Genomic DNA, 453,264 nt, shown 5'->3' with positions numbered 1-453,264 from the left:
CACATGCCTGCACTCGACCAGCTTGTCAGAAATATCAAAAAACATCTTGCCAAACGGAGGCCGTCCACACATGCCCCTGGTTTGCGAGGTGCCAATCGCACCGGCCGACCGTTTACCGGCGATTATGCCGGTGATCTTCTCTACAGCACTTTGATTGATCTTGGTTTTGCCCGTGGCAAATTTGAAGCTCGTATTGATGACAGTCTCGAACTGTTGAATACGACAATCATCAATGCCGTGCGCTGTGTTCCACCTGAAAACAAGCCAACTGCGTCAGAAGTTAATAACTGCCGTCAGTTTTTAAAACCCGCCCTGTCCGGCTTTAAAAATCTGCGCGCCATTGTTACGCTTGGCACGATCGCGCATCAATCGACGATCCGCGCGCTTGGACAGCCGGTTGCAAAACATAAATTCGGTCACGGCAATGTAACTGATATCAATGGCATCCGGATTTTTTCCAGCTATCACTGCTCGCGCTATAATACCAACACAGGTGTGCTAACCGAAAAAATGTTCCGTGACGTTTTTACCAATGTGCGTGAATACATAAACGCCGGGATTTAATACCGGCGCTCAAACAACATCAAATTTTAAGTAAAAACTTAGCCTTTATCGCGTAGCAGGCGTGATTTTTCACGATTCCAATCGCGCATTTTCTCGGTTTGGCGCTTGTCGTGCAATTTTTTACCGCGTGCAACCGCCAGTTCCAGCTTAACCCGGCCGCGATCATTAAAGTACAATTTCAAAGGCACAATAGTCATACCATCACGCGAAACAGCATTGAAAAGGCGCGCCATTTCACGACGGCCCACCAGCAATTTACGTAAGCGGCGCGGATCATGATTGAAACGATTGCCTTGCGTATATTCCGGAATATAGGAATTGATCAGCCAAAACTCACCATTTTCAAAGCTTGCGTAACTTTCAGCAATATTGGACTGATTGGCGCGAAGTGATTTCACTTCCGTACCCGTCAGCACAAGTCCTGCTTCCAGCGTGCTCACAATTTCAAAGTTAAAGCGCGCACGACGGTTTTCCGCAATTATTTTACGCACTGTGGGTGTTTTTGGCTTATTCATAATATGGTTATATAATACCCGTCATGCAGATTAAAAGCGCCTTTCAGCAGAAAGGCGCTTTTTCTGTCTGTCTATCTTAATTAATCAAGCCAGCATGCTGCATGGCACGATCAATGGCAAGGCGTGTCGCCTCTTCCACCTGCACCATTGGCAAACGGACGACAGGCTCGATCAACCCCAAACGCGACAACGCATATTTAGGACCGGCCGGATTTGGCTCCAGAAACAGCGCCTTATGCAATGGCATCAAGCGATCTTGGTACTCCAGCGCTTTTGAATAGTCACCGCTCAAACATGCAGTCTGAAATTCGGTGCAAAGGCGTGGCGCGATGTTGGAGGTCACCGAAATGCAACCATGACCGCCATGTGCATTAAAGCCTAAAGCCGTGGCATCTTCACCCGACAATTGGATGAAATCTTTGCCGCAAACCGCACGTTGTTCGGACACGCGCTCAATACGGCCGGTTGCGTCCTTAACAGCCACAATATTTTTGTGGTCAGCTACCAAACGCCCCATGGTTTCCGGCAACATATCAACAATAGAACGACCCGGAATATTGTATATAACAATCGGCACGGAAATTTCACGCGCAATTGCAGAGAAGTGTTCGTAGAGACCACGCTGATTAGGTTTGTTATAATAAGGTGTGACAACGAGAACCGCGTCCGCGCCCGCTTTTTCAGCATGCTGCGCCAGTTCAATCGCTTCATGTGTATTGTTCGAACCGGCACCTGCAATGACCGGCACGCGCTTGTCCGCGACTTCAATACAGACTTCAATGACCCGCTTATGCTCGTCATGCGAGAGCGTAGGTGTTTCACCGGTTGTACCGACAGGCACCAAACCATTGGTGCCCTCTTGAATTTGCCAATTCACGAAGGAGCGGAAGGATTTCTCGTCAAATGCACCATCACGATCGAATGGCGTAACGAGTGCGGTGATTGAGCCCTTCAGCATCAATATACTCCTGAGAGATAAATGTTAATAACCGTCGGAGAACCCGACGAAAGCGGTCGCACCATAGTATTGCCACAAGAATGGAGCAAGCAAATTTACGGCTGCACAGGCGTTAGTTATCCGATCTTATTCATAATGGTTTGTTAACGATGCCTTCATGGATAAAAATTATACTAAAAAAGTAAAACTTCCCCTGCCCTGACAAGTCGGTCAACTTAACAAAGAACACCGGCTAATAATATGGCTTAAGTAATCTGGTTTGGTTCAATATGAGTATAGTTGATCAAAGAGCACCGATCTGGCGCAAAATCCTCCTCGCAGGATGCAGCCTGATGCTTTGCATGCCGACAGCCACATCTTTTGCGCAACCTTTGCCGCCCACAGATGTACCAACGCCGTTTGCGCGCCCGCCGTTGCCAACGCCTTTTGCACCTTCAGCCACACGCGAATCTCCGATCAATTTGGTGACACCGCAACCGCGCCCGTCATTACAGGATCAGGTTATCACATCCAGTGTACCACGCGCCAGCAATCCGGCTAATGTCAGCGGCACCTTAAAAGCGGCACTGGATGCTCTGGAAAGCAAAAATGCTGCCCGTACGATAGCCATTAAAAACAATATGGCGCGCGGCAGCATTGACCGGCAGATACTTGCATGGGTGATTGCAACCTCCAATGCCGACGGAATTACCAGCGCCGAGATCGCTGCATCTGCAGCTGAATTACAAGGCTGGCCGGGCATGTCTGCCATTCGCAATAATTCCGAGCGCGCATTGGCAAAAGAAAAATTGTCGGCGCAACAAGTCATTGGAGCCTTCGGCAATAGCCGCCCTCAGACCACCGAGGGCATTGTCGCCTTAGCGCGCGCTCACAAAGCCACGGGCAACAAGGTGAGAGCCAGACAATTGCTGGCTCCGTGGTGGTTAAATGCACGTCTTTCTCAAACTGAAGAGCAATCCATTTTACGCGAATTTTCTGATACTTTAACGCGTGATGACCATCTCAACCGGCTAATCCGTTCACTGTATAGCGGGCGGATGCAGTCGGCTGCCAATCTGGCAGGCCCTGCACAGGCACAATCACTTTATCAGGCTTATTTGGCTGTATCCCGCAATAGTGCTGATGCTGCACAAAAAATCAATGCTGTTGACAAATCATGGCACAAGCATCCATCTTATTTGCTGGTCAAAGCACGTTATCTTCGTCGTGCCGAACGCTTCAGCGATGCAGCAGAGATTATGATCAAAGCACCAAAGGACGCTAAAACATTGGTGAATCCGGATGCATGGTGGACAGAAAGGCGCGTTTTATCCCGCGAATTGCTTGATATCGGCAAGCCTAAGCTCGCCTATCAAGTCGCAGCTGCCCATGCGGCAGAATCACCAGCGATGGCTGCAGATGCAGAATTCCACGCAGGCTGGTATGCACTGCGTTCATTAAACGATCCTAAAACTGCTTCAAAACATTTTGCCCGCATTGCCGAAATTTCATCAGGTGCAATTTCAGCCTCACGCGCTTATTATTGGTTGGGTCGTGCCGCAGAAGCTGGTGCAGGCGGCAATGCCGGTAATTATTATCAGCGTGCCGCTCATTACGGCACAACATTTTATGGCCAGCTGGCCGCTGCCAAACTTGGCCAGTCAACCCTGCAATTACCCTATCCGAAACCAACCAATGCTGATCGCGCCAATTTTGCCAATCGTCCGGCTGTACAAGCGATCAAACGGTTAGAAGCGGCCGGTTACAGCACCCGTGCCGATGCGCTCTATCGCAATCTGGCACAAGAAATCTCCAGCGTTGGCGAATTAGCTATGCTCGCAGTGATGGCTGAGCAAAAGAACAATCATTATCTGGCTTTGCGAATCGGAAAAGCGGCAGCTGCCCGCGGTCTTGATGTGGGAGCACTTTCCCATCCACTCGGTGCGATACCAAATCACGCGAATATCAGCGGTTCCGGTAAAGCACTCGCTTATGCGATTGCACGTCAAGAAAGCGAGTTTAACACCTCAGCTGTATCAAGTGCCGGCGCTCTAGGCTTGCTGCAGCTCCTTCCGGGCACTGCCAAGGGCGTGGCAACACGTGCAGGCCTCACCTTCACGCACGCCAAACTCACTAATGATTCTGCTTATAATGCAACCTTGGGCGCCCATTATTTAAGTGAGCAACTTGGCCGCTTTGATGGTTCCTATATCCTAACCTTTGCCGGTTATAATGCAGGCCCTACCCGCGCCAATCAGTGGATCGCCAAATATGGCGATCCGCGTGGCCGCTCTATTGAAGAAATTGTCGACTGGATTGAACGCATTCCTTACCCGGAAACCCGAAATTACGTCCATCGCGTGATGGAAAATTACGAAGTTTACAAGGCACGTTTAACCGGCACAGCAAATATCAAAGCCGACCTGATTAACGGTCGTCGATAGACAAAAGAAAAGGCGACTTCGGGAAATTCCGAAGCAGCCTTACTTTTTAGAGCATGTCTCCCAAAAGCGGGCACCGGTTTTGGGATAAAGACATTCGTAAAAACAAAACGCTAGAGCGAGCACAGTGGATACGATTAAGTGCGACACGCTCTAGCTCTGTTATAAAATCAATTTGAATAATCAATCTGCTTTTTGCGAAGCTGACTTTGCTTTAGGCTTAGCTGTTTTCACCGCTGCCTTTTTTACCGATGCCTTAACTGTTGCAGCTTTTGTGCGTGGCTTGCTGGCAGATGTCTTTTTAGACGTTGCTTTTTTAGTGGATTTGACCAGCGTTTTTTCGCCAAGTTTGCTTAAAGCAGCAGCTTGTTCCACCCATTCCTCGCGCTCGACGCGTCCGGGGAAATTAAGCTTCTTTCCAATCCAGATTGCATTATCAGCATCCCATGCAGCCAGCTGTTCATAATGATAAATCCCCAAAGCTTGAAGTTTGCTTTGCAAAGTGGGGCCAATGCCTTTGATCTTCAACAAGTCATCCGGCTTATCATCACGCGCAGCCTCGAGCAGTTGTGGTAAGCCTACTTCAACAACCGGTTCGGGCTCCTCAACGATAACTGGTTCTGGGATACGAACTTCTTCCACCGGAGCCTGTTCAGAAATCAGTTCCTCTATAACACCTGAAGATACCTCGGTCTTTGTGGCAGTCGAATCCTGCGCGATAATTTCTTCAACTTTGACGGGTTCAACCGTTGGCTTAGTTTCCAAGGCTTTCGCGTTTTCGTCGTCAGTTTTTACTTCAGGCACAGCCGGAACCGGTATTTGAACTTTATGCTCTTGTTTTTCCGATGTTAATTTTACGGCCTCAACCTGTTGCTCAGGTTCCGGTACCACATGTTCACTGTTAGCTTTACGCTTGCGGGCAAAAGCCCCGAATAAACAACCGATAACGAACACCGCAGCAATCAATAAAGCGAGCTGCAAAATAAGGTGAGGCATTACTTCTTCCCCCAGATTAACATCTTTAAGTCAGAGTGAGATAGTGCTTCATAATTTACGAGCCGCTGATCGACTGCAAATAAATCTGTTTTACTTTTTATTTCCAACTGCCATCCAGCCTACCAGAAAACCAATGCACAAAGCCAGTAACAAGACATACCAGAATGTCTGAACAAGATAGAGCATAAACGACCTTTCGTGTCTTACGAATAGTGTTTTAAATATCTAAAAAACAACGATCACAGCATATTAAGGCAACCAAAGTTCAAGGTTGTGCAATAAAGCGCTGCCCGATTTCAGCTCCTTCCGGCAAAGAATTATTCAATGCATTCTGCAAGCGGTAATAATCCAGCCGGTTATTCGCATCACCATCAATATTTAATCGCATATCAATCAGGGCAATTTTCCCTGATTTGAGAAAAGCAGATTGTAAAATAGCAAATTTAACCAATGTAGCATAGTTATCTGGTTGGCCACGCGCCAAAGCCATCTCATCCATTACCATCATGGAATCTGCATTCTCCTCCATGGTCAGCATCAACTCGTCACGCAATTGACTGGTTGGCACATGGCCGCTCAAAATAATGCCGTCACCATTCTTCTCGATTTGAAATGTATAAGGAGCAGCTAAAGGCAAAAGTGAAGTGAGATTCTCAATTTCACGAATCCCTTCAATTTTACCAGCTGCTTCGAGTGCTAATTTTTGTGCGGCTTCATCAGGCGCAACACCGCGCAATGTCAGGTCACGCCCTTCAACGCTGAAACTTGTCCAGTCATAGGGCTGCAATACGATCTGGGTGCGTTGCGCGAGTTCGGCCTCCAATGGTTTAATCCCAAACCACAAGGCAACCGCGGTCAGGGTAACAGTACAAACCCAACCAGGCCAAAACCATTGTTTCAACGCAGACATCCCTTCTCTCGATGATTCTGATAAAGATTAAGCAATAAGGAGATCAATAAAGAGAATCCAGTTTTGCCTTTTGAAAAACTGTTCAAAGACGCACGAATCAACTGATTTTTTGAAAAATATGGAGAGTTCAGCAGAAACAACTATTCTGCTCATTCTGTTAAAATCAAGATGTTTGGGAAAATGGAGGAGAGGATGGGATTCGAACCCACGAGACCCTCACGGGTCTACTCCCTTAGCAGGGGAGCGCCTTCGACCACTCGGCCACCTCTCCGGTACAGGCCAGATAGCTGGTTAATTCACTAAGTTCAAGCAATTTAAAGCTTTATCTTCAAATTTTTTAATTCCACACACATATATCTGACAGAAATGACAGGTGAAGCACATGACTTAAGACCTGCTTAAGCCAATCATCCCTGTAGACCATATATATAATAATGTATCTTCCAGAAAAATTCGCTGATGCAAATCACTCAAAATTCAAGCTCATCAGCATGAGGGCTTTCAAGTGATTTGCACGATTCCGCCAGATAGAGATAGCTTTTACCAGCCCAGTGCGCTTTGAAACTGTTAAGAACTGTTAACTTCGATTGCTAATTTCTTAATAAATTCTGCAGTGATAGCTAAATTCGTGTCTTTTGTGCAACAAGCCCCCTCGATAGAGACATGAGTAAGCCGTCAGAGTTGTTTTCCCAGTTGCATCAAAATTCGGGCGGAGTATCTTCACATCAGAAAGGGGCGCGCTTCGGGGCGACTTTTTCAAACAAGGGGATGGGGACAGGTTGTCCTTCAGCCAAAAAGAAATGCCCAAACCCGTTTTTAAACTTTGACTGGAGGTCAGAAATGAACATCAAGAGCCTTCTCCTCGGCTCCGCTGCAGCAGTTGTAGCAGCTACCGGCGCAAACGCAGCCGACGCAATCATCGCACCAGAACCAGAAGCTGTTGAATATGTTCGCGTTTGCGATGCATACGGCGCTGGCTACTTCTACATTCCAGGCACCGAAACCTGCCTCCGTATCGGCGGTTATGTTCGTTACGACGTTAAGGGCGGCGACGACGCATATGTTGGCGGAAAGCGTGAAGGCTGGGACAAGCATGCACGTTTCGCACTGCAGGTTCGTACCGCTTCTGAAACAGAACTCGGCACACTCGGCACATACACTGAAGTTCGCTTCAACTACAATGCTGATGCAAGCGGTGACGATTACTCACCAATCAAGAGCGACCGTTACGGCAACGATACACGCGGTTCCGTTCTTGAATATGCGTGGATTGATCTGTCCGGCTTCCGCGTCGGTCTCGGCAAAACCATGTTTAAAGAATTCACCGGCTACCTCGGCGACATTCTTAACGATGACGTAATCTCTGAAGGTTCGTTCACACGTACCGGTCAGATTGCTTACACCTTCTCCGGTGGCAACGGCGTCTCCGCTGTTATCGCTGTTGAACAAGGTGGCGGTGGCTACGTAATCAACGAATACGTACCACACGTTGTTGGTGGTCTGAAATTCGCTCAGGGCTGGGGTTCGATCGCAGCTGTTGTTGCTTACGACTCAGTTATCGAAGATTGGTCAGCTAAAGTACGCGGTGACGTAAATGTAAGCGACCAGGTTTCCCTGTGGTTGATGGGTGCTTATGCAGCTAAGAAAACCACTGATCAGGCTTATGGTAGCTTCGGTGGTAAGTGGGCTGTTTGGGGTGGTGTTGCATTCAAGGCAACCGACAAAGCAACCTTCAACATCCAGGCTGCAACAGAAGATTGGGGTAAGACCTCTGTTTCTGCTAACGTAGCTTACGAACTGGTTCCTGGCTTCAAGATCACTCCTGAAGTGACCTATACACGCTTCAAAGATAGCACTAACTACGCTAATGATGGCATTCCTTTCAACAAGAAAGATGCTGTACAGGGCATGATCCGCTTCCAGCGTTCTTTCTAATCAGACCTTGGTTTGATAATAAGGCGCCAGTGATTTTCACTGGCGCTTTTTTTGTTTCAAATTATATTTCAGTATCTTTTATATTCACGAATTCTGCTGCCACCGATCACATAGCGATGATTATTTCTTAGGTGCCAATTCAGTCTTCCCCCTACTAAAATAGTTGGCAAACGGAGAATAACTTTACCTTCTAAAGTTCAATTCTCAGCACTTAAGTTTGATTTGAAAATTTAATGTCGCTGCTAAGCACAAAGAATAACAATTAATTGCTTTTAAGAATTGCATAACTATGCGCTATTAAATAGGAGGCTAGATCCATAGGGCTCTGATAAGCGTGGGCTCGCGTGTTTTGCTACATTCTGAAACTTTACGAGCTAATAACCGAGGCATAAATTGACTGTGAAAATTAATCGTTATTTTTCAACAATTGGTGGATTAACCGGTGCTTTAGCACTGATTGCCTATGCAGGTGCGGCGCATAATGATACCGGCAATTTGAATACAGTCGCCCCTATTCTCTTAGGCCACGCTCCTGCTTTCCTTGCTCTGTCAATTTTGAGTGGCCAAAGCCGCACCGCAACGATCGGTGGCTCAGCTATCATTATTGGTCTATTGCTATTTTGTGGTGACTTGCTTGCCCGCGATATAATGGGACAAAGACTTTTCCCGTTTGCGGCCCCCACCGGTGGCACTATTCTCATTCTGGGATGGCTCATCACATCCATGAGCTGCTGGTCAAAATGTAAATAGAAAGCCGTGCGTTCAATTTAGCGGCAAATGCAGTTAAAGTCATCAAGCTGACAGCCTGAGAGAGGCGGCCTACTTTTGTCGCTAAAATCACTAAACAATAGTTTAGCGCTGAACTATCTGTGCGTCCGAATCTTCTGATGGTTCAGCTGTAGTTGGCAAAGTAAACTTCATGTACAATGGTAAGTGATCAGAGCCGACCTCATCCAATGTCTTTGCCTCTTCGATGAAGATGTTGGCACTAACCAAAATATGATCAATCTGCACTCCAAGCCATTTAGCCCAACTGATCGGCAATTGTTTCAGCATCCATGTTGCGCCGATGCCGCGCACATCATATGTATCTGACGCTTGCGTCATACGCGCCAGCGCATTACTCCAGCTGGTCGCATTATAATCGCCGGCAATAATTAGTGGATGCTTCATAGCCCGCAAAGAAGGCTCAATCTTCTTTAACTGTTCCGGCTGTTGTTTCGGCCACGGCCATGACAAATGCAACGAGGCAATGGTTGCAATCTGCCCGCCAAAATCAATCGGCACCGCTGCCAATACACCATCATCGACACAAAGGCGCTCGGCGCCCTCAACGAATGGCCTTCTTGATAAAATGCCAACACCCCATGAATTTGGATAATCCTTACACAATAAATGGTAAGGATAACGGCCTTCCAAAATTTTCAGCCATGGTTCCCAATATTTGGAGGCCTCCTGATATGTGATCACATCCGGATTTTGCTGACCAATCATTTGCAGAACACGTTGTGGCTCCGGATGATCGTAAAGCAGGTTGATCTGCACCAGACTATAAGTTGCGCCTTCTATCTTCTTTGACTCCGGCAATTCAATACCGGATAGCTGATCGCGCAGAATTTCAAGCGTTGTTGCAAAACTTAGAACGCAAAACAGACAGAGCAACAAAGCTTCCCGTTTAAGACCTGTCAACAAAAGTGGTAATGAAAACAGCAGCAGAGCCACCGACAAATGTGCGCGAATATGCGAAAATGTATCAAGCGCGGGATGCACTTCTCCAAAAAAACCGAGCACCAGTGGAATCGTTGCAAGAACCGCAACAATAAAAGCTGCAAAGCTTAATGATGAAATTTTTTTGGACGTACGCATAAAACTGTCTTCTCCCCCAAAATGAGAGCAAATCTACGAAGTAAAACGGCTTAGATTAAGCTGAAGTGCCTTCCGGATTTTTTATAACCATGAGATTGGCACGAAAATCCGGACGTCATTTTATCAATTACTGGAACGCGGTTTCGTAGAAGCTGCGTAATTTGCGCGAATGCAACCGCTCTTGCGGCATGGCTGCAATTTTTTCCATCGCTCTGATGCCGATATGCAAATGCTGTGCCACTTGGCGCTGATAAAATTCGGTCGCCATACCTGGCAGTTTCAACTCACCATGCAATGGCTTGTCTGAAACACAAAGCAAAGTGCCATAAGGCACACGAAAGCGGAAACCATTGGCCGCGATGGTGGCAGATTCCATATCCAAAGCTATAGCGCGGGATTGCGAAAGTCGCTGTACAGGACCGCGTTCATCCCGCAGCTCCCAGTTCCGGTTGTCGATAGTCGCAACCGTACCGGTACGCATGATGCGTTTCAAATCATAACCTTCAAGACCGGTGATTTCTTCCACCGCATCTTCCAGCGGCACCTGAATTTCAGCCAGAGCCGGAATTGGTACCCACACAGGCAGATCATCATCAAGCACATGATCTTCCCGCACATAAGCATGTGCGAGCACATAATCACCCAATTGTTGACTGTTGCGCAGACCAGCACAGTGACCAAGCATCAACCATGCATGCGGACGAAGCACAGCAATATGATCGGTAATGGTTTTGGCATTGGATGGCCCCACACCGATATTGACCATGGTGATGCCGGAATGATCATCTCTTTGCAGGTGATAGGCTGGCATTTGCGGCATACGGGATGCGGGTGTGCCAATTGTGGGCTCACTATCGCCAGCCAACGTCACCAAATTACCCGGCTCGACAAAGCGTTGATAACCGCCACCGCCCCCCGCCATCAGCTTGCGGGCATAGTTGCAAAATTCATCAATATAAAATTGGTAATTGGTAAAAAGCACATAATTTTGAAAATGTGCCGGACTGGTCGCTGTGTAATGTGCTAAACGTTGCAGCGAGTAATCAATGCGTTGCGCTGTAAAAGGCGCCAGCGGCATCGCCTCACCCGGTATCAACTCGATATCACCATTGGCAATCTTGTCGTCGGTGCTGCTTAAATCAGGCACATCAAAGAGATCACGTAAAGGATGTGCAAAAGCATTGGCAACTGAGCCATCCACATGTGTGCCTTCGAGAAAGGCAAAATGCAGAGGAATGGGTGTGGATGATTCCTGCACTATGACACCGACATTGTGATTACGCATCAACAGACGGATTTGTTCGATCAGATAATGCTCAAAAAGGTCAGGGCGGGTAATGGTCGCGGTGTAATCACCGGGCGCAGAAACATGACCATAGGCCAAACGCGTATCCACATGAGCAAAGCTGGTGGTGGAGAGTTTCAACTCCGGATAGAAGGCGCGATAGCGACGCGCCGGGAGTTTGCCTAAAGCTACCTTTTCAAACGCATCACGTAAAAAGGCAGTATTACGTTCATAAAGCTTGCGCAGCGCAGCGACGGCAGCACGGGCATCGTCAAAATTTTCCGGTGCAGCCAAAGGCGGCGTTACGATTTCGGAAAGAAAAGGAAGATCGATTTTGTTTGTCATGGCTTACTATATAGCGAGTCGAGCCACAACAGGGAGTATATAGATGTATAATTTTATGCCGCGCGTTGGAGACTAACAAAAATAACCAATCCAGCAGCACTGATTTTGGCAGGATAGGCAGAATTCAACAATGCGAAAGAAGCAGACGGGCCAATAAAGACAGTGCAAAAAATCAACATACGCACCATTAAAGCGAGGTAGGAAATGGCTGCACTGATCATGGCAGCATCTTTATATGGTTAAAGGCCACCAATTGCATATGACCATCAAATTTGCCGATAGTGCTCAGTGAAACCAGCACAATCCCTGCAAATAATAAAACGGCAATGACAGATTTATTCAGCATATTAATCCCCTTTCCGACGATATGACACCATCATAGAAAAGCGGCCTGAACCTTTTCTGAGACTGGCATTCATGCAGCATTCATATTGTTTAAAAAGCAAAATAGTTGTGCACGCCCCTTGCGTGATGAAATACAGCACATATGTTCAAACCATATCGAAGCCATAATCGGGAGTTTCTCATGACTACGCAGACCAAACCTATTGAGCTTTATTATTGGCCGACACCCAATGGCTGGAAAATCAGCATTATGCTGGAAGAACTGGGCGTTCCTTACGAGGTCAAATATATCAATATCGGCAAAGGCGATCAGTTTGAGCCGTCCTTCCTCAAAATTGCACCCAACAACCGCATGCCGGCTATTATTGATCCTGAAGGTCCAGACGGAAAACCGATTTCCGTTTTTGAATCCGGGGCAATTCTGCAATATCTCGGCCGCAAATTTAACCGCTTCTATCCAAGCGATGAACGTGCCCGTGTAGCCGTTGATGAGTGGTTAATGTGGCAGATGGGGGGACTTGGACCTATGTCCGGTCAGGCGGGACATTTCCGTGTTTATGCGCCTGAAAAGGTACAATACGGCATTGAACGCTATACCAATGAAGTTAATCGTCTTTATGGTGTGCTGAACCGACAGTTGGAAGGCAAAGATTACATTGCCGGAGATTATTCAATTGCCGACATGGCCTGTGTTGGCTGGGTCAGTGCCTATAAGAATTATGCTCAGAAACTGGAAGATTTCCCAAATCTGAAACGCTGGTATGAACATATGCTCACCCGTTCAGCTGTTCAGCGCGGTATGGAAATTGGCAAGGCGGAACGTGAAAAATCCAACCTTGCTACTGATAAGCAGGCACAAAGCATATTATTTGGACAAAAAGCGAAATAACCAGCATTAAAACCTGTCTTGAATATAAGCGCCGTATTCTCCGATATGGCGCTTTTACAATTTGTGCCAACTGCACTCACCAAATGTTAAGCATTCCATTTAACCCGCCGTTTAATCCCGCACATTTATAATTCCTGCTGTCGAAGATCCGCTTAAACAAAAACAGTTTTTTGTTATTCAACAGGAATATGAGACGATGACACATTTTAAAAAGCCTGTCCGGCATGAAGATATAGTCACCGAAGATCAAATCCTTTTTGAGATGGGTGTCATGTACGCGACTGGACGTGATTGCGAAATAAATGTCGTTGAAGCGCATAAATGGCTGAATATTGCAGCAATACGCGGCCATAAACAGGCTGCTGACTTGCGCAGCCAATTGGCGCGTACCATGTCAAAAACAGAATTGGCTTCTGCTTTACATGAAGCACGCAAATGGATGATCATGCATTAGGCTATATCAATATTCTATAAAATGTATAAAATACTTATAGATAAGTACTATATGCATAATGCTGTTTAATAAAACTCATTCTAAAATAGCAATATTATTGAAATTAACGCCTGACGACCTTGTCGTATCTCCTGAGAAGGACATATAATAACGGCAATTTAAAACAGGAGTTTTATTATGCTTATTCGTTCACTTGCAGGCTTGGCTGGAACAGCAGTTGTTGCAACAATCGCTGTTATGGCTTTAAACACTCCTGCTAATGCACTGACCATGCAGGAATGCAGTGCAAAATATCAGGCAGCGAAAGATGCCGGCACTTTGGGTGGCCTCAACTGGAATGAATATCGTAAAGCTCAGTGCGGAACTGAGACACCAGCACAAGCTCCGGCTAAAAAGGCTGCTCCGGCCAAAGCTGCCGCAGCAACCGAGCCCAAAAGCCTCACCATGCAGCAATGCGGTGCCAAATATCAGGCAGCCAAAGATGCTGGCATTGATAATGGTATGAAATGGAATGATTTCCGTAAGGCAGAATGTGGCCCGGGCGCTGATCTTACCGCTTTGAGCACTGATGGTGATCGCGAACCTCCTGCACCGACAACCGCAGCACCACGTGGCGTCACATTTCCGAAAAATGTTTCATCCAAGTTCTCGAATGAAAGTGCAGGAAAGGCACGGATGCACACTTGCCTTGAACAATATCATGCGCTGAAAGACAAAAATGCTCTGAACGGCCTGAAATGGATTCAAAAAGGTGGCGGGTATTACAGCCTGTGCAATGCTCGTCTCAAAGGCACATCGTAAATTTAGGTTACAATCAAAAGGAAGCCGTGGTCAGTATTCTGACTACGGTTTTTTTTATAGATAATTTATAAAACGAAGACGGTAACAGTCATTCAATACCAGATTAACTTTTTCGCTGGCGCCATTCAACAGTAGCCGAGACGGACCCAGCCTCCTGACAATATTTACATATTGACGCGAGATCAGGTCCTTCACTGGCATTATCCAGCGGCGGACGAAACGCACGCTATCTCCTGTCAATATTACATATTGGCGTATACAGGTCCTTCGCCGCCTTGTGGCGGTACCCAGTTAATATTCTGGTTAGGGTCTTTGATATCGCAGGTTTTACAATGCACACAGTTTTGAGCATTGATCACATATGTTTCCTGCCCATCTTTCTCAACCCATTCATAAACACCAGCCGGACAATACCGCGCAGAAGGGCCATCATAAACGCCGAGCTCGGAAGTGAGCTGTAAAGCCATATTCTCCACCAAAAGGTGCACAGGCTCATTCTCTTCATGATTTGTATTGGATAAAAACACGGACGACAATCTGTCAAAAGTCAGCACACCGTCAGGCTTTGGATAATCAATCTTCTTATGTTTAACTGCCGGTTCAAGGCAGGCTGCATCGGTCTTACCGTGTTTTAAAGTGCCGAAAAGCGAAAAGCCGAACAAGGTATTTGTCCACATATCAAAACCGCCAAGCCCGATACCTATCAACGTTCCGAATTTTGACCATAGTGGTTTGACGTTGCGCACTTTTTTCAGGTCTTTGCCGATATCACTGCCACGCCAGTCATGTTCATAATCAATTAATTCATCATTGGCGCGGCCATTTGCAAGTGCGGTGACAACACTTTCCGCGGCCAAAATGCCCGAAAGGACAGCGTTATGACTACCTTTAATACGCGGCACATTGACAAATCCTGCCGAGCAACCGAGCAATGCACCACCGGGGAAACATAGTTTAGGCACTGACTGCCAACCGCCCTCGGTGATGGCTCTTGCACCGTAAGAAACACGTTTTGCCCCTTCGAACACATCCTTGATTGCCGGATGGGTTTTAAAACACTGAAATTCTTCGAACGGCGAGAGATAAGGGTTTTTATAGTTCAGGTGAACTACAAACCCAACCGCCACCATATTATCTTCCAAATGATATAAGAATGAGCCACCGCCGGTTTTCATATCCAACGGCCAGCCAAAAGAGTGTTGCACGAGCCCCAATTTATGTTTGGCCGGATCAACCTGCCATAGCTCTTTAAGGCCGATACCGTATTTAGCCGGTTCACGGTTCGCATCCAGTTTAAAATGCTTGATCAATTGTTTGGCCAGCGAACCGCGTGCCCCCTCACCGATCAAAACATATTTGCCTAAAAGAGCCATACCACGGGTATAGTTGGCTCCGTGTGTGCCATCTTTTTCAATCCCCATATCACCGGTTGCAACACCATTAACCGCACCATTCTCGTCATAGAGAATTTCCGTTGCTGCAAAACCCGGATATATTTCGACACCAAGTGCTTCGGCACGTGCGGCCAGCCAACGGGTGACATTGCCAAGCGAAACAATGAAATTACCATGATTATTCATCAGTGGCGGCATCAGCACATTCGGCAGCCGAACCGAACCGGCAGGCCCCAGCAACAAGAAATGATCAGCTGTGACCTGCGTTTTAAACGGATGGTCAGGATCATCGCGCCAATCAGGTATCAGCTTGTTGATACCGACCGGATCCACCACTGCACCAGATAGAATATGGGCGCCGACTTCTGCACCTTTTTCAAGCACCACTACAGATAAATCAGGCGACAACTGTTTTAATCGAATAGCCGCGGCCAATCCGGCAGGCCCTGCCCCCACGACTACAACATCAAATTCCATGCTCTCGCGTTCAGGCAGATCAGCAGCTTCGGTCATTCTTGCCTCCGATTTATTGTTCTCGTCCGTGCCCGATCAGGCCGCATCGTCAGGCGATTTTATTTTGTGCCAAAGGTATCGCAAAAATCATGCTCAACGCCTATGCGTCCTAACGTCCGCAGTCTTTAACTCTACAAGCACATTTACCTCATGTCTCATTAAAGATATTACTTTTGTCTGAACGAGCATGTTGCCCTTGCATTAACACACAGAATTTGCGACCCCTGATCTCAAACAGCTCTGGAGAACCAAACCTGATGACAACCGGTCAAATGACATATGATATGGATGAGCTGCTGCATTTTTATGCAGAATCCGGCTTGGACATAGCTTTGTCTGAAGAACCGGTGGATCAATTCGCAGCATCACAAATAGCTGAAGCTTATCGCAAACAGCAAATGGCGCTAAGCACGCAGCCTGCACCACAAAATTCCGTGCAACAAGAACCGATGCGTTCCCTACAGCCGAGAAATATCGCGTCAAAACCTGTTGCGAAACCAAGATTTCAACCAACAAGCAACCAAATTGTGCCAGACGCGCAACAAATTGCCTTGGCCAAAGAAATTGCAGCAAGCGCAGGCAGCTTGCTGGAATTGCGCGAGCGTCTCGCTGGTTTTGATGGTTGTGGTTTAAAATTTACCGCTAAAAATCTCTGCTTCGAAGATGGAAATCCGGCATCAGGATTAATGTTCATCGGCGATGTTCCCGGTCGGGATGAGGATATGGAAGGCCTGCCTTTTGCTGGCCGTGCGGGTCAGTTATTCGACAACATGCTTCGCTCAATCGGGCTGACACGAGACCAGACCTATCTGGCCAATATGATTTGCTGGCGTCCGCCGGGCAATCGTGTCCCTACTCCCTTGGAGATCGAACTGTGCCAACCCTTCATTGAACGACAAATCGCTTTGGCAAAGCCTAAAGTCATTGTCGGTTTTGGTGGTCCTGTCACCAAGTTGCTGACAAATGCCACAGACACCATCCTGCGTGTCAGAGGCAATTGGTTAGTGCATCATACTGAGACAGGTGCGCAAATACCGGTCATGCCAAGTCTTCATCCGGCTTATTTATTGCGCAGCCCCGCACAAAAGCGGTTTGCATGGCAGGATTTACTCAGCGTCAAAACCAAACTAAACGAAATCAATCAATAACAAAAAGTCATCTTGATCACTGAGGAATTGTTTGCGGTGAATTAGATTTTTGTGGGGGCAGAGATAGTTTTCTCTCGCGTATAATTACAAAAATACCGGCCATCATGACAATGGCACTACCGATCAGCATGGTCACGGTCGGAATATCACCAAAAATCAAGAAGCCGATAACGAGGCTCAAAACCATCGACGTATATTCAAATGGTGCAATCGTCGACATCGGCGCATGGCGATAAGATTCGGTCAGCAATATTTGCGCAATACCACCTGCAAGACCTGCACAAATAAGCATCAATAATTGTTGCCAATTCGGCATGACCCAACCAAATGGCAGCGTCAAAAAACCTGCAACTGTCGAAGTCAATGTAAAGTAAATAACGATCGTTGACGTGCGCTCTTTTCTGACAAGTCGCCTCACCAGCACCATTGCAACCGCTGCCAATGCAGCTCCCGAAAGTGCGGCAACCGCGCCCAAAGCTTCGTCCTGCCCCAACTGACCTGTCGTGAAAATACTCATACGAGGCCAGATGATAATCAAAACACCGATCAGCCCGACGAAAACTGCACTCCAGCGATAAACCCCGACAAACTCTTTCAAAATCACAGCACTGAGCATCACAGCGATCAAAGGAGACGCGTAATTGATTGCAACAGATTCTGGCAAAGGAAGCTTGGTCAGCGCATAAAAACTGCAAAACATTGCAGAAACACCAACCAAACCACGCCAGATATGACTAGCAGGCTCTTTGGTCTTGAACGCCCCCTGCAATTGCCCCTTGAGCCAAAGGTAGAAAAGAATAGAAAAAATTGCAAAAAATGAACGAAAGAATACCAATTGCCCGACAGGAATGTCATCTGTTGCTTTTAACAAAGTTGACATCGCCACGAAAACCGAGACCGAAGAAATTTTCAGCCCGATGCCCAACATAGGGCGGGAATGCTCCGAGCCAGAATTCACGGACGGGTGCGAAGGGGCGCTCAATACGCGAATCCTTTTAGAATCAAGCAGAAGATAATTCAGAACCATTCTACTCTTAGGCCTGAACTCAGACCAAAACCAGTGCGATATATCGCTCGCCGGGCATTTTTTAACGACCTCAACCGAAGCGTTAAAAATAAATTATCTAATCATCTTTATGGTTGATGATGTGTTTATTTCAACAAACTGAATTTGACGGTTTTCAGAAGGTTCGAAAAGGTGAAGTGAAGAATCATTTGGATGGTGATTCGTAAAAAATCGAATCAATTTTAATGATTTTTTATCAAAAGGACTGGACAGCGCGAATCACTTTTGATTCATTAGGTTAGCGGATGTATTACGTCGCGAATCACTTGCAGTGTTGTTGTTTTATGGGGAGCCTCAATGGCTAGGACGGACGCCTATGGCGAGCCGATGGGGAAGCATTCTTCCGCACGGCCGAAATTAAAAAAAGGTGGTCTATCCGGACATGTCAGTTTGCTGGCAGGTCCAGCCTATCGTAAGTTTGCGTCCTTTGAACCGACATTGCGCCGTATCGTGCCGGTTTTGATTATTTCTTTTTTGATCATTCTTGCCGTTGCACGGTTGTTTTCCTTATTGGCTTGGCGTGATGATATCGAACGCAGCAACCGTTCAGCAATTGCCTTGGCAAGCTTGCAGGTAAGTGCCCACATTGATCGCGCACTTTTTACCAGTCAATCACATGATGCGCCTGACGCGGCTGCTATCAAAACAATGCTCAATGAAGCGCGTGCTGCACTTCATATCAATGATTCAATTTCATTGATTGTGGCTGATGAAAATAATCAGGTTCTGACCGGCTCTGGCTATCATACCAATGGTTTGAAGAATATTGCCGAACAGGTTTCCGAAAGCCAACCCTTGCTTCTTTTTGGCGATAAAGCTGGTGTCATGGAAGTCGGCATTGATGGCGATAGCAGTTTTGCATCCCTCACCCATCCAACCTTTATGCGCAATTTATCGGTGCTTGCTTATGAGCCCAAACAAACCATTTTTGCAGAATGGCGCAAATCTGCATCTTTGAATCTCACGCTTTTTGCCGGCACATCCGGTGTGATGCTTGCCATACTCTATGCTTATTTCAGTCAAGCAGCGCGTGCGCGTGAGGCTGATGATCTCTCCCAACAAATCCAGTGGCGCATTGATATGGCACTCGCACGTGGCCGTTGCGGATTGTGGGATTGGGATATGGTTCGTGGTCGTATGTACTGGTCACGTTCTATGTATGAAATGCTGGGCTATCAGGCACAAGACAGTATTCTGGCTTTTGGTGCCGTCGCCGCTATCGTCAATCCTGAAGATGGTGATCTTTACGATATTGCCAAACAGGCTGTTGCCGGTGAAATTTCGCAAGTCGATAAAGTCTTGCGAATGCGCCATGCAGATGGTTCATGGGTCTGGATGCGTGTCCGTGCCGAAGTGGCAGCCGATGGTGATCCGCATCTGGTGGGCATTGCATTTGATGTCAGCGAGCAACATCGTTTTGCGCAAGCGACAGCCGAAGCCGATATGCGCATCCGCGAAGCGATTGAAAATATTTCCGAGGCTTTCGTGCTTTGGGATGCAAAAGATCGCCTGGTGATGTCCAATTCAAAATATAATGAATATGCCGGCCTTGAAGCATCCGCACTCAAACCCGGCGTTAAGCGTCAGCAAATCGAGCCACTGGTTCGTCCGGTTGCGTTTGAGCGTCGGATGGCGAATGAACACAATCGTGCCGGAGCCGAAACTTATGAGCGCCAATTAAGTGACGGCCGTTGGTTGCAGGTCAACGAACGACCCACCCAAGACGGCGGTATGGTTTCTATCGGTACTGATATTACCCAATTGAAATTGCATCAGGAACGCATGGTGGAAAGCGAACGCCGCTTGATGGCGACCATTCATGATCTGTCTGTTGCCCGTAAAAGTGAAAAAGATCGTGTCCGTGAATTGTCTGAACTGGCACGCAAATATGCAGCAGAAAAAGAACGTGCGGAAGGTGCAAACCGTGCCAAATCAGAATTTTTGGCCAATATGTCCCATGAACTTCGCACGCCATTGAACGCAATTATCGGTTTCTCAGAAATGATTCAGGCTGGCACATTCGGCCCGCTTGGCTCTGATCGCTATGAAGAGTATATCAATGACATTCATTCCAGCGGCAATTATCTGCTGAATGTGATCAATGATATTCTTGATATGTCGAAGATTGAAGCCGGTCAGTTCTCGCTTGATCACGAGAAGATTGATCTCTGTCCGCTGATCAACGAAACAGTTCGCATGATTTCACTTCAGGCCGAGGAAAAGCACATTCAGGTTCACACCCAGATTGCTGATCGTCTAGCGCTCCATGCTGACAGACGTGCAGTCAAACAAATCCTGATCAATCTGCTGTCCAATGCGGTTAAATTTACCGGCTATGACGGTCATATTACAGTGCGCGCGCATCAAACGCAGACTGCTCTCTTCATCACCATCAAGGACACCGGCTGCGGCATTCCAAAATCGGCACTGAAGAAAATAGGCCAACCTTTCGAGCAGGTGGAAAATCAATTCACCAAATCTCACACAGGTTCCGGCCTCGGATTGGCGATTTCACGCTCGCTGGCAGAACTCCATGGTGGCACCCTGCGCATCCGCTCAACCGAAGGTATCGGCACCATTGTTTGTGTTCGTATTCCTGATCGCTCTGTACAAGCGGAAATTATACAAGCTGCATAAATGCTGCACGGGTATCAGCTGAATATTCATCCAGCTGATATTCCAGCACACGCAGATCCGGCAATTGAGATACCTGACATAAAAGCTCAATCATACCAGGCAAAAATTGTTCCGGATTGAAATCATCACCCGAACAAAGACGAATTGTCTGACTCATATTGGTGTAGAAACGGCAAATCGCTGTGAGCTTCTCACTCATATCAGCATTTGCAAATATGGGCTTCAAAGCACTCAAAATTTCATCTGTAGATTTGCCGCAGGTTTTAACACTCACCTGCCCTGTCAGTGCTGCATATTGGGCAATAAATTCCAAATCAAGCATGCCACCTTTTTTTAACTTGAAATCCCAGATGTTACGAGCTGGTTTTTCCTCTTCAATAAGCTTCCGCATTTCACGGACATCCTGAGCAATTTTTAAGCCATCACGTGGCAAGGCCAATACATCCTCAATGGTTGCCTCGACGCGCGTCATGAGCATCTGGTCACCACTGATAGGGCGGGCACGGGTCAACGCCATATGCTCCCATGTCCATGCCTCTTGCCGCTGATATTTATCAAAAGAACTCACATGCGTTGCGACCGGTCCTTTATTGCCCGATGGACGCAGACGCAAGTCTACTTGATACAAAATGCCCTCAGCTGTAGGTGCCGAAAGGGCCGCCACCAAGCGCTGCGTCATACGCATATAATATTGTGAAACAGCCAACGGCTTTTCACCGTCGGAATATTCCACATCTTCCGGATGATCATAAAGTAAGATCAGGTCAACATCCGACCCGCTCGTCAGCTCACGACTTCCAAGTTTTCCCATAGCCAGAATGGCAGTTTTTCCGCCCGCAACACGACCATGACGTCTGCAAAATTCAGCCTCGACGGCTTGCAAAGCCCGTGCAACCATCAATTCGGCAAGATCAGAAAATGCTTTACCAGCCCGCACACCGTCAATAGCACCTGTCAGCATTCGAATACCGATTAAAAAGCGATGTTCGGCTGCAAAAATTCGCAAACGATCAAGTATCTCTTCATAATGATCGTTGTTACCTAAAAAAGCATTCAGCCTTGTTTCCAGATAAGAAAGTGTCGGCATCTCGGCAAAAATTGCCGGATCAAGCAAGCCGTCAAATATGTGTGGCTTACGGGTTATAATGTCCGCCATTCGTGGTGCTACACTCATGACCAGCACTAATAAATTCAATAGCCGCGGATTGGATTGCAAGAGCGAGAAAAGCTGAATACCTGCAGGCAAACCTTGCAAAAAACTATCAAAACGTACCAGAGTATCGTCAGCCTGTTTTGTTTCCGCAAAGGCATGCAACAAAGCAGGTGTCAACTCGGTCAAGCGTTCTCTGGCTTCTGCGGATTGCGTGGCACGATAACGCCCGAAATGCCAGCCTCTAATAATCCGGCAGATATCCGACGGCCGCTCGAAACCCATTTTCGTCAATGTCTCAATGGTACCCGGATCATCCCCTTCACCGGTAAAAACCAAATTGCCCGCATCATTTCCAAGTTCAGCCGCTTTTTCAAAAAGCACTGCATAATGTCTTTCAACTGTTTTCAAACAATGAAGCAGGTCTTTGGTAAAATCTTGTAATTGCTGATACCCCATCAAATGGGCGATACCTGCAAGCCCTTCATCATCTTCGGGTAAAGTATGATTTTGTTCATCATTGACCATCTGAATGCGATGTTCGATATCGCGCAGAAAGCTATATTGCTTTGTCAGATCATCACGTGCTTGTAATGTGATCCATCCAAACTCTGCCAAGGTTTTCAGCATTTCAACAGTTTGTGCGCCGCGTAATTGCGGAAAACGGCCGCCAGCAATCAATTGTTGCGTTTGCACAAAAAACTCGATCTCACGAATACCGCCACGACCTAATTTAACATTATGCCCGTGGATTGCGATAATTCCATGCCCTTTATGTACGTGGATTTGACGTTTAATCGAATGAACATCCGCGATCGCTGCATAGTCGAGATATTTGCGCCAGATATAAGGGGAAAGCTCCAGCAAAAAAGCTTTGCCAGCCTTAATATCTCCGGCAACAGGGCGCGCTTTGATCATCGCAGCACGTTCCCAATTCTGGCCACGCCCTTCATAATAATGCAATGCGAAGCCAAACGGGATAGCCAACGGTGTTGAGCCTGGATCAGGACGCAATCTTAAATCTGTGCGGAAAACATAACCATCGACTGTACGTTCTTGCATAATTCGCAATAATCGGCGTGCCAGCCGTGAGAATATATCAACGCATTCATAAGGATCTCCGATATAAGGACTCTGCTCGTCAATCAGAATAATAAGATCGATATCGGAAGAATAGTTGAGTTCAAAGGCACCAAACTTGCCCATTGCCAGAATAATCCAGCCGCAGTCCTTCTCTGGGTTCTCAGGATCCGAGAGAGTTATTTTTCCCTTAGAAGCCGTATCACGCAGCAAAAAGCGAACTGCGGCTCCAAGACATGTTTCCGCCAGATCAGTGATCCATTGTGTCGTGGTAGGGGTGTTGAAAATTCCGGCAAGATCGCAAAGAGCAATCAAAATATGGGCTGCATTTTTTCCACGACGCAACCCAGCCATTAAGCTGTTTTCCGTCTCACCAGCACCACTGCCGCATAGTTTAAGATCAGCAAAAATATCAGCCAGAATAAGCTCTGGTGATGTTTCGTTCAATTGAGCCAGTAATTGCGGGTGACGCAACAAATATTCACGAATATAGGGCGACAATTCAAGAACCGAGCTCAGAAAACCGGCAGCGCTTTCATTGGACAATAAGGCTGTCAAGCCGGAAATGTTCTCATCTTGCGCACGTCGTCTCAACGCAACTAAATATTTTTGCGCGATCTGCTCATCGAAAGGTGTCAGAACATGCGTGATCCGATGAAAAAATAAATGCCCTGCCGTATCTGATACCATTTATCACCGTATATATACTGGAAACTCAGCCTTCAGAAGGACGCGGGAATTCCAAAACAACACGCAATCCCCCTTTGCCTTCTGACAGCTCGTTGTCATGAAGCGTCAGACTGCCACCGTGCAATTTCATGACCGCTTTGGCAAGGCTTAAGCCAAGGCCTGAGCCCGGTTGTGTGCGACTTTCCTCCAAGCGCACGAAACGTTCTGTCACTTTATCGCGCATATCCGCAGCGATACCCGGACCGTTATCAGCCACAATGATACGTAATATTTTATCATCCACATCCATGGCCACTGTTACTTTAGCGAGCTTTTCATCGGATGATGCATATTTGATCGCATTATCAACAAGGTTGGAAATCGTCTGTGCAATCAGTTCGCGGTTTAACCGTAAAGGTTCTTCACTCACATCTGCCAGCTGTAATTCGACCCCCGCATCCTCTGCCACCGGTTCATACATTTCCACCACATCACGCAGGATAGGCGCAACCGGCATAGTCGTCAGGTTTTCAGCTGAAAATCCAGCCTCAAGACGTGAGATCATTAAAATCGCATTAAAGGTCAAAATCAACTGATCGGATTCAATGATAATGCTTTCAAGTGCATCGCGGTAATCCTGAGTAACCTTCTTACCTGAAAGTGCTGCTTCTGCACGATTACGCAATCTTGTCAGTGGTGTTTTCAAATCATGGGCAATATTGTCCGACACATGTTTCAATCCCTCATTGAGTTCTTGAATCCGTGCCAGCATAATATTTAAATTTCCGGACAAACGATCAAACTCATCACCAGACCCGTTAATCGGCAAACGACCTGACAAATCACCGTCCATAATGCGCTGTGAAGCCGTCGTGACATCTCCAATACGTTTGAGCGCTTGTCTTCCAACAAAGAACCATATCAGAACAGCACCAATGCCCATGATCGCCAAGGCTAACATCAACGAGCGTTGAATAATATCACGGATGCGATCTGAATCGCTCAAGTCACGCCCGACCATGACACGCATACCATTTGGCAGTGCGATCACCACGGCAATGGCGCGATGTTGACGCTCGGTCAGTTGATCGCCGTAGCGGTTATAAAGAAATGACCGTTCGACAAAACCATCCGTATCCAGCACACCCGGTTCTATGCTTTCCACATTACCGGCCAGAATGCGCCCTGTGACATCGGCGACCAGATAAAGATAGGCACCGGGCTGACGCGAGCGATAATCGATGCTACGCACGAGTGCAGGTATGCCACCACGATTATAAGTCTTACCGATATTGATCACTTCTTCATTTAAAGCCTGACGCGTTTGACCTTCCATCAAGGAAGTGGAAAGCGACGTCATATAAAGAATGATCACAATCGATCCGACAAAAAACAACAACAGATAAAGCGCCGAAAGGCGCGCAGCTGTTGTTTTCATAATCGCGGAAAACCAACTCATTTTGAAAAATCACTTCGCTTTTGCGCGTGGTGCATTTTCGGCTTTCAACATATAACCGGCACCGCGAATTGTATGAAGTAAAGGTTGATCGAAACCTTTTTCAATCTTGCTGCGCAAGCGTGAGATATGAACATCAATGACGTTGGTCTGCGGATCAAAATGATAGTCCCAAACATTTTCCAGCAACATTGTACGCGTCACGACCTGCCCGGCATGACGCATCAAATATTCAAGCAAACGAAATTCACGCGGCTGCAGAGCAATATCCATACCGCCACGGCAAGCACTATGTGACAAACGATCCAGCTCCAGATCACCTACACGATAAATTGTTTCTGCTTCACGCGGATTGGAGCGGCGCTGCAGCACTTCCACGCGGGCAAGGAGTTCAGAAAAAGCATAAGGTTTGGTGACGTAATCATCTCCGCCAGCACGCAGCCCTGTAACGCGGTCATCTACTTGACCTAAAGCTGAAAGAATGAGTACCGGCGTTTTGTTTCCCTGTGCGCGTAGACCAGCCACGACAGATAAGCCGTCACGGCGCGGCAACATCCGGTCGACAATCAATACATCATAATTACCGGTTTCAGCCAAAGCTGCACCAGTTTCACCATCACCGGCAATTTCAGTCATATGTCCGGCTTCAGAAAAAGCTTTCTGTAAATAACGCGCAGCTTCACTGTCGTCTTCAATGACTAAAATTTTCATTTCCGCTCTTTCCCCATAAAATATTGGCGGGCACTCAGACCCGCCAATCCGTTTTTGATGCTCAATCAGCCCTGATCAACAGGCAAAGCCACAAACCGGCTTTGATCATTGTTTTGCAACTGAAGCAGAACAGCCTTTCTGCCGGACTTTACAGCTTCAGCGATAGCATCATTGATATCCTTGATGGTTTTCACCGGCTTATTATTAACCGAAGCAATCACATCACCAGAACGAATACCGCGATCAGCTGCATCACTATCCGGATCAACATTTGTGATGACCACGCCATCATTGTTTTCTGATGGAACAACGGTCAAACCGTAATTATCAAGGGTTTCACCTTCACTTGGTGTCTGCGTTGCTGTGCCATCGGTATTTTTCTGATCATCCGGCATACCACCAATGGTTACTTTGATGGTTTGCGCCTTCTGATTGCGCCAGATGGTAAATTCCGCAACTTCCTTCGGTGCGATATTACCAACTTTGCGTGCAACATCACGACTGTCTTCAACCGTTTCACCATTGATTGCCGTAATCACGTCACCAGCCTGAATACCAGCTTTGGCTGCAGGCCCGTCAGCTTGCGGTGCGGCAACAATAGCACCTTTTGCTTCAGCCAAGCCCAGTGAATCAGCCATTTCTTTATTGACCGGCTGGATTTGTACCCCAATCCAGCCACGTTCAACCGAACCCGATTTAATCAGCTGGTCAACAACCTGTTTGGCAGTGGAAGCAGGAATTGCAAAAGCAATACCAACACTACCACCCGACGGTGAGAAAATTGCAGTATTAATACCAATGACCTGACCATTCAGATTGAAAGTCGGTCCACCTGAATTGCCCTTATTAACCGCGGCATCAATCTGGATGAAATCATCATAAACACTGGCGCCGATATCACGGCCACGTGCCGAAACAATACCAGCAGTCACTGTACCGCCCAGACCAAACGGGTTACCAACAGCGACAACCCAATCCCCAACGCGGACATTATTGTCATCAACGAGCGCGACATAGGTAAACTTGGTTTTTGGCTCATCAACTTTCAAAACAGCCAAATCCGTGCGCGGATCGGTACCAATCAGCTTGGCATCCAGCTCCTTGCCATCATCCAATACAACTGAGAATGAATCGCCGGAAGTTACAACATGGTTATTGGTGACAACATAACCATCTTCAGAGATGAAGAAGCCGGAGCCTTGTGAAACAGGGCGGGCATGGCCCGGACGACCCTCACCGCGCTTGCCTTTGCGCTGTTCCGGACGCTGCTTCTCACCTTGCGGGCCAAAGCCGAAATCACGGAAGAAACGCTTCAATGGATGACCGTCTGGCAACTGGTCAAAACCTTGACCAAAAAACTGCGGGCCGGAATTGTCTACCGGCTGCACCTGACTTTTCACCCGTACACTGACAACAGCAGGACGTACTTTTTCTACCAGATCAGCAAAGCCCGGCTGTGCAGCAGCAGTCACACTGACTGGATCTGCATAAGCAGAAATAACCGGAGGGAGAGTTAAAAGGCCGCCTGCCACAGTTGCAGTCAATGCAATGGCGGCAACGCTTTTACGAAAGTAAGAATTTTTGACTATGGACACAATCTTCTCCTTGGGAGGGAACCCGATTTAATCTTATGTCAGTCAATATAGGTTGTAGAACCTTACCACTCAATTTCCAACAGATGAAATTTTGGTAAGGTTTAAAAAGATTCTAGTTCTTCTCTTCCATAATTTGCCGAAGTCGTGTTTTTTCGGCTTCGCTCAATGGTTCATTATTAACAGATACCGCTTTCTTGCGTTTGGAAAGTAACAACAAACTGCCTCCCCCAATCAGTAACAGCACCACTGGAAAGCCCCAGAGCAAGATAGTGCGGCTATTAAAGCGCGGCTTAAGCAGCACAAACTCACCGTAGCGATCAACCACGTATTCCAATACGTCCTGATCACTATCACCTGCTGTCAAACGATCACGAACAAGAATACGCAAGTCACGGGCAAGTTCTGCATTAGAATCATCAATCGATTCATTTTGGCAGACCATACAACGCAAACCGGCAGACAAATTACGGGCGCGTTTTTCCAGCGCCGGATCAGACAGAACCTCATCCGGATTAACCGCGAAAGCAGGTGCAATCTGTAATGACAAAAACAAGCTTACGCAAAATGCTGCCGCTTTTTTGTTAAACAAGAATCGCATCAAGCACTCCGCACCGCTATTTTGCCACCTGCTTTATTTTTGGCTTTACTTTTTGCCGGCGCACCAACACGAAGACGGCGGTCAAGCAATGAGATAAAGCCACCCAGCATCATCACCAATGTTCCTTGCCAGATCAGCGTAACAAATGGTTTCCACCAAATGCGTACAACGATAGAACCATCCGCGGCATCATCACCAAGAGCTACATAAACCTGATTGACGCCACGTGTGTTGATGCCCGATTCTGTTGTTGGCATCTGACGTGCAGGATAAAAACGCTTGGCAGCAATGATTGTACTCAAAGGTTTTCCAGCTTCATTAAGAAGCGTGAAGCGACCTTGATTTTCCGTATAGTTCGAACCACTGACCGGAGACACACCTTCAAAGCGCAGCTGATAGCTGGAAACTTCGGTCACGTCACCAGGTGCCATGGTCAGCACTCGCTCGCTGCCGAAAGTGCTGACACCGACAATACCAAGCAAAGTAATCCCAAGGCCGATATGTGCCAAAGCAGTTCCATAAACAGAGCACGGCAAACCAATCATGCGTGAGAATGCAACCTTTGGTGCAACCTTGCCAATGCCAGATTTAAGATAAAGATCCGTCAGACTGCCGAAAATAACCCAGAATGCCAAACCAATGCCAAAAGCTGCCATAACGGATTCACCACGCGTGAACCAGATCATCAAAGCAATGACAACCAATGTAATCGCGAACGCCGCCATCAGTCGCTGGGATACGGCATAGAGGTCGCCGCGTTTCCACGCGAGCAAAGGGCCAAGAGGCACCGCTATCAGAAGCGGGATCATCAGTGGGCCAAAGGTCATGTTAAAGAATGGCGCACCGACCGAAATCTTGTCACCGGTCAATGCTTCCAACAGTAACGGATAAAGCGTACCAATCAGCACAGTGGCCGCGGCGGTTGTCAAAAATAGATTATTGAAAACCAACGCCCCTTCACGCGAAATCGGCTGGAACAAGCCACCTGTCGTCAAGCTCTGCACCCGCAGCGCAAAGAGGAACAGCGAACCACCGATGAAGAAGATCAAAATGCCAAGAATAAACAAACCACGACTTGGATCGGTGGCAAAGCTATGAACCGAAGTCAATACGCCGGAGCGAACAAGGAAAGTGCCGAGCAGCGACAAAGAGAATGTCAGCAATGCCAGCAACACTGTCCAGATTTTTAAGGCGGAACGCTTTTCCATAACCAATGCTGAATGCAACAAAGCAGTGCCGACCAGCCAGGGCATGAAGGATGCATTTTCTACCGGATCCCAGAACCACCAGCCACCCCAGCCGAGTTCATAATAAGCCCAGTAAGAGCCCATCGATATACCACCGGTGAGGAAAACCCATGCAGTTAGCGTCCATGGACGAACCCATCGTGCCCATGCTGCATCAATGCGACCTTCCATTAATGCCGCCACAGCAAAGGAGAAACACACCGAGAAGCCAACATAGCCCAGATAGAGCAAAGGCGGATGCACGGCGAGACCTATATCCTGCAACAGAGGATTAAGGTCATTACCTTCCATTGGCACCGGAAAAACACGGATAAACGGATTGGACGAGAAGATAATGAACAGCAAAAAAGCAGTCGCAATCCAACCCTGAACAGCCAGCACATTAGAGCGCAGCGTATCCGGAAGATTGGCACTAAACGCTGCAACCAGCGCACTAAAGAATGTTAAGATCAACACCCATAGCAGCATCGAGCCTTCATGGTTGCCCCACACACCTGTGATTTTATAAATCATAGGTTTTGCCGAATGCGAATTCTCAAAAACGTTCAGAACTGAAAAGTCAGAAACGACATAGGCTTGCGTTAATATGGCAAATGCTAATGCCACCATGCCAAAAGCCGCAATTGCAGTGGGGGCTGCCACAGCCATCATACGACTGTCATTACGCCGCGCACCTATAACCGGCAGAATGGATTGAATGATGGAAAGCGCCAGTCCTAATACCAGCGCAAAATGTCCGATTTCGACGCTCATCTTGTAATCCTACTCAGTCTCTTTCCAGACGCCTTTAGCTTTCAGGCTGTCAGCCAGATCTTTCGGCACGTAATTTTCATCGTGTTTAGCAAGGACACTATCAGCTTGAAAAACGCCATATTGATCAAAGCGCCCTTCGATTACAACGCCTTGGCCTTCACGGAAAAGATCTGGTACAATGCCGTCAAAAAACACTGGAACCGTTTTGATGGTATCAGTCACCATAAAGCGTAATTGCGTACCATCTCTCTTGACGCTTTCCTCTTCTACAAGACCGCCAAGACGAAAGCGCGAGCCGGAAGTCATATCAGTTTCAGTCAAATCGGCTGGTGTACGGAAAAAACGGATATCCTGACTAAAGGCCACCAGCATCAAAGCAACAGCTATACCCAATACAGCCAGTGCACCAAGAACCAAATAGAGCCGCTTTTTCTTTCGCTGGCTCATTGTTTTAGCAATGGATGGGCCCGTTGCAGCAGAGCTTGCTGCGGATGGTTGACGCCCGGCAATATCACTCATGGCTCAGCACCCTCAACTTCAAGATTTAATGTTTTCACATGAGCAAGCAGCAATGAGCGCTTATCTTCAGGCAATAACTTTAATGCCTGTTCCAAAGCAGCTTTTGCATCATCAGGCTTTTGCATAACCATATAGGAACTAATCAGACGTTGCCAGCCTTCAAGGTCATCAGACTGCGCTTGCAACTTTGCCTGAAGTCCGGCAACCATACCTTCAATCATTTCTTTACGCTGATCATTGCTCATCGATGAAGCAGCTTCGACATCCGCAGCACTAGGTCCCTTTGCAGAAGATGTTGCAGTTACGGGTGCTTGTGCTTGTCCAGGAACCGTTTCACCGTCGATACGACGAATTGCATCCTCAATTTGTGACCGCCACGGCGCATCAGCGCTTGAACGTTCCAAGAACGCTTTCAAAAACGCCTTTGCTTCTTCATTTTTTCCATCCTGCAGCAAAGTACGGGCAAGGAAAAACTGCGGGCGATAATCATCCGGATTTTGTATCGCTGCTTTTTCAAACAAAGCATGCGCTTCAGCGGTCACCAAACCACCCGATTTCAAAACCAGTGATTCAGCCAGGCCCAAATTGAGGGCAAAGTCCTCGCCATTCAAACGGATCGAGTTACGATAAGCATTGATCGCATCATCAACGCGACCAAGACGCAAATAAATCGGAGCTAGTACATTCCAGCCGCGCCCGTCTTGCGGATTTTCTACCAAATGAGCTTCTGCCTGTGAGACAAGCTCTTCGACCGGCGCACGTTCGGGATTGACTGCAATCCGCTTTGATAACGGTTGGGATGGCAGATCCGGAGAACCTACCGATGAATAAATCCCCCAAGACAATAAAGGCACCAATAAAACGGCAACAAAAGCCAGTATTTTATGCGTCTTGAGATTATCACTGATTGAACGATTAAGAGAAGCATCCTTCTCAGCCTTTAATAGGCGGCGAGCAATTTCCAGCCGCGCCTGTTCAGCACTTTGCGTATCAATCATACCACGGGAAACATCTGCCTCGATTTCGGACATCTGATCCCGATAAACTTCAAGATCATTTTGTCCGCCAGTTTGAGACGTGCGAATGTTACGCGACAAAGGCAGTAAAACAACCAATGTCGCAATAACTGTTAAACATGCAGAAAAAAGCCAAAATTCCATAGCGCAGACTTATGCTGAACCAATATAAAATCCAACCTTAACTGTGCGATTTTAAGTGAATAGGTCAATTCGCCGCAAATTAAGAGATTTAACTATTAAAATCAGGTCAGCGGCGTCCAACTACCATTCGGATTGCGGCAAGCCGTACCACGCACTGTTTGCGGAACACCATCCATATTAAAGCTATGCGTATATTGACGGCAGTTTTGCGAGCCAACCTGATACGCTTGGGCTGCAACCACTTCACCGGATGCCGAAGCAAATGAAGCTTTCCATTGCACGGCTTTTCCGGCAGCAGAATATTCCAGCGCCCGATATTCTGCTTCCAGCGCTTTACGACGATCCTCACCAGCAAGTTTCAAAGCATTCGAACCGAGCAAACCATTACCCAGCTCACTTAGCACACCAGCATCTTTTTTATTGAACCCTACATCAGACGATCGCAAATCAGGCACCGCTCTGCCATCTGTTCCGCAAGCGCTCAAAATAACGGCCGCACCAATGAGTATATATGTGGAAAAGAACTTTCCTGAAAAAGGCACCGAGAACGGCATATTAACTTTCATAGACACCGACTTTCACCCAATCACTTAGAAACTGCACACAAATTACAGGCTCTCTAAAGCAAAGCACGATAATGGTCCCTATATAGCAGAAATTGCGCCTTAATCTTGTTAAAGATTAGTTAATATTCACTTTTTAACGAGCGGAAGCGTAATTTGAGCATTAAGTCCGCCGAGCTGTGACGATTTCAACACAAATTTCCCGCCATATTCTTTCACTGTGTCCTGAACGATCGCAAGTCCCAGTCCTGTTCCGGGCTTCGTTTCATCAATACGGCGGCCGCGTTGCATGGCTTCCGCCATTTTATCATCGGCCAATCCAATGCCATCATCTTCGATTGTAATGGTAAATTCGACATTGTCTGCGCTTGCCAAACTCATGAGGATTTGTGACCGTCCCCATTTTCCGGCATTTTCCATAAGATTGCCGACAACTTCTTCCAGATCTTCTTTTTCACCGGCAAAGATAGCATCCGCAAAACTATTAACAAAACAAACTTCAAGCTGCGGATTAAGTTTTTGAGTTACCCGTGCTATCCGCTCCAAAACGGGTGTCACCGGCGTTCTGAATACGACACTATCGCGCTGCGCCGCAATGCGGGCACGTTGCAAATAATGCTGAATTTGCATCTGCATCGCTTCACACTGCTCGCTTACTAGACGCCCCTGTTCACCGCCGATAGTACCTGCTTCATTCAGTAAAACAGTTAAAGGGGTTTTAAGCGAATGTGCCAGATTGCCGACTTGTGTTCGTGAGCGCTCCATAATGCGCAAGTTATTTTCAATCAATGCGTTTGTTTCTTGTGCGAGCGGTGCAATTTCAATCGGCAGATCAGAAGTCAAACGTGGCGCTCGCCCCTCACGAATATCGGCCAGTGAACGACGTACCCTATCTAAGGGACGCAGGCCAAATAAAATGACCGCAGCATTGATTAAAATACTACCAATACCGAAAATGCCTAAATAGCCATATAATCGGGCATTAAAATCTCGATATTCTTCTTTAACCTCACTTAAATTGCCCATCACTCTGAAACGGGCAATTCTGTTTTCGCCATCAAGAACGACTTCCGTCTCGGCGACAAAAACCTCTTCACCATTAGGGCCAAGTGCGGGATAAGTGCGCTTAAAAGAACTATCAAAAGGGTAGTTAGCCAGACTTTCCTGTCTGATCTTTCGACTACCCAATGATAAAGAATGCAATGTCCCGTGCAGATTGGCAGAGACCGAATCCACCTCCCAATACCAACCAGACGAAGGGCTAGAATAACGGATTTCGCCGAGTTCCGGATGGCCTTGCAAATCGCCATTATCCGAAACACTAACCGAGCCTACCAAATTATAAAGATGTGCCCATAACAGACGTTCAAAATTACGCTCTGCGGCCTGTTTGTAAATCGAGCCAATTAAAGTGGCAACCACCACCAGCGCCACGATTACCCAAAGCGTTGATAATGTGACCACACGTAATGCAAGGGAATGAAGGGCCGGTTTGAAGCGTGCAATGTTCAGTTGCTGATACCTTCCGGATTAGCGACCGAATTCATACGATACCCCATACCACGCACGGTCTCGATGAGGTCGATGCCCATTTTTTTGCGCAAACGTCCGACGAAAACTTCAATCGTATTCGAATCACGATCAAAATCCTGATCGTATAAATGCTCAACCAGTTCAGTACGCGAAATAACCTTGTCCATATGGTGCATAAGATAAGACAACAACCGAAACTCATGCGAAGTGAGTTTCAAAGCTGTACCATCAACTGTGACTTTTGATGTTTTCGTATCGAGCAATAATGGCCCACAGGAAAGTTCAGATGAAGCATGACCGGCCGCACGACGGATAAGTGCGCGCAACCGTGCAAGAACCTCTTCAACGTGAAACGGCTTGGCCACATAATCATCAGCACCAGCGTCGATACCGGCCACTTTATCCGACCAGCGATCACGTGCCGTCAGCATCAAAACCGGCATTGTCCGGCCATCACGACGCCAGCGCTCAACCACGCTGATGCCATCCATCTGCGGCAGACCGATATCGAGGATGACAGCATCATAAGGCTCAGTATCGCCTAAAAAATGGCCTTCTTCACCGTCATAAGCACTATCAACCACGTAACCGGCCTCACCCATTGCTTCCGAGAGCTGACGATTCAGGTCTTTATCATCTTCAACGATCAATATGCGCAATGCCGCCTCCGATAAGCACTTATAAAGTTTAAGTGTCTGCTTATTCCGCAGGCACCGCAACTTCTACACGGCGCGGACGTTCGCCGTCACGGCCAGGAACCAGCACTACAATAACGCAGACATTTCTGCCCCCCTGCACCGCAGGAGTAGCTTTGGTTAAAGTTCCGCCTTGGGCGGCAGCAACGCGCTGACCAGCTGCAGCACAATCATCGGCAGCAGTCACCACAAAATTTGCCTTGTGCGGAACAATCATAGGAAGGCTGGCGGAGTTTGCCGGTGAGCCAACAGCCGCAGCAGCCATACCGAAAATAAGTGTAAATGCGGAGAGCTTTTTCATCATGATGCTTTTATAGTATGCCCTAGCTGAACATTACATGAATGACCCAGACAGGCTGAATCCCATTTAATTAATCATTAGCTATCATGTTTTGTAATTTTATGAAATGCGTGATGTTGCCTTCATCCGCCCAATAATAGCAAAAATTCCCGCACCGGCTGCTGCCAGTTGCATAAGTGCATCTACCAGTGTCGCCTGTTCAATCACACCAATTGGAATTCCAAGCATATTTTCTGCCCGCTAAAGCAAAGCCACCATCGAAGTCCAGATGGTGCGCGACAAATACCAAGGTTTATTCGCTGTCATGTCTGACCTCATTTTCGTTGGTTTATAGGGTTAAATGAAGCGTGGAGAGATCACCGGGGCCAGATTGTGCGCTGATCATGGCCACCTTGAACTGTAAATCGACCGACTCAGATCCAAAGAGCTCTTCTCGTTGTACGGAAGCTAAATTCCAACTTTGTTCATCAACCTCTTCTCCCCAAATTTTCACTCCGTCTTTCCATAATTCAACTTGATAGCGCTCACGCTCTTCGCCAATCACGATTTCGTCAGCAAGCCAACTATCCGCATCAATTCGCCCACGACGAATCCATGAGAATTGCGTATCGCCGCCCTGTTTTTTTGCGCGCAAATGAACAGGGCTTAACGATCGCAAAGCACGCATCCCACCCGTCGCTGTGATCGTCTCAAAATAATCTGATGTGAAAGGTCTGCCAGCTGTTCCCAACCGCCAGTTTAATTGCAAGCCAATTTCTGCTGCATCCAAACCAACCGGAACAACTGATGAATCAAGCAAGACAAACGGAGCTTCCGCCTGTTTTTCCATGAGGCTTTGCGCTTCTGTTCCAAGCTGACCGCGTAAGAAATCAGACAGGCGCCAATAACCACTCGCCATTTCTTCAGCCTGTAAAAACTGCAACACTTCCCATTCACCATCAGGCGCTTGGATGATTGCGGTATTTGCGCCATTATAAAGCTGTTGCATTGTGCAGGAGTGCAATTCAGCCGAATAAAGCACGACATCCAGATAATGCCCGCTGATAATTCGCCCGCTCGCTTGGCCAGGTGCAAATGGCTGCAAAAGCTCGCCTATCACTGCACGGGATGTAACAAGTGTTCGCTCGACAAAACCATCTTCCTGCGGAGAAACATAAGCTGCAACACCGCGCCACGGTTTGGCATGACATGCCACCCGCAATTGCTGATGTGCTGTCTGCGCACCCGGCCATAAAGGCAGATCAATCAGATACACAACCGGTTTTACATCCAAAACCGGTGCGGGATCAGGTTTGAAAGGAACGTCTCCATGATCAGACGTATCAATGCGTGGTGCTAGCGCCACAGCCTGCACTTGCCGCACCTCTCCATCTTCTAAAGATGTGATGACATAGTCACGACTGCCGTTGACTACCGGAATTTTTACGCGGTCTCCGACATGAAACTGCGCGCGCGCCCAAGGTACTGCAAATGAAACCGAGCGCCTTTGTGCCCAGCGCCTTAACAGCCATTGCTCCACCAGCCCATCCGCAGCCCCTCGCTCCAAAGAACCGGAAAGACTTGTCGACTCGTCACCTTCGCCTTTATTCTGATAGGTTTTAGCTCCGGCTGACTGATATTCACGCATCGGGTCTTGATAAAACAGTGTCGCATTACGCGGCAGATCATTTTTATCTTCCATAGTGATCGTGAGAGCATCCGCCTCATCCGGCACTACAATATCATCAATTATGCGAACAGCCTCTTGTCGACGATCCAGACTTTTAAAAATGAATTTGCCATCTTTTTCAAAAGCATGAATGCCAAAAATATCGAGCAGCGGCTCTAAAACTGAACGTGCAGTTGTCGGGTCGGGAATGACAAATCCATTCACAAAGCCATCAGCCTGACTGCTGTCAACCTCCGGCAAACCATAATCTTTGATAATTTGTGCAATCAGTTCATCCAAAGACACCTGACTTAACCGACCATTCAGCCAATGTCCACGCGCCCAATTTGCGGCATCACCCCAATAATGATTATAAAGCGGAAACTCCGGAAATGGGCGGGTATCCCATGCCCAGAGATAAATCCGCTCATCATCCAACATTTTACCGCCATAGATCGGCGAAACCGGATTATGTGCCCCAGCCTCAGGCCAATATGCTATATGCGCGCGTAAAAATCTGTCCATCGCCAAATCAGAACGTGCAGCATTGGAAAAATAAGGCACGGCATTTTCCGATGATTTTCTATCTGGAAAAACATTAGGCTGGTTCGGCCCTTTATCCACTGCCGGACAGCCAAGCTCGGTCAGCCAAAATGGCTTCGACATTGGTAACCAAGGTGTTGGTGTTGTTTTTTCTACGCCATCTACACGGTTATAATGGGGGTTTGCCCACCAAGAATTCAAATCTTTATACCGGAAAACCCAAGGCTTTCCCGCCAGACCATCCGTGATTGGCGTGCGGATACGTTTTTCATGATCTTCAGGATTGGCATAATACCAATGATAGCCCTCACCTGCAGCAATCTGGCTTTTCAGGCACTCAAGATCATAGGGTGCGGTAAAACCATCCGGATTATCAGTATGCCAATCCTGATCACGCCAGTCACTGAGCGGCATATAATTATCGATGCCAATCGCATTGATTGCACTATGTGCCCAAAGCGGATCCAGATGAAAGTACACATCGCCTGAACCATCTTGTGTCTGATAGCCAAAATATTCTGACCAATCCGCCGCATAAGTAATTTTACAACTGTTTTCAAGCTTGTTGCGCATGGCTTGCGCCAAATCACACAAAGCATCGACAAACGGGAATGCTTCCCTTGATGAGCGCACATGGGTTAATCCGATCAGCTCCGAGCCGACCAAAAACGCATCAACCCCTCCAGCCCTTAGCGCCAGATCCGCACAATGATTGAGAAAGCGGCGATAGCCCCATTCTCCTTCAACAAATTGGTTGATTTGATCGGCTGCAATGGCAGTTTTATCAACGCTCTCCGCCTGACCAATGGCCGGATGACAGGTAATGCGCCCGCGCCACGGATAGGCAGGCTGTTGATTGCCGCCATAAGGAGACGGCAATTGATTGTCTTCAGCAATATCCATCATGATGAACGGATAAAGTGTCACCGAAAGCCCGCGTTTTTTCGCGTCCTTGATAGCTTCAATCACAGTGTCATCAGATGGCGTACCACCATAGGCAGTTTCATTATGATACCTGCTGATATGATGCGCATTTTCGCGGGCAATATTATTCACCCGCCAATGCCGACTTGGTTTGCGCGCATTCAGTTCGGTCACACCCGGTTTAAGTTTACAATGATCTGCCCGCAGATCATCGCCAAACCACGGCACAATAATCGCCACATGTTTCAAATTAGGACATAAAGCCTGCAACTCATCCATTGAGGCCACCCAATCCGTGTTCCCACGCAAATTATTACGATTAATCAGCCGCTTTTGACCGGGTGTTGATTCATCCGTGACCAAAAATGGCGACAACCCAAATTCTGTAGCCCCTGGCAGCAGTGTCACGGCCTGAACAGATTTTGCCAACTTGCCGACTGTGCGGATCACTTCAAATTGTAGCTGCGGAATACGATGGCCATATTCATCTACCGGAAAGCGTTCGATCACTATATAGGCCGTGCCGCGATAAGCAGGCGCATTGCCTTCTCCTTGCTTTGCCTCTATCAGCGGATCGGGTTGCTGATCGGATGTACCTTTATAGATACGCATTTCGACATTAGTCAGGTCAATCTCTTTACCATCTGCCCAGACACGACGAATTCCGGCAATCTCTCCTTCAGCCACAGCAAAAGCAGCATTGACAAAATAGCTATAAGTGGTGACCTTAGGGCCACCTTTGCCACCCTGACGCTCAGTGGTTTTGTCTTCTTCAAAACGTGTCGCCCAAATCAGTGTGCCAGATACACGCGCAGTGCCATAAATATAGGGTAATGCCGCACCTTCTTCGGCGGTCAGCGGCTTGGCATTTGAAAGGCGCGGGCCTTCAATTCGGCGCGTCGAATTAATGATGGCGCTATCCACCATATAGCCGCCCATAGCCCCGAGAGCCGAGCCGATAGCCGTGCCGACCGGCCCGAATACTGAGCCGATCGCCCCGCCGACAGCCTGCAAGACGACAGTCGTCATAGATTTCTCCCTTGTATTGATTGGCCGGCTGGCTCCGGAAATTCAAAGATGCCTGCAATACGCTTGAACCATTGCGGCACGAGCGCTGAGGTTAAAACCCGATGGCCGTGATAGGCATGGATGAAACGCCCCTCATGCCCCATAATAGCAATATGTTTTGCCGCCATTGTCGGTTGCCAACGAAATATCAGCACTTGTGCGGGTAAAATATCCTTGATACCCATCGGCACGGGTCGACTTACCATATGTTTTTCTGCCGCATCCAATAGCGGTTCTTTATCGGATAGTTCCGCCCAATCAGGCGCGTAAGTTGCAGGTTTTTCCGGCTCATGGCCATAGACCTCACGCCACACACCTCGAATGAGACCCAAGCAATCACAGCCAACTTGTTTGCGCGCCGCACCATGACGATAAGGCGTGCCAAGCCATTGATAAGCTTCTTTCAAAACCGCTTGCGGTATGGTTGAATTCAAGGTCATGGCACCAATGCCCCGCCGTCAAAATTCATGTCTTTATTGATGTAACTATAAGCGGCATCGTTGCCCGGAAGATGCGGAAAGCCTCTGAAATTGGCGCTGTTGGCAAATTTGGCTTTGCAAGTGGCAAAGGATTTGTCACACCCAGCCAATATCTCGAACTCATCACCTGCTTGAACTGCAAAAACCGGCTCATCGCGCAAACGTATCAGTTGTGAGCGATGTAATGTCACCTTGGATTTTGCGCCCTTGTTGCGCCCGCCAACCCAAGTAAAAACTCCATGCAGAAACCAATCTGTTGCATGACTTTCCAAGCCGGACATTTCCATGTCCGCCCCATTTACCGCAGCGACCACACCTCGCGCATGATTGCGCGGGTCATTGCGGATAATGCCGCAACGTTGATCGCCCAATTCCGCATCGCATTGGCGTAAAATCCGGCGTCCGTGAATTTTATCATAAGCTGCGGCTGCGCCTTTAATTTCGGCAACAAACTTCTCGCCGCTGCGGGTTATTTTGCCGATTGTCCAACTTTGCAAAAACAAATGCTCGTCAGGCGCGCTCCAATTGACGAGATAAGTTTCTACCAAAGCATCATCATAAAACCCGTTTTCGATGTCCTCTTCACGGATACGATCACTGACCAGTGCGCCTTCAATTTCACTGCCGCTGACAGAAAGACCAAGCTTGGAATGCGCTTCGCTCGAATTCATGCCGCTTTGTGGTTCGCATCTGATACCTTTTATAACGAGCGGAAAATCATGATCCGTAAAGCCAAAGACCTGCTGGGTACTGCACCGTATTATCCAGACAAAACAATGGTTTGTTACAACACCTTGCAAATGTGATTCCAGTTGCGGCGAAATTGTTCTCATGCCTTCACCTCAACGATTGGAATGGACGGGATTTCACCAGCCTGAAATGACGAGATGCTCGCCTGCAAACGATCCGTGTTAAAACGAACGGCTACATCGAATAAAAAGCCAGCCGTGATTACGGCTCCTTCATCCGGCACTCTTTCCTCACTTAGCGTCACCATGCCAGTTAAAGCATCCGCCTGATAATCAGTGCCGTTTTGCAGCACGTCCCCATTCACCGCCAGCTTCACGCTGAGAGCCACCGGCTTGGTAATCATACGACTATAGGTCTCGTAAGTTTTGATGAGCTGAAAGCTGTTGGTTTCGCCATCGCCAATGCCGATCTGTTGATCAAGTGCCGTTGGCTCTTGTGCCCCATGATTAGAAAAATGATCAAACGGATCACGAAAGCGAAATGCAAATAATGAACCCCGTCGCGCTTCAAAAAAGCTCAACACTTGGCGCAAATCGGCGAGTGAGCGAATACCGGTTCCGGCATCAAAATGGCGACGCGATTGCGCCCATCGCGCATTACGTTTTTCATGCCCTGAATTAAGCTGCACGATTTCGTTTTTCCACTCAGGCCCCGCCACTGAACCAAAAGAAACACCAAGTGGAAACGCCACATCATGAAAGGAATTAATCTGCCCCATTTACAGTCTCCTTGCACCACGACTAACGGCTCCGGCCAACATCGAGGCCAATTGCGCTTCGGATTTGCGAAATGATGCGGTGTCCGGCGAGGACATATTAAAAACAATGCTGACCGGCTTGGCGCCGCCACCGGTGGCAACTCCCAATCGTCCATCGGAACCGCGTGCCAATGGCAAAATAGCTTCTGCTCCCGCTTCACCGGTCAGGCCGATATTGCCGTTACCCATACCGAAATAAGTCGGGCTGGAAACAACGCCTCCTTTGGCAAAGGGTTTAATGCCGCCAATTCCGGCCATTACACCGGAAAATAAGGATGAAGCGACACCTTCCAACGGTTTCATGCCAATCGACAAAGCCATGCCCGCCATATCACCGGCGAGTTTGCGCAAGACATCATCCAACCCTTTGCCATCCACAACCGCACCTTTCAGCGCCGATGAAAGACTGTTGCCAAATGATGTCGAACGCTTTTGCAAATCATCAAGCGCCCGATTGAAAGCGGTTGTATCCGCTTCAATCGAGACGGTCATATTCTCATTCATGATGGTTCCTTAAAGGCTGATAGGTCGCTTAAAGATCAGGATATGCCTGCATCAGCTCGTTCAGCGTCTGCCTGTCCGGCACATTCACTTTCAACTGATATGCGCCGATCATGGCGTTCAGCTCCCGCAAACTCAACGCCCAAAAATCTTTTGGTGCGAGGCGAAATTGGCCTAAGCCGATCTGCATCACATCCGCCCAAGGGAAAGCGCTGTCCAGATCAGATTTTGATTCAAAATGCGTGTTCAACATATTGATTTTTTGTCAGAAACTGCATTTTCTGCTGTGCCAAATGTTACCGTTAAAAGCTCGGCGACAATACGGGCAAAACCGGCAGCACCGCCATCAGCACGCATTTCTGCCACATCTTCCAAAGTCACATTATGCCCGCCACCGCGAAGGCCTGCACATAAAATACGGATCATGTCCTGTGCCGATAATTGCGCTGCAGAAAATCGGTTTAAGAGTTTAGGCAAATCATCTGCTGCAAAAGCCGATTCAAGTTCAGCCAATGCGCCGAGGGTTAAACATAATGTCCAAGGGCGGCCATCAAGCACAGCGCCCACCTCTCCGCGATGCTTATTGATCATCATGGCAATTCTCCAAAGCTGACAACACCTGCAGATTCAAGCGCCATTTCAAAGGTCACTTCGCCATCATGATTGCCGCCATATTCAAGTGCAACAATCTGGAAAAGCCCGCTCAATACACCAAAATCCGGCAAGATGATTTCCCAATTGCGGATTTCGCCTTGGAAGAAAACCTGACGCAGCAAGGCGTCGGAGACTGCATCTTTAAAAATACCGGAGCCACTCACAGACGCACGCTGTACACCGCTCGCGCCTAATAATTGCCGCCAGCGGCCGCTTGCATCCGCATCGGTCACATCAACGGTTTCGGCATTGAACGCGATACGTTTTGTGCGTAATCCTGCGCAGGTTTCAAAGCCCCCGCTTTCAAGGGCAATTTTTAAAAGAATGTCTTTACCTCTTTGTGCTGACATCAAATTCTCCGTGAAAAACATGAGCGAACGCAAAGATCCGGCAAACATCGTGGTTTACCGGTCTGCAAATTCGCTGCTTTATATAATGAGTATTGCTTAGACTGTTTGTGGCTCAGTCACTGCACGGTAACGCATGATGCCCTGATAGGCATTACGACGGTCGCTGTTTTGGGCAGAAATTTCCTGTAAATTCAGATTGACCAATACATGGCCTATAAGCTCAAGCGTCCCGTGATCCAGTTTTTGCGCAATCAACTCAATCACTTCCAATACAAATTTACGTCCGCTGCTCTGCGCCCAGATATGCAAGGAAATCAAATGCTCTTGCCCCGGCTCACTATCGGTTGACCAATCATAAACAACACTGCTGCCAAGCGTGATATAAGGAAAACCAGTCGTCGGCGGCACATGGTCGAGAATACGATTTGTGCCCAGCTTGGCGCTCACATCCGCATCATTGCGAAGAAGATCATAAATTGCTTTTTGCAAACTAATAGATGCACTCAATCTTCCCGCTCCTCTTGGCTTATTGTTTTTTGTTCGCGCCAGTTCCGCTCTGCCAGCGCCAAAGATTTCAGACGCAATGCGGTCAAAAGCGCTTCAAAACGCAATTTCACCGCCAGTCTCATGTAGTTTCCTCACGTACGAAACAAATCTGATAACGCCGCGTTTCATCGGCATCCTGAATGGCATCAATCTGGAAAATACGGCTGCCTCTACGTAGTCGCATCCCCGCTTTGATCATTTCATCAAAACGGATGGTAATGCGATGGGTTGTTTCCGGATGCCAGCGCTGCGCCAAAAAACGTGATGACGACGTAATTGCACGAATTTGTCCCCAGATGAGTGCAATTTCCTGCCAGCTTTCCGTATAACCGCCGATGCCGTCTGCTTCGGGTTTAAGCTCTTCCAGCTTTAATTCTGTGCGTAGTCTCCCCGCACTCATAAACAGCGTATTCATACCGATACCCGCTTCCAGATATCGACAAGGCGCTCAAAGTGACTTGGAAATGAAATTGGCTGAGACTGCTCGTCAAAGGCTCCACGAAATTCATATAAATGCGCCACCAGAACCAAAATGGCCTGTTTCAGCACATCAGGCACTGCTGTAGCTTCAGCACCAAAACCAACAGTCAGATCAATTTCCAGACCACTCAATGAAGACATATCGGCGCGCGCCTGCAGATAAAGCCGTTGCGGACGGCCTGCCTGTTGCAGCTTCCAGTCATCCGCATCAAATCTCACCGGAGTACCATCAGGTAAATATGCTGTTATCGCATCGACTGATGTGACCGGATAACGATAAAGCGCCAGACGATTGGAACGTGGCCAACGATCAACATGCAAGCGCCAGCTTTGTGTAATAAGCGCTAGTCCAGCGCGCGCTTCCACTGTTTCACGGGCAGTTTTAATCAATGATTGCAACAGCTCGTTTTCGCTGTCGGTTGTGATGCGAAGATAAGCGCGCGCTTCATCGATCGTCACCGGCTCGATGGCCGGAGGCGTTACAGGATGCATTGTCATAAGATTTTCCCTCTGTGAGAAACCTACATAAAATCAATATTTTATGGAAAATCGCTGAAATACAGATTCATCGATTTATTATAAATAATCTACCTGCCAAAACCGGCAGGTAATTTTCACGACTCTGGCCAAAAACCGGCAGGTATTTTTCACGTCCTTGGCCAAAAACCAGCAGGTATTTTTCACGACTCTGGCCAAAAACCATCAGGTATTTTGGACCGCATAATTCGGTTCAAAAAACGATCAGTCCGAGAATTTAAGCAGTTTGATAGCGTCAAAGTCCTGCACACCGCCACCCACACGTTTGGTGGTGTAGAACAACACATATGGTTTGGCAGAATAAGGATCACGCAATACGCGGATGCCGGCACGGTCAACCACCAGATAGCCACGAGAGAAATCCCCAAAAGCAATTGGTGTTTTGTCTTCATCAATGTCCGGCATATCTTCTGCTTCAACCAGACCAAAGCCCATAAAGCTTGCCTTGTCCCCAATGGTTGCAGGCGGCTGCCAGAGATATTGGCCGTCATTGTCTTTAAGTTTTCGCAAAGCACTTTGCGTCTTGCGGTTCATGACAAAATTGGCGTTCTGACGATAACCCGCTTTAAGCGAATAAATCAGCTCGATCAGCACATCGGAAGGGTCGGTCGCTGGTAATGCACCAGCCGCACCGGTTGCAACTGTGCCAAGTTTACCCCATGCCCAGTTTGTCTCATCAACAGTGTCATAACTCAAGAAACCTTTTGGCTTGTTGACACCATCACCATTGATGAATGCGGCACTTTCCTGTTCGGCAAAAGCTGCTTCCACTTCGGCAGAAATCCACTGTTCAATATCCACCGCCGCATCATCGAGCAGCGAAGATGTGGCTGCAGGCATGGCGTAAATTTCCATGGTCGGAAACTGCATTTCTGCCAATTGTGCCGAATTGGTCTGCGGACGCGCTGCGGTTTCAGAAACCCATCCGGTGGCCGGACCACTGATCGAAAACGGCTTTTTGAGCACAGCGCCCGAAACCTGACGCACTGTCGCCAATAATCGGATCGGCGACAAAACACTCAAACGACGACCGATCTCGGTTTCCAGTTCTGCCGGCACCAGATAGCCGCCATCAGGCCCCGAACCATAAGAATGGGCTTTCAGTTCAATGGCACGCAGGTTTTGTTCATCACCTTTACGCACATAATTTTGAAACGCATTTTTATGCTCGACATTCATGGCAGGCATATGGCCACCAAGTGTCGGGCGCGCCTGTTTCAGCACCATGTGATCCATAGCCTGTTTCTGCTCGTCCAGAGCGCGGTTAATTCTGTCGACTTTCTCGGTGATCAGCACATCGGTGCCGACATGTTTTTCTACACTTTTAAGGCGCTCGTCATTGGCTTCTTTAAAGACAGAGAATGCGCCCATAAATTCATCGAATGCAGCGCTGATATCAGCATTGTGGTTAACAGATTTGGTTTCAAGCGCGGAAGTTTCAATATGATCCATGTTTTATCCTTTTATCGAAAATAATGTGCGGCCTGACGCAAGCGTTCGGCCATGGATTGACTGTTGCTAGAAAAGGCATCCCGCGGCTCTTCCGGTCGAAATTTTTGCGCTAATGTTGCAAAGCCTTTTGCAATCACCGTGCGCGCTTCTTGTCGGCTGAGCCCCGCATCCCGCGTGAGCCAGCGTTCAAATTCTCTGATGGTAGGAAGCATGCCGGATTTGACCTGCCCAATGCGTGCGAGCGGCTGCATCGGAAAGGTCACGACAGAAATTTCCCATAAATCGGCTTCGGTAATATGGCGCACACCGCTACGCGCATCTTTGCGCGCCTTCACAGTGCGAAAGCCCACCGACAGGCCATCAATTGCTTTACTGCGCAGCAGTTCCAGTGTTTCACGCGCCTGTGCCACACCTTTGGCAAGCCGCCCCTCGACATAAAGCCCTTGGGCGTCTTCACGAATTGTCGTCCAGATGCCAATCGGCTCGGTTGCTTCATGCTGCCACAACATGCGAATGCCGGTAGCGTGCCGACGCTCCAGCGAGCGCGTAAAAGCACCGGCATCCATCACATCATTACCCAGATCCACCACGCCAAAAAGGCTGGCATAACCGGAAAAACTACCATCCAGTTCTACATTATCCAGCTCAAGCGCCATGCGCTTGGTTTCCAGCAGTGAAGTTCTATCCTTCATGCTTCTCCGCCTCTTTTGATTGTTTTTTATTAATAACCTCAACCGCAGGGAGATTAAGCTTCAACCGCTCGACAAAGCGGTTAAAAACCCCAAGCGCCGACCATGCCGCAAGGCTTGCAACAGCCGATCCCATCAACATCAGCTCCGCCCGCCCCAAGCTGTCGATGAGTTCAAATTTTTCAGCAATCTTAATGCCGGCAGCACTGCCAAAAACCATGCCGCAAATGAGGCCAACTGCAAATCGCATCGCCGCCTCGCGCCGCCCCTGCGGCAACATATAACCAAGTGAAACAGCCGATCCCGCCACAGCACCGGCAATGCGTGCAATCCAGACAAGCGCTGTTTCAGACGTCCATACCGGATTATCAAGCGTATTCATTGCTCTCTCCGTTATTCAGATAAGTTCTGTTCAATAGCCAACCGCCTCGCGCTTTTCGTCGGCGTTCAAGAAATCCGCATCACTGATGCGACGCCACAAAGCTTCTCGCTCAGCTGACAAGCCATCAACGCGGTCAAGATCAGGTTCGAAACGTAAATCACCGTTATAAAGAGGCTTCAGCCAACCACTCATGGCATTGGCGGTTCGGTTAATCAGCGGCAGCACTGTCAGCCGGTAAAAAGCGCGATTGGCCTCGGCATAATTGGCGTAAGTATTATCACCCGGAATACCAAGCAGCATCGGCGGCACACCAAAAGCCAAAGCAATTTCACGGCTGGCAGCGTTTTTAGCCTCAATGAAATCCATGTCTTTCGGCGTCAGCCCCATGGCTTTCCAATCAAGGCCACCCTCCAAGAGCAATGGCCGCCCTGCACCATTGGCGCCCGTATAGCCATCTTCCAACTCGTCTTTCAGACGCTGAAATTGTTCTTCAGTAAGATTACCGCCATCTTTAGGTGCATAGACAAGCGCACCGGAAGGACGCGCTGAATTATCCAGCAACGCCTTGTTCCACGCGCCTGCAGCATTATGAATATCAAGCGCCATGAGTGCGGCTTCCAGCGGCGGGAAACCATAATGATCATCCAGCGGATGAAATAATTTCAGATGCAAACCACTGCTTTGCTGATTGTACCCCAGCGGAATGATGCGTTTTATATTACCTGCCCGATAAAGCATTGCAGACGGCCAGCCATTCCCGTCACATTCCACACTCACCCGCTCAGGCCGCAATAAATGCAATTCATGTGTGCCATTGGGTGCGGTTATCCGCTCCATATACGCATTGCCGGACAATAATAAGTGGCCATAAAGACGCTCGAAAAAGCTGGCACCATCCTGCCCTTGCTGCGGATGTTTCATCAGTTGCAAAAGCGGATGGACCTCATGCTCGGTCACATCTTCATAGAGCAGCCAAGGCACCGAGGCTGCCGCTTCTGCAATCATCCGCACGCAGCGATGTACCACGGGATTACGCATAAAGCCTTCCCGCGCCAGCGAGGTATAATCTCTTGCAACCCAGGAAGCCGATTGCGCCATATGCAAAGTGACAAAACCGGTTGAATGTTTCATTTCCGCTGGACGCGCAGCCGCAGCAGATGGAAGCGTAGCACTTTTGCGCCACGGCCATGATAATGCCATTGGAAGGCCCTCATATTTAATCGAGAATTATGTATTCAGCCGCCGGATACGTGGCTTATATTCGCTGCCCAGCATCAATTCGCTAAGCGCCCACACCATGGCATCAAGCCGGTCAGGCGAGCGCCCCGATGACAAACCATCAGGGGCAAAATCACACATTTCATCTTCCAGCGCCGGAAAGCGTGCTGCATGACGAACACGTCCCTGCTCATAAAGTGCTGCAACCGGTTCAGCGCGCAGATATTTGCCTCGTTTTGCCCTGACTGATCGCACCGGCACGGATGTATCTTGTGCACCAATCACAGCATTGACCATCTCGCCGCCCTGATTGACCTCTGCGATAATCGCATCCGCCTCGAACTGATGATAGAGTGTCACGGCGCGTTGCGCCCATTGATGCGGTTTGACTTGGTTCATACTGGCGTCCAGCAACACATGCCCGACACCATTTTCGTCAATGCCAGCAACTATAATGCCACAGGCATCGGAGTTTTTGCCGGAACTGGCAGGCGGATCCACCGCCACGACAATGCGTGTAAGTTCCGGTGTAACCGCACAAATCACATGCTCGATCATATCACGCGACCACAATGCATCGGCGCGCTCTTCAATCATCTCGCCGTCCAGTTCCTGACGCCCAAGACGCGTATTGCCATAGCGCTCTTCGATGGAGCTTATAAAAGCACTAGCCAGATGCGCCGCATTCTCACTGGTTTTCATCCGCGTGACGGGGATGTTTTTATCATCAAGCAGATGCCGCAACAGCGGAACAGCCCGCGGCGTGGTGGTGATGATCTGGCGCGGATTGTCGCCAAGCCGAAGACCAAACTGCAACATGTCCCATGTTTCTTGAGCATGTTTCCATTTGGCTAATTCATCACACCAGGCCGCATCAAATTGAGGCCCGCGCAGACTGTCCGGATCTTCTGATGAATATAATGAGGCAATTGCCCCATTTTGCCAAACCAGCCGACGCCTTGTCGCTTCATAGCGCGGGCGTTCCAACCGCGAGACAGACAAAATGCCCGAAGGCCCGTCAATCATCACCTCGCGAATATCGCCAAGCGTTTCGCCAACCAATGCAATATGCCCGCTGGCTCTTTTCGTAAATGGTGCTAACCCAAGCGCCATACCGGACACCCATTCAGCACCTGCACGTGTTTTTCCCGAACCGCGCCCGCCCAAAATCAGCCAGCTACGCCAATTACCAAGAGGTGGTAATTGTGCATCACGCGCCTGAAACAACCACTCCCTGCTCAATGCTATTTTCTGCTGCACACTCAGTCCGGCGACGCAGGATTTCAGCCGCCCTTTCTCCCGCAAGTTCGTTTATTCTCCTGTCAATTTTTTCCAAAGCCGCGCCAATACCGGTCAAATCATCATGGGTATTAACGCCAGTTTCAGGCTCGGCGCTACCTTCCCGCATCAGCTCCACGACTGTTTTCACCGTGCGCGCCAAGGCAGTCAGCGCATCGGCAGAAGATTTATCCGGCAGACCACTATCATTGGCAAGGCGTGCAAGCTCCGTTTGCAACTTCACCATGATACCCGCCGCTTCACCATAAAGACCAAACGGATTTTCAATATGCGCACTCACCAAACCAAGCTTCAAAAGGCGCTTGCGATAAGTGCTTTCTGTTATGCCTAAAACACTCGCCATTTCCATTGCTGCAATATTATAACGCTGCTGCATACGCGCAGCCGCTCGTAATTTTGCGATAGCTTTATTTTCAGAGCTTTCTCTCACTGAAAAATCTCCGTTTTACATCTAAAGAAAAAGCCTTATCAGCCCCGCCAATAATGCTCATTCTGTTATCAAAATTTATGGATTATCTTTCCAGCCTAACAGCATAGCATAAATTGCTATATCCGCTCTTCTTCAACACTGTGTTTAGACGCAATTACCGAACTATAACTAATACCTACCTTAGAACCGTGACACGGTCAAGGATTATTTTCCTAACACGGATTATTTTCTCAAATCCATGATAAGTTTCTGGTTACCTTAATCGACAATTCAATTTTAAACACACACGCTTTCAAAAAATCTTTGTTATACTCTCCTTTATATAAACTATAAAAGCCAGAAACGCATTGATTTAGTAATAAAAGCACTGTTATGCAGAATATGAACGAGCCGGAAAATAGCATCTCAAAACCGCGCCGAAAATTTCGTGTATCGCGGTTAATCGGATTCGATGCGTGGCTTGATAGCAGCTTTTATAATTTAAGATTCTTTTTCAGCGAGTTTTGGGAAAATATTACTATTTTCTTCCGCCGTTTTCGCGTGCGTGGTTTTCGCCGTTTCTTGATTGAACTCTTAAGCGAATGCGCCACTTGGGGCACCGTTGGCGCTGTATTGATGCTGGCGCTTGCCCTGCCCGCCTTTGAAGAAACCAAAAAAGACTGGCGCGCACAGGATAATTACGCTGTTACTTTCCTTGACCGCAACGGTAATGAAATCGGCCAGCGTGGAATTTTACATCGTGAAGCTGTGCCGATTGATGAATTACCAGACCATGTGATGAAAGCCGTTCTTGGCACCGAAGACCGTCGTTTCTTCGAGCATTTCGGCATTGACCTATGGGGATTGTCACGCGCCTTCAGTCAAAACATGCAGGCAAACGGCGTTGTGCAAGGTGGCTCCACAATCACCCAGCAATTGGCCAAAAATTTGTTTTTGACCAATGAACGCACCATTGAGCGCAAAATCAAAGAAGCATTTCTGGCGCTTTGGCTCGAAGCCAATTTGAACAAGAAAGAAATTTTGCAGCTTTATCTTGATCGCGCTTATATGGGCGGCGGCACATTCGGTATTGCGGCGGCATCAGAATTTTACTTCGGAAAAAATATCAAAGACGTCAATCTTGCCGAAGCGGCTATGCTTGCAGGGCTTTTTAAAGCACCAGCCAAGTTTGCTCCTCATGTCAATTTGCCAGCCGCACGCGCGCGCGCCAGTGTTGTGCTATCCAATATGATTGATAGCGGCATGATGAGCGAAGGCCAGATTATGGCTGCCAAGCGTAATCCGGCGAGTGTCATTGACCGCGCCAAAAGCGACAGTCCTGATTATTTCCTCGACTGGGCTTTTGACGAGGTCAAGCGCGTCACACAAAATTTGCCGCAGCATTCATTGATTGTGCGCACCACACTGGATCGTGGCATTCAAAAGGCTGCCGAAGAAGCAATCGAGTTTCATTTACGAACATTTGGCACCGAATATAAAGTAACCGAAGCTGCAACCGTCGTGCTTGACCATGATGGCGGCGTGCGTGCCATAGTTGGCGGCAGGGACTATGGTGAAAGCCAATTTAATCGCGCCACTTCCGCCTCGCGTCAGACCGGCTCATCCTTCAAGCCCTATGTCTATGCGGCGGCGATGGAAAAAGGCATGACACCGGAAACCATTGTTTCCGATGCGCCCATTGCCTGGGGCAATTGGGCACCACGCAATTATGGCCGAAGCTTTTCCGGTCGTGTCAGTCTCACCACCGCACTGGTTAAATCGCTCAACAGTGTGCCGGTTCGCATTGCCAAAGACCATTTGACTACCGCCCCGATCGTGGCGCTTGTCAAAGCCATTGGTGTGCAATCACCTGTTTCATCACATAAAACCATGGTTCTTGGCACATCTGGCATGACGGTGATGGAACAAGCCATGGGATTTAATGTTTTTGCCAATGGCGGCATGGCAGGCACCAAGCACGGTTTCACGCAAATCACCACGAGCGACGGTCGCATCATTTGGGATTTGAAGCGTGACGGTGAAAAACCACATCGGGTACTTTCTGAGAAAGCAGCGATTGATATGAACTCCATGCTGGTGCAAGTGCCGGAATGGGGAACGGCGCGTCGCGCCAGTCTGCCCATGACCAGGGTTGCTGGAAAAACCGGCACCACCCAAAGCTATCGCGATGCCTGGTTTGTTGGCTATACGGGCAATTTCACGGCTGCTGTTTGGTTCGGCAATGATAATTTCAGCCCAATGAATAATCTGACAGGCGGTATTCTTCCGGCCATGACATGGCAACGGATGATGAATTATGCGCATCAAAATGTGGAACTCAAACCAATTTTCGGTATTAAAAATCCGTTTCCCGCGAAGCCTAAAAATGCACCGGAAACACAAATTGCTACACATGATGACAGCGATATCCAACGCCCGACATTGCTGACCCCGCACATGACCAAATTCTTGCAAAAACTGCATAATGATTTTGTCAATGCACCAGCATTGCCTGATACCAGTGGGCCTAAAAATTTAAGCCTTTTATAAAGGGATCACCTGATGAGGCTTATTTTACGTAATCTTTCTTCTATCCTGTTTGCACTCGCTATAGCGCTTGGCGGCGGGATATGGTCAGCACGCTGGGCATTGGATCATTTTGGTGGTTTCAGCGAGCTTGCTACCGGTGAATGGATTTCTTATCCGCTCGCCGGAAGCTCTCATGCTGATCCTTATGCAAAAGGGCGCTCCGCACGCTTAGGCAATCTTTCACTGGGAGCGGCGGAAGGTTTGATTTTTTATGCCCGCTCAAGCAGTGACGGCAGAGCTTTAATGCGTGGCTGCACTTATAAAATGTCCGGCACCAGCCCCAATGCACGCTTCTGGACACTTTTTGCGACCGATGACAAGGGAGTACTTTTGTCAGACAATGAATATCTGCCGACATCTCTTCTTTCAAATAATGTCGCAAAAACTGGCAATGGAGATTTTGAAATCACCATCAGTCCGCAAGCACAGGACAATAATTGGCTAAGTGTCAGCGGTAGCGGCCAGTTTACACTGGTGATGACGCTTTATGATACACCAGTTGCCAGTTCTGCAAGCTTCAGCGAGATCACCATGCCCCGCATTACAGCACTTCGTAACGAGAGCAAATGCTGATGCTCAGATTTCTATACGCAGGGCTGCTTGGTATTGTCGGAGCTGCGATTATCCATATTCTGGTCGTTTTACTGGTTCCGACTTATTCCGATCAAAATGCATGGTCACAGATCAGTAAACTTGGTGAACCTCATAAGTTTCATGATTTGTCAAAGTTACAGCGATTGACTGCTTCCTCCGATCCTTATTTCATTGAAGCTGCATGCCGTTTCGAACTCGCAGATCAAGCCATCCATGTACATGCTGAAGGTTTGCTGCCCTTCTGGTCTGTTTCCATTTACAATCGGCAAGGTGACAATCTGTTTAATTTCAATGACACAATTTCTGCTGATGGCGATCTTGATCTCATCATTTCGCCTTTATCACTTGCCTCTGCGTTAAAAACCAGTCTGGCAGAAGCACAATCTCATTCCGTATTGATCGAGCAAGATATTTTAGAGGGTATTGTTACACTGCGAGGCTTGGTGCCAGATGCCAGCTGGCAAGAACTTGGCAGGCAGACTTTAGCCGGTGCCAGTTGCACGCCTCTCTAGCGCGTATCCGCACATTTATTTTTCAACACGGTTAATAAGTTGCTAAGTGTTATTAGTTAAATTGAAACGGACTGTTCTTTTGTATGAGCAGTTTCAGTTCAGTGTAGCAGCGGAGTAGCAAGCGTGACCCGTGATCAGTATCGCGCCTTAGAAGGGTTTTCAATCAGCCGTAACCCTGCTGACAGCAAAGCAGATGATTTGCTGACGGCTGCCATCTCAGGCTATGCATCGATCACCCGCCCCGGTCGACAGGAATTGTTGCAGCTGGAAGATCTCGCCATGCCGTTGATTGATTATGCAACGGCCAAGGGCAAACGCGATGCGGCCATGCGATTGGTGCATATGCAGGACGCACCGCACAGTCTCGTTTTCAAACTGGCACATGAGCCAACCAATATTTCTGCACCCCTTTTGCTACGCTCCGATGCATTGTCAACCAGCGACCTTCTGCATTTGATTGAATCACGCGGCATCGGGCATGCACGCATTGTTGCCCGCCGTCATGATCAGGATGCGTTGCTTATTGGTCTATTGCAAAGCTTTGACGATGCAGAGATCAACCAAATTCTCGAACGTCAAGGCCATTTGCCGAGCCTGCATAATTCTGAACAGATCGCCAAGCCGCAAGCGGAAAAAACCAATTCGCAAAAGCTGATGCAAATTCATCAGCAGCTCAATATGATGATGCGGGATGCGAATGTAGATTTAGAGCATTCCGTTAAGCGTAATTTACCGCCTCAATCGGCTTATCAAGTGCCGGAAAATCACCTGATCGACAGCGCATTGCTGATCAATTGCGATTTTTTCCGCACCGCGCTGGCCGATGCCCTCGGCGTCAGCCTGGAGCGTGCAAAACACATTATTGGTGAGTGGCCCAGCTCACAATTACCAATCGCTCTTAAAGCGCTTAATCTAAGTGCGCAGGATTGCTATCTGATCATGACGGCCGTGCTTGGTACCATTCATGGTGATCGTGACAGTTTGCGGGATTTTGTAAATATTTATCGCTCGATCAAACCGGAAACAGCTCAGCAAATCATTGAGCGCTGGAAAGCGGAAGATAATATGATTGAGCATGGCGGCCTCAAAAAGACAGCCATATAAGGTGCCTCAGAGATAAAGATCAGGCACGATTAAAATATAAGGTGTCAGATCCTCAATATCTTCGATCTCCAAAACCCATAAGTCGCTGTCGAATTTTTTCTCACTCGCAAGGCGCTTGTCAATTGTCTCACTATCTACCTGATCCATTGACAAGATAAAGCCGCGCTCTTCCGGCTTGCGTTCATCATAGGCGCTTTGCGGTGCCGGTGCATAAAGCGTCCATAATTCTTCATGGAAGCTCTGTGACTGTACGCGCTTTTTAATAAAGATCGCTCCTGCTTCACCGGAGCCGCGCTCCGCCAGATAGGCAAAGCCACCATCCAAGCGAATACGCTTTATAAGAGCTGTAACCCAAAATTCCGATGTTACCCGCATTCTCTAAACCTTGTCAGCTGATCAGTCCAATTTCGCGCATTTTTCCGATCAACTGTGCATCCACCTGTCCGGTAATCTGCATATCAAAGAGTTTCTGAAACTCACGGATTGCATCTTGAGTGGATTTTCCTGCCACACCATCTACGATGATCAGGTCATTTCCAAAGGCTTTTAGCCCTGCCTGAACTCGCACTATATCCTGCGATGTAACGGGCTGCGCATTAGTGGTCAATGATGCCTGAACGGCTTCTGGACGTGCTGGTTTTTCAGGTTTCACATCAATCTTTACAGAGGGTGTTTCCTGCTTCAATGAAACATTGGACGTAACCACTTTATCAATCGACACAGTATTTTGCTGACGTGGCCGTGCTTCCGGCACTGCAACCTGAAGGATATTTTCAATAGTCGACGAAGCTGGTGCTTTTTCCAGTTCTGATGTCGTGGGCGTGTTCACACCGGCCTTCTGCTGCAATAATTGCCATTGCTCGACAGCTTGGCGCGTTTTAGGACCAGGCAAACCATCGACAGTACCATCATATAGGCCAAGCGAGCGTAATTTTTGCTGTATTTTTGCTATTTCCAAATCAGCATTGGGTGCCAAAGCCGGCAATTCATCCGTCAGCTCGACACTATCCAATGAAGCTATCTGGCTCGATTTATCCTGAACTTCATCAGCTGGCTTTAAACTTTGCGACACATCAGGTGTTGGTGCAGCCTGTTTGTCATTATTATTGGCAGCAGACGACAAAAGACTTGGCTTCGGGGTGGGTACAAAAACCAGTTCCGGACGTGTGCGAAAAAACGTATTGTCATGCGATTGCGGCTGGTACCACAATGCATTGGCCGACACAAATCCCATGACAACCAGAAAAGCGGTGGCACCACCGGTTAAAACAGGATTGCGAACCATAAATCTGCCGGCGAACAAAGCTCCCGACGAAACCGTGGTGAATAAAAATCCGACCAAACGTTCGCTAAGACTATGCGATCTTTCGTTCCTGCGACTGTTTCTTCTCACCGGATTCTTCCTGCCTGACATAGTGCCTTCCAATCTGTAGACGGTTGATATTCAAAACCGTCACGCTTTCCTCTTTGTCCTTTTCAGCCTGCGCTTTCAATTCCTGCTGTTGCCAGCCCAGATCATTAACCGGCCCCGCCAATGGCAAACGTATAGTAACAATTGTGCCTTTACCGAGACGGCTTGAAATTTCAAATTGTCCTTCGTGTTTTTCAACTAAGGTTTTCACCAGTGAAAGTCCTAAGCCCGCTCCTTCGGCGCCAGAAAAAGCACTGTTTCCCACCTGCGTAAAAGGTTGGCCAAGGCGTTCGATATCAGCTTCTGCAATGCCTACACCATTATCAGAAATGGTGAAAACCATCTGCTCGCAATTGCTAATATCTTTAAACCCATCCAATGTCACACAGCCACCCTTAGGGGTAAATTTCACTGCATTGCCCATCAGATTGATCAAAATCTGCTGCACGGCACGCTGATCTGCAATCATGTTGCCGATTGAATTGCGAATGCGGTCACACAAAATCACCTGTTTTTGTTCGGCTTGTGGTGCAAGGACATTCATCGACAGATCAACAGCGTCGCGGATGGAGAAATCCTTCGGCATAATCTGATAAGTACCCGCCTCAATCTTGGAAGCATCCAGGATAGTATTAACGATATCCAACGAATAAAGCCCTGAACGTTGAATCAATAAAGCATAATCACGTTGCTTTTCATTTTCAAAACGGCAGCCCATTTCATGCAGCAATATATCCGAAAAGCCGATAATCGCGTTTAGCGGATTGCGCAATTCATGGCTAAGTGAGGCAAGTGCATGACGGCGAGAGCTGACCACCTCTGCTAATTCAACTTTGAGATTTGCCAGATCGTCGACCTGTTGCATTTCTTTACTGCTATCAACAGCCGCCAGATAGATCATCTTTCCGTGGTCTGATTCAATTAAGGCACCAGAAATACGGAAATAACGATACTCAACGCTTTGTTGATTATCCTCATCTGTCACCACATGACGAATGCGGACATGACAAGCATTTTTACCAATATCACGTTGATGGCGGATATCAGCCATTAACTGCAAATAATAAATACGATCTGACACATGGATACGATCCAGCAATGAAGTACCAATGACCACATCACGGCCAAGACCTAAAATATGAGATGAGTGCTGCGAAACATCCGTGATCATACCATCAAGATCGAGTTGCAAACCCAAACCACCGAATACTTTTTCGAACAAAGCTATTTGATCAGGCGCATTTGTTTTGTGCTGTCTGCTCGACTTGATCCAATGCTGATATAAATTGTCATGAAGAGACGAACAGCTTTGTATTGCTGCCTGCACTTTCTTCATTAAACTTTTAAGCACTGAAACCAATTGGTCTTACTCTCTATGATGATGGTCGTGGGGCGGTATCAGACAATACTGACGACAGCCGTTCCTTTGCACCATGAAGGTCAGCCTTTAATGAAAGGATAAAAATCAGCACTTTGAAGTCTTATTTGCGGATTTAGAGCCCATGAAAACCCAAGCTTTTACAACTATGGTAAATGGATAGTTTAGTCTCGGCGGATCAATATTAAAAAAACCGCGATTCTTGGTAAGGTTTACGCATTCAGCGTTGATTAATTGATCATTATAAATGCTGGTTTTGCCTCAAAAATGATACATTTGCATTCTGATTAAAAAACATAAATCCATAATTTAACGTCTCATTGATGCTCAGCATGATAAAAGCACATTCAAGACTTATAGTAAGGTAATTGTACAAGGCATGATAAGAAAATGATACGGTTCATCATCAAATCCGTGTTTTGGCTGTCACTGGCCTTTATTGTCATGCCCAAAATCATCAATACCGATACGGATCAAACCCAGCGCCAAGATGCTGCCATTGTGCTGCCTCCCAAAGAAAAAATTGATGGTCTGATTGCCGCCGGTCAGACTGCGGCAGAGGTTGGCGGATTTTGTTACAGTAATCCGCAACTTTGTATCGATGGTAAAAACATGCTTTCTGCAGCAGGATCGGGATTGCTGAATGGAAGTAGCAAATTGCTTGATTTTTTAAGTGATCAGTTCGGCTCTGAGACAACACAAGATAAAACGCCACACACAGATACAGAGCACTCAGCTCCAACCGCACCAGATCATCAAGTGCCATTACCGCGCTACAGGCCATAATGAACGTCAAATAAATAATATTGTTAGGGTGACGTAAGCTTGTGGCTGCGTTATACAAGTGACATTCATCAAGGTTCACGCATTAAGATGCACTGTAAAGCAAGACGACCAAGATTATGACCGACAGCAAAATCGACAGCATTATTTCCGATTTCGAGTTTCTGGATGATTGGGAAGACCGTTATCGTTATGTAATAGATTTAGGCAAAGATCTCAGCCCTTATCCTGATGATGCAAGAAGTGCGGAATATAAAGTGCAAGGCTGCGTCAGTCAGGTCTGGTTAAAATTACTACCATACGAAGGCAATGACCCTGTTTTGGTATTTTTAGGCGATTCCGACGCACACATCGTGCGCGGATTGGTGGCATTGGTGCTGGCGTTTTATGAAGGCAAACACGCTTCCGAAATCATTCGTACCGATCCGGAAGAGCTTTTGAAAACATTGGGGCTTGATGAACACCTCACCCCACAGCGCTCCAATGGTCTGCGCTCAATGATCAGCCGTATTCGTGCCGAAGCACAAAAAGCATTAAGTTGATACTTATAATGACGGGCGATAATCATAAGCGCCCCAATGTAAAACACCAGATGATGATCTACGCTGAGCTACCGGATGATAGTGCCGGTGCAAAATCGACAGACCCGTTTTGATCATCATTTTGGCTGAACGTGCTGGCCAATTTCTTTCTGTTTCGACCTGACCTAAGGTTTTTAAAAAGCAGCAAATATCGACTAAAGCACCACTTAATTCAGGCCCTACTGCATCCAGTGCTTTTTCGACCCTTATACGTGCGGCCATGGCTGCATCGCTTAATTCCACTCCGCCATGGCAGATACCACGGCTATGAGTTTGCACATCTGCATTCCAATGCGAAGTCACACGCGGCATCATCAAACCCCGGGTAAAGTCCGAGCGCAAACGTTCGCCTGCATTAAATTCTGCATCTGTTAAAAAACTTTGCTTTGCTGCATTTTTCATGCGGTAAAGAACAGCAAGTGGCGATTCAGCCAAATTTAGCTTTACCTTTTTTGCTCTGCCCTGATCAGAAAGCTGAACCTCTGCAATATGTCGGTTCTTTTGATAAACAAGATAATCAATGCCCTGCGGGCTCAAACTTAGAATTTCTCCCTTACCAGCCTGCAAATACCCCTCTCTGGCCAAAGTAACCAAGCAATCTTGCGTAACAGAAATTGTGCCATGTTCAGAATTTAAGAGCATCATGTCGCGCGCTGCCGCCTGCTCAGGTTTGGCCGGACTCTTATGAAGAAATTTCAGTACCCTTATCATCGCCAAATTACGCTCTGCATTATGCTGAACATTCATTATTTTGCCCTCCAATGAATAGAAAAAGCAACAGCGACTATTCTTTCAAAATTATGTAGGATTTGATCGAAATCCGCATCATCACGCATATTTTCAATTTGATGACACGCATACATGACCGTTGACCTATCACGGCCAAAGCCCGCCGCAACGGTCGTCATCGTCATGCCGAACATCGTATGGGCGACGTACATACCAATTTGACGAATTCGCGCAATTTCTTTAGTTCCACGCACGGAATTACGTAATTCACTTCCTGAAACACCGAAAGCGTCACTGAGCAAATCGATAAGGCCGTCACAAATTTCCAGTGCTTTTTTCTTGAACCGTACTGACCGTTTTTTTAAATTGTCCAGCCGAACCGGCCGTATCTGTCGTGCGGCAATCATTTCCAAGGCCTCGTAAACCTCGGCCTCGACACGAATAACGCCGGAAAACTGAAAAGACATATACCCCTCCACTAAATAGGAATATATTCTTATACACTATCTTGCAAAAACGAGGATAACTTTCTTATAGGAATCAGTTAATTTTGAAATTATCCTCAGCATAATGTAAAAAATCACATTTATTAAGGATTATTATCCTACAGTGACATAAATATAAGACAATGATCCCAACCCCTGAGATTCTACTCAGACGTCAATTATCAAAAAAACGGGATCATCATCACATGCAAAGCATCAATCTTAAACAAAGTATCGCGATCTTTCAGGCCGAAAAACAACGCATAGCCATGCACGCAACACAGCGTGCAGCCTTACAAATACTAGCCAATATCGATATGGAGAAAATTTTGTCTGCTCCATTGACAGAACAAAAAAGCGCCACCAAAAAACTACGCCGTCTCATCGAGCGGGAAAGATTGAAAGGCAATGCCGGACATTGGTCTTATGATCTCAACCGCCATATCGCCCTCAAACAAGCACTCGACCGGTTAAGAATTACCATGCAAGAAAGAACAGCATCCATCTCTCTTCAATAGAAATTATATTTCGTTAAAAAAATAAAAAACCATACTCTGGCAAAACATCCAAAGTATGGTTTTAAAATGATCAATGAAGACTTAGCGCATCAAAGAAGCTGAGTAATAAATCAAGCTTCTTTTGCTTTGCGGCCAAGGCCCATTTTCTTAGCAAGGTTGGAGCGTGCTTTGGCGTAATTTGGCGCAACCATCGGATAGTTTGGCTCCAAATCCCACTTTTCACGATATTGTTCAGGGGTCAGATTAAAGTGGGTCATCAAATGACGCTTCAGCGACTTGAACTTTTTACCATCTTCAAGGCAGATGATATAATCATCATGCACTGACTTCTTTGGATTCACAGCTGGCTTCGGTTTTTCAACCACCGGCACTTCTTCAACACGCACTTCAGTACGGGAGAATGCAGCATGAACATCCGTAATCAGTGCCGGAAGATCGCTCGGACGAATGGAATTATTGCCAACATAAGCTGCAACGATATCAGCTGTTAAGCTTAACAGCAGATCGCGGCTAGCATCATATTCGTCGTTATGGTCCATCTGAGTTCCTTTAATTATATTAGTGCAAGACATATCTGGGGGCCGATATGATACTTGGCGAAGAAATCAAGCTGATAACTTGTTAGTTATATCTGCATCCCGCTTATTCAAGGGGGATATGACGAATTACATGCAAAAAGTCAAATATTTTTACTCTATTATGCTAAAATAATCAGCATAAATCCTTCAATTAATGCAATTCAGCTCACCATAAATTGGGATATACTAAGCATACATTTTTATTATGAAGGAAAAATGCTTTACCAACAGGAACTTATCACCGTTTTAAGTGGTAAGTTAATTATGAACTACATTACAATCATAAAAATTAGCACACTAATAGATATCCATAATTACGGCTACTTCATGTCAAGTGGAGGAACTATTGTATATTAGTGTCTTTATCATAGGCCACACATAAAACTATATTTAACCGGATGATCAAAATTTTAAGTGCCCTGAGATATGCAACACAATGACGTGAGTTCAACTCCATGAAGGACATTGCCACCACAAATTGCTATTATGGTTTTGACAAATAAAATCACTGCTTCAAAGGAAAAACCCATGTCCGATCAAACAACACGTAAACGTCCACTTAAAGTTATTAAAACAGATGCAGAATGGCGTGAGCAATTAACTGAGATTCAATATCAGATCACCCGCCAACATGGTACAGAACGTGCCTTCTCAAGCCCTGATTTCAATAGTCATCTGCAAGGCAAATATCTCTGTGTCTGCTGTGAGCAACCGCTCTATAGCTCCAAAGCCAAGTATGATTCCGGCTCCGGCTGGCCAAGTTTCTTTGAACCTATCAATGACGATGTGATTGCATTGTTTGAAGATCATTCCTATGGCATGCATCGCACCGAAATCCGTTGCGCGGATTGCGATGCCCATTTAGGCCATCGTTTTCCTGACGGTCCGCAGCCTACAGGATTGCGGCATTGTATTAATGGCAATGCGCTGATCTTTGTCGAAGATATAGCTTCGTAATTAAGCCGCTTCCATCCTGTTCTTCACATCGAAATACCGAGAAATAGATGTCATCCCCAAAATTCAAGCTTATCGACGTTCCTGTTACTGAGAAAAAACCACAAAGCTCAATCCATCATGATATTATACGTATTGATGATTATGCATGGCTTCGTGCGGATAACTGGCAGGAAATGTTCAAGGATCCGTCCAAGCTCGCCAATGATATCCGTGAACATCTGAATGCAGAAAATGCATATCAGCAGGTCTTGATGGAGGACACCCAAGTCCTGCAAAAGAGACTTTTTGCAGAGATGAAAGGCCGCATTAAAGAAGATGATTCATCCATACCGGTTAAAGACGGTCCTTATGCTTATGGCAGTCTTTATGAAAAAGGCGGCGAACAACCTCATATTTTCCGCACCCCACGCGAAGGCGGTGATAAAGATATTTTGCTGAATGGCGATAAAGAAGCCGCAGGCAAAGCTTATTTTCGTTTAGCATCCACCGACGCCTCCCCTGATCATAAACTGATGATTTGGGGTTATGATGATAAGGGTTCGGAATTTTACACACTTAAAGTACGTGATCTCGCCAACAAAACAGATTTTAGCGATACCATTCTAGATACTGATGGCAGCGGTGCATGGGATGCAGAAACAAACGGTTTCTTTTATGCTCGTCTCGACGAAAACCATCGTCCATCCAAACTATATTATCACCGCAACGGCACTGAACAATCTGAAGACCGCCTCATCTATGAAGAAACGGATGCCGGTTTCTTCATGAGTGTCAGCTCCAGTCCACTTAATGATTTTATCTCAATCGACATTCATGATCATGAAACGTCCGAATGCTGGTTGATCCCGACCAATCAGCCTGACGCAAAACCACAATTAGTAGCTGAGCGCCAAACCGGCATTGAATATGATCTGGCCTCGGGTGGCGATGTTTTTTACATCCTGACCAATATTGACGGTGCCAAAGATTTTAAAATAATGACCGCGCCAACTCATGCACCGCAGCGCGAAAACTGGAAAGATCTGGTGCCGGAAAAGCCGGGCACACTCATTCTGGCGCATGGTGTATATAAGGATCATCTGGTTTGGCTTGAACGTAATAATGGTCTGCCTGTCATCATGATTCATGAGCGTAAAACCGGCGAACAACATGCGATAAGCTTTGACGAGGAAGCCTATTCTCTCGGTTTGCAAGGCAGTGCGGAATATGACACCGATACTATCCGCTTTTCTTATTCTTCCATGACGACACCCAGCCAATTATATGAATATAATATGGTGACGCGTGAACGTAAGCTTTTAAAAACACAAGAAGTACCATCCGGTCACGACCCAAAAAACTACGTAACCAAGCGTTTAATGGTGCCTGCGCGTGATGGCGAGCTGGTTCCAGTTTCTATCGTTTATCATAAAGACACAGCGCTTGATGGCACCGCCCCTTGCCTGCTTTACGGTTATGGTTCTTACGGCATCACCATTCCGGCAAGCTTCAACACCAATTGTCTGTCACTGGTCAATCGTGGCTTCGTTTATGCGATTGCACATATTCGCGGAGGTAAAGACAAAGGCTTTGCGTGGTATGAAAACGGTAAACGTGCGCACAAAACCAATACATTTTATGATTTCATCGATGCAGCGCGCTATCTGGCAAAGCAAAAATTCACCAGTGCAGACAGAATGGTTGCTCATGGCGGATCTGCAGGCGGCATGTTGATGGGAGCCATTGCCAATATGGCGCCGGACGCTTTTGGTGCAATTATTGCCGAAGTTCCTTTTGTTGATGTGCTCAATACCATGCTGGATGACACTTTGCCGCTTACCCCGCCAGAATGGCCGGAATGGGGTAATCCACTGGCGAGCACAGCCGACTATAAAACCATTGCGGCTTATTCGCCATATGACAATGTTGCGGCCCAAAATTATCCGCCAATTCTGGCTGTCGCAGGCCTGACTGACCCTCGTGTGACCTATTGGGAACCTGCTAAATGGGTGGCACGTCTTCGGGAAGTAAAGACCGACACTAATCCGGTTTTATTGCGCACCAATATGGACGCCGGCCATGCCGGTGCCTCAGGTCGTTTCTCCAGACTGGAAGAGGTCGCTTATTCTTATGCTTTTGCACTCAAATGCGCAGACAAGCTGGACACGGAACTATTGGCAGCCAATTAGCGTTTTCAATAGTCAAGATGATGACCGGTCAGTATAATCTGGCCGGTTAGCTGCTCTTAGGGAGATTATTCATGAGAATAAAACACCATGCTCATGCATTGATAGGCGCCACAGTCTTGCTAAGCTTGACGGCGGCTCCTATCCAGATCAGTGAAGCACAGTCGGCCGTACGCAAAGATGTCAGTGAATATGCTGGAAAACGATGCAATACACCGCCAAAGGGCAGCGGGGCAATTGTTGGCATATTCTATGGATACGCTGACCGCACGCCTTCCGACGACAGAAACGTTATGGTCAATCAGTATCGTTGCTTTCAAACCATGAGTGAGTGTCAAGGCTGGCTCTATACGATGAACAGCAAATATCTAGCCACCAGCCTTGGACGAAGCGCGCGTTGTTTTATCCGTTAATCAATCTTATTTTGACGGATAACCATTTTCATGCGCGGGTATTGTCTTCAAGTAAGCAGCAATTGCTTCACGGTCACTGGCGGGCAATTTTGCCATATTCTCAACGACGCTTGTCATTGAACCACCGAGCGAGTCAAAATCAGGCGTAAAACCACTTTCCAGCGAATAAGCAATATCGCCGGCACTCCAACTTCCGATGCCACCCTTGCCGCCGGTAATATTAGGCACAATGCCAGCTTGCCCGTTGGAACCAATTTCAGCAGAAACCGCGCCAGCCATCCACTGCTCAGTTTTCAAACCACCAATAATGCCGCGCGGTGTATGGCATTCTGCACAATGACCAAGGCTTTCAGTCAAATAACGGCCACGCTTCAATTGATCAGAAGCATCATCAGCCAAGGCAATCACTGGCTGGTCAGAAAGATAAAGTTGTTTCCATAAACCCAAACCACGGCGGATATTAAACGGAAAACTCAATTTATGATCAGCTGCCACATAATCACTTTTTGGCAGTGTTTTCATAAATGCAAAGAGATCAGCCACATCTTGCGGCTGCATTTTTGCATAAGATGTATAAGGAAATGATGGGTATAAGTGGGTGCCATCGGGACCGACACCCTTCATCATAGCATTAAAAAACTGTTGCTGTGTCCAGTTTCCAATGCCTTTTTCAGAGGGCGAAATATTCGGTGCCACAAAGGTGCCGAAGGGCGAGACCAATTCATGTCCGCCGGTCAAAACCAGTTTATCATCACCTTTGGCTCCTGGAGAGGCATGGCAAGAAACGCAACCACCGGCGTTAAAAACCAATTCACCATTTGCCAAATCAGGCTTTTTCAAGGATGCGATAACTTTCGCATCAACAGTCTCTGGGGCAGTCAAAACCCAAAAAGCAGATGCAGCGGCAATAACGCCAAGCACACCGGTGTAAATAATTTTACGCATTTCAACCGCCCCTTAGTTCCAAACTGTTATTTCTTGACGCGATAGAGTTCGTGGCAAGCCTTACAGTTGGCTGCAACCTGCTGGAATACCGGCTTCAACTGATCCAAATCCTGCGGATCTGCAGCTGCCGATTGAGCTGCATCTTCACGGAATTTGTTCACATGAGCTGTGAAATCTTCCATATTCTGCCAGATTGCAGGCGCAGCCTCCGTGTCTCCCTTATCAGTACCTTCAGGGAACAATGCAACCGGATCAAATTTGTCAGCAGACAGCTGAATATTTTTCAAGGCTTCAATGGCAGACGCATTATTAAAAGGCACTTCGCCTTTCATCATTGCGCCCATCACACCAACCGACTTACCGATATCTTTCATAATCGCTTTGCGATCTTCAATCACATCAGCCTGTGCAATCGTGCTGAACAGCGCCAATGCAGTCGAGATCATTAAAAACTTGCGCATGAAGTACCTCCAAAAAGATAATGTGCAATCAATGCAAAAAACATCTGACCCAAATCAGACAAGACAGTTCAATTTCTCTTTATAAGAGACTTATGTCCGAATTTTGAAGACGATTGGTAAAAAATTGTGCATAAATAGTGAACAATATTGTCGCACAAAAAAAGCCCTCACCATAAAATGATGAGGGCTTTTTTCAAATTATCCAAGCCAGGCGCTGGCAACGAAAGTTATCAGGTACCAGCTTAAAGCATAAAAGAATTATGCCTGTTCGTACATTTCCAGGACATAATCCCAGTTGATCAGGCTATCAACAAAGGCTTCCATATATTTAGGACGTGCATTGCGATAGTCGATGTAATAGGAATGCTCCCAGACATCCACGCCAAGAATTGGCTTTGCGCCATGAACCAGCGGATTTTCGCCATTGGCTGTCTTGGAGATTTCAAGTTTGCCGTCTTTAACCGACAACCAAGCCCAGCCGGAACCGAACTGGCCAACGCCAGCTGCGATAAAATCTTCACGGAACTTGTCGTAGCCGCCCAGATCTGCATCAATTGCTTTTAGAAGTGCAGCAGGAAGCTTCTTGCCACCACCATCTTTTTTCATCCATTTCCAGAAATGGATGTGGTTGTAATGCTGACCGGCATTGTTAAAGAGACCCTGATTTTTGCCAAAGCTTTCTTTAACGATTTCTTCCAGACTTTTGCCTTCAAGACCGGAACCTTCGAGCAGCTTGTTACCATTGGTTACATAAGCCTGATGGTGCTTGTCATGGTGAAACTCAAGGGTTTCACGCGACATGAACGGAGCCAATGCATCATAATCATACGGCAGTTCTGGTAATTCAAAAGCCATTTGGAACTCTCCTCTTTCTTCAATTGAATTGGGATCATTGAATGAACCCGCAAACTAACCCTCATTACATAGTCCCCTGATTGAAAACTCGCAATGGGGAACGCTCATAATTTTGCAAGAAAATTATTGGAAAATTAAAATCATGTTTGGCTTTCTCATGTTCTACACACTCTATCATAGTAATTTGCCCCATCATTGAGAGCCTCAAATTTGATTCTAACACCATGAAGTAACAACCACTCAACAGCCGTTTTGGTTGCAAAAAAGATCAAGATATTTTCCCAAGCAGGATGTTTTTGAAAAAACAGGAGACGAAATCGTCGTTTTCGCTTTTAACTGAAGCATTTCTTCTCTAGTTAGCTTCAAAGTTGCAATTCATTAACCTTAATCGCTTTAATCTGCCCTTCCCCTTCACAGATCTGGTTTTCACATGTCTGCATATCTTTCGCGTCGTTCTTTTCTGACTGCACTGGGCGCAACTGCCGCAGCAAGCCTTGCCGGCTGCGCCCAGCTCAGTAAAAATATTCCTATTATTGATGTTGATAATTTTGGCCGTCCGGTCGGAGCTCCCAAAGCCAATATCGACTCCTATAATGGCAGCTACACATCCATGTATGCAGCTGTGCAGGACGAAGGCTATTCGTTGCCTGCCATTCCTATCCAGAAAATGGATAAGAAATATCTGAGACAGGCGGTCAACGACCCAACCGGCGAACGTCCGGGGACCATTGTTGTCGATACCGCCAACCGCTTCCTCTATCTTGTGATGGAGAATGGTCAAGCTCTTCGTTACGGGGTTGGTATTGGTAAAGACGGATTTGCCTGGTCCGGCCGCGCTGTCATCCAGTGGAAACGTAAATGGCCAAGATGGACACCACCGGATGAAATGATTGCCCGTCAGCCACATCTGGAAAAATACAGTGCGCGTAACGGCGGCATGGAACCTGGCCTTAATAACCCGCTTGGCGCCCGTGCACTTTACATTTTCAAAGACGGTAAAGACACACTCTACCGTCTGCATGGCAACCCTGAATGGTGGTCAATCGGCAAGGCTGTCTCATCTGGCTGCGTACGCATGCTCAATCAGGATGTAATGGATCTTTATGATCGCGTGCCAAACAAAACACCAATTTTGGTCATGTAATATAAAAAACACCCGAGACGGGAAACCGGTCTCGGGTGTTTTCATTTATTAAAAAAGCAAAGTCATCAGCGTTTAAAATTGCGCAAAATGCCCCGCACCAGTGCGTTGCCAAGCGATGAGCCAACAGAACGTACAACCGATTTCATCGCAGTTTCTGCAACCGTTTGACGACCACTCGTCTTCTTGGTGCCAAGAGCTGTACCGACCAGATCACCCCAGATGCCACCACTTTCCGGCTCAGGTTTTGACTTTTCCTGCGCCTGAGCGATTTCCATTACCTTCTTTTGCAAAATTTCAAAGGCAGATTCACGGTCAATCGCCTGATCATATTGGCCAGCCACAGGGCTTACCGCAATAATCTGCGCTCGTTCTTCCGGTGTCAACGGCCCAATACGCGATGAAGGCGGACGCATCAATGTGCGCTGCACCATCGAAGGAATGCCTTTTTCCTGCAAGGTTGAAACCAGAGCCTCACCGGTTGAAAGATTGGTGATGGCTTCAAAGGTCTGGAAATCCGGATTGGGACGGAATGTATCGGCTGCGGTTTTGACGGCTGCAGTTTCACGCGGTGTATAAGCGCGCAAAGCATGCTGCACACGATTACCCAATTGCGCCAGCACCGATTCCGGCACATCAAGCGGGTTCTGCGACACAAAATAAATGCCGACACCTTTGGAGCGGATAAGGCGAACTACCTGCTCGATGCGGGTCAGCAATGCTTTTGGAGCTTCATTAAACAGCAGATGCGCTTCATCAAAGAAAAACACTAAACGCGGCTTTTCCGGATCACCCACTTCCGGCAATTGCTCGAACAGCTCGGACATCAACCAGAGCAAAAATGTGGAATAAAGACGCGGATTGTTCATCAGTTTATCTGCAGCCAAAACACTGACCACACCGCGACCATCTGTGTTGGTGCGCATAATGTCTGCAATACGGAGCGCCGGTTCACCAAAAAATTTGGTGCCACCCTGCTGTTCCAGCACTAAAAGCGAGCGCTGGATAGCCCCGACAGAAGCTTTATTGACATTGCCATAACGTGCGCTCAGTTCTTCCGAACGCGTGACCATGTGCGCGAGCAATGCTTGCAGGTCTTTCAAATCAAGCAGCAACAAGCCTTCCTCATCGGACAAACGGAAGGCAATATTCAAAACACCTTCCTGTGCGTCGGTTAAGTTCATCAGACGTGACAGCAGTAATGGTCCCATTTCGGCAATAGTGGCACGGATCGGATGCCCCTGCTCGCCAAATATATCCCAGAAAATAACTGGCGAAGCCCTCAACTCATAAGGATCAAGATGCACTTCTTGCGCACGTTTGGTTAAGCCTTCTTTGGCCTGACCAACCGCAGCAATACCGGAAAGATCGCCTTTAATATCGGCACAAAAAACCGGCACACCTGCCGCGGAAAAACCTTCTGCAAGCACCTGCAGACTAACCGTCTTGCCCGTACCTGTCGCACCGGTCACGATACCATGACGATTACCATATTTAAGCGCAAGCACTTCTGCATGCTGGTATGAATCATCCGGTTTACGGCTAGCGCCTAAAAAAATCGCATTATCGCCAGTCATAGGCTGTCGGCTCCTTTAATCTTATGCGCACAAGTCTATCGGGTTCGTGGATTTTCTTCAACGCTTTGCATATACCTTAAGGCGCGCGATAAAAATAATCAGCAACACTCAAGCTTCAACACGAACATTAACCTGCAAAGCCCTGCCAGCGCCCCACCCGGCATAAGCCCCACCAATACCGATTGCCATCAACAATACGCCGCTCCAAATGAAACTACCAGTGAGTGAATGGATCATCCCCATCAGCAATGGGCCGAATGCTGCCATTGAATATCCGACACATTGTGCCATGCCGGAAAGATGCGCAGCAATGAACGCATCTTTTGAACGAAGCACAATCATAATCATTGCAGCTGCGATTAAACCACCTTGTCCAATACCTTGAATGACCGCCCATCCCCAAGCGCCGGACAAAGGCGCATAAAGCAGCCCCAACAAACCGGCGACAGCACAAACATAGAGCAAAACATTGAGTAGGCTTTGCGTTTTAAACCGCATCGCAAGTGAGGGAATGAGTAAACAAGCCACCACTTGCGCCATAATGGAAATTGAAACAATCAGTCCTGCCGCTTCACCGCTCAAGCCGCGTTCACGCAAGATCGGAGACATCCAGCCAAACACGATGTAAGCCAATGCCGATTGCAATCCCATGAAGAAGGTGACCTGCCATGCCAATTTATCCCGCCACAGCCCTGTCACCCGTATATGACTACCGCGACTATGATGATTATTTCGAAAAGATTGCGGCAACCAGATCAACAAGACCAACAAGGCCGGCAGTCCCCAGAAAGCCAGTGCCCACTGCCATGAACCATTGAGCAGATTTTTAACCGGCACAGTCATACCAGCAGCAGCTGCTGCCCCGCCGCACAAAGCCATTGTATAAAGCCCTGTCATGATGGCGGCTTGATCGGGAAAATCACGTTTGACCACACCGGGCAGAAGAACATTGCCCACCGCAATACAGGCACCAGCCAATGCACTGCCCATGAATAGAAACGGCAAGGTTCCAAGCCCGCGCATCAAGGTGGCAATGAACAGAAAAAACATCACCAGAAACAATGTTTTCTCCACACCGATTTGCTGCGCCAATCTAGGGGCAAGCGGTGCAAAAACGCCCAAACATAAAACCGGTAATGTGGTGAGCAATCCGGCAGTAAAAGTCGACATGCCCGTTGTGGCAACAATTTCAGGCAAGAGAGCAGAAAAACTGGAAAAAACCGGCCGCAGATTAAAAGCAATCAGTACAAGACTAAGCCCAAGCAAAATACGAGCTGTTTTTTTAACGGCTATGCTGGTGACTGATTGCTGCCGATGCAACATGGTGAGTGCCTTTTTGAAAAAAATGCCGCAGAGAATCATAAATAATAAAGATAAGACTAACAGCTTCACGATATGAATACTGCTTTTGAACTTTTAGTGTTTCAAAGCTAAGGCACAGGCATTTAAACTGGCATTATTGTGCATGCACTGGAATAATTGCAGCATTTACGAAATGATTCATTCAGGACGCTTTATGATTAAATTTTACACACTGGTTGGCGATCATCTGGAAAATTGTGAACTGGCCAATGGTGAACGTCTTCCGGATAATATCATCTGGATTGATCTCATTTCCCCAGGCGTCAATGAAGATAAAATCGTCGAACACCTGACCGGCATTTCCATCCCAACCCATGCTGATATGGCCGAAATTGAGGAATCCAACCGCTTCTACACAGAAAACGGCGCGCAATATCTGACAGCGCCGATTTTGCATACCGTCAATCAGGATCACCGCGAACTGGCACCCGTCACCTTTATCATCCATCAGAAAATACTGATTACGGTGCGCTATTCCGATCCCAAATCCATCAACACTTATCTTTCTCGTGCGATGAAGCCAGCCAATGGACTGATTACCGCAAAAGCCAACGGCCATGCTGTCATGCTTGGCATTCTGGAAGCGACCACCAACCGTTTGGCCGATATTCTGGAAAGTGTATCCGGCAAGATTGATGCCGCTTCACACTCTATCTATCGCCGCCCAAGTGATGTGCGCCCTATGTCCACTGCTGATTTCCGGCATATTCTGACCCAAATCGGAGCGCAAGGATCGTTTCTGTCGCGCGTGCGTGAAAGCTTGGCAGGGCTTGGCCGCCTGCTGGTTTATCTGACCGCTAATCTGTCCGACACGACAGGCAAAAAAGACAGCCGTGCGCAAATCAAATCGCTGGAACGCGACGTGCAATCACTAACCAATTATGTGGACTTCCTGTCCAACAAAGTGACTTTCCTGCTCGACACCATTGTCGGCCTGATTTCGATTGAGCAAAATGCGATTATCAAGATTTTCTCGGTCGCGGCTGTCGGCTTCATGCCGCCAACACTGGTTGCATCCATTTACGGGATGAATTTCAGCTTCATGCCTGAATTGAATTCACCTTGGGGCTATCCGATGGCCTTGGGCTTTATGGTCGCTTCCGCGCTCATCCCGCTTTATTTTTTCCGCCGTAAAGGCTGGCTGTAAGCCATAAAATCAGAGCGGGCTTGCTATAAACCCGCTCTGATATTTTTATTAAATGATATTTGCAGCACTGATCAGTTCAGTCGGTCGTACATAACCCAAAGAAATACCATTCCAGTTTTTCAGTTCCTTGTTTGCCATTGCAGAAAGCTTTTCAGATAAGTCCTGATCTTTGGCAAACAAACGTGACAGCAGCGAAATTACCATTGCTTCCGATGCACGTGTGCCGCCATCATCGCATTTCAGTGTGAAGCCAATGCCGAGCTCTGGCACAGCACCACAGAATACAGCTTCCGCACCAGTTTTGACAAAAATACGTCCCGGTGCCAGTTGCATCAATTCGGTGCAAGCACGTTTACTGCCCGCCACATAAAATGGCTCGGCCATACAGGCATCTACTAAGCGTTTCGCAGCCTTAGCGCGCTGCGGTTCAAGCCCGTTGCCTGTTGCCATTTTAGCAAAGCCATGCGCCAGATCAGACAAAGGAATGGCGTAAGTCGGGATCGAACAACCATCCGTGCCACAATGATCAAGGCTGTGTTTCGCACCGGTGACGGACTGCATCACATCGCGCACAGCATTTTGAATTTCAGACCCTTGCGCCACATAGCCCTTGATTTGCATGCCGCAATGCATGCAAGTGGCCAAAAAGCCCGCATGTTTGCCGGAGCAGTTATTGTGTAAAGCGGTTGGCTCTTTGCCGGATTTTGCCAACTCAATCAGCACCGGCTGCTGGCTTGGCCAATGACTGCCACACTCCAAGGCTGATGCATCAAGACCAGATTTTTTCAGCATCAATTCAGCACGTGCCACATGTTCCGGTTCGCCGGAATGGGAGGCACAGGCCATTGCAAGATCGGCATCTTCAAAGCCGAAAGCATCGGCTGCGCCCGATTCCACCAGCGGCAACGCCTGAATGGATTTAATCGCCGAACGCGGAAAAGTCAGACGCTCGACATCACCAATCGAAAACACCTGACGGCCATCGCCATCAAATATCGACATGGCACCACGATGGCGGCTTTCAACAACATTGCCCCGTGTCACTTCAACCAGAACCGGATTGTTTACCATAGCCTGATCTCACTCCTGTAACTGCAAAAGATCTTATGCCGCTCATACGCTTTAATAAAACAAAAAGCACCTCTTAGATTATGGGAGACGGAGTTGTGCGCCATAAAATGCGCTTGGATTTTTTATTGATTGATCAGTCAATCAAAACTATATTAGCTTTAAGTAAGGTTTTGATGACAGGAAATATGATGCCTAAAATCGGAATGGAACAACAACGCAAAAGCGATCTGATCAGTGCTGCTATCCGCACGATCGGCGAACGCGGCTCGCTTGATGTAACCGTTGCGCAAATTGCAAAACAAGCAGGTGTATCATCGGCGCTGGCGCACCATTATTTCGGCAGTAAAGAACATCTGATCCTTGAGACTATGCGCCATTTGCTGCGCGAATTGCATATATTAAGCGCCAATGGCTTGCGCCAAGCCGACAGCCCGCGTTCGCGCTTATCAGCAATTATCGAGGTGAATTTTTCACCATCCCAGTTCAGCCCCAGCACGATTGCGGCATGGCTGACATTTTACGTTCATGCACAGCGCTCAGGCGATATGCGACGGCTGCTGAATATTTATGCAAGCCGTCTGCACTCCAATCTGATGCATGATTTAACCGCTCTGACATCGCGTGACCAAGCGCACCACATCGCTAAAGGCGCTGGTGCTCTGATCGACGGCCTTTATATCCGTCATGCCCTTGGTACCAACAAATCCGATGCAGAAAGAGCGACAACTGCAACCATGCTGGTTGAAGATTACATCAGCAGCCAGCTTTTGGTTAAAACAACAGGTTGTTAAATTTTATGTCCGCAAATTTAGAAGCAGATTTCGTCATTATCGGCTCTGGTTCCTCAGGTTCCGCATTGGCTTACCGCTTGTCTGAAGACGGCAAACATAGTGTGATTATTATTGAGGCGGGTGGCGCTGATTTCGGCCCTCTCATCCAGATGCCTGCTGCCCTTTCTTTTCCGATGAATATGGCGACCTATGACTGGCGCTTTTCCACCGAGCCGGAGCCCTATTTAAACGGACGGCAGCTCGTCACCCCACGCGGCAAAGTGATCGGTGGCTCCTCTTCCATCAACGGAATGGTTTATGTGCGCGGCCATGCTCGTGATTTTGACCATTGGGGGACAAGTGGTGCACAAGGTTGGTCTTATGCCGATGTGCTGCCCTATTTCCAAAAGATGGAACAAGTTGCCTTTAATGATAAAGATGGTTGGCGGGGCAAAAAAGGCCCCCTTCATGTGCAGCGCGGGAAAAGCCGCAATCCGCTTTATCAAGCCTTTATTCAAGCAGGCCATCAAGCGGGCTTTGAACTGACAGATGATTATAATGGCGAGAAGCAAGAAGGTTTCGGCCAGATGGAACAAACCATCCATCAGGGTCGGCGCTGGTCTGCCGCCAATGCTTATTTGAAACCAGCGTTGAAACGTAAAAACGTCACCTTGGTCAAAGGCTTGGCCCATAAAGTTGTCATTGAGAATCAACGCGCCACTGGCGTCGAGATCGAAAACGGCAATTCAGTCCGCACCATCCGCGCCAGACGCGAAGTGATTATTGCTGCATCTTCCATCAACTCACCCAAGCTGCTGATGCTTTCCGGTATCGGTCCGGCTGAGCATTTGGCCGAGTTCAACATTCCGGTTGTTGCTGATCGGCAAGGTGTCGGTCAAAATCTACAAGACCATATGGAGCTTTATATCCAGCAATCTTGCAGGCAACCGATTACGCTTCACTCCAAGCTTAATTTGTTTTCAAAAGCCATGATCGGCGCTCAATGGTTGCTTTTCAAATCCGGTGATGGTGCCAGCAACCATTTTGAAAGTGCTGCCTTTTTGCGCTCGAAAGCCGGTATAGACTATCCTGATATTCAATATCATTTTCTTCCGGCAGCGATCCGCTATGACGGCAAAGCTGCAGCCGAAGGCCACGGCTTTCAGGCGCATGTCGGGCCGATGCGCTCCAAATCACGTGGAAGCGTTACACTTCGCTCAAGTGACCCGCGCGACAAGCCAAAAATTCAGTTTAATTATATGTCGCATCCCGATGACTGGGCAGATTTCCGCCATTGCATCCGCCTCACCCGTGAAATTTTTGGCCAGCACGCTTTTGATCCATATCGTGGCGAGGAAATTCAACCGGGCAAACATGTGCAAACGGATGATGAACTGGATGATTTCATCCGCGACCATGCCGAAAGCGCTTTCCATCCATGCGGTACTTGTAAAATGGGTGCAGTTGATGATCCAATGGCAGTGGTTGACCCTCACTGCCGTGTCATTGGCGTTGAAAACTTACGTGTCGCGGATTCGTCAATTTTTCCACGTATCACCAATGGTAATCTCAATGCCCCTTCGATCATGACCGGTGAAAAAGCCGCGGATCATATTTTGGGACGCGATATGCTGCCACGCTCCAACAAACAGCCGTGGATCAATCCACGCTGGCAAGTTTCAGACCGTTAATTTTACCAGGAGTTTCTTTGATGAAAACCCAACCTAAAGCCTCCCATTTCATTGGCGGTCAATTCGTAGAAGATCGTGACGGGCGCGAATTGAATGTCGTCTATCCGGCAACAGGCGAAGTGATTGCCAAGCTGCATAGCGCCACGCCTGCTATTATTGAACAAGCATTACAAAGTGCGGCGATAGCACAAATTGAATGGGCGGCAAAAAAGCCGGTTGAACGTGGCCGCATTTTAATACGCGCTGCGCAATTATTGCGTGAGAAAAACGAAGAACTATCAAGGCTTGAAACGCTCAATACCGGTAAAGCAATTCAGGAAACGCTGGTGGCAGATGCGGCCTCTGCCGCTGATGCATTAGAGTTTTTAGGTGGTGCGGTTGCTACTTTCAACGGCGACTTTGTAGATTTGGGTGGTTCATTTGCTTACACAAAACGTGAAGCCTTGGGCGTTTGTGTTGGTATCGGCGCATGGAATTACCCGATCCAGATTGCCACATGGAAATCCGCCCCAGCGCTTGCCATGGGTAATGCTTTCATTTTCAAACCATCCGAAAACACACCACTGACTGCTTTGGCACTGGCAGAAATTTACCATGAAGCTGGTTTGCCAGCCGGTCTTTTCAATGTGGTGCAAGGTTTTGGTGATGTGGGAGCTGCACTGATTGAGCATCCTACAACCGCAAAAGTGTCGCTCACCGGCTCGGTGCCGACAGGCCGCAAGATTATGGCGCAGGCAGGTGCCCATCTCAAACATGCAACGATGGAACTGGGCGGCAAATCTCCGCTCATCGTCTTTGATGATGCCGATATTGAAAACGCCATTGGCGGCGCGATGCTCGGCAATTTCTATTCCACCGGACAAGTTTGCTCCAACGGCACCCGCGTTTTTGTTCATAAAAATATCCATGACAAATTTGTCAGCCGTCTGATTGAACGCACTAGCAAAATCAAAATCGGTGATCCATTGGATGAAACAACCCAGATGGGGCCGCTTGTCAGCCGCGCGCAATTAGACCGTGTTTTGTCTTTCATTGAACAAGGCAGAGCAGAAGGCGCAAAACTCGTGCATGGTGGCGATGTGGCCAACGTCACCGGTTTTGAAAATGGATTTTTCATTCAGCCAACCATCTTCACTGATGTGCAAGACAATATGACCATCGCGCAGGAAGAAATTTTTGGTCCTGTCATGAGCATTTTGTCTTTTGAAGATGAAGAAGATGTGATTACCCGCGCCAATGCTTCAGAATTTGGTTTGGCTGCTGGTGTTTTCACCCAAAATCTGGCGCGCGGCCACCGTGTGATCGGCAAATTGAAAGCCGGTACCTGCTGGATCAATGCCTATAATCTGACACCGGTTGAAGTGCCGTTTGGCGGCTATAAAAACTCCGGTATCGGCCGTGAAAACGGTCTGGCGGCGCTTGAGCATTACAGCCAGATCAAAACTGTCTATGTCGAAGCCGGTGATGTCGACAGCCCATATTAAATTATCAAGGGAATCGCTTGGCGATTCCCTTGATGCTGGGCCGCGAATACTGGTGTTTTTTTAAATTACACTGGTCTCGCGGCTTATTTCTTGCGGCATTTGCGCCATTTAATCGATTCTATTCAAGCAGAGGCTCATTTTATCGTGGAACGAGCGGCTACGATCACATAAGCAAAAGGCGCATTGTTACTTGGCATCATAAGTAACCAGCATCAGGCGCATCCGGAGCGAATGTAGGAGGTCGTTATGGCTAAATGGGTATATAATTTCGGCGATGGAAAAGCAGAAGGCGCGGCAAGTGACCGTGAACTGCTCGGGGGTAAAGGAGCGAATTTGGCTGAAATGTGCAGCCTTGGCTTGCCGGTTCCTCCAGGTTTTACCATCACGACCGAAGTTTGCACCTATTATTACGCGCATGACCGCAGCTATCCGCCTGAGCTGGAACAGCAAATTCAAGATTCCTTGGCGGAAGTAGCAAGAATTACCGGTCGCCGTTTTGGTGATATGGACAAGCCACTGCTGGTTTCTGTGCGCTCCGGCTCACGTGCTTCCATGCCTGGTATGATGGATACGGTTCTTAATCTTGGTCTCAATGATCAAACTGTTGAAGCTATTGCCCGTGAAGCCAATGATGCCCGTTTTGCCTATGACAGCTATCGCCGCTTCATCCAGATGTATTCTGATGTTGTTTTGGGCGTCGATCACGCATTCTTTGAAGAAATTCTCGAAGATAAAAAAGCAAGCCTCGGCACCGAAGTCGATACGGACTTGACCGCTGATGACTGGAAAGATGTCATCGCCAAATATAAAGCTACCGTTGAGGAAGAGCTGGGCGAACCTTTCCCGCAGGATCCGAAACAGCAGCTTTCCGGCGCCGTTGGTGCGGTTTTCTCCAGCTGGATGAATGCCCGCGCCATCACCTATCGCCGCCTGCATTCCATTCCGGAAAGCTGGGGTACCGCTGTCAACGTACAGGCTATGGTGTTCGGCAATATGGGTGACAGCTCCGCCACCGGCGTTGCCTTTACCCGCAACCCTTCAACCGGTGAAAAGAAGCTCTATGGCGAGTTTCTCGTCAATGCTCAGGGTGAAGATGTGGTTGCCGGTATCCGCACACCACAAAATATTACCGAAGAAGCCCGCATTGCCGCCGGTTCCGACAAGCCATCGCTTGAAAAGGTTATGCCGGAAGCTTTTGCCGATTTTATCGCCGTCGCCGACAAACTGGAACAGCATTACCGCGACATGCAGGATCTGGAATTCACCATCGAGCGTGGCAAATTGTGGATGCTGCAAACCCGCTCCGGCAAGCGCACCGCCAAAGCAGCACTTAAAATGGCGGTGGAAATGGCGGACGAAGGTTTGATCACGCAGAGTGAAGCAGTGATGCGTATTGAACCGGCATCACTTGATCAGCTTTTGCATCCAACCATTGACCCGAAAGCCGCCCGTCATGTTATCGGCGCGGGTCTTCCGGCCTCTCCAGGTGCCGCAACCGGGGAAATCGTATTCTCGTCCGAAGATGCAGAACAGGCTAAGGCCGAAGGCCGCAAAGTCATTCTAGTACGCATTGAAACCAGCCCGGAAGATATTCACGGCATGCATGCCGCAGAAGGCATTCTGACAACGCGCGGCGGCATGACAAGCCACGCGGCTGTGGTTGCCCGCGGCATGGGCAAGCCATGCGTATCGGGTGCAGGCTCAGTGCGTGTGGACTACCGCAACGCCACCATGCTTGCCGCAGGCCAGACCTTCAAAAAAGGCGACATCATCACCATTGATGGTGCCAGCGGCCAGATTTTAAAAGGTTCGGTTGCGATGCTTCAGCCGGAACTTTCCGGCGACTTTGGCCAGTTGATGGAATGGGCTGACAAAACCCGCCGCATGAAAGTGCGCGCCAATGCCGAAACACCGGCAGATGCCCGCACCGCCCGTTCTTTTGGCGCCGAAGGTATCGGGCTTTGCCGCACCGAGCATATGTTCTTTGAAGGCGAACGTATTCTTGCCATGCGCGAGATGATCCTTTCCAATGATGAAGAAGGCCGCCGCAAAGCCTTGGCAAAACTTCTGCCGATGCAACGCGCCGACTTTGCCGAAATTTTTGAAATCATGAAGGGTTTGCCGGTCACCATCCGTTTGCTTGATCCGCCATTGCACGAATTCCTGCCACGTACAGACGCTGAAATTGCCGAAGTGGCAACTGCGATGGATATATCGCCGGAATTGCTGCGCGAACGCAGTGATAGCCTGCATGAATTTAACCCGATGCTTGGCCATCGCGGTTGTCGCCTTGCCATTTCCTATCCGGAAATTGCTGAAATGCAGGCGCGTGCGATTTTTGAAGCAGCTGTAGAAGCCGCCCAAAAAACCGGCGAAGCTGTTGTTCCGGAAGTGATGGTGCCGCTTGTCGGTCTCAAAGCCGAGTTGGATTTCGTCAAAGCCCGCATTGATGCCGTTGCCGCAGACGTGATGAAAGAAGCCGGCATTAAAATCGACTATATGGTTGGTACCATGATTGAACTGCCGCGTGCAGCTCTGCGTGCAGCAGACATTGCCCAGTCTGCCGAGTTTTTCTCCTTCGGCACCAACGATCTGACACAGACAACATTTGGTATTTCACGCGATGATGCAGCACCTTTCATCACCGCCTATCAGCAAAAAGGCGTGATTGAACAAGATCCGTTCGTTTCGCTTGATGTGGATGGTGTTGGTGAACTGGTGCAAATTGCAACCGAGCGCGGTCGTTCAGCACGTCCGAAAATCAAGCTTGGCATTTGTGGTGAACATGGCGGCGATCCGGCATCGATTGCATTTTGCGAAAAGACCGGCCTTGATTATGTATCCTGCTCGCCGTTCCGTGTACCGATTGCCCGTTTGGCAGCAGCACAAGCTTCGGTCAAATAAATAGATATAAAACAGCCGGATCAATTTCCGGCTGTTTTTCCTTTCTCTTAAAAGGACGAAAATGTTCAAACCTGTTTTTGCCGGATTATTGTTTTTGACCCATTTGGGTGCAGCCACAGTGCTGAGCGCTCCTGCACAAGCTGACAATCTGGCCGAGCCGCAATTGTTCATTCAACCGGGTGGTTCGAAAGGTGCACAAGTCGCTCTCACCCTTGATGCGTGTTCCGGCAAAACAGATTTACGTATTTTGAATATGCTGGTGGCAGAGAAAATTCCCGCAACATTTTTCATCACGGCGCGATGGTTGCAGCATAATGAGCCTGCGATGAAAGTCATGCTGGCGCATCCGGATTTATTTCAGATTGAAAATCATGGGGCTCAGCATGTACCTGCCATTACTACCATTCCAACCATGTATGGCATCAAAACTGCCGGATCATTAGAAGCGGTGGAAAAGGAAGTACAAGGGGGAACAGACGCGATTAAAGCTGCCGGTGCTCCGCAGCCGCAATGGTATCGCGACGCGACCGCGCGTTATTCCAATGATGCCATAAGCCACATTGAGGAAATGGGCTATAAGATTGGCGGATATTCGCTCAATGCCGATATGGGAGCATCACTTTCGAGCGGCGCAACAGAAAAAAGAATTTTAAATGCCCGTGACGGCGATGTCATCATCGCCCATATCAATCAGCCAAGCCGTAAAGCAGGCGAAGGTGTGGCCACAGGAATTTTGAAATTAAAACAGCGCGGAATGCGTTTTGTGCGTCTAAAAGATGTCCAAAGCAGCCATTCTGTTTTGACTGCCAAGCCGACCCAACATTGATTATAAGCCGTCCAGTCCACGAGCGACTGCAGCAAAATTGCGCCCTAATCCCTCAAAAACCTTATTTTCACCGGTTAAAGGGTTTAACGACATGGTGATGCCGTCATTATGTAAAGTGACAAATAAAACCTGTTCAGATATATCATTAAAAATTGCAATAGCTGCAATTCGTTGCGCGGTCGTTGTGTCGACTGCCGGCATATTAAACAGCACTCTACCACGCACAACATCTGCCGCTTTGGTCAAAGCAACATCAAACCCATCTGTCAGAACATCTTGAGCACCTAAAGCAAATTCAAGCTCGACAGCCTCCAAAGAAGCCGGCTCGGATGTTTCCATATGATTATCTGATACGTCGCCTGACTGGCTACGATCCATATTAGTATCTCCGCAGAATCTAAATTACGGCTTCCAAGCGGCGTGCTTACCCTATAAGTTAGCGATAGGACACCGTATTTTCCACGAAACACAGATTTTTACATCATCACATTTTATCACTCATATTAAGATGGCGCATAGATCCCATTCAAGCTGGCATAACCGTCAGTGCGCACAAGCCCTTTGCTAACCAGATCTTCCATATGCGCCATAACAGACAACGCGGCCGCACCATGCAGGCGTGGATCAATATCGCGGTAAATCGCTTTTACGATTTCCATAATGGTTCGGTCACCTGTTATTACGCGCTCCAGAATGGCGCGCTCTCGCATTTTCCGGTGCATACGAAGGCCACGCAAAAAGGCTGCCGGATTGGTTACAGCACCACCATGCCCAGGCAAATATAATTGATCATCGCGTTCAAGCAGTACATCCAATGAGGCCATATAATCGCTCATCGAACCATCCGGTGGCGCTACTACAGATGTTGCCCACGCCATCACATGATCAGCTGAAAACAACACACCACTGTTCTCTAATGCAAATACCATATGGTTTGCCGCATGACCGGGCGTATGAATGCCTGTCAGGGCCCATCCATCACCATTCAAAGTCTCGCCATGCTTCAGGGCTATATCAGGCACAAAATCCGTATCCGCTGCCGCTTCCAGCATATTAACCTCGCCCCGATGGTATTCCCGTGATGGACGATGCACGCCTTCTGCAACTGTTTGCGCGCCAAAGCGCTGCTTCAAACGTTGTGCTAATGGTGAATGATCGCGGTGCGTATGACTGACAAAAATATGGCTGACCGGACGCTCGTTGACCGCTTTCAAAATAGCTTGAAAGTGCGCATCATCTTCCGGGCCTGGATCAATAATCGCCAAATGATCGGTGCCAACGATATAAGTATTGGTGCCGTGAAAGGTAAAAGCACTCGGATTATTGACTGTTAATCTGGAAATATTGGGTGCCACTTGATGCGCCACACCATAATCCGGTGTGAAATCAGTATCAAAAACCAAAGCCATTTCAATGACGTCTTTCCGGTGTAAACCTTGCCATCTTACTTCTATTCCACCCGTAGCTATACCTGAAGATCGTATAAAACCCATCATAAAAGCGATTATTTACGAAGAAATCTATCCCCCTGTTCCAAAGCTGAATTACACTTGATGCAATAATCATTGCATGAAGGAGAATGATTTATGGAACAAACCAACCATTTGAAACTGCCTTATATTTTGCCAAGCCAAGCGCAAAAACATGTCACCCATAATGAAGCTTTGCGAATACTGGATGCTATTGTGCAGCTTGCCGTTATTGCACGCGATTACACCCATCCAGACCCCGCGGCAGAAGAAGGCGATCGCTATATTGTGCCCGACGACGCGGGAGGCGACTGGGCGTTGCAAACTCAAAAAATTGCTGCCTTTACTGATGGCAGCTGGTATTATTTCACACCGCAAACAGGCTGGCTTTGTTATGTCAAAAATGAAAGCAACATGCTTGTTTTCAACGGTAATGACTGGCAAGAATTAACCGGCAGCTCTGATATAAGCTCCGTAGAAATGCTTGGTATCCACGCCAGTGCTGATGAAACGAACCGTCTGACGGTCTCCTCAGAGGCCACATTATTTAATCACGCAGGCAATGGCCACCAGCTGAAATTAAACAAAAACACAGACGCCGACACAGCCTCATTATTGTTTCAATCCAATTGGACAGGTCATGCAGAAATGGGGCTGGCCGGAAGCAAAGATTTCTCTGTTAAAGTGGGTGATGATAATGGCCAGTGGCGCGAAGCCATGCGCATCGACCGCACAAGCGGCAATGTTATGATTGGTGCTATGTTTCCATCAACCCGCCTGCATGTCGATGGTCCGATCCGCACCGGAACGACCACAGTTGCAAACATACCCTCTGCCACAACGCATGGCGCAGGTTCCATTATTTTTGTAAGCGATGCCACAGGTGGAGCACAACACGCCTATTCTGACGGCAGTCAGTGGTTATCTTTACGAAGCGGCACAGTGATCGCTTAAAAGACAACCTGCCGAACGGTTTGTTTCGGTACTATAGAAACCTTGTTTTTCAACATAGAATTTATATCAAAACTAATATTCCATCGTGAAGTTTATTAGCCATAAAACTAATTTAAAACTTTATATAAAATTTGTATCGTCATTTTAATTATTAAGTTGGATGATTGCTAGAAAATGAGTCGCTCTTATTGTACAAGATTCCAGTTAAAATTCGTATGTGGGCTCAAGTTTTCATTCGTTCACAAAATTTACTTAATAGACTTAAAAGCCTTTTGGTTCGGGTTAAATATTTAAGAGGAATGATTTGAGCAGTAATTTCACGGCTTTGTGTAAAAAAGCAGCAAAGCTACCACGCCGTACCAAACAACTGATTTTAGCGTCAACTGATTGTGTAATATTGCTGATCAGCGCATATACTGCTTTCGTTTTAAGATTAGGTATCGTTTTCCAGCCTAATCAATCACAGCTTTTTCTAATTTTACTCGTCCCTGCTTTAGCTCTGCCAATTTTTATCAAATACGGCCTCTATCGTGCCATTATCCGTTATCTTCCAGAACGGGCGATCTGGTCTATTTTTCAAGCTTGCACTGCCGTTGCGCTGCTATGGGTATTTGTCATTTTTTTAACAGAACTTAATGGCGGACGGGGTGCACCGCGCTCCGTGCCACTTTTATATTGGCTTATCAGTACAGTCTTAATTGCCTCCAGTCGTTTTAGTGCGAAATGGATTTTACAACGTACAACCAATAGTTATAAAGATTTTGCCAAAGCACTGATTGTTGGCAGCGGCGCCCCTGCCCGCCAACTTGCCACGGCATTGCGCAGTCATGGGCAAATGAGAGTTTACGGTTTTATTGACAGTAATCCCGCCACTATCGGGATGGATATCGCGGGCTTGCGTGTTTATTCACCTGATCGCATTCCATCATTGATAGAAAATTATGGTATTGATCAGGTTGTCATTTCCGACCCAAATTTAAATGCCACAGAACGACGTCAATATGCCAATATACTTGGACGTCAGTCTGTTAAAACCAGAATTCTGCCGCCAATTGCCGATCTGTCTGCCGGCAAATATATTATCAGTGCTTTACGTAATGTTGAAATTGACGATCTGTTGGGACGCTCACCCGTACCACCCGATCAAACGCTTTTAACCGAAATTGTCAATAACAAAACCATAATGGTGACAGGTGCAGGCGGTTCAATCGGGCGAGAACTTTGCCATGCAATCATCAATCTTGCGCCTAAGCGCCTTGTACTGTTCGAAGTGAGTGAGTTTGCACTTTATGAGGTGGAACGGCACTTACAGGCACTCAATCTTTGTGAGATCATTCCTGTTCTCGGCACAGTCATGGATTGTTCGGAAGTTGAACGAACCATTCGTGATCACGGCGTCAATATAGTTTATCATTGTGCCGCTTATAAACATGTTCCGCTTGTTGAGAAAAATCCGGTCGTCGGTGTGCGCAATAATGTCATTGGCACAGTCAATGTTGCACAAGCCGCTGTTTCTGCCAAAGTTGACAGACTGGTACTGATTTCTTCAGACAAAGCCGTTCGCCCGACCAATATAATGGGAGCGACCAAGCGTTGGGCTGAACTCGTCATCTATCAATACGGGCAGATTGCAAAAGTTTCAAATCCGAGAAGTTCATTTTATTCAGTACGCTTCGGCAATGTTTTAGGTTCCAATGGTTCTGTCGTTCCCCTCTTCCGCGAACAGATTTCCAAAGGTGGCCCTGTCACACTGACACATGAAAAAATGACCCGTTATTTCATGTCGATCAAAGAAGCCGCAGAACTCATCATTCAATCTGGTGGTGTGGCACAAACAGGTGACACAATTCTTCTCGAAATGGGCGAACCCATTCGTATCAGAGAACTTGCAGAAAATATGATTCTGCTTGCCGGCCTCACTGTCAAAGATCAAAAGAACCCACAAGGCGATATTGCGATTGAAGTGACTGGCATCCGCCCCGGTGAAAAACTTTTTGAAGAACTTTTCTATGATCCTCAATTTGTCCAAACCACACGTCACCCCAAGATTATGCGCTCGCCACGGGGACAGAAAGAAAATATTGATATCTATGAAGCACTTGATCGCTTAAATCACGCTCTCACAACCAATGATCATGAAACTTTGCGTGAGCTACTTTTCAGCATCATACCTTATGATGACTGTAAAGACGATGTAATTATTAACTAGACATTTCTCCAATAATACTGCCAAATACCTTAAAAATATAAGGGAACATAAAATGGGCTGGTATTATTTAATGGGCGTTGCTGCCATAGCTTTTGTTGTTTGGTGTTTTGCCAAGATGAATAGCGCAGGCTTCAAAGAAAAAACGACATCAGAATAAATTTACTATGAGCTTGATCCATCAGGCTGTAAAAATGATAATTTCATGCGCTTAGAGAAAATCTCTAAGCGCATGAAAGATTTTTTATTATACGCTTTTAAAGTGATGTCGTTCGGAGCTTCAGCAATAATGAACTGGTGGCAAGCAAAGCAGCCAAGCAAACTGCAAGCTCTATCCATAGTTGCGGTTTCATCAGCGCGAAAAATACGCCTATCCCAAGTGCGACATTTAAAAAGACGACAGTTCTGATAATCGCCCAAACAGAGCGACCTGTCCTTCTGGCTTTCTGATATGCATGGCGTGAATGCGCCTCAAAGATATTCTCGTTTTCAAACAAACGCATAACAATGGTTGATGACGCATCCAGCACATAATAAAGCGGCAAGATAAGAGCGAGCCAGATCGATGTATCACGGGCAAATGACAGGAATACAAAACAGCTCAACATACCAAGCGGAAGGCTACCGGAATCTCCTAAAAAAACTTTAGCCGGATGGCAGTTAAAAAAAGCAAAACCTAACAATGCACCTGCAATCAGTGCTGAAAAATATCCGCTACTTCCTTCTGTCAAGCCAAGAGCGGCAAAAATTGAAATCCACAGAACCGGAATTCCCAAGCCACTGACTGTCATCAAATCCAGACCATCCATGAAATTGGTCACATTGATCCAATACAACATTACCAGCACAAGCAAGCCACGATCCAACCATAGTGGCATAAAGGCTAAAAACGGAGTTTCATATTCCAAAGCTGCAATGCCAAGAGCTGCACTAATCAGCTGCACCCCTAAGCGTAAACGCACAGAGATATCGTAGCGGTCATCCAACAACCCTATCAGCCATAAAAGCCAACCGCTTGTTTCAAGCAGCACAACAGCCCTGCCGCTCAATCCGATATATGAATAAAAAAATCCCAACAAAATTAAGATGGTTGGCACCAATGCTATACCGCCAATTTGTCGGGCGGGGATTGTATGATTGGAGCGTGCGTTCTTTTGCGCTTTTAAAAAATTGTGAGGCAACAAATAATAAAGCAGGCTTAAAAGTAGCACACAAAGGATTAATCCAGATATGAAGACAACGATCATCTTTGGCATAACTGATTCCACTATCCGCTCCTGAAGCCTTTAATGACCTAACTGATTCAATTTTTGACTATTTTACAGTTCATCTTTGCATCATTGCCGCTGGTGCAACATGCCTTAAATCACTGAAATACAGACATTTATCATAAACTACGCGTAAAATGACTTAATCTCTCCACAGATTTGCATTTTTTTGGACATTCCCTGAAAAAACTTACAGGAAAACCACATAACCGGATTGCACTTCGTTTTTTAAGCGGCTATAGGTTCGCCAACCGCAGCGCAATCGATTTGCGATTTGTTGGGGCGTAGCCAAGCGGTAAGGCACCGGTTTTTGGTACCGGCATTCCCTGGTTCGAATCCAGGCGCCCCAGCCATAATTTCCCAATATAATATAGATAAAGAATACGGCTTTATTTTATGAAGCTCTGTGAAACATGCCTGTTGCATCGCATAACTATAAATGCGCAATAAGCATGATCCATTAAAAAAACCGGCTTCTTTATTATCAGAAGCCGGTTTTATGTTTTAGTCTTTGGTTACATCATGCAGAGCGTTTTTTAAGCCCCCCATCAGCAACTGGATATCCAGTGCCGAGGCGACAAAAGTAAAGCCCCACTCCAGATATTTACGAGCTGCTGCAATGTCAGTGGTCAAAATGCCACCGGCTTTGCCAAGCTTATTGAGTTTTTCAATTGCTTCCTGAATGGCATTTTGCACATCCGGGTGCCCCGGATTGCCTAAATGACCAAGCGATGCCGCCAGATCAGACGGGCCGATAAAAACACCATCAACACCTTCTACCTGCGCAATCTCTTCCAGATTTTGCAAAGCGCTACCGGTTTCAAGTTGCACCAGCACGCAGATCTCGTCATTGGCTTTTTTCAGATAACCATTCATCTGACCATAGGCCGATGCGCGCGAGCTTCCTGAAACACCGCGGATACCTTCCGGCGGATAACGGCAAGCTGCAACAGCTTGGCGCGCTTCATCTGCATTTTGCACAAAAGGCACCAGCACAGTTTGTGCGCCTACATCCAACACGCGCTTGAGAAAAACCGGATCATTCCATGCCGGACGGACGACGGGATGGGCTTTACCGGCAGATCCTGCATGCAAAAGCGTCACGAGATTGGAAATATCAACCGGTGAATGTTCTGCATCAAGGCAGACCCAATCAAAACCGCTATTACCGATAATTTCCACCGCCACAGGGCTGGCGCTCATGCTCCACACACCAATTTGCTTGGTGCGCGAGCGCATGGCTGCCTTAAATGGGTTTGTTTTCACGTCCATGATCAAACCTATCAAACAAACTGCACAGCAACGCTGCCGAGAGGGCCAAAATCTGCATGCAGCGTGTCGCCCTTATCAGCCCAAACCGGACGCGTGAACGAGCCCGATAGCAGCAAATGACCGGGCTCCAATGTCACGCCAAATGGCGCAAGCTTGTTGGCAAGCCATGCAATCGCCATCGCCGGATGACCGAGCACACCGGCGGCAAGACCCGTTTCTTCAATTTCGGAGTTACGATAGAAAACAGCGCCTACCCAGCGAAGATCAATCTCGTCAGGGCGTACCGGACGACCACCGAGAACCAAGCCGGCGGCTGCACCATTATCTGCTACAGTGTCGAATATCTTGCGCGGGTTCTGCACTCGGGCATCAATGATTTCGATCGACGGAATGACATATTCTGTGGCGCGCAACACATCCACTAAGCCAATATTCGGGCCTTTGAGCGGCTCTTTCAGTACAAAGGTCAGTTCCGGCTCAACGCGCGGAACACAGAAATCGGCATGGCGCACTTTGGCACCATCATTGAGCAGCATATCATCAAAGATATGACCGTAATCAGGCTCATCAATCTGAGAAGAAGCCTGCATAGCTTTTGATGTCAGACCAATTTTGTGCCCGACAATACGTGCGCCACCAGCCATGCGCTTTTGCGCAACAGCGTGCGAAATCGCATAAGCATCATCAATGGTGATATGTGGCCACTGGGTTGATAATTGCGTGCAAGGCTTTTTGCTGCGATGGGCTTCCAGCAAAGCTTCAATGGCAAGCGAGCGTTCCTGATCGTTCAACATGATATCTATTCCTGATTATGCGATTAAAGCTTGATGCAGATATTGCGAAGCTCTGTGTAAAATTCGAATGAGTGATTGCCGCCTTCGCGACCAATACCGGACTTCTTCGAGCCGCCGAACGGGGTGCGCAGATCACGCAGGAACCAACTGTTGACCCATGCAATGCCCACATCAATCTGTGAGGCAACGCGATGCGCACGGCTTAAGTTTTCTGTCCAGACTGCTGTTGCCAAACCGTAAGGGCTGTTATTGGCAAGACCGACAACTTCTTCTTCATCGTCAAACACGCTGATATGCGCGCAAGGACCAAAAATTTCATTGGTGACGATTTCCGATGTCTGCGGCAAGCCGGTCCAAAGGGTTGGTTCAACAAAGTAACCATTTTCAAAACCAGCCACATCCGGTGTGCCGCCACCACAAAGAATGGTCGCACCTTCTGCCTTGGCTTTTTCATAAAAGCCCAGCACTTTCTGGCGATGAATATCGCTGACCAACGGCCCCATTGTCACTTCAGGATTAAACGGATCACCAAAGCGATAAGATTTGGCCTGTGCGGTCAGCTTGGCGCAGAATTCTTCAAAAATACCGCGCTGAACATAAAGACGCTCGGTTGCAAGGCAGACCTGACCGGTATTGGCAAAGCAGGAACGGCCAGTGCCTTCAATTGCTTTAGCAATATCCGCATCATTAAAAATGATACCGGCATTTTTGCCACCCAGTTCAAGCGAAACGGGACGCACACCATTGGAGGCTGCACGCATGATCGCCTCACCGGTCGAGGTTTCACCGGTAAAAGTAATGCCGTCAACATCCGGATGGGAGGTCAAAAACTCACCGGCAGAATCCGCACCAAAACCATGCACGACGTTATAAACACCGGCCGGAACACCGGCTGCATTCATGACTTCGCCCAAGAGTGCAGCAGTTGCAGGTGTTTCTTCCGATGGTTTGACGACAACCGTGTTACCCGCAGCCATGGCTGGCGCCACTTTCCATGTCATCAACAGCAGTGGCAGGTTCCACGGACAGATGACCGCAATCACCCCACGCGGAACGCGGATAGCATAGTTGATAGCGCCCGCACCATCCGGCGTGGCCGATTGAAATGCTTCGGTGCTCAAAGATGCGATCTGATCGGCGAATACATTGAAGTTCGCACCACCACGCGGAATATCAATATGGCTGGCGATGGAGCGCGGCTTGCCGGTATCCATGATTTCAGCGCGCAAAAATTCATCAAAGCGCGCCTGAATGCCATCAGCGACTTTACGCAAAATCGAGAGACGTTCGGCAACGCTCATACGACCCCAAGGGCCTTTCAGCGCCTGTTTGGCAGCACCAACTGCCAGATCAACATCCTCACGGCTTGCTTCATGTACATGGGCATGAACCTGACCGGTTGCCGGATAATAATTTTCAAACAGACGGCCGCCGCCTTTGCGATATTCGCCGCCAATAAAGTTGAGAATTTCAGTGCCGGCAGTGCCCGCGCCAGTTGATTTATTCGCAGTCATAATGGGGTTCACTCTTCATCATCATTCGTTAAAAACTGCCACATTCTTTCAAAGATGCGGCCTGCTTTGGTCGCACGTTGTGCAGCTTCTTCATTGCTTAAAACGGGTGCATGTTGCGCCATGCCGCTGGCCAGAACATCGAGCTCCACACGGCAGCTGTCTTCCAGATACCAAGCCAGCACCACCGCCTCTTCCAGCGACTGACCGGCCACAACGGCACCATTGCCGCGCATCAGCACGGCCTTGGACTCGCCCATCAGGCGGATGACTTTTTGCGCGCGCTCATCATCGCGGATAAGCTGCGGATCATCCCAAAGCGGAACGCTTGGCGCGAAATAAGAACCAAAACCATGACGCGGCTTCGGGCTCAAACCCATTGCAGCCAGTGACATCATCTTCGGGCTCATAAAGCGCACCACGCCATTAATATCAGCGCGGTTTTGGTAAATTTGCTGATGCAGACGCACCTCGCCCAGTACATTTTCCGGCAGTGGCTCATGAATTTGCAGCACAGTGCATTCTTCACCCACACCAACCAATCCCGGTGGTGAAGCCGGACAAACCAGAAAAGTGCTGGCATCAAGGCGCATGGAACAATGCCCATAAGCATGTACCAAACCACTACGCCCCAAGGCACGGGCAGCTTTTCTGACCGTCACAGAGGCTTCATTCATATTCACGGACATGCTTAGTCATCCCCTTCCGAAAAGGCTGCAATTTTAGGGCTTGCACCCCAAAGGCAGAAACCTTTCGGCTCAAAGGCAAACTGACGATCACGCCACAATGGTTCATCATGAATTTCGCACACGCCGGTGGAATATTCATAAGTCATACCATCGGGGCCACGGAAATAGAGAAACTGTGCTGAAGATGTCGGGTGACGACCCGGCCCAAAGGTAATCGGCACTTGTTTATCACGCAGCAAATTGCTGGAGCGCTGGATATCATGGGTGGATTCCACCTGATGATTGATGTGCTGAATGCCAGCTTTATTCCCCGGAAAAAGTGCGATCGTATGGTGGATCGCACCGATGCGCATCAATGGTGCATCACCAATACGATCAGAAACACGTGCATTACAAACAGTTGTCCAGAATTTTTCATCCCGCTCCACATCGGTGGAATAGAAGCCGACATGGCTGAAACCGGTGATACCGGCATCACGGGTGCCATGATAATCAACCCCCGACATGCTTGGACGGACGATAAACTCGATCACATTACCAGTCGGATCATTAAAGCGAATAAATTCGCGCACATGACGTATCTCGCATTCAGCGGGGCTGCCATATTGCACATTATGCCCGAGCGCCTCCAAAGATGCGGCAGCAGCCTGCAATTCAGCAGAGGATTTCAGCTCGAAAGCGGTAATATGATCTTCAGGATTACCTTCGAAATAACACAGCGTATGGTCGCGATTATCTGATTTGAAATGGATGGCACCTTTGGTGCGCTCAGCCACTTCGAGACCTAAAATTGTTGTCGCAAAAGCCTCAGCACTTTCCAGATCCTGAGTGCCAACCCGGCAATAAACGACGTCACTCAACTCAATCATGTGTGCCTCCTTTTATCAGGCAGAAATTGAAATTTGGCTGTTCACGCGCCCTGTCCCACAACTAGGGCTTACACATTGTCTCCGGCAAATTCCGGCACATTGGTATAAGAGCCCCATTCGCAATAAGAGCGCGGCTGGTGGCGATATTGACGTGGCGGATTGGCAAAATTTTCTTCACCTTTCAGCATGCCGGTGGCATAAGTCACCATTAGCGGTTCATCATTTTGGCCAGCGATTTTCATCGCTTCTGTGGTTACGAAAATCTGGTCGGATGCCGGATGGTGACCGGGGCCATGAATGATCGGCAACTGCTGGCGCTGGAAAAAATAGAAATTCTGCATGATGTTGTTGATACCTTCAACATTGAAGGTAATGCCCATCAAGCCATCGCGCGTGGACGGATAAAGCGCAATGACGTGATGCTTGTCATCAAGGCGAATATAAGCGGTATCACCCACCCAATCCGAGACTTTGGCACCAATCACTTGCGTCCAGAAATGCTCATTGGCGGCAATATCTTTGCAACGCAGTGATACAGTCTGAAATTCGGTCACGCCGGCATCACGGCTTGGGAAATAACGCCAACCGCTGGTCATCGGACGCCAGACAAATTCAACGATCAGGCCATTTGGCGCAGTGCAGCTCAAATAGGCTTTCACCAGACGTTCAGCGCATTCTTCTTCACCACCAAATGTTGAAGCAATATTATGCGCTGTCAGTTGTTTTTCCAAAGCATCCAGATCTTCACGGCGCGCAACCGTGATGGCGATTGCCGGTTTTGTAGCACCTGCCACCATATTGACGCTGTAAGCACGTGCATCTGAACGATAATAATAAGAGCCGTCTTTTTTACCGGCATTTTCCAGGCCAACAATTTCTGTCAGAAACTGATGGCTGCTGGCAGCATCCTGCGTACCAAAACGCACGTAACGCAATTCGCGCAGTGTATAAGTCATAAGCCTCGCTCTTGAAATTATAAGATTAGTAAAAGTTGTAACCTCCCTTGAAAACCACCGTTTTCAAGGGAGGTGATGCAATTAGAGAGCGGCTGCCTCCGCTTCCAGTTCCTTCAGAAGCGGCGTTTTTTCACGCCATTCTTTGTACCAATCATCAATCGGTGCGCCGAAGAAACTACGATCTACGCTTTTCACCTGAACCTTGGTGCCTTTGAGTTTTTCCAGATAATCCTGATCGATCTGGTCGTATGAGGAAACGATCTTATCGAGATATTCCACCATGGTGGTGCGCAGGATTTCTTGATCTTCCGGTGAAATAGTCGCCCATTTGCGCGCTGAGCCAACGGCGACCATCGGGAACATCATGTGGTTACTATCAAGAATAGTGCCCGCATGCTCATAGTAGCTGCTGTTCCATGTGCCTTCGAAATCGATCTGCATGCCATCGACCTGACCATTGGCGAAAGCATCATAAAGTGCAGGCAATGGCATCGGTGTTGGTGCAGCGCCCAGCTTTTTCCAGAAATCCAATTCCGGTGCGAGCGGAATTGTGCGAATTTTTTTGCCAGACAAGTCAGTGCCGTCTTTGACATCGCCGCGCATAACGATCTGGCGCATACCGGCCATACCATAGCCAAAACCAACGAGACCGAGTGGTTTCACTTCTTCCAGAACTTTAAGAGCAGTCGGGCCTTTCAGCAATGCCTGTGCGCCATCAATATCCTTAACCAGATATGGTGCAAGGAAAATGCCGAAATTGGCGTTACGGTTGGCGAATTCGCCCAATGTCATGAAGGAGAAATCAACCGCACCAGACTGCATCTGCTGCAAAACCTGCGCTTCACTACCCAGCTGACCGCTTGGGAAAACCAGCAAGTTTACACGGCCATCGGTTTTTTCATTGAGTGTTTTGGCCATTTCCACGGCCTGCACACTCCATTGGTGTGAAGGTGGCGTAATCAAGCCAATGCGATAATCGGCAGCATTGGCAAGAGTGCCAAGAGAAGCAGTCGCCGTTAAGGTTGCAAGCGTGAATTTCAATAATGACTTCATCTAATTTCCTCCCAGATAATATTCTTTGATGCGTTGTTACGCATCAGAACCCTTTAATATTTGCGCTGAAGTGATTGCTGCTTTTCAATCATCGCAACCACCTGCTCATCACGTCGCGCTGCCATAGCCGAGGATGTTTCCTCTCCGGCTGCTGCATCCATCCCCTTGATGAGCACTTGCTTCACTTCATCGCTGAGTTCAGGTGTGCCTAAATCGCTCCACCATTTTTCAACTTCAGTGCCCAAATCGTCGAGAAACTTGGCTAAGCCTTGCTCTGCACCTGCCAGATGAAAAATCGCTGTTGGCCCCAAAATGCTCCAACGCGCGCCCAAGCCTTGCGTAACCGCCTTTTCAATATCGCCAACGCTGGCATAGCCTTGTGATGCAAGATGCACAGCTTCACGCCAAAGGGCTGCCTGCAAGCGGTTAACCAGATGGCCAGAGGCTTCTTTTTGTAAGCGCAATACCGATTTGCCAAGATCTTGATATATCTCCTCGGCACGATCCAATGCTTGCGGTGCAGTTAGTTCACCGCCACAAATTTCAACCAGAGGCATCAGGTAAGGCGGATTGCAGGGATGGCCGATCAGCAAACGCTGCGGCACGCGCATCTGCGCCTGCATCTGGCTCGGGCTCAAACCTGACGAGCTTGATGCAATCAGCACATCATCGGCAATCTTGTCTTCAATGCATGCCAGCATTTCCAGCTTCAGCGGTAGTTTTTCCGGCAATGCCTCCTGAATAAACTGCACATCCGACAATGCATCATCCAGATTATCTGTCCATGATGGAGGTTGCGGAGCCTCCACACAAACACCGATACGCTGCAAAACCGGTAATGCCTGATGCCAGACATCGGCCAAACGCTTGTCCGATGCCGGATTGAGATCATAAACTTTAACCCGATGTCCGGCGGCTGCAAAAGTTGCAGCCCAGCCCGCACCAATCGTACCGCAACCGATCACGGTGATATTCAGTGGCTTATGGTCTGTTGCGTTTTGCGGAAATGTCATGGTTCTTCCCTCACAGCAATTTCAGTAAAACAGGAAAGAACACAATTGCCAAAATCACAGCCATTGTCGCCAGCAAGAACGGCATGGTCATCAATGCAATACGCTCAGCTTTTACGCCTGTCATCAAGGCGGCCGTAAATAATCCGGTGCCGACCGGTGGTGTGAGCAGGCCAACAACCAGTGTTAGACAGACAATCATGCCAAAGTGGAATGGATCAACGCCATAGACATTGGTAGCAACCGGCAACAGTACCGGAACAACCAGAATGATTGCAGGGATTGGATCGGTAAACATGCCGAGCACCAACAGCAGTGCCACAACCAGCAGCAAGAACACAGTTGGCGATTCAGTCAACGACTGCAAGAAAACAGCAACGGTTGCAGGAAGATTTTCAAAGGTAATGACCCATGAAAAGACTTGTGCGGCTGCAATCAGGAACAACACCACCGCTGCGCCACGTGCTGCACGCACAAATGCTGGTGCCAGATGGGAAAACTCCAACTCACCATAGATAAAGCGGCCAACCAGAACTGATGCAACAATGGCAAGGACTGCTGATTCGGTTGGTGTGGCGATACCGCCCAAAATAGTACCAATAATAGTCACAGGAATGATAACGGCTGGCAAAGCATCACACAAAGCTTTGAAGCGCTGCGACCAGTTATAACTCTCACCTTCAGGGAAATTATAAATGCGGCCAAGAATAGCAATAACGACAAAGAACGACACAGCCATTAACAGGCCCGGTACAACACCCGCAATAAATAAATCACCGATTGAGATCTGTGCGACCACACCGTAGATGATGAAAAGCATTGATGGCGGGATAACAGGAGCTAGCAAGCCACCTGCTGCCGTGATGGCCGCAGAAATATCACGCGGATAACCCGCACGATCCATTTCCGGCACAGCCATGCGCGACATAACAGTAATCTGCGCCACGGTTGAACCCAAGATAGATGCCATCATCACGTTAGCCAGCAAGTTCACATAGGCCAAACCACCGCGAACAGAACCGATGATAGACATGGCAAGCCCCATGAGACGGCGACCAATGCCACCCTCATTCATCAGCTCGCCCAGCAAAATGAAAAGCGGCAACGCCAGCAAACCATAGCTTTCCAAACCACCAAACAACTGCTGCGGCAGCGAGGCCAGCAACACAGTATTGCCGCTGGAAAAAATGTAAATAATCGCTACAGCAAGCAAAATAAATGCAATTGGCAGACCAGCAATAACAAGGCCAACAAAACTCAATCCGGCGATCATTTCACCACCTCCGCTCCGGCTGCATCAAGATATGTGCGCACACTATCGACAAGGTTTTTGATACTGTGAATAGTCACAAAAACGCAGAAAACAGGGAGGATCAGCCAGAACCAAAACTTGCGAACGCCAAGCGTTGTCGTTGGTTCGTCATAGATAAAGTTGAAAGTTTTCGCGCCGACTTCACTCAATGAATCAGCCTGTATTACGGCGATCGGGTCAAACCACTGCCAAACGAAAACCGACAGAATGAGAAACAAAGCCAACATCATGACATCGATCATGACCAGCATGAACATATGCATACGGATCGGCAATAAATCGATACAAACGGTCACAGCAATATGCTGACGATAATGGATACCAAGCGACGCGCCTAAGAACCCCATCCAAACCATTGCATAAATTGCCAGTTCATCAACCCAGAACAGCGGCATACCAAAGGTGCGCGTTGCAACATTGATGAGCAGCAAAATGACTATCACAAATGCCAAAAGCCCTGCAACGAGTGTTTCGGAGCGGGCAATCCAACTATCAATAGACGTCAAAAAAACTGTGAAATTATTCGTGCGCACGCCCTGCTCCATAGAAGCAGTTCCATCCTCATGCGCCTGACCCAAGCGGGTATTCATACTCGTCTCCTCCCAAAGAGATACTCGCCTTAAGAAATATCGATTTTCTTATCAAGTCAACATAAAAATCGATATTTTATGTTTTATCGATAATATACAGAATATTGATTTTTTTGGAATTCATGGGTAGGTTACAATCAGGAGTTTGATTATGTTAGAAAAACAACTTGCATTGCCGGAAAAAACAAACTCGGAAAAAGCCTATCGCCAATTGCGGGAAGACATCGTTTTTGGCATTCTTTTACCGAATGAAAAATTAAAGATCGAAACCTTGCGTGAGAAATATGGCTTCGGTGCCGGTCCGCTGCGTGAGGCTTTGTCTCGTCTTTCCAGTGAACGACTTGTAATTCTAGAAGGACAGCGTGGTTTTTTTGTAGCGCCTATGTCGGCAGAAGATGCTTATGATATCGGCGAAACACGCACTCTGCTCGAAATTGAAGCACTACGGCAATCTTTTCTGCACGGGGATGATGATTGGGAAACGCAATTGGTTGCCGCCTATCATCGCCTTGAACGCGCTGAGCAAAAAATAATTCAAGGTGAAACCGATTTTATTGAATGGGAATCACGCAACGCGATTTTCCATGAAACAATGGTTGCAGCCTGTCCGTCCGCATGGATTATGCGTATGCGCCAGCAAATTTATGAACAGCACCAGCGTTATCGTCATCTTTCACGCAAACAATCAGTAGGTGTGCGCGATATTGCAGCTGAGCATAAAGCCTTGTTTGATGCGGCTTTCAATCGAGACATTGAGGGCGCAACCGAGATTATCCGCAACCATATTGCACGCACAACGCAAACGGTTCTGCAAACATTAAAAGCACAATAACAAAGAGCCTGAGTATCACAGGCCATTCAAATTACCCGTGATACTCATATTTTTTGTAAAAATTACGCTTCGTTCAATGTGTTCAAAGCAGCGGTGACTAAAAATGCACTGCCATAAGGAATGGCTGCATCGTTGAAATCGTAGGCCGCATTATGCAATGAAGCAGTGTTACCATTACCCATCAACATATAGGCACCCGGCACTTCCTGCAGCATGAAGGCAAAGTCTTCGCTGGCAAGGATCGGGGTGCAATCGCCATTCACCTGACTTGCCGGTACGATACTGCGCGCGACATCCGCAATAAATGCCGCGTTGGCTGGGGTATTATCCAAAACAGGATAGCCGGTTTTGATATTGAGCTCCGCCGTTGCACCATGCAGTGCCGCACTATGCTCAACCACTTGGCTTAAACGCTCTTTCATCATCGCACGGGCTTTTTCATTCAATGTACGGATCGTACCGGACATTGTCGCCACAGGCGGAATGGTGTTGTAGCTGTCACCTGCTTCCAGCCGGGTGATCGACAAAGCGGCTGAATCAAATGGCGACAAATTACGCGCAACAATTGCCTGTGCCGCGCTCAAAATGGATGATGCCACCATCAGCGGATCAATCGCCGTTTGAGGTGCAGCCGCATGACCACCTTTACCGTGAATGGTAATGTCGAACTCGTCCGATGAAGCCAGCATTGGCCCTTTACGGCAGATGAAATGACCGATTTCAATGCCAGGTTGATTATGCAGACCATAGACTGCATCAACCGGCCATTTTTCAAACAGCCCTTCGTCGATCATCGCCTTGCCACCGGCACCGGTTTCTTCAGCTGGCTGAAAAATCAGCACCACAGAACCGGCGAAGTCGCGATTTTCACATAAATAACATGCAGCACCGAGCAGCATTGCCGTGTGGCCGTCATGGCCACAGGCATGCATCAAACCTTCATGCTTGGAAGCATAAGGCAGATTGGTTTGCTCAGAGATCGGCAGAGCATCCATATCAGCGCGAAGGCCAACACGTTTTGTGCCTTCACGCTTACCTTTAATAGTCGCCACAATACCTGATTGTGCAATATTTTCCGTGATTTCATCAACGCCGAATTCACGCAGTTTCTGTGCCACAAACTGACTTGTTTTTGGCAAATCATAAAGAAGTTCCGGCATGGTATGCAGGCTGCGGCGCCATTCAGTTACGTCGTCATGAATGGAATTAAAATACTCGAGTACAGTCATAAGAAAAGACACCTACAGATCAAAATAAGATGGATGGCAGCCACAGCGACAAAATTGGGAACATCGTCAACACTGCCAAACGGAACAAGTCGGAAATCCAGAAAGGTGTCACACCGCGATAGATGGTCGAGATCGACAGATCAGGCTGGTTGGAACGCAGCACAAAAATGTTGATACCGATTGGCGGGGTGATGAAGCTGATTTCAGAAACGACCACCACGATGATACCGAACCAGACCGGATGGAAACCGAGGCTGATAACCAATGGTGCAAAAATCGGCACAGTCAGCATCACCATTGCCATACTGTCCATAATGCAACCGAGCAGAAGATAAATGATAATAATACCGAAAATAATCATCATCGGTGACGCATTAATACCGGTGAGGAAGCTTAAGATATCTTCGGCAAAACCTGAAACAGTAACCACATGGGAGAAGTAAAGCGCACCGATCAGGATGAAGAACAGCGATGCACTGACAAGCACTGTTTCAATCAGCACTTCTTTCAGGTCGGTCAGGTTAAACTTGCCGCGACCAAAAGCAATTGCCAGAGAAGCAATTGCACCAATACCGGCCGATTCTGTCGGCGTGAAGTAGCCTGCATAAATACCGCCGATTACCACAATAAACAGCAACACCGGCAGGAAAATACCGCGTGTGGATTTAATGCGCTCGGCCCATGAGAAGCGCTCGGCAGCAGGCCCTAATGAAGGTTTGTACCAAACCATCACTTTAACGGCGAGCAGATAAAAGCCAATGCCAACAAGACCCGGAATGAAACCGGCAGCAAAAAGCTGACCAATACTGGTTTCGGTCAAAAGACCATAGAGAATGAGCAGCACGGACGGCGGAATGAGCGCGCCCAATGTACCACCACCGGCAATCGCACCAGCGGCCAATTCATCCGAATAATTGTGACGGCGCATGGCTGGCAGTGCCACTTTGGAAATGGTTGCTACCGTTGCCAGCGATGAGCCGCAAATCGCACTGAAAATGCCAGAGCTCATGACGGTCGCCATGGCCAGACCACCTGGACGGTGCGCGACAAATTTATTGGCGCAGTCATAAAGCTCGCGCGAAATATCGGCGCGGTTGATGACATTACCCATCAACAGAAACAGCGGAATAACCGATAGTTCAAAAGAAACCACGGTTTCCATTGTGGTGGAGCCAAGAAGACCGAGCGCCAGATCCATATCCCGCAAATATGCAAGGCCAAGAACACCGACCAGCAACATGGCAAAGCCAACAGGGATACGTAAAAATACCAGCCCGACAACGATAAAACATGCAATCAGCGTGACTGTCATGGTTTTTCCTTTCCGCAGAAATCACTGATTGCCAGCCCGAAATGGATGAGAGCTGTGATAAAACTCGTGACAGAGCAAAGGCCTGCAACCGGCCAGATAGGAATTGAGATATCCTGTGACACACGATCAAACTCGTATGCTTCCCAAGCGTAAACGCCGATCCACCAGCACAGAAGCAACATGCAGAAACCGGAGATGATTTCGATAATTACATCGCGGATACGGCGGGCACGCGGCGAATAAAGCGGATCAAGGAGATCAACGACAATATGACCGCGTGAGCGTGCGATAAATGGTGCCGAGGTGAAAACCACAACAGCCACCAGATATGAAATAATATCAAAGGAACCGGGCAAAGGTTTTGTGAACACATTGCGTCCGGTAACGTCAATAAATGTCAGCAAACCCAATATCAGCAGCAAAAAGGCCGGAACAACCGCCAATTTTGCAAAGAGTGTTTTCATAGACATGAGACAGCTCCGCGGGAGATATGCGAAAATAAACTTTCGCATATCCCGCATTTATTTTTTCATTGAGAATTAGAGTGCCGATCGAGGCGAACTATGGCTCAGTTCTTCTCTTTTTCCAGCCGTTCGATTTCAGCGAAGAAGAAATCCATCACTTCCTGCGGATTTTCGATACCGGCAGCTTTGGCACTTTCGATCCATACAGCCTGCTGCTCTTGCTTGACCTTGTCAATCAGTGCGAGCAGTTCAGGGGTCGGCTCAACAAAATTCATACCATTATCAGCGGCTTCTTTTTTACCGACTGAACTGGAATGATCCCAATCCTGACCAGCAGCACGCGACAGTTCAATACCGGAAATTTTGATGATCGCTTCTTTGTCTTCATCAGAGAGCTTGTCAAACTTCTTCTTGTTCATCGCAATGAAGAAGCTGCCGTTATAAGCACCGCCATCAACTTCTGTCTGATGTTTAAGAACTTCAAACAGTTTAAAGCCACCCAGAGCTTCTGTATTGGAGAAAGTACCATCCACAACGCCGGTGGAAAGCAGCTCATAAGACTTTGACTGTGGCGCGGAAATGGAAACGGCACCGGCTGCATCAAGAAGAGCAGATTGTACAGGGCCGCCTGCACGAACTTTCTTGCCCTTCAGATCGTCAGGGGTCAACACGGCCTTGTCGCGCATATTGATCTGGCCCGGATCAAGCTGCATAAGCCCTAAAATTTCAACGCCATCAAGCGACTTCAGCTTGCCGCGCATATATTTGTCGAATGTATTCCATGCTGCAACAGAGCTGACTTCTGACGAAGAACTGAGCAGTGGCAATTCAAACAATGTGAAAACAGCAAAACGTTTCGGCTCATAGGTGAAATTACCCCAGGTAATATCCGCCATGCCCTTACGCGCCAGTTCAAAATGTTCTGCTGGTGCTCCCAGTGCTTTACTCAAGAAATTGAGTTTCACACGACCATCGGTCGCTTCACTTACTCTTTCTGCATAGGGTTGCAAAATGCCGGCATTGATGTGGTGCGTCATTGGCAACCAGCTGGAAACCGTCAGTTCGGTTTTATCCGCCAGCGCAACAGTGGACGACAATGCAAGGCCAATAGCCGCAAACAAAGTTTTAGACAGTAGTTTGTTCATATAACTTACCCTCCCAAGGTAGGTTTACCATAGAGCATATTTATTCATATAAAAAATGCATTTTCTATTGTATTAAGTTCATTAAATGATCTTTCTGGGAGGGCAAATGTTTAAATCCGTCAGCATTAAGCAGCTTGAATATATTCGCCATGTCGCCAATATCGGCTCGATCACCCAAACAGCACAGCTAATCAACATTTCCCCCTCCTCCATCCGTGAAGCCATTACCATTGCTGAAACGGAGCTTGGCGTACGCCTTTTCTACCGCACCCCCGCAAAAGGTGTATCACTAACCACCGAAGGCCAGCGTTTCCTGCTTTTAGCCGAACCGTTGTTTGAAGCCAAAGCCCAATTTGAACATCAGGTTGCAGGTATTGCCAAACAGAATGAACAGGAACTGACCATTGGTGTAATCGGTAGTGCCGGTGCGGTGGTAGTGCCGGAACTGATCAAAAATTTAAGTGATGCGGTGCCTTTCTCGCGTTTCAACATTGTCGAGCTTGAATCATCCAATCTGGTCGAATCAGTGCGTACCGGAAAGCTCATTGCCGGTTTTGGCCTGAACGACTTCCTCCATCCTTCACTTAAATTCGTTGAACTCTTTCCAACCCAAGTGCATATTGCCATCAATGCGGCGCACCCGCTGGCGCAAAAGCAAGAGCTGGAACTGGCGGAAATCGCAAATGAACCATTCATTTTTCCTAATTTTGGTGGCGCCAGCTCTTATTATAGTGGGCTTTTCGACCATCATAACATCCGCCCCAATACACGCTATATGGTCAATTCCACCGAAATGGCACGCCGTCTGATTGAAGAAGGATTAGGCTATTCGACTTTCAATGCGAGGCCTTCCGTTAACCGGCACAATCCTGAACCGCTGATCAAACGTATCCCTTTGAAAACCGATTACTGGAGCCCGACATTCGGCATGTTCTATTTGCTGAGTTCTACCTTTTCCAATGCGCTCAATAATATTGAAAAAGCAGCACGCAGCACATGGCGTCATTCTAAATAGCGTAGCCGGGATAAATTAGGCAGGCTCGATGAGCTTTTCAGCAGCCTGCAAATCAACCGACACCAACTGGCTGACACCCTGCTCGGCCATGGTAACACCATAAAGCCGGTTCATCCGCGCCATGGTGATCGGATTATGGGTAATGACCACAAAACGCGTTTGCGTGGAGGCCGCCATTTCATCCATCAAATTGCAATAGCGCTCGACATTATGATCATCGAGCGGTGCGTCTACTTCGTCCAGCACACAAATCGGTGCGGGATTGGTCAAAAATACCGCAAAAATCAGTGCCATTGCGGTCAATGCCTGCTCGCCACCCGACAGAAGCGTCATGGTTTGCGGCTTTTTACCCGGAGGGCGCGCCAAAATTTCCAGACCTGCTTCCAACGGATCATCCGATTCAATCAGTTGTAATTCCGCTGTACCGCCGCCAAACAAATGCGTAAACAATCGCTGGAACTGCGCGTTGACCACAGAAAAAGCTGCAAGCAAACGCTCACGCCCTTCGCGATTCAGGTTCTGAATGCCAAGGCGCAATTTCTTGATCGCCTCGATAATATCATCGCGCTCACTGACAATGTCATTGAGCCGCGTCGATAATTCATCCTGCTCTTCATCAGCACGCAAATTAACCGCACCCAGCCGCTCACGCTCAATTTTCAAACGCTCCAGCTGGCGTTCAAGCTGTTCGGCTTCCGGCAGCAGATCATCCGCAGCTAATCCCGTCTGGCGGATAGCTTCATGCGGCGGACATTGCAAAGCTTCAGCAATACGCTGCTCGGTTTCTTTGCGGCGCTCTTCAGCAGCAGCCAAGCGTTCTTCCGCACGCGCGCGCACTTCACGCGCACTGGATAATTCCTGAATGGCTAAAATAGCCGCTTTATCCAGCACAGATTGCGCGGCTTCCGCCACTTCCAGATTATCTGATGTTTCTTTGACTTGCGCCTCGGCAATGCTCATTTCAGATAAAAGATTTTGTAAATTGCGATCCAGCTCGTCCGGCGCTTCGGCTAAAATCTCCAGCTCTTCCTGCACTTCAACTTGGCGATCCTGAAGCGAGGCCAGTTGTTCATTGGCGTTTTCGATGCGCGATTTCCAGTTTTTGCGTTCAAGCGCAATCATTGCCAAGCGGTTTTCACGTAGTACCGCCTCATGGCGTAAACCATCATAGGCTGCGCGCGCTTCAGCCAGCGCATTACGATCTTGCTGTGCGGCATGATTGGCAGCATTGAGCCGCGCCTCGATCTCATCAATAGCAGGCAGTTTTTCAAGCCAATCCAAACCATCGGCGAGATGGATTTGTGCTTCTTCCAGATTTTCCTGCAAGCGCTCTTTTGCATCCTGCAATGCTGATGCCCGACTTGTCAGCTGTGCAGTTGTCCGTTCCGCCGCACTTAATGCTTCTCGCACTTCCTGAATTTGTTTTTGCATGTTTCGTAAGCGATCACGGCTGATACGCTCCGCCTCCACTGCTTCGCGCAAGGCACTTTCATCAGCGCTAACGCGTGCCGCTTGTGCATCCACATCGCGCTTAACGCTAATGGCTTTCATCTGTAATTCAACCAAACGATTTTGCTGTGCCAGACGTTGCGCCACCATTGTCGGTGCATCTGCTTTGACAATATAGCCATCCCAGCGCCAAAGTTGGCCTTGCTGATCAACCAACGACTGACCTACTGCCAATTGCGCCTGCAACTGCCTTGCATCTTGGGTTTCAACAATCCCGATCTGGCTTAAACGGCGTGCCAATTGTTGAGGCGCATCCACAAAATCTGCAAGCGGCTTAACGCCTGCCGGCAATTTCGGATCAGTTACTTGCCCGTTCACCAGCGTCCAATAAGACGGCGCATCCTCATCAAATGCTGCGGTTAATGCATCCCCAAGTGCAGCCCCCAGCGCCACTTCATAGCCGGAGCGCACTTTCAAATGCTCTAAAACAGCAGTGAAATCCCCTGTCAGCGCTGCTGCCAAAATGCTTTGCAAGGTTTGCGCTTCGGTTTCAATCCGGTTTAAACGCCCACGAATTTTGTCCAGTTCTTCACGGCTGGCTGCGCCCGCATCACGCAGTTCTTCAACACGCGCTTCAGCTTCAAAGACAGTTTCCTCGCAAAATTCGACTTCTTCTTCGGCGGTCTTTAGCGCAATTTGCTTTTCAGCGACCGATGGCAATTGCCGCAATTCAGCATCAACCGCACCAATCTCGCTCTGCATATTTTCCAATTGCTTAAAAAAGCGATCACGCCGCTCCCGCAAATCCTGCAAAGCACGCTGCATTTGTGTGCGTTCGGCCATCACATTGGCGCGCTCTGTCGTGACACTTGCTAAAAGCTTTTCACTCTCACGCAGCTTTTCTTCAGCCACATCAAACAGTGATTGCAGTTCTTTATCGCGTTCAGAAGAGCGGACATTTATATCATGCAATTGCTGCTCTTCTTGCTCAAGCTGCATGAGAATATCGGCGTTTTCTCGCAATAATTGCTCTTCACGTTTGAGATCGCTAGCTAGCTGCTCCAAACGCTTCATCAAATCGGAGCGGCGCTGGCGGATACGCTCGGCTTCCTGATCCATCTGACCGCGCGCAAGGCTCAAACGTTGCATGGCAGCAGCCGCTCGCCCCGATTGCTCACGCAATTCCGGCAATTTATAAGCGCCAATGCCCTGCTCTTTCGCAGCATTCATCTGGGCTTGCGCTTTATCTCCTACAGAAATAGTGGCATCAGCCAATGTAGACTGCGCTTCCGCCTCTTGTGCCTTGGCTGCGGACCAGCGCAAATGCAAAAGTGTCGCTTCAAGCTTACGAATATTAGCCGATAGGTTTTTAAAGCGATTTGCCTGTCGCGCCTGACGTTTCAGGCTTTCAATCTGCGAAGCCAGCTCACCAACAACATCTTCAAGCCGCTCCAAATTGCCTTCAGCCGCCCGTAATCGCAGTTCCGCTTCATGACGACGGCTATAAAGGCCGGAGATTCCGGCCGCCTCTTCCAGAAGCGCGCGACGCGCCTGCGGTTTTGCTTGAATAAGTTCACCGATACGTCCCTGCCCGACCATGGAAGGCGAGCGGGCACCGGTTGATTGATCGGCAAATAACAATTGCACATCTTTGGCGCGCGCATCTTTGCCATTGATACGATACACCGAGCCTGCCTCACGCTCGATACGACGTGAAACCTGCAGCTCATCCGCATCATTATAATGGGGCGGTGCAGTGCGGTCACTATTATCCAGAAATAATGTAACTTCGGCAGAGTTTCTGGCAGGCCGTGATCCGGATCCTGAAAAAATCACATCATCCATGCCAGAAGCACGCATGTTTTTATAAGAGTTTTCTCCCATTACCCAGCGCAATGCTTCCACTAAATTAGATTTTCCGCAACCATTGGGACCAACGACACCAGTCAAACCGGTTTCAATGATGAACTCCATCGGTTCGACAAAAGATTTAAATCCAAGCAGGCGGAGTTTGGAAAAGCGCATCGGGTCACTCTTTTCCAAGTCGTGTTATTAAAGCACAAAAAGCGGACACCTGATGGTGCCCGCAATTTTGCAAACCAAATAGATTGGTCGAATAAGGTTTAAAGCAACTTATCAATGATGGCTGACATGTCATCGACAGAAAGCGAACCGGCATATTTTTGGCCATTGATAAAGAAGGTCGGGGTGGCATTAACGCCGTAAGATGAACCACGTTCACGAACACCGTTAATATCATCCAGAAGTTCCTGATTGGTCAGGCAAGCCTGGAAGCTTTCCTGGGTAAAGCCTGCAAGCTTGGCAATCTGCAACAATGCAGCTTCACCATCCTGTGCCATCGCCCACTGTTGGAGCTGCTGGAAAAACACATTTACCATCGGGAAATAACGCTCTTCCGGTGCGCAACGTGCCAGCATGAAAGCAGCTGTTGCACGCGGGTCAAAAGGAAATTCGCGGAAAATCAGGCGTGCTTTACCGGTATCAATATATTTTTCTTTGATTTTCGGGAATGTATTGAGGGTGAAATCAGCGCAATGCGGGCATGTCAAAGATGCATATTCAACGATCGTGACCGGTGCATCTTCCTTGCCGTAAATCATTTCTTTCAACTTGCCCGGTTCGGCAACTTTAGCTGCATCCACGGAGCCTTCAGCCGCGCGCGACTGGGCAAAAGCAACATTGCCGGAAAGAGCCAGTCCTGTGGCAGCAGCACCTGCAAGAGACATAACATGCCTGCGATTAAGCGTAAGGCTCATGCGAATCATCCAATTCTGTTCAAAACATTGTTATAAAACGTTACTTTAAAACGGATCATTGATCAGAACCAGACCCGTTTTGCCGCCTGTTTTCTAATAACAGTCTATAGCAACATTGTGGCGGTTGTTGTCAGCCGGATAATTTCACCGACTTGTCGGGAACATATATTCTTTGCCTTCAACACTCAGCGATTTTTCTTCAACTTGCTGGCAGCAATATTGCGCCCCAAACGCTCCAATGCAAGACGCAAACCATCATCCTCAATGACACTGGTCTGGCCTTCAATTTTGCGTGCCTGACCAGGTGGAATATCAACAGGCTTGCGCAGCCGACGTTCTTGTTTGCGCTCAAGCGGTTTTTGTTCAATCTTGATCCGTCCGATCGCGGCAAAGCCTAAAAATCCGTTGACACGATTGATGACTTCACCGGTTTCGTGCTGCATGCGCATGGCCGCAAAGCCCTCGCATGCCACAACCAATGTAGCAGGCTGAAACGGATCATTTTCATGTGCACGCCTTGGCCACATTATCCGTAACGGACGCGAGGATTGACCAAGACCGGCACCGACAATATCTTCCCATGATTGGATCAGCGATAGATTGATACCGGCACGTTTGCGCAAAACCGGATCCAAAAGATTGGTTGCTGTATCCGCTAGTGGCCGAAATCCGCGTCCCTCTTTCATCCCGTTCATGATCAATATGTCCGTTCGATTTTACTGCGGCTTATAAATAACCCGCTTCACGCGTGCAGCATTTAAAACACCAATAAACAGCATAATAGCAGCAATGCATGTTTCATGCAGCAAAGGTGCATGCAACATTCCGTAAGCGATCAGCACCACTGCAAAATAACATAATACCCGTTTGGTTGCATAATCAGGTGCGGTCCTCCAAAGCTGGAGAAAAACCGAGATAAAGGCAGCGCTCAATAATAACAGGCCGACAAGACCATTATGGAGCATTTCATCGAGCACGATATTATGAACATGCCAGAACCCCTTCAGCAATTGTTTGTCGGCGCCGGCATGTGCCTGTACCAGCTTCATTTTATCCATGGTACCGACACCTGTCAGCGGATGCTCTTGAATGACCGCGACAGCTCCACGCCACATGGCCATGCGAATATCCGCGCTATGCTTGTCTTTCCATTGTGTGGCATCACCGGTTTCGTAATAGTTGAGCATCGTTGTAAAACGCTTCTCAACTATTTTTCCCGTAGGCCCCACCACAAACATGGCGCCGAGCAACACCATCAAACCTAGATAAACTGCACTTTGTTTTTGCCAGCTGAACTTTCGCAGATAAACGACGATTTCAACCATCAACAATAATGGCATCACCACTAAGACAGCGCGGGTTTCGGAAACCATGACGGCCAAAAAACCCAGCGCCAGCCATTGCGGACCATTACGTAAAAAATGCGGTGCGTTTTGAACCGGCAAAGTCGCAGAAATAGCGGCAGCAGCGGCAACAAATGCAAAAACCGCCTGATTGCCGCCAATACCAACACGACCGCCATTATAAAGCGAAACAAACATCGCTGTCAGCGCCGCTAAAATAATACCAACCCGTGAACCCAGCGCATAAAAGCGCACCGGATCACGAACCAGCACCATACCGGCTCCGGCAAAAGAAAAAAGTACCAATAGTAACGTATAACCGATCTGACGGTTGCTGAAGCTCAACTGACCGCGCCAGACAATCAACCCAAAAACCCAAAGGAAATAAAGAATGATGAAAAATAAAAACAAACCAACAAACGGTTTGGTTGATTTATGCCTGAATGCCGTCAGATAAATGCCAATACAACTGAACAAAAAAACAACAACAGGCCCGACACCGATACGTACCGGCATCGACGCGCCGCCAAAAGCTAAAACCCACTGATCAAAATTGCGGCGCTTGATAAAATTCCTGTGTAAAAATGTCATTTATCACCAATGAATAAAGTCGACTTACGCAGAGCATAAATCATACGTCTGATATAGTCGGTTGTCCTGAATTTCAGTGCACCAAGACGCTTCCATGCCGGAAAACGAACACGTTTATAGCTTGCACCACCCTCCAGAATAGTGGAGCCCAATTCATTTGCGAGTTGAATAACCGCATCTTTAACGATGTAAACCCGATAGCCTCCTGACCAGCCACGCTCAAGCGCCACATCATAGGGCAATTCCATCTTAGATATTGTATTGAGAAGCTTTTTAGCGCCATCACGCGTCACCATATAACCGCCCGCGCAGCCCAATGGTCCATGCATGCAGCACCCGACATCCACGCCGCCAATAGTGACATATTTACTTTGAAAAAATTTCACTCTGTTATTGATCAATTTGATAACATCCCAACCCTGAATGTCTTGTAATTCTTCAATAACCTCATTGAAATCATTGGCAAAAAGCACATCATCTTCGATAATGACCGCACAATTGTCATCACCGTCGGCAATAATCTGCAATGCCTTCAGGTGGCTGAAATAACAACCGATCTCACCGGGCAACGGTGTTTTTCCGTGCAAACGGCGAAATGAAGCTTCATCAAAATTTGTAAGCTGCACTTTGTCCAGATGGCGTCCGTCCACCGCCTCGACACGTCGCAAATGTAAATCAAGATCATTCGCACGCTTTTGCAACGCTTCCCAGCGCGCGCGTGACCGCTCCAAATTGATGACATAGACCGGTATCGGCATAAATTAAATAACCATTTTCCACTACACTTTACTCATGCCTGCGCATGCAACATATGAATGTCAATCTTAAAGCGGTAAAATTCATGTGCATTGGATAGAATTGCGGCAATTCGCGTGATGCAGCCTCCTTTTGCTTATCGTAACAGTTAACACATGAAAATAGCTCAATCATTACTTCGTTGGTATGACAGACACCACAGGGTTTTGCCGTGGCGTATTACACCTGAGCAATCCGCGAAAGGGGTTAAAGCCGATCCCTATAAAGTTTGGATGTCGGAAGTGATGCTGCAACAGACCACTGTTGAAGCGGTCAAAGCCTATTTTCTTAAGTTTACACAAAATTGGCCAACCATCGAAGATTTAGCCGCCGCTGATGATGACGACATCATGCGCGCATGGGCGGGTCTTGGCTATTATTCCCGCGCCCGCAATTTGAAAAAATGCGCCGAACTTGTGGTTTCCCAGCATGACGGGCGCTTTCCGATAAATGCAGCTGAGCTTAAAAAACTGCCGGGCATCGGCGATTACACTTCAGCCGCAATTGCCGCCATTGCCTTCAACCAACCAGAAGCAGTCGTTGATGGTAATGTCGAGCGTGTCGTCACCAGACTTTATGCGCTAACCACTGCTCTGCCACAAGCTAAAGCCCAGATCCGTGAACTGACTGCTGCCATCACACCCGAGGACAGACCGGGAGATTTTGCTCAGGCGATGATGGATTTAGGCGCGACCATATGCACGCCCAAACGTCCAGCTTGTGCCCTCTGCCCGTTGAACAATGATTGCCTTGCTTTGAAAAGCCACGATCCGGAACATTTTCCGGTCAAGGCGCCCAAAAAAGAGCGCCCGGTCCGGCTGGGTGCAGCATTTGTGGCTGAGGCTAACGACGGCTCTATTTTGTTGCGCAAAAGAACTGAAAAAGGCCTGCTGCAAAATATGGCCGAAGTACCGGGATCAGTTTGGAACTCACGCATTGACGGCAGCACAGATTTATCTGCCGCGCCTTTTCCTGCTGATTGGCGCAATGCGGGTATGATTACCCATATTTTCACCCATTTTGAATTGCACCTCACTGTCTACCACACCACTGGTGCAGACAAGCGGCAGGTCAATGACGGCTGGTGGTCAGCGGCAGATGCATTAAATGGTGAAGCCTTGCCAACGGTGATGAAAAAGGCGATTGCTGAAGCAATACCCAATAGTTTTAAGATCAGGAGGCCCACTAAATGACTATTGCGATCAAACATATCGTTTTCGATATCGGCAGCGTACTTATTCATTATGACCCAAGTTTAGGTTTTACCGAACTGATCCCAGATCAAAATGAACGGGACTGGTTTTTAAAAAATATCTGCACGAATGAGTGGAACATCGAACAGGATCGGGGACGCAGTTGGGAGGATGCAGAAAATCTTCTTATTGAACAATTTCCCGATCGTGTAGCCCATATCAAAGGTTTCCGACAAAACTGGCATAAAATGGTGCCATATGCCTATGAAGATACTGTCACCATTTTTCGTAAGCTCATAGCTGACGGGCATGACGTGACCATGCTCACCAATTTTGCTTCCGACACTTTCCGCGAAGCGCAAGAACGCTTTAGCTTCTTGAAAGAACCGCGCGGTATCACCGTTTCAGGTGATGTGTTTTTGATGAAACCGGAGCGCGAGATTTACGATCTCCATGTTGAAAGCTTTGATCTCAATCCAGTGGCAACACTGTTCATTGATGATAATCCGTCAAATATTGCTGCCGCCCAAGAGGCTGGCTGGCAGGCAGTACTGTTTACTGACCCGACAACATTGCGCAGCGATCTCGCTTCCTATCATTTGACTGTTTAAAATAAAAAAACGCCTGAAATCGATACAGGCGTTTTTTCATTTTCATGTAGTTGCTACAATTGAGACTTATACTCCCGCGGCAGCCATTTGCCGACGAATTTCAGTGCGCAAATCATCAATCGACTTCAAAACACCATTTTCTTCATAATGCCAGAATGTCCAACCATTGCAGGCATCAAAGCCTTGGACTTTAGCCCCCATACGGTGAATGGAACCAGCGTCTCCGCCGGTTGCCAAAGTACCATCAGCGCGCACGATTGCTGCATAGCGACGACGTGCATCGCACAAGACAGTACCCGGACGCAGAAGACCTGCTTCAATCACGCTGGTGAAAGCCACACGTGGCTCAGCGCGCTTGCCAGTCATCACTTTCAATTCAGCTTTGCCCAGCGGCTCGACAGCTGCAATACGTGCAGTCGCTGCTTCAATGTAATCCTGCTCGCGCTCAATACCGACAAAGTGGCGACCAAGACGTTTAGCAACTGCACCGGTTGTGCCTGAACCAAAGAACGGATCCAAAATAACATCACCCGGTTTGCTGGAGGCCATCAAAATACGCGCAAGCAGAGCTTCCGGTTTTTGTGTCGGGTGAACTTTATCGCCGTTCTCGTCTTTCAGACGTTCATGGCCGGTGCAGATAGGGAACAACCAGTCGGAGCGCATCTGCACATCATCATTGGCAGCTTTCATCGCTTCGTAGTTGAAAGTATAACCTTTGCTTTTCTCGTCGCGTGACGCCCAGATCAGCGTTTCATGTGCGTTCTGGAAACGACGGCCACGGAAGTTAGGCATCGGGTTCGTTTTGCGCCAGATCACATCATTGAGCATCCAATAGCCCAGATCCTGCAATTTGGTGCCAACGCGGAAAATATTATGATAAGAACCAATAACCCAGATGGTACCATTTGGCTTCAGCACACGGCGGCAGGCCAAAAGCCATGCTTGCGTGAAGGCATCATAGGCCTGAAAGCTTTCAAACTGGTCCCAATGATCATCAACAGCAGACACCATTGACTGATCCGGACGGTGCAAATCACCACCCAATTGCAGATTGTAGGGAGGATCTGCAAAAATAACATCAACTGAATGATCCGGCAGACGCTCAAGAGCCGCCACACAATCACCCTTGAGGATGGTATCAAGCCAGGCGGCGCGAGGTGCCTCAACCGGCAATTCATTCACAAGACGGACTAAAGACATGGGATACTCGATAACTTGAGGACGCGTTACTAAACTTGCCCTTATGGTTACCGAACAGGGTAAACATCAAGTTAACGACAACCCATTGAAATTGTAAACTTTTTATTAAGCGAGATCCAAAACCCGAGGAATGCGCCTTTCTTGGTGGCAAGCCACTGGGATATATTTTAAAAAAACCTTCAAAAACTATTCAAACATGAATCCATATTTATTTTGGAGGCGCGTTGATTAAAGTTTAGCACTGAAAATTAGCACTTATTTAAGCCAAATCGCCTCAATAATTAACATATGATTTGCAGATGAATATGATCCGGCCATGCTTGAAGACATATGGCTATCACAAGTGAGCAGAGACTGATGATTGATTGGGTAAAGCTGCGCCATACACCTTATGTGCGCTTGCTGTTCGTACCATTCAGGTGGCGTGCACTGGTGCGAAGCAGCGAGCTGGGTCTCGTGATCGCTGCAGCTCTTGTCGGTCTGATTGCTGCATTTGTTGTTGCAGCCATCAGTCAAATCTCGCAATGGCTCCATCAGGCTGTGTTTGAAATTGGCCCCGATGATCATTTAAGTGCTGCTGCCAGTGATTTACCTTGGTCTGCGCTCATTGCGCCCATAGCAGGCGGCGTCATGATGGGCGGCATCATTTGGGTGCTCGCCAGATGGCATAAAAAACCCATCGTTGACCCCATCGAAGCCAATGCCCTTCATGGCGGACATCTGTCCCTTACCGACAGTTTTATTCTGGTTGGGCAAAATCTTGTTTCAAATGGCTTTGGTGCCTCAGTAGGTCTGGAAGCTGCTTTCACCCAGCTAGCCAGCGGCTTTGCCTCCCGTATTGGCCGCGCATTGCAATTGCGCCGCTCGGATATGCGTACCCTTGTTGGCTGCGGTGCTGCAGCTGCGATTGCCAGCGCGTTTAATGCGCCGCTCACCGGTGCTTTTTATGCGTTTGAGTTGATCATCGGCGCCTATTCGATTGCCACTTTGGCACCTGTCATGGTTGCCGCGATTATCGGCACAATGGTGACCCGCTCTTTGGGCAGCGCGACGATGGATATCAATATCGGCACTTTGGAAGCTGTCACCACCGGCGACTTTGTGCCGGCACTCATGCTTGGGCTGATGTGTGCAGGGCTTGGCATTGTCGTGATGCGTATGGTGACTTATGTCGAAAAAACCACCCGTAAAAGCTTCATTCCAGCCATTTTAACGCCGATGGTCGGTGGTGCGCTAGTTGGTGTGATTGCACTTTTCTCACCACAGGTTTTGGGTTCCGGTCACGGTGCGTTGCATTTTGATTTAGGCTCGGAGCTTTCATTTTTCGCCATCATCTTTCTCATTATCACCAAATCCGTCGCCTCGGCCGTTTCCATCGGTTCGGGCTTTCGTGGTGGTTTGTTTTTCGCGTCTCTTTTTTTGGGCGCATTGGTTGGCAAACTCTTTGCTATTATCTTTGGCATTATTCTGCCGACAACGCTGACACCTGTTGTCTATGCCGTGATCGGCATGAGTTCCTTTGCGGTCGCCATCATCGGCGGCCCTTTGACCATGACCTTTCTGGCACTGGAACTCACCGGTGACTTCCCGATCATGATGCTGGTGCTTGGTGCAGTGCTCGCATCCTCAATGTTAGTGCGCAAAACCTTCGGTTACTCCTTCGCGACATGGCGTTTTCATTTGCGCGGTGAGAGCATTCGCAGTGCCCATGATATTGGCTGGATACGCAATCTGACCGTCAATAAAATGATGCGTCATGATGTGCGTACCGTGAATATCGATACGAATTTGCAAAAGTTCTATGAAGAATTTCCGCTGGGCTCCACACAACGCGTCATCGCCGTTGATGAAAATGGTCGTTATGCCGGTATGATCTCACTGCCAGAAGTTTATTCCAGCAGTTTTGCTGACAAAGACAATGAAGGCGATTTGCGTGATTTGCTGCGCTTTAAACAGGCATATTTATTACCGGAAATGAACGCCAAAGAAGCCGTTTCGCGCTTTGACCGCAGTGAAAGCGAAGCCTTAGCCGTCATCAACAATACACAAGAGCGCAAAGTGATCGGCCTTTTAAGTGAAAGTCACACCTTGCGCCGCTATAGCGAAGAGCTTGACCGCAAACGCCGCGAACTGGCTGGCGAAGTTTGATAGATATCGTAGCTGTTTTAAGCATAATAACCAAAAAAGGCTGGCAGTCTGTAACTGCCTGCCCTATATCTCATTATGCCTCATTTCCAGCTGCGACCGTTCAGGTTCGGCACAACATCTCTGATGGAACATTTTTCTATGTCTGCACCCAAATTGATTATTTTCGATTGCGATGGCGTTCTGGTTGATTCAGAAATTATTGCAGCCCAAGTGCAAGCCGAACTTCTCACCGATGCCGGTTATGAAGTCTCCGCAGAGGAAATGGCAGAACGCTTTGCCGGTTTGACATGGAAAAATACATTGCTGGAAGTTGAGCGCCAGTCCGGTTTGCCTTTTTCGGCAAGTCTGCTTGATAAAGTCAATGTCGAGCTGGATGATCGTTTGAGAAATGAAGTGCAGATCATTGACGATATTGAAGACGTGATCAGCGCGCTGCAATATCCGTTCTGCATCGGCTCAAATTCGAGCATGGAACGCCTGAAAATTACCCTCAACCGTACCGGCCTTTATGACCGTTTTGCACCACATATTTTCTCGGCACCCGAAGTCGGCACCAAGAAAAGCAAACCAGCGCCGGATGTTTTCCTTTATGCGGCCCAACAGTTCACCGTTGCACCGAAAGATGTCATCGTTGTTGAAGATTCAACCCACGGCGTACAGGCAGCGCGTAGCGCCGGCATGCGCGTTATCGGCTTTACCGGTGGTGCACACAGCTATCCGGGTCATGCAGACCAGCTGACTGAAGAAGGTGCTGAGACTGTTATCAACCGTCACAAAGATTTGCTGGCGACAGTCGAGGCTTTGTCGATCTGGAGCGATGCATAAACCTTAATACTTGCATTAGATTGCATGTTATCAAAAAGCCGGAGCGGGATTTGAATCAACGCTCCGGCTTTTTTTTAATGTCACACACCCATTGAGTGCTAAAAAACTTTGATCAGGCGACGCTGCGTCCGGCTGTCTTTTGCGGCTGGCTCAATAAAACAACCGCTTCTTCCGCCTCTTCTTCGCTCAAGCCTATGAGAATACGATCACCGATCATTGCCGGAATCCCCTCCTCATCATCAAAGATGGACCACAAACCCGTAGGTTCCAAAACTGCTTCATATCGTTTGTGCATGGCGATCATATAAACCTATACTGGTTAACGAATATTTCATAAATGCTGCCAATGGTTCATCAAACCTTAATCACTTCAATAAAGATTTATTTATGGCACCAGTGAAATACAGCGTAGAAATGCCGATGGATATTTTGCAGCCTCAACCATAGTTTTTTGCTCAGCTATAGATCACGAGAATATTATTTGGAGTAAAAGAGTTAAAGAACAAGAACTAAAAAGCTTGTTTTTTCTTTTTCTTGCTTTTTATACCCATTAATCGATAAACGTCGTTAATATTTTGTGGCTTACCAAAGAACCAGCCTTGCGCTGTTATAGGTAAAGGCTGCGCCTTGAAATAAGCCACCTGAACCTCTGTCTCCACCCCCTCCACAACAATGCCGAGCTTATATTTCTTGGCGATAGAAATAATTTGCGGCACAATCGATACAGTCAGCGCATCAGTACCAATAGTTTGTGTAAAAGCCTTGTCGATTTTAAGTGCATCCACCTGAATTTCACCCAACAAGGCCAGACTGGAATAGCCTGTACCGAAATCGTCCAAATAAACCTTGTGCCCAAGACCCCGCAACCGTTCGATGCCTTTAAAAGTATGGCAATCCACTGCAGAGCGTTCTGTCAGTTCGATGCCAATCTGATGTGGGTGGATGCCCTTATTTTGAAAACGTGCCAGAGTTTCATAAAAACTATCATGCAGTAAATCACAGGCAGCGATATTGATATTTACCCGTAATTCCTGATGTTCTTGTAAAATTTGCGCCATATCCGCTTTGACACGGGTCAGCACATAACAGGTAATATCGGTAATAAATCCGCCTTTTTCTGCCAAATCGATCAAAACATCAGCCGGCACATAATCATCAGGGCGAATTTCCCAACGGATCAAAGCTTCAAAAGCAATAATTTTACCGGTTTTGACATTCACGATCGGCTGGTAATAAACATCAAGCTCATAACGGGCAATTGCATGCTGCAATTGTGTTGTTAAAGTTTGCTCTTTATGAAAATACCGCAAAATTAAAAGAGCTGCCAAACCACCGGTCAGCAGGCCGAGGACCGTAAAGACAGCATCAATCAGGCGGTGTTTTTTTTGCAATAACAGATTATCCACGGCAGTAACGACGCAGATATAGCTCACTTGTGAACATAATTTGGAGAAATATTTGTTATTTTCATGCCACGTTTTCGAATGAATAATATTATCAGGTGTGTCGATATTATTATCTTCCGGATGATGAAAAAGCCGGACAATCGTATTAAGTGTAGGCGCACCGGCATAGACCGAATAACTATAATCGGGACGGTCAAAGCTGGATAAAAGACCGGGGTTAAAAACCAGATTGGTATTATCCACACTTAGGATGACAGCCCGATTAAAAGAAGAAAATAGCGGTGTATCCCCAAAAATCACCGAGTCGTCATGGCGTAAAATGCCACGCGCATAAACGTTTAACTGCGGAGTATCTTTGCCCAACAGGACGGAACATTCCAGCCTTTCATTTTTCATACGGCCAAGGTCAGTAATATAACCACTGGAATAAATGATATTTCTGATAAAGCGCAAATCATTCGAGGAGCAAAACTCATGGGGTGAGCGATTAGCCTCATGAATTTTTTCTTTTGCCTGAACCAGAATTTTATCAGTTTGTTCCAAAAGAGCTTGTGTAAAGCCCGTCATTTCCGATTGATTTAAATAATCACTGACATAGTTTTCCAATAGTTTTTCTGAAATGACAAAAAGTACAAAAACTGTCAAAGCAATGACAGGAATTACATCTAACCACCCCAAGAATTTCTTTCGGCTTGAAACCAATTGCTATTCTTTCAATAATGAAAAAAGCACTACTTTTTAAAAAGCCATACAATAATATTAAAATATAAATTCAAAGCAATTGGCCGGATAAAGTTTTATCCGGCCAATTATATTATTATTTGGTATTATAAGGGCCTTCATCGAAACCGACAAAGACCTGAACATTTTGTTTGTCAGGCATCGGGAATGTAACCTGATTGTCATTCAAAACAAATTGCGATGCTGTCTTGGCGTTCAAAGACACCGGCTGTTGGTGCAATTTTGAATAAACGACTTTATCACCCTGCACAACAGCCACACGGATCGGCATTGTTGTATTGCCGGAATTAAACTTTGCCCCCGGAACAATACGCCCTGCAGCCGCAATTTCCATCGTCATGGTACCGCTGCCATATTTACAGGCGCGTGTCGTATCGGTGATGGTTGCCTGATACATCAGATGATCAGAGGTTTTCTCACCACCTTTTGCATATTTAGAAAAATAAGCTGTCCCTTCACGCAGAGAAACAGCCGGGCAATAAGCCCGCAATTCTTCTGAGGTAATACGGTTATCTTCAGCCGCGGCCGTATTTTGAGCGGCATCTTTGGTGCCGGTCGTGTTACAGCCGGCAACACCCAGCAACAATGTTGTGACAATCGCTGCACGCGTAAAGGATAATTTCTGCATCAAGCGGTCTTCCCTGCACTAATCAACCTGTTCTATACCAATGTTCTGTAGAATTTGTATATCGAACATTCTGAAAGGTTGTTTTCGTGTTTTTTATGGCTAAGAGCAACCCCTGACGACGTGAGATATACAAATCTCTTTTATGCGGTATCGCAGAAAATAGCAAAACCAAGATGCAATCGGGAACGAAGGCTGTTTTAAAATGAAATATGTAAGTACGCGGGGCGAAGCACCAGTTCTGGGTTTCAGCGATGCATTATTGGCTGGTCTGGCACGCGATGGCGGCCTTTATTTGCCACAGGAATTTCCGCAGTTCAGTGCGGCTGAAATACGTGCACTTCGCGGTAAATCTTATGTGGATATCGCAATCGCCGTACTCACACCTTTTATCGACGGTGAAATTCCGGCTGATGATTTCAGGAAAATGGTTGAAGAAGCCTATGGCACATTCCGGCATGATGCGGTGTGCCCGTTGGTGCAAACAGGCGCAAATGAATTTGTGCTGGAACTTTTCCACGGGCCGACATTAGCTTTTAAAGATGTTGCCATGCAGCTTTTGGCGCGCCTGATGGATTACACATTGGCACAGCGCGGGGAGCGCGCAACAATCGTTGGTGCCACATCCGGCGACACCGGTGGTGCCGCTATTGAAGCCTTTGCCGGACGTGACCGCACCGATATTTTCATTCTGTTCCCGAATGGCCGCGTCTCGCCTGTGCAGCAGCGCCAGATGACCAGCTCAACGGCTTCCAACGTCCATGCCCTTTCCATCAATGGCAATTTTGATGACTGTCAAAACCTCGTCAAAGGCATGTTCAACAATTTGAAATTCCGTGATGCAGTGTCACTTTCCGGCGTCAATTCCATCAACTGGGCGCGTATCATGCCGCAGATCGTGTATTATTTCACGTCTGCGCTTAGTCTTGGCGCACCGGATCGCAGCGTGTCTTTCAGTGTTCCAACCGGTAATTTCGGCGATATTTTTGCAGGCTTTGTTGCCAAGAAAATGGGTCTGCCGATTGACCAGCTTCTCATTGCCACTAATGACAATGACATTCTGGCACGCACTTTGGCGGATGGCTCTTATCAAATGCGTGGCGTTGCACAAACCACATCGCCATCAATGGACATTCAGATTTCATCGAATTTCGAACGTTTGTTGTTTGAAGCACATAATCGTGATGCAGCGGCTGTGCGCTCGATGATGGACAATTTAAAACAATCCGACCAATTTAGCATTGAAGCTAAACCACTGGCACGCATCCGTGCCGAATTTGGTGCCGGCCGTTCAAATGTTGATGAAACAGCCGCTATAATCCAGTCTGTACTGGAAAAAGACAGTTATTTGCTCGATCCGCACTCTGCTATCGGCGTTAAAGTTGCACGCGATCTACGCAAGTCTTCTGCCCCGATGGTCTGCCTTGCAACAGCCCATCCGGCAAAATTCCCTGAAGCAGTAAAATCAGCATCGGGCATTGACCCGGCTCTTCCACACTGGTTAGCTGACCTGATGACTCGAAAAGAAAAATTTACTGTTTTGGATAATGAGCTGAAAACCGTAGAAGATTACGTGTCTGCCCACTCCAGAGCGGCTAAGCAGGGAGCTATCCGCGGATGAGTATAGAAGTTACCCGCCTGTCCAACGGACTGACCATTGCTACGGACACAATGCCACATATTGAAAGTGTGGCATTGGGCATCTGGGTAAAGGCAGGTGCCCGCAACGAAGCAGACAATCGCCACGGCATTGCACATCTTCTGGAACATATGGCCTTTAAAGGCACAGAAAACAGAACAGCATGGCAAATTGCAGCCGATATTGAAAATGTTGGCGGTGAAATCAACGCTGCTACCAGCGTCGAAACCACCTCTTATTATGCACGCGTCATGCGGAACGACATGCCGCTCGCCATTGATATTTTAGCCGATATCATGACCAGTTCCAAATTCGACGAAGACGAGCTGGAGCGTGAAAAACAGGTCATCATGCAGGAAATCGGTGCCGCACATGATACGCCTGATGACATTGTTTTTGACCGTTTTACCGAAACCGCCTATCGCCATCAATCAATCGGCCGCGCTATTTTAGGAACACCCGAAACGGTTGCTGATTTCACATCCGCAGATCTGCGCAGCTATATGAACGAACAATATAGCGCCGACCGTATGGTAGTGACTGCCGCAGGCGGCATTGATCACGATGAATTTGTGCGTGAAGTGGAAAAACGTCTCGGCAATTTCCGCGCTGCCAATACGGCACCTGTGCCAACCATCGCCAATTATGTCGGTGGTGATTTCCGAGAAGACCGTGACCTGATGGATGCACAGCTTCTGCTTGGCTTTGAAGGCCGCGCTTATCATGTGCGCGATTTTTACGCCTCTCAATTGCTTTCCATGGTGCTGGGCGGCGGCATGTCATCACGCCTCTTTCAGGAAGTGCGTGAAAAACGCGGCCTTTGTTATTCAGTATATGCATTCCATTGGGGCTTTTCAGATACTGGTGTTTTCGGCATTCATGCGGCAACAGGCCGTGATGAAATGGTGGAATTGGTGCCTGTCATCATTAATGAATTGCACAAGGTTTCCGATTTTATCGGCATCGAAGAAGTTGACCGCGCCCGTGCGCAATATCGTGCCGGACTGTTGATGGCACAGGAAAGTGCATCCAGCCGCGCCGGACAATTGGCACGACAGTTCATGCTTTATGGCCGCCCTGTAAGCAATCAGGAATTGATGGATCGTCTGTCTCTCATAACCCCTGAACGCCTGATGGATCTGGCCGGTCGTTTGTTTGTTGATACTAAACCTACTATTGCAGCGGTTGGCCCCGTCGGCAAGCTGATGGACTTTGACACGCTTCAAAGCTCTTTGCACAAGCGCGTAAAAAAGCCTCAATTGGCCATTTAACAGAGAGAAATTAAAACCGGCAGCTCAATTCGCATCCTGAATTTTGGAATTTCTTTTAAGTTCAGGAGCCGCGCAAAAAGGCAGTGCTGCCGGTTTTTCATATAACATTTCTTGGAATACTCACAGGCTGTCCCCAAATTATATCTAAGGCTCTTTAATGATTGCACTGCCGTTCATGCGCAACAACAGCCTGAAATTACAAGGTATCAAGGTCTATATCCGCGAGCCGTATTTAAGTGATTATCAGGAATGGAAAGTTTTGCGTGAAAAAAGCAGGGCTTTTTTAACACCTTGGGAGCCGACATGGGCACAGGATGCATTGGAAAAAAGTGCTTTTCGACAGCGTATCCGTTATTATCAGGAAGAAATCAATAAAGGGACGACCTATCCTTTCTTTCTCTTCCGTAATGAAGACCAGCGGCTTGTGGGCGGTATCTCGCTCAATAATATTCGCCGCGGTGTCGGACAAAATGCAATGATCGGTTATTGGAGCGGCGCTCCATATGCGGGAAAAGGCTATATGAGTGAGGCTCTTGCACTGGTTATCCCCTTTGCATTTCAGCATCTTGGCTTGCACAGGCTTGAAGCTGCCTGTATTCCCCATAATATACGCTCAATCAGCCTTCTTGAAAAAGCTGGCTTTCAGAAAGAAGGACATCTCCGCTCTTATCTGAAAATCAACGGAGTTTGGCAGGATCATATTCTTTTGTCCCTGCTTGAAAGCGATAAATACAAAATCGACAACAAGGTGTAAAAACAGTGCAGGCAATTAAAAGCTATAGCAACAAAGCCCTGAAACGGCTGAACTTAATGGCTCGCCTTGCTGCCTTGATGATCACGCTTATTCTTACAAGCATTATCGCCTCACCGGTTTTTGCGGTCGAACCGATCAAGATTTCCAAAAATGATGTCGCGCTTGATCTGACCCGTGCGGTTGAAATCTTCCGCAATCAGGGCGAAAGCGTACAAGTACCAACTGCCCCCGGTCCAGATGGCATTGTACGGCGTATTGAAGTACAGGCAGACGGCAAAGGCCGCTCGTCAGGTGACTGGGCGGCTTTTTCGATTGCCAACCCGACCGACGAGCAGATCGACCGCTTAATTGTTGCGCCGCATTTCCGTCTGGTTAATTCCGGCATTGTCTGGCCTGATCTGGGGTCAAACCGTATAAATTCCATCACACCGAGTGAAGGCTTTGCGCTTGACCGCCAGCCGAGCCCTGATGCCGACGTTTTCCGCATTACGCTCAACCCCGGTACAGTTGTAACATTTGTTGCAGAACTAGCCTCAACCAATCTGCCGCAGGTTTATCTCTGGGAGCCTGATGCCTATAAAGACACCGTCAACTCTTACACGCTTTATCGCGGTATTCTGCTTGGCATTTCCGGTCTTTTAGCTCTGTTTTTAACCATTTTGTTTGTGGTCAAAGGAACATCCCTCTTTCCGGCAACCGCAGCCCTTGCATGGGCAGTGCTCGCTTATATCTGTGTCGATTTCGGCTTTTGGACAAAGCTGATTGCCATTACACCCGGCAATGAACAGGTATGGCGTGCCGGCACAGAGGTGGCTCTTGCCGCATCGCTCGTCATTTTTCTTTTCACCTATCTCAACCTCAATCGCTGGCATGATCATTTCAGCTATGGTGCGGTGACATGGGTTCTCGGCTTGCTGGCTCTTTCCGGTGTGGCGATTTTTGATCCGCCGATTGCCTCCGGTATTGCACGAATTTCGCTGGCGCTCACCGTTGTCAGTGGTATCTGCCTGATCGGCTATCTCGCACTGAAAGGTTATGATCGTGCAATCATGCTTATACCAGCATGGTTATTGATCCTGATCTGGCTCATCGGTGGATGGATGACAGTCACCGGCGTTGTCGACAATGATATTGTACAGCCAGCGCTTGGTGGTGGTTTGGTGCTGATCGTATTGCTCATCGGCTTTACGGTTATGCAACATGCTTTTGCTGGTGGTGCGATGCAGCTTGGTCTGCTCTCCGATATGGAACGCCAAGCACTCGCAGTCATTGGTGCCGGCGACATTGTCTGGGATTGGGATGTACCGCGTGACCGTGTGACGACCACGCCGGATATTGCGCATTATTTAGGCAGCAGTGCCAGCTCGCTGCAAAGTGCGGTACGCAATTGGTTGCCGGTGATGCATGGTGATGATCGTGACCGTTTCCGCTCCACATTGGATGCGCTTCTTGAAAACCGCCGCGGCAAAATCAGTCAAGTGTTTCGACTGCGTGCCAATGACGGCCATTATCACTGGTATTCACTGCGCGCGCGCCCTGTTATCGGCCTTGATGGCGAAGTCGTGCGCTGCGTGGGTACACTCGTCAATGTTACCGAACAGAAAAAGGCCGAAGAGCGCCTGCTTCATGATGCGGTCCATGATAATCTCACCGGTCTGCCAAATCGTGAATTGTTTCTGGATCGCTTAAATAGCGTGATGAATATGGCGCAGGAAGAAGTCCGCTTCCGCCCGACTGTTTTCATCATCAATATCGACCGTTTTAAACAGGTCAATGACAGTCTTGGTATGTCCGCTGGTGACACTATCCTGCTCACCATTTCGCGTCGTCTGTTCCGCCTGCTCAAGCCGCAAGATACTTTATCACGCCTCTCCTCAGACCAGTTTGGCTTGCTGCTGGCATCCGAGAGTGATCCGGCACGTATTGCAGCTTTTGCAGAGGCTCTACGTCAGGCCATTTGTGCGCCCATTGCCTATGCCAAGCGTGAAATTGTGCTGACGGCTTCGATTGGCCTCATCACATGGACAAAAGCGGCCACAAGTGCTGAAAATTTCGTCAAAGATGCCGAGCTTGCAATGTATCAGGCCAAGCGTTGCGGCGGCGACAAGATCGAACCGTTCCGCCCTGCTCTACGTGAAATTGGCAGCGATAAATTACAACTTGAATCTGATTTGCGCCGTGCTATCGAACGCGAGGAAATCAGCCTAGCCTATCAACCGATTGTACGTCTTGCCGATGGCACGATTGCCGGTTTTGAAGCTTTGATGCGCTGGGAGCACCCACGCCGCGGGCCGATCTCACCGTCAGAATTCATTCCAATTGCTGAGAATTCAGGGCTCATCATCCAGCTTGGCATGTTTGCCATGCAAAAGGCGGCTGAAACGCTTTCCGGCTGGCAAGAGCAATTCCCGAAATTTGATCTGTTCATCTCAGTCAACCTGTCCAGCACACAACTCATCCGTCAGGATTTGATCAGTGATGTACGTTCGGTTATCTCACGTATCCACCTCAAACCCGGCAGCCTCAAACTGGAACTGACTGAATCTGTTTTAATGGAAAATCCGGAACAATCCACCCATGTCCTCAACCGTTTGAAGACAATGGGCATCGGTCTGTCGCTGGATGATTTTGGAACCGGCTATTCGTCACTGTCCTATCTGACCCGCTTCCCGTTTGATATTATAAAGATCGACCGTTCATTTGTGATCAGCGATCAGCCGCAGAAAAACACACTGCTTCGCTCCATCGTCAGCATGGCGCATGATCTGGGTCTGGCAGTCGTCACCGAGGGGGTTGAAAATGAGCATGATGCTGAACATCTGGCACAAATCGGTTGTGAATATGTTCAAAGCTTCATGTTCGGCGAGCCGATGTTCATGGAAGAAGCAACGCGTGTTCTGACCGAACAGAGCATGGAAAAACAACAGCCCACAGAAACGGCTGCGAGTGACGAGCTTTCACCACAAGAAACTGAAAAAGCATAATTTATAAAAACCTGACCATTTAATGGTCAGGTTTTTTATTTCAAAAAGTCTTCAAAACATTCATGCCGTTCCAGCGCTGGTGACAAGACGGGAGATATCCACGCCTATCTCCGACAATAAACGTTCATATTGCCTACTGATGTCCCCCTCAAATAACAGCGCATTATTGGCAGGACATGTCAGCCAACCATTTTGTGCAAGCTCGGCCTCCAATTGTCCGGCCGCCCAGCCTGAATAACCAAGTGTCAAGATCGCATGCCGTGGCCCTTTATCATCATAAATAGCACGAACAATATCCACTGTTGCAGTCATGGAGACATCATCTGCTATCGGCATGGTCGAGGATACGTTATAATCACTGGAGTGGATGACAAACCCGCGATTTGTATCGACCGGCCCGCCATTGCGGATAATCAGCTTGCGTTGATGATCGGGTAAAATAATTGCATCTTCTTCTTTGATGATACCAATTTGTTCCAACAAATCTGTAAAATCGATCGGCTGTTGCTGATTAATAATGAACCCCATCGCGCCTTCAGGCGAATGCGCACAAATATAAACAACAGAACGAGCGAAACGCTCATCCACCATATTGGGCATAGCCAGTAAAAACTGGCCATTTAAAAAACCGTCCTCCCGTTCTTCAGCTTTACTAATCTTTACCTCCTGTCTTTCATTACACAACAGGTGAAAATTCAGGCTCGAGATCAACAGATCCAGATATGATACATTATTTTCAATGAAGATAAACTCTGGCTTAATCACGACAAACTGTCAATTTTTTTACCGACAGTTATATGCCTGAAAATATTTCTCAAAAACCAAACCTCAAATAAAATCAAACATAAGTGCCAAAAAGATTTGCAAATATTTTACTTGATCAAGCACCTGAAACTCGACTTACCTATCTATCATTCCTATATATAACAGATCATTCCAAGGGAGACCCAATATGACCATCAAAGTCGGCGACAAATTGCCAAATGCCACCTTTAAAGTGAAAACCAGTGACGGCGTTAAGGATGTCACCACTGATGACGTTTTTAAGGGTAAAAAAGTTGTACTCTTCGCAGTACCGGGTGCCTTTACGCCAACCTGTACACTGAACCATTTGCCGGGCTTCCTCGACAATTATGATGCCATCAAGGCCAGAGGCGTTGATACTGTAGCGGTTACGGCTGTCAATGACGTATTCGTGATGGATGCGTGGGCAAAAAACACCGGTGCGCAGGACAAACTTACTTTCCTCGCGGATGGTAGTGCACAATTTGCCAAGGCTGCCGGTCTTGATATTGATTTTTCCGGTGGCGGCATGGGCACACGCTCCAAACGCTATTCTGCCATTATCGAAGACGGCGTCGTGAAAGTTCTCAATATTGAAGAACAGCCGGGACAGGCCATTACATCTGCTGCTTCCGCACTGCTGGAACAGCTTTAAAAATAAAGGGCAGATCATGGTTGTTATGATCTGCCCTTTTTTCACGTCAATATTGGCTGCTTATTTGACTTTGAGTGATGTAAAAGCAGGCTTATAGGGTTTAAACGGCTCCATTCCGGCACGCGCCAATTCATCCGCACGCTCGTTTTCCGGATGTCCCGCATGGCCTTTAACCCAATGCCATTTGACGTCGTGAGGTTTGCGTACCTCATCCAGCTCCTGCCATAGCTCGGCATTTTTAACCGGCTTTTTGGCGGCTGTCTTCCAGCCATTACGCTTCCAGCCTTCAATCCAGCTGGAAATACCATCACGCACATAAACACTATCTGTATAAAGATCCACGTGACATGGCTGCTTCAAGGCTTTGAGCGCCGAGATTGCCGCCATCAGCTCCATCCGATTATTGGTCGTATCCGCCTCGCCGCCTTTCAGCTCTTTTTCATTGCCGTTCCAGCGCAGCACGACACCCCAGCCCCCCGGCCCCGGATTGCCTGAACACGCACCATCGGTGAAAGCCTGTATTTCTTTCACACATGCTCTCCGCTTGTTGAAACTGCCACATTGGCCAAACCATATTCACTGGCATTAACCACCTGTCGGTGGAAACGCAGTTTGCGCGCATATTCCATCGGGTCTTTTTTAACCACAAATGTACCATCCGGCACTGTCAGCCAGTCATAAAGACGAGTGAGCATAAAACGTAAAGCTGCACCACGCGAAAGCACCGGTAAGGCTTCTGTTTCCGTCACAGACAAAGGCCGCACAGAATTATAACCGCGCAGCAAAGCCGCACCTTTAGTCTGATTATAGGAATGGTCTTTTTCAAAGCACCAAGCGTTCAGACATACAGCCACATCATAAGCCAGAATATCTGTGCAGGCAAAATAGAAATCAATAAAGCCGGACAGCTTATCATTCAGGAAGAAAACATTATCAGGAAACAAGTCGGCATGGATAACGCCGCGCGGCAGATCTTGCGGCCAATTGGCTTCCAGATAGGTTAAATCCGCTTCGGTTTCTTCGATCAGGGACGGCTCAATCTTTTCCGAATGCGCCAAAGATTGCTGCCATAATGGCCGCCAATTATCAACCGTCAGACCGTTTTTACGCTCCATAGTAAAGCTTTGGCCAGCCAAATGCATCTGCGCCAGTCCACCGCCCAATGCCTCGCAATGTTCAACAGCGGGCTTGCGTAACCACATGCCTTCCAAAAAGGTAACAATTGCTGCCGGACGCCCCGCCAATTCGCCAATCATCTCACCATTATTGGCCACCACTGGCTGCGGGCATTCCAGCCCTTTTGCAGCGAGATGTTGCATGAGTTTCAAGAAAAACGGCAACTCCTGCGGGTTAACCCGCTTTTCATAAAGGGTCAGAATGAAAGCGCCGGTTGTAGTATGAAGCAGATAATTGGTGTTTTCGACACCTTCTGCAATGCCTTTATAAGAAGTCAGCGTACCAATATTGTAATCGCTTAAAAAAGCGGCAAGTTCGACTTCATTAATATCCGTGTAAACGGCCATGAATATTCATCCCCTCAGCCAAGCTTGCGCTCAACTGTTATTCTTTTAAATTGCGTTATCACCGTTGACGAATGCCATGTCCTGCACGGTTAAATCAACATCGCGCAGCTGACGGTTCACCAAAAAGTTTTCGGTTTCAACCGTTGTGACGGCAAGTTCAATCTGCACATCAAAACGGGATTTGAACGCTTCGATAATCTCGTTGACAATGATTTCCGGAGCAGATGCGCCAGCCGACAGACCAAGCACAGAAATATTGCCAAGGTCATCCCAATCAATCTCGTCAGCGCGCTGCACCAATAATGATTTTTTAGCGCCAGCGCGTTCGGCCACTTCCACCAAGCGTTTGGAATTGGACGAATTTGGTGCGCCGACGACCAGGAACAAATCACAACCGGTTGCTGCCTCTTTCACCGCTTCCTGACGGTTGGTTGTGGCGTAGCAGATAGATTCGGCAGCAGGCGCCAGCAAGTTCGGAAAGCGCTTTTGCAATTCCGCGACAATACCTGCCGTATCATCTACCGACAATGTGGTCTGTGTCACAAAACCTAAATTATCCGGATCAGTAAATTCGCAAGCCCGGGCGTCTTCTACAGTTTCCACTAATGTGACCGCACCTTCCGGCAGCTGCCCCATCGTTCCGATCACTTCCGGATGTCCGGAATGGCCGATCAGGATTACATGACGACCCTGACGCTCATGACGCATGGCTTGCTTGTGCACTTTGGAAACAAGCGGGCATGTTGCATCCAGATAGAAAAGATTTTTAGCTTCCGCATCAGCCGGCACCGATTGCGGCACGCCATGCGCTGAAAAAACCACCGGCTGTTCACGGTGCTCAATCGGAATTTCATGCAGCTCTTCAACGAAGACAGCACCGCGTGATTGCAAGCCTTCAACCACGTAGCGATTATGCACGATTTCATGACGCACATAGACCGGCGCACCATATTTTTTCAAAGCCAGAATGACGATCTGAATTGCGCGGTCGACACCAGCGCAAAAACCACGCGGGCCACAGAGACGAATTTCCAGTTTCGGGCGCTGTTCCACGTTTATGGACATAATCATGATCTCTTTATTCAAGGCATAACCAACCGTGCTTTGCTGAAACAGCAAAACCCATATATTCAGGAGTTGGGCTTAGTGCCACTAAAAGTCAAGCTTTAAGCTTAATTATGGCGAGGATTTAGAATAGCGCCAACGCCATAAATAAGCACCAACCACCGCTGTCAAAGCCAAAGCCAGCCCATACCATGTGATGGCATATTCCAGATGTTTGTTCGGCAATTCAATATTGGTGACGCCGCCAATCGGCAGAACGCCCGGATTTGGTGTATCATCGGCGTCGATGAAATACGGCACCAATGTTTGCAGATCAGGTACACCGCCTGTTTCAGCCATCACGGCCCAATCTTTCCAGTAGAAAATATTTTGTGCCGGATCATTATCGGGTACAAAACTGGAGGGCTTCGCATCAAGGCGGTCACGCGCCAGCCCTGTAATGGCTACAGGGCCATCAATCTGCCCTTCAAGACGTGTTTGCGGATCTTTACGATCATAAGGAACAAAGCCGCGATTGATCAGCACAAAGCGCCCGTCATCCATTTGTAGGGGCGTATAGACATAAAATCCGGCCTCACCTTTAAATGTCGCCAGAAAATGACGCTCCCCCTCATGCATGAATGTACCAGTGACCATGACCGGTCGATATTCCACACTGCCTGTCTGCTTGAGAATATCTTCCATGGTCATGATTGAAACTGGTGGCTTTTTGATATTCTGCATAATCGTAGCCAGCAGCTCTTCTTTCCAGAACATGCGTTTAACCTGCCAAGTACCAAGGCTCAGCAAAATACTCAAACAAATGAGATAAACAACAATCACGCCCCAAGGAAATTTACGCGTATCGGCTTTGCCGCTTATTGAAACCGGCATCTTACTGTCCATCATTGTTATGGTTGTCATCCAGCTGACCAGAAGCGGCCTTATGCTTGAATTGCAATGTAATCAGCACACCTTTGAGCCAGCGTACCAAAACCAAACTTAAAATGATCGCCAAGGGGATGGAAATAATTAAATGCACCCAAAGTGCAGGCTGGAAATTCGTCTCTAACCAAAGCGCCAAACCAAGCACAATGAACCCAATAATGAGAATAACGAAAACGACTGGCCCGTCACCGGAATCAGCAAAGGAATAATCCTGACCACAGACATGACAAGATTTGGCAACTTGCAAAAAACCACTGAATAGCTTGCCTTCACCGCAATTCGGGCATCGACCCAAAATGCCGGCCTTGATCGGATCAACACCGTTGCTGTCTGAATGATTATGCTCTGTCATGTTCTTCATCTCCCACAGCCTTTTTGCGCTTAATTACTGACTCACGCAAGACTGGTGTATTAAAAAAGGCGGCTTGTGTGCCCACAGCCGCCTTTTTTTAAAATTATTGAAAACTCAGATAATTTGATGGACGACGCCACCCCAGCTTCCCCATACATACATGGTGAAGAACAAGAACAACCAGACTACGTCCACAAAATGCCAGTACCAGGCAGCGGCTTCAAAACCGAAATGGTTCTTACCATCAAAGTCGCCACGGATTGCACGAAACAAGCAAACAGCTAAGAAAATCGTACCAATGAAAACGTGGAAACCATGGAAGCCGGTTGCCATGAAGAAAGTGGCACCATAGATCGAATCTTTAAAAGCAAATGGTGCATAGGCATATTCATAAGCCTGCACAAATGAGAACAACACGCCAAGTGCAACCGTCAGGGCAAGACCTGCAATCATGCCAGTGCGATCTTTCACCAACATCGCATGGTGTGCCCATGTCAAGGTTGTGCCTGAAAGCAGCAGAATAACAGTATTATAAAGCGGCAAATGAAATGGATCCAGAACTTCGATGCCCTTTGGAGGCCAAACACCGCCGGTATAAGCCGTACGTGCGAATTGCTCAGGATCATTCGGGAACAGACTTGCATCAAAAAATGCCCAGAACCAAGCAGCAAAGAACATGACTTCGGAAGCAATGAACATGATCATGCCATAGCGAAGATGGATTGATACCACGCGGGTATGATGTCCTTCTTTACCTTCTTTGATCGTGTCACTCCACCAGCCATACATGCAGTAGAGAACGATGGCGATACCCATGACAAAAAGCCATGGTGTCACCAGATTGATACCAAAGAGATGTAATTCACCGGCATTGAGGTAGCGCATATAAGCAATACCGCCAAGCGCCAGCACAAAGGCACCGACCGAACCGATAAATGGCCACGGACTTGGTGCTATGATATGGTAATCATGATTTTTATGATGGGCGTCAGCCATGTCTCTCCCCAGAGCTCCTCTGAATGCTTACTCGCAAAAGTGAAGCGATCGTTATAATTTCCCTTCACTTTCCAGTTTATCGCCAACCTTGGCCGCCGCAAGTGGCTTAGGCTCGTCAATTGGAAAAAAAGTATAAGAAAGTGTGATTGTTTTTACATCTTTCAGATCGGGATCATTAACAAAATCCGGATCAACGAAGAACAGTACCGGCATTTCCATATCTTCGCCGGCAGCAAGTGTCGTATCGGTAAAGCAGAAACACTCCACCTTGTTGAAATAAGCGCCTGCACGGCCAGGGGTCACGTTAAAAGTCGCACGGCCATAAGTCGGCCCGTCGAATTTATTAATGGCCTCATATTTGACCAAAGTGGTTTCACCGATTTTCAGTTCAACCTCACGCTGAACCGGTTTGAAATCCCATGATAAACCTCCGGCCGTATTGGCATCAAAGCGAACCTTGATCGTTTGATTGAGGATCTTGTCTGAATATTGCTCGACCCGCTGGGTGGTGCCGCCATAGCCAGTCACCTGACAGAAAAGACGATAAAGCGGAACAGATGCATAAGCCGCACCGATCATACAGGCAAAAAAGCTTAGACACGCAAATGCGATAACACGATTGGAAGTTTCCTTCTTCGTATTTTTATCACCCTGCTGAGTGCCCATTCTTCCCTCCCCTTGATCTTCGATTACATCGGCCGGATCAGTGCATTTGCACCAAGCTTAGCCCATGTACCGACATAAACAATAATAACGAACAGTGCCAAAGCGATAGCCAAGCCAACCGAACGGTTACGCTGCGCACGCTTTTGCTTTTCGGTCGGCTTGATCAGTTCAAGCTTCTTGTCGGACGTATTCATGCTATAACTCCAAATCCGACAAGCGCCTTATAAAGCAAAACTTCTGCCAACAATGTTGCAAACAAACCAGCCAAATAAAGCAGCGAAAAACGGAACAGTTTTCGGGCACTTGCAATCATTGTTTCATGCGTCGGTGCCTGCAACAGCTTCCAAGCATAATAAACAAAAATCAGTCCCATAATGGTAGCCACGATACCATAAGTGACACCAGCAAAACCCAACACCCAAGGCAAAACACCAACAGGTGCCATAATCAGCGAATAGCCGACAATCTGACGCTTGGTGGATGCTTCACCTTTTACATTCGGCATCATCGGGATGCGGGCGGCTTCATAATCATTGCTCATGAACAATGACAGCGCCCAGAAATGCGGAGGCGTCCAAAGGAAAATGATCAAAAAGAGCACAATGCTGTCGAGGCTGATGGAACCAGTTGCAGCCGCCCAACCGATCATTGGTGGAAACGCTCCGGATGCACCGCCGATCACGATATTTTGCGGGGTCGAGCGCTTCAGCCACATTGAATAGATCACCACATAAAAGAAAATGGTGAAGGCCAGCAAAGCAGCGGATAACCAGTTGACCAACAAGCCTAATGTGAGCACTGAAAAAACTGAAAGCGTCAGACCGAAAACCAACACCTGTTCGGGCGAGATCAGGCCTGCTGGTATCGGGCGGTTGCGGGTACGCTTCATAATGATGTCGATATCGGCATCATACCACATATTCAAAGCACCCGATGCACCTGCGCCCACAGCAATGCAAAGAATGGTGATTGCAGCAAGCACCGGATTCATATGTCCCGGAGCTGCCATCAGACCAACGAAGCCTGTAAACACAACCAGTGACATCACACGCGGTTTCAACAGCGTGATATAATCCGATGCCATCGCCTCGGAGAGGCGATAATCATTATCGGAAGCTATATTTTTTCCAATCACAGACATTGCTCTCATTCCATCAGGACAATTATGCCCTCTTCATCATCGAAACGCTAACGATCCAATGAATATTTTCGAAAAGCTCAACCGATTTACGAAAACATTCATCTATCTTCGTCGTTGAGTTCCGGACGGCGCATCGCCGCCCGAAAATCTTATTAGTATTCTCTTATTTAATGCGTGGCAACTCTTCCCACTGGTGGAAAGGTGGTGGTGAAGAAAGCTGCCATTCCAGAGTGGTTGCGCCATCGCCCCATGGGTTCGCACCTGCTTCACGCTTCTTCGCAAATGCTTCGAAGACGTTGTAGAGGAAAATCAGAACCGCAAAGCCGGAGATATATGAGCCGTAAGACGACACCATGTTCCAGCCGGTATAAGCATCCGGATAGTCGATATAACGACGTGGCATACCAGCAAGACCAAGAAAGTGCTGCGGGAAGAAGATCAGGTTCACACCGATGAAGGTGAGCCAGAAATGCAGCTTCGCAGTGAACTCGCTATACATATAACCGGTCATTTTAGGGAACCAGTAGTACCAGCCCGCAAAAATTGCGAACACAGCACCTAGCGACAGCACGTAATGGAAGTGTGCAACCACATAATATGTATCGTGCAATGAACGGTCGAGACCAGCATTTGCCAGCTGAACACCGGTCATACCACCAATGGTGAACAGGAAGATAAAGCCGATTGCCCAGAGCATTGGTGCACGGAAGGTGATCGAACCACCCCACATGGTGGCAATCCACGAGAATATCTTGATACCGGTCGGCACCGCGATCACCATGGTTGCGAATACGAAGTAACGCTGGGTGTCGAGCGACAGACCAACAGTATACATATGGTGCGCCCAAACCACGAACCCGACAACACCGATCGCAACCATCGCATAAGCCATCCCCAGATAACCAAAGATAGGCTTACGGGAGAAGGTTGAGATAATGTGACTGACGATACCAAAGCCCGGCAAAATCAGAATATACACTTCAGGATGACCGAAGAACCAGAACAAGTGCTGATAAAGGATCGGGTCACCACCGCCATCGGGTGCAAAGAATGCAGTGTCGAAGTTACGGTCGGTCAGAAGCATGGTGATACCACCTGCCAGAACCGGCAGCGAGAGCAAAAGCAGGAATGCTGTGACCAGCACTGCCCATGCAAAAAGCGGCATTTTATGTAGAGTCATGCCCGGAGCACGCATGTTCAAAATCGTGGTGATGAAGTTAATCGCACCAAGAATGGACGAAGCACCGGAAATATGGATCGCCAGAATTGCGAAGTCTACCGCAGGTCCCGGCTGACCGGATGTTGAAAGCGGCGGATAAAGTGTCCAACCACCACCTGCGCCCCAACCACCGGCAGGTCCCGGCACGAAGAAGGAAATCAACAATAACAGCAATGCCGGTGGCAAAAGCCAGAAGGAGATGTTGTTCATGCGCGGAAACGCCATGTCAGGCGCACCGATCATAAGCGGGATCATCCAGTTGGCGAAACCACCGATAAGTGCAGGCATGACCATGAAGAAGATCATGATCAGCGCATGCATGGAGGTGAACACGTTGAACATGTGCTTACCCGCATCAAGCGCCGCATCACCTTCAACGCCATAAACCATCGCCGCCAGACCATGAAAAATCTGAATGCCGGGTTCCTGCAATTCTGCGCGCATCGCAATAGACAAAGCGCCGCCGATAATGCCTGAGAAAATTGCAAAAATAAGGTACAAAGTACCAATATCTTTGTGGTTGGTCGAATAGACCCAACGCACCCAGCCTTTTGGCTTGTGGTCGTCGTGTATGTCTTGAGCTGCTGTGCCAGCCATGAGATTGCTCCCGTTTCTCAACAGAGGTACTTACCGAAATCAGTTACCGGCAGCCGCCACCTTATTTGTTGCCTGACCACCTTCAACAGCAGCCCTCAGCGCCTTATTGGCTTCGTCCAGATCAGAAGCCGCCGCTGCCAACCAAGTTTCATAATTTTCCTTGGAAACAACACGTACTGCAATCGGCATGAATGCATGATCCTTGCCACAAAGTTCGGAACACTGACCGAAATAGAGACCTTCGCGATCAGCTTTGAACCAAGCCTCGTTCAAGCGCCCCGGCACCGCATCCATTTTCACTCCGAATGCAGGAATTGTCCATGAATGAATAACGTCAGCGGCTGTTACCAGCAAACGAACTGTTTCACCGACCGGCACAACAACTTCATTGTCAACGGCAAGAAGGCGCGGATATTTAGCAACATCTTCTTTTCCGTATTCGGCTCGTTCACTTTCTTTAAGCATCAAAGAATCAAAACTAACCGGATTTTCAACTTGATACTCGTAGCCCCAATACCACTGATAACCAGTCGCTTTGACTGTCAGTGACGGATCATCAGGCGAATATTGTGCCGTCAGAAGCTGGAAAGAAGGAATAGCAATACAAACAAGCGCAATCACCGGACCTGTCGTCCAGATCACTTCAATCATGGTGTTGTGACTTGTTTTGGACGGCACCGGATTGGCACTGGCACGATACTTCAAAATGACCCAGAGGATCAATAAAAGCACCAGTGTTGTCACCGGAATGATGAACCAAAGTGTATATTCTTCAAACCATTTGATCTGCTCCATAATACCGGTAGCAGGTTCTTGGAATCTGTATTCCCAATCGCGCGGCTGTTCTGCCTGCGCAGATATACTGGTCCACAGAAGTGCCAGAACACCAAATGCGGTGCCCGTTGATGTGGCAAAAATCTTTCTCACCAGAATTCTCTCCCGTTGTAGCCTTTTGCAGGCCGGACGCCAGCTATCCCTACAAAAACAACCGCCATCCCCCATTTGGCGTTCAACCACACCTTAACGCACACCGCAAGGAAGGCGAATATCTTATCATGCGGCATTTTTGCGCGCGCCCATGTAATTTAAGGAAAAAACCACTGCAGGATTTTATTCAAAATCTTGTGTATAGCAGTGCAGTTTGTGGTTTTTTCTCACAAATCCGCCGTGTTTTAAACCAATATCAATAAAAATGCGCAACATCTCATTGGAAGTCTTATCATTTCGCCTTATTGAGGATGATAATATATTTTCATGCCGGTACAGCGCGATAGTGCCACGGTGATTCGATCTGGAGCTTCCATGACTGTTCGTAAAATTTCTCAACAATTAGCAATTTTCTCTTTGTGTCTTGGCGGCATTTTGGCCGGCTCAACCAGCATTTCCAGCGCCCAGAACACCGCACAGCAGCAAGCGCCGACAGCCACCGAGCAATCCAGCAGTGCAGGCAATCAAAAAGGCACATTACGTTCCAAGCACGGTGAATGGTCGATCCTTTGCGACACACCGGCTGGCGCGCAAAACGAACAATGCGCCCTCATTCAAAATGTTGTTGCCGCGGACCGTCCTGAACTCGGCCTTTCCGTTGTTGTTTTGAAGACCGCCGATAATAAAGCCCGCATCTTGCGCGTTCTCGCACCTCTTGGTGTGTTGCTGCCAAACGGACTTGGCCTTAATGTTGACGGCAAAGATATCGGCCGCGCTTATTTCGTGCGCTGCTTTGAAGATGGTTGCTATGCAGAAGTCATTCTGGACGATGCTTTGATGAAAACCTTCCGCGCAGGTAAATCTGCAACCTTCATCGTGTTCCAGACACCGGAAGAAGGCATTGGTATTCCTGTTGATTTGAAGGGCTTTGCCGAAGGCTTTGATGCTCTTCCTTAAACGAACGGTTGTTCTTAAGCACTGAAACGCTTACATCCTGCAAATGTGATAAGTTTGCAGGATGTATTTTTATGAAAAGCCTGATTGATAGTTTTGATGCCAATCGCGACGATATTCAGCGGATTTTAAGCCAGACACTGCAAGGCAGCGATGATGGTGAGCTTTATCTGGAATATGGTGAAGCCGAATCATTGGGCTATGATAATGGCCGTTTAAAAACCGGCGCTTTCAATCAGGATCAGGGCTTTGGCCTTCGTGCTGTCGCCGGCGAAGCCATCGGTTATGCCCATGCGGGCGAGTTATCTCTTGCCGCTTTAAAGCGGGCAGCAGATGCAGTTTCTGCCACCACCCACGGCTATGGCGGCCAATATAGTGCCGCACCACTTGGAACCAACCGCCAGCTTTACACCGATGAAAATCCGATCGGCTCCCCAAGTTTTGATGCCAAAGTGCGCTTGTTACAAGAAATTGACGCATATTTGCGCGCCAAAGATCCGAAAGTACGACAGGTTTCGGTCTCTGTTGCAGCCTCTTGGAAACAAGTTGAAATCTTACGTGCCGACGGCCATTTCGTGCGTGATGTACGCCCGATGGTTCGCCTTAACGTGTCGGTTGTTGCGGGTGACGGTGACCGTCAGGAAACTGGCTCTTTCAGCCACGGCGGACGTGCATTGTTCGGTGAGTTTATTGCCACGGATGCATGGCAATATGCGGCTGATGAAGCACTGCGTCAGGCACTGGTCAATCTGGAGGCTGTCCCCGCCCCTGCGGGCACCATGGATATTGTGCTTGCCAATGGCTGGCCGGGTGTGATGCTGCACGAAGCAGTCGGCCACGGCCTGGAAGGTGACTTCAACCGCAAGAAAACATCTGCCTTTGCAGACCTTATGGGACAACAGGTTGCCTCCAAAGGTGTGACGGTTGTTGATGATGGCACAATCATGCAACGCCGTGGCTCGCTGACCATTGATGATGAAGGCACACCGACCAACCGCACCGTGCTGATCGAAGACGGCAAGCTCGTCAATTACATGCAGGATCGCCAAAACGCGCGCCTGATGGGCATGCAACCAACCGGCAATGGTCGACGCGAATCTTATGCCCATGCCCCTATGCCGCGTATGACCAACACCATTATGCTGTCAGGCGACAAAACACCGGAAGAAATCATCGCATCGGTGAAAAACGGTATTTATGCTGTTTCATTCGGGGGTGGTCAGGTGGATATCACGTCGGGTAAATTCGTGTTTGGTTGCACCGAAGCCTACAAGATTGAAAACGGCAAAGTCACTGCGCCGATTAAGGGAGCGATGCTGATAGGCAACGGCCCTGAAGCGATGCAGCGTATTACCATGCTGGGCAATGATTCAAAGCTTGATAATGGCACCGGCAATTGCGGCAAAGGCGGCCAGTGGGTACCTGTCGGTGTTGGTCAGCCGCATTTGCGTATGGATCAGATGACGGTTGGCGGCACGGCTATTTGATTTCTAAAAGGAATATTATTTATAAAATTCAATATATAAGAGCAGTTTTCGATGAAAATGATTCATGAAAACTGCTCTTAATATTTTGGTCAATCTTTGAGCACCATTGTCAACTGTACAAATGGCAAACCATCATCATCCGTTTCATCACGCTGAATGATTTCGAAACCGTATTTCAGATAAAAATTGACGGCTTGCTGATTGCGTTCATAGACCTGCAATTCCAGTTGTTTTTTTAAGTTTTGCGCATGTTGCAAAAGCTTGAGACCAAACCCCTGCCCTTGAAAATCCGGATCTACAAATAAACCGCCAATAAAATTATCAATCAAACCAACAAAGCCCATCACGTGATCGTCACTGACGAGCACCCAGTTTTCCGCTTGCATCAGATAGATATCTTTCATCAGCTGAAGCTGTTCTTCCAACAATTCGTGGCCGAGAAAACCATGGGCGATTTTAGACGCGCGCAACCAAATATCGGCCGAACGCACGACATCATCCGCAATCATTGGGCGGATCAGAATTATTCTTTCTTTCATGAAAGCACCTGAAAATTTAATTATATGCGAAACTCATTACCCAAAAAAGGGCAATACTTATTGTGATTTTGAGCCCTTGGTCAAAATCGAAAATCCGGCAATAAGAACGCTGCGCATAAATCTCCTTCAGTTTAAGAGAGCCAGACACCGCTGGTTACTCATGATTAAAAGCGAAATCGTCGTTTAAGTCAATGAAACGCCAACCTTATTTCTTGGTCAACAGAGCAACGGTTTCCACATGCGATGACCACAGAAACTGATCGACCGGCACGATCTTGTCGATCTTGTACCCACCCTTGACCAGAATGGATAAGTCACGCGCCAATGTCACTGGATTGCACGAAACTGCTGCGACTTTGGCAACCTTAGACTTTGCCAGTTCTTTGGCCTGTTCTTCGGCACCAGCGCGCGGCGGATCAAACACAATGCCCTGATAAGGCGCTAATTCACGCACCAAAAGCGGGCGGCGGAACAAATCACGGCGCTCAACCGTGACCGGCTTCAAACCCTGTACATGGCGAATGCCGCGATCAAGTGCTGCCAAAGCTGGCGCATCATTTTCAATGCAATGGACAGCGTTTTTCTCGGCAATGCGCAATCCAAAAGTACCAACACCGCAGAAAAGGTCGGCCGTTTTTTTAGCCTTGCTCAAATGCTTGGTGACCAGTTCAACCATGGTTTCTTCTGCAGCTTCAGTGGCCTGCAAAAAACTGCCCGACGGAATATTGACCGGTACTTTGCCAAAATGGATAAGCGGCTTTTTCGGCTCGACGATAATTTCACCATCCGATGCAAGCCGCGCAAAACCGTGACTGACTACATAATCAGTCAGTGCCATACGGGTTTTATCATCAGGGGAGCCACAACCTTGCGCTGCGATATCAAGACCAGATGCAGTCACTGTTACTGCCAGTTTGAAAGGCTTGGAACCAGGCGCGATAATCGCTGCCACCCCACGCAAATCCTCCAGGCGATCAGTAATTTCGGGAACTGCCACCACACATTCGGAGATATTGATAATTTCGTGGCTCAAATGGCGATTGAAACCCAACAGCATCGCGCCTTCGGTTTTGCGCGCCGCAAAAACCACTCGACGGCGGCTATAAGGGGCGCAAGCCACCAATGGCTCCGGCTCTACATCAATGCCATAGCCTTTCAAGGCCGCAACAACCAATCCACGCTTCCATGCCTGATAAGGCTCCGCTTCCCAATGTTGCAACGAGCAACCGCCGCAATCTTCAAAATGCTGACATTCTGCCGCTTGACGTTCCGGAGATGCTTCCAGCAAAGCCACTACAGTGCCGCGATTTTTATCACGTGCAATATTGGCTACTTCACCCGCCAGTGTAAAAGGCACGAAAACCTGACCGTCAGCGGTCATGGCAACCCCGTCGCCACCTGCACCTACCGAGCTGATTGTTACACGTGTGCTCATTGGTCTTTTATTCCTGCCAGTAAATATTCTAAATTGCCGTCTCCGCCTTCAATGGGGGAAACACATATTCCAAGTGCGCGCCATCCGGTCTGGATATCCAGCCAATCGCGCAAATTCTCTGCGATGACGGGCCCTTGTGACGGATCGCGCAACAAACCACCTTTGCCGATAGCTTCGCGCCCCGCTTCAAATTGTGGTTTCACCAACAACACGCAAATGGCATTGGGAACCGCTAATTGCAATGCTTGCGGCAGAGCCAGCTTCAAGGATATGAAACTGACATCAGACACCACACAATCAATCGCATGCCCATCCAGATGGCTGAAATCCAAATGACGGGCATTTAAGCCCTCATGGTTGGTCACATTTTTATTACGTACCAGAGTTGAATGCAGCTGGTCATGGCCGACATCAACCGCAACCACATGCGCGGCACCGCGTTCGAGCAAAACTTGGGTAAAGCCACCGGTCGAAGCACCGATATCAAGAGCAAAGCGCCCTTTCACATCAAATTTGAAATGATCCAACCCCGCAATCAGTTTGAGCGCTGCCCGCGAAACATAGCTGCTTGCCGGATCATCAACACTGATCACCGCATTGCGCGCCACCAATGCACCGGGTTTTGCAATCACCTGCCCGTCCACCTGCACAGTTGAACGCGTGACAGCATCGCGCGCACGCGAGCGCGTTGCAAAGAGCTTTCGCTCAACCAATAGCTGATCAAGGCGCAAACGGGCGGCAGGGTCACTTATATCATTCATCGCGCTTTCATGACGCAGCCAAGCATTTTAAGCAAGTGGCCAATCGTCACAAAGCGATCTGATCAAGCCCGAAAAGGTGCGGCAATTTCCTCACGGCCAAGTGCGGCAAAAACAGCATGGACAATGCCCGTACGGTCAAGACCGGCATTGGCATACATCACTTCAGGCTTGGCATGATCCTGATACATATCCGGCAAAGTAAGCGTGCGAACCCGCAAGCCGCCATCCAGCAAGGATTCACGCGCAAGAAAATGCAAAACATGCGAGCCAAAGCCGCCGATTGCACCTTCTTCAATGGTAACGAGCACTTCATGTTCACGCGCCAAACGACGGATGAGATCCTGATCCAAAGGTTTGGCAAAACGTGCATCTGCTACAGTGGTGGAAAGTCCGGCCGCATCCAGCACATCGGCTGCAGCCAAACATTCCTGCAAACGAGTGCCGAATGAGAGGAGCGCCACTTTGCTGCCCTCACGCACAATGCGCCCCTTACCGATTTCTAAAACCGAACCACGCTCGGGCAGTTCAACGCCCACACCATCGCCACGTGGATAGCGGAATGAAATCGGCCCTTCATCATATTCAGCAGCAGTGCGTACCATATGGCGCAATTCCGCTTCATCGGATGCCGCCATCACGACAAAACCCGGCAAGGCTGCCAAAAATCCAGTGTCAAACGAACCTGCATGGGTGGCACCATCTGCCCCCACTAAGCCTGCGCGGTCAATCGGAAAACGAACCGGCAAATTTTGCAAAGAAACATCATGCACAACCTGATCATAGCCGCGCTGCAAAAAAGTTGAGTAAATCGCAGCAAAGGGTTTGAACCCTTCGCTTGCAAGACCTGCCGCAAAAGTCACCGCATGTTGCTCCGCAATGCCGACATCAAAGGTACGGCTCGGAAATGCTTCACCAAAGAGATCGATACCAGTGCCGCCCGGCATCGCGGCAGTGATGGCGACGATTTTTTCGTCGTGGCGCGCTTCTTCAATCAGGCTGGTGCCGAAAATTTTGGTATAGCTTGGTGCATTTGCCGGTGGTTTGGACTGCGCACCGGTAATCACATCAAACTTGTTCACACCGTGATATTTGTCTGCGGCCGCTTCCGCCGGCGCATAACCTTTACCCTTTTGGGTCACGACATGAATAAGAACGGGACCGTCTTGCATATCACGGACATTTTTCAATACGGGAAGCAAATGATCGAGATTATGACCATCAATCGGCCCGACATAATAAAAGCCGAGCTCTTCAAACAGTGAACCGCCTGTCCAGAATGCACGTGCATATTCTTCAGATTTACGCGCTTTATCCTGCAAGAATTTCGGCAGTTTTTTAGCCAGTTGTTTGGCGTTTTCACGCAATGAGCGATAGGTGCGACCAGAAACAAGACGCGCCAGATAGGCGCTCATCGCACCGGTTGGCGGCGCGATCGACATGTCATTATCATTGAGAATAACGATAAGGCGCGCATCCAGTGCTCCGGCATTGTTCATGGCCTCATAAGCCATACCAGCCGACATCGAGCCATCACCGATCACCGCGATGACATTACGTGCATCGCCGGAGAGTTCGCTTGCCACCGCCATGCCGAGACCAGCAGAAATAGACGTAGAGGAATGCGCGGCCCCAAACGGATCATATTCACTTTCCGAACGTTTGGTAAATCCGGAAAGTCCGTTTTCCTGACGAAGGGTACGGATGCGATCACGTCGACCTGTCAAAATTTTATGCGGATAGGTCTGGTGCCCCACATCCCAGATAATGCGGTCATGCGGCGTATCAAATACATGGTGCAACGCAACGGTCAGTTCCACCACACCAAGGCCGGCACCTAAATGTCCGCCGGTTGTGGAAACAACATCAATCAGTTCGCCGCGTAATTCGTCTACCAGCTGCGGCAGTTCTGCTTCCGGCAGATCGCGCAAGTCTGAAGGAATGTTCACCTGATCAAGTAAGGGGGTGACAGGTCGTGTCATGATAATTCTCCGCCTATTTGAACACCTGCCTATAGAATCCACAGACTTATGGCAAGCTTCAAAGGTCTGACACGGCCGATTGAACGCTTTGAAAGCAATCGCAGACCTTTTATCCTGTGGCTTATTTCTATGCTGCCGGTTCATTCCGGCAAGAAGGTGAAATTGCCGGTTCATTCCGGCATTATACAGCTTGCCATCTTACTCCGGCAGGATACGATTTGCCGGCTTACTCCGGCAGGGGTACAAATTCTTCTTCATCACCGGGCACTATATCAAATTTTCCGCTGCGCCATTCTTCTTTTGCCTGTTCGATACGTTCTTTTGAAGATGAGACAAAGTTCCACCAAATATAGCGCTTGGAATTCAGGCTTGCCCCGCCAAACAACATGATATGCGCCGAGCCACCCTTGGCACCGGGGGCTGCATTCACGATAATGTCATCTCCCTCACGGAAAGCAAGCAGCTGGTTGGCGCCAAAAATATCACCGGCAATATTCACATTGCCATCCAGAATATAGATGGCGCGTTCTTCGGCAACCGCCGGAATATGAAAACGTCCCCCCGCCTCAATCCGGATATCGGCATAAAGCGTGTCGCTATATTGATGAACCGGCGATTTAAGTCCGTGCAATCCGCCCATAATGAGCCGTCCGGAAAAGTCTTTGTCATTCATTTCCGGCAATTCATCTTTGGTGGTATGGGAAAAATCCGGCTGCATATCTTCCAGATGCTCCGGCAGTGCCAGCCATGTCTGCACACCGGAAATGGACAAAGGTGGCCCGCGCAATTCTTCCGGCGAGCGCTCCGAATGAACAATTCCGCGCCCCGCCGTCATCAAGTTCACGTCACCCGGCGCAATCACCATTTCAGTGCCCAGACTGTCTCGATGGCGGATATGACCGTCAAAAAGATAGGTGACGGTTGAAAGACCGATATGGGGATGCGGCTGCACATCCAGTGCATCACCGGCACGCAAAATTGCAGGCCCCATCCGGTCAAAGAAAATGAAAGGCCCGACCAAGCGCCGCTTGGCGGTTGGCAATGCGCGGCGCACTTCAAGCCCGCCGACATCACTGGTGCGCGGAATAATAAGGGTTTCGATCAGATCAACAGCCTTTTTGTCGCCGATATCGGGATCTTCACCGGGGAAAAAGCTCAAAACCAACCTCCCGCCTAGCAGAATAAAATAGCCATGCAGCACCATGATGCTGCATGGCTTGATAAGTCTATTCTATATAGTTAGCCATGCGTACTCAAACCAGAGCGCTGCCGGCTTTTTAATTTTGTTTTTGTAAGAGCCGCGCAATGTCCTGCATATCCGGGACTTTGCCGTCAGCAGTCAGCTTATCAACGATAGCGGGAAGGACTTGCGAAAGTTGTGCCAGCAAATCCTGTTCGTTAATGCCGACATGTTGTGCAATCTCGCTCAAGTTTTTTTGACCAATCGCACTGCCAAGCTGATCGGGTTCAATGCTGGCGTTTTCACCCTGCCCCAACCATGAATCCACTTTGCCGCCATGGCCTGCCTGTGTGAGTTGGTCAAGCAAACCGCCAAGACCTCCTGTTAAAGCACCGCCGACCCCTGCATTGCCAATTGATGGAGTAGGTACAGAAGATGCGGCAGCAGTTGTCGAGTTGGCCAGCAAACTGCCCAACCCGCCCAAAACCGCACCGATCAGAGTGCCAGAACCCGCAGCACCATCTTGTGGCTGCACCGGCGGCTCTATAATCTGTGGCTGATCATCCTCATCATGTTTGCCGTTCAACATACGCCCGACCAGCAAGGCACCCAATGCAACCAAAACCGGCTTTGCCAAACTACCACCCGGCACTGGTGTTTTTGATGAATTATTATCAAACATAGTCATAATAAAATACTCCTATACATACAAATTAATTATCTATAATGTATGATGTTACGATAATATTTATATTAGGCAAGTATTGTGCCTTGCCTATTTGATAGTGTTATGAAAATTTCTTCAATGTATTAATCTGATTATCAATATTTTTGGAGATAACCAATGTCTATTATAAGCTGGATTATATTAGGGCTCATTTCAGGCTTTATCGGAAGTAAAATAGTCAATAAAAGTGGCCAAGGTATGTTCTTGGATATTGCTCTGGGCATTGCTGGCGCTATCTTAGGCGGGATTGTATTCACTTTCTTTGGCGCACAAGGTATTACCGGTTTAAATATTTACAGTCTTATTGTTGCCGTCATCGGTGCCATTATTGTGCTGGTGATCTACCATGCCATCTCCGGCAAGCGTCGTTTAAGATAATTAAGCCATATAGTTTTTAGAATGATCCGGTATTCTTTGACCGGATCATACTTTGTATCAATAGTTAAAGTAAACATGGAATATATTGAACCTTATTTGGCATCCTATGGAGCTTTGGCTCTTTTTATCATTATCTATTTTGAATCTTTCGGCGTGCCTGTACCGGGAGAAAGCGCGTTGATTGCCGCCTCTCTTCTCGCGCTTAAAGGCAATTTAAGCCTATCAGCTATATTGATCGCTTGTTTTGCTGGCGCGGTCTTAGGTGATTGCACAGGGTATCTGATTGGTCACTTCGGCGGACGCAAATTATTGCAGCGCTTTGGCAGCAACATCAAATTAACGCCTGAGCGACTGGCCAATTTTGAAAAACAGTTTGAGAAACGAGGCATCTATATGGTTGCCACTGCGCGCTTTATCGTCATCATGCGCCAGCTCAATGGTATCATTGCCGGTTCCATGCATATGCGCTTTTCGCATTTTTTGAGCGCCAATATCATCGGCGCACTCGGCTGGACGGCCGTTTGGGGTGCAGGCCCTTATCTTTTTGGCGGAACACTGGCACCCGTGGCGGCTTATATCAAATCTCTCTGGAGTTAAATATTCACGCAGGATCAAGCGGCTCAGTACCGACAGCCTGACCATCGCGACCAATGCGGATTTTCTCGACTTTGTCTTCGGCAGATTTCAGCAATGTGTCGCAATGTTTTTTCAGCGCTTCGCCGCGTTCGTAAATGCGGATAGATTGCTCCAGCGGAACATCACCACGCTCCAGATCTTCAACGATACGCTCCAGCTGCTCCATCGCCTGCTCAAAGCTCATTTGTGCAATATCTGCATTTTGCTGTTCTGCGTTCATTTCGCTCATCCTTCCATCAGGCGTTTGATATGCGCTGCTGCCGATACCGACAGTCCCTGCAAATCATAACCGCCTTCCAATATGCTCACTAAACGATTAGCGCAAAAACGATCTGCCCGCTCCATAATTTTGCCGGTTACCCAGTCAAAATCGCTTTCATCCAAGTTTATTTGCGCAAGCGGGTCGAGATAATGCGCATCAAAGCCGGCAGAAATCAGGATCAAATCGGGACGAAAATTATCAAGTGCGGGTAAAATCCGCGTTTTGATCGCCTCGCGAAATTCCCGACTGCCGCTTTCCGGCGACAAAGGGGCATTGACAATATTGCCTGCACCTTGTTCATTTTTATGTCCGGTTCCCGGAAAAAGCGGCTCCTGATGCGTGGAACAATACAGCACGCTTTTGTCATTTTCAAAAATCGCCTGTGTGCCATTGCCGTGATGCACATCAAAATCAATGATCGCGACCCGCTCTGCCTGATAGCGCATTTGTGCATAGCGAGCGGCAATAGCGGCATTGTTAAAAAGGCAAAAACCCATAGCCGCTTCCGGTTCGGCATGATGGCCAGGCGGGCGAGACGCGATAAAAATATTATCCGCCTGACCGGTGAATACATCATCCACGGCCGCATTGGCTGCCCCAATCGCAGTTAAGGCTGCCTGCCAGCTTTGCGGGCTGACATAAGTATCATTAGCGATTTTAATGATCGATTCTGGCTTGTCCGAAGCGTCGTCGCCGACATCAAAAAACGGGATCTGGTTTTTGATCGTCTCAAGGTGTTTTTCGGTATGGGTCAGCAAAATAGCCGCTTCATCGCCAAGCGGTGCTTCCACCCGTTCCAGATTATAAAAAACACCCTCATCAAGCACGCTCAACAAAGCGCGAAGGCGATCCGGACGCTCCGGATGGCCGGCCGGTGTCAGATGTTTGAGAAAAACATCATGCCAATAAAGCCGTGTCGCCATAGAGAAAACCTCTTAAGATTCAGTAATTTCTATAAAAACACGGAGAAAGTGATTCAACGACCGGTTTGTCCACGATGGCGCAGATAATGATCAGCAATCGCACAAGCCACCATCGCCTCACCAATCGGCACCGCACGGATACCAACACACGGATCATGACGGCCTTTCGTCACTACATCCACTTCTTTGCTATCCGCATCAACCGAACGGCGTGGCGTCAAAATGGAAGAGGTTGGCTTCACGGCAAAACGGGCAATCACGGGCGCACCGGTTGCAATACCGCCCAAAATGCCACCGGCATGGTTGGATAGAAAATGCGGATTACCATCAGCATCCACGCGCATTTCATCGGCATTTTGCTCGCCGGTCAAACGGGCCGCTTCAAAACCATTGCCGATTTCAACGCCTTTGACCGCATTGACCGACATCAGATTGCTTGCAATATCCTGATCGAGCTTAGCATAAAGCGGCGCGCCGATACCAGCAGGTACGCCTTCAGCAACCACTTCCAGAATAGCCCCGACCGATGAACCGGACTTGCGAATGCCGTCAAGGTATTCAGCGAAGATTTCAACCGAACCGGCATCCGGTGTGAAGAAAGGATTATTATCCACTTCATCCCAATCCCAACGGCTGCGATCAATGTCATGCACACCCATTGCAACCAAGGCGCCACGCACTTTCAAACCCGGCACGATTTTACGGGCAATAGCACCTGCAGCCACACGGGCTGCGGTTTCACGCGCTGATGAGCGACCGCCACCGCGATAATCGCGAATGCCGTATTTAATATCATAAGTGTAATCGGCGTGCCCCGGGCGATATTGACGGGCAATTTCGCCATAATCTTTCGAGCGCTGATCAGTATTTTCAATCATCATCGAAATCGGCGTGCCGGTGGTGGTCATGGTCACGCCATCCTCACCCAGCATCACACCGGAAAGCACACGCACCTGATCCGGCTCGCGGCGTTGCGTGGTGTATTTGGATTGCCCCGGTTTACGCTTGTCCAGATAAGATTGGATCTCGGCTTCAGTAAAAGTGATGCCCGGCGGGCATCCGTCCACAACACAGCCCAAAGCTATCCCATGGCTTTCACCCCATGTGGTTACGCGAAAAAGATGACCGAAACTATTATGGGACATGTGCGCTTCCTGAAATGGATATACCGATATTACGTTCTTTAATTGGTTTTATGAAGCTTTTGCTCCAAGGTCAAACAAGGGTCAAACGAATGACTCGGCAAGAACTACTTTTCCCTGATATAACCCATTTAAAACTCTTATTTTGACATATTATCATGGCAAAAAACAAAATCTGCGAGATTTTTTTGTGCCATTAAAATTGAATGTTTGGCTGTTATGCGGAAATGCTATCATAAAATATTATGACCAGCGGCACTAAACGAATCAAAAGACATAAAACCGACAGGCAAAGAAAGAGGCATACACATGCAATATATCGTTGGCCTTGCCTTTATTATTTTATCGCTTTTCTCGACCAGCGTCATGGCCGAAGATATAGAAGGTAAAATCCGTTCTATTGATGAAGCCAATGAAACTATCACATTGGATGACAACAAACGCTATCAATTGCCGAATGAATTTGATTACACTTTCATCAAGCCCGGCATGAAGGTCATCATCCTCTATGATCAGGTAGACGATATACGCTATGTCACCGACCTTCAGGATGCCCCTTGATGTTGTGAGATTTATAATAGCTCCGCCATTTTTCACGGCAGAGCTTCCAGCTTTTTATTTTTAAAAAGATATTATCATGGCAGCAATGACAGATGCATTACCGGCAGAAACCCAATTGCTGAAAGATTTAAGCTGTGTCGGCGCGGATCAATTTACCAGTCATGATTACAAGCCCGGCACGATCAAACATATTGTTCTGTTCCGCTTCAAAACGGATGTCACAAGCGCACAAATAGATCAGGTAACGGCGGAGTTTAAAAGCCTGCAACAACGCTGCAAACGCGATCACAGGCCGTATATTCAATCGCTTACTTATGGCGAGCAAATGAACGGTGAAGGTGCGAGCCAAGGCTTTACCCTCGGCTTTATCGTCACCTTCAAATCCGAAGGTGACCGCAATTATTATGTCGGCGAGCCGCTTGTACGTGATCCGCAATTTTACGATGCGGCACATCACAAATTCAAAAAGCTGGTTAGCCCCTTGCTTGATGCCCAAGGCGCGCTTGTTTTTGATTTCGTCGTTAGTTAGAGAAACTTAGTGCCAGCTCAGCTGTCCATTTTCCAATTTGAGGATTTTATCCTGCGGAATAGCCAGATTGGCGGCATCGTGGCCGTCCAAACCGCCATAGACATGAAACAGGGTGCGAATACAGCCACCATGGGTGACGCAAACAGTTTTTTGCTCGACAGTTGCAATCCATTTCTGGATGCGCTCCGACAGTATCTGATAGCTTTCGGCAAATTCACCCGGCGGCACGAAATTCCACTTGTCATGGGCGCGTTCATGGATGAGATCATCGCGCTTTTTCGCGATATCTTCCATCATAAAGCCCTGCCAGTCGCCAAAATTGACTTCCATCAGCAATGGATCAGTGCGGTAGGCGAAAGGATCAAGCCCCATACCCAGACGGATACGTTCCATCGTTTCACGCGTTCTGCGTAACGGGCTTGCAACAAAATCAAAACCGTCGGCACTGCCGATCAGTTCTTTCAGCATCAACCCGTTCCGGTCAGCCTGAGACCTGCCATTATTATTAATGTCGATATCAAGCTGCCCCTGAACGCGTTGCGATACGTTCCAGTCAGTTTCGCCGTGACGCGAAAAGTAAATAATTTCCCGGGTCACAGCGACACCTTAATCTTTAATGACAGAAATATCCGGAGCATCGACGGCTTTCATGCCAACGACATGATAGCCCGAATCCGCGTGATGCACTTCACCGGTCACCGAACGGGACAAATCCGACAAGAAATAAAGACCGACGTCACCCACTTCATCAATGGTAACAGTACGACGCAGTGGCGCGTTATATTCGTTCCATTTCAGAATGTAGCGGAAGTCACCAATGCCGGAAGCAGCAAGCGTTTTGATTGGCCCTGCGGAAATCGCGTTAACGCGAATGTTCTGCGGCCCCAAATCAACCGCCAGATATTTAACACTGGCTTCAAGTGCGGCCTTTGCCACGCCCATAACATTGTAGTTAGGCATGACTTTTTCTGCACCATAATAGGTCAGTGTCAGTATAGAGCCACCATCCTTCATCAATTTTTCTGCACGACGCGAAATTGCAGTCAGCGAATAAACCGAGATCAACATGGTGTTGTTGAAGTTTGCTTCCGACGTGTCGACATAACGGCCGGTCAGCTCATCCTTGTCGGAAAAGCCGATGGCATGCACGACGAAGTCAAGCTTGCCCCACTTTTGTTCCAATTTTTCAAAAATTGCATCAATACTGGCACCATCAGCAACATCACAATCGCCGCAGACAAATGCGCCCAATTCTGCTGCCAGTGGCTCTACGCGTTTTTTAAGAGCATCACCATGATAAGTGAAAGCCAGTTCAGCCCCCGCCTCATGAGCAGCTTTTGCTATACCCCAGGCGATTGACCGATTATTGGCTACGCCTAAAATCAATCCGCGTTTGCCTTGCAACAACCCAGACTTTGCGGTCATACACCGGTCCTCATCGAAATTATTCACTACTTGCCTATTGCACAGCTAGGCACAAGGTTCAAGCAATGTGAATGAAATGACATGAAAAAACAAATCCTCACGATCATCATTGCTGGTGATAATGAGGATAGGTTTCTATGAAACGCCGAAAAAATGCCGGCTCATCACTGAACCGGCACCCTGACGGGCACTATAATTTAATAGACCCGAAGTATAAAACCATTCACTTTATAAATTCAAGGCAAAGTTTACGTGAATACCGCACTGTTATTGGTGTCATTTTCAAGAAGCATCAGCTTTTTCAAAAAATGCTTTCAAGGCTTCGTCACCATTTTCCGGCAACATTAAACGAATATGCACAAATAAATCGGCATGACCGCCCGTTTTAACCGGCAGACCTTTTCCCTTCAGGCGCAGCACCTTGTCGGAACTTGACCATGCCGGTATTTTAACCGCCAGACGACCTGTCAAGGTTTCGACTTCAGCACGACCACCAAGCACCGCATCTTTAAGGCTGACCGGCAAATCCAGATGCAGATCACGCCCTTTGACCTCAAACCGCGGATGGGTTTTGAATTTGACGGTCACCATCGCATCGCCAGCGACACCACCCATCGGCTGTTCGCCCTGCCCTTTCAAACGGATAACCTGACCGTCCTCTACAAAGGCCGGAAGTTTGATCGCAAGATTTTTACCGTTAGGGAAAACGGCTTCGACTTTTTCGGCACCCGCAACCTGTTCAAGGCTTACAAAAATTGTCGCTGACAAATCAGCGCCTTTAGCAGGACGGTTCGTACGTTGACGCCCGCCGCCGAATCCACCGCCAAAAATCTCGCTGAAAATATCTTCAGCACCGCCGCCAAAGCCTCCGGCCTGACGGAAACCGCCTTGACCAGCGCCCTGACGAAAGCCTGCAAAAGGATCTGCACCGCCATTGCCGCCAAAACCACCAGCACCGCCACTAGAGCCCTGAAATGTTTGTTTGCCTTCAGCATCAATTTCGCCACGGTCAAACTGGGCGCGGCGGTCTTTATCACCAAGAATTTCGTAAGCCTGATTAATCTCGGAAAACTTGGCTTGTGCCGTTGGATCATCTTTATTCTGATCCGGATGGAACTTCTTGGCCAACTTACGAAATGCAGATTTAATTTCTTCGGGCTTCGCAGATTTAGCGACGCCCAACACGCTATAGGGATCGCGCATACACACTCTCTTTCACGAATAATCGCTCAAAAAACACTATTAAATCTTATATGCGCATCCTATTGGCAAAGTTCCAGATTTATTCTCTGAAACACGTAAAAAATGACAGTTAAAAGCCAATAAAGTGCCAAATCAAACCGGCGCGAAGGATTTCAACACCCAATCGCCACCTTTTCGCATGCAAGTTTCGCCACGATAGAGTGAAACGCCGTTGAATGCCTGCCGCGATGTTTCAAATTCGCGGCACAGTTCATCTGTTTTCTGCACTTCAGAAACCTGATTGATAACGCCTTGACTGCCTGTGTCCGGATTTGCCCACGGCACCGGCTTCATGCCCCATGTGCTGAAATCAAGCGCAGACACTACATTGCGGATCGCATTGCGGTCGGAAAGCGTTTCATTGTCTGTATCCGGCTGTTGTGAAGGTGCAACTGAACCTGTTATGGATGATGCATCAGGAACAGCACTTTCGATACTGACACCACCCATGGCGCAACCGGCAACAAAAATCAGGCTGCACAATGCTACCCAACGATGGCATTTGGGTGCGATCGGAGATGCGAAACTTGTCTTTAACATAAGGTGCGCATTATGGCTGACCAATGCGTTTCCTTTTTTTTGTGTGATAAAGGCGTGATTATGAGCGATAGCAAGTTAACGAATAGTGACTTTACGCAAGCTTCCGAACCATTTCAACTGTTTGGTCAATGGCTGAAAGAAGCAGAAGTTTCTGAACCGAACGATCCGAATGCCGTAGCAGTTGCAACTGTTGATGAGCATGGCATGCCGAATGTGCGCATGGTTTTGCTCAAAGATTTCGATGAACGGGGCTTTGTTTTTTATACCAATTACGAAAGCCAAAAGGGTCGTGAAGTGCTTTTTGCCGAAAAAGCCGCCATGTGTTTCCACTGGAAATCGCTACGCCGTCAGGTGCGCATTCGTGGACCGGTTGAAAAGGTCAGTGACCAGGAAGCGGATGAATATTACGCCTCACGCGCCCGCGGCAGCCGCATCGGTGCATGGGCATCCAAACAGTCACGCCCGCTGGAAAGCCGTTTTGCGTTAGAAAAAGCGGTTGCCGAATATACCACCCGCTATGCTATCGGCTCTATCCCGCGCCCCGCTTATTGGTCAGGCTTTAGAATCCGTCCGACATCCATCGAGTTCTGGCATGACCGCGCTTTCCGTCTGCATGACCGCGTACAGTTTACACGCCCAGACCCGGAATCAGATTGGCAGTCTGCCCGTCTCTATCCGTGATATTGCTCAAAAATTAAGCCGCTCAAACGAGCGGCTTAATCACAAACCAGAGCGAGCCGAAAACAAGCCCTGCAAAAATCAAAAAACCGACAATGTGATTGGATTTGAACAAACTCAGGCACTGATCGGGATTATCAATATCCAGCACCCTGATCTGGCGGAACATATGGGCAGCAGCGGCAAGCAATCCAGCCAAAGCCGGCATTGGCACTTCGGCCACTGCAAAGGCTGCCGCGAAACATATCAACGCACCGCCATAAAGCACAAACAAAGCCTGTTTGGTGCGGTTGCCGAACAAACGTGCTGTTGAGCGAACACCCACCAATGCATCATCTTCCTTATCCTGATGGGCGTAGATAGTGTCATAACCGATCACCCACATGATCGAGCCGATATAAAGCAGGACAGGTGCCAATGCGAGGCTGCCGCGATCTGCTGCCCAGCCCATCAACGCCCCCCATGAGAAGGCAAGCCCCAGCACAAATTGCGGCCAGTTGGTGATGCGCTTCATAAACGGATAGGCAGCAACAATCGCCAGCGATCCGACGCCCAGCCAAATAGAAAACCAGTTGAATTGCAGAACAACAGCTAAGCCAACCAGTGCTTGTAGAACAAGAAAAATCTTCGCCTGTTTGCGTGTCACCTGCCCTGATGGCAGCGGACGCGAACGGGTGCGGTCGACTTTATCGTCAATATCCTGATCAACCAGATCATTATAGGTACAGCCTGCACCGCGCATGGCAATTGCGCCAATGGTGAACAAAATAATGTGCCAGATGGATGGCAAAACGCTCCAGACACTTTCAACGCTTGTTGCATCCACATTGGCAAGTCCTGCCCCTGCCACCAAAGCCGCAGACCACAGGCACGGCCATAGCAACAACTGCCAGCCAATCGGACGATCCCAGCGCGCAAGCTGCGCATAAGGCCAAAGTATTGGCGGTAGTGTTTTATATGCCCAATGACCGGACGGCGCATCCTTAACGCGACCACGTATTTCACGCGATTGAATATGCTGATCTGCTTTTGATGACGCCATAATGCGATCTGTCCTGTTCATATTACTTATGCTTTTGCGATTGAGCAGGTCAAAAGCGTTAAAAATCTTTGCCTTTGGACTTGCCCGTCTGCCCATTCGTCAATAGACAACCAGCAACCTAGTTTCTCTTATACCTGATCAAGCGAAGATGGAGCAAGTTATGAAAGTCCTGTTGATTGGTTCCGGCGGACGTGAACATGCCTTAGCATGGAAAATCTCGACCTCACCACTGCTTGATAAACTCTATTGCTCACCGGGCAATCCCGGCATTGCCGACCATGCTGAACTGGTCAGTCTCAATGTCGAAGATCATGATGCGGTGGTTGCATTTGCCAAGGAAAAGGCAATCGATCTGGTGGTCATCGGCCCTGAAGCGCCACTTGTTGATGGTTTGAGCGATTCTTTACGCAAAAACGGCATCCGCGTGTTTGGCCCTTCACAAGGTGCTGCACAGCTTGAAGGTTCGAAAGGCTTTACCAAAGACCTTTGCGCCCGTTTCAACATTCCAACCGGTGCTTATGGCCGCTTCAACAATGCGCCCAAAGCCAAAGCCTATATCCGCCAGCAAGGCGCACCAATCGTGGTGAAAGCTGACGGCCTTGCTGCTGGCAAGGGCGTCGTGGTTGCGATGGAACTGGAAGAGGCACTTGAAGCCGTCGATGCCTGTTTTGAAGGTGCTTTCGGTCAGGCTGGCGCAGAAGTTGTGGTCGAAGCTTATCTCGATGGTGAAGAAGCAAGCTTCTTCTGCCTGTGCGACGGCAAAACCGCCATTCCTTTCGGCTCTGCCCAAGACCACAAACGTGTGGGCGACGGCGACACCGGCCCCAACACCGGCGGCATGGGCGCTTATTCACCAGCGCCTGTGATGCCGGCTGAAATGATTGAGCGCACCATGAAAGAGCTGATTGAGCCAACCATGCACGGCATGGCAGAACTCGGCCATCCGTTTTCCGGCATTCTCTTTGCAGGCCTGATGATTACCAAAGACGGCCCGCAGCTGATTGAATATAACACCCGCTTTGGCGATCCCGAATGTCAGGTGCTGATGATGCGTTTGCAATCAGATCTTCTGGAACTGCTCGCAGCATCTGCCGATGGCAAGCTTGACGAAGTCAGCCCGACATTTTCAGATGAAACCGCACTGACCGTGGTGATGGCAGCCAAAGGCTATCCGGAAGCCCCGCAAAAAGGCAGCGTGATCAAAGGTCTCGACGAAGCGGCCAAAACCGAAGATGTCAAAATCTTCCATGCTGGCACAGCGCTGAAAGACGGCAATCTTGTTGCCAATGGCGGACGCGTTTTGAATGTGACAGCCACCGGCGGCTCGGTAAGCGACGCACAAACCAAAGTCTATGAAGCGATTGAAAAGATCGAATGGCCCAATGGTTTCTGCCGTCGTGACATTGGCTGGCGCGCCATCATCCGCGAGCAAGAGCAGTAAGTTTAAAATCCCGCCCAAAAAAGGCGGGATTTTTATATCCCTCATAAGTAAAAACGCTCATTGACCCTACCAAAACCAGCCGATACTTCTATCTCAACGCATGACAGATGGAGGGCTTCATGTATCGCGCACCCGTCACCGAAATTCTTCACACATTGCTAAAAGTCACAGGGACTAAAACCAGTGGCTTTGCGAAAGTATTACAGGAAGAACGCTTTGGTGATCTTAGCCTAGATTTGCTTAATGCTATTCTGGATGAGGCCGCGCGCTTTACTGAAAACCGCATCACACCTTTACGTCAATCATCTGACCAAGAAGGCGCGCGCCTGCAAGATGGACAAGTCACCACCGCCAAAGGCTGGAAAGAGCTTTATCAGGATTGGGCGGCAGCTGGATGGAACAGCCTCACCGGTGCGGCAGATTATGGCGGACAAGCTCTGCCGATTTCGCTCTCCGTTGCTGTTAATGAAATGTGGAATTCCGGCTCGCTTGGTTTTGCCATTGGCCCTATTCTCACCATCGGTGCCGTGGAAGCGCTGGAACAACATGCAAGCCAAGCCATCAAAGACATCTATTTGCCCAAGCTGATTTCCGGCGAATGGATGGGCACCATGAACCTGACCGAGCCACAAGCAGGCTCTGATCTTGGTGCTTTGCGCTGCCGTGCCGAGCGCCGTGATGACGGCACTTATCGTATTTTTGGCCAGAAGATTTTCATCACTTATGGCGAGCATGATCTGACCGACAACATCATTCATATGGTGCTTGCACGCTTGCCCGATGCGCCGGAGGGCAGCAGAGGCATATCGCTGTTTTTGGTGCCGAAGTTCTTAGTTAAAGCCGATGGCGGCCTCGGCCAGCACAATGATGTTATCTGCGCCGGTTTGGAACATAAACTAGGCCTTCACGCCTCCCCGACATGCACAATGATTTTTGGTAACGGTAAAGGTGAAGACTCTAAAGCCGGCGCGGTCGGCTATCTGATCGGTGAAGAAAACCGCGGCCTTGCCTGCATGTTCACCATGATGAACAATGCCCGTTTGCTGGTCGGCATCCAAGGTGTCGGTGTGGCAGAAGCTGCCACGCAAAAAGCCATCACTTACGCAAAAGAACGTATACAGGGGCGAAGCGGTGGGACGCCCTCATCGGCTGCGGCAGAACCGATCATTGTCCACCCAGATGTGCAGCTCATGCTGCTGACCATGAAAGCTTTGACGCAAGCCGCCCGCTCCATTGCCTATAATTGTGCCTTTGCTCTCGACATGGCAAAAACGGCCGAGCCAGACCAGAGACATTTCTGGACGAATCGCGCCAGCCTTCTCACCCCGCTTGCTAAAGCGTTTTCCACCGACATCGGCGTCGAAGTGGCCTCGCTTGGTGTCCAAGTGCATGGCGGCATGGGCTACATAGAAGAAACAGGGGCGGCGCAATTGCTGCGTGATGCGCGCATTACGCCAATTTATGAAGGCACCAACGGCATTCAGGCAATTGATCTGGTCATCCGCAAATTACCGCTGGAAGATGGCGAGCATATTCACGGGTTTATCGCTGAACTTTGCCAAGATGCAGAAGCAGCGGCGCAGGCCGCACAGCCTGAACTACAACAATGCGGCATTGCACTCACAAATGCGATTCGCGATCTGGAACAAGCCACAGGCTATTTACAGCAATGTCTGGCAGCTAAAAATACTGACGATGCGCTGGCAGGAGCAAGCGCCTATTTGCGGCTTTTGTCGCTTACCGCAGGAGCGGCCTATCTGCTGCGATCGGCATTAAGCGAAAGCCAAGAAAACCACATTCACCTCAGCCAATTTTTCGATGCTTATATCTTGCCGGAAACAGCCGCGCTTAAACAAATCATTGTGGACGGCGCGCATATTTTGCAGGCCGCAAAAGCTATATTAAATTCTTAACGTGCAGTGATAACGGTTTTGCCGCTGATAACCAAACGCATACCAAGACCGGATACCTTATGACGGGCAATAAAACGCGGGCGGCAGATATTCTTATGCGTCGTATGTTTGTCAGCGGTCAGGTACGCGCTTTCATCCAATGAGCGCGCTACGCCATCTTCTTCCATCAGCATCATCGGCAAATCAAAAGCACTTGCCCATGCACGCCAATCATCAGCCACATCGGCCAGATCATGTGCCACCAAAAGCGGCACCGATAATTGCGGATCAGCATGCATCAGTTCAAGGGTCACAGTGATATGGCCGTTTGCATCTTCCGCAGCCCGTGCTGTCACACCGATAAAGGCAGAAGCAGGCAGTGAAATCGACAAAGGCGTGCCGCTTGACGGCATAACGCGGCGAATTACAGCACCACGCTCATTAAGGGTAAAAGTCACAAGCTCTTCACGCTCGTGATTAGCATAGCTGACCACTTGCGGAAAACGAAACGGGTTGAGCCGCAGCTCCCTGTTTGCCCATACCGGTTGGTGTTGTTCCTGTTTAAGCATCTTACGCCCTGTATCTCCTGAGAGCCCGTTTGAAGGCATCTCTTTGCGAGCCTTAACGGCCTTCGTTGGAGATAATAATAGGCCACGGTTATTACCGACGGCTTTAAGAAGTTAGGTTAAGAAACTCTGACTATTATTATTGGTTACCAGAACAAAAACGTCTGTAAGGTTTCGGAAACCTTATAAATACAACAACATCCCACTGTATCAATCTTGCACCAGTGGAGTGGCGAGCACCAAAACCATATTAACCCATTGTTTTATAATATTTTTCCAGGATTCATAATGCCTGACGGATCAAGTTCTTTTTTGATGCGTCGCATTAAATCCAAAGCAACAGGTGATTTATAGCACAAAAGTTCTTCACGTTTCAGCTGACCAATGCCGTGTTCTGCCGAAATCGATCCATTATATTTATCCACAATGGCGTGAACTTTATGATTTACCTCCGCCCAAAGGCTTAAAAATGCTTGTTTTTCTGCACCAATCGGCTGCGAAATGTTAAAATGTAAATTACCGTCACCAATATGACCAAAGCATACCAGACGGGCATCAGGCACCATTTCCAACACCGCTTTTTCCGCTTCTTTAATAAAGGCTGGAATGGTTGCGACAGGCACCGAAATATCATGCTTGATCGAGCCGCCTTCAGGCTTTTGCGCCCAGGACATTTCCTCACGCATTTTCCAGAAAGACTGCGCCTGCGCGATATTGGCAGCCAAAGCTGCATCCTGCACAATATCGGCCTCAAAACTCACTGTGAGAATATCTTCCATCAAGCTTTGCGCATCTGCTTGCGAGCGGCTGGAGGAAATATCAATCAGCACATACCAATCATGCGGGGCTTGCAGCGGGTCACGCGCGCCCTCCACATGTTTGACGGTAAATTCCACGCCAATGCGCGGCATCAGTTCAAAACCTGTAAGGCTGGAACCGGCCTTTTCCGTCGCAATTTTAAACAATTGCAACGCCGTCTCAGGCGATTTTAGCCCCGCATAGGCAACCGCTTTGCCTTTAGGCTTTGGAAAAAGCTTGAGTACTGCCGCGGTGATAACCCCTAAAGTGCCTTCTGCACCAATGAACAGATCTTTGAGATTATAGCCGCTATTGTCTTTTTTGACGTAGCGCAGATCATTTAAAATCTCGCCGGTCGGCAATACCACTTCCAGCCCTAAACAAAGCTCGCGCATATTGCCAAAGCTAAGAACCGCCGTGCCGCCCGCATTGGAACTTAAATTGCCACCAATTTGGCAAGAACCTTCAGAACCCAACGACAATGGAAACAAACGATCTTCTTTATCTGCGGCCTGTTGCACATTTTGCAAAATTGCGCCCGCTTCCAAGGTAATCAGATTGCCGACCGGATCAAGTTCACGGATTTTATTCATACGGCTAAGTGATAAAATCACCGCTTTGCCGCTTTCGTCCGGCTGCTGTGCACCAACCAGCCCAGTATTGCCACCTTGCGGCACAATCACTGTGCCGGTTTCGCTGGCGAGTTTTAAAATCGCCGCCACTTGTTCGGTATTGGAAGGTCGCAAAACCAGTGCAGAGCGCCCGTGATATAAATCGCGCTGTTCGATGAGATAAGGAGCGATATCAGCTTGATCGGTCAAAGCATATGGATCACCAACAATTGCTTTGAATTTTGCAATCAGTGCAGGTGATAAAAGCTCAGCCATCTCATTTTACCTTTTCAATCACGCGGTGCGGCGGCACGCGCCAAACGATCAGCAATGGCCTCGCCTAAACCGCTCACCGGAATAGGTTCCACCGCAATGGTCGCAGCCCCATAAGTGTCGAGTTTCTTCATATAATCGAAAAGATTGGCCGCTGCTTCGCGCAAATTTCCGCTTTCGCTCAGATTGAGGATCGCCATGGCATTTTCATGGCCTTGCACACGGGTTTGGCCAAAAGCGAGCAAAGCTTCGCCAGCGTAAACGGTATCGACATTAAGCCGCATTTGCGCGTTAGGCGCATAATGGGATTTCAACATTCCCGGCGCTTGAATGGCGGCGCGCTGATCAAGGCGCAGCAATGGCTTACCGGTAAATTCTTCAATCTCTTCTGCTGCCAAACCGCCCGGACGCAGCAGATAAATTGCGTCACCTTCCACCTTCACGATGGTTGATTCCAAGCCCACTTCACAAGCGCCTGCGTCCAAAATCAAATCCACCCGCTCACCCAGATCTTCCGCCACCGCCTCGGCGCTGGTGGGGCTGATACGGCCGGAGCGATTGGCGCTCGGTGCAGAGATAGGACGGTCAAGCTTGACAATAATATCGCGCACTGCCCCTTGCGGCATCCGTATCGCCAATGTTTCAAGACCGGCAGTGGCTAATGGATGAATGTTGCGCCCCTCACCCGCAGGTATAAGTGGCAGCACCAACGTTAACGGCCCCGGCCAGAAATAATGGCCAAGCGCTTCCGACACAGCATCAAACTGCACATAGCGTTTGGCCATAGCCAGATCACTGACATGCGCGATCAACGGATTGAAATGCGGGCGGCCTTTAGCGGCAAAAATGCTCGCCACCGCCTCGCCATTGGTGGCATCGGCTGCCAAGCCATAAACTGTTTCGGTGGGGATTGCGACCAAACCGCCATCTACCAGAACTCGAACTGCCGCCTCAACACCGCTTTGATCCAGTTTTATCATTCGGGACACGTTATAATCTCCTGTCAGCTCTGTTTACCCAAAGCTGACGCCCAAGCCCAGAAAATTATTAAAGCATTTCCAGCAAAAGTGGGTACCGGTTTTGCGCTGGATAATGCGACAAAATCATAAAGCCAGGCTAAACAAAAACGCGCCCCGTTAGAGACGCGTTTTTATAAAATCTAGTGCATTATCAACCAGCGATTTTAGAAAAATTCGCCACCTGAGATGTCACATCACGAATGGCATTCAAAAGAGCCAGACGGTTGGCACGTATTTTTTCATTCTCATCATTAACCAGTACGCCTTCAAAGAAAGCATCAACCGGCGCACGCAACAGTGCCATTGCCGTCATGGCAGCAGCAAAATCTTCCCTCTCGATTGCGGCCTTCGCTTCTGTGGATGCCGCCTGCACAGCCTCATGCAATGCTTTTTCTTCATCCTGTGTGAATAAAGAAGCATCAATGGCAATATCAACTAAAGCGCCTTTTTTCTCTTCTGCAGCCAGAATATTGGCGGCACGTTTTGTACCGGCTAGCAAGTTCTTGCCGTCTTCTGTGTTGATGAAAACGATCAGCGCTTCAAGACGACGTGCAACCAGCAGCAGATTGTCAGCATCAGCAGACAGAACCGCATCAATTGCATCGTGACGCGCACCTTCGTCTTTCAAGTAAACCTTGAAACGATCATGCAAGAAGGACAGAAGATCAGCCCCCACATCACGCGAAGCCAGATTTTTAACTGATGCAAGGCCGCTTTCCGCGTTTTTGATTAAATCTTTCAGCGCTACACGCACATCATTGTCAAGGATCAAGCGAATAACACCCAAAGCTGCACGGCGCAGAGCGTAAGGGTCTTTCGAGCCAGTCGGCTTTTCATCAATAGCCCAGAATCCTGTCAGCGTGTCGATCTTATCGGCCAATGCCACAGCAACGGCAACCGGATCACGCGGCACACGGTCGGATGGACCCTGCGGCTTGTAATGGTCTTCCAATGCTTGCGCAACACTTGGGTTCTCGCCCTGAAGCAGCGCATATTTATGCCCCATTGCACCCTGCAATTCAGGGAATTCACCGACAACTTCGGTCTGCAAATCTGCTTTTGCCAGAACGGCTGCACGCTTGGTCAAGGCCACATCGGCACCAATCAGCGGCGCAATGGCTGCGGCCAGGCTTTCAATACGGGCAACGCGTGCGCCTTGTGTGCCAAGCTTGGCATGGAAGGTCACATTGAGTGCATCCAAACGCGCCATGCGCTGATCAAGCGGCTTGGCCAGATCAAGCGCAAATTTGGCAGCGGAAGCCTGCAATTTGTCCATATCAGGCATATTGGCCTGATCGGTATGCCAGAAATACAAAGCATCAGACAGACGTGCGCGCACGACCTTGCCGTTACCGAATGCAATTTCCTTGCCGCCATCACGGGCAACGATATTCGACACCAGAATGAACTTGTTGGAAAGTGCGGTTTCTTCACCCTGTTTGCGGGTGACAAAACATTTCTGGTTCACACGAATTGTCAGCTGAATGACTTCCGGCGGGATAGCGAGGAATTCTTCCTCAAATTCGCCCATCAGCACTACCGGCCATTCCACCAGACCGGAAACTTCTTCCAGCAAGCCTTCATCTTCAACCAGATCAAGTCCGGATGCAAAAGCCAGATTGCGAGCATCGGTTGCGATGATTTCCTTGCGGCGTTCAGCGTCCAGCACCACAAAAGCCTTTTCCAGCTTTGCGACATAATCGTCAAAGCGGCGCACTTTGATCGGTTGTCCGTCACTCAGGAAACGATGGCCAAAAGTGACATTGCCGGAATGGATGCCACCCACTTCGAACTCGATCACTTTGGTTTCTTCGGTTTCAGGGCCGAAGGTGCAAAGGATGGATTGTAATGGACGCACCCAGCGCAATGCGCCGGATTGAGCTGAAGCCTTACCCCAACGCATGGATTTAGGCCACGGGAAATTGCGGATGGTGGCTGGCACCAGTTCGGCAATGATTTCTTCGGCAGTGCGGCCGGTTTTCACCAAATGCGCGACATAGAAATCACCCTTTTTCGGGTCACTATGCACATGCGCTTCACTGACATCGCTCAAACCGGCTTTACGCAAAAAGCCTGCAATCGCCTGTTCCGGTGCGGATGTGGACGGACCTTTGATTTCCTCGCGAATATCTTTGGAGCGCACAGTCAGGCCGCGAATATCAAGCGCCAGACGACGCGGCGTCCAATAAGCAGTTGCGGCTTCATAGATCAGCCCTGCATCCACCAAACCATCGGTAATCAACTTTTTAAAATCGCCGGCCGCCTTGCGCTGCATGCGCGCTGGGATTTCCTCAGAGAAAAGTTCTAATAGTAAATCAGGCATCAGCGTGCGCCCTCCGCATGCTTATTTTCTTCTTTGTCCGTCCTCGCTACGCGGCGGGCGAACGGCTGTGCCGGAATTTCCTCGGAAAATAACTCAAGTAATAAATCAGGCATCAGCGTGTCTCATTTTTATAATTTACGCCACCGGCTTCGGTCTGCAAGAAGGCTTCACCACATTGGCGCGCAAGATTGCGAACACGTAAGATATAGCTCTGACGTTCAGTCACCGAGATGACACCACGTGCATCCATCAAGTTGAAAATATGCGATGCTTTAATCGCATAGTCATAGGCCGGGAACACGCACTTGTGTAGTTTCCCTGTCGTACCTTCAGCACTCCCCGCCTCTTGTGTTACTCCAAAATCCAAAACGGCCTTACATTCTGCTTCCGCATCTTCAAAATGCTGGTGCAGCATATCCGTATTGGCGATCTCGAAATTGTAACGCGAATATTCCTGCTCGGTCTGCAAGAACACATCGCCATAAGTGACCTTGTCCTGACCTTCCAAACCATTGAAATTCAAATCATAAACATTATCGACGCCCTGCACATACATGGCAAGACGTTCCAAACCATAGGTCAGCTCACCCGCAACAGGCGAACATTCAATGCCGCAAACCTGCTGGAAGTAAGTGAACTGCGAAATTTCCATGCCGTCGCACCAGCATTCCCAACCCAAACCCCAAGAGCCAGTGGTTGGATTTTCCCAGTCGTCTTCCACGAAGCGGATGTCGTGCAATTCGGTATCAATACCAATCGCCTTCAGCGAGCCCAGATAAAGCTCCTGCAAATTTGGCGGGCTTGGTTTTAGCAGCACCTGATACTGGTAATAATGCTGCATACGGTTGGGATTTTCACCGTAGCGGCCATCCTTTGGGCGGCGTGAAGGCTGCACATAGGCGACATTCCAAGGTTTAGGCCCCAGCGCACGCAATGTGGTGGACGGATGCAGCGTCCCTGCGCCGACCTCCATGTCATATGGCTGCAAAATAGTGCAGCCATGGTTCGCCCAGTAATTCTGGAGCGCCATGATAAAGCCCTGAAAAGAGCGGGTCGGATGCATGTGGTCAGGCAGCGTGGTGGTCACGTACGGGCCTCGTCTGTGTTTCAAGAGAATAGCTCGGTCTAAATTGTCCGCCTGCATGGGTCAAGCCTTAGCTGAACCGAGCCTGTCAATGTCGTGAAAAATTGAGTTAAAGCTTCGGTTCCGGCTTATCATCTTCCGGTGTATCCGCTTTGACCGGATTTTCCAGAGCGCTTAAGCCCTTTTTGAGTTTTTCCTCAATCTTGGCAAGTTCTTCCGGTTCCGGTTTACCGGCAATCGCATGGTTCCACTGGAAAGTGGCTTCCAACTGACGTCCGGCCTGCCAATAAGCATCGCCCAAATGGTCATTGATTGTCGCATCTTCAGGGCGCAGTTTAACCGCCTTTTCAAGCTCTGCCACGGCGTCATCATAGCGCCCGAGCTTATAATAAGCCCAACCGAGCGAATCTGTAATATACCCATCCTGCGGACGCAATTCGACAGCCTTGCGGATCATATCCAGTGCTTCTTCAAGATTGATACCCATATCAACCCATGAATAACCCAGATAATTCAATACCTGCGGCTGATCCGGGAACAATTCCAAAGCCTGCTTAAAATTAGGCTCGGCCTTTTCCCATTCTTTCAAGCGTTCATAAGAAATGCCGCGCTGAAAATAGATCGTCCAATCTGCACGCTCCGGTTTTTCAATTAAGGCGACAGCCTGATCATAGGTCTTGGCTGAATTGGCATAATCTTTTGCCTGCGCATAAACACTGCCCAAGGCCAGATAGGTGCGCATATCCTTTTTGTCGCGCTCCAGCAAAGCGGTCAGATGTGCAATCGCTTCTTTTTCTCTTTCGCTTTCCGCCAAATTCAACGCCAGCTGCATCTCGGCATCATTACGATAAAAGGAACTTTCCGGCACTCGGCCATAATAATCAATCGCACTTTCCGGCTGGCGTAATTTCGCTGAAATATCACCAAGCTGGAACAATGTCGCATCATCATCGGGACGCAATGGCAGTGACATCTGCAAATATAATTTAGCAAAAGCTTCTGCACCGCTGCGATTAATCGCCGTGCCAAGCGAATATAAAACTTCTGCCGCACCCTGTTGCGGGTTGGCAATCAAGCGTTCAGGCACTTTGCCTGCTTCAAGCGTATAACGCATCTCGGCTAAAGTTTTGCGTCCGGTCAGCAATTCTTCAGCACTCTTCAAAATCTCAATCGCACCTTTGATATCGCCATGACGCGCTTTAAAACCTGTATAAGAAATGACGATGCGTTCGTAAGTATCAGGGGCAGCACCGCCACCGGCTTTATCGGCCACTGCTTTTTGATAAAAACCTTCAGCGGCCTTCACCTGTCCGGACAAATCCGCCATCAAAGCCGAATTATATGTGCGAAACAGCTTAAACCATTGCGGCCCTTTGATCGCTTCAATAGCGGCAGCTGCATTTTTTGGATTACCGGCACCATAATTTGCCCAAGCTTTAATCAGCTGTGAGGACAGTTTATCCATGTCGGACTGCACAGAGTAATCCAGCAATGGACGAGCTTGCCGATATTGTTTGCGCGAAATGGCATCAACCGCCAGAGCAAGACGGGAAAAACGTTCAATTTCCGGATTGTTTTGCAGCTCTTTTGCCCAAGGCAGCGCTTCTTCAAACTGGCCATTGGTGAGCAAAGCCAGCATCAAATCCTGCTTTAACTGCAAATTGCCCGGATCAAATGCCAATGCCTGACGATAAAAATCAATCGTTGCAGGCATATTATTATCATTTTCAGCAACGCGGCCTGCCAGATAAGCACCAGCGAAAGAACCCACGCGAATGGATTTATAAGGCTCCGCTTGCGACACAGAGTTGTTTGTCGAAGCATGACCGGAAACGGGTAACACAGCACCGGAGAGCAAAATGCTCAAAGCTGCATAAAGAGGACGTAAAACTGGGCGGCGCCGCATTCCAAACTATCCTTTTTTATTCTGTCAGCAAGATTGTTAAATGAAAAATCCTGCCTGACAACCGTCGCTTCCGGCTTTTTATCCGCATATGAACCTCTCATTTTAAAGTCAGACCTAGCTGGACTTCAAACAATGGCTTTTTTGCGGTGATGTCACTGCCTCACTAAGCTGTGAGGCAGCGTAAAAAATCAGTTCACGCGGCTGATACAAAAATCAATAACGTCCATCAGTGCATCTTTATGAGCACCATTTGGCAATGACTTCAGCGCTTCACGCGCCATTTCCCCAAAGTCACGCGCACGTTGTACAGTGTCAGCAATGGAGTTGGCTTTCACCATCAGTTCGGTCGCTTTGGCAAGAGCGGCATCGTCATTATTGCCCTCTTCCATTGCTTGTTTCCAGAACGCGCGTTCTTCATCAGAACCACGATTATAGGCCAGCAAAACCGGCATGGTGATTTTGCCTTCACGGAAATCATCACCGGTATTTTTACCCAAATCCGCAGCACTGCCGCCATAATCAAGTGCATCATCAATCAGCTGGAAGGCAAGACCAAGATTAAGACCGTAAGAGCTTAAAGCTTTGCGTGCCTCATCACCGGCATCGGCGATGATTGGGCCCACTTCAGCAGCGGCCGAGAAAAGCGCTGCTGTTTTGGCTTTAATAACGGCTAAATATTCTTCTTCCGTGGTGTCCATGTTTTTGGCAGCAGCCAATTGCATAACCTCACCTTCGGCGATAACGGAGGCAGAAGTTGCCAACACGTCGAGCGCTTCGAGCGAGCCTACATCAACCATCATCTTGAAAGCCTGACCAAGCAGGAAGTCACCAACCAGAACACTAGCCTGATTACCCCAGATCATGCGCGCTGTACTTTTGCCGCGGCGTAAATCACTTTCATCCACCACATCATCATGCAAAAGCGTGGCAGTGTGCATAAATTCCACCGACGTTGCGAGGCTGATATGACCAGTGCCTTCATAACCGAACATTCTGGCCGTTGCCAATGTCATCATCGGGCGCAATCTTTTACCGCCTGACGAGATCAGATGGTTCGCCACTTCAGGAATCATTTCGACATCAGAACCGGCCCGTGCCAGAATAAATTCGTTTACCCGTGCCATATCGGCTTTGGTCAGGTCGATCAAAGGCTGAACCGAACCAGTATTCGTTTTTGTATCGCCGATGTTGAGAACCACACCCAATGTCATTACTCCTGTATGCGCGCATACATTATTCAAGCGTCTCTTAATGCTCAAGCAGCAAATTTCTATACTCTGCGCTATAATTCATTGTTAAGCTGTTCACAACATCGTCGGGTACATGTTGTCAACGCTACTAATTGTCGGCACAGTGATATAAATCAATAAATCCGGCATCAGGTGAATAAAATATGCCAGATATTAAAAATATGACAAAAGGCGCTTGAAAACCATGTATGAATTATTGCGCACCAATGATCCGGTTCTGTTGTCTTTTGCCGAAGCCTTGATGAAAGAGGCGGATATCGGCTATTTTATTGCCGATACGAATATGAGCATCATTGAAGGTTCACTCGGCATTTTGCCACGTCGCCTGATGGTAGAAGCATCTGAAAAAGAACGCGCCAGACAATGTCTGATCGATGCCGGTATCGAAACTGAATTGCGACAATAATTTATGCCTGAAATGACAAGCTTGGAAACTTTAGGCGAGACAGAAGACGTTTTTCATCGCGGCCGCTTTCATCTCATTCAGCCGGCCTTGAAAGGCCACCGTTCCGGTGTTGATGCCATGATGCTGGCAGCCTCAGTGCCGGATGGATTTAGCGGGCGTGTCGCCGATCTTGGTGCCGGTGCGGGTGCTGCCGGATTTGCCGTTGCAGCACGCTGCGAGCAAGCACAAGTGACACTGATTGAACGCTCTGAACTGATGGCGGAATTTGCCCACAAATCCATGGCATTGGAAGTCAATGCCGGTTTGGCGCCGCGTTTGTCTTTACTCAATGCAGATGTGTCTTTGACGGGTAAAAAACGCGAAGAAGCTGGTCTTACAAGTAATTATTTTGATTTTGCGATCATGAACCCGCCATTCAATTCGGCCGCTGATCGCTCGACACCACACGCACTTAAAGCCGAAGCCCATGTGATGCCACCCGACATGTTTGAGACATGGGTTAAAACCGCGGCAGCGATTGTAAAGCCAGGCGGCTCTGTGGCGATTATTGCCCGTCCGGCCTCACTTTATACCATTCTCACCGCATTATCGGCACGGTTTGGCGCCATACGGATCATCCCTATCCACCCCCGACCGCAAGCGCCTGCAATCCGCCTTATCTTGATTGGCGTGAAGGGCAGCAAGGCTCCGTTAAACTTCGAACCGGGGCTAAACTTGCACGAAAATACCGGCAACAGCTTCACAGAACGCGCTATTGCCATTAATAACGGTCTCACTAGTCTTTTATGACGGCTTTTAAGCCATTCCACGCAAAAAATAACTACAGGCACTCTGACTGATGAATCATAATTCCCAGCCCGTCCGCCCGCCATCCATGCTGCGTCGGTTTCTCGATGCAGAATCCGCCGGTGGCGTCACTTTGATGGCAGCAGCCGCTCTTGCGCTTGTGGTCGCCAACTCACCTATTGCCAGTGCTTATTTTGGCGGCCTTGCCACCAAACTTGGCCCTTTAAGCGTGCTGGAATGGATCAATGATCTGTTGATGGCCGTCTTCTTCCTGCTCGTCGGTTTGGAAATCAAACGTGAATTTGTCGACGGCCAATTGGCCAGCTGGCCGAATCGCATGTTGCCGGGTTTGGCCGCAGCGGGCGGCGTCATTGTTCCCGCCCTGCTTTTCACATGGATGAACTTTGATGATCCGGCTAAAGTGCGCGGCTGGGCGGTGCCTTCCGCCACCGATATTGCTTTCGCACTTGGTGTTTTATCGCTGCTTGGCTCACGCGTACCGACCAGCCTGAAAGTGTTTTTGGCAACCCTTGCGATCCTCGATGATCTGGCAGCAGTTGCGATTATTGCTGTTTTCTATACGGCTGAAATCTCGCTGCCATATTTGGGTGCCGCTGCCGGTGCCGCGATCATGCTTTTTGCCATGAACCGCATGGGCGTAATGAAAATCCTGCCTTATCTGGTAGTTGGTGCTTTTTTGTGGTTCTTCGTACTGAATTCCGGTGTGCATGCAACGGTTGCAGGTGTGATTACCGCTTTGACTATCCCGTTGAAGCCGGCACCGGGCAGTCCTGACAATATGTCGTCCCCATTGCATATTCTGGAACATGCGCTGGCAAAGCCGGTTGCCTTCCTGATTGTACCGATTTTCGGTTTTGCCAATGCGGGTATTTCCTTCACCGGCATCAATATGGACGTCGTCACCGACAGCCTGACCCTCGGCATTGCCGGCGGCTTGTTCATCGGTAAGCAGATCGGTGTTTTTGGTGCCGCATGGCTGGCCATCAAATTGGGCCTTGCACAAAAGCCAATGGGTGCCACCTGGTTGCAGCTTTATGGCGTTGCCATTCTCTGCGGTATTGGTTTCACCATGAGTATCTTTATTGGCTTATTGTCGTTCCCGTCCGAACTGATGCAGACAGAAACCAAGCTTGGCGTTTTGATGGGCTCCGGCCTGTCCGCAGTAATCGGCTATCTGCTGTTACGTGTTGCACCAACAAAAACGCGCATTTAAACAATAAATGGATAAAAAACGCCCGATCAATGCACTGGTCGGGCGTTTTTCTTTGCGTTTTCAAATTTGCTTCCTAAATAAGAAATCTGCACAGACAATGTAGTTGTTTATACCTGCCCTATTCTGCTCACGGAGCCCTCATTTTGGTTAAATTTATCGCCCGCATCATTCCGCGTCGTTTTCGCACGAAACATGTTGAAATTCCTGTGGTGCGTTTGCATGGCGCCATTATGAGTGGTGGCAACAGTCTGCGCCCAAGCCTTTCTTTGGAAAGTGTGGCGGGTGAGCTGCAAAAAGCCTTTGAAGACAAGCTCGCGCCCGCAGTGGCAATCACCATCAATTCGCCGGGCGGTTCTCCCGTACAATCACGCTTTATCTATCAGCGCATCCGTGCATTAGCTGAAGAAAAGAAGAAAAAAGTTTATGTCTTTGTCGAAGATGTAGCAGCATCGGGTGGCTATATGATTGCACTCGCTGGCGACGAAATCATTGCCGACCCGTCATCCATCGTCGGCTCCATTGGGGTGGTTTCTTCATCATTCGGCTTTACCGAACTGATCAAGAAAATCGGTGTCGAGCGCCGCGTTTATACCGCTGGTCAAAACAAAGAATCACTTGATCCGTTTTTGCCGGAAAAAGAAGCCGATATTGAACGCCTGAAAGCCCTGCAACTGGAAGTGCATAAAACTTTTATCGATATGGTTTTGGAGCGTCGCGGCACAAAATTAAGCGATGACCCTGATCTTTTCAGCGGTCTGTTCTGGACAGGCATTAAAGGCAAAGAACTGGGTCTCGTTGACGGTCTTGGCGATATTCGCAGCCATTTGATGAAACATTATGGTGCTAAAACCAAGCTGAAACTTATCCAGCCGCAGCGCGGCCTCCTTGGCAAAAAGCTCCCCGCCATCGGCTTTAAGAGTGAAGCTCTGGCACAAGTTGCGTCACAAACCGGCGATGTCATGCTTTCCACAATTGAGGAAAAAGCACTTTGGTCGCGCTATGGCCTTTAAAGCGCAAACAGAATAAAAGAATTGCAACGCTTCTTCTCTGCCTTATCATAGTCACCATCTGATTTGATAAGTGCAGATAAAGCCCCATGAGCATTAAGGTTTAAGGACAAGTAAGCCATGCCTCAGATTATTTTTCTTCTGCTGATTGCAGCCGCTGCATGGTATGTTTACCGCTCTTTCAAACGTGAAGCCGTACGGGTTTCCAAGAAAGTCCGCCGCGAAGAAAAAGAAGCGCAAAACCGCGCTCATGGCACCTTGGAGCAGGATCCGGAAACCGGCGAATATCGCGTTCGCAAGGATTAAACTGTTTTCATGACGAGCTATGCCCCCATCGCAGACAATGCTACGATTTCCCGTCTGGCACCTGTGAAAATCAATCTTGCGCTGCATGTGACCGGCCAACGTCCTAATGGCTATCATGAGTTGGAAATGATCGTCGCTTTTGGTGATTTTGGCGACCGCATTCTCGTCTCCCCTGCCGATCATGATGATTTTACCGTCAGTGGTTATTATGCGCCTTTGATACCGCTTAATGGTGATAATCTGGTGCTAAAAGCGCGTGATCTGCTGCGCGCACAAAATCCGGCAAAGTGCAGACCAGTTCATATTCATCTGGAAAAAAAACTGCCTATTGCTGCCGGTATTGGCGGCGGCTCCACCGATGCGGCAGCGGCTCTCACCACCCTCAACGAGCTGTGGCAACTTGATCTCTCCGATGAAACCCTTTTGGCACTGGGTTTGCAACTGGGCGCTGATGTGCCAATGTGCCTGCACAGCCAAAAAAGCGGTGCACCACTGATGGTGCGCGGCATTGGCGAAGAACTTCGGCCTCTCAATCAATTTCCGGCTTTGCATATTCTACTGATTAATGACGGCACAGCACTTGCCACGCCTACTGTTTTCAAAGCGCTCAAAAAACGCGATAATCCGCCTTTGCCACCGCCAAAGGTGTTTCAATCCAGCGCCGAGGTCTGCGCCTATTTGCGTAATACCCGTAATGATTTGTTTAAGCCCGCTGAAACCCTGGCACCACAATTGCAATCCCATTTGCAAGAACTGGCAGCTTTGGGTGCGGATTTTGTCCAGATGTCGGGCTCAGGTGCCACTTGTTTTGCCGTTTTTTCCAATCCGGATATTATGAAGAAGGCAAAGCAAGCAATTCGCCAAGCTCATCCTAATTGGTTTGCAGTCACCACTCAAACCTATGGCAGCCGATAAGGGAGTTCACCATGGCCAATGAACGCAGTTTCATACCCGTCGGCATCGCAGTTCTGACCGTCTCCGATACGCGTACACTGGCCGACGACAAGTCCGGCGATACATTGCAACAAAGACTAAGCGATGCAGGGCACAAGCTCGTTGAACGCGCCATCGTGCCCGATGATATCGAAGCCATCCGAACCATCGTCACGAGATGGTCAAAACAACCGGATATAGATGTCATAATAACCACTGGCGGCACAGGTTTTACCGGGCGCGATGTGACACCGGAAGCACTTGAACCTCTGTTTGAAAAACGGATGGATGGTTTCTCGACTATTTTCCATCGCATTTCTTATGAAAAAATCGGCACCTCTACCATTCAATCGCGTGCGCTGGCTGGATTATTAAACCAAACTTTCGTCTTTGCCCTGCCCGGCTCAAGCGGAGCTTGCCGCGACGCTTGGGACGAAATCCTGCAATATCAGCTTGATTACCGCCACATGCCCTGCAATTTTGTAGAGATAATGCCGCGCCTTGACGAGCATTTGCGCCGTAAAAAATAACAGGCGATATTGTTCTTGTAATGTTCTGATTTCTGCTCTATATATAAAAGAACAGACGGAGTACAGATTCTAAAATCTTGTCCGTAGCTATCAGATAATCAGGAAACGCCCTAGAGGGTGGCACTTTTCCGCAAAGGAGAAGACGATGGATGCTATTCAACAAGCAGATACAGCAGCTTTCAGCAGCGGGCGTACTGAACATGCCAATGCCATAATCACCGAAAACGGCTTACGGGTTGAGCAATCCAGAAGGCGCGGTCGTGCTGCCGGTATCAATCCGTCAAGTCGCTTCGAGCAATATTCACGTGCTGATTTTGACGATGGGTGGCAAAGCTTTGAAGAGCTGGAGCCATTTAAAACCGAAGTGCAGGTAGAAAAACCGCGCACCATCATCACCCGCAATGATTCGCCAGATTTAGGCTTTGATCGCTCCATCAATCCCTATCGCGGTTGCGAACATGGCTGTATCTATTGCTTTGCACGCCCGACGCACAGTTATATGGGGCTCTCGGCTGGCCTTGATTTTGAGGCCAAACTATTCGCAAAACCGGATGCGCCGCATCTGTTGCAGCGTGAACTATCCAAGGCCGGTTATATCCCTCGTACCATTGCCATTGGTAGCAATACCGATCCTTATCAGCCGATTGAAAAAAAGTGGCGCATTATGCGTGGCCTGCTGGAAGTGCTGGAAGACGCGCAACATCCCGTCGCTATTGTTACAAAATCCGGCCTCATCACCCGTGACATCGACATTTTGAGCCGTATGGCGCAAAAAGGTCTGGTCAAGGTTGCACTATCAGTCACGACTATGGATGCCAAACTATCCCGCACGATGGAGCCGCGCGCTGCAACGCCAACATTGCGCCTGCAAACCATGCGTGAACTGGCACAAGCAGGTATCCCCGTATCAGCGATGTTGGGGCCTGTCATTCCAGGTATTAACGACCACGAAATCGAGCGTATTCTGGATGCTGCTGCTGCTGCCGGCGCTGAAGAAGCCGGCTATGTTTTGCTGCGCTTACCATTGGAAGTAGCACCGCTTTTCAAAGAGTGGTTATTACGTAACTATCCTGACAAATACCGGCATGTCTTGTCGCTTTTGCGCTCGATGCGTGGCGGCAAAGATTATGATGCTGAATGGGGCAAGCGCATGCGTGGCGAAGGCCCTTATGCCTGGCAAATCGGCAGACGATTTGAGATTGCGGCCAAAAAACTGGGGCTCAACACCAGCAAGAAACGCTTGCGCTCCGATCTGTTCAGCCCGCGGCAGGAAGGCGGCACACAGCTTTCATTGTTTTGATAAGAAATGAAGCAACCAATGATGTAAGAATGAACATCTCCGTTGTTTATTTTTAACGGTTAAGTGCTCTACTCTGCCTCATGGCTCGTAAAACTATTGATTCTTCATCACCCCTTCTCCTCCACTATACGCCCGATTTTTCCAATGAGGATCGGCTTTATCAAAATGGCTGTCAATTTGTGGCAGGTATTGATGAGGCCGGACGCGGGCCACTGGCAGGCCCAGTGGTCGCCGCAGCCGTTGTGCTGGATCCAGATAATCTGCCTTTAGGACTAGATGATTCCAAACGGCTTACAGCTACAAAACGCGCCATACTCTTTGAGATAATTTTACGCGATGCATTGGCGGTATCGGTTGTTAGTCTTTGTGCTGATGACATCGACAATAGCAATATCCGTAAAGCCGCCCTCACCGCCATGCAGCGCGCTGTGGCTTCCTCGGCAGTAAATATCGACTATGCACTTGTAGATGGACGTGATGTGCCCCCACACCTCAGCTGTGAGGCTGAAGCACTGATCAAGGGGGATCAGCGTTCTGTCTCTATTGCGGCTGCCTCCATAGTTGCCAAAGTCAGCCGTGACCGTATGATGGAGCAAGCCGGCAAGCACCATCCAGACTATGGCTTTGAAGTTCATGCGGGTTACGGTACAGCCAAACATCGTGATACAATTGAAACGTCAGGCCCGATCCCCGGTCTTCACCGCTATACATTTGCACCGATCAAAGGCCGTTTCATTCGCTGAACCAAATGCTGAGATCGGATAGAATTTGAGCTTTCAAAGCAGCCTTCCCTGCGCTGCTCATCTCCAATCCCTGAAAGGGCTTAAAAGTAACAATTCTACAGCACAAATAAAAAACGCCACCTCAATGAAGAGATGGCGTTTTAAAATTTAATTGATCAAACTCTTAGTTCAAACGGGATTTAACCTGTTCAAGAGAGTCTTTAAAGAATGTCGCAGAAGCTTTGGCATCTACCTTATCGGCAACGATGCGGCTTGCGGCAGCCACAGCCAATTCAACAGCAGTGGTGCGAACTTCTTTGATCGCTTCAGCTTCGGCGCTGGCAATCTTCTGTTCAGCCAGCTTGTTGCGACGTGCAACATATTCTTCTGTTTTCTGCTTGGCATCTTCAACAATCGCATTGGCTTCACGACCAGCAGCAGCAACGATGTCGCTTGCTTCCTTTTCCGCTTCTTTGCGCTTGCGATGATATTCTGCCAACAGTGCCTGAGCTTCTTCGCGCAGTGTACGTGCTTCGTCGAGTTCTTTAGAGATTTTTTCTGCACGCTCGTCCAAAGATTTGGCAAGCATAGCAGGCACTTTAAGATAAACGACAATAGCCAGAAAAATTACGAGGCCGACGAGTGCCCAAAACGTAGCGTCCATCATCGTCTCCTTCAGGCGCTGACTGCTTTGACAGCAGCGGTGACCGTTGATTTATCAACCTTGGTACCGATCAGCTGATCAATAATATCTGCTGCGGTTTCTTCAGCAATGGCACCAACATCGCTCATGGCTTTCGCCTTGATTTCTGCAATGCTGTTTTCAGCTTTTTCAAGCTTGGTTTCCAAAGCTTTTTCTACAGCAGCACGCTCTACTTCAGCTTCTGCTTTCGCTTTTTCGCGTGCTTCATTACCGATTGCAGCGGCTTTGGTACGGGCTTGTGACAGTTCTGTTTCATAAGCAATGATCGCATTGTCTGCGTCCTGCTTCAAACGGGCTGCCTGATCCAAATCCTGTGCGATACGATCGCGACGAGTTTCAATCACGCCACCAATACGTGGTACAACCACGCGTGACATGAATAAATAGAAAAGCCCAAACGTAATAGCGAGCCACAAGAGCTGCGATGCGTAATGGGTAGAATCGAACGGAGGAAACACGCCGCCCGTGCCGGATTCATGGGCAATACCGGTTTCGGTATGCACAGCTTCAACAGGCTGGGCTTCCGTTGCTGTTTGGGCAAACGCCGTGGACACGAACATCCAATCTTCCTCTTCACTCAGGCGTCATATGCAACAGCCGACCGCGCATAATCCTTAAATTTAAGAACAGCGCGGTCAGGCCATATTTGTTGCGTCGATCTTAGACAGCGAACAAGAGCAGAAGCGCGATGAGCAAAGAGAAAATGCCCAGAGCTTCCGTAACAGCGAAACCGAACACCAGACGGCCAAACTGGCTGTCAGCTGCAGATGGGTTACGCAGTGCACCTGAAAGGTAGCTGCCGAAGATGTTGCCGAGACCGAGGGCCGTACCGGCCATACCGAAACAGGCAAGACCCGCGCCGATGTATTTTGCTGCTTCCGCTTCCATGATGAGCTCCTTTTGGATTAATTAGCTATGCGGATTTCTGTTCTGGCGGAAATCCGCCGGCGAGAAGTTTTTAGTGACCAGGATGTACAGCATCATTGATGTACATGCAGGTTAAGACTGTGAAGACATAGGCCTGCAGGAATGCAACCAGGAATTCCAGCGCAGTGATTGCAACGGTCATGATCAACGGCAGAATTGCACCGCCGATACCCAATGCACCCAGCGAGGACAGCGATACAACAAAGCCTGCAAAGACCTTGAGTGTAATGTGACCTGCAAGCATGTTTGCAAAAAGACGAACTGAAAGGCTGATCGGACGTGACAAGAACGAAATGATTTCAATCACAACAACAAGCGGCACGATAATCATCGGCACACCTTGCGGAACGAACAGCTTCAAAAAGCCCAGACCATGCTTGTAAAAACCGTAAACAATCACAGTTCCGATGACGAGCAAGGACAGAGCAAAAGTTACAATGATCTGACTTGTGATTGTATAGAAATACGGAAACAGACCAAGGAAATTTGCGACAAGAATGAATATGAACAACGTAAAGACAAAGGGGAAGAATTTCATCCCCTTTGATCCGGCAGAATCTCTCAAGCTTGTCGCGACAAATTCATAAGCCATTTCTGCCACAGACTGCATGCGGGTTGGCACAAGTCCGCGACCCGATGAAGAAAGGAAGAGAAATGCTGAAGCCACAACAACAGTTGCGACCATAAAAGCTGATGCATTGGTGAAAGAGAGGTCGACACCGCCGACGTCGATAGGAATCCACCGGGAAATTTGGAACTGATGGATCGGATCGTTTGCCACCTTAACCTCGTCTATCGTCCGTTGCCCGCAGGCGTTGAAGTCACCGGCTTTTTAAAAAGCCTCTCACGAAAAATGCATTACACAAGTTTCGTATTTAGTCAAAAGCGTCTTAGCAATAGCCCAAGACAATATCTATTCTTTTTCGCGCTTTTTCGCTCTTAAACTAAAGTCGTCTTTTTCAGCGACTTTACCGGAAGCGCGCAGCACATTCAGAACACCTGCTCCAAAGCCAAGCAAAAGGAAGATAATCAACCCCCAAGGCGATGTAGCAGCAACCCGGTCGATAAACCAGCCAATTAGCGCGCCTACAAGAATTCCGGCGATAAATTCGCTGGATATTTTCATGGCCTGCGCAACTTGAGCTGAGTTCTCAGATTGCCCGTCCTTTGAATTTTGTTTCTTAAGCGCCCCTTTTTTGACCAAATCGGCCTCTAGTTTGCTTAAGCGTTCTGCAAAATTCGATGAAGATGAGCTTGGCTGCCCGTCTGCTGCATCGTCAGTTCCTGATGGCGTTTTGCGGTCTTTATCGCTTGCCATAAAGAGCCTCCTTTATATGCGTAAGAAGAGAAAAAAGCTCACTTTCAAGTTGCGCGCAACATATTGGCACGCGGCCTTCTAGTCAAGGCGCAGAAACACTTCACTTTGAAGGTTTTTCATTAAATAATATCAATGACTTATCTGGCAACGTGCGATCAACATTCATAAACAGTATATTTATAGCCGCGAATCTCTTGAAAATCAGCTCCAGCCTCCATAGCGGGTACGATAAAAAATATGCAGCCCGATTTGTGCCACCTTCACCATTGTCGGCCCCCATTTGGGGCTGACATAAGTGGCATGGTAATGCGTGGCCGACCCCACTTCCGGCAACCAAATCTGACCCGCAGAAACCGTTTTTGCCACTTGCTTTGCCATCTCCCACTCAGCCTTTTCGGTCACACGATGCTTTTGTCCGTCGCATGCGAAAGAAAACTGGCAGGCATTCAACATATTCTTATTTTGATAAACGACGCCGCAGATTGTTGATGGATAAGCCGGATTTCTGACACGATTTAATACAACCTGTGCAACACCAACCTGCCCTTTAACGGTCTCGCCACGGGCTTCATAATAGATAGCCTCGGCCAAACACTGCTGCTCTTTCTTCTCAAATGCGCTCGGAGGCAAAGGTGCCGCAGCCCATGCGTGATCTTTGGGACCGATTGGCGGAACAAAACGCCCGTCAGATTCATCCGGCGTCAGAATCGTTTCAAAAGGTGAATTTCGTGCATAATCAGGTTTTACCGGCGCATAACCAAGTGCCAGAGAATCAGGCGTATCATTTGTAATGAGGCTTGCCAGCATCGTTGGTACCGGCACTTTAGGCTTAGCTACGACCGGCCGGTGAAAAGCCATGGTTATGGCCACTTCTTGTCCTTCGATCGGCGATTTGTCAAAGCGCATAAGCGCATCGGTCTTTTCAGCAGGATTTGAAATCATACTGACACGATCAAACAAACTGCCTGCGCTAAAAGCACGATGCGGAGCAATTGGCGCAATCGTGACGATTCGCCCTTGCTTGTCACCGCGCACAATACGCCCCTCGTCCGGATCTGGATCATCAACACCTAGCTTGGCCTGACGATTCACGCCCCCAACGGCAACCTTGCCAATTCCTTCAACATTGACGCCAGCCGCCGCAACAGAACCAGTGATCAGTGATGCATCAACAAATTGCATTTCGGCCTTATGAACGGAGCCTGCAGGCGCAGGTGTCATATAAGCCGTCCAGCGGTTTTCGCCCTGCTCAGATGACGTGACAAGGCTTGCCATATCTTGAAAAGCAATCGCCGTAGTACTGAGAAGACTGAACGCTGCCGCCATCATGGCTGGCGCGACAATACCTCGACGTGACGGCTCAACGCGCGGATAAGCGCGCACGGAATAATAACGCCCATCCTCAGGGCAATAACCCTGAGCCGGATATTGCCACTCTGTCTGTGACAGGCCTTTGGAACGGCGGCCAAATTTCCGCAGTGACAAAAAGCGCACCGGACTCTCCACTCAATTAACACTGAACTCACTCAACTGACGCCGATAATGAAGTATTAACCTTGATGGATAGTTAACAAAATTACATTAATCTCTCGGTAATATTAGTAAATCATTTATTAAATTAAGTATATTTATTTAATTTTACATTATATGTAGTGTTTTATTTAAGTAAACTATTAAAGTAATTATAAAGTACGAAGTTTTTAAAACTATAAAAATATCGAAGAGCAATTACTAAAATTTATAAATTAAATTTAAAAACAAAAAAAGCTCCGGAAAATAATCCGGAGCTTATAACTCATTGAGAATAGCTTAAAATCAGCGCTTTTTCTTTGCCTTATGAGCATAAGGATTTTCCGATGTACGCAATGACAAACGGATTGGAACCCCCGGCATATCGAATGTGTCACGCAAACCATTAATCAAATAACGGACATAAGATTGCGGCATCACATCGGGACGCGAGCAAGAAACCACAAACCCCGGCGGGCGTGTCTTGATCTGCGTCATATATTTGATCTTCAGACGACGACCGGCAACGGCTGGCGGCGGATGATGGGTAATTACTCCTTCCAGCCAACGGTTCAGCTTACCGGTTGAAATACGACGGTTCCAGATTTCATCTGTAACCGCCACATTTTCCATCAGCTTATCAATGCCCTGCCCGCGCTCACCGGAAATCGGCACAGCACGGATACCGCGCACCTGCGGCAACAAACGGGTTGTTTTCTCGTAAAGATCAGCGAGCACCATCTGGCGGTCTTCCACCAAATCCCATTTGTTAAAAGCGATGACCGGCGCACGACCTTCACGAATGATCAGATCGGCGATCTGCAAATCCTGCTTTTCAAACGGAATAGTCGCATCAAGAACAATGATGACAACTTCCGCAAAGCGAATGGCATTGAGACCATCAGAAACCGCAAGCTTTTCGAGCTTTTCCTGTACGCGGGATTTGCGACGAAGACCGGCGGTATCAAAGAGCTTGATCTGACGTCCACGCCATTCCCAGTCGACCGAAATCGAATCACGGGTAATGCCAGCCTCGGGGCCGGTCAGCAGACGGTCTTCACCAAGCATAGTATTGATCAGTGTCGACTTACCCGCATTCGGGCGCCCGACAATGGCAATCCGCAATGGCTTGGTCGGATCATAGGACGGCACATTTTCCGCATCAGGATCTTCAATATCATCCCCAATAAGCGAGCCGACCACCGCAGGTGCAAAAGCTTCATCTGCCGCCGCGGCTGCTTCCTCTGCCTTTTGACGGGCGAAAACACGCTCTTCACCAAGTGCCTCAACAATAGCATCACGCAGATCAGCCATACCAAGACCGTGTTCGGCAGAGATCGGCCATGGATCACCAAGACCGAGCTGATAGGCATCATAAAGGCCGCCCTGGCTGCCGCGCGCTTCGGTTTTGTTCACAACCAGAATAACCGGACGGCCGGCTTTGCGCACCATTTCACCAAAGGTCAAATCGGCAGGTGTCACACCGGATTTTGCATCGACAACAAACAAAATAGCGTCGGCTTCGGTTATTGCCAGTTCTGTCTGGGCACGCATACGCGCTTCCAGCGTATCATTGGCTGCATCTTCCAAACCTGCCGTATCGATAACCTGAAATATCAGATCATAAAGTTTCGCATCATGCATCCGGCGGTCGCGCGTGACGCCCGGCAGGTCATCCACCAGCGCGAGCTTGCGCCCGACCAGTCGGTTGAACAAAGTTGACTTGCCGACATTCGGACGTCCGATAATAGCAAGAGTAAAAGACATTGAAGGGCTTTCCCCATATCGTCATAAGAGCACCTGAAAGCAAAGCCATCAGATGCCCCGTTTTTCGTTGTTTTAATACCGTCCATCAAACAGCGGCATTATTCGTAAAAATATCAACCTTCAGACAAAGTGCCTGCACCACGCATCAGATCGAGCATGGTGTTGGCGCGCTGGCGAAGATTAGGCGGTGCAAGCGCATCATCAGCATTCTGCTTGAACAGTTTGGCCGCATCTTCATTGCGCCCAGCTTTCCATGCTGCCAATGCCAATGTTTCACGCGCACTGTGACGCATCGGATTGCTGTCTGCCGACAGTGTCTCCACGCGTTTGGCCACATCATCATAAGAGCCGTTATCGACCAGAATATAAGCTGCGCGCAAACGTGCCATATCACGCAAAGGTGCAGGAATTGCATTATCCTGTGAAGCCTTATCAAAAGCTTCTACGGCAGCTTTGGCATCGCCCTTTTGCAAAAGAACAGTTGCTGCACGCAGTTGCGCTAATGCCGGATAAGAACCATAGCCGGTATTTTCCAGATCATCGAGCGCGATTAAAGCCTCATCATTTTTGCCCTCAGAGGCCAGATCAAGCGCTGCCAAAAACTTGTCGCCCGAAGCAGAAGACTTGCTTGCAGTCCAGCTGGTATAGCCGACATTGGCAGCCGTTCCCAAAACAATGGCCACTGCACAACCGATAATCAATGGACCAAACCGCCGCCAGACTGCTTTTGCCTGATCGGACCGGAGTTCCTCATTTACCTCGCGAATGAAGCTATCGTCTGCCATGAACCTGCCGTCGAACCTTGAGTTTCTATTTGCTTTAATACCGATTGAGAGTAGCGGTAAAAAAGCTGATCACTTTAACTTAAATGAGCTTTTAATCGGAATTTGCAGCATTTGTAAGCCCCGACAGACAAATAAGCTGCCGCTTCCACCACAAGTCTGATTATTCTCTGATATCAATGACCTGACCTTTGCCACATTCAACATCTAGAAAACAGCCCTGTTGACCGACATCTGCATTATAAATGCGGTTATAACAACCCGTTTAAAAGAATCAGGAACACAGAAATCTTCCGTGCGTGCTTTTTATGTCCGCTATTCTGTCCGAACTATGATTGGCCTTGTTAATGCATTTTTTCAATTTTGCCGCCGCCTTTGTTTTGATTTTCAGCCAAACCGCAATGGCTGCAACAGCGGCAGAACCCAAAACCCAATATGTGCTGATTTCTTTTGATGGCGCGCATGACAATGCCTTGTGGGCGAGAAGCCGCGAATTTGCCAAGCAGACGGATGTCAAATTTACCTATTTTCTCTCCTGCGTCTTTTTATTGCAGCGCGCCGACCGCAGCCAGTATCAGCCGCCCAAATTAAAACGCGGCAGCTCCAATGTAGGCTTTGCAATGGACAAACCAGAGGTCGAAACCCGCCTTGAACATATCTGGCAGGCACATCTGGAAGGCCATGAGATTGCCAGTCACGGCTGCGGCCATTTTGACGGCAAAACATGGAGCGCCAAAGACTGGGATCAGGAGATCAACGAATTCAAACGGATCACTGCCCAAGCTTATAAAGATAATGCCATTGCCGGAGAACCGGCGGAATGGCAGGATTTTGTCGCCAATAAAATTACCGGCTTTCGTGCGCCCTATTTATCCGATGATAAACCAGTGCAGGATGCGCTGAGAAAGAACGGCTTTATTTATCAAGCATCGGGTGTTGCCAATGCTCCAGAGGGCCCGACCATCAAGCAAGGTTTGGCAACTTTCGGCCTGCCGCTTATTCCGGAAGGGCCATCCAAGCGCCCCGTTATCGCGATGGACTATAATTTATATGTGCGCCACTCCAAGGGTAAAGAGCAGCCGCAACAATCCGCCGCCTTTGAAGAGCGCAGCTATCAGGCTTTCAAAAGAGCTTTTGAAAAACAATATAATGGCAAACGCGCACCGTTTCAGATGGGCTTTCATTTTGTGCTGATGAATGATGGCGCTTATTGGCGCGCTATGGAGCGTCTGGCACGCGAGGTTTGCGACAAGCCGGATGTAAAATGCACCAGCTATCAAAATTATCTGGCGGAAACCTCGGCACTTTCCCGCTAGCAACACATAAGAAGAGCGGCTATCCAACCAGCCACTCTTCTTATACTGCACATCTTATTTGAAAAACTCTTCGTAAAGCTCAGGCTTGAAGCCGACAATAATCTGATCGTCTTTAATCAAAACCGGACGCTTGATCATCGATGGTTGTGCCAGCATCAAATGAATTGCTTTTTGCTCGTTCAAATCAGCGCGGTCTTCTTCAGGTAATTTGCGAAAAGTGGTACCGGCACGGTTCAGAAGTTTTTCCCAACCAACCTGGCTTGCCCATTGCTTGAGATCAGCCTCAGCGACACCTTCTTTTTTATAATCGTGAAATTTATAGTCGATGCCCACACTCTCCAGCCAATTGAAGGCCTTGCGCATCGTATCGCAGCTTTTAATCCCATAAATTGTCACGCTCATCGCTTAACTCTCTGATTCATTTCACTACACATAGACTTCTAAAGCATCGGCACATTGAAATGAACCGCAAGCTTTACCAAAATAGGAAGGCAGGCGTTCCACACACCTGCCTTTTTAAGTCTTCGCCTGACTTGCAAGGAATCAGCCGGCGCGCGCCATTTTAATGGCTTCGATCAAATCTTTTTCCTTCATCACACCACCATATAAACGGGTGCCGATCACGAAAGACGGTGTGCCGCCAAAGTTAAAGGCATCACCCTGCGCCATATTGCGCTGCAAAATACCGTCGATCTTGCTGGCATGTTTTTTATAGGTGGCTTCAAGCTTTGCCGGATCGAGGCCACCCTTTTTCAAAGCTGCATCCACCTGCTCTTTGGTCAGGCGACCGGGTGTTTTCATCAAGGCTTCCATCGCCTTCACATATTGGCCGTTTTCTTCTGCTGCCAAAACAAGATTTGCGGCATAAGTGGAAGTCTCACCAAAGATCACCCAGTCTTTCATGACAAGGCGGACATTGCCGTCACGTTTCACCACATCCAGCAATTCACCATGCCCTTTTTTGCAATAAGGGCACTGATAATCGAAAAATTCCACAATTGTGACATCGCCTTTAGGGTTTCCCAGTACGGGAATTTCCGGATCATAGAGCACATCATTGACGCTTGGCATATTCTGGGCAAAAGCTGCCGTCCCAAGCATCATGCCCGCAGTGCCAGCAACGGAAGCTGCTAAAATCTGACGTCGGTTCAACATATCAAAATTCTCCTTTTCCGGATTCCTGCTGGTTCAGCACCACCACTTTGGAGCCTGCCGGTACGCGCTTGTGCAGATCAAGAATATCTTGGTTGAACAGGCGGATACAGCCGGATGATGCAGCCTTGCCGACTGTCCATGGCTGGTTCGTGCCATGGATGCGATAAAGTGTATCTTGCCCGTTGCGGTGCAAATAAAGGGCACGCGCACCAAGTGGATTGCTGACGCCACCTTCCAACCCGCTGGCATATTTTGCGTAATGTTCAGGATTACGCTTGATCATATTTTGTGTTGGCGTCCAGCGCGGCCATGAGGCTTTGCGCGCAATATCTGCTGTGCCGGAAAATGCTAAACCTGCGCGCCCCACACCGACGGCATAACGCATGGCGCGATCATTCGGCATCACCAGATAAAGATGCCGTTTGTAAGGATCGACAATCACTGTACCAACCGGATGCGAGGTTTTATAATTAACCTCCTGACGCAGATTGCGCTTTTCAACCTTGAAGACATCAATCGCCGGAATGATTTTGCCATTGTCGTTAACGGCCGCATACATTTTCTCATAACCGCTTAATTCAACAGTTTTCGGCTCTTCCTTAGGCTTGGCAGCTTCAACCGGTGTAACAGGTGCCGTCAAAGGCACGGCAACTGTTGCACCGGCTGTGGTTGCAGGCTTGGTGGTGTTGCAGGCGGCGAGCAACAAAGGCAAAACGCCCAGCACCAACAAACGTCCGGCCATATTTCCGGTGTAGTTTTTGATATGTGAAGTGATTGTCACAGTGATGTCCTTCATTCTGTGCTTATTTTCAGCTTTAGTTGCTGAGGCGATTGATATTTGATTGCAATGTTTCGCGCGATATTTCGCCAAGATGTGCAGATTTTAATATTCCGTCGGCACTGATAAATAGGGTTGCAGGTAAACCGGGTGCCCCGTAATGGCGCGATAGATCAGAAAACTGATCGATAATAATTTGTGGCAACTCTATCTTATGTTGCTGCAAATATTTCTCGATTGCAGCCTGCCCCTCGCCTTGATTGGCAAAGATAAATTCTGCCTGATCACTATTGGCGGCCAGATCCGCCATCATCGGCATTTCGCGGCGGCATGGCGGGCACCAGCTTGCCCAGAGATTAACCACCAGTGGTTTGCCACTCGTCTGGCCAAAGCTGAATTCTTGCGCTTGCATAGTTTGGAAACTTTGCGGCGGCAAGGCAATGGCTTGCGTTGCACCAGTTAAAATGCCGATACCGTTCCAAACAAAGACCGCACATGCCACCGGCACCAGTGCCCAAAAGCGCAAGACCATTGATGGCAATGCAAACACAATCGCCAGCACAATCGCAACAGCTGCACCGGGCCAATAAAAGCCACCCTGCCAAAGCGCAAAAATCCGCATTGGCTCTTGAGAGAAACTCTCCCAGTTTAAAACAACATGGCCAAGACGCGCTCCAACCACCGTGCCAATCAGTACAATCCATGACCAGCGATTAAAGCGCTGATCGACTTTGCTGCTCATCACGCCGGTGATGATCAAAAAGGCAGCCATTGCCAGCACCACTGCAAAGCGGCTGCCATCCATCACCAAAGGCCCCATCGACACAGCATTCATATCAGGCACCGCCTGCTTTGGCAGCAGAACTGGTCAATGTTGATGTGGTAACATTACCAACCAGACGCGTATCAGCCACTTCTTTTGATTGCTCATTAAAGAAAATCATTGTCGGAGGCCCCGCGACGCGAAGCTGGCGCATCAGCTTGTCATTTTCAGGCGTCACATCGGACAAATCCACTTTGACCAAATCAAAATCGGTCAGACCACGACGCACAGCCATATCGGTCAAAACCGAGCGTTCGATTGTGTGGCAAGCCACGCACCAGTCGGCGGTAAAATATACCAGTGTCGGGCGCTCCTGCTTAGCCTGCTGCAAATTGGTCTGCAACTGCTGTGATGAACCGACATTGGCAAAGTGCAATGCCGGAACAGAGGCACCTGATTGTCCGCCGGAAGCGACAAGCGGCGCCAAAGGTTTCAACGGATCAACACCCCCCAGAGAAGCACCAAGCATGAGGATGGCACCATAGACCACGGCCGTCGTTGCAGCCGTGCGTGCAATCACACGGAAACCAATGCGGTGCCATTCTTTGGCAAACAGATAGGCTGAGAACGCAAAGAGCAAGATCGCCCACAAGAACAGATCAGCGCCCAGTGGCAATAAAGGTGCCGCCATCCAAATGGATGTTGCGAGAAAGCCAAAACCAAACAAGGTTTTGACATTTTCCATCCAGCCACCGGCACGCGGCAAAACTGAACTGCCGAAAGTGGCTAGAATGATCAGCGGAATTCCCTTACCGAGGCCGAGCGCAAAAAGTGCCGCAGCGCCCAAACTTACATTGGCGGTCTGCGCAATATAAAGCAGCGCACCAGCCAAAGGTGCGGTGACACAAGGCCCGACAATCAAAACAGAGCTAAAACCCAGCACGGCAGCAGAGCCAAGCGAGCCCTTGCCGCTACCGGTGCGGCGGCTGACAGCACTCATCCAGCTGCTTGGGAGTTGCAACTCATAAAGCCCAAACATTGAAAGCGCCAGAACGACGAAGACTATGGCAACGGCCAGTGCCAGCCAAGGCGACTGCAAAGCCATTTGCAAATTTTGCCCCGACCATCCGGCCACTGCCCCGATCAATGCAAAGCCCAATGCCAGCGCCACCACATAAGTCGAGGTCAGCAAGAAGCCGCGCATTGGGGTAAGCTTGTCGCCTTCACGCGCCAAAGTACCTGCCACGATCGGATACATCGGAAAAACACATGGGGTGAATGCCAGCAAAATACCAAAGGCCAGAAAGCTCAACAGCAAGAAACCAGTCCCGCCACGCTCCAGCAATGACTGGATCATGCCTTTGTCTTGGGTAATCTGAAAAGTATCGGTTGAGGCAGAGGCTGGCGCAGTTGAACTGGTTGCAACAGGCGCATTATTTACAGGCGCTTCCATTTTCCATTGCACCGCAGCAGAAGAAGAAGATTGCGCGACACCTCCACCAAACGGATTGCTGGCAGCCAATGTTAGCGGATCAATGGTGCGGGTTTCCGGACGATAGCAAATACCGTCATTCTGGCAGCCCTGATAAGTCAATGTCACCGGTTGATCATTTTTCAGATCGAACGAAACAGTGGTGCGATTGAAATAAACCTGCATCGCGCCAAAGGTCGGGTCATCTTTCATGATGCCTTCAGGCGCATCAATGACCAGCTTGTTGCCTTGTATATCAGTTGCTTCAATATGATCTTTATAAAGATAATAGCCATCATGAATATTCCAGCTGACAACCAGTTTGTGATCGTCAGCACTCAATATCTGCAAACGAAATGCTTCATCCACCGGCAGTGGCGATGCTGTTGCATTGATAACGGATGATATTAACATCATTAATATCACTGTTAGCAGTCTCATAAATCGGCTCCGGTCATGTAATAATAAAATAATTGATTTGGTTCCATGAGCAATCAATGAAACATACACCTTAAGCCAGCCTTAAGATAAGCCTGCAACATTAGGAATAGTAAAAGTTTAAAAAGTAACGGGTTTTATATATGCGCATCTTGGTGGTCGAGGATGATCCCATTCTTATGGACGGTTTGAGCGTCGGGCTCAACATTGCCGGTTTTACCGTTGATGCAGTCGCCAGCTGCGAAGATGCTTATAGCGCCATCGCCTCGCAAAACTATGATGCACTGGTGCTTGATCTGATGCTGCCGGATGGTTCGGGATTGGATATATTGGCGCAGCTCAGACGCAACAAAAATGACCTGCCTGTGCTTCTGCTTACTGCGCGCGACCAGATTGCCGACCGTATCGCAGGCCTTGATGCCGGTGCTGATGATTATGTCGGCAAGCCTTTTGATCTGGATGAACTGGCCGCACGTATACGCGCCATTGCGCGGCGCAGCAATGGCCGCTCATCGGGCAAAATCGAGTGGCAGGATGTGGTGCTTGATCCGGCACAGATGACCGTTCACCGCGGAGATATTTTACTTAAATTCACCCGCCGCGAATTTGCGGTGTTACGCGCATTGATGGAGCGCCCCAATGCGACCTTTTCCAAAACAGCGCTTGAGGAAGCGCTTTATGGCTGGCAGGAGGAAGTGGAGAGCAATGCCGTTGAAGTGCATATCCATCATCTTCGTGCCAAATTAGGAGCCAAATTCATCAAGACCGTGCGCGGCCTTGGCTACAGATTGTCAGAACAAGAACTATGAGTTCCATCCGCAAACGCCTGATTACCATTCTTATCGGCACCACCTGCCTTGTCTGGCTGTTTGCCGTCGGCTGGATTTATCTCAGCACACAGGCAGAAGTGAAAAAAGTGCTTGATGCGCGCTTGATGGAATCCGCCCATATGGTCAATTCTCTTCTCACCGACCGGCGGGTTGAAGTGGGCGATGAAGGCGGCATCGGGCAATTTACCCCAAAACCCATTCCGGATTTTCCAAATTACGACCGGCAATTATTCTGCCAGATTTGGTCACTTGACGGCAATCTGGTCGGACGCTCGGCCAGCGCTCCCAAAGATATGCTGACTAAAACCAGCAACGGTTTTTCCAATACGGTTGTATCGGGTTCCACTTGGCGCGTTTATACTATTGAAAACACCCAGCTTGGCATGCGCATTATGGTGGGCGATAATATGAGCGTGCGTAACAGTTTGGTGCGCGATGTTATCACCGGTTTGCTATTACCCGCACTGTTGATTTTCCCGTTTCTGGCAGGGTTGATCTGGATTAGCGTGCGGCGCGGTCTATTACCGTTGAGCACCCTTGCTTCAACTTTGTCAAAACGCTCAGCCGACGATTTAAGCCCGCTGGAAGAAAGCAACCTGCCTAGCGAAATCGCACCGGCTGTTAATGCGCTGAACGGCCTGTTCAACCGTGTCGAAGAAGCCCGTGAACGTGAAAAAAGCTTTGCGATTTTTGCCGCGCATGAACTCAAGACACCTTTGGCAGGACTTAAAACGCAAGCTCATATTGCCATGAACAGCAAGGATGAGCACGTACGTGACAATGCAATGCGCCAGATCTCCACCGGTGTCGAGCGAACCACCAGGCTGGTCAAACAACTGCTTGATCTGGCTTCACTGGAAACCGATGAGGAACCGGTTAAACCGACAAAAGAATATGCCGGAAAACTGATGCATTTGATTGCACAAGATTTGCGTTTGCTAACACAGCCTAAAAAAATCATCATCCAAATTGATGAACCGTGCGAAAATTTGAAAATCAAAGATGCGCAACTCTTCACACTGGCTCTGCGTAATATTTTGGAAAATGCCGTCAACCACTCCCCTGAAGGCGCAAAGATCTATTGCTCGTGCAAAAGGGAAGCGGACAAGGTATCGATCATCGTCGAGGATGAAGGTCCCGGCATTCCAGCAGACGAGCTACCGCATATCAGCGAGAGGTTTTTTCGCGGGCGTTATAAATCTGAAAACGGCAGCGGATTAGGGCTGGCAATCGTGCAGGCTGCTGCCAAGCGCATGCATGCGACGGTGCATTTTATCAACCGTGAGGCGAGTGGAGTGAAAGTTCTGCTGGAAATGCCGATCATCCATTAATAACTGTTTGATTTTACTCGGGAGAGCTGTGTTTTGCTGCTTATACACAGAAAAACACCTCTTACATATTGTCGCAGACATAGCGATAAATGAATATGCAACACTGCAATTTAAATCATAATCCTACAAACTTAGTAGCAATTATTATGATGAAACCCAGAAAATCGAATATAACGACATGCTAAAATAAAAATAGCACCTGACAAAATTAAAGAATTACACATTAAAAAAAATTAATTATTATAATATATCTCAACAATACAGCAAATTTAAAAATTGAACAACAAACTATTCTTTTAAACTAATCTTTCAGCAACATTTAATAGATATAGATTACATTCAACTTATTTTGATAAAGCGATAAAAAAGCTGCGGCAGACTGTAGCAGTTCTTATTCTGAAAGAATCTGCGATATATACGGAAATTTCCGTCCGCATTGTAGCTGTGGGTATCATTGATTGAAATCAATGACCTTGGCTCCACAATTGTAGATAGAAAATCAGAGTCATAACTGTTCTGGCGCCGACGCATCTTGCATCCCAAAGTCTTCCGGTGACCAAAGCAGTGTTTTGTCATGCGCCGCGAGGGGACTTTTATGAACTACGCAGCTGGAACCGTCATATCCGGACTGTTGGCATTGTCTGCAATGCTGATGGCCGGATTTTCACATGATGAGCTCTTCAGAACTCATATGTGGATTACATTTGCTGTTATAGCAATTTTCACTATTCTGCTTTTGCGTAATGCAGATTACAGCCTGAAACCAAAAGAAACCGACCCGAGCACCTATCTCGACGGCCCTATCCGTTACGGTGTTATCGCCACCGTCTTCTGGGGTGTCGTCGGTTTTCTCGTCGGTGTCGTCATCGCAGCGCAGCTTGCATTTCCGAGTTTAAACCTTGAACCATGGCTGAATTTTGGCCGTGTTCGCCCTCTGCATACATCAGCAGTGATTTTTGCGTTCTGTGGTAATGCTCTGATCGCATCATCATTCTATGTTGTGCAGCGTACCTGCCGCGCCCGTCTTTTCGGCGGCGATCTGGCATGGTTTGTGTTCTGGGGTTATCAGCTGTTTCTTATCATGGCAGCCACAGGCTACCTGCTCGGCATTACCCAATCCCGCGAATATGCGGAACCTGAATGGTATGTCGATATCTGGCTGACCATTGTCTGGGTTGCCTATCTGGCTGTCTTCCTCGGCACAGTCCTGCGCCGTAAAGAACCACATATTTATGTGGCCAACTGGTTTTATCTCTCATTCATCGTAACTATTGCGATGTTGCACATCATCAACAATCTGGCGATCCCTGTTTCATTCCTCGGCACCAAAAGCTACTCAGCTTTCTCAGGCGTTCAGGATGCCGTTACCCAGTGGTGGTATGGTCATAACGCGGTTGCGTTCTTCTTGACCGTTCCTTTCCTGGCGATGATGTATTATTTCGTACCGAAGCAGGTAAACCGTCCGGTTTACTCCTATCGTTTGTCGATTGTGCACTTCTGGTCGATCATCTTCCTTTATATCTGGGCTGGCCCTCACCACCTGCATTATACCGCTCTGCCTGACTGGGCACAAACCCTTGGCATGGTCTTCTCGATCATGCTGTGGATGCCTTCATGGGGTGGTATGATCAACGGTCTGATGACACTTTCGGGTGCGTGGGATAAAGTTCGCACTGATCCGATCGTCCGTATGATGGTTGCTGCTATTGCCTTCTACGGTATGGCGACCTTCGAAGGTCCGCTGATGTCGATCAAGGCCGTCAACTCCCTCTCGCACTACACAGACTGGACCATTGGTCACGTTCATGCCGGTGCCTTGGGCTGGAACGGTATGATCACCTTTGGTGCTGTTTACTACCTCACACCAAGATTGTGGAAACGTGAGCGCCTTTACTCCATCCGTATGGTTAACTGGCACTTCTGGCTCGCAACCCTCGGTATCGTTCTTTACGCCGCTTCAATGTGGGTAGCCGGTATTCAGCAGGGTCTGATGTGGCGCGAATATGATGATCAGGGCTTCCTTGTTTACTCTTTCGCCGAAACAGTGATCGCCATGTTCCCATATTATGTCATGCGTACTCTTGGCGGCGTGATGTATCTGACAGGTGGTATCCTGATGGCCTGGAACGTCTACATGACAATCCGCGGCAAACTCAGAAACGAACAAGCCATTCCTGGCTCGACACCTGCACCTGCCATGCAGCCAGCCGAATAAGGAACGTTGATCTATGTCATTTCTTAAAAAGCACTCAGCGATTGAGAAAAACGCCACGCTCTTGCTCATCGGCTCGTTGTTCGTGGTGACAATCGGCGGTATCGTTGAAATCGCCCCGCTGTTCTGGTTGCAGAACACCATCGAGAAGGTGGAGGGCATGCGCCCTTATTCACCGCTCGAACTTGCCGGACGTAATATTTACGTCCGGGAAGGTTGCTATCTCTGCCACAGTCAGATGATCCGGCCGTTCCGTGATGAGGTGGAGCGTTATGGTCACTATTCGCTGGCAGCTGAAAGCATGTATGACCATTCTTTCCAGTGGGGTTCCAAGCGTACAGGTCCTGATCTGGCGCGTGTAGGCGGGCGTTATTCGAACGAATGGCATGTGCAGCATTTGATCGAGCCACGTAAAATCGTGCCGGAATCCGTGATGCCAAGCTATGCGTTCCTGAAAGACACACCGCTCAAAGTCACTAATATGTCTGCCGATCTAAAGGCAAATATTGCTGTTGGTGTGCCTTACAGCCAAGAGATGCTGGATAATGCAGAAGCAGATTTGATCGCACAGGCAACCCCTGATGCCGATACAGATGATTTGCTGGCACGTTACCCTAAAGCCAAGACCGGTGACTTTGACGGCAATCCGTCACAGATTACCGAAATGGACGCTCTTGTTGCCTATCTTCAGATGCTGGGAACGTTGGTTGACTTCTCAACTTACGATCAGTCGCCTAAGGCGCGATAAGGAGTTTAGTCATGGATTATAATACATTACGCGAATTTGCCGACAGTTGGGGCTTATTGGCAATGGCATTGTTCTTTGTCTTTGTCGTTGCCTTCACCTTTCGCCCCGGCAGCAAGAAAAAAGCTGATGAAATAAAAGACATCCCGTTCAAGGATGATAAAAATGACTAAAAGAGAAGTTGATGAAGTCACCGGCGTTGAGACGACCGGCCATGAGTGGGACGGCATCCGCGAACTTGACAACCCAATGCCACGCTGGTGGCTTTGGACCTGGTATGCGACAATTGCCTGGGCACTTGCCTATGTCATTGCCTATCCGGCATGGCCACTGATCTCATCGTCTACCGGCGGTGTGCTGGAATGGTCGAGCCGTGGTGCTTTCTGGCAGGAGAATGCTGCGGTTGAAGCAAGCCGTCAGGACATTATCGATGCCATTAAAGCCAAAGATGTCAATGAAATTGTTGCCGACGACACACTGCGTCAATATGCGATTGCAGGCGGCGCAGCTGCGTTCAAAGTCAACTGCGTTCAGTGCCATGGTTCAGGTGCGCAAGGCGCGCCAGGTTTCCCTAATCTGAATGATGATGACTGGCTCTGGGGTGGTTCGCTTGAGGATATCCTCGAAACCATTCAGCATGGCGTTCGCAATGAAGAAGACGATGATACCCGCATGTCGCAGATGCCTGCTTATGCAGACGTCTTAGAACCTGAAGAAATCCGTGATGTTGCAGCTTATGTAGTAAGCTTAAGCGGCACACCACGCGATGCTTCACTCGTTCCGGCCGGCGAACAAGTTTTTGCCGATAACTGTGCCGTTTGTCATGGTGACGATGCCAAGGGTGTACGTGACTTCGGCGCTCCGAACCTGACCGATGCGATTTGGCTCTATGGTTCGGGCGAAGATGCAATCATGCGTCAGGTCGAGCATCCGCAGCACGGCGTTATGCCTGCATGGGGTGAACGTCTGGGCGACGCTACTGTCAAACAGCTGGCAATCTATGTTCACTCCCTTGGTGGCGGTGAATAAACACAATTATTCCGGAAGGCAGTTATCTGCCTTCCGGTTCTCTGCTTCTTTATATGCTTTCCTAAGTCATTAACGGTTTGCTCAAGCCCGGCACGATTTAGGCAAACATATATTGAAATGTGGGTGTCGCACCCTCCCCCCCATCCTGTGCGATACTCAAAAGGAGTGGAAGATGTCAGATCATTCAGACGTCGAACAGATCGATGCCAAAGCGGTCAACTCGCCTAAAACCCGTCAGGCACTCTATGCTGCACGTGTAAAAATTTTCCCCAAACGTGTTGTCGGTGAATTCCGCAACTTTAAATGGATCGTGATGTTTGTCACACTCTCCATTTATTATCTGACCCCATGGCTGCGTTGGAATCGTGGTGAATTTGCACCTGATCAAGCGGTTTTGATCGACATTGCCAATCGACGCTTCTATTTCTTCTTTATCGAAATCTGGCCACAAGAATTTTACTATATTGCCGGATTGCTGATTATGGCGGGGCTCGGGCTCTTCCTGCTGACTTCGGCAGCAGGACGCGCATGGTGCGGATATACTTGTCCGCAAACCGTCTGGGTTGATCTTTTCCTTGTGATTGAACGCGCCATTGAGGGCGACCGTAATGCACGTATCAAGCTCAACAACAGCCCGTACACTGCCAATAAAATCATCAAACGCGTTCTGAAACACGGAATATGGCTGCTGATTGCCGTCATGACTGGCGGCGCATGGATTTTCTATTTTGCCGATGCGCCGACATTGTTCATGGACGTCATCACCGGCTACGCCGAACCCGTGGCTTATATTACCGTGGCCATTCTCACCGCAACCACTTATGTTTTTGGCGGATTACTGCGTGAACAGGTCTGTACCTATATGTGCCCTTGGCCACGTATTCAGGCAGCCATGCTCGATGAAAATTCATTGACGGTCACCTATAATGACTGGCGTGGTGAACCACGCACACGCGGCTCGAAAAAAGCCATTGCTGCGGGCGCGGTTGTTGGTGATTGCGTGGATTGCAACGCTTGTGTAGCGGTTTGTCCGATGGGGATTGATATCCGCGACGGCCAGCAACTCGAATGTATTACCTGTGCGCTTTGCATCGATGCCTGTAACTCGGTTATGGATAAAATCGGCAAACCGCGCGGATTGATTTCTTATGCCACCCTTAATGATTACCATGCCAATATGAACCTTGCGACCAACAACGGCACCGAGCCGGTTGAACCTGCACGCGTTTATGAAGCACCAAACAAGTTCAAAGATGCCGTTCATCTGATTTCATTGAAAAAAATCCTGCGTCCACGCACTATGATTTACTTCACGATCTGGGCTTTGGTCGGCATGATGTTGCTTGGCTCTCTTTACATGCGCGACCGCATCGGCGTGAATGTGCTGCAAGATAGAAACCCGCAATATGTTCTCTTGTCTGACGGTTCGATCCGCAATGGTTATACTGTCAAACTACTCAATATGATCCCGCAGCCGCGCGAATTCAGCGTCTCGATTGAAGGCTTGCCCAATGCGACAGTTTCACTGCAAGACGTTGAGCCGACCGGAGAAGGTAACTATATTATACCTGTAGATCCGGACCGTCTGAAAACCCTCAGACTGTTCGTCAGTATACCGGCACGTGAAATTACCGATGCCCGAACCACTTACACCATTCGGGTCAGCGATGTTGAAGGCAAAGAAACTGCCACCTACAAAGCGACCTTTATTGCACCGGAGAAAAACTGATGACTGATAAAAGCATGACAAGCCGTGGATTCACTGGTTGGCACATGTTGGGCATCATGTGCCTGTTCTTCGGCGTGATCATTTCCGTCAACCTGACGATGGCATATTTTGCCATCGGAAGCTGGAGTGGTCTGGTGGTCAAGAACTCCTATGTCGCCAGTCAGGAGTTTAACGAAAAGGCGATTACCGGCAAAGAACAGGCAGCCCTGCAATGGGAAGTCATCCTTGACTATAAAAACGGTGAATTCAGCTATCAACTGACCAACAATGAGGGACTAGCGGTTGAAGCCACACATGCCACTGCACATTTCAAGCGCCCTGTTGGCGATGCGAACGACACCACTGTCGAACTCGAAAAAATTGCTGATGGGCATTTTAAATCAAAAGTTGAGCTGGGCGAAGGCGCATGGATTGTTGAAATCAATGCAGAAGCAGGTCTGGATGATCCTTATCGCCAAATCCGTCGCTTCATCATTGTTAATGGTGAATATAAATGAGCTGTTGCGCCCCGAATGCTCAAAGCCTGAGTGCTGGCCAGATTTACTCACCTGATGAGCTGCTTCTTGCAAGCCGCAAGCTCGGCGATGGCTTACGTCAAATTGATCTGTCAGTGCCGGGTATTCATTGCGCATTATGCATTCAGACCGTTGAAAAGGCTCTAAATGCAGAACCACAGGTTAAATATGCCCGTGTCAATCTCTCTTCCAAACGGGTAACCGTACGCTGGAATGAAGACGCGACCCCGCCGGCCCTGATCGACATCATCAACAAGGCCGGCTATGACGCGCATATTTTTGAGTTGGGCAAAGAAAAAGATGAGGTTTTGACCCGTCTTATTATTGCGCTTGCCGTTGCAGGTTTTGCCAGCAGTAACATCATGCTGCTTTCAGTGTCGGTCTGGTCGGGTGCAGAAGCTGCAACGCGCGATCTGTTCCATTGGATTTCGGCACTGATTGCTTTGCCGACCATGATTTTTTCAGGTCGTATTTTCTACGAATCCGCATGGCGTGGTCTGAAGGCCGGTCGCCTGAATATGGACTTTCCGATTTCAGTAGCCATCTCGCTTGCTTTCATTATGAGCTTGTATGAAACCATTCATAGTGGTCAACATGCATATTTTGATGCTTCCGTATCATTGCTGTTCTTCCTGCTGATCGGTCGAACCCTTGACCATGTGATGCGTGAACGGGCTCGTTCTGCCGTGCGTGGCCTTTCGCAATTTGCTGCGCGCGGTGCCATTGTTGTCAGCGAAAATGGTGAGCGCAATTATCTGCCGACTGATGAAATCAAACCGGATATGCAGATCATTCTGGCAGCTGGCGAACGCGTACCGGTCGATGCGAAAATTGAAGACGGCTATTCGGAACTCGATTGTTCGATTGCAACCGGTGAAAGTCTGGCCGTACCGGTTGGTCCTGGTTCCGATATCCGTGCCGGTACGCTCAATCTAACCGGCCCGTTGGTGATCCGGGCAACCGCTTCAGCCAGCAACAGCTTTCTGGCCGAAATGGTACGTCTGATGGATATGGCAGAAGGTGGCCGTGCCCGTTATCGCCGTGTTGCCGACCGCGCCGCAGAACTTTATGCACCTGCAGTCCATCTCACCGCCTTCTCGGCTTTCCTGATCTGGATGTTCATCAGCGGTGACTGGTACAAGTCGATTTATATCGGCATTTCTACCCTCATCATCACTTGTCCTTGTGCGCTTGGCCTTTCCGTGCCGATTGTACAAGTGATCGCTGCACGTCGCTTGTTTGAAAACGGCATCATGATCAAAGACGGTTCTGCCATGGAGCGAATGACTGAAATTGATCATGTGATTTTCGACAAGACCGGAACGTTGACCTTAGGCCAACCTTGGTTGATCGGTCTGGATAAAATTCCAGCCGAACATCTGGAAATGGCGGCAGAGCTTTCCCTTTATTCGCTGCATCCGCTATCGCGTGCACTTACAAAATTTGCTGCCCAAAACCAAACGACACGTTTTGAGCTTATTGAAGAAGTTCCGGGATCGGGCATCCAAGCTGTTAAGGATGGCACAACTTATCAGCTTGGCCGTCGCGAATGGATTTCTAATGAAGTTTCAACAACACCGGCAGATGGCCCGCAAACATGCCTGGCGATCAATGGCGAGATTGTACAAGTCTTCAACTTTGAAGATCGCCCGCGCGCTGATGCACTGGAAGCGGTCAACAAACTGAAGAAAAGTGGCCTGAAGCTTGGCATCATGTCAGGTGACAAAATCGGCGTTGTTCAGTCTCTTGCCAAATATCTCGGCATTGAGCGCTTTCAGGGCGAAGTACTGCCCGCAGATAAAACCAAACTGGTGCAAAAAATCAGCAATGAAGGCGGCAAAGTGCTGATGGTCGGCGATGGTCTCAATGACGCCCCTGCCCTCGTTGCAGCCCATGTCTCCATGGCACCAGCCACTGCGGCGGATATCGGCCGTAACGCTGCCGATTTCGTGTTCCTGCGTGAAAGCCTCGCAGCCGTTCCGGTTGCACATGCTGTGTCACATGAAGCCAATAAACTGATCCGTCAAAATTTCATCATTTCGATCGGTTATAATTTCTTGGCTGTACCATTTGCAGTGCTTGGCTTTGTCACACCGCTGGTGGCAGCACTGGCTATGTCAATTTCTTCTATTGTTGTGATCAGTAATGCGTTACGATTAAAAGCAGGCAGAGCAGAAGCAAAGAAAATCAAAGCGGCCGATGAAAAATTACAGGCCGCGCCAACCACTTGGAAGGCTGTAAATCGTTGAGTATCTTATTATTCCTCATACCTATTGCGCTGTTTTTGGGCGGATTGTGGCTGGTGATGTTTCTTTGGACACTCAAGAGCGGCCAATATGAGGATATGGACGGAGCAGCGAGTCGCATTCTGATTGATCACGAAGACTGATCAGCTTTCAATAAAACTGAAAAATCGCGCAAACACTTGAAATTTGAGTTTTGCGCGATTTTTTTATGCATAAAATCCAATAAAATCAGCAATTTCGGCCTATTAACAATAGAGAATGCAATTATTTTAAAATTAGTACTTGCCATCTCACTTTCACTTCGCTAGATGAAAGCCACAGATGATGCAGCGGTTGATTTTCATCAAACACTGCCGGCAAATTAGTTCTAAGATACTGATTTTGCTCATATCATACTGGGGAATAGTTTAATGGTAGAACGACGGACTCTGACTCCGTTAGTCTTGGTTCGAATCCAGGTTCCCCAGCCATTTCATTTTTCAATTTTTAATGATTAAAGACGAAAACACACATGAATGTGTGTAATAAGTTTTCGTAATTGTCGTGGTTTAAAACCGGCAAAGAAAATGCCAAAAAAGATTTGCACCATGAGCATGAACTACAATTTCTTGAAATTAGTTCTGTGGCCTATAGAGCAATGGCTCATTTTGATATAAATATCTTCAGGCGCTATTTTCTATAAAGGCAGTGATGATGAACCGGATTGTACTGGCAATAACAGGTCTTACTGCAAGCATGTTGCTTACAGGTTGCAATACCGTAACATTACTTTGGAAACCCGGCGTTTCTGTCAATCAAAAACAGTATGATTATGATGAATGCACCATTGCCGCATTCCGTCAGGTACCAATCAATCAAGTCACCAATTATACGCCCGGTTTCTACGATCCCGGTACAACGCAATGCAGCCGTGTTGGCAACGATGTTTCGTGCTATCGTGTGGGAGAAGTCAATATTCAGGGCAGTATCAGCAGTTATGATAAAAATCAGGCCTTACGCGAGCGAGTACGTGATCGATGCCTTGCTGCTAAAGGCTACCAAAAAAAAGAAGTACCGGTTTGTACCAGCACACTACAAAAAGCAGAGGCGGACAAAGCAAAATCAATTGATCAGGTCAAATGCTGGGTCAAAGAATTAAAATAATATTGGCCGGACTGGTTGATGTTAAAATTCAAAATAATGCTGATGTCCAGCCATGTCCATTCCGCTGAAAGCTTGCCCTTATGCAGAATTGAAAGACGTTGCCAATAGCGGGAATCGATTTTTCAAATAAATAAGAAAAGCACTCAAACGAACAGTTTGACGTGCTGATAAAAGATAAGAAAGACACTGTTTTAGTCTGCGCGATATATTGAAAATATAAAACCTTACGGAAATGATATAGAAAATATCGCTCCGTTATCATAAAGTTTACCTATACACATAATGTTCATAAAATTATCACCTGATATAGTCTGCATCCGCTTTCCAAGCAGAGGCAAATAATCTAGCCTCTTGTTAAAATTATCAGGTACAGGCATGAGTACGCATTCATTAAAATTCGGCACCAGCGGGCTACGGGGTTTGGCAAGTGAACTTTGCGCAAAACCCGCCTATGATTATACACTCGCATTCCTGAAAGCGATGAATGATCGTCGGCCTTTGCCCGCAAATTCAAAAATCTATGTCGGGCAGGATCTTCGTCCATCAAGCCCTGAAATCGCACAATATTGCTGGGCCGCTATTCAAGATGCAGGTCTCACGCCGATTGATTGCGGCTTACTACCTACACCAGCGCTCAGTTATTATGCCGGTTATCATAATGCACCCTGCATTATGATAACCGGCAGCCATATCCCGGATGATCGCAATGGTTTGAAATTTTACCGCACGGATGGTGAAATTGATAAAAATGACGAACAAGCCATTGCCCGCTATTATCAGCTCATCGCTGAGAGCGATCATGCGCACCAACTGAATAGCGCTCAAAAAGACGATCAGGCAATTACCGCTTATCGTGACCGATATTTGAAGATTTTTAAAACCGATCATTTTAAAAATCTTTCCGTCGGTGTTTACCAACATACATCAGTTGCCCGTGATCTTATCATCGATATTTTGCAAAGTTTAGGCGCCAAGGTCACCCCTCTTGGACGTGCCGATAAATTTGTGCCGGTCGATACCGAAGCCTTGCGGCCGGAAGACATTCAGCTCCTCAAACAATGGGCCAATGAAAACCGGTTTGACCTGATTGTCTCGACCGACGGCGATGCTGACCGCCCTTTAATAGCTGATGAAAACGGTGATTTTATCCGTGGCGATTTGTTGGGTGCAATCACCGCTTGCTGGCTCAAGAGTGACAAAGTTGTTGTACCTGTTACAGCCAATTCGGCATTGGATGCTCAGTTTAATATAAAACGCACCAAAGTCGGTTCACCTTATGTCATTCAAGGCATGGAAGAAGCCATTCGTGAGGGTGGAAAATCGGTACTTGGCTTTGAAGCCAATGGCGGCGTGTTGTTAGGCAGCGATGTGACACTTGGCCAAGCCGTGCTCACTGCCCTGCCCACCCGTGATGCGCTTTTACCTATGCTGGCATGTATGAACCAGATCAAAGACTTGCAGCAGACATTATCTACCATTGCAGCACAATTTCAGTTTCGGCATGCTTACAGCGACCGGCTGCAGAATGTGACGCATGATCAAAGCGGTGCCTTTATCACCCGCTTGTCCACACAGGATGCATCCCTTATGAAAGGGCTCGAGCCTTTTGGCATAATCGAGAAGATTGATAAAACCGACGGCATCCGGCTTATATTCAATGATGGCAGCACGTTGCATTACCGCGCTTCAGGCAATGCACCGGAGCTTAGATGCTATGCCGAAGCCAGTGATGCACAGCATGCACAAAAGATTCTGTATCAAGGCTTGAGCCTTGCAGAACATGAAACAAAAGGCGTTTGATAGAATGAATTTCGTTCCAGTTATCATCAGTGGTGGCGTCGGCTCGCGTTTATGGCCATTATCGCGCGATGCACATCCAAAACCTTTTATTGATCTGCCACAAGGCGGAACACTGATTGGCCGCACCTATGAACGCGCTGCCGCTTTAAAAGATGTCAAAGATATCATCACGGTTACCAATCGTGATTTTTTGTTTTTAACATTGGATGCTTATGCCGATTTTCAAACGAATGATAATTGCGACATTTTCCTGCTGGAGCCACAAGGACGTGACACAGCCGCGGCTGTAGCGCTTGCAGCCCTTCACGCCCACGCTACTTTTGGCGGCGATACAATTTTGCTTATCCTTCCATCCGATCATCTTGTCCAAGATCAGGACGCTTTCAGCAAAGGCGTTGAACGTGCCAAAGAACTGGCAAGTACGGGCCGTATTGTCACCTTCGGGATTGTGCCGGAAAGCCCTGAAACTGGTTTCGGCTATTTGGAAGCCGAGCACGAGGACGTGCTGCGCTTTGTCGAAAAGCCGGATGAAGACACCGCCCGATCTTATGTCGAAAGCGGCCGCTATTTCTGGAATTCGGGCATGTTCTGCTTTCAGGCTGATGCAATGATTGCCGCCATGCGTGAACATTGCCCGGAAGTTTTGCAAGGTGCTGAAGCAGCCCTTGAAAAGGCGCGTAGCGGACAGCAAGGCAATGCAGAAACTTTTGAAATCGATAAAGATCTGTTTGCCGCCACACCTGCTATTTCCATCGACTATGCGGTCATGGAAAAACAAGCCAATATTGCATGCATTCCGCTTGATTGCGGCTGGTCGGATATCGGCTCATGGTCGGCCATGGCGGAACTGGTTGAACCTGATGAGGACGGCAACCGCGTCAATGGTGAAGCTTTACTTGAAAATACCCATGGCAGCTTTGTATATTCCGAAGACCGCCTCGTCAGCCTGATCGGCGTTGATGATTTATTGGTGGTTGATACGGCTGATGCTTTATTGGTAACCCATAAAGACAATGCCCAACAGGTTCGCAATGTCTATAATCGCCTGAAAAAACAAAATCACGAAGCAGCCCAATTGCACCGTACTGCGCATCGCCCATGGGGCAGCTATACGATTTTGGAAGAAGGCGATAATTTTAAAATCAAGCGGATTGTGGTTAAACCCGGCCGCCGCCTCAGTCTGCAATCACACCATCACCGTTCAGAACATTGGATTGTCGTTTCCGGTACCGCCAAAGTGACCAATGGCGATGATGTGATTTTGCTCACCACCAATCAATCAACCTATATTCCATGCGGCCATAAACACCGCTTGGAAAATCCCGGCATTCTGCCGCTGGTTTTGATTGAAGTACAAAGTGGCGAATATCTCGGAGAAGATGATATTGTCCGCTTTGATGATATGTATGGCCGCAGCTAAAACGCGCTTTAACTGCGCTTGAACGACAATAATTCTCATCGCCTTTATATTACTATCGGCGGTGAGAGCTATAAATACAGTATTTTATAGCTTTATAATCCATTGATTTTACTGAACTTATTATTTTTTATTTTCATAATATTTCTGTCAACCAGCCTTCATATTGCTGTGCGTAGATACTTTAAATCTTATTTTAATTTTGTTGGAGATTTTTCTCTTGTCCAAAAAAGCTTTAATTACCGGCATCACCGGTCAGGATGGTGCATATTTAGCGCAATTATTATTACAAAAAAACTATCAGGTTTTTGGACTGGCACGACGATCCAGTACATCTGACGTCAATTTAAGTCGGCTGGAATGGCTCGGCATTAAAGGGGATGTGCATATTATTGATGGTGATTTGCTTGATCTGTCCGGCTTGATCAGGACAGTGCGCGAAACCAAGCCAGATGAAATTTATAATTTAGCGGCACAGTCTTTTGTCAAATCATCGTGGCAGCAACCTTTTTTAACCGGACAAGTTACAGCACTGGGCGTCACCAATATTTTAGAAGCCATCAGAACAACTAAACCTGAAACACGTTTCTATCAAGCCTCATCTTCTGAAATGTATGGTCTTATCCAGGAAGACATGCAAAGTGAAACAACGCCGTTTTATCCGCGCTCGCCATACGCGGTGGCCAAGCTCTACGGCCATTGGATCACGGTCAATTATCGAGAAAGTTTTAACCTTCATGCCTCAAGCGGCATTCTTTTCAACCACGAATCTCCTCTACGCGGCATCGAGTTTGTCACCCGTAAAGTGACCGATTGTGTTGCGCGTATTAAACTCGGCATGGCACGAGAGTTACGTCTGGGCAACATTGATGCCAAACGTGACTGGGGGCATGCGCGTGATTATGTCCGCGCCATGTGGATGATGCTGCAACAAGATCAAGCCGATGATTATGTAATTGCCACCGGTCGCACCACCACTGTGCGCGACATGTGCAAGTTTGCTTTTGCGCATGTCGGTCTCACGATGGATGATCATCTGATTGTTGACCCTGATCTCTTTCGCCCTGCCGAAGTGGATATTCTGCTGGGCAATGCCAATAAAGCAAAAACAGTGCTTGGCTGGCAGGCGGAAACCTCGCTGGAAGATATGATAGCGGAAATGGTTGATGCAGATTTAAAGAGACTAAAACCATAATGGATTGACTACATGAGCAAACATCGGATTCTGATAACTGGCGCCAGCGGATTTGTTGGGCAATATCTACAGAAAGAGCTGCAAACTCGCGCGCTTGGAGATGATATTGCCCTTTTCCCCTCCAGCCATATGAATTCGAATGAGCTCAGTGCTGATATCACAGATTATGCGCAGGTTTTAAGCCTTATTCATCATTGCCAACCAACAGCTATCATTCATCTGGCCGCTATTGCTGCACCACAAATCGCGCAGGAAAATTACCGGCTTGCATTTGATGTTAATGTCGCAGGTACGATTAATATTGCTCAGGCAATTTTGAACCTGTCACCGGAAACAAAACTTATCCATGCCGGCAGCAGCGAATGTTATGGCCGTTCTTTTATGGATATGCCTGCCACAGGTATTGAAGAAAGCGCGCCCTTACAACCGCAAAATATCTATGGCACCACCAAAATGGCTGCCGATATTTTATTGCAACAATTACATCACCAAGGGTTGAGGGCTGTGCGTTTTCGCCCTTTCAACCATACCGGTGCTGGCCAGGCTGATCTTTATGTTGCCTCTGCTTTTGCAAAACAGATTGCCGCCATCACACTCAAACAGCAACAGCCTGTCATCAAAGTGGGAAATTTGGAACCCAAACGTGATTTTCTCGATGTCAGAGATATTGTTCGTGCTTATGCCGATGCCGCAATATCAGACGATAATTCTCTCAATGGAGAGGCCTATAATTTAAGCACCGGCAGGCCAGTTCAAATTCAAACAATCTTACAAGAACTGATCGATTTTTGTCCTGAAAGGGTTGAGATCAGCGTTGATAAAGCCCGCTGGCGCGAAGCCGACATTCACATTGTGAGCGGCAATCCGCAAAAAGTGAAAAAGACATTGAATTGGCAGGCAGAAATAAATTTAAGCGAGACCTTGTCGCATTTATATGAAGACTGGCTACGTATTTTAAGAAGTCGGCCTTTATGAAAATAGGCGTTGATGCCAAAAATCTGATTGGCCCCAGAACCGGAATTTCACGCTACATCATCGAGATGTGTGGTCAACTCGCTCGAAACGGACATCAGCTTTTTCTTTATCTGCCGCATGACCCGCAAATTGCATTGCCTGAAATAGAAAATATCACTTATCGGATTGCCCAATGCCACGGGCTCGTAAAACGCCTCTATTGGTCTCATTCAATTTTACCTCAATGCGCCAAGAATGATCAAATCGATCTCTTCTGGGGGCCAGCACATCGGTTGCCCAAAAAACTTGATCTGGCCATTCCGACCGTCCTGACCATTCATGATCTGACTTGGAAATATGTGCCGCACACCATGCATTGGCGAACACGGGCTGGAGAAATATTATGGATGGAGAAGGCGCTCGATAAAGCCCGCGCCATTATCAGCGTATCGCATTCGACGGCCGAGCAATTACAAAAACATTATCCGCAATATGCCCATAGAATCACCGTCATCCATTCTGGATTTACGCATAATTCTTCTCAATTGAGCCAAGCAGACAGACAAGATATTTTTAAAAAGCACGGTCTGAATACCAAATATATTTTATTTGTCGGAACATTGGAGCCCCGTAAAAATCTTTATCGTTTGCTGGAAGCTTATGCTGCCTTATCACCCCAAAACCGCAAAAAATTTCCGCTTGTCATTGCCGGCGGTCAAGGCTGGCGATTAAACAAACTCGATCAGCTCATCACAGCGTTAAATTTGCGTCCTGATGTTATCCAGACAGGCTTTATCAGCGATGAAGCCCTTACTGTTGTTTACAAAAATGCTTATTTTTTGGCTATGCCATCACTATATGAAGGTTTTGGTCTGCCCATTATCGAGGCGCAAAATCATGGCATTCCGGTATTGACCTCCAACACCTCTTCCATGCCAGAAGTTGGTGGCAAAGCCGCTTTTTATATTGATCCCTTATCCGTCAAATCCATGACGAACGGGCTCCAGCTACTTATTGAAAATAATGAGCTGTATCAAAATCTTAAGGCTGAAACGCAAAAAAATGCCTTAAAATTTCAATGGGCGCAAAGTGCACAGGATTTTGAAGATCTGATCCAACAACATTTTTCAAGCAATAACTGGCGCCAACAGTACATTATTACAAATACATATCATGCCGTCACATAAATCATAAAGAATTATTTTAAATTTATTGTATTTCAAAGAGGGCTTCAAATGAAAGTCTTGCATGTTTACAAAACATATTTACCGGAAGATTTTACTAGTGTGCCCAGAGTTATATACAATATAACAAAAGAAATTATAAAAAATGACAATAAGAGCGATGTCATTACAATATTAAAAGAGAAAATAACTAAAATACAAGTTCACGAAAATCATTATATATTCAATGCGAAAAACAATATTGAAGTGAGCTCTTCAAAATTTTCACTGCAAATTCTTAAATTATTCAAAAACATCATACCAGATTATGACATCATCAATTATCATTTCCCATGGCCTATGTCTGATATTATGTTTCACTATGCTGGTTTCAGAAAACCTTCTATCGTTACCTACCATTCTGATATTGTTAAACAAAAAAATCTCTTTACTCTTTACCAGCCGCTCATGCGCTCGTTTTTATCGCGCGTTGATCGGATAATAGCCACCTCGCCCAATTATCTGCATTCAAGTCCGGTTCTCCGTCATTATGAGAACAAGACATCAGTCATCCCTCTAGGCATTGCCGATCGCAGCAAAGTCTCAGATGCTTTAATCCATAAATGGCGGGAAGAACTTGGTGACGATTTCTTTCTCTTTGTTGGTTCACTGCGTTATTATAAGGGCATTCAATATTTACTTGAAGCAGCAGAAAAATCAGGCCTTAAAGTTGTTATTGCAGGTTGTTCCAAGAAATCAGACATCAATATAAACAATGTTCCAAATAATGTTAAATTATTAGGCATCGTTGATGAAGAAAACAAAGAAGCTCTTTTAAGCCTCTGTCGTGCATTTATTTTGCCCTCGCATTTACGCTCGGAAGCCTTCGGCATTGCTCTGTTGGAAGCTGCGCGCGCAGGCAAGCCCATGATTTCGTGCGAAATGGGCACCGGCACTAGTTTTGTTAATCTGAACGGGTTAACCGGCTACACAGTTGCACCCGCCAATTCTGATGTTTTGGTGACAGCCATGCTCAAATTAAGCACCAATAAACACAATGCTTTATTGATGGGGCAAAATGCTCGCCAGCGTTATGAACAGTTTTTTACAGCCGAAAACATGGGAAAAGCTTATATGCAAGCCTATCATAACACGATAGAAAGCTTTCATGCCAAGCGTTGAATAGCCCTTTTCCATCAGAGATGAGCCCGACGCGAGTTTGAAGATCATGCCTGAATATTGCATTTACAGGCACCGGTTTTGTTGCCGATTATTACATGATCAGTCTGGCCAATTATTCTCAGCTCGTGCTCGTTGGCGCCTATGATCATAATGAACAACGTCTGCATGAGTTTTGCAAATATTACAAAGTTAAATCTTTTTCTTCCTATGAAGAAGTTTTATCTGATCCGTCCATTGATATCGTTATCAACCTGACAACGCCGGAAAAACATTTTCATATAACATCGGCAGCACTCCAAGCAGGCAAACATATTTATAGTGAAAAACCACTGGCGATGGATTTTAATGATGCTCAAAAACTTGTTGGATTAGCACAGAAAAAAGGACTGATCCTTGCCGCTGCTCCTGCCAATGCGCTCAGTGCTGCGCAAAAGCTTGTTAAAGAAAACATTCATGCAATCGGCCAGCCACGACTGGTCTATGCCGAGATGGAAGACGGGCCAGTCTTTCGCGACAAATGGGCGACATGGAAATCAAAGTCTGGTGCACCATGGCCGGGTCTGCACGAGTTTGAAATTGGCTGCACGTTGGAACATGCAGGTTATGCACTTTCATGGCTTGTTTCCCTCTTTGGCCCTGTCAAAACGGTCAATGGTTTTTCTGCCATCAGTTTTCCCGATAAAGGCGAAGGCACGCAACATATTCAAATGGCACCGGATTTTACCGTTGGTTGCCTGCAATTCCATTCCGGCACAATAGCACGCGTCACTTGCGGTCTTGCCATGCCTCGTGACCGTTCCTTCACCGTCGTCGGCGACAAAGGCTCGCTCACCGTTGATGATTTATGGGATGAATATTCGCATGTGCGGCTTGAGAAAGTCGGAGAAAAGCGCCCGTTTTTACAGCGCTTATTCAACCAGATCGAACCCCGATTTGGCAAATTCATCAATTTCCGTCCGGCACCCGGCAAACGTTTGACCTATCCAAAACCCGCCAAAGAGGTAATGCTTCCGGCATTTCCGTCACAAATTGATTTTGCCCGCGGGATTGCCGACATGGAACGCGCTTATATCTATCGGAACAAAACCGTTTTTTCAGCCGATATTGCCCTGCATATCACTGAAGTGGCGCTGGCGCTAAACAATGCCGATAAGCATAGCCAACCTTATCAGGTGCAAAGCCGGTTTTAACCGGCTTTATGTGCGGACTGCGACAACACAGACTGAATAATCGCCGCAACAGCGTAGGAATCTTCCAATGGCATCACCTGCGTTTGGCTTTGATGTAAACTCACTGCCTGCATTACCGCTTCGGCTTGAAACCGAAGCCCATGCCCCTGAAAAGCATAGGTTTCGATCCGTCGACCGAGCAAGTTGAAACGATTCAGGATTTTTCGGAAGAAAGAAGATTTATTGATTGAGCTCTTGAGCCAGAATTGTTGCCATCGGCCGGAATAAATTATCAGCCTTTGTGCCTTTAAAAATGGCGCATCAATTTCAATCGCACCTTTGCTGCCCGTAATAAGATAACGATTGGCGCCATCCCGATCAAAGCCACAACTCAGCTGTGCCTTTGTTCTTGGATAAATCAGTGTGAAATGGCTGCGCATATCGCAACCGGTTGGTGCCGCAAGCCAGTAACCGCGTGTTTGATCGGGTAGCCCAAGCAGATAAAGCGTCAGCGACAAAGGATAAACGCCCAAGTCAAAAGCTGCACCTCCTCCCAATTTACAGTTGAAGAAACGGCTTTCGGCGCTTATTTGACGTTCATAATAAAGATCAGCCTGAACTTCGCGAATTTCACCGATTTCTCCATTATGAATATGATTCTTTAAAGCGGTGATTGCCGGCAAAAAACGGCTCCACATCGCCTCCATCGCAAAGCCGGATGTTTTTGTATTGGCTGCGATAATTTTCTCGATATCAGCAACACTCAATCCCAACGGCTTTTCCGTCAGCACAGGCTTATTAGCGGCAATGGCCTGTATTGTATAGGCCACATGGGTATTGTTAGGCGTGGCAATATAAACGGCATCAATGTCCGGATTTTCCAACATGACAGCAAAATCAACGTAATGCTGATCTGCCTTTATTTTTTTGCAAATTGCTCAGCATTCGCTTTACTGCGTGAGCATACAGCAATCACCTGCATTGTTTCCGTTGCCGTGATGTCGGCGCAAAAATTATGCGCAATGGCTCCGGTGCCAACGACTCCCCATGCAAATTTTTTCATATGCCAGCGCTCCGCTAACCGATATTGCATAATAACCTGCTGTTCAGGCATTCTACATTTTATACACAGTCATGGACAAAGCCCAATATATTTGCATATGCCTGCACCCAGCATTTAAAGGCTTTCCAGCACTTATACATGATTAATATCCAAGAAAACGAAAAACCTGCCCTTGGTAATTTGGCAAAGCACTGCTACATTAAGGGTAACACATGTATAAAAAGCGCCCTGCTTGCGTCCTTTACCGGTTCGCGCGGCGCCAAAAGGACTAAGACCTTGAAAAAGCCCAACCAGCGCGGTGCAAAACCGGCAAAGAGTGGGGCGTCCGGCAATAATACGAGCGAAAACAACGTTCGCATTGTCGCTATAAACGGCAACCGGTCTGAAAACCGCGCAGCCACAACCGGATCAACTCCACCGCAGGAGAAAAATGATTCGGGGCGCTCCGAAAGGGAGAGACAAACTCCTTTACCGCTGCGGATCAACGCTGATCAGCCTGCGATGGCGGAACAGAGAAAGCGCGCGCGTCGTCGTAAACGCGGTAAAAGTGCAGCCCAGAAGAATACTCATCTTTCAGAGAATGCGGTTAACCAGCCTTCGCTTTCCGAACAAAAAGTGACTGATGTCAACAAAACCAAATTAACAAAGCGCAAGAGACGTTCACGGCGCAAAAAATCAGCCACTCAAACCAGTGCTTTGCAAGCAGGCCAACCGCAGAATTCCGCACAACTACAAGCAAGCAGCATGAATGAAAACGGATCGTCCGCTGCTCATCGTACTGGTGATGTTTCCAGATCACCGCGTAGTATCCAGCGTTCATCCCATGCGGCTAAGGCACATACAGCTAAAACAGCACAGTCAAAATCTATGCCACAGCCGCAGGCGGCACGCAGCAATTATCTGCGCAACAACTCATATGAAGCGCCGCTGTATGCAGCGCTTGATCTAGGAACCAATAATTGCCGTCTGCTTGTAGCCTCTCCCACAAGACCGGGCCAATTTCGCGTAGTGGATGCCTTCTCGCGCATTGTGCGCTTGGGCGAAGGCTTGAGCACGACCGGCCGCCTCAATGAACAAGCGATGGATCGTGCAGTTGAAGCGCTGAAAATATGCCGGGACAAGCTCACGGTACGCAATGTGAAGCGTTCCCGCCTCATTGCCACAGAAGCCTGCCGTGCAGCCGAAAACGGCGATATTTTCTTGCAGCGTGTGCGCAATGAAGTGGAGCTGGAACTGGAAATCGTTGACCGCCAGACCGAAGCCCGCCTTGCGGTTTCCGGTTGCGGCACACTGGTCGCGCGTGAAACTGACGCTATTGTGCTGTTCGACATTGGCGGCGGCTCATCGGAAATTGCGCTGATTGATGTTTCCAAACGCCGTTCACCGCGTTTGGCCGAACATATTATCGCATGGACATCACTACCCGTTGGCGTGGTCACTTTGGCCGAGCGCTTTGGCGGACGGGATGTAACGCCGGAAAGTTTTTCGGCAATGGTTGGGCATGTCAGCGAATTGCTGAGCAATTTTCAAGAACGCCACCATTTGGGCCAGCTGGCACAAAGCACGCGTTTCCATCTGCTCGGCACCTCCGGCACGGTCACGACACTTGCAGGCATTCATTTAGGCCTAGAGCGCTATGATCGGCGCCGCGTTGATGGTATGTGGATGGGAGCAGATGAAGTAACCCATATGACAGACACACTCTTGTCATGGGGCTTCGACAAACGGGTTGCCAATCCTTGTATTGGCGCAGATCGCGCCGATCTGGTATTGGCAGGATGTGCAATTCTGGATGCGATACGCAATGTATGGCCAAGCGAAAAACTGCTGGTCGCGGATCGCGGATTGCGCGAAGGTATTTTGACGGAACTGATGTCACGCGATGGAGCCTGGCGTCATTTTAAGCCGAACGGGCATAAGAACAGGCAATATTCATGAGTACTAAAGGTGGCGGTAAACCGGGAGGTGCAAATACCGGAGGGCGCGGCGGTGCAGGCACACGTGTCATGCATACACGCGTCAAGAAAAAAGCAGGCACAATTAAAGAATCGTCACGCCGCTGGCTTGAGCGTCACCTCAATGACCCTTATGTGCATAAATCCAAAGCAGACGGCTATCGCTCGCGCGCAGCCTATAAGCTGATTGAGATTGATGAGCGCTACAATATCCTGAAAAAAGGCCAGAAGATCATCGATCTGGGCGCAGCCCCTGGTGGTTGGTCGCAGATTGCCGCTAAAATTGTCGGCTCGACAGATGAAAATCCGCAAGTGGTTGGCATCGACTTTTTGGAAGTCGATCCGCTTTCCGGCGTGATTTTGCTGCAGATGGACTTTCTGGAAGATGAAGCGCCAGCAAAGTTGATAGAAGCTTTGGGCGACAAGCCTGATCTCGTTATTTCCGATATGGCGGCACCGACGACAGGCCATCGCCGCACTGACCATTTACGCACCGCGCATCTTTGTGAAGTAGCGGCAGATTTTGCTATTTCAGTGCTGAAACCGGGCGGACACTTCCTGACCAAGACGTTTCAGGGCGGCACCGAAAACGAGCTTCTAGCATTGTTGAAGCAGAAATTTCGCTCTGTGCATCACGTCAAACCACCGGCATCGCGTGCTGAATCGGTCGAGCTTTATCTGCTCGCACGTGACTTCAAAGGCTAAGCACAATCAATTTGTTTAAAATTAAAATGCCTGACCGGAGCATCCTGTCAGGCATTTTTTATGTTTAGTTTTTACGGATTTTTCTTCCCGAAAGCTGATGGCCGGCATCCGGATCAAGCTTGATAAAGCTGAAAAAGGCTATTCCAGAAATAGCTGCAATAATGAAGAAACCAATATGGAAATCACTGAGTAGCAATTCTTTACCGTGAAACAGCGTGCTGATTTCCAAAATACCACCAGCGATGGCCACGCCAATAGCCAGCGACACTTGCTGCGCCACAGTGGTGATCGGTGTTGCCTGGCTGGTTTTCTCGTTGGGAATTTCTGCATAGGCTAAGGTGTTGACGCCCGTAAACAAAAGCGAGCGGCCAACACCACCAATCAGCAGTGCCATGAAGATAATCCAATAAGGCGTTTCCGGTGTAAAGAAACCGTTGATGGCAATGAAACTTGCCGAAATCAGTGAACAAAGCGCCAATGAATTACGAAAACCAAAACGCGCGAACATCGAGCGCGCGCCAAATTTCATGGTGAAGGCACCAATAGCAGACGTAAATGTCAGCATACCCGACTGAAAAGGTGTGAGGCCGAAACCGACCTGAAACATCAGCGGCAGCAAAAATGGCACCGCACCAACACCGAGACGGAAGATACTGCCGCCCACGACAGAAATTCTGAAAACCTTATTTTTAAACAGTGACAAATCCAGCAAGGGTTCGGCCACACGTCTGGCATGCCAGACATAAAGAATACTGGCGACAATACCAACTATCAGCGTGCCGACACCGACAAATGGTGGCAAAGCCGGAAGGCTGACCACCGAAAGCCCGAACACCACGCCCGACATGCCAAGCCCTGAAAGTACAAATCCTGTCCAGTCGAGTTTGCGGTTCATCAGCTCTTCCGCATCGGGCAGATATTTGGTTGAAAACCAAATGCCCATAATACCAATCGGCACATTGATGATGAAAATCCAGTGCCATGTGAAATAGGTCGTAATAAAGCCACCAATCGGCGGCCCCGCCAATGGCCCGACCATCGCCGGAATGGAAAGCCATGCCATTGCAGAAACAAGTTCATTACGCGGTGTTGAACGGATGATCAGCAAGCGCCCGACAGGTGTCATCATTGCGCCACCCATACCTTGAAGCGACCGCGCCAAAACAAAAGCGGTCAAGGAATTGGACGCGGCACAGGCAAGCGAGCCCAGCACAAACACACCGATTGCCGCGCGAAAAACCCGCTTGGCACCAAAGCGATCAGCCATCCAGCCGCTGATCGGAATGAAGATCGCTAATGATACCAGATAGCCGGTTAATGCCAGTTTCAGCGCAATAGGGCTGGTGCCCAAATCCTCTGCAATAGCCGGCAATGACGTGGAGATGACGTTCGAATCCATATTCTCCATGAAAAGAGCAATGGCAAGAACAAGAGGCACTGACCGGTTCACGGCAATAAATCCCTGTTTCCTCAACATTTGAGGCATTCAACTTCGATTATCAGTTACAGGAAATTTCCGTATTTACGGGCTTTCTGTCTTGATGGCTTGGCTTAGTTTAATCAAGAAAACACCAAATAACAGCTTAAAGTTGATAAAAAATTAGTGACAAAAAAGCGCTCCTATTATTGAAAACATTGCACTTTCCGACACCTCGAAACTCACCGAGTGTTACACGCGTTCACAAATGTCATTTCGAGGGTTGCGCCACAGGTTACACGCTGTTACATTGTGTGAAGACAGTGTTTTTAACGAATTTCCTGAATGAGACTGGGGACATTTTCAGGGTGACGGAAAGGGATATAGCATGAGCGATCTGACAAGAACCGCAGTTCTCTATTCTATGATGATTATCAGCCTGAATACTGCACTGGCTATCGCAGTGATGGGTTTTGATCTTCTGCACTGATTAAAGTGTAAAATTGAGATATAACCGTTGGTTTGCAATCGGTTTTCGGGTGACTATGAAAAATGGTGACCAGAACAAAGATCAGACAAAACAACCAAGAATTCCTATTTTGTTAAGAAGATTTTAATCCCCTGCACGTGAAACTGCTATCTAAGAGGTCAAGTCTAACAAGACTAAGCCTCTTATAAGAATCGGCTGATAGATTAATACTATCAGCTGCCTTGGCGATCACGTCAAAGCAGAACAGTTTTCTTGCCCTCCAGGCACATTTGAGAAAGAGCGTTTCATTGGCAATAATGAAGCGCTCTTTTTCCTTGCCCGATTTTATTTCTGATTCCAGCGGCATCTTTGCAACGCAACTAAAGCCTCTGGACAAACACCATAACAAAACCTACATTTGTCATAGCCGCGCAATCCCGTGCGGTCTTGTTCTCGGGGCGGGGTGCAATTCCCCACCGGCGGTATGAAGTTTGAACATTCAAGCTTTGAGCCCGCGAGCGCTTATACTTGCATGGCAAGTTTAAGGTCAGCAGATCCGGTGCGATGCCGGAGCCGACGGTATAGTCCGGATGGAAGAGAGCGAAAGAAGACTCAGGATCTGAGCGTAGCCAAAGGTGACGTGCGGATTTTTATGGGTATTTTTTTGTACGCCCTGTATCTAGTTTCGTGAGGAACCTATGACACAGAGCTATCCGAACACAAAAGCTTTCAAAGTTGCATTTATTCAGGCACGCTGGCATGCCGATATTGTTGATGAAGCGCGTAAAAGCTTTATTGATGAGATCGCCAAAATTTCCGGCAATAAAGTTGAAGTTGAAATCTTCGATGTGCCCGGCGCTTATGAAATCCCGCTGATGGCCAAAATGCTGGCTGAAACAGGTCGTTATGAGACGATTGCCGGTTGTGCTTTCGTGATTGACGGCGGCATTTATCGCCATGATTTTGTCGCAACTGCTGTGATTAACGGCATGATGCAGGTGCAGCTGGAAACCAATGTGCCGGTATTGAGCGTGTCGCTCACCCCGCATCATTATCACAATAGCGATGAACATCATCAGTTCTTCCATGCGCATTTCAAAATCAAAGGCGTGGAGGCTGCCCATGCTGCCATGCAGATTGTGACCGAGCGTGAACGCATCAAAGCACTGACGGCGTAATCACTCTATCAACGAAAATGGCGGGGATTTCCCGCCGTTTTTATGTGGGCAGCACCCGCTCTGGATGTGTGTAAATATCAAATTCTTTGCCGCGCACTAGCGCCACCAATGTAAGCCCTGCTTTTTCAGCCGTTTCAATCGCAAGCATTGTGGGTGCAGAAATAGCTGCCAATAAGGGTACGCCAATAAGGGCGGACTTTTGCACCATCTCCACTGATAACCGGCTGGTTACGGCCACTAATCCTTGGTTTGAGGCATATGTGTTGCGCAATAAAGCGCCAGCCAATTTGTCCAGTGCATTATGCCGGCCGACATCTTCCCGCACGATGACAGCGCCCTGCCCTTTCAAATAAAACCCTGCGCCATGCACGGCATGCGTTGTCCTATTGAGTTTTTGCTTGGCCGCTAAATCTGCCATTGCGCCTGTAATGTCTGCAGCTGAGAATTTTGCATTGGCTATATCCACTTGCGGCACCGGACGCAGCGCTTGTTCGATCGATTCAATCCCGCATAAACCACAGCCGACCGGCCCTGCCATATGGCGGCGACGCGCATTGAAATGCGCGCGTGACTGCTCTTTCAGTGTCACTTGTGCATCAAAACCACCATCAACCGACACGATATTGATGGTCTCAATATCGGTCATTTTTCCAATAACACCTTCGGTCAAAGCAAAACCAATGGCAAAATCTTCCAAATCATCGGGTGTTGCCATCATCACCGCATGGGTTGTGCCACCAAAACTCATCGCAACAGCTACTTCTTCCGGCACCATGCGTGTCGAACTTGAAAAAACGCCTTCCCGATAAATTTGTCGCTGAACAAGCCGTGAAGATTTTTCATTAGACATGGCTTCTCCCGTTAATTTATCCCATATTAGACTTATATGTATGGCTTCAAGATTCTGAAGCTCCAACGATATTCCGTCCCATACAGACAATGAGCAATAACCGCAGGGTAGCACAATGGACATTCGCCAAATCGACGATATTTATTCAGTCACCGGCCAGATTTCGCCTGATGATATACGTGATCTTGCCGCTCAAGGCTTCCAGATGGTGATCTGCCATCGCCCTGATGGTGAAGGTGGCGCAGACCAACCCAATTTTGCCGAAATCGCCAAAGTGGCTGAAAAAGTTGGTATTACCGCAGTGCATGTGCCTTTTTCCGGAGGTATGCTGACACAGGAAGATGTGGACGTTATGGCAGAGGCTCTCGCCAAAGCTGAAGGCCCTGTGCTTGGTTTCTGCCGTTCCGGTGCCCGTTCCGCGCAAATTTACAGCATCACCCGCGGCTTACAAAATAATTAGGCAAAATAATTAAGCAGAATAATTAAGATCAGCAATGTCTATCAAACATCTCAACGAAACCATCATCAATCAGATCGCTGCGGGTGAAGTGATCGAGCGTCCGGCCAGCGTTATCAAAGAGCTGGTGGAAAATGCGATTGATGCAGGGGCTGACCGGATTGAAATTGTCACCGCCGGTGGCGGCAAGACGTTGTTGCGCGTCATCGATAACGGTTCCGGTATTCCGCAAGCTGAGTTGAGCTTGGCGATCTCGCGTTACTGCACATCAAAACTCGATAATGATGTGCATGACATTCGCGCACTGGGCTTTCGTGGCGAGGCTTTGCCTTCCATTGGCTCGGTGGCGCGACTGAGTTTGAAATCACGCGTTAGAACCGCCGATAGCGGTTTTGAAGTGAGTGTTGAAGGTGGCCATGTGGCCGAGCCCCGCCCTGCTGCTTTGAATGTCGGCACGATTGCAGAAGTACGCGATCTTTTCTTCGCAACGCCTGCCCGTTTAAAATTCATGAAGACGGATCGCGCCGAGGCAACCGCTATCACAGAAGTGATCAAGCGCATTGCCATTGCCTTTCCGCATATTCGTTTTTCTCTGGCCGGAACAGATCGCACCAATCTGGAATTGCCCGCCACCGGCACCGGCAGCCAAGCCATGCTTGAGCGTATCTCGCAAATATTGGGCAAGGAATTTGCCGAAAATGCTTTGGCTATTGATGCGGAGCGTGATGGGGTGCGTCTTTCCGGTTTTGTCGGCATTCCATCATTTAACCGCGGCAATGCCCAGCATCAGTTCGCCTATGTCAATGGTCGCCCTGTGCGCGACAAGCAAATCTTTGGTGCGCTACGCGGTGCCTTTATGGATGTGATTGCGCGCGACCGCCATCCGGTTGCGGTGCTGTTTTTAAATCTTGATCCGGCATTGGTGGATGTCAATGTGCATCCGGCCAAGGCCGATGTGCGCTTTCGTGATCCGGGGCTCGTGCGCGGGCTGATTGTCGGTTCTATCAAACAGGCGCATGCGCAATCCGGCATCCGTGCGTCAACCAATGCTGCCACCAACATGATGGAAACCTTCAGAGCGCAGGGTTTGCAACCCTCATCCAACATGCCGCCTCAGCAAGCTTCAAGCTATCGCCCGCAATTTGCGAGCCGAGACTGGCAAGCATATCAACCGCGCCAGGAATGGTCGCCGGCAACGGCTCATCCGGCTCATCGCCCGCTTGATCTGGATGGCAGCACCTCACCACAACACACAATGCCAACTGGTATGAATGAAGCAGGGCAATCGGTTTTTGCCGATATCAGCATTCCGACCGCTGATGCGCGTGCCGGTATGGCCGAACCTGAAACCGAAATTATGGCGATGCCGCTGGGTGCTGCACGCGCACAAGTACACGCCAATTATATTGTCGCACAGACGGAAGACAGTCTGGTGATTGTCGATCAGCATGCAGCCCATGAGCGTCTCGTTTATGAAGCATTGAAAACAGCGCTTCATTCCAAACCAATGGCATCACAAATGCTGCTTATTCCGGAAATTGTCGATCTGCCGGAAGAAGATGCCGACCGTTTGACCGCCCATAGCGAAACATTGGAGCGTTTCGGTTTAGGCGTTGAACCCTTTGGGCCGGGTGCTGTGGCAGTGCGTGAAACACCTGCCATGCTTGGCGAAATGAATGTACCGCAGCTCATTCGTGATTTAGCCGATGAAATTGCCGAGCATGATACCGCCAATGGCTTGCAGGAAATGCTTGATCATGTGGCAGCGACAATGGCCTGTCACGGCTCCGTGCGCTCCGGCCGCCGCTTGAAACAGCAGGAAATGGATGCTTTGTTGCGCCAGATGGAGGCAACGCCCGGCTCCGGCACCTGCAATCACGGTCGTCCAACCTATATTGAACTGAAACTCAGCGACATCGAACGATTGTTCGGACGTCGTTAAACAAGAGCATGTCTCCAAAAAGTGACTACCTGTTTTGGGATAAAGACATGCGTAAACTAAAATGTTAGAGCGCGCGCAATAGATACAAAAAAGCGCGACACGCTCTAAAAAAGAACGAACTGGATAAGAACATGAACAATTTTGGCGGCTCGCACTCAACAGAAGCCCGTATCCGTTATCTCGATGGTGATTTTGATATTCTGACCATGGGCGAATATGTACTTTGTGCGGTCAGCGGTGCTAAAATTCCGCTCGACGAGCTGAAATATTGGAGCGTCGAGCGTCAGGAAGCCTATGCCACCGGCGAGATTTCTTTCCAGCGTGAGTTGGACATGCATCCGGAATTACGCAAACGCGACAAATAATTAATTATTGTCGAGCTTCAAAGCGCTGCAAAACCGTTGAGAAAATGGTTTTTGCAGCACTTTTGTCTGTAAAGCTCAATTCCACATCCAACACTGACAGTTTCTCAACAAAGCTTCGGTCTATATCCGGCTGTGAAGCCAAGCGCACATAATCCTTGGCAGTCGTAATCAAACGAAGGTTATTAGCTGCCGCTTCATCGTGCAATTGTGCAATATCTTGTGGCGTAAACGGGTGATGATCGGCAAATTCGCGCGTCGCGCCAATAACGGCGCCAGTTGCGCGAAGGCTTACAAAAAACTTCTCCGGATTGCCGATACCTGCAAAAGCCAAAAATTGACCATTTGCTAAATCACTCTTTGATGAAGCTTGCAAAACCGCATCAAAAATTGGTTTACCAGCCGCATGCGCTTGTTTTATTAAATTGTCAGCCACATTTTGAGTGCCAATGCGCAAAATGCCATCGGTTTTTGCCATCTGCACATTGAGCGGCGCGCGTAATGGCCCTGCCGGAATAATCTTGCCATTGCCGATGCCGCGTGAGGCATCCACCACCAAAAGCGCGTAATCGGCATAAAGTCGCGCACTTTGAAAGCCATCATCCATAATGATGAAATCGCAACCGCGTGTTTTTAAAAATTCTGCGGCATGGGAACGATCGGAGCAAACAGCAACGCTGGCATGTCGCGCCAATAATAATGGCTCGTCACCCACCAGCTTGGCACTATCGGTTTCAGGATCAACCAGATGCACACCGTTATAATTGCCGCCAAAGCCACGTGAAACGATACCGGGAATAAAACCTTCATCACGGGCAAGTTCGGCAAAGTAAATAGCAGTTGGTGTTTTTCCGGCTCCGCCAACCGTGTAATTGCCGATGCATAAAACCGGCACATCAATGCGGGCACCCACACGTTTAGTAAGATTACGGGCAGCAACCATGCCATAAATACAGGCCAATGGAGCCAGCAGAGCGGAGCGCCAGCTTGGAGCTTGCCACCAAAAGGATGGAGCCTGCCCCGCCATCAAGCGCCTCGTTTAGTCCGTTTTGGATTTTTGGCATCATCATGCGCCGCACTGGTCAATTGTGCTTGTACCAGCAACGGCTGAATAAACGGCTCCAGTGACAAAACGGTGCGTTCCAGTGAACCACGCATGTCAAGCACTGTACGCAAACCAGCCGCAATCATCACTTTCAGATGCTTTGGATTATTGAAAAGGAAATTAACCGCACCCGCGAGCATTTCACGGTCTTTAACCAGTCGCGCGCCACCGTTTTTAATCAGTCGCTGATAGGAATCACGGAAGCTCTGCACATTGCTGCCCGATAAAACCGCCGTATTGAGCATCGCCGGTTCCAGCGGATTGTGACCGCCCTCACCCACCAGAGATTTGCCGACAAAGGCAATATCAGTCAAACGCAGATAAAGCCCCATATCACCGATTGTATCGCCCATGAAAATGGCCGTATCCGGCTCGATCACGTCACCGCGGCTTTGCCTTGCCACTTTCAAACCATGGGTCATAAACATGGTTTCCAGCTCATCCGCGCGCACCGGATGGCGCGGCACCACGATGGTAAGCAAATCAGGATGGCGTACGGTCAGCATTTTATGCACCTGCGCACAAATTTCTTCTTCGCCTTCATGCGTTGAAACCGCCGCCCAACGCTTGCGCGTACCAATTTCGTCCAACATACGTGCCAGCGTCTGTTTGTCGATCGGCGGCGGGGCGCTATCAACTTTCAAATTACCGGATACAGTGACAGGACGCGCCCCAAGAGCACGGAATCGCTCCGCATCCAGTTCGGATTGCGCAACAACATGTGAGAAATTCGCAAATAAAGCCTCGGCAATAGAGGAGCGTTTTTTCCAAGCAGCAAAAGAACGGTCAGACAAACGGCCATTGACCAGCACTTGCGGAATGCGGCGCGTCCCCAGCATCTGGATCGTGGTCGGCCAAATTTCCGATTCACACGTAATTGCCAAATCCGGCTTCCAATGGTTCAAAAAGCGCTCGACCGCCGGTTTCAAATCCAGAGGCACAAATTGGTGGATAATATGATTACTCATATGATCGGCGACCAATTTTGCCGATGTCATCGTACCGGTGGTGAATAAAACAGTGATATCACGGCAAGCCAACCGCTCAACCAATGGCATAATGGCAGTGGTTTCGCCGACACTTGCGGCATGAACCCAAATCAACGGACCGTTTGGGCGGGCAATGTTGGTTTTGCCATAGCGCTCATTGCGGCGCTGACGGTCTTCTTTGCCCTTTAGCGTACGATAGCGCACATAGGTACCGACAAACGGGTAGAGACAAGTTCCAATGACCCGATAAGCGGTCAGCACATTGCGCGCCCAGCGTTCGCTCATGATGCTTTCTCCAAAGCGGCAGCAGCTTGCGCTGTAGCCTCGTTTAATTTTTGTGTCAGTTCCTGACGCTTGGCTTCCAAAATTTCCGCATCCGCATCAGCAGGTACCCAAACCGGTTCGGCTGCAATCACCATTGCCCGTCCGAAGGGTAATGGAATAGTGGTCTTGTCCCAAGTTTTTTCAAGAACTATTTTACGAGTAGACGCATAGGCTGTCGCAATTATGGGGCGGCCTGATAATTTTGCGAGCAAAATAATTCCCTCTCCCGCCTCACGCGCCGTTCCATGAGCAATATCAGCAATCATGGCTGCGGATTTGCCATTTTTCAATGCATTTTTTAAAGTCAGCAATGCGCGTGCGCCGCCCTTTTCAACACGGGTTGTTTCTGCGCGACCGCCAGAACCACGCACAATTTCCAAGCCCAAACGTTCGGCCACTTTCGCATTTAATTCCGCATCATTAGAGCGCGAAAACATCGCAACAGTTGGTGCGGATTTCGGGCGCACAAAAGGCCCCATTAAATGCTGACCATGCCAGAAGGTGACAATAAAAGGTGCAATTTCGCCCGCGATACGTATCGTTTCCTTTGCCGCTTTCGGCATTGGGTTGGTGAGATTGACCAGACGCAGATAATTGGTAATCAGGCCAACCAACAATGATTTGACAAATGCCGAGCGTGCCAGCGGCCCGCGAATTTTACGCCAAAACGGCTTTAAAAAGCCCGAACGCTTTTGTTCCGGTTTTTCGTCACCGGAAGGTTCAGGTAGTACAGCGCGATCTGGGTCTTGATTATTCACGAATAGCTTACTCTTGAAGTTATTAAAACAATATCAGCGCAAGTTATGGTCTGACGGGATTTAACAGACCGGCTTGCGCTGATAAATCTTAAGAAAATATTAGCTCTGCGAGCTGATAGAAGCTGCGGCAGTCGCAGGATCCAGCAGGCGATGCATATGCACGATGAAATAACGCATATGCGCGTTATCAACAGTCTGTTGTGCTTTTGAACGCCATGCGTGCAAAGCGGTTTCATAGTTCGGATAAATACCAACCATATCAATTTGGTCTAAATCACGAAACTCCATCGAGTTGAGGTTTTTCAGCTCACCGCCGAAAACCAAATGAAGCAATTGTCTTTTATCGCCGTCGTTGCTCATAATGATCCATTCCTGAAACAGTTCGATTTAACCGCCTGCTTAGCGCAATGCTTAAGCGGCGACAACACTCAACATCTCTTCCAGCAATTTACCGCTGGAAGCAACCAATGCGCCCTGCCCCGATGATGCCCCGCCATAATGAAGCGGCACACCTGCCACATCCACCAGACGGCCTCCGGCCCGGCTTAAGATCAGATCAGCAGCCGCCAAATCCCAATCATTGGAATGAGGCCGCACAAATGTACCCGCAATTTCACCACGCGCCACCATACCAATACGATAAGCCAATGACGACACATAAGGGTGTAGATGCACACGATCACGTAAATTATCCGGCAGGCTGTCAAAAGCGGAGCGCGATAAAGCAATGCTCAATGGTTCACCTGCATTTTGACTGCCCACACGGATCGGCAAATTATTTTGCAAAGCAACACCATTGCAATGAGCTTCCAGCACTTCACCGCGCACGGAACACTCCAAAACACCGGCAAGCGGGCGGCCATTTTCGATAATCGCAATGCTCACGCACCATTGATCATCACCACGAATAAATGAACGGGTGCCGTCGATCGGATCAACCACAAAGAACCGCTGACGTGGCACCACATCGCGCTCATCGACCGTTTCCTCTGATATCCAGCCGTAATCGGGGCGCGCTTGCAGCAATGTTTTGCGCAAATAATTATCGACGGCAAAATCTGCTTCTGTGACAGGCGAGTTACCCTCTTTATACCAGACATCCGGATCTTTTTTGAAATAGTGCAAAGCAATGCTACCCGCTTCTGCCGCCGCTTGCTTCAGCAGCGCCAGTTCATCTTGCGGAAGCGGCAGGTTTTGCATCATCTCGTTAATTTCCGGCCCATTAGTTTCCGGCAAGCGTCATTCCTTCAATTGCCAAAGTCGGAGAGGTCATACCAAAGTTACGATCAATATCCGAGGCTGGTGTCATATTCAAAAACATATCCTGCAAACGGCCGGCGATGGTGACTTCCGAAACCGGAAAGGCCAATTCGCCATTTTCAATCCAGAAACCCGAAGCACCACGGCTATATTCACCGGTAACCATATTAACACCTTGACCGAAAACTTCCGTCACATAAAAACCAGTGACGATCTGTTTGATCAGATCTTCTGGTGTTTGTTCACCCGGTTCAATGGCAAAATTGGTGGAAGCCGGAGAGACAACCGAACCGGAACGCACACCGCGGCCATTGCCTCGAAGGCCCAATTCTCGCGCCGTTGAACCCGATAATGTCCAATGCTGCAAGACACCATCTTCTACCATCACCAATGGCTGACCTTCAATACCTTCACCATCAAAGGGACGTGAAGAGGAGCCGCGCACACGCAGCGGATTATCGGTGACATTAATGCCGGATTTTAAAATCTGCTGCCCCATTTTATCGCGTAAAAAGCTGGTTTTACGCGCAACAGAGGCACCATTTATTGCACTAGCCAAATGGGAAGCCATGCCGCGCGCAATACGCGGATCAAAAATGACATTCACCGGCCCTGTCGCCACTTGCCGCGCATTGAGACGACGTACAGCGCGCTCACCGGCATTACGTCCAATCACCTCCGGCACTTCCAGATCAGCAAAATGCAGACGCGAGCTAAAATCATAGTCGCGCTCCATGCTGGTGCCCTCACCGGCAATAGCGCTGACCGAACGGCCGAAACGCGAAGCCTGATAGGCGCCCGAAAAACCGTTTGAGGTAACCAGCACCAAACCTCCCAGGCCAAAGGAAGCACCAGCTCCACCGGAATTGGTGATGCCTGATATTTCAAGCGCTGCGGCTTCCATCGCCAATGCGTCTTCGGTCAGGCGCTGTGAGTTCAGTTCCGTCGCATCAAACAGATCAAGATCACGCGGATTTTTAACGTGAAGGCTTGGTTCGGCCAAAGCCTCATATGGGTCTTCAGGTGAAACCTTGGCCATTGCAACGGCGCGTTCTGCCAGTTGCTTCGGATCAGCACTACTATTGGCCGCAACACTGGCCACACGTTTTCCCACGAAAACTCTTAGGGAAAACTCGTCGCTCTCAGATGATTCGGTGCCTTCAACTTTACCAAGGCGCACACTCACGCTGGTGGAGCGCGCCCGCACCACAACCGCATCCGACGCATCAGCGCCTGCCTGTTTTGCAGCCTCTACGAGGCGAGCAGCCTGATCGATCAATTTAGAGGCGGCATCAGTCATCTTTTTCACGCTTACCCAGAATATTATTTGCATCAAACAAGTTGATGATTATTCAATATTTGCTAGACCTGAAACTGAATCCGGCCATATCTTTCTTGTATAGGGTGCAATTCTTGCCCCTTCAAGGCAAGCTCGCCTAATTGCTAACAAACAGATCACATTCAAGGCCGAATTATGCTGGAAGACGGCGGACATCTTTACATACAAGCGCTTCTGATTCTTGGCGGTGCTATTCTCGCAGCGCCCTTGTTCAAAAAACTGGGGCTTGGTACCGTGCTTGGCTATCTCGCGGCCGGTATCACCATCGGCCCTGTAGCGCGTCTGATCAGTGACGGCGAAGAGCTTTTGCATTTTGCCGAACTGGGCGTCGTGTTTCTGCTTTTCGTCATCGGGTTGGAACTCAAACCATCCCGTCTCTGGGCGCTGCGCCATTCGATTTTTGGCCTTGGAAGTTCACAAGTTCTCCTTACCGGTGCAGCCTTGGCTTTTGCCGGTTTTCATCTGGCGGGTTTAAGCGTCAATGCGGCGATTATAATCGGTTATGGTCTGGCATTATCTTCCACCGCTTTTGCGATGCAGGTTTTGCAGGATCGCGGCGGCACCAACCAAAAATATGGTCAGCGCAGTTTTTCCATTCTGTTGTTTCAAGATTTGGCGATTGTGCCAATTCTGGCAATTATTCCGGCTCTTTCACCACTTGAAGAACAGGCAAGCGCCAGCTTCCATATTGCCACCGCCATTGCCGCAATCACAGCCTTGGTTGTCGCCGGCCGTTATCTGATTAATCCGATGTTCCGTATCATCGGTAATACCGGTGCGCGTGAAGTGATGGTTGCTGCCGCGCTTTTTATCGTGCTCGGCTCCGCAATGCTTCTGCAATATGCCGGTCTTTCCATGGCAATGGGAGCGTTTATTGCAGGTGTGCTGCTGGCAGAATCATCCTATCGCCATGAGCTGGAAGCCGATATTGAACCGTTCCGCGGTATCTTTTTAGGGCTGTTTTTTGTGGCCGTCGGTCTGTCGCTCAACTTGCCGGTAATTGTAACCCATTGGCAAGCCGTATTGATTGCTGTGCCTATTTTTATGTTCATCAAAGTAGTGATCACCTATTTATTGTGCCGGATTTTCCGCGCCAACCACAATGATGCTGTCCGCGTAGCGTTTCTGCTGCCGCAAGGTGGTGAGTTTGCCTTTGTGCTGTTTTCAGCCGCCTCTGCTGCTGCGATCATCACCAGTGCTTTGGCATCCGAATTGGTGGCGGCTGTTACTGTTTCGATGGCTCTCACCCCTCTCTCGGTTGCAATCGGCAATAAGCTACTTTTCAAAGATAAAGAACAAGCCGCACCGGAAGAAGATTTCAACGGAGCTGGCGCCGATATTTTGATGATCGGCTTTTCCCGCTTTGGCCAGATCACTGCGCAGATTTTGCTGGCAGGTGGCGTCAGTGTAACCGTGATTGATACATCTGCTGATCGTATCCGCGCAGCTGGTCGTTTTGGTTTCCGCATTTATTATGGAGATGGCACCCGCAAGGATGTGCTGGAAGCTGCCGGTATCAGGCAGGCAAAAATCGTTGCCGTCTGCACCCAAAACAAAGAAACCACCAGCCGCATTGTCGAGCTGGTGCAGGCAAGCTACCCGGACGCAAAACTATTTGTGCGTGCTTATGACCGCGAACATAGTCTTGAGCTACGTGCTCATGGCGTCGAATATGAACTGCGTGAAACGCTGGAATCGGGTCTCATGTTTGGTCGCAAAGCGCTTGAAGCCTTGGGTTCCAGTGAAGCAACAGCCTATTCGATTGCCGAGGATGTTCGCCAGCGCGATGAAGACCGCCTGCATGTGCAAATGGCAGAAGGTATTCTGGCTGGCCGTCACCTGCTCTTTAACAAGCCGGTGACACCTGAACCGCTACTTAAACCTTCACGTCAGGGTAAAGCACTGGATCAAGCCACTAAAGAGCAAATTGATGCCAATGATGATGAAAACATTCAAACGCCAGCGGCGGAATGAGTTTTAAGAACATCATCAATCGCATATTTGAGATGATCGCGCACTTTCTCGCTTTGTGTGAGAATTTGCTCGATTTTCCAAAAATCAATCAGACTTATATGCGATACATCCGGACTTAAAAATATATCCGGTTTGCAATTCAAAAATTTATTGGTGACGATGGAGCGCATGGTGAGCATATTGGATGCCATCATCGCTTCAATTGTTGTCGGCATTCGTTCACTATCAGATGGAGGAACACCAATAACGTCGACCGCAATGATAATGTCAGCTTTATCGCTCAAAAGGTCATAGGGCACAGGATTGAACAAACCGCCATCGAGATAAATACGGCCTTCGCGACGAACCGGCGAAAACAATGGCGGGATGGCACAGGAAGCAGCAATGGCAGAGCGTAAATCACCAGTATCAAAAACAGTTTCTCTGGCCGCATAATAATCACATGCGGTGATTTGCAGGGGAATATTTAACCCGGCAAAATCAACCGGCACCTGATCGGGCAGAAAAGCTGCAATAATTTTTTCAATATTGAATTGGCTGAATTTTAAACCGCCATGAAACAGATCAGCCAGGCTTTGCGGCTTTGTCTGCCAGATACGTTTGGCTATTTCCGTATTATGGGTGAAAATCTCGGTCATATAGGCACGAATTTCGCTGCCTTTCATGCCGCAGGCAAGCCCCGCCCCCATGATTGAACCAATAGATGACCCGGCAATAGCCACCGGTTTGATACCCAGTTCGTCCAAGACTTCAATAATGTGAATATGGGCAATACCGCGGGCGCCACCACCGCCAAATGCTACGGCAAAAGTCGGTGATGACGTCGTCATATTCTATCCCGCTTACTTCATTATTACTGGGCAGGCCCGACAATCAAAATTGCCGGATCTGTATTGAAAAGTTTGGCAGCCACTGCTTTGACCTGATCAGCCGTTACAGCATTGATCAAATCAATACGCTCATCGAAGAAGTCGATTGAGCGTTTTGCGTCCTGCAAGCCAACCAATGTATTAGCCACAGCCGATGAAGAATTGAGATTATTCACCGCATAAGAACCAATGACATAGTTTTTAGCCGTTTGTAACTCTGCCTCTGTCGGGCCTTCAGCCGCCATTTTCGCCACTTGTTCGCGGATGATTTTCAGCGATTCTTGTGCTTTCTCAGGCCGTGTCGCGGTGCCAATCATCAAAGCGTTGGCGTGATCACGTACCTGCAACCCGGAAGAAACCGAATAAGCAAGGCCGCGCTTTTCACGCACTTCTTCATAAAGACGTGAAGAGAAACCACCACCCATAATCTGGTTCATCAGATAGGCTGCAAAGAAATCAGGATCATCCAGATCGACACCCGGATAGGCAAATGTCAGCGAGGTTTGCGGCAAATCATAAGTGACCGATGTGGTCACACCAAAACCAAGTTTGGCATCAGGCACCGGTACCAGTTCCGAACTTGCCGGAAGGTCACCAAAAATCTTATCCAAAATCGGGGCAAGTTCATCTGCTTTAATATCACCAACCACACTGATATTCAGATTATCACGGGCAAAATTCTTGCGATGAAATGCTTTCAGATCATCCGGTTTGATGCTGTTAAGCGATGCAACAGTACCTTCACTTGGACGTGCATAAGGATGTTTGCCGTAAAATGCTTCGGCAAATTTACGTGATGCAATAGAATCCGGATCACGTTGTGATGCTTCAATACCTGCAATCAGCTGATAACGGATACGATCCACTGCATCCTGATCAAAACGGGGTTCATTGACCGCCAGTTTCAACAAATCAAAGGCTGCGTCTTTGTTTTCGCTCAGCATTTTCATGCCGCCGATAATCTTGTCTTGCGAGGCATAGAAACTCATTTCCGCGCCAAGATTATCCATATTTTCCTGAAAACGATCGGCATTCTGGTCGCCCGCACCTTCATCAAAAAGGCCGGTCATGAGATTTGCCAATCCTTCTTTGCCGTCAGGATCTTGTGCAGAACCGCCTTTGAGTGAAAAGCGGATGGAAATCAGCGGCACAGACGCATCGGAAACCAGCCACGCTTTGACACCTTTTTCCGATGTAACTGTCTGAATATCAATTGCATATGCCGGCAGGCTCAACAATAAGACAGCCGATGCAGCAAGCACCAATGTTTTGAACGAAGACAACTGTTTTTGAAGATGTTTGAACATTATTGTACGCCTCCGCTTGGCTGCTCACCCTTTTCAGGCGCGGCACTGTCCGCTTCTGCCTGCGATACGGCTACCGCAGATTTCGGCTCCATATCAGGAGGCAATAAATAGCTGGTCACGGTTTTCTGTTTTGAGAGATAACGGTTTGCCACATCTTTGACCTGGTCAGCTGTTACCTTTTTGATTTTTTCCGGCCAGCCCTGAATATCTTCAATGCTCTGACCAACAGAAAGACCTGCACCATAAATGCGCGCCATTCCGGCCTGACTATCACGGGCAAAAATCACTGATTTCATCAAGCGGTTACGTGCCTGATCAAGCTCTGCTTCGCTCACGCCATCCTTGATGATCGCAGCCAACTGATCTTTCACTTGGAGTTCCAATTCACCAAGTGTTGTGTCACCACGTGGCGCACCAAACAGCGAGAATGTGCCATCATCCAGCGCATCGCCGCGATAACTTGCATCCACACCGCTGGCAATCGACTGCTTGACCATGAAATTCTGATACAATCTTGAACGGGTTGAGCCGCTCAAAATTTCACTGAGCAGACTAAGAGCTGCCGCATCGCCTTGCTTAGCGCCTTCAAACTGTGCTTCATTGGCATAAGAAGGCACCAGCCATGTGGTTGTAAAAGACGGAATGGTGACGCGCTCATCATGCAGCGTCACGATGCGATCAGCTTGCTTGGCAGGCTCCTGCACCCGCTCCCGATCGCCAGGCTCTGCACTGCGTTGCACTTTTGCCCAGCTGTTTTCGGTTAGTTCCAACACTTTTTCCGGTGTTACATCACCGGTAATAATCAATGTGGCATTGTTGGGCGTATAATATTTCTTGTAGAAACTGATTGCATCATCAAGGCTCAGTTTTTCCATTTCCTGACGCCAGCCGATAATCGGACGGCGATAAGGATGATTATAGAAAATCGTCGCATTGGTGTTTTCAGAAAGCATCGCACCCGGATTGGAATCCACCCGCATGCGGCGTTCTTCGATAATTACTTCGCGCTCGGTGGTGACCGCCTCTTCATTCAAAATCAGGTTTTGCATGCGGTCAGCTTCAAATTCCATGACTTTCGGAAGAGCCTGCGGCGAAACCTGCTGATAGTAAGCGGTATAATCATAAGAGGTAAAAGCATTTTCCTGACCGCCATTTTCGGTCACATAATTGGAAAACTCACCTGCCTGAAATGTTTTGGTGCCCTTGAACATCAAATGCTCAAGAAAATGCGCGATGCCGGAAGTGCCTTCTTCTTCATCGGCAGAGCCGACATGATACCAGATCATCTGGGTGACAACCGGTGCGCGGTGATCGGGGATTACCACCACTTTCAAGCCGTTCTGGAGGGTAAAACTTGCAACGCCGTCAGAGGTTTTAATCTCAGGCTTTTCCTGAGAAGCGGCAGTCTGCGTTTGTACGGGAGCAACGGGTGCTTCGGCAAATGTATGTGTTGCTAAAACAGGAACAATTAAAAATGTTGAAACTGTAGTGGATATGAGTAAGCGACTAAGTGATCGAATTAACACCGAGCGTCATCTCCTGATTAATACAAGCCTTCAAGCCGGACAGAAGATATTGGATATATGACACAAATCTTCCGTCCGCACTCTATCATCAGGACATATTTCCTTGCCCCGACCGGCTTTCAAATTCATTCATTGTGTTTGCCAGCTTAAACACAATCATGTTCTGTGCAAGATACTTATATGACTAATGAGCAAGCCTTATCAGGCGAATGGTGGTCAGTCCGTAATCCCGCTCATCCTCAATGACAAAACGCTCATCGAGATTAAGCAAAGCATCTGCTTCTTCTTCAAGAATGATAATTGCGTCAGAATTAAGCCAGTTGCCTTCCAGAGCTGCAGCCAAGGCTTTTTCACCCAAGCCCTTTCCGTAAGGCGGATCGGCAAAAACCACATCAAATGGCTCCAGCGTTCCCGCTAGCCCTAATTGACAAGCATTGCGACGGAAAACTTTCGTCTGCCCCTGCAAACCAAAATTTTCAATATTTTGACGCAGCAAACCACGACCTTCAGCAGATTCCTCAATAAAAACGCCGTAGCGGCCGCCGCGCGACAAAGCCTCAAAACCCAATGCGCCTGTACCGGCAAAAAGATCGAGAATACGTCCATTCTCGATCTTGTCGGCATATTTATGCATCAAAATATTAAACAAACTTTCACGGGTGCGATCCGTCGTTGGACGGATCGCATTTGTTTGTGGCGTAGCTAATGGCCGTCCGCGAAACTTACCGCCGACGATCCGCACCACGTCCTCCCGGTTTTCCACCTGAACGATTGCCACTGCCGGATGGTCCATCGCGGAAAGGCTTGTCGCCTCTCGGACGATCATTTTGCGGACGCTCGCTATGCGGCTTGTCACCGCGTGGCTTATCGCCCCAAGGCTTATCACTACGTGGCTTATCGCCAAACGGCTTGTCGCCGCGTGGCCTGTCACTGCGTGGCTTATCACCCCAAGGTTTATCACTGCGTGGCTTATCGCCAAATGGACGGGCATCACGTGATTTTTCACCGCGGGAATAACCGCCGGCGAAATCTTCGGTGCGGCGGGCTTCGCGGGCGTTCTCACGTTCACGTTCACGGCGACCCGGACGCTTCTGCTCATCGTCAAAACGCGGACGGCTAGCACCCTCGGCGCGTGGACGGCGGTCGCCCTCTGGTCTTGGTGCGCGGTCAAAACGCTCTGAACGTTCACCACGGCCTTCGCCATAAGAACGCTTCTGGAATGAGCCTTCATCATCTGAACGGCGTGGACGCGGGGCATAATCACCGTCGCGCGGTTTACGCTCAAAACCACCTTGGCGGTCACGATCATTGGAGCGGAATGGGCGATCCGAACGCTCACCACGGGGTGCACCACCACGAGCTTCGCCAAACGGTTTGCGCTCACGTTTTTGATATTCGCTACGTTCTTCAGCCGCGGCTTCTGCTTTGGCGGATTGCGGACGCGCACCTGGTGCCATCCACACATTCACGCCACGCGGACGGCGGCTTTCTTCAACACGCTCGGTACGTTTTGGTTTACCTTGCGACGGACTAGATGAAATCCACTCACGCGGACGGCGAGGACGTTCATCCTGCTGTGCCTCATCACCACGCGGGGCACGAATACCGGCGCCACGGACATCAGAATTTGAAAATTCATTGATGATCGGTGCATCGAAATCGGCACCCGATTCTTGCACCAAACGTTCGCCCAGCTGGTCACGCAATGTACGGCCACGGATTTCACGCACGGCGCCCACTTCCAGATCGCTCAACTGGAAAGGCCCGAAAGACACACGGATTAAGCGACCAACGGTCAGACCAAGCGCGCCAAGAATATTTTTAACTTCGCGGTTTTTACCTTCACGCAAACCGATATTCAGCCAAACATTGCTGCCCTGCTGACGTTCCAGTTGTGCATCGATGCTGCCATAGAAAATACCGTCAACGGCAATACCGTTTTTCAACTCATCCAGTTGTTCCTGTGTCACGCTGCCATGCGCGCGAACGCGGTAACGGCGCAACCAACCAGTGGTCGGCAATTCCAGAATACGCGACAAACCACCATCATTGGTCAGCAACAACAAGCCTTCGGTGTTGATATCCAAACGACCTACTGACAACACGCGCGGCATATCTTCCGGCAGCGCTTCAAATACGGTCGGGCGGCCTTCAGGATCACGGTTGGTGGTCACAAGACCCGCAGGCTTGTGGTAAAGCCACAAACGGGTGCGTTCGGTCTGCGGCAGCAATTTACCATCAACCTTGATAATATCTGTACGATTGACGTTGAATGCAGGTGTGGTCAGCACTTTGCCGTTCACGCTGATGCGGCCGGCAGCGATCATGGTTTCAGCTTCACGGCGTGAAGCAATACCGGCGCGCGCTAAGCGCTTGGCAATACGCTCGGCTTCTTCAACGGACGCATCTCTGTCACCTACATCACGGCTGCGCGGGGCATCCCCCTTGTCGAAACGCGGCTTGTCACCGAATTTCTTTTCAAAACGTGGTTTGTCGTCACGATCGCGGCGTTCACGGCCATCACGTCCTTCACCATCACGGGCACCAAATTCGCGTGGGCGACGCTCGCCATCGCGCTCGCGGGGTTTGAAACCTTCACCGCGGCCTGTTCTTTTATCTTGATCGCGGTTTTCTCCGCGTTTATCGAAGGGACGCTTTTCGCCTTCTTCATTATGATCTCTGCTCATTTTAATAATGGCCTTTCAGCAGCGGTCGCAGCCGCGCCTTGCATTGATTTATGGACAATCATCAACGACGTTCATCAACGCTGGATAATTCCGTTGGTAAATGGTTCCGGTTTTTAAGTTTATGCAGTAACAAATCAAATGGAAGCATGCGAGTAAAATTTCTACTATAGGCGATCAACAATGATGAAAAAACACCTTGAACAAGAAGATCCGCCCAAAAACAGATTTATGGCACAGGCTTTTGAGCAAGCACTTGAAGCGCAAGCCTTAGGCGAAGTGCCAATTGGAGCCGTGATCGTACTTGATGGCGACATTATTGCTCGTGCCGGTAATCGTACCCGTCTGCTCAATGATCCGACCGCTCATGCTGAAGTGCTTGCGATCCGGCAGGCGTGTGACCTGCTGAAATCAGAAAGACTACCTGACTGCGATCTATATGTAACGCTTGAGCCCTGCGCCATGTGTGCAGCTGCCATTTCTTTTGCGCGCATCAGGCGGCTTTATTATGGCGCTGCCGACGAAAAAGGTGGCGGTGTTGAATATGGCGGCCGTTTTTTCACCCAACCAACATGCCATCATGCTCCAGAAACTTATTCAGGCTTTGGCGAAACAGAATCTCAAAATTTACTGAGAGCGTTTTTTAAGCAAAGACGCTAAAAACAGATAAAGCCGGACAAAACCGGCTTTTTCTATCATTGACAAACTCACGCAAATTGATTGCGCGAATTGTTAGTTCCAAGGCATATAATCGCTCCAGCTTTTGCTCTTGCTGGCAGCTTTCTTACGTGCGCGTTCTTTTTTAGCCTCATCATCACCCTGCTCACCGATTGGGGCTGTGGCTGCAGGCTGGCGATAAGCCAAAGGTGGCTCACTCAAATAACGACGTTGATCCGGCGCGCCAACCTTCTGCAAATGCAGTTCTTTCTTGGCCTCGGCCACGCGTTTTGTCGGCGGCTTGGTCAGATCATAATCATAAGAAGCTGTTGAGTTGGCAGGCACATTGGGCTTCACCGCCGGACGATAAAATGGATTATCCTGATTGGCGGTAGCCTCATCACGCAAACGCTTGCGGCGTTGCTCAGGCGATTCCGGCCATGCTGCGCCTGATTGGGTTACCTTTTCCTGAGGAGCCGGCAAATGAGCAACCTGACCGGAAGCCGGGCGCACCAATTCAGGGCGCGGCTTATAATCAATCGGATCTTTTTTGGTTGCGGTTCCCAACGGAACAATGTTGGACACATCATCAAACAACTGCGCGCCTGCGCTTTTGTCGGTGCCATAGGTTGGTGAAGAAACGCACCCCGACAGGGAGAGACCGGCGACAGCCGTTGCAAGCACCAGAATTCTTCTATCAATCGTCATAAGCGCCACTTCTTTATCCGCATCTCCAGCGGTATTGTCGCATAAAACCGGCAACTCTATGACGAAGCCGATCCGTTCTTTAAAAAAAGCTTCTACAGGAGAGAAGCAAAAGCGGCAATCATGCAATTAATCTTTTATACATGACTGCCGCCAATCTTGATATTTAGGCCAGCTTACCCAACGCTTTTAATTCGTGCAAGGCTTCTGCATCACGCGCTGAAACGTCAGGGAATTCAGAATCACTGCCAACATCATCGGTGTAACGCCATGAACGCGCGCATTTGGTGCCACTTGCTTTTTCAGGAACAACAGCCACACCCTTCACATCGCTTAAATAAAAAGCTTCGCCAATGGCCGGCTGATCCGTAATGGTCAAACCACTGGTGATGCAGATTTCGGACATATCCAGACCTTCAAGCGCCGACATCAAAGAAGCATCTGTGATATGGACAACGGGCGCTGCTTCCAATGACGAACCAATGCGCTTATCCGCACGTTCCAGTTCCAACGCGCCTGTCACAACGCGGCGCACATCGCGCACTTTGTCCCATTTCGCGGCCAGAACCGGATTATTCCATTCTGACGGAATGGTGCGGAATTGCTCCAGATGGACAGAAACCGCATCTTTGTAGCGGTCAAGCCATGCTTCTTCGGTGGTAAATGGCAGCATTGGCGCCAGCCATGTCACGATATTATCGAAGAGATGACGCACGGTCTGAAGCGCTGCTTTACGGCGCACACTTGAAGGTGCATCGCAATAAAGCGCATCTTTACGTATATCGAAATAGAAAGCCGACAATTCGATATTGGTAAAGTCGATCAGGGCACGTGTGATACGCTTGAATTCAAAGCTGTCATACCCGTTGCGAACCAGCTCATCCAGCTCGCTCAAGCGATGCAGCATCAGCTTTTCAAGTTCCGGCAGATCGGCATAAGCAACCTCTTCGCCTTCATCATGCGAAAGTGTGCCAAGCATCCAACGGACAGTGTTACGCAATTTACGATAAGCATCGATATTGGTCTGGATGATGCTTTTGCCCAGACGCTGATCTTCCCAATAATCCGAAGTCATCACCCAAAGACGCAGAATATCAGCGCCTGAATCCTTGATGATGTCCTGCGGTGTTACGGTATTGCCGAGCGACTTCGACATTTTCTTGCCGTGCTCATCCATGGTGAAACCATGAGTCAAAACTGCATTATAAGGTGCGCGGCCACGGGTTCCGCAGCTTTCCAGCAATGAGGAATGGAACCAGCCACGATGCTGATCGGAACCTTCCAGATAAAGGTCGGCCGGCCATTTCATGTCCGGACGGTCTTCCAGAGTGAAAACATGGGTGCAACCACTATCAAACCAAACATCGAGAATGTCGGTGACCTGCTCCCAAGGCTCATTAGAGCGATTACCCAAGAAACGCTCACGTGCACCTTCTGCAAACCATGCATCGGCACCTTCCGCTTCAAAGGCGGCCAAAATGCGCTCATTGACCGCTTCATCCACCAGAACGGTGCCATCTTCACTGGCGAAAACGCAGATCGGCACACCCCAAGCGCGCTGACGCGAGAGAACCCAATCCGGACGGTTTTCAATCATCGAACGCAGACGGTTCTGACCGGCATTTGGCACAAAACGTGTATCATCAATCGCACCCAAAGCGCGTGAACGCAGCGTCGTACCATCACCCAGTTCTTTGTCCATATAGACAAACCACTGCGGCGTATTGCGGAAGATGATCGGCTTTTTAGAGCGCCATGAATGCGGATATGAATGCTTCATACGTCCACGGGCAAAGAGAAGATCGCGTGCGATCAGTTCTTTGATAACAGCTTCGTTGGCATCGCCCTTCTTGCCATTATCATCAATAACGCGTGCAGCACCGCCTTCGCGGTCAGGGCCAAAGCCCGGTGCATCAGATGTGTAAAAACCAGCATCATCAACAGGGAAAGGAATGGCCGGGTTGATGCCGCGTACTTCGAGTTCACGTGCCGCATCCATCCAAGCTTCAAAGTCTTCACGACCATGGCTTGGTGCGGTATGAACGAAACCTGTACCGGCATCATCGGTGACGTGATCACCGGCTACCAGTGGCACGGTAAATTCATAACCGCTGCCGAAGCCTTTCAGCGGGTGGGATGCAGTCATGCCATCGAGCTGCTCAACCGACACATCGGCCAAACGATTGAATGTCAGTTTGGCTTTTTTGAAGCAGTCTTCAGCCAGAGTATCAGCAAAAATCAGTTTTTCACCAACTTTAGGACCAAAATCGTTCTCAGCACCTGTGACCTCATAAAGGCCGTAAGAAACTTTCGGCGAATAAGCGATGGCGCGGTTACCTGGAATTGTCCAAGGGGTGGTTGTCCAGATCACGACATAAGCGCCGTCAAGTTCTGCCACATTGGTGACAGGGAACTTAACCCAGATCATATCCGATTCAACATCATGATATTCAACTTCAGCCTCAGCCAAAGCGGTACGCTCAACAACCGACCACATCACCGGCTTGGAGCCGCGGTACAACTGACCGGTACGGGCAAATTTCAGCAATTCACCGGCAATGCGCGCTTCCGCATGGAAGTTCATTGTGGTGTATGGGTTTTCAAAGTCACCGGTGATCGCCAGACGCTTGAATTCTTCTGTTTGCGCCTTGATCCAGCCCTCAGCAAATTCGCGGCATTCTTTGCGGAATTCATTGATCGGCACTTCGTCTTTATTCTGACCCTTAGCGCGGTATTTTTCTTCAATCTTCCATTCGATCGGCAGACCGTGACAATCCCAACCCGGCACATAGTTGGAGTTGAAACCACGCATCTGGAACGAGCGGGTGATCACATCTTTCAGCGTCTTGTTCAGCGCATGACCGATATGGATATTGCCGTTAGCATAGGGAGGGCCATCATGCAGCACCCAGAGCGGGCGATCTTTGGCATCTTCACGCAGTTTTTTATAAAGATTCATTTCTTCCCAGCGCGCAACCAGCAGCGGCTCGCGCTGCGGCAGACTTGCGCGCATGGGAAAGTCGGTTTGTGGCAGATTGAGGGTCTTCGAATAATCGATTTTTGCCGTTGTATCGGTCATATTATATACTTCTAGCCTGTTGCGCCCGTTCATTTTTATGCGGGCAAAAGGAAAATCAAAAAACAGGGGGCCGCGTCACACAGCCGTTCATACCCGGACCTTCCCACATTTGCGCCTTCAAGCGCCGGGGAAAGCCGGGCCAATAATTCGTATATTGGTTATAATAAGTGTCCGATAACATGTCATCATGGCAATGCTTTTAGCAATGCCATGCCAAGGAATAAAGACCTCAGGACAAGAATCTTTAACCCACGTGCTGATTTTTTATCGTTTGCGATCAATCCAGCGTAAAATCAAAGCGGTAAGATGCGGTTAAGCCAAAGCTGAACTGGTCGCGCTTGCCACGCTCTTCCACCAGACTTGATTTTTTTGCAGGCCCCTGCAAACGCTCATATTCGCCATAAAGACTGGTGGTGATCTTGTCGGTTACTTTCCAAGTGACAGCAGCGCCTGCCCCTAAAGACTTCAAACCACCACCGGGATGATATTGCGATAACCCGCTTAATCGAGCCTCTTTGGCATCAACACCGTAATAGGATTTGAAATAGTCTTTACTGGCAAAATCAATACGCGGCCCGCCGGAAACACGTATAACCGGCGTCACATCATAAAAGGCATCTGCCGCCACTTCACCGACAATGCCTTTATGGGCACGAATACCTTGTCGCAGTTCGCCACGCACACGCATCCAGTCAACCGGATAAAATTCGGCAAAGCCACCGATCTCACCACCAAATTTAACCGGATCAAGACCTTCCAGATCATCGGAGGTGCCAGAATCACGTTTGAACAACAGTTTTCCGGCAAGTCCGGCCGAAAAACTATAAGTGTCAATGAGCGCAAATTCGAAATTGTCATTTTGGGAATCGAAACGTGGCACATCGCCAGCGCGCGTTAGTGAGATCAACGGTTCGCCAAAAAGCATCCGGCTGCTTGCACCCTCATAGCGCGGTGCAAGTTCACCTAAACCGCCAATGGTCAAAGACCAGTCACCTGCCCAGAAAGGTTTTTTCTCAAGCACATTCACATCATCGGCGGCTTGTGCAGATACAGCTGCCAATAAAACCAGAATAGCTACTGCAGTTAAATATGGCTTACGCAACACACTTCCCCTCAACCACACCAACAGTACAGTGCAGCTCTCTATAGCATATTGCAATAAAGCAGTAAATTTAACTTTAAACTGTCAGTTTTACGCCGGTGTAGCGGTTAAACAGTCAACACTACCATCAAATGAAAGCTTTTGATCAAGCGCAGATAATGGTTTGACTGCCGCGAGAAGTGCGCGTGCCTCGGCTTCATCCTGACGCATTTGCGCCATCAGCGGTTCCAAACCGTCAAATTTCACTTCACCTCGTAAAAAACCGAAGAAAGAAACAGTGGCCAATTCGCCATAAAGATCGCCGGAGAAGTCGAACAGGAAGGTCTCCAACAATGGTACACCATTGTCGGTGACAGTCGGACGGCGACCATAGCTGGCCACACCATTATAGAGTGAGCCATCCGCACGACGGAAACGCACAGCATAAATGCCATGTTTCAGATGAGTCTGTTCCGGCAAATGCATATTGGCGGTGGGGAAACCAAGCTCGCGGCCAAGTTTGCGGCCATGCACCACTTCAGCGCGCACCTGATAACGGTGACCAAGCAGCCCTGCAGCCTGAACTACATCACCGTCGCACAAGAAATCCCGGATACGGCTTGAGGATATCTGCGTCGAGCCTTCATCACAAAAAGCATCGACTAATGTAACACTGAAACCGGCTTGCTGACCGGCCCGCACCAAAAATTCCGGTGTGCCACGGCGTGCTTTACCGAAGTGGAAATCGTAGCCGATCACCACACCACTGGCGGCAAAGTTTTCAACCAAGATTGTCTCAACAAATTCTTCAGCACTCAACGCTGAAAATTCAGCCGTGAAAGGTTGCTCGATCACTGCATCAAAGCCAAGTATTTCCAAGAGATATGATTTTTCGCGTGACGGCGTCAGGCGATCAACAGGCTCATCCGGTTTGAAGAAAGAGCGCGGATGCGGCTCGAATGTCAGGGCGATGCATGGCCGCCCTTCATTTGCTGCCTGTTCCAGTGCCTGTTGCAGCACAGCCTGATGTCCACGATGCACACCATCGAAATTACCGATCGCCACTACAGCATGGCGCAAATGTATGGGCAGATTATCGGTGGTATTAAGACGCTGAAATGGCTGTTTGGACATAAAATTGCTCTGTGCGTTTTATTTCAGTGCGATTAAACGAGATGCTTAATCGTCGCAACCGGCTGATGGCCATGCTTGTTCAAAAACACTTTCAGTTTTTCAACATTCATGGTTTCCGCATCAATATAATCAGCCGCATGAATACCGCCGGAAATATAAAGTACATCAACACCAAATTGTGCCGCCCCCTTTACATCAGTCAAGATACCATCGCCAATAGCCAAGATGCGCGATTTTTCGACGCTCCGGCCAAGCAATTTCTCCGCAGCCTTTAATGCGGCCGCATAAATCGGATGATGCGGCTTGCCGGCAACTTGTGTACGCCCGCCCATCAAACCATAATCACGTGCCAAAGCACCTGCACACCAAATCATGCGGTTGCCGCGTTCCACGATCAAATCAGGGTTGGCACAAATAAACGGAAGATTACGGGCGCGGAAACGCTCCAGCATTTCGGTGTAATCTTCAGGTGTCTCCACCTCGTCATCAAACAAGCCGGTGCAGACAACGCCAGCGGCTTCAAACTCTTCCACCAATTCCACATCCAGACCATCAAAGATCGCATATTCATGATCGGCGCCGATATAGAAAACTTTGCGCGGACCTTCTGCGATCAGATCACGGGTCACATCACCCGAAGTCACAACCGCATCATAAGCATCATCAGGCACACCCAATGTGCCGAGCTGCGCCACGACGCCCGGAAAAGGACGCGGAGAATTGGTGACCAAAACAACCTTTACGCCTTTGGCGCGCGCGCGCTGCAAAGCTTTGCAGGCCAGCGGAAAAGCTTGCTCACCATTATGCACCACGCCCCACACATCGCAAAACAGCACATCATAATCATTGGTGAGATCATCCAGACGCTCAGGGAATTTCATGCCAATCCTCATTTAACAAGACGCAGGGATCATAAAAAGATCCAAGATTGATGAGCCATCATTGTTGATTGAAAATATGCCGGAGTTTATTTTTCCGCAAACCTGCACCAACAATAAGCAAATATTTTTATACCTGCTCCTCTAACCCATGCTCACGCTCATGTCACGCCTGCATACAAAGACAAGGCTTATCTATGCCGATAAATGACAAAAAAATGCAGGTTCTGATAAAATAGCATTTTTTTCAAACATCACTTTTCATAAAGCTGACATGTTTGCAGGGCTTGATAATGGAGTCTGATTTAATATGCCTCAACTAAAGGATAGAGAAAATTGCATTAATCTGCACGCATGGCGGATTTTGCAAAAAGACAAAAAATTGCATTTCTTTCTTAATCATAAATGCTTCGAGGCCTTGACATTAAAACAGGTCATTTCTATCTAATTAGCAGGTTAGCACTCATGACCATAGAGTGCTAATAACCGTGGATCACGAGATCCATGGAGGGGTTCAACATTATTTTTTAAGGGTTTAGATCATGGCTGAGACCAATTTCCGCCCACTTCACGATCGCGTCGTTGTCCGTCGTGTTGAGTCGGAAGCAAAAACCGCTGGCGGCATCATCATTCCTGATTCCGCAAAAGAAAAGCCATCAGAAGGCGTTGTTGTCTCTGTAGGCTCCGGCACACGTGATGAAGCCGGCAAGCTGGTTGCACTGGACGTTAAAGCTGGTGACAAAGTTCTGTTCGGCAAGTGGTCCGGCACAGAAGTCAAGATCGGCGGCGAAGACCTGCTGATCATGAAAGAATCCGACATTCTGGGTATCCTCGGCTAATTCATTCATGCGGTGCATTGTTTATGCACCCGATGAAGGCCGGAAATATATCCGGCAGCTAAGATATTCGATTTAACCACCAATCTGACCGGGACAATTCCCAGGAGATATAAAATGGCTGCTAAAGAAGTAAAATTCGGTCGTTCAGCGCGCGAAAAAATGCTGCGCGGCGTCGACATCCTTGCAGATGCTGTAAAAGTAACGCTCGGCCCTAAAGGTCGTAACGTTGTTATCGACAAGTCTTTCGGTGCTCCACGCATCACTAAAGACGGTGTATCGGTTGCTAAAGAAATAGAACTTGAAGACAAGTTTGAAAATATGGGCGCACAGATGCTGCGCGAAGTAGCTTCGAAAACCAATGACACAGCTGGTGACGGTACAACAACCGCTACCGTTCTGGGTCAGGCCATCGTTCAGGAAGGCGCAAAAGCTGTTGCTGCCGGTATGAACCCGATGGATCTGAAGCGCGGTATTGATCTGGCAGTTACCGAAGTTGTTGCCAACCTTATCGGCAAAGCCAAGAAGATCAACACGTCTGAAGAAGTTGCTCAGGTTGGCACCATCTCAGCCAATGGTGAAGTTTCAATCGGCCAGATGATTGCTGATGCGATGCAGAAAGTCGGCAACGAAGGCGTTATCACTGTTGAAGAAGCCAAGACTGCTGAAACAGAGCTCGAAGTCGTTGAAGGTATGCAGTTCGACCGCGGTTACCTGTCACCATATTTCGTAACCAACCCTGAAAAGATGGTTGCTGATCTGGAAGATGCCTACATCCTTCTGCATGAAAAGAAGCTTTCCAACCTGCAGGCACTTCTGCCGGTTCTCGAAGCTGTTGTTCAGACCTCCAAGCCACTCGTCATCATCGCTGAAGACGTAGAAGGCGAAGCACTGGCAACTTTGGTTGTTAACAAACTGCGCGGCGGCCTGAAAATTGCTGCTGTTAAGGCTCCAGGCTTTGGTGATCGTCGTAAGGCAATGCTTGAAGATATCGCTATCCTCACCGGTGGTCAGGTTATCTCCGAAGACCTCGGCATCAAGCTGGAATCTGTCACGCTCGACATGCTCGGCCGTGCGAAGAAAGTTGCAATCAGCAAAGAAACCACCACAGTCGTTGACGGTGCAGGTGCAAAAGCTGAAATCGAAGCCCGCGTTGGCCAGATCAAGCAGCAGATCGAAGAAACCACTTCCGACTACGACCGTGAAAAACTGCAGGAACGTCTTGCTAAGCTTGCTGGCGGCGTTGCAGTTATCCGTGTTGGCGGTGCCACAGAAGTTGAAGTGAAAGAACGCAAAGACCGCGTTGACGATGCTCTGAACGCAACCCGTGCGGCTGTTGAAGAAGGTATCGTTGCTGGTGGTGGTACTGCACTTCTGCGCGCTTCTGCAAACATCACTGTAAAAGGCATCAATTCTGATCAGGAAGCTGGTATCAACATCGTTCGTCGCGCTTTGCAGGCTCCTGCTCGTCAGATCACCACAAACGCCGGTGAAGAAGCATCCGTTATCGTTGGTAAAATCCTCGAAAATGCTTCTGAAACCTTTGGTTACAACACTGCAACCAACGAATATGGCGATCTGATCAAAGCTGGTGTTGTTGATCCGGTTAAGGTTGTTCGTACCGCTCTTCAGAACGCAGCTTCTATCGCTGGCCTGATGATCACCACCGAAGCTATGATTGCTGAACTGCCGAAGAAAGACAGCGGCATGCCAGCAATGCCAGGTGGCGGCATGGGTGGCATGGGCGGCATGGACTTCTAAGAAGTCCATAAAGCACGCCCATGAACTAAAAATCCTGCACCGCTTGGCGGTGCGGGTGGCGGCATGGACTTCTAAGAAGTCTTCCCGAGCATTTCATAGCACAGGCGCTCGCGCCTGTGCTATGAAATGCGGCCAATAAATAGAAAAGCCTCTGAGGAATCAGGGGCTTTTTTTATGTCTATGATTCTAAAATGAATTTTTGAACTTGCTGATAAACCACCACGCAAAGTTGCTAAAAAGATTTCAATACGCGTTTCATGATCCGTTGTTAACACTCACGTTACTATGAATAATAGCTTCCTCAAAGAAAATCAGAAACTTTACGCATTCCCAAAGAGTTGCAATTGCACAGATTTATAAAACATGCTCAATCTTTTGAGTGAGATATGTACATATATGAATTTCCCACCCCCCCACTTTTATGGGAAGTTCAGTCTCACATTGGAAAGACGGGCCTTAAGTGCCTGTCTTTCCTTTTTTTTCAATAAATCTAACGCATCAAAACCTTATTCAGCCGCTTGTGCCAATTCAGGATTATGCACTGAATCATATTGCAAACGAGCGTTTTTAACCCGCTGCTCATTGGCAATCGCCCATGCGCTCAATGCCCGCACCGGTACGAGCAAATCACGCCCCAAATCAGTCAGCTGATATTCCACCTTCGCAGGTACACCCGGATAAACGGTGCGCAGCACAAAACCATCACGCTCTAATGAGCGAAGCGTCGTGGTCAGCATTTTTTGGGATATGCCCGTTACCGTGCGTTTAAGCTCATTAAAGCGCATTGGTCCATTGCCGAGATAGCTCACGACGAGCACTGTCCATTTGTCGCCAACGCGTGATAAAATCTCCGTTACGGCGTGACAGGCAGGCGTGGCTTTAAATACTTCAGGTTTCAAAAAAGTGCCTCCTTGCCGTGATATATAGGTTACTTATATAGAGTAAGTATCTGATAGTTACCAGTAGTAATCTGCTGTCTCAAACCGTCAGACTGATACCAATTTCCCATTTAACGCATTGAAGATTGAAGTCACAATCAAACTCCTTCCGCAATGCAAGGCATCGACAAAGAGGTTTTAAATGAGCAAGCTTAAAGTCGCCGTTATTATTGGCAGTACCCGAACCGAACGTTTTGCACCAACACCTGCAAAATGGATTGCAGAAATTGCTGAAAAACGTCCTGATCTCGAAGTCGAAGTCATTGACGTTGCAGATTATCCAATGGGTTTTTATGGCGATCCGGCAACCACAGAAGCGCAGAATCAGGCAGCAGAAAACTGGAAGACCAAACTGCGTTCATTTGATGCCTATGTGCTCACTGTTGCCGAATACAACCACGCACCAACCGGTGTTTTGAAAAACGCCATCGATCACGGCGACTGGATCAAAAAGCCAATGGGCTTTGTCGGTTACGGCGGTGTCGGTGGCGCGCGCGCTGTTGAACATTTGCGTCAGATCGCGGTTGAAATGACCTCCATGTCTGTAAAAACCGGCGTTCATATCTTGTTTCCGGAATATCTCGCCGTTGTAAAAGGCGAAAAAACACTCAACGAATTTGCCCACCTCAATGATGCAGCAAACACCATGCTGGATCAGCTGGAATGGTGGGGTTCAGCTCTTAAAGACGCCCGCCAAAAGTAATATCTAAATAAAATATAATAAAGCAAGCCGGATAAAGTACTTCAATTTGCAGTGAACCGGCTTGCTCTTCACATTTTCTACCTTATGTTCATGATATGAGTCTGAAGGAGAGAATGCATGCGCAAAGAACACCCTATCAGCACAGCCCCGCAAGACGGTACCAAGATTTTGGTGCAGTGGATGGATGAAGACGACCAGATCAACGAGTCGGTCGCACAATTTCGCGCTTTGGATAAGCTTAAACTGAGCGGCGGAGACTGGGATGAAAATGACACCGGCTGGTGGATTTTCACCGACAGCAAAACCCAGAAAAAAATCGAACCGGTTTTATGGATTATCGAGGATGAGGATGAACAAGAGGCCTGATCCCAAGCGGCTTTCTGATACTCTTTCTCCGCCTGTCCATCTTGGTTTTAAATTCTCATGCGATGAAACCGGCGCATGTAGACAATCCCATCTGATCTTTCCCATCTGATCTTTGATGAAAAACGGAGTTCCGGAATGACTGCTACCCGCGTTGAAACCGATAGTTTTGGTCCGATTGAAGTTGCTCGGGATCGATATTGGGGCGCACAAACCGAACGCTCATTGCATAATTTCAAAATTGGCGGCGAGCGCCTGCCCTTTCCCCTCATCCACGCGCTCGGCATTGTCAAACAGGCTGCCGCCGAAACCAATATGGAGCTTGGCAAACTTGATCCGGTGTTAGGTCGTGTCATCACCATCGCCGCTGCCGAAGTCGTCAATGGTGATTTTGATGACCATTTTCCGCTCGTTGTCTGGCAAACTGGTTCCGGCACCCAATCCAATATGAATGCCAATGAAGTGATTTCCAACCGTGCCATCGAACTGATGGGCGGCGAGATGGGTAGCAAAAAACCGGTGCACCCTAACGATCACGTCAATATGAGCCAGTCTTCGAATGATACATTCCCGACTGCCATTCACATTGCAACAGCGATGGAAACGGTCAACAAGCTGCTGCCTTCGCTTGCCTATCTGACCAAGCATATCAAAGACAAAGAAAACGCCTTTGCAGAGATCATCAAGATCGGGCGTACCCATACGCAGGATGCAACACCCGTTACTCTGGGTCAGGAATTTTCCGGCTATCGTGCAGCACTTGAATATGCCGAACACCGCATCAAACAGAGCCTTGAAGATGTGATGTTGTTGGCACAAGGCGGCACTGCGGTTGGTACCGGTCTCAATGCGCCGGAAGGTTTTGACACCGGTTTTGCCGATGCTGTCTCAACTATTACCGGATTGAGCTTCAAAACCGCACCTAATAAATTCGAAGCGCTCGCCAGCCACGGCGCTATTGTGCAATTTCACGGTGCGCTCAATGCATTGGCGGCTGATCTGTTCAAAATTGCCAATGATATCCGTTTTCTTGGCTCCGGCCCCCGCTCCGGTCTTGGCGAATTAAAATTGCCGGAAAATGAGCCGGGTTCGTCCATCATGCCGGGCAAAGTCAACCCGACACAAGCGGAAGCCCTGACCATGGTTGCCACCCAAATTTTCGGCAATAATACCACCGTCACCATTGCCGCCAGTCAGGGGCATTTCGAGCTCAATGTTTATAAGCCTGTGATTGTTTTCAATGTCTTGCAATCAATTCGCCTGCTCACCGATGCCATGCGCTCGTTTGCCGACAATTGTGTAGCAGGTATTGAAGCCGATGAAGCTCGCATTCAGGCACTGCTTGAACAATCATTAATGCTGGTCACAGCGCTTGCTCCGGCAATCGGTTATGACAATGCAGCCAAAATTGCTAAAACTGCCCATGTCAACGGCACAACGCTGCGACAAGAAGCATTGAAAAGTGGCCATGTTTCTGAAAGCGATTATAATCGTTTAGTGCGTCCTGAAGATATGCTGGCGCCAACATCAAAAAAATGAGATAATTTGCATATGCAGCGCGGATTTCAACTTTAAACCGCGCTGTGTCGTTCACCAAATGGATACAATCAGTCGACCAAGCACTGACTTTTATGGACAGCATACAAGGTGTATTGAATCTGTAATTACAAACGGAGATACCTATGTCATTCCAAAGTGAAACTGCAAATTCCAATCTCAACAGCCTAGCTGTTCTTATCGGCCGTATTTTTATTTCCATCCTGTTTATTCTTGCCGGTTGGGGCAAACTCACCGCAATCACCGGTACAGCAGGTTATTTCGGTTCTTTAGGTTTGCCAATGCCAACTGTCACTGCAGTTCTGGTTGGCTTGATTGAGTTTCTTGGCGGACTTGCCATTCTGGTTGGCTTCCAGACCCGCATCGCTGCCATCATCGTTGCACTCTTTACCATCGGAACAATTCTGGTGGCTCATATGGATTTTTCCAATGGCCTCAATGTCATGATGGCACAAAAAAATCTGGCAATCGCTGGCGGTCTTCTCGCACTTGCAGCCTATGGAGCAGGCAGCTATTCCGTTGATGCCAAACTGCGCTAAACTAAAAATATTATTTCATTCTAAAAAGCCGTGCCTTAACAGCACGGCTTTTTAGCATTTACTTATATAAAAAATAGAATTATTTTAAAGATTATTAATAGCGCATTGGGCCGATTAATTTTATTTCATACTCAGCTTTTCACCCATTGGCTTATGCCTGTTTTTATTTTTTTAAATACCCATACCGCCTTCAGGGCACAGTTTTTAATTTATTTAATAAGAGATTATTATGGCTCTTTCACCGGCTTCACAGGGTCAGTTCAATGCTGGTTCCCCAATTCATGAAAATTACACTTCGGCGCTTTCCAGTTTAGCGGCGTTGTTCTTTTTATTCGGATTCATCACCTGTCTGAATGATATTCTGATACCGCATTTAAAAGGCGTTTTTCAGCTCAATTATACGCAGACAATGCTGATCCAATTTTGTTATTTCGGCGCTTATTTCATCGTATCCGTACCCGCCAGCACCTTAATAAGCCGTATTTCTTACAAATGGGGCATTGTAGTTGGCTTGCTGATGGCTGCCATCGGTTGTGTCTTGTTCATTCCCGCAGCCTCCTACCATGTCTATGAGCTCTTTTTAGGCGCACTCTTTGTGCTGGCTTCCGGTGTCACTATTTTACAGGTTGCAGCCAACCCTTATATTACCATTTTGGGAACAGCAGAGACGGCTGCAAGCCGCTTAACTTTAACACAAGCCTTCAACTCGCTCGGTACGACCATCGCACCATTTTTCGGCTCTTATCTGATTTTGTCTGCTGCCGTATCGGATGCAGAAACTGCCGCATCCGCCGATAGTGTGCGCTTTCCGTATCTGCTGCTCAGCCTTGCATTAATGCTTCTCGCCATCGTTTTTGCGGTGCTGAAACTGCCTGACGTACGCCGCAAAATTGAAGTGCAACATGTCGATGAAGGGTCGGCATGGCATTATCCTCATCTGCTCTTGGGCACAATCGGCATTTTTCTTTATGTCGGTGCCGAAGTCAGCATTGGCAGCTTTTTGGTCAATTTTCTGGCACTGCCGGATATTGCAAATCTGCCTGAAACAAATGCTGCCCATTATGTCTCATTTTATTGGGGCGGCGCGATGCTTGGCCGTTTTATCGGTTCAGCTGTCATGCGCTATGCCGATAGCCGCAAAGTGCTTGCCTTCAATGCTTTCATGGCGATTACACTTCTACTGGTCACCGTGCTGACCAATGGCTCAGTTGCCATGTGGGCGGTTTTATCGATTGGATTATTCAACTCAATCATGTTCCCGACCATTTTCAGCCTTGCCGTTTATGGTTTGGGTAAACATACCAGCCAAGCATCCGGCGTTTTATGTATTGCTATTGTGGGCGGCGCAATTGTGCCCCTCATGCAAGGCGTACTAGCCGATTATCTCGGTGTGCATCTCGCCTTTATCATGCCTATTGTCTGCTATCTTTATATTGCTTATTACGGCTTGATCGGCAGCAGGCCTGCATAAACAAAAAAAGCCGGTCATAACTGACCGGCTTTTTGTTTTATATGAATAAATCAGCCAATATTGGCCAAGCCCAGGCGAATACGCGCAATCACATCCTGAACACGTGGATGATCAATATTGCGACGCGCAGCCACCAGACAGGCTTGTGATCGCAAAATAACGCCATCTTCCAGCACTTTGAGCTTATTCGCACGCAAAGTGGAGCCGGTCGAGGTAATATCGACAATCATATCAGCCGAACCTGCCGCAGGCGCACCTTCGGTGGCACCCAAGCTTTCCACAATACGATAAACCTGAATGCCGTGTTTTTGCGAAAAAAACTGCTGGGTCAAACGCCAATATTTGGTGGCAATACGCAGACGACGTCCATGACGCTGGCGAAAATCCGCAGCCACATCATCAAGGTCAGCCATGGTGGTCACATCGCGCCACACTTCCGGCAGCGCCACCACCACATCCGCATGACCAAAGCCCAGCGGTACTTCAATGCTCACCCGTTCATCAGCATGTGCCAAAGTTTCGCGGATCAGGTCTTCACCGGTCACACCAAGATCAACCGCACCATAGCCAAGTTCACGTGCGATTTCGGAAGCCGACAAAAACAAAATGTCGAGATCATCCACACCTTCAACGCGCGCACGATAGCTGCGGTCATCGGTCGGCAAAATGACCTTGAAACCGGCGGCACCGAGAATTTCCAATGATTTTTCTTTTAACCGCCCCTTGGACGGCAATGCTAAAACCACACTCATAACGGCTCTCCGGCAAGTTTGCGCAACCGGTCAAGCCAGATAGAAAACCCAACACCCGGAATTGGTTCACTGGCACCCAGCATGGTCAGCAAACGGTCATAACGACCGCCACCGACAATCACCTGCTCTTCGCCATCTGCCGTATGGCGGATTTCGTAAACAAGGCCGGTGTAATAATCAAGCGGACGACCAAAGGAGGCATCATAAATAAGCTTGTCAGTATCAATGCCGCTGGAGGCAATGGAACGCGCACGCGCTTCAAATTTCTGGATTGCCGATATCAAATCCAGATTATGATCAGCCGCAAAAGCGCGTAATGTAACCGTTGCCACATTGAGCGAGGCACGAATATCCAAGAAACCTTGCAAAGCAGCCAAGGCAGCCGCTGGAAATTTAATGGCAGCCAAATCTTCTTTTTCAATCAGGCGACGAGCAATTTCGGCAGGGGTGCGTCCGCCCGAGGGCGAAATTCCGGCCTCCTGCATTTCCAGTTCCAGCACTTGCGCCAATCCTGCTTCATCACCCTCTGCGATAAGAGCCATGATATTGTCAGGCAACTGATCCTGCGGTTGGGGTGCTGATAAATCCGCCAAAGTTGCCGCCAGACCTTTTTCATCACCAAAAGCACGTAACAGCTTTTTACGCCAGCCTTGCGGCAGGCCGAGTGCCTTCACAAGCGCTGCAAAAACCGCCTGATCGCCTAGCACAATGTCGAATCTTACATCAGGAGCAGCTGCTTTAACGCAAGCCAGCGCATCGGCAATAGAGCGCGCATCGGAGGCCGCTTCATCAGCGGCGCCCAAATCTTCAATGCCAGCTTGCAAAAATTCGCTCGCACCATCACGGCGCTGGCGGAACACTTCGCCCAGATAAGCGTAACGCTTTGGTGTGGCGGCATTCAAAGCAATATGATTACGGCAGACGGGTATCGTAAACTCCGGTCGCAAGCACAGACTGTCACCATTCTCATTTTCAGTGAGAAAAATACGTCTGCGCAAATCTTCACCCGCCATATCCAAAAACGGATCGGCAGGCTGGATCAGCGGAATGGATACCAGATCCGCTTCCATGCTTGTCAGCGCGGAAGAAAGACCACGAATAAGAGAAGAATTACCCGTCATGCGATTAACTCAAACCTTTCGCGCGGTCTTCTGCTTGAGCGGCCAAGATTTTTTGAACCTCGGCTACCAAATCCGGCTCTTTGACAGTGACCTGAGCCGGACGGCTGGCGCGCCACTCTTCATTGCTTTCAATCTCACCGGAAAGGCGCTTGCCTTCGATCAGATCTTTAATCTGCACTTCGCCAAGTGCGCGCTCATCACCACCTTGAATGATCGCAAGCGGCGAATTGCGCCGGTCTGCATATTTCAACTGATTTCCGAATTTCTTCCAATTGCCCTGATACATCTCGGCGCGGATACCCGCATCACGAAGGCTCTGGGTAAATTTCTGATAATGGCCCAAGCTTTGCGCATCACCATCCATGACGGTGACGAGAACCGGTGCAATGGTCTCTTCCTGTCCAAGCTGCCCAAGATTCTTCAAAGCGGTCATCAAACGTGACACACCAATGGAAAAACCGGTTGCCGGAACAGGCTGGCCACGGAAGCGCGACACCAGACCGTCATAACGGCCACCGCCGCCAACGGAACCGAATACAACTTTTTCACCTTTTTCATTAGTGACATCAAATTGCAGTTCGGCTTCATACACAGGGCCGGTATAATATTCGAGACCGCGCACAACCGACGGATCGATTTTCACGCGCCCCTGATAGTTGCCAGCATCAAAAAGTGCCTGCATTTGAGCAAGCTCTTCAACGCCTTCAACACCGCGGGCATTGCCTTCAACCACTTTGCGCAAATTAGTGATGGTTTCTTGGCCGTCTTCACTGCCTGCTGCGGTAAATTCGAGCACTTTGGCAATCGCTGCCGCATCCAGTCCGGCACCTTTGGTAAAGTCGCCCGATTCATCACGGCGGCCCTCGCCGAGCAGCAGCTTCACGCCTTCTTCGCCGAATTTATCGAGCTTATCGACAGCGCGCAGCACGTTAAGGCGGCGATTTGCATTTTCATCACCGGCCAAGCCAATGGCTTCCAACACACCGTCGAGCACTTTGCGGTTGTTAACGCGGATAACATAATCACCACGTTGAATGCCCAAACGCTCCAGCGTATCGGCAGCCATCATGCACATTTCCGCGTCAGCCGCGACACCCGGCGCGCCAACTGTATCGGCATCAAACTGCATGAATTGACGAAAACGGCCAGGCCCCGGCTTTTCGTTGCGGAACACCCAACCGTTGCGATAGGTACGGAACGGCAGTTGAATTTCATTGAAATTTTCGGCGACATGACGGGCAAGCGGCGCGGTCAGATCATAACGCAGCGACAGCCATTGTTCATCATCATCTTGGAGCGAAAACACGCCTTCATTCGGGCGATCCTGATCAGGCAGGAACTTGCCCAGCGCATCGGTATATTCCACCAGCGGTGTTTCGATCGGCTCAAAGCCATATAATTCATAGACAGAACGGATAGTCGCCAGCATCTTTTCGGCAGCGCGCAAATCCTCCGGCACCCGGTCAACAAATCCACGTGGCAAACGCGCTTTCATTTTAGCGGTTTTATCCGTCATATCTCATGCCCAATCACTGGTTATTACTTAATTATCGCGGCGCAGTGCCGATTTTCCCTGTCCGTTTCCTAACCGATCAAAACCGGTGCGGCAAGGGTACTTATCGTCAATTAACTATACAAAGCTGGCATCAATCAAGCGACAGGACGCTTGAACGCCGCTCGCATAGCATCAATCTTGTCGCGGCAATGGCAACCATCAATATGATCATTGATCATCCCCATCGCTTGCATGAAAGCATAAACCGTTGTCGGCCCCACAAATGACCAGCCACGTTTCTTCAAATCTTTGGAGATTTTCGTCGAAGTCGCCGAGGTCGGATTGGCAATGAGCGTCGGGTAATCCATCACCTCAGGACGGTCTTTTTCATCCGGCTCAAAGCTCCAGAAATAAGCAGCCAACGAGCCTTTTTCCGCAACCAGTTCAATCGCGCGTTTGGCATTGTTGATGGTAGAGCGGATTTTGCCCTGATGGCGGACAATACCTGCATTGCCCAGCAACCGCGTCACATCATCTTCACCATAAAGCGCAATCTTTTCAAAATCGAAACCATCAAAGGCAGCGCGGAAATTTTCACGTTTGCGCAAAATCGTCAGCCATGACAAACCGGACTGAAAACCTTCCAAACAAATCTTTTCAAACAGGCGCTGATCGCTATCGACGGGATGCCCCCATTCATGATCATGATAATGGAGATAATCAGGCAGTGTTCCCGGCCAGAAACAACGAATTTTCTGGTCTTCACCTTTAATAAGTCCGGCTGCTAAGCCGTTCCCGCAGGTCTGCACACTATCACTCACGGACTACACCTTCAAAAATCACCATTTTAAAATCTTTTTAACCACAAATCATAAGATCAGGCTAACTACAATTCGCAAACTTGCTGATTATTTAAAATTTCACATCAGATCGCACAAAGACGTTTACTATTCGGTTGGGTTTATCAGCGATGATCATGTGATTACATCAGTGCTTTCAGGATTTACCCTCATGCAGCCAAGACATCTTTTATTAATCGCTTCAGTCTTTGCAGTCAGCGTTTCTGCGGTTTCGGCAACAGCTGTTCTGGCCAGTGCCACAACACAAACGGCACAGGTCGTGAAAATCACAACCCATGCCGCTCAGCATTAATATTTTAACTTTTATCGCCTGAATTAAGCCGCCAAAGCACTCAGTTCCACCGGCTTTGGCCCGCCATATGCCCAGTCGAGTAGCTCGACAGTGTGCACAATCGGCAAACCAGTGCCGCCCGCAATCTGTGTCATGCAACCAATATTACCTGTGGCAATCAAAGCTGCACCGGATGCTTCAATATTTCCCACTTTTCGTGTCCGTAATTTCGCGGCAATTTCCGGCTGCATAATATTGTAGGTTCCGGCGGAACCACAGCACAGATGCCCTTCCAATGGTTCGCGCACTTCAAAGCCTGCCTGCACCAGCAAATCTTTTGGCTGACGGGTAATTTTCTGCCCGTGCTGCATCGAACAGGCCGAATGATAAGCAACGCTTAAAGCTTTCGGGCTTTCCGGCTTCGGCAGTTCGAGCGTCACCAAATATTCGGTAATATCTTTGGCGAGTGCCGAAACGCGTGCAGCTTTTTGCGCATATTTTTCATCCAGACGCAGCATATAACCGTAATCTTTAATAGTGGTACCGCAGCCAGAAGCGGTGATGATGATGGCGTCCAAGCCGCCTGCTTCAATCTCGCGTGTCCACACATCTACATTATGGCGCGCCTGTTGCAGCGCTTCTTCTTCGCGCCCCATATGATGCACCAATGAGCCGCAGCAGCCCTCGCCCTTCGGCATCACCACTTCAATATTAAAACGCGCGAGAAGGCGTAAAGTCGCTTCATTAATGCCAGGTTTGAGCACCGGCTGGGCACAACCGTTTAAAATCGCCACACGTCCACGGCTCTGTTGCGGCTTTACAGGCTCAAGCGTAGATTTTGGCGCGATTTCAGAGGGTGCCAAGCGCAGCATCGCTGCATAAGGTTTCAGTGCATCGAATTTATCAAACACAGGCGCCAAAGGGCGGCCAAGCTTTGCCATGCGTAGTGCCAAACGGAAACGCGCCGGATAGGGTAGAATTTTCGCCAAAATACCGCGTGTGATGCGGTTCATCAACGGGCGTTGATAGGTCTTTTCAATATGGGCGCGCGCATGATCAACCAGATGCATATAATTAACACCGGACGGACATGTGCTCATGCAGGAAAGGCAAGACAGGCAACGATCGACATGACGCACGATTTCCTCATCCGCGTCACGGCCGTTTTCCAGCATGTCTTTGATCAAATAAATACGACCACGCGGACTGTCCAACTCATTACCAAGCGTCACATAGGTCGGGCAAGTGGCGGTACAAAAACCGCAATGCACGCATTTGCGTAAGATTTTTTCTGCTTCATTCACTGCCGGATCAAGCAATTGTTCAGGGCTGAAATTCGTCTGCATATTTTAAGCTCCAGCCTGATTTTCAAACGGATAGATACGACCCGGATTGAGAATACGCTCGGGGTCAAATTGCGCCCGCAACCGCTCACTCAGCAGTGCCATAGCTTTTGGCTGCGGCTCAAAAACGTCAACACTCTTGCGCATCTCTTCAGTGCCACGCACCAAAGTGGCGTGACCGCCACCATATTTGGCAATCAGTTTACGCAATAATACGGCTTCCGGATCAGCTTCCATACGAAGCCAGGCCAAGCCGCCCTGCCAGTCATAAAAAGCATCAACGCCAGTGTGAAGGCGCAGTTCCGCGACCATTTGATGCGCCATCATCGGCGTCATCGAAACCCGCCAAACCGCGCGTAAGCCTTTATCAACGAAGGGCAAAACATCCCTGATTTCACGCCAAAGCGTGACGGATTGTGCTTCATCCAGCACTTCTATTTCACCGCCAAGCAGATCTTGCAGCTGCTTGCAACGATGCTTGACCGATGGTGCAAAGCCTTCAAGCCGCAAGACGGTGGCGGATTTTGCGCCCAAAGCCCCATCTAAAAACCGCCAGACAACACTGACCGGCAAATGCGCGGCAGATGCGACTTCCTCGCATGAGCCCATCGCCATCGCCATGATTTTTGCGGCTTGCTCATCATCCAGCCCACGCACCGCCAATGTGGCAAATGTTTCCGGCACCGGAAGCACCTTAAATGTCACTTCAGTCAATGCCCCCAAAGTGCCCCAAGAATTGGCCATGCCTTTGGAAAGGTCATAACCGGTTACGTTTTTGACCACACGACCACCGGATTTAAACAATTCAGCACGGCCCGATACCACCCGCACACCCAAAATATGATCGCGTGCCGAGCCTGATTTGATACGGCGCGGGCCGGTCAGATTGGTGGCCAGCATGCCGCCAATGGTGCCTTTTCCCGAAGGCTGCCCCAGCAAAGGGCCATAATCCATCGGCTCGAATTGAAATGATTGATTGTTTTGCGCAAGCAGGGCTTCAATCTCTGTCAGTGGTGTGCCAGCCTTGGCGCTGATCACCAGCTCATCCGGCTCATATAAAGTGATGCCGGTAAGGCCGGACATATCCAGCACATGCTCGGTGCTGATCACGCGGCCTTGCGCCCGTTTAGAGCCTTGGCCGATAATTTCCAGTGTTTCGCCCGTGCCGACAGCATGGCTCACTGCTTCAATAACCGCGGCTTCGTCTTGAGGATGAAAAATCGTCATAATTATCTCGGTTCAAAAACGCGGTAAATCAGGAAATGCCAGTTTACCACGATGCACATGCATGCGGCCAAGCTCGGCGCAGCGGCGCAATTGCGGAAAAACCTTGCCCGGATTGAGCAAATGTTTTTCGTCAAATGCGCATTTCACCCGCATCTGGTGATCCAGATCAATCTCGTTGAACATTTCCGGCATCAGGTCACGTTTTTCAACACCCACGCCGTGCTCACCGGTCAACACACCGCCAACCTTGACGCAAAGGCGCAAAATATCAGCACCGAATTCTTCGGCTGCCTGCAATTCACCCGGAATATTCGCATCATATAAAATCAGCGGATGCAGATTGCCGTCACCGGCATGGAACACATTGGCGACACGAAGCCCGTGACGTTCTGACATTTCACGCATACCAGCCAGCACTTCCGGCAAAGCTTTGCGTGGAATCGTGCCATCCATGCATAAATAATCCGGCGAAATACGTCCGACCGCCGGAAAAGCCGCCTTGCGCCCTGCCCAGAACGCATTGCGTTCTTCTTCGGAGCGTGACAGCTGACAGGTGGTAGAGCCATTACGCTGTGCAATCGCTTCCACCATTTCAATCAGATAATCGACCTCAACCGGTGGCCCGTCGAGTTCCACAATCAGCAGCGCTTCGACATCGAGCGGATAGCCGACTTTAACGAAATCTTCTGCGGCTTTAATCGCTGGACGATCCATCATTTCCATGCCGCCAGGAATAATACCGGCACCGATAATTTCTGCGACACAGACACCCGCCTGCTCGCTGGATGGAAAGCCGATCAATACCGCGCGTGCCACTTCCGGTTTTTGCAAAATCCGCACCGTGACTTCTGTCACTACACCCAGCAAACCTTCCGATCCGGTCATCAGCCCCATCATATCATAGGCTTCGCTATCCAAATGCTTACCACCGATACGAAGCACTTCACCACTGATCAACACAACTTCAAGGCCGAGCACATTATTGGCGGTCAGGCCATATTTGAGACAATGCACACCACCAGAGTTTTCAGCAATATTGCCACCGATAGAACAGGCAATCTGGGAGGATGGATCAGGCGCATAATAAAAGCCCTCATGCTCCACCGCTTTGGTAATCCCTAAATTGGTGACACCGGGCTGCACAACAGCGACGCGGTTAGGGTAATCGACCTGCAAAATGCGATTGAACCGCGACATCACCAACAGCACCGCATCACCCAATGGCAATGAGCCGCCGGAAAGCGAGGTGCCAGCGCCACGCGGTACAACACGGATCGTATTTTCATAGCAATAGCGCAAGATTTGCGACACTTGCTCAACCGTTTCCGGCAAGACCACCACTAAAGGCAGTTGCCGATAGGCGGTCAGTGCGTCGCTTTCAAAAACGCGCATCGCATTGGTGCTGTCAACTACACCTTCTCCCGGTACAATCGCACGCAAAGCTGCAATAATTTCATCGCGTCGCGCCATGACCTTTTCATCAAGCGCAGGCATTACCAATCCACTCATGAGAGCCTCCTCACGCCAAAGTGCATTTGGCACGCTCGCCGTCAAGTGGTAAATTAATTTTACCAGCGGACAAACTGCCTCACTCCCCTATAGAAAAAGCAGTTTAGCCTGTTGCACGTCACATGAAAACCGGATGACTTGCACTCAAAGGAGGATTAAGTTTACATCTGACCCAATGTTATATTGAAAATGAGTTATCTTGAGCTGCACCAACGAGCGTAACCTTTAAAATCCTGACGGAGCAAAATGAGCAATCTGGCTGATATGGAAATTTTTGCGCGTGTTGTTTCCAGCGGCAGCATGTCGGCGGCGGCGCGCGAGTTGAGCCTTTCACCCGCCGTTGTTTCCAAACGCCTCAGCCGTTTGGAAGAAAGACTGGGCACACGTCTGTTGCAGCGCACCACACGCCAGATTGCCCTGACCGAGGCAGGACAGGGTTATTATGAGCGGATTTTAGGTATTCTCGCCGGCATTGAAGAGGCAGAAGATTTTGTGGCGCGGCGCTCACAAGATGCGCGCGGCACATTGAAAATCTCGGTTCCCACCTCTTTTGGCCGTATGCATATTGCCCCGCATCTCGAACCCTTCATGCGGGGAAATTCCGACCTCACCATCAATATGATGCTGTCGGATGAGTTGGTAGACATTGTAGGCGACGGCTATGATCTAGCCATCCGCATTGGTGAACTCTCCGATTCGACCCTTGTGGCACGAAGGCTCGCACCTGTTACACGCATTCTTGTGGCCTCACCGCATTATATTGCAACCCACGGAATGCCGCAAACGTTTGATGATCTTGGTCAGCATTCTTGTTTGGCACCACACAATAATGAAGCCTGGCGGCTGGAAGGCCCCAACGGCCCTGTCGTGTTGCGCCCGTCCGGCCCGTTGCAAACCAATTCAAGTGAAGTAGTGCGCGAAGCGGTATTAGCTGGCATCGGCATTGCCCAGCGCTCCACATGGGATATCGGCCCCGAATTGGCGGCCGGCAAACTGGTGCAAGTGCTGCCCGCTTATACTGCCTCGCGCAATGTGGCGATCCATGCGGTTTATCCTTCACGGCAATTTTTGCCGGCCAAAGTACGTTTGTTTATTGATTATCTGGCAGAACTTTATGGCACGGTGCCTTATTGGGACAGCGGCATTTACCCCGAACACCACCAAAAACAAACGCCGTCCATATGATTTTCAAAGTAAAGCTTAATCCATGACAGAGACCAGCAGTCCCACGATCTTTACCACGATCAAATCGAGCAAAACCTCGGATGAGGTGGTGCGCCAGATCGAGGCGTTGATTTTGGAGGGCGTGCTGCGCGGTGGTGATCGGCTGCCCTCTGAACGCGAATTGGCGCTGCAATTTGATGTCTCGCGCCCGATTTTGCGCGATGCTTTAAAACAGCTGGAGCTTTCGGGTCTGGTTGTCACCCGTCATGGTGACGGCACTTCCGTTGCCAATGTTATCGGGCAAGTGTTCAGCGAACCGGTGGTCAAACTTTTTACCGCTCACCACAAGGCAGCCGTAGACTATCTGGAATATCGCCGCGAGATTGAAAGTATCGCCGCACAATATGCGGCGGAACGTGCCACCAGCGCCGACAAAGCTTTGCTCACCGATTTGATGGAGAGCATGAAAAAGGCGCATCTGGCAAAAGACTATGTTTGGGAAGCAAAACTGGATGTGGAGTTTCACAATGCTGTGGGTGAATGCGCCCATAATATTGTGCTCTTGCACACATTGCGCTCGTGCTACCAGCTTTTGAATGATGGTGTGTTTTATAATCGCAGCATCGTTTACGACAGTGCCGAATCATCCACCCGTCTGCTTAATCAGCACAAAGCGATTTATTTAGCCATTATGGCCGGAGACAAAGAAGCCGCCGCAAAAGCCGCTGCTTCACATATCAGTTTTCTGGAAGTGCAAATGGATAAAAAGCAGCGCGCCATGATGCGCGAAAGAACTGCCCAACTGCGCGCTCTGCAAAGAGGTGTCGCAACAGAAAGCCCTGTCACTGATTGAGTAAACAGGGCTTTTAAATCTTTAATTAATGGCGGTGTGAAACCGAAACGCCGTAACCGTCGCTGGAAACCTGATCGCCGGCATCAACGGAAAAAATGCCTGCTGCCATGAATAGAATACCGGAAAGCATCAATACGGTTACTAAAGTCGCATGTTTAACGGTCATATCTTCAAACTCTCGGGCATCAAGTCATATTTGGGGGATTTGGGCTTATCAAACACGATCACGACAACTGTTTTCATGACGCTTCGCCATCATGTTTGAAAAACCTATGAGCCAGTTACATCGCAAAAAGATTACCGGCAACTAAACGCCACACACTTATACCGTTGTTTGAGCCAGCTTGTCACAAATAGCAGGCAGCTGTGGCAAGCTTGCAACGAAAACAGCGCTGTTGAGGTTCATTTAATCTATCCTTTTTCATCACTCCCCTCACCATCGTGCCCATATTCAACATTTTTTAAAACCAGTACCACGTCAGCACCGCGCCTGTAGCATTATTGATTCCTTTTCATCCACATAAACAGTCACTCTTGACCTGCCCTCATGCTTTCTGCCATCGATGCTTTCATGAGAGCAAATTACAAAATGCAACGACTATATCTGGATGCCGATCTTATAGCCGATGTGGTTATTGAAGCGCCAACCGAAGCCGCCCATTATCTAACCCATGTGCTGCGCTTGAAAGCCGATGCGCAGGTGCTGGTTTTCAATGGCCGTGATGGTGAATGGAAAGCGACTCTTAAGCCTGAGGGTAAAAAGCGCTTGAATTTACACATTACCGAGCAAACGAGGACGCAGCCGGAAGCCTCAAAGCTCATTTATTGCTTTGCACCGCTCAAGCAAGGACGCCTTGATTATATGGTGCAAAAGGCGGTCGAAATGGGTGCGGGTGTTTTGCAGCCTGTCATTACCCAGCATACGCAAGTGCCAAAGCTTGGGCTTGATCGCATCAAAGCCAATGCCACGGAAGCGGCCGAACAATGCGGCAATTTAAGCTTGGCCGAATGCCGCGAAGCTTTGCGGTTTGATGCGTTTTTAGAACAATGGGACACATCAATTCCGCTGATTTTTTGCGATGAAGGGCACGAATCAAACAACCCCTTGCCCCAGCTGAAAACACTGCCGCGCGGAACTTGCGGAATTATTATTGGACCTGAGGGTGGTTTTTCGGAAAGCGAACGCCAATATCTGCATAACCAACCCTTTGTGACCTCAATCCCGCTAGGACCCAGAATTTTGCGAGCAGATACCGCAGCAGTTGCAGCTCTCACTCTTGTTCAGGCCGTTTTAGGTGATTGGTAAGCTATGCTTATTTTACAAGGTCACATTTTCCCGCAACACAGTGTTTATCCGAAATAGACTTGCTTGATCAGGCAAATGCGTCTTATCACTCAACTAATCGCATATATTAATTTAAGGATCGGACAGCATGGCGCGCGATACAACTGACGAGACAGCTATCTCGGGCGTTGAAGATTTAGCCCTTTATCTGGCTGACGGCTGCAAGCCGAAAGACAAATGGCGCATTGGTACAGAGCACGAAAAATTTCCGTTCTATGCTCAAGAAAACAGCCCCGTTCCTTATGAGGGCGATAAAGGCATCAAAGCGATTCTTGACGGCATGCAAGCCAAGCTTGGCTGGGAGCCGATCATTGACGAAGGTAATATTATCGGCCTCGTCGAGCCAACCGGTCAGGGTGCTATTTCACTGGAACCAGGTGGCCAGTTCGAGCTCTCCGGCGCACCGGTTTCGACAATTCACCAGACTTGCCGCGAAGTAAACGCGCATCTGGCACAGGTTCGTGAAATTGCCGAACCGCTCGGCATACGCTTTTTAGGAATGGGTGGCAGTCCGAAATGGACCTTGGCAGAAACCCCAGTCATGCCGAAATCGCGCTATAAAATCATGACCAATTATATGCCTAAAGTGGGAACACAAGGGCTGGACATGATGTACCGCACCTCAACCATTCAGGTAAATCTCGACTTCTCCTCCGAAACAGATATGCGCCGCAAGATGCAAGTTTCGATGAAACTGCAATCAGTCGCAACGGCTCTTTTTGCTGCCTCGCCGTTTACAGAAGGCAAGCCGAACGGCCTGCAATCGTGGCGCTCAGACATCTGGCGCGATACCGATAATCAGCGCTCCGGCGTTTTGCCTTTCGTCTTCTCAGAAAATTTCGGTTTTGCCGATTATGTCGAATGGGCGCTTGATGTGCCGATGTATTTCATCCTGCGTGATGGCCATTATCATGATTGCACCCATGTCACATTCCGCCAATTCATGAATGGTGCCTTGAAAGGTGAAGTCAGTGATCCCGTGCCTAATCAGGGAGATTGGGCAAACCATATTTCCACGCTTTTTCCTGAAGTCCGCCTGAAGCGCTTCCTCGAAATGCGCGGTGCCGATGGCGGGCCTTGGCGTCGTATTTGTGCGCTTCCGGCCTATTGGGTCGGGTTACTTTATGACGATGAAGCACTGGATGCAGCCGAGCAACTGACCAAAGACTGGACATATGAAGAAGTGCTGGCACTTCGCAATATTGTTCCGGCAAAGGGTATGCACAGCCCGTTCCGTGGTCACAAGCTGCAAGAAATCGCTCGGGAAACGCTGCAAATCGCCAAGCTCGGCCTGAAAAACCGCAATAAACTCAACAGTGATGGCTTTGATGAAACCTTTTTCATCGCACCATTGGAAGAAGTTATTGCACGCGGCAGCACCGAAGCTGAAAAAATGTTGGAGGCTTATAACTCTGTTTGGGGCGGCTGTATCGAACCGGTTTTTCTCGAATATGCCTATTAGGATACTGATTTAATAAATCGGTTCTATCTTCAGCAAGGCCAAGTAACTGATGCCCCGTTGCTTGGCCTTTGTCATGCTACATTTCGGCTCATTGATTTATCAAAAAAATAGATGGATTATCCGTCATTCATAATAATAAAAAACGGAATAATCATCGATGAATACTCCGCTCGATCTGGATCAGCTGCAAACCTTCATTGCTATTGCTGACAGCGGCAGTTTTACCCGTGCCGCAGAAACGATTTTCAAGACGCAGTCGGCCGTTTCCATGCAAATGCGCCGTCTCGAAGAGCGGATCGACAAGCCGCTTTTTGAGCGCGATGGCCGCAACAACCGTCTTACTGAAGACGGCCAGAAACTGTTGATCTATGCACGCCGCATGCTCCGTCTCAGTCAAGAAGCCATCGCTTCATTTGATGACCAACAATTGGAAGGCCATATCCGCATCGGCATGCCGGATGATTATGCCGACCGTTTTTTGCCTGAAATTATGGCGCGTTTTTCACGTTCGAACCCGCGCATCGAACTCTCTGTTGTATGTGAACCATCCATCAATCTTAATGAACTGATCAAAAAGGGTGAACTCGATATTGCGCTGGTTACACAATGCGATCAGGTACATCCATCAGAAATTTTACGCACCGAACCTTTATTATGGGTTTCTTCCGCCAGCCATAATATTCATGAAGCCGAAATATTACCATTAGCCGTCGGACGCACAACTTGCGTTTGGCGCCGCTCGGCCATTCATGCTTTGGTGGAAGCGCAACGTGATTACCGCATCTTGTTTACCAGCTGGTCTGCCAGTGTGCTTAGTGCCGCGGTTTTGGCAGGGCTTGCCGTGGCAGTCTTGCCGGAATGTGCACTGCGCCCAGGCATGCGTGTGTTGACTGAATCGGAAGGTTTCAACAGTTTGCCAAAATTCGGCATCGGCATTTTACGCGGTGCCAGCAAGCAAGCCGCCATTATGGATGCGCTGGTGCAACATATTGTGGCAAGCCTTGAAAGCATTACCGCTCCGCCGATTACGCCTTTGAATACAGAACGTCAGTTGGCCAATCATCAAAAGCAAAAGAAAAGCCATGTACAATATCTTGCTATAGATTGGTAAGTGAAACAGCATCGTGGCTTGACCTCCAGCCCTGAAAACTGACCAATAGAGATATGAATAATTTATTCGATTCGCCAAAGCCCGCAACGGATGCTGCCCAAAATGCCAGCTCCAATGTTGCCGAATATTCTGTCTCTGAAATATCGGGCGCGCTCAAACGCTCGATTGAAGAGCAATTCGGCCATGTGCGGGTGCGTGGTGAAATATCCGGTTATCGCGGGCCTCATTCATCGGGGCATGCTTATTTCGCGCTGAAAGACGATAAAGCCCGCATGGAGGCGGTTATCTGGCGCGGATCAATGAGCAAATTGCGTTTCCGCCCCGAAGAAGGCATGGAAGTGATTGCCACCGGCAAGCTTACCACCTATCCCGGCTCATCAAAATATCAGATTGTCATTGAGCAAATGGAACCGGCAGGAGCCGGTGCGTTGATGGCGCTTCTGGAGGAACGCAAACGCAAGCTCGGCGCTGAAGGGTTGTTTGATCCTGCCAACAAACAACTCTTGCCATTCATGCCGAAAGTGATCGGCGTGATCACCTCGCCAACCGGTGCAGTGATACGCGACATCATCCATCGTATCACTGATCGTTTTCCGCTTCATGTACTGGTTTGGCCGGTGCGTGTACAGGGTGAAACCAGCGGCGAAGAAGTGGCTGCCGCGGTTCAGGGCTTTAACAATCTTCCCGCCGGAAGCACCATTGCGCAGCCTGATCTTTTGATTGTGGCGCGTGGTGGCGGCAGTCTGGAAGACCTTTGGGGTTTTAATGATGAGGTGGTAGTGCGTGCCGTTGCGGCCTCCCATATTCCGGTGATTTCTGCGGTTGGTCACGAAACCGACTGGACACTGATTGATCTGGCTGCCGATATACGTGCGCCAACGCCAACGGGAGCGGCCGAAATGGCGGTACCCGTGCGCGCCGATCTGCAAGCCGCCCTTGCCTCCCATGCGGCACGCCTTTCATCTGCTATATCGCGCTATCTGGAACAACGTCGTCAAATGCAACGTGCGCTTGGTCGTGCCATGCCCAATGCCGATCAATTACTGGCAATGCCGCGTCGCCATTTTGATGAGATCAGCAGCCGTCTTGAGCGCAGCCTACAAACACTGACCCAGCATAAAAAGATGCAGCTGGATGGATTGGCACGTCAGTTTTCACCACTTCTGCTGCGCCGTAAAATTGCGGAACACAAACGTACGACCACGCAACTGAAGGAACGCCTGCCGCGCGCTTTGGCAAGTTATTTGCGCGAACGCCGCACATCTTATGCCTATCGCGTCGAACGTTTAAATGCCGAGCCTATCTTGCGCGAAATAAGCCAATATAAAGTAGCGCTTGGCCAATTGGATCGCCGCCGCGATCAAGCCATCGGATTGCGCGTTGAGCGTATCAAACGACGCTGTCAGGAGCTGGAACGTTTGATGCGGACACTGTCGCATGAGAGTGTGCTGGAACGTGGCTTTGCAATTGTTTTCGATAAAGAAGGTCACCCCCTCAAACGTGCTGCCAGTATCGATGATGGCGCCTTGTTGAACTTGCGTTTTGCTGATGGGGAAGTGGGCGCAACTGCACATAAAGACGGTATGCCGGTGGTTTCTCAACCGCCTAAATCTGTTACGCCATCAAGGCCAAAGCGACCTACAGCAGCTGCTAAAGACAATGGCAATCAAGGTTCTTTATTTTAAGCAGCGAGCGCTTTGCAGGCATCATTCATCTTTCCTTAACCATAATCACACCAATACTGTGTCATTAACGCAACGCTATTCGTGACATAAAAGTCACTATCATCTGCTGTCTGTTTTTTCGGCCATAAGCTGTCCTTATCTTAAGGCTCACTTAAGCTTGCTCCGGCTTGTTAGCCGCAATCCCAAGCACAGACTTGCGTTTTGAATTTAAAGTGAAAGCCCGATGAAGAATAAAAAACAAAACATGACACAGCTTTTGACCCGCAGAAATTTTCTGATTGGTGCCAGTGCCATTACGCTTTCAGGTTGCGTTTCAACCAATCCCGATATGCGCCCCGCAGCAGATTTAACACCAGCCAAAACCGCCAAGGCTGAAGTTCCGCCGATGTATGAGGCACTCCCTTATGAAGACTTCCCGATCCCTGCGGTTGATGTCTCGAAAGTGCCGCAAAAATACTGGCGCACAGAAGTTGATTATTTCACTGATGAAAAACCCGGCACAGTGATTGTCGATACCCCGAATAAATATCTCTACCATGTGCTGAATAACGGCCGCGCCATGCGCTACGGAATCGGCGTTGGCCGTGACGGCTATGCATGGTCAGGCCATGCAATCATTGCCTATAAGCGCAAATGGCCACGCTGGACGCCACCGGATGAAATGGTTGCCCGCCAGCCAGCTTTGGAACCATACAGTATCAAGAACGGTGGTATGGGGCCGGGCTTGAAAAACCCGCTCGGATCGCGCGCACTCTATATCCATAAAGACGGGCGCGACACCATCTACCGTATTCACGGTTCGCCTGAAGCATGGACCATCGGCAAGGCGGTATCTTCCGGCTGTATCCGCATGCTCAATCAGGATGTCATCCATCTTTATGACAATGTGCGCGACGGCAGCAAGATTGTGGTTATACCCGATCCAAAGGGAAGCCTTGCTATCTCGGCATAAAATAAAGCTAAATAAAAAGCGGGCTTTAAAGCCCGCTTTTTATATCCTAATGACTTGCACTTTTAAGGCGAAACAACCGTCGCCATGTACTGACCGGCGGATTGACCAAAGCACTTAAAGCGCGCGCATAATCGAGCACCAAACCCGGTGTCCATGCCATGGTTTCGGCACGTTGGCGCATCAGTCCGGCAGCCCATAATTCCGGATAGGAAATGGCACCAAGTGCCGACAAAAGCGGCCAGCGACGCTCACGAAAACCACCTTCAAAAGCCGCATCCAGTGCATTCGCCACCGATGAAGAACAATTACGGTTGGTCAGATTATAGGTAGTATCCTGACTATAGCGCTTCCAGTAGCTACGCAATTTTTGTATATCAGCACCAACCAGATGCACTTTGACAGTTGATTCACACCAGCCATCAGCCTCCTCACGATAAGACGTCAAAAAGCGACCCGGCACATCATTATCAACGGTTGCACGTAAAATCCGACCAAACTCATCCGGTGAGCGATCAATTTCAACAGCCGGATAATGGCTGATATAAATATCAGGCTGCACTTCCAATGCTGCGTGTCCAGTGGAGATCACTCCTTCTGCATCGACAGCCGCAATATAACGGTTGATCGCGCGCTGGCGCAGCGGGGTGGTGGCATTACCAGTTGGCGTCCAGACATGTACGATCAGATCACCGCGTGTTGTCTCACCTGTTTCTTCAACATATTCGCCGTTAAAGAGCGTCAGTTCCCCTCTGAACAAAGAGGTGATTGATGCGCCAGGATGCAAACGGCGGATACGAACTGCAATGCTGATAACACCCACACTCGCCATCATCATCACTGCGCCTACATTGCAACCAATTGTCCCCTCATACCAGGTCGGCCAAGGTTGAAGCACAAAAATCGCCAGAATAATTTCTATAACACCGGCAACCACGCCCGCCTTCCAGCGAGAATAGCGCACCACATATGCGCTGCCGATACGCATGCCGCCATCAACCAAAAAGCAAAAGCCAAAAATCATCGCCAATATGAAATTGGCGGCAAAGGACGACATCAGTATTAAAATGGCTAAAACAAAGAGCAAAATCCCCTGAAAGAGGCGCATCTGTTTGGCGGTACCTTGACTGCCAAAGGCAGCGATCACACTGACAATGGCTTCCGGCAACAGGAAGTAACCAAATGCATATGAGGGAATGAGCGTTTTACCATCAATCGCATCAATAAAAATCGCCAATCCGGCAATGAACCAGAGGATGCCGACAACACACAATTTTCTCCAATGATGCTGGATAATATCGCGCCCCAGCAAAAGCAGCATAATCCTTACCACGTTGTCGCCTCATCCGTATTCTTTGCAAATCGGCCAATAAATAAAATAAACCCGAGAAATACGACACAAGCCGCGCCGACAAAAAGCGGCAAACCATGTGTTGTGATGTCCATTGAGATGCCTGCCAACGTCGGGCCGAACAAGGCGCCTGCACCCCAAAACAGACCCATTGCGGCATAAATGCCGACCAGATCGGTGCCGCGGAACTTGCTGCCGATAATTGCCAGCATGGTGGTGTAGATCCCTACAAAAACACCACCCCAGATAAACAAGGCGGGATAAGCAACCCAACCTGCCTGCAAGATCAATGGCCAGAAAAGAGCGCCTGCAATCGACAAGACGCTTAAAATCACCATCAAGCGGAAACGATCCATCTTGTCACAAATCCAACCAATCGGCAGCTGCAGTAAAATAGCGCCGACCATCAAAATCGTAATCAAATGGGTGCCGCCCTGTTCGCTCCAGCCAAGGTGCACCGCGTAAAGCGATAAAAATGACAAGCCCGCCGTTTCAATACCGGCATTTAAACCTGTTGTGCCCATCGCAATAGGTGCTGCACGCATATAACGCAGCAAATTCAGATTATGGGTCTTTTGCATAACCGGTATTTGAATATGGCGATAACTGATAAAAATAAGTGCCAACAAAGCAACACAGCTGCCAATGAAAAACGGCAAAACACCATCAACACCGGTGAAAGACAAAATCAGCGGCCCGCCCGCAAATCCCAATGACAGAAAGGCGGTGTAGGTAGCCATAATGCGACCGCGCGTGGCATCGGTACTCAACTCGCTCACCCATGTTTCAGTAAGCACAAACAGGATTTCGGCAGCTATGCCTAGACCAAAACGCAGCGGAAACCATAGCCAAAAACTCGGCATGGCCGGAAACAATGCCAAGAGAACGGCCGTCATGACGAGAGCGACAATAATGAGCCTGCGCGCTCCATAGCGACTTGCCCATCGCGGCAATATAGGAGCGACACAAAGCACACCAAGCGCGTGCATTGCTGCATTAATGCCGATAAGAGTTTCAGTCACGCCCTGCTCTGTCAAGGACATGGCTACCAGAGGTGCCGTGAGACTATATGTCAGACCGAAGACCGCCGCAGTCGCAATCACTGCCGCAAGTGACAATAATAATCTGCCCGCATTTATATCCGGCGCAGATTGTTGCGACGCATCAGTTATTCTATCACTCAATGAGCCTCACCCGGCAGCAACCATTTTGATAGACTGCCCTCAATCGATTTTTGAAATACCCCTGAACCAGCTATAGAACTATAGCGTCGTATAAGCACTATGAAAAACAAAATAGATCAGAAATTTATAATAAAAATTGAAATTTGTTTCAAAAAAAATGCCGGAAGACTATCATCTTCCGGCATTTTCACTACAACACTGTGAAAATTACTTGGCAGCAGCCTGTTCAAGCAATGGCAGCATACGCTCTTTTGCCTTAGGAGGCATTTTCGCATTTGGAGCTGTATCAAGATTGCTCAGGTCATCGCCAACAACAACGAGAGCGACCATGCCCATTGCAAAGTGTGGCAGGCACTTAACGCCGTAAACACCTTCTTTATCAAAAGTAACTTTTACTTCCTTGTTGATCTTGCCCTTAAAGGTGGTGCCACCTTCTGGCATCATGTCCTTCATGCTTTCAGCATTGTGTGAAGGGTCAGAAGGCACAAAAGTAACTGTGTCGCCAACAGCAATTTTGGTGAGCGCTGGTTCAAAAACCATATCGCCGCCTTCACCTTTATTGAGCATCTTAACTTCAAAATCTGCAGCCAGTGCAGATGCGGTGGTTGCTGCGAAAGCAATCGCAGCTGTAGCGAACAATGTAGAAATTTTCAATTTTCTGCTCCAAACTCGGAACTAGTAAGAAACTTACTTAGCTTCATTTGACAAAAATGGTTTCAACCATGCAATCCGGGGGAGGTTCGATGCATGGCCCATCTCTTGGTCAAGTAGGTAAATAGTTTAAGAAAGTCAATAAATTCTGCAAAAACTTGATCAATATACATAAAAATTGAAGTATTTTTGATCTAAAAAAGCCCGGTTTTGCAGCAAAAGGATTATATTCTTATAACAAAATCGTGACTGCTTGTAATATGATCTTAATTTTTTTTCTTAGCTCGACGCTCCAAAACTGAGGTCAATTGTAATGAGCAGAGCACAATGGCAGAACCAATAATTATTTTCAGTTCCGGCACATCACCAAAAAATACATAACCGGTAATCGCCATCACCACGATTGAAAGATAACTGATCGGTGCCAACACACTGGCATCTGCCAAACGATAAGCGCGCAAGAAACAATATTGCCCGGCTTGCGCCAGCAATCCGATGCCAATCAGCGGTATCCAATCCATTGCCTTCACCGGCTGCCAAGTCATGATCGCCGGAATGGCGGTCAGTACCACCAAGCCAACCGTATAAAACACCATCATCACCGTAGTACTTTCTTCACGAAGCTGACGCGTCTGAATGGTAGCCAGCGATCCAAACACCACATTGATGGCAATCGCCGCCAAGCCGACGCTCCAGACGAAACCTCCGCTTGGATTGAGCATGATCAGCACACCGCCAAAGGCGATACCGGCGCCGATCCATTGAATACGGCTCACTTTTTCTGACAACATCACCACAGCCATCAGCATAGTGACGAGCGGCCTGGAAAAACTTAAAGCATTGACCACCACCAGCGGCATCAGCGCATAGGCAAAAAACTGGCTCGTTAATGCAATCGCATTACAAACAATGCGGGTGAGATTACGCCACGGATGGCGAATATGCAGCATCTGTTGCCGCTCACGCCAAATGAGCGGCAGAATGAAGATCAACCCGATCAGCGCACGGATGAAAACCAGCTGAAAGGCCGGATAAGCGACACCTTGCGCCTTCACCAGTGCCGACATAGCACCGGCAACCAGCAGCATATCCGCCAGAGACCAAATAATGGCCTCTCCGGTCGAGTTTTTGCCCGATGTTGCGTTTTTCACGCGTGAGTTATCGGTTGCCGTCTCAGGCCGGTTGAACAAGATTGGCCACCAATCGGAAAGCGCCCGGCACCAGTTTGTCGAGCTGATGATGCAAAACAAGACTTGTATGCGTATGGCGCCCCTGACCAATTTCCGCACTCAGCAATGCGCCAAACAATGGCTGCTCATTGGCATCGTGCATGGATAAAAGCGGTACATAGGCATCATCCCATCCGGAGATGAAATAAAGTCCGCGCTCTTTGTCCCAACCGTCAAAATCATTCATGTCAATATGGTTTGGACCTTTGAGCAATTTATGCTCCGGCTGCAAGATCGTCACATCTGAGGCCGGATCGGTCACACGCCAGCGTAAAGAAGGTGTGCCGATATTCAGACGCAGCGGCGGCGTTGTTTCCGGCACCCAGCCATCTGATGGACGATGATACAAAGTAACCAAATGGCCGCCTTTATGCACAAAATCATGGAGTTTAGCAGTGGCTGCCGCCAAGTCTTTGCGCAAACCAAAGGTAAAAATACCAACGACAATGGTGGTGAATTGCGACAGATCACCTGCAAAATGCTTCTCATTCAGCATGGTGACATCAAGTCCCATGCGTGAAAGCCACAGACCCACACGATCCGCACCGCCACCGACATAGCCGATTTTGGCCCTCTTCGGCAGCGTCAGATCAAGCGCCAACACCTGCAACAATTCCGGCTCGCGATAGCTCACCGCACCAATATGCGGATAACTGATACGATCCACTTTAAAAGCATCACGTCCATCAATTTGCGGCGTAAAACGCAACAAGCCTTGCTCGGTCTTTTCAGGCCGCGCCAGTGTCACTTGTTCGCCTTCTTGGCTCACGTTCCAACCTGCCGGCGCACTGAACCGCACTGGTGCTTGTGCACCATTGATGGTCATACGCGTCGTCAAATTTTCAGTAGTCTTATCTTGTATGGCCAAAATAAAGGCTGGCGGATCAAGGGTCAGCGAACTTGCAGGAAGGACAGCAAAAGGCTCTTCGAGATCAAATTGCGCATTAGCCTGATAACCGGAGAAATCCGCACTCAATACAATATGCGCCTGACCATTGCCTTGCAGCGATGTCCAATTCGGCTCAAAAACAGGTGAAAATGCAGCTTCAGTTTCGGCAATCACATCAAAATTGAAATATCTGCCATTTTGTCCGGTCGCAATAACTTCAACACGATCAGGGAAAACCGCATCAACGCGCACTTTATAGCGGCGATGCTCATCACTGAGGCTGACCTTCAACTCGGTTGCCTGCCCCGGCGTTAAGGTACGTGAAGTTAAAGCCGCATTTTCAAACAGATCTGCGGCTTCAAAAAGCGCATGATGAATTTGCATCAGTTTTCTGGTCAGGCGATGATCATGCAGTTTTAAAAATTCAGCTGAAGCATGTTCGCGCGCGGTTTCAATGGCTTTTGCTGCTTCAACCAAACACGCCATAATCGCACCGCGATCAGGAAAGGCCGAAATCGCATGATCAAGTGCATCCTGCGCATCACGCAAACTGCTGACAGTTTTTGCCGACAATCCGGAGAATGACGCCAATTGTTCCAAATTGGCAGGTAAACCATCCAGCACCGATGTTTCGCTGCGTGTTTTAACGCTATTCAGCAACAGGTACAGCGGCCATTCTTGCTTTGGATTTTCCGGCCAATAGCCCATGCCTTGGCTGGCATGGTAATAACGTGACCATTCACCGATACGAGCATAATCGGCGCCGGTTGCAACATCGCGCCCCTCAGCGCGTATCGTGACAGTAGCTGTTGGCGGCGGCACTTCATCATCATAATAGCCATTGCTGCCACCAGTCCATGCAGGCAGATAATATTTGCCTACCTGCCAAACGCTCAGACCTTCATCAAAATGCTCCGGATAGGCTTTAGGGTCGGCAGCCAAATGAATCGCTTTTTCAGCCGCGCGTGTCATCGCGCGGTGATGGCCATGCTGCCCCGGAACATCAAGAAAGGTCGGGATCACAATATCCGGACGATCGGTGCGATAAGCACGGACAAGGCGCTCAATGGTGCGGTCTTCGCCCCAATGCATAAAAGTGCCGTCGCCATCTTTGGAAAAGCCGAAATCATGGATCCTGTCTTGCGGGCCATGACCAAGCCATGTCACGTCACTGTCAATGGCACGTGCGGCTTCTTCCAGTTCACGGCTGCGCACCGCACCCAAAGCACCGCTGCGCTCAGGCCCCAGCACATTCTGTCCGCCCTCGCCGCGGGTGGAACAACCGATAATTACCCGCATGCCCAATGCAAAACGCAAATATGCCAGCATTCCGCTTTGCTCATCATCGGGATGCGCGCCGGTATTCATCATGGTAACGGTTGATTGCAAACGGCTTAGGCTGCGATGCAGACGCACTAATGCTGGTGCAGCCATCTGCTTTTCAATTTTTTGACGCGCGTCAAGCATAGTAGTCCTCCAGATATTTAGTTTTTAAAGATCAGTCGCCGTATCAAGCTTCGGCGTCATAACCTCGAATAGCGGCAAAGCAGCAGCGCCCAAAGCTGCTGTGTACTGACCGGTTGCCCCGAGAATCACCCGCGGCATCACCCGTTTCTGACGGCTTGCCACCGAAATCGGCAGCGCTCCCATTTGCGTCACCAGTTCCTGCAAAATCGAATCCGGCAGCATACCGCTTAAAATGACGGTCTGCGGATCCAGAATATTTTCGATCATTGCAATCATCGGTGCCAAATGGGCGGCGGCCTCATGAATCCAGTGCATAAGAACCTGATTTTTCTTTTTATAGAGCTCGACCAGATCATCAAATTCAGTGTTTTCAATGCCTGCCTGATGCAGCGCTTCACAGAGCGAATAATGCGACGCATAGCGCTCAAGACAGCCCTGCTGCCCGCAGGCACATGAGCGCCCCAAAGGCGAAACAACCACATGACCGATTTCGCCCGCATTGCCGAAAGCACCGCGAAACGGCATGCCGTCCACAATCATGCCAAGGCCGATACCGCCACCGAAATAAATCATCGCAAAGCTGGAAATACTATGTCCGGCACCAAATAAACGCTCGCCCACGGCCGCAGCGGACGCATCATTTTCAATGATAACTGTCTCGCCACAGGCTTCACTTAAAAAAGCGGACGCATCAATTTCTGCCCAACCGGGCAAAGTTGTGGGCCCCACGGAAGTCATGCCTTCCACATCAAAAGGCCCCGGCATCACAGCACCAACGCCCAGCAAAGGCGCAGTAAAACTTTGTTTTATTTCAGCAATTTCACTTGCAAACTGCTTGGAAAGCTCTGCGGGGCTGGTGTCTTTCACCGGGATGATACGGCGCAAGCGTGGCTGACCGGCAAGATCAAGCACTGTTGTCACCATATGATCGGAAGCCATTTCAATCCCGATCGTCATCGCACCATCAGGATTAACCGCAAATTGCTTGGGTGGCTGTCCGCGTCCGGCGCGCAAACGCCCCGTCTGCATCAATAGGTTTTCACTGACCAGTTCGTCAACAATATTGGCGATAGCTTGTGCGGTCAGATGGGTAAGGCGCGCAATATGCATACGCCCCAATGAGCCATGCTGGCGGACGACATCTAAAACCACGCGACGATTATGATCGCGAATCCTCTCCGGATTTTTACCCAGAGTGATCTGATGGGTTGTTTGTTGATCATTATCGAGCTGGAAAACCATTCTATTCACCCTGCTATCCCCTGAAAAAGTGATAGCGCAAATACCTCAAACACAGCAATAGATTAATTCAAGTAAATTATCTTATTGACAAAACCATGTTTTATAGGGAACCGTAAGGACTAACACTTTGGTGTTTTCTGTAGCACATTAACGCAAGCATGCGAACAAATGTTCTGCGGAAGAAATAAGTGACGGAATAGTATATTGTTCAAGTTGCGACAGTTGAAGTCCGTTCATTTACAACACTGGAATGAAGGTTCCGGGCAATTGGTTCAGCATCCTCTTCGCAATCAAAAAAAAGCGAGGCGGCGCTTAGGGAGGTTCTAATATGCGTAAACTTATGTTTGCGAGCTTGGTTGCTGGTTTCAGCACGATGGCTTTTAATGCAGCTCAGGCTGTTGAAATTGAATATTGGCAGTATATTTTCGAAACCCGCGTTAAAGCTATGGACAAGCTGATCGCAAATTTTGAAAAAGCCAATCCAGATATCAAAGTCAAACAGACCACATTCCCTTATGATGATTATCAGACGCGAGTTATCGCTGCCAAAATGGCCGGCAAGACCCCTGATGTCATGCAGCTTTTCTATGGCTGGCTCGACAAATTCGTAGCTGGCGACATTCTGCAACCGCTGTCAAAAGAAACATTTCCGCACGATAAAATCGAAGCAGATTTCTTCTCCATCACCGATGCTATGAAGCGCGGCGATGAATATTATGGTCTGCCGACTGCGGTTCGTTCATTGGCCGTATTCTACAACAAGAAATTGTTTGAAGAAGCCGGTCTTGATCCAAACAATCCACCACAGACGCTGGAAGAATTTGTTGAAGCGGCAAAGAAAACCACCAAGCGTGATGGTGCGGGCAACCTCACCACTGTTGGCGTGACCATGGATATGGCTGGTCAGGATCACCATTGGTGGCGTGAAGTGCTGGTTCGTCAATTTGGCGGCGTGCCTTACACCGACAATGACCGCAAAGTGGCTTATGACACCGAAGCCGGTGACAAGGCTCTGAAATTCTACACTGACCTGCAGCTTGAACATAAGGTCAGTGAACAGAAATTCATGGATGAAGGTCAAGCTGCATTCCGTGCCGGTATGGCTGCAATGACGATTGACGGTACTTTCCGTCTGGGTTCATTTCGCACCATCGAAGGCTTTGAATGGGGTGTAACCGAACTTCCGGCTAATGCTGAAGGTGTTCGTTCAAACTATGCCAGCTATTTTGCCAATGGTATCGGTTCCGGTGTGACGGGTGAAAAGCTGGTCGCCGCTGAAAAATTCCTCAACTATATTTCCTCACCGGAAGCGATGGAAATCTGGCTGGAGGAAGTCGGCGAATTGCCTGCACGCCGTTCTGCGGCTCAGACCGAGAAAAATCTGGCAGACCCGATCTATGGTCCGTTCCTCAAAGGTCTGGACTATGCTCACACCACCATGTTTGTGGATGAAGCAGCCCAGCGCCAGACCGCAATTGACATGGTCAACCGCGTGGCACTTGAAAAGCAGCCGACCAAAGATTCACTCGCTCAGGCTGCAAAAGCTGAGCAGACTGTAATCGACGACGCACAATAAGACTGCAAAATAGAAAGCGTGGACTTCAATATTGAAGTCCACGCTACATTTTAATTCATAAATTTGCGTCTGCTTTTAAAGCATGTCTCCCAAAAGTGGACACCGGTTTTGGGATAGTGACATGCGTTAAAAACAATGAGGCAGAGCGAGTGCAATGGATCAGATTAAATGCAAAACGCTCTAGTAAAATATTACGCTTATCCCGAACCATACCAAAAGGTATTGTGAGCCATGACTGTGACAACAGCCCGACCGGATGACACTTTTTGGAACCGCTTCCCCATGCGGGTAAGACGGTTGATCTGGGTTTGGAGCTTCCTTGCCCTCCCCATCCTGTTTTATTCGGTTATCCGGTTTTATCCGACAATTGAGGCTTTCTGGCTTTCATTGACGGACTGGAATTTGATGAAGCCGCCAAAATTCATCGGTTTCGCCAACTACACCAAGCTTTTTTCTGATCCGCAATTCTGGAAAGTGTTTAAAAACACATTCAGCTATTTGCTGATCGGTACCCCTATCAGCCTCATTCTGGCCTTTACGATTGCGTTTTACTTAGATCGCGTCCGCTTTATGCATGGCCTGATCCGTGGCCTTTATTTCCTGCCATATCTGACCACCGCTGCCGCAATGGCATGGGTTTGGCGCTGGTTCTACCAGCCTGCCCCCATCGGCGTCATCAATAATGCGCTGGCGCTGGTTGGTATTCCGCAGCAAGGTTTCATCCGTTCGGTTGAACAGGCATTGCCATCCATCATGGTGACATCGATCTGGGCTGGCCTCGGCTTCCAGATCATCATCTTCATGGCCGGTCTGCGCGCTATTCCGAACACATTCTACGAAGCAGCCCGCATTGACGGTCTGGGTGAATGGGCCATTTTACGCAAAATCACCATTCCGCTCCTGAAGCCGACAACCGTATTTCTGGTTGTTTTCTCCTCAATCGGATTCTTACGTATCTTCGATCAGGTCTACAACATGACCACCAATGATCCGGGCGGCCCGCTTGGCTCGACCAAACCATTGGTGCTGATGATTTATCAAACGGCCTTCTCATCTTATGCGATGGGTTATGCCGCAGCACAGACAGTTGTCCTGTTCACCATCCTGCTTTTCGTATCGCTCTTACAGCTCTGGATTTTGAGGGAAAAGAAATGAGTACCACTGTTCAATCGCCCTCAATCAATTACAAAAACGTCAGACCAGGCCGTGTGCTGACATGGACATTATTGTTCATCGGCGGCGTAATCATGGTTATTCCGCTGGCATTCATGTTTTCAACATCGCTGAAAACAGCCAGTCAGGTTTATGATTTGCGTCTGATCCCTGCCGCACCATCATTCCAGAACTATGTCACCATTCTGGCTGACGGACGCTTCCTGCGCTGGTTTTTCAACTCGATGTTTGTCGCAGTCGTCGTCACGCTTTCCAACGTGTTTTTTGACAGTCTCGTCGGTTACACATTGGCGAAGTTCAAGTTCCGCGGCCGTAACTTCATCTTCATCGCCATTCTGTCGACACTGATGATCCCGACAGAAATGTTGGTTATTCCTTGGTATGTCATGTCATCAAAGCTCGGCTGGCTCGATAGTTATTGGGGCATTATGTTCCCGGGCCTGATGACTGCTTTCGGAACCTTCCTGATGAAACAGTTCTTTGAAGGTGTGCCGGATGACTTCCTGGAGGCTGCACGCGTCGATGGTCTCAACGAGTTCCAAATCTGGTGGAAAGTGGCCATGCCGCTTGTCACCCCTGCGCTCTCGGCACTCGCCATCTTTACCTTCCTCGGTAACTGGACAGCCTTCTTCTGGCCGCTGATCGTCACCACCAGCAAAGAACTTTACACCTTGCCGGTTGGTCTTTCGAGCTTTGCGGTTGAACAATCCATCCAATGGGAAATGATCATGACAGGTGCTGCGATTGCGACGCTGCCGACCCTGTTGGTCTTCCTCGTGCTGCAACGCTACATCGTGCGCGGTGTGATGCTTGCCGGACTGAAAGGATAAATCATGTCAGACCTAGATCCACGCTTGAACGACAAAAGCGTCTTTCCTGATCCGACCTATAAAGAAACGGTTCTGAAACCGCTCTTTGATGGCGCTAAAACCCACCATGTCGACGGTTTCCGCCGTATCGACCGCGCCCATCTGGTGATGCTGGTGGAAACCGGCATTCTGGATCGCACTCAGGCTTCGGCCATTGCCGGTGCATTGGAAGCTATCGACCGTGATGTTGATCCGTCTCAGCTTGTTTACACCGGTGAAGTGGAAGATTTCTTCTTCCTGATTGAGAAAGAGCTAAAAAGCCGTCTTGGTGCCGATATTGCCGGTCGTCTACATACGGCACGTTCGCGCAACGATATCGACCACACTCTGTTCAAACTTGGCCTGAAAGAGCGCATTGACGCCCTGATGGCCAAAGCACAGAACCTGCTGGAAGCGATGATCCGTGCAGCGACCCGTGAAAAAGCAACTCTGATTGTGGCTTATACCCACGGTCAGCCGGCACAGCCTTCCACTTTCGGTCATTATCTCTCTGCCGCTATTGAAGTGCTCATCCGTGATATCGAGCGCTTTGCAGAGGCACGCAAAATCGTCAATCTGTCGCCAATGGGCGCAGCGGCGATCACCACATCCGGCTTTCCGATCAACCGTGAGCGTGTTGCGGAACTCTTGGGCTTTGCGGCGCCTTTGCGCAATTCCTACAGCTGCATTGCAGCTTCCGACTACATCACCTCAACCTATTCTTCCATCGAGTTGATGTTCATCCATCTTGGCCGCCTTATTCAGGACTTCCAGTTCTGGACAAGTTTTGAAGTTGGCCAAATGTATGTGCCAAACGCTTTCGTGCAAATTTCTTCCATCATGCCGCAGAAGCGTAATCCGGTACCGATTGAACATATGCGCCATTTGTCCAGCCAGACGATGGGTCGTGCCCGCACGGTTCTTGATGTCATTCACAACACACCATTTACCGATATGAATGACAGTGAAGGCGAAACCCAACAAATGGGTTATGAAGCCTTTGCAACCGCCAGCCGCGTGTTGGATTTGCTGGCAGCTTTCATCGAAGCTGTGCGCATTGATCCAGCTCGTGTTCAAGACAATATCCGCCGCTCCTGCATCACCATTACAGAGCTTGCAGATTCACTGGTGCGTATCGAAGACCTCTCCTTCCGTCAGGCGCATGAAATTGCGGCAACCGTTGCCAAGGCCGTTGTTGCGAAAGGCGGCGGACTGGCCCAAGACGGTTATGAACCGTTTCTGGAGGCATTCAAGCATGCAACAGGTAAAGAGCCTTCTTTTGACCGTTCCAAGTTTGAAGAGCTGGTTTCGCCTGAATATTTTGTGCGCATCCGTGATCGTACCGGCGGCCCGGCCGACAAGCCAATGATGGAAGCTCTTGCCCATTATAAAGCAACAGCCCAAGCATTTGCGGCTCAAACTGCCAAACAATCTGCCGACGAGGCCAATGCCGCGCGCGCGCTCAATGAAAAATTCCAAACATTGGTGGAGACACGCTGATGGCCACAATCGAACTCGAAAAACTGGTAAAGCGCTACGGCAATGTTGAAGCTGTCCGCGGCATTGATCTTCAAATTGCCGATGGTGAATTTGTGGTTTTTGTCGGCCCTTCCGGCTGCGGTAAGTCCACCACCTTGCGCATGATTGCAGGTCTGGAAGACATTTCCGGCGGCACATTGAAAATCGGTGATGAAGTCGTCAATGAACGTGATCCGAAGCAGCGTAATATTGCGATGGTTTTCCAGAACTATGCGATTTACCCGCATATGACTGTGCGCCAGAATATCGGTTTTGGTCTTTATACTTCGAAACTCTCGAAGGAAGAAAAGAACAAGCGCATCGAAGAAGCCGGCAAGATTTTAGGTCTGGAGCCTTATCTCGATCGCCGCCCTGCTGCCCTTTCAGGTGGCCAGCGTCAGCGTGTTGCCATTGGCCGTGCGATGGTGCGTAATCCGTCGGCATTCTTGTTTGACGAACCTTTGTCCAATCTGGACGCACAGTTGCGTGCCCAAATGCGCATTGAAATCAAACGCCTGCATCAGCGCCTGAAAACCACCACCGTTTACGTGACCCACGATCAGGTGGAAGCCATGACCATGGCTGACCGAATTGTGGTGATGAAAGACGGCAACATCCTGCAGACAGGCACACCGACCGAGCTTTATGAAAATCCGGTTGATGTGTTTACCGCCCGCTTTATCGGCAGCCCTTCGATGAACCTCATCAAAGGCCGTCGTTCCGGCGATGCAGTTGAATTCACTGAAAGCGGTGACATTCTCATCGGTGTGCGTCCGCATGATCTGATTGCACTGGCTGATGGTGAAACTGCTCCGGCTAACGGCATCAGCCTCACCGGTACCGTGCTGGCTGTTGAACCTTTGGGCCCTGAAACACTCATCCATTTGAGTGTTCACGGCACAGAAGTGATCGCCACCGCACCAGCCAAGTTCATTCCGGCAGCAGACAGCACCGTGACTGTTCATGCACCAAGCGGCAGCCTTTATCTGTTTGATGCAAAAACCGAGAAAAGCTTAGGCCGACTATGAGTTCTGCATCATCACCCTGTTCATCAGGTGTAAGGTCGGCTGTCTTAAGCATCGGACGCATATATTGTGATTTGATTTTCACCGGTCTGGATGCACTTCCTGAACTCGGCAAGGAAACATTTGCACAAGATATGAATATTGCTGCAGGGGGCGGCGCGTTTATCACCGCCGCTCACCTTGCCCACAAAGGACGAGCTTGCGCATTGCTGGCACGTCTCGGGCTTGATCCGCTATCCGTCGGTATTCTGCCGGAACTGGAAGCCGCCGGTGCTGATCTGCGCTTTCTGGAACGCTGCGTGACTGCCGGCCCACAGGTCACTGTCGCAAGTGTCGTTGATAATGACCGAGCCTTTCTTTCACGCCGCGCCGGTACTGCGCTGCCAGCTACGCTTGAAGACGCATTAAACTGGAGTGATGCTGGCCATCTGCATATTGCAGAATATGCCACTTTGCATGAAATCCCAGACCTGATTACGCGCGCCAAGGCTAAAGGGCTGACGGTTTCGCTTGATCCAAGCTGGGATGAAACGCTGATCTATGATCCGGCATTGCTGAATGCTTGTAAGGGGGCAGATATTTTCTTGCCCAACCAGGAAGAAGCACTGGCGATCACCGGCCATAAAGATCCGTTTGCAGCCTTAAATGCGCTAGCCGAACATTTCCCCTGTGTGGTGCTCAAAGGCGGAGCGGATGGTGCATGGCTGAAGGCTGGCGATCTGCAATTGCATAAATCAGCAGAAGCGGTCACCGTTGTGGATACAACCGGTGCCGGTGATGCGTTTAATGCAGGCTTTATCGATAGCTGGATGCAAGGTGTCGGGCTTGAAGCGGCACTCAGTGAAGGCATTATCTGCGGTAGCCTCGCTGTGCAAGCTGCCGGCGGCGCCGCTATTTTAGCGGCAAAGCCAGAATCAAACAAAGCGGCGCTGCTATCTTAGCGGCGAAACTTTAAGCTTTTTAAACATTTTCAGCCGCTTCGCGAATTGTCTGGATCAGAATTTGCAAGGCGGCTGATTGCGTCATATCGGTGCGCATAGTCAGCCCCACCGGCCCCTTGGTTTCATCCGTATCAATATCAAGCGGCACCAGTTTACCTTCCGCCACATCCGCGGCAGCAACCCCTTCAGAAATAATCCAGACCGCATCACTTTCGCGTACGAAAGCGCGACCGAAAGCATCCGACACCGTCTCAATCTGGATCGGCAAAGCACCGATGCCATTGGCGATCAACAAACGGTCAACAAAGGGGCGAATGATTGATTTTCGCGTTGGCATCAGCACCGGAAACTGAGCGATATGATCAAAAATCAGCGTGTTTTCATGTGCCAGTGGATGTCCGGCACGCACCAGAAACAAGACTTTTTCCGAATATAAATGCTCAAAGAAAAATCCTGTCATTTTTTCCGGTGCCGCCAAACGTCCGACGACCAAATCCAAGTCACCAACGCGCAATTGCTCCAACAGAACCGAATTTTCACCGGTGACGATTTTAATGCGGCTGCCAGTTTTCTCCGACAAAAACAAGCTCATCGCGCGCGGCATGATGCGGGTGGAAACGGTCGGTAAAGCGCCAATGCGAATTGGCGGGCCCGAACCGTCCACCTCCTGCGACACAGAATCAAAACCCTGCCGCAGCGCCGTTAGGGCTGTTCCGGCATGGCGCAAAAAGACATCACCAAAACGGGTAATTTTAATGCCGCGCCCGTCACGCTCCAACAAAGGAACACCTAAAATTTCCTCAAGCTCACGCATTGTTTTCGTGACAGCAGGCTGACTGACATGCAGGATTTGCGACGCTTTCATCACACTTTTCTGACGTGCGACTTCCACAAATGTGTGCAAATGACGGAACTTGATACGGTTGCTGACCATATTCACATAACCTCCCAGTTATGAATATACGCGTTAATATCATTTTACTTAACCAGATGAAAGCGCCAGATTAAAATCGTGAGGAGACAATCAGTGCAATTTATTCGTCTAAACAATCAAACCACCCATTACGCGCTCGCAAAGCCCGAGCGTAATCACGCATCCGATGCGACAATTGTATTCATCAATTCGCTCGGCACAGATATGCGGATTTGGGATGATGTGAAGACAACATTGGCTGGCGAATATTTGCTGCTGACTTACGACAAGCGTGGGCACGGTCTTTCTGATACTGGTGCCACACCTTATACAATTGACCAGCTCGCTGACGATCTGATCGCATTGCTCACTGCATTGAACCTTGATCGTGTCATCTTATGCGGTCTTTCGGTTGGCGGTTTGATTGCTCAAGCGGTATTTGCCAAAAAGCCGGAGCTTGTAGAGGCACTCATTCTTTCCAACACAGCCCATAAAATCGGCACTGCCGATATGTGGCGCACACGCATTGATGCTATTCGCCAAAACGGTTTGAGCAGCGTATTGGCGCCGACAATGGAACGCTGGTTCACCCCGACTTTCCGAACCGACGATAATGCTGCCTTTGCCACCTATTGCAATATGTTCACCCGCCAGCCGGTTGATGGATACACCGCCACCTGTGAAGCCTTGGCACATGCAGATTACACCGCAGAAGCTCAGTTGATTTCAGTGCCGACCTTATGCATTGCCGGTGATCAGGATGGCGCCACCCCACCCACACTTGTGCAGGAAATGGCTGATCTCATTCCGGCAGCTGAATTCATCATGCTTGACCAATGCGGACACATTCCTTGTGTGCAACAGCCGCAGGTTTTTGCCGACACCATCTCGAAATTCATAAAAAATATCTGAAACGGAGAATAACCCATGGCCGAGAATTCCGCGTCGTCTTCGCGCTATGAGCTTGGGATGCAAGTGCGCAGATCAGTGCTTGGTGATGACCATGTTGATCGTGCTTCGGCATTAATCAACGATATGGATCGTCAGTTTCAGCAACTGATTACGGAATCGGCATGGGGCACAGTCTGGGCAAGCGAAGGCTTGACCAAACGTGAGCGCTCGATTGTCACAATTGCTTTGCTGGCAGCGCTCGGTCAGGATGAAGAACTGGCCATGCATATTCGTGCAACCGTCAATACGGGCGCCACAAAACAAGATGTTTGTGAAGCCTTGATGCATGTCGCTATCTATGCAGGCGTTCCGGCATCAAACCACGCTTTTAAAATTGCGAAAACAACCTATCGGGGAATGGAAGAAGCGGGAGGGGAACAATCGTGAAAAATATGAAACCGGACAACGGGGCTTTTTACGGGCGCGATCATTCAATTCATGCGCCAGCCTATACGCCCCAATATAAAACATCAGTCTTGCGTTCGCCAACCCGCGCACTCCTGTCCTTAGAAGGCACAAAGAGTGAAATTACCGGCCCAGTCTTTGGCCATAATATGCTCAATGAACTGGATAATGACCTGATCCTCAATTATGCCCGCCCAGGTGAAATGGCGATTGGTCCGCGTATTTTAGTGCATGGCCGTGTGCTGGACGAAAACAACCGTCCCGTTGCCGGTGCTTTGGTCGAATTTTGGCAAGCCAATGCGGGCGGACGCTACCGCCACAAAAAAGACAGCTATCTGGCAGCGATTGACCCGAATTTTGGTGGCGTTGGCCGCACCATCACCGATGAAAACGGTTATTACTGGTTCAAAACCATTCAACCCGGTGCCTATCCGTGGCCAAATGGCGTGAATGACTGGCGACCAGCACATATCCATTTTTCGATCTTTGGCTCCGGCTTCTCGCAGCGTCTGATTACGCAGATGTATTTTGAAGGCGATCCGATGATCTGGCGCTGCCCGATCGTTACCACAATACCGGATAAAGCAGCAATTGAAAGACTGATTGCCGCACTCGATATGAATGCGACCATGCCGATGGATATGCGTGCCTATAAGTTTGATATTACCTTGCGTGGTCGCCGGTCGACCATGTTTGAAAACCGCATGGAAGGAAACTAACATGGTTCAGCCACTCGGTTATTTAAAAGAAACAGCCTCGCAAACAGCTGGGCCTTACGTACATATCGGTCTGACACCGAATTTTGTCGGCATTCACGGAATTTTCAAAGATGATCTCGGTTCCGGATCACTTGTGAATGACAAGACCCGCGGCGAACACATTACCATCACAGGCCGTGTTTTTGACGGTATGGGCGCTGTCATGAAAGACGCTTTGATCGAAATCTGGCAAGCCGATGAGCAAGGGCTTTATAATAGTCCGGTTGAAACCAACGGTACCGCTGATGAAAACTTCAAAGGCTGGGGGCGTTGCCCCGCCGATATGGATACAGGCGAATTTACCTTTGAAACCATCAAGCCCGGCAAAGTGGCGTTTAAAGACGGGCGCGTGATGGCACCTCATGTCACTTTATGGATTGTGGCACGCGGTATTAATATGGGGCTGCACACCCGTATGTATTTCTCTGATGAAGAAGAAGCCAATGCACAGGATCCAGTGCTTGCCCGCATTGAACATAGATCACGCGTTGATACATTGATCGGTAAGCGTGACGGTAACAATTATCACTTCGACATTCATATTCAGGGCGAAAAAGAGACCGTCTTTTTCGATATTTAACGCATGAGCATCTGTGTTTTTGAGCATCCGTTTCTCTCCGGCCTTTTCAAAGATGAGGCTGTGGACAAGCTGTTTTCAGCTGCCTTTGATGTGCAGGAGATGATCCGGTTTGAGGTAGCGCTGGCAAAAGCACAAGCTGAATTGGGCTTGATCCCTGAAGCGGCCGCTTTGGCACTTGCTGAAACTGCATCAAGCTTTCGGGCTGATATGGCAAAGCTCAACCAAGCAACAGCGCGTGACGGCGTGGTGATACCGGAGCTGGTCAGGCAATTGCGTGCCCATGTCGGTGAAACATATGCCCATTATGTGCATTTTGGTGCCACCAGTCAGGATGTGATTGATACAAGCCTGATGCTGCGGCTTAAAACCTTCACACAAATTGCACAACAAAAACTGGCACAATTGCTGCAACAATTTGATGCGCTGGATAAAGCCCATGGTAAACGGGGGCTTAGTGCCTATACGCGAATGCAGGCAGCGCTGCCTGTCACTGTCCATGACCGGATGGTAAGCTGGATAGAACCCTTAAAACGCGCTCAATACCGTCTCGATCATTTACGTTTTCCGCTGCAACTGGGCGGAGCGGTTGGCACATTGCAGGGCTTTGGCGATCAAGCGACAGCTTTACGTGGAAATTTAAGCCTTATGCTCGCGCTTGATGATCTACCGCAATGGCAAAGCACTCGTGATATCATCGCCGATATAGCTAATGCCTTTGTTACTTTAAGTGGTAGTCTGGGTAAATTTGGACAAGATATTGCCATGATGGCACAAAGTGTTGAAGAGATTGCTTTGTCGGGTGGCGGGGCATCATCCGCCATGCCGCATAAACAAAATCCGGTGAATGCAGAAATTCTGGTGTCGCTGGCGCGCTTTAATGCGGTGCAAATTTCAGCCATCCAGCAATCGATGGTGCATGAACAGGAACGCTCCGGCGCAGCTTGGAGCCTTGAATGGATGGTACTACCGCAAATCTGCGCAAGCCTTGCAGCAGCATTAAATGTCAGCATCCGTCTCGTTGATCAGATTCAATCGCTTGGAAAGGATCTCTGATCGCGACATACATAACCTAAAGGTTATCGTTTCCCGCGATTAATTCATTTTACATTACCAGTTTCACAGTCAAACTAGGCTGGAGAATTCATTTATGACGTTGCTGTATCCGTTCATTTGTTCCAACATTTTCCGGATTATATACATAGGTTTTCTCGGGAGGAAAACATGAAAAAACTGACACTTACCGCTCTGGCTGTTTTTGCACTCACCGCAAGTGCCGCTTATGCCGACGTTATTAAGGTCGGTATCATCGGCCCGATGTCGGGGCCCTTTGCCTTACAAGGTAAAAATTTTAAGGCTGGTATTGATGCTTATATTGCCGAACACGGTAATAAAATCGGCGATGATACGATTGAAGTGATCTATCGTGACGTACCACAGGCTGATCCGGCACAGTCGAAATCACTGGCACAAGAACTCATCGTTAAAGAAAAAGTTCAGTATCTTGGCGGTTTCTTTTTTACCCCTGATGCGATGGCAGTCACCCCGATTTTGCAACAGGCAAATGTACCGATGGTGGTTATGAATGCGGCCACGTCATCCATCGTTACCAAGAGCCCTTATGTGGTGCGCACATCCTTCACCACATGGCAGACATCTCTGCCGATCGCGCAGGTGGCACTCGATAAAGGTGTGAAAAAAGTCATCACCGTTGTCAGCGATTATGGCCCGGGCATTGATGCTGAAAACGCTTTCAAAGCTGGCTTTACCAAAATCGGCGGCGATGTGGTTGAAACCATCCGCATGCCGCTCAACACCAATGATTTCAGCCCGATCATGCAGCGTGTGAAAGATTCCGGCGCTGAAGGCGTATTTGCTTTTCTGCCTGCCGGACCAACCACACTTGGCTTCATGAAAGCCTATGTTGACAATGGTTTGAAATCCTCTGGTGTCCAGCTTTTTGCACCCGGTGACCTAACGCAGGAATCCGATCTCCCGGCACTTGGTGAAACCGCACTGGGCGTGCTGACCACCTTCCATTATGCGCTGTCGCATGATTCAGCCGAAAACAAGAAATTTGTTGAAGACGCCAAGAAAGCCATCGGTAATCCTGAAGAACTCTCTTTCCCTTCAGTCGGTGCTTATGACGGCATGCACGTCATCTACAAAATGATTGAAGCTACCGGCGGCAAACAGGATGCAGCAAAGGCAGTTGAAGCTGTCAAAGGCATGGAATGGATAAGTCCGCGCGGGCCTGTTTCCATCGATCCTGAAACGCGCCATATGACGCAAAATATATATTTACGCGAAGTGGCAAAAGCCGATGACGGCAGTTTCTATAATAAGGAAATCCAGACCTTCGAAGCTCAGGGAGATCCAGGGCTGGATCCCCAGTAATTTTAACCGTAAATGAGCTGGCATGCGGCCTTTAAAGATTTCAGGCCGCAGGCTTCCTTTGCCCCCGTTTAGAGATGTTGCACAAGCTTGTTTCCAGTTGCCGCGTATGCACAATAGTGAAATAATTTTAGTGAACTCTTCAGGAAAATACTGATGCAAACCGTGCTCAGCATAGCTGTCGATGCCCTCGCATACGGCATGGTGCTTTTTGTCATCTCCATCGGCCTGTCTGTAACAATGGGTCTGATGCGCGTTGTCAATCTTGCCCATGGTGCCTTTGCGATGATCGGTGGTTATTTCGCTTCTTATGCCACCCAAGCACTCGGCCTTCATTACAGCCTTGCGATTTTACTGGCTGTTGTCTGCACTGTCATTATTGCAATTCCATTGGAAAAATTGCTTTATCGGCGTATTTATGGCGCACCGGAACTCACCCAAGTGCTGATGACCATCGGCATCACTTTTTGCATCATCGGGCTTACCAATTATATTTTTGGCCCCACTCTTAAAACCGTACCGATTGCCGAAACCTTGCGCGGCTCGGTTGATCTGGGTTTTCGTTCAATCGCCAAGCACCGGCTTTTTGCGATCCTTTGCGGGCTGATTGTTGCCGGCGGTCTCTGGTATTTGATTGAGCGCACCAGCTTCGGTATCAAATTACGTGCAGCCGTCGACAATGCCAATATGGCCGCAGCTTTGGGCGTGCGTACAGAGATTATCTATGCAGTCAGCTTTGCACTCGCCATCGCATTGGCCGCTTTTGGCGGCGTCGTGGGAGCAGAAATGCTGCCATTGGAACCATATTATGCCCTGCGTTATATGGTGACATTTCTGGTAGTTGTTTCTGTGGGTGGCCCAGGCTCCATTCCGGGTGCATTGATTGCCTGTCTGCTACTTGGCGGCATCGACACCACAGCGCGCTATCTCGCCCCTGAATATGGTGAATTCTTCTTCTATCTGGCGGTTATTATCATCGTCACATTATTCCCGCGCGGGCTGGCAGGGAGATTGAAAAACAAATGAACACATTCTCTGCGACCTCAATACCACGTCGACCACGCCTCGCCAGCTTGATCGGTCTTGGCATCATCATTTTATGCAGCATTGTCGCTTACTTTCTGTTTCCCGACAATCTGGCATTGCTCACCCGCATTGTAGCGATTGCCCTTTTGGTACTGTCACTTGATCTTGTCACCGGCTATTGCGGCATTGCCACGCTTGGCCATGCCGCGCTTTTTGGTGCCGGTGCCTATAGTGCTGGCATTGCCTCTGCCCATTTCGGCATCCATGACCCGATTTTGATGACACTGATAGGTGCGACTGGCGGCGCGATTGCAGGATTTTTTTCCGGCTTCATCATCCTGCGTGCCCATGGGCTTGCACAATTGGTCTTGTCCATTGCAGTGGTACACCTCTTCCATGAAGCGGCTAATAAACTCTCCAGCTGGACAGGTGGCAGTGATGGTTTGAGTGGTATCATGCCGTCACCATTGCTTGGCATATTCGAATTCGATCTCTGGGGGCGCACGGTTTATGTTTATGCCATCGTGCTTTTGGTCATTGTCTTTGCACTGCTGAAATTAATCGTGCGTTCGCCATTTGGCATGTTGTGCCGTGGCATAAAAGAAGATGAAATTCGCATATCTTCCATGGGGGCTTCAGTCCAACAAGCCCAGTTGCAGATGTATGTGATCTCCGGTTTTGTCGCTGGTATCGGCGGCTCGTTAAACGCGATTTCCACGCAAGTGGTCGGTCTCGACAGCCTCTCATTCACCATGTCGGCCGAAAGTCTGGTCATGCTGGTTTTGGGCGGCACCGGTTCGCTTTATGGCGCATTGATCGGCACCATCTCCTTCATGTGGTTTGAAGATGTGGTCTCTGCCGCCAATCCATTCCATTGGCTCACCATGGTTGGCGCATTGCTCATCGCTGTTGTTCTCTTTGCACCCCGCGGCCTTTACGGCACAGCCGTGCAGTTTATTTCCAACAGGAAAGGTCGAAGCTGATGAGCACGATCTTTGAAGTCAGCAATTTACGTAAAAACTTTGGCGGATTGGCTGTCACCAATGATGTATCCATCTCGATTGCCAAAGGTGAGCGCGTAGCACTGATCGGGCCTAATGGTGCCGGTAAAACCACCTTTGTTAATCTTGTCACCGGTAATCTGGTACCCTCCTCCGGTTCTGTCTCGTTGAATGACAAAGACATCACTCATTTAAGTGCGATGCAGCGAGTGAAGCGTGGTTTGGTGCGATCCTTTCAAGTGACACGGCTTTTCTATGAAATGACACCGGAGGAACATGTCGCACTGGCAATCTTGCAGCGCGAAGGCAAAACCTCGCGCATTTTCGGCAATTACCGTCATATGGCTGCTGTCATGGATGAAACGCACGAAATCCTCCATATTCTTGGCCTCTCGGAACTGGCACAATTGAGGGTCAGTGAAATTGCCTATGGTCAGCAGAGATTGCTGGAAATTGCACTGGCATTGGCGCTGCGCCCAAAAGTTCTCCTGCTGGATGAACCTGCTGCCGGTGTGCCGCAAAGTGAAACCGCCCGCATCGAACAGGCACTGGATGAACTGCCGTCCGACCTTGCCGTGATCATGATTGAACATGACATGGAGCTGGTTTTCCGCTTTGCCAAACGGGTGATCGTGCTGGCCGCAGGTGCTGTTATTTTTGACGGCCTGCCGGAAGATGTCGTGCAGGATGTGCAAGTGCGTGCCGCTTATTTAGGGAGTTATGCGCAATGAGTGCTGCATCACTGGAAATCCGTAATTTAAGCAGCGGCTATGGCCCGACCCGCGTCATTGAAAATATCTCTCTCAAAGTCGAACCGGGTGCGCGGTTGGCCATTTTAGGACGCAATGGTGTGGGTAAAACCAGTCTTTTCGCTTCCATTGCCGGACAAACCAAACGCTATAGTGGCGAGATTTTATTAGGTGATAAAAACATCACCACATTGGCACCTGCCGCCCGCGCACTGGCAGGGCTTGGCTATGTACCGCAGACACGTGATATTTTCCCGACACTAACCGTTGAAGAAAACCTGTTTGTGGGTTTAAAAAAGCGCCCGCAAATAGCAATTGAAGAAGCCTATGATATGTTTCCGCGCCTTAAAGAACGGCGCAAGAATTTGGGTTCGCAATTGTCGGGTGGCGAGCAGCAAATGCTCTCCACTGCGCGCTCTATTTTAGGCAACCCGACTTTGTTGTTGCTTGATGAGCCATTGGAAGGTTTGGCACCGGTTATCTGCGAAGAGCTGATGGCCGCCTTTTCCTCACTGGCGCAATCAGGAAAAATGACTTTACTGCTGGTAGAGCAGCGCATTCAAAGTGCTCTCGATTTTGCTGATCGGGTCGTTATTCTGGAACGTGGCCAAATTGCATGGTCAGGCAGTTCTGCGCAATTATCAGCGGATAAAGAAACAGTTGAACATTTATTGGGTGTCGGCGGGCTGCATTAAACCCGTCTCCCTCAATTCTGCTCATGCAAAAAGAGTTAAAATTTATAATAAGGATATAAATCTTCCTGAAATCCTGCTATTTAAAAAATACTCATAAAGGAATATTTTTCCATTCTATGCACGGTATTTAGTAAGCTAATCCTGATCTGAATGTCCAAAGGATATTTCAGTGAGGATGAGAAACAGGGTTCTACAATGTCCGATCAAGCGCTCGCGCGCCGCAATGTTATGGTGCTCACCGCCGCTCAGGCTTTAGGTGCAGCCGCTCCGCCAATTATCATTTCACTGGGCGGCATTGTCGGACAAATGCTTACCCCTGATCCAACCCTTGTGACACTTCCGGTCAGCCTGTTCAATTTAGGCCTTGCTGCCGGTACAATTCCAGCCGCCATTTCTATGCGCTATTATGGCCGCCGTACCGGCTATTTATTTGGTGCAACTATCGGATTGATTTCCGGTCTGATTGCCACTTTTGGTATTGTCAGCCAAAGCTTCCTGATTTTTTGTCTCGGTACATTTGTGGCCGGTTTTTACGGCTCTTATGTTCAGAGTTATCGCTTTGCTGCGGCTGATGCTGCCACCGGCGAATTTAAAGCAAAGGCCATCTCTTATGTGATGATCGGCGGGCTTGCGGCGGCGGTGATCGGGCCGCAACTTGTGATATGGACGCGTGATGCCTTTATTACCGCACCATTTGCCGGAAGCTTCTTAAGCCAGGCCGCTTTGGCAGCGCTTGCGATTCCTGTCATCATGATGCTCAAAGTGCCGCGCGAGAAAAAACCTGCCAAAACGGATGTAAGACAAGGACGCCCATTAAGCGAAATCATCAAAAGCCCGCGCTTCGTTCTTGCGGTTGCCGCCGGCATGGTTTCCTATGCTCTGATGAGCTTTGTCATGACCGCCTCGCCTATTGCGATGGTCGGCTGCGGCTTTACCGTTGGTGAAGCTGCCATGGGCATCCAATGGCACGTGCTTGCGATGTTTGGCCCAAGCTTTTTCACCGGCAGCCTGATTGCCCGCTTCGGCAAAGAAACCGTCACCGCTGTTGGCTTGTTGCTGATTGCCGCTTCCAGTGCTGTCGCACTGGCCGGTCTTGAACTTGGCAATTTCTGGTCATCGCTCGTGCTGCTTGGTGTCGGCTGGAATTTAAGCTTTATTGGTGCCACCGCACTTGTTACCGAATGCCATACGCCAGAAGAACGCGGCCGTGTGCAGGGTGCCAATGACTTCCTGATTTTCGGCACTGTCGCCGTTGCTTCTTTCTCCTCCGGCACATTGCTTTCAGCATCCGGCTGGGAAGCGATTAACTGGATGGTGTTCCCGATTGTCACCGTCATCATCATTCCTTTGATGATTCAGGCTCACAACAAAAAGAAAGTGCGTCAGGCCATCGCCTGACACGCAGACACAAACAAAAAAGCGCAAGGTTTTGATGAAACCTTGCGCTTTTGTACGTTTAATTAGCGCAACTTATTCGCGTTCCAATGCAACCGCGATACCCTGCCCAACCCCCACACACATAGTAGCAAGTGCATATTTTTTGCCAGTCAAATGCAGTTCCAATGCAGCCGTACCGGTGATACGCGCACCCGACATACCAAGCGGATGACCAAGTGCAATCGCGCCACCATTCGGATTGACTTCAGCCGCATCATCCGCCAAGCCCAGCTCGCGCAAGACGGCCAAACCTTGTGACGCGAATGCTTCATTGAGCTCCACCACGTCAAACTGGTGCGGTTTGAGGCCAAGACGTGCACAAAGTTTTTGGCTGGCAGGCACAGGCCCCACGCCCATAATGCGAGGGCTAACACCGGCAGAAGCACCACCCATAATGCGGGCAATAGGTGTCAGCCCATATTTATTGACCGCTTCTTCAGAAGCGATAATCAGCGCGGCGGCGCCATCATTGACGCCGGATGCATTGCCGGCGGTTACACTGCCCCCCTCGCGGAAAGGTGTGCCAAGTTTGGCCAGTGCTTCCATGGTCGTTTGGCGCGGATGCTCATCCACCTCCACCACAACCGGATCACCTTTACGCTGCGGAATAGAAACTGGCGTGATTTCTTGTGCCAAGCGGCCATTATCTTGTGCTGCCTTGGCCTTTTGCTGGCTGCGCAGTGCAAAAGCATCCTGATCGGTACGCGAAATACTGTAATCAGCCGCAACATTCTCACCGGTTTCCGGCATAGAATCGACGCCATATTGCTTTTTCATCAATGGGTTGATGAAGCGCCAGCCAATGGTGGTGTCATAAATCTCGGCTTTACGCGAAAAAGCACTCTCGGCCTTCGGCATCACAAAAGGCGCTCGGCTCATGCTTTCCACGCCACCTGCAATCATCAATTCCGCTTCTCCGGCACGGATAGCACGGGCTGCATAAATCACCGCATCCATGCCGGATCCGCAAAGACGATTGATGGTGGTTCCGGAAATATTAACCGGTAAACCGGCTAGCAACAAAGACATGCGCGCCACATTACGATTATCTTCACCCGCCTGATTGGCAGAACCGTAAATCACATCATCAATAGCTTCCCAATCCACATTGGGATTGCGTGCCATCAGCGCACGCAGTGGAACAGCCCCTAAATCATCCGCGCGTACAGAAGACAAAGCACCACCATAACGGCCAATTGGTGTGCGGATATAATCGCAAATATAAGCTTCACTCATGATAGCTTTACGCCTCCCCTTGGTGCGCACGTTTGGTACGGGCATGGATATCACGCAACACGCTCAATTCATTTTCCGTTGGCACCGGTGTTTCCACCACATGATCGGCAAAACGAATATCCCAACCGCAATTCTCAACGATCTCTTCACGGCTGACACCATGATGGATGGATGTCACCGTCAGCTCTTTTGTTGTCTCATCCGGTTCCAGAATACACAAGTCCGTAATCACACGGGTCGGACCTTTTGTTTTTAGCCCCAAACGCTCGCGGTAATTGCCGCCTTCGCCATGCCCCATCGAGGTAATAAAGGGAAGTTTTTCAACAAAACCGCGTTTGCTGAGCGCCATAGTGATAAAAATCTGGCCGCAATTTGAGGCAATTTCCGGCGCGCCACCACCACCCGGCAAACGCACTTTTGGCTGATCGTAATCGCCAACCACAGTCGTGTTCAAATTGGCAAAACGGTCGATCTGCGCGCCACCCAAAAAGCCGGTCGTGACATGGCCACCCTGCAACCAGTAGCGGAACATTTCCGGCACCGAGACCGTAAACAAAGCTGTATCGCATAATTCGCCGTCACCGATAGAAAGCGGCAACACATCCGGCTTGGTGCCAACAGTACCGCTTTCATAAATCAAAGTAATGTCGGGCGCATGGGTCAACCGCGCCACATTGCAGGCGGCAGACGGCGCACCGATACCGACAAAACACACGTCTTCATTGGTCAACGACCGTGCAGCAGCAATGGTCATCATCTCATTTGCAGCAAAATCAGACATTACGCTCTCCCGCTTAATTCTTGGCCGCTTTGGCATATTGGGCAAAATCTTCCGGTGTTTTTTCCAGAATATTTTTCTTCACCCATTGCTGGAAACTATCGCGATCACGCGCGATTTCATCCCATGCCAGATAAAAAGCATTGTTGCGCTTGTAATAACCTTGCGCATAAGACGGGAAAGCACCGCCCGGAACAGCAACGACAGCTGTGACCGCCCATGACGGCAAAACCAGCGAGTTGGGAGAAGCCGGTTGCAACTCGTCAACGATTTCTTCAACTGTTATAACCGAGCGTTTCGCTGCCAAAACCGCTTCCTTTTGCACACCGACAATGCCTTCAATCAACACATTGCCCTTGCGGTCAGCACGCTGCGCATGGATAAGTGTTACATCAGGGCGAATAGAGGGAACGGCTGCCAGTATTTCACCGGTAAACGGGCAAGTGACAGATTTAATCGCTGGATTAACTTTGGGCAGATCAGCGCCGATAAACCCCCGCAACATCGCAAATGGTAAATTCGCTGCCCCTGCTTCATAAGCATTGGCCATTGCTGCATGGGAGTGTTCTTCCACTTCCAACTTATTGGGCCAGTGTTTTTCCACCGCATCACGGAAACGATGCAACGAGCCAACGCCCGGATTGCCGCCCCAAGAAAATTTCATCTTTTTGACAGCGCCAACACCAATCAGCTGATCATAAAGAATGTCCGGAGTCATACGAATAATGGTCAGGTCTTTGCGCCCCTGACGGATCACTTCATGACCTGCTGCATAAGGAATAAGGTGGGTAAACCCTTCCATTGCAACCGTATCACCGTCTTTGACATTCTCTGCAATCGCTTGGGCGAGCGTCATTATACGCGCCATAACTGATTAACTCCCGATTTCAAATCCGCCCGCAATACCTTCCCTTATCGAAGGTCAGCACTGCCTCTTGAGCCCAAGGTTAGGCATTATCGCTCTTGTGGGTCAAATAATTTGTGCGATAATTGACACTTGTTCAATAATCGCACAAATTAAACGCAACCAAATCAAATAAACAGACCACGGATTACGGAGAGAAAAATGCAAAAAACAGATTTTATCGGTGGTCTTGCCAAGGGTTTACAGGTGATTGAGGCTTTTGCAGCCGATAAACCAAGGATGTCGATCACTGATATTGCCAATGCAACCGGCCTTGATCGCGCCACCGCCAGACGCTGCCTGCTAACGCTTGCCCATCTGGGTTATGCTGAATATGACGGCAAATTCTTCATGCTACAGCCAAAGATCCTCCGTCTCGGCCATGCCTATTTATCGGCAACGCCATTACCAACGATTCTCCAGCCCATACTCGATCAACTCTCCGAAGAAATTGGTGAAAGCGCCTCTGCATCCGTGCTGGACGGCAATGAAATTGTTTATATCGCACGCGCCGCACAAATGCGGGTGATTTCGATCAATCTAACATCCGGCAGCCGCCTGCCGGCCTATTGCGCCTCGATGGGACGAGTATTGCTCAGTGCCCTGCCGGAAGAAGAAGCACTCAATATTCTTGAAAGCAGCGACAGAACAGCCAAAACCGAATTTACCCGCACATCCATTGCCGACTTAACGGCGGAGCTTCATCACGTGCGAAGCCTTGGTTATGCGATTAACGATCAGGAGCTGGAACTTGGGTTGCGTTCCATTGCCGTGCCGGTTTTCAATCATCGCAATCAAGTGGTTGCCGCCATCAATATCGGCGCGCCCGTCGCTCAAGTTTCTGTGGAGGAATTACGCAGCCGCTTTTTACCCGCCATGCTGAAAGCGCAAAAAGACTTGCGCACTTTGCTTGGCTAAAAGAGATCAAACTTCCGCTGCCTGCTCACTCAAGCGCTTATGTTTGCTTAAACGATATTGCTTTGGTGTTTGGCCGGTTTCGCGTTGAAAAAATCTGGAAAAATATGCGGGATCGCTAAACCCAAGATTATAACTGATTGTCTGCACCGAATGCGGCATCGCCACCAGTTCGCGCTTTGCCGCCTCAATCAACTGTGCGCTCAGCAGTTCCTGCACAGTCTGCCCCGTTATTTCACGTGATACGCGGTTGAGATGGATAGGCGACAGGTGCAGAGCCTGCGCATAGAAGCCAACCGGCAGATGCTCACGAAAATGACGGCGGATCAGCTCCAAAAGCTGCTCCATGCGCCTGCCATTTTGTGATATGACAAAGCCTGTCCGTTCGGAATGAACCTTCACGGCATGACGACCAACCATGAGCAAAGCACTGGTGAGATGTATTTCCAACATGTGATTGCGCAGATGATTGCGGGCGGAAAACTCTTCATAAATCAGCCGGATAGTTGCAGCCAGGTAATCCTGTATATGGCTTGACGCATTATGCATCGGCACCAATTGCGGCTTGTTCAGCCAATCCGCTGATGATCGACCATCTTGTAAAACCGGCATTTCCGACTGTAAAATCGTGGTGATATGCCCAACAATATCACGTGAAAAAGCAAAGCCGTGGCTAAAATCCGGCGGCATCAAAATGGCGCATGGGCCGGTGAATTCCAGTGCTTCATTCTCCAGAAACACACTGCCATGTCCGCTTTCAATGTAAAGAAACTGATAGAAATTATCATGCCGGTGCAATTTAATTTCAAACTGATGCAGGCTGCTTCGGGAGAAAATAGTCTCACAATGCAGCCAAAAATCCGGCTTTTCGTCCGATTTTTCACCATAAAGCTCATATGTGGGCACAATTTCAAGCATACGTTAGCCTAGCATAATGATAAAAAAGTACAACTTTATGCGTGGAAAATGCATTGTAAGAAAACCAGCTTCAATCAAAATAAGTACTTCAGTTTGCGTGGGAGGATTAAATGCGCACACAAGTGGTTATTATCGGGTCGGGACCATCAGGGCTCTTGCTGGGGCAGTTACTCACCAACGCCGGCATTGATAATATTATTCTCGACCGTGTCAGCCCGGATTATATACTCGGGCGTGTGCGTGCAGGTGTTTTAGAAGAAGGCATGGTTGACCTTATGGATCAGGCCGGAGCATCGCAAAGATTACATAATGAAGGCCTGCCGCATGAAGGTATCTCGCTGGCCTTTGACGGGCAAGACCACCGCATTGATCTGACCAAGCTGACTGGCAAACGCGTCGTGGTTTATGGTCAGACAGAAGTGACCCAAGACTTGATGGACGAGCGCACAAAAAGTGGCGCCCAAGGCTTTTGTGAAGCACAAAACGTAACGCCACATGATTTCGACAGCGATCAGCCTTACGTCACTTTTGAAAAAGGCGGTGTCACCAATCGTATTGATTGCGATTATATTGCGGGTTGCGATGGCTATCACGGTGTTTGCCGCAAATCGGTGCCGGAACAATCCATCCGGAATTTTGAAAAAATTTATCCGTTCGGCTGGCTCGGCATTTTGATCGATCAGCCACCTGTCGATCATGAGTTGATCTATGCCAATCATCCGCGTGGCTTTGCGCTTTGCTCCATGCGCTCGGAAACCCGCAGCCGCTATTACATACAATGTGCTCTGGACGAAAAAATCGAAGAATGGAGCGATGAACGTTTCTTTGACGAGTTGCGTCGCCGCTTGCCTGAAATTCACGCCGATAATTTAAAAACCGGCGCTTCCTTTGAAAAATCCATTGCGCCTTTGCGGTCGTTCGTGGCTGAACCGATGCGCTTTGGCCGCATGTTTCTGGTGGGCGATGCGGCGCATATTGTCCCGCCAACTGGTGCTAAAGGGCTCAATCTTGCCGCCAGCGATGTGCATTATCTGTTTGAGGGCTTGCGTGAATTTTATGCAGAAAAATCCAAGGCAGGTGTGGATGCCTATTCAGCCCGTGCCTTGGCAAGGGTGTGGAAAGCCGAGCGCTTTTCATGGTCAATGACCACAATGCTGCATCGCTTTCCGGATATGGGAGCGTTTGATCAGAAAATACAGGAAGCCGATCTTGAATATCTGGTTCATTCAACTGCCGCCTCTACCGCACTGGCAGAGAATTATGTCGGACTTCCATATTAATTTACAAATATACCTTTAATTAAACACAATAACCGCACTTTATTGCACAATTATCACGCAAGAAAAGTGCGGTTAAATTCAAACTATTGAATTTTAAAATAAAAATACTATATATTAAACGTTATATGGAGTGTTTTTATGTCAAACAATACAACTGAAAGACCAGAAAACAAGCATGATCGTGCCGACAGAATAGCGCGTGAACTTATTGATGCAGAACGCAACAAAGTACAAAGCAAAACTGAACGGCTGCGTGCTTTGCGTTTAGAAATGGAAAAATGGGACAATTGATCTTTTAAACCCATGCGGGCTTGTTGAAAGCCAACACAATGCCGCGGCGCTACAAAAGCGAAGCGGCATATTTTTTTACAGGCACCACACAATACGAGCACCGCACAATGCTGTCAGATAAAAGCTTCATTCTTAAAGGATGAATTATTTCGAAATGGTACGGTCGAGTGGATTTGAACCACTGACCTCAGGAGCCACAATCCTGCGCTCTAACCAACTGAGCTACGACCGCGTACCTTTTCTTCATCATCAGGAGCATGTGCTGCACTGTTGATAGGGGTCACATACGGAGAATCGCTCCATATTGCAAGCCATTATCGTGCTCTTTCCTGTGAAATATTGTAAGAATTTCAAAGAAGCACCTAAAATTCACAGCAAAAATCATGATCGCTGGCAAAATCGCTCACAAATTCCTTTGCCAAACACGCGCGTTAACTAAGCTTCGAGAAACACCGCCTCAAAAGAGCTGTAATTATAGACCAGCAAGGGGATAAGCTTTATTAAGAGAATATTAAGGTTTTGATCTGAGTAACGGCGAGAGTTGAGCATGCAGGGACAATATCCCTTTATCGACATTGTAGCACTGGATAAAATCCGTGCCGGTTTTGCCAAAGCAAATGCTCAGGCAGTTTTTAGTGCTGACCTCGATGCTCTGATCTGGATCAATGCTGCGGGTGCCGCGCTTTTTGGTGTTGCACATATTTATAGCCCTGATGAGGCCAAAGATATTCTCAATGCGACAAGCCAAAGACAAATAAGCAGTCAGCTCAATTCATTGTCGCCGGATGAAAAACGTAACATTTCACTGCGGCTTGGCAGTCATTTGCAGCAGTTTCAAATTTCTCAGCTCATCTTGCCGGATGGTAAAAAGGCAGTTTTGCTTGAGGCAAATGATTTGGCGATGCGCGCCTCATCACCAAACGATCATCCGGCTTTACGCGGACTTGACAGCGCACATAGTCATGCAGCTCTACTCGATGCTGAAGGCCAGATCATCGCCAGCACCAAAAATTTTGTCAAAGCAGGTATTGCTCAAAGCACATTAGCGGATATGACCGTTGAGGTGGCAGATGCAGCCGATCATATGCTCAAACGTCGTATCCGTGCCCGCAACCATTCCATTCCCGGTGCCATTATTCGCCTTGAACATGAACCGGCGTTGCACCTACTTTATATTGTAGCAGACGAGGCCGATTTCACCGCCGAGCCAATGTCGGCGGCGGCTGCTCCGTTGGTAGCACATGTGCAAACGCCACAGCAGCTACCCTTTACCTTCAACCCTGAAGCGCCGATTACGCGCTTTGTATGGAAGGTGGACGCAGATCACGTCTTCACCGAATTGTCCGACAATTTTGCCGAAACGCTGGGGCCAAAAGCATCCGACATTATCGGCCGGTGTTTTCAAGATGTCGCCAATGTTTTCGGTCTTGATCCGCACAATGAAATTGCACAATTGCTGGAAAACCGCACAACTTGGTCGGGGCGACGTGTCATGTGGCCGGCAGAAGGCACTCCCTTGCATGTGCCGGTAGAGCTTGCCGCCCTGCCGGTTTTCACGCGTGACCGCAAGTTTGCGGGTTTTAATGGCTTTGGGGTCGTGCATATAGCCGATGCAGTGCCAGATCCTGAGAAAATAGGCCTCTGTCTTTCGGGTGATTTGCCGCCGCGCGAAGTTAAAAAAACAATCGAATTGATCGAGCATGAGGCTCCCTCACCCGCGGTTGTCGCGGCACAGGTACAAGCTATTTTGCCAAAGCGCAGTGAAGAACTGATTGCTGAACTTGCCAGACAAAAAGCTCAGCAAACTGCCAAGCAAAACGAAGAGCCAAAAAACACAGAAATCCCTGTACGCTCAGAGAGCGGTTTAAGCGACACTGAGCGCAATGCTTTTCGTGAAATTGCCGACCGCCTGCGTCGTCAGGGTTTGGCCAGCCAGCGCGATGATTCGCCTTTTGCCAACACACCGGCACCCGCTGATGCAGTATTGCATGAAGAGGCTGTGCCACAGCAGCCTTCATTGCCTTTGCGCAATGATACAGCTTCCAGAATTGAACGTCCGCTGTTGAACTTGCCGGAGTTCAACAAGAAACCACAGGCAACGGAAACAGTTGATGAGATTGAAACCAAGCCTGTAACAGCTGCGGCCACAGAGCATAAGTCTCTATTTGAAGTACCGAATGAACCAGTTGCAGAAAAGCCTGCGCCTATCACCAGCCAAGACGCTGATGAAGCAAACTTGCTGGCGCATGTACCGTTTCCGCTGATCCTGCACACCCATGGCAATGTGGTCTATGCCAATCCGGCTTTTCTTGAACTAACCGATTATTCATCAATGGATGCCATTAATTCTATCGGCGGTATCGACGCATTGTTCAACACCGAACGCGACGATGACAGCCAGGACGCTTCTATGGTGCTGCGCCATCAAGATGGCAGCGAACATCCTGTCGATGTCCATCTTCAGTCTGTGCCGTGGAACGGACAAAAAGCTTTAATGCTGAGCATTATGCCAAAGCCGGTTATGGTCACGACTGTGCAAGCGGAAGAAAAAACCGATGGAGCAGGCAATGATGCAGAGCGTAAAGACGGTGAAAATGCCCGCCGTCAGCTACAAACACAGGTTGAGGAATTAACCTCCATTTTGGACACCGCCACCGACGGCGTTGTTTTAATAGATAATGATGGCCTTATCCGTTCACTCAACCATTCAGCAGCCGCTTTATTCGGTTATGAAGAATCCGAAATTCGCGGTAAAAGTTTTTCAATGCTTTTTGCCATCGAAAGCCAGCGTTCAGCGATGGATTACCTCAACAGCCTTTCCGACAATGGCGTAATGAGTGTGTTGAATGACGGGCGCGAAGTGATTGGCCGCGAAGCACAAGGTGGTTTCATTCCGATGTTCATGACATTGGGAAAACTGCCGCGCTCCAATAGTTTTTGTGCCGTTTTGCGTGATATTACCCAATGGAAACGCGCTGAAGAAGAATTGACATCCGCACGTCGTGAAGCTGAACAGGCATCAAGCCAAAAAACCGAGTTTCTGGCACGTATCAGTCATGAAATCCGCACACCACTCAATGCCATTATCGGCTTTTCCGAACTGATGGCTGATGAAAAATTCGGCCCCATAGGCAATCAGCGTTACCGCGATTATCTGCGCGATATCAACCGCTCAGGCAATCATGTGCTGACACTCGTCAACGATCTGCTTGATATTTCCAAGATTGAAGCCGGTGCGCAGGAAATGGATTTTGAGGCCGTTTCCCTCAATGATGCGATTTCGGAAGCCGTTGCCCTGATGCAGCCGCAGGCCAATCGCGAACGCGTCATTATTCGCTCAAGCTTTGCCTCCAACCTGCCGGAAATTGTTGCCGACACCCGTTCGATCAAACAAATTGCACTTAATCTGCTTTCCAATGCCGTGCGTTTTACACAAGCAGGCGGACAAGTGATTGTCTCAACCAGTTATGAGATGAATGGTGACGTTATCATGCGGGTGCGTGATACAGGCGTCGGCATGGATAAAAGCGAAATTGAACAAGCGCTCAAACCATTCCGTCAGGTTCATCGCCGTATGCGCCGGACAAGCGAGACGGCAAAAGACTGGCGCGATGAGGGCACCGGTTTGGGCTTGCCGCTGACAAAAGCCATGGTTGAAGCCAACCGCGCCCAATTGACCATCAACTCCAATCCGGGCCAGGGAACCGTGGTGGAGATTACCTTCCCGCCGACCCGTGTGCTGGCTGATTGATTTTAAATATCCGCAACAAAAGATGTTGCTTGATTTACCTCCGCACCGCCTTTGAGAGAAATTCACTCTCAAAGGCGTTTTTTTATCGTGTTTTGCTATATTTCTTCGATTTTAAGACTAAAGTTTAAAAAATCGGCTATAAGAGGTTTTCGCTTTTAAACATTGATCCACTATCGACAAAACTTTCAGGACATTCATGCCCAAAACGCTGCGCCTTATTTTGGCAATCATCGTTATGATCAGTGCGGCTGCAATCGCAGCTTTAACCGCATTGCCTTATATCGTATCAACTGATGCCATTCGCATACGTGTAGCACAAGAATTAAGCAGCTGGACGGGTTATACCGTTGAACTGCGTCAGGCACCGCAACTGAAATTTTTCCCGACATTGCGCGCTTCACTCAACGATGTAATCTTAAGCGATTATAGCGATACCGCCACCAAAAAAGTCATGAGCGTCGAGCGTATCGATGTCGAGCTTTCACCCTTTGATGCGCTGCTCGGCCATATTTCATTTTATGAAACCCAATTGGTGCGCCCTGTTTTTGATATAGGCGAACCAGTGATTGATCCACAGCAAGTGCTGGAAGGTTTGGGCAAGTCCGACGGGCGGCTGGGTGTTGCCATTCGTGCTGCCAAAGAGCTGATTTCTGAACAAAAAAGCGATGTTGCGACCCGTCAGCAAACATCACAGCCTTTTGGCCGCATTGTTGTTCGTGACGGCACCCTCACTTTCCGCAAATTTGGCTCGGATGTCGATGAGGTGGTCAACAATATCAACGCCACCCTGAACTGGCCGCAAACCACACAAGCCGCATCACTCAAAGGCAATCTGCGCTGGAAAGATGAAGTGGCAGAATTTGATCTCTCCGCACCTCAACCTTTACAGCTTTTTGCCGGCGCAACCTCTGCGATTAACGCATCAATCACCGCCAAACCACTGGAATTGAGCTTTAACGGCAAGGCCAATATTTCCAATGATTATATGTTTGAGGGGGCGCTCAATGTCAAATCGCCTGATCTTAGCCGCACCATCTATTGGCTTGGGGCACCTCCTCCACCCGGCTCTGCCCGTGTCGGCGCATTGACGGTTGCAACCACTTTGTCCGCCAATCATCAGCATATCAACCTCAATGATCTGGTGTTGGACAATGAGAATAATCCAGCCAAAGGTGCGATTGAATTCATACGTCTAAGCCCGCGGCCTTCGATCAGCGGTACATTGGCATTCCAGCATCTCAATTTTCGCGGCCTTATCAGTGCTTTCATTCCGCTTCCGGAAAAGCCTAGCACCAATGTTTTTTATGATTTTGAACGCGGCATTGATGACAAGCGTGACGTGATCAACACCGATTTCATGCAATTGGCAGAGGTCGATCTGCGCCTTTCCGCCCAAACCGCCAGTGCAGGCCCTTTGAGCATGAATAATGTAGCGGCAGCGGTACAGGTGCGCAATGGCCGGGCACTTTTTGACATTGGTGATGCCAAAGCCTTTAAAGGCAATGTCTCGGCCAGTGTGCAAATTCAGCGTGATCTGCAAGGCACCAATGCCGAATTGCGCTTCAATGGCAGCGACATCGACAGCACCGATTTTACCAAAGTATTCGGCCTCAGCAGCGGCTTTATTTCTGCGCGCGGCAATATCGCACTTATCATGAAAGCACCACTGACAAAGTGGTCAAAATTGCCAACCAATGCCGATGGCGAAATCAGTATCAATTTCGGTAATGGCAAATTGCAGGGTTTCGACATTGATAACTTCATCAAGAATGCCAGTTCCGAGCGTTTCTTCGCACTCGAACGCAAAGAAAATATGGCGCTGAATTTCAAACGATTGGATGTGCAGGCAGGACTTGCCGATGGTGTTGCCACACTTAACACCGCAAAGCTTGAAACAGAAAGCGGCACCCTCTCGCTTGCAGGTATTGTGCCATTTCTGGATCGCAGTCTTGCTCTTTCCGGTACACTGACCTTACCGGCAAAAGACACGGAAAACACCGAGACAGCTGAAACAGAACAGGCGCCGGAAAAACCAGCGCCTGCCATCCAGTTTTTTGTCGGCGGCTCATGGGATCGCCCGTTTATCTCACCGATGAATACACCTTAAACCGTCTGATACATGGCCCGCTCATCACGCCGGCGCTGCACTTCGCGGCGCTTGTTGACAAGTGAGACAATGATCACAGCTGTGGTGACCAATGCGATCAAAATAGTGCAGATCGCGTTGATCTCAGGCGTTACGCCCAGGCGCACCTGCGAATAAATTTTCATCGGCAAAGTCGTTGCACCCGGGCCGGAGGTGAAACTGGAAATCACCAGATCATCCAGCGACAAAGTCAGTGCCAAGACCCAACCCGACAAAACCGCAGGCAAGATCAACGGCAATGTAATTTTCATAAAAGTTACAACCGGTGTAGCGCCCAAATCTTGAGCCGCCTCTTCCAGTGAGCGATCAAAACCCATCAGGCGTGATTGCACCACCACAGCCACAAAACACATGGAAAATGTGATATGCGCCAGCAGCAATGTCCAAAAACCACGATCAAAATTAATTGCCACGAATAACAGCAACATCGACAGGCCGGTAATCACTTCCGGCATCACCAGCGGTGCATAAACCATGCCGGAAAACAGCATCCGCCCACGAAAGCGCGTGTAACGGGTCAATGCCAATGCCGCCAATGTGCCAAGTACAGTCGCAATGGTTGCTGATAACAGCCCCACGCGAATAGTAACCCATGCGGCATCCATTAAAGCGCGGTTATTGAAGAGCTCCACATACCATTTGGTTGAAAAGCCAGACCAGACGGTGACTAATCGCGATTCATTGAAAGAATAAACCACCAGAAGCACAATCGGCAGATAGAGAAACGCAAAACCGAGAACGACCGAAACAATATTAAAACGTGACCATTTAGCATTCATCTTATCAGCCCTTTTCCTGCGCCCGTGCCTGCACTTTCTGGAATACCACAATTGGTACAATCAGAATAAGCAGCAAGACCACGGCAACCGCCGACGCAACCGGCCAGTCACGGTTAGAGAAAAACTCGCTCCAGATGGTTTTACCAATCATCAGCGTTTGCGAACCGCCCAAGAGATCGGGAATAACAAACTCGCCCATTGCAGGAATAAAGACGAGGAAACAACCGGCAGCCACGCCTGATAAAGACAATGGAAAAGTAATCTTCCAGAAAGCCGCCAATGGCGGACAACCTAAATCTTGTGCGGCCTCAATCAAGGAATAGTCCAGCTTTTCCAAAGCGGCATAAAGCGGCAATACCATGAAAGGCAGATAGGAATAGACAATACCGATATAGATCGCGGTATCCGTGTTCAGAATGGTCAATGGTGTATCAATGATATTTAACCACATCAAAAACTGATTGAGCAGACCTTCCGGTTTCAAAATCGCAATCCATGCATAAACGCGGATCAAAAAAGATGTCCAGAACGGCAGGATCACCAGCATCAGCAAGACTGGCCGATAATTGAGCGGTGCCCGCGCAATGCCATAAGCCATCGGGTAACCGATCAGCAATGTCAGCGCTGTGGAAATCAGCGCAATCTTAAGGCTCGAAAGATAGGCTTTATAATAAAGCGCATCTTCTATCAGCCAGAAGTAATTATCGAAGGAAAGTTCTTTCACCTTTGCCCAGATTTCAGCCAGACTGTCGGTGAAATTAAAAGCGGGCGCATAGGCGGGAATGGCCATCGCTACCTGCGAGAGCGAAATTTTAAAAACAATAAAGAACGGCACCAGAAACAGCACCAGCAGCCATAAATAGGGCACTGCAATAACCAGACGGCTGGTGAGACCTGTGATCAGTTTTTGCATCGGATCACCCTCCTCAGGCGGTCAACACCAGACCGGCATCGGTGTCAAAAGATACCCATACACGATCATCAAAAGCAAACGGATCATCGGTTTTACGCACCGCATTGAGACTGGAAGCCTTCATCGTAAAGCCATTATCCAACCGCACATGGAAAACAGTCATATCGCCGAAATAAGCAATGTCCCATAATTCGCCTTCAACCGCATTGATGGATGCATCCTGTGGTTTCTCACGCTCAATACGGGTTTTTTCCGGTCGCACTGCATACCACACTTTTTGACCGGCAGTCAGGGTTTCGCGGGTTTCCGTTGCAATGGTTGTGCTCAAATTAATGGCTGCAATCTCTGCCATACCATTGGCAGATTTTACCACTTCCCCTTCAATCAGGTTCACATTGCCGATAAAGTCGGCGATGAATTTCGATTTCGGCGCTTCATAGACTTCCGCCGGTGTTGCCACCTGCATGATCTGGCCTGAATCCATAATCGCAATCCGGTCAGCCATCGTCATGGCTTCTTCCTGATCGTGGGTGACAATGATAAATGTCAGCCCCAATTTATACTGCAAATCCATCAGCTCGAACTGGGTCTGCTCGCGCAGTTTTTTGTCCAATGCGCCCAATGGCTCATCCAACAGCAGCACTTTCGGACGTTTGGCAACAGCACGCGCCAAGGCAACACGCTGGCGCTGGCCACCCGATAATTGATGCGGTTTGCGCTTGGCAAATTTTTCCAGCTTCACCAGTTTCAGCATTTCTGCCACACGGTCATCAATCTCTGATTTCGCCATACCGTCTTGTTTCAGGCCAAAAGCAATATTGGCCTCAACGCTCATATGCGGAAACAAAGCATAGGACTGGAACATCATATTGACGGGGCGCTTATAAGGCGGAATGCCGGTCAGATCCTGCCCATCCAGCTTGATGCGGCCGGAAGTTGGTTCTTCAAAGCCCGCCAGCATGCGCAGCAAAGTGGACTTACCCGAACCGGAAGCGCCCAAAAGTGCAAAAAATTCGCGGTGAAAAATATTCAACGACAGATCGTCCACCACAGTGGTATCTGCAAATTTCTTCGTCACATTTTCAAACGAAATAAACGGCTTTGCTGCCGGATCACTCCACGGCGCAAATTTACGGCGAAAGCTGCCAAAAGATTCCATATTCTTCACCATATATCCGGTTCAACGGTTTGGAAGGTTTAAACTGCCATAGGTTTGCCTGATGGCTGCAAGCATCCGTTAAGGTACTGATCTTTTAAATAAATGTGACAGTTGAAGCTGAACACAGGATTTAAAAAAACCGCCCCGTTTTTGACGGGGCGCTTTCTCTTTGATTTCGTTACTGGCCGGTGACGATTTTTGTCCAGGCGCGTGTCACAAAACGCTGCGTTTTTGCGTCATAGGGTGTGGGCACAAACAGCTTTTTCATCACATCTTCATTGGGGTAAACTTCCGGATCCTCCAAAAGTTCCTTATCCAAAAATTCCTGTGATGCTTTATTGCCATTGGCATAGAAAACATAATCCGATGCCTTGGCGATAACTTCCGGACGCATCATGTAATCCATAAAGGCAAAAGCTTCATCGACATGTTTGGCATCTGCCGGAATGGCCATCTGGTCAAACCAGATCAAAGCGCCTTCTTTCGGGATCGAATAGCCGATTTCTACGCCTTGGCCTGCTTCTGCTGCACGGTCACGCGCTTGGAACACATCACCCGAATAACCGACAGCCATGCAGATATCGCCATTAGCGAGCGCATTGATATATTCAGAGGAATGGAATTTGCGGATATTCGGGCGAATGCTCAAATAGAGTTCCTGCGCTTTTTCCAAATCGGCCTGATTGGGTGAATTTGGATCAAGACCCAGATAATTCAGTGCCGGACGCAGCATTTCACTGGCGGAATCCAGCAAATAAATACCGCAATCTTTAAATTTTGCCGATTTTTCCGGATCAAACAGCACATCCCACGAGTCGATCGTGTCGGTGCCTAAAATTTCTTTAACCTTGGCCTTATTATAGCCAATGCCGGTGGTGCCCCACATATAGTTGACCGAATATTCGTTGCCCGGATCGTAAACCAACGCGCGCTCGGAAATATCGTCCCACATATTCTTCAAATTCGGCAGTTTTTCCTTATTCAGTTTCAGGAAAACACCGGCTGGAATCTGACGCCCAAGAAACTCGCCAGACGGCACCACGAGATCATATCCGCTCCCACCCGCCAGCAGTTTTGTTTCCAGAATTTCGTTGGAATCGTAAACGTCGTAAACGACTTTAATTCCTGTTTCCTTGGTAAAATCTCTCAGGATTGAATCGTCAATATAATCCGACCAATTGTAGATATTGACGACTTTTTCCTGCGCCATAGCCGGCAGAGCAGCTGCCATTACAAGCCCGGATAACGCACCAACTGTCAGAAGAAAAGGCTTCAGTCTCATAAGGCACTCCAGTCTGCATATTGTTGTACTATGCAGGTTAAAGACAACGAGATTATTTCTCTCGGCTACCTTTTTAGATAACGAAGCTTTCGTCAACAGGAAGCTTCCGCACAAAGGGCAAAATACGCCCTTTCGCCACAAGAAATTGGGGGCAGAAAAGCAAAATAATCCGCTGATTGATATTTTTGCCGCAAGAATATCCATCGCAGCATTTTTTGTTTCTTTACTGGAAGTCGAAAGCCGACAATCCGGAGACAGATTCATCCAGCGCCAAGGGCCTTGTCAGTGGGGGTTCGGCACGTGCAATACAGCCCTGCCGCTCACATAAACGACAGGCTTTTCCGACTTGTAAAACCCTGTCTGACGGCACGCCGCGGCGATAGATCACTCCCTCTCCCTCAGGCATAGAAACACCCAACATTAGGGCAGTGCGACGCGGTCTTTCCTCATAGCCCGCCTGCATGCCTTCAACCGTGCGACTGATGGTCAGATATCGGCTTTGATCCGGCATTTCCGCCACATCCACCAGCACCTGCCCATAATGGGCAAAGCTTGCATAAAGCCCTAATTTGGGACATTGCCCGCCAAAGGCTGAATGCGGAAAACCCTGCGCCCCGACTGCGCGAAAAATATTACCGGCATGATCGATTTCCATCAGGAAAAACGGCTGCACCGATACGCCTGTTTTTTGCAGACTTACCAGCCGGTTGGCGGCTTGCTGAAATGACACCCGAAAACGTGCAGCCAACACATCAATATCATAATGCACGCGTTGTGCAGCTTCACGAAAATTGCGATAAGGCATCATCAGCGCACGCGCTGCATAAAGCGCCAGCTCTTGGGTGACAATACGCCGTGCCTCACGCGATGTCAGTTTCAGTGCTTCTGTAGCCGCAGTAATTGCCACCTGCATGCGCAACATCACTGCGGCGCAAGCAATTTCCTGCAACTGATCTGTCAGCGGCAAACGCTCGGAAATAAACAAACGCTGCGAATGACGATCATAACGGCGGCGCCAATCCGGCATGGTTGCAACAGGTAGCGTGCGTACCATAATGCCATGCTCCGTCCGCAGCCAGTTTTTTAAACTGGCTTGCAGATCGTCACCCGCATTCAATAATTTCAAAAAAGCATCCGCCTCTTCTTCCAGCGATGCATAATAATAAGGATGGCGCGCCAACACATCCTGCACTTCATCAAAAGGCAGACGCGTTGCCGTCAATGCTGTCGGGCGGCCATCTTTGACCAGCATATCCGACAAATCCGACAAACGCTGGCGCTGCTCTTTATAAGCGCGATAAAGTTTGATCACCCCAAGTGCGGCATTGGGTGCCGCTTCGCCGATTTCAATCAATTCCTGATCGCCGGGTAATTCGCCGCTTAACAACGGATCGGAAAACACTTCCTTTAATGCCGAAACCGCAGTGCCGCTTTCGCCCTGCAACTGGTTGATATCGAGTTGATAAACCGATGTGAGTTTAAGTAAAAGCTGCACCGTCAAAGGGCGCTGATTGCGCTCGATCAAATTGAGATAAGACGGCGAAATACCGAGCGCTTCCGCCATTGCGGTCTGCGTCAGTTCACGCTCGTTGCGGATGCGGCGGATCCTTGGTCCGGCAAAAATCTTACGCTCGCTCATCAACTCCCCCATCGATTGAAACTCGAGATTGACACGTTTTTACAAAATTGTGAAACAAAAAACTCATGACAATTTTTACAAATTTACATCTACTCCCAGTCAAGGTTTTGACAGAGTTACTTCAATTATTTGGCTAAAAACATGATTTTTCTGGCTGTTCAAGTCAGCGAATTGTAAAAAAAGTAACAGACGGCCAAGTAATTTTGTTTTGGTCTTACAAAAGTTCATTCATGTGAGGAGACAAGAAATGACTGATTTTTACAACCTTATCCCATCCGCCCCAAAAGGTCGTTTTGAAGGGATCCAGCGCGCACATAGTGCCGAAGACGTAAAGCGTCTTCGCGGCTCTGTAGAAATCAAATATTCGCTGGCCGAAAATGGTGCCAATCGTCTCTGGAAGCTGATCCACGAAGAAAATTTCGTCAATGCACTGGGCGCGCTTTCAGGCAATCAGGCCATGCAGATGGTTCGCGCAGGCTTGCAAGCCATCTACCTTTCCGGCTGGCAGGTTGCCGCCGATGCCAATACGGCTTCCGCCATGTATCCGGATCAGTCGCTCTATCCGGCCAATGCCGCACCGGAGCTAGCCAAGCGCATCAACAAAACCTTGCAGCGCGCCGACCAGATTGAAACCGCAGAAGGCAACGGCCTTTCAGTCGATACATGGTTTGCGCCGATTGTTGCCGATGCAGAAGCAGGTTTTGGTGGCCCGCTTAATGCGTTTGAAATCATGAAGGCTTTCATTGAGGCGGGTGCGGCCGGTGTTCACTTTGAAGACCAGCTGGCATCCGAGAAAAAATGCGGCCATTTGGGCGGCAAGGTTCTCATTCCAACAGCGGCACATATCCGCAATCTTAATGCAGCACGTCTTGCAGCTGATGTGATGGGCACACCAACTTTGGTGATTGCACGAACGGATGCAGAAGCCGCCAAGCTTTTGACCTCGGATATTGACGAGCGCGACCAGCCATTTGTTGATTATGACAAGGGCCGCACCGTTGAAGGCTTCTATCATGTCAAAAACGGCTTGGAACCATGTATTGCCCGTGCGGTCGCCTATGCTCCGCATTGTGATCTGATCTGGTGTGAAACATCAAAACCTGATCTGGAGCAAGCACGCAAATTTGCCGAAGGCGTTCATAAAGCGCATCCGGGCAAGCTTTTGGCTTATAACTGCTCGCCGTCGTTCAACTGGAAAGCCAATCTGGACGATGCGACAATTGCCAAATTCCAGCGTGAATTGGGTGCAATGGGTTATAAATTCCAGTTCATCACGCTCGCCGGTTTCCACCAGCTCAATTACGGCATGTTTGAACTGGCCAAAGGCTATAAAGAGCGCCAGATGGCCGCTTATTCCGAATTGCAGGAAGCTGAATTTGCAGCCGAAACACGCGGATATACAGCGACCAAGCACCAGCGCGAAGTCGGCACCGGATATTTCGATGCCGTATCCATGGCAATCACTGGCGGCCAGTCTTCGACCACCGCCATGGGTGAATCCACCGAACATGCACAATTTCTGCCCGCAGCTGAATAATTTTTTAAAAGGGGAATAAAAATGTCAACCGCTTCACCTGCCCGCGTTAAAGAAAGAGCCGAGGAACAATCCTCTTCGATGAATAGTGACCAGCAAACAGTTATCCGCATGCTGGCCAATGACTTACATCGCCTCAATTATGCGGTGATGAAAGCGGTTGATGCCGGTGTTTCGGTGGAGCTGATCCGCTCAGCCCGCCATCACGGCGGAGACGGCAACTGGGGCGATCTCCTCATCCCTGTTATCGTTTCCAAATCTGCCTGATCAAAGCCTGAAACGTATTGAATACACTTTGATACTGTTTTGAATGTTTCTGTCATACAATTATTGCTCCGGCGGCTGCGGTTGCCGGAGTTTTTCTTTTACTTTTTGTTTTTTAGCGTCAAAAAATATTCATATTTGTATCGCCATTTCCCTATTTGTAAATCTCAAGCGATAGGGCTATCATGCGCCTCTATAGTTCATATTTTGGTGATTAATGTCTGCCGATACACCTGAGAAAAAAATTACTAAGCCCACAACCAGACGCCGCACTCCGCCACATGTCAAATCCTTGCGCGGCGTTAAAAACTGGAAGCAAGTTTCCGAATGGCTGGAATGGCGCGATATTGAAGATATTGAATGTATCACTCCGGATCAGGCCGGTGTTGCGCGCGGCAAAATGATGCCGTCGAAAAAATTTACATCCAATACATCTTTGGCGCTGCCTTCCGCAGTTTTCATGACGACAATTTCAGGCGATTATCCTGAAGACGGTCACGGCTTTGCCTATCCGGAGAATGACGGCGATTTAAAATTAGTGCCGGATTTATCGACGCTTTGCGTTGTCCCTTGGGAATCCGATCCGACTGCACAAGTCATCTGCGATCTGGTTAATCAAAACGGCAAGAATGTTGAATATACGCCGCGCAATGTGCTGCGCAGTGTGGTTGCCGCCTATCACAAGCGCGGCCTCAAACCAGTCGTTGCGCCGGAAATTGAATTTTATCTGGTCAAGAAAAACCCTGATCCTGATTATCCGCTGACCCCGCCTGTCGGGCGCTCAGGCCGTGCCATTGGTGGCGGACAAGGTTATTCAATCGCCGGCGTCAACGAGTTTGACGAGTTGATCGATGATATTTACCATTTCTCCGAAGCCCAAGGCTTGGAAATTGACACGCTGATCCACGAAGAAGGAGCAGCACAGTTGGAGATCAACCTGCGTCACGGTGATCCGGTTGAGCTTGCCGATCAGGTGTTCATGTTCAAGCGCACAATCCGTGAAGCCGCGCTCAAACATGATATGTATGCAACCTTTATGGCCAAGCCGATACAAGGCCAGCCGGGTTCGGCCATGCATATCCATCAGTCGATTGTCGATAAGAAAACCGGCCGCAATATTTTCAGCAATGAAGATGGCAGCGAAAGCGATCACTTCCTGCATTTCATCGGTGGCATGCAAAAACATGTGCCCAATGCACTGGTGATGTTTGCGCCTTATGTGAACTCTTATCGCCGTCTGACACCGGATGCTTCTGCGCCCGTCAACGTCAAATGGGGTTATGACAACCGCACCACCGCTTTCCGTGTTCCGCGCTCGGAGCCTGGCAGCCGCCGTGTGGAAAATCGCATTCCGTCCTCTGATGCCAATCCTTATCTGGCGTTGGCAGCCTCACTGGCTTGCGGCCTGATCGGTATCATTAATGAGATCAAGCCGGATGAACCGGTTGCAACATCGGTGAACCGCAATGAAATTGAACTGCCACGCGGCTTGATTGAAGCGGTGGAATTGTTTGAAAATGACAAAGAACTGCAAAAGTTCTTAGGTGAATCTTTCGTCACCACTTATGCCGCCATTAAACGTGCAGAATTTGAAACTTTCATGGAAGTCATCAGTCCGTGGGAGCGTGAATATCTGCTTCTCAACGTTTAAAAGGCCACCACTACCCCATATATAAAAAATATAAAGTCAGAGAGGTTTTCATGGATAAATATCCGATTTTGATTACCCTCTCTGGCCTTCTTCCGCTCTGCTTCACACGTCAGATTTATATTTGATACGATAACACTCTAACGGGACAACCCGTATGTTGCAGCAAAACCCAATCTATCAAAGCCCGATTTCGCCTGGTGTATCATGGTATGAGGCGAGTGTTTCAACGAGGCCGAGCTACCCTGCTCTTGATGGTTCAAGACAAGCAGATGTCGTTATTATCGGCGGCGGTTATACGGGACTTTCTGCAGCCTATCATTTGGCTCAAAGCGGTGTCGATGTTGTGCTCATTGATGCCGCCCGTTTTGGTGACGGCGCATCGGGGCGCAATGGCGGCCAATTTGGCACCGGACAGCGATCATGGGCAGAAGAACTTGAAAAAGAATACGGCTTCACCCGTGCCAAAGCCCTGTTTGATCTGGCTGAAGACAGCAAGCCGCTGATTAAAAGCATCTGCGATCAACATAATATCGACATCGAGTATGCGTCCGGCCAGATGTCGGTAGCGCATAAAAAACGTTATCTGAAGCAATATCAACGCCATGTGGAGCTGATGCAGACACGCTACAATTATCCACATATACGGATGATAGATGCGCAGGAAGCCGCCGACAAGCTTGGTTCAACACGTTATTATGGCGGCACCTATGATAGCGGAACCGGTCATATCCACCCGCTGAAATTATTGGTCGGCATGGCCAAAGCAGCATCTCAGGCGGGTGCTTCGCTTTTTGAAAATACCAAAGCCACCAAACTGGAAAGTCAGAACGGACGTGTAACCGTTACCACTGACAACGGCACCATCACCGCTAATCATTGTTTACTGGCGGTCAATGCGCATGGCGGTTTGCTTGAACCTGTCAGTGCTGCGCATGTGATGCCGATCCGCTCTTTCATGGGCGCAACTGTACCGCTGGACAAGAAATACGGCGTTTTGCAGGGCGGTGAAGCAGTAGATGATTCGCGCTTTGTGGTGCGTTATTTCCGTCTCACCCAAGATGGCCGTCTGTTATTTGGTGGGCGTGAAGCCTATACGGCAGATAATCCGCGCGAAATCAGCCAGCATATTCGCCGCCAGATTGCAGAAATTTATCCGCAATTGGCCGATATTGAAATCACCCATTCGTGGGGCGGCTCGGTTGGCATTACCATGCCGCGCCAGCCGTTTGTGCGCGAAGTGATGCCCAATGTCATTTCAGCCGGCGGTTATTCCGGTCATGGTGTGATGCTTGCCAATTTGATGGGGCAGCTTTACGCTGAAAAACTTGCCGGCAAAGGCGAAAGACTGCAATTGCTGCAAGACTTGCATATTCCGGCATTCCCGGGTGGCCGTCGCTTCCGCGCGCCACTTTTATTTCTAGCGCTGTCGTGGTTTGCATTGATGGATCGTATCTAAATTTAAAGAAAATAAAAATGTCAGCATTGAATTTCAACAAAGATAAATCCGCTTTGATTATTATTGATGTGCAGCAAGCCTTCAGTGAAATGGCGGCCTCCGGCAGTCAACGCAATAATCATTCAGCGGAAGATAATATTTCCCGATTGCTCAGTGTTTTCAGAGCAAAAAATGCAGCTATTTTTCATATCCGACATCGCAATGATGCGGAAAACTCACGCTTCAACCGTAAAAATAGCGGTTTTCAACCCATAGAATGTGCTTTGGAGCAAGCCGGTGAACCGGTGATTGTCAAACAGGTGAACAGTTCTTTTATCGGCACCGATCTGGAGGATCGTTTACGGCAAGCAGGCATTGAAAGTGTCATTATCTGTGGCGCCACCACCAATCATTGCGTCGAAACCACGACGCGCATGGCCGGAAATTTAGGCTTCGACACATATCTCGTCCATGATGCGACGTGGACTTTCGACCGGACAGGACCGGACGGCACAGTGCATAAAGCTGATGCCATTCAGGCTATGTCACTTGCCAATCTCCATGATGAATTTTGTACGATTGCGGATACAGCCAGCCTGTCACGCTACATGGCATCATGACAAATAGCCCGTCAGATCAAAATGCAGGTTCAGATTTGAATCGTGAAACAGACCAATATTGGCGACAAAATCTGCTGGTGAGCTTCTTTGGCTCATTTACAACGATTGTGGCGATGACGCTGCTTTTGCCTTTCTTGCCGCTTTATGTCGAGCAATTGGGGATCGAAGATCACGCGCAAATCGTGCAATGGTCGGGCATTGCCTATGGGGCAACTTTCTTTGCCGCCGCACTCGTTGCCCCTCTTTGGGGACGTATGGCCGACCGCTATGGCCGCAAGCTCATGTTGGTACGCGCCTCGCTTGGCATGGCCGTTGCGATGTCGCTGATCGGCATGGCCACCAATGTCTGGCAATTAGTGGCGCTTCGTTTATTTGCAGGGCTTGCAGGTGGTTATGCCTCGGGCTCCACCATTTTAGTTGCCAGCCAAACCCCGAAAGACCGCACCGCTTGGGCACTTGGTGTTTTGTCCTCCGGCATTATGGCGGGCAACTTGGTTGGCCCGTTGATCGGCGGTGCTTTGCCACCGATTATCGGCATCCGCGCCACATTTTGGTTGGCTGGCGGGGTTATTTTCTTCACATTTCTGGCGACAAGCTTTTTCATTCGTGAAGAAAAAAAGCCGCAAAACCCAAAAGCAAGTGATGCAACTCAAGCATCACAAAGTGCATGGAAACAAATTCCCGACAAACGACCGATCATCGCCATGTTGATTACCGGCACTTTGCTGATGGTTGCCAATATGTCGGTGGAACCGATTATCACGGTTTATGTAGCCCAATTGCTGGACGACCAGAAATCGCTGACAATGGTTTCCGGTGTTGTCATGGCAGCGGCCGCTTTGGGCAGTATTTTATCAGCATCAAAACTAGGTAAAATTGCCGACCGTATCGGTCACACAAGAGTGATTATTGCAGCGCTTGCAGTTTCTGCACTGCTGCTTATCCCGCAGGCTTTTGTCACACAAAGTTGGCAGCTGATCAGTTTACGTTTTCTGATGGGGCTTTCGCTTGGCGGTTTGCTGCCCTGCATCACCAGTGTGATCCGGCATAATGTACCCCATGCGGTTTCCGGCGGCATTCTGGGGCTTTCCACTTCAGCACAATATGCCGGACAGGTGATCGGCCCCTTATCCGGCGGCTTCATTGGCGGCCATTTCGGCATGCGGGCGGTGTTTTTAGGCACCTGCCTGATGATGGCGGCGGGTGCTTTTTATAACTGGCATATTTTTGCCCGAAACAAACAAAATCAGGCTTAAATACTGTAGCCACCATCCACATCAATGGCAGCACCGGTGATGAAAGCTGCTTCATCGGATGCCAGCCACAAAGCGGCATTGGCCACATCTGTTGGCGTCGACAAACGTCCCATCGGAATTGTGTCGACCAGTTGTTCACGTGCTTCTGCCGTGTCTTCAGACAAGAATAATGGCAATGCACCACTATCGCTTTCCACCGGACAAATGCAGTTCACACGGATTTTCTTTTCCGCCAATTCCAATGCCAATGCTTTGGTGGCGCTGATAACCCAACCCTTAGAGGCACTATACCATGCCAAGCCTTTGCGCGGGTGACGCCCTGTGGCAGATGCCATATTGATGATCACACCTCCCCCCTGCTGCTCCATCAAAGGTGCAAGTGCAAGGGTCGAATAATAAACCGACTTCATATTGACGGCGCTGATCAGATCAAAATTGTCTTCGCTGACTTCCGTCAATGGCTGATTGCGATGGGTAAAACCGGCATTATTGACCATAATATCAATATGGCCAAAGCGGTCATAAGCGGTCTGCATAATATCTGCGACACTGTCTTTGCGCGAGACATCTCCACGCACCGCGATTGCCTCGTCAGATAAATCATCCAACTGATCTTCAATATGTTTGGCGTTCAAATCCACCAAAACAATCCGAGCACCTTCTTGTGAAAAACGCTTGGCCATTGCAGCACCAAAGCCTGAACCTGCGCCGGTAATGATTGCGACTTTTCCAGCTAACCGTTGCATAAATTTTCTCCTTGATGCCTGATATAAAAATTCTGCCCGATTATGCGGGCAAATCACTTAACAACATCTATATTCGTCTCTATGGCTTAAAGATGAACCACAGCGATGAACAAGAAGCAAATGCCTGTCATTTTTAATGAGAGTCTCAGTGGTAGTTTTGACAAGACTGACATCAAAGCGCACTATAAATTCATGCAACCTGACAATTGGACAGTTGAATTTAAATCGATTTAATATTATGCATGCAGGTGTTAAATCGTGATAATCACTGTCAGAACAAATGATGGAAGAGAGCGACCATGACTAGCCAGATAATTCCGGTGGACCCGTTTGACTGTGTCGTCTTTGGCGGTTCCGGCGATCTGGCGGAACGCAAATTGCTTCCCGCCTTGTATCAGCGCGAACGCGCCGGACAATTAAGCGACCCGACACGTATTATCGGCGCTTCCCGCTCTGAAATGAATGATGAGGAATATCGCGCGTTTGCCCGCAAAGCAATTGAAGAACATGTGAAGCCTGAGGAAGTCGAGCCACAAATTCTGGACAGCTTCATTGCACGCCTCAGCTATGTCACCGTTGATGCCAAATCAGATAATGGCTGGCAGGAGCTGAAAGCATTTATTGATGAAGCACCAGCCACGTTGCGTGCCTTTTATCTGGCTGTGAGCCCAAGTCTTTTTGGTGATATTGCCAACCGTATCAAAACAACCGGCCTGATAACCGATGAAACCCGTATCATTGTTGAAAAACCGATCGGTCGTGATCTGGCTTCTGCCCAAGTGCTCAATGACACCATTGGTAGCGTGTTCCGCGAAGATCAGATTTTCCGTATCGACCATTATTTGGGCAAAGAAACCGTCCAGAACCTGATGGCGCTGCGTTTTGCCAATGCGCTTTATGAGCCATTGTGGAATTCCGCCCATATTGATCACGTCCAGATCACGGTCGCTGAAACTGTCGGCCTTGAGGGACGTGCGGGCTATTATGACACCGCTGGCGCTTTGCGCGACATGGTACAAAACCACATGTTGCAGCTGTTGTGCCTTGTGGCGATGGAGCCGCCATCATCGATGGATGCAACCGCCGTTCATGATGAAAAGGTCAAGGTTTTGCGCTCGCTTGCCCCGATTACCGAGGCCAATTGCGAAGAAATGACCGTGCGTGGTCAATATCGCGCCGGTGCATCGGCTGGTGGCCCTGTTAAAGGCTATCTCGATGATCTGGGTGCGCAAAGCAGTAATGCTGAAACTTTTGTCGCCATTAAAGCAGAGATTAAAAACTGGCGGTGGGCAGGTGTGCCTTTCTATATGCGCACGGGCAAAAGGCTGGCAGCACGTGTTTCGGAAATAGTGGTGACCTTCAAACAGATCCCGCATTCAATTTTTGGTGACGAAGCCGGACGCGTCGTGGCCAACCAGTTGGTTATTCGTTTGCAGCCGGATGAAGGCGTCAAACAATGGCTGATGATCAAGGATCCGGGCCCGGGCGGTATGCGTTTGCGCCATGTGCCATTGGATATGAGTTTTGCAGCATCTTTCAACGAACGTAACCCCGATGCATATGAACGTCTGCTAACTGACGTCGTACGTGGTAATCAAACTTTGTTTATGCGCCGTGATGAGGTAGAAGCGGCATGGCGGTGGGTTGATCCTATCCTTCAAGGATGGAACAATAGCGGCCAGCAGGTACAAGGTTATACCGCAGGAACGTGGGGCCCGAGTGCTTCGATCGCTTTGATCGAACGTGACGGCCGCACATGGCACGACAGTTTGTAACGTTAATGTAAAGGGAAAGAAATGAGCATCGAACGGCACGATTTCAGCAATAGTTCTGATCTGGCGGAGGCGCTGGCAACTGCTATAGCTGAAAAGCTTGACGAGGCTATTCAGGCACGCGGCCATTCTGTGCTTGCCGTTTCAGGCGGCACCACGCCAAAGCGTCTGTTTGAAATTCTTTCCCGCAAGAATATTGACTGGAATCTGGTCACCATCACACTGGTTGACGAGCGGTTTATCAGCCCTGATCACGAGCGCTCAAACGAGAAGCTGGTGCGGGACAATCTGCTCAACAATCAGGCAGGTGTTGCCAAGTTCATCGGCCTTTATAACCCTGCTGCCACTGCCGAAACGGCAGGCATTGCTGCGGCAAACCGTATCAGTGCAGTGCCGCGTCCGTTTGACGTGGTGGTTTTAGGTATGGGGCTTGATGCGCATACGGCTTCATTCTTCCCAGGTGGTGACCGGTTGGATCAGGCACTTGATCCGAATGAAAAAGCATTGGTGGTTCCGATGCAGGCAGAAGGTGCGGGAGAGCGCCGCCTGACATTGACACTGCCATTGCTGGTCGAAGCCAGAATGTTGGTGATGCACATTGAAGGCAAAGACAAACTAACCGTACTGGACGAAGCGCTGGCCTGCGAAGATTCAATGAAAAAGCCGGTTCGCGCTGTCTTCCAACACGCCAAAACACCGGTTCAGCTGTACTGGGCGCCATAGCGCCCTCCAGTCTCTAACAGTTATGGCCGGCATTTTTAACTGTCCCCGTTAGCCAACACGGGCGACGGACGAGGAGGTATTGATGAACGCCCATAAAACACTGTTAGAGATCACCAGCCGCATTGTGGAGCGCTCCAAGCCGACCCGCGAAACTTATCTTGATCATATGCGGGCTGCGGCCTCAAAATCTCCTAAACGCGGCGCATTGGGCTGCGCCAATCTTGCCCACGGTTTTGCCGCCTGTGGCCCTTCCGACAAGGCAGCACTTGCTGCTGATATCGTACCAAACTTAGGCATCATCACCGCCTATAATGATATGCTTTCGGCGCATCAACCTTTTGAAACCTATCCGGCGCTGATTAAACAGGCAGCACGGGAAGCTGGTGGCGTGGCGCAGGTGGCAGGCGGCGTGCCTGCCATGTGTGACGGCGTCACCCAAGGTTTTGCCGGTATGGAATTATCACTCTTTTCACGCGATGTGATTGCGATGGCAACCGCCGTTGGCCTCTCGCATGATATGTTTGATGCGGCCATTTATTTGGGCGTTTGCGACAAGATCGTGCCGGGTCTGGTGATCGGTGCTTTGTCATTTGGCCATTTGCCTGCGGTTTTTGTGCCAGCAGGGCCAATGACTTCCGGCCTTTCCAATGATGAAAAAGCCAAAACCCGCCAGCTTTATGCTGAAGGTAAAGTGGGACGCGCAGAACTTCTCGAATCCGAATCAAAATCCTATCATGGCCCCGGTACCTGCACTTTTTACGGCACAGCCAATTCCAACCAGATGCTGATGGAAATCATGGGGCTGCATATTCCAGGTGCTAGCTTCATCAATCCGGGTACGCCCCTGCGCGATGCTTTGACGAAAGAAGCCACCAAACGGGCATTGGCAATCACCGCTTGCGGTAATAATTACACGCCAGTTGGCGAAATGCTGGATGAACGCGCTTTCGTCAATGGTGTTGTCGGCTTGAACGCCACCGGCGGCTCCACCAACCACACCATCCATCTGATTGCGATGGCGGCTGCGGCGGGCATCAAGCTGACATGGCAAGATATTTCCGACATTTCCGATCTCGTGCCATTGCTGGCGCGTGTCTATCCAAATGGTTTGGCCGATGTGAACCACTTCCATGCTGCTGGCGGTATGGGTTTCATGATCCGCGAATTGCTGGATGCAGGCCTGCTTCATGAAGATGTACGCACCGTCTGGGGCGAAGGTTTGCGTGATTATACCATCGAGCCAAAGCTTGGCGATCATGGTCAAGTGGTGCGCGATGCAGCGCCAATATTAAGTGGTGATGCTAAAATTCTGGCCAAAGCCGATCAGGGCTTTCAGCCTAATGGCGGCATCAAAGTGCTGAGCGGCAATCTCGGCCATGCGATTATCAAAATCTCGGCCGTAAAAGCTGATCGTCATATTATCGAAGCGCCAGCAAAGGTTTTCCACGATCAGGAAGATATGCAGGAAGCTTTCAAAGCGGGTGAATTGACCGGCGATTTTATTGCCGTGGTGCGTTATCAAGGCCCCAAGGCCAATGGTATGCCGGAATTACACCGTCTGATGACGGTGCTGGGCATTTTGCAAGATCGCGGCCAACGCGTGGCACTTGTCACTGATGGTCGCTTGTCCGGTGCATCAGGCAAAGTGCCTTCCGCCATTCATGTCACACCGGAGGCGCTTGATGGCGGTATTATCGGTAAGATTGAAAATGGTGATATCATCCGTCTTGATGCACAAACCGGCACATTGGATGCGTTGGTGGCAGGTGATCAGCTTAATCTTCGCAGCATCAATACGCCGGATTTATCCGCCAATCAATTTGGCATGGGACGCGAATTGTTCACCGCCTTCCGCAATATTGCCGGACGTGCGGATCTGGGTGCCAGCGTCTTCTGACAAATAAAAAGGCGGCTTATGAAAAACCATAAGCCGCCTTTTTTTAACTTATAACTTAGAATTTAGGTGCAGGCATATTGGCTGCACGGCAGGCAGCAACCAGCGTGTTGGCCATCAACATTGCAATCGTCATTGGCCCCACACCACCCGGAACAGGCGTGATCGCACCGGCCACGGCTGAAGCGCTGTCAAAATCCACATCACCAACAAGGCGGGTTTTGCCCTCACCCTTTTCCGGCGCATCAATACGGTTGATGCCCACATCAATCACAGTCGCACCAGGTTTGACCCAATCTCCTTTGACCATTTTTGGGCGACCAACAGCAGCGATGAGAATATCGGCGCTGCGTGCCAGTTCTTCCAGATTTTTGGTGCGGCTATGGGCAACGGTTACGGTCGCATTGGCGCTTAAAAGCAGATTGAACATCGGCTTGCCCACAATATTTGAGCGGCCGATAACCACGGCGGTCAGCCCGGAAAGATCGCGACCATGCTGGCGCTCGATCATGATCATCGCGCCAGCAGGCGTGCATGGTACAAATGCAGAGGCCGCGTCACCCGCGCCGAGCTTGCCGACATTGATGTAATGGAAACCATCAACATCTTTGTCCGGATTGATTGCCTGAATGACCAGACTTTCATTGATATGTTTCGGCAATGGCAGCTGCACCAGAATACCGTGAATGGCAGGATCATTGTTGAGCTCATCAATCAGAGCCAGCAATTCCTGCTCGGTAGCTGTTTCTTCCAATGTGTGCTGCACGGAATGAAAACCACATTCCTTAGCTTTGCGCCCCTTGGAGGCCACATAGACCTGAGAGGCCGGATCTTCGCCAACGATGACAACAGCGATACCCGGTGTTACCTTGGTCGAGGCGACCAGCTTTTCCGTTTCACTTTTGACAGTTGAAATTACATCCTCAGCAAGCAACTTGCCATCGATCAGTTTTGCCATATCCGAAACTCCGTTCACGGCTTGGTCTTGTGATCTTAGATTTAAGAATAGAAAAAGGCCTGAACGCATAAGGCGACAGGACATGACGATTCCACTCTCGATTGATTAAGTATTTGCCATACGCCGGAAGCCCGAAAATAACAACTCCCCATTCTTAAACAGTCGGCAAGAAAGCTACACGCTGCCCAAGCACACTCTTGACCCGCTCCCGCCATAGCGTCAAAGTGAGGCTTGTTTTTGTAGTGCGGAAATAATGATCATGAATCTCAAGGTTGTGCTGGTTGGTTGCGGGAATATGGGTTTTGCCATGCTGAAAGGCTGGATCAACCAAGATGCATTAAAGGCTGATGATATTTATGTCATTGAACCAGCTGAAATATTGCGCCAGAAAGCCCAAAGCCTTGGCGTTCATGTGATGGCTGACGCAAATGGTTTAAGCGCGGATTTCGACCCCGCCTTCATCATTTTGGCGGTTAAGCCGCAGGTGATGCCTAACGTTCTGCCTGCCTATCAGCGCTTCGCGCAAAAATCTGCTTTTTTAAGCGTTGCTGCCGGTATTCCGGTTGCACAATTTGAAAAGATTTTAGGTGACGGTACAGCGATCATACGCTGTATGCCGAACACCCCTGCCGCCATTGGTCAGGGCATGATGGTGACTTTTGCAAATAAAAATGTGAATGCCGCACAGGCTGAATTTGTCAAAGCCCTGCTTGGAACCAGCGGAGCAGTTGCAAATATTGACGATGAAACGCAGATGGATGCCGTCACCGCCGTTTCCGGTTCAGGCCCAGCCTATGTGTTTTATTTCATCGAAGCCTTAACAGAAGCTGGCGTGAAGGCCGGTTTACCGCGTGAAACCGCCAGCCTGCTTGCCATGCAGACCATTGCCGGTGCCGGTGCTTTGGCAGCTGCATCAAACGAAGATCCGGCAGAACTGCGCCGTCAAGTCACCAGCCCGAACGGCACCACGGCCGCAGCATTGGATGTTTTAATGGCGGGTGACATGCAAGACATCATCAACAAAGCTGTCGATGCGGCACGCTTACGCTCGGAAGAGTTAGGCCGCGGCTAATTAGAGTGTGTCGCATTTACTCATACCGGCTGCGCTCACTCTAACATTTTTTTACGCATGTCTTTATCCTAAAACCGGCACCCACTTTTCGGAGACATGCTTTAGCGTTTCAATCGCGGTGATGCGGCAATCAATGCTTTGGTAATGGCCGCTTGCGGGTGCTCAAGAATTTCGTCTGCCCGCCCGCTTTCAACAACCGTGCCATCGTCAATCACGGCAATGTGGTGGGCTATTTTCTTAGCGACCGCCAGATCATGGGTGATAAAGAGATAAGAGGTTTGGTCTTGCGCCTGAATTTCTTGCAGCAAATCCAAAATATGGGCGCGCACCGATACATCAAGCGAAGCCACTGCTTCATCCAGCACTATGAGATCAGGTTTTGTCGTAATTGCACGGGCAATGGCAATGCGCTGACGCTGCCCGCCCGACACTTCATCCACCCGCCTTGAGGCAATCGCCGGATCAAGCGCCACACGCTCCAGTAATTGCGCGATCAGCGCTTTGCGCTCATCAACCGGCACAATATCATGGATACGCAATGGCTCTTCCAGCAAAGTGCCGACATGCGCATACGGATTAAAAGCCGCTAACGGGTCTTGAAACACCATCTGCATTTTTGCCCGCGCATGGCGCAAAGCCTTGCCTTGCAATGCCAGCCAATCAATATTGTTAAAGGTAATTGAGCCTGTCTGTGGCTTGGCCAAGCGCAACAAAAGCCGTGCCAATGTTGACTTTCCACTGCCCGAACGACCAACCAATGCCAGTGTTTCACCTTGGGCAATTGTCAGATCAACATTGTTTAATACCGGCTTTGTCGCATTGGAAAAGGTAAATTTCAGCCCTTCAGCCTGCAAGATCACATTACCCGTCATTCAGCTTCCCCGTCATCCAGTGTCAGGCAATGGGCAATCAACATCTTGGTGTAGTCATCCTGCGGATGATTGATCACTTGGCGGGTTGCGCCACTTTCAACCAAATGTGCATGGTTGAAAACAGCCAATCGATCAGCAAATTGCGAGGCCAGCGCAATATCATGGGTGATGAAAAGCAAAGTCATCTTTGTCTCTGTGACCAAGCCATCGAGAAGTGCGACAATCTCACCTTGCACAATCGTATCCAATGCACTAGTCGCCTCATCGGCAATCAGCAATTTGGGGTTTCCGGCAATGGCCGCAGCAATGGCGACGCGTTGTTTTTGGCCGCCCGACAACTGATGCGGATAGCGGTTCAATGCAGCTTTCGGCTCCGGTATCTGCACACGGTCGATGAGGTCTGCGGCATGAGACAGCGCTTGGTTTTTGGCCAGCCCATGATGGGTGATAATCACTTCTGCCAGTTGATTGCCGATAGTCATCACCGGATCAAAACTGGCAGATGGATTTTGAAAGATAAAGCCGATATCGCGTCCTGCTTTTGGGCGGCCTTCAAAGCCGAACCAATCAACACTTCCGCTCATGATACTGCTTGACGGCAAAAGGCCGGCCAAGCCCAGAGCCAATGTGCTTTTGCCGGAGCCACTCTCGCCGATAATTGCCAGCTTTTCGCCTGTCCTAATATCAAGCGTGATATTTTGCAGCGCATGAACATCACCATAACGCACCGACAGATTGTTGATTTCAGTCAGATTACGCATCACGCTTGAAACCTTCGCCTGTCAGATAAACGCCGATAACGGTCAACACCAGCGCAATACCCGGAACGATGGAAAGGAATGGCGCCGAGCGCAAGACGGTGCGTCCTTCTGAAATCATCGCGCCCCATGTCACGCGGTTAGGATCTCCCAAACCTAAAAAAGACAATGCCGCTTCGGTCAAAATTGCCCCTGCCACAATGACAGGTGCGAGAGCAAAAACCGGTGCCAGCGCATGAGGCAGAATTTGTTTGCAGGCAATTTCCACCGGATGCATGCCGATCACTTTCGCGCTGGCGACAAAATCACGTTCTCGAAGCGATAAAACCTGACCGCGCACCAAACGCGCGGCTTGCGTCCAGCTCGATAAAGTAATCGCCACCACGATCATGCCGATGGAGGGACCAAAAAGACTGACCAGCGCCAATGCCAGCAAGAAACCCGGTATTGTCTGGAATGCCTCAGTAATCCGCATCAAAATATTATCAATCAGACCACCGGCAAAACCGGCGGCAACGCCCACCAGACTGCCGACCAAGATAGCAGAAAAACTAGCGGCCAATCCGATCAGTAAAGATGTCCGCGCCCCATAAAATAATTGCGCCAACACATCACGGCCAAGGCGGTCGGTGCCAAGCGGAAAACTATTATTTTCAAAAGGCGACAATAAAGATGTTGCCGCAATACGCAGTGGATCATCGGGATAGATAAATGGTGCCAGCAAAGCTGCTAGTACCAACAGCGCCAGCAAGCCAAGCCCCAACCAAAACTCGATCGACAGGTTGAAAGCTTTGCTCATACTGTTTCTCCGGTGTTGCTAATGCGCGGATCAAGCCATGAGTAAAAAAGATCAATGATAAAATTGACGATAATAACCATCAAAGCGCTGACAAGAATAATACCCATCAACAAGGCTGTATCGCGGGCTGTCACTGCCTCTTGCGCCAAACGCCCGAGCCCCGGAATAGCAAAAACGCTTTCAATCACCACCGAACCGCCCAGCATCGTGGCAGCCTGCAGCCCGAGCATGGTGACGAGCGGCAGCAAAGCATTACGCACTACATGCCGCCATAGGATATGGCGCTCGGGTATGCCGCGCGCCCGCAATGCCCCGATGAAATCCATCTGCCAGACCTGCCCCATCGCGCTTCGCATGACCCGCAAATAAAGCGCCAGATAAATCATCGACAGCGACAAAACCGGCAAAGTGAGATGGCGCAAAATATCAAAGCCACGCGCCAAGCCATGCTTGCCGGAGGCAATGGTCTCTACCCCGCCAGAGGGAAACCAGCGCAAAGTAATTGAGAAATAGATAATCAGCACTAAAGCCAGCCAAAATCCCGGCACAGCATAAAGTGCCAATGAGGCCGCAGATAGAAACCGATCGCGAAAACTGCCAGGTCTCGCTCCGGCATAAATGCCGAGCAGCGAACCGATAAAAAACGACAAAGCCGTGGAGGCACCCATCAGCAAAAATGTGTTGGGCAAACGCTCCAGAATAATATCGAGAATAGGACGTGAAAAAGCGACCGACCAGCCAAGATTGCCCTGCGCCAGACTGGTGAGATAGGTGATCAAGCGTTTGAGAAGAGACTGATCCAAGCCCCATTGCGCGCGCAATTCATCCATCATCGCCGCGTCACCGCCAAGCGACACGGCATAAGCATCCACCGCATCACCCGGTGCTGCCTCCATCAACAAAAATGCGCCGATGACGACAACCAGCAGCACAATAAGGCTGCTGGTCAATCGGCTCATCAGGCGTCTCACTCGTTGAGAGCGTATAAGGGGCTGATTGGATGTCACGCCTGCTCAATTCTCAAAATGCTATCAGCCTTTAATTTTGCCAGTCTTTACTATGATCAGCCGTTAATCCTGCTTCAACCACACATTCGACCAGTTTGACGTCGCCCAGCGCGGATTGTCGGCAATATTTTGCACACGGTCACGTGCAACTGTAATAAAGCCCCATTCTGCCACATTGATCAATGGCAGATCATCTTCAACCAATGCCTGAAACTGGTGATAAAGCTCGGTGCGTTCTGCTTCATCAATGGTTTTTGCCGCTGTCGCGATAATTTTATCCATTTCTGCATTGGCATAGCCGCCTTGATTGGAGAACGGAACGCCAGCAGGTAAACCGCTTTCCATCAGAATTGTTGTCGAAATAGCCGGATCACCACGATAGACCGGTGGCGCTACCGCCAGATCAAAATCATGATCGGTATAAACTGCCTTTTGATGTGCAGCGGAATCATTATTCACCAAGCGTGCATCAATGCCGATGGCCGCCAAAGCCTGACGCAAATAATCGCCAAATTGTCTGGTTTCATTGAAATAAGGGGCTGGCAATAATTTCAGCGAGAAACGCACGCCGTCACTGCCACGTTTATAACCGGCATCATCAAGCAGCTGATTGGCCTTTGCCACGTCAAATGGATAGCTCGCCACTTTATCAGTATAGAATTGTTTGTCATAGCGCGGTACAGGTCCCGTTGAACTTTGCGCATAGCCCAAAAAGATCGTGTTGACGACAAAATCACGGTCGATGGCATGGGCAATGGCACGACGCACATTTACATCCTCCAGCTCTTTGCGGCGATGGTTTATTTCCACCACCAACTGATAGGTCAGTGCCTCATAACCTTCAGAGATAACACGCAACCCCGGCACTTTTCCAATGCGTGCCAAGTCTGCCAGCGGCACGGCAGAAAACGCCGCCAGATCAATTTCTTCCGCCTCCAAAGCGCCCGCTGCGGCAGAGCGATCCGCCAGCACGCGATAGATAATTTCATCTAAGTAAGGTTCGCCCTCGCCCCAGTAATTTTCATTGCGGGTCAAGCGATAATATTCACCGGCCTTATGTTCGGCATATTTAAACGGCCCAGTGCCGACCAACTGCTCATTAGCCGGATTAGCGGCAATATCGGTACCGGCAAAAATATGTGCAGGCAACACACTGCTTAAAGCCGGCAGTGCATTGCGGATGAGCTGAAACGGCGTTGGCGCAGAAAATTTAAAGATCGCGGTATGTTCATCCGGCGTTTCAACAGCTTCCAGATCCTTGAAAACCACACGGCCCAGATTTTGTAACTTTTTCCAAACTTCCAATGCAGAGAATGCAACATCGGCAGAGGTAAACGGTTTGCCGTCATGCCAGGTAACATTTTCGCGTAATTTGAATGTCGCGCTCAAACCATCATCCGAACCTTGCCATGAAACGGCAAGGCGCGGCTCCAAGCCATTTTCGCCGTCAAACGAAGCTTCCGCCAAAGGTTCAATAACTTTACTGGCGACAAAGAACACACCATTGGATGCAACAATTGCAGGATTGAGATTACGCGGCTCTGAATCTGCCGCCACCACCAAACGGCCACCACGCGTTACCGCCTCACTCTGGGCAAATACGTTGCTGCTCAAAGAAGTGGACGCCAAAAGCGCTGATGCGCCAATCAAAAAAGAACGCCGTGACAGGATTAAATCGCGCATAATCTTTAGATTCCCCACATATAAAAGGCAGATACACTATCGGCCACATTATTGCCTTATAGCTGTACCGTCCAAATCAAAAGTGCCATAGCAAAATACTGCTTTTTTCACGCATTTAGATGGTCCGATTTTGATACAATATTCCAGCCGGAAAACATGTCTTAACATCTTGTTTACTATCTGCAATCAGTGCTGAAAAGCAAAAATATCCTAGTCTAAACCATTATAAGAGTTGGCTTTACCTATTTACAAAAGTCCTCTTTTTTGTTGCGCGAAAGCTTATAAACGCGTTTAATTATCCCTGTCGGCAACTGGCCGGATTATAAACTGAAAGGCATTGCCGCAACGAAACTTCCTATAGCACACCAGAAGAGAGGACACGAAATGACGCATTTAATGACAAGTTTGCTGCCCCCGCTTCATGAAGGTCATGCACCGATTTATCTTCATCAGGCTTTTCACCATGCAATTGAAGCTTACGAAGACTGGGAAAGCGGTCAGGCCGAACCAAGTGTGATCATTAACGGAAAGCCAACCCGCATCAGTGTTATTTTCAGACGCCTTTGGAATTGCAATGATATCATTCCCAATCACACATTAGATGCGATGCGTGATGTGGTGCCATATACCTATGTTGGCGCCAATGAATGGAGCACGATTGAACGTTTTTCCCACGGGTCGCGTATCATGCGTTTTGTGCTGCAAACCAGAAGAGCGCCCCATCTACCATTGGTTATCTATCTATAATCAAAAGCAGCAATTGTCGGGAAAGCGGTTCTTTCAAACCGCTTTCTTGTTTTTTCAACAACACTTGGCTATCTAAACTGAACAAACATCACGTCAGGATAGAGCTGCCATGCAGATCAAAGCTTTTATCATCCATCTGCATCGCGCCACTGACCGCCGTGGGCAAGTTGATTATTTGCGCCAACAATTGCCGGTTGCGACCGAAATTCTCGACGCAGTTGATAATAAAGATTTATCCGAGCAAGATATTGCACACGCCTATCAGCGCCGCCTGCACAAACCTTATTATCCCTTCCCGTTAAGCCGCAATGAAATTGCCTGTTTTCTCTCCCATCGCAAAGCATGGCAGGCCATTGTTGATCAAAATCTAGATGCCGGTTTTGTGTTGGAAGATGATGTGGCTTTAACCACCGATTTTGAACCAAGTTTTGCGGTTGCTCAAAAAATACTGCAACAACAGCCGGATTGCTTCATTCGTTTTCCGTTTCGTGACCGTGAAGAAGGCGAGATTGTTGTTCATGACAGCAATGTCAAAGTGCTGCGCCCGCGCCATATCGGCCTTGGCATGGTTGCACAAATTGTCAGTCGGCAAGCAGCCATTAAACTGCTACAAGCAACTGAACAGTTTGACCGTCCTGTCGATACATTTGCCCAGATGAACTGGATCACAGGCGTCGACATGCTCAGCCTGAAACCTGGTGGCGTCGCGGAAATCTCGCGTGATCTGGGCGGCAGCACTATTAAAAATAAAAAAGGTCTGTTTGACAAATTGAAGCGTGAAATCTTGCGACCGCTTTACCGCAGCCGATTACGCAAGAAAATCGACAGCCTGCCAAAGACTACCGGATAAAGGGTGATTTCGTGTCTGTTCCTATTTTATTGTACCATCAGATTGGCCAATTGCCGCGACGCAAAATGTCCGGACGCAGTCTGATTGTGGACCCAAAATCCTTCTATAGCCAGATGAAATGGCTAAAAAAGCTCGGTTATCGGGGGATCTCCATGCATGAAGGCATGCCCTATATTCGCGGTGAAAAAACCGGTAAAGTGGTGATCATCACTTTTGATGACGGCTTCGTGAATGTCTTGGAAAATGCCGCTCCCGCATTGGCCGAATTTGGCTTTACCGCCACTAATTATTTTGTTGCCAACCAAACCGGCGGCAGCAATGAATGGGATCAGAAATCGGGCGCGCCATATGTCGCTTGTATGACCAAAGAGCAAATCCGCAAATGGGCGGCTCTTGGTCATGAAGTCGGTGCACATACTTTAGACCACGCACGCCTGTCACAATGCTCTGAAGATGAAGCACGCCGTCAGATCACCGACAGCAAGACCATTCTGGAAGATATTTTGGGCGCTGCAGTGCCAAGTTTTGCCTATCCTTATGGTGACAATAATGCGACTCACCGCAAGATTGCGGAAGAAGCAGGCTATGAAAGCGCCACCACAACAGTGCGCCGCCGTGCGATGTCCCAAGACGATCCGTTCGGTATTCCCCGCATTTACATACGCCGCAATGATATATTACCACTATTTTTGTTCAAAACCTTGTTACAACGACGCAAGTAATTTCAAATTTATTAGATAAAACTAATGAACTAGTCCGGATAAAATCAAAACGCAGTGATTTTGATCGAAATCAATGCGTTTATGCCTTTACCCGTGGCAAATTGACCAAGATGTCACAATGGACGCTGCGCTTCAAACGCGCTAATTAAAAGCGAAGAATTAAGGAGCGCATGATGGATTATCGCCGTTTTTTCCAGGAAGCGATTGATCAGTTGCATGCTGAGAAGCGTTATCGTGTTTTTGCTGATATGGAACGTATTGTCGGCAAATTTCCGCGCGCGCTTTGGCGAAATGAAGCAAATGCACGTGAAATCACGATCTGGTGTTCCAATGACTATCTCGGCATGGGTCATCATCCCGACGTAATCAAAGCCATGTGCGACACAGCCAGTAAAGTGGGTACCGGCGCAGGCGGTACGCGTAATATTTCAGGCAACAACCATCCTTTGGTTGAATTGGAAAATGAACTGGCAGACTTGCATGGCAAAGAAGCCGGTTTGGTCTTCACTTCCGGCTTTGTATCCAATGAAGCATCCATTTCCACCATCGCCCGTTTATTGCCTGATTGTCTGATCCTTTCGGATGAGCTTAACCACGCTTCGATGATCGAAGGCGTGCGCAAGTCCGGTTGTGACAAGAAGATTTTCCGTCACAATGATGTTGAACATCTGGAACAATTGCTCAAAGCTGCCGATCCGCATCGCGCCAAGCTGATTGTTTTTGAATCTGTCTATTCGATGGATGGTGACGTTGCGCCAATCGAGCAGATCGCTGATCTGGCCGACAAATACAACGCCATGACTTATATTGATGAAGTCCATGCTGTCGGTATGTATGGCGCGCGTGGCGGCGGTATTACCGACCGCGATAATCTCGCCCATCGCATCGATATTATTGAAGGCACACTGGCAAAAGCTTTTGGTGCACTTGGTGGCTATATCACCGGTTCGCAAGCAATCATTGATGCTGTACGCTCCTATGCTCCCGGCTTCATCTTCACCACGTCCTTGCCGCCTTCTGTTGCGGCAGCTGCAACAGCATCAATCCGCCATTTGAAGGCGTCGCAAGTCGAGCGTGATATGCAGCAGCGTCAGGCACAACGTGCCAAGGATGTGTTAGCAGCAGCCGGTTTTCCTGTCATGCCGTCCGAAACCCATATCGTACCGATTTTGGTAGGCAATCCTGAGCTTTGCAAACAGGCAACTGATCGTCTGCTGGATGTGCATAATATCTATATTCAGCCGATCAACTACCCGACCGTTCCGCGCGGCACGGAGCGTCTGCGCATCACGCCGACCCCGTTCCATGATGATACATTGATCGACACGTTGAAAGACGCGCTGACCGAAGTTTGGAATCACTTAGGTATTCCATTTGCCGACAATAGCGCACCTGTTGTTGCCCAATCCGACCGTGTTGTGCCGCTGATGGTTTCCAAAGCCGGCGGCTAATTGAGACGCCTCAAAGAGTTTGAAAAGCCCCGCCTCCAGTGAGAGCGGGGCTTTTTTGTATCTGTAATCATCCAAACAATAAAAAATGAGGCGATCGATCACGACCACCCCGTTATTTCTAACGCACAAGCTTTTGATTAAAGGCTGACAGTGCGAACCCAGCCATGGCTGTCTTCAATTTCACCACGCTGAATGCCAACGAGTTGCGCACGCAATTTTGCAGTCACTTCGCCGTCGCCGCTGTTACCAATGGCAAATTCACCACCGCGATAACGAACTGTGCCAATACCGGCAACAACAGCCGCGGTGCCGCAAGCAAATGTTTCACGCAGTTTGCCGCTCTTTGCGTCATTCTTCCATTCTTCAAAGGAATACAGGCGCTCTTCCACTTTCATACCGGCTTCTTTCGCCAATGTAAGAATGGAGTTACGGGTAATGCCCGGCAGGATCGTGCCACCAAGTGGAGGGGTCACCACCGTGTTGTCATCCATGACGAAACAGACATTCATACCGCCAAGTTCTTCAATCCAGCGATGCTCGACAGCATCAAGGAACACAACTTGATCGCAACCGTTTTTAGTGGCCTCTGCTTGCGCAACCAAGCTGGACGCATAGTTGCCGCCGCATTTGGCAGCACCGGTGCCGCCTGGTGCTGCACGAGTATAGTTTTCTGATGTCCAAACGGTAACAGCCTGATAGCCGCCCTTGAAATAAGCACCAACCGGTGAAGCAATCACGCAGAAAATATATTCAAGTGACGGGCGCACGCCGAGGAAGTTTTCGCTCGCAAACATAAACGGACGCAAATAAAGGCTGCCGTCCCCTTCTGGTACCCAGTCTGCATCTGCGCGAACAAGTTCCTCAACCGCTTGAATAAATAAATCTTCCGGAACAGCAGGCATTGCCATACGCTCAGCAGAAAGCGCCATGCGGCTGGCATTCTGGTCAGGACGGAATAATACAACGCCATCTTTGCTGCGGTATGCTTTCATACCCTCAAAAATTTCCTGCGCATAATGTAAAACAGATGCAGCCGGATCAATTGCAAAAGGTGCGCGGGCTTTTACTTCGCCTTTATGCCAGCCTTTTTCTTCGGTCCAGGTCATCACCACCATGTGATCGGTGAATACTTTACCAAAACCCGGATTCTGCATCGCCGCAGCGCGTTCTTCCACCGTTTTGGGAGACGGATGCGGGATATGTGTAAACATAGATGTCGTTGTCATCAAAAAATACTCTTTATAGCACCGAAAGACGAATTATTTTTGAAACTAATCCTCTGCGATCAATGTCGCAAGCCGATACTGACGGATAATTTCTTTATTATTACGGATATGAAAAAGCCCTGAAAATTTCAGGGCTTTTTCATTCAATCCTTGTCTTTTTTTGCTTATTTCAACCATTTGAGGCTGACAAAAAAAGTTACCAAACAAGCTTGGCTTATTTCTTTGCCAAAAGATCGCGAATCTCTTCAAGCAAAACTTCTTCACGCGGGGCCACTTCCTCTGCAGCCGGCACTTCTTCTTCCGTCTTTTTCATCTTGTTCATGCCCTTGACGACCAAGAACAGAACCCATGCGATAATGAGGAAATTAATGAGAAGCGTGACGAAGTTACCATATGCAATGGTCGCACCAGCTTCACGGGCGGCCGCCAAGGTTGGTTGAGGGGCGCCAGCCAGCTGTACATACATATTGGAGAAATCAATACCGCCGGTGATCAAGCCGATGATAGGCATGATAATGTCATTGACAATAGAGTTTACCAATCCACCAAATGCACCGCCGATGATGACACCAATCGCCAGATCGACCATATTACCCCTGAGAGCAAATTCCTTAAACTCTTTCAGCATCATTTTTCTCCGTTAAGGCAGATTAGCCCTGCCACAATACTTAAAACTGCGCACATTTATATCAGTAGATATTTTTAACCACTAAAAAACAACTTTTTAAACTGTTTATCGCCGCGAAGGTTAACGTCGTTTGCATAAAACGCCAATCTCTTCGCTTTCACATCCAACTTAAATAGCTTATCACAGGCATCATATGAAGGGATTTAAAGGGGTAAAACATGCAAGGCTGGGCAGTCATTGGTCTCGCATTTTTATATCTGTTATTGCTTTTTGCTATTGCCAGCATAGGCGACAAACGCTCTACTAAAAAAAGCAGTAAGCCCCGCCCTTATATTTATTCCCTCAGTCTGGCCGTCTATTGCACGTCATGGACATTTTTTGGTTCTGTCGGCATGGCAGCAAACAGCGGACTGGAATTTTTAGGCATTTATATCGGCCCTGTATTGGTTTTTGTTTTCGGCAACCGCTTTTTACGCCATATTGTTAGGCTGGCGAAGTCCGAACATGTCACCTCCATCGCTGATTTTCTTGCAGCACGATATGGCAAAAGCTTCAGCGTGGCATCTCTTGCAACGCTCATCGCAGCTGTCGGCTCCATTCCTTATATTTCACTGCAATTAAAAGCGGTTTCCGGCAGCGTCGATATGATCGTCAGCAATTATAATCCGGAATTTGACCCATCCGTGTTTATTTTTGGGGATATTTCCCTGGCGGTCGCAGCGGTTCTTGCGCTTTTCGCCATTCTTTTCGGCACCAGACACACCGATGCAACGGAACATCAAGATGGCCTGATTTTGGCAGTCGCGGTTGAGAGTCTGATCAAACTGAGCGCTTTTTTGCTGGTGGGATTGGCCTGCACTTTCTTTTTGTTCGGCTCACCCGAAGCTTTGCTTGATCAAATTTACCACTCACCCGAAGCACTGGGGACTTTGGAGCATAAAACATTAGCCTCCACATGGATTGTGCATACTCTTCTCAGTGCTTGCGCCGTCATCATGTTGCCGCGTCAATTCCATGTCACTGTTGTGGAATGCCGAAGTGACAAAGAACTGCACACCGCACGCTGGATGTTTCCCCTCTATCTGATTTTGATCAATATATTTGTTTTGCCGATTGCGCTGATCGGAGTGATGAAGCTCGGCTCGAATGTCAATGCCGATCTTTACGTGCTGGCCTTGCCGCTTTTAGTCAATGCCGACATGATGGCAATTGTAGCTTTTATTGGCGGCTTATCGGCAGCAACCGCCATGGTCATTGTGGCTTGTGTGGCTCTTTCCATCATGATTTCCAATCATTTGGTTTTACCGTTGCTGATCAAATATTTTATACGCAAAGAACACAAAAAAAAACACGATCTCACGCAAGTTATTCTGATTACCCGCCGTCTGACCATTATTATTATTCTGGGGCTGTCTTTTGCTTATTACCGCGCGACGTCCGATAATGCGCATCTGGCCGCCATCGGCTTCATTTCCTTTGCAGCTATTGCTCAATTTGCGCCCGCACTGATCGGCGGTTTATGGTGGCGCAATGCCAACGGACGCGGTGCCCTGCTCGGCCTTACCAGCGGTTTTCTCGTCTGGGCTTACACATTGCTGATCCCAACCATTGCGCCAGATAATGCCGCACTGCTCATCGATGGGCCATTCGGCATTTCTTGGCTTCGTCCTGATGCTTTGCTCGGCATTGATGCCTTGCCGCTTACCCATGGTGTGATCTGGAGCCTTGCGATCAATACATTTTTCTTTATTGCAGGTTCTTTGTCACGCGCCGCATCGCCGGTCGAGCGCATTCAGGCCAGCATTTTTTTACCGCGCCACGTCATCACCATGCCGACTTTGCGCCGTTTCCGCACTGAAGTAACGGTTGCAGAATTGCGAAGCACTATTGCCAGTTATTTGGGTGCTGAACGCGTTGAACGGGCATTGATGCATTATGAAGACAAACATCAGGAACATTTATCGGCTCATAAAACCATCGATATCAACCTGTTACGTTATGCCGAACAGTTGCTGGGCACCGCGGTTGGTTCTTCTTCTGCACGACTTATTTTATCACTTCTTTTGCATCGCAAAGATGGTTCGGCACGCGGTGCGCGGCAATTGCTGGATAATGCCTCTGAAGCGTTGCAGCAAAACCGCGATTTGCTGCAAATTGCGCTTGATCAAATGCCGCAAGGGGTAACCGTTCTTGACAAAGATTTGCGCATCACCTGCTGGAACCGCCAATTCCGCCAGCTGTTAAGCCTTCCCGATGAGGTAATCCAAGTCGGTTTTCCTATTTCCACCATTTTGGAGTATCTTGACCAGCGTGGCGATATTCCCGTCAGTGAACGTGCCGCTATCATCCGCTCCTTCGGACGCGCCAATCAGGTCTGGCGCTTTCAGATCCGTTCAACCAGAAGAACCTTGGAAATCCGTTCCAACCCGATGCCAGATGGTGGATTGGTTGCCTCCTACACCGATGTCACCGATAGTGTCGAGGCCGAAACCATCCGCCAGCGCGCTAATGAAATTCTGGAGCAACGCGTTGCCGACCGCACGGCTGAATTGACTTCCGTCAATCAGGAGCTTGCCCATGCCCGTGCTCTGGCTGAGCAGGCTAACTTGGGTAAAACACGGTTTTTGGCAGCGGTCGGCCATGATATTTTGCAGCCACTCAATGCGGCGCGCCTTTACAGTACGCTGCTGAGTGAAAAACTCATCCACACCGAATATAGCGAATTTGCCGAGAATATTAATTCTTCGCTCGAATCGGTGGAGGCGATTTTGGGGTTGGTGCTGGATATTTCACGGCTTGATACGGGAACCTTAAAACCGGAGCCATCCGTTTTCCGGCTGGATGCGCTGATGACACAAGTGGCCAAGGACTTTGCGCCTCTGGCCAAAAATCGCGGTCTGCAATTGCGGGTTATCCCAAGCAGTGTCACCATTAAAACCGACCGAAACATGTTGCGCCGTTTACTACAAAACCTGATTTCCAACTCGATCAAATACAGCCATACCGGCAAGATTATATTCGGTGTGCGCCGGCGCGGCACTCATGTTGATTTGCAGGTGCTTGATAGCGGTATCGGGATTGCACCGGATAAACTGGCTGCCGTTTTTCAAGAATTTACCCGCCTTGATGAAGGTGCGCGCGTGGCCGAAGGCTTGGGGCTCGGCCTTTCCATCGTGGACCGGATCGGCCAAGTGCTTGCTCTGCCGATCAGCCTATCATCCATCGTTGGACGGGGCACAGTTTTCACTATCTCGCTTACTTTATGCAACGAGACAATTGAACCGGATCAACAGCAAGTGACGCAGCCAGTCAATGCACTCAATTCATTACAGAATATGCGGGTGCTCTGTCTTGATAATGACGCGAAAATTTTAGGCGGCATGCAAGCGCTGCTTGGCAATTGGGGCTGCCATATCGAAAGTATCCGCAACCATAGCGATCTGATTTTCTACTGCCATCATTCAAAAAAACCGCCGCATATAATCGTGGCCGACTATCATCTGGAGCAAGGTAACGGTTTGGAAATTATTGATTATGCCAGAAAATATTTTGCCAAACATATGAACTGCCCGTTCATTCCGGCAATTTTATTGACCGCTGACCGCTCACCGGAAGTGCGGGCCGAGGCGGATGAAAAGCAGGTCATTATTTTAAACAAACCGCTCAAACCAGCCGCCTTACGCAGCCTGCTTTCCAAATATGCACCGCGATAAGACCGCAATATTTTAAGAACGCAAACTTTCCGCGCCGATTTTAGACAAAACAATCACGGCTTGTGTGCGGCTGTCAACATTGAGCTTTTGTAAAACGGCCGATACATGCGCCTTAACAGTTGCCTCCGAAACCGACAATTCATAAGCAATCTGCTTATTCAAGAGCCCTTCGCCCAACATGGTCAACACCCGCATTTGCTGCGGTGTCAGAGTACGGATACGTTGCAATAAGTCACGCGTTTCGTCATCTGATTCGGCGGTGATTTCCACGTCTTCCGGCACCCAAATATCACCATTCAAAACAGCTTGCACCGCTTCGCCGATACCATCCATGCTGGTGGATTTTGGAATAAAACCGGAAGCGCCAAGTTCAAGCGCTCTTGAGATCGTGGCGCTATCATCCGTACCGGACACAATAATGACAGGCAGTGCCGGTTGCAGCGCTTTCATTGCAATCAACCCCGCCAAGCCGGTGCCGCCCGGCATAGTCAAATCCAACAACAACAGATCAAGATCGTCCTGATCTTTTACAATTTGAACAACGGATTCAAAATCTCCCACCTCAGTGATGCTCACTTTAGCGGAAACGGCTTCTAAGACCTGCCTCAATGCGCCACGAAACAGTGGATGATCATCAGCAATAATAAATTTTAAGTGCATTCGCAGTCATTACTCTTGGTTTTCGATGGGTTCAGCATAGGATTTGCCGTCGTGACAGCTGGTTAATGCAGTACCATCATTCCATGATTAGCTGTTTTTTGACCAGGAATCACGGCCATAAACTTGCTGGCACATATTCAAATCATAGCGTTTGGCATATCAAAGCCCGCAGGTGACAAGCATTAAACAGCAACAACTGTCCACACGACTTTATAGGCACCTCAATGCGAAGCTGATTTCAAACATTTTTGCCTGATACGAGAACCCCTTCCCCACTTAACATGAGCTTATTAAAGTATTTTTCAGCATTTTTTTCAAGTCATTCATTATAATACACATCACAACACGCCATATAGTATATTTTTCGCTGTCGGTATGCCGCTGTCTGGCCTTATTATTCATTCAGCATCACAATGGTTTTTTCATCAAAAACTTCGAGATTCTTAAAACCCGAGAAGGCAATCCATGACGCAGAACCAGCTTTATCCGGAAATCCAGCCCTTTAGTCAGGACATGTTGCAGGTCTCTTCCCTGCACCGCATCTATCTGGAACAATGCGGCAATCCGGATGGAAAACCTGTCATTTTGCTGCATGGAGGCCCAGGTGGAGGTTGCACACCTACGATGCGCCGTTTTCATGATCCGGAAAAATACCGCATCATCTTGTTTGACCAACGCGGTTGCGGCCGTTCCATACCCCATGCAGAATTACGCGAAAACACCACTTGGGATCTGGTCGCAGACATCGAGAAAATCCGCGCCTATCTGAATATCGACAAATGGCAGGTTTTTGGCGGCTCGTGGGGTTCAACTTTATCGCTTGCTTATGCGCAAACTCATCCCGATCATGTCAGCGAACTGATTTTGCGCGGCATTTTCATGGCGCGACAATTTGAAATCGACTGGCTCTATTCCAATGGTGCCAGCATCATTTTCCCTGATCATTTTGAAGATTATCAAGAGCATATTCCCCAAAGCGAGCGCCACGATATGGTTGGTGCCTATTATAAACGCCTGACCGACCGCGATCCGCAAGTGCAGATTGAAGCGGCCCGTCGCTGGGCACGTTGGGAAGCATCAGTCATTTCACTATTGCCTGACCCCATCCGCGTGGAGGAATTTGGCGAAGACAGCTATGCCATCGCTTTTGCCCGTATTGAATGTCATTATTTTAAAAATAAAGCCTTTTTCAAAACTGATGACCACTTGTTGCGCCATATTGAAACCATTCGCCATATCAAGGCTGCCATTATTCATGGCCGCTATGATATGTGCACGCCCTTTATCAATGCATGGCAATTGAAAAAAATGTGGCCGCAGGCCGAGCTGCATATCGTGGAAGACAGTGGTCACGCCTCCTCTGAAAAAGGCATCATTCACGAATTGGTAGCAGCAACACGTAAATTCTCTTGAGAATAAAAAGGCGGCGCGCCACCGGTTAAATGCTTGGGCGCGCTGTCAAAACATATATCTCATCATGACGTGCAAGCTATGTGTCATGTGCAGGGGAGCTATGCTCGACAGGGTTTAACTTTGCCTTTTTATAGTTTTCGTTCTAAAGCAGTTCGCTACATGTAAAATGAAGTGATTAAAAACAGTTCAATTTCAAAGGCAAATGCTTTAGAGAACAAGAATGGGCTCAAAAATCATTTATAAAATTGTACCACAAAAAATGTGGCAAGAGGCGGAACAAAGCGGCATCTTCACCGGAGCACCGGTTGATCTTGCAGATGGCTATATCCATTTCTCGACAGCCGATCAGGTGAAGGCTACCGCTGCCAAACATTTTGCCAGCCAAAATGATTTATTGCTCGTCTTGGTTGATAGCGTCAAGCTCGGCGACCAGCTCAAATATGAAGTTTCGCGCGGCGGCGCATTATTCCCGCATCTCTATGCTAGCCTTGATTTGCAATTTGTCCATTCTGTCGTAGCTTTGCCAGTAGGCGAAGACGGTGTTCATCTTTTTCCGGAGCTGTAATTCATGCCGCGTTTATTTGAGAGCTTTGGCCGCCGCGCCCTTTTTGCGCTTGATGCCGAACAAGCGCATGGTTTATCCATTACAGGCCTCAAAACCGGCCTTGTCGGCGGTAGTTTTCCGGAAGATCCGGCATTGCGCCAGAAAATTGCCGGGGTTTGTTTTCCAAATCCGATCGGCATGGCAGCCGGCTATGACAAGAATGCCGAAGTGCCCGATAACTTGCTGAAACTTGGCTTTGGCTTTACCGAAGTTGGCACTCTCACCCCTCGCCCGCAAAGCGGTAATCCCAAACCACGCGTTTTCCGCCTTGTGGAAGATGAAGCTGTCATCAACCGTTTGGGTTTTAACAATGAAGGCCATGATGCCGCCTATAAACGTTTGGCAGAGCGTGGCAGCACCGGCATTATCGGTGTCAATATCGGCGCCAATAAAGATGCAGAAGACCGCATTGCCGATTATGTGGCAGGCATTAAACGTTTCCATTCGATAGCACGTTATTTTACCGTCAATATTTCGTCCCCCAACACACCGGGATTGCGCAACTTACAAAGCCGCGAAAGCTTGCGTGAGTTGTTGCAGCGTGTGTTGGAAGCACGCGACGACGAATGCCAGAAATGCACGTTGAAACGTCCGGTTTTCCTCAAAATCGCACCTGATCTGAGCGAAGAAGAACTTGATGATATCGCACAAGAAGCTTTGGAACAAAAACTTGATGGTTTGATTGTTTCCAATACCACCTTGTCACGCACCGGTTTGACCTCGAAAGAAAATACCGCTGAAACCGGCGGACTTTCCGGCACACCGGTTTTTGAGCGCTCCACCATTGTGCTTGCCAAAATACGCCAGCGTGTAGGCAAAGACATGCCGCTTATTGGGGTTGGTGGCGTCGACAACACCACCAAAGCCTTGTCCAAAATCAAGGCCGGTGCCGATCTGGTGCAGCTTTATACCGGAATGGTTTATAAAGGTCCCGGTCTGCCTGCCGAAATCATCAAAGGTTTAAGCCAAGTGGTTAAAACCGAAGGTGTCGAAAATATTTCCGCTTTCCGCGATCGTGAAACAGATGTCTGGGCGGCAAAACCCATCCCTGCCTAATCGAACAGCTTGATAGGCTTGAACGGGTATCATATGCCGGATTAAATGTCCGCCATTGATTTATAATATTTGAGCCACACCCAGCATCATTGCCCAGTAGATGTAATGCGGCTTATTTTCCGGTGTCGCCCATGCGAGCCCATAGCGGTCAAACACCGGATCTAGCATATTCTTACGGTGCCCTGCCGAGTTCATCCATGCTTTGAAAACGGCATCGGTATCTTTTTGACCGGAGGCGACATTTTCAGCCGCAGGGCCACGGATACCGGCTTGTTTCAAACGTGCAACAAAACCATTGCCCCAACCAATGCTGTGGCCGATTTTACCATGGCTGGCCATTCTTTTGGCCTGATAAAGCGCAGCCTGCTCAAGCTTCGGATCAGTTGCCATCTGCGACAAACCATTTTGACGACGGATGGAATTGAAAAGCTCTGTTGGATCGCTGGCCGCTTGTGCCAAGCTTGTATTCAGCAGGCTTGGCCATACGAATACACCTGCTCCGCCAGCCAATATTTGCAAACAGTTACGGCGCGTCACAAGCTCACTTTTCATACCAATCACTCAATCGTCAAATTTAAAATCAGCCGGTTTTTATGCAGACAATCTGCATTTATTATGGCGGAGATGCGTTATTAACGACGATAATTGAGAAGGCGCAAGATAATAAAGACCGGAATAACCACGGCAGCACCCAGCAGAAAATAATCGGCAAAATTGCCCAAAGCTGCAAAGCCCATATTCCACAAGCGCAAGAAGAAATCACGCACCGCCCATAAAAGATCATAGGGCGACCAATGGAACGCGTTCATCACAAAACCAACAACCAGTGACACCACAATCAGCTTCACTAACACACGACCGGGGGTGTCACCGAGAAAACGATTAACTTTATCGGACATGGTTTGATGCTCCTGCTGCTGGAATAGTGCTTTCCTCAAGTAAACATTCTTCAGCTCAAGTGCAAGTTGGGCACTCGCAGAAGCTGTTGGAACCCGCATGTAAATCATTTTCGACGATTGCACCTTGGCTTAGAAAAAATCTGCGCAAATGCGCTGAAGTTCATGAAACTCGTGCCTGTCTGATTTTTATGAAGTCTTTATCATTAGCACCAGCATCATGACAAAGAGGGATAAAACTATGCCAAGCGACGTGCTGCTCGCCACTGATATTTTAGTCGTTATCACCATCTTGCTTTGCGTGGTCTATCTTACCTGTCGCCATTTTTTCATGTGAGGCGCGATTGCTGTCGAGTGATTAAACACATTTTATAGCCATAAAGGTTGAAAAAAATCTGATAGCACCTATACCAGATTTATGAGAAAAATCGGCTTACTTCTGATCTTGTTGGCAGGCATCTCCGGTCAGGCAGCACAAGCTGCAACCGACAGCGAAGTGGTGGCGGAAATGGCCAGCCAATGCTGGACTTTGCCTGATACTATTGATTATCAGACCGCAACTGCTGTTTTTGAAGTCAAATATGACCGCGACGGCAAGCTCGTCGATATAGCGACTATCGAATATCGCCCCGTGCGCAAAGCAGGCCAACTTTTTGCCATCAGTGCACTGGAAGCCATTCAGGAATGCGCCAATGAGACCCGGGTGCGCTCCCGAACCATCCGCGTTGTCATGAGCTATAGTGCGGCCAAATCCAATGATCCGCTCAATATGAAACGCCGCTGATAAAAATAAATAAAGCCGGAGTATTTTACCATCTCCGGCTTAATTTTAATGCCCGTCTTAACGGAAATGTTTCGACAGTTTCAGGCGCTGAGCCTGATAATGCGAGCCGCGCTCGGCACCATAAAGCGCACTGGGGCGATGCAACATTTTTTCATAAATCAAACGACCGATGATCTGGCCATGTTCCAAAATGAACGGCACTTCATGGCTGCGCACTTCCAACACTGCACGGCTGCCCGTTCCGCCAGCAGCAGTGTGGCCAAAGCCCGGATCAAAGAAACCGGCGTAATGGACGCGGAATTCGCCGACGAGCGGATCAAAGGGCGTCATTTCAGCAGCATAATCCGGCGGCACATGCACAGCTTCGCGTGAAACCAGAATATAAAACTCGTCCGGATCAAGCACCAGTTCCCGCGCGCCTCGATCATAGATCGGCTCCCAGTAATCATAAAGATCATGGGCATTGCGCTGATCGACATCGACAACCGATGTGTGATGCTTGCCGCGATAACCGATCAGGCCTTTATCATCACCCGACAGATCAATTGAAAGCGCGATACCGCCACCGGAAATATTCGGTGTCTCGGACGCAACCAAAGTTTCGCGTTCATGCAACACGGCCAATTCTGCTTCATCAAGCTGCGAACGCCCCTGACGGAAACGGATTTGCGACAGTCTGGAGCCGGTACGTGCCACAATCGGGAATGTACGCGGGCTGACTTCCAGATAAAGCGGCCCTTGATAACCAGCTGGCACCTTGTCAAATTCCTGCGCACCATCGACAATTACGCGGGTGAAAATATCAAGGCGGCCGGTTGAGCTTTTCGGATTGGCAGCAGCGGACAATTCTTGCGGCAGATGCACACTTTCAAGCAGAGGCACGATGTAAACGCAACCGGTTTCCAACACTGCGCCCGATGTCAGGTCGATCTCGTGCAGCTTCAGGCGTTCCAGCTTGTCGATTACCGGTGTATCGCGACCCGGCATAAAAGATGCGCGCACGCGGTAAGCTTTGGTGCCAAGGCGCAAATCAAGGCTGGCCGGCTGAATTTGATCATCATCGAGCGGACGGGCAGATTTTAATGCACCGGCCTCAAAGAGCGCCGCGATATCTGCATCCGCCAATATTCCGAGCTGCTCATTTGTCATTACCAAAAATCCCTGACACCTAGACGAAGAACAATAAATAGTTCCAACTCGATACGACATCTGAAGCGTTTGAACAACAGGCCAGCGCACCTTGAGTTGCTCATATGGTAAATTACGCTTTCTTTTCCTCAGAAAAGGAGATAATAGAAATTAAGACCTTGCTTGTTGACACAACTTGATATGCAGGTCTAAATAAATTTCTACCGTGGTGATTTGGCCGGCCGGCTTGCAGCCACGTAAAATAAATCGCTAAAAAGGGCCGCGGTTGACCTCCTTCCGGGTACTTTGTTGCGATTTTTTTTAAAAGCTGCACCGGTACCAGAGAAGAGAGTTGAATATGCCAATTAAGATCCCTGACACACTTCCAGCATTTGCGACCCTTGTCAGTGAAGGTGTGCGCGTAATGAGCGAGACCCAAGCCACACGTCAGGACATTCGCCCTTTGCAAATCGGCCTGCTCAACCTCATGCCAAACAAAATCCGCACCGAAGTGCAAATTGCCCGTCTCATTGGTGCCACCCCTTTGCAGGTGGAACTGACCCTTGTGCGTATTGGCGGGCACCGCGCTAAAAACACCTCCGAAGAACATTTGTTGTCCTTCTACAATACATGGGAAGAGATCAAGCACCGCAAGTTTGACGGCTTCATTATCACCGGTGCACCAGTGGAAACGCTTGATTATCAGGATGTAACCTATTGGGACGAGATGGAGCAGATTTTTGAATGGACAAAAACCAATGTCCACTCAACCTTCAATATTTGCTGGGGTGCAATGGCTGCTGTCTGGCATTTCCACCGCGTGCCAAAATATGAATTGGCAAAGAAAGCTTTCGGGGTTTACCGTCATCGCAATCTGCAACCGGCTTCCGTTTATCTCAACGGCTTTTCCGATGACTTCCAAATTCCTGTCTCGCGCTGGACAGAAATCCGCGGCCAAGATATCCGTCAGGTGCCGGAGCTGGAAATTCTGATGGAATCCGATGAAACCGGTGTCTGTCTGTTGCGCGAAAAAGAAGGCAACCGCCTTTATATTTTCAACCATGTTGAATATGACTCCACCTCACTGGCCGAGGAATATTTCCGCGATATCGAGGCTGGCAACCAGATCGATTTGCCTCAAAACTACTTCCCGCAAAATGACCCGACACTGACACCACAAAACCGTTGGCGCAGCCATGCCCATTTATTATTCGGCAATTGGATCAACGAAATTTACCAGACCACCACTTATGATCTGGAAATGATCGGCCCGAAAAAGATCGAAGAAACGGCTTAAAGTTACGCATTTAATACCCTGCAGGTTCGCTTCCCTTCGATAACCAAGACGAACCTCTTCATTATATAGGTTGGAAAATGACTGATAAACCAAAACGCAATTTTCGCCCCGCCACACAGCTTGTTCATGCCGGCACGCAGCGTTCGCCATTTGGCGAAACCTCGGAAGCACTGTTTCTGACGCAAGGCTTCGTTTATGAAAATGCCGAAGCCGCAGTTGCCCGCTTTAATGGCGAAGATCCGGGTTTTATTTATTCCCGTTATGCCAACCCGACGACCAGCATGTTTGAACAGCGTATGTGCGCTTTGGAAGGTGCGGAAGAAGCCCGTGCCACCGCTTCCGGCATGGCAGCCGTCGCCGCCGCTATTTTGTGTCAGGTCAAAGCGGGTGATCACGTCATTTCAGCGCGCGCGGTATTTGGTTCATGTAACTATATCGTCGAAACATTGTTGCCGCGTTATGGCGTGGAAATTTCCATCATCGATGGTTCGAAGCTTGAAAACTGGCAGGCTGCCACGCGCCCAAACACCAAAGTGATGTTTTTGGAAAGTCCTTCCAACCCGACATTGGAAGTCATCGACATAGAAAAAGTTGCCGAGATCGCCAATTCGGTCGGTGCGAAACTCATCGTCGACAATGTGTTTGCCACACCATTGTTCCAAAAACCATTGCAGCTTGGTGCGCATATTGTTGTCTATTCGGCAACCAAGCATATTGATGGTCAGGGACGTTGTCTTGGCGGCCTTGTCTTGTCGGATCGCGAATGGATTGAAAACGAATTTCAGGAATATTTCCGTCATACCGGCCCGGGCCTCAGCCCGTTCAATTCATGGATTATGCTGAAAAGCCTTGAAACCATGCCGGTACGCGTCAAGCAACAAGCACAATCAGCACGCGCTTTGGCTGACTTCTTGGCCGAACAAAGTGCGGTGAGCAAAGTGATTTATCCGGGACGCCCTGATCACCCGCAGGCTGATATTATTGCCCGCCAAATGAGCGGCGGTTCAACCATGATTGCATTGGAATTGAAAGGCGGCAGAAAGGCGGCGTTTGAATTTGAAAATGCACTGGAAATCATCCGTATTTCCAACAATTTAGGCGATGCAAAAAGCCTGATTACCCATCCGGCCACTACCACCCATAAGAACCTGACCGATGAAGCTCGCCTTGAGCAGAATATCAGTGAAGGCTTGCTGCGTCTCTCGGTTGGTTTGGAAGATACGGATGATCTCTTGGAAGACGTTGCAGAAGCATTGAAGGCCATTAAATAAGCTGTCTTCTGCGTCAATTTATGTCATGACTATCTCTAGAGCGTGTCGCACTTAATCGTATCCACTGTGCTCGCTCTAGCGTTTTGTTTTTACGCATGTCTTTATCCCAAAACCGGTGCCCACTTTTGGGAGACATGCTTTAGCGGCACATTGATTTGAATAATCAATGTGCCGGTATTTTGACGAAGTGATAAGAGTTGAAACCATGTATCGTGCAACCACCCGCAATATCGAAATAACGGTTGAGCCTTTTTATCTCGAGGAGCAATCCGAGCCGGATGAAGGCCGCTATTTTTGGGGTTATCGGGTCACGATTGCCAATCATTCAACAGCAACGGTCTGTTTACGCTCACGCTATTGGAAGATCACTGACGGTGCAGGCAAAGTAGAAGAAGTGCACGGCCCCGGAGTGGTCGGCGAACAGCCGGTGATTGAACCGGGTGACAGTTACCAATATTCATCCGGATGCCCGCTCAAAACCAATTCCGGCATGATGATCGGCAGTTATCAAATGCAGAGTGCGGATGGCGAGGCTTTTGAAGTCAATGTTCCGGCTTTTTCGCTGGATATGCCCAACAACCGGCGGACACTTAACTAATCCCAATAAAAAAGCGGGCTTTCATCTGAAAACCCGCTTTTTTTAATTAATCAATGCCAAATCTTATTTGGCAAATTCAGCCGGATCGAACACATAATTGGTCGAGCAAAATTCGCAATTGACAGTAATCTGACCATCTTCGGTACTTTCCTGAATTTCTTCTGCAGAAAAACCGGACAAGACACCTTCGATCTTCTCGCGCGAGCAAGAGCATTTTGCCACTACCCGTGCCGGTTCATAAACGCGCACGCCACGTTCGTGGAACAGCCGGTAAAGCAGGCGTTCAACGGCCACTTGCGGATCGGTCAGTTCGGAGCTTTCGATAGTGCCAACAAGCGCACGCGCTTCCTGCCATTCATCTTCTGCATCCACCTGAACGGCTGCCGCATCAACAGGCGCATCGCCACCCGGCAGATCGCGCTGTCTTGGAGCAATTCCCGATTGCGGCAGAAACTGGATCATCAAGCCACCGGCACGCCATCCTTGACGCAAGGTGCCGTCACTGTCGCGTTCCATCAATTGTGCCACGCTAATGCGGATATCGGTCGGAATTTGTTCCGATTGCAAGAAGTAATTGCGCGCAATCTCTTCCAGTGTTGAGCCATCAAGAGCCACCAGCCCCTGATAACGCTGCATATGGGCACCCTGATCGATGGTCAGCCCTAATGTACCACGTCCGAGCAGATCTTCGGGCTGGGTTTTACCAGCCTCAATCGATGCATTCAGACGTTCTTCATCAAAACGGGCATAAGCACGAACGGCATCCGGCGTCTGGAAATCCACCACCAGCATATCGACAGGCCCGTCTGACTGCGTTTGCAGGATGAACTTGCCTTGAAATTTCAAGGTTGTGCCAAGCAGAACCGTCAAGATGACGGTTTCTGCCAGAAGACGCGCAACCACTTCCGGATAGTCGTGGCGCGACAGAATTTGATCAAGTGCGCCACCCATCTGGATTGCGCGGCCGCGGATATCCAACCCTTCCACCTGAAAAGGCACCACGGCATCGTCACCGGCATAGGTCATATCCGGTTCAAATGTATCATTAGCCATATTTGTTTTACTCTCCCTTCAGGCACCAAGCCAAAATGGCTTTTTGTGCGTGAAGTCGATTTTCCGCTTCATCAAAAACGACAGATTGCGGCCCGTCGATCACCTCGTCGGTTACTTCTTCGCCGCGGTGTGCCGGCAGACAATGCATGAACAATGCCTGCGGGTCAGCCTTTTCCATCAGATAAGAATTGACCTGATAAGGCATGAAGACATTATTGCCGCGTGCATTATCTTCCTGTCCCATGGAAACCCATGTATCGGTGACAATACAATCAGCGCCTGCTGCTGCTTTGTGAGCGTCGGTTGTAGACATGATCTTCGCACCATTTTGCAAAGCCCAGTCCAGATATTGTTGCTTTGGCTCGCTGCCTTCAGGGGTGGCAATATTCACGTTGAAATTGAAACGTGCCGCCCCTTCAACAAGCGAGTGAAGAACATTGTTGCCATCGCCCATCCAGGCAAAAGTTTTACCCTCAATGGAGCCGCGATGTTCTTCATAAGTTAGGATGTCGGCCATGATCTGACAAGGATGCGTATCATCAGTCAGTGCATTGATGACCGGAACTGTCGCATGTTCTGCCAATTCCAGCATGCGATCATGCGATGTGGTGCGGATCATGATGGCATCAACAAAACGCGAAAGAACCTTGGCAGTATCGGCAATGGTTTCACTGCGGCCAAGCTGCATTTCCGAGCCGGTCAGCATCAAGGTTTCGCCGCCTAACTGGCGCATACCCACATCAAAAGACACGCGCGTTCTGGTCGATGGTTTTTCAAAAATCATCGCCAGCACTTTACCGGACAAGCTCTTGTTGATTTCGCCAGCTTTGGTGCGCGCCTTCAACAGCTTCGCATCATCCATGATCATACGCAATTCAGCAGAGCTGATATCTGCCAAGTCTGTAAAATGTTTTACGCCGTTTTTGCTGATCATGATTTTATGCCGTCTTTACTGGGTTTGCGACAGATAAACGTTCCACTGCCGTTTCTAAACGCTTCAATGCTTCACGCGCTTCGTCTTCTGTGGTCACTAATGGCGGCAAAAGACGCAGCACATTATCGCCGGCAGTAACCGCCAGCATATTTTCATCACGCACAGCCTGAAGCAGCATTGTGTTCGGCACCACGCATTTGAGACCGATCAGAAGTCCGCGACCACGCACTTCCGAAACAATATTCGGAAACCGGTCGATCATTGAGGCAAAGCCCTGTTTCAGAATGAGGGCGATTTTCTGGACATGCGGCAGAAAATCTTCATCGAGCATCACATCAAGCACCGCATTGCCCACAGCCATGGCCAGCGGATTGCCGCCATAGGTGGTGCCATGGGTGCCGGCAGTCATACCCTTCGAGGCTTCAGCAGTTGCCAGACATGCACCAAGCGGGAAACCGCCGCCGATGCCCTTGGCAATGGCCATAATGTCAGGAGTGATACCTGCCCATTCATGGGCAAACATACGGCCGGTACGACCGACACCGCTCTGCACCTCATCCATAATCAACAGTATGCCATTATCATCGCAAAGCTTGCGAATGGCACGCAATGTTTCGTCCGGGAACGGACGCAGGCCGCCCTCGCCCTGTACAGGCTCCAGCAAAATACCGGCGGTTTCATTGGTAATCGCAGCTTTCAAAGCTTTCTCGTCACCAAATGGCACCTGATCAAAGCCATCGACTTTAGGGCCAAACCCTTCCAGATATTTTTCCTGACCGGTGGCAGCAATCGTTGCCAAGGTACGGCCGTGGAAAGCACCTTCAAAAGTGATGATGCGGTAGCGTTCCGGCTGACCATTGACATAGTGATAACGACGCGCGGTTTTAATCGCGCATTCGAGCGCTTCCGCACCACTGTTGGTGAAGAAAATACGCTCGGCAAATGTATTATCCGTCAGTCGTTTGGCCAGTTTTTCCTGCCCCGGCACTTCATAAATATTAGACACATGCCACAATTTATCAGCCTGATCTTTCAAAGCTGTCACCAGATGCGGGTGGTTGTGGCCGAGTGCATTGACAGCAATACCGGCAGCAAAATCGAGGTAGCGCTCACCTTTATCGGTAATCAGCCAAATGCCCTCTCCTCGCTCAAAACGCAGAGCCGCACGATTATAGGTTTCGTAAAGCGGGTGTACGGTTGCGTCGGTCATGCCAGTCAGGCCTCCATAAGCCTCTAACGTTCTAATATAAATTCAATCCCGGAGGCCATAAGGCACTCCGAAACCAAGGTGAAATCAACGTTTCAATACGCTGATGAAACTAAAAAGCCGCCCTCGGGCGGCATTTGCATAATTGACTTAAAAATCGGATTCGACAAGCTATCAATTATACAATCAAACCTTAGATTTCATGACTGGTTTTCACCAGCTGAAAAAAGCTACGGAATTCGATAACGAATATTGGGTGCCGGATATAAAAAGTCAATCAACCTTATAGAAAAAGGCATTGATTTTCGCCGCATTTATAAGCTTTTTTGCAACATTCTGCTTTAGTTGTATTTATATTGCTGTCATAGAGATAGCAATTTACATCTAAATCGCTATATAGACAGGAAGTTGCAGCTTTCAGACCGGCGGCGCCCGCCAAATGGCGGAGTTTACGAAGCGGTCAAGGCGACTATGAACATATTTAAAGAGGCCATTACGAAAACAAGACTTGACAACCTATCTGGGGAAAACCCCGAAAAGCAAATCAGCCGGGTGTCCAGAGCCTTGTCAGGATCAAGCTCGGTATTGTAGCTTGATGGTTAAGTAAAACTAGATTTCGTAAGGCGGACCTAGTCACCCGGAAGTGAATAGTGGTGCTGGCAGGATATTTTCTGTAGCACATTGATGTATTCCGGCTAACAAATAACGATTGGAGCCTATGGCGATGAGCTGGACAGACGAGCGCGTCGAAGTTCTGAAAAAACTGTGGAGTGAAGGCCTCAGTGCAAGCCAGATCGCAGCACAACTTGGCGGTGTGAGCCGCAATGCGGTTATCGGCAAAGTGCATCGGTTAAAACTTTCAGGTCGCGGAAAAACCACCACCGCTGCACCGCGCAGCAAAAAAGTGGCTCCGGCTCCGACCGCCACAACCTCGGCTCCGCCAAGACCGGTGGCACCGCCTGTCACACCGTCCGTTACCGCAGCCCATGTGCATGTGCAGGCTCCCGTGCGCCCATCGGTTACCAAAACCGTTGGCGCTGCCGCTTTGCAAATGGAATATGAAGCCGACACTATTGTGGCTGAACCAGTGATGCAGCCTGCATCCGATGTGGTTATTCCGATTTCACGCAAATTGTCATTGTTGCAGCTGACCGAGCGCACCTGCAAATGGCCGCTGGGTGATCCGTTATCGGAAGAATTTCATTTCTGCGGTCATGAATCCGGTGAAAGCAGTCCTTATTGCGCTTATCACGCCAAGCTTGCTTATCAACCATCTTCAGAGCGTCGCCGCGCCCGTTAAGCTTCAAACAATCAGCCGATCATAAAACCACATCATGCGTCCTCGCTGATGTGGTTTTTTATTTGCTGGCACCTTGCAAAACTTGCGCATAAACCGCGCATGTCTGATCTGCAATATGGTCCCAGCTGAAATCTTGCTTTAAGTAGAGGGAATTATCTAATTCTTTGTCAGATTTGCTAGCCGATGATAGTTTCTTATTCATTGCCGTCGTCAAGGCAGCAATATCGCCGAGCGGGAAGTAATTTTCTGGTGGCATGCCCACTTCCACATTCGCGATAATATCACTGGCCAAAACCGGCACGTCGTAATGTAAAGCTTCCAGCAATGCGATCGGCATACCCTCATGGCTTGACGGCAAAATAAACAAAGAGGCATGGGCAAAGATTGCGGCCAGTTTTTCCCCCGTTAAAACGCCGGTCATGACAACCCCCGCCACTTCAGCGGCCCGCGCCTGAACTTGCGCGTAATAATCACAATGGTCATTGCCTCCGCCAACGAGAACCAGCGGCACACCCGGACGGTTCAATTTTTCATAGGCTTCGATTAAATCGAGCTGGCGTTTTTCCGGCACAATACGTGCGACATTGATCAGATAATTGGCAGGGCTTAGTTGGAATTGATCCAACAAGTTTTCATCCGGCGTCCCTTCAAAAATCGCAACACCGTTCGGGATATATGTAACATCAACATGATAGCGTTTTTGCATCACATCCGCGATATGACGTGAAACAGCTATACGGGCATGACTAAATTTCATGCCTAAATATTCACCGAGTTTCAAAACCTTGCGCGCCACCGCACCCCATTTTTGCCGGTCATAATCAAAGCCGTGATGGGTTATCACCACTTTTAATCCCAAAGCTCTTGCCAATGGAGCCATTAATGATGGGCCAATCGCATGAATATGCACGATATCGGCTTTGTGTTTTGCGGCATAAAAAACACCAAAAAAGCTATTTACTATCGCTTCGAAATATCGGGAACGCGGCGCATAGAGTGATATGATCTTAACATCCTGCCAATAATAAGGTTCTCTATGCTTTAAGTAATGGCACCGTCCCATGACCGTGACGTCATACCCTTTTAAAGGCAAACGCCGGCTTAATTCCTCAACATGTTTTTCAACACCGCCCTGCACATCCGGAATGCCGCGCAAACCAAGCATAAAAATACGTTTTCGTTGATGGTCGGCACTCATTGCGCACCTTTAAGAGAGGCATAAAGCTCCAGCATCGACTGTTTATATTGGACACTCGAAAATGCCTCACGCACCCATTGCGCTCCCTCAATTGCCATTGCGCCACGTTTTTGCGCGTTTATATCTGCCATCTGCGCTATTTTTTCTGCCAAATCCTGCACATTGCCAGCTTCTGCCAACAGGCCGGTTACACCTTCACGCACCAGTTCCGGTATGCCGCCAATCCTGCTGCCTATCACCGGCACGCCCAGAATATAGCCTTCCAAAATGCTCATCGGTGCATTTTCATACCATTGTGACGGCAGCACCAAAGCCGTTGCACCATTGATTGTGCGATGTAAATGATCTGCCTGTAAATGTCCTAAAAATTCGACATCAGCACCAAGTTTTGCAACGAATTGCTTAAGGCTCTGCTCCAAAGGACCGGAACCGGCAATCAGCAGCTTTTGCTTTGCTTGCGCAATTGCCTCAATTAAGGTGACCAATCCTTTTTCTTCCGATAGTCTTCCCGCATAAAGAAAATAATCCCCGCGCTGCGAAGGCGCTCGCGCCAATCCAACATCAACGAAATTCGGAATATAAGTGAGTTTATCTTCCGGCCATCCCCATTCAATCAGTTTCTCGTGATAGAAACGGCTTGGCACAACAATACGGTCAAGATTATCGCGGTAAAGGCCGAGGCTGCGATGCACCAGTGTTTCCAGAAAAACCAAACCGCTGAGCGCCACGGAATCCTTAATACAACGCTGCCGGACAACATTATAAATACGTCCGCCTTTGCAGCGTTCACATACCTCATCATGGCTCAGCATTTTATAAGCAGGACAAGCAAGTTTAAGATCATGTGCTGTCATGACGGTTGGAATACCGGCCTGTTTCAGAACCGGAAAAATCGACGGCGAAATATGATGATAAACATTATGGGCATGGGCAATGTCAGGGCGTACATCTTCAATCAGGCGGGTGATATTACGCTGCGCTTCTTTCGAATAAATAACCTTCGCAGCCTGCGATAATTTATCAGTCAGAGATGTGCGTCGGCCATATTCTATTTCGCGCACAAAATAGGAAGTATAAGCAGAGGCCAAATTTTCCGGATGCTGCATGGCAAAAGGTACGACACGCCAATCAGCATCATTGAAAAGCTGCATATGCTCAAAGAAAACGGTTTCCGCGCCACCACGACGATAAAAATAATTATTGATCGCAAGAAGGGTCTGCGGTGCTCGTTTCATTCGCGGTTTTGTCCTTGCAACAAGGACAATGCATCTTTGACAGGCAGGATGCAGCAAGAGTTTTCAACAGCAAATGCCAGCAGGCTTTCAAAAAGCGCACGCGAGCAACCATAGGGGCTTGGATTATCATCCACATCATGGGTGAAAAAAATCAGCCAACCCGGTTTTTGCACAACGTCCTCGATATAGGCCGAGAGTGTGCTGAAAGTATTTTGGTCGCCGCCAATTTCAACGCCATAGAGTAAATCACGATTTATGCGCCCGCGATTGATCTGATTGCCGCCGCCACGGCAAGAATTAAAACGCGCAGCAAATAATTGGCGCGCACACCATTTGGATGCGTTATAAGGATAAGCAAAATTGCGGCTGACGCCTTGTTGCGGCGTTAAACTATCAAGATAAGCTTTGTTGCGCGCCAGATCACGCTCCAAATTTCCATGCGTAAAAGCACTCACTTTGCGATGCGAATAGCTGTGACAGGCCACTTCGTGGCCGGCGCGCGCCAAATATTGCACATCGGCAGACGAAAACATACGGGTATCGCCTTGCATCTTATCCTGCAAACCACCGGCAATATAAAAAGTACCACGCGCATTATAACGCTCCAAAATCGTGGCACCGGCACGAACAGCTGAATGTGGTACATCATCGAAACTAAAGGACACCACAGGTTGCGCCAGCCGAATATCCAGCACACGCTGAGGGAAATAGCGCATCATCCGGTCGGTGATCCGGCGTGAAATCCGGTTCGGCCATTCATTCAAGTCTAAAAGCTGTCTTGTCACGCGCCGTCCTGCCTGACCATAATTCCATTCATCCTTTATGCGTTCTAAACGTAAGCTCAAAGGAACCAATTGACGATAGATCGGAAACTATCATAAGCCACAAGATCAGAACAAAGTGTAAAAGCTTGAACCTCTACCGTAAAAGTGAATGTAAAAATTTAAAAAGCATTATTTAAGGAAACAGGCTTGGAGCAATATCCATCAGGTAAAGCTAAGCGAACAACGCGGCCATTAGGTCAGATGTTGCTTTCCTATGCTGCGTCAAGCGGCAGCCTGCTGGCCGCCAATATAGCTCAGCTGATGACATTTGCTATTCTCGCCCGCTCGCTTGGTTCCGAACAATTTGGTTTGCTGGTGACAATTCTTGCCATCACTGCCATTGCCACCCATATTTGCGGTCTTGGCTCAACCGAATCCCTTGTGCGGCGTGTTGCTCAAAACAAACAAGTTTACACGGTTTTGTTCGGGCATTGTTTAAGCCTCATTGCTCTAACCGGTGCAGCGCTTGTGCTTCTCGGTATGAGCGTTTTGCCACTCTGGATTGAGCTTACCACACAAGGCAATTTTAGCGAATTTTCCATTCTGTTATTGTTGATCACCAATATTGTGCTGGTGCGTCTCATTTTGCTGGTCGAGCAGATTTATATTGCACACGGCCAATATCAATCAGCCAATTTATCAGTTGTAGGCTTTGCCTTTGCGCGAATGTTCACCGCAGCTGTTGCCTGTCTGGTTTTCACCACCCAAGATCTTTTCACATGGGCAGTCTGGCAATTTGCCTGTCATGTCATTGTGATGATTTTTTATTATTATTTCATCTGGCGACTTGGCAAACCTGTTTACCGCATCATCCGTCATGAAATCAGGCTTGGCCTGCTTTTTGCCAGCCAGTTTGTTTTTAAAACCGCCCGCCAGAATGTTGACTTGCTGATGCTCAGCACGCTCATGCCGGCCGGTTTTGTCGGTTCTTATGCGATCGTGCGCCGCATTATCGACAGCAGCACCATGGGCATTGAAGCGATGAACCGCCTTGCCTATCCGCGCCTTGCAGCTGCAAGCACCAAGGGCATTCAAAATGCTTATGCCATGACCAAAAAATTACAAATGGCAGCACTTGGTATCGGCTTTTTCACCTCTTTGAGCATTTTTATCTTCGCTCCCATACTTCCCTTTTTGTTTGGCTCGGATTACGACACTTTGGTGCAATATTCGCGCATTCTTTGTTGGACAAACGTCTTTTTTGCACTTTGGGCAGTGCCAATTGAAACATTAGGCGCAGCTGGCCGGCACGGTTATCGCTCGGCTATTCTCAATAGCGCCAATATTTTTGGTGGCGCACTACTGGCTTTGGCAACGTGGGCTTACCCGCCACAAGGCACCTTTGCCGCCTTTTATGTGATTGATCTGGCTTTGGCGATTGCCTCATGGTGGTGTTTACTGAAAACGGTACGCCAATCCTAAATCAAAGCTTTTGAAGTATTTTGCTTTCAATGAAACTTTGCGGAGAAATGCGCTTTTTTAAAAAACCAAACGGTAGTGCTGCGGCATGAAACATCCAAGCCACCACTGAATAAAGCCCCATTGAAAAGCTTCTTTGTTTCATTGCCATCAGTAAAACGGGTGCAAGCGCCACAAGTGCAGCAAGCCACAGCCAATGAAAATTCACGAAAGCACCCAATAAAGCGGCAAAAAAGACGAGCCACCAACCATAAACCAGTGCCCAGAGTTTCAACTCAGGCAAAGCACGGATGAGTTGCCGCAAATAATTTCCACTTGATGCTGCGCGTAAAATCTCGCCGCTACCCTGTAAATAGCCGGATCGCCAGCGCCGCTTCAGTAATAAATAAGCATTTTGGCTGTGTCCCTTATGGCTTACAAAAGGAATATCCAGCCGGCGCAATTGCCATTTTTTTTGTGATAATCTTAAGCCCAGATCCAGTTCTTCATAAGCATGCAGATTGCGGTCGGATAAATAGCCGGTTGATTGAATACTTGCACGTCGGTAAAGCCCGCCACCATTCATACGGTCTATCAAACCCACCGGATTTTCAATCCGCTGGCGTATTGCGCGGCGCTGATATTCCAGACTGCGCAAATCTTTTTCCCGTATATGGCCGGTCACACCAGCCAATGGCGGATGAGATTTCAAATAGCTCAGTGCTGTACGCAAAAAATCCGGTGCCAGTTCCATATCGCCATCAAGCAAGCAAACAAACTCACTGTGCGAATATTGATAACCCAATTGGGCACCCACACCACAACCAGCTTTTGCAGGAGGTTGCAGTTGAACAATTGTCACCGGAAACTGCTTAGCAATAGCGATCGTGTGATCTTTTGAGCCACTGTCAGCTACGATAATTTCGCTGACCATACCAGTCCCATCCGCCAGCACTGACGCAATACATGCAGCAATATTTTGCTCTTCATTTAAGCTTTTGATAATGACAGAAATGGTCACTTGTGCCCCTGCATGAAAACCAGACAATTCATCTAACCATATGGAATGAATTGTGCTACAGCCAATTTAAATTATCTGTTTATTGAAGCGGGACTATTCATGCCTCACCAGCCATTAGCTTTGATTGGTATCCAGCAATGACTGATCTAACTTCGTGCACGATAAAAATACTGACCCACCCCGATCAGCTCTCAAATGATTGGCCGCAAGGAATTGCCGGAGAGACCAGCCTGGCGCAAAGTCTTATCTTCCAAAGCAAGACCTTCTTGGCAGCATGGGCAAAAAGCTATGGCGCACGTACTGATTGCAAGATGTTATTTGTAGAGGTCTATGACGCCGATAATAAACCACTGATCTTCCTGCCTTTTGCAATGCGACAACAACATGGCATCAACACGCTGACCTTCACTGATCATGATGTCTGCGATTATAATGCACCGGTTTTATTTCAGGATTTCACCCTCTGGTCGAAAACGCAGGTGCAGGCTTTACTGAACATGATTTTGGCCGCATTACCACCAGTTGATGTGATCAATCTTCAAAAAATGCCGCAATGGGTGGGCGAGCAACCCAATCCGCTTTTTTTGATCTCGAACCAAACCCATGCCGAAGCCGGACATTTTTCCACCCTCGACCAACCTTGGCAAAAGTTGGAAAAAAGCCTGCACCGTATCAAAAACACCAAGCAGCGTTATCGCAACTTACTGCGCATGGGCGGGTTTGAATTCAAAATTGCTGAAACCGATGATGAGCGGCACGCATTCATTGCGGCACTGATTGCACAAAAGCAACGCCGATTTGTCGAAACCAATGTTCCCGGTTTTCATGAACATCCGGAAAAGCAGCAATTCTTTGAACTTGCCACTGATGATTTCGGGCAAGCGCAGACATTGCATCTGGCAGCTCTTTTAATGAATGGCGAGATTATTGCCACGCTTTGGGGCTTGCTGGATGGCAAAACCTATTTCGGCATGATGATCTCACATGAAGCTGAACACTGGTCCAAATATTCACCCGGTATGGTGCTGCATTATCTAGTCATGCAAAATCTGCATGAACAAGGTTTTGCCGTGCTTGATCTTGGTGTTGGCGATGAAGCATGGAAGGTCAATATGTGTGATGGTGTCCGGTTATTACACAATTATAAAGCCGCTCTCACTTTGAAAGGACGCCTCACTTTAATGGCAAAATCGCTGTTGACGGGTTTGCGTTCAACACGTATTTGGCAAGCAATTCGTCCGCTCAAATGGAAGCTGTTGCGCCTCGTCAAACCATCAATGTAAAAACTGATACGGCGTGCTTTTCTGCCGCCACTTTTGTAGCGAGATGCTATCGCCCTTTGCGGAACACATTCATTGCTTAACGCAAAAAAGTGGCAGACGAATAATAAAAGTGGTGCCTTTGCCAAGCTCCGAGCGCACATTCATCTTGCCGCGATGGCGGGTCAGAATGTGTTTGACGATCGCAAGCCCCAAGCCTGTACCTTTTTTGGCGTCTCCCGTTTCCGCATTGATGCGATAAAACCGTTCCGTCAGACGTGGCAAATGTTCTGCCGCAATACCGGCACCAAAATCCTGTACCGAAATAATCGCTTCTTCCGGTGAGGGAACCCCATGTTTTTTAAGGCTGACGACAAGTCGCTTGCCCCCTTCCCCATATTTACAACCGTTTTCAATCAGGTTTTGAAACAGCTGTATCAGTTCATCGCGCGATCCTGCGACATAAACCGGCTCATCATGAAAATCATGCTCGATCACGACACCTTGTGCTTGAGCCATCGGTGCCAGACTGTCGGTGACGTGATGCAACACCGCTCCCAAATCAATCTTGTCTTCAGTGCCGACATTGGGTCTCGTTTCCAAACGTGATAATGACAAAAGATCATCAATGAGACGCGACATACGGTCGGCCTGTTTTTGCATAATGTCCAAAAACCGCTCACGTGCTTTGACATCTTCACGCGCCGGCCCTTGCAAGGTTTCTATAAAGCCGCGCAATGAAGCCAAAGGCGTGCGCAATTCATGGCTGGCATTGGCAACAAAATCCGAACGCATCCGGTCTATGCGGCGCGCCTCCGTCTGGTCACGGAAAATCAGCATGAACAGGTCTTTGCCCTTCGCATCCAACGGCATCAGCACCGCTTTATACCAACTTTCGATCGGCAAACGCTCGAAATAATCAATACTGCGCGGTTCACCGTCTTCAACAACAGCATGTAACATTTGCAGCATTTCCGGTGCACGAAAACGCAAAAACACAATTGTCTCAATTTCCATGGAAGGAAAAGCGGCCTGTGCTGCCGGATTGGAATAAATCACAGAACCGGAGCGATCAAATATCACCAGCGGATCGCTGAGCAACCCCGCCACCTGTTCAGCCGGAATGTCGGTCAGCGCAATTTGGCGTTTTGTGGTTTTTTTGCGGGTAATCTCGCGCGGAACAGGTGGTGACAAGACCAATGTCAAAGCCAGGATAACGCTCAATATCAACAGATAAAGCACCAACGGCGGCCAGATTATCCAGAATATAAAAGCAAGTAAAACAACCGTGAAAATCAGATAAAGGCGCCCCTGCTGCCATATTCTTAAAATGACAGAGCCAATGCCATGCTCATCATGATTGTTCATTCATTTTCCTCGCGAAGAGCACGGGGTTTGAAATCTCAAAAGCCCGTTAATTTTCAACATTACTATATAAAATCATCAGCGCGAAACAAGTTTGATTAAACTTTCCCGCCATGTTCCGACAGGTTTCATCCACCTGACAAATCATCCCCTTAAACATAGTTAAATACTATGACACTTTGATTACCCCAACTCTTTGCAAACGCCATAAAGCTTAATAAGATCAATCCACAAGCGCAATCGAGAGGATATCGCATTGGCAAATGATGAAGCTGCAAACAAAAGCACATTTTCCAGACATTCGGGCATCGATCCCATCAAGCTGATCATTGACGGGATAGAGCGCGAATTTGACATCGATAATGCGGAATTACCCGCATGGATTGAAGATAATGCGCTTGGCTCTGGTGGGTATCCCTACCCCGACCAAATGCCATCCAAAGAATATAAAGCCACTTTGGAGCTGTTGCAGATTGAACTTGTTAAAATGCAATATTGGCTGCAGGAAACTGGCAAACGAGTCATCTGCCTGTTTGAAGGCCGTGATGCGGCAGGCAAAGGCGGCACGATTTTTACCTTACGCGAATTTATGAATCCGCGTACGGCGCGCAATGTAGCCCTGACCAAGCCAACCGAAACCGAAAATGGTCAATGGTATTTCCAGCGTTATGTCGCCCATTTTCCAACCGCTGCCGAATTCGTCACCTTCGACCGCTCATGGTATAACCGCGCCGGGGTTGAAGTGGTGATGAATTTTTGTACGCTGCAACAACTTGAAACATTTCTGATTGAAGCACCTGATCTGGAGAAAATGATCGTCGCCGACGGTATTTATTTCTTTAAATTCTGGCTGGATATCGGGCAGGAAATGCAATTGAAGCGCTTTCATGAGCGTCGCCACAGTCCGCTGAAAGATTGGAAATTTTCGCCCATTGATGTGGCAGGCATTACCCGCTGGCAGGATTATTCCGATGCCTGCCATGTGATGATCGAACGCACCAGCACCAAACATGCACCATGGACGATCATCCGCTCCAATGACAAACGGCGGGCGCGTCTGGCCGCAATCCGCCGTGTGTTGCTGACACTTCCTTATGAAGGGCGCGATCTCACCGCCATCGGCGAGGAAGATACTAATATCATTGGTTCAGGCACCGCATTTTTGGCGTCATCCAAATAAACAGTACTTTGGTAAATGCTTTTCTTTACCAGATTTTGCATTGCCGTTTCACTTTTGAAATGAGGGGTCTTTTCCCATAAAAAAGGCTCCTTCATCAGCTGTAAAAGCGCCCGCCATGTAGCACATGAAATCATGATCCAGTAAGGTACAATGCCGAGCAAATAAGGATAACCGTCCATCTCGCTCTTTTCTGCCGCTCTGGCGCTCAACAAATAATAGCTGATGTAAGCCATCACGATATTCATCATATCAATCGTGAGCAGCATCACGTGGCGCACTTCGAACGGCGAGAAGAAGGCAGAGACCACCAAAAAGATCATAGTCAACAGCATCAACGGATGGAAAAGCGCAGAAATAATCAGACCCAGCATATAGACCTGGCTGATGATGAAGCGTTTGAAGCCAAGCTGCCGGTTTGTTTCTACGGGGTTGCGCAAATGAACCAAACTTGTCTGCATCCAGCCTTTCATCCAACGGGTGCGCTGCTTGTACCAATCAGGGAAATTTTCCGGTGCATCTTCTATCGTGCCATGCGTAATGGTTTTAATGCCATAGCCAAACCGCGCCAGACGCACACCGAGATCGGCATCTTCCGTCACATTATAAGCATCCCATCCGCCAACTTTTTCCAAAACTTCCCGGCGCATATGGTTAGAGGTGCCTCCAAGCGGCATCACCAGATCATGGTGTGCCATCCAAGGTAAAAGCCCGCGGAAAAGGCCGGTATATTCAAACGAAAACAAACGGGTGAGGAAATTATGACGGAAATTGCCGATAATGAGAGGTGCCTGTACACAAGCCAGTTTTTCACCACCATTTTGAAACGCTGCCCAGGCATCAAGCAATTGCAAAGGATGCGGACGATCTTCAGCATCAAAAACAGCAACAAAATCTCCGCGCGCAAATTGCAGCGCATAATTCAGCGCTTTAGGTTTTGTGCGCGGCCCGACATTCGGCACACGTACCACTTCCATAAAGGGGGGCTAATTTAAAATAGCCGAGCACACGCAAAGTTTCACGATCATCGGCTTCACAAATGATTTTAATATCCAACCGCCCGCGCGGCCAATGCAGATTGCCCAGCGCCTCCAGCAATTGCGGAATGACATCGGATTCTTTGTAAAGAGGCACCAAAACACTATAACAAGGCAGGTCAGCCGGCAGTGGCAAATGACGCTGCATTTTAGGCAAACGCTGCACAGACATTGCAGCTAAAAGTCTCACACCAACACAAGTGAAAAAGAAACAACTCAGGAAAATATGAAAAGCAAATAATGTCGGCCATAAAAAGCTAAAAAAAGAAAGACAAGTACACTGGCACCAAAAGCTAAAAAAAATGCCTGTCTTGTATCCAGCACACGTCGACTTGAATATTTTGCCGGCGTCATCATCACAGCTTTGCGCACCAAGTCATGTTTTTTGCTGCGCCTATCCAGAATTTGAATAACAGAAGGCGGGCAAACCGCGAAATTGAAATTCAAAGGCGGATTGGTGTTCAGGTAATTTTTAAGCGCGCCCATCTGCTTTACCGACGGAGATAAATAAAGCAAAACTTTGTTTTGCGGATCAAGCACCAAAGCATGCTGAATAGCGTGCAACTCAACCGGAATCCGGCTTTTGTCATCAATCACTCGGCAAGATGTGATACGATCACGAAAGGGCAGTCCCAGATATTCTGCCACAACGCCATATAAAACAACCTCACTGGTCACCCCTGAACAGTGAAGCTCATTTAAAAAGAGTTCCGGGTCACTGCCCGCTCGCATATAAGCCTTTTTAGGCTCATTGCGCGCAACGCCATATTGCTCAAGGCGGGCACTTAAATTACAACACAGACTAAAATCATTCTCATTTACCTTATCTACTCTCAATTACGTGCCCCCCGCACAAATAATGATGAGTTACATTAAGAAAATTAGATTATAATAAATCAGCCGTAGAAAACTCCATTCAGAACAAATATTCTTACTTGGATGTAAGAATTGCATAGAAATCTATGCTTAACAATATAGCTATTAGAACTAGAATGATTTTTCAAAAAACAAACATCTTGATTGAGAATATCTAGGCAGAAATGATGAAATTTATATGACGCCGTTTCAATAAAATTTTACATTTTTTAAACAAAAATGAATAATATAACTGTCTACCAGTCGAATTGAGGTTTTATAGTGCGATTTTCAGCAATATTGCTTGCAATGGGTTGTCTTTATTACGGGCAGGTTTTTGCAGCACCGGCGCAACCTCAATTTATCAACAGCTCCATCAAGCAGAAGCCGACGGATCTGACCGGCTTGGTTCGTCTGCGTTTTTTAACAACAACAGATTTCGCGCCTTTTAATTATCTCAACACTCAAGGCCAATTAAACGGTTATAATATTGATCTTGCACGTGCTCTTTGCCGTGAATTAAAGCTCGAGAACATATGCCAGATTGAAGCTCTGCCTTGGAATGAACTGCAAGCAGCCCTTGATAAGGGTGAAGGCGAAGCCATCATTGCCGGTCTCACTCCGACAAAAGACAACCGTACAAAATACGATTTTTCACGCCCCTATTTAAAATTTCCTGCACGCTTCATTGCGCTCAAAACAGTCAGCGCAGATATGAAGATCAATGATAGCGATTGGGAAAAGCCAGTCGGTCTGATCGCAAACAGCAAACATGCAGATGTTTTTCAAAAGTTTTTCCCTGATTTCAAAGTACAAAATTTTGAAGATCACGAAGAAATGTTGAAAGCACTGCAACAACAAGAAATTGCTGCGATCTTTGATGACGGGCTTGCTTTAGCTTTCATGCTGGAGGATGAGGAAGGCCATAATTGCTGCCACTTTGTTGGAAAAGCTTATTATTCTCCGCAATTAGACAATAACCAGATGACGATTACAGTCACACATAACAATAAACGCCTCACCCGCGCTTTTGATTACGCATTATCAAACTTAGAGAAAAAAGGCGCATTGAACGAAATCTATATGCGCCATTTTCCAGTCAGTTTTTACTAACGGGTTTTAGTCCAGCTTGCGGAATCGCACCCGTGCGCTGCGTTCAATCGCGGCAACGGTCAATTCATCCAGATCCCAACGGTCACGCAGCATTTGCAGCAAAGCAAGCTCTTCCTGCTCGACATGCAAATCCGCAGCTGCAACTTCTACAGCCAATGCATAAGCCGTATCATATAATCTTGGCGGCAGAGCGTCATGAGCAAGGTCGAGAATTTTCTCCAAACCGTCCTCGTCCGCCAAAAGATTATAGCAATCTTCAGCCAAAATAACGACCCGTTCCTTATCAAAACCGCTAAAGACCGGTAAACGCGTCACCACATTGCCGATTGAATCCAATTCCGCATCGGTCATTTGCGTATCGGCAGCTGATGTCAGTACCATAATATAAACAAGGGCATCCTGAGGCGTAATCTGCGGCATTCATAGCTCCTGCATGATCGATGAATCAGCTTAAAACCGATTTATTTTCGAAGGTTAGGCAGAGGAGCGCATCTGCGCAAGCGACAATAAGCGAAATTATCATCGCCACTCCGATATAAACTCTGGAAAATTGCGGCAAAGAAACCACAGCAAACCGACGATTCAAGCTTTATCCATGCTAATATGATTGACGTAAACCTGCCGCAGCAATAGAGCATAGATATGGCTCCGACAGAGCCGCCTTGATAAATATAGGTAACGGTATTTTTTGCCACCTTTCAACTTTAGGAAAATCCTCATGACGACGCAACGCCTTCCCGAAATTATGCTGACCCCGGAATTGACCGCGGCGGCTGCGGAAGCAAAAGCGTGGCCATTTGAGGAGGCGCGAAAAATACTCAAACGGTATGAAAAAACGGGGCTACCCGAAACAGTTCTGTTTGAAACCGGTTATGGCCCGTCAGGTCTGCCGCATATCGGCACCTTTGGTGAAGTTGCCCGCACGACCATGGTGCGCAATGCTTTCCGTGTACTGACAGATGACAAGGTTAAGACCAAGCTTTTGTGCTTCTCTGACGATATGGACGGCATGCGCAAAATTCCGGACAATGTGCCTGACCGTGCATTTTTGGAGCCGCATCTGCACAAGCCTTTGTCAGCTGTACCAAACCCGTTTGGCGGTGAATACAAAACTTTTGCCGATCATAATAATGCGATGCTGTGCCGCTTCCTCGACACTTTCGGTTTTGATTACGAATTTGCCAGTGCAACCGAATATTACAAGAACGGTCGTTTCGACGAAGTTCTGCTGCGTGCCGCCGAACGTTTTGACGACATTATGAAAGTGATGCTGCCGACGCTTGGTGAAGAACGTCAGGCCACATACAGCCCGTTCCTGCCGATCTCGCCAATTTCCGGCCGTGTCCTTTATGTGCCGATGAAGCATGTGGATGCGAAAAACGGCACCATCACTTTTGATGATGAAAATGGTGAAGAAACAACATTGCCTGTCACCGGCGGTCATGTGAAGCTTCAGTGGAAGCCTGACTTCGGCATGCGCTGGGCAGCACTCGGCGTTGATTTTGAAATGTTTGGTAAAGACCACCAAACCAATGCTGCCGTTTACGACCGAATCTGCGAAATCTTAGGCGGCCGTGCGCCGGAACATTTTGTTTATGAACTGTTTCTGGATGAATTGGGACAAAAGATTTCCAAGTCCAAGGGTAATGGTATTTCCATTGATGAATGGCTGACCTATGCGCCTGAGACAAGCCTTGGTCTTTACATGTTCCAGAAGCCAAAGACTGCAAAGCGTCTTTACTTTGATGTGATCCCTAAGGCCGTTGATGAGTATTTCACTTATCTTTCCGCCTATGAGCGTCAATCATGGAAAGAACGTCTGAACAATCCGGTCTGGCATCAGCACAGCGGCAATCCGCCAAAAGTCAACATGCCGGTGCCGTTTGCACTGTTGCTCAATCTGGTCAGCGCTTCAAACGCTGAAAACAGTGATGTTCTCTGGGGCTTCATTTCCCGTTATGCGGAGGGTGTTACAGCTTCAAGCAATCCTGAGCTTGATGCACTTGTTGGTTATGCGCTGCGTTACTTCAACGACTTCGTCAAGCCAACGAAGAAATTCCGCGCAGCCGATGATGTTGAACGCGATACATTGGCAAAAGTTGAAGCCAAGCTCGGCGAAATCGACAAGCAGGCTGATGGCAGCCAAATTCAAAATGCTATACTTGATGTGGCACGTGCAATCGAGCGCTATCAGGATCATACCAAAAAGAGCCCTGAAGGTGGCCCAGGTGTTTCAGTTTCCTTCTTCCAGATGCTTTATGAAGTGCTGATCGGTCAGGAACGCGGACCGCGCTTTGGTTCTTTCATCGCCCTTTACGGCATTGATGAAACCCGCGCTTTGATCAATAAAGCATTGGCGGGTCAGCTGGTTTAAGCGCTGTTAAATACCATTTTAAAAGCCGCCCTGAAATTTTTCGGAGCGGCTTTTTTATGATCACCTAATCTTTTGGCACAGGTGGGAAATAGCCAGCTGGCCGCTCCCCATTCATTGCGGGCACGCCCGAAGGGGGCTCAATAAGGGACTGCGGTAATGGTGCAAGCTCCGGCATCAGCGACACCGGCTTATTACCCCAAATGCCACGTTTGGCGTTTTCTGCTTCTTTGCCCAAATTCGCATAAGCACCACCGCCAGCCGCTTTGACCCAGCCGTTATGTACCAGCCATTCAGCGGCATTTTCTGCACCCAATACACAATCAGTGGTGACATCCACTTTCCCACCGGCATTTTCAGGCAAACGGCAACGCAATGTTTTACTACCGATCCATGATCTGAAAGCAGTACGCGCATGTATGCCACAATTCCACTGAACTAAATTATCGCCCCGACATTGCTCATTGACTTGCGTCACAACAATATCATTCAAAGTAATAATATGGCTGTTTCCCTCCAAACGACCTGCGGCAACAGCAATAGCACCATATATCATTTGCATCGGCTCATCATCCGGCACCAGATACGCTAAATTTTTTGTTTCTGCTGTAGACGCATCACTGTCGGTCTTTGTTGTTTCAGCCTCGAATGCTTGATCAATCACTTCAGGTGCATCCTCATGATCAGGTAGAATATCGATCTGATTATCTTTTGCGCCCGATGGTGCTTGCGGTGCACTATGATCAAGCTCGCTATAGTCAAAATCTTCAATGATAATGGATTGTCCACCATTACTATCGTCCACGACCGGATCCAATGCGCCATAAAAGGGTGCGATAAAAACCGCGGCCAAAACACAACCGGTGAACAAGGCCAAACATGCGGGAACAGCTCTTTGATATGAAGCAACCATTACTGGCTTGCCCATACAACACGGGCGATCCACTCAATTTGATGCGATTCAAAAGTACGGTTCGGATGTTCGGGATTGGCCGACAACAGCTCAATATTACGCGGGGTCTGACGTTGCAAAATCTTTGCCATCACTTCCCCCTCTTTGGTTTTCACCACCACGCGGTCACCACGGCGCACAGAAGCATTGGGTGATACAATCAACGTATCTCCATCGCGGTAGAGCGGAAGCATTGAATCGCCTGACACTTCCAAAGCATAAACTGTTTCGTCAGGGCTGGCCGGAAACTCCACCACATCCCAGCCTTGACCAGCCGGAAAACCGGCATCGTCAAAAAAACCGCCGGCACCGGCCTCTGCCATACCCAGCAAAGGGATAGAGCGCGGCTGTTCCAGATAATCACTCGGCAACAAGGGACTGTCACCGCGCATCAGCTTGCTAAATTCTTCAAAACTGGCGCCTGTCGCATCCATGACTTTTGCCAGAGATTCAGTTGAAGGCCAACGAGCCCGACCATCAGCCGCATGACGTTTGGATTTATTAAAGGCAGTCGGGTCAAGTCCGGCGCGGCGCGCCAATCCGGACGGACTTAAAGAATAACGTTCAGCCAGCGCATCAATAGCGGCCCAAACATTGTCGTGAGAAAACATGTTGGCAACCTTAAAAAGGATTAATTACCCATAAATGAGCTTTATAAGGATAAACTACCTAATATTAATAAGTGATGCAAGATGTTGAAATTAACAGGAGCCATAATCACACCAATTTAAGGATATTTTCCCATTTCAGTGACAAGCCGATTGCAATTTCATTCAATGGATAAATGATAAAAAACGAAACCCTGTCCGTCAATAATGACCGGCCAGCCCTATAACGAAGTAATAAAAACAACAAATTACGCAAAGATTTAACGACTTATTTACCATACTCGTAAGAAAGTGCGCAATGTCACATCCATAATTACAATGCTTTTGTGTTTGTGGTTCGGCACTCTTATTGTTTGAAAAGCGGCATCTGTCATGACCAATACACGCTCTCCATTACAAGAACTGAATATGCGCCGTGCTCATAATGCGCCGATGGAAGAGTTGCATAAAACACTGGAAACGCTGGAACAAAGATTAAAAGAAATGACCGGCGGGCAGAAAAACACTGCCGAACCGGAGGCTGAATTACCATCACACGCCAAGCCGCATATGAATCTTGCCGATATTGCCGCGACACTTGACCGGCAAGTCGCCTCCGCAGCCGACAAGCCAGCTCCGAATAAATTTGCAGCGCCGTTGCCAAAAGCTGATCTTAGCTTTGATGAAGAGCTGGCAAGAATTGAAAATAGTGTTGATATTTTAACGGCACAAAACGCCGAGGAAAACGGGGACAACACCACTTTGCACTATGTGCGCGAGACTGCTGAACATCTGCAGGAAGAATTGGAAGCGTTGAAGCGCATGATGGAGACCATGGCGCGCGAGGAATCTTTGCGTCACTTAAGCCATCGCTGGGATCAGTTCAACGAAAAATTCGATGCTTTCGAACAAAACCAAAATCAAAAAACACAGGCTGAGTTTCCCGAACTGAGCGCCATCAGTGACCGCTTGGATGATGTGCGCCGTGCCATTGATGCCATGCCGCAAATGCAGGCAGTCTCCATTCAACCGATGGAAGAGCGCTTAAGCAGCTTGTCACAATCCATCGAACAGATGCTTGGCAACAAAGACGGATATACCATTCCGCACGTTCTCGACGAACGCCTTGACGAGATCAGCCGTGCAATTCTTGCCGGTAATATGAAACGCCCCGACATAGAAGAAATCCGCCGCGCCGAAGCTGTTTCGCAAGAATTGCTGACACGTATGGCCGGGCTTTCACAACGCATTGATTGTTTAAGCGAAAGCAGCTCCCTGCCCTTACAGCAGATCGAAACACTGGCCAAGCAAATCCGCCTGATTGCTACCTATATCGACCGTGCACTGGAAAGTGGCCCTGCGCAGGAACTGGAAAAGGTCAATACACGTCTTGATGAGATTGCCCGTCAGCTGAACGATGTCGAAACACGTTTCAGCATGCCGGAAGAAGCGCTTTTTGCCGCTCTTGACCAACGTTTTGATGCATTGGTTCTGCGTCTTGACGAACAGTTTTCGCAGCCCTCCGGCAATCATGATATGATGCACAATCTGGAAACCCAGATAGCCGCTATTGCCGCGCAACTTGCCGCGCCGCAAGATCATCACCCAATCGTCAAAGATTTGTCACCGCGCCTTGAGCAGCTTGAAACAGCCGTTTTACAAACGCGTGAAAATACGATTGATATCGCGCGCCAAGCCGCCGAAGCAGCAATGGAAAAATTTGCCGCCCAAGCCCATCAATATGACAGCGGGCTTGTCAAAGAGCTCGCCAATGACATGCGTGCGCTTGAGCAGCTTGCACGCCATAATAATGAGCGTAACGAGCATAGCTTTGAAAGCGTTCACAGCACTTTGCAAAAAGTAGTCGAACGTCTAAGCACGCTTGAAGAGCGTCATAAAGCAACAATGGCCCCAAACGCTCAGCCTGACGTCAAGCCTTCATCAGAGGCTGCCAAGCCTCTTTTAAGTGCGACCAAAACACCAACCACCATTTCGAGCGCTTTATCCGATCTGAGTGTTACCCACCCGTTGGCGGCAATCGAGAAACCGGCTGACCTGCCGGATTTGAATGCCATTATGAAACGGGTACGCGGTGAACCGGGTTTGACTGCTGGTCTGCGCCAGGAAAATCACCACAAAAGTGATTTAATCTCTGCTGCCCGTACTGCTGCACAAATGGCAGCACAAGAAGCAGAGCGCATCAATGCTGATGAACATAAGCATCAGGAAAGCAACAAAACATCAAAGAAATCATCTTTCACCCAGCTGATCGCCCGCCAACGCAAGCCTATTTTCTTAGGTATTAGTGCTATCATGGTGACGCTTGCGGCTTTGCAGGCAGGCGAGATTTACTTCAACAAATCCTTGGTTGCTCCTCAACCACAAATGGCAGAAAAAGCACCCACTGTCGAAGAGGTGATTGATAACAGCACAGTTGCAAGCACAACCGAGCCGGAAAAAGCACCCGTTGTGGCAGTAACCAAGCCTGTCACAGAAGAAAAAACCGAAACTGCGCCGCTCACTTTCACGCCATTAAGTGCAGAACAGGCAGCAGAATCTGTTACGACCGAAACGATCGCAGCCAATGAACCTGTAGCCGAACAAACAACACTAACAGCATTGCCGGAAATCAGCATGGAAGCGGGACCTCTTGCGTTGCGTGAAGCCGCAGCTCAGGGCGATGCCATTGCTTTGTTTGAAATCGGCAACCGTTACACCGACGGTATCGGTACAGAAGCTAATCTGGCGAAGGCTGCCGAATTTTATGCCGCCGCTTCTGAGCGCGGCTTTGCTCCGGCACAATATCGCTACGGCAATTTGAATGAGAAAGGCCTCGGCCTGCCACGCAATCTTGAAAAAGCCAAGCATTGGTATTTGCAAGCCGCCGAAAAGGGCAATGCGAGTGCCATGCATAATCTGGCCGTTCTTTATGCCACGGGTGGTGATAATGCCCCCGACAATAAAGCAGCCATCCAATGGTTTGAAAAAGCTGCCGAGCGCGATGTCAAAGACAGCCAATATAATTTAGGCATTCTTTATGCACAGGGCATGGGTACCAAGCTTGATCTGGAAGAAAGTTATAAATGGTTTGCGCTCGCTGCCCAATCAGGTGACAAAGATGCCGCCGACAAGCGCGATCAGGTCGGCAAGGCACTTGGCGAGCAAAAATTGAAACAAGCTGAAGGCAAGGTCGCGCTGTGGAAACCAAAGACACTGGATCAGGCAGCCAATTCAACCAGCATTCCTGACAGCTGGGTCGATGAAAATCCGGTACAGACCGGTTCTGTCGATATGAAAAAGGCGGTTCGCAATATTCAGCTGATTTTGCAAAAAAACGGCTATAATATCGGTACTGCAGATGGTTTGATGGGGGATAAAACCCGCAACGCCATCAAGCAATTCCAGAGTGCCAATGGTGAAGAGCCGACCGGAGAAGTCAATCCGCAATTGGTTAAACTTTTACTTGATCATAATAAGTAACTTGGACCAGCCACGTTCAAGCTGATTATCTATAAAACCATGACATGATTACAACAGTGATCATGTCCGGTAACCTTATATTCAATAGATATTTGACATTATACCCTTGAGAGCGCAAGACACTGATAAGGATCAAAGTGTTGCGGCCAAGCGCGAGCCGTAAAACGTAGCTGTCATTGCGCCAAAAAAACCGGAAGCGGAATTGGGTATTTATCTTCCCATTGCGGAATTGTCGGTCAACATGTTCGTTTTATTGGGCATGGGGGCGGCGGTCGGTTTTTTGTCAGGGCTGTTCGGGGTCGGCGGCGGCTTTCTGATCACGCCTTTACTCATCTTCTACAATATTCCGCCAGCTATTGCCGTTGCAACCGGTGCCAATCAGGTGATTGCCTCCTCCGTCTCAGGTGCTTTGGTGCATTTCAAACGGCGAACGCTCGATATTAAGCTCGGCACTTTACTGGTGATGGGCGGCCTCGTCGGCTCGCTGCTTGGTATTTATGTTTTTTCATGGCTGCGTGAACTGGGTCAGCTCGATCTGATCGTATCCATTCTTTATGTGTTTTTTCTCGGTACTGTCGGCGGTCTGATGCTGGTGGAAAGCTGGAAGACCCTGCGCCGCAACAAATCAGGGTCAGCACCGGTCAGAAAATCCGGACACCATAACTGGATCCACAAATTACCGTTCAAGATGCGTTTCCGCGCCTCGATGATCTATGTCAGCATTATTCCGGTGCTCGGCATCGGTTTTTTCATCGGTCTTTTATCATCCGTGATGGGGGTCGGCGGCGGCTTCATCATGGTGCCAGCATTGATCTATATACTACGCGTGCCCACCAATGTGGTGGTCGGAACATCTTTGTTCCAAATCACTTTCGTTACCGCTTTCACCACCGTCATGCAGGCAACCACCAACCAGTCGGTCGATATTGTACTGGCCTTTTTGCTGATGGTGGGCGGGGTGATCGGCGCGCAATATGGCGCAAGAGCAGGACAGAAATTACGCGGTGAACAATTGCGCCTGCTACTGGCTTTGATGGTGCTGGCCGTGGCGCTGCGTCTTGGCTATGATCTTTTCATCCGGCCGGACAATCTGTTTTCCATCTCCATTGTGGATTCATAATCATGCAGTGGCGGCTCTCTCATCTCATTCCATATGCAGCACTTATATCGGGCTTAGCCGCAATCCCGACCCATGCCGTTGAGCCGGAAACAGCATTAAACCTGCCACACCTGCAGACACCTGCCTCGGAAACAATCGAGATCGGTCTTTCTACCGAAACAATTTCGATTACCTCCAATTTCGGCGGTGCCAATCTGACCATTTTCGGTGCACTCGATAATGCTGATCCGCTTATTCAGCGACAAGGTCGTTATGACATTATCGTCGTGCTGCAAGGACCTTCACGCGATCTGGTTGTACGCAAAAAAGAACGCCATCTCGGTGTTTGGATCAATGCTGCATCCGAAACCTTTTTAGGTGTACCGCTCTCCTATTCGCTGGCTTCAACGCGTAATTTACAGGATATAACCGACCCCAAAACTTATCGCCAACTCTCGGTTGGTACCAATAATTTTTACATGGCACCGGAAGACCCCAACAGTCTTTCCGGCAATATTCCTATTTTCAGCGATGAATTGCGTGCGATTAAAACCCGCCAAGGGCTTTATACCCAGCGTATTGGCGGCGTGGAATTTATCTCACGTACCCTGTTTCGTGCCACCCTTGCACTACCGGCCAATGTGCCGGTAGGACGCCATAAAGCGCGCGCTTTGTTATTCCGCAACGGCGTGTTTTTACGTGAAGCCAATGCCGGATTGGAAATTGTCAAAGCCGGTTTTGAGCAAAGTGTTTATGAGGCCGCGCATAAGCATAGCCTCTGGTATGGTTTATTTGCTGTTTTTCTCGCAATGTTTACCGGCTGGTTCGGCCGTGTCCTGTTTAAAAAAGACTAAATCAGGCATCCGGATTCTCAGCACGTCTCCAACGTTGCATGCGTGGCCAGAAACCATGCAGCAATGCCAAGCCTACCCCTGCCATCAGCCCCAGGATCAAGCCCGCAATGACGATCATTTTGCGCTTTGGCGCAGAAGCGACCAATGGCGGACGTGCTTCCGTGATCACCCGTACATTGGAGCTGTTGAGGCTTTCTTGTTCATTGGTCTCGCGTGAGCGCATCAAAAAGGATTCATAAATGCTGCGATGTGCCTCGGCTTCGCGTTCCAGTTCGCGTAGTTTCACTCGTTCCGCATTACTGCCGGCATGTTGCACTTTCATCTGTGCCAGCCGCGCGCCCAATTCCTGCTGCTGCTGCTCGGAGCGCTTCTGCTCAACCTGCAATGACGAACGTACACGGCCCAGCTCGGCATTAATTTCACGTCGCGCGCCAGCCACCTGCGACTGTGCCTGTATCAATTGCGGATGCTTAGGCCCCAAGGTCATCGCCAGACCATCAGCAGTTGAGCGGGCCGTTGCATATTGTCCGCGCAAGAGTGTCAAAGTGTTGGATTGCAGTTCTTCAGGTAAAACTCCAGACAAAACACTATCCGGCGTTGCTTCACTCAAAACTTTGGCACGCGCGTTCAAACGCACAGTTTCAGCGCGCTGCGTCGAAAGCTGTTCATTCAACCGTGCCAGATCATCATCACTTATCGAGCGTCCTTGCAGATCAATCAGATCATGCTCTGCACGAAATTTATCAACGGCATTTTCTGCTTTCTGAACGGCCAATTTCAAATCAGCCAGACGTTTGGACAAATCTTCCGAGGTGCGGCGCGCTGCATTTTGTTGCAGTGAACTTAGCTCGTCTTGAAAAACACGGCTGATTGTATTGGCAAGATTTGCAGATTTGACCGGATTTTGCGTCTTAACACCGATTGTAAAAATAAATGTCTTGGCATCACGTTCCAAAATCAAGCTTTTGGCAAGATTTTGCAAAACCTGTGTTTCCATAATTGCCGGATCGACCGGTTCTTTGGAAGAAAACTTTCCCCGAATATCTTTAATAATATTGGCCAAAGGTCCAACGGGGGCGGCATTGCCGTTAAATTCAGGATCAGCCATTAGGTCTGTATCCTTGATCACTTTCAGCAAAACGCTGCTGGAGCCGATCAGCCGTACCTGACTTTCAGCAATAGCAAGGGTTGCATCGGTGGGCAATTGACCGGGTGTCAATTCACGCTCCACCACTTTAATGTCACGCGGATCGACCAGCAAATCCGTATAGGCTGTATAAATATTAGGCAATGACAGCGCATAAAGAATAGCAACAACACCACCAATGGCAGTGCTGGCGACCAAAATCTTCTTTGAGTTTTCAAGAATATTAAAGACCAGACGCGGATCAATCAGTGGCTTCCAGCCTTTATTGCCGCCATTTTGACCATGAGCTTCACTCTCGGCCAACATAGCAAGGCTATCTTCCAGCTGACGCTGCTGAAAATTATCGAAACCACGATCAATGTCTTGCTTGATTTCAACAAGTTTTCGCTGGATTTCAGCCATTTCGTCACTGACGACAATGGAAGCAGGTTCGGATACGGCCGCAGATATATTTTCCGCTTTTGCAGCAGAAGTTGTATTCTCGCGCGATCGACCAACTACAGGCGGCACCCATGGCGGCACGACAAATTCATGCGGTTCACGAATATTGGATTGATCATCGGGTTGCGAATTCTGCGCTGTGGCAGACAAATCAGCGTCTACACGCAATGAACGGCGCGCATAAGACAAGAGCGGCTTTGCGGCTCTGTCGTCATGTCTGCCTTTCTCATCCGTCATTTCACCACCCTGATTTTCCCGACACAATTGGTCCAGCAAGTGCTGGATTTGCGACAACAATAAATTTTTATGGAAAATAAATCGTTAACATCATTCTGAATTCAAAAGATTATTGCGTTTATTTACTCAAACCAACCTGATTTTAAACTTTAGGTCTTAGTTTCCTTCTTGTGTAAACAAAAATAGTGGCGGACAGGCTTTGAAATTGAACTTGCCCATGCAAAAACTAACCAAAACCCTCTCACCTGAAGTGATGCGGGGTTATATTGCGCTGATTAGCGGCTCACTGGGGCGGCTGGTCGTATCGCTTATTTATTTCATTGCACTCGCCAATTCGCTTTCGCTTGCCGATTTTGGTCTTTTTGCCACCGCATCAGCTGCTGGGGTCGTCTTATCCCGTCTTGTGGCGCTCGGATTTAACTCGCCGCTTTATCGTATTGCTACCGTCAAGCCGCATTTGCTTGGCACTTATACCGCCGGATATCTTCTTTCCATCCTTGCTTCGTTACCGCTTTTTGCATTGGCAGCAGCAATCGCATATCTGATTTTTTTCAAAGACAATGTCGCTTTTTGGCCATTTGCCATCATCATTATTGCAGAAGCACTTGTCTGGCGCTCGGCCGAAATTATCATCATCGTCAATAATGGTTTGGGGCGCTTCGGCCGGGGTTCATTTTTAACCATCGCAGGAACCGCAGCCCGCTCGCTGGCCGCCTTTCTCTTTGCCTTTACCAGCACAAAGGATATCTCCCATTGGGCATGGTGGTATTTAGGCGCCAATTTGTTTTCTCTCTTTCTGGCACTGCAATTTTACCCGAAAGTGCGGCTTCGTTTACGGCCTAAGCTTTATGCAAGACGGATCGCGGATTCGCTGTCTGTCACAGCTGCCGAGTTCTTGTTCTACTTGCAAAATGAATTCGACAAGCTTCTGGTATTGAGTTTTGGTGGCCCGACCATTGCCGGTATCTATGCCATTATCATGCGTTTAGTGGATTTAACTGCCGTACCGATCCGCTCATTCAACTTGATGCTGGTGCAAAAACTGATGCGCACACCCGATATGCTGGCATCGACAAAGATCAAAATCACAATAGAAGGCGCGATTTTTATAATTTCCACGACAGCCTTAGCAGGATTGGCGATCATTTTATATGTCTTCCCCAATGCTTTGGGTCGCAATGTCGCGCCGGTTGCCAGCTTAGTACCACTTGTTTTGCTGGTGCCGGGTTTGCGTAATCTGATTGAATATCAAAATGAATTGCTTTATGCGCGCGGCCAATCAGGCTTACGCGCCATCAATTTAAGCATAACAACAATGATCAAAGCACTGTTCATCTGGATTTTATTACAAAATACCCAGAACGACAATAACTGGATTATCTGGCTTAATGCCGGGTTCCTAGGACTTTATCTGTTCTCAGCCTGCTTTACTTATTGGCACATCAAGAAGCCTGCCAACAGAGTTTAAATCCCGACCAGCCCTCTAACGGTATTCGTATCCAAATTCATGAAAGACTGTAATCCAACAGCAACCTGATCGGGACGCAGATCTTTCATGAAGGCATCCAGCTTCAATTGATCCGGCGCAGGTCCATTCCAATATATATGGCACAAGCTCCAATCAACATGGAAATGCCCACGTCCCTGCTCAATCCCATCAACATATTGACCATATAAAATACATTCTGAAAAATTGCGCATTTGTCCAAGCACTTTGAGCCAAGAGCGGCCATTTTTCATTTCAATACGGCGGCACATCGCCAGAACAGTGTCTCTGCGCCACGATACGCATGTCGTAATATAATCGTGGTGGCCGTATTGCTGAACAGCCAATATTTTTGCGGCATTCTCACTCCAAAGCTGATGCTCTGGCGACGGCGGATTATGCATTGCTCCATCAAGGCGGAAAAAGCGAATATTATCCCCGCGCCATAACTGGTCAGCAGAAAATGCGCGTAAAAATGCTACATCCGAATCGACGAACAGAAATCCATCCACATCCACATTTTCAGCAATCGCAATGCGGCGCAATTGCTGAATATGCCAGCCATAGAGCGGTTTTATAAAAGGCGATATCCATGCCTGCCTTTTACCTAAAGTCACAGGATCGGGAATTGGCAACAGCCAACGCGGCAGCAAATCACGCTCATCAACAATAATACGGCGCGGCCCTTCCAGTTGCTTGAACAATGCAACATCACGGTGGGCGACAAGAATATAATGCGCCTCAAATCCGGTTACATAATGATCGAGTGTCTCGCACAACAAGCGGCAACGATCAAAATCCTTATCATAACTGGCCGTTATCAGTGCTGTTCGTTTGGCCATGTTACTTTTTCCTAGCCCATAAACGATATTTAAGCAGATGCCATAAAAACAACGGATTGCCGACGAGATAACGGCGCCACAGACGCTGTGGTTCTTGCAACAGCCGGTAAACCCATTCCATTCTGGTTTTACGTATCCACTCTGGTGCCCGTTTGACACCGCCTGCCTGGAAATCAAATAAAGCACCAACACCAAAAACAGCAGTGCAGTGCTCGCCCGTAATTTTATGACTGATGAATATCTCCTGGCGCGGGACCCCCATGGCCACCAACAAAATATGTGGCCTGAATTGTGCCAGTTTTTCCAATATTACCGGCTCCTCAAGACTGGTGAAGAAACCGTGGCTGATAACCTGCAGATCGTGCTGTGGTGTTTGTTTCTTAAACTTTGCACAAGCAAGTGCTACTTCATCGGGCTTTGCACCCCAAAGCCCTACGCGCAATGGTTCTTTGATTGAAGCCAACAAAGCCGGAACAAAATCCGTGCCGTTGAGATTATCGGGAAATGAACTGCCGTGCAAAATACGCGAGGCGATATCAACACCAATGCCATCAGGCAAAATCAAAAAACTCCGAAGCGCTTGGCGGTAATCGACATCGGCTTGTGCCACATTGGCGCAATGCGCATTCAACCATGCAACACGGGTAAAAATACCATCATGAATATTTTGTGCAACAAGCTCCAAGGCCGGTTTCCATTTTAAAGCAACCACCTCAATGCCTAAAATATCGCGCTGCGGAACGTTCTTCATCAGTATTCTTTTCTGTTGACCGCTCACAATACTACAAGACCCTGTTTCATTGCCTGATCCATTCCTGCCAGCTGTTGCTGATAAAATGTTTGGCCGTCAATGCGACCGCGCTCGCCATTGCGTGCCCGTGCAACCTGCGCTTCCAAGGCCGCCGCGAATGCTACAGGTTCATCGGTTAAAACACAATTTTCAGGAATTTTGGCAATGCCGCGCACAGAATGATGTGTTGCCACACAAGGCATGCCAAGTTCGAATGTTTCAATCGTTTTCAATTGCACACCGGTTCCAGCCACACTGATAAGCGGAATTACGGCCGCACTCTCGACAAATGACACCGCATCGGGAATGCGCCCCAAAAACTCAACATCACGCCATGCATCAATCAAATCAGTCGGCGCACTGCCAGCGATTGCGATCTTAATATCCGGCTTGAGCAGTGGTTTAACTTCCCGCAAAAACCACTCAAGACCTATGCGGTTTGGCTGCCATGTCCATGTACCGATCAAAGCCAGATCATATTGCAAATCACGTGTAACAGGTTCAGGCGGGTGATCCGTTGTCACCAAAGGTAAGGTGGAAAATTTTGAAGGCTCAAGCCCCAGCATTCCCCCGTCTTCATCCGCCAATGTAAAAACAAACTTGGCCTGATCGCACAAACGTTTTTCGAGCTTTTCCAACAAGCGGGCTTCACGTTTGAACAATATATTTTGGATAAAATCCTTAACGCTTGCCGCATTTTCTGCAGCAGAGTAATGCTCCACATTATGGGCTATAAAAATCGATGGCTTATCTTTAAAATGATGCTCAAATGCGCCGGCAAGCGCAACACCGTTAAGAATATAAGCATCAAATTCACCTGCGGATACGATGGCTTTTTGCAAATTCTGATCAGAGGTTACGCGCAATTTGACCGATGAAACTGTCAAACCAGTGCAAACAGCTTGCAAAATCCACTTAATCTTTTGTGTGAAACCGGCATCTTGAGTGCGAACATCAACCTCGCCCAACAAAATTGTATTATCCGGCATAGAAGGTACCCGGCCCGGCCAATTGAAACCTAAAATGGTAATTTGGCAGCCTGCACGTTGCAAACCATTAATGATCGCAGCATTCGCCACTTCATAACCGGTCATGCTACCGTAACTGGGTACAAGTGAAGTAATGAATAACAATCGCAGTGGTTGCACTATTTTCGCCCTAATCAAATATGTCGCTTCGTTCATAGCCTCTTTTTCATAAAGACTTACTTAAAACCATCTTTGCGCACTGTGATAAATTAAAAGAATTTTGGAAATAAACTACCTGGCAATCATTTCCGGGTTATCAAGCAGCTAAACACATTCTATCGTTAAAAACCGTTCCAGTTTATCGGTATGCTTTTAAAAGGGTTTTAATAAAATGTTGCCAGCAATACCGGAGCATATCAACATATTTTTGATCAGTGCAGACATTGATCGTCAATCTGTCGATACGGTTATCACCGTGCCGACATTTCGCCGTCCGGATCATGTCATTAAAACACTGAAATCCCTAAGCGAACAGATTACCAACCGTAATTTTGCAATTATTCTGGTTGAAAATGAAGCTGAAGCCCATGAAGGTGCAACTGCAGCCGCCCCTTTATTTTTGAACGGCGAATGTAACGGCATGATCATTATAGAAAGTGCACGCGGAAATTGTAATGCTTATAATGCAGCATGGCTGACTGCTTTACATTACTTCCCCAATTTTCGGCAACTCATCGTTATTGACGATGACGAGATTGCAGCAAATGACTGGCTTGAAACAATGTGTACAGCCAAAGAGCGTTATCAAGCTGATCTCATTGGCGGCCCGCAGATTCCGGTTTTTGAAAATGATGGTCTTAATCACTGGGCCAAACATCCGGTCTTTTCACCGCCTTACCATTCAAGCGGCAAGGTGCCGGTGTTATACTCTTCCGGCAATTTGCTGGTCTCACGCGCCGTGCTTGATAAAATGCCATTTCCTTTTCTGGATCTGGCATTCAATTTTACCGGAGGCGGTGATTCCGACTTTATCAGCCGTAGTCTTGTCGCAGGCTTTACCACCGCATGGTCGGCGGAAGCGAAAGTTTTTGAAACCATCCCTTCACGCCGGCTTGAAGGTGATTGGATCAGAGACAGAGGCTTGCGCAATGGTATGCTTTCAACACAAATTGAACAGCGTAAACGTGGGAAAGAGTCTTTTGCAAATCTAAAAGTTTTCTTAAGGAGTGCAGCTATTTTAGGTGTCTCGCCGGTTAAAGCACTGATCAAAGGCATGAAGTCCAAATCAGCCAGGATCGGTCTTTATTATATTCACGTCGGCCTTGGCCGGGTTGCAGCTCATTTCGGATATAATCATGAACAATACCGCAATCCGGAAAAGAACTGAGCCGCTTACAGCGCCAGCAACACAATATTCCCGCCGCAATATAGCTATTGCGGTCAGCACAATCATATTCTCTATTCTGCTTATTTCCTTCAGACCCTTTTCAGGCCGACTGGAAGCCCAAGAAGGCGGAGATATCGTCAATCAGCTAGGCTTTAGTGCCTTAGGTGTATTTTCAGTTTTATCGCTGTTCACATTGGCAAAACCGCATTTTTTACGTCAATTATTAAACCCTTTCTGGTTATTGATGTGCGGTTTTCTGATTATATCAGCTTTTGCGGCTCCGGATCTCCCATCCGCTCTGCGTGCAGTAATCTTTACATTAATCGGCATGATTTGCATGTTTTCAATCATCGGATTGTTGCAAGATGCAGACGGGTTTTCCAAATCGATCACCATAGTTTCCAGTTTGGTGCTTGTGGTGTCTTATATAGGTGTTATTATTTTACCGGATTTAGCCACTCATGGTTATGATGTGGTCGAACCGCAAAATTCTTATCTGTGGCGTGGGGTTTTCACACATAAGAATATTGCAGGGCCTGTAATGGCGGCCTTTGCTTTTGCCGGTATTTACCTGATGCGTCGCAAAATGGTCTTACGCGGCTTGATCATCATGATAGCATCGACATTTTTCGTTGCACAAACCGGTTCCAAAACCACAACCGCTCTCGTACCGTTAACAGTGCTTGTTGTCATTTTTCCCGGTCTATTTAACTGGCGTTGGATGACCGTTCTGACCACACTCATAATCAATATTGTTTTCTCAACACTGACAATCGGAACAGTTATATTCGACCCCTTACGGAAATTTGTTGAAAGCCTCTCAATAGATGCGACCTTTACCGGACGCACTTCCATCTGGTCTTTCGCACTGGATAAACTCCACCAGCATCCGTGGGCAGGATTTGGGTTTGAGAGTTTTTGGAATTCGCCAGTCAGCAAGCAAGCTGCCAATCCTTATTATTTGGATTGGGATGTACGCTCTATCGTGCATGGTCATAACGGCTATCTGGATATTGCCATGACAATGGGAATTCCGGCACTGATATGCCTTATAACAGTTATTATTATTTTGCCGCTTCGTGATTTTTCACGCTGCCTGAAAATCCGCGAAAATATTCTACTTGCTGATTTTTTCGTTATGATCATGTTTTTTTGCACACTCAATGCCCATCTGGAAAGCTTCTTCTTCAGAAGAATTGATCCGGCATGGCTTATTTTGATGTTGTCAGCTTTCGGCTTGCGTTTGTGCGCACGGATAGAAATCCCCACCCATGACCGTTAGTCCTGCTTGATCACAGCCTGCCCGCGGGTTAGATCACGCACCATATCCAGTAAAGTGTCCGCCTGATCTTCCGGCAGCGCATAATACATCTCCACACCATCGCTTAGAAAAGCCGCATCGCGCAATTGCGCATGGAGAACGCTGCCAAGACGTGCTTTCAACAAAGCATGATCGGAAAAACCACAACGAATATTCACAAGACGAAGCGGGATAACTTCCTGCTTTTCAGCGGCACGCAAACATAAAGCAGCCGTGCCGCCATAAGCACGGATCAAACCACCGCTGCCAAGCAAAATGCCGCCGAACCAGCGGGTCACCACCACCACGACATTATCCAGTTCCAGCCCGTCAATCGCTTGTAAAATCGGTTTACCTGCCGTGCCGCTCGGTTCGCCATCATCATTGAAACGGTAATTTTGCCCCATCCGCCATGCAAAGCAATTATGGTTGGCACCTGCTTGACTATTCGTTTGCAGAAAGGCTTTTGCCTCTTCTTCATTCGCAACAGGTGCAGCGACCGCCAGAAACCGGCTCTTCTTAATATCCTGTTCAAATGTCTCTAAGCGCGTGATGGTGAACATATGTTTTGTATTTTTTGTAAATAAACCCGATAATCATCTGAATGAGCGGGCAAGATTTAACAAAGTCTGATTGCCCGCAGTGATTTTAATCTGTAAATCGATTAGAAATTTTGTCAGCCGCTGCTTGGCATATTGTCCATAATCCGGCTGGCCGCAAGTCGCACCACGTTAATTTATCATCTAAGAGGTATATCCATGTTTGATCTGATCGTCAGAAATGCCAATCTTCCCGATGGTCGCGAAAAGCAGGATATATTGGTTAAAGACGGCAAAATTGCCGATGTACTGCCATCCCACCAAGCAACTGACGCCAAAGCAACACAAGAAATTGATGCCCAAGATCAACTGGTAACACCACCTTTTGTTGATCCGCATTTCCATATGGATGCAACCTTGTCACTTGGCCTGCCGCGCATGAATACCTCCGGCACTTTGCTGGAAGGCATTGCGCTTTGGGGTGAATTGAAGCCGATGCTGACCCGTGAAGCGATGGTGGAACGAGCACTTCGCTATTGTGATCTGGCCGTCAGCCAAGGGCTTCTTGCCATCCGCAGCCATGTGGATGTGAGTGATCCGCGTTTGCTGACCGCAGAAGCGATGATTGAAGTGCGCGAGAAAGTAGCGCCTTATATCGACCTGCAATTGGTCGCCTTTCCGCAAGATGGTTATTATCGCTCGCCGGGTGCCGTTGATCTCGTCAACCGCTCGCTTGATATGGGCTTGGATGTCGTTGGCGGTATTCCGCATTTCGAGCGCACCATGGCGGATGGTGCTGCATCGCTTGAAGCGCTTTGCCGTATTGCGGCCGAGCGTGGATTACCGGTTGATATCCACTGCGATGAAAGTGATGATCCGATGTCGCGCCATGTGGAAACATTGGCCGCCGAAACCATGCGTTTTGGCTTGCAGGGCCGCGTTTCCGGCTCGCACCTGACATCGATGCATTCGATGGATAATTATTATGTTTCGAAGCTCATTCCGCTAATAGCGGAAGCGCAAATGAATGCTATTCCGAACCCTTTGATCAACATCACGCTCCAAGGCCGTGCCGACACCTATCCGAAACGTCGTGGCATGACCCGTGTGCCGGAACTGATGGCCGCAGGCATCAATGTTTCCTTCGGCCATGATTGCGTGATGGATCCTTGGTATTCAATGGGTTCAGGCGATATGCTGGAAGTGGGTCATATGGCGCTGCATGTGGCGCAGATGACTTCTATTGAGGGCAAACAGCAGATTTTTGATGCCATCACCGTTAATTCGGCCAAAACTTTGGGCTTGAAAGATTATGGTCTTGCCAAGGGCTGCAATGCAGATTTCGTCGTGTTGCAAGCGCGCGACACGCTGGAAGCCCTGCGCCTCAAAGCCAACCGTCTGATCGTTGTCCGTCGTGGTAAAATTCTGGCAGAAACTGCACCACGCATTACCAATTTGAAGCTTGATGGCCGCCCTGCAACTGTCGATGCTGCATCTTACGCACCGGTTAAATCTTGACCAAAAGATAAAAAGCTTGAAAGTGGCGCGATTTCAAGGATGATAGAGTGGTGGATTGCTGCAAAAGACAACAACCATCACCTTGACACATTCTGGCTTCGTCCGGCACAGCTGCACCAATTTGTTTTTATTCCATTCGAAGCGCTTTTTTTGTGTCAAGCACAAACCAGAGGGGTTTTTTATGTCCAGTTTCCCGAAATTCAACCGTCGCAGTCTTCTGACACTGACCGCAGCTTTGGCTGCCAGCGCTTGCGTCTCACCTTTTGCCTTTGCGCAGGAGAAACTCAAAGTTGCAGGTCTCCACGCCTCACCCGTTGAAAATGCCTGGAACTCCCGCGTGCATGAAGCACTGATTCAGGCCGATAAAGACGGCAAAATCGAATATATCTTTTCCGAAGGTATTTCGGCGAGTGACTATCCGCGCGCCATGCGTGAATATGCCGAACAGGGCATCAAGCTGATCGTTGGTGAATCCTATGCTGTCGAGCGTGAAGCACGCGAAGTGGCCGCCGATTACCCGCAGACAAACTTCGTGATGGGCTCTTCCGGCCAGCCGCAGGGCGAGAATTTCGGCGTTGTCGGCACATGGAATTTTGAAGGTGCATATCTTGCCGGTATGCTGGCTGGTGAAATGAGCAAGTCTGGCATTTTCGGCTCCGTTGGTGCTGTGCCAATTCCTGAAATTAATATGCTGATCAATGCGTTTCAGGATGGCGTCAAAGAAACCCGCCCTGATGCAAAATTCCTCGTTACCTTCATGGGCACCTTCTTTGACCCGCCAAAGGCACGTGAAGCAGGTCTTGCACAAATTGACGGCGGCGCAGATATTTTGTTTGGTGAACGTATCGGCACGGCAGATGCCGCTAAAGAGCGTGGCATCAAAGCCATTGGTTCGCTGACCAGCTACACCGAACGCTATCCGGATACAGTTTTTGCCAATTCCGTCTGGAATTATGGCCCGATCCTCGCAGCAGCTGTGGCTGATGTGCAGGCAGGCAAGCAGACCGGCAAAGACTACACGCCTTATTCGATGATGAAAGAAGGCGGCAATGACATTGAATATGTCAAAGGTGTAGCTCCTGCTTCGGCTGAAGAAAAGATGGAAGCGCGCCGCGCCGAAATCAAAGCCGGTACTTTTGAGCTGAAGCTCAATGCGGATGAGCCTAAATAAGCGACAACGCTTAGACTTCCATTAAAACTCTGCACGGATTATTCCGTGCAGAGTAGATTTTTCAGTACAATCCGGCCTTAACCTGCCGGTCTTTGAAGGCGCGAGGCTGCACGCATGAACACACCTGTCCTGCAACTCGAAAATATCACCAAGCGTTTCGGCACATTGACCGCCAATGATAATGTGTCACTGCATTTGGACAAAGGTGAAGTTCTGGCATTTCTGGGCGAGAATGGTGCCGGTAAAACAACCTTGATGAATATTCTCTTCGGCCATTATGTGCCCGATGAGGGTCGTGTTTTCATCAAAGGCGAAGCCCTGCCGTTAGGGCGCACACGCGCTGCCATCAATGCCGGTGTCGGCATGGTGCATCAGCATTTTACCCTCGCGCCTAATCTCACCGTTTTAGAAAATATTATGACAGGCACGCAAAGCCTGTTCCGGTTGCACTCCGACACAGCTTCGGCGCGCGCCAAGATCAATTCAATCGCCACCCGTTTCGGCCTGATTGTTGATCCGGATGCACGTCTTGGTGATTTGTCGGTGGGCGAACAACAGCGCGTCGAGATTTTAAAAGCGCTTTATAATGATGCCGATATCCTCATTTTAGACGAGCCGACAGCGGTTTTAACCACCCAGGAAGCCGAAACGCTTTTTGCCACATTGAAAGAGATGGCACGCCAAGGTCTGTCGCTGATTTTCATCTCGCATAAATTGCATGAGGTTATGTCTGCCGCTGATCGCATCGTTGTATTGCGCGGCGGTAAACTAGTGGCAGAGCGTAAAGTTGAAGACACCTCAAAGGCGGAACTGGCCGAATTGATGGTCGGGCGACGTGTGGCAAGACCTGTGCGTGATGCTTCCACACCTAAGCAAGTGGTGCTAGCGGCACAAGATTTGAGCGTCGTTGAAAATAAGATCACCCGTCTCGATCAGATTAATTTTGAACTGCGCGCAGGTGAAACACTCGGTATTATCGGCGTTTCCGGCAATGGACAAGCAAGCCTTGGCCGTCTCGTCTCCGGCCTTGTCAAACCATCAAGCGGCGTCTTTTCGATGTTCGGCAATGTCGTTGAAATCTACGATCCACGCCGTTTTGTCTCGCTTGGTCTTGGTCGCATCCCTGAAGACCGCAACGCGGAAGGTGCAGTTGGTGATCTGACGATTTGGGAAAATGCTGTGCTTGAGCGCCTGCATGAGCCGGAATTTTCCAAGGCTGGTCTCGTCAAAGCACAAGAAGCACGGCGTTTTGCGCAAAGCATCATTGACGATTTCGATGTGCGCGGCGGCACGCCCGACACCCGCATCCGTCTGCTTTCGGGCGGCAATATGCAAAAGCTGATTTTAGGCCGCAATCTGGAGCGCACACCACGCATTTTAATTGCCGCGCAACCCACGCGCGGACTTGATGAAGGCGCTGTCGCTGCCGTTCATGCCCGTATTTTGGAAGCGCGCCGTGCTGGTGCCGGTGTATTGCTGATCTCCGAAGATCTGGATGAAACCTTAAGTCTTGCCGACCGCGTACAGGCCATTGTCAAAGGCCGCCTTTCGCCCGCCATTAATGCCGATGAAGCAGACGCACAAAAACTGGGGCTGATGATGGCCGGAGAGTGGAGTGTGAAACCTGAGAGCGGCACGAACTTGAAAACAAATGAAGGGCTTAACTGATGCGCATCGAACGTCGTGAACAAAGGCCGATGCTGCTGGTTGCCACTGCACCGCTTTTGGCCGTTATCTCTGCTTTTATATTGGCTGGTTTGCTGATTGCTGCCGCCGGCGCGCCGGTTTTGGAAGCCTTCCGTCAGATCGCCATTGGCGCTTTCGGCAGTAAATTGTCGATCTCCGAAACATTAACCCGCACCACGCCGTTGATTTTAACCGGCCTTGCGGCTGCTGTCGCCTTCCGCTCCAAATTGTGGAATATCGGCGCTGAAGGCCAGTTTTATATGGGTGCGCTGCTGGCGGTTGCTGTCGGCTCGCAATTGAGCCTGCCATCAGCAATTTTCATTCCGCTGCTGCTCATTGCCGGCGCGGTTGCCGGTATGGTCTGGCTGCTGGTGCCATTGGGCTTGCGGCTGCGTTTCGGTGTTGATGAAGTGGTCACTACGCTTTTGTTGAACTTCGTCGCCGTGTTAATTGTCTCGATGATGATCGAAGGCCCGATGAAAGACCCTATGGCCTTCGGCTGGCCGCAATCAGAGCCGGTGCCAAGCAATGCCATGCTGCCACGCATCATGACTGGTATGCGTCTCCATGTCGGGCTTTTGATTGCCATCGCCTTAGCCATCATCATCGCTTATGTACAAAAGCGCACTGTTTTCGGGCTTGAATCAAAAGCAGCTGGCCTTAATCCCGCAGCAGCCGTTTTTGCCGGTGTGCCTTTGGCCAAAACGCTGATTAAAGTTGCCTGCATTTCCGGTGGTTTAGCCGGTCTTGCCGGCGCCATTCAGGTGATGGGCGTTAAAGGCTATGTCACCACCGATCTGTCACCCGGCTTTGGTTATTCCGGCATCATTGTCGCGATGCTTGCCAATCTTAATCCGATTGGTGCAATCTTTGCCGCACTTTTTGCTGCTGCTATGTTTGTGGGTGCTGACGGCATGAGCCGCGCCATCGGTATTCCAAGTTTCATTGCCGATGTGACGGTTGCACTTTCGCTGCTGACCATGCTGGTCGCCCTTTTCTTCACTCAGTACAGGATCACACGATGACGGAAATTTTCGACATCCTCGTTTCCGCCGGTCTATGGGCTTCTGTCCTGCGTATCGCGACGCCATTGATTTTCGGAACCTTAGGTGCGCTTTTTTGCGAGCGTGCCGGTGTGCTCAATCTCGGTATTGAAGGTATCATGACCTTTGGTGCGATGATCGGTTGGCTCGCCGTATTTAATGGCGCGGATTTATGGACTGGCGTGTTGGTGGCAGCGCTGTCCGGCGCGCTCTTTGGCCTCCTTCACGCGTCGCTCACTGTACCGCTCGGCCTCTCCCAACATGTGGTTGGCCTTGGCATTACGCTTTTTGCCTCAAGCTTGAGTTATTTTCTGTTCCGCTTGCTGGTGCCGGTTTCGTCAAGCCCGCCATCAGTCACACCGTTTCAGCCGCTGCAATTGCCGATCCTTAAAGACATTCCGTTTTTAGGCGAAGTTTTTGCGGTGCAAACAGCCCTCACCTATCTAGCCATTCCACTGGCCTTGCTGCTTGCCTATGTGCTGTTTCGTACACCTTTAGGCCTTGCCATCCGCATGACCGGTGAAAACCCGCATGCGGCCGAAGCGCAAGGTATCAACCCGATCCGTGTGCGTATTTTCTCGATCATGTTCGGCAGTGCATTGATGGCTGTGGGTGGTGCATTCCTGACGCTCTCCGCCTTCAACAGCTTTTTCCCGACCATGATGCAGGGACGCGGCTGGGTTTGCATTGCTTTGGTGGTCTTTTCCTCATGGAAGCCCGTACGCGCGCTTGTCGGCGCTTTGCTATTCGCGCTCTTTGATGCGTTTCAGCTGCGCTTGCAGACCGTCTATGGCAAGATGATCCCTTATCAGCTGTTCCTGATGATCCCATATATCATGTCGATTGTAGCGCTTGTTGTGATGGCACGTCGTGCGCGTGTGCCGCAGGCTCTGATGCAGCCATATCGGCGCGGCGAAAGATAAGCACCGTCGATAAAAATTGAACAAACAAAAACGGCGCCCTTTTGAGGCGCCGTTTTTTTAATAGACTTTATGTGATTAGTTACCGCTTGAACGGCTCTTTTCAAAGCGCTTGCGTTCATTCGGGTCCAGATAAAGCTTACGCAGACGAATGGATTTTGGTGTTACTTCCACCAATTCATCATCCTGAATCCAAGAAAGAGCGCGTTCCAAAGTCATGCGGATTGGCGGGGTCAGCTTTACAGCTTCATCCTTACCAGATGCACGAACGTTGGTGAGCTTCTTGCCCTTCAGCACGTTCACTTCCAGATCATTATCGCGGGTGTGAATACCGACCAACATACCGGCATAAACTTTTGAACCCGCATCAATGATCATCGGACCACGATCTTCAAGGTTGAAGAGTGCGTAAGCAACCGCTTCACCCTGATCGTTGGAGATCAGCACACCATTGTTACGACCTGAGATTTCGCCCTTATACGGCTCGTAATCATGGAACAAACGGTTCATGATTGCAGTACCGCGTGTATCGGTGAGAAGTTCGGACTGGTAACCGATCAGACCACGGGTTGGTGCGTGGAATACCAAACGAACGCGATCACCACCGGATGGACGCAGTTCAATCATTTCAGCTTTGCGCTCAGACATTTTCTGAACGACAACGCCGGAATGCTCTTCATCCACGTCGATCACAACTTCTTCGACAGGCTCAAGCTTTTCGCCGTTTTCACCTTCGCGCATAACAACACGCGGACGGGAAACACCAAGCTCGAAACCTTCACGGCGCATGTTTTCAATGAGAACTGCAAGCTGCAATTCACCACGGCCTGACACGAAGAAAGAATCTTTTTCACCGGATTCTTCAATGCTCAGCGCAACACTGCCTTCAGCTTCTTTCATCAAGCGGTCGCGGATCATACGGCTGGTAACTTTGTCACCTTCCGTACCAGCCAGCGGGCTGTCATTGACGATGAAGGACATGGTCACGGTTGGCGGATCAATCGGCTGTGCCTGCAAAGCTTCAGTCACGGACGGATCACAGAATGTGTCTGCAACAGTACCTTTTGAAAGACCGGCAATAGCGACGATATCACCTGCGGATGCTTCTTCAACCGGCTGGCGCTCGATACCACGGAATGCCAGCACGCGAGAGACACGGCCGTTTTCCAGCAAAGTTCCGTCCTGAGACAGAACCTTAACGCTCTGGTTCGGCTTGACTGTGCCGGATGCAATACGACCAGTGATGATACGACCCAAGAACGGATCGGCTTCCAGAATGGTACCGATCATGCGGAACGGACCTGGCTCGACTTTAGGTGCCGGAACATGTTCCAAGACCAGATCAAACAATGGTGCCAGACCCTGATCTTTAGGACCTTCTGGGTTTGCAGCCATCCAACCGTTACGGCCTGAACCATAAAGGATCGGGAAGTCGAGCTGTTCGTCAGTTGCATCCAAAGCTGCAAAGAGATCGAAAACTTCGTCGACAACCTCTTCATGACGGCCATCAGGACGGTCAATTTTGTTAATAGCAACGATTGGCTTCAAGCCAACTTTCAGCGCCTTGCCGACGACGAATTTCGTCTGCGGCATCGGGCCTTCAGCGGAGTCAACCAGAACGATAACACCATCAACCATACTCAAGATACGCTCAACCTCACCACCGAAGTCGGCGTGGCCCGGCGTATCGACGATGTTGATGCGTGTATTTTTCCAAATCACCGAAGTGGCTTTGGCAAGAATGGTGATGCCGCGTTCGCGTTCGATATCGCCGGAGTCCATCATACGTTCAGCAACGCGTTGATTGTCGCGGAATGAGCCGCCTTGCTTCAGCAGCTCGTCCACCAACGTGGTTTTGCCATGATCGACGTGAGCGATAATAGCGATATTGCGCAATTCCATAGGAGATCACTTCTATTATGGGGTTTAGGGCGGCACTAAAGAGCACGGCCATGTAATGACGCGCTCTTTACATGTTTTTTTGCATTTTTAAAAGGGGCAGCGCAGATTAAAGCAATTTCAAGTAGCAAATAGACCGAAAAATGCTTTAATCTTTGTTTTTATGCATGTCTTTATACCATTTTATGGTGACATGCGTTTTACACTGTTCTGCCCCAGTTGAGACTATAACAGGGTTCCCGTCAGGATCGCGAGTGCTACACTGAAATAGATTACAAGTCCCGTTACGTCCACAAGGGTTGCCACAAAGGGCGCTGATGCACTGGCCGGATCAAAGCCCAGCCTTTGCATAATAAAGGGTAGCATCGAGCCGACAACCGAGCCGAATGTCACGATACAGACAAGAGCCATACCAACTGTTGCGGCAATCAGATACCAGTATGTGCCATAATCGTAAAAACCAAGCCACTGCCAGCTGATAATACGGGTGACACCGATCAGCCCCAAGAAAGCGCCAAGTGCGACACCGGCCGGTAATTCACGCAGCGCCACACGCCACCAGTCTTTCAAACCAAGTTCCTGCAGAGCCAGCGCACGAATGATCAGCGATGTGGCCTGCGAGCCCGAATTACCACCCGAACTCATGATCAACGGTATAAATAGGGTGAGGACAATGGCTTTTTCAAGCTCGACCTCATAATGTTGCATCGCACTGGCGGTCAGCATTTCACTCAGGAACAAAATTCCCAACCAGCCGCCACGCTTTTTCAACATCTGAAAGAAGCCGATTTGCATGTAAGGCTTGTCCAGCGCTTCCATGCCACCGAACTTATATGTGTCCTCACTCATCTCGTGAGTCATGGCATCAAGCACGTCATCCACGGTCACAATGCCGATCACATGGCGTTTTTCATCAACCACCGGCACCGCCAGCAAATCATGTTTACGGAAAAGCTGCGCCAGATCTTCACGATCCGTCAGTGGTGAAATCGACACCGGATCCTGATCGCGGCTGACAGTGATGATAAGCTCGTCCGGCTGACACATAATCAGACGGCGCAATGTCACCACGCGCTGTAAAACCTTCGTGTTCGGATCAACCACATAAATGGCATAAACTGTCTCGCGGGAGCGTTCCACCTGACGAATATAGGTGAGCGTTTGCGCCACCGTCCAATTGGCCGGCACTGCGATGAACTCAATGGTCATCAGGCTACCGGCAGTGTTGGGCGCATAACCCATCAATTTCTTCAGCGCGACCTTGGTTTCAAGAGCGAGCAGAGGAAATAAATGGTTGCGTTCCGGCTCATTGAGAGCCTGAAACACGTCTGTCGCGCGGTCGGCGGACATTGCATCAAGCAAAAGCGACGCCAATGCCGGCGGCAGCATAGCGATAATCGGTGCTGCTTCGTTTAATTCCGGCTGATCCAGCAGGCGCACGGCATGATCATGAGAGAGCTGCGATACAACTTGTACAGCATCATCGAGATCCAGTTCATTGACCACTTCCACTGCATCAGCAGTGCGCATGGTTTCGATTTTTTGAACAATTACTGCGGCCGGCAAATCAGCCACATTCAATACTTCCGGTGTAAAATCGGTCATAAGTTTGCCTTTCTGTCGATCCGCCGTCAAAGGCAGATCGTGCAAACCGACCAAAAACGATCAGATCACGATGCCGTTGACGGCTGGCACAATCGACTGTGACTGTCGCTGGGCATAAGAGCATAGACTCCGGTTGGTTGATGCAGGCAATGCGAAATAAAATTACCTACGCCGCGCTGTGTGGGCTTTGTCGCATTTAATGTCAAGACATCAATGTTTCAAGCCGCCACATCTAAGCTTTAGTGAGACCTTTTTGCACTATTATGACAATTTACCGCATAATGACTTACCGCATAATGATCGGCTGAGAAACCGGCAATCTGCACCATAGAATATAGCTCACCATCGCCAATACACCAAAGGACGGAATAAGCACAGCCAATGCCACTATTGGATCGCGCATCGTAGCGGCAATGGCACCGCCCACCAAACCGCCGCTCATCTGGAAAAACCCCATCATGGCGGAGGCAGAACCCGCCATTTTCGGGAAAGGTGCCATACCGGCAGAGGTCATTTGCGGCATGACAAAAGAAATGCCGAACGCGTAACATGCCATCGGCAACATAACCCGCAAATAGGTCGGCTCAAAAAGACTAAGCATGATGACAATCAAAAGACTTGCCATACCAATAATCACATAACCGACTGTCGCCAGTTGACGCGCATTGAAACGCCCCATCAGCACCCGAAACAACAGACCGCCGCTCAGATAAAAGCTTGTTTGCAATAAAAGGCCGAGGCCAAATTGTGTCGGGCTCAGGCCAATCTTCTGCATTAAAACAAAAGGCAAAATAATGGCTGCCGTATAAAGCGCGCCTGTTGCACCGGCAACTGCAAGGCAAGGATACATGAAATGGCGGCTTTGCAACAAACGCCCGTAAGACGACAACAGGGGCTTTAATGCCAAGCGGCTGCGGTCAGGCGTTCCGGTTTCGCGGATCACAAAAACAGCCGTTAGCACCACCGCAAGCCCAAGCAAAACCATGATGATAAAAATCGCATGCCAACCGAAATAATACATCGTCAAACCACCAAGCGTTGGCGAAACGGCAGGCCCCACCGCAATGACAATGCCGATGAGGTTCATCACGCGTGCAGACGCTTCATTGGTAAAAAGATCACGCACCATTGCGCGCGACACTGTCACTCCGACGGCAGCACCTACCCCTTGGAAAAAGCGGGCAACCAGCAAAGTTTCGATATTGCTTGATAATAAAGCTGCAACACTTGCAATCAAATAAATCAGCATATAGCCGATGGTAACGGGTCTGCGCCCCCAGCCATCAGCCATTGGCCCGCAAACAAGCTGCGCCAGACAAAAACCACCAAAAAAGGTAGATAATGTCAGTTTCACCATCGCTTCAGTTGTGCCAAAAGCCTGCACGATTTCAGGCATTGCAGGCGTGTAAAGCCCCATTGATACAGCACCGATAGCAGCGATAAAGCCACCAACGACACCCACCAGACGCTCGCTCATCAAAGGTGCGGGCTGTACTGATGTGTCGTGCATGGTGGTATCAGATGCGTCTTCAGATAAGTTTACAGTTTGAGCCAAAACTTTTTCCATAATTAGATTCCACCTGTCGCCCGCACTCTCAACCACGCAATCGTTGGGTTAAATGTTCACGAATATTTTTAAGCCGCGCGTTCAGCATTTCCCATTCGCCGGGCGCCAGAATGGAAGCGACCAGCTCACGCGCCGCGCGGGATATTTCATCGACGACATTAAGAACGTGATCAGCCGCATCGGTCAGTTCAACAAGTTTGGCGCGCCGGTCACATGGATCTGCGCTCCGCATCACCAAACCTGCTTTTTCCAAGCGATCAAGATAACCTGACACCGTCATGGCCTCCACGCCCATATGCTCGGCCAACACTGTCTGGCGCACAGGTGCATGGCGCGCCGTATGTACAAGAGTGCGGGCTTCGGCGGCGGTCAATTCAAGACCGGCATCGGCAATACGTCGATCAATTTCTGCCCGATAAAGACGGGCAATATCATTGATCAGAAACCCGAACGAATCCGGATTATAACGCGGGATCGGCATTAATAAGGTCTCCTTATAGTAAGGTTTACTTATTATTTTTTTATATTTCCGTCAAGCTTCACCTTGTGAGCGGTTGGATAAAGGCATAGATCAGATGAAAACCATCAGCATCGGAGCGAGCCGTTCATGTCAGACTCTAACGCCACTCATCAGCCATCTAACAAAATGGCCAATAAAACCGCCCAAAATGCCCTCACCCACTGGAATGGTGCACTGGGTCTGCCGGATTTCAATGCCTTTACCGATGATGATTTTGGCCAAGCTTTCGAAGCGGCCTTCGCCCAGGATCTTAAAGAGGTTGAAGCCATTGTTGCCAATGAAGCAAAGCCTTCCATCGACAATGTGCTGAAAGCCTTGCAGCTTTCCGGCAAAGCGCTGGAGCGTGTTTCTTCTATCTTCTGGATGCGTGCGGGTGCGCATAGCAATGATACGATCCAAGCCTTGGAACGTGATGTAGCACCGAAAATGTCGCGTCATTATTCCCGCATCATGATGGATCCGCTACTATTTGCCAAAGTGGACGCACTTTATGAAAAGCGTGATACGCTCAATCTTGATGCTGAAACTTTGCGCGTTTTAGAAAAAATCTGGAAAGGTTTTGTGCGCTCCGGTGCTAAACTCGACAAGACCGGCAAAGCGGAGCTGGCTGGCATTAATGAAGAACTGGCAAGCCTTGGTGCATCCTTCAGCCAGCATGTGCTGAAAGATGAATCACAATGGGCGCTCTATCTGGACGCGCAAGAAGATCTTGCCGGTCTTCCGGATTTCTTGACCAATGCCATGCGCAATGCGGCGCAGGAGCGCGGCCGTCCCGATGCTTGGGCGGTGACCCTTTCCCGCTCTATTATCGAACCGTTTTTGACCTTCTCGCAAAATCGTAACTTACGTGAACAAGCCTTTACCGCTTGGGCGCATCGCGGCCAAAACAATGATGCCAATGACAATCAGGCCATTGTCGCAAAAATCCTTCAGCTTCGCGACCGCAAAGCCAAATTGCTAGGTTATGATAATTTTGCCGCCTTCAAGCTCGATGACACAATGGCGAAATCCCCTGATGCAGTGATGAATCTGCTTGAACCTGTTTGGGAAAAAGCCCGCACTAAGGCTGCCGAAGAAGAAGCTGAACTGACCAAACTCATCATCAAGCAAGGTGGCAATCACAAGGTTGCGCCTTGGGACTGGCGTTTTTATGCCGAACAGGTGCGCGCCGAGAAATTCGCCTTTGATGAAGCTGAGCTGAAACCTTATCTGCAACTCGATAACATCATCCAAGCCTCTTTTGATGTCGCCACCCGTCTTTTCGGCATCACGTTCAAAGAGCAAAAAGGCATCAAAACATGGCATCCGGATGTGCGTGTTTTTGAAGTTTTCAATGCGGACGGCAGTCGTCGCGGTTTGTTCTTAAGCGATTATTTTGCCCGCACCTCCAAACGCTCCGGCGCATGGATGAGCGCTTTGCAATCCGCCCACAAGCTTGATGGCGGGCAACAGCCGATCATTTATAATGTGATGAACTTTGCCAAGCCTGCCGAAGGCGAACCTGCATTATTATCGCTTGATGATGCGCGCACACTCTTCCACGAATTCGGCCACGCTTTGCATGGTCTTTTGACCGATGTGACATGGCCGGCTGTTGCCGGAACCGCTGTTTCGCGCGATTTTGTCGAATTGCCGTCACAGCTTTACGAGCACTGGCTGACCGTGCCGGAAATTTTAGAAAAATATGCCGTGCATTATCGCACCGGTGAAGCGATGCCAAAGGCATTGCTTGATAAAGTGCTGGCCGCACAAACCTTTAATGCCGGTTTCCAAACGGTAGAATTTACCGCTTCCGCCTTAGTTGATATGGCATTTCACACAAGTTCCGCCAAAATTGATGCCCCAATCAAGTTTGAAAAAGAAACACTGGCGAAACTTTCCATGCCGGATGCGATCATCATGCGTCACCGCACCCCGCATTTCACCCATGTGTTTTCGGGCGATGGTTATTCGGCCGGTTATTATTCCTATATGTGGTCGGAAGTTTTAGATGCCGACGCTTTTGCAGCTTTTGAAGAAAGCGGCGATCCGTTCAATCCGGAACTCGCGGCCAATTTGAAGAAATATATCTATGCAGCCGGCGGCAGTGCCGATCCGGAAGAATTGTATAAAAAATTCCGCGGCAAAATGCCAAGCCCTGAGGCGATGATAGCCAATCGCGGTTTGAATTAATAAAAAAGGCCGGTCACTGACCGGCCTTTTTATTAATCAATATTCGCCAAGCTTAATGTCGGGCGTATATTCAACACCTTCAACTTCCTTGGTTACCGGTTGGCCGCAATGCAGCACACCAGTGGCAGCATTAAACGCATAGGTTGGCGAACCTGCAAGTTCCCAGCCCTTGTTCAAAGCGGCCGTTACCCGATGACAAAATGCTGAATCATCAGGACCTGTGATAAAACGATAAAGCTTCATATTATTTCTCCTTCAAAAACCGCCATAAAGTGCAAATCTTATGCCGAGCTTAAGCGATTGCATCTGTTTTTAAATAAAGATTTCAAATCTTTGCCAAAACCCGTTCCGCCATTTGCAAATGCAAACGCTCGATCATCTGACCATTTAATGACACCACGCCTTTACTGATATTTTCTGGCCGCGTGAAGAGTTCCACCACTGCTTTTGCATGCGCTATTTCATCTTCGCTTGGAGAAAAACCACGATTGGCACCGGCAATTTGTGACGGATGGATCAGTGTCTTGCCGTCAAAGCCCATCGATGCGCCCTGCACGCATTCGGCTTCAAAACCATCCATGTCTTTAAAATCATTATAGACACCGTCGAGCACTTCCAAACCACCCGCCTTGGCGGCCAAAATAATCTGCATCAGCCACGGCACCAGATAAGGGCGGCCAGGCAAGGTGCGGATACCACTTTCGCGCGCAATATCATTGGGCCCCACCACAAAAGCACGCAAACGGGCAGAGGAACGACTGCCCAATTGTGCAATTTCATCGGCATTGAGAATACCGCGCGGCGTTTCGATCATCGCCCAGATGCGGCAGCTTTCCGGCGCATCTGCTTTATCCAGTTTTCGCGCCACATCGATCACATCTTGCGGGCGCTCAACTTTCGGCACCAGCACCCCATCAACTTGTTGCTCTGCCGCCATTTTTACATCATCATCGCCATATGCCCCATCAAGAGCATTAATGCGTACAATACGCTCGAAAGGCACAGTGCTATGTGATTTCAAATGCGCTGCCAGCTTTCCACGCGATGCCACTTTTACCTCATCGGCAACAGAATCTTCCAGATCATAGATGATCGCATCAGCACCAAGCTCAAGCGATTTTTCCAGTGCGCGCGCATTGGCAGCCGGAACAAACAAAACCGAACGGCGCGGCCGCGTGATGTTTTTCATTAGTGTTTGTGCCCCTCTATAAAACCCATTAAAATTCGTCTTGTGACTGCGTCAGATTGCTCATCTTAAGCTTGCACAAGTTGACTCTGTGAATAGCTGGTGTAAACCCTCTTTCAACAATGAAATTACCAACCGACAGGTTATGGCCATGGATAAATTTACCAAGCTCACCGGCGTCGCAGCTCCACTGCCGATTATCAACATCGACACGGACATGATTATTCCGAAGGATTACCTGAAGACAATCAAACGCACTGGTCTGAGCAAGGGTCTTTTTGCCGAAATGCGCTTTAATGAAGACGGCAGTGAAAACCCTGATTTTGTCCTCAACAAACCAAGCTATCGCAATGCCCAGATTTTGGTGGCAGGCGATAATTTCGGCTGCGGTTCATCGCGTGAACATGCTCCTTGGGCTCTGCTCGATTTCGGCATCAAATGCGTCATCTCCACCTCTTTTGCAGATATTTTCTACAATAACTGCTTCAAAAACGGCATTTTGCCAATCAAAGTGACACCGGAACAGCTGGAAATGCTGATGGATGATGCATCACGCGGCTCCAACGCCACGTTAACGATCAATCTGGAAGATAAAACTATTTCAGGTCCTGACGGCGGCACGATTCACTTTGAACTGGATGATTTCAAACGTCATTGCCTGCTCAATGGTCTGGACGATATCGGCCTTACTATGGAAAAAGCAACAAGCATCGACACTTTTGAAACCAAGAATGCAGAGCTGCGTCCGTGGGCCTGAAAAACTGCTGCGGGGCTGATTGACACTATGCCCCAATCTGACCAAACCGGAATATGGGCGTCGAGACTGGCGCCCAATCTGACTGAAATCGAATCACTGACGTTTCAAGCATATGCGCATCTGCCACAAGAATTTCGTGAGCTGTGCCCGGACATGACCATCCATGTCGCTGATTTTCCCGACGATTCAATCATTGAAGATTTAGGTCTTGATACACCTTTTGATCTGCTCGGTCTTTTTGAAGGAGAGGGTTTGGGAGAACGCTTTACCTTGCAAACAGACAATCAGCGTCCCAACCGCATGACCCTGTTTCGCCGCGCCATTCTCGATTATTGGTGCGAGCATGATGAAACACTGCATGAAATCATCACCCATGTGCTCATTCATGAGATCGGCCACCACTTTGGCCTTGATGATGATTCAATGATGTCGCTGGAAGAAGCAAACTAAAAAATGCCGCCTGATTGTCATCAAGCGGCATTTTTAATAGATAGCGACAAGCTTAAGATTAAGCCTTATGCGCCTTTGGTGTGATCAGATCACGGGCAATCAGAAGTTCTGCAATCTGCACAGTGTTGAGCGCGGCACCTTTGCGCAAGTTGTCGGACACAACCCACAAGGACAAACCGTTTTCAACAGTGATGTCTTCACGGATACGGCTGACAAAAGTTGCATCTTCGCCGGCTGCTTCATAAGGGGTGATGTAGCCGCCGGCCTCACGCTTGTCGATCACCTGAACACCTGGCGCATTGCGCAGAATTTCAGTAGCTTGTTCAGCGGAAAGTTCGTTTTCAAACTCGATATTCACCGCTTCCGAGTGACCGATGAAAACCGGAACGCGCACGGCTGTTGCAGTAAGCTTGATCTTCGGATCAATCATCTTCTTGGTTTCAGCGGTAACCTTCCACTCTTCCTTCGTGTAACCGTCTTCCATAAATTCGTCGATGTGCGGAATGACGTTAAAGGCAATGCGCTTGGTGAAAGTTTTGTTGGTGACAGGATCAGCGACAAAAACAGCACGTGACTGGGTGAACAACTCATCCATGCCCTCTTTACCAGCACCAGAAACGGACTGATAAGTGGCAACAACAACACGCTTGATGGTTGCTGCATCATGAAGCGGTTTCAAAACCAGTACAAGCTGCGCAGTCGAGCAGTTTGGATTGGCAATGATATTGCGCTTTTTAAAGCCCTCGACAGCATCAGGGTTCACTTCCGGCACAATAAGCGGCACATTGCTGTCATAGCGGAATGCGGATGAGTTATCGATGACAACGCAACCCTGTGCCCCAATCTTAGGTGACCATTCCTTGGAAACATTGCCGCCAGCCGACATCAGGCAGATATCGGTGTCGGAGAAATCATAATCATCCAGCGCTTTGGCTTTGAGGGTACGGTCGCCATAAGCAACTTCACTACCTACACTGCGGCGTGATGCAAGTGCAACCACTTCATCTGCCGGAAAGCCGCGTTCTTCAAGAATATTGAGCATTTCGCGCCCGACATTGCCTGTAGCGCCAACAACTGCAACTTTAAATCCCATTATTATCTCCTGTCCCTCTCCGCTTCCAGACCAGATTTTCCACACTTCACGCGGAAATCTCTGCCCCCGGACCAGACCCGGGAGAGGGCGAGCAGGCCAAGGGAAATCAGACCGTTTTAATGGTCGTTTTCAACACGGTAGCCATAGGTTTTATAGAGGTAGAAGACATGCAGACATTGCCAGCGAAATCACCGGCAGTTTTCATCGAAACTGATAATGTTGCATCAACCCGTATCACGCGAGTTCTCCTTGTCCACATGCGCTTTTAAGCTGTTTCACGCAAGAGTCAATTGGCCGAACTCAGCGCAGATCAAAATTTCTGAAACAAAGGCATAAAAAAACGCCGCCAGATGAACCGGCGGCATTCTCAGTCAAAATATAGCAGTCAAAATCAAGCTGACAGCGCTTTGAACTTTGCCAAAATCGCATCGCCCATTTCGGCAGTGCCAACTTTTTTATTGCCTTCCGACCAGATGTCACCGGTGCGAATACCATCATCGAGAACGCCGGAAATAGCAGCTTCCAGACGATCAGCTTCAGCAATCAGGCCGAAGGAATAGCGCAAGCACATTGCAAGTGAGGCGATCATCGCGATCGGGTTAGCAATGCCCTGACCTGCAATATCCGGGGCCGAACCATGTACCGGCTCATAAAGCGCCTTGCGGCTACCGGTCTTAGGATCAGTTGCACCAAGGGACGCGGATGGCAACATGCCAAGCGAACCGGTCAGCATGGCGGCCACATCCGACAGCATATCACCAAACAGGTTATCGGTGAGGATGACGTCAAACTGCTTCGGCCAGCGAACGAGCTGCATACCACCAGCATCGGCCAGCATATGCTCAAGCTGGATGTCTGCGTGCTTTTCTTTGTGGCGTGCGGTGACGACCTGATTCCAAAGAACGCCGGACTTCATCACGTTGCGCTTTTCCATCGAAGTGACTTTACCGCGGCGGGTGCGCGCCAGTTCGAAAGCAATATCGGCAATGCGTTCGATTTCGTAGGTGTCGTAAACCTGCGTATCGATACCGCGCTTTTGGCCATTGCCCAGATCAATGATTTCTTTCGGCTCACCGAAATAAACACCACCGGTCAGCTCACGCATGATCAGAATGTCGAGACCTTCGATCACTTCAGGCTTCAGAGAAGATGAATGGGCAAGTGCCGGGTAGCAAATGGCCGGACGCAGGTTTGCGTAAAGTTCCATTTCCTTACGCAGACGCAACAGCCCCGCTTCAGGGCGCACTTCATAAGCAACATCATCCCATTTCGGGCCGCCAACGGCACCAAAAAGCACAGCATCAGCTGCCAGCGCTTTTTCCAGATCTGCATCCGAAAGAGCCTGACCGTGGGCATCATAAGCACAACCGCCTACGAGACCTTCTTCGGTTTCAAAGCCAAGTTTCAAATCAGAATTGAGGAACTCAATAATCTTACGGACTTCCGCCATTGCCTCAGGGCCAATGCCGTCACCGGGCAGGAGAAGAAGTTTTCTAGATGCCATAATGCCAAGCCTTCATTTGCAGCAGATATTAACTCTCAAGCGTTATAAAGAGCGTTGAGCAAACAGGCAACACAATCTGTACTCTGATGAAGTGGCCGCACCATAAAAACAACACTATTGACTAATTATTCAATAATGCGCGCCTCAGAAGGCAGCATAATCGGCACACCATCGCGCACCGGATAAGCTAATTTGGCTTTTTGCGAGATCAATTCATTGTTTTCACGGTCAAAACGCAAAGCCGTTTTGGTTAAAGGGCACACCAACAGCTCCAGCAAGCTGATGTCTACTTCCCCCTGACTTTGCGCTTTTTCCATGATCAACCCCATTGTTTAGGAATAACTAATTTAATCTTGCCTATTGCAGACGTTTATCAAAATCATCCTGCTCACGCGCCAGCACCATTTCGGTTATTGCAATCAATGTTGCCGCACGTGTTTTAAGATCAGGCGCTTCCAGCAAGGCTTGTTTTTCTGCCGCACCAAAAGGTGACATGATCGACAAAGCATTAACCAGCATCGCATTATCAGCACGGGCAATACCTTCCCAATCCGCTTCCAGATTATTGGCTTCCAAATAGGCACGGAATGCCGCCAACAATGCCTCACGATCCACATCGTCGACATCTGCCGGATCGCTGAGATCATTTAGAAAAGGTACGATCTTGCAGATACGATACGGCTTTTTGACGTTAAGCTCTTCCACCATGCGAAAACGACAAATGCCGTGCAGTGTGATCAATAAGCGACCATCACCGCTTTCCACATAGCTGGTAATACGCCCCAAACAACCAATCATACTTAAATTTGGCCGGTAGTTTTCATCAAGCTCCTGCCCCGGATCAACCGGCTTTTCGGCCAAATCAGGTTGAATGAGGCCAATGATGCGGTTTGACGCCATCGCCTCATCCACCATCGTCAAATAACGTGGCTCAAATATATTGAGCGGAACCTGTCCGCCCGGCAATAATAAGGCACCTTGAAGCGGAAATACCGGCACTGTCTCCGGTAGATCATCACCACTGCGGTAATGGATATTTCCCGCCTGCATAATCAAAAACTCCTGCTCATTTAAACAATAAAGACGACAATTTGCGGCGCGCGGCCAATGTGGCTTTATCCATTACGCCCCAAAGCTCGAAAAATTGCACCAATTGCTTGCGTGCACCGTCATCTTCCCACTCGCGGTCGGCTTTCATGATGGCCAGCAATTCATCGGCTGCCGCATCGCGCAAGCCTTGGGCATCATAGATTTTTGCCAGATCAAAGCGCGCCTGATGATCGTTCGGATCAGCTATCAAACGTGCCTTCAACTGTTCCGGATCACCAAGGGTTGCCACCTGCTCTGCCAGCTCGATACGCTTGACCACTTTCTCGACAGCCGGATCACTCTTCTGATCTTCCGGAATGGCTTCTAAAATCTCGCGTGCTTTGTCGAGTTCACCTGCATCCACCATGCAGGTCGCAAGACCGGCAAGCGCTGGCAGATTATCCGGCATCTGCTGCAAAATAGCCGAATAAACTTGCGCGCTCTGGGCGAAATCGCCCTCACTACGCAAAGTTTCAGCCGTTTCCAAAGCTTCCGCCAATGCAGTTTCCTGCGCACTTGGACCACTGATTTTCGCAATGAATTCGTTAATTTTTGATTCAGGCTGCGCGCCCATAAAACCATCGACCGGCTGACCATCAACAAACGCGATCACCGCAGGGATGGACTGAACCCCTAACTGACCGGCAATGCTTGGATGATCATCAATATTCATTTTAACCAGCTTGACCGCACCCGCTGCCTTTTTAACAGCAGCTTCGATCACAGGTGTCAATTGCTTGCAAGGGCCACACCAAGGCGCCCAGAAATCCACCAGCACAGGCTGCTTGCGGGATTCGGCGATAACATCCGCCTGAAAACCCGCAGTGGTAGTGTCTTTAATCAAACCACCGGAAGCCGAAATATTGTCAGCACCAAAACTCACACTTGCGTTCATTTGATTGCCGCTCACGGCGTATGGATTGTCCTGATTGCTCATCCCGCATCCCTTTTGGCATTTTTACCGGCAGTTATCTTAAAAAAACCGGTATTTAACTATCATTCTCAGATGGGGATATTATACACAATTTCAAGAGAATGCGCCTCCCCCGTCCTATTCAAATCTTTAATCTGCGCACATCATTGTGTTCAGGTCTTGCGCCCCGCGCCCACGTCATAAACGGTCAAGTCGCGGTCATGAATGCCAAGCTGCGGCCATGCTTTTCGCCATGTTGCAATATGTTGAGACGCAAAATGCTGATCCAATGCCGCTTGATCGCGCCAAAGCTCTTTCACATGGATAAGCCCCGCTTCCAAAACATCTTCCGCATAAGAATAACCAAGACATCCATCTTCAGCGCGACTTGCCAAAATCATCGCCTGCATAATGTCGCGTGCAGCGGTTAAATTTTCCGCAGGCAGCCGGACAGTTCCAACAATCAATAACATAATGCACCCTTATGCTTCTTGTGCAACGCTTGCTTCACTATCAGCTTCATTCACGGATAGTTTCACAATCAGCGGCTCGTGGCCGGTTGCACGCAGAAACACCAATAAATCCTCGCGGCTGATGGATGTGGTTGCTTCATTGATCAGCGGATGCGCATTGATAATATCATTTTGCATCAACACCGCATCCAGCACGATCTGCACCTGAAGGTCACGGTCATTCACCGCACCCAGCACAGTCACAGACCCCGGAATGACGCCTAACAGCTCCATCAAGAGTTCAGCTTTGCAAAAAGACACGCGACCGCTCGCACCGATCAGATGATGCACTTGCTTCAAATCCACAACCGCGTTGTCACCAACTGTCAGTAGAAAGATTTTGCCTTTCTTGTCTTTGACAAAGAGGTTTTTGGTATGCGCGCCATTTGATTCCAAACGATATGCCTGCGATTCAGCCACCGTAAACAAAGGCGGATGGGTAATGGTTGTATGTTTGACACCCAATTCATCCAGATATTCAAACAGTCCGGCAGGATCCAACGGCTTTTGCATTGTCATCAACTCATATTCGCTTCAACGATTCCATTTTCAAATCAATCTTATAGCAGTCACCCACACGAACAAGCCAAGGGATGCGAATAGAATCGCACTTCCAGCTGCCGTTTTCACGATTCGAATATGTGTGAACAGCAAAAAGCACTGTTTCAATCTGCACTTATCAACAGGCCAGCACAAACAAAGCCTGAAAAACAGACGTCTCACACAAAAAACTGCAATAAAATGCAGCCACACGCATTTTTGCTGTTGCTTTCAGTCAAAGCTTACGCCATATAGCGCCCATGCCTGATGTTTAAGAACTGGCGCGAGCGGGTGTAGCTCAGGGGTAGAGCACAACCTTGCCAAGGTTGGGGTCGAGGGTTCGAATCCCTTCGCCCGCTCCAGTTCTTAAAGGCCAACCTTCCCTTAAAATTGAAAATTAATCACCTCTTGAAAATCAGGAACGAGAGATCAGACGCCTTTACGGTGCTTTTGGTGCTTTCTTTTAAGGCTTTGTTTTCCCTAAACAATTCAATATCAAAAAAATAAAAAAAGTCGCATTTTTTCTCAATTGACCTCTTGCAATTGGCAAAACTTTACGGCATATAGCGGTTGTTCGATGTTAAGAACTGGCGCGAGCGGGTGTAGCTCAGGGGTAGAGCACAACCTTGCCAAGGTTGGGGTCGAGGGTTCGAATCCCTTCGCCCGCTCCAGTTCTTAAACGTCCTTTTCCTTTAAAAATTTGACTATCAAATACAGAGCTCTCGCATAGCTTTATGCTGCCGTCCGGCATCCGCCCAAGCCCATCAGGCTGGCACGATAGACTTAAAGCACCAGCCCAACGCAATTCCATTATTTTTTCTGCGCCAGAATAAAGATACGCGGAAACGCCAGCAGCACTTTGCCGTCTGATGCCACATTATAATGCCGGTTGAGTTCATCTGCGTATTGCGCCAGATAGTCCGCACGCTCTTCATCGCTTAGCGGATCAATAAACGGGCGCAAGCCGGTACCCTTCACCCACTCCACCACAGCTTCGATACCATCAAGCGGGTGATTATAAATCGTATGCCAAATATCCACATGCACGGCATCACTGCAAAGCGCTTCATAATATTGCGACACTGGCGGCAGCACTTCGCGCGCTTTATTGCCGATACGGCTTTGCCAGCGCGGGTCTTGAGCCACCTTAATCATCGACTGATGCGTGGCTTCACGCAAATTGTCCGGCATTTGAATCGCTAAAAGTGCCCCGCTTTTTAATGAGCGAAACAGACGCTGCATCTGTGCTATGTGATCCGGAACCCATTGAAACACCGCATTGGAAAACAATAAATCTGCTTGCGGCTGTGGTTGGTAAGTTGCCACATCGCCCAGTTGAAAATCCACCTCAGGCAGGCGCTGACGTGCCTTTTCAATCATATCGGGCGAGGTATCAAACCCCAAGATCGAAGCCTTTGGCCAGCGATCGAGCAGTACCTCTGTCGAGTTTCCCGGCCCGCAGCCGATATCGACAATATGTTCCAAATGATCCGACTTGATTTGGTTGATTAGATCTTGCGCCGGTCTGCTGCGTTCATTTTCAAATTTCAGATATTGTCCTGCTGACCAGTCTTTCATCACAATCACCTCGTGCATCATAGTGTCCATAACATACAAAAAAAGGCCGGTGATCAACACCGGCCTTTTCAAATTTTAGCGCGTCAGCGGCTTGTAAGTGACCCGCTTAGGGTTGACGCTTTCAGGTCCCAGACGACGGATTTTATCCGCTTCATAGTCCTCAAAGTTGCCTTCAAACCATTCCACATGGCTGTCGCCTTCAAAGGCCAGAATATGGGTGGCCAGACGGTCGAGGAACATACGATCGTGGGAGATGATAACAGCGCAGCCGGCGTATTTTTCCAGCGCATCTTCCAGAGCCGCCAAGGTTTCTGTGTCCAGATCGTTGGTCGGTTCGTCAAGCAGCAGAACGTTGCCGCCGGCCTGCAACATCTTGGCCAGATGCACGCGGTTACGCTGACCGCCGGAGAGATTGCCGACTTTCGCCTGCTGATCGCTGCCCTTGAAATTGAACGCACCGCAATATGCGCGCGAGTTCATTTCATGCTTGCCGAGCTTGATAATGTCGCTGCCGCCGGAGATTTCCTCCCAGACGTTTTTGTCCGCATTGAGGTGATCGCGGCTCTGATCAACATAACCAAGATGCACGGTTTCACCGATACGGATGGAACCGGAATCAGGCTTTTCCTGACCAGTGATCATTTTGAACAGTGTCGATTTACCGGCACCGTTGGGACCAATCACACCAACAATACCACCTGGAGGCAGTTTGAAGGTGAGGTTTTCGATCAGCACGCGATCGCCAAAAGATTTGGTGAGATTTTCTGCCTCGATAACCACCTGTCCCAGACGTTCGCCAGCCGGAATAAGGATTTGTGCATCGCCTGCACGCTGATTTTCAGCCGCTTCAACCAATTCGTCATATGCCTTGATACGGGCTTTCGATTTGGCCTGACGGGCTTTAGGGCTCGCTGAAATCCACTCACGTTCACGCGAAAGCGCTTTCTGACGGGCATCGTCTTCACGGCCTTCCTGCAACATACGCTTGGATTTGGCTTCCAGATAGGCAGAATAGTTGCCTTCATACGGAATACCGCGACCACGGTCGAGTTCGAGAATCCAGCCAGTCACATTGTCGAGGAAGTAGCGATCGTGCGTAATCAGCAGCACAGCGCCTTGATATTCACGCAAATGCTTTTCAAGCCATGCGGTGGTTTCAGCGTCCAAGTGGTTGGTCGGTTCATCAAGCAGCAATAGATCCGGCTTGGAAAGCAACAGCTTGCACAGAGCCACGCGGCGGCGTTCACCACCAGACAAAACAGCGACATCAGCATCCGCCGGCGGGCAGCGCAATGCTTCCATCGCCATTTCAACCTGACTTTCCAGATCCCAAAGATTCTGGCTATCGATGACATCCTGAAGCTTCGCGCCTTCATCGGCAGTTTCATCAGAATAGTTCATCATCAGTTCGTTATAACGGTCAAGAATGGCTTGCTTGTCGGCAACACCTTCCATCACATTACCAAGAACTGTTTTGTTCGGGTTGAGCTCAGGCTCCTGTGCGAGGTAACCGCAGGTGGCACCATCGGCCAGCCATGCTTCGCCGGTAAATTCTTTATCAAGGCCAGCCATGATTTTAAGAACAGTCGACTTACCAGCGCCGTTTGGCCCCAGAATACCGATTTTTGCATCGGGATAAAAAGACAAATGAAGATTTTCAATAATCTTCTTTGTGCCATAGGCCTTATTGAGGCCCGACATATGATAAATGAATTGGCGTGCCATAAAGCGCGTCATCTCCGATTAAGAGCACCCTATCCCACAAGGTAAGACTAGAAAGTGCTATGCAACAATGATCTGTCTCCTGCCATTATTGACGAATAATTTCAGGAAATCTTGGGTGCTTATGTAAGCTATCTGGCAGCGCGGAGCAATGGACAGACACGCAAAAGCAAAATTTTAACATTATAAAACCGGATGCGGATATTTCCGTCATCCGGTTTCCCCTCTGCTCATCCATAAAACTCATATATTCTTGAACGGAAGCTGCTAGTGCTACACACTTAACAAGTGTGCCGGTTCGCTTTAAAAGCGGAGCTGTCCGGAGCTTGCGCTTCACATTTATGTGTTAGAGTGACGCAGCTTTTAAAGTTTTGCAAGATTTTTTTCGCGGATAAATAGTCTGATGTCATTTGAAGAGATCCACGTTTTATCAAGCCCGAAGGAAAGCCGACTGGTGCTGCGCCATCAACAAGCAGAAGGCATCGCAGGCGGCATTGTGCATATCAATCACGGTTTGGCAGAACATTCTGAGCGCTACGCAGAATTTGCCAAAGCTTTGAGCCGTGCCGGTTATCATGTGTATGCGCAAGACCATCGCGGCCACGGGCAAAACATTGGAGCAAACCGCCCTAAAAGCATGTTTGCCATGCGTGATGGCGCCACCAAGGTCTTGAGCGATGTCGATAGTGTCAACCAGTTGATTAAAGAGCGGCACCCCCGCCTGCCGGTTATTCTCTTTGGTCATTCAATGGGCGGGTTGATCGCCTTTAATTATGCGCTGCAAAAGCCGGAAAATATCAATGGCTTGAGCATCTGGAACTCCAATTTCGGCAATCAATCCGAGCGGGTATTTGCGCAGTTCATGCTGAAAGTTGAACGCATGTTGAAAGGCTCGGATGTGCCGAGCCAATTTTTGCCCAAAGTGACGTTTCGCGCTTGGTCAAAAATGATCCAGCCATCGCGCACCATGTTTGACTGGCTTTCAAGCGATGAAGATGGTGTCGATGCCTATATCAAAGACCCGCTTTGTGGTTTTGACGCAAGTGTTTCGATGTGGCTCGATATTTTGCAATGGATGCAACAGGGCGACAGGCCAAAAAACTGGGGGCGGTTACCTAAAAACCTGCCGATTAATTTCAATGCAGGCGCGTTAGACCCCGCCACCAATTTTGGTCAGGCTATCAGCAGCTTTGCAGCACGCCTGCAACAGACGGGTTTTACCAATATCACTACGAAAATTTATCCCCACAGCCGCCATGAAACTTTGCTCGATCAGGAGCGCGAATTAGCGACGCATGACTTTATTCAATGGGCTGATAAAGCTGTTCAGGAATATCAAGCGAGCCAGTGATCATAATCAGACACCAGCAAATGCAGCGGCGCTTCGTCTTCTTCTACCTGTGAGAAGCGCCCGATCGGATCACGAAAGACATTATCGGTGAGGTCATCATTAACCGTTGAAACCTCACCCACCAGTACATCACCGCCCTCGCCCCAAAAAGCGTGCCAATGCTGCGGCAGCAATGTAACGCTTTCGCCGGGCTGTAATTTTAAATGTCCACCTGCCGGCAGTGTCACCATGCGCCCGTCACTTGCAACTTTCACATCGGCATCCGGATCAATCCAGCCATCGCTACGTGCCTGAAACAGTTCAATCACCAGAGTTGCACCACCGCGATTGATAATATCTTCAGCTTTGAGATTATGACGATGCATTGGCGAAAGCTGATAATGGCGCGAAATCATAATCTTCTCGGCATAAAGCTGACCGCTGCCGCGCGTTAAATCTTCCGCTCTGCCATTGCGAAGTGTGAACAAAAACAAGCCAAGCTCATCAAATTTGCCCTGCCCGTAATCGGTAATGTCCCATCCCAGCCGGTGATCACGAATAATTCGGGCATGTTGCTGCACTTGGTTTTTCAAAGCTTGCGGCGCAAAATACGCAAAAGGCGGCAAAATAAACCCAAATGAGCGAATAAACTGATCGCTCTCGCGGATGATCCGGTTAATATCGCTTCTTTTCATGACCTGCCCTTTGCGTCACAGTTAGCGCCACATTATATATCAATATAACGCTGAAAAGCGTTTTCTGCCAAAGACAAGATTTCGGGGCACAAATTGGCAGAATAAATAAAACAAAAAGGATGAAATATGATCGCACATGCATTGATTGTCGTTGATATGCAAAATGATTTTTGTCCGGGCGGTGCGCTCGCTGTTAAAGGCGGAGACGAGTTTCTGCCACTTCTCAACGCAACCATCAATGAAAGCGAACATGTGATTTTAACGCAGGACTGGCACCCGAAAGGCCATTCCAGTTTTGCCTCCTCCCATGAGGGCAAAGAACCGTATCAAACTATTATGATGCCTTATGGCGAGCAGACATTATGGCCGGATCATTGTGTACAGGGCACAAAAGGCGCGGATTTCCATCCTCAACTGAACCGTGAGCGCGCACAACTTATCATCCGTAAAGGCTTCCGCCACGGCATCGACAGTTATTCCACCTTCTTTGAAAATGACCATAAAACACCGACAGGTCTGGCCGGATATTTGCGCGAGCGCAATATCGGTGCCATCACGCTGGCAGGTCTTGCAACCGATTTTTGCGTGGCTTTTTCAGCGCTTGATGCGGTTGAACTGGGCTTTAACACCCGCGTGCGGCTTGATTTATGCCGTGCCATTGATGTGAACGGTTCACTCGCCGTGATGCTTGATAAAATGCGTCGAGCAGGTGTGGAGCTGATCGCTTAAATAATAGCTTCTTAGGCTGTCAAGAATCTGCAAGCTTTGCCATCACTTGCTGCGGCTTTTTTCATTTCCACCACTTTCCGTATATGGATTATTCACCTAATATAGCGCGAAAAAACATCAAATTTTCCTAAGAACGACAAATAACACGATAATTATTTTCCAATTGACCACAATCAATGTGGGTATGCGACAAATCTGAAAAGCATGAGTAACCTCTCAAATATGCCTTTTCGGAGGGCGCATGAAAACCCTAGTAAAATTAGCCATCGCCGGTGCGGCCGCACTGGCGGCTGCGTGGCTCTTTGCCTTATCAACGCCTTACTGGCTCACTCCCAAGCAGGAAGCGCAAGTTGATATTACCGATGCTGCCTTGATCACCAAGGGCGAATATATCGCCCGCGCCGGTGACTGCGGCGCATGTCACACAGCACCGGGCGGCAAAGAATTTGCCGGCGGCCTTGGTATGCAAACGCCGCTTGGCACCATCTATTCCACCAATATTACACCGGATAAAGAAACCGGCATCGGCAATTATTCTTATGCCGATTTTGAACGAGCTGTCCGCCAGGGGGTAAGACAGGACAATGTTCATCTTTATCCGGCCATGCCGTTTGTTTCTTATACAGTGGTCAAAGACGACGACATCAAAGCACTTTATGCTTACTTTATGTCGAAGGTAGAAGCGGTTTCTCAAGACAACCAGCCAAGCACTTTGCCATGGCCTGCCAATATGCGCTGGCCGCTGGCTTGGTGGCAGTTGCTTTTTTCCAATGGACGCGATTTTGAAATCGCCGCCAATACTGATCCGGTGCTGGAGCGCGGTGCTTATCTGGTGGAAGGCCTTGGCCATTGCAGCGCCTGCCACACACCTCGTGGTCTTGCTTACGAAGAAAAAGCGGTCAAAAACGATAAGGACGGCAAGTTCCTTTCCGGCTCGGTGCTTGAAGGCTGGTATGCGAAAAATCTGCGCGATCAGGACACCGGGCTTTCCACATGGAGCGAAGACGAGATCGTCATGTTCCTGCAAAGCGGACGCAATGACCGCACTGCCGCTTTCGGTTCGATGGCCGATGTGGTGCAGCATTCCACCCAATATCTGGAAGAAAGCGATCTGCGCGCCATTGCCCGTTATCTGAAATCGCTGCCGCCAAGCAAAGGCCGTGAGCAGAAATGGCAGCCTAAGGAAGATATCACCACAGCAGCCCTTAAAGCCGGTGACTTCTCCACCAAGGGTGCTCTGTCTTATGTCGAGCATTGCACCGTCTGCCACCGTATGGACGGCAAGGGTGCGCCACGGATTTATCCGGCACTGGCCGGCAATTCGATTGTCTTTGCCGATGATCCAAGCTCGCTCATTCAGGTGACATTGGCTGGTGGCAAAACACCTGATACCGACCACGACCTGATGGCCTTTACCATGCCGGCTTTGCTCATCTGCCAAACTGGCAGGTTGCGGAAATCCTCAACTTTATCCGCAATGGCTGGGGCAATCACGGTTCCGATATTACCGAAGCCGACATTGCCCGCATGAGACGCGAAATCGCGCACAAGCCCGTGCATTATGTTCCGGAGAATAAGCAATGAGAACCAAATCGGTTATTTTCCTCGGTGCTGCATTTGCTGTGGCCATTACCGGTTCGGCATGGGGTTTCATCAGCCTGCGCTCCAGTATGGATGCGCAGCCACTTGATGCCATCGCTGTTCTGAACAAAGAAAAAGAACAGATCGGCACATATCAGATCCCCGTTGATCATGATATTTTGAAGGAGCCGAATGCGGCAGACATTTTGCAAGGCAAACGCCTGCTCAATGAAACTGCCCGTTTGCTGCCTGATAATGTCGGCAATGGCCTCAACTGTAACTCCTGCCATTTGGCTCAAGGTAAGGTCGACAAAGCCGCACCTTATATCAACACCTCCAATTTCTACCCTGCCGTGATGCCGCGTGCGGGCAAGGAAGTGGATCTGGAAATGCGTATCAATGGCTGCTTCCAGCGTTCGATGAACGGCAAGCCGCTGCCACGTGAAGGCGCTGATATGAAAGCCATGATCGCCTATATGGATTGGCTCGGCAAAGGTGTTGCAAAAGGCACCAGCGTCAATGTTAAAGGCGCTGGCGCAATTGATGAAAACCTTATTCCCGATCCGGTCAATGGTGCGAAAATTTATGCCGCACAATGCGCTGCCTGCCACGGCAGCAATGGTGAAGGCATGAAGGATCAAGCGGGCGACTATATCTTCCCGCCGCTTTGGGGTGATGAAAGCTTCAATATCGGTGCAGGTATGGCGCGTACTTATAAGGCGGCGCAATTCGTCAAATATGCGATGCCACCGGCACAAAATTACAATCTGCCGATGGGGCAAGGTGATGTGCTGAGCGATCAGGAAGCGGTCGACGTGTCGGAATATTTCACCCACATGCCGCGTCCGGATTTTGCCGGTAAGGTCAATGACTGGCCAACGGTTAAAAAGCCGAAAGATGCCCGTTACTAAACACAATAAAAAAGGCCGGTATCAGATCAGATACCGGCCTTTTTATTATGCTCAATCCATAATTAAAATCGCGCGAAAGTCATTGACATTAGTGCCGGTGGGGCCGGTCACATAAAGATCATTGAGCGCTGAAAACGCACTCCACGCATCATTTTTTTGTAAAAAATCAGCACCATTCAGCCCTTTTTCACGCAAACGATCTATGCTCGTTCCATCGGCAAAAGCACCGGCATTATCTTCTGATCCGTCAATGCCATCCGTATCAGCGGCGAGTGCATAAATGCGGCCATCTCCGGCGATGTCCATTGCAAGCGAAAGTAAAAACTCAGTATTGCGTCCACCCTTGCCTTTGTGGCGCATAGTGACAGTTGTTTCCCCGCCCGACAATAAAATCACCGGCTTTTGAAACGGTCGATCACGCATCGAAATTTCTTTGGCGATTGCGCTATGAACATGCGCCACTTCGCGCGCTTCACCCTCTATTGCATCAGACAAAATCACCGCCGGAATATTATATTGCTCTGCGCGTGTCACTGCTGCTTCCAGCGATATGGCAGCAGACGCAATCACATGCACTTCGTGATTTTTGAAACAAGCATCATCGGCAAGCGGCGCATTGGCCGCATCTGATTGCAAATGCTGCATCACATTATCCGGCAATTTTAAGCCATATTGCACAATGATTTGCAAAGCATCATGGCGTGTTGATCTATCCGGCACGGTGGGGCCGGAAGCAACATATGCCGGATTGTCGCCTGGAATATCCGACACGATCAGGCTCACCACTTTTGCCGGAAAACAAGCTGCCGCCAGCCGTCCGCCTTTTACTTTGGAAATATGTTTGCGGATGACATTCATCGCACTGATCGGCAGGCCGGAGGCAAGCAGTGCCTCATTAACCGCCACTTCATCGTCCAAAGTCAAGCCATCGGCAGGGGCTGGCAATAGAGCGGAGCCGCCACCGGAAATGAGTGCGACCACCAGATCATCTTCAGTTAAATTTTCAACGGCTGCGAACAAGCGTTTGGCCGCTTGGCTTCCCGCCTCATCGGGCACCGGATGCGAGGCCTCGATGATCTCAATCTTTTCGCAATCGACACCAAAGCCATAGCGCGTCACCACAACACCGCTGAAATCGCCATCCCAGCATTGCTCAAAAGCGCGTGCCATATGTGCCGAGCCTTTGCCCGCACCAATGACAACCACTTTGCCTTTGGGCTTTTCAGGCAAAAAAGCTTTGATCCGAGTAAGCGGATCAGCGGCATCAACTGCCGCTTCAAACAGGGATGTTAAAAGAGCACGCGGTTCGACTGAAGGCTGCGACACGGTTTGATATCCCCTTAAATTTTGATGTTCAGCTTATCTATAAAGCTGATTTCATCGCTTTTCCGGCAATATAAACTTCTGCAACACAACGGTCATCCCCCATTGTCTGCAAAATGAATAATTCATCTTCCAGCGTTGCGGCCACATCCATGCGTAAATCCATCGCTGGCTTGGCACGTGCATCAAGCACCACAATATCGGCATCCGCTCCCACATGCAGCGAGCCGATTTTATCTTGCAAACCGAGGGCGCGGGCATTGCCGAGTGTCAGCATATAATAAGACTGCAAAGGTGATAATTTCTGGCCTTGCAGTGCCATGATTTTATAAGCTTCGCTCATGGTTTCCAACATCGAAAAGCTGCTACCGCCGCCCACATCTGTTGCCACAGAAATACGCGCACCTAATTTTGCAAAGCGATCATGATCAAAAAGCCCGCTGCCTAAAAAGAGATTGGATGTCGGGCAAAAAGCGGCAATTGCCCCCCTCTCTGCCATAAGCGACACTTCACGGTCGCACATATGTATGCAATGGCCGAGAATGGTTTTAGGCGTCAGTAATTCGTAATGGTCATAGATGTCGATATAATATTTCACGCTTGGATAAAGCGAGGTTGCAAAGGCAATTTCATCAAGATTTTCCGACAAATGCGTCTGCACATAGCAATCGGGAAATTCCTGCACCAGCGCCTTGCTCATCTCCAATTGCTCAGGCGTGGAGGTAATGGCAAAGCGTGGACTGATGGCATAATAAGTTCGTTGATCGGGCTGATGCCATGCTTCAATCAGCGCCTTGCTGTCATCATAACCCGATTGCGGCGTATCGCGTAACGCTTCCGGCGCATTGCGATCCATCATTACCTTACCGCCCACCATCAGCATATTACGCTGCCGCGCGGCAGCAAACATCGATTGTGCGCTTTGCTTATGCACAGAACAATAAGCAACCGCAGTGGTGGTGCCATTACGGATCAGTTCATCAAGAAAGCGGCCTGCAATAAAATCGGCATGGGCTGCACTTTCAAATTTTTGCTCTTCAACAAATACATAAGTATTGAGCCATTCCAGCAATTGCGCGCCATAAGAGGCAATCGCCTGCGTCTGCGGAAAATGTAAATGGGTATCAATAAAGCCCGGCATAATCAGATGCGGGCGATGATCATTTACCGCCACATCGGCACCCACATCCGCACTGGCTCGTGCCTTAACATCGTCAAAATTGCCAATATCCGCGATCTTGCCATTTACGATCAGCAATGCGCCATCGTCATAAAAGAGATGCGATGAGGCTGCATTTTCCTGAAATGGATTTTTCAAAAATGTGAGGACACGACCCCGAATAATATGGGGAGTGGTTTGAGCACTCATTGCGTTTTTCCTCTCTTCACACTCGTCTCATACCATGCAGCCAGCATGCGACGTTCTTCATCCGTAACAGCCGTAACATTGGCAGGAGGCATGGCATAGGAACGCCCTGCCTGCAAATAAATCTCGCGGGCATGGGCAGCAATTTCGCGGTCTGTTTCCAAAATCACCCCTTTAGGCGCGGTGATAATACCATCCCATGCCGGTTCTTTGGCATGGCACATCGAGCAGCGTCCTAGAATCGTATCTCTGACTTGCGAGAAATTGTCAGCCACTACAAAATTTTGCTGCGCCGGTGTCAGTTGCAAAACCTGCTCTTCATCCGGCAATGGTTTTTGTATGCTCGAAAGCCAGATAATCGCAATGAACAAAAGAACCGTTACAATCCATGTCCATGTCGGTTTGCCCTTGCCGGCATGGCGGGTGTTGAACCAATGGCGGATGGTAACACCCATCAGGAAAACCAGTGAGGCAATAATCCAATTATACTCGGTAGCAAAAGCCAGCGGATAATGGTTGGAAAGCATCAAAAAAACAACCGGCAGTGTCAGATAATTATTATGGGTCGAGCGCTGCTTGGCAAGTTTGCCATATTTGGGATCAGGGACCTTTCCGGCAATCAGATCGGCAACTACGATTTTCTGATTGGGAATAATCAGCATAAACACATTGGCGGCCATAATGGTGGCGGTAAATGCACCCAAATGCAGGAAGGCCGCGCGTCCGGTGAAAAGCTGCGTGTAGCCCCATGAAACGGCAACCAGCACGCCGTAAAGCAGCACCATAATCACCGTGTCATTTTTACCCAATCCGAATTTGCAAATCAGGTCATAAATGAACCAGCCCAGCACCAGCGAGGCAATGGAGATAAAAATAGCAACCGGTGCAGAAACATCCAGAACAGCCGGATCAATCAGATAAAGATCAGCGCCCGCATAATAAACAAGGCACAAAAGCACAAAGCCGGAAAGCCATGTGGCGTAGGATTCCCATTTGAACCAGATCAGATGTTCGGGCAAATGCGGCGGTGCGACCAAATATTTTTGAATATGGTAAAAGCCGCCGCCATGCACCTGCCACTCTTCGCCATTCACGCCTTGCGGCAAATCGGGGCGCTGGCGCAGACCTAAATCAAGCGCCACAAAGTAAAATGACGAGCCGATCCATGCAATCGCCGTCATCACATGCAGCCAGCGGGCGGCAAAACTCAGCCAGTCCCAAGCAACCGCAAAATCATACATGCGCCCCTCCCATTATGTTTTTGTTCCCATTGTTAGACAGTGCATTATGTGCCAAGGAAGTGTTGGGGGAAATGAGTGCAACTCAACGAGCACTTTCAAAAAAATATAAATAATCGGGAGCAGTTTCAGATCATATGTCGTACATAAAAAATCTGCGCGTCTTCATTCGTGTAGTGGAACTGGGCAATCTTTCTGCCGCAGGGCGTGATCAGCGCGCCTCGCCGGCCGTGGCCAGCAACCGCATCAAAGAACTGGAAAAACATTTGGGCGTGCGGCTTTTCAACCGCACCACGCGCAAATTGACGCCGACCGAACATGGGCGCGTTTTTTACCAAGGTGCGGTTAAAATCATTGAAGCCGTGGAAGAAGCTGAAGCTGCCATTACCGATATTTTACAAAACCCCAAAGGTGCTTTGCGCATCACAGCGCCTTTAAGTCTTGGCCGCACATTGATCGGCCCCAGTATTCCTGATTTTCACGCAAAATATCCCGATATTGAAGTGCGTTTGCGCCTCTCCGATCATGAAGTGGATATTATGAGTGAAGGCGTGGATGTGGCTTTCAAACTCGGCATTTTGGAAAATTCTAACTTACGTATGCGTGGCATCATGAATTGCGAACGCGTCATTTGTGCAGCGCCCGAATATCTTGAACGCCGCGGCACACCGCAAACACCCGACGATCTCATCAATGACAAACATGATTGTTTGTTGCTGCGTTTTCCGGGCTCCAAAGAATATTACTGGACACTGCAAACACCTGAGGGCTTGCGCAAGTTTGAAATTGCCGGGCCTTATGATTCCGACGACAGTGATGTTTTGACCCAATGGGCATTAAGCGGGCATGGTCTCATCAACAAGCCATTGTTTGAGGTCAAACATTATATCAATGAAGGTAGATTAGTGCCGGTTTTAACCGATACGCCACCGGTGACTATCCAGCTTGCAGCAATTTATCCGCATAAGCGTTTTCTCGATCCGAAAATCCGCCTCATCATTGATTATATGGCTGACCGCTGCCAGCGCCGCATTACCGAAATTCTGAAAAGCTGACGAGATCGTCGATGACCGGTTGATAATTAAGGGCGGCAGTCAGCACTTCAGCCGCCACCAAAGCCGCAATCACCGACGGGCGTTTGTCTTTCACCGCCACCCCACCCACCGGACAGATAAGGCGGGCAAAATTATCCCGTGCATGTTGCTTATGTTCTGTCTCTTTCAAATACCAGCTGCGGAATGTGGCGCGTTTTGACTTGGAGCCGATCATGCCGACATAGGCAGTGTCTTGACGTGCCAAGGCTTCCGAGACAATCAGAAAATCCAGCGCATGATCATGGGTCAGGATGATGAAAGAACTCCCCGCAGGCGCCGAACGCACCACTTGTTCAGGCAATGCGGTCAGGCAGGTTTCAATGCCGGTTGCCTGTGTGTTGGTGAGCTCCTGCTCGCGCGTATCCACCAGCACCACCCGCAACGGCAACAGTGCTAAAGCAGTCGCTAGCGCATCGCCCACATGCCCTGCCCCAAATACATAAACCTGTGGCCGCATGGCAATTTCGGCATCAACACTTGCAATGAGAGAAGCAGCCAAATGCGGATCCATCCTTTGCAGTTTCAACCCGACACGCCCGCCGCAGCATTGGCCGATTTCAGGCCCCAAAGGCACATCCATACCCGGGATATCCTGAATATCGGCCAAATCCGGATTGTTCAATGCGCCTAATAATATTTTGCGCGCCTGATCAATCGCCATATATTCAAGCTGGCCACCGCCAATGGTGCCGAAAATTGCATCCATTGCCACCAGCATCCATGTGCCGGCATCACGCGGCGCAGAGCCTGCCACATTGGTGACTTCCACCAGCATCACTTGCGCCCGTGGTTGCAAAAAAGCTCTGATATCGTCTTTCAATGCCGACATCTGACCCGCTCCGTTACTCGATTTTTTGCATTTTCATGCGTTGCAGCGCCATTAAAATCCGCTCCGGTGTGGCGGGCGCATCAAGGCGCGGGTTCACGCGGTAATCAGCTGTGCTGGCAACAGCCATCGACAGGGCTTCCAGCACCGAAATCGGCAACATGAATGGTGGCTCGCCTACAGCTTTCGAGCGGCGGATTGTTTCCTCACGATTGATCGACCATGACGCCAGATTAACATTGAAAATACGTGGCCGGTCGGAAGCGAGCGGAATTTTATAAGTTGACGGCGCATGGGTGCGCAAACGACCTTTATTGTCCCACCACAATTCTTCCGTGGTGAGCCAGCCCATACCTTGCACAAAAGCGCCCTCAATCTGCCCGATATCCAGTGCCGGATTGATGGATTTGCCGACATCATGCAATATATCGGCGCGTTCCATCTGATATTCGCCGGTCAGCGTATCAATGCTCACCTCAGAAACCGCTGCCCCATAAGCATAATATAAGAATGGGCGGCCTTTACCTTCATCCCTGTCCCAATGGATTTTCGGTGTCTTATAAAAACCTGCCGCAGAAAGCTGTACGCGTGCGGCATAAGCTGCCTGAATAAATTGCGGGAAACTCATGGTCTGCGCACCAAGGCGCACACTGTTTGGCTCAAAAACCACTTCTTCGGGTGCAATTTTATAGGCTTCACAAGCAAAATTCACCAGACGCGCTTTGATCTGGCGTACGGCATCTGCTGCCGCCATACCGTTTAAATCCGTACCTGATGATGCAGCGGTTGCGGAGGTATTGGGCACTTTATCGGTACGCGTTGCCGTTGCTTTGATGCGTTTCAGATCAATCTGAAACTCTTCCGCCACCACTTGCGCGACTTTGGTGTAAAGCCCCTGCCCCATTTCCGTGCCGCCATGGTTCACCTGCACCGAACCATCGGTATAAATATGCACCAGAGCCCCTGCCTGATTGAATTCGGTTTTAGTAAAAGAAATGCCGAATTTCACTGGTGTCAGCGCAATGCCGCGTTTAATGATGCGGCTGTTGCGGTTAAACTCAAGCACTTTTTCACGACGCGCGGCATAATCGGAGCTTTCCTCCAGTTCCGCCACCACACGCTGAATAATATTATCTTCCACAGTCTGATAATAAGGTGTCAGATTGCGCTCATCCGTGCCATAAAAATTGGCTTTGCGGATTTCCAACGGGTCTTTGCCCAAATAATAGCCGATTTCTTCGATCATCCGCTCGGCACCCACCACCCCTTGCGGGCCACCAAAACCACGGAAAGCGGTGTTGGAAACCGTATTGGTTTTTTGCGGGCGTGAAACAAGCCTCACATTGGGATAGTAGTAAGCATTATCAGCGTGAAACAAGGCGCGGTCTGTCACTGCACCCGACAAATCCGCACAAAAACCACAACGTGCCATGAAGCTGGCATCCACGGCTTCAATGCGACCATCATCATCAAAGCCCACCTGATAATCGACATAAAAATCATGACGTTTTCCGGTTGCTTCCATATCATCATCACGGTCGAGACGGATTTTAACCGGAGCACGGTATTTTTTCGCAGCAATCGCTGCCACACAGGCAAAAAGATTGGCTTGTGTTTCCTTGCCGCCAAAACCGCCACCCATCCGGCGCACCTGAATTGTCACCGCATGGGACGGCACATGAAGCGCATGTGCCACCATATGCTGCGTTTCCGTCGGATGCTGGGTGGAGGAATAAATCGTCACATCATCATCTTCCCCCGGCCACGCAAAAGAAATTTGACCTTCCAGATAAAAATGATCCTGCCCGCCAATTTGCATTGAGCCGGACAGCACATGCTTAGAATTTTTAAAGCCTGCAGCAATATCGCCGCGCTCCAGCTTCATCGGCGAAACCACCATCGGATAATCAGCCGCCTTTGCCTCGCGCGCATTCAGCATATGCGGCAGATCGTGATAAGTAATTTTGGCTTTTCGAGCCGCAAAACGCGCCTGCGCCCGTGTTTTGGCAATCACGGCAAAAAGCGGCTGGCCGTAAAATTCAACCTTATCTTTGATGAGAATAGGCTCGTCATTCAAACCAAGCGGGCTTAAATCATTGACGCCCGGAATATCTTTATGGGTGAGAATACCAACCACGCCTTCGCAGCTTAAAACATCTGCAAAATCCATGTCGGAAACATTAGCATGGGCGCGTTCTGAAAAGCCTAAATAGGCATGAAGCGTGCCAGCCGGTTCGGCAATATCGTCAATATATTCTGCCGTTCCCGCAACATGTTTATGGCCGGATTCATGTTTCTCATTTTCATGAGCGCCGCCTTGGATGCGTGCAATTCTCTGCATTTTATTCATCACAACCTCCCAGAAGCGATAACATCACGCCACCGCTTCGCGGCGAAGGCGCAATTCTGCTTCGCCCGTTGTTTCCAGATAAAAACGGCGCAGCAGATTTTGTGCGACCAACAAACGATAATCCGCACTGGCACGCCAATCGCTTAGCGGTGTGAAATCTTGTGGCAGTGTCGCAATAGCCACCTCTATCGCGGCCTCATCCCACATTTCCCCCAAAACCGCCGCCTCAGCCTGCGCCGCACGTTTTGGCGTACCTGCCATGCCGCCATAAGCAAAAATGGCATTTTTCACCCGACCATCCGCATCCAATTGAACAGAAAAACCGCCGCAAACGGCTGAAATATCCTCATCCATCCGCTTGGTAATTTTATAAACGGCATAATGGGAGTTTACCGATAATTTCGGGATTTCAATCGCCTCAACAAACTCGGATTTTTCCCGATCCTGTTTGCCATATTCAATAAAATAATTCTCTAAAAGCACTTTGCGGCGTGATGTATTTTTACGCAAAATGATTGAGGCTTGCAGCGCAATCAAAGCGGGTGGCGTGTCGCCAATAGGTGAACCATTGGCAATATTCCCACCAATCGTACCCATATTTCGCACCTGCTCGCCGCCAATGCGGTTCCAGAATTCGCGCAATTGCGGAAAATGCTGAACGATCAACGGATAAAGCGCCGAATAAGTCACGCCAGAGCCTAAGCGAATATGATCTGCATCTGCACTGACCTGACATAGTTCTTCCAACCCGCCAATAAACACCGCTGGCGTGATCGGGCGCATGAATTTCGTGACCCAAAGCCCGACATCAGTGGAACCTGCAACCAGCACGGCATTGGGGTTTTCTTCCAGCACTATGGCCAAATCATCAACATTGGCAGGGATGATGATTTGCTGCCCGTCCGCCTCGACCTCGACACGGCAACCATCTTTTAAACCGCTTAATTTTTCGATCATGTCGGCGCGGTGCTTAACAAGTAAATCGCCATTGAGATCGCCGGAGAGCACAACGCTTTCAGCCGCGCGGATAATCGCGGCATAACCGGTGCAACGGCATAAATTGCCTTGCAAGGCTTTTTCAATACGCGCCACACTAGGTGCGGTTTCTTGCATCCAAAGCCCGTAAAGCGACATTACAAAACCCGGTGTGCAGAAGCCGCATTGCGATGCATGGGTATCAACCATTGCTTGTTGGACAATATGCAAACCACCGGTTGGTGATTTCACCGCCTCGACGGTGACCACATGACAACCATCTAATGATCCGACAAAACGAATGCAGGCATTGACCGATTCATAATATAATTCGCCATTGAGCAAACGTCCGACCAACACCGTGCAGGCACCGCAATCGCCCTCGGCGCAGCCTTCTTTGGTGCCGCGCATTTGCCGGTCAAGCCGCAAGAAATCCAGTAATGTGTGGTCGGCAGCAACGTGATCCAAAATCACCAGCTGATCATTGAGATAAAAATGGATAAATTTACGAATGGATACGCTCATGAGCCTTAGCTCCCGCGATAGGTAGAATATGAAAAAGGGGATGCCAAAAGCGGCACATGATAATGCTGGGCGGCGTCACTCATCCCAAAACGCAACGGCACCTGATCTAAAAAAGCAAAATGCTCATTATCGCGTTTAATTTGAAAATAATCGCCGACATGAAAGACCAGCTCATATTGGCCGGCCTGCATTGCAGCGCCCGATAGCAGCGGCTCGTCGCAGCGCCCGTCATCATTGGTGCGAACATCTTTGAGCTTTAGACGCTTATCCTGATCAAGGCGATAGAGTTCAATGCGAAGATCGCTTGCCGGAACACCTTTCGCCGTATCAAGGACATGGGTCGTCAACCGCCCCGCCTTACGCATTTCAGCGTTCATGCAATTTCCTCCCCGTATTTTCTCCCTATCCTACAGTATCTCTAAATATTCGTTCCAATGAAAGCACTCTAATCAATGGATGACTTTCAAATATTTCAATGGGAATATAGCTTTCAAATTCAGCATATCATGATTTCATATTTATTGCTCGTTTCGGGAAAACTACATGAAATACCCACGTAATCTGATCGGATACGGTGCCAAACCGCCCCATCCGCAATGGCCGGACAATGCCAATATTGCCGTGCAATTTGTCATCAATTATGAGGAAGGCGGCGAAAGCTGTATTCTTGACGGTGATCCGGCATCGGAATCTTTGCTTTCGGAGATCGTCGGCGCGCAGGCTTGGGCCGGTCAGCGCAATCTCAACATGGAATCCATTTATGAATATGGATCGCGCGTCGGTTTCTGGCGGTTGCACCGCGCTTTTACCAAACGCAACATGCCGGTGACCGTTTATGGTGTCACCCAAGCGATGGCGCGCAATCCTAAAGCGGTGGAAGCAATGAAATCTGCCGGTTGGGAAATTGCCAGCCACGGGCTTCGCTGGCTCGAATATAAAGATTTTGAAGAAGAGATAGAGCGCCAACATATTCGTGAAGCGGTGCGCCTCCACACAGAGCTTACCGGCGAGCGGCCGCTTGGCATTTATCAGGGCAAGCCGTCACACAACACATTGAAACTGGTAATGGAAGAAGGCGGTTTTGTCTATTCAGCCGATTCCTACGCCGATGAATTGCCCTATTGGGTGCAAGGCGAACACGGACCGCATCTGATTGTGCCATATACATTGGATGCCAATGATATGCGTTTTGCCACGCCCCAAGGCTTCAATTCTGGTGACCAGTTTTTCAATTATCTCAAAGACAGTTTTGATGTGCTTTATGAAGAAGGTCGGGATGGTGCGCCGAAGATGTTGTCGATCGGCCTGCATTGTCGCATTGTCGGCAGGCCGGGCCGGATAGCAGCACTGAACCGCTTCCTTGATTATATCCAAGGTTTTGACAAGGTCTGGATTGCGCGCCGCATTGATATTGCCCGTCATTGGATAAAACATCATCCGGCACCCCAGAAACAAAAACCATCCATGATGGACAAAGCAGCTTTTATCGACGCTTTCGGCAGCATTTTCGAGCATTCACCTTGGATTGCCGAACGTGCTTTTGAGCAAGGACTTGATGCGAACCACGACCATGCTTCCACACTGCATGAAGCAATGGCTGCGATATTCCGTCAGGCAAGCGAAGAAGAACGCTTGGGCGTTTTATGCGCGCATCCGGACTTAGCCGGAAAACTGGCACAAGCCAAATGTCTGACTGCAGAATCCACCGCCGAGCAAACTTCCGCCGGACTTGATTCTTTAACCGATGAAGAGCGTGCCCTCTTTACCAATCTTAACCAGCGCTATGTCGAACGCTTCGGCTTTCCGTTCATCATTGCGGTCAAAGGACTCAATAAGACACAAATTCTGCATGCTTTCCAAAACCGCATCGCGCATGAGCGCGCACAAGAACTTGCCACCGCCTGCCAGCAAGTGGAACGCATCGCCTTATTGCGCCTCAACAGCATTTTACCGGAGTGATCATGACTGACGTTCAAAATAAAACCGCCACTTATTATGCCCCTCATGGCGGCCAGCCACCACAAACGCAGATCATGACCGACCGCGCTGTTTTCACCGAAAGCTATGCATTGCTGCCCAAAGGCACGATGATGGATATTGTCACCAGCTATCTGCCTTTCTGGGACAAAACGCGGGCATGGGTTTTATCGCGTCCGCTTTCCGGATTTGCAGAAACCTTCTCGCAATATATTATGGAAGTTCAGCCACAAGGCGGCAGCGACAGACCGGAACCAGATGTTGGTGCGGAAGGTGCCATTTTTGTGGTTGAAGGTGAGTTGACCATCACGCTTTCCGGCCAAAAGCACGTCATGAATGAAGGCGGTTTTGCCTTTATTCCGCCAGCCAGCGACTGGCAGGTGAAAAACAACAGCGACAATCCGGTGCGCTTTCACTGGATACGCAAGCTTTATGAGCAAGTGGACGGCATTGATGTGCCCGAAGCCTTCTTTACCAATGAAAAAAACATTACTCCAAGCCCGATGGCGCATACAGAAGGCAAATGGGCAACCACCCGCTTTGTCGATCCGCAAGATCTGCGCCACGATATGCATATGACCATTGTCACTTTTGAGCCGGGTGCGGTTATCCCTTTTGCCGAAACCCATGTGATGGAACATGGGCTTTACGTGCTTGAAGGCAAAGCGGTTTATCGTTTGAACAAAGATTGGGTAGAAGTGGAAGCCGGTGATTTCATGTGGTTGCGCGCTTTTTGTCCGCAAGCCTGTTATGCCGGAGGACCCGGCAAATTCCGCTATCTGCTTTATAAAGACGTCAACCGTCATATGAAGCTTGGTTCACCGTTTCGTAGGCCATAACCCATGCAAAATACCATTAAAATCAGCCCGTTGACGGCAGCAGCTTTTGCGCCTTTCGGCGATATTTTATGTAAAACACAAGCGCCGTCCGCCTATCACATCAATCAGGGCAATTGTCTGCGTCATCATGATCTGGCGAGGGTAGAGGCAACCGGCACCAATGCGCGGGTATTGATTAATATTTTCAGCGCCAAGCCTTATCAATTGCCATTACAGCTTAATATGATGGAACGGCACCCTTATGGCAGTCAGGCCTTTATGCCACTGTCGGGCGAGCCTTTTCTGGTCATTGTTGCCCATGACAGCGGTGACGGGCCAGCGCGCCCGCAGGCTTTCATCACCCAAAGCGGACAAGGCATCAACATCCACCGCAATGTCTGGCATGGTGTTCTGACGCCATTGAACAAACCATGTGATTTTCTGGTAGTTGATCGAGGCGGCGATGAAAACAACTTGCAGGAATTCTTTTTCCCTACTCCCTATCTCGTAGAATAAGTCTTCGCGGAAACACATAAAAAAGCCCCGCCTGTCAACTGACCGGCGGGGCTTTTTTATGATACTCTTAGCTGATCTTATTCAGCAAAGAAGGCGTAACGGATGACGAAGAGTGCAGCCACAATCCATGTCGCAGGATGCACGTCACGAGCCTTGCCGGTTGCAGTTTTCAGCACAACATAAGAAATGAAACCAAAAGCCAGACCGTTTGCAATGGAATATGTCAGCGGGATCGCCAGCACTGTCATTGCAGCCGAGCTTGCATTGGTGATATCATCCCAGTCGATTTCAGCCATTTCGCGCATCATCAAGCAAGCGACATAAATCAAAGCAGGCGCAGTAGCAACAGCAGGAACAGCTGAAGCAAGCGGCGAGATGAACAGAGCTGCGAGGAAGAGAACTGCAACAACAGCAGCTGTCAGACCTGTACGGCCACCAGCCTGCACACCGGCAGCGCTTTCGACATAAGCAGTGGTCGAGCTGGTACCGATCAGCGAACCACCGATAATGGCGGTGCTGTCAGCAAACAAAGCTTTGCTCAAGCGGTTCGGCTTGCCTTCAGGCATCAAACCAGCGCGCTTGGAAACACCGATCAGAGTACCGGTTGCGTCAAAAACTTCAACCAGAACAAAGACGATGATCACCTGAATGAAACCAACATGCAGAACACCCATGATATCGAGCTGCAAGAAGGTGGAGGTGATGCTTGGCGGTGCAGAGAAAATGCCGTTGAAAGTGCTTACGCCCAAAATCATCGACAGAACGGTAATTACCAAAATACCGATCAGGATCGAGCCACGAACTTTCATGGCGTCGAGGGCGGCAATGATGAAGAAGCCGAGAATTGCAAGCAATGTGCCGGTCTGGGTCAGGTCGCCGAGACCCACCAGAGTGGCTGGGTTGTCGACAACGATACCGGCGCTTTTGAGACCTACGAGACCAAGGAACAAACCGATACCGGCAGCAATGGCGCTGCGCAGCGACATCGGAATACCTTCAATCAACCAACGGCGCACACCGGTGACGGTCAAAAGCAGAAAGATGATACCCGAGATGAAAACCGCACCCAGTGCCTGCTGCCAGGTGAAACCCATGGCACCAACAACAGTGAAAGCGAAGAATGCGTTAAGCCCCATACCGGGAGCCATACCGATCGGCCAGTTTGCAACCAGCGCCATCACGATCGAACCGAGAGCAGCTGCCAAACAGGTTGCAACAAAAATCGCGTTTTTGTCCATACCGGTTGATGACAGAATGTCCGGATTAACGAACAGAATGTAAGACATAGTCAAGAACGTAGTTACACCGGCAATGACCTCTGTCCTAACCGATGTGCCGTGCTCCTTAAGCTTAAAAAGCTTTTCCAGCATATTAGCCTCCTGGCATATTTGCCCAATACAGTGCTAGAATATCATGCGCCTTTGCAGGCGTTATTTTATATATGACCCGTATTTCTTCATTGCCCTACTGTCAGTTCATACCGACTGGATCGAAACTTTGTCGAAATACTTCATCCCCAGCATTATATTCATTGAAACATTTGCTTGTTTGCATCTGAGCCAAGTGAGCTGCCGGTTAAGCCGCAGACAATCGCCACTGAAAATACCGATCACCTTATTGCCATGATTTTGCCATTATCAGATAGGTGCGTCTACGTAAATCAGTCTGAATGTGCTTTTGCCCGAGCGCTAGCCCCTTATTCCACAACTATTATTGAAACTGTTTAAGTTTTAGCCCGTCAATCGGCGCGCATGATGCCTTAATTGCCGCAGTAGACACTTTCTGCCGGAAATCCCAAGACTCACAGGCAGATTTTTGCTATAGTGTGTGCATGAGGATAAGCTCATAGTAATGAGCAGACCGTTTGATGTATTACTTATACATGAAACGGCTCTCCACCGATCATCCTTATAGCGGCATTGATTCAATGTCACGGCTCCTGTGAGCCTTCACAAAGCCATATCAGCCGCTATGCCGGATAATCATATAAACAATTGAAAAGTGATCCCGTCCTAAGCATGACCCAACAACCCTTCTGGCAACGAAAAACTCTTGAAGAAATGAACAGTGAAGAATGGGAAAGCCTGTGTGATGGTTGCGGCCAATGTTGCCTGCATAAATTGCGCGATTATGATACGGATGAAATTTATTTCACCACCGTTGGCTGCACTCTGCTCGACAACAATACCTGCCAGTGCTCGGACTATAAAAACCGTAAGAAAATCGTCCCTGATTGTATTTTCCTGACACCTGAAATTGTCAATGAAGTGGATTGGTTACCGCCGACCTGCGCTTATCTTCTGATATCACAAGGTCAGGATCTGGAATGGTGGCATCCACTTGTATCCGGCAGCTCTGAAACCGTGCATGAAGCGGGAATTTCTATGAAGGGAAAAATCACCGCTTACGACCATGAGATGAAGGAAGACGAAGATTATATTCCGCACATGGTTGGTGTGTCCGGCTGAAAGTCCCGGCAAGCGCAAATTGAAGTATCGCTGACACTGGGAAGCATTGGTATCAGCATTATTCTGCTGGCAATTTTTGGATAATAAAAAAGCCTGACCGGTATTGCACCAGTCAGGCTTCATTTTTAACTCGGATGAAAAGCTTATTGCTTCAGTTCAAAAGTCACGGTGACTGAAACATTATAGGTGTTTTCCCCGGCTGACATTGGCACCGAATCCGACTGTGCAGACGCTTCCATTGCGAGCATTTTGCCACGAGCCATTGGCACCGGCATCGGGCGACGGGATGTTTCGTTAATTTCCAGCACATCACCAAGGCCAACACCGGCAGCATCGGTCAGGGTTTTAGCTTTGGCAATCGCATCGGCAACTGCACGTTTACGTGCTTCAGTAATGGTTGCTGACGGATTGTCATTAACAAATGTGACATCACCACCCTGGTTGACACCAAGTGTCACGGATGTATCCAGAATATTGCCAAGCTTGCTCAAATCGCGCACACGTACGCTCAATGAATTGGAGACGGAATAGCCGGAGATTTTCGGCTGGGTCAGGCCGTTTTTGTCGTCAGGATAAATATAGCGTGGTTGAATATTAAAACCACCCGTTTGCAAATCGCGCGGCTCAACGCCTGCTTCTTGCATAGCGGAGAGAACTTTGTCCATCGCTTCATTGTTCTGGGTGAGCGCATCGCGCGCAGTATCTGCTTCACGCAAAACAGAGAGATTGAGGAGAGCCATGTCAGGCGCAACATTCATTTCACCTTCGCCGGTGACGGTAATACGGGAAGTTCTTTTTTTCATATGATTCTCTTGAGCGGCCGCTGAAGCGGGTAATACGCTGACAAGCGCACTGCCTGCGACTGCGGTGAGTGACAATGATGCTATCAAAAAGACTTTCGCGCGTGTTGTCATAGTGTCTCCTGTGGGAAAATTGGTTTCAGTTTTTAAGTTTTACAATTGATTATGTGCTGATTAGGGCAATTGTTACAAATGCCAGCTTGTCTAACATATTTTTTTCGGTTAGGTCAGTTGTTGCGTGGGGCCTGTAGCTCAATTGGTCAGAGCCGGCGGCTCATAACCGCTTGGTTGGGGGTTCGAGTCCCTCCGGGCCCACCATTTTCCATTATAAATCAAGCCGGATATGATTATATCATCGATCATTCTTTTAGCCGCAGCAAAAGAATGGAATGTTAAAAAATGTCTTTCAGCATAATACTTAAGATCATCCGATTTATAATTTTTATACAAATCGAAAAACATTACACTCGTGCAGAAAAGTTCATCCATCCAACTTTTTAATAACTATGGCCATGTAGTTTTATAATAATATGTATGTTATATGACAACAATCATCTTTTTTAAAAAAGATCGCCCGGCCGGCAGTAATCAATTGGAACAGAGATGAACAAACATGATTCACCCAAAACTGTCCTGACCTACGGGACTTTTGATATTTTTCATGCAGGCCATGTCAATATCCTCAGGCGTGCGCGTCAATTTGGTGAAAAACTGATTGTTGCTGTTTCAACCGACGAATTTAATGCAATCAAAGGCAAGAAGTCTCTTTTCAGCTATGAAGAGCGCAAGCTGATTGTTGAAACATCCAAATTTGTAGATCTGGTTATTCCTGAAGAAAATTGGGAACAAAAAATTCACGATGTTCAGCGCTACAATATTTCCACTTTTGTGATGGGACATGACTGGAAAGGCAAATTTGACTTTCTTAAACCCTATTGCAACGTTGTCTATCTTGATCGAACACCGGTTATTTCTTCATCTTATTATAAAGAAGCCATTCAAACCGCTGTGGCCTGAACAGATATCATTTAAAAGATTTCTCACTTATCTAAGCTTCTATTACAATAATTTATGTCGTGCAGCAGCAAGGAAAAGTCCATGAAATTTGGCTACACCATCATCTACGTTCCTGATGTTGCCGCATCCTTGCAGTTTTTCTCCAATGCTTTCGGCTTCAAAATCCGCTTTCTTCATGAAAGCGGCGATTACGGTGAATTGGAAACCGGTGAGACAACTCTCGCCTTTGCCAATGTGGAACTTGCCGATACAAATTTCAAAACAGGCATTGTCGCTGCCCACACTTCCGCCAAACCATTAGGGATGGAAGTCGCATTTGTGACCGATGATGTCGCAAAAGCTCACGCAAAAGCAATTGCCGCCGGTGCGCAGGAATTGGCCGCGCCAAAACAAAAACCTTGGGGCCAGACCGTTTCTTATTTGCAGAGCCAAGACGGTACTTTGATCGAATTATGTACGCCAGTCGGCAGCTAAAGCGGTTTTATCAACGATCGTCCAGATGAAACTTATGCAGGATGCGGTGCACAACAGGTGCGCAAAGAAAACTGACCGAGGCCAGAAAAAATAGATTGGCATAAAGACCAAAAATGCCGATGAATAATTTACCGCTCAGGCTATCCGGCATTTGTACAATACCAAAGCCACCAAGCAAAAACGCCGAATGCACAATCGCATTTTCCAGGGTGGTACCTTCAAAATACAAAAGCCCTGCTGCGCCGATCAAAACCGACAGCGCCAATATGCCCAGTACCCACGAAAAATGCTTCAATAAACGTGCCGCAAAGGCAGCTTTTGACAATAACTTATCACTTGCCCGTTCGTACATGGCTTTCCCGCGACCAAACCACCCTTTAACCACCCCTTCCATGATAGCGCCTTACAGCATAAGAAAAGCTTAATTAAAGCAGATACAAGCTTGATCGCTTTGATTGCATCAAGCCAGCAAATCTGCCGGTTTGTCTTCAACAATCCGCAAGCGGCTTTCTCTAAGCGAACCGCTCTGTTGCAAAAGCGGATAAGCAACTGACGCAAAATGTGCGTTGACACGTTTTAAGTCCCGCAAAATATCCATATGAAGGCTGCTGGTTTCAATCGCTGCCGCATTCCCCGCCCGCACCCGATCAAGATGGCGCTCGGCCGAAACAGTTTCCACCGCGCGGACAGCAGTTTTGGCAATCACTAATTGGCGCGCCAATGCTTCATCGCGTGAAAGAAAAATTGCCTGTGCAAGGGTTAAATTTTCTAAGGTTTTTTCATAAAAACCAGTTAACTCAGCCAAACCTTCGGACGAAAAATGTAACCGGTTACGATTTTTCTTCAAGGCGGTTTCGGCCAGCCCTGCATCAATAATATCGCCTGTATGCTCCAGATTTATAACGTAACTGAGGATTTCCTGAGCACGCAGATTTTCTGACTCATCAAGATCTGTGCGATCAATGCGTGCCACATACATTTTTATCGCCTCATGACGCTCATCGACCTCGGCTTCGATTTCAGCGATCTGACGGCAGGCATCTGTGCCGGACCCACGCAATGCCTCCAGACTTTTTTCCAGCATTTGATTGACAAGATCACCCACCCGCAATGTTTCACGCGCAGCCACCGCCAGTGCCATGCTTGGTATCTCCAGCAAATGATCATCAAGATAGGAGGACGTCACCTCATCATTGCCGGCATTTTTGGGCATCAACAATTCTGTTAAAGCCCCCACCGGTGCAAGAAGCGGTAAGAACAAAACAAGCAGTGCAATGTTAAAAAATAAATGCGCATAAATCGGCAATTGTGACGCATCGCTTAAAAAGCCGGTCAGCAATTCTGCCAAAGGTTTGGCCATGATCAACAAAGCCAGCGCCCCGAAAGCACGCACTAAAAGATTGGAAAAAGCAAGCCTTCGGGCTTCCAGTCCCTCACCTGTCACAGCCAATAAAGGCGGAACCGCACCACCCACATTGGCGCCCGCCACCAGTGCAAGCCCAAGCGCGGGCGTGATGATCGCAGCCTTTGCCAACAGCATCACAAAGATGACCACAGCCAGACTTGAAGAACCTAAAATTGCCAGACCTGCAGCAAAAATCAACGCAAAAAGCGGCGCATCGTCAAGCGCGGACAGAAGCGTTGCAATCATTGATGAATGACGCAGCGGCTCTGTCACCCCAGACATCAATTGCAAAGCCAGCAACATTAAACCCAAACCCAGGACCGCACGGCCAACGCCTTTGCCCATCGTGCTTTGCCGGTTGGAAAAAATGAAAACGCCCAGAAAAATAAACACGCTTGCCAGCCAATGGACATTCATCGACAAAATAATCGCCGCAATGGCAGTGCCGACATTCGCCCCCAGCATGACTGCTTGCCCCATCCGCGGGCTCAGTAAATTTTTACCGGCAAAAGATGCTGTAATTACCGCTGTCGCCGTGCTGGATTGCAACAAAAGTGTAGCGACAAACCCTGAAAAAGCCGCCTGCACGCGATTTTTTGTGGCTCTGGCAATCCACTGTCGCAACATCGGGCCAAAAGCACGCATGACACCGGTTTTTATCAGACGCAAACCCCAAAACAGCAAAGCGGCAGCGCCGAGCAAATCAATCAGCTGAATTGTTGGTTGCATCTTTTTGTCCTTCCCTCATGACCATGCGTGCAGCTAACTAATCTGGCATTTTTTGCACAGCTGTGCAATGAAAGATAAAACGCCGGCTCAACTTATTTTCAGCACCGTTAAAAACCAGTTGTGAATGAAAATTTCAGCGCATAAAGCCTTATAAAACGATAGAGTGACGCCTTGTCATACAAATGAAGCATAGCTGATGCAAAAGAGAAGAATTATAAAAATCAAACGTCTGATTGTGCTTCACCTTTTAATGATTTTGTGCAACCGTGCACAGTGATAAATAACCGGAAATTGCCCTTGTCAAAACCACCCCGCATGCCCATCAGTGCCCAAAGAGTTGCAGAACGTGCAGGTGTCTCTCGCTCTGCTGTTTCACGAACCTTCACCAAAGGGGCAAGTGTTTCCGAAGCTACCCGTCTTAAAGTTTTAAAAGCAGCTGATGAGCTTGGCTATCACGTCAACCATCTGGCGCGCGGCCTGATCCGCCATCAGTCCGGCATTGTATGTCTGATCATTGCTGAAATTAATACGCCCTATCAATCCAGTTTTCTGGAGGCTGCCACCCGTCACCTGCAAGCAATCGGCAAAGTAGTGATGGTGCTCAACACCTCGGGCGAGCATCATGCCATTGAAAATGCATTACGCCAGACCCTCAATTATCGTGCCGATGCCACTGTTGTCGTCTCCGGCAGCCCTTCCCGCTCACTGGTGGAAACCTGCATCAATAACGGCCAGCGTGTTATCATGATCAATCGTGACGACCTGCCGGAAGGCACCGAGCAAATCATGGTTGATAATGCGGCTGCGACTGAACAAGCCCTTTTGATGCTGCAACGCGCCGGCTGCAAAGATTTAACCCTCGTAAGTTCAACCGCCGGCACCGCAAGTATTGTGTTACGCGAGCAATCATTCATCAAAGCTGCCGGTGAAATTGGTCTGTCGGTCAATCTTTGTCGTGCAGGGCCTACCGGTTATGCCACAGGCATAGAAGCAGCACGCCTAGTGCTGGCGTCACCCAAACGCCCTGACGGCGTTTTTTGTGTAACCGATTTGTTGGCGCTTGGTTTTATGGATGCTGCCAAGCGTGATTTTTCGCTTAATGTGCCGCAAGACCTATGCATCATCGGCTTTGACGATATTCCGCAAGCCAGTTGGCAATCCTATGAACTGACCACTTTCCGCCAGCCTTTGGAGGAAATGGCGCTTGCCATTGCCACCAGCCTGCATGACAATACCAGTCTGCCGCCGCAGATTAAATTCCCGCTGCAAACGGTTTGGCGACGTTCTGTCCGGCCTTGAAGTTTTAAATTCGGCTCAAATCCAGCACACAATCACGGGTCGGCAGACGCTCGCTATAAGCCTGCATGATCTCCAGCACCATTTTAAATTTTTGCGCCAATGGCGCGTCATCAATGGTTGCAGCTTGCGTCATCCAACTTTGATAAAGCGCCATTCGTGAAGGCGGAATAAAAGCAAACGCCAGATCAGCCGCTTTACGTAATCGGTACCAATCCTGACAAAAGACCATCAATGGCAAATCATCACCCCTGAAATTCTTGCTCTGCCCCCAAAGCAAATGCGCCAATCCGGCAAAGCTGTTGGTTTCAACAAATGCCCTCATATCCTGCGGCCATTCACGTGGAAAATAACGTGCTTCCACCAGATCGCATAAATGGCGATCCATAAAGGTGCCGAAATCAGGCGCTTCGGCTGCCTGATTAAGCGGCTCCCCAAGCTTTGCTGCCTCCCGATGATAGGCTGAAAAAGCCACATCAAAACCGGATGCATCCGCCAGCGACAGCGTTCGCATATGCACTTTCACACCATCTAGCTCCAGCATTTTCATTGCTGGCGCAAAACCGACAGTCGAGGGCACTGCGATATTGTAAAAACCTTGCACTCCATCATGAAAATAAGCAGTATCATTGACATGCAAATGACCGGAAAGATGAAAGCCCACACCGGTGGCCGTAAATTTTTGTGCCACATCTGCGCCCGGATCACGTCGTGCCAATCCAACAGAGCCGAAAAGTGCGCGCTCTTTCACAGCCGTTCCCGCCAGCGGATCGAGTGCCGGATAATGCGAAAAGGCAATCAATGTCTTGCCTTGTTCTTGCGCACGTCTGGCGACATCCTGCATCCATGTCAGCAAATAAGGTCGTGATTGCAGCAAGGTCGGCCAACCGCCATTGGTCGGGTCTATAAATGAGGATGGGTCGCTAAAATCCGTTGCATCCTTTTTAGGCACGCAAATATTGACGTCCAAAGATAAGATCCAAAGCCCTTCAACCGGCTCAACCAGATATGAAGCATCCAGCAACGCGCACTCACGTGCATCATCAACGCTTCTCACTACATGATAGCGACTGGCATAATCAGGATTGAGCCCGAAGGGCGTCTCCCAATAAATATCGCGCACATCCGGCATAAAACCAAGATCAGGCATCAGACGCAATGCTTCTTCCGTGCCAATTGTCGCCATTTCCGCGATCGATAAAGCATCATCGCCAGCCTCAACCGGCGCACTATCCAAGACAATGCGCGCACCATCGTTACCGATAAATTCTTTGCGTTGCGGACGGCCGTGAAGCGCATAAAAATCATGATTTCCCGGTGTCGCAAAATAACGAAGGTCAAAGCGGGACGCATAATCGCGCAGCATAGCCAATGCCGCTTCAATATTGTGGCGCTGACCATCATCGGTCAGATCACCCGGAATGATCACAAGTTTGGCACCCTCATTCACCGCCTTGTCCAAAGCCGCACGTAAAGCCGGTGCGCTTTCATTAAAAACACGGGTAGAATTAACCGTATCTTGATAGCTACGGCAAGCGCGCTTCAGGTCGGAACCCTGCGGTTGCCATTCAGTGTCATGAAAATGCGGATCGGCAATCACAGCAATACGAAACATCAAACGACCTTTGAAACGGACAAAAGAAGTGCCTAAAAACATGGCACCTGCGACCAGCAGATGCCATCAACATCATTCAAAGATTAGCGGCAATATCATCTTCAATCATACGCGCCCAGCGAGCGGTGCGTTCTGCGGCTTCAATCAACATCGGTTTTGGGGTTTCATGCCATTCATCCGGATGCAGTTCGCGCTTGCGACGCACATGGTTGATGGCATCTTCCAATGTCGGAAACTCTTCACGTAATTGCATATGCAAATAAAGGGCGACCAGCACGACCGAACGCGAACGACCCGCACGACAATTGACCAGCACATTGCCGCGTTCACGCATTGGATAAGAAGCTTTTTCGGGCAAAATCTGATCGAGCGCGCCTTTCAGCTGAAAATAACCGGCCAACATCATGGTTTGCGGATTTCCCGGCCCGTCAACAATGCCCAGCTTGTAATAACGGATTGGTGCTGCACCAAACTCCACACCCATCGTGGCATCAGCTGCCGCTTCACCGACATAATTGAAATCCAGATTAACCGCGCAATTGAGCACGGTCGTGATGCCATGCTCCTTTAAAAGTGCAACATTAGACGCACCTTCCCGACCACCGACATATAGATCAACTCCATAGCCCGGCAGATTTTTATAAATCGGGCTAATCACTGGGCGATCATAGTGACGTGTTGGTTTATCAGTCATATCTTACACTTATCCCTTATTCGAATGAAAAGCAGTTTCAAAAAACCGCTCTGTTAGTTCTGCTTTAAAAGGTCGGCACTTTCGAGAATTTCAATGCGGCTGGCCTTGGAGAGATAATCAGCAACCGCAGGTGTTACAGCCAGCACCGGTGCCCCCTTCATCAAACCATCAAGCGACAGAAATGGCCCCGTTACACCGCCCGCTTCACGCACAAGCAAAAGGCCCGCCAGACAATCCCATGAATTCATGTGCAACTCGGCGTAACCATCACTGCGCCCGTCTGCCACATATGCCAAGGCCAGCGCACCCGATGCACCACGGCGTACATTGCTGCCTGCGTTTAAAAGATCGGTCAAAGTACGCAAATAATGCTCCTGCGGCACTCGGTTCGACCAACCAAGTTCAAAACTGGTCGCGCTGATATTGCTTGTCGCAGACACATGAATCGGCTGGCCGTTTTTAAACGCGCCCTGCCCCTTGCGGGCAAAATAAATTTCATCCAGTGCCGGATTGATAATGACACCAAACTGCACCTCACCTTGCGCAATAAAAGCAATGGAAATGCAAAAATGCGGGATGGAGCGGGCAAAATTGGCGGTGCCGTCAATCGGATCGACCACCCATGCAATATTTCCCGGTGTACCACCGGTTTCTTCACCTAAAAAACCATCATCGGGAAAGTTTGCAGCCAAGTGTTCTTTAATGTGGCGCTCCACATTGCCATCTGTTTCAGTCAAAAAATCCTGCGGCCCTTTCATCGAAAAAGGTTGTCCTTGTTGGCGCTGAAAACCTTCCAGTGCCAATGCTGCCGCACTTTGTGCCAGTTGGATGCAAAAATCGGCACGGTGATCAATCGCAACCTGATCAAGATGATGAACTGTAACAGTCATGGATAAGAAACTTTCAATGCATGAGGCTTGATAAAGCGATAGATTGCACAAGTGTGCATTTTAATTTTCAAGGTAATTATACTAATCTATCGCCTATAAACCTTGTTATGAATATTAAATCAACGCGACGAATTGCACAGCTTTGCAATTAATATTACGGAGCACTTCTTTGTGCTGCAATTTCTTCCGCGATACGTGTGAGAACCGGATAATCAGCACCTTGACCGGTGGCAATATAAGCAGGCATTTCAAAAATACGCTGATGCTCATTGTGCCCGCTCAAGTCAAACGGCCGGTAAGATCCGCCGGCTTTTTGTACGATCAAAATGGCCGCAGTTACATCCCACGGGTTCACACTAAAACCCGCCGCCGCATCCACCCAACCAGCGGCCACATGGGCAAGGCTCAAAGCTGCACTGCCCGGACGGCGCACGGTCGCATAAGTTTTGGTCAGTTCACCAAAGCGTGCCAGTGCCCGCTCATCGCCATCAATATCGAAATCGCGATTGACCGGATAACCGGTAATCAGCACCGCATGTTTTTCTTGCGCCACACCTCGGCTTTGCATGGGGCACCCGTTCAATGTCGCGCCTTCTGTCGTCGCTTCGAACAAATTGCCTGTTACCGGATCAAGAATGGCACCGGCGACAATTTCATCACCAATTACAGCACCCACAGAGATGCACCAAAAAGCGAGCCCGCGGGCAAAGTTGGCAGTCCCGTCAATCGGATCAACATACCAATGCACTTCACCATCGCCGGTCGAGCCGCCTTCTTCACCCATAAATGTGGAATCCGGCACCTCTTTAAAGACAAGCTCGCGGATCATCGCTTCAGCACGCCGGTCATGTACGGTCACCGGATCATGGCGATCCCGTTTAAAATCCACATCCATCTGTGAGCGGAAAGCGGCCAGAAGTGGCTCTTTCACCTTCTCCACTGCCTTGCGTGCAGTTTCGCCCAGCAACCGGCTTTTGCCCATTTGAAGTGCACTCATGATCTTTCCTCCGGCCTTCAGGCTTTGTCTTATTTGTGCCTCCGCGCTGCCTGCTCTCACATTGTCCCGCAAGCAGCGCGGCGATATCCATCTTTTCGTTATTTTTTATAATTAACGCGCCAGAAATCCTGCCAGTCCTGACGGGCATCCCAATCATCAAGTGCCGTTGCCGGATTATAGCTGAGTACCTGATCCACATAAGCGTTGATGCCTGACGGTTCGTCATCCGGCAGTTTGACCGTTGTGTTAGTTGAAATTTTTCCGTCTTCTGCCTGCGGGGCTATGCCCTCAGCAGTCAGCGCATAACGCATGAAAAGCTTCGCGGCATTCGGGCTGTTCGAACCACTCATAATCATACCGGCGCCGGAATTCATAAAGCCGATAAACGGATCAATGCCATGACAAAGGCCAAGTGAATATCCGGCCTGATCATTATCGCGGAACTTTGCCGATGCAATGATACCTACAAACGGATCTTTTTGACCGGGTGCTGCAACGGCCTGTGCTGCGGCTGCATCTGCATCGGTCAACAATGGCGCATTGGCCGCAACGGCGGCAACCCATGCCTCTGTCGCAGTTTCAAAATTGGTTTCCAGCGGCTTGCCATAATGCTTCTCATAGGCCGCTTTAATGGCATCATCATTATAGCTGCGCATCTGGTTAAACCAGTCGGTATAAGATGGCTTGCCGAGCGGATCCTGCATGGCAAGCTTGCCTTTCCATTCTGGTTCGGTCAGCTGCCAGATATTGGTGATCGGGCATTTGTCATAAAGCTTGGTATTATAGGCCAGCACATTGGCGCTGTTGACCACGATCAGCGGGTTCTGGAATTGCTCCGGTACATCGCCTTTAAGATCTTCCGGCATCCATGATTGGGCAAATTTCATCGGAATGAGCTGCGCCACGGCAGCAGGCACATCGGAGATGATCGACACATCACCGCGCACATTACCGGACTGTGCTTCACGGATAATCATTTCCAGCTGTGCGGTGGCTTTCACCTTTTGGCCGACAGCTTTGACACCATAAAGCTTGCTAAAATTATCAGCCATTTCAACAATACGACCCGTACTGTCATAGACATTGATCGGCTCTTCTTTGCGTGCGGCTTCAATCAGGGCATCCAGATCAAATTCCTCTGCAATGACTGCCGAAGCGCCGCTGATACCAAGCATGACACCTGTCATCAGTGCTAAAATTTGCTTTTTCATCGTGTTATCCTTCACTAAATGCCGGGGTATTTGGGTGCATCTTCCGGCAGACGATTGATCGGAATTAACTGTCACACCTGTTTAACGGCGGTAATTTACTCGCCAAAAATCCTGCCAGTCCTGCCGTTGATCCCAATCTTCAAGCCCTGAAGCGGATTGATAAGGAAATAATTTATCAAACACATCAGCGACCCCTGACGGTTCATTCGCAGGCATTGAAATTGTTTTATTGGTAGGAAATTTCCCGTCTGCCATCTGAGGGGCAATGCCTTCTTCAGTCAGCAAATAATGGATAAACAACCGTGCTGCATTCGGGCTGCGGCTTTCTTTGGCAATAAGTGCCAGTTTTGTATATGTCCAGCCCACCCAAGGGTTAAGCTCTTTACATAAACCAAGCTTATAACCCTTGTCCGCATTATCACGAAACTTGGCGGAGCTAAGCAAACCGACAAAGGGTTTTGCCTGATCAGGTGCGCCGACAGCTTCCGAAACACGATCATCAGCATCGGCAACCAACGGACCATTCGCTGCAAAAGCAGCAAGCCATTCAGCCGCTGCCGTTTTCTGGCTGAGCACCAATGGTTTGCCATAATAATCCTGATAAGCTTGTGCAATTTTATCATTGCCGTAAGTCGCCAGCTGATTGAACCAATCAGTGTAAGTACCCTTCGACAGCGGGTCGACGACAGCAACCAGCCCCTTCCACTCAGGCTCAGCCAGCTGCCAGATATTCTTAATCGGGCATGTTTCATGGGCTTGCGTATTATAAACCCATAAATTCACATTGACTGAAATAGCCAATGGGTTTTGATAAATCTGCGGAATATCCGATGCCATATCAGACGGAAGATAGCTCTCCAACACATGTGTCGGTAATAATTGCGCAATAGCCGCCGGTGTATCAGTAAGCAAGGCGACATCACCCTTGACATTCTTTGCCTGGTTTTCCCTGATCAGCATTTCAAGCTGATTATTGGCAGAGACTTTCTGTCCGGTGGCCTGCACACCGTATTTGGCAGAAAAAGCATTCGCCATATCAACGATCTTGCCGGTGCTGTCATAGATCGTAATCGGGTCTTCCTTGCGGGCAGCCTCAATCATCGCATCCAGATCAAATGTTTCTGCCTTCACAACAATAGCACCGGTTGAAGCCAGCAACAGGCCGGCCAGCATAGCCGTCAGATATTTTTTCATACGCACTCCCCTCCCTTAGTGGTTGTTATCAGCGTGCTCATATTTTTGGTGTTCCCCAATATATGTTTTTAAGAGACACGCCCCGTTCAAAAACTACTATGTTGCGGTCGCCCGACCAACGACAGCCGAATTTACAATCATCGGCGATAGTTCATCCGCCAGATATCCTGCCAGTCCTGACGGCGATCGAGGTCGCTGATGGAAGACGCGGAATCCCACGGCATCATCTGCCCCATCATGGATGTGATTTTGGAAGGTTCATCAGCCGGCATCTCAATGCGTGGGTCGGTCGGCGTTTTGCCATCCGCCAATTGCGGCTCCATGCCTTCTTGCGACAGCAGATAATTGATAAAGAGTTTGGCTGTATTCGGGCTCTTGGTGCCGCTGGCAATCACTGCCAAACCCGGATAAAGCACACCCGAAAACGGCTTCATATCCGGACAGATCGTCAGGCTGTAATTTTTGTCTTTATTGTCGCGAAATTTCGCCACCGAAATGATACCGAAGAATGGCTTTTCCTGACCGGGCGCACCGATAGCACCGGAAACACCCGATGAATCTGCCACCAGCGGCGCATTGGCGGCAAATGCCTTGACCCAAGCTTCTGTTGCACTGCCTTGTGCCGCATCAAACGGCTTGCCGTAATGGGATTCATAAGCTTTAGCCATTGCCGCATCATGATGGGTTTCCAGCTGGTTGAACCAATCCGGATAGGTTGGTTTTTCCAACGGATCCATCAGACTGACCAGTTGCGACCATTCCGGATCTGTTAACTGCCACACATTGGTGACTGGGCAGGACGAATAAACTTCACTATTATAAGCCCAAACATGTACATCATTAACAAAAGCCAGCGGGTCTTTAGCGGCTTCCGGTAAAACTTCTGCCAAACCATCCGGCAAATAGGTTTCCACAATGTTTTTTGGTGCCAGCTCAGCTGCAATGGTTGCTACGTCTGCCCCCAGAGATACAGAACCCAGCACACTGCCTGCCTGATGCTCACGGATCAGCAATTCCACCTGACCGGCTTCATTGACCTTTTTGCCCGTTACATTCAGATCATATTTTTTGCTGAAAGCCTGTGCCGTATCCACAATTTTGCCGGTGACGGCATAAACCGTCATGGCAGGTTCGGATTTCGCGGCCTCAAGCATTTTTTTTGTGACCGTCTCCTGCCCGTCAGCGGCATAAGCACCACATACAGACAATGCAAACAAACCTGCACCAGACAATAATAAACGCATGGAAATCTCCACTGTAAAACCCCGATAATCAGCGGCAGAGCAGATTACCCTGCCGCTGTGCTCAGTTGTCATCAAGCTGCCAGACGAAAGAACTGATCGGCTTCACCCAAACGTTGACCATTATGGTCAAACACATGCAGTTCTTCCGGCTTCACATAAAACCGCACGGCTTCATTGATGTTGAGTTTCGGCGCTTCTGTCGTGGTGGTGAAAATGGTTTTTCCCTGACAGCGCAGTTCGATAATCCAGCTGCCGCCTGTCGGCAGAATGCCGGTCACCAGCGCTTCTGCGACGAAAGCGTCGGCTGGTACCTCACAATGGCTGCGTACAATCTGAATAGCCTCAGGCCGCAAACCCAGTGAACCAATCAGTGCGTTTTGCCCCAGTTTTTGCTGTAAAAAGGCAAGCGCATATTGATCAACCGGACTATCCAGTCTGCCGCCAAGTTCAAAAATATTAATCGGCGGGCTACCAACAAACTCAGCAACAAAGCGGTTGGCCGGACGATCATAAATATCGTTTGGTGTGCCCATTTGTTGCAATGTGCCTTCATTCATCACCGCAATGGTGGTGGCCAAAGTCATCGCTTCCCACTGATCGTGAGTGACGAAAACAATCGTCGTTTTGAACTCTTCATGAATGCGCTTCAATTCGGCGCGCATTTCCAGACGCAAACGCGCATCCAAGTTTGAAAGAGGCTCATCAAGCAACAACACACCCGGATTAACCGCAAGCATACGGGCAAGTGCTACACGTTGCTGCTGACCGCCGGAAAGCTGGGACGGGAAGCGGTCGCGATATTTTTCAATATCCAGCGCTTTCATCACCTTGGTGACGCGTTCTTCGCGCTCGGCTTTCGGTACTTTACGCAGACGCAAACCGAAATCGGTATTGCGCTCGATGGTCAGATGCGGCCAAAGCGCATAGCTTTGGAACACTAGCCCCATTTCACGCCGTTCAGGACCTACAAAAACGCCGCGCTGAACGGAATCGACGACGCGTTCGCCGACTCTGATCTCGCCACCGGAGAGGTTCTCCAAACCTGCGATCATACGCAAGGTTGTGGTTTTACCACAGCCGGATGGCCCGAGCAGGCACATGAACTCGCCGTCACCAATTTCCAGATTTAAATCTGAAACAGCATTTGGCGATCCTGCACCGTAGTTTTTCTGCGCATTTTCCAGAATAATTGCAGGCATCAGCTTCCCAGTCCTTCAGCAAGATTAGTTTTTGTCAGTTTTTGTGCCGCCAGCGTACCAAAATAAGCAATGGCAGCGATGATCAGCACAACACCATTAGCGGCTTGCGTGTAGTGATAGTCGATCAGGCGCATGGAGAAGGTTGTCAGCACGTCTGTGCTTGGAACCGCCAGCATGACAAAGAGGCTCAACCCCTTGATGCCTGAGATAAACGGCAGCAAAATACCGGTGACCAGCGAACCTTTCTGGATCGGAATTACCACCCAGCTCATCCGTCGGAACCAACCGGCACCGACGATCTGGGCGGCTTCTTCCGGATCTTTACCAAGCTGCATCATGGCAGAAATACCGGCACGCGATGCGTAAGGCATCTGGTCAGCCATGAGAGCAAGGATCAAGATCAGCGAGGTGCCGTAAAGTGCTGGTATTGGTCCGCGTTGCACTGCAAAGAGCGACAAATAAGCCGCCGCAAAAGCAATACCCGGCACAAGATAAGGCATGAAGGTGACTTGACGCAGGAAGATCGACAGCGGCCTGACAGGGGTGCGTACCACCACATAGCCAACGAGAATTCCAAGCAAACCGGAGCAAACCGATGCCAGACCAACAATCCACAGCGTATTGAAGGCGGCTTTCCACAGTTCAGGGCTCAACAAAATACCGGTGCGCATGGCGATAGTCGGCAGATCCACGCCAATCCAATAATCCAGCGTAAAATTTGACCAGACAAAACTTGCCGGCACACGCATGATGGTGGAGAGCAGCAATGTCAGCAAAGGCAGGCCAACGCTGAACAAGAAGATGAGAGCCGCAAAACCGGTGGCCGGAATGCGCCAACTGCCAAGGCGGGACGGACGGTTCATCGCGCCCTTACCACCGACGGTGACAAAACGGCGGGCTTCACGCACTAAACGCGCATCAATCAAAATTGTGATAATACCGATCAGCATGATCGCACCGGCCAGAACACCGGCCACACCAGTTTGACGCGAGCCGATCGAGCGGTAAAGCGATGTGGCCAGCACATCAAATTTAACCGGCAGACCAAGCACGTAAGCCACACCAAATTCACCCAAGCATTTGGCAAAGATCAATACCATTGCCGACATCAGCGCCGGACGCATCAGCGGCAAAATCACCTGCATAGCAACGGTGCGGCCACCGGCACCCAAAATACGGGCAGAATCTTCCAGCTGGCTGTCAAAACGGCGCAGTGCCGAGCCAAACAACAAAATGACAAAAGGCGTGTAATGCAGCGCCAGAATGATAGTGATCGGGAACTGTCCATAAGCCAGCCAATCCGGCGGCGAAAAACCCAAATGCTCGAACCAGCCCGGCTGACCGCCAACAGTACGGTTTTTAAATAATGTTGTCCATGCAAGAGCAAATGTCCAGGCCGGCAGCATATAGGGTACGATCAGCGCAGTGGCAAACCAGCGACGCGCAAACATATCGGTGCGGCTCAATAGCCAACCCAAAATGCCGCCGATCGCCATGGAAAGCACAATGGCACCAGCAGAAACCATCAATGTATTGCGCAGCGGCTCCCAGAACAGATCGACTGCTACCGGCGAGCTAAAAGCACGCTTGAGATAATAAAGTGTGCCACTTCCAAGCTCGGAACCAATGCGACGCTCATCACCGAACTGAACGGTGACGGAATCCATCAGGATGGAAATTATCGGAACAACGATAAGATAAGTAAATAATAAGGCTGCCAGAATGCCAACCAACGTTGTCGGTTCGCGCATGGCAACCTTGGCCTGATAGCGCAGTTTCTTCCAACGGCTGATATTACCATCTGATCTTTGGGAGCCAGATTGAATATTTACATAGTCGGGTGCAGCCATCAGCTCACACCATGCGAATACGATAATGCGCAAGCTCCGCCACACTGTGCATCACACATTGTACCCTCCCCTGATAGTCCTTTTACCGGTGCACAATATTGCAAAGCGAAAAAACCCCGCAATCCGACCCCGTTATGTTCCTCCAATGGCAGCAAATCTTGACGATCAGCCACCTCCTCACCATCAAGCCTCGTTTGAATTGAGAATGAAGTCAACAGTTTTCTTGCACAGCTGTGCAAAAAAACTGTTGCATCAAATTTGACGAGTATGGCTGCACGTTTTTCAACATAAATGCCATCTAGCAATATTAAGTAACATTGATATGACAAATACAGAATTTCTGAATAAAAAAATAAAAAACATAATAATTACAAATTGTTAGAAAAAAAATATTCTAGCAAGAACAAATACTGAATATAAACCACACCAGATCTCGCGCCAATCAAGCAGTCATATTCAAAGAAAAGAGTACACCCTGCTTCTCTCTCAAATATTACATAAAAAATGCAATTCTATGCACGCGTGGGACATTTTTAAACGTTACCAAACACACTGGATTAAAGCTGCTTTACCTGCATCTGATCGGATGCAACAGAATTTAAAAGCAAGAATCAGGATGCAGCGAATGCCGGTTAGTTCTATGAAGGTATAGACAATATGAGGCAAGTTTCATGACCAGAACCGATAAAAAATTACCCGTTGCCCCTATAACAATTGAAGATGATCCGCGCTGGCTCAAGATCATGAACAGAGACAAGACCGCAAAAGATTTCGTTTTTGCAGTTGAAACAACCGGCATTTACTGTTTGCCCTGTTGCCCTGCGCGCCGTCCTCATCCCGAAAATATCAGCTTCTATGATACACCCGCGCAAGCAGAAGCTGCGGGCTTTCGTGCCTGTAAGCGCTGCAAACCCGCTCAGGCAGAGGCTGCCGACAAATTAACGATTGCAATTGAAAAAGCCTGCCGACTGGTTGAACAATCAGAAGAGAATATCCCACTGGCTGAACTGGCAAAATCGGTTGGATTAAGCCCGTTTTATTTCCAGCGGCAGTTTAAAACCCTGACCGGCCTGACGCCAAAACGCTATGCGCAGAACTATCGTGCCGACCGCATACGTGAGGCGTTATCGAATGAGAATAACAACGTCACTCAAGCCATTTATGATGCCGGTTTTCAATCATCAAGCCAATTTTACCACCATGCTGACGACATGCTTGGCATGAGCCCGACAGCTTTTAAAAAAGGTGGTAAGAACATGGACATCCAATTTGCAGTTGCTGAATGCTCATTAGGCTCCGTACTCATTGCCGCAACATCAAAAGGCATTTGCGCGGTTACACTTGGCGACGATCCGGAAGAATTGGTGCAAAATCTGCAAGATCGTTTTCCGCAGGCAAGGCTCAGCGGCGGCGATGCCGGTTTTAATATGCATATTGCTGCCGTGATCGCCCATATTGAAAATCCGGCACAAAAATTTGAATTGCCGCTTGATATTCAAGGCACAGTTTTTCAACAAAAAGTCTGGCAAGCTTTACGCAACATTCCAAGCGGTAAAACCACCAGCTATTCCGATCTGGCCAACCGTATCGGTCAGCCCTCTGCCAGCCGCGCTGTGGCCGGTGCTTGTGGCGCCAATAAAATAGCCGTCATCATCCCCTGTCACCGCGTTATACGCAATGATGGTGGCCTTTCAGGCTATCGTTGGGGCGTTGAACGTAAACGTGCGTTGCTCCTTAAAGAACAACAAAACCGCTAGCTAAAACCTGATTTAAGCACTCCACATTAAACTTGACACAGATACTCATCATTTTGTATTAGCTCAAAGTTGTAAGCGTGGTTTTGTTTGTCATTCAACAAAACCACCCGGATATGTTTCCCGCTGCGTTTCTCAGGCAAAATCCTCCCAAATTTTGTTTGACACCTGACCAGCAACCTTTGAGGTCGTATCGTGTTGAAGAACGCCAAGATGCTTGCCGCCACCGTCTCTGTTGCCCTTATTTCGCTCACTGCATCAAGCGCAGCAGCAGAACCCATTGTTTTAAAAGATCAGGGCGGGCGCACCGTCACCTTATCCAAACCAGCCGAACGTATCGCCTCCATTCCCATCCCGATGGCCTCCACCATCATTTCGATTGATGGCGGCACTTCCAAACTGGTGGGTATGAACCCGACGGCAAAATCAGCGATTATGGAAGGTATCTTGGGCAAGATATTCCCTGAAGCCAAAGAGATTCCGTCCGATATTACCGCACCAAACTTCATTCCCAATATTGAAGAGCTTGCCGCCACCAATCCTGATCTGGTGATCCAGTGGGCAGATTATGGCGCGGATCTGGTTGATCCGCTGACCAATGCGGGCTTGAATGTGGCGCTTATTTCTTATGGCACCGAAGAAAAAGCGCGCTACTACCAAAACATGGTCGCAACCGCTATCGGCAAGCCGGAACGCGCCGCGCTGATCAATGGCTGGCGTGATGAAGTTGCCAACGAAATGGCAGCAAAAACCAAAGATATTGCCACCGATAAACGTCCTAAAGTGCTTTATCTTGGTCGCTCGATGGAAAACCTCACAGCATCCGGCAATGAAGGCAATTATAACGCATGGTATATTGATTTGACCGGCGGCATTAATGCGTCTGCCGATGTCAAAGGTAATGGCACCACCATCAGCCCTGAACAGATCGCCGAATGGAACCCTGACGTTATCCTGCTCAACAGCTTTGAAGCCAAGCTTGGCCTTGACCGTGTCATGAATGATCCGATCCTGTCGCTGACCAAAGCCGCACAGGATAAAAAAGTTTATAAACTGCCGCTTGGTGGTTATCGCTGGGATCCGCCAAGTCAGGAAAGCCCGCTGACATGGATGTGGCTGGCCAATCTTCTTCATCCTGATCTCTTCCAATATGATCTTCGCGATGAAATGAAGAAAGCTTATAAAACCCTTTATAATTATGACCTGACTGATGCCGATATTGACGGCATTTTGTGGATGGACATGCAGGGCGCCACCACCAATTACGCCCAATTTGCGAGCAAATAATATGAGCTCTGTTTCGACAGAAGCCATGACAAATACGATACGCCGTCATCAGACGGCGTATCGGGTTGGCAGCTTCGGGCTGATGATTGCCGGTCTTGTTGCAGTCATGCTTTTTTCGATGTGTGCCGGTCGTTTTTCCGTCAGTCCCCAACGTATTTTAGAAATTTTAACCCATAGTCTTTTTAATCCATCTGCCTCACCCGAAACGATGGATGAGCGCATCGTGCTGCTGGTGCGTTTGCCTCGCGTGCTGCTGGCAGCCATTTCCGGTGCGGCCCTTGCTGTGGGTGGCGCAGCTTTACAAGGCGTGTTTCGCAACCCGCTTGTATCCCCTCAAATTCTGGGCATCAGCCAAGGTGCAGCTTTTGGCGGCGCATTAGCCATTTTCTTCGGTCTTTCCGGCATCATACTGCTCGGCATGGCTTTTTCATTAGGGCTTGTTGCGCTCATCATTGTTGGCGCATTGGCACGTATTAATGGCCGTACCGAAGTTATCACCGTTATCTTGTCCGGCACCATTATCGGTGCGCTTTTTGCCGCCCTTGTTTCCATCGTACAGTTTCTGGCCGATCCGAATACTTCGCTTCCCGCCATTGTCTATTGGTTGATGGGCTCTTTCTCCACCGCCACATGGGCACGCTTGGGCTTGGCTGTTCCCGGCATGGCTATCGGTCTGCTTATTATCTATATGCTGCGCTATCGCCTCAACCTGCTGGCATTGGAAGAAAGCGAAGCACGTTCGCTTGGTGTTAATCCTGACAAAGAGCGCTGGATTATTTTTGCCGCCATCTCCTTGATGACGGGTACATCTGTCGCGGTTGCAGGCATTATCGGCTGGATCGGCCTTGTTGTGCCACATGCAGCACGTATTATTGTTGGTGACGATCACCGTGCATTGATCCCTGCATCCGCCATTCTAGGTGCTGCCTATCTCACCTTTATCGACACATTGGCGCGCACATTAACAGCGGCAGAAATTCCGCTTGGCGTATTGACGGCACTCATTGGTGCGCCGGTTTTTGCAGTCCTTCTGCGCCGTCATTTCAGCGAGGCAAACCGCACATGATCGGCCTGGAAGCTGCATCCGTTGTTTTTGGCAAACGGACATTATTTCAAAATATCAATTTTAGCGTACCGGTAGGGCGTTCCCTCGCTATTCTTGGCCCCAATGGCCGTGGTAAAACCACTTTGCTGCGTGCGCTGCTTGGCTTTCAAGCTTTGCATCAAGGTGCGCGCCATGCGCCTAAAATTGCCGGTTATGTGCCCCAACATGGTGCATCGCAGGCAAAACTCTCCGGCCTTGAAGTTGTCACGATGGGCAGAGCTGCTCATTTAGGTTTGTTCGGGCAACCAAGTCAGCAAGACCGTGAATTTGCCTATCAGGCAATGGAAGAAGTGGGGGCCTGCGCATTAGCGGAATTACGCTACGACCGCATGTCAGGTGGCCAGCGCCAATTGGTGCTGATCGCGCGCGCCCTTGCCACCGGATCGCCTGTGCTGGTTTTTGACGAACCTACTTCCGCGCTTGATCTGGGCAATCAGGATAAAACCCTCAAACTTCTCGATACATTACGCCGCAAGCGTGAATATGCGATTATTTTCACCACCCATGATCCAAACCATGCGCTGGCTGCCGCCGACGATGTTTTGCTGATGCTGCCTGAGGGCCGCGAAGAACATGGCCAAGTCGGCGATATGATTGTGCCGGAAAAACTGGCCGAACTTTATGGTGTACCGATGCGCTGGGTTGATGTCAGCGGCCCAAATGAAGAAGCGCGCAAAGCCATTCTCCCCGCTTTTGCCGGAAAAGAAGCAGCATGAGTGTCATTTATTTAAAATCCGCTTTTGGCGATGTTTCACCCATTATCCGTCAAGCCGCAGATAAAGGCCTTGTCACCATTGTTGAACAGGCTGATTTTGATGCGCAGATATTGGCGCAACATCAGGGGTTGATCACTGGCCAGCAATGCGACCAGAATGTTCTGTTGCGGCTTAAACCTGCCCTCGAAACATTCATGGATAAAGGCGGCCGATGGTTTTTTAACGGCCATATTGTGCGCCCATTTTTGGATGGTTTGCATCAATATCAGCCAATTTTTGCACCAAAACGTGCCGATTTTGATCTCAATTCGCTCAATTTTCACCCGATTTTTGCAGAAATTGACCTCAAAAAGCTCGAAACCAACAAAAATGTTGCCGGTTTTTACGGTCGTGGCTGCAATCCTTTGCCGGAAAATGCGGTAGCGATAAATGGACTTGGCGCAAAATTTGTACCCGTCGATTGGGTTTGGCACCGTGCCAAAGGCGGCAAGTTTTTTTCCCATTCCGGCAATGATCTGGCGTCAATGGGGCTTGAATGGGGGCTCGCTCCTTTATTGAGTGAACGCATTTTGGATTGGGTATTGGGCGGCGCTTGTCTTGAGGAAAGCACATCACATTTTCAGCAGCCGCATGCTGATCTGCCACTGGCCAAAGCACAAAATTATCAGGGTGCAAGGTTGCGCGACAAGGCAAATGCGCCACGCATCGTCGTGCCTTCAAGCGGCAATTATTATCATATTCACAGCCTTGAAGGTGAGGCTTACACTGACGCTTTTGATGTGATCACCACACCGGAAGAGCTTGGTTCAGTTCTCGCCCCAACCGACATTCTCTGGGTTCCATGCCGCACACCGGCCCAAAGAATGAGCGCGCAAAAGCCTGTTGTTGCTAAACATTTGGAAAACGGCGGCACGGTCATTGCCTTAGGTGAAAGCCGTTCAGACCTATGGCTTGACCATATCAATTTTCACGAGACACCGACCAATTGGTGGTGGTGGCTGGACGAACAAGCTGATCTTGGTGTGAGGATTACCGCGCCTGAACATCCTTTGATGCAAAATATGGTGGCCCAAGATGTGACATGGCATTTGCATGGCTGGTTCGAGCCGCCGACAAGTGCTGACATTCTGGTGCGTGATGGTGACAACCGCCCTGTCCTTTATGTAGATGATGTATCAACCAATGGACGAATGATCATCTCCTCCCTTGATCCGATGTTCCACCATGGCTCGCATTTCATGCCTGCCACCACCCGTTTTTTAGATCGTTTCATCCCTAATCTGAAAGCCATAACCCATGCATGACACCATTTCTGTTGCCGAGAACGGCATGACGCTGACTTTCTCATTTTATGATATCAACACCTATCACGGTGGCGGTTTTCCAGGTGGCGTGACCCACGCACTCAAAGCAATGCAGGCAGCTTTTGCTTTGTTTGATAAGCCAATCGAACGCCGTGAAATTAACATCACCACCGCTTTTTCCGGCCCCGGTGGCCGCGATTGCATGGAAATGGTCACTCGCGCCCTCACAGATAACCGCCTGACGATCGACAAATCTTTGGGCGGCAGCAATGTTATCGACGATTTTCCGGGGCCCTATGTCTGGCGCTTTACCTATCGCGATAAAACCGTTGAAGCTGTGATCAAGGCTGGCCATGTCAGGGAAGAATTTGTCCGCCTTGGAGCCAAAGCGGATAAAACGCCGAAAGAAATCGCGCATCTGGAAGATCTGAAAGCCGAAATGGCCAACCGTCTTTTACCACTGCCAGCGAATGAAATTTATGCCACCCGTATTCTTTAAAAACAAAAAAAGCGGCGCATCAAATAATACGCCGCTTTTTTTAATAGGTTCAGTGTTGGAGCTTAAATAACCACCGCCTGAATCCGGTTCATCACCGCACGCAAGACGCTGTAAACTGTTGTCACAGAGGTTTTTGCATTGCCCGCAGACGGCTTGTTTTCAATCTCGATACGATAATTGGCGACCGGTGATTCCACATGATATTCATGCACATTGCCCGGTGCTAAAGGATCAGCCACCAGCTCCACTTTAGTAGCTTCAAAGCCTAAACCTGCCAGCGCGAGCGTTGCGGCGACATTGGCATTTTTCGGATATTGCTGCGCCGCATCACGTGCATTGCCCTTAAAGAAAACCACCGCCTCTTTGACATTCGGCAGATCCAGAATATCTTCAGCAGGTGTGCCAGACCACGCCACTGGTGGCTTACGGCCGCGATAGGTCACACTTGTTAAACCAGCTGGACGCAGTGCCGACAGAATATCAACGCCACCAATGGCACCAGCTGGCAGAATGATCTGACCGCCACCCATGTCTGCCGCTTTGCGCAAACGTGTTTCCAATTCAT

The 453,264-nt window shown here is 48.9% G+C and carries 413 protein-coding genes, 7 tRNA genes, 6 pseudogenes and 2 riboswitches (1 of these 428 cut by a window edge); of the genes and pseudogenes, 187 read left to right on the top strand and 239 right to left on the bottom strand.

Features of this window, described 5'->3' with window-relative positions; all coding sequences use genetic code 11:
• On the top strand, positions 1-564 hold a 564-nt coding region (locus tag ACI0FR_RS05120; RefSeq protein WP_461667880.1), incomplete at its 5' end, for a uracil-DNA glycosylase.
• A gap of 38 nt (positions 565-602) precedes the next feature.
• Here the strand turns inward: ACI0FR_RS05120 and smpB are convergent.
• Positions 603-1,079: an SsrA-binding protein SmpB gene (smpB, locus tag ACI0FR_RS05115; protein ID WP_374830055.1), complete on the bottom strand. Its 477-nt coding sequence runs from the start codon at positions 1,077-1,079 to the stop codon at positions 603-605.
• Positions 1,080-1,155: 76 nt separating this feature from the next.
• On the bottom strand, positions 1,156-2,037 hold the full coding sequence (gene dapA, locus ACI0FR_RS05110) for a 4-hydroxy-tetrahydrodipicolinate synthase (protein ID WP_374830053.1): 882 nt from the start codon (positions 2,035-2,037) through the stop codon (positions 1,156-1,158).
• A gap of 332 nt (positions 2,038-2,369) precedes the next feature.
• On the opposite strand from dapA, the gene ACI0FR_RS05105 reads away from it, so the two are divergent.
• Complete coding sequence (locus tag ACI0FR_RS05105; protein ID WP_404906657.1) at positions 2,370-4,460, top strand: lytic transglycosylase domain-containing protein; 2,091 nt, start codon at positions 2,370-2,372, stop codon at positions 4,458-4,460.
• A 180-nt stretch (positions 4,461-4,640) separates the two neighbouring features.
• On the opposite strand, the gene ACI0FR_RS05100 is transcribed toward ACI0FR_RS05105, so the two are convergent.
• The 3 genes from ACI0FR_RS05100 to ACI0FR_RS05090 form a co-directional block, all read right to left on the bottom strand.
• On the bottom strand, positions 4,641-5,453 hold the full coding sequence (locus tag ACI0FR_RS05100; protein ID WP_404906352.1) for a hypothetical protein: 813 nt from the start codon (positions 5,451-5,453) through the stop codon (positions 4,641-4,643).
• A 265-nt stretch (positions 5,454-5,718) separates the two neighbouring features.
• Positions 5,719-6,363, bottom strand: a complete 645-nt coding sequence (locus ACI0FR_RS05095) for a BON domain-containing protein (RefSeq protein WP_404906353.1) — start codon at positions 6,361-6,363, stop codon at positions 5,719-5,721.
• Positions 6,364-6,544: 181 nt separating this feature from the next.
• Positions 6,545-6,634 (bottom strand) — tRNA-Ser (locus ACI0FR_RS05090).
• Positions 6,635-7,203: 569 nt separating this feature from the next.
• Between ACI0FR_RS05090 and ACI0FR_RS05085 the strand changes: the two genes are divergently transcribed.
• Both ACI0FR_RS05085 and ACI0FR_RS05080 read left to right on the top strand, forming a co-directional pair.
• Positions 7,204-8,298, top strand: coding sequence for a porin (locus tag ACI0FR_RS05085; protein ID WP_404906658.1), 1,095 nt, complete (start codon positions 7,204-7,206; stop codon positions 8,296-8,298).
• A gap of 393 nt (positions 8,299-8,691) precedes the next feature.
• Entirely contained in the window at positions 8,692-9,048 is a 357-nt protein-coding gene (locus ACI0FR_RS05080; RefSeq protein ID WP_374830045.1) for a DUF423 domain-containing protein, read from the top strand.
• A 102-nt stretch (positions 9,049-9,150) separates the two neighbouring features.
• On the opposite strand, the gene ACI0FR_RS05075 is transcribed toward ACI0FR_RS05080, so the two are convergent.
• The 3 genes from ACI0FR_RS05075 to ACI0FR_RS05065 all read right to left on the bottom strand — a co-directional run bounded on the left by ACI0FR_RS05075 (position 9,151) and on the right by ACI0FR_RS05065 (position 12,140).
• Complete coding sequence (locus ACI0FR_RS05075) at positions 9,151-10,164, bottom strand: endonuclease/exonuclease/phosphatase family protein (RefSeq protein ID WP_404906354.1); 1,014 nt, start codon at positions 10,162-10,164, stop codon at positions 9,151-9,153.
• A gap of 127 nt (positions 10,165-10,291) precedes the next feature.
• Positions 10,292-11,794 carry an AMP nucleosidase gene (locus ACI0FR_RS05070; protein WP_404906355.1) on the bottom strand — a complete coding sequence of 501 codons (1,503 nt, stop codon included), beginning with the start codon at positions 11,792-11,794 and terminating at the stop codon, positions 10,292-10,294.
• Positions 11,795-12,011: 217 nt separating this feature from the next.
• The gene (locus ACI0FR_RS05065; RefSeq protein WP_374830039.1) at positions 12,012-12,140 is read right to left on the bottom strand and encodes a hypothetical protein; all 129 of its coding nucleotides are present in this window, start codon (positions 12,138-12,140) and stop codon (positions 12,012-12,014) included.
• 180 nt (positions 12,141-12,320) lie between these two features.
• On the opposite strand from ACI0FR_RS05065, the gene ACI0FR_RS05060 reads away from it, so the two are divergent.
• From ACI0FR_RS05060 to ACI0FR_RS05050, 3 genes are all read left to right on the top strand, one after another.
• Positions 12,321-13,028 carry a glutathione S-transferase family protein gene (locus ACI0FR_RS05060; protein ID WP_374830037.1) on the top strand — a complete coding sequence of 236 codons (708 nt, stop codon included), beginning with the start codon at positions 12,321-12,323 and terminating at the stop codon, positions 13,026-13,028.
• A 196-nt stretch (positions 13,029-13,224) separates the two neighbouring features.
• The gene (locus ACI0FR_RS05055) at positions 13,225-13,482 is read left to right on the top strand and encodes a sel1 repeat family protein (RefSeq protein WP_374830035.1); all 258 of its coding nucleotides are present in this window, start codon (positions 13,225-13,227) and stop codon (positions 13,480-13,482) included.
• 177 nt (positions 13,483-13,659) lie between these two features.
• On the top strand, positions 13,660-14,283 hold the full coding sequence (locus ACI0FR_RS05050; RefSeq protein WP_404906356.1) for an antifreeze protein: 624 nt from the start codon (positions 13,660-13,662) through the stop codon (positions 14,281-14,283).
• Positions 14,284-14,525: 242 nt separating this feature from the next.
• Here the strand turns inward: ACI0FR_RS05050 and ACI0FR_RS05045 are convergent, their stop codons facing one another.
• Positions 14,526-16,190 carry an electron transfer flavoprotein-ubiquinone oxidoreductase gene (locus ACI0FR_RS05045; RefSeq protein ID WP_404906357.1) on the bottom strand — a complete coding sequence of 555 codons (1,665 nt, stop codon included), beginning with the start codon at positions 16,188-16,190 and terminating at the stop codon, positions 14,526-14,528.
• 257 nt (positions 16,191-16,447) lie between these two features.
• Here ACI0FR_RS05045 and ACI0FR_RS05040 point away from each other — a divergent pair, with 257 nt between their 5' ends.
• A complete protein-coding gene (locus ACI0FR_RS05040; protein ID WP_404906358.1) occupies positions 16,448-17,338 on the top strand; it encodes a uracil-DNA glycosylase in 891 nt (296 codons plus the stop codon).
• A 16-nt stretch (positions 17,339-17,354) separates the two neighbouring features.
• Here the strand turns inward: ACI0FR_RS05040 and ACI0FR_RS05035 are convergent, their stop codons facing one another.
• A complete protein-coding gene (locus ACI0FR_RS05035) occupies positions 17,355-18,266 on the bottom strand; it encodes a DMT family transporter (RefSeq protein WP_374830519.1) in 912 nt (303 codons plus the stop codon).
• A gap of 435 nt (positions 18,267-18,701) precedes the next feature.
• Between ACI0FR_RS05035 and ACI0FR_RS05030 the strand changes: the two are divergent.
• Positions 18,702-18,942: pseudogene (locus ACI0FR_RS05030) on the top strand (PAS domain-containing sensor histidine kinase); the annotation flags it as partial.
• 362 nt (positions 18,943-19,304) lie between these two features.
• Positions 19,305-21,041: pseudogene (locus ACI0FR_RS05025) on the top strand (PAS domain-containing sensor histidine kinase); the annotation flags it as partial.
• On the opposite strand, the gene ACI0FR_RS05020 reads toward ACI0FR_RS05025, so the two are convergent.
• From ACI0FR_RS05020 to ACI0FR_RS04870, 31 genes and pseudogenes are all read right to left on the bottom strand, one after another.
• Positions 21,025-23,961, bottom strand: a complete 2,937-nt coding sequence (locus ACI0FR_RS05020) for a bifunctional [glutamine synthetase] adenylyltransferase/[glutamine synthetase]-adenylyl-L-tyrosine phosphorylase (protein ID WP_404906359.1) — start codon at positions 23,959-23,961, stop codon at positions 21,025-21,027. The pseudogene ACI0FR_RS05025 and the gene ACI0FR_RS05020 overlap by 17 nt on opposite strands.
• Positions 23,962-23,986: 25 nt before the next feature.
• On the bottom strand, positions 23,987-25,399 hold the full coding sequence (locus tag ACI0FR_RS05015; RefSeq protein WP_404906361.1) for a sensor histidine kinase: 1,413 nt from the start codon (positions 25,397-25,399) through the stop codon (positions 23,987-23,989).
• A 9-nt stretch (positions 25,400-25,408) separates the two neighbouring features.
• Positions 25,409-26,107 (bottom strand): response regulator transcription factor, encoded by a 699-nt coding sequence (locus ACI0FR_RS05010; protein WP_374830023.1) that lies wholly within the window; start codon positions 26,105-26,107, stop codon positions 25,409-25,411.
• A 65-nt stretch (positions 26,108-26,172) separates the two neighbouring features.
• A complete protein-coding gene (locus ACI0FR_RS05005) occupies positions 26,173-27,702 on the bottom strand; it encodes a Do family serine endopeptidase (protein WP_374830021.1) in 1,530 nt (509 codons plus the stop codon).
• Positions 27,703-27,814: 112 nt separating this feature from the next.
• Positions 27,815-28,300, bottom strand: a complete 486-nt coding sequence (locus tag ACI0FR_RS05000; protein WP_404906362.1) for a cytochrome c-type biogenesis protein — start codon at positions 28,298-28,300, stop codon at positions 27,815-27,817.
• Positions 28,300-30,300, bottom strand: coding sequence for a heme lyase CcmF/NrfE family subunit (locus ACI0FR_RS04995; protein WP_404906363.1), 2,001 nt, complete (start codon positions 30,298-30,300; stop codon positions 28,300-28,302). The genes ACI0FR_RS05000 and ACI0FR_RS04995 overlap by 1 nt, the downstream gene beginning before the upstream one ends.
• A 9-nt stretch (positions 30,301-30,309) precedes the next feature.
• On the bottom strand, positions 30,310-30,747 hold the full coding sequence (ccmE, locus tag ACI0FR_RS04990) for a cytochrome c maturation protein CcmE (RefSeq protein ID WP_374830517.1): 438 nt from the start codon (positions 30,745-30,747) through the stop codon (positions 30,310-30,312).
• A gap of 68 nt (positions 30,748-30,815) precedes the next feature.
• Positions 30,816-31,979 (bottom strand): c-type cytochrome biogenesis protein CcmI, encoded by a 1,164-nt coding sequence (gene ccmI, locus ACI0FR_RS04985; RefSeq protein WP_404906365.1) that lies wholly within the window; start codon positions 31,977-31,979, stop codon positions 30,816-30,818.
• 101 nt (positions 31,980-32,080) lie between these two features.
• Positions 32,081-32,533, bottom strand: a complete 453-nt coding sequence (locus ACI0FR_RS04980) for a hypothetical protein (protein WP_374830515.1) — start codon at positions 32,531-32,533, stop codon at positions 32,081-32,083.
• Positions 32,534-32,671: 138 nt separating this feature from the next.
• Positions 32,672-33,976, bottom strand: a complete 1,305-nt coding sequence (locus ACI0FR_RS04975) for a sensor histidine kinase (RefSeq protein WP_404906660.1) — start codon at positions 33,974-33,976, stop codon at positions 32,672-32,674.
• Positions 33,977-34,050: 74 nt separating this feature from the next.
• The gene (locus tag ACI0FR_RS04970) at positions 34,051-34,734 is read right to left on the bottom strand and encodes a response regulator transcription factor (RefSeq protein ID WP_374830014.1); all 684 of its coding nucleotides are present in this window, start codon (positions 34,732-34,734) and stop codon (positions 34,051-34,053) included.
• Between the two features lie 40 nt (positions 34,735-34,774).
• Entirely contained in the window at positions 34,775-35,074 is a 300-nt protein-coding gene (locus tag ACI0FR_RS04965; RefSeq protein ID WP_374830012.1) for a hypothetical protein, read from the bottom strand.
• A gap of 96 nt (positions 35,075-35,170) precedes the next feature.
• Positions 35,171-35,377 (bottom strand): annotated as a pseudogene (locus ACI0FR_RS04960) (hypothetical protein).
• Positions 35,378-35,399: 22 nt separating this feature from the next.
• On the bottom strand, positions 35,400-39,215 hold the full coding sequence (locus tag ACI0FR_RS04955; RefSeq protein ID WP_404906366.1) for a baseplate multidomain protein megatron: 3,816 nt from the start codon (positions 39,213-39,215) through the stop codon (positions 35,400-35,402).
• Positions 39,212-39,694, bottom strand: a complete 483-nt coding sequence (locus ACI0FR_RS04950) for an NlpC/P60 family protein (protein ID WP_374830008.1) — start codon at positions 39,692-39,694, stop codon at positions 39,212-39,214. Before ACI0FR_RS04950 ends, ACI0FR_RS04955 begins: the two co-directional genes overlap by 4 nt.
• Positions 39,691-40,566 carry a DUF2163 domain-containing protein gene (locus ACI0FR_RS04945; RefSeq protein ID WP_404906368.1) on the bottom strand — a complete coding sequence of 292 codons (876 nt, stop codon included), beginning with the start codon at positions 40,564-40,566 and terminating at the stop codon, positions 39,691-39,693. Before ACI0FR_RS04945 ends, ACI0FR_RS04950 begins: the two co-directional genes overlap by 4 nt.
• Positions 40,563-41,201 (bottom strand): phage distal tail protein, Rcc01695 family, encoded by a 639-nt coding sequence (locus ACI0FR_RS04940; RefSeq protein ID WP_404906369.1) that lies wholly within the window; start codon positions 41,199-41,201, stop codon positions 40,563-40,565. Before ACI0FR_RS04940 ends, ACI0FR_RS04945 begins: the two co-directional genes overlap by 4 nt.
• Entirely contained in the window at positions 41,202-41,744 is a 543-nt protein-coding gene (locus ACI0FR_RS04935) for a phage tail tape measure protein (RefSeq protein WP_404906370.1), read from the bottom strand.
• A 28-nt stretch (positions 41,745-41,772) separates the two neighbouring features.
• Positions 41,773-41,994 (bottom strand): rcc01693 family protein, encoded by a 222-nt coding sequence (locus tag ACI0FR_RS04930; protein ID WP_374830000.1) that lies wholly within the window; start codon positions 41,992-41,994, stop codon positions 41,773-41,775.
• Positions 41,988-42,335 (bottom strand): gene transfer agent family protein, encoded by a 348-nt coding sequence (locus ACI0FR_RS04925; protein ID WP_374829998.1) that lies wholly within the window; start codon positions 42,333-42,335, stop codon positions 41,988-41,990. The genes ACI0FR_RS04930 and ACI0FR_RS04925 overlap by 7 nt, the downstream gene beginning before the upstream one ends.
• Complete coding sequence (locus ACI0FR_RS04920) at positions 42,332-42,745, bottom strand: phage major tail protein, TP901-1 family (RefSeq protein WP_404906371.1); 414 nt, start codon at positions 42,743-42,745, stop codon at positions 42,332-42,334. The genes ACI0FR_RS04925 and ACI0FR_RS04920 overlap by 4 nt, the downstream gene beginning before the upstream one ends.
• Positions 42,746-42,841: 96 nt before the next feature.
• Positions 42,842-43,252 (bottom strand): DUF3168 domain-containing protein, encoded by a 411-nt coding sequence (locus tag ACI0FR_RS04915; protein WP_374829994.1) that lies wholly within the window; start codon positions 43,250-43,252, stop codon positions 42,842-42,844.
• On the bottom strand, positions 43,249-43,374 hold the full coding sequence (locus tag ACI0FR_RS04910) for a hypothetical protein (RefSeq protein ID WP_374829992.1): 126 nt from the start codon (positions 43,372-43,374) through the stop codon (positions 43,249-43,251). The genes ACI0FR_RS04915 and ACI0FR_RS04910 overlap by 4 nt, the downstream gene beginning before the upstream one ends.
• Entirely contained in the window at positions 43,371-43,706 is a 336-nt protein-coding gene (locus ACI0FR_RS04905) for a phage head closure protein (protein ID WP_404906372.1), read from the bottom strand. The genes ACI0FR_RS04910 and ACI0FR_RS04905 overlap by 4 nt, the downstream gene beginning before the upstream one ends.
• Positions 43,703-44,269: a head-tail connector protein gene (locus tag ACI0FR_RS04900; protein WP_404906374.1), complete on the bottom strand. Its 567-nt coding sequence runs from the start codon at positions 44,267-44,269 to the stop codon at positions 43,703-43,705. The genes ACI0FR_RS04905 and ACI0FR_RS04900 overlap by 4 nt, the downstream gene beginning before the upstream one ends.
• Before the next feature lie 243 nt (positions 44,270-44,512).
• Entirely contained in the window at positions 44,513-45,760 is a 1,248-nt protein-coding gene (locus tag ACI0FR_RS04895) for a phage major capsid protein (protein WP_404906376.1), read from the bottom strand.
• A gap of 11 nt (positions 45,761-45,771) precedes the next feature.
• The gene (locus tag ACI0FR_RS04890) at positions 45,772-46,452 is read right to left on the bottom strand and encodes an HK97 family phage prohead protease (protein ID WP_374829985.1); all 681 of its coding nucleotides are present in this window, start codon (positions 46,450-46,452) and stop codon (positions 45,772-45,774) included.
• A complete protein-coding gene (locus ACI0FR_RS04885) occupies positions 46,442-46,831 on the bottom strand; it encodes a DUF6107 family protein (protein ID WP_374829984.1) in 390 nt (129 codons plus the stop codon). The genes ACI0FR_RS04890 and ACI0FR_RS04885 overlap by 11 nt, the downstream gene beginning before the upstream one ends.
• 30 nt (positions 46,832-46,861) lie before the next feature.
• The gene (locus ACI0FR_RS04880) at positions 46,862-48,031 is read right to left on the bottom strand and encodes a phage portal protein (RefSeq protein WP_374829982.1); all 1,170 of its coding nucleotides are present in this window, start codon (positions 48,029-48,031) and stop codon (positions 46,862-46,864) included.
• A gap of 27 nt (positions 48,032-48,058) precedes the next feature.
• Positions 48,059-49,315, bottom strand: a complete 1,257-nt coding sequence (locus ACI0FR_RS04875; protein ID WP_461667881.1) for a DNA-packaging protein — start codon at positions 49,313-49,315, stop codon at positions 48,059-48,061.
• Complete coding sequence (locus ACI0FR_RS04870; RefSeq protein WP_404906378.1) at positions 49,260-49,778, bottom strand: hypothetical protein; 519 nt, start codon at positions 49,776-49,778, stop codon at positions 49,260-49,262. The genes ACI0FR_RS04875 and ACI0FR_RS04870 overlap by 56 nt, the downstream gene beginning before the upstream one ends.
• A 381-nt stretch (positions 49,779-50,159) precedes the next feature.
• Between ACI0FR_RS04870 and ACI0FR_RS04865 the strand changes: the two genes are divergently transcribed.
• From ACI0FR_RS04865 to ACI0FR_RS04850, 4 genes are all read left to right on the top strand, one after another.
• A complete protein-coding gene (locus tag ACI0FR_RS04865; protein ID WP_404906662.1) occupies positions 50,160-52,307 on the top strand; it encodes a transglycosylase domain-containing protein in 2,148 nt (715 codons plus the stop codon).
• Positions 52,308-52,319: 12 nt separating this feature from the next.
• The gene (locus tag ACI0FR_RS04860; protein ID WP_404906380.1) at positions 52,320-52,919 is read left to right on the top strand and encodes a DUF1214 domain-containing protein; all 600 of its coding nucleotides are present in this window, start codon (positions 52,320-52,322) and stop codon (positions 52,917-52,919) included.
• Complete coding sequence (locus ACI0FR_RS04855; protein ID WP_374829976.1) at positions 52,919-53,452, top strand: DUF1254 domain-containing protein; 534 nt, start codon at positions 52,919-52,921, stop codon at positions 53,450-53,452. The genes ACI0FR_RS04860 and ACI0FR_RS04855 overlap by 1 nt, the downstream gene beginning before the upstream one ends.
• Positions 53,453-53,575: 123 nt before the next feature.
• Positions 53,576-54,556 carry a DUF2336 domain-containing protein gene (locus tag ACI0FR_RS04850; RefSeq protein WP_404906381.1) on the top strand — a complete coding sequence of 327 codons (981 nt, stop codon included), beginning with the start codon at positions 53,576-53,578 and terminating at the stop codon, positions 54,554-54,556.
• A 6-nt stretch (positions 54,557-54,562) separates the two neighbouring features.
• Here ACI0FR_RS04850 and ACI0FR_RS04845 read toward each other — a convergent pair whose 3' ends face one another.
• Genes ACI0FR_RS04845 through ACI0FR_RS04835 form a run of 3 tightly spaced genes read right to left on the bottom strand, consistent with a single transcriptional unit; the run spans position 54,563 to position 57,189 of the window.
• Positions 54,563-54,931: a DUF1491 family protein gene (locus ACI0FR_RS04845; protein ID WP_404906383.1), complete on the bottom strand. Its 369-nt coding sequence runs from the start codon at positions 54,929-54,931 to the stop codon at positions 54,563-54,565.
• A 13-nt stretch (positions 54,932-54,944) separates the two neighbouring features.
• A complete protein-coding gene (locus tag ACI0FR_RS04840; RefSeq protein ID WP_404906385.1) occupies positions 54,945-55,970 on the bottom strand; it encodes a peptidoglycan-binding domain-containing protein in 1,026 nt (341 codons plus the stop codon).
• Complete coding sequence (locus ACI0FR_RS04835) at positions 55,912-57,189, bottom strand: sensor histidine kinase (protein ID WP_404906386.1); 1,278 nt, start codon at positions 57,187-57,189, stop codon at positions 55,912-55,914. Before ACI0FR_RS04835 ends, ACI0FR_RS04840 begins: the two co-directional genes overlap by 59 nt.
• Positions 57,190-57,735: 546 nt before the next feature.
• Between ACI0FR_RS04835 and ACI0FR_RS04830 the strand changes: the two genes are divergently transcribed.
• Together ACI0FR_RS04830 and ACI0FR_RS04825 are read left to right on the top strand one after the other, a co-directional pair.
• A complete protein-coding gene (locus tag ACI0FR_RS04830; protein WP_404906387.1) occupies positions 57,736-58,131 on the top strand; it encodes a DUF5330 domain-containing protein in 396 nt (131 codons plus the stop codon).
• 116 nt (positions 58,132-58,247) lie between these two features.
• On the top strand, positions 58,248-58,670 hold the full coding sequence (locus tag ACI0FR_RS04825; RefSeq protein ID WP_374829964.1) for a SufE family protein: 423 nt from the start codon (positions 58,248-58,250) through the stop codon (positions 58,668-58,670).
• Positions 58,671-58,673: 3 nt separating this feature from the next.
• Here ACI0FR_RS04825 and ACI0FR_RS04820 read toward each other — a convergent pair whose 3' ends face one another.
• Together ACI0FR_RS04820 and ACI0FR_RS04815 are read right to left on the bottom strand one after the other, a co-directional pair.
• Positions 58,674-59,456, bottom strand: a complete 783-nt coding sequence (locus tag ACI0FR_RS04820) for a DUF6456 domain-containing protein (RefSeq protein WP_374829962.1) — start codon at positions 59,454-59,456, stop codon at positions 58,674-58,676.
• Positions 59,456-59,905: a helix-turn-helix domain-containing protein gene (locus tag ACI0FR_RS04815; RefSeq protein WP_374829960.1), complete on the bottom strand. Its 450-nt coding sequence runs from the start codon at positions 59,903-59,905 to the stop codon at positions 59,456-59,458. Before ACI0FR_RS04815 ends, ACI0FR_RS04820 begins: the two co-directional genes overlap by 1 nt.
• A gap of 224 nt (positions 59,906-60,129) precedes the next feature.
• Here ACI0FR_RS04815 and ACI0FR_RS04810 point away from each other — a divergent pair, with 224 nt between their 5' ends.
• The gene (locus ACI0FR_RS04810) at positions 60,130-60,441 is read left to right on the top strand and encodes a cytoplasmic protein (protein ID WP_374829958.1); all 312 of its coding nucleotides are present in this window, start codon (positions 60,130-60,132) and stop codon (positions 60,439-60,441) included.
• 110 nt (positions 60,442-60,551) lie between these two features.
• Here ACI0FR_RS04810 and ACI0FR_RS04805 read toward each other — a convergent pair whose 3' ends face one another.
• Complete coding sequence (locus ACI0FR_RS04805) at positions 60,552-60,980, bottom strand: Ros/MucR family transcriptional regulator (RefSeq protein WP_374829956.1); 429 nt, start codon at positions 60,978-60,980, stop codon at positions 60,552-60,554.
• Positions 60,981-61,547: 567 nt separating this feature from the next.
• On the opposite strand from ACI0FR_RS04805, the gene msrB reads away from it, so the two are divergent.
• The 3 genes from msrB (at position 61,548) to ACI0FR_RS04790 (ending at position 64,554) form a co-directional block, all read left to right on the top strand.
• Positions 61,548-61,976, top strand: a complete 429-nt coding sequence (gene msrB, locus ACI0FR_RS04800) for a peptide-methionine (R)-S-oxide reductase MsrB (RefSeq protein ID WP_404906388.1) — start codon at positions 61,548-61,550, stop codon at positions 61,974-61,976.
• A 47-nt stretch (positions 61,977-62,023) separates the two neighbouring features.
• Positions 62,024-64,144 (top strand): S9 family peptidase, encoded by a 2,121-nt coding sequence (locus ACI0FR_RS04795; protein ID WP_404906390.1) that lies wholly within the window; start codon positions 62,024-62,026, stop codon positions 64,142-64,144.
• A 71-nt stretch (positions 64,145-64,215) separates the two neighbouring features.
• The gene (locus ACI0FR_RS04790; protein ID WP_404906392.1) at positions 64,216-64,554 is read left to right on the top strand and encodes a metallophosphoesterase; all 339 of its coding nucleotides are present in this window, start codon (positions 64,216-64,218) and stop codon (positions 64,552-64,554) included.
• A 6-nt stretch (positions 64,555-64,560) separates the two neighbouring features.
• Here the strand turns inward: ACI0FR_RS04790 and ACI0FR_RS04785 are convergent, their stop codons facing one another.
• From ACI0FR_RS04785 to ACI0FR_RS04775, 3 genes are all read right to left on the bottom strand, one after another.
• The gene (locus ACI0FR_RS04785; protein ID WP_374829948.1) at positions 64,561-65,499 is read right to left on the bottom strand and encodes a c-type cytochrome; all 939 of its coding nucleotides are present in this window, start codon (positions 65,497-65,499) and stop codon (positions 64,561-64,563) included.
• 26 nt (positions 65,500-65,525) lie between these two features.
• Positions 65,526-65,960: a c-type cytochrome gene (locus ACI0FR_RS04780; protein ID WP_374829946.1), complete on the bottom strand. Its 435-nt coding sequence runs from the start codon at positions 65,958-65,960 to the stop codon at positions 65,526-65,528.
• Positions 65,961-66,218: 258 nt separating this feature from the next.
• A complete protein-coding gene (locus ACI0FR_RS04775) occupies positions 66,219-66,815 on the bottom strand; it encodes a superoxide dismutase (RefSeq protein ID WP_404906394.1) in 597 nt (198 codons plus the stop codon).
• A 430-nt stretch (positions 66,816-67,245) separates the two neighbouring features.
• On the opposite strand from ACI0FR_RS04775, the gene ACI0FR_RS04770 reads away from it, so the two are divergent.
• A complete protein-coding gene (locus ACI0FR_RS04770) occupies positions 67,246-67,959 on the top strand; it encodes a L,D-transpeptidase (protein WP_404906395.1) in 714 nt (237 codons plus the stop codon).
• 65 nt (positions 67,960-68,024) lie between these two features.
• On the opposite strand, the gene ACI0FR_RS04765 is transcribed toward ACI0FR_RS04770, so the two are convergent.
• Together ACI0FR_RS04765 and ACI0FR_RS04760 are read right to left on the bottom strand one after the other, a co-directional pair.
• Positions 68,025-69,533, bottom strand: a complete 1,509-nt coding sequence (locus ACI0FR_RS04765) for a helicase HerA-like C-terminal domain-containing protein (protein WP_404906397.1) — start codon at positions 69,531-69,533, stop codon at positions 68,025-68,027.
• A gap of 108 nt (positions 69,534-69,641) precedes the next feature.
• Entirely contained in the window at positions 69,642-70,856 is a 1,215-nt protein-coding gene (locus tag ACI0FR_RS04760; protein ID WP_404906398.1) for a CynX/NimT family MFS transporter, read from the bottom strand.
• A 193-nt stretch (positions 70,857-71,049) separates the two neighbouring features.
• On the opposite strand from ACI0FR_RS04760, the gene ACI0FR_RS04755 reads away from it, so the two are divergent.
• Positions 71,050-72,042, top strand: a complete 993-nt coding sequence (locus tag ACI0FR_RS04755; protein ID WP_374829936.1) for a magnesium transporter CorA family protein — start codon at positions 71,050-71,052, stop codon at positions 72,040-72,042.
• Between the two features lie 48 nt (positions 72,043-72,090).
• On the opposite strand, the gene ACI0FR_RS04750 is transcribed toward ACI0FR_RS04755, so the two are convergent.
• The gene (locus tag ACI0FR_RS04750; protein WP_404906399.1) at positions 72,091-73,113 is read right to left on the bottom strand and encodes an asparaginase; all 1,023 of its coding nucleotides are present in this window, start codon (positions 73,111-73,113) and stop codon (positions 72,091-72,093) included.
• A gap of 188 nt (positions 73,114-73,301) precedes the next feature.
• On the opposite strand from ACI0FR_RS04750, the gene betI reads away from it, so the two are divergent.
• The 5 genes from betI (at position 73,302) to ACI0FR_RS04725 (ending at position 80,788) form a co-directional block, all read left to right on the top strand.
• A complete protein-coding gene (gene betI, locus ACI0FR_RS04745) occupies positions 73,302-73,904 on the top strand; it encodes a choline-binding transcriptional repressor BetI (RefSeq protein WP_404906400.1) in 603 nt (200 codons plus the stop codon).
• A 5-nt stretch (positions 73,905-73,909) separates the two neighbouring features.
• The gene (gene betA / locus ACI0FR_RS04740; RefSeq protein ID WP_374829930.1) at positions 73,910-75,574 is read left to right on the top strand and encodes a choline dehydrogenase; all 1,665 of its coding nucleotides are present in this window, start codon (positions 73,910-73,912) and stop codon (positions 75,572-75,574) included.
• A gap of 20 nt (positions 75,575-75,594) precedes the next feature.
• Positions 75,595-77,058, top strand: a complete 1,464-nt coding sequence (gene betB / locus ACI0FR_RS04735; protein ID WP_374829928.1) for a betaine-aldehyde dehydrogenase — start codon at positions 75,595-75,597, stop codon at positions 77,056-77,058.
• Positions 77,059-77,304: 246 nt separating this feature from the next.
• Positions 77,305-79,962 carry a pyruvate, phosphate dikinase gene (gene ppdK, locus ACI0FR_RS04730; RefSeq protein ID WP_404906401.1) on the top strand — a complete coding sequence of 886 codons (2,658 nt, stop codon included), beginning with the start codon at positions 77,305-77,307 and terminating at the stop codon, positions 79,960-79,962.
• A gap of 61 nt (positions 79,963-80,023) precedes the next feature.
• Positions 80,024-80,788: a polysaccharide deacetylase family protein gene (locus ACI0FR_RS04725; RefSeq protein WP_404906402.1), complete on the top strand. Its 765-nt coding sequence runs from the start codon at positions 80,024-80,026 to the stop codon at positions 80,786-80,788.
• Here the strand turns inward: ACI0FR_RS04725 and ACI0FR_RS04720 are convergent, their stop codons facing one another.
• Positions 80,789-81,166: a hypothetical protein gene (locus ACI0FR_RS04720; protein ID WP_374829922.1), complete on the bottom strand. Its 378-nt coding sequence runs from the start codon at positions 81,164-81,166 to the stop codon at positions 80,789-80,791.
• A 125-nt stretch (positions 81,167-81,291) separates the two neighbouring features.
• Positions 81,292-82,197: an MBL fold metallo-hydrolase gene (locus ACI0FR_RS04715; protein WP_374829920.1), complete on the bottom strand. Its 906-nt coding sequence runs from the start codon at positions 82,195-82,197 to the stop codon at positions 81,292-81,294.
• A 177-nt stretch (positions 82,198-82,374) separates the two neighbouring features.
• On the opposite strand from ACI0FR_RS04715, the gene ACI0FR_RS04710 reads away from it, so the two are divergent.
• Positions 82,375-83,211 (top strand): DUF2793 domain-containing protein, encoded by an 837-nt coding sequence (locus ACI0FR_RS04710; RefSeq protein ID WP_404906404.1) that lies wholly within the window; start codon positions 82,375-82,377, stop codon positions 83,209-83,211.
• A gap of 304 nt (positions 83,212-83,515) precedes the next feature.
• Positions 83,516-85,420, top strand: coding sequence for a polysaccharide biosynthesis protein (locus tag ACI0FR_RS04705; protein WP_404909714.1), 1,905 nt, complete (start codon positions 83,516-83,518; stop codon positions 85,418-85,420).
• Positions 85,421-85,674: 254 nt separating this feature from the next.
• On the opposite strand, the gene ACI0FR_RS04700 is transcribed toward ACI0FR_RS04705, so the two are convergent.
• Positions 85,675-86,448: an MraY family glycosyltransferase gene (locus ACI0FR_RS04700; protein WP_404906405.1), complete on the bottom strand. Its 774-nt coding sequence runs from the start codon at positions 86,446-86,448 to the stop codon at positions 85,675-85,677.
• 515 nt (positions 86,449-86,963) lie between these two features.
• On the opposite strand from ACI0FR_RS04700, the gene ACI0FR_RS04695 reads away from it, so the two are divergent.
• Positions 86,964-87,038 (top strand) — tRNA-Gln (locus ACI0FR_RS04695).
• A 151-nt stretch (positions 87,039-87,189) separates the two neighbouring features.
• Here ACI0FR_RS04695 and ACI0FR_RS04690 read toward each other — a convergent pair.
• The 10 genes from ACI0FR_RS04690 to ACI0FR_RS04645 all read right to left on the bottom strand — a co-directional run bounded on the left by ACI0FR_RS04690 (position 87,190) and on the right by ACI0FR_RS04645 (position 96,741).
• Complete coding sequence (locus ACI0FR_RS04690) at positions 87,190-87,957, bottom strand: HpcH/HpaI aldolase family protein (protein WP_404906406.1); 768 nt, start codon at positions 87,955-87,957, stop codon at positions 87,190-87,192.
• A gap of 11 nt (positions 87,958-87,968) precedes the next feature.
• Positions 87,969-88,751 (bottom strand): 2-oxo-hept-4-ene-1,7-dioate hydratase, encoded by a 783-nt coding sequence (hpaH, locus tag ACI0FR_RS04685; RefSeq protein ID WP_404906407.1) that lies wholly within the window; start codon positions 88,749-88,751, stop codon positions 87,969-87,971.
• Positions 88,752-88,774: 23 nt separating this feature from the next.
• Complete coding sequence (locus ACI0FR_RS04680) at positions 88,775-90,265, bottom strand: 2-hydroxymuconic semialdehyde dehydrogenase (protein WP_374829910.1); 1,491 nt, start codon at positions 90,263-90,265, stop codon at positions 88,775-88,777.
• An 8-nt stretch (positions 90,266-90,273) separates the two neighbouring features.
• Positions 90,274-90,951 carry a class II aldolase/adducin family protein gene (locus tag ACI0FR_RS04675; protein WP_374829908.1) on the bottom strand — a complete coding sequence of 226 codons (678 nt, stop codon included), beginning with the start codon at positions 90,949-90,951 and terminating at the stop codon, positions 90,274-90,276.
• A gap of 2 nt (positions 90,952-90,953) precedes the next feature.
• On the bottom strand, positions 90,954-91,820 hold the full coding sequence (locus tag ACI0FR_RS04670) for a VOC family protein (protein WP_374829906.1): 867 nt from the start codon (positions 91,818-91,820) through the stop codon (positions 90,954-90,956).
• Between the two features lie 68 nt (positions 91,821-91,888).
• Positions 91,889-92,776 (bottom strand): VOC family protein, encoded by an 888-nt coding sequence (locus ACI0FR_RS04665; protein ID WP_404906409.1) that lies wholly within the window; start codon positions 92,774-92,776, stop codon positions 91,889-91,891.
• Positions 92,777-92,857: 81 nt separating this feature from the next.
• The gene (locus tag ACI0FR_RS04660) at positions 92,858-93,829 is read right to left on the bottom strand and encodes a TRAP transporter substrate-binding protein (RefSeq protein WP_374829902.1); all 972 of its coding nucleotides are present in this window, start codon (positions 93,827-93,829) and stop codon (positions 92,858-92,860) included.
• 53 nt (positions 93,830-93,882) lie between these two features.
• Positions 93,883-94,842 carry a 3-hydroxyacyl-CoA dehydrogenase NAD-binding domain-containing protein gene (locus tag ACI0FR_RS04655; protein WP_404906411.1) on the bottom strand — a complete coding sequence of 320 codons (960 nt, stop codon included), beginning with the start codon at positions 94,840-94,842 and terminating at the stop codon, positions 93,883-93,885.
• A gap of 10 nt (positions 94,843-94,852) precedes the next feature.
• Positions 94,853-96,112 (bottom strand): TRAP transporter large permease, encoded by a 1,260-nt coding sequence (locus tag ACI0FR_RS04650; protein ID WP_374829898.1) that lies wholly within the window; start codon positions 96,110-96,112, stop codon positions 94,853-94,855.
• Positions 96,109-96,741: a TRAP transporter small permease gene (locus ACI0FR_RS04645; RefSeq protein ID WP_374829896.1), complete on the bottom strand. Its 633-nt coding sequence runs from the start codon at positions 96,739-96,741 to the stop codon at positions 96,109-96,111. The genes ACI0FR_RS04650 and ACI0FR_RS04645 overlap by 4 nt, the downstream gene beginning before the upstream one ends.
• Before the next feature lie 151 nt (positions 96,742-96,892).
• On the opposite strand from ACI0FR_RS04645, the gene ACI0FR_RS04640 reads away from it, so the two are divergent.
• Positions 96,893-97,573, top strand: a complete 681-nt coding sequence (locus tag ACI0FR_RS04640) for a GntR family transcriptional regulator (protein WP_374829894.1) — start codon at positions 96,893-96,895, stop codon at positions 97,571-97,573.
• A gap of 62 nt (positions 97,574-97,635) precedes the next feature.
• Here the strand turns inward: ACI0FR_RS04640 and ACI0FR_RS04635 are convergent, their stop codons facing one another.
• The 4 genes from ACI0FR_RS04635 to ACI0FR_RS04620 all read right to left on the bottom strand — a co-directional run bounded on the left by ACI0FR_RS04635 (position 97,636) and on the right by ACI0FR_RS04620 (position 101,723).
• Positions 97,636-98,802: a M20 aminoacylase family protein gene (locus ACI0FR_RS04635; protein WP_404906412.1), complete on the bottom strand. Its 1,167-nt coding sequence runs from the start codon at positions 98,800-98,802 to the stop codon at positions 97,636-97,638.
• Between the two features lie 19 nt (positions 98,803-98,821).
• Positions 98,822-100,114: a TRAP transporter large permease gene (locus tag ACI0FR_RS04630; protein WP_374829890.1), complete on the bottom strand. Its 1,293-nt coding sequence runs from the start codon at positions 100,112-100,114 to the stop codon at positions 98,822-98,824.
• Positions 100,111-100,584 (bottom strand): TRAP transporter small permease, encoded by a 474-nt coding sequence (locus ACI0FR_RS04625; protein WP_404906413.1) that lies wholly within the window; start codon positions 100,582-100,584, stop codon positions 100,111-100,113. Before ACI0FR_RS04625 ends, ACI0FR_RS04630 begins: the two co-directional genes overlap by 4 nt.
• Positions 100,585-100,682: 98 nt before the next feature.
• Positions 100,683-101,723 carry a TRAP transporter substrate-binding protein gene (locus tag ACI0FR_RS04620; protein ID WP_404906415.1) on the bottom strand — a complete coding sequence of 347 codons (1,041 nt, stop codon included), beginning with the start codon at positions 101,721-101,723 and terminating at the stop codon, positions 100,683-100,685.
• A gap of 106 nt (positions 101,724-101,829) precedes the next feature.
• Between ACI0FR_RS04620 and ACI0FR_RS04615 the strand changes: the two genes are divergently transcribed.
• A complete protein-coding gene (locus tag ACI0FR_RS04615) occupies positions 101,830-102,738 on the top strand; it encodes a LysR family transcriptional regulator (RefSeq protein ID WP_404906416.1) in 909 nt (302 codons plus the stop codon).
• Positions 102,739-102,753: 15 nt separating this feature from the next.
• On the opposite strand, the gene smc is transcribed toward ACI0FR_RS04615, so the two are convergent.
• The 5 genes from smc to ACI0FR_RS04590 form a co-directional block, all read right to left on the bottom strand.
• Complete coding sequence (gene smc / locus ACI0FR_RS04610) at positions 102,754-106,212, bottom strand: chromosome segregation protein SMC (protein WP_404906417.1); 3,459 nt, start codon at positions 106,210-106,212, stop codon at positions 102,754-102,756.
• A 98-nt stretch (positions 106,213-106,310) separates the two neighbouring features.
• Positions 106,311-106,964: a DsbA family protein gene (locus ACI0FR_RS04605; protein WP_374829880.1), complete on the bottom strand. Its 654-nt coding sequence runs from the start codon at positions 106,962-106,964 to the stop codon at positions 106,311-106,313.
• A 185-nt stretch (positions 106,965-107,149) separates the two neighbouring features.
• Entirely contained in the window at positions 107,150-107,659 is a 510-nt protein-coding gene (locus ACI0FR_RS04600) for a DUF721 domain-containing protein (RefSeq protein WP_374829878.1), read from the bottom strand.
• A gap of 21 nt (positions 107,660-107,680) precedes the next feature.
• Positions 107,681-108,898: an O-antigen ligase family protein gene (locus ACI0FR_RS04595; protein WP_404906418.1), complete on the bottom strand. Its 1,218-nt coding sequence runs from the start codon at positions 108,896-108,898 to the stop codon at positions 107,681-107,683.
• Positions 108,895-109,656, bottom strand: a complete 762-nt coding sequence (locus ACI0FR_RS04590) for a glycosyltransferase family 25 protein (protein WP_404906420.1) — start codon at positions 109,654-109,656, stop codon at positions 108,895-108,897. Before ACI0FR_RS04590 ends, ACI0FR_RS04595 begins: the two co-directional genes overlap by 4 nt.
• A gap of 153 nt (positions 109,657-109,809) precedes the next feature.
• On the opposite strand from ACI0FR_RS04590, the gene mutY reads away from it, so the two are divergent.
• Positions 109,810-110,886, top strand: coding sequence for an A/G-specific adenine glycosylase (gene mutY, locus ACI0FR_RS04585; RefSeq protein ID WP_404906421.1), 1,077 nt, complete (start codon positions 109,810-109,812; stop codon positions 110,884-110,886).
• Positions 110,883-111,497: an HAD family hydrolase gene (locus tag ACI0FR_RS04580; protein ID WP_374829870.1), complete on the top strand. Its 615-nt coding sequence runs from the start codon at positions 110,883-110,885 to the stop codon at positions 111,495-111,497. The genes mutY and ACI0FR_RS04580 overlap by 4 nt, the downstream gene beginning before the upstream one ends.
• Positions 111,498-111,563: 66 nt before the next feature.
• On the opposite strand, the gene ACI0FR_RS04575 is transcribed toward ACI0FR_RS04580, so the two are convergent.
• On the bottom strand, positions 111,564-112,697 hold the full coding sequence (locus ACI0FR_RS04575; protein WP_404906423.1) for a site-specific DNA-methyltransferase: 1,134 nt from the start codon (positions 112,695-112,697) through the stop codon (positions 111,564-111,566).
• Positions 112,698-113,057: 360 nt separating this feature from the next.
• Between ACI0FR_RS04575 and ACI0FR_RS04570 the strand changes: the two genes are divergently transcribed.
• The gene (locus ACI0FR_RS04570; RefSeq protein WP_374830507.1) at positions 113,058-114,845 is read left to right on the top strand and encodes a chloride channel protein; all 1,788 of its coding nucleotides are present in this window, start codon (positions 113,058-113,060) and stop codon (positions 114,843-114,845) included.
• Between the two features lie 138 nt (positions 114,846-114,983).
• Positions 114,984-115,670, top strand: a complete 687-nt coding sequence (locus ACI0FR_RS04565) for an HAD family hydrolase (protein WP_374829866.1) — start codon at positions 114,984-114,986, stop codon at positions 115,668-115,670.
• Positions 115,671-115,782: 112 nt separating this feature from the next.
• Here the strand turns inward: ACI0FR_RS04565 and ACI0FR_RS04560 are convergent, their stop codons facing one another.
• The 3 genes from ACI0FR_RS04560 to ACI0FR_RS04550 form a co-directional block, all read right to left on the bottom strand.
• Positions 115,783-115,965 carry a hypothetical protein gene (locus ACI0FR_RS04560; protein WP_404906424.1) on the bottom strand — a complete coding sequence of 61 codons (183 nt, stop codon included), beginning with the start codon at positions 115,963-115,965 and terminating at the stop codon, positions 115,783-115,785.
• A gap of 214 nt (positions 115,966-116,179) precedes the next feature.
• A complete protein-coding gene (locus ACI0FR_RS04555; RefSeq protein ID WP_404906425.1) occupies positions 116,180-117,754 on the bottom strand; it encodes an EAL domain-containing protein in 1,575 nt (524 codons plus the stop codon).
• A gap of 139 nt (positions 117,755-117,893) precedes the next feature.
• The gene (locus ACI0FR_RS04550) at positions 117,894-118,445 is read right to left on the bottom strand and encodes a hypothetical protein (RefSeq protein ID WP_374829860.1); all 552 of its coding nucleotides are present in this window, start codon (positions 118,443-118,445) and stop codon (positions 117,894-117,896) included.
• A 202-nt stretch (positions 118,446-118,647) separates the two neighbouring features.
• Here ACI0FR_RS04550 and thrC point away from each other — a divergent pair, with 202 nt between their 5' ends.
• The 4 genes from thrC to ACI0FR_RS04530 all read left to right on the top strand — a co-directional run bounded on the left by thrC (position 118,648) and on the right by ACI0FR_RS04530 (position 125,090).
• Positions 118,648-120,063 (top strand): threonine synthase, encoded by a 1,416-nt coding sequence (gene thrC, locus ACI0FR_RS04545; RefSeq protein ID WP_374829858.1) that lies wholly within the window; start codon positions 118,648-118,650, stop codon positions 120,061-120,063.
• Positions 120,060-121,352 (top strand): M16 family metallopeptidase, encoded by a 1,293-nt coding sequence (locus ACI0FR_RS04540; RefSeq protein WP_374829856.1) that lies wholly within the window; start codon positions 120,060-120,062, stop codon positions 121,350-121,352. Before thrC ends, ACI0FR_RS04540 begins: the two co-directional genes overlap by 4 nt.
• 157 nt (positions 121,353-121,509) lie before the next feature.
• Complete coding sequence (locus ACI0FR_RS04535; protein WP_374829854.1) at positions 121,510-122,106, top strand: GNAT family N-acetyltransferase; 597 nt, start codon at positions 121,510-121,512, stop codon at positions 122,104-122,106.
• A gap of 77 nt (positions 122,107-122,183) precedes the next feature.
• The gene (locus ACI0FR_RS04530; RefSeq protein WP_404906666.1) at positions 122,184-125,090 is read left to right on the top strand and encodes an EAL domain-containing protein; all 2,907 of its coding nucleotides are present in this window, start codon (positions 122,184-122,186) and stop codon (positions 125,088-125,090) included.
• A gap of 60 nt (positions 125,091-125,150) precedes the next feature.
• Here the strand turns inward: ACI0FR_RS04530 and ACI0FR_RS04525 are convergent, their stop codons facing one another.
• The gene (locus ACI0FR_RS04525; protein WP_374830503.1) at positions 125,151-125,747 is read right to left on the bottom strand and encodes a YqgE/AlgH family protein; all 597 of its coding nucleotides are present in this window, start codon (positions 125,745-125,747) and stop codon (positions 125,151-125,153) included.
• A 295-nt stretch (positions 125,748-126,042) separates the two neighbouring features.
• Here ACI0FR_RS04525 and ACI0FR_RS04520 point away from each other — a divergent pair, with 295 nt between their 5' ends.
• Entirely contained in the window at positions 126,043-126,528 is a 486-nt protein-coding gene (locus ACI0FR_RS04520; RefSeq protein ID WP_374829852.1) for a peroxiredoxin, read from the top strand.
• A gap of 60 nt (positions 126,529-126,588) precedes the next feature.
• On the opposite strand, the gene rnhA is transcribed toward ACI0FR_RS04520, so the two are convergent.
• From rnhA to coxB, 11 genes are all read right to left on the bottom strand, one after another.
• Positions 126,589-127,059 carry a ribonuclease HI gene (rnhA, locus tag ACI0FR_RS04515; protein ID WP_374829850.1) on the bottom strand — a complete coding sequence of 157 codons (471 nt, stop codon included), beginning with the start codon at positions 127,057-127,059 and terminating at the stop codon, positions 126,589-126,591.
• Positions 127,056-128,051: a homoserine kinase gene (locus tag ACI0FR_RS04510; protein WP_404906427.1), complete on the bottom strand. Its 996-nt coding sequence runs from the start codon at positions 128,049-128,051 to the stop codon at positions 127,056-127,058. Before ACI0FR_RS04510 ends, rnhA begins: the two co-directional genes overlap by 4 nt.
• Positions 128,052-128,096: 45 nt before the next feature.
• Positions 128,097-129,116, bottom strand: a complete 1,020-nt coding sequence (ispH, locus tag ACI0FR_RS04505; RefSeq protein ID WP_374829846.1) for a 4-hydroxy-3-methylbut-2-enyl diphosphate reductase — start codon at positions 129,114-129,116, stop codon at positions 128,097-128,099.
• A gap of 111 nt (positions 129,117-129,227) precedes the next feature.
• Positions 129,228-130,004 (bottom strand): SURF1 family protein, encoded by a 777-nt coding sequence (locus ACI0FR_RS04500; protein ID WP_404906429.1) that lies wholly within the window; start codon positions 130,002-130,004, stop codon positions 129,228-129,230.
• The gene (locus ACI0FR_RS04495; RefSeq protein ID WP_374829842.1) at positions 129,991-130,395 is read right to left on the bottom strand and encodes a DUF983 domain-containing protein; all 405 of its coding nucleotides are present in this window, start codon (positions 130,393-130,395) and stop codon (positions 129,991-129,993) included. The genes ACI0FR_RS04500 and ACI0FR_RS04495 overlap by 14 nt, the downstream gene beginning before the upstream one ends.
• Positions 130,396-130,509: 114 nt before the next feature.
• Positions 130,510-131,391: a cytochrome c oxidase subunit 3 gene (locus ACI0FR_RS04490; RefSeq protein ID WP_374829840.1), complete on the bottom strand. Its 882-nt coding sequence runs from the start codon at positions 131,389-131,391 to the stop codon at positions 130,510-130,512.
• A gap of 51 nt (positions 131,392-131,442) precedes the next feature.
• Positions 131,443-132,057, bottom strand: a complete 615-nt coding sequence (locus ACI0FR_RS04485) for a cytochrome c oxidase assembly protein (protein ID WP_404906430.1) — start codon at positions 132,055-132,057, stop codon at positions 131,443-131,445.
• 23 nt (positions 132,058-132,080) lie between these two features.
• On the bottom strand, positions 132,081-132,251 hold the full coding sequence (locus ACI0FR_RS04480; RefSeq protein ID WP_374829836.1) for a hypothetical protein: 171 nt from the start codon (positions 132,249-132,251) through the stop codon (positions 132,081-132,083).
• Positions 132,248-133,198 (bottom strand): heme o synthase, encoded by a 951-nt coding sequence (locus tag ACI0FR_RS04475; protein ID WP_374829834.1) that lies wholly within the window; start codon positions 133,196-133,198, stop codon positions 132,248-132,250. The genes ACI0FR_RS04480 and ACI0FR_RS04475 overlap by 4 nt, the downstream gene beginning before the upstream one ends.
• A 163-nt stretch (positions 133,199-133,361) precedes the next feature.
• Positions 133,362-135,014, bottom strand: coding sequence for a cytochrome c oxidase subunit I (gene ctaD / locus ACI0FR_RS04470; protein ID WP_374829832.1), 1,653 nt, complete (start codon positions 135,012-135,014; stop codon positions 133,362-133,364).
• Positions 135,015-135,053: 39 nt separating this feature from the next.
• The gene (coxB, locus tag ACI0FR_RS04465; protein ID WP_374829831.1) at positions 135,054-135,941 is read right to left on the bottom strand and encodes a cytochrome c oxidase subunit II; all 888 of its coding nucleotides are present in this window, start codon (positions 135,939-135,941) and stop codon (positions 135,054-135,056) included.
• A gap of 375 nt (positions 135,942-136,316) precedes the next feature.
• On the opposite strand from coxB, the gene ACI0FR_RS04460 reads away from it, so the two are divergent.
• Both ACI0FR_RS04460 and tldD read left to right on the top strand, forming a co-directional pair.
• A complete protein-coding gene (locus tag ACI0FR_RS04460; RefSeq protein WP_374829827.1) occupies positions 136,317-136,898 on the top strand; it encodes an invasion associated locus B family protein in 582 nt (193 codons plus the stop codon).
• A gap of 71 nt (positions 136,899-136,969) precedes the next feature.
• Complete coding sequence (gene tldD, locus ACI0FR_RS04455; RefSeq protein WP_404906432.1) at positions 136,970-138,382, top strand: metalloprotease TldD; 1,413 nt, start codon at positions 136,970-136,972, stop codon at positions 138,380-138,382.
• A gap of 89 nt (positions 138,383-138,471) precedes the next feature.
• Here tldD and ACI0FR_RS04450 read toward each other — a convergent pair whose 3' ends face one another.
• From ACI0FR_RS04450 to ACI0FR_RS04425, 6 genes are all read right to left on the bottom strand, one after another.
• The gene (locus ACI0FR_RS04450; RefSeq protein WP_374829823.1) at positions 138,472-138,921 is read right to left on the bottom strand and encodes a GNAT family N-acetyltransferase; all 450 of its coding nucleotides are present in this window, start codon (positions 138,919-138,921) and stop codon (positions 138,472-138,474) included.
• A 205-nt stretch (positions 138,922-139,126) separates the two neighbouring features.
• On the bottom strand, positions 139,127-140,356 hold the full coding sequence (locus tag ACI0FR_RS04445) for a class I SAM-dependent RNA methyltransferase (protein WP_404906433.1): 1,230 nt from the start codon (positions 140,354-140,356) through the stop codon (positions 139,127-139,129).
• Positions 140,353-141,117, bottom strand: a complete 765-nt coding sequence (locus ACI0FR_RS04440; RefSeq protein ID WP_374829819.1) for a TlyA family RNA methyltransferase — start codon at positions 141,115-141,117, stop codon at positions 140,353-140,355. The genes ACI0FR_RS04445 and ACI0FR_RS04440 overlap by 4 nt, the downstream gene beginning before the upstream one ends.
• Before the next feature lie 62 nt (positions 141,118-141,179).
• Positions 141,180-143,096, bottom strand: a complete 1,917-nt coding sequence (gene dxs / locus ACI0FR_RS04435) for a 1-deoxy-D-xylulose-5-phosphate synthase (protein ID WP_374829817.1) — start codon at positions 143,094-143,096, stop codon at positions 141,180-141,182.
• 226 nt (positions 143,097-143,322) lie between these two features.
• Positions 143,323-144,255, bottom strand: coding sequence for a pirin family protein (locus tag ACI0FR_RS04430; protein ID WP_374829815.1), 933 nt, complete (start codon positions 144,253-144,255; stop codon positions 143,323-143,325).
• Between the two features lie 118 nt (positions 144,256-144,373).
• Positions 144,374-144,964: a YidB family protein gene (locus tag ACI0FR_RS04425; RefSeq protein WP_404906434.1), complete on the bottom strand. Its 591-nt coding sequence runs from the start codon at positions 144,962-144,964 to the stop codon at positions 144,374-144,376.
• 156 nt (positions 144,965-145,120) lie between these two features.
• Here ACI0FR_RS04425 and ACI0FR_RS04420 point away from each other — a divergent pair, with 156 nt between their 5' ends.
• Positions 145,121-145,381 (top strand): GlsB/YeaQ/YmgE family stress response membrane protein, encoded by a 261-nt coding sequence (locus tag ACI0FR_RS04420; protein ID WP_374829811.1) that lies wholly within the window; start codon positions 145,121-145,123, stop codon positions 145,379-145,381.
• 75 nt (positions 145,382-145,456) lie between these two features.
• Positions 145,457-145,978, top strand: a complete 522-nt coding sequence (locus tag ACI0FR_RS04415; RefSeq protein ID WP_374829809.1) for a DedA family protein — start codon at positions 145,457-145,459, stop codon at positions 145,976-145,978.
• A gap of 4 nt (positions 145,979-145,982) precedes the next feature.
• Here ACI0FR_RS04415 and ACI0FR_RS04410 read toward each other — a convergent pair whose 3' ends face one another.
• From ACI0FR_RS04410 to aroC, 3 genes are read right to left on the bottom strand one after another with little or no spacing between them, the layout of a single operon-like run.
• Complete coding sequence (locus ACI0FR_RS04410) at positions 145,983-146,237, bottom strand: exodeoxyribonuclease VII small subunit (protein WP_184223485.1); 255 nt, start codon at positions 146,235-146,237, stop codon at positions 145,983-145,985.
• 5 nt (positions 146,238-146,242) lie between these two features.
• Complete coding sequence (locus ACI0FR_RS04405) at positions 146,243-147,202, bottom strand: histone deacetylase family protein (RefSeq protein WP_374829807.1); 960 nt, start codon at positions 147,200-147,202, stop codon at positions 146,243-146,245.
• Between the two features lie 53 nt (positions 147,203-147,255).
• Positions 147,256-148,347, bottom strand: coding sequence for a chorismate synthase (gene aroC / locus ACI0FR_RS04400; protein ID WP_404906436.1), 1,092 nt, complete (start codon positions 148,345-148,347; stop codon positions 147,256-147,258).
• 306 nt (positions 148,348-148,653) lie between these two features.
• Here aroC and ACI0FR_RS04395 point away from each other — a divergent pair, with 306 nt between their 5' ends.
• Entirely contained in the window at positions 148,654-148,905 is a 252-nt protein-coding gene (locus ACI0FR_RS04395; RefSeq protein WP_374829803.1) for a DUF1344 domain-containing protein, read from the top strand.
• Between the two features lie 76 nt (positions 148,906-148,981).
• Positions 148,982-149,434 carry a Dabb family protein gene (locus ACI0FR_RS04390; protein WP_374829801.1) on the top strand — a complete coding sequence of 151 codons (453 nt, stop codon included), beginning with the start codon at positions 148,982-148,984 and terminating at the stop codon, positions 149,432-149,434.
• Positions 149,435-149,440: 6 nt separating this feature from the next.
• Here ACI0FR_RS04390 and ACI0FR_RS04385 read toward each other — a convergent pair whose 3' ends face one another.
• The 4 genes from ACI0FR_RS04385 to ACI0FR_RS04370 all read right to left on the bottom strand — a co-directional run bounded on the left by ACI0FR_RS04385 (position 149,441) and on the right by ACI0FR_RS04370 (position 152,641).
• Entirely contained in the window at positions 149,441-150,031 is a 591-nt protein-coding gene (locus tag ACI0FR_RS04385) for a histidine phosphatase family protein (protein WP_374829799.1), read from the bottom strand.
• A gap of 9 nt (positions 150,032-150,040) precedes the next feature.
• Entirely contained in the window at positions 150,041-150,859 is an 819-nt protein-coding gene (gene fabI, locus ACI0FR_RS04380; RefSeq protein ID WP_374829797.1) for an enoyl-ACP reductase FabI, read from the bottom strand.
• Between the two features lie 282 nt (positions 150,860-151,141).
• A complete protein-coding gene (locus ACI0FR_RS04375) occupies positions 151,142-152,062 on the bottom strand; it encodes a DnaJ C-terminal domain-containing protein (RefSeq protein ID WP_404906437.1) in 921 nt (306 codons plus the stop codon).
• Between the two features lie 132 nt (positions 152,063-152,194).
• Positions 152,195-152,641 carry an RT0821/Lpp0805 family surface protein gene (locus ACI0FR_RS04370; RefSeq protein ID WP_374829793.1) on the bottom strand — a complete coding sequence of 149 codons (447 nt, stop codon included), beginning with the start codon at positions 152,639-152,641 and terminating at the stop codon, positions 152,195-152,197.
• 60 nt (positions 152,642-152,701) lie between these two features.
• Here ACI0FR_RS04370 and pdxH point away from each other — a divergent pair, with 60 nt between their 5' ends.
• A complete protein-coding gene (gene pdxH, locus ACI0FR_RS04365) occupies positions 152,702-153,322 on the top strand; it encodes a pyridoxamine 5'-phosphate oxidase (protein ID WP_374829791.1) in 621 nt (206 codons plus the stop codon).
• Positions 153,323-153,344: 22 nt separating this feature from the next.
• Here the strand turns inward: pdxH and ubiA are convergent, their stop codons facing one another.
• Entirely contained in the window at positions 153,345-154,361 is a 1,017-nt protein-coding gene (gene ubiA / locus ACI0FR_RS04360) for a 4-hydroxybenzoate octaprenyltransferase (protein WP_374830501.1), read from the bottom strand.
• Between the two features lie 160 nt (positions 154,362-154,521).
• On the opposite strand from ubiA, the gene purD reads away from it, so the two are divergent.
• Positions 154,522-155,802, top strand: coding sequence for a phosphoribosylamine--glycine ligase (purD, locus tag ACI0FR_RS04355; protein ID WP_374829789.1), 1,281 nt, complete (start codon positions 154,522-154,524; stop codon positions 155,800-155,802).
• A gap of 119 nt (positions 155,803-155,921) precedes the next feature.
• Positions 155,922-157,715: an acyl-CoA dehydrogenase gene (locus tag ACI0FR_RS04350; RefSeq protein WP_404906438.1), complete on the top strand. Its 1,794-nt coding sequence runs from the start codon at positions 155,922-155,924 to the stop codon at positions 157,713-157,715.
• On the opposite strand, the gene ACI0FR_RS04345 is transcribed toward ACI0FR_RS04350, so the two are convergent.
• The 7 genes from ACI0FR_RS04345 to ACI0FR_RS04315 all read right to left on the bottom strand — a co-directional run bounded on the left by ACI0FR_RS04345 (position 157,712) and on the right by ACI0FR_RS04315 (position 167,479).
• The gene (locus ACI0FR_RS04345) at positions 157,712-158,263 is read right to left on the bottom strand and encodes a DUF6101 family protein (RefSeq protein WP_374829785.1); all 552 of its coding nucleotides are present in this window, start codon (positions 158,261-158,263) and stop codon (positions 157,712-157,714) included. The two genes, ACI0FR_RS04350 and ACI0FR_RS04345, sit on opposite strands and share 4 nt — an antisense overlap.
• A gap of 260 nt (positions 158,264-158,523) precedes the next feature.
• Entirely contained in the window at positions 158,524-159,945 is a 1,422-nt protein-coding gene (locus ACI0FR_RS04340) for an FAD-binding oxidoreductase (protein WP_404906439.1), read from the bottom strand.
• 14 nt (positions 159,946-159,959) lie between these two features.
• Positions 159,960-160,922 carry an L-threonylcarbamoyladenylate synthase gene (locus ACI0FR_RS04335; protein WP_404906667.1) on the bottom strand — a complete coding sequence of 321 codons (963 nt, stop codon included), beginning with the start codon at positions 160,920-160,922 and terminating at the stop codon, positions 159,960-159,962.
• A gap of 190 nt (positions 160,923-161,112) precedes the next feature.
• The gene (glyS, locus tag ACI0FR_RS04330) at positions 161,113-163,236 is read right to left on the bottom strand and encodes a glycine--tRNA ligase subunit beta (RefSeq protein WP_374830497.1); all 2,124 of its coding nucleotides are present in this window, start codon (positions 163,234-163,236) and stop codon (positions 161,113-161,115) included.
• A gap of 160 nt (positions 163,237-163,396) precedes the next feature.
• Positions 163,397-164,347 (bottom strand): glycine--tRNA ligase subunit alpha, encoded by a 951-nt coding sequence (locus ACI0FR_RS04325; protein ID WP_404906668.1) that lies wholly within the window; start codon positions 164,345-164,347, stop codon positions 163,397-163,399.
• A 130-nt stretch (positions 164,348-164,477) separates the two neighbouring features.
• Positions 164,478-166,274: a tetratricopeptide repeat protein gene (locus ACI0FR_RS04320; RefSeq protein ID WP_404906441.1), complete on the bottom strand. Its 1,797-nt coding sequence runs from the start codon at positions 166,272-166,274 to the stop codon at positions 164,478-164,480.
• A 188-nt stretch (positions 166,275-166,462) separates the two neighbouring features.
• Entirely contained in the window at positions 166,463-167,479 is a 1,017-nt protein-coding gene (locus tag ACI0FR_RS04315; RefSeq protein WP_404906669.1) for a polyprenyl synthetase family protein, read from the bottom strand.
• Positions 167,480-167,708: 229 nt separating this feature from the next.
• Here ACI0FR_RS04315 and ACI0FR_RS04310 point away from each other — a divergent pair, with 229 nt between their 5' ends.
• The 9 genes from ACI0FR_RS04310 (at position 167,709) to ACI0FR_RS04270 (ending at position 174,769) form a co-directional block, all read left to right on the top strand.
• On the top strand, positions 167,709-167,930 hold the full coding sequence (locus ACI0FR_RS04310) for a putative signal transducing protein (RefSeq protein WP_374829779.1): 222 nt from the start codon (positions 167,709-167,711) through the stop codon (positions 167,928-167,930).
• 12 nt (positions 167,931-167,942) lie between these two features.
• Positions 167,943-168,719, top strand: coding sequence for a tRNA1(Val) (adenine(37)-N6)-methyltransferase (locus tag ACI0FR_RS04305; RefSeq protein ID WP_374830491.1), 777 nt, complete (start codon positions 167,943-167,945; stop codon positions 168,717-168,719).
• 49 nt (positions 168,720-168,768) lie between these two features.
• Complete coding sequence (gene nhaA / locus ACI0FR_RS04300) at positions 168,769-169,950, top strand: Na+/H+ antiporter NhaA (RefSeq protein WP_404906442.1); 1,182 nt, start codon at positions 168,769-168,771, stop codon at positions 169,948-169,950.
• 143 nt (positions 169,951-170,093) lie between these two features.
• The gene (locus tag ACI0FR_RS04295) at positions 170,094-170,960 is read left to right on the top strand and encodes a S49 family peptidase (RefSeq protein ID WP_404906444.1); all 867 of its coding nucleotides are present in this window, start codon (positions 170,094-170,096) and stop codon (positions 170,958-170,960) included.
• Between the two features lie 117 nt (positions 170,961-171,077).
• Positions 171,078-171,263 carry a hypothetical protein gene (locus ACI0FR_RS04290; protein WP_374829773.1) on the top strand — a complete coding sequence of 62 codons (186 nt, stop codon included), beginning with the start codon at positions 171,078-171,080 and terminating at the stop codon, positions 171,261-171,263.
• A gap of 9 nt (positions 171,264-171,272) precedes the next feature.
• Entirely contained in the window at positions 171,273-172,178 is a 906-nt protein-coding gene (locus ACI0FR_RS04285; protein WP_404906445.1) for a 4-(cytidine 5'-diphospho)-2-C-methyl-D-erythritol kinase, read from the top strand.
• Positions 172,179-172,189: 11 nt separating this feature from the next.
• The gene (moaB, locus tag ACI0FR_RS04280; protein WP_374829769.1) at positions 172,190-172,726 is read left to right on the top strand and encodes a molybdenum cofactor biosynthesis protein B; all 537 of its coding nucleotides are present in this window, start codon (positions 172,190-172,192) and stop codon (positions 172,724-172,726) included.
• Positions 172,727-172,871: 145 nt separating this feature from the next.
• Positions 172,872-174,026, top strand: a complete 1,155-nt coding sequence (locus ACI0FR_RS04275) for a PA0069 family radical SAM protein (protein WP_404906447.1) — start codon at positions 172,872-172,874, stop codon at positions 174,024-174,026.
• 80 nt (positions 174,027-174,106) lie between these two features.
• Complete coding sequence (locus ACI0FR_RS04270) at positions 174,107-174,769, top strand: ribonuclease HII (protein ID WP_404906448.1); 663 nt, start codon at positions 174,107-174,109, stop codon at positions 174,767-174,769.
• Between the two features lie 163 nt (positions 174,770-174,932).
• Here ACI0FR_RS04270 and ACI0FR_RS04265 read toward each other — a convergent pair whose 3' ends face one another.
• From ACI0FR_RS04265 to ACI0FR_RS04230, 8 genes are all read right to left on the bottom strand, one after another.
• Positions 174,933-175,412, bottom strand: a complete 480-nt coding sequence (locus tag ACI0FR_RS04265; protein WP_374829763.1) for a F0F1 ATP synthase subunit B — start codon at positions 175,410-175,412, stop codon at positions 174,933-174,935.
• An 11-nt stretch (positions 175,413-175,423) separates the two neighbouring features.
• Positions 175,424-176,011, bottom strand: a complete 588-nt coding sequence (locus ACI0FR_RS04260; protein ID WP_374829761.1) for a F0F1 ATP synthase subunit B — start codon at positions 176,009-176,011, stop codon at positions 175,424-175,426.
• Positions 176,012-176,111: 100 nt separating this feature from the next.
• Positions 176,112-176,339 (bottom strand): F0F1 ATP synthase subunit C, encoded by a 228-nt coding sequence (locus ACI0FR_RS04255; RefSeq protein WP_007632966.1) that lies wholly within the window; start codon positions 176,337-176,339, stop codon positions 176,112-176,114.
• A gap of 70 nt (positions 176,340-176,409) precedes the next feature.
• Positions 176,410-177,159 (bottom strand): F0F1 ATP synthase subunit A, encoded by a 750-nt coding sequence (locus ACI0FR_RS04250; protein ID WP_404906449.1) that lies wholly within the window; start codon positions 177,157-177,159, stop codon positions 176,410-176,412.
• Between the two features lie 132 nt (positions 177,160-177,291).
• A complete protein-coding gene (locus tag ACI0FR_RS04245; protein WP_404906450.1) occupies positions 177,292-177,696 on the bottom strand; it encodes an AtpZ/AtpI family protein in 405 nt (134 codons plus the stop codon).
• A 201-nt stretch (positions 177,697-177,897) separates the two neighbouring features.
• Positions 177,898-179,190, bottom strand: a complete 1,293-nt coding sequence (locus tag ACI0FR_RS04240; protein ID WP_374829755.1) for a cell wall hydrolase — start codon at positions 179,188-179,190, stop codon at positions 177,898-177,900.
• Between the two features lie 321 nt (positions 179,191-179,511).
• Positions 179,512-180,972, bottom strand: a complete 1,461-nt coding sequence (gene der, locus ACI0FR_RS04235; RefSeq protein WP_404906451.1) for a ribosome biogenesis GTPase Der — start codon at positions 180,970-180,972, stop codon at positions 179,512-179,514.
• A 113-nt stretch (positions 180,973-181,085) separates the two neighbouring features.
• Positions 181,086-181,757 (bottom strand): tetratricopeptide repeat protein, encoded by a 672-nt coding sequence (locus tag ACI0FR_RS04230; protein WP_374829751.1) that lies wholly within the window; start codon positions 181,755-181,757, stop codon positions 181,086-181,088.
• Between the two features lie 344 nt (positions 181,758-182,101).
• On the opposite strand from ACI0FR_RS04230, the gene ACI0FR_RS04225 reads away from it, so the two are divergent.
• Positions 182,102-183,070 (top strand): polysaccharide deacetylase family protein, encoded by a 969-nt coding sequence (locus ACI0FR_RS04225; RefSeq protein WP_404906453.1) that lies wholly within the window; start codon positions 182,102-182,104, stop codon positions 183,068-183,070.
• 54 nt (positions 183,071-183,124) lie between these two features.
• Here the strand turns inward: ACI0FR_RS04225 and ACI0FR_RS04220 are convergent, their stop codons facing one another.
• From ACI0FR_RS04220 to dsbD, 5 genes are all read right to left on the bottom strand, one after another.
• Positions 183,125-183,472 carry an ArsC family reductase gene (locus tag ACI0FR_RS04220; protein WP_374829747.1) on the bottom strand — a complete coding sequence of 116 codons (348 nt, stop codon included), beginning with the start codon at positions 183,470-183,472 and terminating at the stop codon, positions 183,125-183,127.
• Between the two features lie 141 nt (positions 183,473-183,613).
• Positions 183,614-184,225: a DsbA family protein gene (locus tag ACI0FR_RS04215; protein WP_374829745.1), complete on the bottom strand. Its 612-nt coding sequence runs from the start codon at positions 184,223-184,225 to the stop codon at positions 183,614-183,616.
• A gap of 1 nt (position 184,226) precedes the next feature.
• Positions 184,227-185,006: a L,D-transpeptidase gene (locus ACI0FR_RS04210; RefSeq protein ID WP_374829743.1), complete on the bottom strand. Its 780-nt coding sequence runs from the start codon at positions 185,004-185,006 to the stop codon at positions 184,227-184,229.
• Between the two features lie 34 nt (positions 185,007-185,040).
• A complete protein-coding gene (locus tag ACI0FR_RS04205; protein ID WP_404906456.1) occupies positions 185,041-185,838 on the bottom strand; it encodes a prolipoprotein diacylglyceryl transferase family protein in 798 nt (265 codons plus the stop codon).
• Position 185,839: 1 nt separating this feature from the next.
• Complete coding sequence (dsbD, locus tag ACI0FR_RS04200; protein WP_404906457.1) at positions 185,840-187,678, bottom strand: protein-disulfide reductase DsbD; 1,839 nt, start codon at positions 187,676-187,678, stop codon at positions 185,840-185,842.
• Between the two features lie 140 nt (positions 187,679-187,818).
• Here dsbD and ACI0FR_RS04195 point away from each other — a divergent pair, with 140 nt between their 5' ends.
• From ACI0FR_RS04195 to ACI0FR_RS04105, 19 genes are all read left to right on the top strand, one after another.
• Positions 187,819-188,484 carry a response regulator gene (locus ACI0FR_RS04195; RefSeq protein WP_374829737.1) on the top strand — a complete coding sequence of 222 codons (666 nt, stop codon included), beginning with the start codon at positions 187,819-187,821 and terminating at the stop codon, positions 188,482-188,484.
• Positions 188,481-189,836 (top strand): ATP-binding protein, encoded by a 1,356-nt coding sequence (locus tag ACI0FR_RS04190; RefSeq protein ID WP_374829735.1) that lies wholly within the window; start codon positions 188,481-188,483, stop codon positions 189,834-189,836. The genes ACI0FR_RS04195 and ACI0FR_RS04190 overlap by 4 nt, the downstream gene beginning before the upstream one ends.
• A 595-nt stretch (positions 189,837-190,431) precedes the next feature.
• Entirely contained in the window at positions 190,432-192,051 is a 1,620-nt protein-coding gene (gene ccoN / locus ACI0FR_RS04185) for a cytochrome-c oxidase, cbb3-type subunit I (protein WP_374829733.1), read from the top strand.
• A 13-nt stretch (positions 192,052-192,064) separates the two neighbouring features.
• Positions 192,065-192,796 carry a cytochrome-c oxidase, cbb3-type subunit II gene (gene ccoO, locus ACI0FR_RS04180; protein WP_374829731.1) on the top strand — a complete coding sequence of 244 codons (732 nt, stop codon included), beginning with the start codon at positions 192,065-192,067 and terminating at the stop codon, positions 192,794-192,796.
• Positions 192,797-192,807: 11 nt separating this feature from the next.
• Positions 192,808-192,966, top strand: coding sequence for a cbb3-type cytochrome c oxidase subunit 3 (locus tag ACI0FR_RS04175; RefSeq protein WP_374829729.1), 159 nt, complete (start codon positions 192,808-192,810; stop codon positions 192,964-192,966).
• Positions 192,959-193,822, top strand: coding sequence for a cytochrome-c oxidase, cbb3-type subunit III (ccoP, locus tag ACI0FR_RS04170; protein ID WP_374829727.1), 864 nt, complete (start codon positions 192,959-192,961; stop codon positions 193,820-193,822). The genes ACI0FR_RS04175 and ccoP overlap by 8 nt, the downstream gene beginning before the upstream one ends.
• Positions 193,823-193,994: 172 nt before the next feature.
• On the top strand, positions 193,995-195,551 hold the full coding sequence (ccoG, locus tag ACI0FR_RS04165; protein ID WP_404906459.1) for a cytochrome c oxidase accessory protein CcoG: 1,557 nt from the start codon (positions 193,995-193,997) through the stop codon (positions 195,549-195,551).
• Positions 195,551-196,048, top strand: a complete 498-nt coding sequence (locus ACI0FR_RS04160) for a FixH family protein (RefSeq protein ID WP_374829723.1) — start codon at positions 195,551-195,553, stop codon at positions 196,046-196,048. Before ccoG ends, ACI0FR_RS04160 begins: the two co-directional genes overlap by 1 nt.
• Positions 196,045-198,315 (top strand): cation-translocating P-type ATPase, encoded by a 2,271-nt coding sequence (locus tag ACI0FR_RS04155; RefSeq protein WP_404906460.1) that lies wholly within the window; start codon positions 196,045-196,047, stop codon positions 198,313-198,315. The genes ACI0FR_RS04160 and ACI0FR_RS04155 overlap by 4 nt, the downstream gene beginning before the upstream one ends.
• A complete protein-coding gene (ccoS, locus tag ACI0FR_RS04150; RefSeq protein WP_374829719.1) occupies positions 198,312-198,455 on the top strand; it encodes a cbb3-type cytochrome oxidase assembly protein CcoS in 144 nt (47 codons plus the stop codon). The genes ACI0FR_RS04155 and ccoS overlap by 4 nt, the downstream gene beginning before the upstream one ends.
• A 253-nt stretch (positions 198,456-198,708) precedes the next feature.
• Positions 198,709-198,782 (top strand) — tRNA-Gln (locus ACI0FR_RS04145).
• Positions 198,783-199,005: 223 nt separating this feature from the next.
• On the top strand, positions 199,006-199,455 hold the full coding sequence (locus ACI0FR_RS04140; protein ID WP_404906461.1) for a hypothetical protein: 450 nt from the start codon (positions 199,006-199,008) through the stop codon (positions 199,453-199,455).
• Positions 199,456-199,830: 375 nt separating this feature from the next.
• A complete protein-coding gene (locus tag ACI0FR_RS04135; RefSeq protein WP_404906462.1) occupies positions 199,831-201,255 on the top strand; it encodes a phosphomannomutase in 1,425 nt (474 codons plus the stop codon).
• A 4-nt stretch (positions 201,256-201,259) separates the two neighbouring features.
• Entirely contained in the window at positions 201,260-202,675 is a 1,416-nt protein-coding gene (locus ACI0FR_RS04130; protein ID WP_404906463.1) for a mannose-1-phosphate guanylyltransferase/mannose-6-phosphate isomerase, read from the top strand.
• 217 nt (positions 202,676-202,892) lie between these two features.
• On the top strand, positions 202,893-203,867 hold the full coding sequence (gene gmd / locus ACI0FR_RS04125) for a GDP-mannose 4,6-dehydratase (RefSeq protein ID WP_404906464.1): 975 nt from the start codon (positions 202,893-202,895) through the stop codon (positions 203,865-203,867).
• A 12-nt stretch (positions 203,868-203,879) separates the two neighbouring features.
• Entirely contained in the window at positions 203,880-204,842 is a 963-nt protein-coding gene (locus ACI0FR_RS04120) for a GDP-mannose 4,6-dehydratase (RefSeq protein WP_404906465.1), read from the top strand.
• A complete protein-coding gene (locus ACI0FR_RS04115; RefSeq protein WP_404906467.1) occupies positions 204,839-206,008 on the top strand; it encodes a glycosyltransferase family 4 protein in 1,170 nt (389 codons plus the stop codon). Before ACI0FR_RS04120 ends, ACI0FR_RS04115 begins: the two co-directional genes overlap by 4 nt.
• Positions 206,009-206,056: 48 nt before the next feature.
• Positions 206,057-207,166: a glycosyltransferase gene (locus ACI0FR_RS04110; RefSeq protein WP_404906468.1), complete on the top strand. Its 1,110-nt coding sequence runs from the start codon at positions 206,057-206,059 to the stop codon at positions 207,164-207,166.
• A 50-nt stretch (positions 207,167-207,216) separates the two neighbouring features.
• Positions 207,217-208,356 (top strand): Gfo/Idh/MocA family protein, encoded by a 1,140-nt coding sequence (locus tag ACI0FR_RS04105; protein ID WP_404906670.1) that lies wholly within the window; start codon positions 207,217-207,219, stop codon positions 208,354-208,356.
• On the opposite strand, the gene ACI0FR_RS04100 is transcribed toward ACI0FR_RS04105, so the two are convergent.
• Both ACI0FR_RS04100 and ACI0FR_RS04095 read right to left on the bottom strand, forming a co-directional pair.
• Positions 208,353-209,222 carry a Gfo/Idh/MocA family protein gene (locus tag ACI0FR_RS04100; protein WP_404906470.1) on the bottom strand — a complete coding sequence of 290 codons (870 nt, stop codon included), beginning with the start codon at positions 209,220-209,222 and terminating at the stop codon, positions 208,353-208,355. The two genes, ACI0FR_RS04105 and ACI0FR_RS04100, sit on opposite strands and share 4 nt — an antisense overlap.
• A 32-nt stretch (positions 209,223-209,254) precedes the next feature.
• Positions 209,255-209,398, bottom strand: a complete 144-nt coding sequence (locus tag ACI0FR_RS04095; protein ID WP_404906472.1) for a Gfo/Idh/MocA family oxidoreductase — start codon at positions 209,396-209,398, stop codon at positions 209,255-209,257.
• Positions 209,399-209,674: 276 nt separating this feature from the next.
• Here ACI0FR_RS04095 and ACI0FR_RS04090 point away from each other — a divergent pair, with 276 nt between their 5' ends.
• Together ACI0FR_RS04090 and ACI0FR_RS04085 are read left to right on the top strand one after the other, a co-directional pair.
• Positions 209,675-211,336 (top strand): Ppx/GppA phosphatase family protein, encoded by a 1,662-nt coding sequence (locus ACI0FR_RS04090; RefSeq protein ID WP_404906473.1) that lies wholly within the window; start codon positions 209,675-209,677, stop codon positions 211,334-211,336.
• The gene (locus tag ACI0FR_RS04085) at positions 211,333-212,058 is read left to right on the top strand and encodes an RlmE family RNA methyltransferase (protein WP_374829623.1); all 726 of its coding nucleotides are present in this window, start codon (positions 211,333-211,335) and stop codon (positions 212,056-212,058) included. The genes ACI0FR_RS04090 and ACI0FR_RS04085 overlap by 4 nt, the downstream gene beginning before the upstream one ends.
• A 64-nt stretch (positions 212,059-212,122) precedes the next feature.
• On the opposite strand, the gene ACI0FR_RS04080 is transcribed toward ACI0FR_RS04085, so the two are convergent.
• Entirely contained in the window at positions 212,123-213,508 is a 1,386-nt protein-coding gene (locus ACI0FR_RS04080; RefSeq protein ID WP_374829621.1) for a DHA2 family efflux MFS transporter permease subunit, read from the bottom strand.
• Positions 213,509-214,389: 881 nt separating this feature from the next.
• Positions 214,390-214,550: riboswitch (FMN riboswitch) on the top strand.
• A gap of 92 nt (positions 214,551-214,642) precedes the next feature.
• Here ACI0FR_RS04080 and ACI0FR_RS04075 point away from each other — a divergent pair.
• A complete protein-coding gene (locus tag ACI0FR_RS04075; protein WP_374829619.1) occupies positions 214,643-215,122 on the top strand; it encodes a 6,7-dimethyl-8-ribityllumazine synthase in 480 nt (159 codons plus the stop codon).
• Positions 215,123-215,162: 40 nt separating this feature from the next.
• Here the strand turns inward: ACI0FR_RS04075 and fdhD are convergent, their stop codons facing one another.
• Positions 215,163-215,972, bottom strand: a complete 810-nt coding sequence (gene fdhD, locus ACI0FR_RS04070) for a formate dehydrogenase accessory sulfurtransferase FdhD (protein WP_404906474.1) — start codon at positions 215,970-215,972, stop codon at positions 215,163-215,165.
• Between the two features lie 115 nt (positions 215,973-216,087).
• Between fdhD and ACI0FR_RS04065 the strand changes: the two genes are divergently transcribed.
• The 3 genes from ACI0FR_RS04065 (at position 216,088) to ACI0FR_RS04055 (ending at position 218,736) form a co-directional block, all read left to right on the top strand.
• Entirely contained in the window at positions 216,088-216,432 is a 345-nt protein-coding gene (locus tag ACI0FR_RS04065) for a protein tyrosine phosphatase family protein (RefSeq protein WP_374829615.1), read from the top strand.
• Positions 216,433-216,466: 34 nt separating this feature from the next.
• Positions 216,467-218,371, top strand: coding sequence for a DNA mismatch repair endonuclease MutL (gene mutL / locus ACI0FR_RS04060; RefSeq protein ID WP_404906476.1), 1,905 nt, complete (start codon positions 216,467-216,469; stop codon positions 218,369-218,371).
• Positions 218,372-218,502: 131 nt separating this feature from the next.
• On the top strand, positions 218,503-218,736 hold the full coding sequence (locus ACI0FR_RS04055) for a DUF2093 domain-containing protein (RefSeq protein WP_374829611.1): 234 nt from the start codon (positions 218,503-218,505) through the stop codon (positions 218,734-218,736).
• 4 nt (positions 218,737-218,740) lie between these two features.
• On the opposite strand, the gene lpxK is transcribed toward ACI0FR_RS04055, so the two are convergent.
• The 6 genes from lpxK to ACI0FR_RS04025 all read right to left on the bottom strand — a co-directional run bounded on the left by lpxK (position 218,741) and on the right by ACI0FR_RS04025 (position 224,469).
• Positions 218,741-219,760 carry a tetraacyldisaccharide 4'-kinase gene (gene lpxK, locus ACI0FR_RS04050; protein WP_374829609.1) on the bottom strand — a complete coding sequence of 340 codons (1,020 nt, stop codon included), beginning with the start codon at positions 219,758-219,760 and terminating at the stop codon, positions 218,741-218,743.
• The gene (gene waaA / locus ACI0FR_RS04045; RefSeq protein ID WP_374829607.1) at positions 219,760-221,112 is read right to left on the bottom strand and encodes a lipid IV(A) 3-deoxy-D-manno-octulosonic acid transferase; all 1,353 of its coding nucleotides are present in this window, start codon (positions 221,110-221,112) and stop codon (positions 219,760-219,762) included. The genes lpxK and waaA overlap by 1 nt, the downstream gene beginning before the upstream one ends.
• Entirely contained in the window at positions 221,109-221,909 is an 801-nt protein-coding gene (locus tag ACI0FR_RS04040) for a lysophospholipid acyltransferase family protein (RefSeq protein WP_404906477.1), read from the bottom strand. The genes waaA and ACI0FR_RS04040 overlap by 4 nt, the downstream gene beginning before the upstream one ends.
• A 99-nt stretch (positions 221,910-222,008) precedes the next feature.
• Entirely contained in the window at positions 222,009-222,269 is a 261-nt protein-coding gene (locus ACI0FR_RS04035) for a DUF4170 domain-containing protein (RefSeq protein WP_404906478.1), read from the bottom strand.
• A gap of 51 nt (positions 222,270-222,320) precedes the next feature.
• Positions 222,321-223,112: a 3'(2'),5'-bisphosphate nucleotidase CysQ gene (locus tag ACI0FR_RS04030; protein WP_374830487.1), complete on the bottom strand. Its 792-nt coding sequence runs from the start codon at positions 223,110-223,112 to the stop codon at positions 222,321-222,323.
• Positions 223,113-223,131: 19 nt separating this feature from the next.
• A complete protein-coding gene (locus ACI0FR_RS04025; RefSeq protein ID WP_404906672.1) occupies positions 223,132-224,469 on the bottom strand; it encodes a TldD/PmbA family protein in 1,338 nt (445 codons plus the stop codon).
• A 174-nt stretch (positions 224,470-224,643) separates the two neighbouring features.
• On the opposite strand from ACI0FR_RS04025, the gene ACI0FR_RS04020 reads away from it, so the two are divergent.
• Positions 224,644-226,482, top strand: coding sequence for a monovalent cation:proton antiporter-2 (CPA2) family protein (locus ACI0FR_RS04020; RefSeq protein ID WP_404906479.1), 1,839 nt, complete (start codon positions 224,644-224,646; stop codon positions 226,480-226,482).
• Here ACI0FR_RS04020 and ACI0FR_RS04015 read toward each other — a convergent pair.
• From ACI0FR_RS04015 to ACI0FR_RS03995, 5 genes are all read right to left on the bottom strand, one after another.
• Complete coding sequence (locus tag ACI0FR_RS04015) at positions 226,461-227,312, bottom strand: patatin-like phospholipase family protein (protein WP_404906480.1); 852 nt, start codon at positions 227,310-227,312, stop codon at positions 226,461-226,463. The genes ACI0FR_RS04020 and ACI0FR_RS04015 overlap by 22 nt on opposite strands.
• A gap of 23 nt (positions 227,313-227,335) precedes the next feature.
• Positions 227,336-228,658: a M16 family metallopeptidase gene (locus tag ACI0FR_RS04010; protein WP_374829597.1), complete on the bottom strand. Its 1,323-nt coding sequence runs from the start codon at positions 228,656-228,658 to the stop codon at positions 227,336-227,338.
• Positions 228,658-230,184 carry a M16 family metallopeptidase gene (locus ACI0FR_RS04005; RefSeq protein ID WP_404906482.1) on the bottom strand — a complete coding sequence of 509 codons (1,527 nt, stop codon included), beginning with the start codon at positions 230,182-230,184 and terminating at the stop codon, positions 228,658-228,660. Before ACI0FR_RS04005 ends, ACI0FR_RS04010 begins: the two co-directional genes overlap by 1 nt.
• Before the next feature lie 184 nt (positions 230,185-230,368).
• On the bottom strand, positions 230,369-230,977 hold the full coding sequence (rsmD, locus tag ACI0FR_RS04000; RefSeq protein WP_404906484.1) for a 16S rRNA (guanine(966)-N(2))-methyltransferase RsmD: 609 nt from the start codon (positions 230,975-230,977) through the stop codon (positions 230,369-230,371).
• Positions 230,907-232,871 (bottom strand): pseudouridine synthase, encoded by a 1,965-nt coding sequence (locus tag ACI0FR_RS03995; protein WP_404906485.1) that lies wholly within the window; start codon positions 232,869-232,871, stop codon positions 230,907-230,909. Before ACI0FR_RS03995 ends, rsmD begins: the two co-directional genes overlap by 71 nt.
• 180 nt (positions 232,872-233,051) lie before the next feature.
• Between ACI0FR_RS03995 and ACI0FR_RS03990 the strand changes: the two genes are divergently transcribed.
• The gene (locus ACI0FR_RS03990) at positions 233,052-233,528 is read left to right on the top strand and encodes a nucleoside deaminase (protein ID WP_404906487.1); all 477 of its coding nucleotides are present in this window, start codon (positions 233,052-233,054) and stop codon (positions 233,526-233,528) included.
• Between the two features lie 72 nt (positions 233,529-233,600).
• On the opposite strand, the gene ACI0FR_RS03985 is transcribed toward ACI0FR_RS03990, so the two are convergent.
• The 5 genes from ACI0FR_RS03985 to ACI0FR_RS03965 form a co-directional block, all read right to left on the bottom strand.
• Positions 233,601-234,233: a hypothetical protein gene (locus ACI0FR_RS03985; protein ID WP_374829589.1), complete on the bottom strand. Its 633-nt coding sequence runs from the start codon at positions 234,231-234,233 to the stop codon at positions 233,601-233,603.
• 163 nt (positions 234,234-234,396) lie between these two features.
• Positions 234,397-237,309, bottom strand: coding sequence for an isoleucine--tRNA ligase (ileS, locus tag ACI0FR_RS03980; RefSeq protein WP_404906488.1), 2,913 nt, complete (start codon positions 237,307-237,309; stop codon positions 234,397-234,399).
• Between the two features lie 277 nt (positions 237,310-237,586).
• The gene (locus ACI0FR_RS03975) at positions 237,587-238,411 is read right to left on the bottom strand and encodes a MipA/OmpV family protein (RefSeq protein WP_404906489.1); all 825 of its coding nucleotides are present in this window, start codon (positions 238,409-238,411) and stop codon (positions 237,587-237,589) included.
• 90 nt (positions 238,412-238,501) lie between these two features.
• A complete protein-coding gene (locus ACI0FR_RS03970) occupies positions 238,502-239,524 on the bottom strand; it encodes a bifunctional riboflavin kinase/FAD synthetase (RefSeq protein ID WP_374829583.1) in 1,023 nt (340 codons plus the stop codon).
• Between the two features lie 32 nt (positions 239,525-239,556).
• Complete coding sequence (locus ACI0FR_RS03965) at positions 239,557-240,405, bottom strand: TIGR01459 family HAD-type hydrolase (protein WP_374829581.1); 849 nt, start codon at positions 240,403-240,405, stop codon at positions 239,557-239,559.
• Positions 240,406-240,944: 539 nt separating this feature from the next.
• On the opposite strand from ACI0FR_RS03965, the gene ACI0FR_RS03960 reads away from it, so the two are divergent.
• Positions 240,945-241,241, top strand: a complete 297-nt coding sequence (locus tag ACI0FR_RS03960) for a co-chaperone GroES (protein WP_343800895.1) — start codon at positions 240,945-240,947, stop codon at positions 241,239-241,241.
• Between the two features lie 114 nt (positions 241,242-241,355).
• Positions 241,356-242,999 carry a chaperonin GroEL gene (groL, locus tag ACI0FR_RS03955; protein WP_374829579.1) on the top strand — a complete coding sequence of 548 codons (1,644 nt, stop codon included), beginning with the start codon at positions 241,356-241,358 and terminating at the stop codon, positions 242,997-242,999.
• Positions 243,000-243,505: 506 nt separating this feature from the next.
• Here groL and ACI0FR_RS03950 read toward each other — a convergent pair.
• Positions 243,506-243,898, bottom strand: a complete 393-nt coding sequence (locus ACI0FR_RS03950; RefSeq protein ID WP_404906490.1) for a winged helix-turn-helix transcriptional regulator — start codon at positions 243,896-243,898, stop codon at positions 243,506-243,508.
• A 181-nt stretch (positions 243,899-244,079) separates the two neighbouring features.
• Here ACI0FR_RS03950 and ACI0FR_RS03945 point away from each other — a divergent pair, with 181 nt between their 5' ends.
• The 5 genes from ACI0FR_RS03945 (at position 244,080) to ACI0FR_RS03925 (ending at position 248,570) form a co-directional block, all read left to right on the top strand.
• Positions 244,080-244,640: an NADPH-dependent FMN reductase gene (locus ACI0FR_RS03945; protein WP_374829575.1), complete on the top strand. Its 561-nt coding sequence runs from the start codon at positions 244,080-244,082 to the stop codon at positions 244,638-244,640.
• Between the two features lie 117 nt (positions 244,641-244,757).
• On the top strand, positions 244,758-245,006 hold the full coding sequence (locus ACI0FR_RS03940; protein WP_374829573.1) for a hypothetical protein: 249 nt from the start codon (positions 244,758-244,760) through the stop codon (positions 245,004-245,006).
• A 135-nt stretch (positions 245,007-245,141) separates the two neighbouring features.
• On the top strand, positions 245,142-246,542 hold the full coding sequence (gene fumC / locus ACI0FR_RS03935) for a class II fumarate hydratase (RefSeq protein WP_404906491.1): 1,401 nt from the start codon (positions 245,142-245,144) through the stop codon (positions 246,540-246,542).
• 143 nt (positions 246,543-246,685) lie between these two features.
• Positions 246,686-247,099 (top strand): DoxX family protein, encoded by a 414-nt coding sequence (locus tag ACI0FR_RS03930; protein WP_374829569.1) that lies wholly within the window; start codon positions 246,686-246,688, stop codon positions 247,097-247,099.
• Between the two features lie 229 nt (positions 247,100-247,328).
• Positions 247,329-248,570 (top strand): sugar MFS transporter, encoded by a 1,242-nt coding sequence (locus tag ACI0FR_RS03925; RefSeq protein ID WP_404906492.1) that lies wholly within the window; start codon positions 247,329-247,331, stop codon positions 248,568-248,570.
• Between the two features lie 50 nt (positions 248,571-248,620).
• On the opposite strand, the gene hisG is transcribed toward ACI0FR_RS03925, so the two are convergent.
• The 4 genes from hisG to ACI0FR_RS03905 form a co-directional block, all read right to left on the bottom strand.
• Positions 248,621-249,322, bottom strand: coding sequence for an ATP phosphoribosyltransferase (gene hisG / locus ACI0FR_RS03920; protein ID WP_404906493.1), 702 nt, complete (start codon positions 249,320-249,322; stop codon positions 248,621-248,623).
• The gene (locus tag ACI0FR_RS03915) at positions 249,319-250,443 is read right to left on the bottom strand and encodes an ATP phosphoribosyltransferase regulatory subunit (RefSeq protein WP_404906495.1); all 1,125 of its coding nucleotides are present in this window, start codon (positions 250,441-250,443) and stop codon (positions 249,319-249,321) included. The genes hisG and ACI0FR_RS03915 overlap by 4 nt, the downstream gene beginning before the upstream one ends.
• Before the next feature lie 4 nt (positions 250,444-250,447).
• A complete protein-coding gene (gene hisS, locus ACI0FR_RS03910) occupies positions 250,448-251,959 on the bottom strand; it encodes a histidine--tRNA ligase (protein ID WP_404906496.1) in 1,512 nt (503 codons plus the stop codon).
• Positions 251,960-252,093: 134 nt separating this feature from the next.
• Entirely contained in the window at positions 252,094-252,759 is a 666-nt protein-coding gene (locus ACI0FR_RS03905) for a DNA-3-methyladenine glycosylase I (protein WP_404906497.1), read from the bottom strand.
• 190 nt (positions 252,760-252,949) lie between these two features.
• Between ACI0FR_RS03905 and ACI0FR_RS03900 the strand changes: the two genes are divergently transcribed.
• Positions 252,950-253,090: a hypothetical protein gene (locus ACI0FR_RS03900; protein ID WP_374829557.1), complete on the top strand. Its 141-nt coding sequence runs from the start codon at positions 252,950-252,952 to the stop codon at positions 253,088-253,090.
• Between the two features lie 23 nt (positions 253,091-253,113).
• On the opposite strand, the gene glcF is transcribed toward ACI0FR_RS03900, so the two are convergent.
• Genes glcF through ACI0FR_RS03885 form a run of 3 tightly spaced genes read right to left on the bottom strand, consistent with a single transcriptional unit; the run spans position 253,114 to position 257,148 of the window.
• Positions 253,114-254,415, bottom strand: a complete 1,302-nt coding sequence (glcF, locus tag ACI0FR_RS03895) for a glycolate oxidase subunit GlcF (RefSeq protein WP_404906498.1) — start codon at positions 254,413-254,415, stop codon at positions 253,114-253,116.
• A gap of 3 nt (positions 254,416-254,418) precedes the next feature.
• The gene (glcE, locus tag ACI0FR_RS03890; RefSeq protein ID WP_404906499.1) at positions 254,419-255,639 is read right to left on the bottom strand and encodes a glycolate oxidase subunit GlcE; all 1,221 of its coding nucleotides are present in this window, start codon (positions 255,637-255,639) and stop codon (positions 254,419-254,421) included.
• A 12-nt stretch (positions 255,640-255,651) separates the two neighbouring features.
• The gene (locus tag ACI0FR_RS03885) at positions 255,652-257,148 is read right to left on the bottom strand and encodes an FAD-linked oxidase C-terminal domain-containing protein (protein WP_404906501.1); all 1,497 of its coding nucleotides are present in this window, start codon (positions 257,146-257,148) and stop codon (positions 255,652-255,654) included.
• A 246-nt stretch (positions 257,149-257,394) separates the two neighbouring features.
• Here ACI0FR_RS03885 and ACI0FR_RS03880 point away from each other — a divergent pair, with 246 nt between their 5' ends.
• Together ACI0FR_RS03880 and ACI0FR_RS03875 are read left to right on the top strand one after the other, a co-directional pair.
• Positions 257,395-258,333 carry a LysR family transcriptional regulator gene (locus tag ACI0FR_RS03880; RefSeq protein WP_374829549.1) on the top strand — a complete coding sequence of 313 codons (939 nt, stop codon included), beginning with the start codon at positions 257,395-257,397 and terminating at the stop codon, positions 258,331-258,333.
• A gap of 22 nt (positions 258,334-258,355) precedes the next feature.
• The gene (locus ACI0FR_RS03875) at positions 258,356-259,165 is read left to right on the top strand and encodes an FCD domain-containing protein (protein ID WP_404906502.1); all 810 of its coding nucleotides are present in this window, start codon (positions 258,356-258,358) and stop codon (positions 259,163-259,165) included.
• 25 nt (positions 259,166-259,190) lie between these two features.
• Here the strand turns inward: ACI0FR_RS03875 and ACI0FR_RS03870 are convergent, their stop codons facing one another.
• Positions 259,191-259,331, bottom strand: a complete 141-nt coding sequence (locus tag ACI0FR_RS03870; RefSeq protein ID WP_404906503.1) for a hypothetical protein — start codon at positions 259,329-259,331, stop codon at positions 259,191-259,193.
• 405 nt (positions 259,332-259,736) lie between these two features.
• Here ACI0FR_RS03870 and ACI0FR_RS03865 point away from each other — a divergent pair, with 405 nt between their 5' ends.
• The 5 genes from ACI0FR_RS03865 to ACI0FR_RS03845 all read left to right on the top strand — a co-directional run bounded on the left by ACI0FR_RS03865 (position 259,737) and on the right by ACI0FR_RS03845 (position 265,720).
• The gene (locus tag ACI0FR_RS03865) at positions 259,737-260,471 is read left to right on the top strand and encodes a 16S rRNA (uracil(1498)-N(3))-methyltransferase (RefSeq protein WP_404906504.1); all 735 of its coding nucleotides are present in this window, start codon (positions 259,737-259,739) and stop codon (positions 260,469-260,471) included.
• 127 nt (positions 260,472-260,598) lie between these two features.
• Positions 260,599-261,972 (top strand): glutamate--cysteine ligase, encoded by a 1,374-nt coding sequence (locus tag ACI0FR_RS03860; RefSeq protein WP_374829541.1) that lies wholly within the window; start codon positions 260,599-260,601, stop codon positions 261,970-261,972.
• Positions 261,973-262,129: 157 nt separating this feature from the next.
• Complete coding sequence (locus ACI0FR_RS03855; RefSeq protein ID WP_404906505.1) at positions 262,130-263,083, top strand: LysR substrate-binding domain-containing protein; 954 nt, start codon at positions 262,130-262,132, stop codon at positions 263,081-263,083.
• A gap of 53 nt (positions 263,084-263,136) precedes the next feature.
• Complete coding sequence (gene xseA, locus ACI0FR_RS03850; RefSeq protein WP_404906506.1) at positions 263,137-264,768, top strand: exodeoxyribonuclease VII large subunit; 1,632 nt, start codon at positions 263,137-263,139, stop codon at positions 264,766-264,768.
• A gap of 223 nt (positions 264,769-264,991) precedes the next feature.
• Complete coding sequence (locus ACI0FR_RS03845) at positions 264,992-265,720, top strand: L,D-transpeptidase (RefSeq protein ID WP_404906507.1); 729 nt, start codon at positions 264,992-264,994, stop codon at positions 265,718-265,720.
• A gap of 46 nt (positions 265,721-265,766) precedes the next feature.
• Here the strand turns inward: ACI0FR_RS03845 and ACI0FR_RS03840 are convergent, their stop codons facing one another.
• The 6 genes from ACI0FR_RS03840 to ACI0FR_RS03815 form a co-directional block, all read right to left on the bottom strand.
• The gene (locus ACI0FR_RS03840) at positions 265,767-267,050 is read right to left on the bottom strand and encodes an HdeD family acid-resistance protein (protein ID WP_374829533.1); all 1,284 of its coding nucleotides are present in this window, start codon (positions 267,048-267,050) and stop codon (positions 265,767-265,769) included.
• On the bottom strand, positions 267,044-268,252 hold the full coding sequence (locus ACI0FR_RS03835; RefSeq protein ID WP_404906510.1) for an MFS transporter: 1,209 nt from the start codon (positions 268,250-268,252) through the stop codon (positions 267,044-267,046). The genes ACI0FR_RS03840 and ACI0FR_RS03835 overlap by 7 nt, the downstream gene beginning before the upstream one ends.
• 207 nt (positions 268,253-268,459) lie before the next feature.
• Complete coding sequence (locus ACI0FR_RS03830) at positions 268,460-268,906, bottom strand: pseudoazurin (RefSeq protein ID WP_374829529.1); 447 nt, start codon at positions 268,904-268,906, stop codon at positions 268,460-268,462.
• A 263-nt stretch (positions 268,907-269,169) separates the two neighbouring features.
• Entirely contained in the window at positions 269,170-270,093 is a 924-nt protein-coding gene (locus ACI0FR_RS03825; RefSeq protein ID WP_374829527.1) for a DMT family transporter, read from the bottom strand.
• Positions 270,077-272,488, bottom strand: coding sequence for a PIG-L family deacetylase (locus tag ACI0FR_RS03820; protein WP_404906513.1), 2,412 nt, complete (start codon positions 272,486-272,488; stop codon positions 270,077-270,079). The genes ACI0FR_RS03825 and ACI0FR_RS03820 overlap by 17 nt, the downstream gene beginning before the upstream one ends.
• A gap of 24 nt (positions 272,489-272,512) precedes the next feature.
• Complete coding sequence (locus tag ACI0FR_RS03815) at positions 272,513-273,730, bottom strand: ROK family protein (protein ID WP_404906515.1); 1,218 nt, start codon at positions 273,728-273,730, stop codon at positions 272,513-272,515.
• Between the two features lie 328 nt (positions 273,731-274,058).
• Here ACI0FR_RS03815 and ACI0FR_RS03810 point away from each other — a divergent pair, with 328 nt between their 5' ends.
• From ACI0FR_RS03810 to ACI0FR_RS03785, 6 genes are all read left to right on the top strand, one after another.
• Positions 274,059-275,306, top strand: coding sequence for an extracellular solute-binding protein (locus ACI0FR_RS03810; RefSeq protein ID WP_374829521.1), 1,248 nt, complete (start codon positions 274,059-274,061; stop codon positions 275,304-275,306).
• A 231-nt stretch (positions 275,307-275,537) separates the two neighbouring features.
• Complete coding sequence (locus ACI0FR_RS03805) at positions 275,538-276,461, top strand: carbohydrate ABC transporter permease (protein WP_374829519.1); 924 nt, start codon at positions 275,538-275,540, stop codon at positions 276,459-276,461.
• On the top strand, positions 276,458-277,309 hold the full coding sequence (locus tag ACI0FR_RS03800; RefSeq protein ID WP_404906517.1) for a carbohydrate ABC transporter permease: 852 nt from the start codon (positions 276,458-276,460) through the stop codon (positions 277,307-277,309). The genes ACI0FR_RS03805 and ACI0FR_RS03800 overlap by 4 nt, the downstream gene beginning before the upstream one ends.
• A 3-nt stretch (positions 277,310-277,312) precedes the next feature.
• Complete coding sequence (gene argH, locus ACI0FR_RS03795) at positions 277,313-278,827, top strand: argininosuccinate lyase (protein WP_374829515.1); 1,515 nt, start codon at positions 277,313-277,315, stop codon at positions 278,825-278,827.
• Positions 278,827-279,873 (top strand): ABC transporter ATP-binding protein, encoded by a 1,047-nt coding sequence (locus tag ACI0FR_RS03790; RefSeq protein WP_374829513.1) that lies wholly within the window; start codon positions 278,827-278,829, stop codon positions 279,871-279,873. The genes argH and ACI0FR_RS03790 overlap by 1 nt, the downstream gene beginning before the upstream one ends.
• Positions 279,870-280,811 carry a carbohydrate kinase family protein gene (locus tag ACI0FR_RS03785; RefSeq protein WP_374829511.1) on the top strand — a complete coding sequence of 314 codons (942 nt, stop codon included), beginning with the start codon at positions 279,870-279,872 and terminating at the stop codon, positions 280,809-280,811. The genes ACI0FR_RS03790 and ACI0FR_RS03785 overlap by 4 nt, the downstream gene beginning before the upstream one ends.
• 19 nt (positions 280,812-280,830) lie before the next feature.
• Here the strand turns inward: ACI0FR_RS03785 and pcaQ are convergent, their stop codons facing one another.
• Complete coding sequence (pcaQ, locus tag ACI0FR_RS03780; RefSeq protein WP_374830481.1) at positions 280,831-281,745, bottom strand: pca operon transcription factor PcaQ; 915 nt, start codon at positions 281,743-281,745, stop codon at positions 280,831-280,833.
• Positions 281,746-281,838: 93 nt separating this feature from the next.
• Between pcaQ and pcaD the strand changes: the two genes are divergently transcribed.
• The 11 genes from pcaD to ACI0FR_RS03725 all read left to right on the top strand — a co-directional run bounded on the left by pcaD (position 281,839) and on the right by ACI0FR_RS03725 (position 291,678).
• Complete coding sequence (gene pcaD, locus ACI0FR_RS03775; RefSeq protein WP_374829509.1) at positions 281,839-282,636, top strand: 3-oxoadipate enol-lactonase; 798 nt, start codon at positions 281,839-281,841, stop codon at positions 282,634-282,636.
• Positions 282,637-282,651: 15 nt separating this feature from the next.
• Complete coding sequence (gene pcaC, locus ACI0FR_RS03770) at positions 282,652-283,062, top strand: 4-carboxymuconolactone decarboxylase (RefSeq protein ID WP_374829507.1); 411 nt, start codon at positions 282,652-282,654, stop codon at positions 283,060-283,062.
• A 5-nt stretch (positions 283,063-283,067) separates the two neighbouring features.
• Positions 283,068-283,799 carry a protocatechuate 3,4-dioxygenase subunit beta gene (gene pcaH / locus ACI0FR_RS03765; RefSeq protein ID WP_404906673.1) on the top strand — a complete coding sequence of 244 codons (732 nt, stop codon included), beginning with the start codon at positions 283,068-283,070 and terminating at the stop codon, positions 283,797-283,799.
• A gap of 1 nt (position 283,800) precedes the next feature.
• Positions 283,801-284,418 carry a protocatechuate 3,4-dioxygenase subunit alpha gene (gene pcaG, locus ACI0FR_RS03760; RefSeq protein WP_404906518.1) on the top strand — a complete coding sequence of 206 codons (618 nt, stop codon included), beginning with the start codon at positions 283,801-283,803 and terminating at the stop codon, positions 284,416-284,418.
• A 3-nt stretch (positions 284,419-284,421) separates the two neighbouring features.
• Entirely contained in the window at positions 284,422-285,471 is a 1,050-nt protein-coding gene (locus ACI0FR_RS03755; protein WP_404906519.1) for a 3-carboxy-cis,cis-muconate cycloisomerase, read from the top strand.
• Between the two features lie 168 nt (positions 285,472-285,639).
• Positions 285,640-286,812: an ABC transporter substrate-binding protein gene (locus ACI0FR_RS03750; protein WP_404906520.1), complete on the top strand. Its 1,173-nt coding sequence runs from the start codon at positions 285,640-285,642 to the stop codon at positions 286,810-286,812.
• 153 nt (positions 286,813-286,965) lie between these two features.
• Positions 286,966-287,835 carry a branched-chain amino acid ABC transporter permease gene (locus ACI0FR_RS03745; protein ID WP_374829499.1) on the top strand — a complete coding sequence of 290 codons (870 nt, stop codon included), beginning with the start codon at positions 286,966-286,968 and terminating at the stop codon, positions 287,833-287,835.
• On the top strand, positions 287,832-288,818 hold the full coding sequence (locus ACI0FR_RS03740) for a branched-chain amino acid ABC transporter permease (RefSeq protein WP_404906521.1): 987 nt from the start codon (positions 287,832-287,834) through the stop codon (positions 288,816-288,818). Before ACI0FR_RS03745 ends, ACI0FR_RS03740 begins: the two co-directional genes overlap by 4 nt.
• Positions 288,818-289,567 (top strand): ABC transporter ATP-binding protein, encoded by a 750-nt coding sequence (locus ACI0FR_RS03735; protein ID WP_404906522.1) that lies wholly within the window; start codon positions 288,818-288,820, stop codon positions 289,565-289,567. Before ACI0FR_RS03740 ends, ACI0FR_RS03735 begins: the two co-directional genes overlap by 1 nt.
• Positions 289,564-290,280: an ABC transporter ATP-binding protein gene (locus tag ACI0FR_RS03730; RefSeq protein ID WP_374829493.1), complete on the top strand. Its 717-nt coding sequence runs from the start codon at positions 289,564-289,566 to the stop codon at positions 290,278-290,280. The genes ACI0FR_RS03735 and ACI0FR_RS03730 overlap by 4 nt, the downstream gene beginning before the upstream one ends.
• A 195-nt stretch (positions 290,281-290,475) precedes the next feature.
• Positions 290,476-291,678: an MFS transporter gene (locus tag ACI0FR_RS03725; RefSeq protein WP_374829491.1), complete on the top strand. Its 1,203-nt coding sequence runs from the start codon at positions 290,476-290,478 to the stop codon at positions 291,676-291,678.
• 72 nt (positions 291,679-291,750) lie between these two features.
• On the opposite strand, the gene pcaF is transcribed toward ACI0FR_RS03725, so the two are convergent.
• From pcaF to ACI0FR_RS03710, 3 genes are read right to left on the bottom strand one after another with little or no spacing between them, the layout of a single operon-like run.
• Positions 291,751-292,953, bottom strand: coding sequence for a 3-oxoadipyl-CoA thiolase (gene pcaF / locus ACI0FR_RS03720; RefSeq protein WP_404906523.1), 1,203 nt, complete (start codon positions 292,951-292,953; stop codon positions 291,751-291,753).
• Between the two features lie 7 nt (positions 292,954-292,960).
• Positions 292,961-293,734, bottom strand: a complete 774-nt coding sequence (locus ACI0FR_RS03715; RefSeq protein ID WP_404906525.1) for a CoA-transferase subunit beta — start codon at positions 293,732-293,734, stop codon at positions 292,961-292,963.
• A gap of 13 nt (positions 293,735-293,747) precedes the next feature.
• Positions 293,748-294,599 carry a CoA transferase subunit A gene (locus ACI0FR_RS03710; RefSeq protein ID WP_374829485.1) on the bottom strand — a complete coding sequence of 284 codons (852 nt, stop codon included), beginning with the start codon at positions 294,597-294,599 and terminating at the stop codon, positions 293,748-293,750.
• Between the two features lie 198 nt (positions 294,600-294,797).
• Here ACI0FR_RS03710 and ACI0FR_RS03705 point away from each other — a divergent pair, with 198 nt between their 5' ends.
• Positions 294,798-295,553, top strand: a complete 756-nt coding sequence (locus ACI0FR_RS03705) for an IclR family transcriptional regulator (protein ID WP_404906526.1) — start codon at positions 294,798-294,800, stop codon at positions 295,551-295,553.
• A 6-nt stretch (positions 295,554-295,559) separates the two neighbouring features.
• Here the strand turns inward: ACI0FR_RS03705 and ACI0FR_RS03700 are convergent, their stop codons facing one another.
• Positions 295,560-296,468, bottom strand: coding sequence for a helix-turn-helix domain-containing protein (locus ACI0FR_RS03700; protein ID WP_404906527.1), 909 nt, complete (start codon positions 296,466-296,468; stop codon positions 295,560-295,562).
• Between the two features lie 110 nt (positions 296,469-296,578).
• On the opposite strand from ACI0FR_RS03700, the gene pobA reads away from it, so the two are divergent.
• Together pobA and ACI0FR_RS03690 are read left to right on the top strand one after the other, a co-directional pair.
• Entirely contained in the window at positions 296,579-297,748 is a 1,170-nt protein-coding gene (gene pobA / locus ACI0FR_RS03695) for a 4-hydroxybenzoate 3-monooxygenase (protein WP_404906528.1), read from the top strand.
• Positions 297,749-297,886: 138 nt separating this feature from the next.
• Positions 297,887-298,039, top strand: a complete 153-nt coding sequence (locus ACI0FR_RS03690) for a hypothetical protein (protein ID WP_374829477.1) — start codon at positions 297,887-297,889, stop codon at positions 298,037-298,039.
• A gap of 155 nt (positions 298,040-298,194) precedes the next feature.
• On the opposite strand, the gene ACI0FR_RS03685 is transcribed toward ACI0FR_RS03690, so the two are convergent.
• Positions 298,195-298,271 (bottom strand) — tRNA-His (locus ACI0FR_RS03685).
• Positions 298,272-298,586: 315 nt separating this feature from the next.
• On the opposite strand from ACI0FR_RS03685, the gene ACI0FR_RS03680 reads away from it, so the two are divergent.
• On the top strand, positions 298,587-301,790 hold the full coding sequence (locus ACI0FR_RS03680) for a PAS domain S-box protein (protein ID WP_404906529.1): 3,204 nt from the start codon (positions 298,587-298,589) through the stop codon (positions 301,788-301,790).
• 196 nt (positions 301,791-301,986) lie between these two features.
• Entirely contained in the window at positions 301,987-303,897 is a 1,911-nt protein-coding gene (locus ACI0FR_RS03675; protein WP_404906530.1) for an AsmA family protein, read from the top strand.
• Here the strand turns inward: ACI0FR_RS03675 and ACI0FR_RS03670 are convergent.
• The 5 genes from ACI0FR_RS03670 to ACI0FR_RS03650 all read right to left on the bottom strand — a co-directional run bounded on the left by ACI0FR_RS03670 (position 303,894) and on the right by ACI0FR_RS03650 (position 309,708).
• The gene (locus ACI0FR_RS03670; RefSeq protein ID WP_404906531.1) at positions 303,894-304,715 is read right to left on the bottom strand and encodes an ABC transporter permease; all 822 of its coding nucleotides are present in this window, start codon (positions 304,713-304,715) and stop codon (positions 303,894-303,896) included. The genes ACI0FR_RS03675 and ACI0FR_RS03670 overlap by 4 nt on opposite strands.
• Positions 304,716-304,719: 4 nt before the next feature.
• Positions 304,720-305,628, bottom strand: a complete 909-nt coding sequence (locus ACI0FR_RS03665; RefSeq protein WP_404906532.1) for an ABC transporter permease subunit — start codon at positions 305,626-305,628, stop codon at positions 304,720-304,722.
• A 13-nt stretch (positions 305,629-305,641) separates the two neighbouring features.
• Positions 305,642-306,787, bottom strand: a complete 1,146-nt coding sequence (locus ACI0FR_RS03660) for an ABC transporter ATP-binding protein (RefSeq protein ID WP_404906533.1) — start codon at positions 306,785-306,787, stop codon at positions 305,642-305,644.
• A 178-nt stretch (positions 306,788-306,965) separates the two neighbouring features.
• A complete protein-coding gene (locus ACI0FR_RS03655) occupies positions 306,966-308,069 on the bottom strand; it encodes a polyamine ABC transporter substrate-binding protein (RefSeq protein ID WP_374829467.1) in 1,104 nt (367 codons plus the stop codon).
• 223 nt (positions 308,070-308,292) lie between these two features.
• The gene (locus ACI0FR_RS03650; RefSeq protein ID WP_404906534.1) at positions 308,293-309,708 is read right to left on the bottom strand and encodes a helix-turn-helix domain-containing protein; all 1,416 of its coding nucleotides are present in this window, start codon (positions 309,706-309,708) and stop codon (positions 308,293-308,295) included.
• Positions 309,709-309,955: 247 nt separating this feature from the next.
• Here ACI0FR_RS03650 and aceA point away from each other — a divergent pair, with 247 nt between their 5' ends.
• The 6 genes from aceA (at position 309,956) to ACI0FR_RS03620 (ending at position 316,468) form a co-directional block, all read left to right on the top strand.
• A complete protein-coding gene (gene aceA / locus ACI0FR_RS03645) occupies positions 309,956-311,245 on the top strand; it encodes an isocitrate lyase (RefSeq protein ID WP_404906535.1) in 1,290 nt (429 codons plus the stop codon).
• A gap of 21 nt (positions 311,246-311,266) precedes the next feature.
• Positions 311,267-311,509 carry an SMc00767 family acetate metabolism repressor gene (locus tag ACI0FR_RS03640; RefSeq protein WP_374829461.1) on the top strand — a complete coding sequence of 81 codons (243 nt, stop codon included), beginning with the start codon at positions 311,267-311,269 and terminating at the stop codon, positions 311,507-311,509.
• A 214-nt stretch (positions 311,510-311,723) separates the two neighbouring features.
• Positions 311,724-313,157 carry a glutamine synthetase family protein gene (locus tag ACI0FR_RS03635; RefSeq protein WP_404906536.1) on the top strand — a complete coding sequence of 478 codons (1,434 nt, stop codon included), beginning with the start codon at positions 311,724-311,726 and terminating at the stop codon, positions 313,155-313,157.
• Positions 313,158-313,311: 154 nt separating this feature from the next.
• Positions 313,312-314,613: an NAD(P)/FAD-dependent oxidoreductase gene (locus tag ACI0FR_RS03630; RefSeq protein WP_404906537.1), complete on the top strand. Its 1,302-nt coding sequence runs from the start codon at positions 313,312-313,314 to the stop codon at positions 314,611-314,613.
• Positions 314,614-314,630: 17 nt separating this feature from the next.
• Entirely contained in the window at positions 314,631-315,212 is a 582-nt protein-coding gene (locus ACI0FR_RS03625) for a cysteine hydrolase family protein (protein ID WP_374829455.1), read from the top strand.
• A complete protein-coding gene (locus tag ACI0FR_RS03620; RefSeq protein ID WP_404906538.1) occupies positions 315,209-316,468 on the top strand; it encodes a multidrug efflux MFS transporter in 1,260 nt (419 codons plus the stop codon). Before ACI0FR_RS03625 ends, ACI0FR_RS03620 begins: the two co-directional genes overlap by 4 nt.
• Here the strand turns inward: ACI0FR_RS03620 and ACI0FR_RS03615 are convergent.
• Positions 316,465-317,214: a glucose 1-dehydrogenase gene (locus ACI0FR_RS03615; RefSeq protein ID WP_374829451.1), complete on the bottom strand. Its 750-nt coding sequence runs from the start codon at positions 317,212-317,214 to the stop codon at positions 316,465-316,467. The genes ACI0FR_RS03620 and ACI0FR_RS03615 overlap by 4 nt on opposite strands.
• Before the next feature lie 299 nt (positions 317,215-317,513).
• On the opposite strand from ACI0FR_RS03615, the gene zwf reads away from it, so the two are divergent.
• From zwf to edd, 3 genes are all read left to right on the top strand, one after another.
• Positions 317,514-318,989: a glucose-6-phosphate dehydrogenase gene (gene zwf / locus ACI0FR_RS03610; RefSeq protein WP_374829449.1), complete on the top strand. Its 1,476-nt coding sequence runs from the start codon at positions 317,514-317,516 to the stop codon at positions 318,987-318,989.
• Between the two features lie 21 nt (positions 318,990-319,010).
• Positions 319,011-319,709 (top strand): 6-phosphogluconolactonase, encoded by a 699-nt coding sequence (gene pgl / locus ACI0FR_RS03605; RefSeq protein WP_404906539.1) that lies wholly within the window; start codon positions 319,011-319,013, stop codon positions 319,707-319,709.
• Positions 319,710-319,791: 82 nt separating this feature from the next.
• Positions 319,792-321,606: a phosphogluconate dehydratase gene (edd, locus tag ACI0FR_RS03600; RefSeq protein ID WP_404906540.1), complete on the top strand. Its 1,815-nt coding sequence runs from the start codon at positions 319,792-319,794 to the stop codon at positions 321,604-321,606.
• 55 nt (positions 321,607-321,661) lie between these two features.
• On the opposite strand, the gene folD is transcribed toward edd, so the two are convergent.
• Positions 321,662-322,561, bottom strand: a complete 900-nt coding sequence (gene folD / locus ACI0FR_RS03595; protein ID WP_404906541.1) for a bifunctional methylenetetrahydrofolate dehydrogenase/methenyltetrahydrofolate cyclohydrolase FolD — start codon at positions 322,559-322,561, stop codon at positions 321,662-321,664.
• A 259-nt stretch (positions 322,562-322,820) separates the two neighbouring features.
• On the opposite strand from folD, the gene proC reads away from it, so the two are divergent.
• A complete protein-coding gene (proC, locus tag ACI0FR_RS03590; RefSeq protein WP_404906542.1) occupies positions 322,821-323,633 on the top strand; it encodes a pyrroline-5-carboxylate reductase in 813 nt (270 codons plus the stop codon).
• A gap of 101 nt (positions 323,634-323,734) precedes the next feature.
• On the opposite strand, the gene ACI0FR_RS03585 is transcribed toward proC, so the two are convergent.
• From ACI0FR_RS03585 to ACI0FR_RS03565, 5 genes are all read right to left on the bottom strand, one after another.
• Positions 323,735-324,505: an ABC transporter ATP-binding protein gene (locus ACI0FR_RS03585; protein ID WP_404906543.1), complete on the bottom strand. Its 771-nt coding sequence runs from the start codon at positions 324,503-324,505 to the stop codon at positions 323,735-323,737.
• On the bottom strand, positions 324,502-325,266 hold the full coding sequence (locus ACI0FR_RS03580) for an ABC transporter ATP-binding protein (RefSeq protein ID WP_404906544.1): 765 nt from the start codon (positions 325,264-325,266) through the stop codon (positions 324,502-324,504). Before ACI0FR_RS03580 ends, ACI0FR_RS03585 begins: the two co-directional genes overlap by 4 nt.
• On the bottom strand, positions 325,259-326,062 hold the full coding sequence (locus ACI0FR_RS03575; RefSeq protein ID WP_404906545.1) for an ABC transporter permease: 804 nt from the start codon (positions 326,060-326,062) through the stop codon (positions 325,259-325,261). Before ACI0FR_RS03575 ends, ACI0FR_RS03580 begins: the two co-directional genes overlap by 8 nt.
• Positions 326,059-327,021, bottom strand: coding sequence for an ABC transporter permease (locus ACI0FR_RS03570; protein ID WP_404906546.1), 963 nt, complete (start codon positions 327,019-327,021; stop codon positions 326,059-326,061). Before ACI0FR_RS03570 ends, ACI0FR_RS03575 begins: the two co-directional genes overlap by 4 nt.
• A gap of 111 nt (positions 327,022-327,132) precedes the next feature.
• On the bottom strand, positions 327,133-328,752 hold the full coding sequence (locus ACI0FR_RS03565; protein WP_404906547.1) for an ABC transporter substrate-binding protein: 1,620 nt from the start codon (positions 328,750-328,752) through the stop codon (positions 327,133-327,135).
• A 384-nt stretch (positions 328,753-329,136) separates the two neighbouring features.
• On the opposite strand from ACI0FR_RS03565, the gene ACI0FR_RS03560 reads away from it, so the two are divergent.
• The 4 genes from ACI0FR_RS03560 (at position 329,137) to hemA (ending at position 332,522) form a co-directional block, all read left to right on the top strand.
• Positions 329,137-329,499 carry a BRA0787 family protein gene (locus ACI0FR_RS03560; protein WP_404906548.1) on the top strand — a complete coding sequence of 121 codons (363 nt, stop codon included), beginning with the start codon at positions 329,137-329,139 and terminating at the stop codon, positions 329,497-329,499.
• A 109-nt stretch (positions 329,500-329,608) separates the two neighbouring features.
• Positions 329,609-330,349, top strand: a complete 741-nt coding sequence (locus ACI0FR_RS03555; protein ID WP_374829427.1) for a glycosyltransferase family 25 protein — start codon at positions 329,609-329,611, stop codon at positions 330,347-330,349.
• 11 nt (positions 330,350-330,360) lie between these two features.
• Positions 330,361-331,071 (top strand): polysaccharide deacetylase family protein, encoded by a 711-nt coding sequence (locus tag ACI0FR_RS03550; protein WP_404906549.1) that lies wholly within the window; start codon positions 330,361-330,363, stop codon positions 331,069-331,071.
• Between the two features lie 173 nt (positions 331,072-331,244).
• The gene (gene hemA / locus ACI0FR_RS03545; RefSeq protein ID WP_404906550.1) at positions 331,245-332,522 is read left to right on the top strand and encodes a 5-aminolevulinate synthase; all 1,278 of its coding nucleotides are present in this window, start codon (positions 331,245-331,247) and stop codon (positions 332,520-332,522) included.
• Between the two features lie 137 nt (positions 332,523-332,659).
• Here the strand turns inward: hemA and ACI0FR_RS03540 are convergent, their stop codons facing one another.
• Complete coding sequence (locus ACI0FR_RS03540; protein ID WP_404906551.1) at positions 332,660-333,748, bottom strand: branched-chain amino acid aminotransferase; 1,089 nt, start codon at positions 333,746-333,748, stop codon at positions 332,660-332,662.
• 214 nt (positions 333,749-333,962) lie between these two features.
• Positions 333,963-334,376 carry a large conductance mechanosensitive channel protein MscL gene (gene mscL / locus ACI0FR_RS03535; protein ID WP_374829419.1) on the bottom strand — a complete coding sequence of 138 codons (414 nt, stop codon included), beginning with the start codon at positions 334,374-334,376 and terminating at the stop codon, positions 333,963-333,965.
• Between the two features lie 218 nt (positions 334,377-334,594).
• Here mscL and ACI0FR_RS03530 point away from each other — a divergent pair, with 218 nt between their 5' ends.
• Positions 334,595-338,089 (top strand): hybrid sensor histidine kinase/response regulator, encoded by a 3,495-nt coding sequence (locus tag ACI0FR_RS03530; protein ID WP_404906552.1) that lies wholly within the window; start codon positions 334,595-334,597, stop codon positions 338,087-338,089.
• Between the two features lie 12 nt (positions 338,090-338,101).
• On the opposite strand, the gene ACI0FR_RS03525 is transcribed toward ACI0FR_RS03530, so the two are convergent.
• Positions 338,102-338,749 (bottom strand): response regulator, encoded by a 648-nt coding sequence (locus ACI0FR_RS03525; protein ID WP_404906553.1) that lies wholly within the window; start codon positions 338,747-338,749, stop codon positions 338,102-338,104.
• Positions 338,750-339,214: 465 nt separating this feature from the next.
• Between ACI0FR_RS03525 and pip the strand changes: the two genes are divergently transcribed.
• The 3 genes from pip to ACI0FR_RS03510 all read left to right on the top strand — a co-directional run bounded on the left by pip (position 339,215) and on the right by ACI0FR_RS03510 (position 341,822).
• The gene (gene pip / locus ACI0FR_RS03520) at positions 339,215-340,162 is read left to right on the top strand and encodes a prolyl aminopeptidase (protein ID WP_374829413.1); all 948 of its coding nucleotides are present in this window, start codon (positions 339,215-339,217) and stop codon (positions 340,160-340,162) included.
• Positions 340,163-340,382: 220 nt separating this feature from the next.
• Positions 340,383-340,727 (top strand): DUF952 domain-containing protein, encoded by a 345-nt coding sequence (locus ACI0FR_RS03515; protein WP_404906555.1) that lies wholly within the window; start codon positions 340,383-340,385, stop codon positions 340,725-340,727.
• 3 nt (positions 340,728-340,730) lie between these two features.
• Positions 340,731-341,822 carry a quinone-dependent dihydroorotate dehydrogenase gene (locus ACI0FR_RS03510; protein ID WP_404906556.1) on the top strand — a complete coding sequence of 364 codons (1,092 nt, stop codon included), beginning with the start codon at positions 340,731-340,733 and terminating at the stop codon, positions 341,820-341,822.
• 60 nt (positions 341,823-341,882) lie between these two features.
• Here ACI0FR_RS03510 and ACI0FR_RS03505 read toward each other — a convergent pair whose 3' ends face one another.
• Complete coding sequence (locus ACI0FR_RS03505) at positions 341,883-342,374, bottom strand: CAP domain-containing protein (protein WP_404906558.1); 492 nt, start codon at positions 342,372-342,374, stop codon at positions 341,883-341,885.
• Positions 342,375-342,454: 80 nt separating this feature from the next.
• Complete coding sequence (locus ACI0FR_RS03500) at positions 342,455-342,721, bottom strand: DUF6460 domain-containing protein (RefSeq protein WP_374829405.1); 267 nt, start codon at positions 342,719-342,721, stop codon at positions 342,455-342,457.
• Between the two features lie 415 nt (positions 342,722-343,136).
• On the opposite strand from ACI0FR_RS03500, the gene ACI0FR_RS03495 reads away from it, so the two are divergent.
• Positions 343,137-343,502, top strand: a complete 366-nt coding sequence (locus tag ACI0FR_RS03495; protein ID WP_374829403.1) for a hypothetical protein — start codon at positions 343,137-343,139, stop codon at positions 343,500-343,502.
• Positions 343,503-343,559: 57 nt separating this feature from the next.
• Here ACI0FR_RS03495 and ACI0FR_RS03490 read toward each other — a convergent pair whose 3' ends face one another.
• Positions 343,560-344,651, bottom strand: a complete 1,092-nt coding sequence (locus ACI0FR_RS03490; protein ID WP_404906559.1) for a 2'-deoxycytidine 5'-triphosphate deaminase — start codon at positions 344,649-344,651, stop codon at positions 343,560-343,562.
• Positions 344,652-344,846: 195 nt separating this feature from the next.
• A riboswitch (SAM riboswitch) is annotated at positions 344,847-344,926 on the top strand.
• A 62-nt stretch (positions 344,927-344,988) separates the two neighbouring features.
• Between ACI0FR_RS03490 and metA the strand changes: the two genes are divergently transcribed.
• From metA to apaG, 3 genes are all read left to right on the top strand, one after another.
• Positions 344,989-345,927, top strand: a complete 939-nt coding sequence (metA, locus tag ACI0FR_RS03485) for a homoserine O-acetyltransferase MetA (RefSeq protein ID WP_374829399.1) — start codon at positions 344,989-344,991, stop codon at positions 345,925-345,927.
• Positions 345,928-346,004: 77 nt separating this feature from the next.
• Complete coding sequence (locus ACI0FR_RS03480; protein WP_404906560.1) at positions 346,005-347,198, top strand: O-succinylhomoserine sulfhydrylase; 1,194 nt, start codon at positions 346,005-346,007, stop codon at positions 347,196-347,198.
• 205 nt (positions 347,199-347,403) lie between these two features.
• Positions 347,404-347,796 carry a Co2+/Mg2+ efflux protein ApaG gene (apaG, locus tag ACI0FR_RS03475; protein WP_374829395.1) on the top strand — a complete coding sequence of 131 codons (393 nt, stop codon included), beginning with the start codon at positions 347,404-347,406 and terminating at the stop codon, positions 347,794-347,796.
• Positions 347,797-347,859: 63 nt separating this feature from the next.
• Here the strand turns inward: apaG and ACI0FR_RS03470 are convergent, their stop codons facing one another.
• The 3 genes from ACI0FR_RS03470 to ACI0FR_RS03460 are packed head-to-tail and all read right to left on the bottom strand — an operon-like array spanning position 347,860 to position 350,993.
• Positions 347,860-348,849 carry an Hsp33 family molecular chaperone gene (locus ACI0FR_RS03470; RefSeq protein ID WP_374829393.1) on the bottom strand — a complete coding sequence of 330 codons (990 nt, stop codon included), beginning with the start codon at positions 348,847-348,849 and terminating at the stop codon, positions 347,860-347,862.
• A 7-nt stretch (positions 348,850-348,856) separates the two neighbouring features.
• Entirely contained in the window at positions 348,857-349,783 is a 927-nt protein-coding gene (gene argF / locus ACI0FR_RS03465; protein ID WP_374829391.1) for an ornithine carbamoyltransferase, read from the bottom strand.
• Between the two features lie 4 nt (positions 349,784-349,787).
• Positions 349,788-350,993, bottom strand: coding sequence for an aspartate aminotransferase family protein (locus tag ACI0FR_RS03460; RefSeq protein WP_374829389.1), 1,206 nt, complete (start codon positions 350,991-350,993; stop codon positions 349,788-349,790).
• Between the two features lie 721 nt (positions 350,994-351,714).
• Between ACI0FR_RS03460 and ACI0FR_RS03455 the strand changes: the two genes are divergently transcribed.
• Positions 351,715-352,290, top strand: a complete 576-nt coding sequence (locus tag ACI0FR_RS03455) for a GcrA family cell cycle regulator (RefSeq protein ID WP_374829387.1) — start codon at positions 351,715-351,717, stop codon at positions 352,288-352,290.
• A gap of 58 nt (positions 352,291-352,348) precedes the next feature.
• On the opposite strand, the gene ACI0FR_RS03450 is transcribed toward ACI0FR_RS03455, so the two are convergent.
• The 3 genes from ACI0FR_RS03450 to ACI0FR_RS03440 are packed head-to-tail and all read right to left on the bottom strand — an operon-like array spanning position 352,349 to position 355,508.
• Positions 352,349-353,488 carry a glycosyltransferase family 4 protein gene (locus tag ACI0FR_RS03450; protein WP_374829385.1) on the bottom strand — a complete coding sequence of 380 codons (1,140 nt, stop codon included), beginning with the start codon at positions 353,486-353,488 and terminating at the stop codon, positions 352,349-352,351.
• A complete protein-coding gene (locus ACI0FR_RS03445) occupies positions 353,485-354,723 on the bottom strand; it encodes a glycosyltransferase (RefSeq protein ID WP_404906562.1) in 1,239 nt (412 codons plus the stop codon). The genes ACI0FR_RS03450 and ACI0FR_RS03445 overlap by 4 nt, the downstream gene beginning before the upstream one ends.
• Positions 354,720-355,508 carry a polysaccharide deacetylase family protein gene (locus ACI0FR_RS03440; RefSeq protein WP_404906563.1) on the bottom strand — a complete coding sequence of 263 codons (789 nt, stop codon included), beginning with the start codon at positions 355,506-355,508 and terminating at the stop codon, positions 354,720-354,722. Before ACI0FR_RS03440 ends, ACI0FR_RS03445 begins: the two co-directional genes overlap by 4 nt.
• A 186-nt stretch (positions 355,509-355,694) precedes the next feature.
• Between ACI0FR_RS03440 and ACI0FR_RS03435 the strand changes: the two genes are divergently transcribed.
• The gene (locus ACI0FR_RS03435; RefSeq protein ID WP_374829379.1) at positions 355,695-356,969 is read left to right on the top strand and encodes an oligosaccharide flippase family protein; all 1,275 of its coding nucleotides are present in this window, start codon (positions 355,695-355,697) and stop codon (positions 356,967-356,969) included.
• A 1-nt stretch (position 356,970) separates the two neighbouring features.
• Here ACI0FR_RS03435 and ACI0FR_RS03430 read toward each other — a convergent pair whose 3' ends face one another.
• Positions 356,971-357,966 carry a glycosyltransferase family 2 protein gene (locus ACI0FR_RS03430; RefSeq protein ID WP_404906564.1) on the bottom strand — a complete coding sequence of 332 codons (996 nt, stop codon included), beginning with the start codon at positions 357,964-357,966 and terminating at the stop codon, positions 356,971-356,973.
• A 137-nt stretch (positions 357,967-358,103) separates the two neighbouring features.
• Between ACI0FR_RS03430 and ACI0FR_RS03425 the strand changes: the two genes are divergently transcribed.
• Positions 358,104-359,249 carry a GNAT family N-acetyltransferase gene (locus ACI0FR_RS03425; RefSeq protein WP_404906565.1) on the top strand — a complete coding sequence of 382 codons (1,146 nt, stop codon included), beginning with the start codon at positions 358,104-358,106 and terminating at the stop codon, positions 359,247-359,249.
• A gap of 69 nt (positions 359,250-359,318) precedes the next feature.
• Here ACI0FR_RS03425 and ACI0FR_RS03420 read toward each other — a convergent pair whose 3' ends face one another.
• On the bottom strand, positions 359,319-360,593 hold the full coding sequence (locus ACI0FR_RS03420; protein WP_404906566.1) for an ATP-binding protein: 1,275 nt from the start codon (positions 360,591-360,593) through the stop codon (positions 359,319-359,321).
• A 253-nt stretch (positions 360,594-360,846) separates the two neighbouring features.
• Between ACI0FR_RS03420 and ppk2 the strand changes: the two genes are divergently transcribed.
• Positions 360,847-361,770 (top strand): polyphosphate kinase 2, encoded by a 924-nt coding sequence (gene ppk2, locus ACI0FR_RS03415; protein ID WP_374829371.1) that lies wholly within the window; start codon positions 360,847-360,849, stop codon positions 361,768-361,770.
• Here the strand turns inward: ppk2 and ACI0FR_RS03410 are convergent.
• Positions 361,683-363,536 (bottom strand): annotated as a pseudogene (locus ACI0FR_RS03410) (glycosyltransferase family 2 protein). The gene ppk2 and the pseudogene ACI0FR_RS03410 sit on opposite strands and share 88 nt — an antisense overlap.
• A gap of 405 nt (positions 363,537-363,941) precedes the next feature.
• Here ACI0FR_RS03410 and ACI0FR_RS03405 point away from each other — a divergent pair.
• Complete coding sequence (locus ACI0FR_RS03405) at positions 363,942-364,772, top strand: transporter substrate-binding domain-containing protein (RefSeq protein WP_404906567.1); 831 nt, start codon at positions 363,942-363,944, stop codon at positions 364,770-364,772.
• A 6-nt stretch (positions 364,773-364,778) separates the two neighbouring features.
• On the opposite strand, the gene ACI0FR_RS03400 is transcribed toward ACI0FR_RS03405, so the two are convergent.
• The gene (locus ACI0FR_RS03400) at positions 364,779-365,192 is read right to left on the bottom strand and encodes a tellurite resistance TerB family protein (RefSeq protein ID WP_374829367.1); all 414 of its coding nucleotides are present in this window, start codon (positions 365,190-365,192) and stop codon (positions 364,779-364,781) included.
• A gap of 298 nt (positions 365,193-365,490) precedes the next feature.
• Between ACI0FR_RS03400 and ACI0FR_RS03395 the strand changes: the two genes are divergently transcribed.
• Positions 365,491-367,146, top strand: a complete 1,656-nt coding sequence (locus tag ACI0FR_RS03395; protein ID WP_374829365.1) for a lysine--tRNA ligase — start codon at positions 365,491-365,493, stop codon at positions 367,144-367,146.
• Positions 367,147-367,210: 64 nt separating this feature from the next.
• Here the strand turns inward: ACI0FR_RS03395 and ACI0FR_RS03390 are convergent, their stop codons facing one another.
• Complete coding sequence (locus tag ACI0FR_RS03390; RefSeq protein WP_404906568.1) at positions 367,211-368,056, bottom strand: thermonuclease family protein; 846 nt, start codon at positions 368,054-368,056, stop codon at positions 367,211-367,213.
• A complete protein-coding gene (locus tag ACI0FR_RS03385; RefSeq protein WP_374829361.1) occupies positions 368,056-368,706 on the bottom strand; it encodes a S24 family peptidase in 651 nt (216 codons plus the stop codon). The genes ACI0FR_RS03390 and ACI0FR_RS03385 overlap by 1 nt, the downstream gene beginning before the upstream one ends.
• A gap of 369 nt (positions 368,707-369,075) precedes the next feature.
• Between ACI0FR_RS03385 and ACI0FR_RS03380 the strand changes: the two genes are divergently transcribed.
• The 3 genes from ACI0FR_RS03380 (at position 369,076) to ACI0FR_RS03370 (ending at position 374,115) form a co-directional block, all read left to right on the top strand.
• Positions 369,076-372,162, top strand: coding sequence for a peptidoglycan-binding protein (locus ACI0FR_RS03380; RefSeq protein ID WP_404906569.1), 3,087 nt, complete (start codon positions 369,076-369,078; stop codon positions 372,160-372,162).
• A 241-nt stretch (positions 372,163-372,403) separates the two neighbouring features.
• On the top strand, positions 372,404-373,282 hold the full coding sequence (locus ACI0FR_RS03375) for a sulfite exporter TauE/SafE family protein (RefSeq protein ID WP_404906674.1): 879 nt from the start codon (positions 372,404-372,406) through the stop codon (positions 373,280-373,282).
• A 2-nt stretch (positions 373,283-373,284) separates the two neighbouring features.
• Positions 373,285-374,115, top strand: coding sequence for a TIGR02186 family protein (locus ACI0FR_RS03370; protein WP_374829357.1), 831 nt, complete (start codon positions 373,285-373,287; stop codon positions 374,113-374,115).
• A gap of 1 nt (position 374,116) precedes the next feature.
• Here the strand turns inward: ACI0FR_RS03370 and ACI0FR_RS03365 are convergent, their stop codons facing one another.
• Complete coding sequence (locus ACI0FR_RS03365) at positions 374,117-375,940, bottom strand: GumC family protein (RefSeq protein ID WP_404906571.1); 1,824 nt, start codon at positions 375,938-375,940, stop codon at positions 374,117-374,119.
• 217 nt (positions 375,941-376,157) lie between these two features.
• Here ACI0FR_RS03365 and ACI0FR_RS03360 point away from each other — a divergent pair, with 217 nt between their 5' ends.
• The gene (locus tag ACI0FR_RS03360; protein WP_404906572.1) at positions 376,158-377,408 is read left to right on the top strand and encodes a lipopolysaccharide biosynthesis protein; all 1,251 of its coding nucleotides are present in this window, start codon (positions 376,158-376,160) and stop codon (positions 377,406-377,408) included.
• Here ACI0FR_RS03360 and ACI0FR_RS03355 read toward each other — a convergent pair.
• The 3 genes from ACI0FR_RS03355 to ACI0FR_RS03345 are packed head-to-tail and all read right to left on the bottom strand — an operon-like array spanning position 377,405 to position 380,206.
• The gene (locus ACI0FR_RS03355; protein ID WP_404906574.1) at positions 377,405-378,268 is read right to left on the bottom strand and encodes a DUF6492 family protein; all 864 of its coding nucleotides are present in this window, start codon (positions 378,266-378,268) and stop codon (positions 377,405-377,407) included. The two genes, ACI0FR_RS03360 and ACI0FR_RS03355, sit on opposite strands and share 4 nt — an antisense overlap.
• A gap of 1 nt (position 378,269) precedes the next feature.
• Positions 378,270-379,019, bottom strand: coding sequence for a WecB/TagA/CpsF family glycosyltransferase (locus ACI0FR_RS03350; RefSeq protein WP_404906575.1), 750 nt, complete (start codon positions 379,017-379,019; stop codon positions 378,270-378,272).
• A gap of 23 nt (positions 379,020-379,042) precedes the next feature.
• Positions 379,043-380,206 carry a glycosyltransferase family 4 protein gene (locus ACI0FR_RS03345; RefSeq protein WP_404906675.1) on the bottom strand — a complete coding sequence of 388 codons (1,164 nt, stop codon included), beginning with the start codon at positions 380,204-380,206 and terminating at the stop codon, positions 379,043-379,045.
• A gap of 214 nt (positions 380,207-380,420) precedes the next feature.
• Here ACI0FR_RS03345 and ACI0FR_RS03340 point away from each other — a divergent pair, with 214 nt between their 5' ends.
• Together ACI0FR_RS03340 and ACI0FR_RS03335 are read left to right on the top strand one after the other, a co-directional pair.
• Positions 380,421-381,413, top strand: a complete 993-nt coding sequence (locus tag ACI0FR_RS03340) for a glycosyltransferase family 2 protein (protein ID WP_404906676.1) — start codon at positions 380,421-380,423, stop codon at positions 381,411-381,413.
• Positions 381,382-382,695 carry an O-antigen ligase family protein gene (locus tag ACI0FR_RS03335; protein WP_404906576.1) on the top strand — a complete coding sequence of 438 codons (1,314 nt, stop codon included), beginning with the start codon at positions 381,382-381,384 and terminating at the stop codon, positions 382,693-382,695. The genes ACI0FR_RS03340 and ACI0FR_RS03335 overlap by 32 nt, the downstream gene beginning before the upstream one ends.
• Here the strand turns inward: ACI0FR_RS03335 and ACI0FR_RS03330 are convergent.
• Positions 382,692-383,276 carry an IMPACT family protein gene (locus tag ACI0FR_RS03330; RefSeq protein ID WP_404906577.1) on the bottom strand — a complete coding sequence of 195 codons (585 nt, stop codon included), beginning with the start codon at positions 383,274-383,276 and terminating at the stop codon, positions 382,692-382,694. The two genes, ACI0FR_RS03335 and ACI0FR_RS03330, sit on opposite strands and share 4 nt — an antisense overlap.
• A gap of 195 nt (positions 383,277-383,471) precedes the next feature.
• On the opposite strand from ACI0FR_RS03330, the gene ACI0FR_RS03325 reads away from it, so the two are divergent.
• From ACI0FR_RS03325 to ACI0FR_RS03305, 5 genes are all read left to right on the top strand, one after another.
• The gene (locus tag ACI0FR_RS03325) at positions 383,472-384,770 is read left to right on the top strand and encodes an amidohydrolase family protein (RefSeq protein WP_404906578.1); all 1,299 of its coding nucleotides are present in this window, start codon (positions 383,472-383,474) and stop codon (positions 384,768-384,770) included.
• 181 nt (positions 384,771-384,951) lie between these two features.
• Positions 384,952-385,941, top strand: coding sequence for a BMP family protein (locus ACI0FR_RS03320; RefSeq protein WP_374829343.1), 990 nt, complete (start codon positions 384,952-384,954; stop codon positions 385,939-385,941).
• Between the two features lie 114 nt (positions 385,942-386,055).
• Entirely contained in the window at positions 386,056-387,609 is a 1,554-nt protein-coding gene (locus ACI0FR_RS03315; protein ID WP_374829341.1) for an ABC transporter ATP-binding protein, read from the top strand.
• Positions 387,609-388,652, top strand: a complete 1,044-nt coding sequence (locus ACI0FR_RS03310; RefSeq protein ID WP_374829339.1) for an ABC transporter permease — start codon at positions 387,609-387,611, stop codon at positions 388,650-388,652. The genes ACI0FR_RS03315 and ACI0FR_RS03310 overlap by 1 nt, the downstream gene beginning before the upstream one ends.
• Positions 388,649-389,593 carry an ABC transporter permease gene (locus tag ACI0FR_RS03305; RefSeq protein ID WP_404906579.1) on the top strand — a complete coding sequence of 315 codons (945 nt, stop codon included), beginning with the start codon at positions 388,649-388,651 and terminating at the stop codon, positions 389,591-389,593. Before ACI0FR_RS03310 ends, ACI0FR_RS03305 begins: the two co-directional genes overlap by 4 nt.
• Positions 389,594-389,668: 75 nt before the next feature.
• On the opposite strand, the gene typA is transcribed toward ACI0FR_RS03305, so the two are convergent.
• The 4 genes from typA to ACI0FR_RS03285 form a co-directional block, all read right to left on the bottom strand.
• The gene (gene typA / locus ACI0FR_RS03300) at positions 389,669-391,492 is read right to left on the bottom strand and encodes a translational GTPase TypA (protein WP_404906580.1); all 1,824 of its coding nucleotides are present in this window, start codon (positions 391,490-391,492) and stop codon (positions 389,669-389,671) included.
• Between the two features lie 222 nt (positions 391,493-391,714).
• Positions 391,715-393,094, bottom strand: coding sequence for a magnesium transporter (gene mgtE / locus ACI0FR_RS03295; protein WP_404906581.1), 1,380 nt, complete (start codon positions 393,092-393,094; stop codon positions 391,715-391,717).
• 286 nt (positions 393,095-393,380) lie between these two features.
• On the bottom strand, positions 393,381-394,661 hold the full coding sequence (locus ACI0FR_RS03290; protein ID WP_404906582.1) for a multidrug effflux MFS transporter: 1,281 nt from the start codon (positions 394,659-394,661) through the stop codon (positions 393,381-393,383).
• 28 nt (positions 394,662-394,689) lie between these two features.
• Positions 394,690-395,142: a MarR family winged helix-turn-helix transcriptional regulator gene (locus ACI0FR_RS03285; RefSeq protein ID WP_404906584.1), complete on the bottom strand. Its 453-nt coding sequence runs from the start codon at positions 395,140-395,142 to the stop codon at positions 394,690-394,692.
• Between the two features lie 165 nt (positions 395,143-395,307).
• Between ACI0FR_RS03285 and ACI0FR_RS03280 the strand changes: the two genes are divergently transcribed.
• Positions 395,308-397,353 carry a M3 family metallopeptidase gene (locus ACI0FR_RS03280; RefSeq protein WP_404906677.1) on the top strand — a complete coding sequence of 682 codons (2,046 nt, stop codon included), beginning with the start codon at positions 395,308-395,310 and terminating at the stop codon, positions 397,351-397,353.
• A 36-nt stretch (positions 397,354-397,389) separates the two neighbouring features.
• Here ACI0FR_RS03280 and ACI0FR_RS03275 read toward each other — a convergent pair whose 3' ends face one another.
• Positions 397,390-397,596, bottom strand: coding sequence for a DUF1737 domain-containing protein (locus ACI0FR_RS03275; protein ID WP_343801263.1), 207 nt, complete (start codon positions 397,594-397,596; stop codon positions 397,390-397,392).
• A gap of 82 nt (positions 397,597-397,678) precedes the next feature.
• Positions 397,679-398,542, bottom strand: a complete 864-nt coding sequence (locus ACI0FR_RS03270) for an HpcH/HpaI aldolase/citrate lyase family protein (RefSeq protein ID WP_374829327.1) — start codon at positions 398,540-398,542, stop codon at positions 397,679-397,681.
• A 148-nt stretch (positions 398,543-398,690) separates the two neighbouring features.
• Here ACI0FR_RS03270 and leuD point away from each other — a divergent pair, with 148 nt between their 5' ends.
• Both leuD and ACI0FR_RS03260 read left to right on the top strand, forming a co-directional pair.
• On the top strand, positions 398,691-399,296 hold the full coding sequence (leuD, locus tag ACI0FR_RS03265) for a 3-isopropylmalate dehydratase small subunit (protein WP_374829325.1): 606 nt from the start codon (positions 398,691-398,693) through the stop codon (positions 399,294-399,296).
• Between the two features lie 27 nt (positions 399,297-399,323).
• Positions 399,324-399,746 (top strand): metallopeptidase family protein, encoded by a 423-nt coding sequence (locus ACI0FR_RS03260; protein WP_374829323.1) that lies wholly within the window; start codon positions 399,324-399,326, stop codon positions 399,744-399,746.
• Positions 399,747-399,804: 58 nt separating this feature from the next.
• Here ACI0FR_RS03260 and ACI0FR_RS03255 read toward each other — a convergent pair whose 3' ends face one another.
• From ACI0FR_RS03255 to ACI0FR_RS03225, 7 genes are all read right to left on the bottom strand, one after another.
• Positions 399,805-400,839, bottom strand: a complete 1,035-nt coding sequence (locus ACI0FR_RS03255) for an aspartate-semialdehyde dehydrogenase (RefSeq protein ID WP_374829321.1) — start codon at positions 400,837-400,839, stop codon at positions 399,805-399,807.
• A gap of 391 nt (positions 400,840-401,230) precedes the next feature.
• Positions 401,231-402,343: a 3-isopropylmalate dehydrogenase gene (leuB, locus tag ACI0FR_RS03250; protein WP_374829319.1), complete on the bottom strand. Its 1,113-nt coding sequence runs from the start codon at positions 402,341-402,343 to the stop codon at positions 401,231-401,233.
• A 125-nt stretch (positions 402,344-402,468) separates the two neighbouring features.
• Positions 402,469-402,660: a Trm112 family protein gene (locus ACI0FR_RS03245; protein ID WP_374829317.1), complete on the bottom strand. Its 192-nt coding sequence runs from the start codon at positions 402,658-402,660 to the stop codon at positions 402,469-402,471.
• A gap of 40 nt (positions 402,661-402,700) precedes the next feature.
• Complete coding sequence (locus ACI0FR_RS03240; RefSeq protein ID WP_374829315.1) at positions 402,701-403,393, bottom strand: LON peptidase substrate-binding domain-containing protein; 693 nt, start codon at positions 403,391-403,393, stop codon at positions 402,701-402,703.
• 16 nt (positions 403,394-403,409) lie between these two features.
• Entirely contained in the window at positions 403,410-404,369 is a 960-nt protein-coding gene (gene trxA, locus ACI0FR_RS03235) for a thioredoxin (protein WP_404906585.1), read from the bottom strand.
• 149 nt (positions 404,370-404,518) lie between these two features.
• Positions 404,519-404,818, bottom strand: a complete 300-nt coding sequence (locus ACI0FR_RS03230) for a putative quinol monooxygenase (RefSeq protein ID WP_404906586.1) — start codon at positions 404,816-404,818, stop codon at positions 404,519-404,521.
• 9 nt (positions 404,819-404,827) lie between these two features.
• The gene (locus ACI0FR_RS03225) at positions 404,828-405,376 is read right to left on the bottom strand and encodes a prolyl-tRNA synthetase associated domain-containing protein (protein ID WP_404906587.1); all 549 of its coding nucleotides are present in this window, start codon (positions 405,374-405,376) and stop codon (positions 404,828-404,830) included.
• Between the two features lie 308 nt (positions 405,377-405,684).
• On the opposite strand from ACI0FR_RS03225, the gene ACI0FR_RS03220 reads away from it, so the two are divergent.
• Both ACI0FR_RS03220 and ACI0FR_RS03215 read left to right on the top strand, forming a co-directional pair.
• A tRNA-Gly gene (locus tag ACI0FR_RS03220) sits at positions 405,685-405,759 on the top strand.
• Positions 405,760-405,993: 234 nt separating this feature from the next.
• Positions 405,994-406,068: transfer RNA gene (locus ACI0FR_RS03215), tRNA-Gly, on the top strand.
• A gap of 139 nt (positions 406,069-406,207) precedes the next feature.
• Here the strand turns inward: ACI0FR_RS03215 and tam are convergent.
• Positions 406,208-406,975: a trans-aconitate 2-methyltransferase gene (tam, locus tag ACI0FR_RS03210; protein ID WP_404906588.1), complete on the bottom strand. Its 768-nt coding sequence runs from the start codon at positions 406,973-406,975 to the stop codon at positions 406,208-406,210.
• A gap of 75 nt (positions 406,976-407,050) precedes the next feature.
• Entirely contained in the window at positions 407,051-408,700 is a 1,650-nt protein-coding gene (gene ettA, locus ACI0FR_RS03205) for an energy-dependent translational throttle protein EttA (RefSeq protein WP_404906589.1), read from the bottom strand.
• A 400-nt stretch (positions 408,701-409,100) separates the two neighbouring features.
• On the opposite strand from ettA, the gene ACI0FR_RS03200 reads away from it, so the two are divergent.
• Positions 409,101-410,048: an alpha/beta fold hydrolase gene (locus ACI0FR_RS03200; protein ID WP_404906590.1), complete on the top strand. Its 948-nt coding sequence runs from the start codon at positions 409,101-409,103 to the stop codon at positions 410,046-410,048.
• Here ACI0FR_RS03200 and ACI0FR_RS03195 read toward each other — a convergent pair.
• Positions 410,033-410,722, bottom strand: coding sequence for a D-lyxose/D-mannose family sugar isomerase (locus ACI0FR_RS03195; RefSeq protein WP_404906591.1), 690 nt, complete (start codon positions 410,720-410,722; stop codon positions 410,033-410,035). The two genes, ACI0FR_RS03200 and ACI0FR_RS03195, sit on opposite strands and share 16 nt — an antisense overlap.
• A gap of 126 nt (positions 410,723-410,848) precedes the next feature.
• Between ACI0FR_RS03195 and pncA the strand changes: the two genes are divergently transcribed.
• The 3 genes from pncA (at position 410,849) to ACI0FR_RS03180 (ending at position 413,943) form a co-directional block, all read left to right on the top strand.
• The gene (gene pncA / locus ACI0FR_RS03190; protein WP_404906592.1) at positions 410,849-411,451 is read left to right on the top strand and encodes a bifunctional nicotinamidase/pyrazinamidase; all 603 of its coding nucleotides are present in this window, start codon (positions 410,849-410,851) and stop codon (positions 411,449-411,451) included.
• Between the two features lie 241 nt (positions 411,452-411,692).
• Positions 411,693-412,982 carry a c-type cytochrome gene (locus ACI0FR_RS03185; protein WP_404906593.1) on the top strand — a complete coding sequence of 430 codons (1,290 nt, stop codon included), beginning with the start codon at positions 411,693-411,695 and terminating at the stop codon, positions 412,980-412,982.
• Between the two features lie 49 nt (positions 412,983-413,031).
• Positions 413,032-413,943, top strand: a complete 912-nt coding sequence (locus ACI0FR_RS03180) for a c-type cytochrome (protein WP_404906594.1) — start codon at positions 413,032-413,034, stop codon at positions 413,941-413,943.
• 51 nt (positions 413,944-413,994) lie between these two features.
• On the opposite strand, the gene ACI0FR_RS03175 is transcribed toward ACI0FR_RS03180, so the two are convergent.
• The 4 genes and pseudogenes from ACI0FR_RS03175 to ACI0FR_RS03160 form a co-directional block, all read right to left on the bottom strand.
• Positions 413,995-415,269 (bottom strand): glycerate kinase type-2 family protein, encoded by a 1,275-nt coding sequence (locus ACI0FR_RS03175; RefSeq protein ID WP_404906596.1) that lies wholly within the window; start codon positions 415,267-415,269, stop codon positions 413,995-413,997.
• Between the two features lie 37 nt (positions 415,270-415,306).
• A complete protein-coding gene (gene guaD, locus ACI0FR_RS03170; protein WP_404906597.1) occupies positions 415,307-416,635 on the bottom strand; it encodes a guanine deaminase in 1,329 nt (442 codons plus the stop codon).
• Positions 416,632-416,895 (bottom strand): annotated as a pseudogene (locus tag ACI0FR_RS03165) (urate hydroxylase PuuD); the annotation flags it as partial. The pseudogene ACI0FR_RS03165 and the gene guaD, both read right to left, overlap by 4 nt.
• Before the next feature lie 68 nt (positions 416,896-416,963).
• A pseudogene (locus ACI0FR_RS03160) lies at positions 416,964-417,873 on the bottom strand (urate hydroxylase PuuD); the annotation flags it as partial.
• Positions 417,874-418,007: 134 nt separating this feature from the next.
• Here ACI0FR_RS03160 and ACI0FR_RS03155 point away from each other — a divergent pair.
• On the top strand, positions 418,008-418,925 hold the full coding sequence (locus ACI0FR_RS03155; RefSeq protein WP_404906598.1) for a LysR family transcriptional regulator: 918 nt from the start codon (positions 418,008-418,010) through the stop codon (positions 418,923-418,925).
• On the opposite strand, the gene xdhC is transcribed toward ACI0FR_RS03155, so the two are convergent.
• Genes xdhC through uraH form a run of 4 tightly spaced genes read right to left on the bottom strand, consistent with a single transcriptional unit; the run spans position 418,903 to position 424,017 of the window.
• On the bottom strand, positions 418,903-419,793 hold the full coding sequence (gene xdhC / locus ACI0FR_RS03150) for a xanthine dehydrogenase accessory protein XdhC (protein ID WP_404906599.1): 891 nt from the start codon (positions 419,791-419,793) through the stop codon (positions 418,903-418,905). The two genes, ACI0FR_RS03155 and xdhC, sit on opposite strands and share 23 nt — an antisense overlap.
• Before the next feature lie 13 nt (positions 419,794-419,806).
• Entirely contained in the window at positions 419,807-422,140 is a 2,334-nt protein-coding gene (gene xdhB, locus ACI0FR_RS03145) for a xanthine dehydrogenase molybdopterin binding subunit (protein ID WP_404906600.1), read from the bottom strand.
• Between the two features lie 24 nt (positions 422,141-422,164).
• Entirely contained in the window at positions 422,165-423,640 is a 1,476-nt protein-coding gene (gene xdhA, locus ACI0FR_RS03140; protein ID WP_404906601.1) for a xanthine dehydrogenase small subunit, read from the bottom strand.
• Between the two features lie 5 nt (positions 423,641-423,645).
• Positions 423,646-424,017, bottom strand: a complete 372-nt coding sequence (uraH, locus tag ACI0FR_RS03135; protein WP_374829281.1) for a hydroxyisourate hydrolase — start codon at positions 424,015-424,017, stop codon at positions 423,646-423,648.
• 166 nt (positions 424,018-424,183) lie between these two features.
• On the opposite strand from uraH, the gene puuE reads away from it, so the two are divergent.
• The 3 genes from puuE to ACI0FR_RS03120 are packed head-to-tail and all read left to right on the top strand — an operon-like array spanning position 424,184 to position 426,951.
• On the top strand, positions 424,184-425,599 hold the full coding sequence (puuE, locus tag ACI0FR_RS03130; RefSeq protein WP_404906603.1) for an allantoinase PuuE: 1,416 nt from the start codon (positions 424,184-424,186) through the stop codon (positions 425,597-425,599).
• 2 nt (positions 425,600-425,601) lie between these two features.
• A complete protein-coding gene (locus ACI0FR_RS03125) occupies positions 425,602-426,456 on the top strand; it encodes a bifunctional allantoicase/(S)-ureidoglycine aminohydrolase (protein WP_404906604.1) in 855 nt (284 codons plus the stop codon).
• A gap of 3 nt (positions 426,457-426,459) precedes the next feature.
• Positions 426,460-426,951: an ureidoglycolate lyase gene (locus tag ACI0FR_RS03120; RefSeq protein WP_404906605.1), complete on the top strand. Its 492-nt coding sequence runs from the start codon at positions 426,460-426,462 to the stop codon at positions 426,949-426,951.
• Between the two features lie 77 nt (positions 426,952-427,028).
• Here ACI0FR_RS03120 and ACI0FR_RS03115 read toward each other — a convergent pair whose 3' ends face one another.
• Complete coding sequence (locus tag ACI0FR_RS03115) at positions 427,029-428,321, bottom strand: NCS2 family permease (protein WP_374829273.1); 1,293 nt, start codon at positions 428,319-428,321, stop codon at positions 427,029-427,031.
• A gap of 648 nt (positions 428,322-428,969) precedes the next feature.
• Here ACI0FR_RS03115 and ACI0FR_RS03110 point away from each other — a divergent pair.
• Positions 428,970-429,419: a YcgN family cysteine cluster protein gene (locus tag ACI0FR_RS03110; protein ID WP_374829271.1), complete on the top strand. Its 450-nt coding sequence runs from the start codon at positions 428,970-428,972 to the stop codon at positions 429,417-429,419.
• A gap of 143 nt (positions 429,420-429,562) precedes the next feature.
• Here the strand turns inward: ACI0FR_RS03110 and ACI0FR_RS03105 are convergent, their stop codons facing one another.
• Positions 429,563-430,333, bottom strand: coding sequence for an SIMPL domain-containing protein (locus ACI0FR_RS03105; protein ID WP_374829269.1), 771 nt, complete (start codon positions 430,331-430,333; stop codon positions 429,563-429,565).
• Positions 430,334-430,460: 127 nt separating this feature from the next.
• On the opposite strand from ACI0FR_RS03105, the gene ACI0FR_RS03100 reads away from it, so the two are divergent.
• The 3 genes from ACI0FR_RS03100 (at position 430,461) to ACI0FR_RS03090 (ending at position 431,710) form a co-directional block, all read left to right on the top strand.
• A tRNA-Ile gene (locus tag ACI0FR_RS03100) sits at positions 430,461-430,537 on the top strand.
• Between the two features lie 285 nt (positions 430,538-430,822).
• On the top strand, positions 430,823-431,236 hold the full coding sequence (gene tagD / locus ACI0FR_RS03095; protein WP_374829267.1) for a glycerol-3-phosphate cytidylyltransferase: 414 nt from the start codon (positions 430,823-430,825) through the stop codon (positions 431,234-431,236).
• 81 nt (positions 431,237-431,317) lie between these two features.
• The gene (locus ACI0FR_RS03090) at positions 431,318-431,710 is read left to right on the top strand and encodes a VOC family protein (protein ID WP_374829265.1); all 393 of its coding nucleotides are present in this window, start codon (positions 431,318-431,320) and stop codon (positions 431,708-431,710) included.
• A gap of 10 nt (positions 431,711-431,720) precedes the next feature.
• Here the strand turns inward: ACI0FR_RS03090 and ACI0FR_RS03085 are convergent, their stop codons facing one another.
• Complete coding sequence (locus tag ACI0FR_RS03085) at positions 431,721-432,104, bottom strand: hypothetical protein (protein ID WP_374829263.1); 384 nt, start codon at positions 432,102-432,104, stop codon at positions 431,721-431,723.
• Positions 432,105-432,170: 66 nt separating this feature from the next.
• Positions 432,171-433,844 carry a Na/Pi cotransporter family protein gene (locus ACI0FR_RS03080; protein WP_404906606.1) on the bottom strand — a complete coding sequence of 558 codons (1,674 nt, stop codon included), beginning with the start codon at positions 433,842-433,844 and terminating at the stop codon, positions 432,171-432,173.
• Between the two features lie 297 nt (positions 433,845-434,141).
• On the opposite strand from ACI0FR_RS03080, the gene ACI0FR_RS03075 reads away from it, so the two are divergent.
• The gene (locus ACI0FR_RS03075) at positions 434,142-435,143 is read left to right on the top strand and encodes a LacI family DNA-binding transcriptional regulator (RefSeq protein WP_374829257.1); all 1,002 of its coding nucleotides are present in this window, start codon (positions 434,142-434,144) and stop codon (positions 435,141-435,143) included.
• Between the two features lie 4 nt (positions 435,144-435,147).
• Here ACI0FR_RS03075 and ACI0FR_RS03070 read toward each other — a convergent pair whose 3' ends face one another.
• The 9 genes from ACI0FR_RS03070 to ACI0FR_RS03030 form a co-directional block, all read right to left on the bottom strand.
• Positions 435,148-436,797, bottom strand: a complete 1,650-nt coding sequence (locus tag ACI0FR_RS03070) for a metallophosphoesterase family protein (protein WP_404906608.1) — start codon at positions 436,795-436,797, stop codon at positions 435,148-435,150.
• A 34-nt stretch (positions 436,798-436,831) separates the two neighbouring features.
• On the bottom strand, positions 436,832-437,449 hold the full coding sequence (locus ACI0FR_RS03065; RefSeq protein ID WP_404906610.1) for a dual specificity protein phosphatase family protein: 618 nt from the start codon (positions 437,447-437,449) through the stop codon (positions 436,832-436,834).
• Between the two features lie 53 nt (positions 437,450-437,502).
• Positions 437,503-438,339: an inositol monophosphatase family protein gene (locus tag ACI0FR_RS03060; RefSeq protein WP_374829251.1), complete on the bottom strand. Its 837-nt coding sequence runs from the start codon at positions 438,337-438,339 to the stop codon at positions 437,503-437,505.
• A gap of 154 nt (positions 438,340-438,493) precedes the next feature.
• On the bottom strand, positions 438,494-439,336 hold the full coding sequence (locus ACI0FR_RS03055; RefSeq protein ID WP_374829249.1) for an inositol monophosphatase family protein: 843 nt from the start codon (positions 439,334-439,336) through the stop codon (positions 438,494-438,496).
• A 98-nt stretch (positions 439,337-439,434) separates the two neighbouring features.
• Positions 439,435-440,547 carry an ABC transporter substrate-binding protein gene (locus ACI0FR_RS03050; RefSeq protein WP_404906611.1) on the bottom strand — a complete coding sequence of 371 codons (1,113 nt, stop codon included), beginning with the start codon at positions 440,545-440,547 and terminating at the stop codon, positions 439,435-439,437.
• An 81-nt stretch (positions 440,548-440,628) separates the two neighbouring features.
• Positions 440,629-441,720 (bottom strand): ABC transporter substrate-binding protein, encoded by a 1,092-nt coding sequence (locus ACI0FR_RS03045; protein ID WP_404906678.1) that lies wholly within the window; start codon positions 441,718-441,720, stop codon positions 440,629-440,631.
• Positions 441,721-441,878: 158 nt separating this feature from the next.
• On the bottom strand, positions 441,879-443,057 hold the full coding sequence (locus tag ACI0FR_RS03040) for an ABC transporter substrate-binding protein (RefSeq protein WP_404906612.1): 1,179 nt from the start codon (positions 443,055-443,057) through the stop codon (positions 441,879-441,881).
• On the bottom strand, positions 443,057-444,184 hold the full coding sequence (locus ACI0FR_RS03035; protein ID WP_404906613.1) for an ABC transporter ATP-binding protein: 1,128 nt from the start codon (positions 444,182-444,184) through the stop codon (positions 443,057-443,059). Before ACI0FR_RS03035 ends, ACI0FR_RS03040 begins: the two co-directional genes overlap by 1 nt.
• Positions 444,184-445,935, bottom strand: a complete 1,752-nt coding sequence (locus ACI0FR_RS03030) for an ABC transporter permease (protein ID WP_374830463.1) — start codon at positions 445,933-445,935, stop codon at positions 444,184-444,186. The genes ACI0FR_RS03035 and ACI0FR_RS03030 overlap by 1 nt, the downstream gene beginning before the upstream one ends.
• 770 nt (positions 445,936-446,705) lie before the next feature.
• On the opposite strand from ACI0FR_RS03030, the gene ada reads away from it, so the two are divergent.
• The 6 genes from ada to ACI0FR_RS03000 all read left to right on the top strand — a co-directional run bounded on the left by ada (position 446,706) and on the right by ACI0FR_RS03000 (position 452,699).
• A complete protein-coding gene (gene ada / locus ACI0FR_RS03025; protein WP_404906614.1) occupies positions 446,706-447,791 on the top strand; it encodes a bifunctional DNA-binding transcriptional regulator/O6-methylguanine-DNA methyltransferase Ada in 1,086 nt (361 codons plus the stop codon).
• A gap of 210 nt (positions 447,792-448,001) precedes the next feature.
• Positions 448,002-449,075, top strand: coding sequence for an ABC transporter substrate-binding protein (locus tag ACI0FR_RS03020; RefSeq protein WP_404906679.1), 1,074 nt, complete (start codon positions 448,002-448,004; stop codon positions 449,073-449,075).
• A 1-nt stretch (position 449,076) separates the two neighbouring features.
• On the top strand, positions 449,077-450,141 hold the full coding sequence (locus ACI0FR_RS03015; RefSeq protein WP_404906615.1) for a FecCD family ABC transporter permease: 1,065 nt from the start codon (positions 449,077-449,079) through the stop codon (positions 450,139-450,141).
• Positions 450,138-450,896, top strand: a complete 759-nt coding sequence (locus ACI0FR_RS03010; RefSeq protein ID WP_404906616.1) for an ABC transporter ATP-binding protein — start codon at positions 450,138-450,140, stop codon at positions 450,894-450,896. Before ACI0FR_RS03015 ends, ACI0FR_RS03010 begins: the two co-directional genes overlap by 4 nt.
• Positions 450,893-452,200: a hypothetical protein gene (locus tag ACI0FR_RS03005; RefSeq protein ID WP_404906618.1), complete on the top strand. Its 1,308-nt coding sequence runs from the start codon at positions 450,893-450,895 to the stop codon at positions 452,198-452,200. The genes ACI0FR_RS03010 and ACI0FR_RS03005 overlap by 4 nt, the downstream gene beginning before the upstream one ends.
• Entirely contained in the window at positions 452,193-452,699 is a 507-nt protein-coding gene (locus ACI0FR_RS03000; protein ID WP_404906619.1) for a hypothetical protein, read from the top strand. The genes ACI0FR_RS03005 and ACI0FR_RS03000 overlap by 8 nt, the downstream gene beginning before the upstream one ends.
• A 62-nt stretch (positions 452,700-452,761) precedes the next feature.
• Here the strand turns inward: ACI0FR_RS03000 and ACI0FR_RS02995 are convergent, their stop codons facing one another.
• Positions 452,762-453,264, bottom strand: the 3' portion of a protein-coding gene (locus ACI0FR_RS02995; RefSeq protein WP_374829231.1) for an aspartate dehydrogenase. The gene runs 322 nt beyond the window's last position; the window shows 503 of its 825 coding nt (coding positions 323-825); the start codon falls outside the window, past its right edge; its stop codon occupies positions 452,762-452,764.

The organism is Paenochrobactrum sp. BZR 201-1 (genome assembly GCF_044987585.2).
GTDB classification, from domain to species: domain Bacteria; phylum Pseudomonadota; class Alphaproteobacteria; order Rhizobiales; family Rhizobiaceae; genus Paenochrobactrum; species Paenochrobactrum pullorum.
The sequence above is the reverse complement of the archived record's forward strand: the minus strand, read 5'-3'. Positions and strand labels throughout refer to the sequence as shown.

What these genes read in the sequence shown, in the direction of transcription:
- smpB (WP_374830055.1), bottom strand. Translation starts at nt 1,079, where the DNA reads ATGAATAAGCCAAAAACACCCACAGTGCGTAAAATAATTGCGGAAAAC.
- dapA (WP_374830053.1), bottom strand. Translation starts at nt 2,037, where the DNA reads ATGCTGAAGGGCTCAATCACCGCACTCGTTACGCCATTCGATCGTGAT.
- ACI0FR_RS05105 (WP_404906657.1), top strand. Translation starts at nt 2,370, where the DNA reads ATGCTTTGCATGCCGACAGCCACATCTTTTGCGCAACCTTTGCCGCCC.
- ACI0FR_RS05100 (WP_404906352.1), bottom strand. Translation starts at nt 5,453, where the DNA reads ATGCCTCACCTTATTTTGCAGCTCGCTTTATTGATTGCTGCGGTGTTC.
- ACI0FR_RS05095 (WP_404906353.1), bottom strand. Translation starts at nt 6,363, where the DNA reads ATGTCTGCGTTGAAACAATGGTTTTGGCCTGGTTGGGTTTGTACTGTT.
- ACI0FR_RS05085 (WP_404906658.1), top strand. Translation starts at nt 7,204, where the DNA reads ATGAACATCAAGAGCCTTCTCCTCGGCTCCGCTGCAGCAGTTGTAGCA.
- ACI0FR_RS05075 (WP_404906354.1), bottom strand. Translation starts at nt 10,164, where the DNA reads ATGCGTACGTCCAAAAAAATTTCATCATTAAGCTTTGCAGCTTTTATT.
- ACI0FR_RS05070 (WP_404906355.1), bottom strand. Translation starts at nt 11,794, where the DNA reads ATGACAAACAAAATCGATCTTCCTTTTCTTTCCGAAATCGTAACGCCG.
- ACI0FR_RS05065 (WP_374830039.1), bottom strand. Translation starts at nt 12,140, where the DNA reads ATGCTGAATAAATCTGTCATTGCCGTTTTATTATTTGCAGGGATTGTG.
- ACI0FR_RS05060 (WP_374830037.1), top strand. Translation starts at nt 12,321, where the DNA reads ATGACTACGCAGACCAAACCTATTGAGCTTTATTATTGGCCGACACCC.
- ACI0FR_RS05055 (WP_374830035.1), top strand. Translation starts at nt 13,225, where the DNA reads ATGACACATTTTAAAAAGCCTGTCCGGCATGAAGATATAGTCACCGAA.
- ACI0FR_RS05050 (WP_404906356.1), top strand. Translation starts at nt 13,660, where the DNA reads ATGCTTATTCGTTCACTTGCAGGCTTGGCTGGAACAGCAGTTGTTGCA.
- ACI0FR_RS05045 (WP_404906357.1), bottom strand. Translation starts at nt 16,190, where the DNA reads ATGACCGAAGCTGCTGATCTGCCTGAACGCGAGAGCATGGAATTTGAT.
- ACI0FR_RS05040 (WP_404906358.1), top strand. Translation starts at nt 16,448, where the DNA reads ATGACAACCGGTCAAATGACATATGATATGGATGAGCTGCTGCATTTT.
- ACI0FR_RS05035 (WP_374830519.1), bottom strand. Translation starts at nt 18,266, where the DNA reads ATGTTGGGCATCGGGCTGAAAATTTCTTCGGTCTCGGTTTTCGTGGCG.
- ACI0FR_RS05020 (WP_404906359.1), bottom strand. Translation starts at nt 23,961, where the DNA reads ATGGTATCAGATACGGCAGGGCATTTATTTTTTCATCGGATCACGCAT.
- ACI0FR_RS05015 (WP_404906361.1), bottom strand. Translation starts at nt 25,399, where the DNA reads ATGAGTTGGTTTTCCGCGATTATGAAAACAACAGCTGCGCGCCTTTCG.
- ACI0FR_RS05010 (WP_374830023.1), bottom strand. Translation starts at nt 26,107, where the DNA reads ATGAAAATTTTAGTCATTGAAGACGACAGTGAAGCTGCGCGTTATTTA.
- ACI0FR_RS05000 (WP_404906362.1), bottom strand. Translation starts at nt 28,300, where the DNA reads ATGCGATTCTTGTTTAACAAAAAAGCGGCAGCATTTTGCGTAAGCTTG.
- ACI0FR_RS04995 (WP_404906363.1), bottom strand. Translation starts at nt 30,300, where the DNA reads ATGAGCGTCGAAATCGGACATTTTGCGCTGGTATTAGGACTGGCGCTT.
- ccmE (WP_374830517.1), bottom strand. Translation starts at nt 30,747, where the DNA reads ATGAGCCAGCGAAAGAAAAAGCGGCTCTATTTGGTTCTTGGTGCACTG.
- ccmI (WP_404906365.1), bottom strand. Translation starts at nt 31,979, where the DNA reads ATGGAATTTTGGCTTTTTTCTGCATGTTTAACAGTTATTGCGACATTG.
- ACI0FR_RS04980 (WP_374830515.1), bottom strand. Translation starts at nt 32,533, where the DNA reads ATGCCGTTCTCGGTGCCTTTTTCAGGAAAGTTCTTTTCCACATATATA.
- ACI0FR_RS04965 (WP_374830012.1), bottom strand. Translation starts at nt 35,074, where the DNA reads ATGATGAAAAAGCTCTCCGCATTTACACTTATTTTCGGTATGGCTGCT.
- ACI0FR_RS04955 (WP_404906366.1), bottom strand. Translation starts at nt 39,215, where the DNA reads ATGACGACTGTCGTCTTGCAGGCTGTCGGCGGGGCGATCGGCTCAGTA.
- ACI0FR_RS04950 (WP_374830008.1), bottom strand. Translation starts at nt 39,694, where the DNA reads ATGACCTTGAATTCAACCATACCGCAAGCGGTTTTGAAAGAAGCTTAT.
- ACI0FR_RS04945 (WP_404906368.1), bottom strand. Translation starts at nt 40,566, where the DNA reads ATGAGAACAATTTCGCCGCAACTGGAATCACATTTGCAAGGTGTTGTA.
- ACI0FR_RS04940 (WP_404906369.1), bottom strand. Translation starts at nt 41,201, where the DNA reads ATGGGGCAGATTAATTCCTTTCATGATGTGGCGTTTCCACTTGGTGTT.
- ACI0FR_RS04935 (WP_404906370.1), bottom strand. Translation starts at nt 41,744, where the DNA reads ATGAATGAGAATATGACCGTCTCGATTGAAGCGGATACAACCGCTTTC.
- ACI0FR_RS04930 (WP_374830000.1), bottom strand. Translation starts at nt 41,994, where the DNA reads ATGTTGAACACGCATTTTGAATCAAAATCTGATCTGGACAGCGCTTTC.
- ACI0FR_RS04925 (WP_374829998.1), bottom strand. Translation starts at nt 42,335, where the DNA reads ATGATGATCAATAAGCATCGCGGAGAGGTGGGCGCTGTGCTTGATGGC.
- ACI0FR_RS04920 (WP_404906371.1), bottom strand. Translation starts at nt 42,745, where the DNA reads ATGTCAGCACAAAGAGGTAAAGACATTCTTTTAAAAATTGCCCTTGAA.
- ACI0FR_RS04910 (WP_374829992.1), bottom strand. Translation starts at nt 43,374, where the DNA reads ATGAGACTGGCGGTGAAATTGCGTTTTGAAGCGCTTTTGACCGCATTG.
- ACI0FR_RS04905 (WP_404906372.1), bottom strand. Translation starts at nt 43,706, where the DNA reads ATGAATACGCTGTTTATGAGTGCGGGGAGACTACGCACAGAATTAAAG.
- ACI0FR_RS04900 (WP_404906374.1), bottom strand. Translation starts at nt 44,269, where the DNA reads ATGACAATGCATCCTGTAACGCCTCCGGCCATCGAGCCGGTGACGATC.
- ACI0FR_RS04895 (WP_404906376.1), bottom strand. Translation starts at nt 45,760, where the DNA reads ATGGATCATATTGAAACTTCCGCGCTTGAAACCAAATCTGTTAACCAC.
- ACI0FR_RS04890 (WP_374829985.1), bottom strand. Translation starts at nt 46,452, where the DNA reads ATGAAGGATAGAACTTCACTGCTGGAAACCAAGCGCATGGCGCTTGAG.
- ACI0FR_RS04885 (WP_374829984.1), bottom strand. Translation starts at nt 46,831, where the DNA reads ATGAATACGCTTGATAATCCGGTATGGACGTCTGAAACAGCGCTTGTC.
- ACI0FR_RS04880 (WP_374829982.1), bottom strand. Translation starts at nt 48,031, where the DNA reads ATGGCATTATCATGGCCGTGGCGCAAAAGTGCTACGCTTCCATCTGCT.
- ACI0FR_RS04865 (WP_404906662.1), top strand. Translation starts at nt 50,160, where the DNA reads ATGAACGAGCCGGAAAATAGCATCTCAAAACCGCGCCGAAAATTTCGT.
- ACI0FR_RS04860 (WP_404906380.1), top strand. Translation starts at nt 52,320, where the DNA reads ATGAGGCTTATTTTACGTAATCTTTCTTCTATCCTGTTTGCACTCGCT.
- ACI0FR_RS04855 (WP_374829976.1), top strand. Translation starts at nt 52,919, where the DNA reads ATGCTCAGATTTCTATACGCAGGGCTGCTTGGTATTGTCGGAGCTGCG.
- ACI0FR_RS04845 (WP_404906383.1), bottom strand. Translation starts at nt 54,931, where the DNA reads ATGCGGGTAACATCGGAATTTTGGGTTACAGCTCTTATAAAGCGTATT.
- ACI0FR_RS04840 (WP_404906385.1), bottom strand. Translation starts at nt 55,970, where the DNA reads ATGTCAGGCAGGAAGAATCCGGTGAGAAGAAACAGTCGCAGGAACGAA.
- ACI0FR_RS04830 (WP_404906387.1), top strand. Translation starts at nt 57,736, where the DNA reads ATGATACGGTTCATCATCAAATCCGTGTTTTGGCTGTCACTGGCCTTT.
- ACI0FR_RS04825 (WP_374829964.1), top strand. Translation starts at nt 58,248, where the DNA reads ATGACCGACAGCAAAATCGACAGCATTATTTCCGATTTCGAGTTTCTG.
- ACI0FR_RS04820 (WP_374829962.1), bottom strand. Translation starts at nt 59,456, where the DNA reads ATGAATGTTCAGCATAATGCAGAGCGTAATTTGGCGATGATAAGGGTA.
- ACI0FR_RS04815 (WP_374829960.1), bottom strand. Translation starts at nt 59,905, where the DNA reads ATGTCTTTTCAGTTTTCCGGCGTTATTCGTGTCGAGGCCGAGGTTTAC.
- ACI0FR_RS04810 (WP_374829958.1), top strand. Translation starts at nt 60,130, where the DNA reads ATGCAAAGCATCAATCTTAAACAAAGTATCGCGATCTTTCAGGCCGAA.
- ACI0FR_RS04805 (WP_374829956.1), bottom strand. Translation starts at nt 60,980, where the DNA reads ATGGACCATAACGACGAATATGATGCTAGCCGCGATCTGCTGTTAAGC.
- msrB (WP_404906388.1), top strand. Translation starts at nt 61,548, where the DNA reads ATGTCCGATCAAACAACACGTAAACGTCCACTTAAAGTTATTAAAACA.
- ACI0FR_RS04795 (WP_404906390.1), top strand. Translation starts at nt 62,024, where the DNA reads ATGTCATCCCCAAAATTCAAGCTTATCGACGTTCCTGTTACTGAGAAA.
- ACI0FR_RS04790 (WP_404906392.1), top strand. Translation starts at nt 64,216, where the DNA reads ATGAGAATAAAACACCATGCTCATGCATTGATAGGCGCCACAGTCTTG.
- ACI0FR_RS04785 (WP_374829948.1), bottom strand. Translation starts at nt 65,499, where the DNA reads ATGCGTAAAATTATTTACACCGGTGTGCTTGGCGTTATTGCCGCTGCA.
- ACI0FR_RS04780 (WP_374829946.1), bottom strand. Translation starts at nt 65,960, where the DNA reads ATGCGCAAGTTTTTAATGATCTCGACTGCATTGGCGCTGTTCAGCACG.
- ACI0FR_RS04775 (WP_404906394.1), bottom strand. Translation starts at nt 66,815, where the DNA reads ATGGCTTTTGAATTACCAGAACTGCCGTATGATTATGATGCATTGGCT.
- ACI0FR_RS04770 (WP_404906395.1), top strand. Translation starts at nt 67,246, where the DNA reads ATGTCTGCATATCTTTCGCGTCGTTCTTTTCTGACTGCACTGGGCGCA.
- ACI0FR_RS04765 (WP_404906397.1), bottom strand. Translation starts at nt 69,533, where the DNA reads ATGACTGGCGATAATGCGATTTTTTTAGGCGCTAGCCGTAAACCGGAT.
- ACI0FR_RS04760 (WP_404906398.1), bottom strand. Translation starts at nt 70,856, where the DNA reads ATGTTGCATCGGCAGCAATCAGTCACCAGCATAGCCGTTAAAAAAACA.
- ACI0FR_RS04755 (WP_374829936.1), top strand. Translation starts at nt 71,050, where the DNA reads ATGATTAAATTTTACACACTGGTTGGCGATCATCTGGAAAATTGTGAA.
- ACI0FR_RS04750 (WP_404906399.1), bottom strand. Translation starts at nt 73,113, where the DNA reads ATGGTAAACAATCCGGTTCTGGTTGAAGTGACACGGGGCAATGTTGTT.
- betI (WP_404906400.1), top strand. Translation starts at nt 73,302, where the DNA reads ATGCCTAAAATCGGAATGGAACAACAACGCAAAAGCGATCTGATCAGT.
- betA (WP_374829930.1), top strand. Translation starts at nt 73,910, where the DNA reads ATGTCCGCAAATTTAGAAGCAGATTTCGTCATTATCGGCTCTGGTTCC.
- betB (WP_374829928.1), top strand. Translation starts at nt 75,595, where the DNA reads ATGAAAACCCAACCTAAAGCCTCCCATTTCATTGGCGGTCAATTCGTA.
- ppdK (WP_404906401.1), top strand. Translation starts at nt 77,305, where the DNA reads ATGGCTAAATGGGTATATAATTTCGGCGATGGAAAAGCAGAAGGCGCG.
- ACI0FR_RS04725 (WP_404906402.1), top strand. Translation starts at nt 80,024, where the DNA reads ATGTTCAAACCTGTTTTTGCCGGATTATTGTTTTTGACCCATTTGGGT.
- ACI0FR_RS04720 (WP_374829922.1), bottom strand. Translation starts at nt 81,166, where the DNA reads ATGGATCGTAGCCAGTCAGGCGACGTATCAGATAATCATATGGAAACA.
- ACI0FR_RS04715 (WP_374829920.1), bottom strand. Translation starts at nt 82,197, where the DNA reads ATGGCTTTGGTTTTTGATACTGATTTCACACCGGATTATGGTGTGGCG.
- ACI0FR_RS04710 (WP_404906404.1), top strand. Translation starts at nt 82,375, where the DNA reads ATGGAACAAACCAACCATTTGAAACTGCCTTATATTTTGCCAAGCCAA.
- ACI0FR_RS04690 (WP_404906406.1), bottom strand. Translation starts at nt 87,957, where the DNA reads ATGGACGTGAAAACAAACCCATTTAAGGCAGCCATGCGCTCGCGCACC.
- hpaH (WP_404906407.1), bottom strand. Translation starts at nt 88,751, where the DNA reads ATGTTGAACGATCAGGAACGCTCGCTTGCCATTGAAGCTTTGCTGGAA.
- ACI0FR_RS04680 (WP_374829910.1), bottom strand. Translation starts at nt 90,265, where the DNA reads ATGACTGCGAATAAATCAACTGGCGCGGGCACTGCCGGCACTGAAATT.
- ACI0FR_RS04675 (WP_374829908.1), bottom strand. Translation starts at nt 90,951, where the DNA reads ATGTCCGTGAATATGAATGAAGCCTCTGTGACGGTCAGAAAAGCTGCC.
- ACI0FR_RS04670 (WP_374829906.1), bottom strand. Translation starts at nt 91,820, where the DNA reads ATGATTGAGTTGAGTGACGTCGTTTATTGCCGGGTTGGCACTCAGGAT.
- ACI0FR_RS04665 (WP_404906409.1), bottom strand. Translation starts at nt 92,776, where the DNA reads ATGACTTATACACTGCGCGAATTGCGTTACGTGCGTTTTGGTACGCAG.
- ACI0FR_RS04660 (WP_374829902.1), bottom strand. Translation starts at nt 93,829, where the DNA reads ATGAAGTCATTATTGAAATTCACGCTTGCAACCTTAACGGCGACTGCT.
- ACI0FR_RS04655 (WP_404906411.1), bottom strand. Translation starts at nt 94,842, where the DNA reads ATGACATTTCCGCAAAACGCAACAGACCATAAGCCACTGAATATCACC.
- ACI0FR_RS04650 (WP_374829898.1), bottom strand. Translation starts at nt 96,112, where the DNA reads ATGATCGCCGGATTGAGTTTTGTTGGCCTTGTTATTGCTGGTCTGCCA.
- ACI0FR_RS04645 (WP_374829896.1), bottom strand. Translation starts at nt 96,741, where the DNA reads ATGAATACCCGCTTGGGTCAGGCGCATGAGGATGGAACTGCTTCTATG.
- ACI0FR_RS04640 (WP_374829894.1), top strand. Translation starts at nt 96,893, where the DNA reads ATGTTAGAAAAACAACTTGCATTGCCGGAAAAAACAAACTCGGAAAAA.
- ACI0FR_RS04635 (WP_404906412.1), bottom strand. Translation starts at nt 98,802, where the DNA reads ATGACTGTACTCGAGTATTTTAATTCCATTCATGACGACGTAACTGAA.
- ACI0FR_RS04630 (WP_374829890.1), bottom strand. Translation starts at nt 100,114, where the DNA reads ATGACAGTCACGCTGATTGCATGTTTTATCGTTGTCGGGCTGGTATTT.
- ACI0FR_RS04625 (WP_404906413.1), bottom strand. Translation starts at nt 100,584, where the DNA reads ATGTCTATGAAAACACTCTTTGCAAAATTGGCGGTTGTTCCGGCCTTT.
- ACI0FR_RS04620 (WP_404906415.1), bottom strand. Translation starts at nt 101,723, where the DNA reads ATGAACAAACTACTGTCTAAAACTTTGTTTGCGGCTATTGGCCTTGCA.
- ACI0FR_RS04615 (WP_404906416.1), top strand. Translation starts at nt 101,830, where the DNA reads ATGTTTAAATCCGTCAGCATTAAGCAGCTTGAATATATTCGCCATGTC.
- smc (WP_404906417.1), bottom strand. Translation starts at nt 106,212, where the DNA reads ATGCGCTTTTCCAAACTCCGCCTGCTTGGATTTAAATCTTTTGTCGAA.
- ACI0FR_RS04605 (WP_374829880.1), bottom strand. Translation starts at nt 106,964, where the DNA reads ATGAGCCTTACGCTTAATCGCAGGCATGTTATGTCTCTTGCAGGTGCT.
- ACI0FR_RS04600 (WP_374829878.1), bottom strand. Translation starts at nt 107,659, where the DNA reads ATGAACGGGATGAAAGAGGGACGCGGATTTCGGCCACTAGCGGATACA.
- ACI0FR_RS04595 (WP_404906418.1), bottom strand. Translation starts at nt 108,898, where the DNA reads ATGACATTTTTACACAGGAATTTTATCAAGCGCCGCAATTTTGATCAG.
- ACI0FR_RS04590 (WP_404906420.1), bottom strand. Translation starts at nt 109,656, where the DNA reads ATGCCGATACCGGTCTATGTCATCAATTTGGAGCGGTCACGCGCGCGC.
- mutY (WP_404906421.1), top strand. Translation starts at nt 109,810, where the DNA reads ATGAAAATAGCTCAATCATTACTTCGTTGGTATGACAGACACCACAGG.
- ACI0FR_RS04580 (WP_374829870.1), top strand. Translation starts at nt 110,883, where the DNA reads ATGACTATTGCGATCAAACATATCGTTTTCGATATCGGCAGCGTACTT.
- ACI0FR_RS04575 (WP_404906423.1), bottom strand. Translation starts at nt 112,697, where the DNA reads ATGTCTTTAGTCCGTCTTGTGAATGAATTGCCGGTTGAGGCACCTCGC.
- ACI0FR_RS04565 (WP_374829866.1), top strand. Translation starts at nt 114,984, where the DNA reads ATGTCTGCACCCAAATTGATTATTTTCGATTGCGATGGCGTTCTGGTT.
- ACI0FR_RS04560 (WP_404906424.1), bottom strand. Translation starts at nt 115,965, where the DNA reads ATGCACAAACGATATGAAGCAGTTTTGGAACCTACGGGTTTGTGGTCC.
- ACI0FR_RS04550 (WP_374829860.1), bottom strand. Translation starts at nt 118,445, where the DNA reads ATGCAGAAATTATCCTTTACGCGTGCAGCGATTGTCACAACATTGTTG.
- thrC (WP_374829858.1), top strand. Translation starts at nt 118,648, where the DNA reads ATGAAATATGTAAGTACGCGGGGCGAAGCACCAGTTCTGGGTTTCAGC.
- ACI0FR_RS04540 (WP_374829856.1), top strand. Translation starts at nt 120,060, where the DNA reads ATGAGTATAGAAGTTACCCGCCTGTCCAACGGACTGACCATTGCTACG.
- ACI0FR_RS04535 (WP_374829854.1), top strand. Translation starts at nt 121,510, where the DNA reads ATGATTGCACTGCCGTTCATGCGCAACAACAGCCTGAAATTACAAGGT.
- ACI0FR_RS04530 (WP_404906666.1), top strand. Translation starts at nt 122,184, where the DNA reads ATGATCACGCTTATTCTTACAAGCATTATCGCCTCACCGGTTTTTGCG.
- ACI0FR_RS04520 (WP_374829852.1), top strand. Translation starts at nt 126,043, where the DNA reads ATGACCATCAAAGTCGGCGACAAATTGCCAAATGCCACCTTTAAAGTG.
- ACI0FR_RS04510 (WP_404906427.1), bottom strand. Translation starts at nt 128,051, where the DNA reads ATGGCCGTTTACACGGATATTAATGAAGTCGAACTTGCCGCTTTTTTA.
- ispH (WP_374829846.1), bottom strand. Translation starts at nt 129,116, where the DNA reads ATGTCCATAAACGTGGAACAGCGCCCGAAACTGGAAATTCGTCTCTGT.
- ACI0FR_RS04500 (WP_404906429.1), bottom strand. Translation starts at nt 130,004, where the DNA reads ATGATGGACAGTAAGATGCCGGTTTCAATAAGCGGCAAAGCCGATACG.
- ACI0FR_RS04495 (WP_374829842.1), bottom strand. Translation starts at nt 130,395, where the DNA reads ATGACAGAGCATAATCATTCAGACAGCAACGGTGTTGATCCGATCAAG.
- ACI0FR_RS04490 (WP_374829840.1), bottom strand. Translation starts at nt 131,391, where the DNA reads ATGGCTGACGCCCATCATAAAAATCATGATTACCATATCATAGCACCA.
- ACI0FR_RS04485 (WP_404906430.1), bottom strand. Translation starts at nt 132,057, where the DNA reads ATGGGCACTCAGCAGGGTGATAAAAATACGAAGAAGGAAACTTCCAAT.
- ACI0FR_RS04480 (WP_374829836.1), bottom strand. Translation starts at nt 132,251, where the DNA reads ATGAATACGTCCGACAAGAAGCTTGAACTGATCAAGCCGACCGAAAAG.
- ACI0FR_RS04475 (WP_374829834.1), bottom strand. Translation starts at nt 133,198, where the DNA reads ATGTCTGTGATTGGAAAAAATATAGCTTCCGATAATGATTATCGCCTC.
- ctaD (WP_374829832.1), bottom strand. Translation starts at nt 135,014, where the DNA reads ATGGCTGGCACAGCAGCTCAAGACATACACGACGACCACAAGCCAAAA.
- ACI0FR_RS04460 (WP_374829827.1), top strand. Translation starts at nt 136,317, where the DNA reads ATGACTGTTCGTAAAATTTCTCAACAATTAGCAATTTTCTCTTTGTGT.
- tldD (WP_404906432.1), top strand. Translation starts at nt 136,970, where the DNA reads ATGAAAAGCCTGATTGATAGTTTTGATGCCAATCGCGACGATATTCAG.
- ACI0FR_RS04450 (WP_374829823.1), bottom strand. Translation starts at nt 138,921, where the DNA reads ATGAAAGAAAGAATAATTCTGATCCGCCCAATGATTGCGGATGATGTC.
- ACI0FR_RS04445 (WP_404906433.1), bottom strand. Translation starts at nt 140,356, where the DNA reads ATGAGCACACGTGTAACAATCAGCTCGGTAGGTGCAGGTGGCGACGGG.
- ACI0FR_RS04440 (WP_374829819.1), bottom strand. Translation starts at nt 141,117, where the DNA reads ATGAATGATATAAGTGACCCTGCCGCCCGTTTGCGCCTTGATCAGCTA.
- dxs (WP_374829817.1), bottom strand. Translation starts at nt 143,096, where the DNA reads ATGACACGACCTGTCACCCCCTTACTTGATCAGGTGAACATTCCTTCA.
- ACI0FR_RS04425 (WP_404906434.1), bottom strand. Translation starts at nt 144,964, where the DNA reads ATGACTATGTTTGATAATAATTCATCAAAAACACCAGTGCCGGGTGGT.
- ACI0FR_RS04420 (WP_374829811.1), top strand. Translation starts at nt 145,121, where the DNA reads ATGTCTATTATAAGCTGGATTATATTAGGGCTCATTTCAGGCTTTATC.
- ACI0FR_RS04415 (WP_374829809.1), top strand. Translation starts at nt 145,457, where the DNA reads ATGGAATATATTGAACCTTATTTGGCATCCTATGGAGCTTTGGCTCTT.
- ACI0FR_RS04410 (WP_184223485.1), bottom strand. Translation starts at nt 146,237, where the DNA reads ATGAACGCAGAACAGCAAAATGCAGATATTGCACAAATGAGCTTTGAG.
- ACI0FR_RS04405 (WP_374829807.1), bottom strand. Translation starts at nt 147,202, where the DNA reads ATGGCGACACGGCTTTATTGGCATGATGTTTTTCTCAAACATCTGACA.
- aroC (WP_404906436.1), bottom strand. Translation starts at nt 148,347, where the DNA reads ATGTCCCATAATAGTTTCGGTCATCTTTTTCGCGTAACCACATGGGGT.
- ACI0FR_RS04395 (WP_374829803.1), top strand. Translation starts at nt 148,654, where the DNA reads ATGCAATATATCGTTGGCCTTGCCTTTATTATTTTATCGCTTTTCTCG.
- ACI0FR_RS04390 (WP_374829801.1), top strand. Translation starts at nt 148,982, where the DNA reads ATGGCAGCAATGACAGATGCATTACCGGCAGAAACCCAATTGCTGAAA.
- fabI (WP_374829797.1), bottom strand. Translation starts at nt 150,859, where the DNA reads ATGACCGCAAAGTCTGGGTTGTTGCAAGGCAAACGCGGATTGATTTTA.
- ACI0FR_RS04375 (WP_404906437.1), bottom strand. Translation starts at nt 152,062, where the DNA reads ATGCGCGATCCCTATAGCGTGTTGGGCGTCGCTAAATCTGCGAAGCCC.
- ACI0FR_RS04370 (WP_374829793.1), bottom strand. Translation starts at nt 152,641, where the DNA reads ATGTTAAAGACAAGTTTCGCATCTCCGATCGCACCCAAATGCCATCGT.
- pdxH (WP_374829791.1), top strand. Translation starts at nt 152,702, where the DNA reads ATGAGCGATAGCAAGTTAACGAATAGTGACTTTACGCAAGCTTCCGAA.
- ubiA (WP_374830501.1), bottom strand. Translation starts at nt 154,361, where the DNA reads ATGGCGTCATCAAAAGCAGATCAGCATATTCAATCGCGTGAAATACGT.
- purD (WP_374829789.1), top strand. Translation starts at nt 154,522, where the DNA reads ATGAAAGTCCTGTTGATTGGTTCCGGCGGACGTGAACATGCCTTAGCA.
- ACI0FR_RS04350 (WP_404906438.1), top strand. Translation starts at nt 155,922, where the DNA reads ATGTATCGCGCACCCGTCACCGAAATTCTTCACACATTGCTAAAAGTC.
- ACI0FR_RS04345 (WP_374829785.1), bottom strand. Translation starts at nt 158,263, where the DNA reads ATGCTTAAACAGGAACAACACCAACCGGTATGGGCAAACAGGGAGCTG.
- ACI0FR_RS04340 (WP_404906439.1), bottom strand. Translation starts at nt 159,945, where the DNA reads ATGGCTGAGCTTTTATCACCTGCACTGATTGCAAAATTCAAAGCAATT.
- ACI0FR_RS04335 (WP_404906667.1), bottom strand. Translation starts at nt 160,922, where the DNA reads ATGATAAAACTGGATCAAAGCGGTGTTGAGGCGGCAGTTCGAGTTCTG.
- glyS (WP_374830497.1), bottom strand. Translation starts at nt 163,236, where the DNA reads ATGCAGCGCAAGGCGGCCGGCGATTTTAAAAAGTTGATTACCGATGGT.
- ACI0FR_RS04325 (WP_404906668.1), bottom strand. Translation starts at nt 164,347, where the DNA reads ATGCATCCGACCCGCTCTTTTCAGGGCTTTATCATGGCGCTCCAGAAT.
- ACI0FR_RS04320 (WP_404906441.1), bottom strand. Translation starts at nt 166,274, where the DNA reads ATGCGGCGCCGCCCAGTTTTACGTCCTCTTTATGCAGCTTTGAGCATT.
- ACI0FR_RS04310 (WP_374829779.1), top strand. Translation starts at nt 167,709, where the DNA reads ATGTATGAATTATTGCGCACCAATGATCCGGTTCTGTTGTCTTTTGCC.
- ACI0FR_RS04305 (WP_374830491.1), top strand. Translation starts at nt 167,943, where the DNA reads ATGACAAGCTTGGAAACTTTAGGCGAGACAGAAGACGTTTTTCATCGC.
- nhaA (WP_404906442.1), top strand. Translation starts at nt 168,769, where the DNA reads ATGAATCATAATTCCCAGCCCGTCCGCCCGCCATCCATGCTGCGTCGG.
- ACI0FR_RS04290 (WP_374829773.1), top strand. Translation starts at nt 171,078, where the DNA reads ATGCCTCAGATTATTTTTCTTCTGCTGATTGCAGCCGCTGCATGGTAT.
- ACI0FR_RS04285 (WP_404906445.1), top strand. Translation starts at nt 171,273, where the DNA reads ATGACGAGCTATGCCCCCATCGCAGACAATGCTACGATTTCCCGTCTG.
- moaB (WP_374829769.1), top strand. Translation starts at nt 172,190, where the DNA reads ATGGCCAATGAACGCAGTTTCATACCCGTCGGCATCGCAGTTCTGACC.
- ACI0FR_RS04275 (WP_404906447.1), top strand. Translation starts at nt 172,872, where the DNA reads ATGGATGCTATTCAACAAGCAGATACAGCAGCTTTCAGCAGCGGGCGT.
- ACI0FR_RS04270 (WP_404906448.1), top strand. Translation starts at nt 174,107, where the DNA reads ATGGCTCGTAAAACTATTGATTCTTCATCACCCCTTCTCCTCCACTAT.
- ACI0FR_RS04265 (WP_374829763.1), bottom strand. Translation starts at nt 175,412, where the DNA reads ATGGACGCTACGTTTTGGGCACTCGTCGGCCTCGTAATTTTTCTGGCT.
- ACI0FR_RS04260 (WP_374829761.1), bottom strand. Translation starts at nt 176,011, where the DNA reads ATGTTCGTGTCCACGGCGTTTGCCCAAACAGCAACGGAAGCCCAGCCT.
- ACI0FR_RS04255 (WP_007632966.1), bottom strand. Translation starts at nt 176,339, where the DNA reads ATGGAAGCGGAAGCAGCAAAATACATCGGCGCGGGTCTTGCCTGTTTC.
- ACI0FR_RS04245 (WP_404906450.1), bottom strand. Translation starts at nt 177,696, where the DNA reads ATGGCAAGCGATAAAGACCGCAAAACGCCATCAGGAACTGACGATGCA.
- der (WP_404906451.1), bottom strand. Translation starts at nt 180,972, where the DNA reads ATGTCTTTTACTCTTGCTATTATCGGACGTCCGAATGTCGGCAAGTCA.
- ACI0FR_RS04230 (WP_374829751.1), bottom strand. Translation starts at nt 181,757, where the DNA reads ATGGCAGACGATAGCTTCATTCGCGAGGTAAATGAGGAACTCCGGTCC.
- ACI0FR_RS04225 (WP_404906453.1), top strand. Translation starts at nt 182,102, where the DNA reads ATGCATTTTTTCAATTTTGCCGCCGCCTTTGTTTTGATTTTCAGCCAA.
- ACI0FR_RS04220 (WP_374829747.1), bottom strand. Translation starts at nt 183,472, where the DNA reads ATGAGCGTGACAATTTATGGGATTAAAAGCTGCGATACGATGCGCAAG.
- ACI0FR_RS04215 (WP_374829745.1), bottom strand. Translation starts at nt 184,225, where the DNA reads ATGTTGAACCGACGTCAGATTTTAGCAGCTTCCGTTGCTGGCACTGCG.
- ACI0FR_RS04205 (WP_404906456.1), bottom strand. Translation starts at nt 185,838, where the DNA reads ATGAATGCTGTGTCGATGGGGCCTTTGGTGATGGATGGCAGCCGCTTT.
- dsbD (WP_404906457.1), bottom strand. Translation starts at nt 187,678, where the DNA reads ATGAGACTGCTAACAGTGATATTAATGATGTTAATATCATCCGTTATC.
- ACI0FR_RS04195 (WP_374829737.1), top strand. Translation starts at nt 187,819, where the DNA reads ATGCGCATCTTGGTGGTCGAGGATGATCCCATTCTTATGGACGGTTTG.
- ACI0FR_RS04190 (WP_374829735.1), top strand. Translation starts at nt 188,481, where the DNA reads ATGAGTTCCATCCGCAAACGCCTGATTACCATTCTTATCGGCACCACC.
- ccoN (WP_374829733.1), top strand. Translation starts at nt 190,432, where the DNA reads ATGAACTACGCAGCTGGAACCGTCATATCCGGACTGTTGGCATTGTCT.
- ccoO (WP_374829731.1), top strand. Translation starts at nt 192,065, where the DNA reads ATGTCATTTCTTAAAAAGCACTCAGCGATTGAGAAAAACGCCACGCTC.
- ACI0FR_RS04175 (WP_374829729.1), top strand. Translation starts at nt 192,808, where the DNA reads ATGGATTATAATACATTACGCGAATTTGCCGACAGTTGGGGCTTATTG.
- ccoP (WP_374829727.1), top strand. Translation starts at nt 192,959, where the DNA reads ATGACTAAAAGAGAAGTTGATGAAGTCACCGGCGTTGAGACGACCGGC.
- ccoG (WP_404906459.1), top strand. Translation starts at nt 193,995, where the DNA reads ATGTCAGATCATTCAGACGTCGAACAGATCGATGCCAAAGCGGTCAAC.
- ACI0FR_RS04160 (WP_374829723.1), top strand. Translation starts at nt 195,551, where the DNA reads ATGACTGATAAAAGCATGACAAGCCGTGGATTCACTGGTTGGCACATG.
- ACI0FR_RS04155 (WP_404906460.1), top strand. Translation starts at nt 196,045, where the DNA reads ATGAGCTGTTGCGCCCCGAATGCTCAAAGCCTGAGTGCTGGCCAGATT.
- ACI0FR_RS04140 (WP_404906461.1), top strand. Translation starts at nt 199,006, where the DNA reads ATGAACCGGATTGTACTGGCAATAACAGGTCTTACTGCAAGCATGTTG.
- ACI0FR_RS04135 (WP_404906462.1), top strand. Translation starts at nt 199,831, where the DNA reads ATGAGTACGCATTCATTAAAATTCGGCACCAGCGGGCTACGGGGTTTG.
- ACI0FR_RS04130 (WP_404906463.1), top strand. Translation starts at nt 201,260, where the DNA reads ATGAATTTCGTTCCAGTTATCATCAGTGGTGGCGTCGGCTCGCGTTTA.
- ACI0FR_RS04120 (WP_404906465.1), top strand. Translation starts at nt 203,880, where the DNA reads ATGAGCAAACATCGGATTCTGATAACTGGCGCCAGCGGATTTGTTGGG.
- ACI0FR_RS04115 (WP_404906467.1), top strand. Translation starts at nt 204,839, where the DNA reads ATGAAAATAGGCGTTGATGCCAAAAATCTGATTGGCCCCAGAACCGGA.
- ACI0FR_RS04110 (WP_404906468.1), top strand. Translation starts at nt 206,057, where the DNA reads ATGAAAGTCTTGCATGTTTACAAAACATATTTACCGGAAGATTTTACT.
- ACI0FR_RS04100 (WP_404906470.1), bottom strand. Translation starts at nt 209,222, where the DNA reads ATGTTGGAAAATCCGGACATTGATGCCGTTTATATTGCCACGCCTAAC.
- ACI0FR_RS04095 (WP_404906472.1), bottom strand. Translation starts at nt 209,398, where the DNA reads ATGAAAAAATTTGCATGGGGAGTCGTTGGCACCGGAGCCATTGCGCAT.
- ACI0FR_RS04085 (WP_374829623.1), top strand. Translation starts at nt 211,333, where the DNA reads ATGAGTACTAAAGGTGGCGGTAAACCGGGAGGTGCAAATACCGGAGGG.
- ACI0FR_RS04075 (WP_374829619.1), top strand. Translation starts at nt 214,643, where the DNA reads ATGACACAGAGCTATCCGAACACAAAAGCTTTCAAAGTTGCATTTATT.
- fdhD (WP_404906474.1), bottom strand. Translation starts at nt 215,972, where the DNA reads ATGTCTAATGAAAAATCTTCACGGCTTGTTCAGCGACAAATTTATCGG.
- ACI0FR_RS04065 (WP_374829615.1), top strand. Translation starts at nt 216,088, where the DNA reads ATGGACATTCGCCAAATCGACGATATTTATTCAGTCACCGGCCAGATT.
- mutL (WP_404906476.1), top strand. Translation starts at nt 216,467, where the DNA reads ATGTCTATCAAACATCTCAACGAAACCATCATCAATCAGATCGCTGCG.
- ACI0FR_RS04055 (WP_374829611.1), top strand. Translation starts at nt 218,503, where the DNA reads ATGAACAATTTTGGCGGCTCGCACTCAACAGAAGCCCGTATCCGTTAT.
- lpxK (WP_374829609.1), bottom strand. Translation starts at nt 219,760, where the DNA reads ATGGCGGGGCAGGCTCCATCCTTTTGGTGGCAAGCTCCAAGCTGGCGC.
- waaA (WP_374829607.1), bottom strand. Translation starts at nt 221,112, where the DNA reads ATGAGCGAACGCTGGGCGCGCAATGTGCTGACCGCTTATCGGGTCATT.
- ACI0FR_RS04035 (WP_404906478.1), bottom strand. Translation starts at nt 222,269, where the DNA reads ATGAGCAACGACGGCGATAAAAGACAATTGCTTCATTTGGTTTTCGGC.
- ACI0FR_RS04030 (WP_374830487.1), bottom strand. Translation starts at nt 223,112, where the DNA reads ATGATGCAAAACCTGCCGCTTCCGCAAGATGAACTGGCGCTGCTGAAG.
- ACI0FR_RS04025 (WP_404906672.1), bottom strand. Translation starts at nt 224,469, where the DNA reads ATGACTGATGCCGCCTCTAAATTGATCGATCAGGCTGCTCGCCTCGTA.
- ACI0FR_RS04020 (WP_404906479.1), top strand. Translation starts at nt 224,644, where the DNA reads ATGCTGGAAGACGGCGGACATCTTTACATACAAGCGCTTCTGATTCTT.
- ACI0FR_RS04015 (WP_404906480.1), bottom strand. Translation starts at nt 227,312, where the DNA reads ATGACGACGTCATCACCGACTTTTGCCGTAGCATTTGGCGGTGGTGGC.
- ACI0FR_RS04010 (WP_374829597.1), bottom strand. Translation starts at nt 228,658, where the DNA reads ATGTTCAAACATCTTCAAAAACAGTTGTCTTCGTTCAAAACATTGGTG.
- rsmD (WP_404906484.1), bottom strand. Translation starts at nt 230,977, where the DNA reads ATGGACCATCCGGCAGTGGCAATCGTTCAGGTGGAAAACCGGGAGGAC.
- ACI0FR_RS03995 (WP_404906485.1), bottom strand. Translation starts at nt 232,871, where the DNA reads ATGAGCAGAGATCATAATGAAGAAGGCGAAAAGCGTCCCTTCGATAAA.
- ACI0FR_RS03990 (WP_404906487.1), top strand. Translation starts at nt 233,052, where the DNA reads ATGATGAAAAAACACCTTGAACAAGAAGATCCGCCCAAAAACAGATTT.
- ACI0FR_RS03985 (WP_374829589.1), bottom strand. Translation starts at nt 234,233, where the DNA reads ATGACGATTGATAGAAGAATTCTGGTGCTTGCAACGGCTGTCGCCGGT.
- ileS (WP_404906488.1), bottom strand. Translation starts at nt 237,309, where the DNA reads ATGACCGATACAACGGCAAAAATCGATTATTCGAAGACCCTCAATCTG.
- ACI0FR_RS03970 (WP_374829583.1), bottom strand. Translation starts at nt 239,524, where the DNA reads ATGTCCAAACAGCCATTTCAGCGTCTTAATACCACCGATAATCTGCCC.
- ACI0FR_RS03965 (WP_374829581.1), bottom strand. Translation starts at nt 240,405, where the DNA reads ATGAAATTCCCTGAGCGTCTGGATGATCTCACCAATGATTATGATGTG.
- ACI0FR_RS03960 (WP_343800895.1), top strand. Translation starts at nt 240,945, where the DNA reads ATGGCTGAGACCAATTTCCGCCCACTTCACGATCGCGTCGTTGTCCGT.
- groL (WP_374829579.1), top strand. Translation starts at nt 241,356, where the DNA reads ATGGCTGCTAAAGAAGTAAAATTCGGTCGTTCAGCGCGCGAAAAAATG.
- ACI0FR_RS03945 (WP_374829575.1), top strand. Translation starts at nt 244,080, where the DNA reads ATGAGCAAGCTTAAAGTCGCCGTTATTATTGGCAGTACCCGAACCGAA.
- ACI0FR_RS03940 (WP_374829573.1), top strand. Translation starts at nt 244,758, where the DNA reads ATGCGCAAAGAACACCCTATCAGCACAGCCCCGCAAGACGGTACCAAG.
- fumC (WP_404906491.1), top strand. Translation starts at nt 245,142, where the DNA reads ATGACTGCTACCCGCGTTGAAACCGATAGTTTTGGTCCGATTGAAGTT.
- ACI0FR_RS03930 (WP_374829569.1), top strand. Translation starts at nt 246,686, where the DNA reads ATGTCATTCCAAAGTGAAACTGCAAATTCCAATCTCAACAGCCTAGCT.
- ACI0FR_RS03925 (WP_404906492.1), top strand. Translation starts at nt 247,329, where the DNA reads ATGGCTCTTTCACCGGCTTCACAGGGTCAGTTCAATGCTGGTTCCCCA.
- hisG (WP_404906493.1), bottom strand. Translation starts at nt 249,322, where the DNA reads ATGAGTGTGGTTTTAGCATTGCCGTCCAAGGGGCGGTTAAAAGAAAAA.
- ACI0FR_RS03915 (WP_404906495.1), bottom strand. Translation starts at nt 250,443, where the DNA reads ATGACGGGTAATTCTTCTCTTATTCGTGGTCTTTCTTCCGCGCTGACA.
- hisS (WP_404906496.1), bottom strand. Translation starts at nt 251,959, where the DNA reads ATGACGGATAAAACCGCTAAAATGAAAGCGCGTTTGCCACGTGGATTT.
- ACI0FR_RS03900 (WP_374829557.1), top strand. Translation starts at nt 252,950, where the DNA reads ATGCAGCCAAGACATCTTTTATTAATCGCTTCAGTCTTTGCAGTCAGC.
- glcF (WP_404906498.1), bottom strand. Translation starts at nt 254,415, where the DNA reads ATGCAGACGAATTTCAGCCCTGAACAATTGCTTGATCCGGCAGTGAAT.
- glcE (WP_404906499.1), bottom strand. Translation starts at nt 255,639, where the DNA reads ATGACGATTTTTCATCCTCAAGACGAAGCCGCGGTTATTGAAGCAGTG.
- ACI0FR_RS03885 (WP_404906501.1), bottom strand. Translation starts at nt 257,148, where the DNA reads ATGAGTGGATTGGTAATGCCTGCGCTTGATGAAAAGGTCATGGCGCGA.
- ACI0FR_RS03880 (WP_374829549.1), top strand. Translation starts at nt 257,395, where the DNA reads ATGAGCAATCTGGCTGATATGGAAATTTTTGCGCGTGTTGTTTCCAGC.
- ACI0FR_RS03875 (WP_404906502.1), top strand. Translation starts at nt 258,356, where the DNA reads ATGACAGAGACCAGCAGTCCCACGATCTTTACCACGATCAAATCGAGC.
- ACI0FR_RS03870 (WP_404906503.1), bottom strand. Translation starts at nt 259,331, where the DNA reads ATGACCGTTAAACATGCGACTTTAGTAACCGTATTGATGCTTTCCGGT.
- ACI0FR_RS03865 (WP_404906504.1), top strand. Translation starts at nt 259,737, where the DNA reads ATGAGAGCAAATTACAAAATGCAACGACTATATCTGGATGCCGATCTT.
- ACI0FR_RS03860 (WP_374829541.1), top strand. Translation starts at nt 260,599, where the DNA reads ATGGCGCGCGATACAACTGACGAGACAGCTATCTCGGGCGTTGAAGAT.
- ACI0FR_RS03855 (WP_404906505.1), top strand. Translation starts at nt 262,130, where the DNA reads ATGAATACTCCGCTCGATCTGGATCAGCTGCAAACCTTCATTGCTATT.
- xseA (WP_404906506.1), top strand. Translation starts at nt 263,137, where the DNA reads ATGAATAATTTATTCGATTCGCCAAAGCCCGCAACGGATGCTGCCCAA.
- ACI0FR_RS03845 (WP_404906507.1), top strand. Translation starts at nt 264,992, where the DNA reads ATGAAGAATAAAAAACAAAACATGACACAGCTTTTGACCCGCAGAAAT.
- ACI0FR_RS03820 (WP_404906513.1), bottom strand. Translation starts at nt 272,488, where the DNA reads ATGCTTGACGCGCGTCAAAAAATTGAAAAGCAGATGGCTGCACCAGCA.
- ACI0FR_RS03815 (WP_404906515.1), bottom strand. Translation starts at nt 273,730, where the DNA reads ATGGTTTTCCAGCTCGATAATGATCAACAAACAACCCATCAGATCACT.
- ACI0FR_RS03810 (WP_374829521.1), top strand. Translation starts at nt 274,059, where the DNA reads ATGCGTAAACTTATGTTTGCGAGCTTGGTTGCTGGTTTCAGCACGATG.
- ACI0FR_RS03805 (WP_374829519.1), top strand. Translation starts at nt 275,538, where the DNA reads ATGACTGTGACAACAGCCCGACCGGATGACACTTTTTGGAACCGCTTC.
- ACI0FR_RS03800 (WP_404906517.1), top strand. Translation starts at nt 276,458, where the DNA reads ATGAGTACCACTGTTCAATCGCCCTCAATCAATTACAAAAACGTCAGA.
- argH (WP_374829515.1), top strand. Translation starts at nt 277,313, where the DNA reads ATGTCAGACCTAGATCCACGCTTGAACGACAAAAGCGTCTTTCCTGAT.
- ACI0FR_RS03790 (WP_374829513.1), top strand. Translation starts at nt 278,827, where the DNA reads ATGGCCACAATCGAACTCGAAAAACTGGTAAAGCGCTACGGCAATGTT.
- ACI0FR_RS03785 (WP_374829511.1), top strand. Translation starts at nt 279,870, where the DNA reads ATGAGTTCTGCATCATCACCCTGTTCATCAGGTGTAAGGTCGGCTGTC.
- pcaQ (WP_374830481.1), bottom strand. Translation starts at nt 281,745, where the DNA reads ATGGTCAGCAACCGTATCAAGTTCCGTCATTTGCACACATTTGTGGAA.
- pcaC (WP_374829507.1), top strand. Translation starts at nt 282,652, where the DNA reads ATGGCCGAGAATTCCGCGTCGTCTTCGCGCTATGAGCTTGGGATGCAA.
- pcaH (WP_404906673.1), top strand. Translation starts at nt 283,068, where the DNA reads ATGAAACCGGACAACGGGGCTTTTTACGGGCGCGATCATTCAATTCAT.
- pcaG (WP_404906518.1), top strand. Translation starts at nt 283,801, where the DNA reads ATGGTTCAGCCACTCGGTTATTTAAAAGAAACAGCCTCGCAAACAGCT.
- ACI0FR_RS03755 (WP_404906519.1), top strand. Translation starts at nt 284,422, where the DNA reads ATGAGCATCTGTGTTTTTGAGCATCCGTTTCTCTCCGGCCTTTTCAAA.
- ACI0FR_RS03750 (WP_404906520.1), top strand. Translation starts at nt 285,640, where the DNA reads ATGAAAAAACTGACACTTACCGCTCTGGCTGTTTTTGCACTCACCGCA.
- ACI0FR_RS03745 (WP_374829499.1), top strand. Translation starts at nt 286,966, where the DNA reads ATGCAAACCGTGCTCAGCATAGCTGTCGATGCCCTCGCATACGGCATG.
- ACI0FR_RS03740 (WP_404906521.1), top strand. Translation starts at nt 287,832, where the DNA reads ATGAACACATTCTCTGCGACCTCAATACCACGTCGACCACGCCTCGCC.
- ACI0FR_RS03735 (WP_404906522.1), top strand. Translation starts at nt 288,818, where the DNA reads ATGAGCACGATCTTTGAAGTCAGCAATTTACGTAAAAACTTTGGCGGA.
- ACI0FR_RS03730 (WP_374829493.1), top strand. Translation starts at nt 289,564, where the DNA reads ATGAGTGCTGCATCACTGGAAATCCGTAATTTAAGCAGCGGCTATGGC.
- ACI0FR_RS03725 (WP_374829491.1), top strand. Translation starts at nt 290,476, where the DNA reads ATGTCCGATCAAGCGCTCGCGCGCCGCAATGTTATGGTGCTCACCGCC.
- pcaF (WP_404906523.1), bottom strand. Translation starts at nt 292,953, where the DNA reads ATGAGTGAAGCTTATATTTGCGATTATATCCGCACACCAATTGGCCGT.
- ACI0FR_RS03715 (WP_404906525.1), bottom strand. Translation starts at nt 293,734, where the DNA reads ATGTCTGATTTTGCTGCAAATGAGATGATGACCATTGCTGCTGCACGG.
- ACI0FR_RS03710 (WP_374829485.1), bottom strand. Translation starts at nt 294,599, where the DNA reads ATGGCGCGTATAATGACGCTCGCCCAAGCGATTGCAGAGAATGTCAAA.
- ACI0FR_RS03705 (WP_404906526.1), top strand. Translation starts at nt 294,798, where the DNA reads ATGCAAAAAACAGATTTTATCGGTGGTCTTGCCAAGGGTTTACAGGTG.
- ACI0FR_RS03700 (WP_404906527.1), bottom strand. Translation starts at nt 296,468, where the DNA reads ATGCTTGAAATTGTGCCCACATATGAGCTTTATGGTGAAAAATCGGAC.
- pobA (WP_404906528.1), top strand. Translation starts at nt 296,579, where the DNA reads ATGCGCACACAAGTGGTTATTATCGGGTCGGGACCATCAGGGCTCTTG.
- ACI0FR_RS03690 (WP_374829477.1), top strand. Translation starts at nt 297,887, where the DNA reads ATGTCAAACAATACAACTGAAAGACCAGAAAACAAGCATGATCGTGCC.
- ACI0FR_RS03680 (WP_404906529.1), top strand. Translation starts at nt 298,587, where the DNA reads ATGCAGGGACAATATCCCTTTATCGACATTGTAGCACTGGATAAAATC.
- ACI0FR_RS03675 (WP_404906530.1), top strand. Translation starts at nt 301,987, where the DNA reads ATGCCCAAAACGCTGCGCCTTATTTTGGCAATCATCGTTATGATCAGT.
- ACI0FR_RS03670 (WP_404906531.1), bottom strand. Translation starts at nt 304,715, where the DNA reads ATGAATGCTAAATGGTCACGTTTTAATATTGTTTCGGTCGTTCTCGGT.
- ACI0FR_RS03665 (WP_404906532.1), bottom strand. Translation starts at nt 305,628, where the DNA reads ATGCAAAAACTGATCACAGGTCTCACCAGCCGTCTGGTTATTGCAGTG.
- ACI0FR_RS03660 (WP_404906533.1), bottom strand. Translation starts at nt 306,787, where the DNA reads ATGGAATCTTTTGGCAGCTTTCGCCGTAAATTTGCGCCGTGGAGTGAT.
- ACI0FR_RS03655 (WP_374829467.1), bottom strand. Translation starts at nt 308,069, where the DNA reads ATGAGACTGAAGCCTTTTCTTCTGACAGTTGGTGCGTTATCCGGGCTT.
- ACI0FR_RS03650 (WP_404906534.1), bottom strand. Translation starts at nt 309,708, where the DNA reads ATGAGCGAGCGTAAGATTTTTGCCGGACCAAGGATCCGCCGCATCCGC.
- aceA (WP_404906535.1), top strand. Translation starts at nt 309,956, where the DNA reads ATGACTGATTTTTACAACCTTATCCCATCCGCCCCAAAAGGTCGTTTT.
- ACI0FR_RS03640 (WP_374829461.1), top strand. Translation starts at nt 311,267, where the DNA reads ATGTCAACCGCTTCACCTGCCCGCGTTAAAGAAAGAGCCGAGGAACAA.
- ACI0FR_RS03635 (WP_404906536.1), top strand. Translation starts at nt 311,724, where the DNA reads ATGTCTGCCGATACACCTGAGAAAAAAATTACTAAGCCCACAACCAGA.
- ACI0FR_RS03630 (WP_404906537.1), top strand. Translation starts at nt 313,312, where the DNA reads ATGTTGCAGCAAAACCCAATCTATCAAAGCCCGATTTCGCCTGGTGTA.
- ACI0FR_RS03625 (WP_374829455.1), top strand. Translation starts at nt 314,631, where the DNA reads ATGTCAGCATTGAATTTCAACAAAGATAAATCCGCTTTGATTATTATT.
- ACI0FR_RS03620 (WP_404906538.1), top strand. Translation starts at nt 315,209, where the DNA reads ATGACAAATAGCCCGTCAGATCAAAATGCAGGTTCAGATTTGAATCGT.
- ACI0FR_RS03615 (WP_374829451.1), bottom strand. Translation starts at nt 317,214, where the DNA reads ATGCAACGGTTAGCTGGAAAAGTCGCAATCATTACCGGCGCAGGTTCA.
- zwf (WP_374829449.1), top strand. Translation starts at nt 317,514, where the DNA reads ATGACTAGCCAGATAATTCCGGTGGACCCGTTTGACTGTGTCGTCTTT.
- pgl (WP_404906539.1), top strand. Translation starts at nt 319,011, where the DNA reads ATGAGCATCGAACGGCACGATTTCAGCAATAGTTCTGATCTGGCGGAG.
- edd (WP_404906540.1), top strand. Translation starts at nt 319,792, where the DNA reads ATGAACGCCCATAAAACACTGTTAGAGATCACCAGCCGCATTGTGGAG.
- folD (WP_404906541.1), bottom strand. Translation starts at nt 322,561, where the DNA reads ATGGCAAAACTGATCGATGGCAAGTTGCTTGCTGAGGATGTAATTTCA.
- proC (WP_404906542.1), top strand. Translation starts at nt 322,821, where the DNA reads ATGAATCTCAAGGTTGTGCTGGTTGGTTGCGGGAATATGGGTTTTGCC.
- ACI0FR_RS03585 (WP_404906543.1), bottom strand. Translation starts at nt 324,505, where the DNA reads ATGACGGGTAATGTGATCTTGCAGGCTGAAGGGCTGAAATTTACCTTT.
- ACI0FR_RS03580 (WP_404906544.1), bottom strand. Translation starts at nt 325,266, where the DNA reads ATGCGTAATCTGACTGAAATCAACAATCTGTCGGTGCGTTATGGTGAT.
- ACI0FR_RS03575 (WP_404906545.1), bottom strand. Translation starts at nt 326,062, where the DNA reads ATGAGCAAAGCTTTCAACCTGTCGATCGAGTTTTGGTTGGGGCTTGGC.
- ACI0FR_RS03570 (WP_404906546.1), bottom strand. Translation starts at nt 327,021, where the DNA reads ATGAGCCGATTGACCAGCAGCCTTATTGTGCTGCTGGTTGTCGTCATC.
- ACI0FR_RS03565 (WP_404906547.1), bottom strand. Translation starts at nt 328,752, where the DNA reads ATGCGCGATTTAATCCTGTCACGGCGTTCTTTTTTGATTGGCGCATCA.
- ACI0FR_RS03560 (WP_404906548.1), top strand. Translation starts at nt 329,137, where the DNA reads ATGACGCATTTAATGACAAGTTTGCTGCCCCCGCTTCATGAAGGTCAT.
- ACI0FR_RS03555 (WP_374829427.1), top strand. Translation starts at nt 329,609, where the DNA reads ATGCAGATCAAAGCTTTTATCATCCATCTGCATCGCGCCACTGACCGC.
- hemA (WP_404906550.1), top strand. Translation starts at nt 331,245, where the DNA reads ATGGATTATCGCCGTTTTTTCCAGGAAGCGATTGATCAGTTGCATGCT.
- ACI0FR_RS03540 (WP_404906551.1), bottom strand. Translation starts at nt 333,748, where the DNA reads ATGACAACGACATCTATGTTTACACATATCCCGCATCCGTCTCCCAAA.
- mscL (WP_374829419.1), bottom strand. Translation starts at nt 334,376, where the DNA reads ATGCTGAAAGAGTTTAAGGAATTTGCTCTCAGGGGTAATATGGTCGAT.
- ACI0FR_RS03530 (WP_404906552.1), top strand. Translation starts at nt 334,595, where the DNA reads ATGCAAGGCTGGGCAGTCATTGGTCTCGCATTTTTATATCTGTTATTG.
- ACI0FR_RS03525 (WP_404906553.1), bottom strand. Translation starts at nt 338,749, where the DNA reads ATGCACTTAAAATTTATTATTGCTGATGATCATCCACTGTTTCGTGGC.
- pip (WP_374829413.1), top strand. Translation starts at nt 339,215, where the DNA reads ATGACGCAGAACCAGCTTTATCCGGAAATCCAGCCCTTTAGTCAGGAC.
- ACI0FR_RS03515 (WP_404906555.1), top strand. Translation starts at nt 340,383, where the DNA reads ATGGGCTCAAAAATCATTTATAAAATTGTACCACAAAAAATGTGGCAA.
- ACI0FR_RS03510 (WP_404906556.1), top strand. Translation starts at nt 340,731, where the DNA reads ATGCCGCGTTTATTTGAGAGCTTTGGCCGCCGCGCCCTTTTTGCGCTT.
- ACI0FR_RS03505 (WP_404906558.1), bottom strand. Translation starts at nt 342,374, where the DNA reads ATGAAAAGTGAGCTTGTGACGCGCCGTAACTGTTTGCAAATATTGGCT.
- ACI0FR_RS03500 (WP_374829405.1), bottom strand. Translation starts at nt 342,721, where the DNA reads ATGTCCGATAAAGTTAATCGTTTTCTCGGTGACACCCCCGGTCGTGTG.
- ACI0FR_RS03495 (WP_374829403.1), top strand. Translation starts at nt 343,137, where the DNA reads ATGAGAAAAATCGGCTTACTTCTGATCTTGTTGGCAGGCATCTCCGGT.
- ACI0FR_RS03490 (WP_404906559.1), bottom strand. Translation starts at nt 344,651, where the DNA reads ATGACAAATGAGCAGCTCGGAATATTGGCGGATGCAGATATCGCGGCG.
- metA (WP_374829399.1), top strand. Translation starts at nt 344,989, where the DNA reads ATGCCAATTAAGATCCCTGACACACTTCCAGCATTTGCGACCCTTGTC.
- ACI0FR_RS03480 (WP_404906560.1), top strand. Translation starts at nt 346,005, where the DNA reads ATGACTGATAAACCAAAACGCAATTTTCGCCCCGCCACACAGCTTGTT.
- apaG (WP_374829395.1), top strand. Translation starts at nt 347,404, where the DNA reads ATGTATCGTGCAACCACCCGCAATATCGAAATAACGGTTGAGCCTTTT.
- ACI0FR_RS03470 (WP_374829393.1), bottom strand. Translation starts at nt 348,849, where the DNA reads ATGGCTAATGATACATTTGAACCGGATATGACCTATGCCGGTGACGAT.
- argF (WP_374829391.1), bottom strand. Translation starts at nt 349,783, where the DNA reads ATGATCAGCAAAAACGGCGTAAAACATTTTACAGACTTGGCAGATATC.
- ACI0FR_RS03460 (WP_374829389.1), bottom strand. Translation starts at nt 350,993, where the DNA reads ATGACCGACGCAACCGTACACCCGCTTTACGAAACCTATAATCGTGCG.
- ACI0FR_RS03455 (WP_374829387.1), top strand. Translation starts at nt 351,715, where the DNA reads ATGAGCTGGACAGACGAGCGCGTCGAAGTTCTGAAAAAACTGTGGAGT.
- ACI0FR_RS03450 (WP_374829385.1), bottom strand. Translation starts at nt 353,488, where the DNA reads ATGAGTGCCGACCATCAACGAAAACGTATTTTTATGCTTGGTTTGCGC.
- ACI0FR_RS03445 (WP_404906562.1), bottom strand. Translation starts at nt 354,723, where the DNA reads ATGAAACGAGCACCGCAGACCCTTCTTGCGATCAATAATTATTTTTAT.
- ACI0FR_RS03425 (WP_404906565.1), top strand. Translation starts at nt 358,104, where the DNA reads ATGACTGATCTAACTTCGTGCACGATAAAAATACTGACCCACCCCGAT.
- ACI0FR_RS03420 (WP_404906566.1), bottom strand. Translation starts at nt 360,593, where the DNA reads ATGAACAATCATGATGAGCATGGCATTGGCTCTGTCATTTTAAGAATA.
- ACI0FR_RS03400 (WP_374829367.1), bottom strand. Translation starts at nt 365,192, where the DNA reads ATGCCGCAGATTACGCCTCAGGATGCCCTTGTTTATATTATGGTACTG.
- ACI0FR_RS03395 (WP_374829365.1), top strand. Translation starts at nt 365,491, where the DNA reads ATGACGACGCAACGCCTTCCCGAAATTATGCTGACCCCGGAATTGACC.
- ACI0FR_RS03390 (WP_404906568.1), bottom strand. Translation starts at nt 368,056, where the DNA reads ATGGTTGCTTCATATCAAAGAGCTGTTCCCGCATGTTTGGCCTTGTTC.
- ACI0FR_RS03385 (WP_374829361.1), bottom strand. Translation starts at nt 368,706, where the DNA reads ATGTTTTCTCACGACAATGTTTGGGCCGCTATTGATGCGCTGGCTGAA.
- ACI0FR_RS03380 (WP_404906569.1), top strand. Translation starts at nt 369,076, where the DNA reads ATGACCAATACACGCTCTCCATTACAAGAACTGAATATGCGCCGTGCT.
- ACI0FR_RS03375 (WP_404906674.1), top strand. Translation starts at nt 372,404, where the DNA reads ATGTTCGTTTTATTGGGCATGGGGGCGGCGGTCGGTTTTTTGTCAGGG.
- ACI0FR_RS03370 (WP_374829357.1), top strand. Translation starts at nt 373,285, where the DNA reads ATGCAGTGGCGGCTCTCTCATCTCATTCCATATGCAGCACTTATATCG.
- ACI0FR_RS03365 (WP_404906571.1), bottom strand. Translation starts at nt 375,940, where the DNA reads ATGACGGATGAGAAAGGCAGACATGACGACAGAGCCGCAAAGCCGCTC.
- ACI0FR_RS03360 (WP_404906572.1), top strand. Translation starts at nt 376,158, where the DNA reads ATGCAAAAACTAACCAAAACCCTCTCACCTGAAGTGATGCGGGGTTAT.
- ACI0FR_RS03355 (WP_404906574.1), bottom strand. Translation starts at nt 378,268, where the DNA reads ATGGCCAAACGAACAGCACTGATAACGGCCAGTTATGATAAGGATTTT.
- ACI0FR_RS03350 (WP_404906575.1), bottom strand. Translation starts at nt 379,019, where the DNA reads ATGAAGAACGTTCCGCAGCGCGATATTTTAGGCATTGAGGTGGTTGCT.
- ACI0FR_RS03335 (WP_404906576.1), top strand. Translation starts at nt 381,382, where the DNA reads ATGAACAATACCGCAATCCGGAAAAGAACTGAGCCGCTTACAGCGCCA.
- ACI0FR_RS03330 (WP_404906577.1), bottom strand. Translation starts at nt 383,276, where the DNA reads ATGTTCACCATCACGCGCTTAGAGACATTTGAACAGGATATTAAGAAG.
- ACI0FR_RS03325 (WP_404906578.1), top strand. Translation starts at nt 383,472, where the DNA reads ATGTTTGATCTGATCGTCAGAAATGCCAATCTTCCCGATGGTCGCGAA.
- ACI0FR_RS03320 (WP_374829343.1), top strand. Translation starts at nt 384,952, where the DNA reads ATGTCCAGTTTCCCGAAATTCAACCGTCGCAGTCTTCTGACACTGACC.
- ACI0FR_RS03315 (WP_374829341.1), top strand. Translation starts at nt 386,056, where the DNA reads ATGAACACACCTGTCCTGCAACTCGAAAATATCACCAAGCGTTTCGGC.
- ACI0FR_RS03310 (WP_374829339.1), top strand. Translation starts at nt 387,609, where the DNA reads ATGCGCATCGAACGTCGTGAACAAAGGCCGATGCTGCTGGTTGCCACT.
- ACI0FR_RS03305 (WP_404906579.1), top strand. Translation starts at nt 388,649, where the DNA reads ATGACGGAAATTTTCGACATCCTCGTTTCCGCCGGTCTATGGGCTTCT.
- typA (WP_404906580.1), bottom strand. Translation starts at nt 391,492, where the DNA reads ATGGAATTGCGCAATATCGCTATTATCGCTCACGTCGATCATGGCAAA.
- mgtE (WP_404906581.1), bottom strand. Translation starts at nt 393,094, where the DNA reads ATGACCGATTTTACACCGGAAGTATTGAATGTGGCTGATTTGCCGGCC.
- ACI0FR_RS03290 (WP_404906582.1), bottom strand. Translation starts at nt 394,661, where the DNA reads ATGGAAAAAGTTTTGGCTCAAACTGTAAACTTATCTGAAGACGCATCT.
- ACI0FR_RS03285 (WP_404906584.1), bottom strand. Translation starts at nt 395,142, where the DNA reads ATGCCGATCCCGCGTTATAATCCGGATTCGTTCGGGTTTCTGATCAAT.
- ACI0FR_RS03280 (WP_404906677.1), top strand. Translation starts at nt 395,308, where the DNA reads ATGGCCAATAAAACCGCCCAAAATGCCCTCACCCACTGGAATGGTGCA.
- ACI0FR_RS03275 (WP_343801263.1), bottom strand. Translation starts at nt 397,596, where the DNA reads ATGAAGCTTTATCGTTTTATCACAGGTCCTGATGATTCAGCATTTTGT.
- ACI0FR_RS03270 (WP_374829327.1), bottom strand. Translation starts at nt 398,542, where the DNA reads ATGAAAAACATCACGCGGCCGCGCCGTTCGGTTTTGTTTGTTCCGGCT.
- leuD (WP_374829325.1), top strand. Translation starts at nt 398,691, where the DNA reads ATGGATAAATTTACCAAGCTCACCGGCGTCGCAGCTCCACTGCCGATT.
- ACI0FR_RS03260 (WP_374829323.1), top strand. Translation starts at nt 399,324, where the DNA reads ATGCCCCAATCTGACCAAACCGGAATATGGGCGTCGAGACTGGCGCCC.
- ACI0FR_RS03255 (WP_374829321.1), bottom strand. Translation starts at nt 400,839, where the DNA reads ATGGGATTTAAAGTTGCAGTTGTTGGCGCTACAGGCAATGTCGGGCGC.
- leuB (WP_374829319.1), bottom strand. Translation starts at nt 402,343, where the DNA reads ATGGCATCTAGAAAACTTCTTCTCCTGCCCGGTGACGGCATTGGCCCT.
- ACI0FR_RS03245 (WP_374829317.1), bottom strand. Translation starts at nt 402,660, where the DNA reads ATGGAAAAAGCGCAAAGTCAGGGGGAAGTAGACATCAGCTTGCTGGAG.
- ACI0FR_RS03240 (WP_374829315.1), bottom strand. Translation starts at nt 403,393, where the DNA reads ATGCAGGCGGGAAATATCCATTACCGCAGTGGTGATGATCTACCGGAG.
- trxA (WP_404906585.1), bottom strand. Translation starts at nt 404,369, where the DNA reads ATGAGCAATCAGGACAATCCATACGCCGTGAGCGGCAATCAAATGAAC.
- ACI0FR_RS03230 (WP_404906586.1), bottom strand. Translation starts at nt 404,818, where the DNA reads ATGTTATTGATTGTTGGAACTGTCCGGCTGCCTGCGGAAAATTTAACC.
- ACI0FR_RS03225 (WP_404906587.1), bottom strand. Translation starts at nt 405,376, where the DNA reads ATGACAATGCAAAAGCCGTTGGATCCTGCCGGACTGTTTGAATATCTG.
- tam (WP_404906588.1), bottom strand. Translation starts at nt 406,975, where the DNA reads ATGAAAGACTGGTCAGCAGGACAATATCTGAAATTTGAAAATGAACGC.
- ettA (WP_404906589.1), bottom strand. Translation starts at nt 408,700, where the DNA reads ATGGCACGCCAATTCATTTATCATATGTCGGGCCTCAATAAGGCCTAT.
- ACI0FR_RS03200 (WP_404906590.1), top strand. Translation starts at nt 409,101, where the DNA reads ATGTCATTTGAAGAGATCCACGTTTTATCAAGCCCGAAGGAAAGCCGA.
- ACI0FR_RS03195 (WP_404906591.1), bottom strand. Translation starts at nt 410,722, where the DNA reads ATGAAAAGAAGCGATATTAACCGGATCATCCGCGAGAGCGATCAGTTT.
- pncA (WP_404906592.1), top strand. Translation starts at nt 410,849, where the DNA reads ATGATCGCACATGCATTGATTGTCGTTGATATGCAAAATGATTTTTGT.
- ACI0FR_RS03185 (WP_404906593.1), top strand. Translation starts at nt 411,693, where the DNA reads ATGAAAACCCTAGTAAAATTAGCCATCGCCGGTGCGGCCGCACTGGCG.
- ACI0FR_RS03180 (WP_404906594.1), top strand. Translation starts at nt 413,032, where the DNA reads ATGAGAACCAAATCGGTTATTTTCCTCGGTGCTGCATTTGCTGTGGCC.
- guaD (WP_404906597.1), bottom strand. Translation starts at nt 416,635, where the DNA reads ATGAGTGCTCAAACCACTCCCCATATTATTCGGGGTCGTGTCCTCACA.
- ACI0FR_RS03155 (WP_404906598.1), top strand. Translation starts at nt 418,008, where the DNA reads ATGTCGTACATAAAAAATCTGCGCGTCTTCATTCGTGTAGTGGAACTG.
- xdhC (WP_404906599.1), bottom strand. Translation starts at nt 419,793, where the DNA reads ATGTCGGCATTGAAAGACGATATCAGAGCTTTTTTGCAACCACGGGCG.
- xdhB (WP_404906600.1), bottom strand. Translation starts at nt 422,140, where the DNA reads ATGAATAAAATGCAGAGAATTGCACGCATCCAAGGCGGCGCTCATGAA.
- xdhA (WP_404906601.1), bottom strand. Translation starts at nt 423,640, where the DNA reads ATGAGCGTATCCATTCGTAAATTTATCCATTTTTATCTCAATGATCAG.
- uraH (WP_374829281.1), bottom strand. Translation starts at nt 424,017, where the DNA reads ATGAACGCTGAAATGCGTAAGGCGGGGCGGTTGACGACCCATGTCCTT.
- puuE (WP_404906603.1), top strand. Translation starts at nt 424,184, where the DNA reads ATGAAATACCCACGTAATCTGATCGGATACGGTGCCAAACCGCCCCAT.
- ACI0FR_RS03125 (WP_404906604.1), top strand. Translation starts at nt 425,602, where the DNA reads ATGACTGACGTTCAAAATAAAACCGCCACTTATTATGCCCCTCATGGC.
- ACI0FR_RS03120 (WP_404906605.1), top strand. Translation starts at nt 426,460, where the DNA reads ATGCAAAATACCATTAAAATCAGCCCGTTGACGGCAGCAGCTTTTGCG.
- ACI0FR_RS03115 (WP_374829273.1), bottom strand. Translation starts at nt 428,321, where the DNA reads ATGCTGGAAAAGCTTTTTAAGCTTAAGGAGCACGGCACATCGGTTAGG.
- ACI0FR_RS03110 (WP_374829271.1), top strand. Translation starts at nt 428,970, where the DNA reads ATGACCCAACAACCCTTCTGGCAACGAAAAACTCTTGAAGAAATGAAC.
- ACI0FR_RS03105 (WP_374829269.1), bottom strand. Translation starts at nt 430,333, where the DNA reads ATGACAACACGCGCGAAAGTCTTTTTGATAGCATCATTGTCACTCACC.
- tagD (WP_374829267.1), top strand. Translation starts at nt 430,823, where the DNA reads ATGAACAAACATGATTCACCCAAAACTGTCCTGACCTACGGGACTTTT.
- ACI0FR_RS03090 (WP_374829265.1), top strand. Translation starts at nt 431,318, where the DNA reads ATGAAATTTGGCTACACCATCATCTACGTTCCTGATGTTGCCGCATCC.
- ACI0FR_RS03085 (WP_374829263.1), bottom strand. Translation starts at nt 432,104, where the DNA reads ATGGAAGGGGTGGTTAAAGGGTGGTTTGGTCGCGGGAAAGCCATGTAC.
- ACI0FR_RS03080 (WP_404906606.1), bottom strand. Translation starts at nt 433,844, where the DNA reads ATGCAACCAACAATTCAGCTGATTGATTTGCTCGGCGCTGCCGCTTTG.
- ACI0FR_RS03070 (WP_404906608.1), bottom strand. Translation starts at nt 436,797, where the DNA reads ATGTTTTTAGGCACTTCTTTTGTCCGTTTCAAAGGTCGTTTGATGTTT.
- ACI0FR_RS03065 (WP_404906610.1), bottom strand. Translation starts at nt 437,449, where the DNA reads ATGACTGATAAACCAACACGTCACTATGATCGCCCAGTGATTAGCCCG.
- ACI0FR_RS03060 (WP_374829251.1), bottom strand. Translation starts at nt 438,339, where the DNA reads ATGACTGTTACAGTTCATCATCTTGATCAGGTTGCGATTGATCACCGT.
- ACI0FR_RS03055 (WP_374829249.1), bottom strand. Translation starts at nt 439,336, where the DNA reads ATGAGTGCACTTCAAATGGGCAAAAGCCGGTTGCTGGGCGAAACTGCA.
- ACI0FR_RS03050 (WP_404906611.1), bottom strand. Translation starts at nt 440,547, where the DNA reads ATGAAAAAGCAAATTTTAGCACTGATGACAGGTGTCATGCTTGGTATC.
- ACI0FR_RS03045 (WP_404906678.1), bottom strand. Translation starts at nt 441,720, where the DNA reads ATGCTGGCCGGCCTGTTGCTGGCTTCAACCGGTGCTATTGTTGTGAAG.
- ACI0FR_RS03040 (WP_404906612.1), bottom strand. Translation starts at nt 443,057, where the DNA reads ATGACAACTGAGCACAGCGGCAGGGTAATCTGCTCTGCCGCTGATTAT.
- ACI0FR_RS03035 (WP_404906613.1), bottom strand. Translation starts at nt 444,184, where the DNA reads ATGCCTGCAATTATTCTGGAAAATGCGCAGAAAAACTACGGTGCAGGA.
- ACI0FR_RS03030 (WP_374830463.1), bottom strand. Translation starts at nt 445,935, where the DNA reads ATGCGCGAACCGACAACGTTGGTTGGCATTCTGGCAGCCTTATTATTT.
- ada (WP_404906614.1), top strand. Translation starts at nt 446,706, where the DNA reads ATGACCAGAACCGATAAAAAATTACCCGTTGCCCCTATAACAATTGAA.
- ACI0FR_RS03020 (WP_404906679.1), top strand. Translation starts at nt 448,002, where the DNA reads ATGCTTGCCGCCACCGTCTCTGTTGCCCTTATTTCGCTCACTGCATCA.
- ACI0FR_RS03015 (WP_404906615.1), top strand. Translation starts at nt 449,077, where the DNA reads ATGAGCTCTGTTTCGACAGAAGCCATGACAAATACGATACGCCGTCAT.
- ACI0FR_RS03010 (WP_404906616.1), top strand. Translation starts at nt 450,138, where the DNA reads ATGATCGGCCTGGAAGCTGCATCCGTTGTTTTTGGCAAACGGACATTA.
- ACI0FR_RS03005 (WP_404906618.1), top strand. Translation starts at nt 450,893, where the DNA reads ATGAGTGTCATTTATTTAAAATCCGCTTTTGGCGATGTTTCACCCATT.
- ACI0FR_RS03000 (WP_404906619.1), top strand. Translation starts at nt 452,193, where the DNA reads ATGCATGACACCATTTCTGTTGCCGAGAACGGCATGACGCTGACTTTC.